General features: G+C 67.9%; 394 protein-coding genes, 4 tRNA genes, 14 pseudogenes and 2 riboswitches (2 of these 414 cut by a window edge). Of the genes and pseudogenes, 225 read left to right on the forward strand and 187 right to left on the reverse strand.

Annotated features, from left to right (window positions below):
• From G6N25_RS14345 to G6N25_RS14355, 3 genes are all read left to right on the forward strand, one after another.
• Positions 1-1,604, forward strand: the 3' portion of a protein-coding gene (locus G6N25_RS14345) for a cation-translocating P-type ATPase (protein ID WP_083075966.1). The gene continues 796 nt to the left of window position 1, outside the view; the window shows 1,604 of its 2,400 coding nt (coding positions 797-2,400); the start codon falls outside the window, past its left edge; it ends in the stop codon at positions 1,602-1,604.
• Positions 1,605-1,720: 116 nt separating this feature from the next.
• Positions 1,721-2,191 (forward strand): type II toxin-antitoxin system Rv0910 family toxin, encoded by a 471-nt coding sequence (locus tag G6N25_RS14350; RefSeq protein WP_083075965.1) that lies wholly within the window; start codon positions 1,721-1,723, stop codon positions 2,189-2,191.
• 227 nt (positions 2,192-2,418) lie between these two features.
• Positions 2,419-2,853, forward strand: a complete 435-nt coding sequence (locus G6N25_RS14355; RefSeq protein WP_083075964.1) for a hypothetical protein — start codon at positions 2,419-2,421, stop codon at positions 2,851-2,853.
• Here the strand turns inward: G6N25_RS14355 and G6N25_RS14360 are convergent.
• Positions 2,843-3,364 carry a VOC family protein gene (locus G6N25_RS14360; protein WP_232065803.1) on the reverse strand — a complete coding sequence of 174 codons (522 nt, stop codon included), beginning with the start codon at positions 3,362-3,364 and terminating at the stop codon, positions 2,843-2,845. The genes G6N25_RS14355 and G6N25_RS14360 overlap by 11 nt on opposite strands.
• A gap of 616 nt (positions 3,365-3,980) precedes the next feature.
• On the opposite strand from G6N25_RS14360, the gene G6N25_RS14365 reads away from it, so the two are divergent.
• The gene (locus G6N25_RS14365; RefSeq protein ID WP_142272792.1) at positions 3,981-5,444 is read left to right on the forward strand and encodes a DUF4185 domain-containing protein; all 1,464 of its coding nucleotides are present in this window, start codon (positions 3,981-3,983) and stop codon (positions 5,442-5,444) included.
• Between the two features lie 321 nt (positions 5,445-5,765).
• Here G6N25_RS14365 and G6N25_RS14370 read toward each other — a convergent pair whose 3' ends face one another.
• The gene (locus G6N25_RS14370) at positions 5,766-6,104 is read right to left on the reverse strand and encodes a hypothetical protein (protein ID WP_083075963.1); all 339 of its coding nucleotides are present in this window, start codon (positions 6,102-6,104) and stop codon (positions 5,766-5,768) included.
• Between the two features lie 419 nt (positions 6,105-6,523).
• Between G6N25_RS14370 and G6N25_RS14375 the strand changes: the two genes are divergently transcribed.
• The gene (locus G6N25_RS14375; protein ID WP_142272791.1) at positions 6,524-7,186 is read left to right on the forward strand and encodes a hypothetical protein; all 663 of its coding nucleotides are present in this window, start codon (positions 6,524-6,526) and stop codon (positions 7,184-7,186) included.
• A 344-nt stretch (positions 7,187-7,530) separates the two neighbouring features.
• Here the strand turns inward: G6N25_RS14375 and G6N25_RS14380 are convergent, their stop codons facing one another.
• The 6 genes from G6N25_RS14380 to G6N25_RS14405 form a co-directional block, all read right to left on the reverse strand.
• The gene (locus G6N25_RS14380; protein ID WP_232065952.1) at positions 7,531-8,190 is read right to left on the reverse strand and encodes an RES family NAD+ phosphorylase; all 660 of its coding nucleotides are present in this window, start codon (positions 8,188-8,190) and stop codon (positions 7,531-7,533) included.
• 46 nt (positions 8,191-8,236) lie between these two features.
• Positions 8,237-8,968: an antitoxin Xre/MbcA/ParS toxin-binding domain-containing protein gene (locus G6N25_RS14385; RefSeq protein WP_083075961.1), complete on the reverse strand. Its 732-nt coding sequence runs from the start codon at positions 8,966-8,968 to the stop codon at positions 8,237-8,239.
• A 329-nt stretch (positions 8,969-9,297) separates the two neighbouring features.
• Positions 9,298-9,370 (reverse strand) — tRNA-Arg (locus G6N25_RS14390).
• 55 nt (positions 9,371-9,425) lie between these two features.
• Entirely contained in the window at positions 9,426-10,250 is an 825-nt protein-coding gene (locus G6N25_RS14395) for an LLM class F420-dependent oxidoreductase (protein ID WP_083075960.1), read from the reverse strand.
• Positions 10,251-10,275: 25 nt separating this feature from the next.
• On the reverse strand, positions 10,276-11,331 hold the full coding sequence (locus G6N25_RS14400) for a poly-gamma-glutamate hydrolase family protein (RefSeq protein WP_083075959.1): 1,056 nt from the start codon (positions 11,329-11,331) through the stop codon (positions 10,276-10,278).
• 194 nt (positions 11,332-11,525) lie between these two features.
• Entirely contained in the window at positions 11,526-12,788 is a 1,263-nt protein-coding gene (locus G6N25_RS14405) for an Nramp family divalent metal transporter (RefSeq protein WP_232065953.1), read from the reverse strand.
• Positions 12,789-13,000: 212 nt separating this feature from the next.
• Here G6N25_RS14405 and pstS (G6N25_RS14410) point away from each other — a divergent pair, with 212 nt between their 5' ends.
• Positions 13,001-14,116 carry a phosphate ABC transporter substrate-binding protein PstS gene (gene pstS, locus G6N25_RS14410; protein WP_083075955.1) on the forward strand — a complete coding sequence of 372 codons (1,116 nt, stop codon included), beginning with the start codon at positions 13,001-13,003 and terminating at the stop codon, positions 14,114-14,116.
• A gap of 7 nt (positions 14,117-14,123) precedes the next feature.
• On the opposite strand, the gene G6N25_RS14415 is transcribed toward pstS (G6N25_RS14410), so the two are convergent.
• A complete protein-coding gene (locus G6N25_RS14415) occupies positions 14,124-15,200 on the reverse strand; it encodes an NAD(P)H-dependent amine dehydrogenase family protein (protein WP_083075954.1) in 1,077 nt (358 codons plus the stop codon).
• 100 nt (positions 15,201-15,300) lie between these two features.
• On the reverse strand, positions 15,301-16,092 hold the full coding sequence (locus tag G6N25_RS14420; protein WP_163672456.1) for an SDR family oxidoreductase: 792 nt from the start codon (positions 16,090-16,092) through the stop codon (positions 15,301-15,303).
• Positions 16,093-16,373: 281 nt separating this feature from the next.
• Between G6N25_RS14420 and pstS (G6N25_RS14425) the strand changes: the two genes are divergently transcribed.
• The 3 genes from pstS (G6N25_RS14425) to pstA are packed head-to-tail and all read left to right on the forward strand — an operon-like array spanning position 16,374 to position 19,404.
• On the forward strand, positions 16,374-17,489 hold the full coding sequence (pstS, locus tag G6N25_RS14425) for a phosphate ABC transporter substrate-binding protein PstS (protein ID WP_083077227.1): 1,116 nt from the start codon (positions 16,374-16,376) through the stop codon (positions 17,487-17,489).
• 11 nt (positions 17,490-17,500) lie between these two features.
• On the forward strand, positions 17,501-18,493 hold the full coding sequence (pstC, locus tag G6N25_RS14430) for a phosphate ABC transporter permease subunit PstC (protein ID WP_083077233.1): 993 nt from the start codon (positions 17,501-17,503) through the stop codon (positions 18,491-18,493).
• The gene (gene pstA / locus G6N25_RS14435; protein WP_083077225.1) at positions 18,490-19,404 is read left to right on the forward strand and encodes a phosphate ABC transporter permease PstA; all 915 of its coding nucleotides are present in this window, start codon (positions 18,490-18,492) and stop codon (positions 19,402-19,404) included. The genes pstC and pstA overlap by 4 nt, the downstream gene beginning before the upstream one ends.
• 9 nt (positions 19,405-19,413) lie before the next feature.
• Here pstA and ku read toward each other — a convergent pair whose 3' ends face one another.
• From ku to G6N25_RS14450, 3 genes are all read right to left on the reverse strand, one after another.
• Complete coding sequence (gene ku / locus G6N25_RS14440) at positions 19,414-20,298, reverse strand: non-homologous end joining protein Ku (RefSeq protein ID WP_083077231.1); 885 nt, start codon at positions 20,296-20,298, stop codon at positions 19,414-19,416.
• A 94-nt stretch (positions 20,299-20,392) separates the two neighbouring features.
• The gene (locus G6N25_RS14445; protein ID WP_083077223.1) at positions 20,393-21,310 is read right to left on the reverse strand and encodes a carbohydrate kinase family protein; all 918 of its coding nucleotides are present in this window, start codon (positions 21,308-21,310) and stop codon (positions 20,393-20,395) included.
• On the reverse strand, positions 21,307-22,728 hold the full coding sequence (locus G6N25_RS14450) for a mannitol dehydrogenase family protein (RefSeq protein WP_232065804.1): 1,422 nt from the start codon (positions 22,726-22,728) through the stop codon (positions 21,307-21,309). Before G6N25_RS14450 ends, G6N25_RS14445 begins: the two co-directional genes overlap by 4 nt.
• 47 nt (positions 22,729-22,775) lie before the next feature.
• Here G6N25_RS14450 and G6N25_RS14455 point away from each other — a divergent pair, with 47 nt between their 5' ends.
• Together G6N25_RS14455 and G6N25_RS14460 are read left to right on the forward strand one after the other, a co-directional pair.
• A complete protein-coding gene (locus G6N25_RS14455) occupies positions 22,776-25,070 on the forward strand; it encodes an ATP-dependent DNA ligase (protein ID WP_083077222.1) in 2,295 nt (764 codons plus the stop codon).
• Positions 25,067-27,013, forward strand: a complete 1,947-nt coding sequence (locus G6N25_RS14460; RefSeq protein ID WP_083077220.1) for a fumarylacetoacetate hydrolase family protein — start codon at positions 25,067-25,069, stop codon at positions 27,011-27,013. Before G6N25_RS14455 ends, G6N25_RS14460 begins: the two co-directional genes overlap by 4 nt.
• Positions 27,014-27,101: 88 nt before the next feature.
• Here G6N25_RS14460 and G6N25_RS14465 read toward each other — a convergent pair whose 3' ends face one another.
• The 5 genes from G6N25_RS14465 to G6N25_RS14485 all read right to left on the reverse strand — a co-directional run bounded on the left by G6N25_RS14465 (position 27,102) and on the right by G6N25_RS14485 (position 31,546).
• Entirely contained in the window at positions 27,102-27,968 is an 867-nt protein-coding gene (locus G6N25_RS14465) for a TIGR03619 family F420-dependent LLM class oxidoreductase (protein ID WP_083077218.1), read from the reverse strand.
• 109 nt (positions 27,969-28,077) lie between these two features.
• Positions 28,078-28,851 carry an STAS domain-containing protein gene (locus G6N25_RS14470; protein WP_232065805.1) on the reverse strand — a complete coding sequence of 258 codons (774 nt, stop codon included), beginning with the start codon at positions 28,849-28,851 and terminating at the stop codon, positions 28,078-28,080.
• Entirely contained in the window at positions 28,839-29,018 is a 180-nt protein-coding gene (locus G6N25_RS14475) for a hypothetical protein (RefSeq protein WP_142272870.1), read from the reverse strand. Before G6N25_RS14475 ends, G6N25_RS14470 begins: the two co-directional genes overlap by 13 nt.
• Positions 29,019-29,357: 339 nt before the next feature.
• On the reverse strand, positions 29,358-30,365 hold the full coding sequence (locus tag G6N25_RS14480; protein WP_232065954.1) for a DUF4873 domain-containing protein: 1,008 nt from the start codon (positions 30,363-30,365) through the stop codon (positions 29,358-29,360).
• A 275-nt stretch (positions 30,366-30,640) separates the two neighbouring features.
• The gene (locus G6N25_RS14485; RefSeq protein WP_083077215.1) at positions 30,641-31,546 is read right to left on the reverse strand and encodes an AurF N-oxygenase family protein; all 906 of its coding nucleotides are present in this window, start codon (positions 31,544-31,546) and stop codon (positions 30,641-30,643) included.
• A 153-nt stretch (positions 31,547-31,699) separates the two neighbouring features.
• Between G6N25_RS14485 and cobF the strand changes: the two genes are divergently transcribed.
• From cobF to G6N25_RS14500, 4 genes and pseudogenes are all read left to right on the forward strand, one after another.
• Complete coding sequence (gene cobF, locus G6N25_RS14490) at positions 31,700-32,440, forward strand: precorrin-6A synthase (deacetylating) (RefSeq protein WP_083077213.1); 741 nt, start codon at positions 31,700-31,702, stop codon at positions 32,438-32,440.
• A 14-nt stretch (positions 32,441-32,454) separates the two neighbouring features.
• Positions 32,455-32,697, forward strand: a pseudogene (locus tag G6N25_RS23870) (DNA-formamidopyrimidine glycosylase family protein); the annotation flags it as partial.
• 132 nt (positions 32,698-32,829) lie between these two features.
• A complete protein-coding gene (locus G6N25_RS23875; protein ID WP_276004702.1) occupies positions 32,830-33,318 on the forward strand; it encodes a zinc finger domain-containing protein in 489 nt (162 codons plus the stop codon).
• A gap of 72 nt (positions 33,319-33,390) precedes the next feature.
• Positions 33,391-34,140 (forward strand): SDR family oxidoreductase, encoded by a 750-nt coding sequence (locus G6N25_RS14500; RefSeq protein ID WP_083077210.1) that lies wholly within the window; start codon positions 33,391-33,393, stop codon positions 34,138-34,140.
• 98 nt (positions 34,141-34,238) lie between these two features.
• Here the strand turns inward: G6N25_RS14500 and pgi are convergent, their stop codons facing one another.
• Together pgi and G6N25_RS14510 are read right to left on the reverse strand one after the other, a co-directional pair.
• Positions 34,239-35,903 carry a glucose-6-phosphate isomerase gene (gene pgi / locus G6N25_RS14505; protein ID WP_083077209.1) on the reverse strand — a complete coding sequence of 555 codons (1,665 nt, stop codon included), beginning with the start codon at positions 35,901-35,903 and terminating at the stop codon, positions 34,239-34,241.
• Positions 35,904-35,958: 55 nt separating this feature from the next.
• Positions 35,959-36,276 carry a chorismate mutase gene (locus G6N25_RS14510; protein WP_083077207.1) on the reverse strand — a complete coding sequence of 106 codons (318 nt, stop codon included), beginning with the start codon at positions 36,274-36,276 and terminating at the stop codon, positions 35,959-35,961.
• A gap of 284 nt (positions 36,277-36,560) precedes the next feature.
• Here G6N25_RS14510 and pcrA point away from each other — a divergent pair, with 284 nt between their 5' ends.
• A complete protein-coding gene (gene pcrA, locus G6N25_RS14515; protein WP_083077206.1) occupies positions 36,561-38,894 on the forward strand; it encodes a DNA helicase PcrA in 2,334 nt (777 codons plus the stop codon).
• Between the two features lie 144 nt (positions 38,895-39,038).
• Here the strand turns inward: pcrA and G6N25_RS14520 are convergent, their stop codons facing one another.
• Together G6N25_RS14520 and G6N25_RS14525 are read right to left on the reverse strand one after the other, a co-directional pair.
• Positions 39,039-39,593 (reverse strand): hypothetical protein, encoded by a 555-nt coding sequence (locus G6N25_RS14520; protein ID WP_169924635.1) that lies wholly within the window; start codon positions 39,591-39,593, stop codon positions 39,039-39,041.
• Between the two features lies 1 nt (position 39,594).
• Positions 39,595-40,626, reverse strand: a complete 1,032-nt coding sequence (locus G6N25_RS14525; protein ID WP_083077622.1) for a M23 family metallopeptidase — start codon at positions 40,624-40,626, stop codon at positions 39,595-39,597.
• A 322-nt stretch (positions 40,627-40,948) separates the two neighbouring features.
• Between G6N25_RS14525 and sucC the strand changes: the two genes are divergently transcribed.
• Genes sucC through G6N25_RS14540 form a run of 3 tightly spaced genes read left to right on the forward strand, consistent with a single transcriptional unit; the run spans position 40,949 to position 44,572 of the window.
• On the forward strand, positions 40,949-42,112 hold the full coding sequence (sucC, locus tag G6N25_RS14530; RefSeq protein WP_083077621.1) for an ADP-forming succinate--CoA ligase subunit beta: 1,164 nt from the start codon (positions 40,949-40,951) through the stop codon (positions 42,110-42,112).
• 18 nt (positions 42,113-42,130) lie between these two features.
• A complete protein-coding gene (gene sucD, locus G6N25_RS14535; RefSeq protein WP_083077619.1) occupies positions 42,131-43,033 on the forward strand; it encodes a succinate--CoA ligase subunit alpha in 903 nt (300 codons plus the stop codon).
• A gap of 12 nt (positions 43,034-43,045) precedes the next feature.
• Positions 43,046-44,572, forward strand: a complete 1,527-nt coding sequence (locus G6N25_RS14540; RefSeq protein WP_083077618.1) for an acetyl-CoA acetyltransferase — start codon at positions 43,046-43,048, stop codon at positions 44,570-44,572.
• Between the two features lie 104 nt (positions 44,573-44,676).
• Here the strand turns inward: G6N25_RS14540 and G6N25_RS14545 are convergent.
• Both G6N25_RS14545 and G6N25_RS14550 read right to left on the reverse strand, forming a co-directional pair.
• A pseudogene (locus G6N25_RS14545) lies at positions 44,677-45,968 on the reverse strand (IS110 family RNA-guided transposase).
• A gap of 305 nt (positions 45,969-46,273) precedes the next feature.
• Positions 46,274-47,122: an LLM class F420-dependent oxidoreductase gene (locus G6N25_RS14550; RefSeq protein WP_083073661.1), complete on the reverse strand. Its 849-nt coding sequence runs from the start codon at positions 47,120-47,122 to the stop codon at positions 46,274-46,276.
• 261 nt (positions 47,123-47,383) lie between these two features.
• Here G6N25_RS14550 and G6N25_RS14555 point away from each other — a divergent pair, with 261 nt between their 5' ends.
• The 7 genes from G6N25_RS14555 to G6N25_RS14585 all read left to right on the forward strand — a co-directional run bounded on the left by G6N25_RS14555 (position 47,384) and on the right by G6N25_RS14585 (position 56,160).
• On the forward strand, positions 47,384-48,277 hold the full coding sequence (locus G6N25_RS14555) for a DUF5336 domain-containing protein (protein ID WP_083073660.1): 894 nt from the start codon (positions 47,384-47,386) through the stop codon (positions 48,275-48,277).
• A gap of 39 nt (positions 48,278-48,316) precedes the next feature.
• Positions 48,317-49,681: a cell division protein PerM gene (locus G6N25_RS14560; protein ID WP_083073659.1), complete on the forward strand. Its 1,365-nt coding sequence runs from the start codon at positions 48,317-48,319 to the stop codon at positions 49,679-49,681.
• A gap of 167 nt (positions 49,682-49,848) precedes the next feature.
• A complete protein-coding gene (gene purN / locus G6N25_RS14565; RefSeq protein WP_083073658.1) occupies positions 49,849-50,496 on the forward strand; it encodes a phosphoribosylglycinamide formyltransferase in 648 nt (215 codons plus the stop codon).
• The gene (gene purH / locus G6N25_RS14570; protein ID WP_083073657.1) at positions 50,493-52,064 is read left to right on the forward strand and encodes a bifunctional phosphoribosylaminoimidazolecarboxamide formyltransferase/IMP cyclohydrolase; all 1,572 of its coding nucleotides are present in this window, start codon (positions 50,493-50,495) and stop codon (positions 52,062-52,064) included. Before purN ends, purH begins: the two co-directional genes overlap by 4 nt.
• Before the next feature lie 100 nt (positions 52,065-52,164).
• Positions 52,165-52,719 carry an LGFP repeat-containing protein gene (locus G6N25_RS23530; RefSeq protein ID WP_169924616.1) on the forward strand — a complete coding sequence of 185 codons (555 nt, stop codon included), beginning with the start codon at positions 52,165-52,167 and terminating at the stop codon, positions 52,717-52,719.
• Between the two features lie 92 nt (positions 52,720-52,811).
• Entirely contained in the window at positions 52,812-54,197 is a 1,386-nt protein-coding gene (locus G6N25_RS14580; protein ID WP_083073656.1) for a sigma 54-interacting transcriptional regulator, read from the forward strand.
• Positions 54,190-56,160: a vWA domain-containing protein gene (locus tag G6N25_RS14585; RefSeq protein ID WP_083073655.1), complete on the forward strand. Its 1,971-nt coding sequence runs from the start codon at positions 54,190-54,192 to the stop codon at positions 56,158-56,160. Before G6N25_RS14580 ends, G6N25_RS14585 begins: the two co-directional genes overlap by 8 nt.
• Before the next feature lie 323 nt (positions 56,161-56,483).
• Here the strand turns inward: G6N25_RS14585 and G6N25_RS14590 are convergent, their stop codons facing one another.
• The gene (locus G6N25_RS14590; protein WP_232065807.1) at positions 56,484-57,629 is read right to left on the reverse strand and encodes an LLM class flavin-dependent oxidoreductase; all 1,146 of its coding nucleotides are present in this window, start codon (positions 57,627-57,629) and stop codon (positions 56,484-56,486) included.
• Positions 57,630-58,048: 419 nt separating this feature from the next.
• Between G6N25_RS14590 and G6N25_RS14595 the strand changes: the two are divergent.
• Positions 58,049-59,368: pseudogene (locus G6N25_RS14595) on the forward strand (cytochrome P450); the annotation flags it as partial.
• Positions 59,369-59,385: 17 nt separating this feature from the next.
• The gene (locus G6N25_RS14600) at positions 59,386-60,525 is read left to right on the forward strand and encodes a sulfotransferase family protein (protein ID WP_083073653.1); all 1,140 of its coding nucleotides are present in this window, start codon (positions 59,386-59,388) and stop codon (positions 60,523-60,525) included.
• On the opposite strand, the gene G6N25_RS14605 is transcribed toward G6N25_RS14600, so the two are convergent.
• The 7 genes from G6N25_RS14605 to G6N25_RS14635 all read right to left on the reverse strand — a co-directional run bounded on the left by G6N25_RS14605 (position 60,498) and on the right by G6N25_RS14635 (position 69,880).
• Positions 60,498-61,136 carry a DUF1707 SHOCT-like domain-containing protein gene (locus G6N25_RS14605; RefSeq protein WP_083073652.1) on the reverse strand — a complete coding sequence of 213 codons (639 nt, stop codon included), beginning with the start codon at positions 61,134-61,136 and terminating at the stop codon, positions 60,498-60,500. The genes G6N25_RS14600 and G6N25_RS14605 overlap by 28 nt on opposite strands.
• A gap of 263 nt (positions 61,137-61,399) precedes the next feature.
• Positions 61,400-62,212, reverse strand: coding sequence for an enoyl-CoA hydratase family protein (locus G6N25_RS14610; protein ID WP_083073651.1), 813 nt, complete (start codon positions 62,210-62,212; stop codon positions 61,400-61,402).
• 10 nt (positions 62,213-62,222) lie between these two features.
• Positions 62,223-63,389: an acyl-CoA dehydrogenase family protein gene (locus G6N25_RS14615; protein ID WP_083073650.1), complete on the reverse strand. Its 1,167-nt coding sequence runs from the start codon at positions 63,387-63,389 to the stop codon at positions 62,223-62,225.
• Positions 63,386-65,377 (reverse strand): acetyl/propionyl/methylcrotonyl-CoA carboxylase subunit alpha, encoded by a 1,992-nt coding sequence (locus G6N25_RS14620; RefSeq protein WP_083073649.1) that lies wholly within the window; start codon positions 65,375-65,377, stop codon positions 63,386-63,388. Before G6N25_RS14620 ends, G6N25_RS14615 begins: the two co-directional genes overlap by 4 nt.
• A 6-nt stretch (positions 65,378-65,383) precedes the next feature.
• Positions 65,384-66,973 carry an acyl-CoA carboxylase subunit beta gene (locus G6N25_RS14625; RefSeq protein ID WP_142272591.1) on the reverse strand — a complete coding sequence of 530 codons (1,590 nt, stop codon included), beginning with the start codon at positions 66,971-66,973 and terminating at the stop codon, positions 65,384-65,386.
• A gap of 79 nt (positions 66,974-67,052) precedes the next feature.
• Positions 67,053-68,201 (reverse strand): acyl-CoA dehydrogenase family protein, encoded by a 1,149-nt coding sequence (locus G6N25_RS14630; protein ID WP_083073647.1) that lies wholly within the window; start codon positions 68,199-68,201, stop codon positions 67,053-67,055.
• Complete coding sequence (locus G6N25_RS14635) at positions 68,198-69,880, reverse strand: acyclic terpene utilization AtuA family protein (RefSeq protein WP_142272590.1); 1,683 nt, start codon at positions 69,878-69,880, stop codon at positions 68,198-68,200. The genes G6N25_RS14630 and G6N25_RS14635 overlap by 4 nt, the downstream gene beginning before the upstream one ends.
• A gap of 258 nt (positions 69,881-70,138) precedes the next feature.
• Here G6N25_RS14635 and rpmF point away from each other — a divergent pair, with 258 nt between their 5' ends.
• The 5 genes from rpmF (at position 70,139) to G6N25_RS14660 (ending at position 74,740) form a co-directional block, all read left to right on the forward strand.
• Entirely contained in the window at positions 70,139-70,312 is a 174-nt protein-coding gene (gene rpmF / locus G6N25_RS14640) for a 50S ribosomal protein L32 (RefSeq protein WP_067115484.1), read from the forward strand.
• Between the two features lie 171 nt (positions 70,313-70,483).
• On the forward strand, positions 70,484-71,170 hold the full coding sequence (locus G6N25_RS14645; protein WP_083073645.1) for a response regulator transcription factor: 687 nt from the start codon (positions 70,484-70,486) through the stop codon (positions 71,168-71,170).
• Entirely contained in the window at positions 71,170-72,675 is a 1,506-nt protein-coding gene (locus G6N25_RS14650) for a HAMP domain-containing sensor histidine kinase (RefSeq protein ID WP_083073644.1), read from the forward strand. Before G6N25_RS14645 ends, G6N25_RS14650 begins: the two co-directional genes overlap by 1 nt.
• Positions 72,676-72,782: 107 nt before the next feature.
• Complete coding sequence (locus G6N25_RS14655) at positions 72,783-74,183, forward strand: S1C family serine protease (RefSeq protein ID WP_083073643.1); 1,401 nt, start codon at positions 72,783-72,785, stop codon at positions 74,181-74,183.
• On the forward strand, positions 74,183-74,740 hold the full coding sequence (locus tag G6N25_RS14660; protein ID WP_083073642.1) for a MogA/MoaB family molybdenum cofactor biosynthesis protein: 558 nt from the start codon (positions 74,183-74,185) through the stop codon (positions 74,738-74,740). The genes G6N25_RS14655 and G6N25_RS14660 overlap by 1 nt, the downstream gene beginning before the upstream one ends.
• Positions 74,741-74,747: 7 nt before the next feature.
• On the opposite strand, the gene mscL is transcribed toward G6N25_RS14660, so the two are convergent.
• The 4 genes from mscL to G6N25_RS14680 form a co-directional block, all read right to left on the reverse strand.
• The gene (mscL, locus tag G6N25_RS14665; protein WP_083073641.1) at positions 74,748-75,209 is read right to left on the reverse strand and encodes a large-conductance mechanosensitive channel protein MscL; all 462 of its coding nucleotides are present in this window, start codon (positions 75,207-75,209) and stop codon (positions 74,748-74,750) included.
• 45 nt (positions 75,210-75,254) lie between these two features.
• Entirely contained in the window at positions 75,255-75,935 is a 681-nt protein-coding gene (locus tag G6N25_RS14670; protein WP_083073640.1) for an SAF domain-containing protein, read from the reverse strand.
• A gap of 64 nt (positions 75,936-75,999) precedes the next feature.
• Positions 76,000-76,317 carry an FmdB family zinc ribbon protein gene (locus tag G6N25_RS14675; protein ID WP_083073639.1) on the reverse strand — a complete coding sequence of 106 codons (318 nt, stop codon included), beginning with the start codon at positions 76,315-76,317 and terminating at the stop codon, positions 76,000-76,002.
• A gap of 75 nt (positions 76,318-76,392) precedes the next feature.
• Positions 76,393-77,007 (reverse strand): 5-formyltetrahydrofolate cyclo-ligase, encoded by a 615-nt coding sequence (locus G6N25_RS14680; RefSeq protein ID WP_083073669.1) that lies wholly within the window; start codon positions 77,005-77,007, stop codon positions 76,393-76,395.
• A gap of 77 nt (positions 77,008-77,084) precedes the next feature.
• Between G6N25_RS14680 and G6N25_RS14685 the strand changes: the two genes are divergently transcribed.
• The 5 genes from G6N25_RS14685 (at position 77,085) to G6N25_RS14705 (ending at position 81,346) form a co-directional block, all read left to right on the forward strand.
• Entirely contained in the window at positions 77,085-77,999 is a 915-nt protein-coding gene (locus tag G6N25_RS14685) for a UTP--glucose-1-phosphate uridylyltransferase (RefSeq protein ID WP_083073638.1), read from the forward strand.
• A 62-nt stretch (positions 78,000-78,061) separates the two neighbouring features.
• Positions 78,062-79,351 (forward strand): molybdotransferase-like divisome protein Glp, encoded by a 1,290-nt coding sequence (gene glp / locus G6N25_RS14690; RefSeq protein WP_083073637.1) that lies wholly within the window; start codon positions 78,062-78,064, stop codon positions 79,349-79,351.
• 15 nt (positions 79,352-79,366) lie between these two features.
• Complete coding sequence (locus G6N25_RS14695) at positions 79,367-80,020, forward strand: GNAT family N-acetyltransferase (RefSeq protein WP_083073636.1); 654 nt, start codon at positions 79,367-79,369, stop codon at positions 80,018-80,020.
• Between the two features lie 185 nt (positions 80,021-80,205).
• Positions 80,206-81,222: a divisome protein SepX/GlpR gene (gene sepX / locus G6N25_RS14700; RefSeq protein ID WP_083073635.1), complete on the forward strand. Its 1,017-nt coding sequence runs from the start codon at positions 80,206-80,208 to the stop codon at positions 81,220-81,222.
• 51 nt (positions 81,223-81,273) lie between these two features.
• Positions 81,274-81,346, forward strand: a tRNA-Ala gene (locus tag G6N25_RS14705).
• 183 nt (positions 81,347-81,529) lie between these two features.
• Here G6N25_RS14705 and G6N25_RS14710 read toward each other — a convergent pair.
• The 6 genes from G6N25_RS14710 to G6N25_RS14735 form a co-directional block, all read right to left on the reverse strand.
• The gene (locus G6N25_RS14710) at positions 81,530-82,045 is read right to left on the reverse strand and encodes a hypothetical protein (RefSeq protein WP_142272585.1); all 516 of its coding nucleotides are present in this window, start codon (positions 82,043-82,045) and stop codon (positions 81,530-81,532) included.
• Positions 82,042-82,452 carry a helix-turn-helix domain-containing protein gene (locus G6N25_RS14715; protein WP_083073634.1) on the reverse strand — a complete coding sequence of 137 codons (411 nt, stop codon included), beginning with the start codon at positions 82,450-82,452 and terminating at the stop codon, positions 82,042-82,044. The genes G6N25_RS14710 and G6N25_RS14715 overlap by 4 nt, the downstream gene beginning before the upstream one ends.
• Before the next feature lie 53 nt (positions 82,453-82,505).
• Positions 82,506-82,928: a hypothetical protein gene (locus G6N25_RS14720; protein WP_083073633.1), complete on the reverse strand. Its 423-nt coding sequence runs from the start codon at positions 82,926-82,928 to the stop codon at positions 82,506-82,508.
• 585 nt (positions 82,929-83,513) lie between these two features.
• Positions 83,514-84,341: a mycofactocin-coupled SDR family oxidoreductase gene (locus G6N25_RS14725; protein ID WP_083073632.1), complete on the reverse strand. Its 828-nt coding sequence runs from the start codon at positions 84,339-84,341 to the stop codon at positions 83,514-83,516.
• Entirely contained in the window at positions 84,338-85,915 is a 1,578-nt protein-coding gene (locus tag G6N25_RS14730; protein WP_083073631.1) for a flavin-containing monooxygenase, read from the reverse strand. Before G6N25_RS14730 ends, G6N25_RS14725 begins: the two co-directional genes overlap by 4 nt.
• Positions 85,912-86,511 carry a TetR/AcrR family transcriptional regulator gene (locus G6N25_RS14735; protein ID WP_083073630.1) on the reverse strand — a complete coding sequence of 200 codons (600 nt, stop codon included), beginning with the start codon at positions 86,509-86,511 and terminating at the stop codon, positions 85,912-85,914. The genes G6N25_RS14730 and G6N25_RS14735 overlap by 4 nt, the downstream gene beginning before the upstream one ends.
• A gap of 220 nt (positions 86,512-86,731) precedes the next feature.
• On the opposite strand from G6N25_RS14735, the gene G6N25_RS14740 reads away from it, so the two are divergent.
• Positions 86,732-87,235: an SRPBCC family protein gene (locus G6N25_RS14740; RefSeq protein ID WP_083073629.1), complete on the forward strand. Its 504-nt coding sequence runs from the start codon at positions 86,732-86,734 to the stop codon at positions 87,233-87,235.
• 124 nt (positions 87,236-87,359) lie between these two features.
• On the opposite strand, the gene G6N25_RS14745 is transcribed toward G6N25_RS14740, so the two are convergent.
• The 3 genes and pseudogenes from G6N25_RS14745 to G6N25_RS14755 all read right to left on the reverse strand — a co-directional run bounded on the left by G6N25_RS14745 (position 87,360) and on the right by G6N25_RS14755 (position 89,626).
• Positions 87,360-87,686 carry a nuclear transport factor 2 family protein gene (locus G6N25_RS14745; RefSeq protein WP_083073628.1) on the reverse strand — a complete coding sequence of 109 codons (327 nt, stop codon included), beginning with the start codon at positions 87,684-87,686 and terminating at the stop codon, positions 87,360-87,362.
• 10 nt (positions 87,687-87,696) lie between these two features.
• Positions 87,697-88,924: pseudogene (locus G6N25_RS14750) on the reverse strand (cytochrome P450).
• Between the two features lie 87 nt (positions 88,925-89,011).
• The gene (locus G6N25_RS14755; protein ID WP_083073668.1) at positions 89,012-89,626 is read right to left on the reverse strand and encodes a TetR/AcrR family transcriptional regulator; all 615 of its coding nucleotides are present in this window, start codon (positions 89,624-89,626) and stop codon (positions 89,012-89,014) included.
• 90 nt (positions 89,627-89,716) lie between these two features.
• Here G6N25_RS14755 and G6N25_RS14760 point away from each other — a divergent pair, with 90 nt between their 5' ends.
• On the forward strand, positions 89,717-90,889 hold the full coding sequence (locus G6N25_RS14760) for an aromatic ring-hydroxylating oxygenase subunit alpha (RefSeq protein WP_083073667.1): 1,173 nt from the start codon (positions 89,717-89,719) through the stop codon (positions 90,887-90,889).
• Positions 90,890-91,015: 126 nt separating this feature from the next.
• On the opposite strand, the gene G6N25_RS14765 is transcribed toward G6N25_RS14760, so the two are convergent.
• The gene (locus tag G6N25_RS14765) at positions 91,016-91,624 is read right to left on the reverse strand and encodes a TetR/AcrR family transcriptional regulator (protein WP_083073627.1); all 609 of its coding nucleotides are present in this window, start codon (positions 91,622-91,624) and stop codon (positions 91,016-91,018) included.
• A gap of 134 nt (positions 91,625-91,758) precedes the next feature.
• Between G6N25_RS14765 and G6N25_RS14770 the strand changes: the two genes are divergently transcribed.
• The 5 genes from G6N25_RS14770 to G6N25_RS14790 all read left to right on the forward strand — a co-directional run bounded on the left by G6N25_RS14770 (position 91,759) and on the right by G6N25_RS14790 (position 97,366).
• Complete coding sequence (locus tag G6N25_RS14770) at positions 91,759-93,018, forward strand: cytochrome P450 (RefSeq protein WP_083073626.1); 1,260 nt, start codon at positions 91,759-91,761, stop codon at positions 93,016-93,018.
• A gap of 62 nt (positions 93,019-93,080) precedes the next feature.
• Complete coding sequence (locus tag G6N25_RS14775; RefSeq protein ID WP_083073625.1) at positions 93,081-94,730, forward strand: acyl-CoA synthetase; 1,650 nt, start codon at positions 93,081-93,083, stop codon at positions 94,728-94,730.
• Between the two features lie 283 nt (positions 94,731-95,013).
• On the forward strand, positions 95,014-95,961 hold the full coding sequence (locus G6N25_RS14780) for a GNAT family N-acetyltransferase (RefSeq protein WP_142272588.1): 948 nt from the start codon (positions 95,014-95,016) through the stop codon (positions 95,959-95,961).
• 31 nt (positions 95,962-95,992) lie between these two features.
• Positions 95,993-96,682, forward strand: coding sequence for a DUF5642 family protein (locus tag G6N25_RS14785; RefSeq protein ID WP_083073623.1), 690 nt, complete (start codon positions 95,993-95,995; stop codon positions 96,680-96,682).
• 27 nt (positions 96,683-96,709) lie between these two features.
• Complete coding sequence (locus tag G6N25_RS14790; protein WP_083073622.1) at positions 96,710-97,366, forward strand: DUF5642 family protein; 657 nt, start codon at positions 96,710-96,712, stop codon at positions 97,364-97,366.
• Between the two features lie 8 nt (positions 97,367-97,374).
• Here G6N25_RS14790 and G6N25_RS14795 read toward each other — a convergent pair whose 3' ends face one another.
• The gene (locus G6N25_RS14795; protein ID WP_179961675.1) at positions 97,375-97,971 is read right to left on the reverse strand and encodes an alpha-ketoglutarate-dependent dioxygenase AlkB; all 597 of its coding nucleotides are present in this window, start codon (positions 97,969-97,971) and stop codon (positions 97,375-97,377) included.
• Between the two features lie 58 nt (positions 97,972-98,029).
• On the opposite strand from G6N25_RS14795, the gene arcA reads away from it, so the two are divergent.
• Positions 98,030-99,241: an arginine deiminase gene (gene arcA, locus G6N25_RS14800; protein WP_083073621.1), complete on the forward strand. Its 1,212-nt coding sequence runs from the start codon at positions 98,030-98,032 to the stop codon at positions 99,239-99,241.
• A gap of 73 nt (positions 99,242-99,314) precedes the next feature.
• Here the strand turns inward: arcA and G6N25_RS14805 are convergent, their stop codons facing one another.
• Positions 99,315-100,892, reverse strand: coding sequence for a dolichyl-phosphate-mannose--protein mannosyltransferase (locus G6N25_RS14805; protein WP_083073620.1), 1,578 nt, complete (start codon positions 100,890-100,892; stop codon positions 99,315-99,317).
• A gap of 30 nt (positions 100,893-100,922) precedes the next feature.
• On the opposite strand from G6N25_RS14805, the pseudogene G6N25_RS14810 reads away from it, so the two are divergent.
• Together G6N25_RS14810 and rsmI are read left to right on the forward strand one after the other, a co-directional pair.
• Positions 100,923-100,997: pseudogene (locus tag G6N25_RS14810) on the forward strand (16S rRNA (guanine(966)-N(2))-methyltransferase RsmD); the annotation flags it as partial.
• Entirely contained in the window at positions 100,994-101,830 is an 837-nt protein-coding gene (gene rsmI / locus G6N25_RS14815) for a 16S rRNA (cytidine(1402)-2'-O)-methyltransferase (protein WP_083073619.1), read from the forward strand. The pseudogene G6N25_RS14810 and the gene rsmI, both read left to right, overlap by 4 nt.
• 14 nt (positions 101,831-101,844) lie before the next feature.
• Here the strand turns inward: rsmI and G6N25_RS14820 are convergent, their stop codons facing one another.
• From G6N25_RS14820 to G6N25_RS14835, 4 genes are all read right to left on the reverse strand, one after another.
• Positions 101,845-102,759, reverse strand: a complete 915-nt coding sequence (locus G6N25_RS14820; RefSeq protein WP_083073618.1) for a hypothetical protein — start codon at positions 102,757-102,759, stop codon at positions 101,845-101,847.
• Between the two features lie 123 nt (positions 102,760-102,882).
• A complete protein-coding gene (locus tag G6N25_RS14825; RefSeq protein WP_083073617.1) occupies positions 102,883-104,136 on the reverse strand; it encodes an aminodeoxychorismate synthase component I in 1,254 nt (417 codons plus the stop codon).
• A 33-nt stretch (positions 104,137-104,169) separates the two neighbouring features.
• Positions 104,170-105,084 (reverse strand): RNA polymerase sigma-70 factor, encoded by a 915-nt coding sequence (locus G6N25_RS14830; protein ID WP_083073616.1) that lies wholly within the window; start codon positions 105,082-105,084, stop codon positions 104,170-104,172.
• Positions 105,081-106,268 (reverse strand): NAD(P)/FAD-dependent oxidoreductase, encoded by a 1,188-nt coding sequence (locus G6N25_RS14835; protein ID WP_083073615.1) that lies wholly within the window; start codon positions 106,266-106,268, stop codon positions 105,081-105,083. Before G6N25_RS14835 ends, G6N25_RS14830 begins: the two co-directional genes overlap by 4 nt.
• Before the next feature lie 316 nt (positions 106,269-106,584).
• On the opposite strand from G6N25_RS14835, the gene G6N25_RS14840 reads away from it, so the two are divergent.
• Together G6N25_RS14840 and G6N25_RS14845 are read left to right on the forward strand one after the other, a co-directional pair.
• Positions 106,585-108,450: a putative bifunctional diguanylate cyclase/phosphodiesterase gene (locus G6N25_RS14840; RefSeq protein WP_083073665.1), complete on the forward strand. Its 1,866-nt coding sequence runs from the start codon at positions 106,585-106,587 to the stop codon at positions 108,448-108,450.
• Between the two features lie 7 nt (positions 108,451-108,457).
• Positions 108,458-110,146, forward strand: coding sequence for a hypothetical protein (locus G6N25_RS14845; RefSeq protein WP_083073614.1), 1,689 nt, complete (start codon positions 108,458-108,460; stop codon positions 110,144-110,146).
• A 105-nt stretch (positions 110,147-110,251) separates the two neighbouring features.
• Here the strand turns inward: G6N25_RS14845 and G6N25_RS14850 are convergent, their stop codons facing one another.
• Together G6N25_RS14850 and G6N25_RS14855 are read right to left on the reverse strand one after the other, a co-directional pair.
• The gene (locus G6N25_RS14850; RefSeq protein ID WP_142272583.1) at positions 110,252-111,157 is read right to left on the reverse strand and encodes a class I SAM-dependent methyltransferase; all 906 of its coding nucleotides are present in this window, start codon (positions 111,155-111,157) and stop codon (positions 110,252-110,254) included.
• A gap of 72 nt (positions 111,158-111,229) precedes the next feature.
• On the reverse strand, positions 111,230-113,197 hold the full coding sequence (locus G6N25_RS14855) for a hypothetical protein (protein WP_142272582.1): 1,968 nt from the start codon (positions 113,195-113,197) through the stop codon (positions 111,230-111,232).
• A 1,289-nt stretch (positions 113,198-114,486) separates the two neighbouring features.
• Between G6N25_RS14855 and G6N25_RS14860 the strand changes: the two genes are divergently transcribed.
• Genes G6N25_RS14860 through G6N25_RS14875 form a run of 4 tightly spaced genes read left to right on the forward strand, consistent with a single transcriptional unit; the run spans position 114,487 to position 118,765 of the window.
• Positions 114,487-115,218, forward strand: coding sequence for an FkbM family methyltransferase (locus tag G6N25_RS14860; RefSeq protein ID WP_083073612.1), 732 nt, complete (start codon positions 114,487-114,489; stop codon positions 115,216-115,218).
• 37 nt (positions 115,219-115,255) lie between these two features.
• Positions 115,256-116,533 carry a helix-turn-helix domain-containing protein gene (locus tag G6N25_RS14865; protein WP_158084868.1) on the forward strand — a complete coding sequence of 426 codons (1,278 nt, stop codon included), beginning with the start codon at positions 115,256-115,258 and terminating at the stop codon, positions 116,531-116,533.
• Positions 116,534-116,573: 40 nt separating this feature from the next.
• Positions 116,574-117,716, forward strand: coding sequence for a glycosyltransferase (locus G6N25_RS14870; protein ID WP_142272581.1), 1,143 nt, complete (start codon positions 116,574-116,576; stop codon positions 117,714-117,716).
• 32 nt (positions 117,717-117,748) lie between these two features.
• Positions 117,749-118,765, forward strand: a complete 1,017-nt coding sequence (locus G6N25_RS14875; RefSeq protein WP_158084867.1) for a cellulase family glycosylhydrolase — start codon at positions 117,749-117,751, stop codon at positions 118,763-118,765.
• A 61-nt stretch (positions 118,766-118,826) separates the two neighbouring features.
• Here the strand turns inward: G6N25_RS14875 and G6N25_RS14880 are convergent, their stop codons facing one another.
• Positions 118,827-119,765, reverse strand: a complete 939-nt coding sequence (locus G6N25_RS14880; RefSeq protein ID WP_232065956.1) for a class I SAM-dependent methyltransferase — start codon at positions 119,763-119,765, stop codon at positions 118,827-118,829.
• Between the two features lie 69 nt (positions 119,766-119,834).
• Positions 119,835-120,851: an NAD-dependent epimerase/dehydratase family protein gene (locus G6N25_RS14885; protein ID WP_142272580.1), complete on the reverse strand. Its 1,017-nt coding sequence runs from the start codon at positions 120,849-120,851 to the stop codon at positions 119,835-119,837.
• A 460-nt stretch (positions 120,852-121,311) separates the two neighbouring features.
• Here G6N25_RS14885 and G6N25_RS14890 point away from each other — a divergent pair, with 460 nt between their 5' ends.
• A complete protein-coding gene (locus G6N25_RS14890) occupies positions 121,312-122,583 on the forward strand; it encodes an acyltransferase family protein (protein WP_083073608.1) in 1,272 nt (423 codons plus the stop codon).
• Positions 122,580-123,791 carry an acyltransferase family protein gene (locus G6N25_RS14895; protein WP_158084866.1) on the forward strand — a complete coding sequence of 404 codons (1,212 nt, stop codon included), beginning with the start codon at positions 122,580-122,582 and terminating at the stop codon, positions 123,789-123,791. Before G6N25_RS14890 ends, G6N25_RS14895 begins: the two co-directional genes overlap by 4 nt.
• Here G6N25_RS14895 and G6N25_RS14900 read toward each other — a convergent pair.
• The 8 genes from G6N25_RS14900 to G6N25_RS14935 all read right to left on the reverse strand — a co-directional run bounded on the left by G6N25_RS14900 (position 123,736) and on the right by G6N25_RS14935 (position 134,868).
• Positions 123,736-124,893 (reverse strand): YveK family protein, encoded by a 1,158-nt coding sequence (locus G6N25_RS14900; RefSeq protein ID WP_083073606.1) that lies wholly within the window; start codon positions 124,891-124,893, stop codon positions 123,736-123,738. The genes G6N25_RS14895 and G6N25_RS14900 overlap by 56 nt on opposite strands.
• Before the next feature lie 99 nt (positions 124,894-124,992).
• Positions 124,993-125,805, reverse strand: a complete 813-nt coding sequence (locus G6N25_RS14905) for a glycosyltransferase family 2 protein (protein WP_158084865.1) — start codon at positions 125,803-125,805, stop codon at positions 124,993-124,995.
• Positions 125,778-128,033 carry a glycosyltransferase gene (locus tag G6N25_RS14910; RefSeq protein WP_083073604.1) on the reverse strand — a complete coding sequence of 752 codons (2,256 nt, stop codon included), beginning with the start codon at positions 128,031-128,033 and terminating at the stop codon, positions 125,778-125,780. Before G6N25_RS14910 ends, G6N25_RS14905 begins: the two co-directional genes overlap by 28 nt.
• A gap of 36 nt (positions 128,034-128,069) precedes the next feature.
• Entirely contained in the window at positions 128,070-129,479 is a 1,410-nt protein-coding gene (locus G6N25_RS14915; protein ID WP_083073603.1) for an O-antigen ligase family protein, read from the reverse strand.
• 3 nt (positions 129,480-129,482) lie between these two features.
• Entirely contained in the window at positions 129,483-130,754 is a 1,272-nt protein-coding gene (locus G6N25_RS14920) for a polysaccharide biosynthesis protein (RefSeq protein ID WP_083073602.1), read from the reverse strand.
• 100 nt (positions 130,755-130,854) lie between these two features.
• Entirely contained in the window at positions 130,855-131,658 is an 804-nt protein-coding gene (locus G6N25_RS14925; RefSeq protein WP_158084864.1) for a YveK family protein, read from the reverse strand.
• Positions 131,659-131,804: 146 nt separating this feature from the next.
• A complete protein-coding gene (locus G6N25_RS14930; protein ID WP_083073600.1) occupies positions 131,805-133,277 on the reverse strand; it encodes a sugar transferase in 1,473 nt (490 codons plus the stop codon).
• A gap of 178 nt (positions 133,278-133,455) precedes the next feature.
• Positions 133,456-134,868 carry a PPE family protein gene (locus G6N25_RS14935; RefSeq protein WP_083073599.1) on the reverse strand — a complete coding sequence of 471 codons (1,413 nt, stop codon included), beginning with the start codon at positions 134,866-134,868 and terminating at the stop codon, positions 133,456-133,458.
• Between the two features lie 490 nt (positions 134,869-135,358).
• Here G6N25_RS14935 and G6N25_RS14940 point away from each other — a divergent pair, with 490 nt between their 5' ends.
• Complete coding sequence (locus G6N25_RS14940) at positions 135,359-136,036, forward strand: TetR/AcrR family transcriptional regulator (protein WP_083073598.1); 678 nt, start codon at positions 135,359-135,361, stop codon at positions 136,034-136,036.
• 140 nt (positions 136,037-136,176) lie between these two features.
• Complete coding sequence (locus G6N25_RS14945; RefSeq protein WP_083073597.1) at positions 136,177-136,884, forward strand: TetR/AcrR family transcriptional regulator; 708 nt, start codon at positions 136,177-136,179, stop codon at positions 136,882-136,884.
• Positions 136,885-137,041: 157 nt separating this feature from the next.
• Here the strand turns inward: G6N25_RS14945 and G6N25_RS14950 are convergent, their stop codons facing one another.
• Together G6N25_RS14950 and metG are read right to left on the reverse strand one after the other, a co-directional pair.
• On the reverse strand, positions 137,042-137,404 hold the full coding sequence (locus G6N25_RS14950) for a PAS domain S-box protein (protein ID WP_083073596.1): 363 nt from the start codon (positions 137,402-137,404) through the stop codon (positions 137,042-137,044).
• Between the two features lie 153 nt (positions 137,405-137,557).
• Positions 137,558-139,114: a methionine--tRNA ligase gene (gene metG / locus G6N25_RS14955; RefSeq protein ID WP_083073595.1), complete on the reverse strand. Its 1,557-nt coding sequence runs from the start codon at positions 139,112-139,114 to the stop codon at positions 137,558-137,560.
• Between the two features lie 18 nt (positions 139,115-139,132).
• On the opposite strand from metG, the gene G6N25_RS14960 reads away from it, so the two are divergent.
• From G6N25_RS14960 to G6N25_RS14980, 5 genes are all read left to right on the forward strand, one after another.
• On the forward strand, positions 139,133-139,987 hold the full coding sequence (locus tag G6N25_RS14960) for a TatD family hydrolase (protein ID WP_083073594.1): 855 nt from the start codon (positions 139,133-139,135) through the stop codon (positions 139,985-139,987).
• Between the two features lie 159 nt (positions 139,988-140,146).
• Complete coding sequence (locus G6N25_RS14965; protein ID WP_197745679.1) at positions 140,147-141,274, forward strand: resuscitation-promoting factor; 1,128 nt, start codon at positions 140,147-140,149, stop codon at positions 141,272-141,274.
• Positions 141,238-142,179: a 16S rRNA (adenine(1518)-N(6)/adenine(1519)-N(6))-dimethyltransferase RsmA gene (rsmA, locus tag G6N25_RS14970; protein ID WP_083073592.1), complete on the forward strand. Its 942-nt coding sequence runs from the start codon at positions 141,238-141,240 to the stop codon at positions 142,177-142,179. The genes G6N25_RS14965 and rsmA overlap by 37 nt, the downstream gene beginning before the upstream one ends.
• Positions 142,180-142,192: 13 nt before the next feature.
• Positions 142,193-143,152: a 4-(cytidine 5'-diphospho)-2-C-methyl-D-erythritol kinase gene (locus tag G6N25_RS14975; protein ID WP_179961724.1), complete on the forward strand. Its 960-nt coding sequence runs from the start codon at positions 142,193-142,195 to the stop codon at positions 143,150-143,152.
• Between the two features lie 267 nt (positions 143,153-143,419).
• Positions 143,420-145,054: a fatty acyl-AMP ligase gene (locus G6N25_RS14980; RefSeq protein ID WP_083073590.1), complete on the forward strand. Its 1,635-nt coding sequence runs from the start codon at positions 143,420-143,422 to the stop codon at positions 145,052-145,054.
• Between the two features lie 94 nt (positions 145,055-145,148).
• Here the strand turns inward: G6N25_RS14980 and pth are convergent, their stop codons facing one another.
• The 4 genes from pth to G6N25_RS15000 form a co-directional block, all read right to left on the reverse strand.
• The gene (pth, locus tag G6N25_RS14985) at positions 145,149-145,724 is read right to left on the reverse strand and encodes an aminoacyl-tRNA hydrolase (RefSeq protein WP_083073589.1); all 576 of its coding nucleotides are present in this window, start codon (positions 145,722-145,724) and stop codon (positions 145,149-145,151) included.
• 12 nt (positions 145,725-145,736) lie between these two features.
• On the reverse strand, positions 145,737-146,393 hold the full coding sequence (locus tag G6N25_RS14990; RefSeq protein ID WP_083073588.1) for a 50S ribosomal protein L25/general stress protein Ctc: 657 nt from the start codon (positions 146,391-146,393) through the stop codon (positions 145,737-145,739).
• Positions 146,394-146,769: 376 nt separating this feature from the next.
• Positions 146,770-147,639, reverse strand: coding sequence for an oxidoreductase (locus G6N25_RS14995; RefSeq protein ID WP_083073587.1), 870 nt, complete (start codon positions 147,637-147,639; stop codon positions 146,770-146,772).
• 23 nt (positions 147,640-147,662) lie between these two features.
• Positions 147,663-148,940 (reverse strand): cytochrome P450, encoded by a 1,278-nt coding sequence (locus tag G6N25_RS15000; protein WP_083073586.1) that lies wholly within the window; start codon positions 148,938-148,940, stop codon positions 147,663-147,665.
• A gap of 151 nt (positions 148,941-149,091) precedes the next feature.
• Here G6N25_RS15000 and G6N25_RS15005 point away from each other — a divergent pair, with 151 nt between their 5' ends.
• On the forward strand, positions 149,092-152,388 hold the full coding sequence (locus G6N25_RS15005; RefSeq protein ID WP_083073662.1) for a LuxR family transcriptional regulator: 3,297 nt from the start codon (positions 149,092-149,094) through the stop codon (positions 152,386-152,388).
• Between the two features lie 8 nt (positions 152,389-152,396).
• Here the strand turns inward: G6N25_RS15005 and G6N25_RS15010 are convergent, their stop codons facing one another.
• The 6 genes from G6N25_RS15010 to G6N25_RS15035 form a co-directional block, all read right to left on the reverse strand.
• Positions 152,397-153,041 (reverse strand): LpqN/LpqT family lipoprotein, encoded by a 645-nt coding sequence (locus G6N25_RS15010; protein WP_083073585.1) that lies wholly within the window; start codon positions 153,039-153,041, stop codon positions 152,397-152,399.
• Positions 153,038-153,382 carry an arsenate reductase (glutaredoxin) gene (gene arsC / locus G6N25_RS15015; RefSeq protein ID WP_083073584.1) on the reverse strand — a complete coding sequence of 115 codons (345 nt, stop codon included), beginning with the start codon at positions 153,380-153,382 and terminating at the stop codon, positions 153,038-153,040. Before arsC ends, G6N25_RS15010 begins: the two co-directional genes overlap by 4 nt.
• Entirely contained in the window at positions 153,383-154,363 is a 981-nt protein-coding gene (locus tag G6N25_RS15020; protein ID WP_083073583.1) for a ribose-phosphate diphosphokinase, read from the reverse strand.
• Positions 154,364-154,451: 88 nt separating this feature from the next.
• On the reverse strand, positions 154,452-155,915 hold the full coding sequence (glmU, locus tag G6N25_RS15025) for a bifunctional UDP-N-acetylglucosamine diphosphorylase/glucosamine-1-phosphate N-acetyltransferase GlmU (RefSeq protein WP_083073582.1): 1,464 nt from the start codon (positions 155,913-155,915) through the stop codon (positions 154,452-154,454).
• A gap of 132 nt (positions 155,916-156,047) precedes the next feature.
• Positions 156,048-159,200: a type 2 lanthipeptide synthetase LanM family protein gene (locus G6N25_RS15030; protein WP_083073581.1), complete on the reverse strand. Its 3,153-nt coding sequence runs from the start codon at positions 159,198-159,200 to the stop codon at positions 156,048-156,050.
• 132 nt (positions 159,201-159,332) lie between these two features.
• Positions 159,333-159,404, reverse strand: a tRNA-Gln gene (locus G6N25_RS15035).
• Between the two features lie 141 nt (positions 159,405-159,545).
• On the opposite strand from G6N25_RS15035, the gene G6N25_RS15040 reads away from it, so the two are divergent.
• Positions 159,546-160,139, forward strand: a complete 594-nt coding sequence (locus tag G6N25_RS15040) for a TetR/AcrR family transcriptional regulator (protein ID WP_142272586.1) — start codon at positions 159,546-159,548, stop codon at positions 160,137-160,139.
• A gap of 3 nt (positions 160,140-160,142) precedes the next feature.
• On the opposite strand, the gene lysA is transcribed toward G6N25_RS15040, so the two are convergent.
• Positions 160,143-161,498, reverse strand: a complete 1,356-nt coding sequence (lysA, locus tag G6N25_RS15045; protein WP_083073579.1) for a diaminopimelate decarboxylase — start codon at positions 161,496-161,498, stop codon at positions 160,143-160,145.
• 118 nt (positions 161,499-161,616) lie between these two features.
• Between lysA and mfd the strand changes: the two genes are divergently transcribed.
• The 8 genes from mfd (at position 161,617) to G6N25_RS15085 (ending at position 170,977) form a co-directional block, all read left to right on the forward strand.
• Complete coding sequence (mfd, locus tag G6N25_RS15050; RefSeq protein ID WP_083073578.1) at positions 161,617-165,291, forward strand: transcription-repair coupling factor; 3,675 nt, start codon at positions 161,617-161,619, stop codon at positions 165,289-165,291.
• A gap of 49 nt (positions 165,292-165,340) precedes the next feature.
• Positions 165,341-166,351 carry a nucleoside triphosphate pyrophosphohydrolase gene (locus G6N25_RS15055; RefSeq protein ID WP_083073577.1) on the forward strand — a complete coding sequence of 337 codons (1,011 nt, stop codon included), beginning with the start codon at positions 165,341-165,343 and terminating at the stop codon, positions 166,349-166,351.
• 70 nt (positions 166,352-166,421) lie between these two features.
• Entirely contained in the window at positions 166,422-167,150 is a 729-nt protein-coding gene (locus tag G6N25_RS15060) for a lytic transglycosylase domain-containing protein (protein WP_142272579.1), read from the forward strand.
• Between the two features lie 70 nt (positions 167,151-167,220).
• On the forward strand, positions 167,221-168,510 hold the full coding sequence (eno, locus tag G6N25_RS15065) for a phosphopyruvate hydratase (protein WP_083073575.1): 1,290 nt from the start codon (positions 167,221-167,223) through the stop codon (positions 168,508-168,510).
• Position 168,511: 1 nt separating this feature from the next.
• On the forward strand, positions 168,512-169,141 hold the full coding sequence (locus G6N25_RS15070; RefSeq protein ID WP_083073574.1) for an FtsB family cell division protein: 630 nt from the start codon (positions 168,512-168,514) through the stop codon (positions 169,139-169,141).
• On the forward strand, positions 169,134-169,622 hold the full coding sequence (locus G6N25_RS15075; RefSeq protein WP_083073573.1) for a DUF501 domain-containing protein: 489 nt from the start codon (positions 169,134-169,136) through the stop codon (positions 169,620-169,622). Before G6N25_RS15070 ends, G6N25_RS15075 begins: the two co-directional genes overlap by 8 nt.
• Positions 169,616-170,560, forward strand: coding sequence for a Ppx/GppA phosphatase family protein (locus G6N25_RS15080; protein WP_083073572.1), 945 nt, complete (start codon positions 169,616-169,618; stop codon positions 170,558-170,560). Before G6N25_RS15075 ends, G6N25_RS15080 begins: the two co-directional genes overlap by 7 nt.
• A 102-nt stretch (positions 170,561-170,662) precedes the next feature.
• On the forward strand, positions 170,663-170,977 hold the full coding sequence (locus G6N25_RS15085) for a hypothetical protein (protein ID WP_083073571.1): 315 nt from the start codon (positions 170,663-170,665) through the stop codon (positions 170,975-170,977).
• Between the two features lie 220 nt (positions 170,978-171,197).
• Here G6N25_RS15085 and G6N25_RS15090 read toward each other — a convergent pair whose 3' ends face one another.
• The 8 genes from G6N25_RS15090 to G6N25_RS15130 all read right to left on the reverse strand — a co-directional run bounded on the left by G6N25_RS15090 (position 171,198) and on the right by G6N25_RS15130 (position 181,983).
• Entirely contained in the window at positions 171,198-171,878 is a 681-nt protein-coding gene (locus tag G6N25_RS15090; RefSeq protein ID WP_083073570.1) for a response regulator, read from the reverse strand.
• Positions 171,875-174,436, reverse strand: coding sequence for a sensor histidine kinase (locus G6N25_RS15095; RefSeq protein ID WP_083073569.1), 2,562 nt, complete (start codon positions 174,434-174,436; stop codon positions 171,875-171,877). Before G6N25_RS15095 ends, G6N25_RS15090 begins: the two co-directional genes overlap by 4 nt.
• A gap of 11 nt (positions 174,437-174,447) precedes the next feature.
• Positions 174,448-175,371, reverse strand: coding sequence for a potassium-transporting ATPase subunit C (locus G6N25_RS15100; RefSeq protein ID WP_083073568.1), 924 nt, complete (start codon positions 175,369-175,371; stop codon positions 174,448-174,450).
• Between the two features lies 1 nt (position 175,372).
• On the reverse strand, positions 175,373-177,523 hold the full coding sequence (kdpB, locus tag G6N25_RS15105) for a potassium-transporting ATPase subunit KdpB (RefSeq protein WP_083073567.1): 2,151 nt from the start codon (positions 177,521-177,523) through the stop codon (positions 175,373-175,375).
• Positions 177,523-179,193, reverse strand: a complete 1,671-nt coding sequence (kdpA, locus tag G6N25_RS15110) for a potassium-transporting ATPase subunit KdpA (protein WP_083073566.1) — start codon at positions 179,191-179,193, stop codon at positions 177,523-177,525. The genes kdpB and kdpA overlap by 1 nt, the downstream gene beginning before the upstream one ends.
• The gene (gene kdpF / locus G6N25_RS23880; RefSeq protein WP_083073565.1) at positions 179,193-179,282 is read right to left on the reverse strand and encodes a K(+)-transporting ATPase subunit F; all 90 of its coding nucleotides are present in this window, start codon (positions 179,280-179,282) and stop codon (positions 179,193-179,195) included. Before kdpF ends, kdpA begins: the two co-directional genes overlap by 1 nt.
• Before the next feature lie 413 nt (positions 179,283-179,695).
• Entirely contained in the window at positions 179,696-181,213 is a 1,518-nt protein-coding gene (locus tag G6N25_RS15125) for a sensor histidine kinase (RefSeq protein WP_083073563.1), read from the reverse strand.
• Entirely contained in the window at positions 181,210-181,983 is a 774-nt protein-coding gene (locus G6N25_RS15130) for a response regulator transcription factor (RefSeq protein ID WP_083073562.1), read from the reverse strand. The genes G6N25_RS15125 and G6N25_RS15130 overlap by 4 nt, the downstream gene beginning before the upstream one ends.
• A gap of 711 nt (positions 181,984-182,694) precedes the next feature.
• Here G6N25_RS15130 and G6N25_RS15135 point away from each other — a divergent pair.
• Positions 182,695-183,993, forward strand: a complete 1,299-nt coding sequence (locus G6N25_RS15135; RefSeq protein ID WP_083073561.1) for a PPE family protein — start codon at positions 182,695-182,697, stop codon at positions 183,991-183,993.
• Positions 183,994-184,106: 113 nt separating this feature from the next.
• Here the strand turns inward: G6N25_RS15135 and G6N25_RS15140 are convergent, their stop codons facing one another.
• The 4 genes from G6N25_RS15140 to G6N25_RS15155 all read right to left on the reverse strand — a co-directional run bounded on the left by G6N25_RS15140 (position 184,107) and on the right by G6N25_RS15155 (position 187,012).
• Positions 184,107-184,391, reverse strand: a complete 285-nt coding sequence (locus G6N25_RS15140) for a WXG100 family type VII secretion target (protein ID WP_083072106.1) — start codon at positions 184,389-184,391, stop codon at positions 184,107-184,109.
• 47 nt (positions 184,392-184,438) lie between these two features.
• On the reverse strand, positions 184,439-184,735 hold the full coding sequence (locus G6N25_RS15145; protein WP_163672461.1) for a WXG100 family type VII secretion target: 297 nt from the start codon (positions 184,733-184,735) through the stop codon (positions 184,439-184,441).
• 152 nt (positions 184,736-184,887) lie between these two features.
• The gene (locus tag G6N25_RS15150) at positions 184,888-186,084 is read right to left on the reverse strand and encodes a PPE family protein (protein ID WP_083076857.1); all 1,197 of its coding nucleotides are present in this window, start codon (positions 186,082-186,084) and stop codon (positions 184,888-184,890) included.
• A 73-nt stretch (positions 186,085-186,157) separates the two neighbouring features.
• Positions 186,158-187,012: a PPE family protein, SVP subgroup gene (locus tag G6N25_RS15155; protein ID WP_083076853.1), complete on the reverse strand. Its 855-nt coding sequence runs from the start codon at positions 187,010-187,012 to the stop codon at positions 186,158-186,160.
• 353 nt (positions 187,013-187,365) lie between these two features.
• Here G6N25_RS15155 and G6N25_RS15160 point away from each other — a divergent pair.
• From G6N25_RS15160 to G6N25_RS15185, 5 genes and pseudogenes are all read left to right on the forward strand, one after another.
• Positions 187,366-187,439, forward strand: a tRNA-Leu gene (locus tag G6N25_RS15160).
• 90 nt (positions 187,440-187,529) lie between these two features.
• On the forward strand, positions 187,530-187,877 hold the full coding sequence (locus G6N25_RS15165; protein ID WP_083076849.1) for an ArsR/SmtB family transcription factor: 348 nt from the start codon (positions 187,530-187,532) through the stop codon (positions 187,875-187,877).
• Positions 187,878-187,975: 98 nt separating this feature from the next.
• Positions 187,976-188,855, forward strand: a pseudogene (locus G6N25_RS23885) (arsenate reductase/protein-tyrosine-phosphatase family protein); the annotation flags it as partial.
• A gap of 23 nt (positions 188,856-188,878) precedes the next feature.
• Positions 188,879-189,253: an ArsI/CadI family heavy metal resistance metalloenzyme gene (locus G6N25_RS15180; RefSeq protein WP_083076875.1), complete on the forward strand. Its 375-nt coding sequence runs from the start codon at positions 188,879-188,881 to the stop codon at positions 189,251-189,253.
• Positions 189,254-189,312: 59 nt separating this feature from the next.
• Positions 189,313-190,125, forward strand: a complete 813-nt coding sequence (locus G6N25_RS15185) for a methyltransferase domain-containing protein (RefSeq protein WP_083076842.1) — start codon at positions 189,313-189,315, stop codon at positions 190,123-190,125.
• Between the two features lie 3 nt (positions 190,126-190,128).
• Here the strand turns inward: G6N25_RS15185 and G6N25_RS15190 are convergent, their stop codons facing one another.
• On the reverse strand, positions 190,129-190,752 hold the full coding sequence (locus tag G6N25_RS15190) for a hypothetical protein (protein WP_083076840.1): 624 nt from the start codon (positions 190,750-190,752) through the stop codon (positions 190,129-190,131).
• 227 nt (positions 190,753-190,979) lie between these two features.
• On the opposite strand from G6N25_RS15190, the gene G6N25_RS15195 reads away from it, so the two are divergent.
• The 9 genes from G6N25_RS15195 (at position 190,980) to G6N25_RS15235 (ending at position 200,057) form a co-directional block, all read left to right on the forward strand.
• Positions 190,980-191,753 carry a hypothetical protein gene (locus G6N25_RS15195; RefSeq protein ID WP_083076838.1) on the forward strand — a complete coding sequence of 258 codons (774 nt, stop codon included), beginning with the start codon at positions 190,980-190,982 and terminating at the stop codon, positions 191,751-191,753.
• 7 nt (positions 191,754-191,760) lie between these two features.
• Positions 191,761-192,519: a dienelactone hydrolase family protein gene (locus G6N25_RS15200; RefSeq protein ID WP_083076835.1), complete on the forward strand. Its 759-nt coding sequence runs from the start codon at positions 191,761-191,763 to the stop codon at positions 192,517-192,519.
• 12 nt (positions 192,520-192,531) lie between these two features.
• A complete protein-coding gene (locus tag G6N25_RS15205) occupies positions 192,532-192,807 on the forward strand; it encodes a DUF6295 family protein (protein ID WP_083076872.1) in 276 nt (91 codons plus the stop codon).
• 3 nt (positions 192,808-192,810) lie between these two features.
• Positions 192,811-193,584, forward strand: a complete 774-nt coding sequence (locus G6N25_RS15210) for a DUF427 domain-containing protein (protein WP_083076833.1) — start codon at positions 192,811-192,813, stop codon at positions 193,582-193,584.
• Between the two features lie 697 nt (positions 193,585-194,281).
• The gene (locus G6N25_RS24205) at positions 194,282-195,340 is read left to right on the forward strand and encodes a YncE family protein (protein ID WP_269473868.1); all 1,059 of its coding nucleotides are present in this window, start codon (positions 194,282-194,284) and stop codon (positions 195,338-195,340) included.
• A 124-nt stretch (positions 195,341-195,464) separates the two neighbouring features.
• Positions 195,465-197,096, forward strand: a complete 1,632-nt coding sequence (locus G6N25_RS15220) for a long-chain fatty acid--CoA ligase (protein WP_083076828.1) — start codon at positions 195,465-195,467, stop codon at positions 197,094-197,096.
• 126 nt (positions 197,097-197,222) lie between these two features.
• Positions 197,223-198,278 carry an NAD(P)H-dependent amine dehydrogenase family protein gene (locus G6N25_RS15225; RefSeq protein ID WP_083076824.1) on the forward strand — a complete coding sequence of 352 codons (1,056 nt, stop codon included), beginning with the start codon at positions 197,223-197,225 and terminating at the stop codon, positions 198,276-198,278.
• Between the two features lie 32 nt (positions 198,279-198,310).
• Positions 198,311-199,177, forward strand: coding sequence for a class II glutamine amidotransferase (locus G6N25_RS15230; protein ID WP_083076821.1), 867 nt, complete (start codon positions 198,311-198,313; stop codon positions 199,175-199,177).
• Between the two features lie 10 nt (positions 199,178-199,187).
• Complete coding sequence (locus G6N25_RS15235) at positions 199,188-200,057, forward strand: patatin-like phospholipase family protein (RefSeq protein WP_083076819.1); 870 nt, start codon at positions 199,188-199,190, stop codon at positions 200,055-200,057.
• A gap of 23 nt (positions 200,058-200,080) precedes the next feature.
• On the opposite strand, the gene G6N25_RS15240 is transcribed toward G6N25_RS15235, so the two are convergent.
• Both G6N25_RS15240 and G6N25_RS15245 read right to left on the reverse strand, forming a co-directional pair.
• A complete protein-coding gene (locus tag G6N25_RS15240) occupies positions 200,081-201,091 on the reverse strand; it encodes a patatin-like phospholipase family protein (RefSeq protein WP_232065809.1) in 1,011 nt (336 codons plus the stop codon).
• A 93-nt stretch (positions 201,092-201,184) separates the two neighbouring features.
• Positions 201,185-201,628 (reverse strand): lipoprotein LpqV, encoded by a 444-nt coding sequence (locus G6N25_RS15245; protein WP_372506945.1) that lies wholly within the window; start codon positions 201,626-201,628, stop codon positions 201,185-201,187.
• Between the two features lie 111 nt (positions 201,629-201,739).
• Here G6N25_RS15245 and G6N25_RS15250 point away from each other — a divergent pair, with 111 nt between their 5' ends.
• Together G6N25_RS15250 and G6N25_RS15255 are read left to right on the forward strand one after the other, a co-directional pair.
• Positions 201,740-202,348, forward strand: coding sequence for a cupin domain-containing protein (locus G6N25_RS15250; protein ID WP_083076867.1), 609 nt, complete (start codon positions 201,740-201,742; stop codon positions 202,346-202,348).
• A complete protein-coding gene (locus tag G6N25_RS15255) occupies positions 202,348-202,794 on the forward strand; it encodes a rhodanese-like domain-containing protein (protein WP_083076813.1) in 447 nt (148 codons plus the stop codon). The genes G6N25_RS15250 and G6N25_RS15255 overlap by 1 nt, the downstream gene beginning before the upstream one ends.
• Here G6N25_RS15255 and G6N25_RS15260 read toward each other — a convergent pair.
• Genes G6N25_RS15260 through G6N25_RS15270 form a run of 3 tightly spaced genes read right to left on the reverse strand, consistent with a single transcriptional unit; the run spans position 202,791 to position 206,376 of the window.
• Positions 202,791-204,530 (reverse strand): alpha/beta hydrolase, encoded by a 1,740-nt coding sequence (locus G6N25_RS15260; RefSeq protein ID WP_083076810.1) that lies wholly within the window; start codon positions 204,528-204,530, stop codon positions 202,791-202,793. The genes G6N25_RS15255 and G6N25_RS15260 overlap by 4 nt on opposite strands.
• A gap of 10 nt (positions 204,531-204,540) precedes the next feature.
• The gene (locus tag G6N25_RS15265) at positions 204,541-205,314 is read right to left on the reverse strand and encodes an enoyl-CoA hydratase (RefSeq protein WP_083076806.1); all 774 of its coding nucleotides are present in this window, start codon (positions 205,312-205,314) and stop codon (positions 204,541-204,543) included.
• Between the two features lie 3 nt (positions 205,315-205,317).
• A complete protein-coding gene (locus G6N25_RS15270; RefSeq protein WP_232065810.1) occupies positions 205,318-206,376 on the reverse strand; it encodes an enoyl-CoA hydratase/isomerase family protein in 1,059 nt (352 codons plus the stop codon).
• A 199-nt stretch (positions 206,377-206,575) separates the two neighbouring features.
• On the opposite strand from G6N25_RS15270, the gene G6N25_RS15275 reads away from it, so the two are divergent.
• Both G6N25_RS15275 and G6N25_RS15280 read left to right on the forward strand, forming a co-directional pair.
• Entirely contained in the window at positions 206,576-207,412 is an 837-nt protein-coding gene (locus G6N25_RS15275) for a Bax inhibitor-1/YccA family protein (protein ID WP_083076860.1), read from the forward strand.
• 124 nt (positions 207,413-207,536) lie between these two features.
• Positions 207,537-208,382, forward strand: a complete 846-nt coding sequence (locus tag G6N25_RS15280) for an endonuclease domain-containing protein (RefSeq protein ID WP_142272843.1) — start codon at positions 207,537-207,539, stop codon at positions 208,380-208,382.
• Between the two features lie 62 nt (positions 208,383-208,444).
• Here the strand turns inward: G6N25_RS15280 and G6N25_RS15285 are convergent, their stop codons facing one another.
• Positions 208,445-209,662 (reverse strand): acetyl-CoA C-acetyltransferase, encoded by a 1,218-nt coding sequence (locus tag G6N25_RS15285; RefSeq protein ID WP_083076798.1) that lies wholly within the window; start codon positions 209,660-209,662, stop codon positions 208,445-208,447.
• A 75-nt stretch (positions 209,663-209,737) separates the two neighbouring features.
• Positions 209,738-210,691: an SGNH/GDSL hydrolase family protein gene (locus G6N25_RS15290; RefSeq protein WP_142272842.1), complete on the reverse strand. Its 954-nt coding sequence runs from the start codon at positions 210,689-210,691 to the stop codon at positions 209,738-209,740.
• A gap of 244 nt (positions 210,692-210,935) precedes the next feature.
• Here G6N25_RS15290 and G6N25_RS15295 point away from each other — a divergent pair, with 244 nt between their 5' ends.
• The 4 genes from G6N25_RS15295 (at position 210,936) to G6N25_RS15310 (ending at position 215,411) form a co-directional block, all read left to right on the forward strand.
• On the forward strand, positions 210,936-212,012 hold the full coding sequence (locus tag G6N25_RS15295) for an alpha/beta hydrolase fold domain-containing protein (protein ID WP_083076793.1): 1,077 nt from the start codon (positions 210,936-210,938) through the stop codon (positions 212,010-212,012).
• A 40-nt stretch (positions 212,013-212,052) separates the two neighbouring features.
• Positions 212,053-213,459 (forward strand): cystathionine beta-synthase, encoded by a 1,407-nt coding sequence (locus G6N25_RS15300; RefSeq protein ID WP_083076790.1) that lies wholly within the window; start codon positions 212,053-212,055, stop codon positions 213,457-213,459.
• A 102-nt stretch (positions 213,460-213,561) separates the two neighbouring features.
• Positions 213,562-214,209: an RDD family protein gene (locus tag G6N25_RS15305; protein WP_163672463.1), complete on the forward strand. Its 648-nt coding sequence runs from the start codon at positions 213,562-213,564 to the stop codon at positions 214,207-214,209.
• A 35-nt stretch (positions 214,210-214,244) separates the two neighbouring features.
• Positions 214,245-215,411: a cystathionine gamma-synthase gene (locus tag G6N25_RS15310; protein ID WP_083077473.1), complete on the forward strand. Its 1,167-nt coding sequence runs from the start codon at positions 214,245-214,247 to the stop codon at positions 215,409-215,411.
• A 105-nt stretch (positions 215,412-215,516) separates the two neighbouring features.
• Here G6N25_RS15310 and greA read toward each other — a convergent pair whose 3' ends face one another.
• A complete protein-coding gene (gene greA / locus G6N25_RS15315) occupies positions 215,517-216,011 on the reverse strand; it encodes a transcription elongation factor GreA (protein WP_083077488.1) in 495 nt (164 codons plus the stop codon).
• A 221-nt stretch (positions 216,012-216,232) separates the two neighbouring features.
• Positions 216,233-216,667, reverse strand: coding sequence for a DUF4307 domain-containing protein (locus G6N25_RS15320; RefSeq protein WP_083077474.1), 435 nt, complete (start codon positions 216,665-216,667; stop codon positions 216,233-216,235).
• A gap of 131 nt (positions 216,668-216,798) precedes the next feature.
• Here G6N25_RS15320 and mca point away from each other — a divergent pair, with 131 nt between their 5' ends.
• From mca to G6N25_RS15335, 3 genes are read left to right on the forward strand one after another with little or no spacing between them, the layout of a single operon-like run.
• Positions 216,799-217,671: a mycothiol conjugate amidase Mca gene (gene mca / locus G6N25_RS15325; protein ID WP_083077476.1), complete on the forward strand. Its 873-nt coding sequence runs from the start codon at positions 216,799-216,801 to the stop codon at positions 217,669-217,671.
• Positions 217,668-217,955, forward strand: coding sequence for a hypothetical protein (locus G6N25_RS15330; RefSeq protein ID WP_083077477.1), 288 nt, complete (start codon positions 217,668-217,670; stop codon positions 217,953-217,955). Before mca ends, G6N25_RS15330 begins: the two co-directional genes overlap by 4 nt.
• The gene (locus G6N25_RS15335; RefSeq protein ID WP_083077478.1) at positions 217,942-219,957 is read left to right on the forward strand and encodes a thioredoxin domain-containing protein; all 2,016 of its coding nucleotides are present in this window, start codon (positions 217,942-217,944) and stop codon (positions 219,955-219,957) included. Before G6N25_RS15330 ends, G6N25_RS15335 begins: the two co-directional genes overlap by 14 nt.
• 12 nt (positions 219,958-219,969) lie before the next feature.
• Here G6N25_RS15335 and trhA read toward each other — a convergent pair whose 3' ends face one another.
• Positions 219,970-220,728 carry a PAQR family membrane homeostasis protein TrhA gene (trhA, locus tag G6N25_RS15340; protein WP_083077479.1) on the reverse strand — a complete coding sequence of 253 codons (759 nt, stop codon included), beginning with the start codon at positions 220,726-220,728 and terminating at the stop codon, positions 219,970-219,972.
• Positions 220,729-220,879: 151 nt separating this feature from the next.
• On the opposite strand from trhA, the gene G6N25_RS15345 reads away from it, so the two are divergent.
• Complete coding sequence (locus tag G6N25_RS15345; protein ID WP_083077480.1) at positions 220,880-221,668, forward strand: (2Z,6E)-farnesyl diphosphate synthase; 789 nt, start codon at positions 220,880-220,882, stop codon at positions 221,666-221,668.
• 137 nt (positions 221,669-221,805) lie between these two features.
• Here the strand turns inward: G6N25_RS15345 and coaA are convergent, their stop codons facing one another.
• A complete protein-coding gene (gene coaA / locus G6N25_RS15350; RefSeq protein ID WP_083077481.1) occupies positions 221,806-222,744 on the reverse strand; it encodes a type I pantothenate kinase in 939 nt (312 codons plus the stop codon).
• A 127-nt stretch (positions 222,745-222,871) separates the two neighbouring features.
• Here coaA and glyA point away from each other — a divergent pair, with 127 nt between their 5' ends.
• The 5 genes from glyA to G6N25_RS15375 all read left to right on the forward strand — a co-directional run bounded on the left by glyA (position 222,872) and on the right by G6N25_RS15375 (position 229,148).
• Complete coding sequence (gene glyA, locus G6N25_RS15355; RefSeq protein WP_083077482.1) at positions 222,872-224,152, forward strand: serine hydroxymethyltransferase; 1,281 nt, start codon at positions 222,872-222,874, stop codon at positions 224,150-224,152.
• 72 nt (positions 224,153-224,224) lie between these two features.
• Complete coding sequence (locus G6N25_RS15360) at positions 224,225-225,052, forward strand: acyl-ACP desaturase (protein WP_083077483.1); 828 nt, start codon at positions 224,225-224,227, stop codon at positions 225,050-225,052.
• A 238-nt stretch (positions 225,053-225,290) separates the two neighbouring features.
• On the forward strand, positions 225,291-226,592 hold the full coding sequence (locus tag G6N25_RS15365) for a PhoH family protein (RefSeq protein WP_083077484.1): 1,302 nt from the start codon (positions 225,291-225,293) through the stop codon (positions 226,590-226,592).
• 90 nt (positions 226,593-226,682) lie between these two features.
• Positions 226,683-227,558 carry a polysaccharide deacetylase family protein gene (locus tag G6N25_RS15370; protein WP_083077485.1) on the forward strand — a complete coding sequence of 292 codons (876 nt, stop codon included), beginning with the start codon at positions 226,683-226,685 and terminating at the stop codon, positions 227,556-227,558.
• 120 nt (positions 227,559-227,678) lie between these two features.
• On the forward strand, positions 227,679-229,148 hold the full coding sequence (locus G6N25_RS15375; protein ID WP_083077490.1) for an adenylate/guanylate cyclase domain-containing protein: 1,470 nt from the start codon (positions 227,679-227,681) through the stop codon (positions 229,146-229,148).
• Here G6N25_RS15375 and G6N25_RS15380 read toward each other — a convergent pair.
• Genes G6N25_RS15380 through glpX form a run of 3 tightly spaced genes read right to left on the reverse strand, consistent with a single transcriptional unit; the run spans position 229,138 to position 232,675 of the window.
• The gene (locus tag G6N25_RS15380; RefSeq protein ID WP_163672465.1) at positions 229,138-230,106 is read right to left on the reverse strand and encodes a hypothetical protein; all 969 of its coding nucleotides are present in this window, start codon (positions 230,104-230,106) and stop codon (positions 229,138-229,140) included. The two genes, G6N25_RS15375 and G6N25_RS15380, sit on opposite strands and share 11 nt — an antisense overlap.
• Positions 230,107-230,120: 14 nt before the next feature.
• Positions 230,121-231,536, reverse strand: a complete 1,416-nt coding sequence (locus G6N25_RS15385; protein ID WP_083073276.1) for a class II fumarate hydratase — start codon at positions 231,534-231,536, stop codon at positions 230,121-230,123.
• A gap of 29 nt (positions 231,537-231,565) precedes the next feature.
• A complete protein-coding gene (gene glpX, locus G6N25_RS15390; protein WP_142272547.1) occupies positions 231,566-232,675 on the reverse strand; it encodes a class II fructose-bisphosphatase in 1,110 nt (369 codons plus the stop codon).
• A gap of 80 nt (positions 232,676-232,755) precedes the next feature.
• On the opposite strand from glpX, the gene G6N25_RS15395 reads away from it, so the two are divergent.
• Both G6N25_RS15395 and G6N25_RS15400 read left to right on the forward strand, forming a co-directional pair.
• A complete protein-coding gene (locus G6N25_RS15395; RefSeq protein WP_083073277.1) occupies positions 232,756-233,430 on the forward strand; it encodes a DUF4245 domain-containing protein in 675 nt (224 codons plus the stop codon).
• Between the two features lie 99 nt (positions 233,431-233,529).
• On the forward strand, positions 233,530-235,080 hold the full coding sequence (locus G6N25_RS15400; protein WP_083073278.1) for a carboxylesterase/lipase family protein: 1,551 nt from the start codon (positions 233,530-233,532) through the stop codon (positions 235,078-235,080).
• 6 nt (positions 235,081-235,086) lie between these two features.
• On the opposite strand, the gene G6N25_RS15405 is transcribed toward G6N25_RS15400, so the two are convergent.
• From G6N25_RS15405 to G6N25_RS15425, 5 genes are all read right to left on the reverse strand, one after another.
• Complete coding sequence (locus G6N25_RS15405; protein ID WP_083073279.1) at positions 235,087-236,220, reverse strand: AI-2E family transporter; 1,134 nt, start codon at positions 236,218-236,220, stop codon at positions 235,087-235,089.
• Between the two features lie 267 nt (positions 236,221-236,487).
• Positions 236,488-237,603 carry a 3-beta-hydroxysteroid dehydrogenase gene (locus G6N25_RS15410; protein ID WP_083073280.1) on the reverse strand — a complete coding sequence of 372 codons (1,116 nt, stop codon included), beginning with the start codon at positions 237,601-237,603 and terminating at the stop codon, positions 236,488-236,490.
• A gap of 72 nt (positions 237,604-237,675) precedes the next feature.
• On the reverse strand, positions 237,676-237,933 hold the full coding sequence (locus G6N25_RS15415) for an exodeoxyribonuclease VII small subunit (protein ID WP_083073281.1): 258 nt from the start codon (positions 237,931-237,933) through the stop codon (positions 237,676-237,678).
• Entirely contained in the window at positions 237,923-239,173 is a 1,251-nt protein-coding gene (xseA, locus tag G6N25_RS15420) for an exodeoxyribonuclease VII large subunit (RefSeq protein ID WP_083073282.1), read from the reverse strand. Before xseA ends, G6N25_RS15415 begins: the two co-directional genes overlap by 11 nt.
• The gene (locus G6N25_RS15425) at positions 239,170-239,757 is read right to left on the reverse strand and encodes a lipid droplet-associated protein (protein WP_083073283.1); all 588 of its coding nucleotides are present in this window, start codon (positions 239,755-239,757) and stop codon (positions 239,170-239,172) included. Before G6N25_RS15425 ends, xseA begins: the two co-directional genes overlap by 4 nt.
• Before the next feature lie 89 nt (positions 239,758-239,846).
• On the opposite strand from G6N25_RS15425, the gene G6N25_RS15430 reads away from it, so the two are divergent.
• Positions 239,847-240,845: a 4-hydroxy-3-methylbut-2-enyl diphosphate reductase gene (locus tag G6N25_RS15430; RefSeq protein WP_083073284.1), complete on the forward strand. Its 999-nt coding sequence runs from the start codon at positions 239,847-239,849 to the stop codon at positions 240,843-240,845.
• Between the two features lie 7 nt (positions 240,846-240,852).
• Here G6N25_RS15430 and G6N25_RS15435 read toward each other — a convergent pair whose 3' ends face one another.
• Positions 240,853-241,905: a DUF6542 domain-containing protein gene (locus G6N25_RS15435; protein WP_142272548.1), complete on the reverse strand. Its 1,053-nt coding sequence runs from the start codon at positions 241,903-241,905 to the stop codon at positions 240,853-240,855.
• 145 nt (positions 241,906-242,050) lie between these two features.
• Here G6N25_RS15435 and ychF point away from each other — a divergent pair, with 145 nt between their 5' ends.
• From ychF to G6N25_RS15475, 9 genes and pseudogenes are all read left to right on the forward strand, one after another.
• On the forward strand, positions 242,051-243,148 hold the full coding sequence (gene ychF, locus G6N25_RS15440) for a redox-regulated ATPase YchF (RefSeq protein WP_083073286.1): 1,098 nt from the start codon (positions 242,051-242,053) through the stop codon (positions 243,146-243,148).
• 73 nt (positions 243,149-243,221) lie between these two features.
• A complete protein-coding gene (locus tag G6N25_RS24320; RefSeq protein ID WP_083073287.1) occupies positions 243,222-243,461 on the forward strand; it encodes an AbrB/MazE/SpoVT family DNA-binding domain-containing protein in 240 nt (79 codons plus the stop codon).
• Between the two features lie 142 nt (positions 243,462-243,603).
• Entirely contained in the window at positions 243,604-243,882 is a 279-nt protein-coding gene (locus tag G6N25_RS15450) for a type II toxin-antitoxin system Phd/YefM family antitoxin (protein WP_083012385.1), read from the forward strand.
• A gap of 62 nt (positions 243,883-243,944) precedes the next feature.
• A pseudogene (locus G6N25_RS23540) lies at positions 243,945-244,124 on the forward strand (type II toxin-antitoxin system RelE family toxin); the annotation flags it as partial.
• Positions 244,125-244,271: 147 nt separating this feature from the next.
• Positions 244,272-244,670, forward strand: coding sequence for a VOC family protein (locus G6N25_RS23545; RefSeq protein WP_169924614.1), 399 nt, complete (start codon positions 244,272-244,274; stop codon positions 244,668-244,670).
• A 93-nt stretch (positions 244,671-244,763) separates the two neighbouring features.
• On the forward strand, positions 244,764-244,997 hold the full coding sequence (locus G6N25_RS15460; RefSeq protein ID WP_083073289.1) for a type II toxin-antitoxin system prevent-host-death family antitoxin: 234 nt from the start codon (positions 244,764-244,766) through the stop codon (positions 244,995-244,997).
• Between the two features lie 5 nt (positions 244,998-245,002).
• Positions 245,003-245,413, forward strand: coding sequence for a type II toxin-antitoxin system VapC family toxin (locus tag G6N25_RS15465; RefSeq protein WP_308204528.1), 411 nt, complete (start codon positions 245,003-245,005; stop codon positions 245,411-245,413).
• Positions 245,414-246,438: 1,025 nt separating this feature from the next.
• Entirely contained in the window at positions 246,439-246,948 is a 510-nt protein-coding gene (locus G6N25_RS15470) for a peptidoglycan endopeptidase (protein WP_372506813.1), read from the forward strand.
• A 139-nt stretch (positions 246,949-247,087) separates the two neighbouring features.
• A complete protein-coding gene (locus G6N25_RS15475; RefSeq protein WP_083073293.1) occupies positions 247,088-247,411 on the forward strand; it encodes a putative quinol monooxygenase in 324 nt (107 codons plus the stop codon).
• 7 nt (positions 247,412-247,418) lie between these two features.
• On the opposite strand, the gene G6N25_RS15480 is transcribed toward G6N25_RS15475, so the two are convergent.
• Positions 247,419-248,099: a guanylate cyclase gene (locus tag G6N25_RS15480; protein ID WP_083073294.1), complete on the reverse strand. Its 681-nt coding sequence runs from the start codon at positions 248,097-248,099 to the stop codon at positions 247,419-247,421.
• A 217-nt stretch (positions 248,100-248,316) separates the two neighbouring features.
• On the opposite strand from G6N25_RS15480, the gene G6N25_RS15485 reads away from it, so the two are divergent.
• On the forward strand, positions 248,317-248,514 hold the full coding sequence (locus G6N25_RS15485) for a hypothetical protein (RefSeq protein WP_083073295.1): 198 nt from the start codon (positions 248,317-248,319) through the stop codon (positions 248,512-248,514).
• Here the strand turns inward: G6N25_RS15485 and G6N25_RS15490 are convergent.
• Positions 248,478-249,299 carry an adenylate/guanylate cyclase domain-containing protein gene (locus G6N25_RS15490; RefSeq protein ID WP_083073296.1) on the reverse strand — a complete coding sequence of 274 codons (822 nt, stop codon included), beginning with the start codon at positions 249,297-249,299 and terminating at the stop codon, positions 248,478-248,480. The genes G6N25_RS15485 and G6N25_RS15490 overlap by 37 nt on opposite strands.
• A gap of 121 nt (positions 249,300-249,420) precedes the next feature.
• Between G6N25_RS15490 and G6N25_RS15495 the strand changes: the two genes are divergently transcribed.
• Complete coding sequence (locus tag G6N25_RS15495) at positions 249,421-250,830, forward strand: glucose-6-phosphate dehydrogenase (protein WP_083073297.1); 1,410 nt, start codon at positions 249,421-249,423, stop codon at positions 250,828-250,830.
• Positions 250,831-250,845: 15 nt separating this feature from the next.
• Positions 250,846-251,868 carry a phosphogluconate dehydrogenase (NAD(+)-dependent, decarboxylating) gene (gene gnd, locus G6N25_RS15500; RefSeq protein WP_083073298.1) on the forward strand — a complete coding sequence of 341 codons (1,023 nt, stop codon included), beginning with the start codon at positions 250,846-250,848 and terminating at the stop codon, positions 251,866-251,868.
• On the opposite strand, the gene G6N25_RS15505 is transcribed toward gnd, so the two are convergent.
• Positions 251,865-252,737, reverse strand: a complete 873-nt coding sequence (locus G6N25_RS15505) for an alpha/beta fold hydrolase (RefSeq protein WP_083073299.1) — start codon at positions 252,735-252,737, stop codon at positions 251,865-251,867. The two genes, gnd and G6N25_RS15505, sit on opposite strands and share 4 nt — an antisense overlap.
• A 216-nt stretch (positions 252,738-252,953) precedes the next feature.
• On the opposite strand from G6N25_RS15505, the gene G6N25_RS15510 reads away from it, so the two are divergent.
• The 3 genes from G6N25_RS15510 to G6N25_RS15520 all read left to right on the forward strand — a co-directional run bounded on the left by G6N25_RS15510 (position 252,954) and on the right by G6N25_RS15520 (position 255,734).
• Positions 252,954-253,859 (forward strand): alpha/beta fold hydrolase, encoded by a 906-nt coding sequence (locus G6N25_RS15510; protein WP_083073300.1) that lies wholly within the window; start codon positions 252,954-252,956, stop codon positions 253,857-253,859.
• Positions 253,860-253,863: 4 nt separating this feature from the next.
• The gene (locus G6N25_RS15515; protein WP_083073301.1) at positions 253,864-255,117 is read left to right on the forward strand and encodes a wax ester/triacylglycerol synthase domain-containing protein; all 1,254 of its coding nucleotides are present in this window, start codon (positions 253,864-253,866) and stop codon (positions 255,115-255,117) included.
• Positions 255,118-255,221: 104 nt separating this feature from the next.
• Positions 255,222-255,734: a DoxX family protein gene (locus tag G6N25_RS15520; protein WP_083073302.1), complete on the forward strand. Its 513-nt coding sequence runs from the start codon at positions 255,222-255,224 to the stop codon at positions 255,732-255,734.
• Between the two features lie 762 nt (positions 255,735-256,496).
• On the opposite strand, the gene G6N25_RS15525 is transcribed toward G6N25_RS15520, so the two are convergent.
• Positions 256,497-257,858, reverse strand: coding sequence for a flavin monoamine oxidase family protein (locus G6N25_RS15525; RefSeq protein ID WP_083073303.1), 1,362 nt, complete (start codon positions 257,856-257,858; stop codon positions 256,497-256,499).
• 330 nt (positions 257,859-258,188) lie between these two features.
• Between G6N25_RS15525 and G6N25_RS15530 the strand changes: the two genes are divergently transcribed.
• Positions 258,189-259,925 (forward strand): DUF3556 domain-containing protein, encoded by a 1,737-nt coding sequence (locus tag G6N25_RS15530; RefSeq protein WP_083073304.1) that lies wholly within the window; start codon positions 258,189-258,191, stop codon positions 259,923-259,925.
• A gap of 581 nt (positions 259,926-260,506) precedes the next feature.
• Complete coding sequence (locus G6N25_RS15535; RefSeq protein ID WP_163672467.1) at positions 260,507-261,556, forward strand: hypothetical protein; 1,050 nt, start codon at positions 260,507-260,509, stop codon at positions 261,554-261,556.
• Positions 261,557-261,704: 148 nt separating this feature from the next.
• Here G6N25_RS15535 and metE read toward each other — a convergent pair whose 3' ends face one another.
• The 7 genes from metE to G6N25_RS15570 all read right to left on the reverse strand — a co-directional run bounded on the left by metE (position 261,705) and on the right by G6N25_RS15570 (position 270,572).
• Entirely contained in the window at positions 261,705-263,975 is a 2,271-nt protein-coding gene (metE, locus tag G6N25_RS15540) for a 5-methyltetrahydropteroyltriglutamate--homocysteine S-methyltransferase (protein ID WP_083073411.1), read from the reverse strand.
• A 146-nt stretch (positions 263,976-264,121) separates the two neighbouring features.
• Positions 264,122-264,341: riboswitch (cobalamin riboswitch) on the reverse strand.
• A gap of 233 nt (positions 264,342-264,574) precedes the next feature.
• The gene (locus G6N25_RS15545) at positions 264,575-264,757 is read right to left on the reverse strand and encodes a hypothetical protein (RefSeq protein ID WP_083073306.1); all 183 of its coding nucleotides are present in this window, start codon (positions 264,755-264,757) and stop codon (positions 264,575-264,577) included.
• A gap of 158 nt (positions 264,758-264,915) precedes the next feature.
• Complete coding sequence (locus G6N25_RS15550) at positions 264,916-265,761, reverse strand: SDR family oxidoreductase (protein WP_083073307.1); 846 nt, start codon at positions 265,759-265,761, stop codon at positions 264,916-264,918.
• A 93-nt stretch (positions 265,762-265,854) separates the two neighbouring features.
• Positions 265,855-267,150, reverse strand: coding sequence for a TetR/AcrR family transcriptional regulator (locus G6N25_RS15555; RefSeq protein ID WP_083073308.1), 1,296 nt, complete (start codon positions 267,148-267,150; stop codon positions 265,855-265,857).
• Between the two features lie 133 nt (positions 267,151-267,283).
• Positions 267,284-268,381, reverse strand: coding sequence for an acyl-CoA dehydrogenase family protein (locus G6N25_RS15560; RefSeq protein WP_083073309.1), 1,098 nt, complete (start codon positions 268,379-268,381; stop codon positions 267,284-267,286).
• Entirely contained in the window at positions 268,378-269,547 is a 1,170-nt protein-coding gene (locus G6N25_RS15565) for an acyl-CoA dehydrogenase family protein (protein ID WP_179961727.1), read from the reverse strand. The genes G6N25_RS15560 and G6N25_RS15565 overlap by 4 nt, the downstream gene beginning before the upstream one ends.
• Positions 269,548-269,567: 20 nt before the next feature.
• The gene (locus G6N25_RS15570) at positions 269,568-270,572 is read right to left on the reverse strand and encodes an SDR family NAD(P)-dependent oxidoreductase (RefSeq protein WP_083073311.1); all 1,005 of its coding nucleotides are present in this window, start codon (positions 270,570-270,572) and stop codon (positions 269,568-269,570) included.
• Between the two features lie 93 nt (positions 270,573-270,665).
• On the opposite strand from G6N25_RS15570, the gene G6N25_RS15575 reads away from it, so the two are divergent.
• From G6N25_RS15575 to G6N25_RS15615, 9 genes and pseudogenes are all read left to right on the forward strand, one after another.
• Entirely contained in the window at positions 270,666-272,435 is a 1,770-nt protein-coding gene (locus G6N25_RS15575; RefSeq protein WP_083073312.1) for a nitric oxide reductase activation protein NorD, read from the forward strand.
• A 28-nt stretch (positions 272,436-272,463) separates the two neighbouring features.
• A pseudogene (locus G6N25_RS15580) lies at positions 272,464-273,300 on the forward strand (AAA family ATPase); the annotation flags it as partial.
• A 99-nt stretch (positions 273,301-273,399) separates the two neighbouring features.
• Positions 273,400-274,518: an ABC transporter substrate-binding protein gene (locus G6N25_RS15585; RefSeq protein WP_083073313.1), complete on the forward strand. Its 1,119-nt coding sequence runs from the start codon at positions 273,400-273,402 to the stop codon at positions 274,516-274,518.
• A 3-nt stretch (positions 274,519-274,521) separates the two neighbouring features.
• A complete protein-coding gene (locus G6N25_RS15590) occupies positions 274,522-275,649 on the forward strand; it encodes a spirocyclase AveC family protein (protein WP_083073314.1) in 1,128 nt (375 codons plus the stop codon).
• Positions 275,642-276,517: pseudogene (locus G6N25_RS15595) on the forward strand (SDR family NAD(P)-dependent oxidoreductase); the annotation flags it as partial. The gene G6N25_RS15590 and the pseudogene G6N25_RS15595, both read left to right, overlap by 8 nt.
• A gap of 37 nt (positions 276,518-276,554) precedes the next feature.
• The gene (locus G6N25_RS15600) at positions 276,555-277,769 is read left to right on the forward strand and encodes a cytochrome P450 (protein ID WP_083073316.1); all 1,215 of its coding nucleotides are present in this window, start codon (positions 276,555-276,557) and stop codon (positions 277,767-277,769) included.
• A gap of 78 nt (positions 277,770-277,847) precedes the next feature.
• Positions 277,848-279,332, forward strand: a complete 1,485-nt coding sequence (locus G6N25_RS15605; RefSeq protein WP_083073317.1) for an aldehyde dehydrogenase family protein — start codon at positions 277,848-277,850, stop codon at positions 279,330-279,332.
• Positions 279,333-279,553: 221 nt separating this feature from the next.
• Entirely contained in the window at positions 279,554-280,702 is a 1,149-nt protein-coding gene (locus G6N25_RS15610) for a thiolase family protein (RefSeq protein WP_083073318.1), read from the forward strand.
• Positions 280,699-281,493, forward strand: a complete 795-nt coding sequence (locus tag G6N25_RS15615; RefSeq protein ID WP_083073319.1) for a crotonase/enoyl-CoA hydratase family protein — start codon at positions 280,699-280,701, stop codon at positions 281,491-281,493. The genes G6N25_RS15610 and G6N25_RS15615 overlap by 4 nt, the downstream gene beginning before the upstream one ends.
• 2 nt (positions 281,494-281,495) lie before the next feature.
• Here the strand turns inward: G6N25_RS15615 and G6N25_RS15620 are convergent, their stop codons facing one another.
• From G6N25_RS15620 to G6N25_RS15630, 3 genes are read right to left on the reverse strand one after another with little or no spacing between them, the layout of a single operon-like run.
• Entirely contained in the window at positions 281,496-282,512 is a 1,017-nt protein-coding gene (locus G6N25_RS15620) for an NAD(P)/FAD-dependent oxidoreductase (protein WP_083073320.1), read from the reverse strand.
• Positions 282,509-283,009: an isoprenylcysteine carboxyl methyltransferase family protein gene (locus G6N25_RS15625; RefSeq protein ID WP_083073321.1), complete on the reverse strand. Its 501-nt coding sequence runs from the start codon at positions 283,007-283,009 to the stop codon at positions 282,509-282,511. The genes G6N25_RS15620 and G6N25_RS15625 overlap by 4 nt, the downstream gene beginning before the upstream one ends.
• Positions 283,010-283,027: 18 nt before the next feature.
• Positions 283,028-284,116: a type III polyketide synthase gene (locus G6N25_RS15630; RefSeq protein WP_083073322.1), complete on the reverse strand. Its 1,089-nt coding sequence runs from the start codon at positions 284,114-284,116 to the stop codon at positions 283,028-283,030.
• A gap of 66 nt (positions 284,117-284,182) precedes the next feature.
• Between G6N25_RS15630 and G6N25_RS15635 the strand changes: the two genes are divergently transcribed.
• The 4 genes from G6N25_RS15635 to G6N25_RS15650 all read left to right on the forward strand — a co-directional run bounded on the left by G6N25_RS15635 (position 284,183) and on the right by G6N25_RS15650 (position 288,392).
• Complete coding sequence (locus G6N25_RS15635) at positions 284,183-285,328, forward strand: NAD(P)H-binding protein (RefSeq protein ID WP_083073323.1); 1,146 nt, start codon at positions 284,183-284,185, stop codon at positions 285,326-285,328.
• Complete coding sequence (locus tag G6N25_RS15640; protein WP_083073324.1) at positions 285,325-286,047, forward strand: CPBP family intramembrane glutamic endopeptidase; 723 nt, start codon at positions 285,325-285,327, stop codon at positions 286,045-286,047. The genes G6N25_RS15635 and G6N25_RS15640 overlap by 4 nt, the downstream gene beginning before the upstream one ends.
• Before the next feature lie 459 nt (positions 286,048-286,506).
• The gene (locus G6N25_RS15645; protein WP_083073325.1) at positions 286,507-287,589 is read left to right on the forward strand and encodes a CaiB/BaiF CoA transferase family protein; all 1,083 of its coding nucleotides are present in this window, start codon (positions 286,507-286,509) and stop codon (positions 287,587-287,589) included.
• 41 nt (positions 287,590-287,630) lie between these two features.
• Positions 287,631-288,392: a 3-hydroxyacyl-CoA dehydrogenase gene (locus G6N25_RS15650; RefSeq protein ID WP_083073326.1), complete on the forward strand. Its 762-nt coding sequence runs from the start codon at positions 287,631-287,633 to the stop codon at positions 288,390-288,392.
• 140 nt (positions 288,393-288,532) lie between these two features.
• Here G6N25_RS15650 and G6N25_RS24210 read toward each other — a convergent pair whose 3' ends face one another.
• On the reverse strand, positions 288,533-288,664 hold the full coding sequence (locus G6N25_RS24210) for a hypothetical protein (protein WP_255361745.1): 132 nt from the start codon (positions 288,662-288,664) through the stop codon (positions 288,533-288,535).
• Between the two features lie 263 nt (positions 288,665-288,927).
• On the opposite strand from G6N25_RS24210, the gene G6N25_RS15655 reads away from it, so the two are divergent.
• Positions 288,928-291,276 carry an MMPL family transporter gene (locus G6N25_RS15655; RefSeq protein ID WP_083073327.1) on the forward strand — a complete coding sequence of 783 codons (2,349 nt, stop codon included), beginning with the start codon at positions 288,928-288,930 and terminating at the stop codon, positions 291,274-291,276.
• Positions 291,277-291,310: 34 nt separating this feature from the next.
• Positions 291,311-291,946 (forward strand): class I SAM-dependent methyltransferase, encoded by a 636-nt coding sequence (locus tag G6N25_RS15660; RefSeq protein WP_083073412.1) that lies wholly within the window; start codon positions 291,311-291,313, stop codon positions 291,944-291,946.
• Positions 291,947-292,049: 103 nt separating this feature from the next.
• On the opposite strand, the gene G6N25_RS15665 is transcribed toward G6N25_RS15660, so the two are convergent.
• Both G6N25_RS15665 and G6N25_RS15670 read right to left on the reverse strand, forming a co-directional pair.
• Positions 292,050-292,910, reverse strand: a complete 861-nt coding sequence (locus G6N25_RS15665) for a hypothetical protein (RefSeq protein WP_083073328.1) — start codon at positions 292,908-292,910, stop codon at positions 292,050-292,052.
• 107 nt (positions 292,911-293,017) lie between these two features.
• Complete coding sequence (locus G6N25_RS15670) at positions 293,018-293,731, reverse strand: NAD-dependent deacylase (protein ID WP_083073329.1); 714 nt, start codon at positions 293,729-293,731, stop codon at positions 293,018-293,020.
• Positions 293,732-293,768: 37 nt separating this feature from the next.
• Between G6N25_RS15670 and G6N25_RS15675 the strand changes: the two genes are divergently transcribed.
• The gene (locus G6N25_RS15675) at positions 293,769-294,134 is read left to right on the forward strand and encodes a GntR family transcriptional regulator (protein WP_071510355.1); all 366 of its coding nucleotides are present in this window, start codon (positions 293,769-293,771) and stop codon (positions 294,132-294,134) included.
• Positions 294,135-294,158: 24 nt separating this feature from the next.
• Here G6N25_RS15675 and G6N25_RS15680 read toward each other — a convergent pair whose 3' ends face one another.
• Complete coding sequence (locus G6N25_RS15680) at positions 294,159-294,680, reverse strand: DUF1697 domain-containing protein (RefSeq protein WP_083073330.1); 522 nt, start codon at positions 294,678-294,680, stop codon at positions 294,159-294,161.
• Between the two features lie 55 nt (positions 294,681-294,735).
• Between G6N25_RS15680 and G6N25_RS15685 the strand changes: the two genes are divergently transcribed.
• Together G6N25_RS15685 and G6N25_RS15690 are read left to right on the forward strand one after the other, a co-directional pair.
• Positions 294,736-295,179 (forward strand): PPOX class F420-dependent oxidoreductase, encoded by a 444-nt coding sequence (locus tag G6N25_RS15685; protein WP_083073331.1) that lies wholly within the window; start codon positions 294,736-294,738, stop codon positions 295,177-295,179.
• A gap of 27 nt (positions 295,180-295,206) precedes the next feature.
• On the forward strand, positions 295,207-295,383 hold the full coding sequence (locus G6N25_RS15690) for a DUF5302 domain-containing protein (protein ID WP_142272551.1): 177 nt from the start codon (positions 295,207-295,209) through the stop codon (positions 295,381-295,383).
• Here the strand turns inward: G6N25_RS15690 and G6N25_RS15695 are convergent.
• Positions 295,380-295,784, reverse strand: a complete 405-nt coding sequence (locus G6N25_RS15695) for a DUF4345 domain-containing protein (RefSeq protein ID WP_083073413.1) — start codon at positions 295,782-295,784, stop codon at positions 295,380-295,382. The genes G6N25_RS15690 and G6N25_RS15695 overlap by 4 nt on opposite strands.
• A 109-nt stretch (positions 295,785-295,893) precedes the next feature.
• On the opposite strand from G6N25_RS15695, the gene G6N25_RS15700 reads away from it, so the two are divergent.
• The 3 genes from G6N25_RS15700 to G6N25_RS15710 are packed head-to-tail and all read left to right on the forward strand — an operon-like array spanning position 295,894 to position 297,203.
• The gene (locus G6N25_RS15700) at positions 295,894-296,469 is read left to right on the forward strand and encodes a TetR/AcrR family transcriptional regulator (RefSeq protein ID WP_083073332.1); all 576 of its coding nucleotides are present in this window, start codon (positions 295,894-295,896) and stop codon (positions 296,467-296,469) included.
• 9 nt (positions 296,470-296,478) lie between these two features.
• Entirely contained in the window at positions 296,479-297,060 is a 582-nt protein-coding gene (locus G6N25_RS15705; RefSeq protein WP_083073333.1) for an HhH-GPD-type base excision DNA repair protein, read from the forward strand.
• The gene (locus G6N25_RS15710) at positions 297,057-297,203 is read left to right on the forward strand and encodes a hypothetical protein (protein ID WP_063892814.1); all 147 of its coding nucleotides are present in this window, start codon (positions 297,057-297,059) and stop codon (positions 297,201-297,203) included. Before G6N25_RS15705 ends, G6N25_RS15710 begins: the two co-directional genes overlap by 4 nt.
• An 89-nt stretch (positions 297,204-297,292) precedes the next feature.
• On the opposite strand, the gene G6N25_RS15715 is transcribed toward G6N25_RS15710, so the two are convergent.
• Positions 297,293-298,327: an Rv1157c family protein gene (locus tag G6N25_RS15715; protein WP_083073334.1), complete on the reverse strand. Its 1,035-nt coding sequence runs from the start codon at positions 298,325-298,327 to the stop codon at positions 297,293-297,295.
• A 46-nt stretch (positions 298,328-298,373) separates the two neighbouring features.
• Complete coding sequence (locus G6N25_RS15720; RefSeq protein WP_083073335.1) at positions 298,374-299,036, reverse strand: hypothetical protein; 663 nt, start codon at positions 299,034-299,036, stop codon at positions 298,374-298,376.
• Between the two features lie 97 nt (positions 299,037-299,133).
• Between G6N25_RS15720 and G6N25_RS15725 the strand changes: the two genes are divergently transcribed.
• Positions 299,134-300,480, forward strand: coding sequence for a mannosyltransferase (locus tag G6N25_RS15725; RefSeq protein WP_142272560.1), 1,347 nt, complete (start codon positions 299,134-299,136; stop codon positions 300,478-300,480).
• Here G6N25_RS15725 and G6N25_RS15730 read toward each other — a convergent pair.
• Complete coding sequence (locus G6N25_RS15730; protein WP_083073337.1) at positions 300,477-300,761, reverse strand: 4a-hydroxytetrahydrobiopterin dehydratase; 285 nt, start codon at positions 300,759-300,761, stop codon at positions 300,477-300,479. The genes G6N25_RS15725 and G6N25_RS15730 overlap by 4 nt on opposite strands.
• A gap of 26 nt (positions 300,762-300,787) precedes the next feature.
• Between G6N25_RS15730 and G6N25_RS15735 the strand changes: the two genes are divergently transcribed.
• The 9 genes from G6N25_RS15735 to G6N25_RS24215 all read left to right on the forward strand — a co-directional run bounded on the left by G6N25_RS15735 (position 300,788) and on the right by G6N25_RS24215 (position 315,373).
• Positions 300,788-301,180, forward strand: a complete 393-nt coding sequence (locus G6N25_RS15735) for a (deoxy)nucleoside triphosphate pyrophosphohydrolase (RefSeq protein ID WP_083073338.1) — start codon at positions 300,788-300,790, stop codon at positions 301,178-301,180.
• A gap of 385 nt (positions 301,181-301,565) precedes the next feature.
• Positions 301,566-305,252, forward strand: coding sequence for a nitrate reductase subunit alpha (locus G6N25_RS15740; protein ID WP_083073339.1), 3,687 nt, complete (start codon positions 301,566-301,568; stop codon positions 305,250-305,252).
• A gap of 34 nt (positions 305,253-305,286) precedes the next feature.
• Positions 305,287-306,972, forward strand: coding sequence for a nitrate reductase subunit beta (gene narH / locus G6N25_RS15745; protein WP_083073340.1), 1,686 nt, complete (start codon positions 305,287-305,289; stop codon positions 306,970-306,972).
• Positions 306,969-307,634, forward strand: a complete 666-nt coding sequence (narJ, locus tag G6N25_RS15750) for a nitrate reductase molybdenum cofactor assembly chaperone (protein WP_083073341.1) — start codon at positions 306,969-306,971, stop codon at positions 307,632-307,634. Before narH ends, narJ begins: the two co-directional genes overlap by 4 nt.
• Positions 307,635-307,645: 11 nt before the next feature.
• Positions 307,646-308,374, forward strand: a complete 729-nt coding sequence (narI, locus tag G6N25_RS15755) for a respiratory nitrate reductase subunit gamma (RefSeq protein WP_083073342.1) — start codon at positions 307,646-307,648, stop codon at positions 308,372-308,374.
• Between the two features lie 128 nt (positions 308,375-308,502).
• Positions 308,503-310,377, forward strand: coding sequence for a translational GTPase TypA (gene typA / locus G6N25_RS15760; RefSeq protein ID WP_083073343.1), 1,875 nt, complete (start codon positions 308,503-308,505; stop codon positions 310,375-310,377).
• Positions 310,378-310,474: 97 nt separating this feature from the next.
• Positions 310,475-312,331 carry an ABC transporter family substrate-binding protein gene (locus G6N25_RS15765; protein WP_083073344.1) on the forward strand — a complete coding sequence of 619 codons (1,857 nt, stop codon included), beginning with the start codon at positions 310,475-310,477 and terminating at the stop codon, positions 312,329-312,331.
• 149 nt (positions 312,332-312,480) lie between these two features.
• Positions 312,481-313,638 carry a PE family protein gene (locus G6N25_RS15770; RefSeq protein ID WP_083073345.1) on the forward strand — a complete coding sequence of 386 codons (1,158 nt, stop codon included), beginning with the start codon at positions 312,481-312,483 and terminating at the stop codon, positions 313,636-313,638.
• Positions 313,639-313,861: 223 nt separating this feature from the next.
• Positions 313,862-315,373, forward strand: coding sequence for a PE family protein (locus G6N25_RS24215; RefSeq protein ID WP_083073346.1), 1,512 nt, complete (start codon positions 313,862-313,864; stop codon positions 315,371-315,373).
• Positions 315,374-315,544: 171 nt separating this feature from the next.
• On the opposite strand, the gene G6N25_RS15780 is transcribed toward G6N25_RS24215, so the two are convergent.
• Positions 315,545-316,153, reverse strand: coding sequence for a TetR/AcrR family transcriptional regulator (locus tag G6N25_RS15780; protein ID WP_083073347.1), 609 nt, complete (start codon positions 316,151-316,153; stop codon positions 315,545-315,547).
• An 84-nt stretch (positions 316,154-316,237) separates the two neighbouring features.
• On the opposite strand from G6N25_RS15780, the gene mshB reads away from it, so the two are divergent.
• The gene (mshB, locus tag G6N25_RS15785) at positions 316,238-317,128 is read left to right on the forward strand and encodes an N-acetyl-1-D-myo-inositol-2-amino-2-deoxy-alpha-D-glucopyranoside deacetylase (protein ID WP_083073348.1); all 891 of its coding nucleotides are present in this window, start codon (positions 316,238-316,240) and stop codon (positions 317,126-317,128) included.
• A 99-nt stretch (positions 317,129-317,227) separates the two neighbouring features.
• On the forward strand, positions 317,228-317,701 hold the full coding sequence (locus tag G6N25_RS15790; RefSeq protein ID WP_083073349.1) for a hypothetical protein: 474 nt from the start codon (positions 317,228-317,230) through the stop codon (positions 317,699-317,701).
• On the opposite strand, the gene G6N25_RS24220 is transcribed toward G6N25_RS15790, so the two are convergent.
• A complete protein-coding gene (locus G6N25_RS24220) occupies positions 317,698-318,456 on the reverse strand; it encodes a PE family protein (RefSeq protein ID WP_083073350.1) in 759 nt (252 codons plus the stop codon). The genes G6N25_RS15790 and G6N25_RS24220 overlap by 4 nt on opposite strands.
• Positions 318,457-318,675: 219 nt before the next feature.
• Here G6N25_RS24220 and G6N25_RS15800 point away from each other — a divergent pair, with 219 nt between their 5' ends.
• Positions 318,676-321,249, forward strand: coding sequence for a bifunctional FO biosynthesis protein CofGH (locus G6N25_RS15800; RefSeq protein ID WP_083073351.1), 2,574 nt, complete (start codon positions 318,676-318,678; stop codon positions 321,247-321,249).
• 91 nt (positions 321,250-321,340) lie between these two features.
• On the opposite strand, the gene G6N25_RS15805 is transcribed toward G6N25_RS15800, so the two are convergent.
• Positions 321,341-321,673, reverse strand: a complete 333-nt coding sequence (locus G6N25_RS15805) for a hemophore-related protein (protein WP_083073414.1) — start codon at positions 321,671-321,673, stop codon at positions 321,341-321,343.
• Positions 321,674-322,065: 392 nt separating this feature from the next.
• Between G6N25_RS15805 and fdxA the strand changes: the two genes are divergently transcribed.
• From fdxA to G6N25_RS15825, 4 genes and pseudogenes are all read left to right on the forward strand, one after another.
• Positions 322,066-322,392, forward strand: a complete 327-nt coding sequence (gene fdxA / locus G6N25_RS15810; RefSeq protein ID WP_007168467.1) for a ferredoxin — start codon at positions 322,066-322,068, stop codon at positions 322,390-322,392.
• An 8-nt stretch (positions 322,393-322,400) separates the two neighbouring features.
• Positions 322,401-323,519: a succinyldiaminopimelate transaminase gene (gene dapC / locus G6N25_RS15815; protein WP_083073352.1), complete on the forward strand. Its 1,119-nt coding sequence runs from the start codon at positions 322,401-322,403 to the stop codon at positions 323,517-323,519.
• A 103-nt stretch (positions 323,520-323,622) separates the two neighbouring features.
• Complete coding sequence (locus G6N25_RS15820) at positions 323,623-325,980, forward strand: amino acid permease (RefSeq protein WP_083073353.1); 2,358 nt, start codon at positions 323,623-323,625, stop codon at positions 325,978-325,980.
• Between the two features lie 178 nt (positions 325,981-326,158).
• Positions 326,159-326,674 (forward strand): annotated as a pseudogene (locus G6N25_RS15825) (prolyl oligopeptidase family serine peptidase); the annotation flags it as partial.
• 37 nt (positions 326,675-326,711) lie between these two features.
• Here the strand turns inward: G6N25_RS15825 and G6N25_RS15830 are convergent.
• Positions 326,712-327,200, reverse strand: a complete 489-nt coding sequence (locus tag G6N25_RS15830; RefSeq protein ID WP_083073355.1) for an inorganic diphosphatase — start codon at positions 327,198-327,200, stop codon at positions 326,712-326,714.
• A 345-nt stretch (positions 327,201-327,545) separates the two neighbouring features.
• Positions 327,546-327,607: riboswitch (Fluoride riboswitch) on the reverse strand.
• A gap of 827 nt (positions 327,608-328,434) precedes the next feature.
• On the opposite strand from G6N25_RS15830, the gene G6N25_RS15835 reads away from it, so the two are divergent.
• The 13 genes from G6N25_RS15835 to G6N25_RS15895 all read left to right on the forward strand — a co-directional run bounded on the left by G6N25_RS15835 (position 328,435) and on the right by G6N25_RS15895 (position 343,792).
• Positions 328,435-329,904 (forward strand): MFS transporter, encoded by a 1,470-nt coding sequence (locus G6N25_RS15835; protein WP_083073415.1) that lies wholly within the window; start codon positions 328,435-328,437, stop codon positions 329,902-329,904.
• A 54-nt stretch (positions 329,905-329,958) separates the two neighbouring features.
• Positions 329,959-330,762, forward strand: a complete 804-nt coding sequence (gene cysQ / locus G6N25_RS15840) for a 3'(2'),5'-bisphosphate nucleotidase CysQ (protein WP_083073356.1) — start codon at positions 329,959-329,961, stop codon at positions 330,760-330,762.
• Positions 330,763-331,171: 409 nt separating this feature from the next.
• Complete coding sequence (gene cysC, locus G6N25_RS15845) at positions 331,172-331,861, forward strand: adenylyl-sulfate kinase (protein WP_083073357.1); 690 nt, start codon at positions 331,172-331,174, stop codon at positions 331,859-331,861.
• Positions 331,862-331,947: 86 nt separating this feature from the next.
• The gene (locus G6N25_RS15850) at positions 331,948-332,883 is read left to right on the forward strand and encodes a sulfotransferase domain-containing protein (RefSeq protein WP_083073358.1); all 936 of its coding nucleotides are present in this window, start codon (positions 331,948-331,950) and stop codon (positions 332,881-332,883) included.
• A 73-nt stretch (positions 332,884-332,956) separates the two neighbouring features.
• Positions 332,957-334,171: a PPE family protein gene (locus G6N25_RS15855; RefSeq protein WP_083073416.1), complete on the forward strand. Its 1,215-nt coding sequence runs from the start codon at positions 332,957-332,959 to the stop codon at positions 334,169-334,171.
• Positions 334,168-334,569 (forward strand): PE family protein, encoded by a 402-nt coding sequence (locus G6N25_RS15860; RefSeq protein WP_083073359.1) that lies wholly within the window; start codon positions 334,168-334,170, stop codon positions 334,567-334,569. The genes G6N25_RS15855 and G6N25_RS15860 overlap by 4 nt, the downstream gene beginning before the upstream one ends.
• A gap of 12 nt (positions 334,570-334,581) precedes the next feature.
• The gene (locus G6N25_RS15865; RefSeq protein WP_083073360.1) at positions 334,582-335,958 is read left to right on the forward strand and encodes a PPE family protein; all 1,377 of its coding nucleotides are present in this window, start codon (positions 334,582-334,584) and stop codon (positions 335,956-335,958) included.
• Between the two features lie 86 nt (positions 335,959-336,044).
• Positions 336,045-337,310, forward strand: a complete 1,266-nt coding sequence (gene sat, locus G6N25_RS15870; RefSeq protein ID WP_083073417.1) for a sulfate adenylyltransferase — start codon at positions 336,045-336,047, stop codon at positions 337,308-337,310.
• Positions 337,307-337,615 (forward strand): DUF6955 family protein, encoded by a 309-nt coding sequence (locus G6N25_RS15875; RefSeq protein WP_083073361.1) that lies wholly within the window; start codon positions 337,307-337,309, stop codon positions 337,613-337,615. Before sat ends, G6N25_RS15875 begins: the two co-directional genes overlap by 4 nt.
• Positions 337,616-338,385: 770 nt before the next feature.
• Positions 338,386-339,531 carry a PPE family protein gene (locus G6N25_RS15880; protein ID WP_083073418.1) on the forward strand — a complete coding sequence of 382 codons (1,146 nt, stop codon included), beginning with the start codon at positions 338,386-338,388 and terminating at the stop codon, positions 339,529-339,531.
• An 88-nt stretch (positions 339,532-339,619) separates the two neighbouring features.
• Positions 339,620-340,804, forward strand: coding sequence for a PPE family protein (locus tag G6N25_RS15885; protein WP_083073362.1), 1,185 nt, complete (start codon positions 339,620-339,622; stop codon positions 340,802-340,804).
• A 694-nt stretch (positions 340,805-341,498) separates the two neighbouring features.
• Positions 341,499-342,482: a hypothetical protein gene (locus G6N25_RS15890; RefSeq protein WP_179961676.1), complete on the forward strand. Its 984-nt coding sequence runs from the start codon at positions 341,499-341,501 to the stop codon at positions 342,480-342,482.
• A gap of 32 nt (positions 342,483-342,514) precedes the next feature.
• Positions 342,515-343,792, forward strand: a complete 1,278-nt coding sequence (locus tag G6N25_RS15895; RefSeq protein ID WP_232065813.1) for a cation:proton antiporter — start codon at positions 342,515-342,517, stop codon at positions 343,790-343,792.
• A gap of 12 nt (positions 343,793-343,804) precedes the next feature.
• Here G6N25_RS15895 and G6N25_RS15900 read toward each other — a convergent pair whose 3' ends face one another.
• The 7 genes from G6N25_RS15900 to G6N25_RS15925 all read right to left on the reverse strand — a co-directional run bounded on the left by G6N25_RS15900 (position 343,805) and on the right by G6N25_RS15925 (position 351,875).
• Positions 343,805-344,446 carry a GAP family protein gene (locus G6N25_RS15900; protein WP_083073364.1) on the reverse strand — a complete coding sequence of 214 codons (642 nt, stop codon included), beginning with the start codon at positions 344,444-344,446 and terminating at the stop codon, positions 343,805-343,807.
• Between the two features lie 168 nt (positions 344,447-344,614).
• Positions 344,615-345,742, reverse strand: coding sequence for a YeiH family protein (locus G6N25_RS15905; RefSeq protein ID WP_083073365.1), 1,128 nt, complete (start codon positions 345,740-345,742; stop codon positions 344,615-344,617).
• Between the two features lie 4 nt (positions 345,743-345,746).
• Positions 345,747-345,914 (reverse strand): hypothetical protein, encoded by a 168-nt coding sequence (locus G6N25_RS23555; RefSeq protein ID WP_169924611.1) that lies wholly within the window; start codon positions 345,912-345,914, stop codon positions 345,747-345,749.
• Positions 345,915-346,022: 108 nt separating this feature from the next.
• Entirely contained in the window at positions 346,023-347,906 is a 1,884-nt protein-coding gene (gene cysC, locus G6N25_RS15910; RefSeq protein ID WP_083073366.1) for an adenylyl-sulfate kinase, read from the reverse strand.
• A complete protein-coding gene (gene cysD, locus G6N25_RS15915; protein ID WP_083073367.1) occupies positions 347,906-348,829 on the reverse strand; it encodes a sulfate adenylyltransferase subunit CysD in 924 nt (307 codons plus the stop codon). Before cysD (G6N25_RS15915) ends, cysC (G6N25_RS15910) begins: the two co-directional genes overlap by 1 nt.
• The gene (gene stf0, locus G6N25_RS15920; RefSeq protein WP_083073368.1) at positions 348,826-349,629 is read right to left on the reverse strand and encodes a trehalose 2-sulfotransferase; all 804 of its coding nucleotides are present in this window, start codon (positions 349,627-349,629) and stop codon (positions 348,826-348,828) included. Before stf0 ends, cysD (G6N25_RS15915) begins: the two co-directional genes overlap by 4 nt.
• Positions 349,630-350,285: 656 nt before the next feature.
• A complete protein-coding gene (locus G6N25_RS15925) occupies positions 350,286-351,875 on the reverse strand; it encodes a PucR family transcriptional regulator (RefSeq protein ID WP_142272553.1) in 1,590 nt (529 codons plus the stop codon).
• A gap of 83 nt (positions 351,876-351,958) precedes the next feature.
• On the opposite strand from G6N25_RS15925, the gene pruA reads away from it, so the two are divergent.
• Both pruA and G6N25_RS15935 read left to right on the forward strand, forming a co-directional pair.
• Positions 351,959-353,590 (forward strand): L-glutamate gamma-semialdehyde dehydrogenase, encoded by a 1,632-nt coding sequence (pruA, locus tag G6N25_RS15930; protein WP_083073369.1) that lies wholly within the window; start codon positions 351,959-351,961, stop codon positions 353,588-353,590.
• Positions 353,590-354,549: a proline dehydrogenase family protein gene (locus G6N25_RS15935; RefSeq protein ID WP_083073370.1), complete on the forward strand. Its 960-nt coding sequence runs from the start codon at positions 353,590-353,592 to the stop codon at positions 354,547-354,549. The genes pruA and G6N25_RS15935 overlap by 1 nt, the downstream gene beginning before the upstream one ends.
• 154 nt (positions 354,550-354,703) lie before the next feature.
• On the opposite strand, the gene G6N25_RS24225 is transcribed toward G6N25_RS15935, so the two are convergent.
• On the reverse strand, positions 354,704-356,149 hold the full coding sequence (locus G6N25_RS24225) for a PecA family PE domain-processing aspartic protease (protein WP_083073371.1): 1,446 nt from the start codon (positions 356,147-356,149) through the stop codon (positions 354,704-354,706).
• A 335-nt stretch (positions 356,150-356,484) separates the two neighbouring features.
• Between G6N25_RS24225 and G6N25_RS15945 the strand changes: the two genes are divergently transcribed.
• The gene (locus tag G6N25_RS15945; RefSeq protein ID WP_232065815.1) at positions 356,485-357,720 is read left to right on the forward strand and encodes an ATP-binding protein; all 1,236 of its coding nucleotides are present in this window, start codon (positions 356,485-356,487) and stop codon (positions 357,718-357,720) included.
• A gap of 15 nt (positions 357,721-357,735) precedes the next feature.
• Here G6N25_RS15945 and G6N25_RS15950 read toward each other — a convergent pair whose 3' ends face one another.
• From G6N25_RS15950 to G6N25_RS15975, 6 genes are read right to left on the reverse strand one after another with little or no spacing between them, the layout of a single operon-like run.
• Complete coding sequence (locus G6N25_RS15950) at positions 357,736-358,350, reverse strand: TetR/AcrR family transcriptional regulator (RefSeq protein ID WP_083073372.1); 615 nt, start codon at positions 358,348-358,350, stop codon at positions 357,736-357,738.
• A 9-nt stretch (positions 358,351-358,359) separates the two neighbouring features.
• Positions 358,360-359,529 carry a lipid-transfer protein gene (locus G6N25_RS15955; RefSeq protein WP_083073373.1) on the reverse strand — a complete coding sequence of 390 codons (1,170 nt, stop codon included), beginning with the start codon at positions 359,527-359,529 and terminating at the stop codon, positions 358,360-358,362.
• Positions 359,526-359,981 carry a MaoC family dehydratase gene (locus tag G6N25_RS15960; protein WP_083073374.1) on the reverse strand — a complete coding sequence of 152 codons (456 nt, stop codon included), beginning with the start codon at positions 359,979-359,981 and terminating at the stop codon, positions 359,526-359,528. The genes G6N25_RS15955 and G6N25_RS15960 overlap by 4 nt, the downstream gene beginning before the upstream one ends.
• Positions 359,978-360,394 (reverse strand): Zn-ribbon domain-containing OB-fold protein, encoded by a 417-nt coding sequence (locus G6N25_RS15965; protein WP_083073375.1) that lies wholly within the window; start codon positions 360,392-360,394, stop codon positions 359,978-359,980. The genes G6N25_RS15960 and G6N25_RS15965 overlap by 4 nt, the downstream gene beginning before the upstream one ends.
• Positions 360,394-360,942, reverse strand: a complete 549-nt coding sequence (locus G6N25_RS15970; protein ID WP_083073376.1) for an FAS1-like dehydratase domain-containing protein — start codon at positions 360,940-360,942, stop codon at positions 360,394-360,396. Before G6N25_RS15970 ends, G6N25_RS15965 begins: the two co-directional genes overlap by 1 nt.
• A gap of 12 nt (positions 360,943-360,954) precedes the next feature.
• Positions 360,955-362,124, reverse strand: a complete 1,170-nt coding sequence (locus G6N25_RS15975) for a cytochrome P450 (protein ID WP_179961728.1) — start codon at positions 362,122-362,124, stop codon at positions 360,955-360,957.
• 213 nt (positions 362,125-362,337) lie between these two features.
• Here G6N25_RS15975 and G6N25_RS15980 point away from each other — a divergent pair, with 213 nt between their 5' ends.
• The 6 genes and pseudogenes from G6N25_RS15980 to G6N25_RS16005 all read left to right on the forward strand — a co-directional run bounded on the left by G6N25_RS15980 (position 362,338) and on the right by G6N25_RS16005 (position 371,625).
• On the forward strand, positions 362,338-363,807 hold the full coding sequence (locus G6N25_RS15980) for an aldehyde dehydrogenase family protein (RefSeq protein WP_083073378.1): 1,470 nt from the start codon (positions 362,338-362,340) through the stop codon (positions 363,805-363,807).
• Positions 363,808-365,051: 1,244 nt separating this feature from the next.
• Positions 365,052-366,356 carry a hypothetical protein gene (locus tag G6N25_RS15985; RefSeq protein WP_232065816.1) on the forward strand — a complete coding sequence of 435 codons (1,305 nt, stop codon included), beginning with the start codon at positions 365,052-365,054 and terminating at the stop codon, positions 366,354-366,356.
• 504 nt (positions 366,357-366,860) lie between these two features.
• Positions 366,861-367,769: an alpha/beta fold hydrolase gene (locus G6N25_RS15990; protein ID WP_083073380.1), complete on the forward strand. Its 909-nt coding sequence runs from the start codon at positions 366,861-366,863 to the stop codon at positions 367,767-367,769.
• A 35-nt stretch (positions 367,770-367,804) separates the two neighbouring features.
• The gene (locus G6N25_RS15995; protein WP_083073381.1) at positions 367,805-369,214 is read left to right on the forward strand and encodes an acyl-CoA synthetase; all 1,410 of its coding nucleotides are present in this window, start codon (positions 367,805-367,807) and stop codon (positions 369,212-369,214) included.
• Between the two features lie 636 nt (positions 369,215-369,850).
• Positions 369,851-370,063: pseudogene (locus tag G6N25_RS16000) on the forward strand (AMP-binding enzyme); the annotation flags it as partial.
• A 275-nt stretch (positions 370,064-370,338) separates the two neighbouring features.
• Positions 370,339-371,625, forward strand: coding sequence for an MFS transporter (locus G6N25_RS16005; RefSeq protein ID WP_083073383.1), 1,287 nt, complete (start codon positions 370,339-370,341; stop codon positions 371,623-371,625).
• 1 nt (position 371,626) lies between these two features.
• Here G6N25_RS16005 and dapD read toward each other — a convergent pair whose 3' ends face one another.
• Positions 371,627-372,580: a 2,3,4,5-tetrahydropyridine-2,6-dicarboxylate N-succinyltransferase gene (dapD, locus tag G6N25_RS16010; RefSeq protein WP_142272554.1), complete on the reverse strand. Its 954-nt coding sequence runs from the start codon at positions 372,578-372,580 to the stop codon at positions 371,627-371,629.
• Between the two features lie 92 nt (positions 372,581-372,672).
• On the opposite strand from dapD, the gene dapE reads away from it, so the two are divergent.
• Positions 372,673-373,737 carry a succinyl-diaminopimelate desuccinylase gene (gene dapE, locus G6N25_RS16015; RefSeq protein WP_083073385.1) on the forward strand — a complete coding sequence of 355 codons (1,065 nt, stop codon included), beginning with the start codon at positions 372,673-372,675 and terminating at the stop codon, positions 373,735-373,737.
• A 207-nt stretch (positions 373,738-373,944) separates the two neighbouring features.
• On the opposite strand, the gene G6N25_RS16020 is transcribed toward dapE, so the two are convergent.
• A complete protein-coding gene (locus tag G6N25_RS16020; RefSeq protein WP_169924612.1) occupies positions 373,945-376,068 on the reverse strand; it encodes an AAA family ATPase in 2,124 nt (707 codons plus the stop codon).
• Between the two features lie 61 nt (positions 376,069-376,129).
• On the opposite strand from G6N25_RS16020, the gene G6N25_RS16025 reads away from it, so the two are divergent.
• The 7 genes from G6N25_RS16025 (at position 376,130) to G6N25_RS16055 (ending at position 381,872) form a co-directional block, all read left to right on the forward strand.
• Positions 376,130-376,693: a TIGR00730 family Rossman fold protein gene (locus G6N25_RS16025; RefSeq protein WP_083073386.1), complete on the forward strand. Its 564-nt coding sequence runs from the start codon at positions 376,130-376,132 to the stop codon at positions 376,691-376,693.
• A gap of 39 nt (positions 376,694-376,732) precedes the next feature.
• Positions 376,733-378,517 carry a long-chain-acyl-CoA synthetase FadD6 gene (fadD6, locus tag G6N25_RS16030; protein ID WP_083073387.1) on the forward strand — a complete coding sequence of 595 codons (1,785 nt, stop codon included), beginning with the start codon at positions 376,733-376,735 and terminating at the stop codon, positions 378,515-378,517.
• A 199-nt stretch (positions 378,518-378,716) separates the two neighbouring features.
• Positions 378,717-379,541 carry a dihydropteroate synthase gene (folP, locus tag G6N25_RS16035; RefSeq protein ID WP_232065958.1) on the forward strand — a complete coding sequence of 275 codons (825 nt, stop codon included), beginning with the start codon at positions 378,717-378,719 and terminating at the stop codon, positions 379,539-379,541.
• Positions 379,538-380,533 (forward strand): glucosyl-3-phosphoglycerate synthase, encoded by a 996-nt coding sequence (locus G6N25_RS16040; RefSeq protein WP_083073389.1) that lies wholly within the window; start codon positions 379,538-379,540, stop codon positions 380,531-380,533. Before folP ends, G6N25_RS16040 begins: the two co-directional genes overlap by 4 nt.
• A 38-nt stretch (positions 380,534-380,571) precedes the next feature.
• A complete protein-coding gene (locus G6N25_RS16045; RefSeq protein ID WP_083073390.1) occupies positions 380,572-380,937 on the forward strand; it encodes a DivIVA domain-containing protein in 366 nt (121 codons plus the stop codon).
• Entirely contained in the window at positions 380,934-381,515 is a 582-nt protein-coding gene (locus G6N25_RS16050; protein WP_083073391.1) for a DNA-3-methyladenine glycosylase I, read from the forward strand. The genes G6N25_RS16045 and G6N25_RS16050 overlap by 4 nt, the downstream gene beginning before the upstream one ends.
• A 189-nt stretch (positions 381,516-381,704) precedes the next feature.
• A complete protein-coding gene (locus G6N25_RS16055) occupies positions 381,705-381,872 on the forward strand; it encodes a DUF3117 domain-containing protein (RefSeq protein ID WP_003406247.1) in 168 nt (55 codons plus the stop codon).
• 5 nt (positions 381,873-381,877) lie between these two features.
• Here the strand turns inward: G6N25_RS16055 and glgA are convergent, their stop codons facing one another.
• Positions 381,878-383,041: a glycogen synthase gene (gene glgA / locus G6N25_RS16060; protein ID WP_083073392.1), complete on the reverse strand. Its 1,164-nt coding sequence runs from the start codon at positions 383,039-383,041 to the stop codon at positions 381,878-381,880.
• 284 nt (positions 383,042-383,325) lie between these two features.
• Here glgA and glgC point away from each other — a divergent pair, with 284 nt between their 5' ends.
• Positions 383,326-384,540, forward strand: coding sequence for a glucose-1-phosphate adenylyltransferase (glgC, locus tag G6N25_RS16065; protein ID WP_083073393.1), 1,215 nt, complete (start codon positions 383,326-383,328; stop codon positions 384,538-384,540).
• A 90-nt stretch (positions 384,541-384,630) separates the two neighbouring features.
• On the opposite strand, the gene G6N25_RS16070 is transcribed toward glgC, so the two are convergent.
• The 6 genes from G6N25_RS16070 to G6N25_RS16095 form a co-directional block, all read right to left on the reverse strand.
• Positions 384,631-386,316, reverse strand: coding sequence for a CocE/NonD family hydrolase (locus G6N25_RS16070; RefSeq protein ID WP_083073394.1), 1,686 nt, complete (start codon positions 386,314-386,316; stop codon positions 384,631-384,633).
• A gap of 26 nt (positions 386,317-386,342) precedes the next feature.
• Positions 386,343-387,017: a methyltransferase family protein gene (locus G6N25_RS16075; protein WP_083073395.1), complete on the reverse strand. Its 675-nt coding sequence runs from the start codon at positions 387,015-387,017 to the stop codon at positions 386,343-386,345.
• Positions 387,018-387,024: 7 nt separating this feature from the next.
• On the reverse strand, positions 387,025-388,668 hold the full coding sequence (locus G6N25_RS16080; RefSeq protein ID WP_142272556.1) for an ABC transporter permease: 1,644 nt from the start codon (positions 388,666-388,668) through the stop codon (positions 387,025-387,027).
• Positions 388,665-389,591 carry an ABC transporter ATP-binding protein gene (locus G6N25_RS16085; protein ID WP_083073397.1) on the reverse strand — a complete coding sequence of 309 codons (927 nt, stop codon included), beginning with the start codon at positions 389,589-389,591 and terminating at the stop codon, positions 388,665-388,667. Before G6N25_RS16085 ends, G6N25_RS16080 begins: the two co-directional genes overlap by 4 nt.
• Complete coding sequence (locus G6N25_RS16090; protein ID WP_083073423.1) at positions 389,581-390,219, reverse strand: TetR/AcrR family transcriptional regulator; 639 nt, start codon at positions 390,217-390,219, stop codon at positions 389,581-389,583. The genes G6N25_RS16085 and G6N25_RS16090 overlap by 11 nt, the downstream gene beginning before the upstream one ends.
• 242 nt (positions 390,220-390,461) lie before the next feature.
• Positions 390,462-391,130, reverse strand: coding sequence for an O-methyltransferase (locus G6N25_RS16095; protein ID WP_083073398.1), 669 nt, complete (start codon positions 391,128-391,130; stop codon positions 390,462-390,464).
• A 201-nt stretch (positions 391,131-391,331) separates the two neighbouring features.
• Here G6N25_RS16095 and sigE point away from each other — a divergent pair, with 201 nt between their 5' ends.
• The 4 genes from sigE to tatB all read left to right on the forward strand — a co-directional run bounded on the left by sigE (position 391,332) and on the right by tatB (position 394,663).
• The gene (gene sigE, locus G6N25_RS16100) at positions 391,332-392,123 is read left to right on the forward strand and encodes an RNA polymerase sigma factor SigE (protein ID WP_083073399.1); all 792 of its coding nucleotides are present in this window, start codon (positions 391,332-391,334) and stop codon (positions 392,121-392,123) included.
• A 128-nt stretch (positions 392,124-392,251) separates the two neighbouring features.
• Positions 392,252-392,650, forward strand: a complete 399-nt coding sequence (rseA, locus tag G6N25_RS16105) for an anti-sigma E factor RseA (protein WP_083073424.1) — start codon at positions 392,252-392,254, stop codon at positions 392,648-392,650.
• Between the two features lie 114 nt (positions 392,651-392,764).
• Entirely contained in the window at positions 392,765-394,276 is a 1,512-nt protein-coding gene (htrA, locus tag G6N25_RS16110; RefSeq protein WP_083073400.1) for a serine protease HtrA, read from the forward strand.
• Positions 394,277-394,663: a Sec-independent protein translocase protein TatB gene (gene tatB / locus G6N25_RS16115; RefSeq protein ID WP_083073401.1), complete on the forward strand. Its 387-nt coding sequence runs from the start codon at positions 394,277-394,279 to the stop codon at positions 394,661-394,663.
• A gap of 121 nt (positions 394,664-394,784) precedes the next feature.
• Here tatB and G6N25_RS16120 read toward each other — a convergent pair whose 3' ends face one another.
• From G6N25_RS16120 to G6N25_RS16140, 5 genes are all read right to left on the reverse strand, one after another.
• Entirely contained in the window at positions 394,785-395,933 is a 1,149-nt protein-coding gene (locus G6N25_RS16120; protein WP_142272557.1) for an Mrp/NBP35 family ATP-binding protein, read from the reverse strand.
• 36 nt (positions 395,934-395,969) lie between these two features.
• Positions 395,970-397,175: a lytic transglycosylase domain-containing protein gene (locus G6N25_RS16125; RefSeq protein ID WP_169924613.1), complete on the reverse strand. Its 1,206-nt coding sequence runs from the start codon at positions 397,173-397,175 to the stop codon at positions 395,970-395,972.
• Between the two features lie 106 nt (positions 397,176-397,281).
• Positions 397,282-397,833, reverse strand: coding sequence for a DUF1003 domain-containing protein (locus G6N25_RS16130; protein ID WP_083073403.1), 552 nt, complete (start codon positions 397,831-397,833; stop codon positions 397,282-397,284).
• Positions 397,830-399,137, reverse strand: coding sequence for a magnesium transporter MgtE N-terminal domain-containing protein (locus tag G6N25_RS16135; protein WP_083073404.1), 1,308 nt, complete (start codon positions 399,135-399,137; stop codon positions 397,830-397,832). The genes G6N25_RS16130 and G6N25_RS16135 overlap by 4 nt, the downstream gene beginning before the upstream one ends.
• 69 nt (positions 399,138-399,206) lie before the next feature.
• Complete coding sequence (locus G6N25_RS16140; RefSeq protein WP_083073426.1) at positions 399,207-399,716, reverse strand: DUF4190 domain-containing protein; 510 nt, start codon at positions 399,714-399,716, stop codon at positions 399,207-399,209.
• A 125-nt stretch (positions 399,717-399,841) separates the two neighbouring features.
• On the opposite strand from G6N25_RS16140, the pseudogene G6N25_RS16145 reads away from it, so the two are divergent.
• The 6 genes and pseudogenes from G6N25_RS16145 to G6N25_RS16170 all read left to right on the forward strand — a co-directional run bounded on the left by G6N25_RS16145 (position 399,842) and on the right by G6N25_RS16170 (position 405,347).
• Positions 399,842-400,371: pseudogene (locus tag G6N25_RS16145) on the forward strand (general stress protein).
• A 30-nt stretch (positions 400,372-400,401) separates the two neighbouring features.
• The gene (locus G6N25_RS16150) at positions 400,402-401,808 is read left to right on the forward strand and encodes an extracellular solute-binding protein (RefSeq protein ID WP_142272558.1); all 1,407 of its coding nucleotides are present in this window, start codon (positions 400,402-400,404) and stop codon (positions 401,806-401,808) included.
• 49 nt (positions 401,809-401,857) lie between these two features.
• The gene (locus tag G6N25_RS16155; protein WP_083073406.1) at positions 401,858-402,736 is read left to right on the forward strand and encodes a carbohydrate ABC transporter permease; all 879 of its coding nucleotides are present in this window, start codon (positions 401,858-401,860) and stop codon (positions 402,734-402,736) included.
• A 4-nt stretch (positions 402,737-402,740) separates the two neighbouring features.
• A complete protein-coding gene (locus G6N25_RS16160; protein WP_142272562.1) occupies positions 402,741-403,565 on the forward strand; it encodes a carbohydrate ABC transporter permease in 825 nt (274 codons plus the stop codon).
• Between the two features lie 4 nt (positions 403,566-403,569).
• Entirely contained in the window at positions 403,570-404,745 is a 1,176-nt protein-coding gene (locus G6N25_RS16165) for an ABC transporter ATP-binding protein (RefSeq protein WP_083073408.1), read from the forward strand.
• Positions 404,742-405,347, forward strand: coding sequence for a suppressor of fused domain protein (locus tag G6N25_RS16170; protein ID WP_083073409.1), 606 nt, complete (start codon positions 404,742-404,744; stop codon positions 405,345-405,347). The genes G6N25_RS16165 and G6N25_RS16170 overlap by 4 nt, the downstream gene beginning before the upstream one ends.
• 125 nt (positions 405,348-405,472) lie before the next feature.
• Here the strand turns inward: G6N25_RS16170 and corA are convergent, their stop codons facing one another.
• Positions 405,473-406,567 carry a magnesium/cobalt transporter CorA gene (corA, locus tag G6N25_RS16175; protein WP_083073542.1) on the reverse strand — a complete coding sequence of 365 codons (1,095 nt, stop codon included), beginning with the start codon at positions 406,565-406,567 and terminating at the stop codon, positions 405,473-405,475.
• 200 nt (positions 406,568-406,767) lie between these two features.
• Here corA and G6N25_RS16180 point away from each other — a divergent pair, with 200 nt between their 5' ends.
• The 3 genes from G6N25_RS16180 (at position 406,768) to G6N25_RS16190 (ending at position 409,949) form a co-directional block, all read left to right on the forward strand.
• The gene (locus G6N25_RS16180) at positions 406,768-407,757 is read left to right on the forward strand and encodes a malate dehydrogenase (protein ID WP_083073541.1); all 990 of its coding nucleotides are present in this window, start codon (positions 406,768-406,770) and stop codon (positions 407,755-407,757) included.
• Positions 407,758-407,910: 153 nt separating this feature from the next.
• Positions 407,911-409,092, forward strand: a complete 1,182-nt coding sequence (locus G6N25_RS16185) for an NAD(P)-dependent malic enzyme (protein ID WP_083073540.1) — start codon at positions 407,911-407,913, stop codon at positions 409,090-409,092.
• Positions 409,089-409,949, forward strand: a complete 861-nt coding sequence (locus tag G6N25_RS16190; RefSeq protein WP_083073539.1) for a glycine betaine ABC transporter substrate-binding protein — start codon at positions 409,089-409,091, stop codon at positions 409,947-409,949. The genes G6N25_RS16185 and G6N25_RS16190 overlap by 4 nt, the downstream gene beginning before the upstream one ends.
• Positions 409,950-410,046: 97 nt before the next feature.
• Here the strand turns inward: G6N25_RS16190 and G6N25_RS16195 are convergent, their stop codons facing one another.
• The 3 genes from G6N25_RS16195 to G6N25_RS16205 form a co-directional block, all read right to left on the reverse strand.
• The gene (locus G6N25_RS16195) at positions 410,047-410,874 is read right to left on the reverse strand and encodes an SDR family NAD(P)-dependent oxidoreductase (protein WP_083073538.1); all 828 of its coding nucleotides are present in this window, start codon (positions 410,872-410,874) and stop codon (positions 410,047-410,049) included.
• A 143-nt stretch (positions 410,875-411,017) separates the two neighbouring features.
• A complete protein-coding gene (locus tag G6N25_RS16200; protein WP_083073537.1) occupies positions 411,018-414,689 on the reverse strand; it encodes a multifunctional oxoglutarate decarboxylase/oxoglutarate dehydrogenase thiamine pyrophosphate-binding subunit/dihydrolipoyllysine-residue succinyltransferase subunit in 3,672 nt (1,223 codons plus the stop codon).
• 116 nt (positions 414,690-414,805) lie between these two features.
• Positions 414,806-415,573 (reverse strand): hypothetical protein, encoded by a 768-nt coding sequence (locus G6N25_RS16205; protein ID WP_083073536.1) that lies wholly within the window; start codon positions 415,571-415,573, stop codon positions 414,806-414,808.
• Between the two features lie 177 nt (positions 415,574-415,750).
• Between G6N25_RS16205 and G6N25_RS16210 the strand changes: the two genes are divergently transcribed.
• Entirely contained in the window at positions 415,751-417,391 is a 1,641-nt protein-coding gene (locus tag G6N25_RS16210) for a DHA2 family efflux MFS transporter permease subunit (RefSeq protein ID WP_083073535.1), read from the forward strand.
• A 4-nt stretch (positions 417,392-417,395) separates the two neighbouring features.
• Here the strand turns inward: G6N25_RS16210 and G6N25_RS16215 are convergent, their stop codons facing one another.
• Positions 417,396-420,779: a TM0106 family RecB-like putative nuclease gene (locus tag G6N25_RS16215; RefSeq protein WP_083073534.1), complete on the reverse strand. Its 3,384-nt coding sequence runs from the start codon at positions 420,777-420,779 to the stop codon at positions 417,396-417,398.
• Between the two features lie 43 nt (positions 420,780-420,822).
• Positions 420,823-421,452 (reverse strand): LppP/LprE family lipoprotein, encoded by a 630-nt coding sequence (locus G6N25_RS16220; protein ID WP_083073533.1) that lies wholly within the window; start codon positions 421,450-421,452, stop codon positions 420,823-420,825.
• A 59-nt stretch (positions 421,453-421,511) separates the two neighbouring features.
• Between G6N25_RS16220 and G6N25_RS16225 the strand changes: the two genes are divergently transcribed.
• Positions 421,512-423,191 (forward strand): DEAD/DEAH box helicase, encoded by a 1,680-nt coding sequence (locus G6N25_RS16225; RefSeq protein ID WP_083073532.1) that lies wholly within the window; start codon positions 421,512-421,514, stop codon positions 423,189-423,191.
• Positions 423,188-424,327 carry an acyltransferase family protein gene (locus G6N25_RS16230; protein WP_083073531.1) on the forward strand — a complete coding sequence of 380 codons (1,140 nt, stop codon included), beginning with the start codon at positions 423,188-423,190 and terminating at the stop codon, positions 424,325-424,327. The genes G6N25_RS16225 and G6N25_RS16230 overlap by 4 nt, the downstream gene beginning before the upstream one ends.
• Before the next feature lie 135 nt (positions 424,328-424,462).
• Here the strand turns inward: G6N25_RS16230 and G6N25_RS16235 are convergent, their stop codons facing one another.
• The 4 genes from G6N25_RS16235 to G6N25_RS16250 form a co-directional block, all read right to left on the reverse strand.
• Positions 424,463-425,071, reverse strand: coding sequence for a TetR/AcrR family transcriptional regulator (locus G6N25_RS16235; RefSeq protein ID WP_163672470.1), 609 nt, complete (start codon positions 425,069-425,071; stop codon positions 424,463-424,465).
• Positions 425,071-426,312 carry a cytochrome P450 gene (locus G6N25_RS16240; RefSeq protein ID WP_163672472.1) on the reverse strand — a complete coding sequence of 414 codons (1,242 nt, stop codon included), beginning with the start codon at positions 426,310-426,312 and terminating at the stop codon, positions 425,071-425,073. Before G6N25_RS16240 ends, G6N25_RS16235 begins: the two co-directional genes overlap by 1 nt.
• Positions 426,313-426,527: 215 nt before the next feature.
• Complete coding sequence (locus tag G6N25_RS16245; RefSeq protein WP_142272578.1) at positions 426,528-427,847, reverse strand: FAD-binding oxidoreductase; 1,320 nt, start codon at positions 427,845-427,847, stop codon at positions 426,528-426,530.
• Positions 427,848-427,915: 68 nt separating this feature from the next.
• Positions 427,916-429,163, reverse strand: coding sequence for an MFS transporter (locus tag G6N25_RS16250; protein ID WP_083073527.1), 1,248 nt, complete (start codon positions 429,161-429,163; stop codon positions 427,916-427,918).
• An 82-nt stretch (positions 429,164-429,245) separates the two neighbouring features.
• On the opposite strand from G6N25_RS16250, the gene G6N25_RS16255 reads away from it, so the two are divergent.
• From G6N25_RS16255 to G6N25_RS16265, 3 genes and pseudogenes are all read left to right on the forward strand, one after another.
• Positions 429,246-430,073: a uracil-DNA glycosylase gene (locus G6N25_RS16255; RefSeq protein ID WP_083073560.1), complete on the forward strand. Its 828-nt coding sequence runs from the start codon at positions 429,246-429,248 to the stop codon at positions 430,071-430,073.
• A gap of 6 nt (positions 430,074-430,079) precedes the next feature.
• Positions 430,080-431,198, forward strand: coding sequence for an FAD-binding protein (locus G6N25_RS16260; RefSeq protein ID WP_083073526.1), 1,119 nt, complete (start codon positions 430,080-430,082; stop codon positions 431,196-431,198).
• Positions 431,199-431,349: 151 nt separating this feature from the next.
• A pseudogene (locus G6N25_RS16265) lies at positions 431,350-432,087 on the forward strand (MsnO8 family LLM class oxidoreductase); the annotation flags it as partial.
• A 13-nt stretch (positions 432,088-432,100) separates the two neighbouring features.
• Here the strand turns inward: G6N25_RS16265 and G6N25_RS16270 are convergent.
• Positions 432,101-432,529: an HIT family protein gene (locus tag G6N25_RS16270; protein ID WP_083073524.1), complete on the reverse strand. Its 429-nt coding sequence runs from the start codon at positions 432,527-432,529 to the stop codon at positions 432,101-432,103.
• A 95-nt stretch (positions 432,530-432,624) separates the two neighbouring features.
• Here G6N25_RS16270 and G6N25_RS16275 point away from each other — a divergent pair.
• From G6N25_RS16275 to G6N25_RS16285, 3 genes and pseudogenes are all read left to right on the forward strand, one after another.
• A pseudogene (locus G6N25_RS16275) lies at positions 432,625-433,966 on the forward strand (amidase).
• Between the two features lie 9 nt (positions 433,967-433,975).
• Positions 433,976-435,121, forward strand: a complete 1,146-nt coding sequence (locus G6N25_RS16280) for an adenylate/guanylate cyclase domain-containing protein (protein WP_083073523.1) — start codon at positions 433,976-433,978, stop codon at positions 435,119-435,121.
• A 287-nt stretch (positions 435,122-435,408) separates the two neighbouring features.
• A complete protein-coding gene (locus G6N25_RS16285; protein ID WP_083073522.1) occupies positions 435,409-435,993 on the forward strand; it encodes a hypothetical protein in 585 nt (194 codons plus the stop codon).
• Between the two features lie 177 nt (positions 435,994-436,170).
• Here G6N25_RS16285 and G6N25_RS16290 read toward each other — a convergent pair whose 3' ends face one another.
• Entirely contained in the window at positions 436,171-438,057 is a 1,887-nt protein-coding gene (locus tag G6N25_RS16290; RefSeq protein WP_083073521.1) for an ABC transporter ATP-binding protein, read from the reverse strand.
• Entirely contained in the window at positions 438,054-439,805 is a 1,752-nt protein-coding gene (locus G6N25_RS16295) for an ABC transporter ATP-binding protein (protein WP_083073559.1), read from the reverse strand. The genes G6N25_RS16290 and G6N25_RS16295 overlap by 4 nt, the downstream gene beginning before the upstream one ends.
• 185 nt (positions 439,806-439,990) lie before the next feature.
• On the opposite strand from G6N25_RS16295, the gene G6N25_RS16300 reads away from it, so the two are divergent.
• Together G6N25_RS16300 and G6N25_RS16305 are read left to right on the forward strand one after the other, a co-directional pair.
• Entirely contained in the window at positions 439,991-440,548 is a 558-nt protein-coding gene (locus G6N25_RS16300) for a DUF3558 domain-containing protein (protein WP_083073520.1), read from the forward strand.
• The gene (locus G6N25_RS16305) at positions 440,545-441,105 is read left to right on the forward strand and encodes a DUF3558 domain-containing protein (RefSeq protein ID WP_083073519.1); all 561 of its coding nucleotides are present in this window, start codon (positions 440,545-440,547) and stop codon (positions 441,103-441,105) included. Before G6N25_RS16300 ends, G6N25_RS16305 begins: the two co-directional genes overlap by 4 nt.
• Positions 441,106-441,135: 30 nt before the next feature.
• Here G6N25_RS16305 and G6N25_RS16310 read toward each other — a convergent pair whose 3' ends face one another.
• From G6N25_RS16310 to G6N25_RS16325, 4 genes are all read right to left on the reverse strand, one after another.
• Positions 441,136-441,639: a SixA phosphatase family protein gene (locus G6N25_RS16310; RefSeq protein ID WP_083073518.1), complete on the reverse strand. Its 504-nt coding sequence runs from the start codon at positions 441,637-441,639 to the stop codon at positions 441,136-441,138.
• A gap of 262 nt (positions 441,640-441,901) precedes the next feature.
• Positions 441,902-442,732 carry a DUF3800 domain-containing protein gene (locus G6N25_RS16315; RefSeq protein WP_142272573.1) on the reverse strand — a complete coding sequence of 277 codons (831 nt, stop codon included), beginning with the start codon at positions 442,730-442,732 and terminating at the stop codon, positions 441,902-441,904.
• A gap of 363 nt (positions 442,733-443,095) precedes the next feature.
• A complete protein-coding gene (locus G6N25_RS16320; RefSeq protein ID WP_142272572.1) occupies positions 443,096-443,518 on the reverse strand; it encodes an ester cyclase in 423 nt (140 codons plus the stop codon).
• Between the two features lie 10 nt (positions 443,519-443,528).
• Positions 443,529-444,293: an AraC family transcriptional regulator gene (locus tag G6N25_RS16325; RefSeq protein ID WP_308204618.1), complete on the reverse strand. Its 765-nt coding sequence runs from the start codon at positions 444,291-444,293 to the stop codon at positions 443,529-443,531.
• Positions 444,294-445,124: 831 nt separating this feature from the next.
• Here G6N25_RS16325 and G6N25_RS16330 point away from each other — a divergent pair.
• Positions 445,125-446,264: a metallophosphoesterase family protein gene (locus G6N25_RS16330; RefSeq protein ID WP_083073516.1), complete on the forward strand. Its 1,140-nt coding sequence runs from the start codon at positions 445,125-445,127 to the stop codon at positions 446,262-446,264.
• Complete coding sequence (locus G6N25_RS16335; RefSeq protein WP_083073515.1) at positions 446,261-448,891, forward strand: AAA family ATPase; 2,631 nt, start codon at positions 446,261-446,263, stop codon at positions 448,889-448,891. Before G6N25_RS16330 ends, G6N25_RS16335 begins: the two co-directional genes overlap by 4 nt.
• Positions 448,892-448,905: 14 nt before the next feature.
• On the opposite strand, the gene G6N25_RS16340 is transcribed toward G6N25_RS16335, so the two are convergent.
• Genes G6N25_RS16340 through G6N25_RS16355 form a run of 4 tightly spaced genes read right to left on the reverse strand, consistent with a single transcriptional unit; the run spans position 448,906 to position 454,385 of the window.
• A complete protein-coding gene (locus G6N25_RS16340) occupies positions 448,906-450,672 on the reverse strand; it encodes an ABC transporter family substrate-binding protein (protein WP_142272571.1) in 1,767 nt (588 codons plus the stop codon).
• Complete coding sequence (locus G6N25_RS16345) at positions 450,665-452,503, reverse strand: dipeptide ABC transporter ATP-binding protein (protein WP_083073514.1); 1,839 nt, start codon at positions 452,501-452,503, stop codon at positions 450,665-450,667. Before G6N25_RS16345 ends, G6N25_RS16340 begins: the two co-directional genes overlap by 8 nt.
• Positions 452,500-453,411: an ABC transporter permease gene (locus G6N25_RS16350; protein WP_083073513.1), complete on the reverse strand. Its 912-nt coding sequence runs from the start codon at positions 453,409-453,411 to the stop codon at positions 452,500-452,502. The genes G6N25_RS16345 and G6N25_RS16350 overlap by 4 nt, the downstream gene beginning before the upstream one ends.
• Entirely contained in the window at positions 453,408-454,385 is a 978-nt protein-coding gene (locus G6N25_RS16355) for an ABC transporter permease (RefSeq protein WP_083073512.1), read from the reverse strand. Before G6N25_RS16355 ends, G6N25_RS16350 begins: the two co-directional genes overlap by 4 nt.
• A 203-nt stretch (positions 454,386-454,588) precedes the next feature.
• Here G6N25_RS16355 and G6N25_RS16360 point away from each other — a divergent pair, with 203 nt between their 5' ends.
• The 4 genes from G6N25_RS16360 to G6N25_RS16375 all read left to right on the forward strand — a co-directional run bounded on the left by G6N25_RS16360 (position 454,589) and on the right by G6N25_RS16375 (position 458,583).
• Entirely contained in the window at positions 454,589-455,110 is a 522-nt protein-coding gene (locus G6N25_RS16360; RefSeq protein ID WP_083073511.1) for a beta-class carbonic anhydrase, read from the forward strand.
• 115 nt (positions 455,111-455,225) lie between these two features.
• On the forward strand, positions 455,226-456,218 hold the full coding sequence (gene cysD / locus G6N25_RS16365) for a sulfate adenylyltransferase subunit CysD (RefSeq protein ID WP_142272570.1): 993 nt from the start codon (positions 455,226-455,228) through the stop codon (positions 456,216-456,218).
• The gene (gene cysC / locus G6N25_RS16370; protein WP_083073509.1) at positions 456,218-458,071 is read left to right on the forward strand and encodes an adenylyl-sulfate kinase; all 1,854 of its coding nucleotides are present in this window, start codon (positions 456,218-456,220) and stop codon (positions 458,069-458,071) included. The genes cysD (G6N25_RS16365) and cysC (G6N25_RS16370) overlap by 1 nt, the downstream gene beginning before the upstream one ends.
• Before the next feature lie 26 nt (positions 458,072-458,097).
• Positions 458,098-458,583: an Rrf2 family transcriptional regulator gene (locus G6N25_RS16375; RefSeq protein WP_083073508.1), complete on the forward strand. Its 486-nt coding sequence runs from the start codon at positions 458,098-458,100 to the stop codon at positions 458,581-458,583.
• Positions 458,584-458,685: 102 nt separating this feature from the next.
• Here G6N25_RS16375 and G6N25_RS16380 read toward each other — a convergent pair whose 3' ends face one another.
• Positions 458,686-459,099 carry a VOC family protein gene (locus G6N25_RS16380; RefSeq protein ID WP_083073556.1) on the reverse strand — a complete coding sequence of 138 codons (414 nt, stop codon included), beginning with the start codon at positions 459,097-459,099 and terminating at the stop codon, positions 458,686-458,688.
• Between the two features lie 72 nt (positions 459,100-459,171).
• Between G6N25_RS16380 and G6N25_RS16385 the strand changes: the two genes are divergently transcribed.
• Positions 459,172-460,050: an LLM class flavin-dependent oxidoreductase gene (locus G6N25_RS16385; protein WP_083073507.1), complete on the forward strand. Its 879-nt coding sequence runs from the start codon at positions 459,172-459,174 to the stop codon at positions 460,048-460,050.
• Positions 460,051-460,057: 7 nt separating this feature from the next.
• Here the strand turns inward: G6N25_RS16385 and G6N25_RS16390 are convergent, their stop codons facing one another.
• Positions 460,058-461,373: the 3' portion of an NAD-binding protein gene (locus G6N25_RS16390; protein WP_083073506.1), read on the reverse strand. Its footprint extends 403 nt past the window's final position; only the last 1,316 of its 1,719 coding nucleotides appear in the window; its start codon lies beyond the right edge, outside the window; its stop codon occupies positions 460,058-460,060.

Here is a 461,373-nt window from a genome sequence, read left to right on the forward strand (position 1 = left end):
GCGTCGTCCGGCTCGGTCAACGCCGATGCCTGGTGCAGGAATTGCCCGCCATCGAGGGGCTGGCGCGCGTCGACGTGGTGTGCGCGGACAAGACCGGAACCCTGACCGAAAACGGTATGCGGGTTTCCGAGGTCTCCGAAATCGGGGCACGGGCCGCGCCAGCGGAGACGGTCGCCGACGTGCTGGCCTCGCTGGCGGCGGCCGACGCGCGTCCCAATGCCAGCATGCGGGCGATCGCCGAAACCTATAATCGGCCGCCGGGCTGGACCGCAACTGCCACAGCACCTTTCAAGTCGGCCACCAAGTGGAGCGGCGTGTCCTACCGCGGTCACGGCGACTGGGTGATCGGTGCGCCCGACGTGCTGCTCGATCCGTCGTCGGCGGCCGCCGAGCGCGCCGAGCGGATCGGAGCCCAAGGGCTGCGGGTGCTGCTGTTGGGTCGCGCCGACATGGCCGTGGATCACCCGGAAGTGCCGGGCCGGGTCACCCCCGTCGCGCTGGTGGTGCTCGAGCAGAAGGTGCGTCCCGACGCCCGCGCAACCCTGGATTATTTTGCTGCCCAGGATGTTTCGGTCAAGGTGATCTCCGGCGACAATGCGGTGTCGGTCGGTGCCGTCGCGAGCAGGCTCGGCCTGAGTGGCGACACGATGGATGCCCGCCAACTGCCCACCGACCCGGCCGAATTGGCCGGCGCGCTGGAGTCCTACACGACCTTCGGCCGGGTGCGGCCCGACCAGAAACGCGCCATCGTGCGCGCCCTGCAATCGCACGGCCACAGCGTGGCGATGACCGGCGACGGCGTCAACGATGTGCTCGCACTCAAGGATGCCGACATCGGCGTCGCGATGGGGGCGGGCAGCCCGGCGTCCCGCGCGGTGGCACAGATCGTCCTGCTGGACAACAGGTTTGCCACGCTGCCGTATGTCGTGGGCGAGGGCCGCCGGGTGATCGGGAACATCGAGCGGGTCGCCAGCCTGTTCCTCACCAAGACGGTGTACTCGGTGTTGCTGGCGGTGCTCGTCGGCACCGAATGCCTGTTGTCCAAGCCGCTCAAGGTCGACCCCCTGCTGTATCCGTTCCAGCCGATCCACGTCACCATCGCGGCCTGGTTCACCATCGGGATCCCGTCGTTCATCCTGTCGCTGGCACCCAACAACGAACGCGCCTACCCGGGCTTTGTGCGCCGAGTGTTGAGTTCCGCGCTGCCGTCCGGGCTCATCGTCGGCACCGCGACCTTCGTCTCCTACCTAGTGGCCTACCACGGCCGTCATGCCACGTTTCAGCAGCAGGACCAGGCGTCGACCGCGGCGCTGATCACGCTGCTGGCGACCGCGCTCTGGGTGCTCGCCGTCGCGGCCCGTCCCTACCAGTGGTGGCGGGTGGCGCTGGTAGTTTTCTCGGCGCTGGCCTACGTGGTGATTTTCAGCGTCCCGCTGGCTCAGCGGAAGTTCCTGCTCGACCCGTCGAATATCGTGGTGACATCGGCCGCGCTGGGAATCGGTGTGCTCGGCGCCGCGGCGATCGAGGCGACCTGGTGGATCCGGGCCAGGATGCTGGGCGTGCGGCCAAGGTTGTGGCGGGAGCCCGGGGGAGCCGCCAAGTAGGATTTCCGGGGATTCTCGGGAAGGGGACGCGAGGGTGGGCACGTACTCCGACACCATCCACAGGGTGCAAGAGGCCGCGGGATCCGCGGCAGCGGACGACAAGCGGAACTGAGCGCATGGCGAAGCTATCGGGATCTATCGACGTACCGCTGGCCCCCGAGGTGGCCTGGCAGCATGCCTCGGACCTGTCCCGGTACAAGGATTGGCTGACCATCCACCGGGTGTGGCGCAGCCAGCTGCCCGACGACATCGAAAAGGGCACGGTCGTCGAGTCGATCGTCGAGGTCAAGGGCATGTACAACCGGATCAGGTGGACGGTCGTGCGCTACAAGCCGCCGGAAGGCATGACGCTCAACGGCGACGGCGTCGGCGGCGTCAAGGTCAAGCTGATGGCGAAGGTTCAGCCCAAAAACGACGGCTCCGTCGTCAGCTTCGACGTGCATCTCGGCGGCCCGGCGCTGTTCGGGCCGATCGGCATGATCGTCGCCGCCGCGTTGCGCGGCGACATCAAGGAATCGTTGCAGAACTTCGTCACGGTGTTCACCCGGCCCGACCCGCGCATGAACGGGGATCGTGGCGGCCGCTGACCGATTCGGCCGATGAGTTTTCCGGCTGGCGGCGCCGAGTCTGCGCTGGCGGCATCGAGCCTGCGTTCAGGGCTGGTTTTTCGCCTCGGGCGCCGCAACCACCGCAGTCTCGATGCCCCAGCCAACAGCGGCCCGACGAACCTCCAGCGAGACCGCCAGCGGTCTCGCCACGCTAGCGCGACGTTCGGTCACACGGGCCCACGGCTACGTCGGCTAATCTCGCAACCATGACTCGGCGGCTGCGCCCTGGGTGGCTGGTGGCGTTTTTCGCCCTGCTCATTTCGGCCAGCGCCTGGATGCCGTGGCTGACGACGGCGGTCAACGGCGGGGGCTGGGCCAACGCCATCGGCGGCACCCACGGCAACCTGGTGCTACCGCGGGGGTTCGGTGCGGGCCAGCTGATCGTGCTGCTGTCGTCGACGCTGCTGGTGGCCGGCGCGATGGTGGGCCGTGGCCTGTCGGTCAAGCTGGCTTCGATTGCCGCGCTGGTCATTTCGCTGCTCATCGTGGGGCTGACGGTGTGGTACTACAAGCTCAACGTCAACCCGCCGGTGTCGGCGGAATACGGGCTCTACGTCGGCGCGGTCGGCGCCGTGGGTGCGGTGGCATGCTCGGCTACGGCGGTGATTGTCGCGGCGGCTTCCGGCCGATTCAGCCGGTGAGGTCCGATGCCGGCGGGAATTCGTGCTTCCCCGAGTTGGCGCTGTCCTCGGGTTCGTTGACGCCGAACACGAAGGGCGCGAACACGACCTCGCGGCCGTCGGGGTCGCGATAGGTGACCGAACCCGCCGCTTCCCAATACGGGTGCTGCTCGATGGCCGCCATCCCCGCCGCCCGAAGGCGCGCGATCGCGGCGTGCTGCGCCTGCTCGTCGGGGAAGTACAGGCACAGCTGTTCGTGGTGGTCCACGGCGACGGGATCGACCGACTCGACGATTTCCAGTGTCAGGTTCCAGCTGGGCAGGCCGAATATGGCACCGTTGCTGCCGTAGCTGGCCTCGAACGTTTCGTAGAGCGGCAGCCCCACCAGGTCGCGGTAAAACCGCACGGTTTCTTCGAAGTTCGACGAGCGGCGGGCGAAGCGTATGGCGCCGATCGACGCCAACCTCGGGGGCCAGTGCGTTGTCCGGCGGTGGGGTTCGGGCCACATCGTCACGCCTGGCGAGGCATCCATACGCGGCACGCTACTCGGGGAGGGCGCACCCATTTCGGCCGTATCCGGCCGCCGAGGGGCATGAAGGAGGCGGCCCCGTCGGCTCTCGGGCTGAACCGACGGGACCTGGTGGGCGCCTCGGCCGGCCGACGCATCCCACCTCTTTTGCAACATTGCCGCCGGGGGCGGTCGACAAACATGCTGACTCGGCCTTCGCGGTCGACGTTAAGGGCCGGCGCTGACCTACGTGAACTCGCCTTTTGCGCTGTTCAGGGCTCGCCGAACCGTTTGGCGGCGCCCTCGACAAGCTCGGTCGGCTCGGGTCCATGTCTCGCCGCGGCCACGATCGTCGGGTCGTGGCGGCTGTCCGGAAAACGTGCAGCGATAGCCGCTGTCGGCCAACAGGTTTCGTGGCCCCGCCGAGTGTGGTCAGCTTCCGGCGCGCGCACTTGCGCTGAAACCGGTGCGTTGCGACACGGTCACGGATGCGTACCTATCCGCAGATCACTAGTCACATTAGCCACGTGAATCACTATCGTCACATAAGCCAACTGCAGACGTCAATGCGACGGCCTGCTCCTGGAAGGGTGTGACATTGACGGCGATTTTTCGAGTCCTGTCGCTATCGGTGGCGTCGATGACCGCCATCGGTTTTTTTGTTGCGATAGGCCCCGCGCCATCGGCGAACGCCACGCCTTGCGGCGCCCCCGAAGCGAACGTGGAACCTCCGGCCGCCCCCCCGCCGATGCCGGCGCCCCAACCGGTCGTCCAGCCACCGACTGGGCGCAGGCCCTCCCACACGAATGACCAGGCGCCATTGCCCAAGTTGGGTCCGCTGATCTCTTCCCTAATCAGGCCGGGCGCGGGGGCCCAGCGATACTCCGCACCGATACAACCTCAGGCGGGGGTGGTTCCACCGCCCGGGCCGAACCCTCCCGCGCCGGGCTTCCCGCAGTCGCCGAACGCCACCCAGTTGCAGCCGGATGCGGCGCCCGTTCATCCGCAGCCGGCACCACAGCCGGCAGCGCAACCGGCACCACCGCCTCCCGACTCGATCGCGGGGGCACCGACATCGCTCGTTGACTGGGTGACCGGACCGAACGGCCCGAATAAGACCCTGCAACGTTTCGGCATCTCCGGGACCGACCTCGGAATCGCCTGGGACAACGGCGATCCCGCCAACCATCAGATCCTCATGGCCTTTGGTGACACATTCGGCTACTGCAAGGTCCACGGTCAAGAATGGCGATACAACGTCTTGTTCCGCAGTTCCGATCATGACTTGTCGCACGGAATCCACGTGGCCGACGGGGTGCCCAACGACAAGTACTCGGGCTCGCCGGTGTGGACGAACGGCCTGTCCAAACAGGTCGTCAACACCATTCACAAGGCGTCGCACGAGACGGGAATCATTCCGACCGCCGCGATCTCCCTCGGCAGAACCCAGTACATGAGCTACATGTCCATCAGGCAGTGGGGTCGCGACGGCGAATGGTCGACGAACTACTCGGCGATCGCCAGGTCCAACGACAACGGCCAGAACTGGGGGATCTTCCCCACCAGCATCCGCACGGCTTCGGCGGACGCCATCCCGGGAGCCGGGTTCACGCCGGGGAACGAAAATTTCCAAATGGGCGCGTTCATGAAGGGTAACGACGGCTACATCTACCAGTTCGGAACTCCATCCGGGCGCGGCGGCGCGGCGTTCCTGTCGCGAGTTACCCCGAACCAGCTGCCGGACCTGTCCAAGTACCAGTACTGGAACGGCGACGACGGCGGGCGGTGGGTCCCGGCCAATCCGGGGGCGGCGACGCCGATTTTCCCGGGCCCCGTCGGCGAAATGTCGGCCCAGTACAACAACTATCTGAAGCAATACCTGGTGCTGTACACCAACGGTGGCAGCAACGACGTCGTGGCCAGGACTGCGCCGACCCCGCAAGGACCGTGGAGCCCGGAGCAACCGCTCGTGTCGTCGTTCCAGATGCCCGGCGGCATCTACGCGCCGATGATCCATCCCTGGTCGTCGGGTCGCGACCTGTACTTCAACCTGTCGCTGTGGTCGGCCTACGACGTGATGCTGATGCACACCGTGCTGCCGTAGTCGTGCTCCGGGGGTACCTCAAGGACCGCCAGCTGCCTCGGCGCGACGGACTTGACCAACCCGCTACTGGGCACCCCGACCGACATGCCTCGTACGCGGTTCGTATCCCTCGGTGCAGGATTTCGTCTCCGGCTTTCCTTCCCGCCCCACCTCACGGTGATGTAGTTGCCTTAGCTAAGAGTTAATCACCTTCTCCTGCAAGAGGACTCACGCCTCCTAGCGAATGCCTATGTTGGGCGTACACGGCGGTTGGTCCCCTTCTTGGGAAGGGGACCAACCGCCATCGGTGGTCACCGGCTCGCATCGGCGACCATCACGGATTCAGAGCAACTTGAGGAGCGCTGCGATCAATGACCCAACATTGCTTGCCAACGCTCCGGCGAAGTTACCCAACATCGACGGGAGATTCGATAGCACTGACGGAATGCTTTGCAACAACTGCGTCAATCCAGCGCTAATGTCGCCGATGACAGGACTCAGGGATGGCCAGCCATTGATCAGCTGATTCGTGAGCCCCTGGAATGCAGTCGCGAGACTGCCGCCACTCATGATATTGACCGCACCAGGAACGACGATTTGATTGGCGAGACCAGGCGCGAGCGTGTTCAACAAACCGTTGAGCAGGCCGAAGGAGCTGAACAAACCATCGCTACCCTTCAAGGGTACCTATATTGCGTTGGTAATCGGGCCGATAGCTCGTGTTGATGATCAAGTCGGATCCAGTTCCTCAGTCCACGGACGCCGCCGATGTGCCTGAGGTAGAAGATGGGGTATCGCAGTCAATGACTTGGGTTTTGCCACGCCGCCTCTGGGGCGGTAACGCCATAAGCCTTGAGTTCCATAACTGCGGGGTTTCGCGGGGTCGTCCGTCGTCGGCGCATTTGAAGTCGACTGTCGCCCACTCTGCCGGCACGAATCCTTCATGCGCGAGCCTCAGGGGTTAGTAGCGGTAGCCCGCGACTCGGCTAACAACCATCGTTCGACACACGGCCCTGGCGCAGCTCGGCGGCGTGGCATCCGCAGACTTGTCGGCGGTCGCTGGGAAGATGGGCGCGCCGCGAACGCGGGAAGGAGGCGCTATGTCATCGCTGTACGCGTGCGAGCCAGTTGGCGCCGCGTGGCTGCCATGCGGCGGCGACCTAGATCGATGCGTCGGCACGATGGCCCGCTGGCTGCACGACAACGGCAAGAACTACGACCGCCGTGCCCTCGTGCTGCCGTACAAGGGTGACCTGAACTGGGGCGGCAAGCACCCACAGTCGTATGTGGCCAACAAGAACGTTGGGAGCCGCAAGGGCAAGCACGGCGAATCGGGCGGCCCGGTGTTGGCTTTCGTGCCCGACCTCGAAATCCTTGAGCGGGCGATTCGGCTGGCTGACAGACAGGTGATCGGCGTTGTTGAACATGCGCCGGGGCACATGGAGGGTTGGGCTGCCGCGACGAAGGCGCTCAATTTCGTTACGCGAGAACGTCACCCCGGCGTACCTGCCGAAATTCACGAAACTCTGAACGATTTGGAGCGGGCCGGATACAACGGTTACCACCGCGACCGAGAGCCATTCTTCGCACACGGCTACTTTGGTCCAATCGACAAACTGATGGAAGCGGGCTACACCTACGAGTTTGTCGCGAGTTACCTTCTGGCGCTGGGATCTTTCGCCAGTCGGGTTGGCGAACACCTCAAGAGGATCTACGTACCGCGCGAGAAAAGGCGAAAGATCAGCAAGCGATACGGCGGATGATGAGCCCTAGGCTAAAAGTGCAACGTCACCAAAGTACTTGACGACCACCTAAATACACAATACGCAGGCCGCATGACGTGGACGACGCCGATTCGTATCGCTCCAGCGCTGGCGCGCATGGTGGTAAGCGCTACGGAGGTGATCAATTATTCATAGATAAATCGCAATTATTATGCGAGATATGCTGTGGAACAGCATATCTCGGAGCAGCACCGGTGCGTCGGTGTTTGGCGTCGTGCTCGCGCAGCGCGCCGCTACGCCGTTGGACCTCATGTACTTACATTCGGCGCCGGCAGGGTGCCGTGCTGTTCGGCGAGTACGTCGTAGGGTACGAGGCGGTGGTGTCAGGGGGCGAGTGCTTCTTTCTTGCACTCATTGCATTCGCTGGAAGCCACTGTGGTGATGCTGATTTGGCGTCGGCGTAGCTGTACCTGTAGTCGTGGAAGGATTCGTGGATCGTCGAGCGCGATGTCTTGTTGATGGCCGCCACCGTCGCGCGCGACTTCGACGTCGGCGTCGCAGTCCCATAGTGCGAGTGCCTCGCCGCCGTTGTAGCCCGATCGGTAATGAATGCCGGTGATTTCAGGTCCAGCGGGGTGGTCCTCGTAGATGGCGCGGGCCCACTGCTGCGTTAATGAGCGGGCTTCGTTGCCGTCGCCGAGAGCCGGCAGCGCGCCGATCGCCATGGCCGCGCCTTTTGCTGCAAGGTTGAACATCGCCAGGGGGGTGGTGGGGGCGATGATGGCAACCCGGTAGTTGGGGCAGATCGAGGCGATGCCCGCGTCGCCGAATACTTCGCATGCCGAAGTTGCCAAGTCCTCGCCGACGTAGAGGACTCGTCGGCCCGTCGAGTCAACGGCCGGAGGGTCTGCGGGCAGGTGGTGGTCGAACCGCGCCGTTGGCCCGTATCGCCGGAAGGTAACACCGTCGGGTGTGTACTTGCCCTGGTGATAGACGCGACACCACCACCAGCGTTCTGAGGCGGCCGGTGGGTTCCACGCCAGACTCGTTTCGCTTTAGGCAGCGGGTGTGAGGGTAGGCCGAGCTTTCTTACCATCCGGCCGCGGTCAGGTTGCGCGCGACCTTGATGACCGATGCACTTCCGTTCGCGATCATTTCCTCGCGCGGGGTGCGCCCGTCAAATTCGGGGTGAGGACGCATCATCCATCGCGAGAGGCTCACGGGTCCGCCCGCAAAGGCCGCCTGTAGGACGTTCAGATCGGGGAGGGCACCGGTGGTGTTGTCCGGGTCGAATTGCCAACGAGGCAGCCGCCATTCACGGCCCACCTTGATACCGACAAGCTTTCGTGATTCGAGTTTGTCGGTGACGCTCTGCGGGCTGATTCCCAGCAATTCGGCGGCAGCTTCCCTGCCGATGCTGTTGGCGGCGAGGTCGCGTCGCTGCGCGAACTGGTCGGTGAGGTCGGCAACGACTGCCTCGGCTGCGCTCACCGAGTCTGGCGCCGGTCCCCAGAAGCGCTCATCGAGGCCGTCGTCGGGCGATGCCGTCACGGCCTCCTCCAGCCGCGCAAGCTCGGACTCGTCGGCTTCGTTGACCAGAGCCTCCAACTCGGCACGCAACCGAGACTTGTCATCGGAGCCGGGATCAGCCGGTGAGGGTGCTTCGTCGACTTTTTCGACCGCGATGATGGCCAGTCCGGCGTTCTGCAACGCCTGCTCGAGTTGATCGCGGCTGGGGATGTCCCACGGCAGATTCTTCGGGAGTCGCCGAGCGCCTCGGCTGCCGACGGGCATGCGCTCAACCACCAGGATTTCAGCCATGTCTGCAGGATACGCAAGATATGCTATCTACGCTAGGACTGGCCCTGGTTCGGCATGGTGCTCAGACTGGCGGTCCCTTTGAGCGCATCGAAGCACGAATTAGCGGCGACAACGCTGAACCGCTGCGCGGCTCGTTCCCGACAGACCTGGACGACATCACTTCCCGACTCGACGCCGCGGCTTGATTGACTATCTCCCGCCACGGTGCGTCATCTGATGCCAAAAAATCACCGACCACAGCAAGCCAGGGTCGGTCGGCGGGCAACAAAAAACCACCGCTGACCTACATCGAGTGCCCCTTCGATACACCCCATCGAGTGCCCATCGAGTGCCCCCGGCAGGATTCGAACCTGCGACACCGGCTTTAGGAGAGCCGTGCTCTATCCCCTGAGCTACGAGGGCGGACGGGCTGAGTTTACCGGCTGGGTCCGGCACCACGTCGTCGGCGGCGACTCGGTCACCGCAGTTCCGCGATGACCTTCGCGAAGTTGCCGATGTGGTTGTCCTGCACGGTAAAGGACGTGACTCCGTATTTTTCGCGATAGCCGGACAACGTGTCGGCCATCTCGCGGGGTGTTCCGGAGAGCACCGACGGCATGGACAGAATCTCCTCATCGGACAGGCCTGAAGCGTACCGGCGGGTCATGCTCAAGTCGGGAAGGGTCTCACCCTCGGCCGGCACGGCGGTGATCGCGAGGTTCAGCTCCAGCGGATCAAAGCGATCGCCGGCGGCGTCGCGAACGAACTGGACGCGTTCGGCCAGCGGGTCATCGACGTCGCGCACCCTGGCGCCGGTCAGCCCGATGATGTCGGCATGCCGCGCGGCCAGGGTCAGCACGCGGTCGCCGTTGCCGGCGATGAGGATCGGGACCGTCGGGTGATGCTCCTTCAGATACTTCGTCATGTGCTCGAGGTAGTCGACTCGGGCGCCGGCGCTGGGATACGGCAGCTCGGCGGCCTCGAATTCTTCCCGAACGTAACCGGTGCCCAGCCCGACCTCGAGGCGGCCGTCGCTGAGCACGTCCAAGGCTTGCAGGTCCCTGCCGAGCAGGGCGGGTTTGTAGAAGGCGGCGTTGAGCACGTACATGCTCAGCCGCATGCTCGTGGTGACCATCGCAACCGCGGTCAGCGTCGGAAAGGGCGCGGCGGCGCCCAAATGGTCGGGCACACACAGAACGTCGAATCCCACGTCTTCGGCCCGTTTGGCCTTCTCCAGCAGGGCTTCGCGAGACTTGAAAAAGCGCATGCTCATCGCGAATCGGAATTCCTTGGCCACCAACAACCTCCGCTCAACCAACTAAGGACAATTACCAATGACGGGCCGCGGCCGCCAAGCCCCGCACCAGGGCGCTGGTGACCGGCGACAGGCCGTCGGCGCCCGGCAGCGGGCTGCGCGGACTAAGACCCCTGACGCGGACCGAAAGTTCCAGCTGCGTCCCGCCGTTGCGCACCCGGTTCACCGGGTTGTCGGGATGGAGGCCCCGTAGTTCCGGCGGGATGTCGTCGATGTCGGTGACGACCTGGTAGCCGGTCACCCGGACGTGCCGGGCCAGGTGGGCCGCCAGCGCGCGGTTGCGTCCCCCGGCCAGCAGCTGTGTGCCGCGCCCGAGGCGCCCGTAGCCGTGCAACGAGACCGCGACGTCGACATGGTCGAGGAACTCGGCGAGCCGCGGCGACTCATCCGGGTCGTACCGGGCCGACGGTAGGTGGTGCGGATAGCGGTCGGGATGGCGCAGCACGTACACCGACGCGTCGGCGGCCTCGGCGGCTCGCTCGGCGATGACGTCCGTCATTTCCTCCAGGCCGCCGCCATGGATGGCCAGGAAGCCGAAACGCGACCGCAGCTGGCTCTCCTCGATCACTCCGGGTTCGCTCAGCAGCGCCGAAAGCGATTGTGGCGCTGGGGTGTTCACCGAGACGGGACGCGGCCAGCGCGCGGGATCCCAGCGGCGCAAGAAGTCGATCCAGCGTTGCGGCAACCCGTGGTGCACGGCGCCCTCGATGATCCTGGGCAGATAGCCCGGCCGGGGCGGACCCGGAGTCACCCGGTGATCGACGTAGACCCAGGCCGGCGACGGCCCGCCGCCGGTGTGCACGGTCAGCCGGTCGCGCCGGTAGCGCACCGGCACGCCCTCGGCGCCGTCCAACGCCGCCAGGTCGTCGTCGGAAAGCCGCCAGAGCACCCCGTGCACCTGGTTGCCGGCGAACGGCTCGACGGTGGCGACGCCGCGCTGGTTGATCAGCCAATCGTGATCGGACAGCACCGCCGGCCGCGGATCGGTGGCGCCGGGACAGCGCAGCGCCATCTGCGTGACGCACAGATTCGACCCATACGCGAAATAGAGATGCCGGCGGCGCGGCATCTAGTCGGTCACCGTCTTGACGCCGGGGCGGGGGAGCTTGCTTACGCGGCGGCGCGCACGATCTCGAAGCAAGTTGACTCCCCGCGAGCCTTTTCACGGACAACGACGCCTCCATCCTGCCGTACCGCGCGACGTGCGCGCTACGGAGTGGGACGGCCGGACCGGAGCCACCGGCGCCGGTGATGTCGGGCGCCTCACGCTGAGCCGGTCGCGGTCAGGTAGATCAGCACGACGTTCAACAGGCTGATCATGATGGCGACCGCCCAGCCGATCACCGTCGTGACGGGATGGTTGGCGTCGCTGCCCATCAGGTCGCGCTTGCTGGTCAGCCTCACCAGCGGAAGCACCGCGAACGGGATGCCGAAGGACAGTACGACCTGGGATAACACCAGCGCGCGGGTCGGGTCGAAACCGAGCGCCAGGATCGCCACCGCGGGGCACAGTGTGACCAGCCGGCGCACCAGCATGGGGACCGACCGATGGAGCAATCCCTGCATGATCATGGCGCCGGCGTAGGCGCCCACCGACGACGACGCCAAGCCGGACGCGAGCAGCCCGACCGCGAACAGCACCGCGATCGTCGCGCCCAACGTGTTGTGGATCGCGGTGTAGGCGCCGTCGATGGACGCGGATTCTGGGTGGCCCTGCAGGTTGATCGCGGCGACGAGCAGCATCGCCGCGTTCACCGTCCCGGCGACGGCCATCGCCAACACGACGTCCACGCGGGTGACACGCAGCAGCCAGCGCCGGTCGGGGCCGGGCTCGGGATGTCCGTGCCGATCCAGGACCAGGCCCGAGTGCATGTACACCGCGTGCGGCATCACGGTGGCGCCCAGGATGGCGGCGGCCAGCAGCACGCTTTCGGCGCCGTGGAAGCGCGGCACCAACCCGCCGACCACGGCGTCGGGCGGTGGCGTGGCGACAAAGAAACTGGCCGCGAAGCCGACGGCGATGACGAGCAGCAAGCCCGTGATGACACGCTCGAAAAGAATCTGCCCGCGGCGGTCTTTGATCGCCAGCAGCAGTAACGAGATCACCCCGGTGATGATCCCGCCGAGCGGCAGCGGCAACCCGAACAGAATGCGCAAGGCGATGGCCCCGCCGATCACTTCGGCCACATCGGTCGCCATGGCCACGATTTCGGCCTGCGCCCAAAAGGTCAGCCGGAGTGGGCGGCTCATCCGCTTGCCGATCGCCGCGGGCAGCGACCGCCCGGTCACCAGCCCGAGTTTCGCCGACAGGTACTGCACGAGGCCCGCCGCCACGTTGGCGGCGACGATGACCCATAGCAGCAAATAGCCGAACTGCGTGCCCGAACTGACGTTGGCCGCCACGTTTCCGGGATCGACGTAGGCGATCGCGGCGACGAACGCCGGCCCGAGCAGATACCAGCTCGTCTTGAGTGAGGCCTGGGTGCCCTGCGCCAACGTATCGACCCTCGATCCATGGACTCGAATAAAAAAGTTAGGTTAGCCGAATAGTCCGGCGGGGAAGCGCGGGGCTGCCGACCCGAACGACCTGACCCATCGCGCAGCGAACCCCCAGGCAGAATTTGCCAGCCGTTCACCATGCAGCTGCTAGCTTCATGACTGCGATAGATGGCTGGTTGGCGCGATGCGGCGAGGACGGCGACGGTCGCGCTTCATCCCTGTGGTGGTGAGGAACTGGATTGAAGCTCAACCGATTTGGCGCCGCGCTCAGTGTCCTGGTCACCGCCGCGCTGGTCCTGTCAGGGTGCGGACGTGACAACAGCAACACGGCCGGCGGGCGTTCGACAACGACGCCGCTGCCGGTGACGGTGAGTTGCGGCGGGACGAAGACGCTGAAGGCCAGCGGGTCGACGGCCCAGGCCAACGCGATGACCCGTTTTGTCAAAGCGTTCGAACAAGTTTGTCCCGGTCAGACGTTGAACTACACGCCCGATGGTTCGGGCGCCGGAATCAGCGAATTCACGGGCAACCAAACCGATTTCGGCGGCTCGGACGTACCACTGGCGCCGAACGAGCACGACGCGGCGCAGCAGCGCTGCGGCTCGAAAGCGTGGGACCTGCCGGTGGTGTTCGGCCCGATCGCGATCACCTACAACGTCAAGGGGCTGAGTTCGCTCGTGCTCGACGCCTCGACGGCGGCCAAGATCTTCAACGGCGGCATTGCCACCTGGAACGATCCCGCGATCCAGGGGCTGAACAAAGGAGCCGCCCTGCCCGCCGAGCCGATTCGCGTGATCTTCCGCAGCGACCTGTCCGGAACGTCGGATAACTTCCAGCGCTATCTCGACGCGGCCTCGAATGGCGCGTGGGGTAAGGGCATCGGGAAGACGTTCAACGGCGGTGTCGGTGAGGGTGCCAAGGGCAACGACGGCACCTCGTCGGCCGTCCAGGCCGCCGAAGGGGCGATCACCTACAACGAGTGGTCGTTCGCGCAGGCGAAGAACCTGAGCATGGCCAAGATCGTCACCTCGGCCGGGCCGGATCCGGTGGCGATCAGCGCCGACTCGGTCGGCAAGACGATCGCCGGAGCAACGGTCGCGGGGCAGGGTAACGACCTCGCGCTCAACCTGATGTCGTTCTACCGGCCGAAGCAGCAGGGCGCCTACCCGATTGTGCTGGCGACCTACGAGATCGTGTGCTCGAAGTATCCGGATCCGCAGGTCGGTGCGGCCGTGAAGGCCTTCCTGCAGAGCACCATCGGCAACGGGCAGAACGGCTTGGCCGACAACGGATACGTGCCCGTGCCGGACGCGTGGAAGTTGTGGTTGAGGGCTGCGGTCGACGCCATCAGGTGATGTGGGGTCACCCAGGGACGTAGAGGCCCCGACCGGTGACCAGCGGCAGGTCGAGGGTCGTCACGATGCCCGACGGGGCCGACACCACCGCGGGAATCGCGTTGACAACCCGCATCGCGGTGGCGACCAGTCCGGCGTGGTTGTGGTCGCCGAGGCGGCTGCTCAGGCAGATGTCGACCGCATACGACGGTTCGCCGGTGATCTCGATGCGGTAGGAACCGCCGGGCTGGGCCGGTTGCGGCCAATCGGGGCACAGGTCCTCGCGTAACCGGGTGACGTGTTCGAGGACGACGACGGGGTCGCCGTTGACCATTCCGAACACCTCGAACCGCAGGGCCGCGGCGCTGCCCTTGGGAATGTGCCCCGAGGCGATGTCGAAGTCCTCGGGCGCCGGCTCGCGGACGTACACCTCGGCGACCTCGTCGAGCGACACGCCCAGGCCCGCCGCCAGCTGCCGCACCACCGAGCCCCACGCCAGGCTCAGCACACCGGTCTGCAGCAGCATGGGGATCTCGTCGAGGGGCTTGCCGAAGCCCATCACGTCGAACATGACCACGGGGCTGTCGTAGGTGGCGTAGTCGACGATCTCCATGCACCGGATCTGTTGGATGTTCTGACAGGTGCCGGCCAGGGCCAGCGGCAGCAGGTCGTTGGCGAAGCCCGGGTCGATGCCGTTGACGTAGAGGCTCGAATTGCCTTCGCGCGCGGCGTCTTCCAACGGTTTGATGAGTTCCTCGGGAAGGACCTGCCATGGGTATTGCAGAAAGACGGGGCCGCTGCCGACGATGTTGATCCCGGCCGCCAGAACGCGCCGATAGTCCTCGAGGGCTTCGGGCAGCCGGTTGTCGGCCATCGCGGTGTAGACGGCGCATTGCGGACCGCTGGCCAGCACGGCGTCCAGGTCGGTGCTGGCAAGCACGCCGGTCGAATCCGCGAGTCCGGCGAGCTCGGCCGCGTCCTTGCCGGCCTTGGCGTCCGAGGACACCCACACGCCGGTGAGTTCGAACGCGGGGTTGGTGATGAGCGCTTTGAGTGCGTGGACGCCGACATTGCCGGTGCCCAGCTGAACGACGGGTATGGCCATGGCTAGCTCCTTAGCGGTGGGGACGGGACCGCGAGCAGACGCGGAATCGCACGCCAGGTGCCCCGGCGGTGCGATTCCGCGTCTGCTCGCGCGTCATGGGTCACAGGTCCGGGAGGGGTAAGTCGAGATTGGGGAAGGTGAGGCCACCGTCGACCTCCAGCGTCTTGCCGGTCAGGAAGCTGCCGGCGGGCGACGCCAAATAGACTGCGGCAGCGGCGATGTCGTCGGGGTCGCCGAGGCGGCGCATGGGCGTCACCTTCTCCATCGGTGCGCGCAGCTCCTCGTTGGAGGCCACCACGTCCAGCGCGGAGGTCAGGATGGACCCCGGTGCGATGGCGTTGACCCGGACGCGTGGGCACACGTCCAGCGCCGCCAGCCGGGTGTAATGAGACAGCGCGGCTTTGGCGGTGCCGTAGGCCGCGAACCCGCGCCCGGCCAGCCGGCCCATGGTCGAGGTGATGTTGATGATGCTGCCGCCGCCGGAGTGCTCGAGCATCAACGGCACCGCCGCGGTGGTGAGCGCGTGGGCGGTGGCGACGTTGAAGGTGAACGCGTCCTTGAGGTCCTTGGTCGAGGTGGTCAGCAGGGTGTTGGGCATGGTCCCGCCGACGTTGTTGACGACGATGTCTAGTTTCCCGAAGGCCGCGACGGCCTGACCGGCGAGCTCCGCGGTCGACTCCGGGTGGGCCAGGTCGGCGGCGACCGTGTGGGCCCGCCGGCCCGTCGCGCGGACCTGCTCGGCGACGTCGTCTAGTTGCGATTGCGTGCGCGACGCGATGAGGACATCGGCGCCTGCCTCGGCGAAAGCCAGCGCGATGGCGGCACCGAGGCCGCGGCCGCCACCGGTGATGACGGCGACTTTGTCGTCGAGACGGAACCTGTCAAGGATCATTGCGGCCTCTCTATTTCAGTTGTCGACGAAACGGTAGCAAAACGCGGCCGCCGCCGATCACGGCATTTCTGAAACAGGTTCTAGTTTGTCATACGGGCGTGGCGATGTAACGCCGCCCAAGGCGGCGATTGCGCGCCCGGCCGGCCGGTGATGACGTCCGTGCAAAATTCGCCGACCGTTAACCTTGTTACTGTTAGCTTCATGGCTGCGAGAGATGGCTGGTTGGTGAGCCGCAGCCACCGGCGGCGGCGATGTTTCATCCCTACTGTTAAGGAACTGAATTGAAACTCAACCGATTTGGCGCCGCGCTGAGTGTCCTGGCTAGCGCCGCGCTGGTGTTGTGCGGATGTGGAAATGACAACAATGCAGCTGGGGGAAGCGCGTCGACGACGGGCGCGTCATCGGGCAAGGTGAGTTGCGGCGGCAAGAAGACGCTGAAGGCCAGCGGGTCGACGGCCCAGGCCAACGCGATGACCCGCTTCGTCAACGCGTTCGAGCAGGCCTGCCCCGGCCAGACCTTGAACTACACCGCTAATGGCTCGGGTGCCGGAATCAGCGAATTCAATGGCAATCAAACCGATTTCGGTGGGTCGGACTCGCCGTTGGCCCAAAACGAGTACGCGGCGGCCCAGCAGCGCTGCGGCTCACCGGCGTGGAACCTGCCCGTGGTGTTCGGCCCGATCGCGATCACCTACAACGTCAAGGGCCTGAGTTCGCTTAACCTCGACGGCCCGACCGCGGCGAAGATCTTCAACGGCGTCATCGCGACCTGGAACGACCCGGCGATCGCGAACCTCAACGCGGGGGCCATCCTGCCCGCTGAACCGATTCACGTGGTGTTCCGCAACGACCAGTCCGGGACCACGGACAACTTCCAGCACTACCTCGACGCGGCGTCCAACGGCGCGTGGGGCAAGGGCGCCGGCAAGGCGTTCAACGGCGGTGTCGGTGAGGGCGCCAAGGGCAACGACGGCACCTCGGCGGCCATCAAGGCCACCGAAGGATCGGTCACCTACAACGAGTGGTCGTTCGCCAAGGCGCAGAATCTGAACATGGCGAAGATCATCACGTCGGCCGGGCCGAATCCGGTGGCGATCAGCGCCGACTCCGTCGGCAAGACGATTTCCGGGGCCACCGTCACGGGGCAGGGCAACGACATGGTGCTCGACACGGTGTCGTTCTACAAGCCGACGCAGGCCGGCTCCTACCCGATCGTGCTGGCGACCTACGAGATCGTGTGCTCGAAGTATCCCGATTCCCAGGTCGGTACGGCCGTCAAGGCGTTCCTGCAGAGCACGATCGGCGCCGGCCAGAACGGCTTGGCGGACAACGGATACATCCCCATTCCGGACTCGTTCAAGTCGAGGTTGTCGACTTCGGTCAACGCCATCGCGTGATCCGGGGTGTCATGACGCGCGGAGCAATCGCCAGTCCGTCGACCGGTGCCCAGCCGGGCCTGAGGGTGACTGATCCGCACAAGGCGCGGCGCGGCGACCGACTGTTCAAGTTGGTCGCCGCGGCGGCCGGTTCGACGATCGTCATCGCGATCGCGCTGATCGCGATATTCCTGCTGGTTCGGGCGATCCCATCGCTGCGCGCGGACCACGCGAATTTCTTCACCAGCGCCGAATTCAATACCACCAAGGCCGAGCACCTGGCGTTCGGCATCCGCGACCTGTTCATGGTCACGGTGCTGAGTTCGATCACCGCGCTGGTGCTGGCCGTGCCGATCGCGGTGGGGATCGCGGTGTTCCTCACCCAATATGCGCCCAATCGGCTCGCGCGTCCGTTCGGTGCGATGGTCGATCTGCTGGCCGCGGTGCCGTCGATCATTTTCGGGTTGTGGGGAATCTTCGTGCTGGCGCCCAAACTCGAGCCGGTCGCGGAATTTCTCAACCGAAATCTGGGCTGGTTGTTTTTGTTCAGGCACGGCAACGTGTCCTTGGCCGGCGGCGGCACCATCTTCACGGCCGGCATCGTGCTCTCGGTGATGATCCTCCCGATCGTCACGTCGGTATCGCGAGAAGTGTTCCGGCAGACCCCGCGGATTCAGATGGAGGCGGCGCAGGCGCTGGGCGCCACCAAGTGGGAGGTGGTGCGGATGACCGTGCTGCCGTTCGGTCGTAGCGGCGTCATCGCCGCGTCAATGCTGGGGCTGGGCCGCGCTCTGGGAGAGACCGTCGCGGTGCTGATCATTTTGCGCTCGGCCGCCCGCCCGGGAAATTGGTCGCTGTTCGACGGCGGCTATACCTTCGCCTCCAAGATCGCTTCGGCGGCAGCGGAATTCAGCGAACCGCTGCCGACCGGCGCCTACATCTCCGCGGGATTTGCGCTGTTCGTCCTGACGTTCGTCGTCAACGCGACCGCCCGTGCGATCGCCGGCGGGAAGGTCAACGGATGAGCCCGCCGACGAGCACCGACGCGCTCGACCGACCGGTCAAAGCGGAGGTTTTCAACCACCTGAGCATTCGGCGGCGGATCACGAACAACACCGCGACAACGTTTTTCGTCGCCTCCTTCGTCGTGGCCCTGGTCCCGCTGGTCTGGGTGCTGTGGGTGGTGGTCGCGCGCGGCTGGTACGCCGTCACCCGCGCGGGCTGGTGGACGCATTCGCTGCGCGGCGTGCTGCCGGAGGAGTTTGCCGGCGGCGTCTACCACGCGCTGTACGGGACGGTCGTCCAGGCCGGGGCGGCCGCCGTCCTGTCCGTGCCGCTGGGCTTGATGACCGCGGTGTTCTTGGTGGAATACGGATCCGGCCGGCTGGTGCGGGTGACGACCTTCATGGTCGACGTCCTCGCCGGGGTGCCCTCGATCGTCGCGGCGCTGTTCATCTTCAGCCTCTGGATCGCGACCCTGGGATTCCAGCAGAGCGCCTTCGCCGTGTCGCTGGCGTTGGTGTTGCTGATGTTGCCGGTGGTGGTGCGGTCCGCCGAGGAGATGCTCCGGTTGGTGCCCGACGACCTGCGGGAAGCCAGCTATGCGCTGGGGGTTACCAAATGGAAGACTATCGTGCGGATCGTCTTCCCGATCGCGATGCCGGGCATCGTGTCCGGCGTGTTGTTGTCCGTCGCGCGCGTTGTCGGCGAAACCGCGCCGGTGCTGGTGCTGGTCGGCTACAGCCGCTCCATCAACCTTGACATCTTTCACGGCAACATGGCCTCGCTGCCGCTGCTGATCTACACCGAACTCACCAATCCGGAGCACGCCGGTTTCCTGCGGATCTGGGGCGCGGCGCTGAGCCTGATCATCATCGTGGCCGTGATCAACCTTTTCGCCGCGGCGTTCCGCTTCGTGTCAACGCGACGGCGCTGAGGGACGCGGTCAGGACTTCGACGCGGCCCTCGAACGGGCCTTCTTGGCCCCCGAACCAGCCTTCTTCGCGGGCGCCTTTTTGGCCGGCGCCTTGTCGCCGTCACCGGAGCGCGCCTTCACGCTGGCCTCCAGCTTGGCCAGCAGGTCGGAGACGTCCTCGGTCTCGTCCAGTTCCTTGGGCTGCTCCTCGGTGGTAAACGCTTCGCCGCCTTCGAGTTTCGCGTCGATCAGCTCCTGCAGCTGTTCTTGGTAGGTGTCGTGGTAGCGGTCGGGGTTGAAGTCTTCGGCCATCGACTCCACCACCTGCCCGGCCATCTTGAGCTCGGCGGGCTTGATGTCGACCTCCTTGTCGAGCACCGGGAAGTCGGGATCGCGGATCTCGTCGGGCCACAACAGGGTGTGCACCACCATCACGTCGCGCTTGCCGAAGTCCTTGACGCGCAACGCCGCCAGCCTGGTCTTGTTGCGCAGGGTGAAGTGAACGATCGCCATCCGATCGGTCTCGGCGAGCGTCTTGGCCAGCAGCACATAGGATCTGGCCGACTTCGAATCCGGCTCCAAGAAGTAACTGCGGTCGAACATCATCGGGTCGACCTCGCTGGCCGGGACGAACTCCAGCACCTCGATTTCGCGGGTGCGTTCTTCGGGCAAGGTGGCGATGTCGTCGTCGCTGATCACCACCATGTGGCCGTCGTCGGACTCGTAGGCGCGGACGATGTCGCGGTATTCGACGACCTCGCCATCGATCTCGCACACGCGTTGGTACCGGATGCGGCCGTTGTCCTTGGCGTGCACCTGATGGAACTTGATGTCATGGTCCTCGGTGGCGCTGTATACCTTGACCGGAACGTTGACCAGCCCGAACGCGATCGAACCTTTCCAGATGGAGCGCATGTAAGTCAGTATGCCCACACTGCTCGCCGCGTAACAGCGGGCGGGGGTCGATACCCGCGAGCGTAACGGCGCGGCGAGATTGCGGCCGGCGTTGTCAACGCCGCCAGGTTGTTTGGTCCCGCAGGGCGGCCCGGTCGGGTAAGTCGGCGCCGGCGCGGCCGATCGTCAGCGCCGACGCCAGGCTGGCCGCCTCGAGCGCCGCCGTCAGCGCGTCGAGCCCGAGCCGGCCGAGGTCGGCTCGCCGGTCGGCGCCCAGCAGACCCAGAGCCCAGAGCGCGTCGAGCAGGCCGGCCATGAACGCGTCACCGGCCCCGACGGTGTCCACTACCCGGACCGGCCGCGCGGCCACCCGGGCCTCGCCCGCCGCGCAGAACGCCACCGCGCCCCGATCGCCCATGGTCACGACGACGATCGCGGGCCCCGACGCCAGCCAGGTTCGGGCGGTCCGCTCCGGGTCGTGGTCGGGATCGATCCAGGCCAGGTCCTCGTGGCTGGCCTTGACGATGTCGCTGCGCTCGACGAGGTGGGCGATGCGTGCGCGGGCCAGGTCCCGGTCGACGATCAGCGACGGGCGCACGTTGGGATCGAGGGTGACGGTGGCCGAGACGCGGTATGTGTCGAGCAGCGCGGCGACCGCCAGGCATCCGGGCTCCTGCACGGCGGCGATGGATCCCGTGTGCACGAACAACGGCGGCGCGACTTCGGGCGTGCCGGAGAGCCGCCATTCCAGGTCGAATGCGTAGGCGGCCGAGCCGTCGTCGGCGATCGTCGCCACCGCGGTCGGCGTCCGCGAGGCGCGGGTGCTGCCCGGAACAAGCTGTGCGCCCGAGGCTTTGACGTAATCGGCGATGCGACGGCCCGGTTCGTCGTCGCCGATATGGGTCAGGAAGTCGACGGCGCGCCCCAGCCTGGCGAGGCCGACCGCGACGTTGAGCGGGCTGCCGCCGACGTGTTCGGCGTGGCCGTCGACGACGTCGATCAGCGCCTCGCCGATTACCAGCCCCCGGCTCATCGACTCGCCCCCTCCAGCTCGTCGTGCAGCAACGCCTCCAGCGTCGCCCGTGTCCCGCGGCTGTGCAACGAGTCCAGCGCCCAGCGATAGGCCTCAACGAAGCGCGGGACCCGCGCCAGATCCCCGAACAGCGCCGCGTTCTCGACGAAGGCGGTCGGATGCCGCCGCTGCGTGCGCGCGATGGGCACCAGCGAGCCCGCGAGGTGGTCGACGACCTCGATCGGTTCGCCACGCTCGTCGACCCCCTCGGCGTAGCGGGCCCAGCCCGCGACCGTCGCGGCCGCCAGCCGGATCGGTCCGCCGGTGCGCAGGTTGTCGCGGATCACCGGAAGCAACCATTTCGGGATGCGATCCGAGGAGTAGGCGCACAACCGGGCCACGGTGTCGCGCACTCCCGGGTTGGCGAAACGCTCGATGAGCCCGCGGGTATAGGCGCGCAGGTCGATGCCGGGGACCGGCCGCAGCGTCGGCGTCGCTTCGGAATCGAAATAGGCCAGCAGGAATTCGGCCAGCAACGGGTCTCGCGCGGCATCGTGCACCGCGGCATAGCCGCACAGCGCGGCGAAGTAGCACAGGCACTGATGGCCGGCGTTGAGTAGCCGTAACTTCATCGCCTCGTACGGGCCGACGTCGTCGACCAGCAGAACGCCCGCCTCTTCCAGCGGCGGCCTGCCGTCGGCGAAGTCGTCCTCGAGCGCCCAGGAGGCGAACGCCTCGGCCACGACCGGCCAGCCGTCGTCGACACCGAAGTCGCGCCGCACCGCGGCCACGATGTCGCCGGTGGTGACCGGCGTGATGCGGTCGACCATCGAACCCGGGAAGCGGACGTGCTCGGCGATCCAGCCGGCCAGGCGGGGGCGCAGCAGTTCGGCGTGCGCGATGACGGCCCGCCGCGAGACGTCGCCGTTGTGCTCGATGTTGTCGCACGACATGATCGTCGGCGCGGCGATGCCGCGGTCACGACGCAGGGCCAGGGCCTCGACGATCAGCCCGAACACGGATTCCGGGTCTCGGATGTGGTAGCCGCCCTCGGTGATGGTCATCGAGATGATGCGGGTCGTCGGCGCGGCCAGCAGCTCGATCGTCGCCGGGTCGTCGGGCGCGTAGCGGTAGTCGACGATCGAGCCGATCACCCGCGCTTCCCGGCTTCCGTCGGGGTGCTCCAACACCAACGTGTACAGGCCGTCCTGGGCGCGCAACACGTCTCTCATGCGCCGGTCGGCCGGCATCACCCCGATTCCGCAGATGCCCCATTCGCGCGCCCCCCGCTCGAGCAACCGGTCGATGTACATCGCCTGGTGTGCCCGGTGAAAGCCGCCGACCCCGAAATGCGCGATGCCGACCCCGACGCCATGACGGTCATAGCCCGGCGCCGCGATCGGCAGCCGGCCGAGCGTGGCGCTGTTCAGCCGAACCACGATGTCGACGGTACCGGTGCCGCGGCGGAAACACGTAGGTTGACACCATGGGTGCGACGGCGCAGGCGCGGGTCAAGCTGACCAACGCCGACAAGGTGCTGTACCCCGCGACGGAGGACGGCCGAAGGGCCGTCACAAAAGGGGACGTCTTCGACTACTACACCCGCATCGCCGGGGTGATGCTGCCGCACACCGCCGGACGCCCGGCGACCCGCAAGCGCTGGCCCAACGGCGTCGAGCGGGACTCATTCTTCGAAAAGCAGCTGGCGTCGTCGGCGCCCGACTGGCTGCCGCGGGCCAGCGTGACGCACCGGTCCGGAACGACGACGTACCCGATCATCGACAGCCCGGACGCGCTGGCCTGGATCGCGCAGCAGGCGGCGCTCGAGGTGCACGTGCCGCAGTGGAGGTTCGTCGCCGAGTGGACCCGAGGCGGGGCCGAGGAACTCAAGCCCGGCCCCGCAACGCGATTGGTGTTCGACCTCGATCCCGGCGAGGGCGTGACGATGACCCAACTGTGCGAGGTCGCCCATGCGGTGCGGGGCCTGATCGCCGATATCGGGCTGACCACCTTTCCGCTCACCAGCGGCAGCAAGGGGTTGCACCTCTACACCCGGCTGGACGAGCCGGTGAGCAGCAGGGGCGCCACCGTGTTGGCCAAACGCGTTGCGCAACAACTGGAAAAGTCGATGCCCACGTTGGTCACGGCGACCATGACCAAGAGCTTGCGGGCGGGCAAGGTGTTTTTGGACTGGAGTCAGAACAACGGCTCGAAGACCACCATCGCGCCGTACTCGCTGCGCGGGCGCCCGCATCCGACGGTCGCGGCGCCGCGCACCTGGAAGGAACTGGAAGACCCGGGGATTCGCCAATTGCGCTACGACGAGGTCCTGGCCCGGGTGGCGCGCGACGGCGATCCGCTGGCGTCGCTGGACGCCGACGCGCCGGTCCGCGATCGGCTGACCAAGTACCGCAGCATGCGTGACGCGTCGAAGACACCGGAGCCGGTGCCGGCCACGAAACCCGCTGCCGGCCACGGAAATACGTTCGTCATTCAGGAGCACCACGCCCGCCGGCTGCACTACGACTTCCGGCTGGAGCGAAACGGCGTGCTGGTGTCGTGGGCGGTGCCGAAAAACCTGCCCGAGACCACGTCGGTCAACCACCTGGCGGTCCACACCGAGGATCACCCGCTGGAATACGGCACCTTCGAGGGCACCATACCCAAAGGCGAATACGGCGCCGGCAAGGTGATCATCTGGGATTCCGGCACCTACGAGACCGAGAAGTTCCGCGACTCCGCCGAAAACGGGGAGGTCATCGTGAACCTGCATGGCAGCCGAATCTCGGGTCGCTACGCGCTGATCCAAACCAACGGCGATCAGTGGCTGGCGCACAGGATGAAAGACCAGAGGGTTTTCGATTTCGACGCGATCACACCCATGCTCGCCACCGAGGGCTCGGTGGCGGCCCTCAAGGCCGGCCAGTGGGCCTTCGAAGGCAAGTGGGATGGCTACCGGCTCCTGGTGGAGGCCGACCACGGCGCGTTGCGGGTGCGGTCCCGGCGCGGCCGCGAAGTCACCCAGGAATATCCCGAACTGCGTTCGCTGGCAGCAGATCTCGACGACCACCACGTTGTGCTCGACGGCGAGGCCGTCGTCCTGAACAAGTCCGGTGTGCCCGGCTTCAACGAAATGCAGAACCGGAGCCGCGGCACCCCCGTCGAGTATTGGGCGTTCGACCTGCTCTACCTGGACGGCCGCTCGCTGCTACGGGCGCGCTACCAAGACCGGCGAAAGCTGCTGGAAACCCTCGCCGGCGCAGGCGATCTCATCGTTCCCGGACTGCTGCCCGGCGACGGCGCCGAAGCGCTCGAGCACTCACGCGAACACGGCTGGGAGGGCGTGGTCGCCAAGAAGCGCGACTCCAGCTATCAGCCGGGCCGGCGCTCGGCGTCGTGGATCAAGGAAAAGTACTGGAACACCCAGGAAGTCGTCATCGGCGGGTGGAAGGCCGGCGAGGGCGGGCGCACCAGCGGCATCGGCTCGCTGCTGATGGGCATCCCCGGTGAGGGCGGGCTGCATTTCGCCGGACGCGTCGGCACCGGCTTCACCGAACGCGACCTGGCGAACCTGAAGAAGACGCTGGCACCGTTGCACACCAAACGATCTCCCTTCGACGCCCCGCTTTCCACCCTCGACGCCAAGGGCGTGACGTTCGTCGAGCCCGTTCTGGTGGGGGAGGTCCGCTACAGCGAATGGACCCCGGATGACCGGCTGCGCCAAACGAGTTGGCGCGGGCTGCGTCCCGACAAGAAACCAAGCGAGGTGGTGCGCGAATGAAATGGGTGACCTATCGAAGCGATCACGGCGAACGCACCGGCGTGCTCGCCGGCGACACCATCCATGCGATGCCGCCGGGCGTGACGCTGTTGGAGTTGATCGGTCGCGGCGCCGACGGGCTGCGCCAGGCCGGCGAGGACGCGCTGCGTTCGCCGTCGGCGGTGGTGCGCGTGGACGAGGTGACGTTGGCGGCGCCGATTCCGCGGCCCCCGTCGATCCGGGACTCCCTGTGCTTTTTGGACCACATGCGCAACTGCCAGGCCGCGCTGGGCGCCGGCCGGGCGCTCGCCGACACGTGGTACCGCATTCCCGCGTTTTACTTCGCCTGCCCGACAACGGTTTTGGGTCCTTACGACGACGCCCCCACCGCACCCGGAAGCGCGTGGCAGGACTTCGAATTGGAGATCGCCGCCGTCATCGGGACGACCGGCAGGGACCTGACGGTGGAGGAAGCCGAAGAAGCCATCGTCGGCTACACCATCTTCAACGACTGGTCCGCGCGCGACCTGCAGCAGCTGGAGAGCCAGCTGGCCATCGGGCAGGGCAAGGGCAAGGACAGCGGCGTCACGCTGGGCCCCTACCTGGTGACGCCCGACGAGCTTGAACCGTACCGCCGCCCCTCACTTCCCGGCAGGCTCGACCTGCGGGTGACCGCCCTGGTCAACGACGCCGTGATCGGTTCGGGTTCGACCGCCCAGATGGACTGGACCTTCGGTGAGGTCATCGCCTACGCCTCGCGCGGCGTGACGCTGCGCCCCGGCGACGTCATCGGCTCCGGCACCGTGCCGACCTGCACGCTCGTCGAGCACCTCAACCCGACCGCGCTGGAATCGTTCCCCGGCTGGCTGCACGACGGCGACGTCGTCACGCTCCGGGTCCAGGGACTGGGCGAGACCCGGCAAACCGTCCGCGCCACCGCCGCGCCGCATCCGTTGAAGCCGCGGCCCAACCCGGACGCCGCGCCCGCCCCCGCCCGGGTCAACCGGGCGCCCGCGAAGGTGCCCTACACCCGCGGCCTGCACGAGGTCGGCAACCGGGTGTGGGCGTGGACGCTGCCGGACGGCGGCTACGGGTGGAGCAATGCCGGGCTGGTGGCCGGCGACGGTGCGTCCCTGCTCGTCGACACCCTGTTCGACCTGGCGCTGACCCGCGAAATGCTCGCCGCGATGCGGCCGATCACGGATTCCGCGCCCATCACCGACGCCCTGATCACCCACTCCAACGGCGACCACACCCACGGCAACCAACTGCTCGACCGCTCGGTGCGGATCATCGCCGCCCGCGGCACCGCCGACGAGATCGCGCATGGGATGGCCCCCGAGATGCTGGCCATGGCGCAGACGGCCAACCTCGGCCCGGTCGCGACCCCGTACGCGCGAGATCGTTTCGGGCACTTCGACTTCAGCGGCATCACGGTCCGCAACGCCGATCAGACGTTCGACCGCGACCTGACCGTCGAGGTCGGCGGGCGGCGGGTCGATCTGCTGAACCTGGGCCCCGCTCACACCGCCGCGGATTCCGTGGTGCACGTGCCCGACGTCGGGGTGCTGTTCGGCGGCGACCTGTTGTTCATCGGCTGCACCCCGATCGTGTGGGCCGGCCCGATCGCCAACTGGATCGCCGCGTGCGACGCGATGATCGCGCTGGACGGACCCATCGTGGTGCCCGGCCACGGCCCGGTCACCGACCCGGACGGAATCCGCGCGGTCCGCGGCTATCTCACGCACGTCTCCGAACGGGCCGAGGCCGCCTACCGCGCGGGCCTGTCGTGGGCCGAGGCCGCCGAGAGCATCGACCTCGGCGAGTACGCGACCTGGCTGGACGCCGAACGCGTCGTCGTCAACGTCTATCAGCGGTATCGCGAACTCGACCCGGACACCCCGCGGCTGGAGATCATGGCCCTGCTGGTGATGCAGGCCGAGTGGCTGGCCAAGCGGTCCTGAGCCGCGAAAGTGCAACTGGCGAGCCGTTTCCCGAGAACCGGCGTCGGTAGTTGCACTCTCGTGGCGAGGTGGTGATCCCCTGTGACGGTTAGACTTTCGCGATCACGTTCTCGGCGAACATCTCCAGGTTGCGGATCTTGGTGTCCAGCGGCTCGGTGTCGGATCCCTTGATGTAGGGAATGCGGAATCCGACGATCACGTCGGTGACGCCCTTGTCCTCGAGTCGCTTGATGCCGTCCACGGTGTACGCGTCGGCCGAGATCACGTGAATCTCGAACGGGCCGGTCCTGCCCTCTTCCTCGCGCAGCTGCTTGAGCCTGGCGAGGAGCCCGTCCAGTTCCTCCGGGTCGCCGCCGCCGTGCATCCACCCGTCCGCGCGCGCCGCGCGCCGCAGCGCGGCGTCGGCGTGGCCGCCGATCAGGATGGGGATCGGCTGGGTGGGCGCCGGGGTCATCTTGGTCTTGGGGATGTCGTAGAACTCGCCATGGAACTCGAAGTAGTCGCCGGTGGTGAGCCCGCGCACGATCTCGATGCATTCGTCCATCCGCTTGCCGCGCTTGGCGAATGGGACACCCAGCAGCTCGTAGTCCTCCGGCCAGGGGCTGGTGCCGACCCCCAGGCCCACGCGGTTGCCGATCAGCGCGGCCAGCGAACTGGCCTGCTTGGCCACCAGTGCCGGCGGGCGGATGGGCAGCTTGAGGACGAAGAAGTTGAACCGCAGCCTCGACGTCACCGCTCCCAATGCCGCTGTGAGGACGAAGGTTTCGATGAACGCCTTGCCGTCCAGGAACTCGCGGTTGCCGTCGGGGGTGTACGGATACTTCGAGTCGGACTCGAACGGGTAGGCGATGCTGTCGGCGATCGTCATGCTGTGATAGCCGGCCGCCTCGGCCGCCTTAGCCAGCGGGATGTAGTACGAAAAGTCGGTCATTGCCTCGGCGTAGCTGAACCGCACGTCATCTGCCTTCCGTGAGGGGGCCGTCACACGACATTAGAACGTGTTCTAGCTTTACCCGCGTCCGGGTCCCCGTACGACGGGCCCCAGCCGGGTCAGGCGGCCCCGACTAAAGCTGGTTCTCGGGGCCGATGACGGCCCAAACCGTCTTGCCGGTCGAGGTGGGGGCGCTGCCCCACGCGCGCGACAACGCGTCGACAATCGCCAGGCCGGACACGTCGATGCCCTTGTCCGGCGACGGCAGCCGCACGGCGGGGGTGGTGCTGCCGTCGGACACCGCGATGGTCGCCGTCGCGCCATCGGTTTCGAGCCGCATCATCGGGACGCTTCCGGTGTGTTCCAGCACGTTTTCCACGAACACATTGACGACCACCAACGCGACCGGAATCAGCGCGGATTGCGACCACGTGGTGAACCACTCGCGGACCAGCCGGCGCGACTCGCGAAGGCTGGTCAGGTTCGCGGGCAGTTCGGCGTCGGCGCGCCGAACGGTGCGACGCGCCAGCCGGCCGAGCGCCTTGATCGCCCCCTTCTCGGTCGAGTACACCGGCATGAAGCGGGCGACCTCGCTGCGCGTGATCGCGTCGCGGGCCGCGCGATCCGCGCACACCAGAACGATCGGAACGTCGGGCTGGCCGCGAACCTGCCAGCGCGCGCCGATGAACGTCGACCATGCCGGTTTCGCGGGCACCTGGAGCGCCGTCACGTCGACGACGATGGCCGAGGGTTCCTCGCGCGTGGCCTTCATGATGATGTCGCGCAGCGCCGCGGAGTTGCTGGTGTCAAGCACGCCTTCGACCGTCAGAAGGACCACCGATTGATCCGTCCGCGTCACAACCGCCAGCGAACTCGGCGACTCGGCTACCGCGCTCACCGTAGCCACCCCTTTCCGGTCAGGGTTTTATATTGGCCGACCGCGGCCCCCGAAACAATGCCGCGCGAGCGCACGTGTCCCAATTGCAATGGTGGCTCCCGCTTTTCCGGCTTGGCCGAAAGCGGAGAGGTCATCATATTCCGGCTTTCCCGCCCGATTCTGCCGTCCGTTTTCATCTGCCGCTCCTCAAATTCCCGCCCGGCTAACTATTTGAGAACCCGCCCCCTCGGCGGCAAAGCGTCTATGGCCCCGGTGAGCGACATCGACGCCAAGAGACAAGGGATGTGGTGCTCCGCCAGGGACCCGTGGCCGCTCGGGTGAGTTGCGTGCGTCGGCCCCCGTCCGAAGCGTCGATCGCCACCACGCCGAACATGCCGTCTCGTCTACTCTTCTGCTGGAGCACGCGTATGCACCGGGGTTACCCACTTCGCCTTGGTGGTCAACCTCCGGTGTGGGATGAAATGAGCCCCTGCTGATTACCCATGCGTCCCGGTCGGCAAACCTCGAACGGCGGATCAGCCCGGCGGATACGGCGGGGCGCCCACCCCGCCGATCGTGTGGGTCCCCCACGGGGTCCGTTCGATGATGCGCGCGGGCGCGCTGCGCGAGCCGACGGTCAGCGTCGCGGTTCGCGCGCGGGTGAGTGCGTCGTGCGGGAGCGGCCGCGATGGGGAACTAAAAACCGTGCCCTGCCAGTGGTACTGGCCGTCGATCGGGTCCAGGCGGCCGGCGAGCCGGACGCGCACGGGATGTTCGGCGCCGGATATCTCCAGGGTCGCGGCGCCGTCGTAGGTGCCGTCGTCCTCGGGCGCGCTGGACGACAGGTCGAAGGCCCTGGCGATCGCGGCCGCCGGATGGGGCCGCGCCGAGCGCAGGTTGACCCGCTCGTTGAACACCCGATGGCTGCTGCGCCGCACTTCGATGCGGGCGCTGGCGGTGCGCCTCATGAGGGCCACGCACGCGGCGACATGGCGGGCCTGCGCGTCGGCGTCCGGGCCGCCGACGAAGAAGTAGTTGGGGAATCCGTGGAAGGCCACCCCGAGGTAGGGCTCCATGCCGTCGTCCCAGGCCTGCCGGATGGTCAATCCGCCGGCGCCGACCAGCGCGTCATCGGAGACCCGGTCGGGGATCGCGAACCCGGTGCCATAGACGATGGCGTCGACGTCATGGTCGACGCCATCGGCGGTTCGGATGCTCGACGGGCCGATGGCGCTGATCGCCGCCCCCACCAGCCCGGGCGCGGCCCGCGACGGCGCGGCCGGCCGGAGGTGGCGGCGTAGCCAGCGTTTGGCGCGGGTCGCCGGCAACGGCAACTCGGGGACGATCCGGCGCGGCGGGTGCGCGAAGACGGTGACCGAGGCGGCGGATCGCGCCAGCCACGGGAGGTAATGGCCGGCGGTGGCGTCGGCGCCGATCACGGCGATGCGCTTGCCGGCCGGCTCGAACTTGGGGTCCCAGGCCGCGGCGTGAAACGACTCGCCCAGGAAGTCGCCGCGTCCGGCGATGTCCGGCAGCCAGGGCACCTGCACCGGTCGGTAGGCGGCGATGACGACCTGAGCCCGGAAGGTCTCGTCGGTCGACGTCGTCAGCAGCCAGGTGTCGGTGTCGTCGTCGAACCGTGAACTGACGACGTCGCGGCCCGGCCGCAGGTGGCCGTCGGGGGGCCCGGGCGCCTTGTCGAGCGTGACGACGTCGGTGACGCCCGCCGCCCGCAGCGCCGCCCGTGCGCTCCGGCCGTCGGCTCCCGCGCCAATGATGACGACGTCGTGGCGGGGCTCGGCCGGGGTGGGCGTTCGGCTCACAGAAACCTGCTGCGCTTCCAGCCGCGGCGTGCGATGCGGCCCATCAGGCCCACCTCGGTCAGAAACGCCGCCAGCGGAGCGAAGCCGGCAACCTGTATCTCGCGGCGGTGCGCGCTGGTGCGCGCGGTCTTTCGGGCCCGCTTTGCGTCCAGGCCCGCCCGCGCGTACGGGATCGGATTGCTGAACAGGTAGTTGAAGAAATACCCGCCCAGCCCGTTGATGTTGGCCATGAACCAGCGGTTGAATCGGGGCATTTCGGCGACCCGTTTGCGCGCGCCGTCGCGGGCGAACTGGATGTGGCGGGCCTCTTCGGTGACATGAATCCGCATGAGCCGTTGGATGATTGGCTGCAGTTCCGGGTCGTCCATCATCTGCCGTTGCAGCGAGTCGAAAATCTCCTCACCGATCAGGGCGGCGACCCACAGCATCGAGCCCCGCTGGAAGGCGAGCGGCAGGGCGTTGATGATCATCCGGTAAAACAGCCGCGGGCGTACCGGCTTGGCGCCGATGCGCTCGATGGCCTTGCCGAACATGACCATGTGGCGGGTCTCATCGCCCAGCTCGGTGAGCTTGTAATGCGTCGACCGGCTCGTCGGGTCCTCGTGCAGGATGGTGCGCAGCAGCGACTGATTGAGCATGTTCTCGAACCAGATCCCGGCCGACAGCGTGTTGACCAGTTCCTGGCGCGACAGCTCGATCTGTTGCTCGCGGGTCATCTCGTCCCACATCGGCGTGTTGTACAGCGACACCAGCCGCGGCGGCAGATAGAACTTGTCCGGGTCCAGCGGCGCATCCCAGTCGATGTCGACGATCGGCTCGTAGGACTTTTTGACCGAGCCCTTCAGCAGACGATCCGAGAACTCTTCACGACTCGGACCCTCTGGTTTCACCGCAGTGGTCATCGCTGGTGTCCCTTCAGTGCTTCCTTACGGCAGGGAGATCGCTTCAGTCGGTACCCATGGTATCGGGTACCTGAGGTCCCGGCTAGGCCCTCGGGGTTTCGGTTCGGTTGACTCACACAGAATTATGCGGCGACCACGCGCGAGGAGGACAGGGTGAGTCGGCATATCCACGTCATCGGCATCGGCGTGGGCAACCCCGACTACGTGACCGTCCAGGCGATCGAGGCGCTCAACTGCACGCAGGTGTTCTTCGCGGCGGACAAGGGCGAGGCGACAGGCGACCTGGTGGCCCTGCGGCGGGAGATCTGCGCCCGGTTCGTCCGGCGGCCCGGATACCGCTTTGTCGAGCTGCCCGATCCCACACGGTCGAGCGACGGCGACTACCGGGAGGCGGTCTCCGACTGGCACGCGGCGCGCGCACGGGTATGGGCGAACGCCATCTCCACCGAGCTCGGGCCCGACGGCGTGGGCGCCTTCCTGGCCTGGGGCGATCCGTCGCTGTACGACAGCACGCTGCGCATCCTGGAGGCGGTCGCGGCCGAGGTCGACTTCACCTTTGACGTCATCCCGGGCATCACCGCGGTGCAGGCGCTGACGGCGCGACACCGCATCCCACTCAACGAGGTCGGTGAACCGGTCCTGATCACCACCGGCAGGCGGCTGCGCCAGGCCGGCCTGAAGGGCTCGGCCCTGGTGATGCTCGACGCCGACTGTTCCTTTCAGGCGTGCCCGCCCGACACCCGGATCTGGTGGGGCGCCTACCTGGGCACCGACGACGAGCTGCTGGTGGCCGGCACCGTCGGCGAGGTCGGGACGCGGATCGCGGCGCTGCGGGCCGACGCCCGCGCCCGGCACGGCTGGATCATGGACACCTATTTGCTCAGGCCGGGCTGAGGCAGACTGAACATGTGCCCGAACTTCCCGAGGTCGAAGCCCTCGCCGACCATCTGCGGCGGCACGCGGTCGGCCTGACGGTCGGTCGTGTCGACGTCGCGGCGTTCTCGGTGCTCAAAACCTTCGACCCGGGGATCGACGCCCTGCGCGGCCGGACCGTCGACGGGGCCGAGCGGTGGGGCAAGTACCTGGGCCTGCGGGCGGAGGGGCTGTTCTTGATCACCCACCTATCGCGCGCGGGCTGGTTGCGGTGGTCCGACAAGCTGGCCGCGGCGCCGCTGCGGCCCGGCAAGGGCCCGATCGCGCTGCGCGTGCATTTGGGCACGCCGGGTGAGGCGCCCGGCTTCGACCTCACCGAGGCGGGCACGCAAAAGCGGCTGGCCGTGTGGCTGGTCGACGACCCGAAGCAGGTCCCGGGCATCGCGGGCCTCGGCCCGGACGCGCTGGAGCTCGGCGTCGACGACCTGGCCGCGCTGCTGGCCGGCAATTCGGGCCGCATCAAGACGGTCATCACCGACCAGAAGGTGATCGCCGGCATCGGCAACGCCTACAGCGACGAGATCCTGCACGTGGCGAAGGTCTCGCCGTTCGCCACGGCCGGGAAATTATCGGACGACCAGCTCGCCGCCCTGCAGGGCGCGATGGTGTCGGTGCTGACCGACGCCGTACAACGGTCCGTCGGCCAGGGCGCCGCCACGCTCAAAGGGGAGAAGCGCTCCGGGTTGCGGGTGCATGCCCGCGCCGGCTTGCCGTGTCCGGTGTGCGGGGACACCGTGCGCGAGGTGTCGTTCGCGGACAAGTCTTTTCAGTACTGTCCGACCTGCCAGACCGGCGGCAAGGTGCTGGCCGACCGGCGCATGTCGCGGCTGCTGAAGTAGGCGCGCCGACTTGTGGCGCCGCTGTCGAGGCCGACAACCCGACGCCGGGGTGGCACTGGATATGCTGCCCGGGTGGCCCGCCAGAAGATCCTCATCACGGGCGCCAGTTCCGGCCTGGGCGCCGGGATGGCCCGTTCGTTCGCCGCCAAGGGTCGCGACCTGGCGTTGTGCGCCCGTCGCACCGACCGGCTCGACGAGCTGAAAGCCGAACTATCGCAACGGTATCCAAGCGTCAAGATCGCGGTCGCGGCCCTGGACGTCAACGACCACGAGCAGGTGCCGAAGGTGTTCGCCGACGTCGCCGACGAGCTTGGCGGCATCGACCGCGTCATCGTCAACGCCGGCATCGGCAAGGGCGCCAAGCTCGGCTCCGGCAAGCTCTGGGCCAACAAGGCGACCATCGAGACCAACCTGGTGGCAGCGTTGGTGCAGATCGAGACGGCGCTGGAGATGTTCCACAAGACCGGGTCTGGTCATCTGGTGCTCATCTCGTCGGTGCTCGGCGCCAAGGGCGTGCCGGGCGTCAAAGCCGCCTATGCCGCAAGCAAAGCCGGCGTGCGGTCGCTGGGCGAATCGCTGCGCGCCGAATACGCCAAAGGCCCCATCAGGGTCTCGGTGATCGAGCCGGGCTACATCGAGTCGGAGATGACGGCCAGGTCGGCGAGCACGATGTTCATGGTGGACAACGAAACTGGCGTTAGGGCGCTGGTCGACGCCATCGAACGCGAGCCCGGCCGGGCCGTCGTGCCGCGGTGGCCGTGGGCACCGCTGGTGCGGCTGATGCGGGTGCTGCCGCCCCGCTTCACCAAGGCGTTCGCGTAGCCCCGCCCCCCACCCCCCTTCACCGCGAGCGTGCGTGTTTGTACACGACACGCCGCCTCGCGGTGGCATTCTGCGCACGCTCGCGGGAAGGGGCCGGGTCAGCTGACCCGGCCGCGCTCGGTTCGGTAGCGACGCACCAGCGCGTCGGTCGAGCTGTCCGACTGCGGCGCCGGCGAGGCGTCGGAGGTGATCACCGGGAGCAGCGCCTTGGCCTGCGTCTTGCCCAGCTCCACACCCCACTGGTCGAAGGAGTCGATGCCCCAGATCACGCCCTCGGTGAACACCTGATGCTCGTAGAGCGCGATCAGCTGGCCCAGCACCGAGGGCGTGAGCCGGTCGGCCAGGATCGACGTCGACGGCCGGTTACCGGGCATCACCTTGTGCGGCACGATGTCGGCGGGCGTGCCTTCGGCCGCAATCTCTTCGGCGGTTTTGCCGAACGCCAGCACCTGGGTCTGGGCGAAGAAGTTGCTCATCAACAGGTCGTGCATGCTGCCCGTGCCCTCGACCGTGGCGAGGTCGTCGAGGGGCTGGCTGAAGCCGATGAAATCGGCCGGCACCAGCCGGGTGCCCTGGTGCAGCAACTGATAGAAGGCGTGCTGGCCGTTGGTTCCCGGTTCGCCCCAAAAGATTTCGCCGGTGTCGGTGGTGACCGGCGTGCCGTCGGCGCGAGTCGACTTGCCGTTGGATTCCATCGTCAGCTGTTGCAGATAGGCCGCAAAACGCGCCAGGTCGTTGGAATACGGCAGCACGGCACGCGATTGCGCGTCCATGAAGTTGGAGTACCACAGCCCGATCAGGCCCAGCAGGACGGGCGCGTTGGACTCCAGCGGCGCCGTCCTGAAATGCTCGTCCACGATGTGGAATCCGGACAGAAAATCGGCGAACGCCTCCCGGCCGATGGCGGCCATCAACGACAGCCCGATCGCCGAATCGACCGAGTAACGCCCGCCGACCCAATCCCAGAACCCGAACATGTTGTCGGTGTTGATGCCGAAGTCGTCGACCAGGCGCTCGTTGGTGGAGACGGCCACGAAATGCTTGGCCACCGCGGAGTCGCCGAGCGCGTCGGTCAGCCAGCGGCGCGCCGCGGTCGCGTTGGTCAGCGTCTCCAGGGTGGAGAAGGTTTTCGACGCGACGATGAAAAGCGTTGTGGCGGGGTCTAAGTCGGCCAGCTTTGCGATCAGGTCGGCGGGGTCGACGTTGGAGACGAAGCGCGCCGAAATTCCCGCGTCCGCATAGTGGCGCAGCGCCTGATAGACCATCACCGGACCCAGGTCCGACCCGCCGATCCCGATGTTGACGACGGTGCTGATCCGTTTCCCGGTGGCCCCCGTCCATTCACCGCTGCGCAACCTGTCGGTGAAGTCGCCCATGGCGTCCAGCACGGCGTGGACGTCCTCGACGACGTTTTGGCCGTCCACGACCAGCTCGGCGTCCCGGGGCAGCCGCAGCGCGGTGTGCAGCACCGCGCGATCCTCCGAGGTGTTGATGTGCACGCCGGAGAACATCTGGTCGCGGCGCTCCTCGAGGTTAGCCGTGCGGGCCAGATCGATCAGTAGCCGCAGCGTCTCTCGGGTGATGCGGTGTTTGCTGTAATCGATGTAGAGGTCGCCGACCGTAGCGGCGAGTTCGCGCCCGCGATCGGGGTCGTCGGCGAAGAACTGCCGTAGATGGGTCTGGCCGATGTGTTCGTGATGCCTGCGCAGGGCGTCCCACGCCGGGGTGGCGGTGATGTCGGGGATGGTGTGCACGGAGGTCATGGTTCGACCCTAATGGGGGCCGACGCGATGGAGCCAGGGCTGGGAGGCCCGGCGATCAGTGGCCGAGCCGGCCCCTACCCAATCGCAACAGCAGCATCGCGAGATCCTTACCCTCGGGACCGAGCTCGCTGTAGCGCTCGATGACCTTCATCTCGCGGCTGTGGACCAACCTGGTGCCGCCGGAGGCCATTCGGGCCTTGCCGATCGCCTGGGACACCTCGGCGCGGCGCTTAACCGCGGCAAGGATTTCGGCGTCCAGGCGGTCGATCTGCAGCCGCAACTCTTCGATGTCGGCTGCCTGTTCGGTATCGATCATCTCGATGTCCATTTCTGCTAACTCCGCGTTCTCGTGATGTGGGGGTTCTGGTCTCATCCGGTATCGGGCCTCACAAAAGAGACGAGCCCCGTATCCGGAAGCGGACCACGGGGCTCTGCGAAAGCAGCTAGACCACGGGCACCGCTGGCCGGTACCCGTAGAAAAATCGATGCTGCGCGTTGAGCACCAACCGAGTGTGCCACTAATGGGCGCGTGCGCGCAAAAAGCGAGGCGCAAAACGGGCCCTTGAGCTGCGAGGAGCGGTGCGGCCCCGCCGCGCTTCGGTCGTGGACGGCCTGGCCGGCGGGGCTGTCGGTCGGCGGCGGTAAATTTGGACCGACATGAGCGTTCACGCAACCGACACCAAGCCCGCCCCCGAAGCGGATCGACTGCTCGACGGCCTCAACCCACAACAGCGCCAGGCGGTGGTCCACGAGGGTTCGCCGCTGCTGATCGTCGCGGGCGCGGGCTCGGGAAAGACGGCGGTGCTGACGCGCCGCATCGCCTACCTGATCGCGGCCAGGGGCGTCGGCGTCGGCCAGATTCTGGCCATCACGTTCACCAACAAGGCCGCCGCCGAGATGCGCGAGCGCGTGGTGCGGCTCATAGGAGCCCGCACCGCGCCGGCCATGTGGGTGTCCACCTTCCACTCCACCTGCGTCCGCATCCTGCGCAGCCAGGCGTCCCTCGTCGAGGGCCTCAACTCCAACTTCTCGATCTATGACGCCGACGACTCGCGGCGTCTGCTGCAGATGATCGGCCGCGACATGGGGCTCGACATCAAGCGCTATTCGCCGCGCCTGCTGGCCAACGCCATCTCCAATCTGAAGAACGAGTTGATCGACCCCGACCAGGCCGTGACCAACCTGTCGGATGACTCCGACGAGCTGAGCCGCACCGTGGCCAGCGTCTACGGCGAATACCAGCGTCGGCTGCGGGCGGCCAACGCGCTGGACTTCGACGACCTGATCGGCGAGACCGTGGCGGTGCTGCAGGCCTTCCCGGAGATCGCCGGGTACTACCGGCGCCGCTTCCGGCACGTGCTGGTCGACGAGTACCAGGACACCAACCACGCCCAGTACGTGCTGGTGCGGGAATTGGTCGGTCGCGACGTTCCACAAGACCAGGCCTCGCCCGATGACGTGCCGCCGGCCGAATTGTGCGTGGTCGGCGATGCCGATCAGTCGATCTACGCGTTCCGCGGCGCCACCATCCGCAACATCGAGGACTTCGAGCGCGACTATCCCGACGCGACAACCATTCTGCTGGAACAGAATTACCGCTCGACGCAAAACATTCTGTCGGCGGCCAACTCGGTGATCGCCCGCAACACCGGACGCCGGGAAAAGCGGCTGTGGTCCGACGCCGGTGACGGTGAGCTGATCGTCGGCTACGTCGCCGACAACGAGCACGACGAGGCCAGGTTCGTGGCCGAAGAAATCGACGCGCTCGCCGAGCGGGGTGAGATCACCTACAACGATGTCGCCGTCTTCTATCGCACCAACAACTCGTCGCGGTCGTTGGAAGAGGTTTTCATCCGCGCCGGGATCCCGTACAAAGTCGTTGGGGGAGTGCGCTTTTACGAACGCAAGGAGATCCGCGACATCGTCGCCTATCTGCGGGTGCTGGACAACCCCGGTGACGCCGTCAGCATGCGCCGCATCCTCAACACGCCGCGGCGCGGCATCGGCGATCGGGCTGAGGCCTGCGTGGCGGTGTACGCCGAGAACACCGGCGCCAGTTTCGCCGACGCGCTTGTGGCCGCGGCCGAAGGCAAGGTGCCGATGCTGAATACCCGCGCGGAGAAGGCGATCGCCGGTTTCGTCGAGCTGCTCGACGACCTGAGGGGCCACCTCGACGACGACCTCGGTGAGCTGGTCGAGTTGGTGCTCGAACGCAGCGGATACCGCAGCGAGCTGGAGTCCTCCACCGATCCGCAGGAGTTGGCCCGGCTGGACAACCTCAACGAATTGGTCGGCGTCGCACACGAGTTCAGCGCCGATGAGGCCAACGCGGTCGCTTTACAGGCCCCGGACGACGAAGACGTGCCGGACACCGGTGCGCTGGCGGCGTTCTTGGAGCGGGTGTCGCTGGTGGCCGACTCCGACGAAATCCCCGAGCACGGCGCCGGCGTGGTCACGCTGATGACGCTGCACACCGCAAAGGGTTTGGAGTTTCCGGTGGTGTTCGTCACCGGCTGGGAGGACGGGATGTTCCCGCACATGCGGTCGTTGGACAACCCCACCGAACTCTCCGAGGAACGCCGGCTGGCCTACGTCGGCATCACCCGGGCCCGTCAGCGGCTGTACGTGAGCAGGGCCATCGTCCGGTCGTCCTGGGGACAGCCGATGCTCAACCCGGAATCGCGCTTCCTGCAAGAGATCCCCCAGGGGCTCATCGACTGGCGGCGCAGCGCTCCCGCGTCGTCGTTCAGCGCGCCGGTGAGCGGTGCCGGACGGTTCGGCGCGCCGCGCCCGTCGCCCACCCGCTCGGGATCTGGCAAGCGCCCGCCGCTGGTGCTGGAGCCCGGCGACCGGGTGACTCACGACAAGTACGGGCTGGGCCGCGTCGAGGAAGTCTCTGGCGTCGGCGAATCGGCGATGTCGCTGATCGACTTCGGCAGCTCGGGACGGGTCAAGCTGATGCACAACCACGCCCCGATCAGCAAGCTCTAATCCGCCGAACGTGTTCTCAGGGCGAGGTTTTCGCGAATTTCTCGCCCTGAGAACACGCTCGGCGCGGGCGGCGGCGCGGGCGGCGCGGCGCGGGTGGGGCGGGTGGCTTGGCGCGGGAGGAACCGCGGGCGGGGCCTCGCCTCGTCAGGCCTGCAGCCAGCGTTTGGTTTGCGGGTGCATGGCCAGCACGACGCTGGCGACCGGCAGCACCCAAAGGACGTAAACGATCCACGCGACGCGCGCGCCCGCGATGAACACGCCGCCGTAGGTCAGCACCGCGACCACCGCGCCGGCCACGATCAGGTACCGCCCCAGCGGCCGACGCCGCAGCAACATGATCACGCCCGACACGGTCGTGATCGCAAACACCAGGGCGAGAAAGGCGACCGCGAGGCAAAACAGGCGGTCGGTTCTCCACCAGCCGGCGATCAGGTCGGTGGCCACCACCGACGTGGCCCACCCGCTGACGATGCTGACCGCCGCGGCGGCGACGGCGGTCCGGCCGCTCGACTCGCCGCCCACACCCAGTCCGACCGTGCCGGGCGCGGGCTGTCGGGGAATCTGGGTGGTCGGGTTCTCGGGCACGACGGGCATCGGCCCGGTCGGTGCCCGCCGGATGATCCGCGTGTGAGATTCGGAGGGCGGCGCGGCAGGCTCGGGCGGGGGTGCGGCGGCAGGGGGGTCGTTGGGCGCGGTCACCTCAGCCAGCGTAGTTGCCGACGTTAAGTCCACGCTTTGCGAGCCATGGGACCGGGTCGATCCTTTCGGTGCCGTTCTGCAGCACCTCGAAGTGCAGGTGCGGGCCGGTGGAATTGCCCCGGTTGCCCATGGTGGCTATCTGGTCGCCGGCCATCACGCGCTGGCCGACGCTGACCAGCGTGGTGTTGATGTGGCCGTAGAGCGTGACCGTGCCGTCGGCATGGCGCAGCTTGACCAGCATCCCGTAGCCGGCGGCCGGCCCGGCCTCGACGACGACACCGTCGGAGACCGCGACGATCGGTGTCCCGATCGAGTTGGCGAGGTCGATACCGGCGTGCAGCACACCCCAGCGGTAGCCGAAGTTGGAGGTGAAGATGCCCTTCGTCGGCATGACATAGAGCGGTTGCTGCAACCGCGCCTCGCGCTGAGCGCGATCGTTCGCGAACGCCAGGCCCTTGGCGAGCTCCTGGTTGTGCACCGCGGCATTCGCCGCCGGTTGGACCGCGATCACCTGCGCCCCGCGGACGGTGTTGCTGCCCGCCCCGCCCGTCAGCGCCGACGCGTTGGCGGTCAGCACGGCCTCGGGTTTCGGCGTATCGGCATGGCTGGTCACCGTGTGGGCCGCCGCGGCCGCCGCGCCGGCGGCCATCGCCGAGATCAGCAGGCGGCCCTTTGCCGCGCTGGTCGGCTGCTTCCGATGCTGGCCGCCGCGCCGTATCACGGGGATGACGTCGGTGATGTCCGAATAATAGGAACGACGGGCGTCGGCGTCGGGCAGGGATCTCACCGGGACCGGCACTGCCAGCTGGAGCGGGCCCAGATCGTCGACGTCGTGCAGATCGTCAAGCTCGGGGGCGAGCAGGACCTGGGCTTCGTTGTCGAAGGTCGAGTCATTGCTGAAGTCCAGGTCGCTCAGGTCGCCCCACTCATCGACGAAGTCCAGGTCGTCGAAGTCGAACCCGTCGAGCGGAAGGATCTCGGTGACTTCGTTTGGGTGGGGTTCCGTCCACCGGGCACCCGCCGCGCGACCCACTCTCACCACGCCGGTTTTGGCGGTAGAACGAGCGAAACGGTGCTGGGACAAGCTGAAATGTCCTCGTATCGTGACCATAACGTTATCTGGACCTTAAGGAAGGTATCCGCTCACCGACCGGGCTGGCAACCGTGGGGCAAAAACCGGACCAATATTGTGATTTGGATCACGTTTAAGGGCCGCCGGTATGCCGTGAGTTGTGCCACATCGGTGGACGCGACGGTAGCAGCCGTCGGACGGGTGGATACAGTGCCAGCGTGCGAGTTGCCGATCGGCACCGCCCACGTATAGGCCTAGCAAGTCAAGCGAAGACAGTGAGCCCATGGACCTTTTCGAGTATCAAGCAAAAGAGTTGTTCGCCAAACACAACGTACCGAGCACGCCCGGTCGGGTGACCGACACCGCCGAGGGCGCCCGGGCCATCGCCGAGGAGATCGGTCACCCGGTGATGGTCAAGGCGCAGGTGAAGGTGGGGGGCCGGGGCAAGGCCGGCGGCGTCAAATACGCCGCGACGCCCGACGACGCCTACGAGCACGCCAAGAACATCCTCGGCCTGGACATCAAGGGTCACGTCGTGAAGAAGCTGCTGGTCGCCGAGGCCAGCGACATCGCCGAGGAGTACTACATCTCCTTCCTGCTCGACCGCGCCAACCGCACCTACCTGGCGATGTGCTCGGTCGAGGGCGGCATGGAGATCGAAGAGGTGGCCGCCACCAAGCCCGACCGGCTCGCCAAGGTTCCCGTGGACGCCGTCACGGGCGTCGACGTGGCGACCGCGCGTTCCATCGCCGAGCGGGGCCACCTGCCGGCCGAGGTGCTCGACGCGGCCGCGGTCACCATCTCCAAGCTGTGGGAGCTCTTCGTCGGCGAGGACGCCACGCTGGTCGAGGTCAATCCGTTGGTGCGCACGCCCGACAACCGGATCCTGGCGCTGGACGGCAAGGTCACGCTCGACGCCAACGCCGACTTCCGCCACCCCGATCACGCCGAGTTCGAGGACCGCGACGCCACCGATCCGCTGGAGCTCAAGGCCAAGGAGCACGACCTCAACTACGTCAAGCTCGACGGGCAGGTCGGCATCATCGGCAACGGCGCGGGCCTGGTCATGTCGACCCTCGATGTGGTCGCGTACGCCGGTGAGAAGCACGGCGGAGTCAAGCCGGCCAACTTCCTCGACATCGGCGGCGGCGCCTCGGCGGCGGTCATGGCCGCCGGGCTGGACGTGGTGCTGAACGACAAGCAGGTCAAGAGCGTGTTCGTCAACGTCTTCGGCGGGATCACCGCGTGCGACGCCGTCGCCACCGGGATCGTCAAGGCGCTGGAAATCCTCGGCGACGAGGCCAACAAGCCGCTGGTGGTGCGCCTCGACGGCAACAACGTCGAGGAAGGCCGTCGCATCCTGGCCGAGGCCAACCACCCGCTGGTGACGCTGGTGCCGACGATGGACGAGGCCGCCGACAAGGCCGCCGAACTGGCGAGCGCCTGACGAAAGGACTTTCTCACTATGTCGATCTTTCTGAACAAGGACAACAAGGTCATCGTCCAGGGCATCACCGGGAGCGAAGCCACGGTCCACACCGCGCGGATGCTCAAGGCGGGCACCCGGATCGTCGGCGGCGTGAACGCGCGCAAGGCGGGCACCACGGTCTCGCACAAGGACGCCGGCGGCAACGACATCGAGCTGCCGGTGTTCGGCGGCGTGGTCGAGGCGATCGAGAAGACCGGCGCCGACGTCTCGATCATCTTCGTGCCGCCGAAATTCGCCAAGGACGCCATCATCGAGGCCGTCGACGCCGAGATCCCGCTGCTGGTGGTCATCACCGAGGGAATCCCGGTGCAGGACACCGCCTACGCGTGGGCGTACAACCTGGACAAGGGCGGCAAGACCCGCATCATCGGACCGAACTGTCCCGGCATCATCACCCCGGGCGAAGCGCTGGTGGGCATCACCCCGGCCAACATCACCGGCTCCGGCCCCGTCGGGCTGGTGTCCAAGTCCGGCACGCTCACCTACCAAATGATGTACGAGCTGCGCGATTTCGGGTTCTCCACGTCGATCGGCATCGGCGGCGACCCGGTGATCGGCACCACCCACATCGACGCCATCGAGGCCTTCGAGAAGGACCCCGACACCAAGGTCATCGTGATGATCGGTGAGATCGGCGGCGACGCCGAGGAGCGCGCGGCCGACTACATCAAGGCCCACGTATCCAAGCCGGTCGTCGGCTACGTCGCGGGATTCACCGCCCCGGAAGGCAAGACGATGGGCCACGCGGGCGCCATCGTGTCCGGGTCCTCGGGCACCGCGGCCGCCAAGAAGGACGCCCTGGAGGCCGCCGGCGTCAGGGTCGGCAAGACGCCGTCGGAGACGGCCGCGCTGGCCCGGGAGATTCTGGCCGGCCTGTAACGGGTTTCGCACGTGAGCCTCGACCCGAGCACGCCCGTCGTCGTCGGCGTGGGGCAGTCCGCGGAGCGCATCGACGACCCCGGGTACCGGGCGATGTCACCCGTGGAGCTGGCCGCCGCCGCTGCCCGCGCCGCCCTCGTCGACTGCGGCGGTGACGTCGGGTCGGTGGCGGCGGCCGTCGACACCGTCGCCGGCGTGCGGCAGTTCGAGATCTCCGGGCCGATCGCCACGGCGGTGCTGGGGCGGTCGAACAACTACCCGCGGTCCGTGGCCAAGCGCCTCGGGGCCGAGCCCGGGCGCGCGATCCTGGAAATCGTTGGGGGACAGGGCCCGCAGCACCTGATCAGCGAGCTGGCCGCCGAGATCGCCGCCGGCCGCTCGGGCGTCACCTTGATCTTCGGGTCGGACGCGACCTCGACGCTGCGACACTTCGCGAAGGCCGACACCAAGCCGGACTTCACCGAGACCGTGGACGGGGACCTGGAGGACCGCGGCCACGGGATCGAGAAACTCATCTCGCGCTATACGGTCGTTCACGGCCTGACCAGCGCGCCGATCCAATATGCGCTGCTGGAGAACGCCCGCCGGGCCGGAACCGGGCTCGGGCCGGCGGAGTATCGGCGGCGGATGGGCGAGCTGTTCGCGCCGTTCACCAAGGTCGCCGCCAACAATCCATTCGCCGCCGCGCCGGTCGAGCGCACCGTCGACGAACTGATCACCGTGACCGAGTCCAACCGGATGATCGCGGAGCCCTACCCCCGGCTGATGGTCGCCCGCGATCAGGTCAACCAGGGGGCCGCGGCGCTGTTGATGTCGGTGGAGGCGGCGCGTCGCCTGGGGGTGCCCGAGCGGAACTGGGTGTACCTGCACGGGCACACCGACTTGGAGGAGCAGGCCCTGCTGGAGCGCCCGGATCTCGGGCACGCCCCGTCGGCCGTCCTGGCGGCGCGCGGGGCGCTGGGCATGGCCGGCATCGGTGTCGACGACGTCGCCACCTTCGATCTCTACAGCTGCTTCCCGGTGCCGGTGTTCAACATCTGCGACGGCCTGGGGATCGCGCCCGACGACCCGCGCGGCCTGACCCTGACCGGTGGGCTGCCGTTCTTCGGCGGCGCTGGCAACAACTACTCCATGCACGCCGTCGCGGAGACGGTCGCCCAAATGCGAAGCATGCCAGGGCAATTCGGTCTCGTCGGCGCCAACGGCGGCCTCCTGAGCAAGTACTCGGTCGGCGTTTACTCCACCACACCGGCGGAATGGAAGCCGGACCGCAGCGCTTCGCTGCAGGCGCAGATCGATGGCCGGCCGACGCGGCCGGTGACCGAGAACGCCGACGGTGCCGGCACCGTCGAGACCTATACGGTCCGGCGCGACGACGGAAGGCCGACCGGGATCATCATCGGCCGGCTGGACGACGGCAGCCGGTTCCTGTCGACCACCGAGGACGACGAATTGATCGCGCTGCTGACCGACGGCGAACCGCTCGGACATCCGGTCCGGGTGCGCTCGTTCGACTACGGCAATCGCTGCACCCTGTAGGCCGAGCAGACGCAGAATCGCACGAATCCGCAGCGCGGAGTGCGATTCTGCGTCTCACTCGAAAATGTGGTGACCCGAAGCGGGTGAGTCGCTGGCCCCTGGTGTTAGGCGACTTCGGTGAGTGGTTCGAGGATGACGTTGTATCCCAGGGCTTCGAGCTGCTTGATGGCGTTGGCCTTGGTCTTGCTGGGGTGGTGGCGGGTGTAGTAGCCGGGGCCGGGGTCGCGGTAGAAAGCGCCGTTGATCAGCATGTTGTAGGCGTCGGTGAGCATCTTGTGTTCCAGGGCGACCAGGGCGATCATGCCCGCTGGTGAGCTGTGCTGGGCTTTGGTTCTGTTCCTGCGTTTTGGCTGGGGTGGGCGGCTGCCGGCGATGCGTCGGTAGCGGGCGTTGTAGTAGGTGTCTTTGCTGCGGGCCGCCGAGAGGGCCGCGACCCCGAGGGCGGCTTTGAGGTAGCGGTTGCCCGCTCGGGTGGCCGCTGATTTGACCCGGCCCGCTGATTCGTTGCAACCGGGCACCACCCCAGCCCACGACGCCAGGTGCGCCGCAGTGGGAAACACGCTCATGTCCGCGCCGGTCTCGGCGATGAACACATCGGCCACGATCGTCGAAAAGCCCGGGATGCTCATGAGTAACTCCCGGATGGCTTGAAAGGGTTGGATCGCCTCCTCGATGCGTTCATCTAGGCGGGCGACGTCGGCGTCGTGGGCGTCGATGCGATCCAGATACAACCGCGTCATGAACGCGTGATGGTCGTTAAACCGCCCGCGCAGCTCCTCGGTGAGCGCGGGGATCTTCTCCCGCAGCCGTTGTTTGGCCAGATCAGCCAGCACCGCCGGATCGCGCTGCCCGGCGATCAGCGCCTCGAGCATCGCCCGCCCGGAGACCCCGACGATGTCAGAGGCCACCGCCGACAGTTTGATCCCGGCGTCTTCGAGCAGTTTCTCTAGCCGCTGAATCTCCTTGGTACGCGCCCGGGTGATCATGGTGCGCGCCCGCGTCAGATCGCGTAACTCCCGAATCGGCTGCGGCGGCACGAACGAGGCGCGTACCAGCCCGTGTGCGCCCAGGTCAGCCAGCCACATCGCATCCGAGACATCGGTCTTGCGGCCAGGCACATTACGCACCGCCTTAGCGTTGGCCAAGATCACCGGCAGCGCATCTTCAAGCAGGTAGTAAAACGGCTTCCAATAATCCGACGTCGATTCGATCACCACACAGCTGACCTGCTCAGCCAGCAGATGCTCGCGCAACGCCAGGATCTGGCTGGTGGTCGAACCCACGTGCTCACCGTCGTCGTGGTGGCGCGCCGACCCTGACCCTGAACCCGGACACAGACCTTGGCGTCCTTCTTGGAAACATCAAGGCCTGCACACCGCCGATGGACCACCTCCATGATCAATCACCTCATCATCTAGAACCTGTTGTTAATCAGCGTGTTCCGGGAAGAGTGAAAACAAACAGGAGTCTCACTCGCGTGCTCACAGGCAACAAACCACGGCCCCCGCACAACCACGGGGTACCCTTCGTCCCAAGCTGCTCGGCGTGCTCACGACAACACAGACGCAACGGGATCCACCGAAACACCCCTCCAGCGTCAACCCCGCCAGCACGCCAAGCAACCACCTAGCCACGCCGAACGACACCACCAAATTTTCATCCCCCACGGCGGGGCCTCAGCCCCCCAGATAGCTGCTCGCGCTACACCATGGCGGCGAGCTTGCCGGCCAGGCGCTCGACGTAGGCGGCGACCTCGTCCTCGGTGCGGTCCGGCAGGCCGAACAGCACCTCGGTCACGCCGAGCTGGGCCCAGTGCGCCAGCTTTTCGGGCACCGGCTTGAAGTCCAGGGCCACGATCTGCGGAGCGCCGTCGCGGCCCGCGGCCGCCCAGGTGTCCTGCAGCAACTTCACCGGCTCGTCGATGTCGAAGTCGCGCGGGGTGGTGATCCAGCCGTCGGCGCTGCGCGCGATCCACTTGAAGTTCTTCTCGTTGCCCGCGGCGCCCACCAGCACCGGGATGTGTGACTGCGTCGGCTTGGGCCAGGCCCAGCTGGGCCCGAACTTGACGAACTCGCCGTCGTAGGCCGCCTCCTCCTGCGTCCACAACGCCCGCATCGCCTCGATGTACTCGCGCAACATCGTGCGCCGCCGCCCGGGTGGCACGCCGTGGTCGGCGAGTTCGTCGGTGTTCCACCCGAATCCAACGCCGAGGCTGACGCGGCCGCCGGACAGGTGGTCAAGGGTGGCGATGCTTTTCGCCAACGTGATCGGGTCGTGCTCGACGGGCAGCGCCACCGCGGTCGAGAGCCGCACCCGCGACGTCACGGCGCACGCCGCGCCCAGGCTCACCCATGGGTCCAGCGTGCGCATGTAGCGGTCGTCCGGCAGCGACGCGTCACCGGTCGTCGGGTGCGCCGCCTCACGCTTGACCGGGATGTGCGTGTGTTCTGGCACGTAAAACGTCTGGAAGCCGTGATCGTCGGCAAGCTTGGCGGCTGCCGCCGGGGAAACGCCACGATCGCTGGTGAAAAGCACAAGCCCGTAATCCATGCCCTGAATTAGAACGTGTTCTACCTGTGCGGGGCAAGCTGCTGTGCCGCCGGGGATCTCGACGCGGATCCGCGACGGGGGTCGTCGCTGGTCGCGCCGGCGGCCTGTCGCCCCGGCGGGGCCACCCGAACGTGCGCTAGCGTGGTTGGTCGATCGCGTCGCAACGCAAGAACTGGAAGGCGTTTTCGGAAGCGGCGCGCCTGGAAGCACAGCGTCGCACTGCGCTGTGGCGCGACGGCACTGGAAGCAACAGGAGGAGTCATGACCTACTCGCCCGGTAGTCCCGGATATCAACCCGCGCAGCCCGGCGGCTCCTATGCAGGCGCCACACCGTCGTTCGCCAAGACCGACGACGGCGAAAGCAAGCTTCCGCTGGTGTTGAGCGTCGCGGTGGTGGTGCTCGGCCTGGCGGTGTATCTCCTCAATTTCGGGCCGACCTTCACGATCGCCGCCGACCTCGGTCCGGGCGGTGGACGCGCCGGCGATGCCGGCACCGCGGTCATCATTGCGGTGCTGGCCGCGCTGCTCGCCGCGCTGGGCTTGCTGCCCAAGGCGAAAAGCCATGTGGGAATCGTCGCGGTGATCGCGGTGCTGGGCGCGCTGCTGGCCATCACCGAGACGGTCAACACGCCCGCCGGTTTCGCGATCGGCTGGGCGATGTGGCCCTTGGTGGGTTGCAGCATCTTCCAGGCGCTCGCCGCCATCGGCGCGCTGCTGCTGGACGCCGGCGTCATCACCGCGCCCGCACCGCGGCCCAAGTACGACCCCTACGCGCAGTATGGCCAGTACGGGCAATACGGGCAGTACGGACAGCAGCCGTATTACGGTCAGCCGGGCGCCCAGCAGCACGCGGGACACCATGCGCCGCAGCCTTCCGGGTACGGGTCGCAGTACGGCGGTTACCCGTCGAATCAGGCGCCCACTCAGACCGCGCCGACCGGTGGATTCGGCGCCCAGCCGTCGCCGCAGTCGGGGCCCCAGCCGGCCCAGCCCCAGGGACCGTCCACGCCGCCCACCGGCTTCCCCAGCTTCGGTCCGCCGCCGAGCGGCACGGAGTCTCAGGCGGGTTCGGCTCCCGCCGACTACTCAAGCCAGAGCGGGGGCCAGGACCAGCAGCAGTCGCCGTCTGGGCCGTCTGGGCCGGCGCCGGTCTAACCGCGCGCCATCGCGCGTAATCGGGCACGTGCGCCGAGAGTGAAAAGGGTGTCGGAAAGCGCGGACAACCGGGCGGCGGGCGCTCGCCAGGCGCGCGACCTTGTCCGGGTGGCGTTCGGGCCGGCCATTGTGGCGTTGGGCGTCATCGCCGCGATCACGTTGCTTCAGTTGCTGATCGCCAACAGCGACATGACCGGCGCGCTGGGGGCCATCGCCAGCTTGTGGCTCGCGGTGCACCAGGTGCCGGTCTCGATCGGTGGCCGCGAGCTGGGCGTGATGCCGCTGTTGCCGGTCCTGTTGATGGTGTGGGGCACCGCGCGCAGCAGCGCCCGCGCCACCTCCCCGCGCTCGTCGTGGCTGGTGGTCCGCTGGGTGATCGCGTCGGCGCTGGGCGGACCCCTGCTGATCACCGCGATTGCCCTGGCGGTCATCCATGACGCGTCGTCGGTGATCACCGAGCTGCAGACGCCCAACGCCCTGCGCGCGTTCGTGAGCGTGCTGGTGGTGCACGCCATCGGCGCGGCGATCGGCGTGTGGTCGCGGGTGGGACGACGGGCGTTGGCGGTGTCGTCGCTGCCCAATTGGCTCGGCGATTCCCTGCGCGCCTCGGTGGCCGGCGTGTTGGCGCTGGTCGGGCTGTCCGGCCTCGTGACCGCGGGGTCGCTGGTCGTGCACTGGGCGACGATGCAGGAGCTCTACGGGATCACCGATTCGATCTTCGGGCAATTCAGCCTCACCGTGCTGTCCGTGTTGTACGCGCCCAACGTCATCGTCGGCACGTCGGCGATGGCCGTCGGGTCCAGCGCCCATCTCGGCTTCGCGACGTTCAGTTCGTTCACCGTCTTCGGCGGCGATATCCCCGCGCTGCCGATCCTGGCCGCCGCCCCCACGCCGCCGCTGGGGCCGGTGTGGGTCGCGCTGCTCATCATCGGCGCGTCGTCCGGCGTGGCGGTGGGGCAGCAGTGCGCCCGGCATCCGCTGCCGCTGCTTCCGGCGATGGCCAAACTGCTGGTCGCCTCGGTCACGGGCGCGTTGGTGATGTCATTGCTCGCGTACGGCGGGAGCGGCCGGCTGGGCAATTTCGGCCATGTCGGCGTCGACCAGGGGGCCTTGCTGATCGGCGTCTTCTTCTGGTTCGCGGTCGTCGGCTGGACCACGGTGGCGCTGGCCGGCGGGATCAGCCCCAGGCGATTCAGAAGGCCCAAACGGCCCTCACCCGCGCCTACCCCAGCGGGGGATGAACCCGCGGACTTCGCGGCGCTTTTCGACGAGCCGGGCGACTCGCCCGACGAGCCCGACGAGCCCACGGGTGACTCCGCCGCGGAGGGGGAGGTGGCGGCCTCGGCGGAGGTGGCGGACGACGACGAGTCGCCGCCCGAGGAACCCGAGTCGCGGTCCGAGTGAGCCGCTGGAGCTGGTGACGACGTTGATTCTGCGCTGACCAGGGTCTCTACTCGCACTTTTGCCTGGTGGACGCAGAATCAACGCGGCGGTGCGCTCGACTGGATCTGATTGTCGGGCTTCTCAGCGTGCCGTTCCGGCGCGGCGGTGCGCCCGACTAGGCTCGCGATGTGTCAGAACCGCTCCACGTGCCCCCGAGCGCGCCGGCGCGGGTGGTGGTGCTGGCCTCCGGCACCGGCTCGCTGCTGGCGTCGCTGCTCGACGCCGCGGTCGATAACTACCCGGCCCGGGTGGTGGCCGTCGGTGCCGACCGCGACTGCCTGGCCACCGAGATCGCCGAGTCCGCGTCGGTGCCGACCTTCACCGTCCGGCTCGCCGATCATCCCGACCGCGACGCCTGGGACGCGGCCATCACCGAGGCCACCGCCGCCCACTCGCCGGATCTGGTGGTGTCCGCCGGGTTCATGAAAATCCTTGGGCCACAGTTTCTTTCACGGTTCTACGGCAGGATCATCAATACCCATCCGGCCCTGCTGCCCGCCTTTGCCGGCGCGCACGGCGTGGCCGACGCGCTGGCCTACGGCGTGAAGGTCACGGGCTGTACGGTGCACCTGGTAGACGCCGGCACGGACACCGGGCCGATCCTGGCGCAGCAATCCGTTCCGGTGCTCGACGGCGACAACGAAGAGACCCTGCATGAACGCATCAAAGTCACCGAACGACAGCTGCTGGTCGACGTGGTCGCCGCGATCGCGACCGGCGGCGTGACGTTGACGGGACGCAAAGCGACGATCGGACGAAAGGCGACCATACGATGAGCACCGACGAGTCAAGAAGGACCATTCGCCGCGCGCTGATCAGCGTGTACGACAAGACCGGGCTGATAGACCTCGCCCAGGGGCTGACCGCGGGGGGTGTGGAGATCGTCTCGACCGGATCAACAGCGAAAACCATTGCCGACAAAGGGATTCCCGTGACTCGCGTGGAGGAGCTGACCGGCTTCCCCGAGGTGCTCGACGGCCGGGTCAAGACGCTGCACCCGCGGGTGCACGCCGGCCTGCTCGCCGATCTCCGCAAACCCGAGCACGCCGCGGCGCTCGAACAGCTCGGCATCGCGGCGTTCGAACTGGTCGTCGTCAACCTGTATCCGTTCAGCGAGACCGTCGACTCCGGCGCCGGCGTCGACGAGTGCGTCGAGCAGATCGACATCGGCGGGCCGTCGATGGTCCGGGCGGCCGCGAAAAACCACCCCAGCGTGGCGGTGGTCACCGACCCCCGTGGGTATGACGGCGTGCTCGCCGCGGTGCGCAGCGGCGGATTTACCCTCGCCGAGCGCAAAAGGCTGGCGTCGCTGGCCTTTCAGCACACCGCGGAGTACGACATCGCCGTCGCCGGCTGGATGGAGTCGACGCTGGCGCCCGAGCATCCGCCCACGGCGTTCCCGCAGTGGCTGGCCGGCAGCTGGCGGCGCACGGCGATGCTGCGCTACGGCGAGAACCCGCACCAGCAGGCCGCGCTCTACGGCGACCCCGGCGCCTGGCCGGGCCTGGCGCAGGCCGAGCAGCTGCACGGAAAAGAGATGTCCTACAACAACTTCACCGACGCGGACGCGGCCTGGCGCGCCGCCTTCGACCACGAACAGACCTGCGTGGCAATCATCAAGCACGCCAACCCTTGTGGGATCGCGATCTCGTCGGTGTCGGTCGCCGACGCCCACCGCAAGGCGCACGAATGCGACCCGCTGAGCGCCTTCGGCGGAGTGATCGCGGCGAACACCGAAGTCAGCCTGGAGATGGCGGAGTACGTGAGCACCATCTTCACCGAGGTGATCGTCGCACCGGCCTACGCGCCGGGCGCCGTCGACGCGTTGACGCGCAAGAAGAACATCCGGGTGCTGCTGGCCTCCGAGCCGCTGGCCGGCGGTACCGAGCTGCGGCCGGTCAGCGGGGGGCTTTTGGTGCAGCAGCGCGACCAGCTCGACGCGCACGGTGACAACCCGGCGAATTGGACGCTGGCGACCGGATCACCGGCGGACCCGGCGACGTTGAGCGACTTGGCTTTTGCGTGGCGGGCCTGCCGCGCGGTCAAGTCGAATGCGATCGTGATCGCCGCCGACGGCGCCACCATCGGCGTCGGCATGGGTCAGGTCAATCGGGTCGACGCCGCCCGGCTGGCCGTCGAACACGGCGGGGACCGGGTGCGCGGCGCGGTCGCGGCCTCCGATGCGTTCTTCCCGTTTCCCGACGGACTCGAGACGCTGGCCGCCGCCGGGGTCAAGGCGATAGTGCATCCGGGCGGGTCGGTCCGCGACGACGAGGTGACCGCGGCGGCGGCCAACGCCGGCGTCACCGTGTACCTGACCGGGGCCCGTCACTTCGCTCATTAGGCGGGCCCGGGCCGACCCTTGCTACGCGGTCGCACAGGCCAATAGCATCCGAATTTGGGCTCGCGACTACGGGTCCTAGCCGAATTCGAGAGGAAATGAGATGCGTGCAATGACAACACGAGCAGCGGCATTCTCGGCGGCAATCGTAGGGTTTGCGCTGATCGGCGCCGGGTGTGGCCACGCGAACAAATCCAACGAGACAACGGGTTCCTCCGCGACGTCGTCGGTGACGACCTCCGCAGGCGCCGGTTCCTCCGCGACCACGAGCGCGAGTGCGGCCGCGCCGTCGACCCAGATCACGGGGGCCAACGGCACGGCGTACACGGTTCAGGGGCCGATTCTCGACAAGTACAACTCCCTTGACGAGAAGGCGCGGAAAGATCTGGGCGCCCCGACGGGCAATCAGCAAACGAACCCGGATGGTGGCATTTATCAACAGTTCGACGGCGGCGTGATCGTTTATAAGACACAGGCCTACGTCGTGTGGGGCAAGATCCGGGATAAGTGGAACCAGCTCGGCGGTTCGCAGGGCAAGTTGGGTTATCCGACGAGCGACGAGGTGGATACTCCCGACGGCCTGAAGAAGTCGACGTTCGAGCACGGCACGATCACGTGGAAAGCGGGCGACGCCGAGGCCACCGCCACGTTCAGCTGACGTCTTCGGACGCGACACGCCGAACGCGCGTCGCGAAAATCACTGTCATCGCCGGTGCGCAGACGCCAATCCGCCACGCGACGTAGCGTGGAGTGGTGCCATCACCAAGTCATCTGCCCCGCACCGTCGGTGAGTTGCGCGCCGCCGGTCACCGTGAACGGGGTATCAAACAGGAAATCCGCGAAAACCTGCTGACCGCGCTGGCGGCCGGAGACGAGATCTGGCCGGGCATTCTGGGCTTCGACGACACCGTGTTGCCCCAGCTGGAGCGGGCGCTGATCGCGGGTCACGACGTCGTGCTCCTCGGCGAACGCGGCCAGGGCAAGACGCGGCTGCTGCGCGCGCTGGCGGGGTTGCTCGACGAGTGGACACCCGTGATCGCCGGGGCCGAACTTGGCGAGCATCCGTATCGGCCGATCACGCCGGAGTCGATCCGGCGGGCCTACGAGCTCGGCGACGACCTGCCCGTCGAGTGGAAACACCGCAGCGAGCGCTACACCGAGAAGCTGGCCACCCCGGACACCAGCGTCGCCGACCTGATCGGTGACATCGACCCCATCAAGGTCGCCGAGGGCCGCAGCCTCGGGGACCCGGAGACCATCGCGTACGGGCTGATCCCGCGCGCGCACCGCGGCATCGTCGCGGTCAACGAGCTGCCCGACCTCGCCGAGCGCATCCAGGTGTCGATGCTCAACGTCATGGAGGAGCGCGACATCCAGGTCCGCGGCTACACGCTGCGGCTGCCGCTGGACGTGTTGGTGGTCGCCAGCGCCAACCCCGAGGACTACACCAACCGCGGCCGCATCATCACCCCGCTCAAGGACCGGTTCGGCGCCGAGATCCGCACCCACTACCCGCTGGAGCTGGAGGCCGAGGTGGGCGTGATCATTCAGGAAGCGCACCTGAGCGCGCAGGTGCCCGACTACCTCATGCAGGTGATCGCGCGGTTCGCCCGGTACCTGCGGGAGTCCAACTCGGTCGACCAGCGGTCCGGGGTGTCGGCGCGGTTCGCGATCGCCGCGGCCGAGACCGTCGCGGCCGCCGCCCGGCACCGCGGCGCCGTGCTGGGGGAGACCGACCCGGTGGCCCGGGTGGTCGACCTGGGCACGGTGATCGACGTGCTGCGCGGCAAGCTGGAATTCGAGTCCGGCGAGGAGGGCCGCGAACAGGCCGTGCTGGAACACCTGTTGCGTCGCGCGACCGCCGACACCGCGGCCCGGGTGCTGGGCGGCCTCGACGTCGGTTCTTTGGTGGCCGCGGTCGAGGGCGGTGCGGCGGTGACGACGGGGGAGCGGGTGTCGGCGAAGGACGTGCTGGCCGCGGTCCCGGGGCTGCCCGTCGTGGACGCCATTGCGAGAAAGCTGGGCGCGGAATCCGAGGGCGAGCGCGCCGCGGCGCTGGAGCTGGCGCTGGAGGCGTTGTATCTCGCCAAGCGCATCGACAAGGTGTCCGGGGAGGGCCAAACCGTCTATGGCTAAAGGCCATTCGTCGCGATACTCGGCGTACACCGGCGGGCCCGACCCGCTGGCGCCGCCGGTGGATCTGCGCGAGGCTCTCGAACAGATCGGTCAGGACGTGATGGCCGGCACCTCGCCGCGGCGTGCGTTATCCGAGCTGTTGCGCCGCGGCACCAAGAACATGCCCGGGGCCGACCGGCTGGCGGCCGAGGCCAACCGGCGTCGACGGGATCTGTTGCGCCGCAATAACTTAGACGGCACCCTGCAGGAGGTCAAGAAGCTGCTCGACGAGGCCGTGCTGGCCGAGCGCAAGGAGCTGGCCCGCGCGCTGGACGACGACGCCCGCTTCGGCGAACTGCGGCTGGACGCGCTGCCGGCGTCGCCGGCCAAGGCCGTGCAGGAGCTGTCCGACTACGACTGGCGCAGCAACGAGGCGCGCCAAAAGTACGAGCAGATCAGGGATTTACTCGGCCGCGAGATGCTGGACCAACGCTTCGCGGGCATGAAGCAGGCGCTTCAGGGCGCCACCGACGAGGACCGCCAGCGCGTCAGCGAGATGCTGGACGACCTCAACGAGCTGCTGGACAAGCACGCCCGCGGCGAGGACACCCAGCAGGACTTTCAAGACTTCATGGACAAGCACGGCGAGTTCTTCCCGGAGAACCCGCGCAATGTCGAGGAGCTGCTGGATTCGCTGGCCAAGCGCGCCGCGGCCGCGCAACGCTTCCGCAACAGCCTGAGCCCGGAGCAGCGCACCGAGCTGGATGCCTTGGCGCAGCAGGCATTTGGCTCCCCGGCGTTGATGCAGGCGTTGAATCGGCTCGACGCGCATCTGCAGGCCGCGCGGCCGGGCGAGGACTGGACCGGCTCGCAGGAGTTCTCCGGCGACAATCCGTTCGGCATGGGCGAGGGCACCCAGGCGCTGTCCGACATCGCCGAGCTGGAGCAGCTGGCCGAGCAGCTCTCGCAGAGCTATCCGGGTGCCACCATGGACGACGTCGACCTCGACGCGCTGGCACGCCAGCTCGGCGATCAGGCCGCCATCGACGCCCGAACGCTCGCCGAGTTGGAACGCGCGCTGGTCAATCAGGGCTTCCTGGATCGCGGTTCCGACGGTCAGTGGCGGCTCTCGCCGAAGGCCATGCGCAGGCTGGGGGAGACGGCGTTACGCGATGTGGCGCAACAGCTTTCCGGCCGTCGCGGCGAGCGTGACCATCGGCGCGCGGGCGCCGCCGGTGAGCTGACCGGCGCGACCCGGCCGTGGCAGTTCGGGGACACCGAGCCGTGGAACATCTCCCGCACGTTGACCAACGCGGTGCTGCGGCAGGCGGGGACGTCGACTATCGACGGCCCGATTCGCATAACCGTCGACGACGTCGAGGTGTCGGAGACCGAGACCCGTACGCAGGCCGCGGTGGCGCTGTTGGTCGACACCTCGTTTTCGATGGTGATGGAGAATCGCTGGCTGCCGATGAAGCAGACGGCGCTCGCGCTCAACCACCTGGTGTGCACGCGCTTTCGCTCGGATGCCTTGCAGATCATCGCCTTTGGCCGCTACGCCCGGACGGTGACGGCCGCCGAGCTCACCGGCCTGGAGGGCGTCTACGAGCAGGGCACCAACCTGCATCACGCGCTGGCACTGGCGGGTCGCCACCTGCGCCGGCACCCCAACGCGCAGCCCGTCGTGCTGGTGGTGACCGACGGTGAGCCGACCGCTCACCTGGAGGACTTCGACGGCGACGGCTCGGCGGTGTTCTTTGATTACCCGCCGCATCCGCGGACCATCGCCCACACCGTGCGCGGATTCGACGACATGGCCCGGCTCGGTGCGCAGGTGACGATCTTCCGGCTCGGCAGCGACCCCGGCCTGGCGCGGTTCATCGACCAGGTCGCCCGCCGCGTCGAGGGGCGGGTCGTGGTGCCCGATCTCGACGGCCTGGGCGCGGCGGTGGTGGGGGACTACCTGGGGTCTCGGCGGCGCTAGCTTTGTCGGGTGTTCGCTGGGGTGTCGAGGCTGTGGTGGTCACAGGTGTCACTCGCGTCCCGGCTTCGGAGGCACATACTTCTTTGCCCACCTACCAGCGACAAGCGCGGTGGGCTGTCGCACGGGATTGGCGCGCGACGTCGGCCCACCGCTCAACGGCCGGGCATCGAGACTGCGGTGGGAGCGGCTCCCGAGGCGAAAAGCTAGCCGTGGACGCAGGCTCGATGCCGCCAGCGCAGACTCGGCGCCAGCAGCATCTGGTCACCACCCCCGACGGACGTACGGGCGGACCACCAGCGCGCACGGGTGGCGGTGGGCCGAAGTCACAGTCTCTTGAGCCCGCGCAGGATCTTGAAGAAGGGTGCGCTAGATGCGAGGCCTTTCCGCAGCGTCGGCTGCAGGTGGCTGAGATTGTTGACAACGAGATAGCGCACCCCGTGGTCGCGCCACTGCGCAGCCTGATCGATGACCTCGTCGGGCGTCCCGGCCAGCAGCGCATCTTTGAGCAGCGATACCGGGACGTCTTTGACGTAGGACAGCACCGTCTGCTCGTCTAACGTTTGCGGGATCAGATCCTGGGCGCCGGCGAAGTCATGCCCAAGCGGGTGTTGCACGCCGTGGTCGGCCCACATCTGGCCCGGAATGATGAGCGCGAAGGCTTTCGCGGCATCGGAGTTCAGCGTCTGCTCGACCTCGTCGCGGCTTCGCCCGGTGACGACGAAGATCGAGAGCGCCGGCGTGATCGAACCGGGGTCCCGCCCGGCGTTGGACGCCGCCGTGTGCACAGTTACAAGGCCGGATGCGTAGGCTTCGGGCCCCGAAACCAGCCCGGGGAACCAGGCGTCGGCGTAGCGCCCGGTGGCTCGCAGCATCCGCGGGCCCTTGGCGGCGATCCATATCTCGGGCCATTTGCCGCGGTAGGGCGGCAGGTCAAACACCGCGTTACGCAAAGGGAAGTACGCCGACTCACGCGAGATGGGTTCGCCGCGCGAGTTCCACAGCGCGCGGATTGTGGCGATCGCCTCTTCGAAGCGCGCCACGGGTTTGGTCCAGTCCACCCCGTAGGGCTCATTGCCCTCCCGCTCCCCGACGCCGATGCCGAGGATGGCGCGGCCGCGGGTGATGAGATGCAACGTGGCCGCGGCCTGCGCGGTGACCGCCGGATGACGCCGGTTGGCGTCCGTGACGCCGATGCCAAGCCGCAGGCGTGCAAAGCGGTTGCGGGAGGCGAGATATCCGAGCATCGTCCACGGTTCGAATTGGGCGTCGATCTTCGGGACGAGTTTGGCGACACCAAGGTAGTCCGGCGTAGCGATCGAGCGCGGGAACAGCGAATTGAGGTGGTCGGCCACCCAGTAGGAGTCGACGCCGCTCGCCGTGGCCATCAGCACGTTGGCGTGAGGGAGCGCGGTCGGGGAATATCGAGAGTTGAGGAGCTGAGTGCTGAGGCCGACTCGGACCTGGTTCACACACCTCGCCTTTCGCAGGAATTGAAGCATTGTGGCGGTCCCAGCCCGGCCCCGGCCGGTCTCTAGCTTGCCACCGCTATTTGATGCTGGCCAGCGCCGGTCGGCGGACATCGAGGACCTCCGTCAGCGCCACGGCGTCACCTCGCTTCGAACCGGGTTGACATCTGTCGAATAGGTGATTGTGGCCCGAAATCGCGTGCAGTTCGACACGCGCCGGTAGTCTTGCACTGTTCCGAAACCTCATCTGCCTGAGACCTGGGGGCAATGACAGCGACGCTATCCGATCCCGAAGCAGCACAGGGTCGGGTGCCGAGGGCGGATACCCGTTCGAGCGCGGCACCTTGTACCCTGCGCCGGTTACGCAAGGTGCGACCGTGTTGACTGAGAAGCTTGCAAGCCATCGCGAGCCAGTTCGCGTTGGCTTTCCTGTGACCGCGACGATGAGGCGCGACGCGCGGCTTGCGCGGGCGTGCGCGCCCATGCTGGCAAAAGTGCTCGCGCTCACCGCCGCCAGGAAAGCGCGGTCGAAGCTGGTCGACAACCATGACCCAAAGCATGTGCAGATCACCGACTTTGACCCCTTGAAACCAGCGATAGCCCGCGACCCCTACCCGTATTACCGGGAGCTTTTGGCGGGCGAGCGGGTGCACTACAACCCCAAGCGCGACGTCTACATCTTGAGCAGATACTCCGACGTCCGCGAGGCCGCGCGCAACCACGACGCGCTGTCCAGCGCCGGTGGAGTCACCCTGTCACGGGGGGCGCCCCCTTTTCTTCCCACCTCTGACCCGCCCGTCCACACTCGGATGCGCAAGCAACTGGCACCGGGTATGGCGCGCGGCGCGTTGGAGTCCTGGCGTCCGATGATCGACGAACTTGCCCGTGAACTGGTTTGCGGGCTGCTGGGCCAGGCGACCGCGGACGTCGTCTCCGCCGTGGCCGCACCGATGCCGATGCGCACCATCACCAATGTTCTCGGCGTAGCGGGACCCGACGAGGCCGCGTTCTGCCGCTTGTCCAACCAGGCGATTCGCATCACCGATGTCAAGCTGTCGGTGCCGGGGCTGGTTTCGCTGGTGCAAGGCTTCACCGGATTTCGGCGATTGCGCAAGCTCTTCACCCACCGACGCGACAACGGGCTGCTGGGGGAGTCCACCATTCTCGGGCAGCTTGCCGCGCACGCCGAGCAGAGCCGGATCAGCGATGACGAATTGTCCTTGTTCGCGGTGTTGCTGCTGGTCGCCGGCTACGAGACCACCGCGAATATGATCAGTACCTTATTCCTCACGCTGGCCGACTATCCCGATCAGCTCAAGCTCCTTGCAGAGCGACCAGACCTGATCCCGTCGGCGATCGAGGAGCAACTTCGCTTTATGTCGCCGGTCCAAAACATCTGCCGCACAGCGCGCGTCGACTATCCCGTCGGTGAGGCCGTCATCCCGGCGGGCTCTCTGGTGCTGCTGGCGTGGGGTGCGGCCAATCGCGACCCGCGCCAATTCGACGACCCGGATGTCTTTCGCGCCGACCGCAACCCGTCCGGGCATCTCGCGTTCGGCTCCGGCATCCACTCGTGTCCCGGGACGCAGCTGGCGCGGATGGAAGGCCAGGCGGTCCTGCGCGAGATCGTCGCCAACATCGACCGGATCGACGTCGTCGAGCCGCCGGCGTGGACGACGAACGCCAACCTTCGCGGCCTGACCCGGCTACGGGTCGCCGTTACGCCCCGCGCGACCGCATAGAGCGTGTCCGACGCGCAATGAGGGCCCCCCGCTTGACGTTTCGACCTTCCCGGTGGCATGAGTGGGCGGCGCCGGTGTGGATCGGTTGCAATTTCTCGGCATGGGCGCGCCTGCTGATCCGCAACCGTTTCGCCGTGCACCCCAGCCGCTGGCACTTCGCCGTCCTTTTCACACTCGTCAGCGTCGTCAACTCCTTCCTGGGGTTGTGGCAGAAGATCGTGTTCGACGGGCGAGTGGCCAAAACGGCGATCGCCGATCCGCCGATCTTCATCGTTGGGCACTGGCGCACCGGCACCACCCTGCTGCACGAACTCTTGGTCCTCGACGATCGCCATACCGGCCCCACGGGTTTTGAATGCGTTGCGCCACAGCATTTTCTGCTGACCGAACGGATTGCACCGCTGCTGGGATTTCTGGTGTCGAAGCACCGCGTCATGGACAACATGGATTTGAGCTTGCGTCACCCGCAAGAGGACGAGTTCATATGGTGCATGCAGGGCCAGCCGTCGCCGTACCTGACCCTCGCGTTTCCGAACCGGCCGAATCAGCATGAGCGGTATTTGGATTTGGAGCGGTTGACACCGCGAGAACTGGAGGCATGGAAACGCATCCTCTTCCGGTTCGTTCAGCAGGTGTACTTCCGCCATCGCAAGACAGTGATCCTCAAAAACCCGAATCACAGTTTCCGAATCAAGGTGCTGCTGGACGTATTTCCGCAAGCGAAGTTCATCCACATCGTCCGAGATCCTTACGTCGTTTACCCATCGAGCATCCATCTTCTTAAGAGGTTGTCCCGCGTGCACAGCTTGCAACGACCGACGTTCGAGGGATTGGACGAGAGGGTTCTGTCCACCTATGTCGATCTGTATCGAAAGGTGGACGAAGGGCGAGAACTCGTTGATCCGTCACGCTTCTACGAATTGCGCTATGAAGACCTGATCAGCGATCCCGAGGGACAATTGCGCCAACTGTACGAGCATCTGGGTCTTGACGGCTTCGAGCAATACCGACCGCGCCTGCGGCAGTACCTTACCGACCACGTCGACTACGAAACGAACACCTACAACCTGACGGCCGAACAGCGCGCGGTCGTCGCGCAGCGTTGGGGAGAAGTCATTGACCGCTACCGCTATGGTCGAGCATCCGCGGCGGGTTGATCGGTCGGCTGCCCGCGGGGCCTGCGGGCTTTGCGCTTGACGCCCACACCGCCCCACAGCGAGAAGCCGCGGATGTTCACCTTCGGTGCGCCGGGCGTGCCCTGGCCGCGGACGTTGTGGTCGAAGCCCCCCATCACACCGTGGCCGTGGATCTCGACGTTGACTTCGGGCGGCAACAATATGTTCTGCATGCCCATGATCGAGTAGGCATGGATCTCGACCTCGGTCGAGGTGAAGTCGGCGTAGCGCAGGTCCACCACCCCGCTGCCAAAGAAGCTGAACGTCGTCAGTTTCTTCGGCACGTTCCATCGTCCGCGCCGCTCGAATCCGCTCAGCAGGCCCAGCAGCAGCGTGGACGGTGCCGGATTGGGTTTGCCGCCGCGCCGCAGATTTATCGGCGCACCCGGCAGGTCGGCCCTGAGCTGATCCAGCTCCTCGTATGTGGTCGCCGCGTAAGCCCTGGTCAGGCGATCCTCGTAGTCTTTCAGCTGCAGGCGGCCCTGCTCGGCCGCGTACGCCAGCAACTGCGCAAGCTGGATGCGATCCGTGTCGGGCGCGCGCGACGATTCGTCACGCGTGTCCTTCGCGTCGCGCTGCGCCGAGTTGCTCATCATCCACGAGCGTACGACGTACGCGTTTTGCTGCAAGTGGGTTGGCTAAACTGCAACCATCCTCCTACGCTGCGCTTAAGTTCTACATGCGAACAATGCTGGCCGAAAGACCCGACCCAACCGTTCGTGAATACAGGGGTGGTGGAGGTCTTGGTGATCGACTCGCGGGGCTCACCGATCTCGACCAACCGATCCAGCTCGCCGCCCCGCTCTCGGATGTCCACACCCAGCCGATTAAGCGCGGGCTCAATGTCGGAGTTGCGTCAGTCCGTACTGGCCGTTCGGCCGGGCACCCAACTGGGCGGGCGCTTCTGCAAGAACGCCAGCATGCCTTCGCGGGCTTCGTCGGAGACGAACAGCCGGGCCGACTCCTCGGTGAGCCGTTCGGCGTCGCGGTCGAACGCTTCGAGCACCGCGGCGGTCGTCAGCGCCTTCGACGCCGCAAGGCCCTGGGGCGAACCGCGGCTCACGTCGGCGACCAACTTCGCCACCGTGGCCTCCACGTCGTCGACCGCCATTGTGACCAAGCCGATTTCGGCGGCCCGCGCCGCATTGAATGTCTCACCGGTCAGGTAGTAGCGCGACGCCGCGCGCGCCGACATCTTCGGCAGCAGCGTCAGCGAGATGATGGCCGGGGCGACGCCGATCCGCGCCTCGGTTAGCGCAAAGGTACTGCGCGGGCCGGCGACCGCGATGTCGCAGGCACCGACTAGGCCGAACCCGCCGGCCCGGACGTGCCCGTCGACGGCGGCGATCACCGACAGCGGCGACTCGACGATGGTGCGCAATAGCGCCGTGAGTTCCCGGGCCCGAGCCGCGGCCATGTCAAAAGGGTCGCCCCCGCCGGCCGCTGAGCTCTCAGAGAGATCCGCTCCAGCGCAGAAGGTGCCGCCGGTGTGGCCCAGAACCACCACGCGCGCCGCCGGATCCGAGGCAGCGTCGCGCAGCCCCTGATGCAACTGGCTCACCAGGGCGGCGGACAGCGCGTTGCGGTTGTGCGGAGAGTCCAGCGTCAGCCGCGCGAATGGGCCTCCGGCATCGGCCGGGCCGGCGTAGTCGACGAGACGATTTTCCATCGGTACGGCTTCAGTAGCTTCGGGGTAGGCCCAGCGATGTCTGCGCGACGAAGTTCAGCACCATCTCGCGACTGATCGGGGCGATCCGCCCGAGCCGCGCCGACGCTAGCATGGCGGCCACCCCGTACTCCTTGGTCAACCCGTTGCCGCCCAAAGACTGCACGGCCTGGTCGACCGACCGGGTGGCCGCCTCGGCCGCGGCGTACTTGGCCATGTTGGCGGCCTCGGCCGCGCCCGCGTCGTCGCCGTTGTCGTAGAGCGTCGCGGCCTTCTGCATCATCAGCTTGGCCAGTTCGACCTCGATGTGGCACTGCGCCAACGGATGTGACAGCCCCTGATGGGCGCCGATGGGCGTGGACCAGACCTGGCGGGTCTTGACGTAGTCGACGGCCCTGTCCAGTGCGAATCGCCCCATGCCCACCGAGCTGGCCGCGCCCATGATGCGCTCGGGATTCAAACCGGCGAAAAGCTGTGCGATGGCGGCGTCCTCGGCCCCGACCAGCGCGTCGCTGGGCAGCCGGACATCGTCGAGGAACACCTGGAACTGGCGCTCGGGGCTGATCAGCTCCATCTCGATTGGCGTGTAGGTGAAGCCGGGCGTGTCGGTGGGCACCACGAACAACGCCGGGCGCAGCTTGCCCGTCTTGTCCTCCTCCGTGCGACCCACCACTAGCACCGCCTGCGCCTGGTCGACGCCGGAGATAAACACCTTCTGGCCCTTGAGGATCCAGTCGCGGCCGTCGCACCGGGCGGTGGTGGTGATCTTGTGCGAGTTGGATCCGGCGTCCGGCTCGGTGATCGCGAACGCCATCGTCAGCGAGCCTTCGGCGATGGCCGGAATCCAGCGCTTCTTCTGTTCTTCGGTGCCGAACTTGCTGATGATGGTGCCGTTGATGGCGGGGGACACCACCATCAGCAGCAGTGCGCTGCCCGCGGCCGCCATCTCTTCCATCACCAGCGACAGCTCGTACATTCCGGCGCCGCCCCCGCCGTACTCCTCGGGCAGATTCACCCCGAGGAAGCCGAGTTTTCCTGCCTCGGCCCATAATTCGGTGGTGTGTTCGTGTGCGCGGGCCTTTTCGAGGTAGTACTCGGCGCCGTAGTTGGACGCCCATTCGGCCACCGCCTTGCGCAGGGCGCGGCGCTCCTCGTTTTCGATGAAGCTGGTGTCGGTCACCGTGAATCTCCTTCTGCTTGGGGCGCTTCCACTCTTGCCAGGACGGCGCCCACTTCGACTTGCTGACCGGTCTTCACGTCGAGTTCGGCGAGCACGCCGTCGACCGGCGCGGCGATGGTGTGCTCCATCTTCATCGCCTCCAGCCAGACCAATGGCTGGCCGGCGGTGACGGTGTCGCCGACCGCGGCGCCCAGCCGGATGACGTTGCCGGGCATGGGCGCCACCAGGGAGCCCTTTTCGACGGTCGAACCGGGCTCGGGGAAGCGCGGCAGCGCGATCAGGTGAACGGGGCCGCGCGCCGAATCGACGTAGACGTCCTGGTCGTAGCGCTGCACCGAGAAGCTGTGATCCACCCCGTCGGCGCTCAGCACGACCTCGTTCACCGTGGCCGAGACCAGGCCCACCGATTGGTCAGCGGGGAGCGCCAAACCGCTTCTGCCGAAACGGTATTCGACCCGGTGTTCGTCGCCAGCGTCGTCACGGTAGGTCTTGACCTGGTAGCCGGACGGCAGGTTTCGCCAGCCACTGGGTGCCGAGCCGAGCACCTTCGCCGTGGCGCGGTTATGCGCGGCGTCGGCGAGCGCGTCGGCGATGGCCGACAACCGGACCGTGGTGGCGTCGGCCAGCGGTGCGGACAGCTGCGCCAGGCCGTGCGTGTCGAAAAACGCGGTGTCCGTGGCGCCGTCGAGGAACGCCGGGTGCCGCAGGACGTTCACCAGCAGCTCGCGGTTGGTGCGCACGCCGTGCAGGCGGGCGCGGGCCAGCGCGTCGGCGAGCACGAGCGCCGATTGATGGCGCGTCGGGGCATAGGAGATGACCTTGGCCAGCATCGGGTCGTAGTGGATCGACACCGTCGAGCCGGTGACAATGCCGGAGTCCAGTCGTATTCCGGTTTGGTGTCCCAGCGAGCCGAACTGCGCCCGAGCCGCTGGCACCTCGAACGCGTGCACGACGCCGGCCTGTGGTTGCCAGTCATGCGCGGGATCCTCGGCGTAGAGCCGGGCCTCAATCGAATAGCCGTGGGTGGCGGGAGGTTCCGTATTGAGTCGGCCGCCCTCGGCGATGGCGAGCTGCAGTTCGACGAGGTCGAGCCCGGTGGTTTCCTCGGTGACCGGGTGCTCGACCTGCAGTCGGGTGTTCATCTCCAGGAAGTAGAACTCGCCGTTATCGTCGGCGAGGAACTCCACCGTGCCGGCGCCGGTGTAGCCGATCGCGCCGGCGGCGAGCCGGGCCGCGTCGAACAGCTTGGCCCGCATGCCCGGGATGCGCTCGACGAGCGGCGAGGGGGCCTCCTCGATGATCTTTTGGTGGCGGCGCTGAATGGAGCATTCCCGTTCCCCGACGGCCCAGACCGTGCCGTGGGTGTCGGCGAGGACCTGGACCTCGACGTGGTGTCCGGCCGGCAGGTAGCGCTCGCAGAACACCGTCGGGTCACCGAACGCCAACTGCGCCTCGCGGCGCGCCGCCGCGACTTCGTCTGGCAGCTCTGATAATTCGCGTGCCACCCGCATCCCGCGCCCGCCGCCGCCGGCGGAAGCCTTGACCAGCATGGGCAGCTGCGCCGCGGTGACCGTGTCGGGGTCGAGTTCGTCGAGCACCGGCACCCCGGCGGCGGCCATGAGCTTCTTGGACTCGATCTTGGAGCCCATCGCGCACACCGCATCCACCGGCGGCCCGACCCACGTCAGGCCCGAGCCTTGCACGGCGGCGGCGAATTCGGCGTTCTCCGAAAGGAATCCGTAGCCGGGGTGCACGGCGTCGGCGCCGGCGGCGCGGGCGGCCGCGATGATCGCCTCGGCGTTGAGATAGTCGTTGGTCTTGGCCAGCCGCACGCGCGCGTCGGCGTCGGCGACGTGCGGCGCGGCGGCGTCCGGGTCGGTGTAGACGGCGACGGTGCCCAGGCCGAGGCGCCGGCAGGTAGCGAACACCCGGCGGGCGATCTCGCCCCGGTTGGCGACCAGCACTCGAGTGATCGGCTTAGGTGTCATAAGGCATCACATCCGGAAGACGCCGAAGTTCGACGTCCCCTTGATCGGGCCATTGGCGATGGCGGACAAGCACATTCCCAGCACGGTTCGGGTGTCGCGCGGGTCGATCACCCCGTCGTCGTAGAGCATCCCGGACAGGACCAACGGCAGCGATTCGGCCTCGATCTGACCCTCTATCGCGGCTCGCATGGAAGCGTCGGCGGCCTCGTCATATTGTTGCCCGCGGGCCTGGGCGGCCGCGCGGGCAACGATCGACAGCACGCCCGACAGCTGTGCGCCGCCCATCACCGCGGCCTTGGCGCTCGGCCAGGCGAACAGGAATCGGGGGTCATAGGCGCGCCCGCACATGCCGTAGTGGCCCGCTCCGTACGATGCGCCGATCAACAGCGAGATGTGCGGAACGGTCGAGTTCGACACGGCGTTGATCATCATCGAGCCGTGCTTGATCATCCCGCCCTCTTCGTAGTCCTTGCCCACCATGTAGCCGGTGGTGTTGTGCAGGAACAACAGTGGCGTGTCGGAGCGGTTGGCCAGCTGAATGAATTGCGTGGCCTTCTGCGACTCCTCGCTGAACAGCACGCCGCGCGCGTTGGCCAGGATGCCCAGCGGGTAGCCGTGCAGCCGGGCCCAGCCGGTCACCAGCGACGAGCCGTACAAGGCCTTGAATTCGTCGAATTCGGAGCCGTCGACGATGCGGGCGATCACCTCACGGGGGTCGAACGGGATGCGCAGGTCGGCGGGCACGATGCCGATCAGTTCCTCGGCGTCGAACAGCGGCTCGGTCACGGCTGCCGCGGCGGGCCCTTGTTTGACCCAGTTGAGCCGGGCGACGATGCGGCGTCCGATCCGGATCGCGTCGAGTTCGTCAACGGCGAAGTAGTCGGTCAAACCCGAGATGCGGGCGTGCATCTCGGCGCCGCCCAGGGATTCGTCGTCGGATTCCTCTCCGGTGGCCATCTTGACCAGCGGGGGACCGGCCAGGAACACCTTCGAGCGTTCCTTGATCATCACGACGTGGTCCGACATTCCGGGGACGTAGGCCCCGCCCGCGGTGGAGTTGCCGAACACCAGCGCGATGGTGGGGATGCCGGCCGCCGACAGGCGGGTCAGGTCGCGGAACATCCGCCCGCCCGGGATGAAGACCTCCTTCTGGGTGGGTAGGTCGGCCCCGCCGGATTCCACCAGGGAAATGACCGGAAGCCGGTTTTCGAAAGCGATCTGGTTGGCCCGCAGTATCTTTCGAAGTGTCCAGGGGTTGCTGGTGCCGCCCTTGACGGTGGGGTCGTTGGCCACGATCATGCACTCCACGCCCGATACCGCGCCGATGCCGGTGACGAGGCTGGCGCCGACCTGGAAGGCGCTGCCATAGGCCGCGAGCGGGCTCAGCTCCAGGAACGGGGAATCCGGGTCGACGAGCAGCTCGATACGTTCCCGGGCGGTCAGCTTGCCGCGGGCGTGATGGCGCTCGACGTACTTGGGGCCGCCCCCCGCAAGCGCCTTGGCGAGTTCGGCGTCGATCTCGTCGAGCCTCGAGGTCGCCGTCGACGCCGCGTCGGAGTAGGCGGGGGAAGTCGGGTCGAGTGTCGTCCGAAGGATGGTCATAGCCACCACCGACGATGCAGTGGGGGTACCGCCCGCTTGCGGGGGACGGAGCGATGAGGAGGAGGGGGTGCAATCATGATTGATACCCAAGGATTTTGGCGGCCAGTGCTGTCAGGATTTCGGTGGTTCCGCCGCCGATGCCCAGGATCCGCATGTCGCGGTATTGGCGTTCGACTTCGGACTCGGCCATGTAGCCCATCCCCCCAAATAACTGGACGGCCTGGTTGGCCACCCATTCCCCGGCCTCGACGGCGGTGTTCTTGGCGAAGCACACCGCCGCGATCAGGTTCGTCTCCCCGGCCAGTTGGCGCTCCACCAAGTTGCGCGCATACACCCGCGCGACGTCGATGCGGCGGGCCATCTCGGCCAGGGTGTTCTGCACCGACTGGCGGGATATCAGCGGGCGGCCGAACGTTTCGCGGTCGCGGCACCACTGGACGCTCAGGTCCAAGCACCGTTGTGCGCTCGAATAGGCTTGCGCGGCAAGGCCGATCCGCTCGGCGACGAATGCCGCGGCGATCTGGGCGAACCCGCTGTTCTCGGCGCCGATGAGGTTGGCCGCCGGCACCCGCGCGTCGGTGTAGGACAGCTCGGCGGTGTCAGACGATCGCCAGCCCATCTTGTCCAGCTTGCGGGTGACCTCAAAGCCCGGTGTGCCCTTCTCGACCACCATCAGCGAAACCCCCGCGGCGCCAGGGCCGCCCGTGCGCACCGCGGTGACCACGTAGTCGGCGCGGACCCCGGAGGTGATGTAGGTCTTGGCGCCGTTGACCACATAGTGGTCGCCGTCCAACACCGCGGTGGTGCGCAGGTGCCCGACGTCGGAACCGCCGCCGGGCTCGGTGATGGCGAGCGCGCCGATCTTCTCGCCGGCCAGCGTCGGCCGCACGAACGTGTCGATCAGCCGCGCGTCGCCGGATGCGATCATGTGCGGCACCGCGATGCCGCACGTGAACAGCGACGCGAACACCCCGCCCGGTGCGCCGGTCTGGTGCATTTCCTCGCAGATGATCACCGAGTCCGCGCCGTCGCCGCCGCCCCCGCCGACCGCTTCGGGAAAGCCCGCGCCCAGCAGGCCGGCGGCGCCGGCGCGGCGGTGCAGGTCGCGCGGCAGGTCGCCGGTGCGCTCCCACTCGGCGATGTTGGGCACGATCTCGCGTTCGGTGAAGGAGCGCACCGTCTTTCGCAACTGTTCGCGCTCGGGCGTGGTCCAGATGCTCACAGCAAAATCTCCGGGATGTCGAGGTAGCGGCCGCGCAGCCATTCGCCCAGCCCCTTGGCCTGGGGATCGAATCGCGCCTGATAGGCGACACCCTGGCCCAGGATGCCGTCGATGACGAAGTTGACGGCGCGCAGGTTGGGCAGCACGTGGCGGGTGACGTCGAAGTCCGCGGCCTCGGGCAGCAATTCCTTGAGCAGCTCGACGGTCAACGTGTTGGCCAGCCAACGCCACTGGTCGTCGGTGCGCACCCACACCCCGACGTTGGCCGATCCGCCCTTGTCGCCGCTGCGGGCCCCGGCGATCCGGCCCAGCGGCGCCCTGGCCACCGGGCCGGACGGGAGCGGCTCCGGCAACGGCGGGTCGGGAGCCGGTGCCAATCCCAAAGTTTGGGTGGCACACGGGATGTCGGTGCGGGAGCCGTCGGCGTGCACGGCGACGTGTGGGACCTGCCCGGCGTCGACGTAGCCGGCGGTGAACACGCCGTAGACCTGACCGTCGCCCGGCGGGGCGGTCACGTGAAAGCCCGGATAGCTGGCGAGCGCCAATTCTACCGCGGCCGAGGAGAATTGGCGTCCGACGTTCGCCGGGTCGGGGTCGCGGACGACGCAGTGCAGCAGGGCGCTGGCGGCTTCCTCGGTGTCGGCGTCGGTGTGGTCGGTGCGGGCCAGGGACCACCGCAGCTCGGCGGGCTTGACGGTCAACGCGGCCTCCAGCTGCCGGCGCACCAACTCGGCCTTGGCCTCGATGTCCAGGCCGGTCAGCACGAACGTCATCGCGTTGCGGAAACCGCCGATGCTGTTCAGCGACACCTTCAGCGTGGGCGGCGGCGGCTCGCCGAGCACGCCGGCGATGCGGACCCGGTCGGGGCCGTCCGCGGACAGCTCGATGGTGTCCATCCGGGCGGTGACGTCGGGGTTGGGGTAGCGGGCGCCGGTGATCTCGTAGAGCAGTTGCGCGGTGACGGTGTCGACGCTGACCAGGCCGCCGGTGCTGGGATGCTTGGTGATCACCGACGAGCCGTCGGCGTGGACCTCGGCCAGTGGGAAGCCCGCGTGGGTCAGGTCCGGGATTTCGGTGAAGAACGAGTAGTTGCCGCCGGTGGCCTGGACGCCGCACTCGATGACGTGGCCGGCGACCACGGCGCCGGCGAGTTTGTTGTAGTCGGCGCGCCCCCAGCCGAAGTGCGCGGCCGCCGCGCCGACGATGACCGAGGCATCGGTGACCCGGCCGGTGACGACGACGTCGGCGCCGGCGTTGAGGCAATCGACGATGCCCCACGCGCCCAGGTAGGCGTTGGCGGTCAGCGGCGTCCCCAGGCCAAGTTCCGCCGCGCGGGGCTGCAGGTCGTCGCCCTCGACGTGGGCGATCCGGGCCGGGACGCCCAGGCGCTCGGCCAGCGCGCGTATCGCGTCGGCCAGCCCGGCCGGGTTGAGGCCGCCGGCGTTGGCGACGATCCGGACCCCGCGGTCGCGCGCCTCGCCGAGGCAGCCTTCGAGTTGGGTCAAAAAGGTCTTGGCGTAGCCGCGTTCGGGGTGCTTCATCCGGTCGCGGCCCAGGATCAGCATGGTCAGTTCGGCCAGGTAGTCGCCGGTGAGGTAGTCAACGCCCCCGCCGCCGAGCATCTCGCGCATGGCCGACAGCCGGTCGCCGTAGAACCCCGAGCAGTTCGCGATCCGGATGCCGCCGAGACGACCGGGCACAGAGGCCATGCGCGTCCTCCATTCATGGCAATACCGGTGACCTGCGAACCAACCAACCACCCGGTAGGTTAGCGGGTACCGCCAGCGTCACGTCAAGGATGCCTGGTCCGTGGGGGTGCTCGTTTTGGTGACCGGCGGGCCACCGACTATCCTTGGATGCAATCGTCGCACGTTCGGCCCGACCGGCCACCCACGCGACATGCCCGACGAAGCCCCAACGAGGAGTTAGGCCCGACCATGGCCGTACCCAAGCGCAGGATGTCGCGCGCGAATACCCGAAGCCGTCGCGCGCAGTGGAAGGCCACCCGGACCGAGCTCGTCGGTGTGACGGTGGCGGGCCAGAAGCACAAGGTGCCCCGCAGGCTGCTCAAGGCGGCCCGCCTGGGTCTCATCGATCTCGACCGCCGTTAACCCGATTACCGTCGGTCGCCGCGCCAGGGCAGCCGGGTGCCACGGCGTCCTCCCGAGACAGGGGCCCAATGTGGTGGATGTGACCAGCCGCCGCGGGGCAGTCATCGGGCGGGTTAGTGCCTCGGCGCGCCTCTCAGGCCGCTCTCAGTCGCTGGGGCGAAACTGGTAGCCATGCGAATACTTGTCGTCGACGACGATCGTGCGGTGCGTGAATCGCTGCGCAGATCGCTTTCCTTCAACGGCTACTCGGTTGAGTTGGCCCACGACGGGATCGAGGCCCTGGGCATGATCGCCAGCGATCGGCCCGACGCACTCGTCCTCGACGTGATGATGCCGCGTTTGGACGGGCTGGAGGTCTGCCGCCAACTCCGTAGCACCGGCGACGATTTGCCGATCCTGGTGCTCACCGCGCGCGATTCCGTGTCCGAGCGGGTGGCCGGCCTGGACGCTGGCGCCGACGACTATCTGCCGAAGCCGTTCGCCCTCGAAGAGCTGTTGGCCCGCATGCGGGCGCTCCTGCGCCGCACCAAACCGGACGATGGCGGCGAGTCGGTGGCAATGGAATTCTCCGACCTGGCTCTGGACCCGATCACCCGCGAGGTCACTCGGGGGCAACGCCGAATCACCTTGACCCGCACCGAGTTTGCGTTGATGGAAATGTTGATCGCCAATCCGCGCCGGGTACTCACCCGCAGCCGCATCCTCGAGGAGGTGTGGGGATTCGACTTTCCCACCTCGGGCAACGCGCTGGAGGTCTACGTCGGCTATCTGCGCCGTAAAACCGAAGCCGGTGGCGAGCCGCGACTGATCCACACGGTGCGCGGGGTCGGTTACGTGCTTCGGGAGACGCCGCCCTGATGATCCGGTTCCACCGGCGCCGGCACGCACCGCTTCGAGCCACAAGTTCCTTGTCCCTGCGGTGGCGGGTGATGCTGCTGGCGATGTCGATGGTGGCCATGGTCGTCGTGCTGATGGCCTTCGCGGTCTATGCGGTGATCTCGGCCGCGCTGTACAGCGACATCGACAACCAGCTGCAAAGCCGGGCGCAGCTGTTGATCGCCAGCGGTTCGCTGGCCGCCGATCCGGGGAAGGCCATCGAGGGCACCGCCTACTCCGATGTCAACGCGATGTTGGTGAACCCGGGTCACTCCGTGTACACCGCCAACCAGCCGGGGCAGACCCTGCCCGTCGGAAACACCGAGAAGGCCGTCATCCGCGGCGAGCTGTTCATGTCGCGCCGCACCGCGTCGGATCAACGAATCCTTGCCATCCACCTGCCCAACGGCAGCTCGCTGCTGATCTCCAAGAGCCTGAAGCCCACCGAAGCGGTCATGACCAAGCTGCGTTGGGTGCTGCTCATGGTCGGCGGCATCGGCGTCGCGGTCGCCGCGGTGGCCGGGGGCATGGTCACCCGGGCCGGATTGCGTCCGGTTGCCCGGCTCACCGAGGCCGCCGAACGGGTGGCGCGCACCGACGACCTGCGGCCCATTCCGGTCTTCGGTAGCGACGAATTGGCCAGGCTCACGGAGGCTTTCAATCTGATGCTGCGGGCGCTGGCGGAATCCCGGGAGCGGCAGGCGCGGTTGGTCACCGACGCGGGGCATGAATTGCGCACCCCCCTGACGTCGCTGCGCACCAACGTCGAGTTGCTGATGGCGTCGATGGAACCGGGGGCGCCGCGGCTACCCGAGCAGGAGATGGTCGACCTGCGCGCCGACGTGCTCGCGCAGATCGAGGAATTGTCCACGCTGGTCGGCGATTTGGTGGACCTCACCCGTGACGACGCCGGCCAGGTGGTGCACGAGCCCGTCGACATATCCGAGGTGATCGATCGCAGTCTGGAGCGAGTTCGGCGGCGGCGCAACGATATTCACTTCGATGTCGAGGCGTTTCCCTGGCAGGTCTACGGCGACGCCGCCGGGCTGTCGCGCGCGGTGCTGAACCTCATGGACAACGCGGCCAAGTGGAGCCCGTCGGGTGGTCACGTCGGCATCACGTTGAGACGACTGGGCCCGTCGCACGCCGAGCTGGTGGTCTCCGACCACGGCCCGGGGATTCCGCCGCAGGAGCGCGGCCTGGTGTTCGAGCGCTTCTACCGATCGACGACCGCACGGGCCTTGCCCGGTTCGGGACTCGGGCTGGCGATCGTCAAGAAAGTGGTGCTTAACCACGGCGGGTTGCTTCGTATCGAGGACACGGTGCCGGGAGGCCAGCCCCCGGGAACCTCTATTTACGTGCTGCTTCCGGGCCGGCCGGTGCCGGTCTCGACCTATCCGACGCCCGGGGGCGGCGCCGAGGCCGCCCCCGTTGCGCCCGTGGCGAACTCTCGGGATCCGGCGAACGTTATCTCAGTGGACTCTTAGTCCGCGCGGGCAAGGTAGATCTGCAGCTACTGTTGGAATCGAGCGAAGTCGACCCAACACAAGCCGACATAACACGAGCCGAAATAGAGGAAGAGCGACGTAGCGACATGACGAATGACCCGAGGTATTCGCCACCGCCGCAGCAGCCGGGATACCGTACCGGGCCTGATCAGCCTGTGCCCCCAGCCTATGCCCAGGGGCAACAGCCGCCTTACAACCAACAGTTCGACTGGCGCTATCAGCAGTCGCCGCCGACCCAGTACCGCCGGCCCTACGAGCCGTTCGGCGGCACCGGTCCGGGTCGGGCACCCGGGGGCGGGGGCACTGGGGGAGGCCCCATCCCCGGGATGCTGCCCCCAATGCCTCCGCCGGTTCCCCAAAAGCGTTCCCGCGCAGGCCTGTTGACCGCCGGCGCGTTGGCGATCGCGGTGGTCTCGGCCGGAATCGGCGGCGCCGCCGCAACGGCCGTCGAGCTGGGCACGCACTCCACGGACAGCAATGGCCACGGGACAGTCCCCGGGGCCGCTCCCAGCGTCCCGGCCGCCAACATGCCGCCGGGCAGCGTCGAGCAGGTCGCGACCAAGGTGGTGCCCAGCGTCGTGATGCTGGAGACCGACCTGGGTCGCCAGTCGGAAGAGGGCTCCGGCGTCATCCTGTCGGCCGACGGCCTGATCCTGACCAACAACCACGTCGTCGCAGCCGCGGCGAAGCCGGGAGGCGGCCCGGGTACGTCCGCCGGTCCACCCCCGAAAACGACGGTGACGTTGTCCGACGGGCGGACCGCGCCGTTCACGGTGGTCGGGGCCGACCCCACCAGCGATATCGCCGTGATCCGCGTGCAGGGCATTTCGGGGCTCACGCCCATTTCGATGGGCTCCTCGTCGGACCTGCGGGTTGGCCAGCCGGTGGTGGCGATCGGGTCGCCGCTGGGCCTGTCGGGCACGGTGACCACCGGAATCATCAGCGCGCTGAACAGGCCGGTGTCCACGACCGGCGAGTCGGGCAACCAAAACACCGTTTTGGACGCGATCCAGACCGACGCCGCGATCAACCCGGGTAACTCCGGTGGCGCGCTGGTCAACATGGGCGGCCAACTGGTGGGCGTCAACTCGGCGATCGCGACCCTGGGCGCCGATTCGCCCGATTCCCAGAGCGGGTCCATCGGCCTCGGCTTCGCCATTCCGGTCGACCAGGCCAAGCGCATCGCCGACGAGCTGATCGCCACCGGCAAGGCGTCGCACGCCTCGCTCGGAGTGCAGGTGACCAGCGACAAGGGCGCCCCGGGCGCCAAGGTCGTCGATGTCGTGCCCAACGGCGCGGCCGCGGCCGCCGGTGTGCCCAAGGGCGTGGTCGTCACCAAGGTCGACGACCGCCCGATCAACAGCGCCGACGCGCTGGTTGCCGCCGTGCGGTCCAAAGCGCCCGGTGACAAGGTGTCGCTGACCTTCCTGGACCCCGGCGGCGGGAGCCGCACCGTGCAGGTCACCCTCGGCAAGGCGGATCAGTGATGAGGGTCGAAGAGCCCTCGGCGGTGGGTTTGTCGGAGCTCGGATATACGGTGACACCCATGGAAACTGGTGCGGAGTTGGTGGTCGGCCGGGCTCTGGTCGTGGTGGTCGACGATCGCACCGCGCACGGGGACGAGGACCATAGCGGCCCGTTGGTCACCGAGCTGCTGACCGAGGCGGGGTTCGTGGTGGACGGCGTGGTGGCGGTCGCGGCCGACGAGGTCGAGATCCGCAACGCGCTGAACACCGCGGTGATCGGCGGGGTGGACCTGGTGGTGTCGGTCGGCGGGACCGGTGTCACGCCGCGTGACGTCGCCCCGGAGGCCACCCGCGAAATCCTGGACCGGGAAATCCTGGGTATCGCCGAGGCGGTCCGCGCGTCGGGGCTGTCGGCGGGAATCATCGACGCCGGTTTGTCCCGCGGCCTGGCCGGTGTGTCCGGCAGCACGCTGGTGGTCAACCTCGCCGGCTCCCGTTATGCAGTACGCGACGGAATGGCGACGCTGAATCCGCTCGCCGCCCAGATCATCGGGCAGCTGTCGAGCCTGGAGATCTAGAACCGGGTCACAGCGATTCGGCGTCCGCGCGGGGCCCGTGGCTCGGGGTGGGCGTCGCGCCGGTCCCGCCGTGCTTGCCGGACGAGTCTCCATTGGTGGTTTGCGCGAGCAGATCGCGGATCTCGGTGAGCAGGACGACCTGGGCGTCGTCCGCCTGCTCGACCTCACCGCGCCTGCGCAGCGTGGTGTAGGGGAGCACGACGAAGAAATACACGACGAGCGCGATCAGGAAGAAGTTGATCGCGGCCGACAGCAGGATGTTCAAGTCGATGGTCTGGCCGCCGCCGATGCCGATCTTGAGGGCGCCGACGTTGGACTGCTCGTTCACGCCGATCCGGTTGATCAGCGGCGTGATGATGCTGTCGGTGAACTTGGTGACCAAAGCGGTGAAGGCAGTACCGATGACCACCGCGACGGCCAGGTCGACGATATTGCCCCGCGAGAGAAACTCCTTGAACCCTTTGAACATGGGATGTCCTTTCTGGACTGGACAGAGCCTGCTATGGCCAGGGACTCAGTGCAGGGTGAGCGTCACCGTCTGACCCAACGCCGAGCCCGCCACCGAATTCGCCACGCGAGCCGGCAGCGCAACTAACACTACGCGGTCGGTATCGGTGGCCTGGACTTTCTGCTTGGCCGACACGAGGACCACGACGGCATCGGTGGCCACCACCCTGGAGGCCGGCTGGGTGGTCCCCGGCGCGTCGGTGGCCGGCGCGGCCAGCACGTCGACCACGTCGCCGACCCGAACCAGGTCGATCAGGGCGCTGTCCGCCAGGTGCAGCGGCACGATGCGGGCGCCGGGGCCGGCCTTCGGTCCGACCGCCGCTTCGGCCAGCCGGCTGCCGAGCAGCCGGACGTCGGTGAGCACCTCGCCACGTCTCGCCGGGCCGGCCAGCGTCGAGCCGACCACCGCGCCGGGGTCGGTCTCCGGCCCGTCGGGAACCGTTGTGGCCAAACGCTTTTCGAGCCGCACGTCATCGGCGGTCAACGCGGCGCCGGGGCGCAGGTCGCGCGCCGCCACCACCACGTCGGCGACATCACCGTCGGGATTCGACCGCAGGGCCGCGACGCCGGCCAACACCACGAGACCGCCCGCGGCCACCCGCCGGGCCAGCACGGTGCGCGTCCAGTCCGGGCGCAGCCACGCCGATAGGCGGCGCAGCGGCGCTGGGTTCAGCGATGACTCCCCCATGCCGCAACGGTAGGCGCGGCGCGGCTCCGGCGGTGCCGGTCACCGATCCCGTTGTGGATAACCGCTAGGACGAGGCCGCCGCGGTGGACGGCGCGGGGGCGCTGCTCGACTTCTCGCTCGAGCCGTTCTTGTCGCCGGACCCGGAACTCGACCCGGCGTCGCTCGTCGAGGACGCGTTGACCGTGCTCGTCGACTTCTTGCCGTCCTCGCGGCTGTCGGTGCGGTAGAAGCCGCTGCCCTTGAACACGATGCCGACGTTCTTGAAGAGCTTGCGCAGCCGTCCGGAGCACTGCTCGCACGTGGTCAGCGCGTCGTCGGTGAAGGCCTGCACCATGTCGAAGCGGTTGCCGCACTCGGTGCACTCGTAGCTGTAGGTCGGCACTCGGAACCTCCATGAATGTTAAAGCCTCGTTAGCACTCTAGCGTGTCTAGTGCTAGAACGGCCGTGTGAACCGTCTCATTCCCCGCCGTGACCGCCGGAAACCATGGTGATCGCCCCGCGCCGGGGGGTGACCACATGGGTCATCGGCACGTCGTGCGGCTCCGCCGGTAGCTCGTCGACGAACTCGTCGTCGCGCACCATAGCGACGAGGGGCGCCCGCGGGTCCCGGCCGTCCAGCGAGCGGTCGTAAAACCCGCGCCCCCGGCCCAGCCGCACGCCCCGGCGGTCGACCGCCAGAGCCGGGACGATCACCAGGGCGGCCTCGGCCAGCGCCGACGACGGCAGCACGGGGCCGGGCGGCTCGAGCAGCCCCCACGGTCCCGCGACGAGCGCGCCCGGCCGGTATTCGCCCCACCGCAGCGGCAACGGCGCGTCTTTGTTTCCTGGACCGGCGGTGCGCGCGACCGGCAGCAGCACCCGTCCCGACCGGCGCAGCAACATATCCAGCAGCTCGATCGACCCCGGCTCGGTGCCCACCGGCGCGTACGCGCAGACGGTGCTGTCGCTGTTCACCATCGGCTCCAGCCGCTCGCTGAGCATGCGCGCCTCGGCGGCATGAACGTCGTCGGCAACGCGACGCCGCGCGGCCAGCAGCCGCTCGCGCAGCGCGGCCTTGCTCGCGGTTGCCATGCCCTCAACCATGACAGCCCCCGCTTTCGCGCCGCCACACCGCGTGGGCAAACCCGGCGAGGGTTATCGTGTGAACGATGTCACGCCCAGAAGTTCCGGTCCCCTTCACGGCGATCGTCCCCGCGGCCGGCCTGGGTACGCGTTTCCTGCCCGCGACCAAGACGGTGCCCAAGGAGCTGCTGCCGGTCGTCGACACCCCCGGCATCGAGCTGGTCGCCGAAGAGGCGGCCGCGGCCGGCGCCGAACGCCTGGTGATCGTCACCTCCGAGGGCAAGGACGGGGTCGTCGCGCACTTCGTCGAAGACCTGGTGCTGGAGGGCACGCTCGAGGCGCGGGGCAAGAAGGCGATGCTCGACAAGGTGCGCCGCGCGCCGCAGCTGATCAAGGTCGAGTCGGTCGTCCAGGCGGAGCCGCTCGGACTGGGCCACGCCATCGGCTGCGTGGAACCCACGCTGACGGCGGACGAGGACGCCGTGATGGTGCTGCTGCCCGACGACCTGGTGCTGCCGACCGGCGTCTTGGAGACGATGTCGAAGGTGCGCGCTCAGCGCGGCGGCACGGTGTTGTGTGCCATCGAGGTGCCGCCCGAGGAGATCAGCGCGTACGGGGTTTTCGACGTTGAGCCGGCACCTGGGTTTTCCGACAATCCCGACGTGCTGAGGGTCAAGGGCATGGTCGAGAAGCCCAAGGTGGAGGATGCCCCCTCGATGTACGCCGCGGCGGGCCGCTATGTGCTCGACCGCGCCGTCTTCGGCGCGTTGCGCCGCATCGACCGGGGCGCCGGCGGCGAGGTGCAACTCACCGACGCCATCGCGCTGCTGATCGACGAGGGCCACCCGGTGCATGTCGTCGTGCATCGCGGATCTCGACACGACTTGGGAAATCCCGGCGGCTACCTGAAGGCTGCGGTTGACTTTGCATTGGATCGTGACGACTACGGCCCGGATTTGCGGCGATGGTTGGTGGCGCGATTGGGCCTGACCGAGCACTAGCCGGGCGATAGTGCCGGTGTGTGGGGCGGGCCAGGGCGCCCGTTAGGGCAGAGAGGCGCGCTGTGCGTTCTGTGGAGGAGCAGCAGGCCCGGATAACGGCCTCCGCGGTGGCCCCGCGGCCGATACGTGTCGCCATCGCCGAGGCGCAGGGGTTGATGTGCGCCGAGGAGGTGGTGACCGAGCGGCCGATGCCCGGATTCGACCAGGCCGCGATCGACGGCTACGCGGTGCGCAGCGTCGACGTCCTGGGCGTCGGCGAGGTGGGCGGCGAAGACTTGGGCGAAGCGTCCGACGAGTCGGCCGAGGAGTCAGCCGGCGACGGATTGGTGCTGCCGGTGATGGGAACCATCGAGGCCGGATCGCGCACGCCCAGCCGGCTGCAGCCGCGGCAGGCCGTCCGGGTGCAGACCGGGGCGCCGCTGCCCACGCTGGCCGACGCGGTGCTGCCGTTGCGGTGGACCGATGGTGGGGCGTCGCGCGTGCGGATTCTGCGCGGGGCGCCGTCGGGCGCCTATGTGCGCCGCGCCGGCGACGACGTCCAGCCCGGTGACGTGGCCGTGCGGGCCGGGACGATCATTGGCGCCGCGCAGGTCGGGCTGCTGGCGGCGGTCGGCCGCGAACGGGTGTTGGTGCATCCGCGGCCTCGGTTGTCGGTCATGGCCGTGGGCGGCGAGCTGGTCGACATCTCGCGCAGCCCGGGAAACGGGCAGGTGTACGACGTCAACTCCTATGCGTTGGCCGCGGCGGGCCGGGACGCGGGCGCGGAGGTCAACCGCGTCGGCATCGTCAGCAACAACCCCAAGGAGCTCCGCGACGTCGTCGAAGGGCAAATCAATCGCGCCGAGGTCGTGGTGATCGCCGGTGCGGTCGGGGGTGCGGCGGCCGAGGCGGTGCGATCGGTGCTTTCCGAACTCGGCGAGATGGAGGTCGTCCGGGTGGCCATGCACCCCGGGTCGGTCCAGGGCTTTGGGCAGCTGGGCCGCGAGGGCGTTCCGACGTTCTTGCTGCCGGCCAATCCGGTCAGCGCGCTGGTGGTCTTCGAGGTCATGGTCCGGCCGCTGATCCGGCTGTCGCTGGGCAAACGCCAGCCGATGCGGCGGATCGTGCAGGCCCGCGCCCTGTCGCCGATCACGTCGGTCGCCGGGCGCAAGGGGTACCTTCGCGGCCAGCTGATGCGGGACCAGGACAGCGGTGAGTATTTGGTGCAGGCGCTGGGCGGGGCCCCGGGAGCGTCATCGCACCTGTTGGCGACCCTTGCCGAAGCGAACTGCCTCGTGGTGGTTCCCAGCGGCGCCGAGCAGATTCGCACCGGAGAGATCGTCGACGTCGCCTTCCTGGCCCAGCGCGGCTAGCCAGACCGACCCCCGATGAACCTGTTGCGCACCAGTTCTCGTCATCCCGGTTGGCCGTTGGAGGTCGGGCCGCTGCGGGTCCCGGCGGGCGTCGTCCGGTTGCGGGCGGTGCGGATGCGAGACGGCGCGCAGTGGAGCCGGATCCGGCTGGCCGATCGCGCGCATCTCGAACCGTGGGAGCCCAGCGCCCATGGCGACTGGACGATCCGGCACGCTGCTGCCGCCTGGCCGGCGTTGTGCTCGGGTCTGCGCGCGGAGGCCCGCAGGGGGCGCATGCTGCCGTACGTCATCGAGCTCGACGGGCGTTTCTGCGGTCAACTGACCATCGGCAACGTCACCCACGGGGCGTTGCGATCGGCGTGGATCGGCTACTGGGTGCCGAGGTCGGCGACCGGTGGCGGGGTGGCCACCGCGGCATTGGCGCTGGGCCTGGACCATTGCTTCGGTCCGGTCATGTTGCATCGCGTCGAGGCCACCGTGCGCCCGGAGAACGCCGCGAGCCGGGCCGTGCTGGCAAAGGTCGGGTTCCGGGAAGAGGGCCTGTTGCGCCGTTATCTCGAGGTTGACCGGGCATGGCGCGACCATCTGCTGATGGCCATCACGGTCGAAGAGGTTCAGGGATCGGTGGCATCGTCCCTGGTCCGCGCCGGTCACGCGGGTTGGGCGTGATCCCTTAGGCCCTTCGCCGGTGCGCCCCTGGAGGCCGCACCGGATTGTGGCTAGCGCGACACGAGTGACAGTTGGTGCTTGTGGGAGGGAAATTACAGGTGTGTAATTGTCCTGGTCATGCGACCCGGACGCGCCGGCCACCGACGAGCCTCGCGGGGTCCGCGACCAGTTAGGAGTGGGTCATCATGCCAAGCATCCCGCAGTCGTTGTTGTGGATCTCGCTCGTGGTGCTCTGGCTGTTTGTGCTGGTCCCGATGCTCATCAGCAAACGCGACGCCGTGCGGCGCACCAGCGACGTGGCTTTGGCGACGCGGGTGCTCAACGGCGGCGCCGGTTCGCGGCTGCTCAAGCGTGGCGGCCCCGCCGCGGGTCATCGCAGCGATCCTCACTGGCAGCCGGAGGAAGATCAGGATCTGCACGAGGACGAGCTTGCTGAGTGCGACCAGGACCTGCACGAGGACGACCGCGACCCTCAGGGGGAAGACGACGCCGACGATGGGCAGGCGACGCGTCCGGTCGTCATGAAGGTCGCCGAGGACCCCGAGCCCGATTACCTGGACGTCGACGTCATCGAGGACTCCGGGGCACTTCCCGTAGGGGCCAGCGCCGAGCTCGACGAGGACGACGCCGCCGACGAGGTGTCGGACCAGGACCAGGGCGACCGATACGAATACGTCGAGGACTCGTCCGGGTTGGAGCCCGAAGCGGACTCCCAGGAGGACGAGGACGCGGATTCGCGGGCGTTCGTCGCACCGGGCGCCTCGCGGCGGCGCCGATTCGACACGAAGACCGCGGCGGCGGTCAGCGCCCGGAAATACGTCTTCCGCAAGCGCGTGCTGATGGTGATGGCGGTCGTCTTGGTCGGCACGGCGACGGCCGCATTCGAGGTGTCGTCGACAGCCTGGTGGCTGTGCGGCACCGCCACCGCTATCACCGTGCTCTACCTGGCCTATTTGCGTAGGCAGACCCGGATCGAGGAGAGGGTGCGTCGTCGGCGGATGCAGCGGATGGCGCGCGCGCGGCTTGGCGTGGAGAACGCCTACGACCGCGAGTACGACGTGGTCCCGTCGCGGCTACGCCGCCCCGGCGCGGTGGTCCTGGAGATCGATGACGAGGACCCGATCTTCGAGCATTTGGACAACGCGATGCCCATGCGGACCTTTGGCTGGCCCAGGGACCTGCCGCGTGCGGTTGGCGAATAGGCGCTGGCCGTTCGGCTGTTCGTCTCGCGGCTGGTAGCCTGCTAGCGATCAGGGGCTATGGCGCAGTTGGTAGCGCGACTCGTTCGCATCGAGTAGGTCAGGGGTTCGAATCCCCTTAGCTCCACAGAGTTTGAGCAGTTCAGCGTGATTTCTGGCCGCTGACAGCGGTCCCCGATTTCGGCTCGGTCCCCGGGTAGCAGCAATCGCGGCGTCCAGATTTGCGGCGACCTCGTCGAGATCGTCGCCGAACAAGTCGGCGTGGACATCGAGCGGCTTGATTGCGCTTGTAAACCGTGCGACTCGCCGACTAACTACGTTGCTTGCGGCGAGGTGAATTGGCCCTCTTTGGCTCGGATTCTGCTTTTTGACGTCGTGGCATCCGGTGAGCAACAGCTGGGATAACTGGCGGCTGGATACCCATCACTCGTGCCCCGTCGTTGAAGGCACCTCGAATCATGCCAAGCACGTAGTCGAAACCGACTGTGTCGACGAACGCACCTAGCGCTTCATCGTCGTTCGTCGGGAATCCAGACTCCATCCTGAACGTCACCTCAAGGTCATACGCGGACTCCAAGCCATTTTTGAACATCTCGATTCGCTCTCTAACGCGAATATGAGGTGTGCTGTGATCGTTCTCAACGTTGGTCCCCACCCTGACGGCAAGTTCGAAAGGAGTTAACTCCTCATCGTTCTCCTCAGACTTATCGTCGCCCTCGGACTCGCTCTCTTCCCGCCTGCGTGAACTCCGCTCATACCAAGTCAGGTCGGCGCCAACGACTCGATTAATGAGGTCCTCAGGCTCGCGGTCGCGCCAATTCGTCACAGGCGTACAGCAATCCGCTCTTCCCACACGCCCTGGTCATCCAGTCGGGGCGCATTGTGCGCGGCCGAGGAACCCCGCCAGCTGCGCAAGTGAGTCACAACGGCGTCATCTGCGCAATGCCAGCCATCCACGGGCTCAACGGCAAACATGATGTCCGCGCCGACCGCTTGCGCATAACGCAGGACGGTCTCGAGGCGGGGGCTAGTCTCTTGGCGTTCAAAGCGGCTTATCCCGGATTTGTGAATTCCGATCGCATCTGCCAGCTGAGATCGTGAAAACCCTCTTTGATCGCGGACACGAACCAAATCCCTCACCAGTCGGCGAGCACCTCGGGTCAGGCGACTGGCCAGTTCGACTGCCTCGTCCGAGCTCAAGTCGAGTGAATCGGTGGTCTGATGCGGGCTCATAGTTGCAATATAGCGCAACCTTATGGGTGTGTTGATCACGATCTGCGGACGCTTCAGCGTGGTTCGAACGGTGGGTAGGTCTGTTTGCTCTCTCTGCAATACCGCTTGAACAACCCCATTGCTGCGCGGATCGACGTTTGCTGGCGCGTTGTACCTTCCTGTGCAGACTCCGCGGGGTCCTTCCAGCCCAGCCCGCACGCGACAACCAGGTTGCTGGTCTCGATTGGCTCACTAAAGTACAGGCGCCACTCCAGACCCGCCTTTCCCTTACGTCGCTTCCCGGTGGCTTTGAGTTCTCCAAGCCACGGCGGATTCACCACCCGGTCTGGTGCCTGGGGGATGGGTGCCCGATAGTCGATGGGCTCCCTCCACATCGTGAGAATCATGCCCGGGTTAGTGGCCTCCTCGCGCAAACCCTTCAAGGCACCCACGGCGAAGGAATCGTGATTCTGCAGATCGTCGAGCTGTGCCTGCACCTCAGGCAAGATTAGCCACGCGCAACCTCCGTCGAGGATCCGCGACCTATACAGCACGCACAACCGTCCTCCGTCCCTGTGCAGCCCCCCGTTGGCTAACCGACAACCGTATCAAGCGATCCACGCGTCGAATGGGTCGCGCGCCAATCCCCATGTGTCACATCGGCCACTCGCCGGCCGGCATACAACGACGTGCCCACCTCACAGCGACAGCTAACCGCTTTTTGTCGCGGTGAGGTGGGCAGAAAGGTATGTGCCTGCCACGTCGAGACGCGAGTGACAAATGTGACCACCACGAGGTGTCCGGCGTGGCCCGCCCTGGCTTGCGGACCGCCGCATAATAGCGACGCTGCGGCAGTTCACTTTCTCTGACGGCGTAAATCGTGCCGGTCGATCACCACCCCCGACGAAGCACAACCTCGAGTCAACGACCTGCGGTCACCCCGAGTCACGAACCGTGAGCCAAGGTCAAGTCTTAACGCTCTGGTCCGTAAGTTATTACCAGACGCCCCGCCGCTGCAGGCGACCTCTGTGTCGTCCCCCGGTCGCGGCCAGCACGGGTTGCAACCCAAAACCGACGAGCGCTCAAATCTTCAGATAGCCTTTGTCGGCGGGGATTTGGGCGGCGGTGATCAGCGACGACGCGTCGCTGGCCAGCCACACCACGATGTCGGAGATCAGGTCGGGAGCGGCCAGCGACTCGGTTGGGAGTGCGCCGGGCGAAAAGCTGTGGATATAGTGCGGGTGGTCTTGGAAGACCTGGTACATCGACAGATCGTTGCCCATGGGCGTGTCGGTGCCGTAGGGGTGCACGGAGTTGACGCGGATGCCGAACTCGCCGAGTTCCACGGCCAGCGAATTGGTAAGGCCGACAACACCGAACTTGCTGGCGCAATAGTGGCCGCACCCGGGGACGGCCTTGATGCCGGCCGCGGAGCTGATCGTGATGATGGAGCCGCCGTTTCCGGCGGCGATCATCGGCGGTACCACGGCTTTGATGGTGTTCCACAGCCCGGTCAGGTTGATGTCAAGGGTGTCCTGCCATTGCCGGGCCGAAATTTCCCACACCCGGCCCCAATTCAGCACGCCGGCGTTGGCCACGACGATGTCGAGGCGGCCGAACTGTTCGATCGCGTTCGACACGACCCGCTGCTGGCCGACCAAATCTCGGACGTCGACCTCCTCGGCGAGGATCTTGCGGCCCTCACCTTCGACCAAACTGACTGTCTCGGCAAGGTCCTGTGGCAGTGCCGGAGGATAGCCGTTGTGCTCGGCTACCGGTGCGCACGCGTCGATCGCGACGATGTCGGCGCCGGCGCGGGCCAACCGGACGCAGTGCGAGCGGCCTTGTCCGCGGGCGGCTCCAGTCACGTAGGCGACCTTGCCGGCCAACGGATTAGCGGGGTCGGTCATGCCGACAGCTCCTTTGAATGCGGCATCAACTGTGGTCTGCTGGCAGCCTTGCAGTGGAATTCATAATCCGTCAAGGGCGATCGCCGGCTGAAGCGGCGCGACCCAGCGATGGTTTGGGGCCGGTGATAGACGGTGTCGTCCTGGGAGTTGACGAAGTAGGTGGAAAGACCCGGGTTGCACGCCGTGAGGTACAGGTGAACGGCTTTGCCGTGCCGGCGCATCCGATCGTTCCATCGATCAAACGCCGCCTCGCTTGCCGCGACCTTCACCGCTCCGCGGCGCCTGGCCTCGTCGATGACGCGCACGGCGTGGGCCGCCATGGTCTCGACGAAGTCTGGCCAGGCGAATCCGACGAAGCCCAGGGGCCCGACGATCTCCCACCTGTTGGGTAGTTGCGGGTGTGCGGTGCCCGCGTAGCTGCGCAGCCCGTGGGCGCGATAATACTCGGCAAGGTCGAATCCGTCGTCACCCAAAACCGTTCCCGATCGGTATGTTTCGGGATCGGTCCACAATTCGTAACCGGTGGCCATAACGATCAGATCGGCCGGGCGATCGGTGCCGTCGGTGGTGCGGATGCCGGTGTGGGTGATCCGCTCGATCGGGGTGGTGATCAGGTGGGTGCCGACGTGGTTGAACACGGGCAGGAAACTGCTGGAAATGACCGGGCGTTTGGCGAGCAGGCCGTAGCGGGGCACCAACGCCCTGCGCGTTTGCGGGTCTTCGACCACCGCGCGTAGCAGCGTCCGGTACAAAGCCCGGTAGCAGGCGTCGTAGAGCGGCATGAGCCGTACCAGCAGCGCGCTGGGCAGCCGGGGCAGGAGGTGCACGATCGGCGCAACCATGAAGGCGTCCATGCCGATACGCCCGAGGGCGTTGATGGCGCCGACCGCCCCGGGCAGTCGCAGCAGGACGCGCATCCAGGGCGGGATGTCGAAGTCGATCTTGGGCAGCACCCATGCCGGGGTGCGCTGATAGATGTCCAGGCTGGCCGCCTGGGCGGACAACGCTCCGGCGATCTGGACACCGCTGGATCCGGTGCCGATGACGGCGATCCGCTTGCCCGTGGTGTCGTAGCCGTCGTCCCAGGCGTTGGGCCGCAGGATCTTTCCCGCGAAGTCGTCGATGCCGGGGATGTCCACGACATCCTTGGCGTTCACGTAGCCGCCGACGGAGTTGATCACAAACCGCGCGGACACCGCAGGCCGATCCTTGACCGCAAGGCGCCAAAGCCCGGCCCGCGCGTCCCATTGTTGTTGGGTTACTTCGGCATTGGGCCGCAGGTGCTCATAGAGTCCAAGGCTGGCGGCGGTATCGCACAGATACTGGTAGATCTCCGGGCCGGGGGCGAAAAAGCGAGTCCAGTTCGGGTTGGGCGCGAATGACAACTGATACCACAGCACGGGGATGTCGACGGCCAGGCCGGGATAGTGATTGTCACGCCAGGTGCCGCCGAAGTCGTGGCCGCGTTCCAGGATGACGAAATTCGTTATGTCTTTGTCGCGCAACAGCTTCGCTGTGGCGATGCCACCCGGCCCGGCGCCGATAATGGCTACTTCGTAGTCGGGCTCACTCACGATCCGGTTCCGGTCAGGCCGGCGACGATGTGATCGCACACGAAACGCCGCACCGTGCGGGGACTGTCCAGATTTATCCCCAGCGGGGGTAACAGCTCGAAACTGAACAGCATTCGGATGATCCATTCACTGGCCCGTACCGCGTCGACGCTGCCACCAACTTCGCCGTTGCGCTGCGCGGCTTTGACCAATGGCTTCCACAGCTCGATCGAGCGTCGCATCAGCTCGTCGCCGCCGTGCTCCAACAGCAGCACCAGGATGCTCCGGCTGATGCCCCGCGGCGTCGCCTGCGAACCCTGCCGATGCGCACAGATCAGCACCGCCGCGGCCGCCACTTGTCCGGCCAGGGTGGGCTCCTTGTCGACCTCGGCGGCCATGGTTTCGGTAAATGCCGCGGCCAGGTGATTGAGCGCGGTGGTGATGGCGTCGTCGCGGGTACCGAGCACGTTGTGGACGGTGCCGCGCGACACGCCGGCCGCCTCGGCGACCGCGGTGAGGCTGAATCGTCGTGGCCCAAGGTGGCGGAGCGTGTCGGTGACCGCCGTTAAAAGAGCGGGCGGCACGGGTTTGGCTTCTCGGACGGTGTCGACTTGCACTTGAACACATTAGCGATATGTGTTCAAACCGGTCAATATCCGGCACCTTGGGAGCTGACGGCACCGCTCCTTGCACACTCTAGCGATATGTGTTCAAGTTGAGCGGTGTTGGCGGTGACGTGATCTTGATCGGGATCGCGATCGCGTGTCGAGGAGGAGACTGTCGTGGGCGGCTCGTGCTGACGAATACACAGAAATGGGGCATTAACCGTTGTCTCGGATGTATCCCTGCGACCCGGTGGACCTCGATTTTCTGCGGACGGCGCCGCACCGGTTCAGCAACAGCGTGGACCTCGCTGTCACGCCTGAAGAGCTGTTCGAGGTCCTTGCCGACGCCGAAGCCTGGCCGCAATGGGCCACGGTCATCACCAAGGTGACGTGGACGAGCCCCGAGCCTCGCGGCGTCGGCGCCACCCGCGTTGTCGATATGCGTGGCGGCATCGTGGGCGACGAGGAGTTTTTGGCGTGGGAACCCAATAGCCACATGGCGTTTCGCTTCAACGAGAGCTCGACGTCGGCGCTGGCCGCCTTTGCCGAGGACTACCGTATCGAGCCCACCGCGCACGGGTGTCGCCTGACGTGGACCCTGGCCAATCGGCTGGTGGGCCCGGCGCGGCTGTTCGCCCCGTTGACTGGTCCGGCGATGAACGTGGCGTTTCGCCGTTTCCTGGCCAACCTGCGCCGCTACACCGACGAGCGGTTCACCACAACGCGTCGCGCGTAGGGCGCATGGTCGCCAATCGGCTGACAGAACAGGACTTGGGTGAGACGGCGGATCGGCGAGGTGTTCGATCAGGTTATCCAGGAACGGTGCGGCCTCCGAAATGGCGGTGGCGACGCCCCATCGGCTAGCGGTAGTAGATGTCGAGTCGTTCGATCCGGTCGTCACCGATGGTGAATATGTCTGCGGCGTACACGTATTGGCCGGGCTCGCCCAGCGGGCTCGACGCGCGTATCTGGATGATCTCGGCGTCGCGATCGCTGAACCGCGTTTCGATTTCGGTCACCGCCTGTCCGGCGAACACGACCGTTCGATAGAAGTTGGCGATGTCCTCCACACCAACGTACGTTCCGGACGGATGCCGCAGTGTGGCGGTCGGCGCGAAGAGCGCCATGAGATCGTCGATGTCGGCGCGGTTGACGGCGTCGATGTATTTCTCGGCGATGTTGGTCATGTACTTTCCTTCAGCGAGCGTCGATCGTGACGGGCATGTGTCGCACTCCGGCATGTTTGTTGCTGCGGACGTACTCGATCGGTCCGGTCAGGGTGACCGCGCCGACGCGGTCGAGCAGCACATCGAAGATCACCCGCATCTCCATCCGGGCGAGTGATGCGCCCAGGCAGAAGTGCACGCCGCGGCCGAAGGTCAAGTGCGGATTCGGGTTTCGGGTGATGTCGAAGGTGTAGGGATCCGCGAACACGGTCTGGTCGCGGTTGGCCGACGCCCACCACAGGCTTACCTTGTCTCCGGCGGCGATGCGCTGGCCCATGCAGCTCGACGTCGCGGGTGGCGGTGCGCCGGTTGTACGGGGTCGACGACGCCCAACGCAGCATCTCCTCGACGGCGGTGGGCAGCAGTGCACGCTCGCCACGCAGCCGCTCCCACGCCTCGGGATGTTCACTAAGCGCCGACATTCCGAGGGCGATCGAGTTGCGTGTCGTCTCGCTGCCGGCGGCGATGATCAGGCTCAAGAACATGCGCTGCTCGTTTTCGGTGAGCGGTTCGCCGTCGATCAACGCATGGGTCACCACCGACAGCAGGTCATCGGCTGGCCGGGTCCGTTTGCGCTCCAATAGGTTTGTGCCGTAGGTGAACATCTGCGCTTGGGCTTGCGTCACGCGGTCGTTGATCTCACCGACCTCACGGTCTTCGTAATCCAGGGTGACATTGGCCCAGTTCATCAGTTCGTGGCGGTCCTCCTGCGGCACGCCGGCCAGCTGGGCGACGGCTTGCAGCGGCAGTTCGGCCGCCACGTCGACCAGGAAGTCACACTCGCGCTTGGCAATAGCCGCATCGACGATCCCGACCGCGCGGCGGCGCAGGTCCTCCTCGATCGCGCGCAAGGCCCGCGGCGTCGTGCTGGGTGTCAGCAGCTTGCGGATCTTCGCGTGGCGCGGGTCATCCATCATGTTCAGCAACACGCCGACCGCGAAACCCGACGGCATGTCCTCCAGGGTGGTGCCCCCACCCTCGCGGTCGCCGCCGGTCTCGGAGGAGAAGGTGTCGCTGTCGGTGGCCGCGGCGATGATGTCGGCGTAGCGGCTGAGCACCCAGAACCCCTCGGCCCCGGGGGTATGGGCCGTGGGCGGGTGAAACCAGGCCGGCGATTCGCGGCGCAGCACGTCGAAGACGTGGTGGGGGAACCCGGTGGTGAATCGGTCCAAGTCGGTGAGGTCGATGTCGTCGTGCATGGGACTGGCAGCTCCCGAGGGCTTGTAACAGGCAATACGACCATACACACGTACTGGTGTGTCATGTCTACGGCCGGCGTGGTTGCGTCACCGGAAGCGGGGGCCGGGAGCGTGGGCGCGCACCGACGGTGCGATCCAATCCGCCAGGAACCTACGCAGATTCGCCCCGGCGCGTGGCGGACGTCCCGGGTCGACGATCAGCGATTGCAGGACGCGCAGCATGACCTCGACGAGTTCGTCGAGCCCGTCGTCGGCAAAGCCCGCACCGGGCCAATCGACGTCGAACCGCTGCACGATCGAACGCCCAAGGGAGATCGCCACTTCGGAGGTCACCCCGGCCGTGAAGGCGCTGGCCTTGCCCGGCTGGAACACCAGGCTGAGGTACTTGTCGTGGGCGAGTTGTTCGAAGGTGTAGGCGATGCCCTCGACGACGGCCTCCGTCGCGTCGCGGATTGACCCGAGGTGCGCCGAGAGCCGATCGAGAAAGCCGCCGATGGATGACAAAGCGGTGGCGCCCACGAGCGCTTCCAGGGTGGGGAAGTACCGGTAGACCGTCTGGCGGGTGATCCCGAGGGTCTGCGCGACCTGCGAGACGGTGACGTTCCCGTGAGCGTCTATGGCGTTTCGGGCCGCCGCGACGATGCGCGCGACGGCTTCGTCGTCGTCGGCCGGAATGTCGCCCGACCAGCCGTGCCTTCGCATCCGGTGATCGTCGCACAACCAACACCCAACCTTGACAAGACAAATAGCAGTTAATGTATGGTCTGGACAGCGGCCCGAGAGGAGAGCGTGATGGTACTGACAGCCGAGACTCCGGTGAATGGCACCGACGAGACGCTGACGAGGCGCGGTCTGCGTCATGCGCTGGACCGCACCACCGACCTCGCCGATCGCGAGTTGAAGGTTCCGCTGCACTACTACAGCGACCCGAAGATCACCGAGATCGAGGAGTCGCAGATTCTTCGCCGGGTGCCGCTGGCCATCGTTCCCTCGGCACAGATCGCACAGAAGAACGACTACGTCGTGCGCTCGGTGCTGGGTGACTCGTTGCTGGTCACCCGCGACCGCACAGGCGCGAGCCACGTGTTCCTCAACTACTGTCGACACCGCGGCGCCAAGCCGGCCTGCGGAGCGGGCAACGCATCGCGGTTCGTGTGTCCGTATCACGCGTGGTCCTACAAGAACACCGGAGAACTGTTCGCGGTGCCCGGTCAGGCCGGCTTCGATTCGATGAACAAGAAGGACTACGGGCTGGTCGAGTTGCCGTCGGAGGAGCGCCATGGGTTCATCTGGGCGGTGCTGACCGCTGATGCGACGATCGACCTGGACGCGCATCTGGGCGACTTCGGCGCCGAGCTCGCCCTGTGGAATTACGAGAGCTACGGCTACCACACCGACCGCGAATTCAGCTCCGACGTGTCGTGGAAGGGGGCATTGGAGGCGTTCGCCGAGGGCTACCACTTTCCCTATGTTCACGGCGAAAGCCTCATCGGCCAGAACACGTTGGCCAACACGATGGTCTACGACGATTTCGGCAAGCACCACCGAATTGGCTTCCCGTTCAACTGGATTACCAACCTCGACCAGGACCCATCAGGGGATTGGGGCCCGTCGGCCAACATGGGCGTCATCTACTGGATCTACCCGAACCTGATTCTGGCCAACAGCATGGTCGGCGTCGAGATCATCGACATGTTGCCCGACGGCGAACCGACGCGGTGCACCGTGCGGCACAGTTGGATGGGCCGAATCCCGGCCGCGAACGACGAGATGCGCGCGGCATACGACGGGATCTACGAGGCGGTGCACGCCGCCGTGCGCGACGAGGACTTTGCCATGCTGCCCCAATGCGGCGAAGGCGTCCGTCACGGCCAGCACGATCACATGATCATCGGGCGCAACGAGATCGCCGTCCAACACATGGTCAAAGTGTTCGCCCAAGAACTCGGCGTCGCCCTGCAATAGGCCGGCGCCGAGTCTGCGCTGGTGGCATCGAGTCTGCGTCCACGGCTAGCTTTTCGCCTCGGGCGCCGCTACCACCGCAGTCTCGATGCTCAGCGAACAGCGCCCCGACGGACTTCCGGCCGAGTTTCACACGCTGGCCCGTCGGCTGTGCCTGGCCGCGGTCACCGCGGGGGCGATCCAGCGCCGCAGCAGGCGGCGTAGCTCGTCGCCGGATGCGGGCAGGGGCGCGAGGACGAACGATTGCAGGGTCCGCAGAATCATTTCGATGATGTCCTCGATCGCCGGCTCGTCGAAGTCGGCCCAATCCACATCGAGGCGGTCCAGGATCGAGCGTCCAAACAGGCGGGAGGTGTCGGTCGTGATGGTGACGGCGAAGGCGCTGGAGCGCTGTGACCGGAGCATCAAACCGATGTAGGGGTCCGCGGGGAGGCGTTCCAAGGTGACCGCGATCCCTTCGACCACGGCTTCCCCGGGATCGGTGATGCCGGCGAGCGCCTCGGCGAGCTGATCAAGGAAGCCGCTGGCGCCGTCGGCGGCGGTGGCTGACAACAGGTCCTCGGTGCCGGCGAAGTATCGGTAGACCGTCTGGCGGGTGACACCGAGGGTGCGGGCCACGTCGGCGATGCTGGTCTGTTCCCCGCGCTCGTCGATGGTGCGCCGGGTCGCTTCGAGGATGCGGGCCACGGCCTCCTCGTCGCTGGCCGGCACGTTGCCGGCCCAGCCGCGGGTGCGCATTACCGGCCCACGGTGGTACGGGAACGTCGACTCATAGCCGGAACGGTAGCCGACCCCATCTCCGGCTATGGTCATACAGCGCGACGGATGTGTATGATCCGACGGGACCGCACCCAACGACGGGGAGATCGCCGATGCAAGCCGCCACGTGTCCGTTTGGCCCGGGTTTTGATTTCACCAGTCCGGATTTGCTGCAGCGGGGCCTGCCGGTGGATGAGTTCGCGCAGTTACGCAAGACGGCGCCGGTGTGGTGGAACGCGCAGCCACCCGGAACGGCGGGGTTCACCGACGGCGGGTTTTGGGTGATCAGCAAGCACGAGCACATCAAGGCGATCTCGCGGGACAACGACACGTGGTCGACCAATCGCAACGGGGTGGTGGTGCGGTTTCACGACGGCATGACCCCCGAGCAGCTGGAGTTGACCAAGGCGCTGCTGATTAACCATGATCCGCCGGCGCACACCCGGTTGCGCACGCTGGTGTCGCGGTTGTTCACCCCGCGCGCGGTGGCCGGGCTAGAGGCCAAACTCGATGCGGCGGCCCGGCGCATCGTGGCCGAGGCCGCGCAGAAAGAGTCCGGGAACTTCGTGCAGGACGTCGCGGTGGGTCTGCCGTTGCTGGCGATCGCGGATTTGATCGGGGTTCCCGAGGCCGACCGCGAGCAGCTGTTCGACTGGACCAACGCGATCATGAACCTCGACGACCCGGACTATCCGCAGGATCCCGCGGAGGCCAACGCCGAGATCCTGGGGTATGCCTACCGGATGGCCGAGCAGCGGCGGCGCTGTCCGGCCGACGACATCGTCACCCGGCTGGTGCACGCCGACATCGACGGTCAGGCGCTGGACGAGACCGAGTTCGGGTTCTTCGTCATCTTGTTGGCGGTGGCCGGCAACGAAACCACCCGCAACGCCCTCACACACGGCATGAACGCGTTCCTGGACCACCCCGAGCAGTGGGAGCTGTTCAAGCGGGAGCGCCCGGCCACCACCGCCGATGAGATCGTGCGATGGGCCACCCCGGTGCACTGCTTTCAACGAACGGCGCTGTGTGACACCCACGTCGGGGACGTGGCGATCGAGGCGGGCCAACGGGTGGGGTTGTTCTACAGCTCCGCCAACTACGACGAGGACGTGTTCGACGACCCGTTCACGTTCAACATCACGCGTGATCCCAACCCGCACTTGGGTTTCGGCGGCAGCGGGGCGCACTACTGCATCGGCGCCAACCTCGCGCGCATGGAGATCAATCTGATGTTCAACGCGATCGCCGACATCATCCCCGACATCACCAAAACCGGTGAGCCGCAACGCCTGCGGCACGGATGGATCAACGGCGTCAAAGCCCTACCGGTGCGCTACGGCGCACAACCGAGCTCGGCCGGCGCGCCCTAACGCGTCGGTGGCGATGCGACCCCCTGCCTCGACGTGGCCCCGGCCGGATGCATAGGAGCGACATGACCGGATTCGACCTGTCCTCGGTGTTCGCAACAGTGGCCGACGCCATCCCCGAGGAAACGCTGCTGGTATGGCGCGACCGGCGCTACAGCTACGGCCAGATCAACGCCCGCGTCAACGGAGTCGCGCGCTACCTGAGCTCCCGCGGGCTGGGCTGCCACACCGAACGCGCCCAGCTGGCGGGCCACCAATCCGGGCAGGACCACGTCGGCATCTACCTGCGCAACGGCAACCAGTACCTGGAATCGATGATCGCCGGATTCCGCGCGCGGGTCGCCCCATTCAACGTCAGCTACCGCTACGTCGAGGACGAACTCATCTACCTGCTCGACAACGCTGATGCCCGCGCGCTGGTCTACGCCGCCGAGTTCGCGCCCAAGGTGGCGGCCATTCGCGACCGGCTGCCGCAGCTTCAGGTGCTGATCCAAGTCGGCGACCACAGTGGCAATGCGCTGCTGCCCGGGGCGGTGGACTACGAATCCATCACCACCACCGCGCTACCCGCGGGCGGGATGCCCACCCCGACCCCCGACGACCTCTACATCCTCTACACCGGCGGTACCACCGGCATGCCCAAAGGTGTGCTGTGGCGCCAACACGACATCTTCCTCTCATCCATGGGCGGGCGACCCTTCGGAAGCCAATACCCGTTGGCGTCCTATGCCGAATTGGCCGCCCAAGCCGGTCGGTCGCCCGGCGCGCTGTCGGTGTTGATGCTTCCCCCGCTCATGCATGGCGCCGCCCAGTGGGCGACGTTTTATGTCCTCACCATGGGCGGCCGCATCGTGATCCCGGATGACGTGGAGCGCCTGCGCCCCGGCCAGGTGCTGCGGCTGGCCGAACGCGAGAATGTGCTGAACATTCCCGTCGTCGGCGACGCGATCGCGCGACCCTTGCTCGACGAAATCGAAACGGGCGCCTATGACCTGTCCCGGCTGGTGACCATCAGCAACGGCGGTGCGCCGCTGTCGCCGACGATGCGCGAGCGCATCCTGGCCGCGCTGCCCAACGTCATGATCCTCGACGCGGTAGGCGCCTCGGAGTCGGGGATGCAGATGAACACCATGGCCGCCAAGGACTCCGAGCCCGCGGTGTTCACCCCGGGCTCCGACACCGCCGTCGTCGCAACGGATTTCAGCCGCGCCCTGGAGCCCGGCGAAGGCCGGGGCTGGCTGGCCCGTCGCGACCTGATCCCGCTGGGATATCTCGGGGACGAGGAGAAGACGGCGCGCACCTTCCCCACCATCGACGGCGTGCGCTGGTCGGTGCCCGGCGACGAAGCCGACTATCTGCCCGACGGCCGCGTCCGGCTGCTGGGCCGAAACTCGCTGACGATCAACTCCGGTGGCGAAAAGATCTTCGTCGAAGAAGTCGAGCGCGCGATCGCCGCCCACCCCGGTGTCTACGACGTCGTGGTCGTCGGGCGACCGTCGCAGCGATGGGGCAGCGAGGTCGTCGCCATCGTCCAATTGGCCGAGGGCGTCACGGTCAGCGACGAGGAGATCGTGGACACCTGCCGCCGACGCATCGCCGGTTACAAGGTTCCCAAAAGCATCATTCGCACATCGAAAGTGATGCGTTCGCCCGTGGGCAAAGCCGACTACCGCTGGGCATACGACGTCGCCACCAACGCCCTCGCACCCGCGTGAAAAGCCATGCGGCGCCGTCAACGCCCGAAAACAAAACCGCCGGCAACGAGCGCGACTGAACCGCGGCGACCGTGGGATGTTGCCGCATCGGCGGCGGACGCCCTAACGTGGGTCGGATCGGACCGCGCGACGGGCTGTGCCCGTCGCGGGAGGGACGAGAACAGGGCGGCGGGTTCATGGCTGTGCGGGCACCGCGACGTCGGGTCCGGCGCCGATACCCCGGGATCCGTGGGACATCGCGGTGGCCGGACTGACCGGCGCGCGAGCCGAAGAGCTCGCGGCGATGGACGTCTTCGAGGGCTGCCCCACCGAGGACCTGGCGCCGTTGGCGGCGTGCCTTCAGCCGCTGCGCGCCGCGGCCGGCCAGGTGCTGATGCGGCAGGGCGAGCGGGCCGTGTCGTTCCTGCTGATCTCGTCCGGTAGCGCCGAAATCAGCCACGTCGGAAGCGACGGCACGGTCACCCTCGGACAGGCGTCGCCCGGCACGATCGTGGGCGAGATCGCCCTGTTGCGGGACGGTCCGCGGATCGCGACGGTCACCACGGCCGAACCGCTGACCGGCTGGATCGGCAACAACGACGCCTTCACCCGGCTGGTGCACATCCCCGGGGTCATGCCGCGGCTGCTGCGCACGGTGCGCCAGCGTCTCGCAGCATTCATCACGCCGATCCCGGTACGCGTTCGCGACGGCACCCGCCTGATGCTGCGCCCGGTCCTGCCCGGCGACGACGAGCGGACGGTCCACGGCCACATCCAATTCTCCAGCGAGACGCTGTATCGACGGTTCATGACCGCCCGCATTCCCAGCCCGGCGTTGCTGCACTACCTCTCCGAGGTCGACTACGTCGACCACTTCGTCTGGGTGATGACGACCGACGGGAGCGACCCGGTGGCCGACGCGCGCTTTGTTCGCGACGAGAGCGATCCGACGATCGCCGAGATCGCGTTCACCGTCGCCGACGCCTACCAGGGCCGGGGGATCGGCAGCTTTCTGATCGGCGCGCTGTCCATAGCCGCCAGGGTCGACGGGGTCGAAAGATTCTCGGCGCGAATGCTTTCCGACAACGCGCCGATGCGCGCGATCATGGACCACTACGGCGCGGTCTGGCAGCGCGAGGACGTCGGCGTCATCACCACCGTCATCGACGTGCCCCGCCGGCTGGCCTTCGGGCGTCACGTGGCCGACCGAATCGCGCGGGTCGCCCGCCAGGTGATCGAGGCGGTCGGCTGAATCCGGGGCGCCCGGCGTGATATGAACGGGCATGCGGCCGTTCCGGATTGGCCCGGTGGCGATTACCGTGCTCGCCTTGCTGGTGGTCGCGTGCGGTCATTCGTCCACACCCACGCGGTCCGGCCCGCCCGCAAGGTCGCCGTCGGCCCGCGGCGCCGCCGTCAACCCCGCCAACATCAGGCGGGTCGTTCGGGAGCTGCCGCCCGGCTACGAGGTGACCAACGGCGTCCCCGGCGGGGCCTCGCCCCGGGTGATCTGGAGCGTCGGAGCCGATGCGAGGGCCAAGCCGCCCCAATGCGCCGTGCTCGCCGACCCCGGGAACGGGCGCGACCAATCCGCGCAGGGCGTGTCGGCGTCGGGCACCGGCGGCGTCGTCGACGCGGTGGTGGTGGCTTTGCCGGGGCCGGTGGACCTCGACCCCGGCCTGGTGGCGGCCTGTGGCCGGTGGACCTTGACCGGCGGGCACACCACGGCCAGCGTCCGCCTCACCGACGCCCCGCGCATCGACGGCGCCGACACCCTCGGCATGGTGGCCGACATCAGGTCATCCGTCGAGTCGGGCGCCGAAATCGATTCCCGCGCATACACCTTCATCGCCTACTTCGGCAACTTCTACGCGTTCACCACGCTGACCACCGACCCGGGTTCGGCGCTCCCCGCACTGCCTCCGCAATTTGCGGCCGATCTGCTCGTCAAAACGGTGTCCACGTTGCGCGGCTGAGCGTCCGCTTTGGGTAGATTAACCACGATGTTGAAGGTGTTGCTCGCGACCGCATCCGCGTGTGTGCTCGCCGGCTGCTCGTCGGGTGGCGATGCCTCCTCGGCGAAGGTCGACATCCGCAAGGTCGCCGACGTGAGGTCAAGCTTCGGGCCTGAGTACAAAGTCACCGAGATCGGGGAGCGGGGGATCGATCCCAAGCTGCTGTCCGCCCGCAAGCTACCCGACGGCCTGACCTTCGATCCCGCGAATTGCGCGAAAGTGGCAGCGGGGCCGGACATGCCACCGGACTTGCAGGGCAATATGGCCGCCGTCTCCGCCGAGGGCAACGGCAACCGGTTCGTCGTGATCGCCGTGGAGACCTCGAAAGCCCTGCCGTTCAACGAGCCCGGGAAGGACTGCGGCAAGGTCGCTTTCACCGGGGCGCAGGTCCGGGGCGGCATCGAGGTGATCGATGCGCCGCACATCGACGGGGCACGCACGACGGGCGTGCACCGGGTCCTGCAGGCGGTGGTGGCCGGGGGCGCCCGCACCGGCGAGCTCTACGACTATTCGGCCCAATTCGGCGATTACCAGGTGATCGTCATCGCCAATCCGCTGGTGATCCCCGGGCAGGTGCTTGCGCCGGTGGATACCGGGCGCGCCCGCGACCTGCTGGTGAAGGCGGTGACGGCGGTCCGCGGCTGAACCAGGGCCTAGCGGACGTCGCGCGGCCGGAATTGGATGCTGACGCGCGGCCCGGTGGGCGCCGACGTCTTGGGCACCGCGTGCTCCCAGGTGCGTTGGCAGGATCCGCCCATCACCAGCAGGTCGCCGTGGGCCTGCGGCAGCCTGAGCGACGGGCCGCCGCCGCGCCGCCGCAACGCGAAGGTGCGGGTGGCGCCGAGGCTGATGATCGCGACCATGGTGTCCTGCGAGCTGCCGCGACCGATGGTGTCGCCGTGCCAGGCGACGCTGTCGGAGCCGTCGCGGTAACAACACAATCCGGCCGTGGTGAAGGGTTCGCCCATTTCGCCGGCGTAGATGTCGTTGAGCCGCCGGCGCAGCCGCGCCAGCAGCGGGTGCGGGGGATCCTCGACCGTCAGGTCGTGAAAGCTCACCAGCCGGGGCACGTCGACCACCCGGTCGTACATGTGGCGGCGCTCGGCCCGCCACGGCGCCGTCGACAGCAGGGCGTCGAGCAGGCCTTCGGCGTCGGCCAGCCAGCCGGCGCGGATCTCGATGAAGGCGCCGTCGCCGAGGTGTCTGCGCTCGGTGTGCGTGAACAGCGAGCCCTGTACCGCGATCGCCACGCCGCCCACTCTATCGCACATCCGTTCGATGAAGGCCGGACCGGCTACGGTTTTCACTATGGGTGTTGTCGAGCTCGGCACCAATTCCGAGGTGGGCGCGCTGCGGGTCGTCATCCTGCACCGCCCCGGCGCCGAGCTGCTGCGACTCAATCCGCGCAACAACGACCAGTTGCTGTTCGACGGGTTGCCGTGGGTCGCGCGTGCGCAGGAGGAGCATGACCAGTTCGCGGGGCTGCTGCGTTCGCGCGGCGTCGAAGTCCTGCTGCTGTCCGACCTGCTGACCGAGGCGCTCAACCACAGCGGGGCCGCCCGGATGCAGGGTGTCGCCGCCGCGGTCGATGCGCGCCGGCTCGGATTGCCGTTGGCGCAAGAGCTTTCGGCCTACCTGCGCGGCCTGGACCCGGTCAGGCTCGCCAACGTGCTGACGGCCGGCATGACGTTTAACGAGCTGCCGCCGGCCACCCGGACCGACGTGTCGTTGGTGATTCGCATGCACCACGGCGCGGACTTCGTCATCGAGCCGCTGCCTAACCTCGTGTTCACCCGCGACTCGTCGATATGGATCGGCCCGCGGGTGGTGATCCCGACGCTGGCGCTGCGCGCCCGGGTCCGCGAGGCGTCGCTGACCGACCTGATCTATGCCCACCACCCGCGGTTCGCCGGGGTGCGGCGCGCCTACGAGTCGCGCACCGCGCCCGTCGAGGGCGGCGACGTGCTGCTGCTCGCCCCCGGCGTGGTGGCGGTCGGGGTGGGGGAGCGGACCACCCCGGCCGGTGCGGAGGCGTTGGCGCGCAGCCTCTTTGACGACAACCTCGCGAACACGGTGCTCGCGGTGCCGATCGCGCAGCGGCGCGCGCAGATGCATCTGGACACGGTGTGCACGATGGTCGACACCGACACCGTGGTGATGTACGCGAACATCGTCGACACGCTGTCGGCGTTCACGATCCAGCGCACGCCCGACGGCGTCACCATCAGCGATGAGGCCCCGTTCCTGGATGCCGCGGCCACGGCGATGGGGATCGACAAGCTGCGGGTGATCGACACCGGGCTCGACCCTTTGGTCGCCGAACGCGAGCAGTGGGACGACGGCAACAACACGCTGGCGTTGGCGCCCGGGGTCGTGGTCGCCTATGAGCGCAACGCGCAGACCAACGCCCGTCTGCGGGACGCGGGTATCGAGGTGCTGACCATCGCGGGGTCCGAATTGGGCACCGGGCGCGGCGGCCCCCGCTGCATGTCCTGTCCGGTGGCGCGCGACCCCCTGTAGCTCCGCGAGCAGACGCAGAATCGCACGCGCAGAGCACGCTCAGTGCGATTCTGCGTCTGCTCGCGCTGGGGAATCAGCGCCAGCTGGGCAGCCAGATCTCCATGTTCCAGGTCTGTTGGGAGATGGGCAGGCCGGTGAGCACCGGGAACAGCCAGGCGAAGTTGGTCACCACCAAAGCCACATAGCAGCTCACGGCGATCAGGCTCAGCGTTCGGCGTTCGGAGTTTTGACCGGGCCTTCGCGCGGGGAAGTACAGAATGTCGCCGCAGATCAGCGCGATGGCCATGGCCAGGAACGGCGCCATGGTGGCCGCGTAGAAGAAGTACATTTGCCGGTCGATGTCGGCGAACCAGGGCAGCCACCCCGCGCAATAGCCGACCCAGACCACGGCGTAGCGCCAGTCGCGGCGAACCAGCATTCGCCAGGTGGCGTAGAGCAGCACCGGAACCGCCAGCCACCACATGGCGGGCGTGCCCACCAGCATCTCGGCCTTGACGCACGACTGCCCGCCGCACCCCGCGACGTTCTGCTGGTCGATGGCATATAGAACCGGCCGCAACGACATCGGCCAGCTCCACGGCTTGGATTCCCACGGGTGGTGGTTGCCGGCGGAATTCGTCAGGCCGGCATGAAACTGAAAAGCCTTGGCGGTGTAGTGCCACAGCGACCGGATGGCGTCGGGCAGCGGCACGATCGAGTGGCGGCCGATCGACTGGCCCACCTCATGGCGGTCGATCGCGGTCTCGGACGCGAACCACGGCGCGTAGCTGGCGAGGTAAACGGCGAACGGGATGAGGGCCAGCGCGTACGCGGTGGGGATCAGGTCCCGTCGCAGCGCGCCCAGCCAGGGTCTGGTCACTTGGTACTGCCGCCGCGCCGCCACGTCGAACGCCAACGACATCGCGGCGAAGAACAACACGAAGTACAGCCCGGACCACTTTGTGCCGCAAGCCAATCCGAGCAGCACCCCGGCGCCGAACCGCCACCAGCGCACGCCCAGCCGCGGGCCCCATATGGTTTCGGCGGCGCGGCCCTCCAGCAGTGCGATGTGCATTCGCTGGCGCACCTGATCGCGGTCGACGATCAGCGCGCCGAACGCCGCGACCACGAAGAAGGTGAGCAGGCCGTCGAGCAACGCGGTCCGCGCGGTGACGAAGCTGACGCCGTCGCAGATGACCAGCACGCCGGCGATCGCGCCGACCAGGGTCGAGCGGCTGATCCGCCGGACGATCCGCATCACCAGCGCCACCATGACCACGCCGAGCAGCGCGCCGGTGAACCGCCAGCCCACCCCGTTGTAGCCGAAGATCGCCTCGCCGATCGCGATCAGCTGCTTGCCCACCGGGGGGTGGACGACCAGACCGAACCCGGGGTTGTCCTCCACCCCGTGGTTGTGCAGCACCTGCCAGGCCTGCGGCGCGTAATGCTTCTCGTCGAAGACGGGCGTGCCGGCATCGGTGGGCGAGCCCAGGTTGAGGAACCGGGTCACCGTCGCCAGCACCGCGATCACGCCGGTCACTACCCAGCCGCGGATGTGATCGGTTGGCCCGAAGTCCGCGACCGGAACCAGCGGCCCGGGGCTGACGACGGGCACGACACGCTCGACGCGGCTTTCCAAGGCGATGGAGCTTTCGCGGGGCGGGGCGGTCATCACGTCGATCGTAGGCTGTCCGGCATGACCCGCGCCGGCGACGATGCAGTGGGGGCACCGCCCGCTTGCGGGGGACGTAGCGATGAGGAGGAGCGGCGCATATGACCTCCGGTCGTCTGTTGCTGGGCGCGACCCCGCTGGGGCAGCCATCCGATGCCTCGCCGCGGCTGGTCGACGCGCTGGCCCGCGCCGATGTCGTGGCCGCCGAGGACACCCGGCGGGCGCGGACGCTGGCCAAGGCGCTCGACGTGGGGATCACCGGCCGGGTGGTCAGCCTGTTCGACCGGGTCGAGGCCGCGCGGGTGCCCGCCCTGGTCGAGGCGATCAAAGGCGGGGCGACGGTGTTGGTGGTCAGTGACGCCGGGATGCCGGTGATCAGCGACCCCGGGTATCGGCTGGTCGCGGCGTGTGTCGAGGCCGGTCTGCCGGTGCAGTGCCTGCCCGGGCCGTCCGCGGTGACCACCGCGCTGGCCGTGTCCGGTCTGCCGTCGGAGAAGTTCTGTTTCGAGGGTTTCGCCCCGCGCAGGGGCGCGGCGCGGAAAACGTGGCTGGCCTCGCTGGCCGACGAGCGGCGCACCTGCGTGTTCTTCGAATCGCCGCGCCGGCTGCCCGCGTGCCTGCGTGACGCCGTCGAGCAGCTCGGTGGCTCGCGGCGGGCGGTGGTGTGCCGGGAGCTGACCAAGGTCCACGAGGAAGTGGTGCGCGGGTCGCTCGACGAGCTGGCGACCTGGGCGGCCGACGGCGTGCTCGGCGAGATCACCGTCGTGCTCGCCGGCGCAGCGCCGCGCGCCGACCTGCCGTCCCTGCTGGCGGAGGTGGAGGCGCTGGTCGCGGGAGGGCTGCGCGTCAAAGACGCCTGCGGCGAGGTGGCCGCGGGGCATCCGGATGTGCGCTCGAGCCAGCTCTACGACGCGGTGCTGCGATCACGCCGAGACTGAGCCCGTCGGCCAGGTCAGGGCGTGCAGACCCCGATGGGACCGAATCCCGGGGTGCACAACCGCGGGTGCGGGATAGACGGCGGGCCGGGCAGCGGGGGAGGCGCCGGCAGGGCGGGCAACGCCGGCAGCGCCGGGGCCGCGGGTAGCCCCGGCAGCGCGGGTGCCGCCGGTAGCGCGGGCAACGCCGGCAGCGCCGGTGCCGCGGGCAGTGCCGGTAGTGCGGGGGCCGCCGGGAGACCGACCGCCGGGACCGCCGCGGCCACCGCCGGGACCGCCGCAGCCGCCGCGGCGGTGGGGATGCCGATCCCCGGCAGCGACGGGAGGCTCAGGTTCGGCAGGAGGCCCAGGTTGTGAAGGTATGTCAGCGCTATCGCGGCGCTGGTCACGGTGCCCACGAGGCCGGATCCCACACCCACGACGGTGCCGCCCACGCCCACGACGCCCTGCACGACCGACAAGGCCACCGCCGCCCCGCTGGGCACGCCGGCAATGCCGGCCAGGCCGGGCAGTAGGGCGGCCGGGTCCGCCAGGCCGGGGACGAGACCGGCCACGTCGGGCAGCCCGGCCACGCCCACGTCGGGCAGGGCCGCGCTCGGTACGCCCCCTCCGCCGAATCCGGGGCCGGTGGCCACGCCGGGCACCGCGCGCGCGGTGGAGGGAACACCCGGTGCGGGGGGCTGAGTCGCCGCACCGGGCGCGATCACATTGGCCGCCTCCGAAAACGGCGTAGCCGGTGCTGCCTGGGTGGTCGGTTTCGGTGCTGCGGGCGTCTCGGGCATCAGGACCGACGCCACCTTCTCGCACACCGTCCCGCCCTTGCCGCATGTCGCTTCCCCCGAGAGCGGCGTAGTCACCGAGGTCAGCGGCGTGACCGCCAGCGTTCCACCCAGCAAGGCGGAAGCCGCGGCGCCCAAGACGGCGATTCTCATGGCGGGTCCCCTCCAGCAGTCGACTCGCGATCGGCGCGGGCCAATGTCAGAAGCTTAGGCGCACGCGGCACGGGATGCGGCGGGTTATCCGAAATTCATAGCCGGGGCCGATGGCGTTTAACCTTAGCCGACCGGCGCCGCGGCCGGGGCGCCTACCAGCCCGACGATCGGGGCCGCCTTGTGCAGGCATTCTTCCCATTCGGCGTCCGGATCGGAGTCGGCGGTGATCCCGCCGCCGACGCCCAGCACGGCGGTACCGCCGGCGTGGAATTCGACGGTGCGGATCGCGACGTTCAGCTCGCATCCGGCGACCGGGGACACCAAACCGATTGTGCCGCAATATATTCCGCGACGGTTCTGCTCCCATTGGGAAATCAGTTGGCGGGCGCGGTGTTTGGGTGTTCCGGTGACCGAGGCCGGGGGAAAGGCGGCGTCCAGCAGCGCCGGCGTCGGTAGCTCGACGGGGACCCGCGCCGACACGGTCGACACCAGGTGCCACACGCCCGGCGCACGCCGCACCATCAAGAGCTCGGGCACGGTGACGGTGCCGACGGTCGCCACCCGGCCGAGGTCATTGCGGACCAGGTCCACGATCATGATGTTTTCCGCCACCTCCTTGGCCGAGGCTCGCAGCGCCGACGGCCAGGCATCCAGGGGCAGGGTGCCCTTGATCGGGCTCGACGTCACCACCGCGCCGCGGCGGCGCAAGAAAAGCTCCGGAGACAGCGACGCCACCGCGCCCCACGACCCGGCAAGGTAGGCGGCCCGGGCCGGGGAGGTGCGGGCGACGCCGTCGATGAAGAAGTCCAGCGGGGTCCCGGTGACCGTGCCGGTCAGCTGCGTGCACACGCACGCCTGGTAGACCTCGCCGGCGCGGATTGCCTCCAGGCAGGCCAGTACTCCGCCGCGGTGTGCCGCGCGATCGGCGGCGCCCCAGTCGATCCGGCAGTCGCGCGGCGGTGACTGTGTTGCCGCCAATGCGGCGGTCAGCCAGCCCAGCATCGGCGCGCCGGACAGGCTTTCGTACCACCACTGCCCGTCCCGGTCGCGGCGAAGGACGCAGTCGGTCCAGCCGCCCGCGGCTTCGGGAATCCGGTTCGGCCGCCCGTCGGCAGCGGGATCCGGATAGGCCAGGTAACCGACCCACCCGCCGCCCACCGCTTCCGAGGGGGGCGTCCGCGAGCCGAGCGGGACCGCGAAGGCGCGGCCGACGTCCACCGGCCGCACCGACAGGCTGGGGACGATCACCGCCAGCGCACCGAACCAGTCGCCGGTCAGCGCGGCCGGCGGCGGCAGCGCGAGCCGATCGGTGGCGTCGCCGATGGCGCGCAGCACGCGGGGTGCGGCGCCAAGGTCGCCGAGCCGCTCGATTCGCACCGCCCTAGCTTGACAGAGCGGTGGGCCCGCCGCTCAGCCGCGGCTGATGTCGCGAGGCGCCGCCAGGGCCGCCAGCTTCTCCGGGTTGCGCATCACGTAGAAGTTGGTGATCTTCTCGTCGGCGATCTCCACCGTGGCCGCCATCTCGAGGCGTCCGTCCTGATAGACCAGCACCGCCGGAGCGCTGTTACAGGTCACCATCTCCACGCGCAGCGTCGCCCATATCTCCCGCATCTTGCGCATCAGGCCGGAGATGGCCCTGGCCACCCGCTCGGCGCCGACAACCGGCCTGCGGGCGGCGCTCACGATGCCGCCGCTGTCGGCCGTCCAGGTGGCGTCCGGGGCAAGCATCGTCATCAGCGCGTCCACGTCCCCGCCGGCCGCGGCGGCCAGAAACCGCGCGGTGATCTCCGCGTTCCGTTCCGGGGCGACCGCGTCGAACCTTCTCCGCCCGGCCCGAACGTGTTCGCGGGCGCGGTGCGCGACCTGTCGCACGGTCGGCGCCGGTTTGCCTACCGCGCCGGCGATCTCGCTGTAGTCGAAACCGAACACCTCGCGCAGCACGAACACCGCGCGTTCGTCGGGACTCAGCGTCTCCAGCAGAACCAGCATCGCCATCGAAACCGATTCCGCCAGAACCACATCGGCCGACGGATCCTGCTCGTCGAGCAGCAGCGGTTCGGGTAGCCAGGGCCCCACATACTCCTCGCGGCGACGTGCGTCGGCCCGCAGCGCGTTGAGCGCCTGCCGGGTGACCAGCTGGGCCAGGTACGACTTGGTGTCGCGCACGGTCGACAGGTCGACGGCCGCCCATCGCAGATAGCTGTCCTGCAACACGTCGTCGGCCTCGGTCGCAGACCCGAGGATCTCGTAGGCGATGGTGAACAGCAACGGCCGCAGCAGGATGAACCGTTCGGCGTGCTCGTCGGGGGTCGGTGCGCGCGTCATGGCAGAGCGACCGGCTCGTCGACCGCCAACCGTGCCGGCCTCGTGCCGCCCCTGAGCCAGAAGTACGAACCGGGCTTGGCGGCCTCGCGCCGGATGGCCCACAGCGTGCCCTTGCAGATCGCTTCCTTGATGGACGCGGCGGTTCGACCGCCCACGGCCGCGTTCACCGGGGTGTCGTCGGTGCGCGCGAACTGCAGGGTTCCGTGGGCGCGGCCCAGGCTGATGCACTGCCCGACGAACGCCTGGTCGAGCACCGCGGCCGGGTTTCCGGCGAGGCGGCTGAGCACGGTGTTGGCGGCCTGGGCGCCCAGCGGACCGGCGGCTTGGCAGCTCATCCGCAACGGCCGGCCCGACGGCGCGGCGGCGTCACCCGCGGCGACGATGCGCGGGTCGTCGATGCTGGTCAGCGTCTCGTCGGTGAGCAGCCGGCCCAGGGCGTCGGTGCGAAGCCCGCTGCGTGCGGCCAGATCCGGCACCGCAAAGCCCGCCGTCCACACCGTCGCGGCGCTGGGCAGCACGGCGCCGTCGGCGAGGACCACCGCGTCCCAGCGCACCTGGCTGGCGGCCACCGATTCCAGCACGCCGACGCCGAGCTTGCGCAGCCGTTTGGCCACCGAACGCCGGCCCCGGTTGCTGAGCGACTGGCCGAGGATGCCGCCGCAGACAAGCGTCACCCGGCGCCCCCGCTCGGCCAGCTCGGAAGCGGTTTCGATGCCGGTCAGTCCGCCGCCGACCACGGTCACGGGCGCATCGGCGGGCCGATCGGCGAGCGCGTACCGGAGCCGCTGCGCGTTTTCCAGATCGGCCACCGAATAAGCGAATTCGGCCGCCCCGGGCACCCCTAACGGCACCGCGCCGGTGCTCCCGATGGCGTAGATCAGGTAGTCGTAGGTCAGTTCGGCACCCGAGGCCAACAGGACGCGCCGGTCGGCGGCCTCGATGCGCTCGACACTGTCGACGATCAGCCGGATTCCCGCACCGAGCAGCGTGCCGTAATCGGCCGTCGCGGCGCCGGTGTCGGCGACCAGCTGGTGCAGGCGGATCCGCTCGACGAAGACCGGACGCGGATTGACCAGGGTGATATCGATGTCGGTGCGCTGCCGCAGACGATTGGCGGCCAGCGTCCCGGCGTATCCGCCGCCGACAACGACGACATGCGTTCGTGGGGTGGCCAGCTCGGTCATGGCTGTCTCCTATTCTCACGGGACTGGTGCCCTTGAGACACCGCGGGCCGTCCGGGCGTGACAGGCGGGGCCGCGAATGTGAGCCGACTCACTCGCCGGGCTCGGCGGGGCCGGGCGCGGCGGGCGGAGAATGATACGCTTCGCGATACCAATTTGTAAGCCACCCCGTGCCGAATACACTCACCAGACGACGCCGAAGTACGGCGCATTTCAATGCCCGCAATTGCGCATTGAGGCCAGTAAAACGTGAAGACGACCATCCCCCTGATTGGGCCAGGCGCCCAGATGGGACATGTGCCCGACATCGGAGGAGCCCGTGCCGCGCAGCCTGGACCTCGTCGTCACTTCCGTGGCCACCCAGCTGATGGAGGCCACGGGATCCACCGCGACCCAGGTGAGTGAAAAGGTACTCGCCCAGCTCGTCGAGCAGTTCGACGTGGACGCCAGCTTCCTGCGCCACCACGACCACGACGTCCGGGCCTCGGTATTGGTCGCCGAGTGGCCGCCGCGAATCGACGTGCCCGACCCCGATCCGCTGGCCGTTGTCCACTTCACCAGCGCCGATCCGGTGCTCGCGCAGTGCGAACACGGCAGGAAACCCGTGGTGATAGGGCCGGACCAGGCCGACCGCTCCTTCCCGCGGTGGGTGGGCAGGGCCAAACAGCCCGTCTCGCCCTCGGTGGCCGCCGCGCCGCTGGTCTCGGGCGAGGTCACCACCGGCGTGCTCGGCTTCGTCAAGTTCGGCGCCCGGAAGTGGAAGCAAGAAGAGATCAACACGCTCGAGGCCGTCGCCGCCCTGTTCGCGCAGCTCCAGGCCCGGATCGCGGCCGAAGAAAAGCTGCGCTATCTGGCCGAGCACGACGACCTGACCGGCCTCTACAACCGTCGGGCGCTGGTTGCGCACCTGTCCGAGCGGCTCGCAACGGGCAGCCCCGGGCCCGTCGCCGTCCTGTACCTCGACCTGGACCGCCTGAAGCCGATCAACGATTACCTCGGCCACACCGCGGGCGACTGGTTCATCAGGGTGTTCGCGCAACGCATCCGGGTCTGCGCGGGAAGCCACAGCATGATCGCGCGGCTGGGTGGCGACGAATTCGTCGTCGTGCCCGACCATCCGATGTCGGCGGCGGCCGCGGAGTCGTTCGCCCGTCGCCTGGGGGCGATGCTCCGCGAGCGGCTGGCCATCGGCGGCCACATGATCACCCGCACCGTGAGCATCGGGCTGGCGGTGGGCATGCCCGGGCGTGACAACACCACCGATCTGCTGCGCCGGGCCGACGAGGCCGTGCTGACCGCCAAGCGCGGCGGCGGCAACCAGGTCGCGCTGTCCACCGACGACATGTCCCTGAAAAGCGCCTTCCGCAACGACATCGAACTGCATCTGCAGGGCGATATCGACAGCGAGGCGCTGCTGCTGCACTATCTGCCCGAGGTCGACCTGTGGACCGGCGCCGTCGTGGCGGCGGAGGCACTGGTCCGGTGGCGCCACCCGATCTGGGGGCTGCTGCTGCCGGATTCGTTCATCGGGGTCGCCGAATCGACCAACCTCGCCGGCGAGCTGGGCCGGTGGGTGATGCGCAGCGCCTGCGCCGAATTCAGCCGGTGGCGATCCAATGGCGTCGGGCAAAGCGCCGTATTGCGCATCAACGTGTCACCCGTGCAGCTGATCACCCGCGGCTTCGTTCGCAGCGTCGCCGACACCATCGAGGAGTTCGGCATCGACAGCGGGTCGGTATGCCTGGAGATCACCGAGCGGGCCGTGGTGCACGACATCGAAACCACTCGCAAAACGCTGACGGAGCTGAAGGAGGTCGGGGTCCAGATCGCCATCGACGACTTCGGCACCGGCTACGCGGTGTTGTCGCACCTGAAGTCCCTCCCGGTCGACATGCTCAAGATCGACACCGGGTTCGTCCGCGACCTGGGCACCAACGCGGGCGACCTCGCGATCGTCCGGGCGATCATCGGGCTGGCCGAGGCCTTCGGCCTGCAGCTGGTCGCCGAGGGGGTCGAAACGCCTGCCGCCGCAATGACCTTGATGCAACATGGCTGCCACCGCGCGCAGGGATTCCTGTTGTCGCGTCCGGTCCCGGGCAATGCCATGGAAGCGTTATTGTCGGCGCGCTGGATGCCGATGCCGTTCCTCGCCGACCGCGAGGCGCTGTCACTGGGTGTGATCTGACATCCTCATGCGTCGCACTTTCAGGCAAAGCAGGCTGGTCGTTGTCGCTTGCGTGGCGCTGGCCCTGAGCGGATGCGGCGGCCACACCAATCCCGGGCCGCTGAACGCGATGATCAGCCCGGCCATCCCGGCCTCGACTCAGGAGATATCCAATCCGCTGCGCGGGCAATACGAGGATCTGTTGAATCCCCTTTTCCCGCAAGGCAATCCGGCGCAGAAGCGGTATCCCGCGTGGCCGGCGTCCTATGACGCGAGCATGCGCGTCACGTGGCGGCAGCTGCAGCCCACCGATCCGCGCACGCTGCCCCCCGACGCGCCCGACGACCGCAGGTTCGACTTCAGCGTGATCGACGACGCGCTGACCAAGCTGGCCAGCCGAAACATGCGGCTGACCCTTCGGGTGGTCGCCTACAACTCCTGTTGCGACACCGTCTACCCGAACAACACGAACATCGCGGTTCCCGACTGGGTGCGTGCCATTCCCAGCGCCACCACCGGCTACCCCGGCCCGGCCGACGGCGTCACACCCGGGGTGACGCAGGTGGTGCCGAACTGGAACGACCCGGCGTACCTGGACGGCTTCGGGCAGCTGCTCGCCGCGCTCGGGCGCCGCTACGACGGCGACGAGCGGCTCAGCGTGTTCGAGTTCTCCGGGTACGGGGATTTCAGCGCGAACCACATCGCGTATGTGCGTGACAAGCTGGGGGCGCCGGGCCCTTCGCCGGACGACAGCGTGGCGAAGCTGGGGTATTACAGCCAGTTTCGTGACCAGAGCATCACCGCCGCGTCCATTCGGCAGCTGGTCGCGGCGAACGTCAACGCCTTCCCGCACACGCAATTGGTGGTGACCCCACAGAACCCGGAGATCGTGCGCGAGCTGCTCGCCGACGACGTCACCAAGAAACTGTCCGCGCCGGTGGGGATCCGCTCGGATTGCCTCGGCGTTCAGTCGCCGCTGCCGGCCTGGGCCGAGTCCAGCGACTCGCAGTACGTGCGGACCAACGATGCGGTCGTCGACGCGATCAAGCGGCGGCTCGCATCGGCGCCGGTGATCACGGGGTGGTGCCGGTTGCCGAACGGAACCGACCCGCGGTCCTACTACGAAAAGGGCCTGCACGACGTCATCAGGTATCACGTGTCGATGACGGCGAGTGCCAACTTCCCGGACCGGGATTCGACGTCGGCGATGGACACCAAGCTGTATCTGCTGTGGGCCCAAGCCAATGCGTCCGCCGGCTATCGCTACTCGGTCGAGGCGCGGCCGGGTACGCAGTCGATACAGGGCAAGGTGGCGAGCATTACTGTCGTGTGGACCAACTACGGCTCCGCGGCCGCGACCGAGCAGTGGGCGCCCGGCTACAAGCTGGTGGATTTCTCCGGAGCGGTGGTTCGGACCCTGCCGGCGACGGTCAACCTCAAGACGCTGGTCCACGACGACTCCAGCCAGTCACGCGAGGAGGCGGTCCCGGCGTCATCGACGGAATCGGTGCACGTCGACCTGACGGGCCTGGCGCCGGGGCATTACACGCTGCGGGCGTCCGTGGACTGGCAACAGCACAAGCCGGGCGCCTCGCACGTGGTGAACTACGCCCCCATGGCGCTGGCCCGTGACGGCCGCGACGGCTCGGGCCTGTACCCGATCGCCACGCTCGACATCCCGCGCGATGTGCTGATCGCCGCCCCCGTCGGTGGGTAACGAGTCGCTGGGGGAGTGGGAGGGTTTAGCCTCGGTTTGGCCTGGGGGTTTTCACCGGGATTAGTGAAACTCATTAGCGATATGTGCTTGCGGTCTGTTTCCGCCCTACCGGATAGGTAATCTACGCCGTGTGTAGAACGTTTTGTTACCGAACGAAAACTTACGCCGCTGGCGATAACCCAGGATCGCCGCCTTCACGCCGAAAGGAACTCTCCGTTTAAGCGCGCGAGCCAGCGACGGCATTGTTTCCTCTCGGCTTCCAGCCTCCCACAGAGCCGCATAATCGCTTTGAATCGGGGGGGTCGCAAACATTGGCGAGTCGCGCGTCTTTGTCGCTTCAACCATCATAGTCACGGACCCTTTAGAAAAGAGACCGACTCGCGCACGCACCTGTTCGGGATCGACCACGTCGTACAGTGTGTGGTTCATCGTCAATTCTGGACCGGGATAGCGCCCCTGAAATATTGTTATCTGGCGGAGGTCAAAACCGTTCGGCTCGGAAAAAACGCGAAACATTAATTCCGGGCTGAACTGATAAAATCCATGACCCATCTGATTGTTGGCTGGGGTTGTCAGGAATATTGTGCCGCCCACTTTGAGCATACTGCCGAGGTTTGCCAATGCGACCGGCACGTTGAAGATGTGCTCCAAGGAGCCGCCATCGATGACCGCATCGTAGCGTCCATGCCAAGCTTCCGGAATTGGCGTGTTCATGTCATGAATCGTGTCAGCGCCTTCATATGCGGAGGCATCGATCACCGTAATGGACGAAGCTCCCAGGAACTCGCGCAGAAAAACATCAGCGTATTGGGCCCATAGGTACTTGTCCAAAGGCGTGACAGATGAACCGAACGCCTTTCGATATTCTCTGCGGAAGAAAGCGGCTTCTCGTCGATGCAGGCTAAGGCTCTGATGCCCGAGGGTTAGCAGTCGATCGAAGGAAACGCCCCGCTGTCTGGCGTTCCATAACATGGTTGCGTCGCAATAGGTAATTCCCACGACGGAGATCATCCCATAGAGGAAATATTTGTGCTTGGATTCGCCAGGAAAGGATCGTGCCCCTGATGACCTGGTCGGCGCGTTTTAACCGCGATCGGCGCGCCGGCGGCGGGCCCTCACCAAGATGACGACGGCACCGGCAGCGGCGGCGACCAACCAAGCGCCGGCGATCCACCACGCCCACGCGTAGTTTTGCCGATTGTTCGACGTTGCCGGCTGCGCCGCGAGGTCGTTGGGCGGATTCGGGATGGTGATCGGTTCGGCTCCCGGGGCGGAGACGATCATCCGGCCGGTCAGTCCAAACCACCGTTCCGCTTTAGCGGATAACCACCGCAACAATTCGTCGAGCTGCGCGGGTGACCCGTTGGAAGTCGCGACCAAAATCGAGCGTTGCCCATCAAACGCCGTCTGCAGCGAGCCGAAATGCGCTGCCGGATTAAGGGTTAGTGAAACGTGCTTGCCTGCGGTATCGAGGCCCTCGACGGTGACGTGATCCTGGTCTGCGGTGAACGGGAGCGCAATCGTGTGAACGGGCCAGGCGCCGGCCGAGATGAGAATAGCGGGGTCACGGCTGTCAATCGCTTGCTTGAGACTGGTCACCGTGCTTTCCAGTGGTACCGCGCTCATATGTTGAAGGCCCATCATTATCTGGACTGCGCGCACGGTGTCATTGAATGCGTCGTCGTCACTGATGCCTATCTGGACGCGCGGCATAAGCGCTTGCGGGAGTGTCTCAAACCCTCGCGACACGGCCGGAGTCGCGCGACTGGCTTGAATCTGGGTGCGACCGTCGATCGTGAGCGCCACCGGGAGATAGTCGCCACAGTGTCCCACGTCTCCGCTGGTGCGCACCGTTACCCGTAGCGAGGTTACACGCGTGACAAGCCGGCGAGAAATCTCGATTGAATGATCGATTTTTCCGTCGGTTTCGACCGGCCATCGGTCAATAGTCTCTCCATTGACCGTGGCAATCACTTCACCGCCGAGGGTCTTCGGAAGGGGCGTGTGCGAACCGATTAGGTGCACTCGAAGTTGGTCCAGCGCAGTACCGAACCGGGTCTGGTCCAGGTTGATTAACACCTCCGGCCACAGGCCCTCGGAGACCAGACCAGATTGATTCAGTTGTGCGAGGGTGGTGGTATCGCCGACGAATTTCTGTTTATTCGGCAATGGGGCGGCGACTACCGCGGCGGGGCTGACTGCAAATCGCAACAAGTCATCCGTCAGCAGCCGTGTCTGGTTGGTGAGTTCATCGCCGGGCCCGGAGATGAGAAGCCCGGGCACGCCTGTGTTGCCCTGCAGCGAGAGGCCCTTGTCGGGGCCCTCCTTGATGATGATCTGCCGCTCCAAAGGTAGAGACGGACCGACCCAGTTGGTCGTCCGATCAGCAAGAGGAACGACGACCACTTCAGGGCTCTGCGGTCCGTAGCGCCGCTCCATCGCAGCGGCCAGCTGGACTGCCGCGTCGGACTCTTGCCGCGAGGGCTTGGGTGGCAGCGCGATCGTCAACTTGCGAATGACGGGCGGGAGGAAACCGCCCACGTTAACCGGTGCGACTTCCGCTCCGGCAAACGTCACCGAACCGTTAACGAGTCGTACGGGAGCAATGTTGTCCCAGCAGTAACCCTCCACTGGGATAGCGGTCACCGTCAGGGTGACAGTCACCACATCAGCAACGACCTGTGCTCCCGCCAGGGGAATAACCATTTGCGTCTGGTCTTTGGTTGGCAGCTCCAACCGGCTGATGGTGCGGTCGCCCTGGGAAACTGTCAGGTTGCCGAATCGGAGGTTGACGGGGACTTCGACCGTCGCGTTCAACGTCGACGGGCTCAACCCCCGGGGCACTGGAAATGTCAACGTGTTGACGGTGTTGTTTCGGTGCCCGTAGAACCCGAACCAAATGGCGGTCGGCGCGCCCAGGTCGGACAACGAGAGCGTCGGAGAATCGATGACAGGGCCGTCACCACTGGTCGGATCAGCATCCGCGCACGGCGCGCTCCAGATGATCATTGCTAGCACCCCGGCAAGTGCTGCAAGGCGGGGCGCACGCATGCGTGGGAGCATATCAAAGACCATGATTGAGCGAGATATTGCGTCGTTTGGTATGTATTTTGCGTGCTAGCGACATCGACGGTATCTAAGCACGCCTCCCGGGGTGCGGAGGCGAGATTGCGGCCAACCCCAGGTTTGACGGCACCGGTCGGTGGTCATCGCTGCAACTCGCGCGCGTCGTTTCACGCAACATCGGACACTCTTGCAGGGCACTCTGATGCTGATTGCTGGGATTGCAACCGATCATCTGGGTGTAAGCCCAGGTCAAACGCCGATGTAATCGGTCCAGCCAACAGATCATCAGTTTTTGGCTGCCCGGACTGTGTTTGGCCGCGCTTTCATAACGCGTAAAGAATTAAGTAGCGGTTATGCGACCTCGTTTTCGCGTGAGATAGGCAACGGCGCGCCATTTAGCGCGACTTGCAAAATTGCGGATCTCTTGCGGAAGTCGGGATGGCTGACCTCGGCGGTGCATTCAAAGATTCGCGCTGAGCGACGTTGGATGTAGTGAAATTCGATACAAGCCGTAAGCGTTTACATTCGCATGTTCCATCCAAAGCTCCTAGGCAATGCCCAAAATAATCCCCGAAATGAATGCGTGCCGTCGGTCTTCGAAGGGTATAAGCAAGCCGACATGGATTCGGTTCCTAGCCACTGGGAAAACTCCTAAGAATTGAAATGCAAATACTCACGAAGGCGGCTTGGCCGAATCGTAGGAGTTTGGCCATCTTACTGATGATGGCGAACTATTCGAGTCCAAACACCCTGGAGAAAAAGTCGGGAGTCCTTGGCACGAGTGGCACCGGTTGGAACGCATATTTGCGATCCGCTGAGCAGCCGTGGTGGCACTGCTTTATTCCTCGACGACTCTCGACTGGCCGGGCCACCGCCATGACGCGCCTCCAAATAAGCATCTATCGAAACGTCCGCGCTAGATTTGTGTGGTATGTGATTCACCTCGTCAGTAAGGCGGAGCTCTCGCCTAACTGGGCTCGTCCATCTGCTTTACGGACTGGGGCCAAAAGGGGTATGGGATCTACGCGATTCCACTAACCCTAAACCTGTGTGTTTATCCTTTTATGATTAGGCTCAACGCCATGCGGGGTCGTCGGCAATAACCAGACGGCCGTTTAATCGAAATTGGCCGACGCTGTTTGGTCTCGATCTCCAGCCCGGTGACGACACTCGGCCTCGCGCCTAGACGCGTAAGCAGTTGGTACACATCAAATCTCGTGGTGTGGGACGTTGCTTGTTTGATTCGGTAAGTGGCCGCATGCTATTGTTGCGCAATGAGTTGGTTGCGTCGCGCTAAATTGATCGCACGTCGTGTCGGCATCGATATTTCACGTTACCGCTCTGAGCTGGATTGGAAACGTCAGTTCGTGAATCAACTCGAATCGCACCAAGTAAATGTCATTCTTGATGTCGGTGCCAATTCGGGACAATATGCTACCGAACTCCGTAAGGATGGCTTCAAAGGTCGGATCGTCTCGTTCGAACCTATGTCGCGACCTTTTTCTCTTTTGGTAAATAAAGCATCGTCAGATTCACTTTGGGAATGCCGACAGTATGCACTGGGCGATTTTGATGGAACGATATCTATTAATGTCTCGGGTGGCGATGGCCAAAGTAGTTCGGTCCTACCGATGCTGAAAAGTCATCAAAATGCCTTTCCGTCAGCAAATTTTGTCGGCACCGAAGATGTAACGATACACCGGCTTGATTCTGTGAAGTCAGAAGTTCTCCGGCCGACCGATGTTGCTTTTCTGAAGATGGACGTTCAGGGGTATGAAAAGCTCGTGCTCGCCGGTGGCAATTCAACGGTGAACGATCGTTGCATAGGCATGCAACTCGAGCTGTCGCTACTTCCGTTGTACGAAGGCGGCATGCTCATTCGTGAGGCACTCGATCTTGTGTACGCCATGGGCTTCACCCTGGCGGGATTGCAGCCCTGCCTGTCGGACCCGCGCAATGGCCGGATGTTGCAGGCTGAAGGCATCTTCTTTCGTGAGGACGATTGACCGGAGGTGCTGCTCCAGCGTCATTGACGCCGCCGGCATGGACGATTTGCTGGTCGCACAGGCGGTTTGGGCAAACTTGGTTCACGTCGCGTCACAGCTTCGGTTGAACTCGACCAACACAACGCGCGGGCGAGCCCAACATACCGTCAGCAGCTTTTCGAGGCGATCAGTGCTCGGGTGTGCGAATATCACTGATGTGGATGAATTGGCTGTGGGGCGCCGCGTCGCGCAGGCTCGCGATGTCGCAGATATCACGCAGGACGGCCTTGCCCGAGCCGTCGGCTTGGACCGAACTGCGATAAAGCACCTTGAGAGCGGTGAACGCAAACTTGACGTCACCGAACTAGCGGCCATCGCGCAAGTACTCGGTCGACACTTGTCCTTCTTCGCCCAGCCACCTGCTCCTGCGGTTGTCAGCCGACGCGCCGACGCGGGGCTGCAGCACAGCACTTCGCGCTCCCTCGACATCGAGTTGGATCAGTTCGCCGGGGATGTACGGACTCTCTTTGAGGTGGGCGAGATCAGCCCGGTGGCCCGCACCGGGAGACACGCCCCTGAGGACGAGGTTCGCGCCGAACAAATGGCCAAAGGCATCCGTTCGAGTCTCGGCATGGACCTCGGCTCGGAATATGAGGCGGTGCGAGACCTAGGGCAGGCGTGCCAGCGCCTTGGCCTTTACACGTATTCCGCATCGCTCGGCGAGGCCGGCCCCGATGGGGCAAGCGTCGAGGTGTCGGGGGAGTACCTGGATGTCGGTGCCGCCGTGGTTAACGGGGATGTCCCTTCCGGCCGGCGTCGGGTGACGCTCGCACATCAACTCGGTCACTGGGTGTGCGGGGATCCCTATGGCTCTTCCACTTCGCCTGAGACCGAGAACCTGATTCACGCGTTCGCACTTCACTTCCTCGCACCTCGTGCGGGCTTGCACATAATCTGGGGTGATCACGACGACTGGTCAGACCGAGATCGAGTACTCGCAGCGAGTGCCACCTACGGATTGAGCTGGTCGGCGACCCTCCAGCAGCTTAAGAACGTGGGCATCATTGACTTCGACAGGCTCCAAGAGCTCAGGGAATTCGATCCGCCGTTGGGCGACTATCTGCGTCTGGGGTTTTCGCGAACCGATGAGCTCGCGAGCCCATATCTCTCCCCAGGCTTTGTATCGGCATGCGTAAACGGCTACGCAAACCAGAAACTCACGCAAGGTCGCGCACTTGAATTACTGCGAGGAACCCTGTCCGCGCGGGATCTCCCTCAGAAACACGCGAAGTCACTCGACGACATTCGGGCGTCTTTCACCGGACATGACGGTTGATTAGCCGCAGTGCTCCAGCTATCGCCCTAGCAGACATCCTGTGACGCGGCCCCATGTGGTGGTGCAGTTCTCATCGATGATGCCGTCCGCGCGCTATGGAGGGGCGGAACGAGTCGTCGGTGCTTTCGCCGATGAGCTTGAGCAGGCTGGGTTCAAGGTGGACAACTGCGGATTGAAGCCTAAGGGCAGCGAGCACCTTGCCGGATATCCGATCAACAACGTCTACTGGCCGTTCGACGGTAGCCGTCGCCCCCTTGCGCGGCGGCTACTGTGGCACGCCATCGACACTTTCACCCTTGCGAGTAGGCGCACAGTAGAAAAGATTGTCGACGAGCTGCGTCCGGATGTGGTGATCACACACAATTTGCGCGGCTGGGGCTTCGCGCCATGGGTCGTTGCTGGCGAGCGTGGAATTCCACTGGTGCATGTGGTGCACGATTACGGTCTGGTCTGCAATTCATCGACGCTGTGGCGCGGCGAGGTGTGCGCCGATGTATGCGCGGGATGCCGCCCGCGGGTCGCGATGACGCGTCGGCGGTGGCCTGGTGGCTGCGTTGTGGGCGCGTCGAGAGCGGTGTTGGCCGAGAACCAGCGCCGCCTTGGACTTCATGACTTCGACCACGCAATCGCAATACACCCAACCGCGGCGGGCCACGACCTACAGCCCGACCGCCGAGCTCACTCGCTTGGTGTTCCGAAAACGATTGGCTACCTGGGCCGAGTAAGCCAACACAAGGGCATCGAAGTCCTCCTGGCGGCGATTGACGGCACGGGCAAGAATCTGATCGTCGCTGGCGAAGGTGAACCCGGCTACGTCGAGGGCCTTATGGCTGGTGCGCACGGTAATGTCCAGTGGCTTGGGTGGACCGATGATCACCGATCGTTTTTCGACGCGATCGATGTCCTCGTGGTCCCGTCGGTATGGCTGGACCCGTTCCCCCTCGTCGTTCTGGACGGAGTCCGCGCGGGAGTTCCCGTGCTGATCGCGGATCGTCCCGGACTCATCGAAGCCGCTGCCGTGCACGGCGCACGTCATGCCACATTTGCAGCCGACAACGTTGAAGCGCTGCGGCAGGCGCTTGACCGTCCGCTGAGCGGCTACCAGGTCGAACCGGCCACGATCGACGACGCCGATATCATCGAGTTGGTCACGGAGTTAGCGTCGAAAAGGGAGACCAGTTGAGACGGGACGTAAACGTTCACACACTGGTGATGTTGGCGTTTTCGTTGATCGTCCTCAGCCTTGTGCCCGGTTTGTGTACGTCGTGCGGAACGTCCAGACCGGGCCCGATCGGCATGATGGTGCGGCTTTACGGTGCCGACGCGGCAAGCGTTGCCCGCGAGTTTGACTTGTTGACGGCGATGCACGTGACCTGGGTCAGGGTGGACTTTGAATGGCCGACGATCGAGGGCAATCGCGGGAAGTTCGATTGGGCCTACACCGACGCAGTCGTCAAAGAGGCGTCGGCTCGACGATTGAACGTTCTCGGGATTCTCAGTCATACTCCCGCATGGGCACGCCCGGCCAGTACGACGACTTCTAACCCACCAGATCACGTCTCTGACTTCGCAGAATTCGCCCGCGCGACGGTGGCACGTTACAGCCCGCTGGGAGTGCACACATGGGAGATCTGGAACGAGCCCAACGTCAGCGCCTTCTGGCAACCCGCTCCCGACGCCAACAGATACGGGGAGCTCTTCCGAGCCGCCGCCACGACGATGCGGGCGGTCGACCCGGTCGCGACACTGCTCATCGGCGGTCTCACAAGCGGCGGCGACCTAGCGGACGGCTCACGGATCTCCCAAGCAAAATATGTTGAGCAGCTGTACGGCAACGGAACCGCGCAGGCGGCTGACGCGATCGCCGTGCACCCTTACAGCTTCGCTTGGCCGCATGCCCACGCGGTGATCGGAGGGCTCGACGATGTGCCGGCGCTGCATCAAATAATGGAACGGCACGGGGATGGCGGGAAGAACGTGTGGATCACCGAGTTCGGTGTGCCCACCGGAACCGCTTCTGATGCTGTTTCTGACAAAGATCAGGCCGCCACGATCATGCACGCCCGCAAGCTCGTCCAGAAGTGGAGTTGGACCGGGCCGCTCATCTACTACGAACTGCGAGACGGTGGTACCAACCCCGCTATCGACGAGGAAAATTTCGGTGTGGTGCGTAAAGATCTCAGTCTGAAGCCAGCCGGCGAAGCATTGATCCAACAACAAATCGCGCCGTAGCGGTTACCGCGCAGCCGGATACGGCTCCGTCGACGAAGACCCCCACCTAGGGCCCCACGCTTCATGCCGCGTCGGATTTGCGCCAGACGTAAAAATCCTGTTGTCCCGCAACATCATTCAGATGACAGCTCACCGATTCCAATGCCGGGGCCGATTCGGCGACCAGCGACTCCACCGCCTCCTGCGTGAACCACGTCATGCCGTACTCGTCGTAGTAGTAGGGGTAGCGCTCGAAGTAATAGCCAGCGTCGGCGAGGGCATCCAGAACCTGGCTTTTATCCAGCCAATAGTGTTCGTATTCCTCGAGATTCTCCGCGGAGAAGCGCCCATGGGTAGTGAATACCAGCACACCACCGGGCGCCAGCAGGTCCTGCATGCGGCGGAGGTGGTCGGCGACGGCGAGTCTGTGCATGTGGCTGTACACCGAAAGCAAATAGATCAGGTCGAACCGCCCGTCCCATTCTGGGCCCGGGTCGGCAGGAATCTGTTTCGCACCGAACTCCGATGCGGTGAACCGGGCACCCTCGTCGATCACGTCGCTGACATAAATACGGTCGGCGGGAACTGCGTTGCGTAGTTCGCGAACGATACGGCCATAGCCGCAACCAACTTCCAACACAGACCCCAGCGTGTCCCAGTCCCGGCCGGCTTCGTTCAATGAGCGGCCTAGTCGGGAGACGATCTCCTGCGCGATGCGGTGATAGACCTGCACATCCGCCGGGTTGCTCGAGCCAAGCATGAAATCGTTGTAGTGCACTCGGCCGTCCAAACCCGGCAACGTGCGGGCGCCCAGAAGTGAGCCGGCCGCGAATCGCGCGCGCCGAGCCACCGCATAAATTGGGCGGGCCCGCTTAATCGTGTTGAGCACGTTAGCGGGCAGTATCTTCACGGACAAGTGAGGCATATTCTCCCCGCGCTTCGGTGCTTGGCAAACATTTGTACGATGATAATCCGCGTCGTTGGCGCAGACGTTTTTGCAGGGGTCGCAGCTTCCCGCCATCAGCGCCACACTTCATGCCGTGAGGTCCTCACCCATTCGTCAGATCGACCGGCGGTGGGTGAATGCCTCTTAAACTGAGGCCGCCTTGCTGTGTCGTTGTCGGTGTGTCCTGTTGCCTGAGAGCTGGTCGAAGATCCACCGATAGGTGCGTTCGAGGCCGTCGGTGAGAGAGATCGACGGCTCCCAGTCGTAGAGGTCCCGTATCAAGGTGTTGTCGCTATTTCGTCCACGGACGCCTTGGGGTGCGTCCAGTTTGTAATTGCGCCTGACGGTGATCCCGGCGATCTGCTCGATCATGGTGACCATTTCGTTGATGCTCACTAACTCGGAGCTGCCGAGATTGACGGGCAATGCGTTGTCCCCCGCAATCACCTTTAGTGTTCCCTGGATGCAGTCGTCGACGTACATGAAGCTGCGGGTCTGTTGGCCGTCGCCCCAGATCTCGATCTCGTGCCGGCCGGAGAGCACCGCCTCGGCAATCTTGCGGCAGAGTGCGGCCGGGGCCTTCTCGCGCCCGCCGTCGTAGGTGCCGTCGACGCCATAGACGTTGTGGTAGCGCGCGACGCGTGTCTGCAGGCCGAAGTCCTGACGGAAGTGCTCACACATACGCTCGCTGAATAGCTTCTCCCAGCCATAGCCGTCTTCGGGCATCGCGGGGTATGCGTCGGACTCTTTAAGAGCCGTTACGTCGGCGTCGACCTGCTTGTCGGCGGCATACACACAGGCTGAGCTGGAGAAAAAGAAGCGACCAACGTTTGCATCTCGCGCGGCGATTAACAAATGAGTGTTGATCAGCACCGAAAGCATGCACTCGGCCTTATGCGTTTCGATGAAGCCCATGCCGCCCATGTCGGCCGCGAGGTTGTAGACCATATCAACTCCCCGCACGGCCTCGTGGCACTCGGCAAGGTTCGATAGGTCAAGCTGATGGGCTTCGACACCGTCGGGGATCTGGAACCAATCATCGACGGCTTTGATGTCAACACTGCGGACCAAAACCCCCCGTTGACTCAGAGCCCTGGCGAGATGCCCCCCGATAAAGCCGCCACCCCCGGCGACCAAAGCTGTTTCTCGGGCTATCTCCACCCTCAAGGCCCCTTTCAGGGATGCGCGGTAACCTGATCAAGCAAACCAGCAGTCTACTTGCCGCTAGATGGTGAGTCTTAGCGACTGGGTCCATCCGGTTTTAGAGTCGTGCTGGTATGTTCTGGGTTCAGGACGTGATCAATGCCGGCACGGGCCAAGCGATTCGATTCGCGACCTGGCGCTGCTGATGAAACCGGCCGTCCAGCCCGAATTCGATCCGAGCCATCCGGACGGCGCTCGGTGTGAGCTCGCCGACAGTAGAACGTTCGTTCATCTCCCGGCCTAAAACGTGCCAAATGGTATGCAAACGACGCAGTCGCATACACTACCGGTATGGTCGCAACCGGGCGCCGCAGCTACGGCGGGCCTCCGCGTGGGCGTGTGGCGCTAACTAAATCGGGGTGCGGCCCGGCGTTCGTGTCTGCGAGGATGCCGCGCAGGTCCGAGAGAGATCGGGCCGATGACTGACCATGCAAGACCCACAACGACACGGGACCTCCCTGACTTCGCGGTCCGGGCGGTGATGCCGGCGCCGGGCAGCGTTCGCGGCGTGCGGCCAGACTTCGATCGGTTTTGTGCGATCCACCGCTTCGGCGCCTTGGACGGTTTGCGGGCGTTGAGCGCGATCGCGGTCGTTTGGCACCACACAGTAGACACACAAGGGCCGGTGATCGCAGGCCGCGAATACTTTGCATTCGGTCTTCATTCCGTGGGCGGCGAAGGGGTGGATCTTTTCTTCGCGATCAGCGGATTCCTGATAACCACGCTGCTGGTACGTGAGTACAACGCAACCGCACGAATTTCGCTGCGAAAATTCTATGCCCGGCGCTCGCTGCGCATCTTTCCTCTCTACTATTTGACGCTGCTGGTGTGCATCGCGACCACGCTAGTCAAGCCCGCGTGGCGCGACAGCCCGGTGGACGTGCGATTCGTCCACTACCTTCCGGCGTTCGTCACTTATACGCCTAACTGGTTCCTCGACTCCGGCGACAAGTTCTTTAGCGCCTGGTCGCTGGCGACTGAGGAGCAGTTCTATTTACTGTGGCCACCTTTGCTGGTCGGGGCGCTGGCGATCGGCCGTGGGCGAGTCTGGATTCCGCTGGCAGTGGTGAGTGCCTTGGTTGTAATCTCGCAGAGCTCCGTCCTAGTAGCCGACACGTCGGTGCTGCCCGGCCGGATTCCGGCGAGTTTGTCATTGCCAATCCTGCTTGGCGCCGCTGCGGCGCTGGTGGCGAGCGCTCCGCGTGGGTTCGCACTCCTGGCTTTCGTTTTCGGCCGCAGCTGGTCGGCGCCGGCTGTGGCGCTAGCGCTAGCGATAGTCCTCGAGGTGGTCGCACAGCAAGAGCTCTTTCAGTCCCTCATCGTGGCCGTCGTAGTGCGGTGCCTAATGGTCGCCGTCGTAGTGAGCGTCTGCCTGGTCGAGCGCACATCATTGCACCCACTTCTGCAGTGGCGCCCGCTCGCGTTCGTTGGGGTGATCAGCTATGGCGTCTACCTCCTTCATCCGTTGTGCATAAATGCGATCCGCGAGGTTCTCCACCAGAACTACGGCCCGTTGCTGTTTGCCGAAGCGCTCGTCAGCGTGGTTGTCCTGGCCTACCTGAGCTTCCGGTACTTCGAGACGCCACTGCTGAGGCTTAAGAGGCGCTTCGAAACCAAAGACCAGAGCGAAGGCGATGAGCTGACGCGCATCACTGGAAATAAGGATCAAGGTCGGGGGCGCGAATCGTGACCGATGCAACGACCGGGACGCGTACCGCTCGCGCGTCCAAGTTCACATCTCTTGAGGCCGGTCGTGCGTTTGCTGCACTTATAGTTGTGCTGTTCCACTGCAACGAAACTGGCGTTGAATCGAAGTACTTCGGCCACGAGGTCTTGCCCTTCTTCCGCGGCGGATACTCCGGCGTTGAGTTCTTCTTCGTCCTGAGCGGCTTCGTGATGGTGGTAGCGCATCGAAAAGATCTCTCGACGGGACGGGGGGTCGGACGGTTCCTGTGGAAACGATTCCAACGGCTTTACCCGACGCTCTGGGCCGTCGTCGTGCCGCTGGTCGTCGTTATGCTCGTCGGGCCTACCCTGCGCTGGGCGGACAGTTTAAGCGCCGGTGATGTCGTTGCTGCACTTACGGCGGCGCCGTTTCCGCATGAACGAGTGCTGTCGGTCGAGTGGACGCTGCGCTACGAGGTTGTCTTCTACCTGTTGTTCGCGATGACTATCCGGTGGCGGCGGCCCACGTTGCTGCTGTGGCTGGTTTGGTGCGTTGTCGGGGTGACGAGCCTCTGGTTTGCGCCACATGGGATCCTGGGCTTCGTCGTCGCGCCCTATCCCTTGATCTTCGTTGCGGGAATGATTGTCGGTTTGGCGTTCGAGCGCATACCGGCTCGCGTGGCTATTGCATCGTTGACGATTGGCAGCGCGGTCTACCTGGCATGGTTGGCGCATTTGGCGGCCTCGGCTGTCAAACCCGACAAGTTGCCGATCGACGCATTGGGCTTCGGGGTGGGTGCGGCACTGATCGTGGCTGGCTTGGCGATTTTGGAGCGCTCGGGCAAGATCGCTGCACCCCGGATTCTCTGCTTCCTGGGTGCGGCGTCCTATTCGATCTATCTTGTGCACTACCCGGCAATGTCCGTTCTCATGAAGCTCGCAATGAAACTGCGTGCCATGGGGGCACCGGATTATGCCGCGATCACACTCGTACTACTTACAGCGGTTGGGGCGGGTGTGATGTGCCACCTCGTCGTCGAGAAGCCGTTGCTCAAGGCGACCCGGCGTCTCGGTGACTGGTACTCAGAGCGTCGGCGTATCGGTTCACCGGTCGTAGTGGGCATCCCGTTGGCGCGCGCAAGAGTCACGATCCTCGCGCACGGCCTCGGCGTCGCGCTCAGGGAGCCTGTCCCACCGTTCCTTCGAGCAGGCCCTCGTGGTGGGCCCATGTGAATAAATCTTCTCCCGAATCAAATGGCAGCTGCACGCCGGTGGCGAGCAAGTCGTCAACGAGCGCCGCGGCCAGACCTCTGTTTTCGTCGTGGACGGTTTTGTAGGCCTCAATAACAATCCAGAGGATGTCGCAGGTGTGGACTCCCAGCCGGTGCGCTTGTTCGATTGCGACATCCTGGCCGAGGACGGCGGTCAGATTCCTGTGGGAAGCGCACGCAATAACGGCAGATGCCGATAGGTATTCGTCAATTGAGCCGCCCATTTGGGCTTTGACTTGAATTTGCGTCCGGTCTTCTTCCTCGTTCAGGAGGATAGGTCGAGCCCATCCGACAGAATCGACCGACGGAATGCCGGGGTGTAGAGCTCTGTATTTGTCGATCTCCGCAGCGGCATCGGTCGGTACTAGTACCCGGCCGCCGGGTGCCAATTGCGGGATCAGGGACGCGCGTCCTGCTCGCCAGAAATGCGTGTACACACTCGCATCCATTACCCATGTGCGCCAAAGCCGGCGCCGCCGAGCGCGGTCAGACATCGCTTGCAGGCCCACGGCGCCGAACAACCCTAAGAGCAAACCGGTGGCCGCGCCGACTCCCGAGTTCAGCAGCACGTTATGGTTTGACGGCGTCGAAGGCACCGGCGCCGGCGTGACTTCAGTGACGAGAATGTTGCCGTTCTCGATTTGCTCAATGGACCCTCCGAGCTGCTGCAAAATGTCGTCGGCGATATGGGCCGCCAACGCGGGATCGCGGTCTGTGACAGTGATGCGCAACAACGCCTTGTCTGCTACCCATTGAGAAGAAACGCGACCGTTCAGAGACTCGCGCAGGTGTAAGCGCGCATAGACCGGGAGAATGACCGAACTGGTGCCACCGACGTGCGCGTAGCTGGGCATCCGGTCGGTGATGTACTGCGAACCATTGGTCAATGCCCAAGGCGGCCTAGTCTGCGGGTGGCTGATCGACACGAGGCCCTCGGCCGTGGCCGTGTACATCGGAGGACGCAGCAGGGTCACGACGCCCGCGAGCGCCGCTAATGTCACCGTTGCACCTGCCACGATCAGCCATCTTTTTCTGATCGCTTTCCGCACCGACGCGACGTCCATCGTTTCTCCTACTGTCTCGTCCGCCGCGGCGCTGCGCGCCTCGTCGCAGCTTGACTACGCCAAATAGCCGCGACCGGTTCTGCAGTTCGTTGCATACGATCACCCGCCTGCATCAGGAGATGTTTTCGCCGCGGTATCTATGCGTCTCGCCGTCGCGCGTAGGGACAGGCCGACAAGGCGCAAAAGCGTATAGCCGAGCGCGAGAAGGTTATCAAGCGCCCGCCATCGGGTGGCCGTCACGCCAGTCATTCGCCGGATCCGGTATCCATCCCAAGGATGCTCCCACCACGACCGTTGGGTGCTGGCGCCGGTGAAGTCGAAATCGCACACCACGTCCGCGAGCACCAGCGGGGGCGAGCATTTGGCAGCACGAACCATGAACAGCTGGTCGGACGCGTGGCCCATCTCCACGTCGTAGCCGCCCAGGCGCCAGAAGAAGTCTCGCCTAAATGCGCTGGCTTGATGGGGCAATGACCGCTGCAAGATCACGACGTTGAACATGCTGAATGGCACAACTCCGAGCACACCGCGGAGGCTCTTATCCGGGCCGACGATACGGGCCAGGCCGTAGAGCCAGTCCGGGTGGCCCGCACGCTCGATCGCAGCGGCGACCCGCGCCAGCGCGTCGGTATCGCCGAACAGATCTCCGGCGTGCATGAACCACAAATATTCGCCGCGCGAAATCCGCGCTCCTTTGTTCATCGCGTCGTAGCGACCCCGGTCGGGCTCGCTGCGCCAAGTGCCAAGGCAGTTGGCCGCCAGCCAGTCCGCTGAACCGTCGGTGGACCCACCGTCGATGACGATATGCTCAAAGTCGCTAAACGACTGCGATTGCAGTGACTCGGTCGTCGCGCGAAGTCCGTCTATGTTCTGGAAACTGATTGTCACGATGGAAAAGAGCGGTGCGTCCACCGGGCGTCCTCCACGTTGAGACCGCCGTATCCGGTGGCGGTCGTGTTGACATGTAAACAATCATGGTGTCGCGGCGGCCGCCCCGATCGCGCCAGTAGCCGGCGATAAGCCGTGGCGAGAACGATGTCGGGGCCGCTCTTGCGCTGCTCCGCCAGTACCTCGAACTGCTCGTTGACACGCTGGCTGCGTGCAGGCTCTTCGGCGAGTAGCCGGATCATCCGCGCGGCTTCGTCGACTTCATCGAATTGCCATTCCTCCGGCAGATAACCTTCATAGGCCGGGTTGCGGCGGACTACTACGGGCAGGCCGGCTTCCATCGCCTCGCGCAGGGCGATCGGCCCGCCCTCCCAGCGGGAGGTGTGCAAATACACGGTCTGCCCCTCGAGCGCGGCGGGCACCTCGCGTGCCGCCAGCCACCCGGTCACCGTGATATCGGCCGTCTGAAGGGTGCACCGTCCCGGCTCCGGTCCGTCGCCCACCCACGTGGCCTCAACACAGCGATCGACCCGCAGCGCCGCGACGATTTGGGCGAACATTTCGGGATCTTTCTGGGGCGTCGCACGTCCGACGTTGACAATCCGAATCCGAGCGGGCGCGGCTTCGACAACCGGCAACGGCATCGCTGAATCGTGCTGTGCTGCGAAGGAGGAACCGAACATGTTGAGCATCACGACCACGTCGGCTCGAGAACGTAATCCCCTCGCCAGCCCGGCTTCGTGCGGACTGACACAGACAAACGCGTCCGTCCTGCGTGCCAGCACGCGCTCGGCGACCCAATAAAGCCGGCGCCTGAGACCGTGGACGTCGCGCATCTCGAAGGAGAAACAGTGCGGCGTATACACAAGGACCGGTTTATCTTTCAGTCCGAACCGCAATCGACCCGCCGCGCCGGCCCGTGACGAATGCAGATGCACGATGTCAGGGCGGAACTCCGCGACCGACGAGCCGATCGCGCGCCAAAGATTGAGCAGCCCGTGAGGAGCGATGCGGGTGGTGACGAATGGCGAACATTCGTCGACCTCTTCGAAGTATCCTTTGCCCTGATCCTGGGCGAGGAGCCACGACTCGACACCCTGACCCCGGATTGCGTTTGCGTAGCCAATAATTGCGGTCCGGATACCGGTTGCGAGGTAATCGGTGACATGCAGGACGCGCACCGGCGCGGGTGTGGCATCGCTATCGACGACGTCCTCCGGGGCGAAGATCTTTTGCGCCGTGCGCGCCCAGCTGAAACGGTCGGTGTTGGCGCGAGCTTGGGTGCCGAGGCGCTCGCGCAGTGCGGGCTCGGAAATGAGGCGTTTAACGAGCTTGACGCACTGGACCACGTCGTCGGGGTCGAACGCCAGACCTCCCTCGCCGGCCACTTCGGTCATCGCCGAGCCTGTGGCAAACACCGCGGGGCAGCCCAGCCTGCCGGCCTCGATGATCGGGATGCAAAACCCCTCATACCGTGACGGTGCTACCAGAACCGCTGCGGCCGCGTAGAGCTGTTGCAGCTGCTCGTCATCCACGCGGCCCAGCAGACGGACGTTGTCGCGACCTTCGAGCTGCACACCCCGGAGTACGTGCTGAACGTGCCCGGCGCCTCCCACCACAGCTACCGGAACTTCCGAATCGGCAAGCGCTGCAACGGCGGCGCTGACGTTCTTGTGTGGGGCAAGATTGCCGACAATCAATGCGTATGAACCTCGCTCGAACGGCAGGGCTTCGGCCGAGTCGGTAAGTAGCTGCGGCTCAATGTGATCGGCCCCGCACGGTGCTACCTCGAAGCGGTCTTGCGGAACACCGAGAACTGAGGCGAGTTCCGCGCGGCTGAACGACGAAACCGTCAGCACTCGCTTTGCGGTTCGCGATAGCACCGTATACATCAAGCGTTGCCAGAGGACGAACACAAGGCGGAACGCGCTCGGGAACCGAAACGTGGTCGCGTCGTGCATGACCAGCGTTTGATTGCGCTTCACGACCGGCGCCGGTCCGCATAGCGAATACAGATGCTCGCCGCGAGTAAGCCAGGGCAGGACGACCTGTTCGAAGAAAATGCCGCGGAAGCGGGAACGGACGAGGGCAAACCGCGAGGCCCACGGCGGCTCGATCGCATCCTTGGGCAGAAAGAGCGTGACCTGTGATGCCGCCGGCGTCGAACTGAGACTTCGCATTACCTCTGCCGCATAGCGCTGCGTGCCGGAGGGCGACTGGGCCAGCCACTTACCGTTGACACATACGCTCATCGGAGCGCGCCTTCTTTGGCCTTGTGGCACGCCCGCTTAGTCACCACTGCCCACCGACAATGTGTCACCGGGTCGTTGCTCCGCGGCGCTCTTCGCATCGACGCCCGGCTGGGATACGCGGATTGGACTGCTGCCCAAGGGGTTTGCCCTGCGCTTGATCGCCGGATAGCTCAGCAGGGCTGCAGGCACGGTCCAAACCAGCAGTTCGAGGCTGTCGATAGGCCAAGGCCGCTCCGTGACGGCCAGCACAAAGGCCGGCAGTAGCGCACAGCCGGCCACGAGACTATAGGCGCCGCGCGCATTCCGCAGCAGGAGCGCCAGCGCGGTCAGGAACAGAACAAACCCGATGAGTCCTGTTGAGAGCACTACCTGCAGCCACTGGTTGTGCACCGAATACACCGGATAAACGAGTTGGCCTGACTCGTGCATGCGTAGCAGGCTTCGCACCCCCGTCCCGTACCACATATCGGCGGGATCTGACAGCGTTCGCCACGCCAGTGACCAAAGGTAGGCCCGGCCCGTGTAGGCGGCCGGGTCGTTCTCGGTGAACGGCACCGCGATGCCCACGATCAACGCCGCGGTCAGTCCAAAGTAGAGCAGCCACGACCGTATCGGTGCTGCGACGGGCCGTCTGATGTTCGGACGCAGCAACACCAGAGCGATGAAAGTGATCACGGCCGCTACGGAGCCCGAACGGCTGCCCGTGATCAGAATCAACCAGAGTATGTAGGCGCTTAGGGTGACCCCCTCCCATGAGCCAAAGCCGATGTATACGAACGGCATTGCAAGGGCGAGGTATACCGCGAGCGCGTTGTCGTACTCCATTACGCCGCTGAAGTCGAAGTTGAGTATGCCGCACTTGTCTTCGGTGCAAGGCATGACGCCGAAGCCGTGTTGCTGGATAAACTCCAGAAAGGTAAAGCCACTGGTGATCGCGATAATGGTGGCCCACGTGGCGATGCCCACATGAATGCCCAGCCCGCGTGGGGCTACTGTGCAGGCCGCTAGCAGCACCACGAATACCACCGATACCGGACGAAACGGGTTGTCGCCGTGCAGAAGCGACGATCCGAACGATATGAGCGCCACCACAACGAGCAATACCGCAGGGCCGTTGACGGGGACGTTACCGCGCCTGACCCGTGCCAGGAAGACGACCACGGCTATCACCCCCAGGAGAAGGCTCAGCGCCCGCCAGACCATGTGCCAGTGCCCGGGCCACTCCCAGGGCATGTTGAGGTAGACGTTGGTCACCCTCTTCCACTCGCCGCGGTAGGTGACGATAACGTTGATGGAGGCTTGGGTGCAGATAGGGATCGCCGCCGCGAACGCGGCGGTCCTCGACCATTCGCCCCGTCGCACCGTTTTCCGCAGCGCGCTGATAAATACCAGCAGGGCGATGACTGATATCGCCACCATCAAGTCGCGGGTGCCCTCGTCAACCATCGATCAACTCACCTCTGCGGCGGGTCTTCTGGAGGTTGCGCGGTGCGCGACGATGACGCCTGGTATCAACTGGCACAGCGCCATCGTCAACGCGGAGGCGAACACTGGGCCGCTCGGTCCCAGCACGGGGGCGAGCACCCAGGAGAGCGGAAGATTTGTGACGACGAGCGCGATCATGCAGACGGCCTGGAATCGAAGGGCTTTTGGCGAAATCAACATGATGCTGGTCGTGGCGTGCAGCGATTGCACGACGAGGAGGGCGCCGAACGCGACCAGCAGCGAGATCGGCGGTGTCGCAAGCCCGTCGCTCGTCCATCCGATGACGTAAGGAGAGAGCAGCACGAACCCGGTTGCGGCGAGCGCCCCCGCGGCGCCGAGGATGGCCAGACCGGTAAGCCAGGTTTTTCGCACGGTTGCTGCCGCCTGCGTCTGAACGGCGAAATGGGGCCACAGCGCAAGCGCCGCGACCACGACCACCGACTCTATCGGCAGGTACAGCTGCGCGGCGTAGGAATAGTTGGCAAGGTCGGTGAGCGCGAGGCGGTGAGATAGCACAAGCCGGTCGGATTGAAGCGCCAGGGGCTGACCCATCATCACCAAGACCCACGGCGCGGCGATGGCCCGGATTGACAGTCCGCGGAAGCGACGAGGCTGAAATGCCTGTCCGACAATGCCTTTGACGAGTTTCGCATCGCTTCGTCGCACCGCCAGCGCGGCCCACATGGCGCTCAGCAACCCACTGACCGGGATGGGCAGGGCATAGGCGAGCGAGGGCGCGTGCAGCGCGAAAAGCGCCGCCGTCAAACCAAGCGCAAAGGGCGCCGTCAGCCCGCCGAGCAGAACGGCCTGATGCATCCGGCCACTGCCCCGCAGGATGTTCGCGCCCAGCGAGAACGGCAGCCCCACGGCGAAAGCCATCAGTGTCAGCACGACCGCAACGTTGATGCCTCTGCCGATTTGGGCTGGGTGAATGCCGAGTAGGGGCGGCCACGCATCCAGCAGACCCAGAGCGACGGCGGTCACCCCGAGCAGGCACGCCGAACACAACGTCGTCCGAATCGCGGTCAAAGTCGTGCGACGGAACTGCTCTGGTCCAGCCTCCGACACGCGGGCGCGTGCCGTCGCAATCGCCGCCCCGGCCCCCAGGTCGGCGAAGACCAGCGGCTGGCTGAGCGTGGCGATCAGCATCACCACCCCGAATTGCTCGATCCCGGCCGCCGAGGTGATCAACCGTGCGATCACCAGATGCGAGATCCCGGTGATCGGAAGCACCATCGCCCGCGCCCCGCCCGCTATGAGCAGGAGCCGACCGATGGAGCGCGGTCCGCTCGGCGCGTTACTCTGACTTGTACTTGTGAGCTGCGTGGCCGCCACGTCAATCGTCACCGGCGCGCCTCGCCCTGACGGTCGGTTCGTCCGTACCACTGGCCCGGGTGGCGTGAGTACTCGACTCCGGTCGCCAAGACTCGCTTCGCTGTTCTCGTGCGTTACGTCGAGATCGAATGAGGTAGAAAGCAGCGGCACCGACGATCAAACCGGCGAGCAATCCGGCCATTGCTTTGTACCGACGCGGAGTGGGCGGCGCCAACGCCCCATGCTGAATCGGCAGGATCTGCACGGGGGGTGACAGGTGCTGTGCGTTACCTAAATCGCGGGGGCTAGCGCCACCTAGTTCGATGGAGGCAACAACACGTCCGAGGTTGGCCATCACAGAATCGGCAATTTGGATAGCGACTTGGGGGTCGGGGTCCTTCACGGACAACTGCAAAATCACCCTATCGGGAATGGCGATGACCTCAACCTGGCGGCGTAGCTGGTCGACGTCGCCGTGGTGCAGGTCGGCAACCACTGCTTGTAGAACTTTTGTAGAGGTGGCGAGGGCAGCGTAGGTGGGCGTTCGCTGGAGCGCGAACTTTCCATCGGAAAACGCACCCTGGTTATCAAAGTCGGTGCTACCACCAGGGGTCAGCGCGACGAACGCGTACGCGGTCGCTGTGTAGGTCCGCGGCATGAGCAGTGCCCACAGCGTTCCTGCGGTCAGACCGAGTGCACCGCACAGCGGGATGACCAGCCACCACCACCGCGGCCGCATGGATGACCGGTACTGGCGCCAGACCGTCATCCCGAGCATGCGAAACGATCGCGCGCCGTGACCGGCGACCGCCGCCGATTTCCCCATAACCCGATACCCTTCACGTCTTCTGTTGCCGGGCATTACGTATCGTATGGGATTTCGATCACGGAAACCCTGCTCTTTCTAAAGCTTGCGGCGGTGGCATCGTTGCCTGGTGGTGGTGAATGGAGACGACGCATCGCCCAGACCGGCTAATATGCTCCCTGACGGGAAAATACGGCCTTTATGGTCTTGAGGATGATGACCAAATCACCTGCCATGGACCAGTTTTCGACATAGGAAAGGTCGATTCGAACGGAGTCTTCCCAACTCAAGTCGGAACGACCGCTGACCTGCCACGCCCCCGTGACTCCTGGCTTGACCAAAAGCCTTCGTCTGGCGTATGTTTCCACGTCCTGTTGCTGCAGCGGCCGCTGCAGCGGCAGCCAGGGCCGTGGGCCGACGACGCTCATATCATTCTTGAGCACATTGATAAACTGCGGGAGTTCGTCGATGCTGTATCGGCGTAGCACCCTCCCGACCGGCGTAATCCGGGGATCGTCGCGCATTTTGAACAGGACCGCCCCCGGGCTTTCGTGTCCAACGGCCAACATATACAGCTGAGCGTCAGCGTCTTCGACCATCGTGCGCAGCTTCAACATCCTGAACGGTTTACGATCCAGCCCGAGTCGGTCCGCGACGTAGAAGACCGGTCCCCGGCTGGAGAGCTTTATCGCGATCGCTGCGCAGACGAGAATAGGCGCTGTCGCCACGAGCGCGGCCAGCGCGAAAAAGAAGTCGAACGTGCGCTTTTGGAACCGGTTGGCACCTTCATACTGAGGCTTCTCAACGTGAATGAGCGGATAGCCAGACACCGGGCGCATCGTCAGCCGCTGGCCGGCGATATCGATCACACCGGGGGAGACGACCAGATCGACGTCCATCGCTTCGAGTTGCCACACCAGCCGGCGAATCCCATCCACACCGAAGTGCTCGGTGCCGGTGATCGCTACGGTATCGGCGCCGTATTCCTCGATCGCACCCAGCGCGGCGACCTCGTCGCCCAGGATGGGTATCGCGTCGCCGTTGACGACGATCGCTTCACCCTTAGGCGCTCCATAGCCGGGCACTCCGACCCCGACGATCCGGTAGCCGTTGGCCGGTTCACGCATGAGCTCGCGAGCAAGCACAGACACCGCCTGCTTGTCGCCGATGGCCAAAACCGAAGTTTGACAGCGACCTTGGGCGCGTTCGCGTGCCAACTGTCTGTTCCAGAAATGTCGGCCCAACAGTAGGCCTAACGTTCCCAACGGAAATGCGACGGCCAGATAGCCGCGGGTGATTTCAAGCTTGAGCAGAAGCGCCACGATGGCGATGACGCCGAAGGTCCAAAAGGAGGCACTGACGACTTGCCTGTACTCATCGATGCCGCTACCGATCACTCGAGGTGAGCGGGTCCGGAACATCGAAAGAGCGAACATCCATAGCAGCGTGAAGAGTACCGAGAAGGCGGTTAGCGACTTGGCGGCCCCGCCTTCGTGCAATGGCCCTCCGAACCGGATGAACTGGGCCAAGAACACGGCCCCGGCAATGACCACGATGTCGGTGGTGAGCAGCCTCGGCGCGTAGATCGTTTCCCATCGCGCGCGAGGCCTTAAGTCGTCGGCGGTCGTCACGGTGCCCATGGCCTTGCTGTGGTCTCCACCCAGCTACGCGGCAATGTTCCGCGGGGACGACCACATCCGGTGGGCCGCCCGCATTTGATGCGGGTCGGACATACAAGCTGCGGTCACCTGAATGCCTCCTTGCGAATGGTCGTCTGAAAACTGCGTTTGCTGTGACGCGAACGAAGAGCGCATCCCGTCACTTCTCGACCGGCGCATGTCCGTTGGTTGGCACGTAGCCTGGCGCATGCCCATTGGCCGGTGCGTAGCCCGGCGCATGCCCATTGGCCGGCACATACACGATGGTCGGTATGTATCCGGGGGGTGGCGTGAGGGCGGCCGGCCCCGGATATGCCACCTGCGGCGGGGATTTCGAAGCGGGCGCGTACCCGGCTTCCGGCGAGCGCGACACCGCGGTGAGGCGCGGCCCGTATTTCGCGGCAACTGCGCCGCCGACCGCGCCGCCCACGGCGCCCGCCGCGGCGGCCCGTGGGAGCCCGGCCGGCATGAGCGGTATGCCAGCTGCCAGTGGTAGCCCATTCGCGGCCAGATTGACACCCGTCAACGGCGCCGCCATTGGCACTGCACCCAGCATCGGCGCGTACGCTGACGCGGCCCAACCCCAACTTGCCGGGACCGTCAAGCCGCCGACTGCGGCCGCTTGACCCAGGCCCGCCAAAGGGCCCAAGCCCCCAGCGAACCCGGACCCAAGCGCGGCCTGGGCCGCCGCGGCACCCTCGGCCAAGGGCGCGGCGGCGGCGGCGCCCATGTTCATAAAGGGCACGAAGACGGCGGGATTCATCAGGGGCGCTATTGCGTCGAGTCCCGTAAAAATGACAGCAAACCCCGCCAGGTTGGCGTACGAGGCAACAATGCTTTCCGCGAGACCGCCCATCGAAAAGCCGGACGATGACAACGTGGACGAAAGCCCGCCCAGAGACCCGGTGGTGACCGCTGCCGCGGAGGTGGGCGATGCGAGTGCCTGCAGCGTGCTGGGTATGGAGGACATAATTCCTGCCAGCGACGACTGCACCGCTCCCGAGATTTCGTGTGCTAGCGCGGCGGTCTGGACGGCCAGTCCGGCCGGGTTGGTGACCTCCGGCGCTGTGGTGAACTGTGTCATCGTGGTGGCGGCCGCCGAATTCGCGGCGTACTGATACATCGCCACGGCGTCCTGCGCCCACATCTCGGCGTATTCGGCTTCGTTAGCCGCGATCGCCGCCGTATTCTGGCCGAGAAAATTGGTGGCGACCAGCGACGCGAGTTGAACCCGGTTGGCGGTGACCGCCGGTGGAGGCACGGTCATCGCGAAGGCGGCTTCGAACGCCTCCACGGCAAGCCTGGCCTGACCGGCCGTCTCCGCCGCCCGCGCGGCGACTCCGGCCGTCCATGCCATGTATGGACCGAACGCGGACGCCATGGCCAGCGACGAGGAACCCATCCACCGTCCGGTGGTCAACCCCGCGATCACCGATCGGTAAGAGCTTGCGGCGGAATGCAATTCGGAGGCCAAATTGTCCCAGGCCGTCGCGGCGGCTGACATCGAGCCGGGGCCAGGACCGGCATACATCCTCGCGGAGTTGATCTCCGGGGGGAAGGCGCCAAAGTCCATCGCGTGAAACCGCTGCGCGTCAGCTGGCCGCGACCGCGGCGTATGAGCCTGCGCCGGCTGAAGCATTCACCGTCGGCGCCGGTGCGGCGCCGGACGCGGACGCGACCGGTCCGATCGGGGAGGAGGCCCCAGTCGTGCGCCCCGTGGTGATGGCACAACCGATGGCCTGTGGTGTTCCAATCGGTGCCGAACGATACTCCAGTATCAGCATGGGCGGTATTCTACATACTTTTAATACGGAAAATCGGCCATTCTGGTGATGTCAGGTATTTCACATTCCGGGTCGATGCCGACCTCGACACGGACACCCGCACAGGGCCATGCCCGCGTTGACGCAGTAGTCTCCGTGAATGCACTATCGCGCTGGGCTGCCCATGCCTCGCGCCGGTGGGCTCCCGCTGCCGGTTGTGGGCAGGGTGAAATTAGCTGTAGCGACGCCGCGCCGCGATCGCGGTTACCCAATGCGAGGCAAAAGGGCCCTTCAGGTCCGATGAAGAACCCTCCGACCGGCGGACGAGCGGATACCACTCGGAGACAGATTCTGCGTGCGGCGGCCCACCAATTCGCTCAACGCGCCTACCACGACGTCGGCCTCGACGACATTCTCGCCGAGGCCGAACTCACCAAGGGCGCAATGTATTTCCACTTTCGCTCGAAGCACGCGCTGGCGATGGCGATCATCGACGAACAGATCGTCACCAGCAACGTCGCGTTCCAGGAGCTGTTGGCGCGAAAGCTTTCGGGCCTGGAAACTCTCGTCGACTCCTCCTTCCTGGTCGCCGTCCTGGACATCAACCAGGATCTGACGAGGGCGGCGATGCATCTGGTGGAGGCGGTCGGGCGGGTGGAAGAGCTACACGCGAAGCTGTTGGGCGGCTGGATCGAAGCCCTCGCCGGTGTCGTCCGGGACGCGATCGCCGAGGGTGATCTCGCCGAGCGGTGCGATCCGCAGGACGTCGCACGCCTCATCGTGTCGGTCTATATGGGGCTGCGGCAGACCAGCAACCTGGACGATCCGGAGCGCTTCCTTCGCGACCTGGAGAGCAGCTGGTGCCTGCTGCTGACCGGAATCCTGCAACCGGACCGAACCGACTACTTCAGGCAGTTCATCAGCCGGCGCACGGCACTCGCGATCAGCGCCACGTCCGGCCATTCGACTTCCGATTGACGCCGACCTGGAAGAATGGCGGCGAACGATCGGAACCTCGGTAGTGGCAGTTGTTTAGGCTTGACCCCCTGCCCTGGAAGCATGAGAGGCCGAGGCGCGGAATCCGATCCGATCGACCGAACTCCGGAGGTGCAGGGGCGATGGCTCGCCAGGTTCGATCCGAGGTAACCCGGCGAAAGATCATCGATGCCGCGGTCGACGTCTTCGACGAGGTCGGGTACACGGGCGCCGGATGGGGCACGATCGTCGAGCGCACGGGGATGACCAAGGGCGCCCTGTACCACCACTTCGAAGCGAAGGAACCGCTGGCCGCCGTCATCATCGGCGAAGGCTCCGACACCCTCCTCGCCGCCTTTCGCAACGCGTGCGGATCGGCTTCGCCCGCGCTCGAGAACATGGTCCATGGCACGTTCGCGGTCGCGCACATGCTCGGCTCGGACAAGTTGGCCCGCACGGCCGAGCAACTGGCCGCCGCCCTGAGCGGGTTCAACGAAGCCGCCGCCCGCTTCTACGCGACATTGGTGGCGGAAATGGCCGCCGAGGCCCGGCGCGCAATCGCCGAAGGAGACCTCCGGGACGATCTGGATCCGGACGTTGTCAGCGAGTCGCTCGTCGGCACCATCTTCGGGATGCGGTTGCTGTCCAACGCGGCATCCGACCATCGCATCAACGGAGGCATCGCCGACGACCTCACCGGGCGCTTGAGTCAGATATGGGAATTTCTGCTTCCCGGCATCGCATCGGAAGCGTCGCTGCCCTATTTCCGGCAATTCCTTTACCGCGAATCGATCCGCCACGCCCGTGCCGCCGCCGCGCGTCAGGCCGTTGCGATGCCAGAAACCGGCTAGTTCGCGTGTTGTCCAGTTCCTCGGCAAGGTTCTGTCCGCCAGTGAGCGACAGCCACCGCTTTTGTCGCGCGTAGGTGGGCACATCGGTGTATGCCGACCGGCCAGTGACCGATGTGACACCTGGGGATTGACGCCCGACCCGACGTGAACACTAAAGCTAGCGCTCGTCCTGCCAGAGTCGCTCGGTCAGATCCTGGAACACGGCCAGGGCGAATTGATCGTCCGCCCGCATCGCCGCCGACTTGCTCATCAGGGCGCGCACGAGCGAGCCGTCCCTGTGCGCCAATTCGACGACCATGTTGGCGAGGGCGTGGACGACCGACAAGAGGGACTCTGAGGCCGGGGCCTGATGGAAGATTTGGTGGAATCGCAGCGACAAGACCTCGTCCGGTTCGTAGCCCACCATGTCGGCAAATGCGGTGTTGGTGAACAAGATGCTGCCGTCGTGCCCGATTGCCAGCACGGGAACCGGGATCCGCTCCAGCGCAACCAGGGCGGGCAGCTGCTGCAAGGTCGTCATCGGCGACTGGCTGTCTTGCCGATTACGTCGTCGGTCCACGGGCCGATTATGGCCCATACCAGACGCCATTCCGGATGCTTTTCCCAATGTGGGCGACGCCGCAGCGGAATCGGAGTCGGTCAGCCGTCTGGAGCCGTGTTCGGGCGGGGGCCCTTACTCGACCTCGGTGGACGGCGGCTGGTAGCGCGGAAACACACCCGTGGGCGGCGGCAGCGCCGTGCCCGGGGCCAGCCGCGCGCCGATGGCGGTGAAGGCCCGTCGGTCCTCCGGCTGGCCGAGCAGGTCCAGCAGCCTGCCGGCCGACTCCGGCATGACGGGCTGGACCAGCAGCGCCGCGATACGCACCGCCTCGCACGTCGTATAGAGAACGGTACGGAACCTCGCCTGGTCCGCCTCGGACTCGCTTTTGCGCAAGACCCACGGCTGCTGCGCGGAAAAGTACCTGTTCGCCTCGCCGAGCATCAGCCAGATCGCCTCGAGCGCCAGGTGCATCGCCTGCGCGTCGAAGGCGCCGCGCACCCGTTCCATCAGCCCATCCGCCGCCGCCAGCAGCTCGTTGTCGGCGGCGGTCAACTCGCCGGGTTCGGGCACCACCCCGCCCAGGTTCTTGGCCACCATCGACAGCGACCGCTGCGCCAGGTTGCCGAGCTCGTTGGCCAGGTCGGTGTTGATCCGGGTGACGATCGCCTCTTCGCTGTAGCTGCCGTCCTGGCCGAAGGGCACCTCACGCAACAGGAAGTAGCGCACCTGGTCCAGGCCGAACGTATCGACCAGGGCCTCGGGGGCGACGATGTTGCCCACCGACTTGCTCATCTTCGCTCCGCGGTTCAGCAGAAACCCGTGCGCGAAAACCCTTCGCGGCAGCTCGATTCCCGCCGACATCAAAAACGCCGGCCAGTACACGGCGTGGAACCGGATGATGTCCTTGCCGATCATGTGCAGATCGGCGGGCCAGTAGCGGCGGAACAACTCCGAATCGGTATCGGGATAGCCCGCACCGGTCAGGTAGTTGGTCAGCGCGTCGACCCAGACGTACATGACGTGATCGGGGTGCTCGGGCACCTGCACCCCCCAGTCGAACGAGGTCCTCGAGATCGACAGGTCGCGCAGCCCGCCGGAGACGAAGCTGACCACCTCGTTGCGCCGCACCTCGGGGGCGATGAAGTCGGGATTCGCCTCGTAGTGGGCCAGCAGCTTGTCGGCATAGGCCGACAGCCGGAAGAAATAGGTCCGTTCCTCGGTCCAGGTCACCGGGGTGCCGGTTTCGATGGCGATCCGCGTCCCGTCCACCAGCGCGGTCTCCGATTCGACGAAGAACCGCTCGTCGCGCACCGAGTACCAGCCCGAGTAGGCGTCCAGGTAGATGTCACCCGCCGCCGTCATCCGCCGCCAGATCTCCTTGGACGCCTCGTGGTGGTCGGCGTCGGTGGTGCGGATGAATCGGTCGAAGGAGATGTTCAGCCTCTCCTGCAGGCGCTGGAACACGTCGGAATTGCGGCGGGCCAGTTCGGCGGTGGGCAGCCCCTCGGCGGCGGCGGCCTGCGCGACCTTGAGGCCGTGCTCGTCGGTCCCGGTCAGGAACCGCACGTCGAATCCGTCGAGCCGCTTGAACCGCGCGATCGCGTCGGTGGCGATGTACTCGTAGGCGTGCCCCAGGTGCGGCGCGGCGTTGGGATACGTGATCGCGGTCGTGACGTAATACGGCTTCATCGAGACTCACCCTATTGTGTGGCCGTGACCTCCAACCGCTCCGGTGAACGAGAAGCGCCACCCCCGCCCGAGCCGTTGGCGCCCCTCGTCGACGCCCACACCCACCTGGACGCCTGCGGGGCGCGCGACGCCGAGGGGGTGCGGGCCATCGTCGACCGCGCCGCGGCGGTGGGAGTCGGCGCGGTGGTCACCGTCGCCGACGACCTGGACTCCGCGCGCTGGGTGACGCGGGCCGCCGAATGGGATCCGCGCGTCTACGCCGCGGTGGCCTTGCACCCGACCCGCGCCGGCGCGCTGGACGACGCCGCCCGCGCCGAGATCGAGCGACTGGCCAACCACCCCCGGGCGGTGGCCGTCGGCGAGACCGGGATGGACCTCTACTGGCCGGGCCGTCTGGACGGCTGCGCGGAGCCGGCCGTGCAGCGGGAGGCCTTCGCCTGGCACATCGAGCTGGCCAAGCGGTGCGGCAAGCCGCTGATGATCCACAACCGGGAGGCCGACGCCGAGGTGCTCGACGTGCTGGCGGCCGAGGGCGCCCCCGACGTCGTGATCTTCCACTGCTTTTCGTCGGACGCCGCGATGGCCCGCCGCTGCGTGGACGCCGGGTGGGTGCTCAGCCTCTCGGGAACGGTGAGCTTCCGCAACGCCCGCGCCCTGCGGGAGGCCGTCCCGCTGATCCCGCCCGAGCAGCTTCTCGTGGAAACGGATGCGCCTTATTTGACGCCGCACCCCTACCGCGGGGCAGCGAACGAGCCGTACTGCCTTCCCTACACCGTTCGGGCGGTCGCTGAACTGCTGGATCGTAGTCCCGAAGAATTGGCGCGAATCACCACCAGCAACGCTCACCGGGTCTATGGGCCGGCTTTCGGGTAGCACCCCGCATCGATGATTTCTCCGACACCGTCGCGCCGGAGTTGCCCAACATTGGCCGGTTCGTTACCGTCTTGTGATCGAACGATGGGGCCCCCGGGCCCATTTGTCATTTTCTGCCGAGTAGTTCGTTGAGTGTTGCTGAGGTCGGGGTAGCGCGCGTTGAGTGTATTGACAAAACTTCATCAAACTCCATCACTGATGTTGCGCCTCGTAGTCGGAGGCTTGCTGTTGGTACTGGGATTCGCCGGCGGGCTGGCGATTTCCGCGTCCAAGACGGTGACGTTGACGGTCGACGGAATCGCGATGCGGGTGACGACCATGAAGGCGCGGGTGATCGACGTCGTCCAGGAGAACGGCTTCTCCGTCGACGAGCGCGACGACCTTTACCCCGCCGCCGATGTGGCGGTCCACGACGCGGCCAGCATCGTGTTGCGGCGCAGCCGGCCGTTGCAGATCTCGCTGGACGGCCACGACGCCAAGCAGGTCTGGACGACGGCGTCCACCGTGGACGAGGCGCTGGCCCAACTCGCGATGACCGACACCGCCCCGGCCGCGGCGTCTCGCGGCAGCCGCGTTCCGCTGGCCGGGATGGCGCTGCCGGTGGTGAGCGCCAAGACGGTCCAGCTCAATGACGGCGGCGCGGTGCGCACCGTGCACCTGGCGGCGCCGAACGTCGCGGGGCTGCTGACCGCGGCCGGCGCGCCCCTACTCGAGAGCGACCAGGCGGTGCCCAGCGCGACGTCCCCGATCGTCGACGGAATGCAAATCCAGGTGACCCGCAACCGCATTCAGCGGGTCACCGAGCGGATTCCGCTGCCGCCGAACTCGCGTCGCATCGAGGACCCGGACATGAACATGAGCCGCCAGGTCGTCGAGGACCCGGGCAGCCCGGGCACGCAGGACGTGACGTTCGCGGTGGCCACGGTCAACGGCGTCGAGACCGGCCGGCTGCCCGTCGCCAACACCGTGATCACGCCGGCCCGTGAAGCCGTCGTGCGGGTGGGCATCAAGCCCGGCACCGACGTGCCCCCGGTGAACAACGGATCCATCTGGGACGCCATCGCGGGCTGTGAGGCCGGCGGGAACTGGGCGATCAACACCGGCAACGGGTATTACGGGGGTGTGCAGTTCGACCAGGGCACCTGGGAGCGCAACGGCGGGCTGCGGTTCGCCCCGCGCGCCGACCTCGCCACCCGCGACGAGCAGATCGCCATCGCCGAAGTGACCCGGTCGCGCCAGGGTTGGGGCGCGTGGCCGGTGTGCAGCGGAAGAGCCGGTGCGAACTGACCATCCGGCTGCTCGGGCGCACCGAGATCAGGCGGCTGGCCAAAGAACTTGAATTCAGGCCACGAAAAGCCCTGGGCCAAAATTTCGTTCACGACGCCAACACGGTGCGGCGGGTGGTGTCGACCTCCGGGGTCGGCCGGTCCGACCACGTGCTGGAGGTCGGCCCGGGCCTCGGGTCGCTCACGCTGGCGCTGCTCGACCGCGGCGCCACCGTCACCGCCGTGGAGATCGACCCCGCGTTGGCCGGCCTCCTGCCGCGGACCGTCGCCGAGCACTCGCATAGCGAAATCCACCGGCTGACGGTGCTCAACCGCGACGTGCTGACCCTTCGCCACGACGAGGTGGCCGCCGAGCCGACCGCCTTAGTCGCCAACCTGCCGTACAACGTCGCGGTGCCCGCGCTGTTGCATCTGCTCGCCGAATTTCCCTCCATTCGGGTCGTGACGGTGATGGTGCAGGCCGAGGTGGCCGAGCGGCTTGCCGCCGAGCCGGGCGGCAAGGACTACGGCGTGCCCAGCGTCAAGGTCCGCTTCTTCGGGGCGGTTCGCCGCTGTGGCATGGTTTCGCCGACCGTCTTCTGGCCGATTCCCCGCGTGTATTCCGGGCTGATCCGCATCGACCGGTACGCGACCTCGCCGTGGCCGACCGACGAAACCTTCCGGCGGGGCGTGTTCGAACTCGTGGACATCGCGTTCGCCCAGCGGCGCAAGACGTCTCGCAATGCGTTCGCCGAGTGGGCCGGCTCGGGCAACGAGTCGGCGAATCGATTGCTGGCCGCCAGCATCGACCCGGCCCGTCGCGGCGAGACGCTGTCCGTCGACGACTTCGTGCGGCTGTTGCGCCGTTCCGGCCCCGGCTCCGGCTCCGGCTCCGGCGACACGCTGCCGCACGCGTCAGCGAGTTAGTCTGCTGCGGTGGCTGACGATGTCTGATGGCAGCACCGCCGCGCAGTGGGTGCCCACCGGGTCCGTCACCGTCCAGGCGCCCGGAAAGGTCAACCTGTACCTGGCGGTCGGCGATCGCCGCGACGACGGCTACCACGAGCTGACGACGGTGTTCCAGGCCGTCTCGCTGGTCGACGAGGTGACGGTCCGCAACGCCGACCTGCTCTCGCTCGAGCTGGCCGGCGAGGGCGCCGGCAAGCTGCCGAGCGACGGACGCAACCTCGCCTGGCGGGCCGCCGAGCTGATGGCCGAACACGTCGGCCGCGCGCCCGACGTCTCGATCACGATCGACAAGTCCATTCCGGTGGCCGGCGGCATGGCGGGCGGCAGCGCGGACGCCGCGGCCGTGCTGGTCGCGATGAACTCCCTGTGGGAGCTCAACGTGCCGCGCCGCGATCTGCGCATGCTCGCCGCGCGGCTCGGCAGCGATGTGCCGTTCGCCCTGCACGGCGGCACCGCGTTGGGAACCGGTCGCGGCGAGGAGCTGGCGACCGTGTTGTCCCGCAACAGCTTTCACTGGGTGCTGGCGTTCGCCGACGGCGGGCTGCTCACCCCGGCGGTGTTCGTCGAGCTGGACCGGCTGCGGGAGGCCGGGGATCCGCCGCGACTCGCCGAACCCGGACCGGTGCTGGCGGCCCTGGCGGCGGGCGACCCGGAGCAGCTGGCGCCGCTGCTGGGCAACGAGATGCAGGCGGCCGCGCTGAGCCTGGACCCCACCCTGAGGCGCGCTCTGCGCGCCGGTGTGGAGGCCGGCGCCCTGGCGGGCATCGTGTCCGGCTCGGGGCCGACGTGCGCCTTCCTGTGCAGCTCGGCGGACTCGGCGGTCGACGTCGGTATCCAGCTGTCGGGGGCGGGCGTCTGCCGCACCGTCCGGGTCGTCAGCGGCCCGGTGGCGGGCGCCCGGGTGGTGCCGTCGCCGGTGAGCGAGGCCTGAACGGGGTGTGAAATCCAACTCACGTCGCGCCAGAGTTTGGCAGTTAGTTAAGAGGAGTTTAAGATGACTCGCGGTGACGAGCAGCGGTAAGCAGGACCACTCGATTTCGTCGTCCGCCGGGCATCCCGGCGGACCCGTTGGCTTATCACCGATTCGAGACCTAACCGCAGCCCAACTGTGCTCGCGCGCCTGCTGTAAAGCGGCGCCCGGCGGGCGGAACATGAGAATTCGGGCGGCGGCGACGGCGTCGGGACCGAGGAGGGTTTTGTGAGCAGGTTTACCGAGAAAATGTTCCACAATGCCCGCACCGCGACGACGGGCATGGTCACCGGTGAGCCACACGAACCCGTCCGCCACACCTGGGGCGAGGTCCACGAGCGGGCCCGTCGCATCGCGGGCGGTCTGGCCGCCGCGGGCATCGGCCTCGGCGACGCGGTCGGCGTGCTCGCCGGCTTCCCGGTGGAGATCGCCCCCACGGCGCAGGGCCTGTGGATGCGCGGGGCCAGCCTGACCATGCTGCACCAGCCCACGCCGCGAACCGACCTGGTCGTGTGGGCCGAGGACACGATGACCGTCATCGGCATGATCGAGGCCAAGGCCGTCATCGTCTCTGAGCCGTTCCTGGCGGCCATTCCCGTGCTCGAGGAGAAGGGCATCAGGGTCCTCACCATCGCCGACCTGCTGGCGGCCGACCCGATCGACCCCGTCGAGGTCGGCGAGGACGACCTGGCGCTGATGCAGCTGACGTCGGGGTCCACCGGATCCCCCAAGGCGGTCCAGATCACGCACCGCAACATCCACTCCAACGCCGAGGCGATGTTCATCGGCGCCCAGTACGACGTCGACAAGGACGTCATGGTCAGCTGGCTGCCCTGCTTCCACGACATGGGCATGGTCGGCTTCCTGACCATCCCGATGTACTTCGGCGCGGAGCTGGTCAAGGTCACGCCGATGGACTTCCTGCGCGACACGCTGCTGTGGGCCAAGCTCATCGACAAGTACAAGGGCACCATGACGGCGGCGCCCAACTTCGCCTACGCGCTGCTGGCCAAGCGGCTGCGCCGCCAGGCCAAGCCCGGCGACTTCGACCTGTCGACCCTGCGCTTCGCGCTGTCCGGCGCCGAGCCCGTCGAGCCCGCCGACGTCGAGGACCTGCTCGACGCGGGCAAGCCGTTCGGCCTGAAGCCCTCGGCGATCCTGCCGGCCTACGGCATGGCCGAGACGACGCTGGCCGTGTCGTTCTCGGAGTGCAACGCCGGGCTGGTCGTCGACGAGGTCGACGCCGACCTGCTGGCCGCCCTGCGCCGGGCGGTGCCCGCCACCAAGGGCAACACCCGCAGGCTGGCCACGCTGGGTCCGCTGCTGAGGGACCTCGAGGCCCGCGTCATCGACGACAACGGCAACGTGATGCCCGCGCGCGGCGTCGGCGTGATCGAGCTGCGCGGCGAGTCGCTGACGCCCGGCTATCTGACGATGGGCGGCTTCATCCCGGCCCAGGACGAACACGGCTGGTACGACACCGGTGACCTCGGCTACCGCACCGAGGAGGGCCACATCGTGGTCTGCGGCCGCGTCAAGGACGTCATCATCATGGCGGGCCGCAACATCTACCCCACCGACATCGAGCGGGCCGCCTGCCGCGTCGAGGGCGTCCGGCCCGGCTGCGCGGTGGCTGTGCGCCTTGACGCCGGGCATTCGCGCGAGAGTTTCGCCGTCGCGGTCGAGTCCAACGCCTGGCAGGACCCGGTCGAGGTGCGCCGCATCGAGCACCAGGTCGCCCACGAGGTGGTGGCCGAGGTCGACATGCGCCCGCGCAACGTCGTGGTGCTCGGCCCCGGGACCATTCCGAAGACGCCGTCGGGCAAGCTGCGGCGGTCCACCTCGGTGAGCCTGGTCAGCTAGCCCTCTACCTCTTGCCGCGAGCGTGCGCAGAATGACACCCTGCACCGGCGTGTCGTGTACAAACACGCACGCTCGCCGCGGGTGCGGGTGCGGGTTACCAGGCGTGGACGCGGTTCTGTGCGGTCTCTAGCCCCAACTCGATGAGCAGCTCGGTGGCGTCGGCGGCCTGCTCGCAGATCGTCGGGACTTCGGCGCGCTCGGCGGCCGTGAAGTTTTCCAGCACGAACGTCGCCGGGTCCTTGCGCCCGGGTGGACGGCCGATCCCGATCCGCACCCGCTGAAAGTCCTTGGTGCCCAGCGCGGCCGCCACCGAGCGCAGCCCGTTGTGGCCGCCTTCGCCGCCGCCGACCTTGAGCCGGATGCGACCGAAGTCGAGGTCCAGGTCGTCGTGGATCACGATGATGTCGGCCGGGGCGACCGAGTAGAACTTCGCCAGCGGCCCGACCTGGCGGCCGGACTCGTTCATGAAGCAGCGCGGCTTGGCCAACAGCACGGGGCGCCCGGCCAACCGGCCGCTGGCGACTTCGGCGCCGGAACGCTTGTGCGCCTTGAACTTCGAGCCCAGCCGCGCGGCGAGCAGGTCGGCAACCATGAACCCGAGGTTGTGCCGGGTGCGGGCGTAGGTGTCCCCGGGGTTGCCCAGGCCGACCACCAGGAGGGGTTCGGCCACGTCGGCGACCGCCTACTCGGACTCGTCGGCGGGGGTCTCGGGTTCGGCGGCCTCTGCCTCCGCCGCTTCGCCGGCCGCGGCGACCTCGCCCGCGCCCTCTTCCTCGAGGTCCGCGGCGGTCGGCGCGTTGACGACGTTGACCACCAGCAGCTCCGGGTCGGAGACCAGGCTCACGCCGCGAGGCAGCGTGATCTGCCCGGCGGTGAACTGGGTGCCGGGCGCGGCGCCTTCGACGGAGACGCTCAGCTGCTCGGGAATCGACAGGGCCTCGGCCTCGATCTCGATGGCGTTGGTCTCCTGGGTGACCAGGGTGTCGGGTCCGGCCTCGCCCTCGACGACGACGGTGACCTCCACGGTGACCTTCTCGCCGCGGCGCACGACCAGCAGGTCGGCGTGCTGGATGGTGCGGCGGATCGGGTGGATGTCGAGCGCCTTGGTCAGCGCGAGCTGCTCCTTGCCGGCGATGTCGAGGGTCAGCACCGCGTTGGTGCCCGCGTGGCGCAGCACCGCCGCGAAGTCGTGTCCGGGCAGTTCCAGGTGTTGCGGCTCGGCGCCGTGACCGTAGAGGACGGCGGGAATCTTGCCGTCGCGGCGGGCTCGCCGCGACGCGCCCTTACCGGTCTCGGTTCGCACCGTCGCGGTGAGTTGGTTGCCTGCGGATTTCGCCATGGTGTCGCTCCTGTGTGCTCGATGAGTCGGGGCACGGCAGGGTCGCGACAGTGTGTCGGTCTCCGTCGATCACGGTGCCGTGTCAGCACCCTCGCCGTGACGCCCGGTCAGGGTAGCGCATGGGGGCGGTGGACCGGAAATTGACAGCGGGCGTATCGCGGGTCGTCACATCGGCCCCACGCGCCTCTGGCCCGGGCGACGTTGGGTGTGCCCGCCTCACAGCGACTCCATTGCTGTGCATCGACCGGGTTGCGACGTTCGAGTGTGAACTCAGGGCTTTCCCCGTGCATCCAGGGCGCGGATTCGACGGAATTTCCGCCCTGAGCGCACACTCGAAGCCCGGAGCTCACAGCCGAAGCCCTGAGCTCACACTCGGCTACAGCGGAAATCCGGTGCCGGTGAGCTGCTCGGACAGCTCCCACAGCGCGGCGGCGGTGGCCGCATCCCGCGCCCGCCGGCTGCGCCCGACCGGTTGTGTGCGGCCGAGCTGGCCGAATCGGGGGCCGACGAACGTGTTGCCGGGCAAGTCCTGCGACGCCGCGTACAACGTTTGCCGGGCGCCGAAATCGGCGTCGGTGGCCACCACCCGGGTCGCGGCCGACACCAGCGCGTCGCCCCACTTGCGGCCGGAGGCCCCCTGCAGGTTGGTGTGCGAAAAGCCCGGATGGGCCGCCAGCGCCCGCAGCGGCGACCCGGCCGAGTCGAGGCGCCGCTGCAGCTCGCTGGTGAACAGCAGGTTGGCCAGCTTCGACTGGCTGTAGGCCAGCCAGGGGGAGTACCGCCGGTTCTTCCAATTCAGGTCGTCGAGGTCGATGCGGCCCGGCCAGTGCGCCATCGACGACACCGTGACGACCCGGTCGGTGAGCCTCGGCAGCAACAGGTTGGTCAGCGCGAAATGACCGAGGTGGTTGGTGCCGATCTGGCTCTCGAAGCCGTCGACGGTCAACGCGTAGGGCGCGGCCATGATGCCGGCGTTGTTGATCAGCACGTCGACCGTGTCCACGCCGTCGGCGAACCGGCGCACCGACGACAGGTCCTGCAGGTCGAGTTGACGCACCTCGACCGAGCCGGTCATCTGCGCCGCGGCGGCCTGCCCCTTGCCCGTGTTGCGGACGGCCATCACGATCTTGGCGCCCTTGTGCGCCAGCTCGCGGGCCGTCACGGCGCCCAGCCCGCTGTTGGCGCCGGTGACGATCACGGTGCGCCCGGCGAACGACGGAAGGTCTGCGGCGGTCCAGTCGGTCATGCCGGTAACCCTAACGAGGCCACCTAACGCGCGACGTCGAACTCGAGGGGCAACGTGGTGGGGCCGGTTATTCCTGCCATGCTCTTCCACGGGCTCGGTCCGGTCAGGCGAGGGTTGGGCATGCGCTGGGTGATTACCCGCAGAGCTTCGGTCAGCTCCAGCCGCGCCAGGTGAGCGCCGAGGCAGTAGTGCACTCCGCCGCCGAAGTTCAGGATCGCCGGTGGGTTCCGGCGGGTGATGTCGAGGCGTTCGGGGTCCTCGTGGACGTCGGGATCGCGGTTGGCTGAGGCGGTGTTGGCGGCCACGAGGGTGCCGGCGGGAATGCGGACCCCGGCCAGCTCGACGTCTTCGGCGGCTCGTCGAATGGTGCCGAAAATGATTGGGCGGTAACGCATTAGCTCGTGAACCGCGTCCGACGCCAACTCGGGATGCCGGGCGACCAAGTCCCATTGATCGGGGTGGGCGGCCAGCACTTGTACCGCCGCGGCGAGCTGGTTGCGGGTGGTGTCGGTGCCAGCGCTCAGCAGCGCGGAGCACAGCACGATCAGTTCGTCGTGGGTGAGCCGGTCGCCCGGAAAAGTCGGGTCTTCGGCGCGGATCAGATCCGAGATCAGATCGTCGGCCAGGGATGCCCGCCTCCGCGCGATCAACTCCTCGAGGTAGGCGTCCTGGCCGTCCAACGCCGCCAGGATCGCCGGCGTGTCATTGACGACGTTCCACTCGAAGACCTTCTTGATCTGGTCGACCCAGCCGGAGAACAGCCGCCAATCCTCGGCGGGCGCGCCCAGCAGCGCGCAGATGACCGGCGTCGGGTAGCCCCGGGCGATGTCGGCGACGATGTCGCAATGTCCGACGGAGGTGAACGGTTCGACCAGACCGGTGATGATTTCGGCGGCCACGGTGCGCAGTCGCTCCGCGGCACGCGGAGCGAACGCCTTCGACACCAGCCGGCGCAGGCGATGGTGCACGGCGCCGTCAAGGCTCAGGATGCTGCGGATCGCCCGGTCCCAGAGCGGACCCGAGGTGACGCCCTGCGCCTCCAGTCCGAGGCCTTTGGCCGTGATGAATCGGTCGTCGCGCAGCACCGTGCGGACCAGCTCGTGGGTCAGCACCTCGGGTCCGTAGGGGCCGATCGCGAGGGGCGCCTGCGCGCGGGCCTCGGCGATGACGCGGTGCGCTTCGTCGGGATCGGTGAGGTGGTGGTAGGCGAAGGTCGGCAACCCGGCTTGGAAAACGGAGGGGCAAACGGAGGGGCAAACGGAGGGGCAAACGGAGGGGCAATCGCTAATCAGAGTCGTCATGGCACTGGACTATCCGGCGCTGGCCGATCAAGACCATCAGCCGTAGCGCGTAGATCTACGCGCCTGGTGTCGTAAATCCGCACCGCCGCCGGTCCGCATCTGCGCGCATTCGCCGATGTTTTCCGCGCTGGCGGACGCCAAGCTGGCTACCATGAGCCAACACGCGGAGATGCCGCCGCTGACCTGGAGCGAGTTGGGCGTGAGCGAGTTGCTGCCGACCGGAACGGTGACGCTGCTGCTGGCTGACGTCGAAGGCTCGACGCGGTTCTGGGATTCCCAGCCCGAAAAGATGACGGCCGCGCTGGCGCAGCTGAACCGGGCGGTCAACGAGGCCATCGCCGCGCATGACGGTGTGCGCCCGCTGGAGCAGGGCGAAGGTGACAGCTTTGTGGCCGCGTTCTCCCGCGCCAGCGACGCGGTGGCGTGTGCGCTGGCGTTGCAGCGCGCCCCGCTGTCGCCGATCCGGGTGCGTATCGGGATACATACCGGCGAAATACAGCTGCGCGATGATGCCAACTACGCGGGGCCGACGATCAACCGCACCGCGCGGCTGCGTGATCTCGCCCATGGTGGGCAGACGGTGTTGTCGGGTGCGACCGAATCGTTGATTGTCGATCGGTTGCCCGACGGTGTGTGGCTGGCTGATCTGGGCAGCTACCCGTTGCGGGACCTGCCGCGGCCGGAACGCGTGGTGCAGTTGTGTCACCCGGACCTGTGCAATGAGTTTCCACCTCTTCGGGTCCGCACTGTTGTTGTGTCGCATAACCTTCCGGCCCAGTTGACGAGTTTCGTTGGGCGCCAAGCCGAAATGACGGAGTTGCGTCAGTTGGCCGCCGACAACCGATTGGTGACGCTGACCGGCGCCGGCGGAGCCGGCAAGACGCGGCTCGCCGTGGAAGTCGCCTCGCGGCTCACCTCTGAATTTTCCGACGGAGTCTGGTATGTCGATCTGGCGCCAGTCGGCGTCCAGGCGTTGGCGTCGGTGACCGTCGCACGCACGCTCGGCCTGCCGGATCAGCCGGGCCGCTCGATGATGGATCTGCTGGCGCGGTTCTTCGGCGAAAAGACGATACTGCTGCTGCTCGACAATTGTGAGCATCTGCTCGATGCGTGCGGGACTCTGGTCGTCGAGCTGCTGGCGGCCTGCCCGCACCTGACGATTCTGACCACCAGCCGTGAGCCGCTCGGCGTCCCCGGCGAGCTGAGCTGGCGGGTGCCGTCGCTGCCTCTCGCCGACCAGGCCGTCGAGTTATTCATCGACCGTGCCCGGCGCGCCCGCCCGGAATTCGTTGTGGACGAAGATAATCAGGAATTGGTCGCAGAGATCTGCGCGCGCCTGGATGGTATGCCGTTGGCGATCGAACTTGCCGCGGCCCGGGTTCGGGCACTGTCGTTGTCGCAGATCGTGGACAGTCTGCATGACCGGTTCCGATTGTTGACCGGAGGTGCGCGCACCGCGGTGCGTCGCCAGCAGACGCTGCGCGCCTCGGTGGATTGGTCACACGCGTTGCTGACCGAGCCCGAGCGGGTGTTGTTCCGGCGGCTTGCGGTGTTCGCCGGCGGCTTCGATCTCGATGCCGCTCAAGCGATCGGGCCCGGCAGTGAAATCGAGGTCTACCAGTTAATGGACCAACTGGGCCTGTTGGTGGACAAATCCCTGGTGGTCGCCGACGATAACGGCGCCGGAATGAGATACCGCTTGTTGGAGACCGTGCGCCAGTACGCGCAGGAAAAGCTCGGCGAGTCCGGTGAGGCCGACGAGGTGCGGACCCGCCACCGCGACTATTACACCGCCACGGCCGCTGAGCTGGAATCACGGGGCCACGCCCGCGACGACGAGCTGCTGGAGTGGGCGCAAACCGAGATCGACAACCTGCGGAACGCGTTCGCGTGGAGCCGGGAGAACTCTGACCCCGCGACAGCCCTGCAGCTCATCGAGTCGTTGCGGCCGTTGTGGTTACGAGGCGGCCGTGTCAAGGAAGCACTCATCGGCCTGGACGCGCTCTTGGCCGACGAGAGTCACTCGCAGATACCACCGGCGGTCTGGGTGGGCGCGGTGACCCTGCGCGCGATCCTCGCGGCGTGGGTCGGCGTCTCGATGGACCTGGACCGAACGCGGCAGGCCCTGACCGTCGCCCGTCAGCTTGACGACCCGCCGCTGATCACCCGGGCACTCATCGCGTGCGGAAGGCTCGCGTACTACGGCGCCGAGGACGCTGGGCCCTACTTCGGTGAGGCGATTGACCTGGCCCGGAAGATTTCCGACAAGTGGAGCCTGTGCCAAATTTACGGCTATCAGGCGACCGCGGCCTTCCTCGCCGGTGAACCGATCGCGGCTTGTGTGGCCGCCGAAGAGGGACGTGACCTGGCCGACGCGCTCGGCGATCGGTTCTTCTCACGGAACTGCCGAGCCTGGCTGTCGCTGGCGCTGCTGATGCGGGAAGATGGCGCGTACGCCAGCCAAGTCGGCCGCGCCCTGGTCGCCGAGGCGGAGGCGGCCGGCGACCTTACGATGAATGTCTATGGCCAGATTGCCTGCGCATCAATCCATGCGGCCCAGGGTGATGCGGCCGCCGCGTACGAGGCGGCGCAATCGGCGCTGAATGCCGCGGAGGCGATAGGCGGGTTCCTGGAAGATGCGGTCTATGCCGCGTTCGCCAACGCCGCTTTGGCCGCCGGCGACGCTTCTGCGGCGATGCGGGCAGCCCAGAACGCCTGGCAGCACACCAATCCGCAGCGTGAACTGTTAACCGCAATCATCACCCCGATGGGCGAGGCCGCGCTGGCCTGCGGTGACCTGGCAGTCGCACGCCGTTGGGCCGACGACACCGTCGCTCGAGTGTCGGGCTGGTACCAGATGAGAGCGCTGACCGTGCGCGCTTTTATCGCTGTCGCGCAAGGCGATTTCGAGCAGGCCGAGCGAGACGCCCACGACGCCCTCGCATTGGCCGTCCACACTCGGGGATATCTGCGCGTGGCCGACACCCTGGAATGCCTCACGCGCATGGTTGCCGACGGCGGCAACCACCCCTATGCGGCGCGCCTGTTGGGTGCGGCGGCCGGCATCCGACAGCGCATGGGGCACGCCCGTCTGCCGATGTATCAGGCCGGCTACGATGCCGCGGTCGTGGCGATCCGGGAAGCGTTGGGACAAGAAGACTTTGATGCCGCATGGGCCGAAGGCCTTGCGCTGGCGACAGAGGAAGCGATCGCCTACGCGCAACGCGGTCGTGGCGAACGTAAGCGCCCCACCAGCGGCTGGGGCTCGCTGACACCCATGGAAAACGACGTGGTGCGCTTAGTCCGGGAAGGACTGGGCAACAAGGACATTGGTGCCCGGCTGTTCATCTCACCGCGCACCGTGCAGACCCATCTCACCCACGTCTACGCCAAGCTCGGCCTGACCTCCCGTGTCCAGCTCGTCCAAGAAGCCGCCAGCCACAGCTGATCACTCAATCACTTTGCGGCGACCACGAATCCGCGGATGATCGCCTCGATGTCGGGCGCCTGCGCGGCCGCCTGGTCGGCCAGGCCCGTGATGGTCAGCTGAACCAGGTACCGCTGGTTGGTGGGCGGCGACCCGGTGGGGATGACGATCCGGTTCCAGCTGTGCAGCCGCGTGCCATCGAGGTCGTAGCTGCCCTGGATCATCGACGACGGGAAGCGGTCGTAGTCCGCGGAAGAGGCGTCCAGCTGCTTGAAGTTCTCGAACAGCTGGGCGTCGTCGTTGCCGTGCTTGATGACCTGGGCCGGGTCGAAGTCCCCGCGCAGCTTGAACACCACCAGCCTGGCCGTCGGATACTTGCCGCCCTTGGAGATCATCACCGTCTCCGGCGTGATATTCGGGCTGGAAAACGGCGACCAGCCCGGTGGCGTCGGTATCGACACGGTCAGGTCGGTCAGGGACCCCGGCGCCACCTGCTGCCCGGCAACGCCGATGTCCTGCAGGTACTGCGACAGGGGAACCGGCTTATTGGTCGTCGTCACGGCACTTGTCGTCGAGCTCCCCGACAAAATCGACCGGTAGTCGGGCTCTTTCGGAGCGCAGGCCGCCGCGGACACGCTCGCCGCGGCCACGGCGGCGGCGAGAAGGATTCTCACAGAATCTCGTGCACCGCGTCGATCGGCCGGGCCAGCCGGGTGCCCTTCGGCGTGACGACGAACGGCCGCTCGATCAGGATCGGGTGTTCGGCCATGGCGTCCAGCAGCTCGTCGTCGCCGGCGGCATCGAGCCCAAGCTCGGCGTAGAGCGGTTCGCGCTTTCGCACCGCCGCCCGCACGTCGACGCCGGCGTCGCGGATCATCCGAGCCAGCTCGCTCCGCGACGGCGGGGTTTTCAGGTATTCCACGATACTGGGTTCAATACCGTTGTCCCGCAACAGATCCAGCGTCTTACGTGAGGTGCTGCACTTGGGGTTGTGGTAGATGACGTTGTCGGTCATCTAGGCGTCCCCGTCGAATAGCCCTGTGACCGAGCCGTTTTCGAAGACCGCGCGAATGGTGCTGGCCAGCAGCGGCGCGATGGACAACACCGTGAGCTGCGCGAAGCGCTTCCTCTCGTCGATCGGGAGCGTGTTCGTGACGATCACCTCCCGGGCGCCGCACGCCGCCAAACGCTCGGCGGCCGGGTCGGACAGCACCCCGTGAGTCGCGGCGATGATCACGTCGGTGGCGCCGTCGTCGCGCAGCAGTTGCACCGCGCCGGCGATGGTGCCCCCGGTGTCGATCATGTCGTCGATCAGCACACAGGTGCGCCCGGCGACCTCGCCGACGACGCGGTTGGACACCACCTGGTTGGGCACCCGCGGATCGCGGGTCTTGTGGATGAAGGCCAGCGGGACGCCGCCCAGCGCGTCGGCCCATTTCTCGGCGATGCGCACCCGGCCGGAGTCGGGGGAGACCACCACCATGTTGCCGTCGGAGTAGTTGTCCCTGATGTAGCCGGTCAGCAGGTTCTGCCCACGCATGTGGTCGACGGGCCCGTCGAAGAAACCCTGGATCTGATCGGTGTGCAGGTCGACGGTCACGATCCGGTCGGCGCCCGCGGTCTTGAGCAGGTCGGCGACCAGCCGCGCCGAGATCGGTTCGCGGCCGCGGTGCTTCTTGTCCTGGCGGGCGTAGGGATAGAACGGCATGACGGCGGTGATCCGCTTGGCGCTGCCCCGCTTGAGCGCGTCGATCATGATCAGCTGTTCCATCAGCCAGTCGTTCACCGGCGCCGGATGCGATTGCAGGACGAACGCGTCGCAGCCGCGCACCGATTCGTGGAAACGCACGAAGATCTCGCCGTTGGCGAACTCCCGCGCCGTCTGCGCGGTGACGTGGACGTCGAGTTCCTTGGCCACCTGCTCGGCCAGCTCCGGATGGGCGCGGCCCGAGAACAGCATCAGGTTTTTGCGATTATCGGTCCAGTCGTGGCTCACCGTGCTGCCCTCGCCGTATGTGGAATGGAACGACCCATCGTACGTAGCGAATGGTACGGAAATATGGCCGGGTTACCAGATACCGAATTCACGGTGTCTGTTCGGGTTCGGATTTTTGGGCTGCCTTTTCGGCCGCCCGGGCCGCCGGGCTGCCCGGCCGCTTGCGCCGCACCCAGCCCTCGATGTTGCGCTGCGGTCCCGCCGACACCGCCAGCGCCCCCGGCGGGACGTCGTCGCGCACGACGGTGCCGGCGCCGGTGTAGGCCCCGTCGCCGACCGTCACCGGGGCCACGAACATGGTGTCCGACCCGGTGCGCACGTGCGAGCCGATCCTGGTCCGGGATTTGGATTCGCCGTCGTAGTTGACGAACACGCTGGACGCGCCGATGTTGCTGTGCTCGCCGATGTCGGCGTCGCCGACGTAGGTCAGGTGCGGGACCTTGGTGCCGGCGCCGATGGTGGAGTTCTTGGTCTCGACGAACGCGCCGAGCTTGCCGTCGGCGCCCAGCACGGTCCCGGGTCGCAGGTACGTGTAGGGGCCGACCGTCGCGCCGTCTCCGATCGACGACGAGGCGCCGTGGGTGCGCACCACCGACGCGCCGTCGCCGACGGTGACGTCGGTCAGCGTGGTGTCGGGGCCGACGACGCAGTGACCCCCGACGCGGGTGCGGCCCAGCAGCTGGGTTCCGGGATGGATGACGGTGTCGCGGCCGATCGTCACGTCGACGTCGATCCAGGTGGTCGCGGGGTCGACGAATGTCACGCCGGCCATCTGGTGGGCGGCCACGATCCGGCGGTTGAGCTCGGCGCCCAGCTCGGCCAGCTGGACCCGGTTGTTAACACCGGCCACCAGCGCGCTGTCGTCGATGTGCCGCGCGTGCACGGCCTGGCCGTCGCCGCGCAGGATCGCGATGGCGTCGGTCAGGTAGAGCTCCTGTTGGGCGTTGTCGGAGCTCAGCCGGCCCAGCGCCGAGCGCAGCGCGGCGACGTCGAAGGCGTAGACGCCGGCGTTGACCTCGCGGATCTCGCGCTGCGAGGGCGTCGCGTCGGCGTGCTCCACGATCGCCATGACCTCGTTGTCCTGGGTGCGCAGGATGCGGCCGTAGCCCCCGGGATCGCCGAGCGTCGTGGTCAGCACCGTCACCGCGGCCGGCGCCGCGGTGTGGGCCGCGATCAGCCCGGCCAGGGTGTCGGAGTCCAGCAGCGGCGTGTCGCCGGAGGTGACGACGACGATGCCGGCGTAGTCGTCGGGCAGGGCGGACAGGCCGCACAGGGCCGCGTGGCCGGTGCCCAGCGGTCGATCCTGCAGCGCCACGTCGATCGTGCGGCCCATTGATTCGGCCAGCCCGGCGACCAGCGGCGCGATTCGCTGGTGGTCGTGGCCCAGGACCACGACCAGGTGTTGCGGCGCCACCTTGGCGACCGCGTGCAGGGAGTGCGACAACATGCTGCGGCCGGCGAGCGTGTGCAGCACCTTCGGGGTGTCCGACCGCATCCGGGTGCCGGGCCCGGCCGCGAGGACCAGGACCGCGGTGTCACCACGAAAGGCCATCGGCCCTCCCCTTCTAGTGGCTGGTCGCGGGGCTCGCAAGGGTGCGTTGCTCCTATGTCAAGAGATGAGTTTAGGCGGCCTTGTGGCAGGGCTGGTTGGCGTGTTCGCCGATACGAGCGGCCAAGAACCCACTCATTCCCAGATCACGACGTTGGGAAGCGAGGGCTCGATTCGCCGCAACGCCGTGTAGCCGACGCCCGCGATGCCGCGGAAAAGGCCAAGATTGAACCGGCTGGTGGTCCCGCCGGCCCACCGGTAGTCGCCGTTCGATCGGGCGGTTTCGATGACTGACAGCAGCCGCAGCGAGGCCCGCTCGCAAAGATCGTCTCGCCCGAGGATGCCGCCGGCCTCCCACAGGAATTCGATGCTGCCGAGCGTGCCGCAGCACAGCGCGTCGGTCGCGGCCGGCCATCCGTGCTCGGTAGCCGCGACGGCGTTCTCGATGTCGCTGCGGAGGGCTCCGCCCGACCCTACCGGGTGCCTCGTCATGGCGGCCCGCGCCAACCCGATTCCTTGAGCGCCATAACACCACTTGGCTCGCCCGGCCGCGCCACCGCCGCGCAGGTCGGGCCAATCGCTGCGGTGGGCGTCGAAGGAGGCGTTCTCAAAAGCAATGCATTCGGTTGCGGCGCTTGCGAACTCGTCACATCCGGTGGCCGAGGCCAGCGACGCCAAGGCGTACGCGTAGCCCGACGCGCCGTGGGACATGCCGTTGAGGGGGCCGTCGGAGCCGGGCGGCGCCCAGGTTCGCTGACCCGCTGGCCCGGTGCGCTGTTGGGCAAGCAGATGCCACCCGCAGTTGGCCGCCCGCTCGAGTGCGTCGCCGGACCCGGTCTGGCGATGCAGCCGAAGCAGGCCCAGGATGGCGCCGGCGCTGCCGCCCAGGACGTCGAGCCGGCGATCTGCCGAAATAACGTCCGGGGTGATCAACTCTGCCGCGGCGTGAGCATCCTGGAGCGCATCGTCATCGTCGAGCAGCGTCGAGATGACGGCGAGGCCGTACACGATCGATCCGAGGCCAAGGCCGCCGCCGACACCGACCTGGCGAGCGACGCGCCCCGGGTTGGGGCCGCGCAGGAATCCCCGCAGCCGGGACAGCGCTGCGGCGGCAAGGGCCTTTGAGGAGGTGGAGTTGGTGACGGCGGCATGTGTGGCAAGGAACAGCGCGATGCCGCACGTGCCTTTGTAGAGGTCGGGACCGAGCACGACGAGCTGTGACAACTCGGACTCGCCCAGCCAGTCGAGGCCGATCCAGGCCGCACTCGGCCCCTTGCGCACCGCATGCTCCGAGAGCGTTCGGGCAACCGCGTCGGCTGCCTTGGTGAAGGTGGCGAACGCATCACCGACGTCGCCGTCGGACGGCCCGCTCGTGGAGACAAGCGGGACGGGTGCGGCCCGCCTGAGCGTGGCGGTGCTCTGTCGGACGAGCTCCGTCTGCCATGCGATTTCCGCATCGTCGAGGCCGCGCAGGCGGGCGCGCGCCCGATCGAGGCCCGGTGTCGTCCCCCTCGGGATTGAGGTGCCGTCAGCGTCGTGGATGCTATGACCGTCGCTGGCCATCACGAAGTGCGGAACATTCAAGTCGACGACAGCCGCGCGCTCGGCGCGCAGCAACGGCCATGCAGGGTCAACGTCGTGCTCCCAGTCCGCCAGTTGGGCCGGGAAGTCCGCCTGAGCAGACCACGCGACACCGTCGTCCATGGCGCGGTGATCTCTCAGGTGCTGCAGCAGCATGCCGTAGAACCTCGTCGGCCGGACGACCTGACGGATCGGCAGGCCGCCGAAGCCGTCCAGCAGGTCGTCCGGGCGTTGCCGCTGAAGAAACTTCGCGTAGTCGCGGAATCCCGATACGAAGTCGTCGACGTAACCGCCCAGCCGGGAATGAGACCCGTTGATGTGTGGGAGATTTGGGATGGTCGCATCAGCCTGGACAACTTTCGCGGGCCGCATCGCGTCGGAATTGATGTCGTTCCATGCCAGTGTGGTTCGCGGAGCGGAATTCGAGATCACTCCGCCCATCGAGAAGGTCTCATGGGAATCCCAGCTGTACGTGGGGAGGACGCCGGCCATGACTACCGAGTTCATGACCTTCACCGTCGCGGCCTCGAACGCGTCCCCATCGTCCGCGGAACCCGTGTCGCCCCACGGCTCGGCGGCCTGCAGGATCATCTCCAGATCGATCGGTACCGGATGCTCGCCGCAGGCGATGATGTTCTCTTGATGCATGTCGACGCCGACGAAGCCGTGGAAGAGCGCCAGCCATGCGCCGGCGCGCCGGAAGTATCGCTGAAAGCCCTGTCGATCAACACAACTCGTGTGATCGATGAACTCCGTCCAGCCGTAACCGTGGCGCGCGAGGACGCGCACGGCCCGCAGCTCAAGGGGGGCAACGCGGTTCAGCCTTTCGACCAGCGCATGCCACGCTGCGTCGACCCGCAAATCCTTGGGCTTATACACGACCCGCGAGCCGTCCTGGAAGCCGATGATCGTTACGGTACGGCCGAAGTTGTGCCGGTCGGAGAGGTCGGCGTCGATGCTGGTCACCTGGCAGGGCGGGGCGGATGTGCCCGCGTCCAGCAGGTCGCGGCGAATCGCCGGCAGATCGGCATCCAGCCGCGTGATCAGTTCCCGTGACGCGTCGATCCACTGCCGGGTGAGCGAGGCCATCAGCCGCAACAGGACGGGTTTGGCTTCGAACAGGTGACGCCATCCGTTCGTCTTCATGGTGCAGACGAAGCGGTCATGGCAGCCGCTCGGCCCGCCGTCGTTGCGGGCCTTCGCGAATCGCTCGTAGAGCGCGGGCGCCGAAAGGTCCGACAGCTGCGTCGTCAGCGAACGGCGCAGGCATGCGCGGGCACCGTCGTCCAGCGCGCCTTGGATACCTCCGCCCACACCCGACCAAAGGATCTTCTCCGCCTCCCGGACCACCGGTTCCAGCAGGTCCTCGAAGGCGCACGGCCCGGCCTCGGGAGCCGCGGTTTCACGGGGGTCCTGCAACGCCTCGGCGATCCACGCCGCGTCCTCGACCCAGTGCGGTGCGGGCACGCACGGATTGCGGCGAACCGTCGCGAATTTTGCCAGCACGTCCCCGATCGACAGTCCGTCGCGCCGAAGCCGCCTGGCGAACAGTGTCCGGTCGCCGCCGGCGGACGATCGGCACCATGCGGCAAGGCGGCGCGCGGCCAGGTCGGTGTCACTCTTCTGACTGGGCAATTGGTCAAACGCGTCGGAAAGCAGCTCGTCGACGGTGGCGGCCCGAGCTAACAGGCGCTCATCGAGAACCATTCGATAGCCCCCATCCCGAACTCCCGGTTATTGGAAGCACCCGGCAAGGGCGCGAGCGTGCGTGTCGGTACGCCGACACGCCGTCAAGCGTGGCATTTTGTGCACGCTCGAGGCAAAGGGGGCCACGCCACGCTCCGTCGCCAGGACTCGAACCTGAACTCTCAGAACCAAAATCTGATGTGCTGCCGATTACACCACGACGGATTGCAGTTGCGGGCCTGCCGCAGTCTAGCGTGACGACGCCGGGCGGCCTCGATGCCGCGAACCGATACGCTGATCGACGTGGCCGTTCTGGACAAGGAGCCGGACAAACCCGATAAGGACGCGCGGGCGCCGCGCGCCCGCATGACCGGCAGCGAGCGCCGGCAGCAGCTCATCGGCATCGCCCGCTCGCTGTTCGCCGAACGCGGCTACGAGGGCACCTCCATCGAGGAGATCGCGCTGCGCGCCAACGTGTCCAAGCCGGTCGTCTACGAGCATTTCGGCGGCAAGGAGGGCCTGTACGCCGTCGTCGTCGACCGGGAGATGTCGGCGCTGCTCGACGGCATCACCTCGTCGCTGACCAACAACCGGTCCCGGGTGCGCGTCGAGCGGGTCGCGCTGGCGCTGCTCACCTACGTCGAAGAGCGCACCGACGGCTTCCGGATCATGATCCGCGACTCGCCGGCCTCCATCAGCTCCGGCACCTACTCCAGCCTGCTCAACGACGCCGTCAGCCAGGTCGCCTCCATCCTGGCCGGCGACTTCGCCCGTCGCGGCCTGGACCCCGACCTGGCCCCGCTCTACGCCCAGGCGCTGGTGGGCTCGGTGTCGATGACGGCGCAATGGTGGCTCGACACGCGCGAGCCCAAGAAAGAGGTGGTCGCCGCGCACCTGGTCAACCTGATGTGGAACGGGCTGATCGGACTGGAAGCCGACCCCCGGCTGCAGGACGAATAGCCCTTAACCGCAGTCGCGCGACAGCAGGTCGGCGGTCGTCTCCCGGCGGATCAGCGCGCGGGCGCGCCCGTCCTTGACCGCCACCAGCGGCGGCCGGCCGACCATGTTGTAGTTCGACGCCATGCTGTGGTGATAGGCGCCCGTGCAGGCGACGGCCAACAGGTCGCCGGGGCGCAGGTCCGCCGGCAGCTCGATGTCCCGGGCGATCTCGTCGCCCGCCTCGCAGTGCCGCCCCGCCACGGTGACGCGCTGCTTGGCCGCCAGCGGATGCCGGTTCGCGAGCGCGACCGTGTACTGGGCGCCGTACAACGACACCCGCGGGTTGTCGCTCATGCCGCCGTCGACGGCGACGAAGGTGCGGCCACCCGGCTGCGTCTTCACCGAGCACACGCGATACAGCGTCACCCCGGCCCGGCCGCTGAGGGCGCGACCGGGTTCCACGACGACGGTCGGCCGCGGGAAGTATTCGGCGGCGCAGGCCTCGTCCAGCGCGTCCTCGATGACGGCGGCCAGCTCGTCGAGGTCGAGCTCGCGATCGCCGGGCAGGTAGGGGATGGCGTGGCCGCCGCCGATGTTCAGCTCGGTGAGGATGATGCCGTGGCGGGCGCGGACGTCGGCCATGGCGGCGATCATCCGGCGGATCGCTTCGCCGTAGAGCGCGGGGTCGACGACCTGCGAGCCTTGGGAGCTTAAGTGGCAGTGCAGCCCCACCAGGTCGAGGATGGGGTGCGCCAGCACGCGCCGCACCGCGTCGGCGGCGTGGTCGCCGTCCAGGGTGAACCCGAACTTCTGGTCGCTGATGCCGGTGGTGACCGCGCGGGTGGATGGCCCGAATTTGTCAAAGTTGGGGGTCCCCCTGATCAGCACCGGCTGGCGCCTGCGGGCCAGGCCCGCCAGGTAGGCGATCTCGATGCACGAATCCAGCACGACGCGGCCGACCCCGACACTGGTCGCCTCCCGCAGCTCGTCGGGCGTCTTCGCGTTGCCGTGCATGACGATGCGCGCCGGGTCGACCCCGGCGGCCAGGGCGACGGCCAGCTCGCCGGCCGAGCAGACGTCGAGGCCGAGACCCTCTTCGCGCGCCCACCGCGCCACCGCCGTGGTCAGCAGCGACTTCCCGGCATAGACGACCTCGACACCGCGCAGCGTCTTGCGGTAGCGACGGGCGCGCCGCCGGAAGTCGGCCTCGTCGATCACGTAGGTCGGGGTGTGGAACTCGTCGGCGATCTCCGTCAGGGGCACGCCGCCGACGCAGAGCCGGCCCTCCTCGTCGCAGTGTGTGGTGGCGGGCCAGATCGCGGGATCCAACCGCCGGGGCGCCGCCCGACCGATCGACGGCAACATATCGAGCAATGTCATGCCTTTAACGTGCGCCCGGCCCGTGTCGGGTGCCGCTTTTCTTACGATCCCTTGACGGTGCGGGGCCCGATCTTGACGAAGTTCGGCGCGGGTGCGGGGCCCCTAGAATGGCAGCATCATGACCGCACCGGGGCCTGCTCGCCCAGACACCCCGATCGCGGGGCTCGTTGATCTGGCGCTGACCGCGCCGACCTTCCGGCAGTTGATCGAGAGCGCGACCGCCCGGCCCGCCGAACTGGGCCTCGTCGGCCCCGCCAGCGCCCGGGTGTTCGTCGCCGGCGCGCTGGCGCGGCTGGGGCCGCTGCTCGTGGTCACCGCGACCGGGCGCGAGGCCGACGACCTGACCGCCGAACTGCGCGGCGTCTTCGGCGACGCGGTGGCGGCCTTTCCGTCCTGGGAGACGCTGCCGCACGAGCGGCTCTCGCCCGGCGTCGACACCGTCGGCACGCGGCTTATGGTCCTGCGCCGGCTGGCCCATCCCGACGACACCGGGTTGGGGCCGCCCCTGCGGGTGGTGGTGACGTCGGTGCGCTCGCTGCTGCAGCCGATGACGCCGCGGCTGGGCCTGGTGGAGCCGGTCGCGTTGAGCGTCGGCCGGGAGATCGCCTTCGAGGACGTCATCGCCCGGCTGGTCGAGCTGGCGTACACCCGCGTGGACATGGTCGGCCGGCGCGGCGAGTTCGCCGTTCGCGGCGGCATCCTCGACGTCTTCCCGCCGACCGCCGAGCACCCGGTGCGCATCGAGTTCTGGGGCGACGAGGTCAGCGAGATGCGCATGTTCTCGGTCGCCGACCAGCGCTCGATTCCAGAGGTCGCGGTCGACACGCTGGTCGCGGTGGCCTGCCGCGAACTGCTGCTCACCGACGACGTGCGGGAGCGGGCCGCGCGGTTGGCCGCCCGGCATCCCGCGCCCGAGAACGTCGTCACCGGCAGCGTCGCCGACATGCTGGCCAAGCTGGCCGAGGGCATCCCGGTCGACGGCATGGAGGCGCTGCTTCCGGTGCTGCGGCCTGACGACTACGCCCTGCTGACCGATCAGCTGCCCGACGGCGCGCCGGTGTTGCTCTGCGACCCGGAAAAGGTGCGCAGCCGGGCCGCCGACCTGATCAAGACCGGGCGCGAATTCCTCGAGGCGTCGTGGTCGGTGGCGGCCCTTGGCAGTTCGGCGCCCGTCGATGTTGAGGAGCTGGGCGGGTCGGGGTTCGCCGAACTCGACGACGTGCGGGCCGCGGCCGCCCAATCCGGCCACCCGTGGTGGACCCTGAGCCAGCTGTCCGACGAGTCGGCGGTGGAGCTGGACATCCGGGCGGCGCCGTCGGCCCGCGGGCGGCAGGGCGCCGTCGGCGATATTGACGCCATCTTCGCGATGCTGCGCGCGCACGTCAGCACCGGCGGGTACGCGGCGGTGGTCGCGCCCGGGACCGGGACCGCCCACCGGGTCGTCGAGCGGCTGGCCGAGTCCGACACCCCCGCCGGGATGCTGGAATCCGGTCAGGCGCCCAAGCCCGGTGTCGTCGGCGTGCTGAAGGGCCCGCTGCACGACGGGGTGGTTATCCCGGGCGCCAACCTGGTCGTCGTCACCGAGACCGATCTGACGGGCAACCGGGCCATGGCCGTCGACGGCAAGCGGCTGGCGGCCAAGCGGCGCAACACCGTCGACCCGCTGGCGCTGACGGCCGGCGACCTGGTGGTGCACGACCAGCACGGCATCGGGCGGTTCGTGGAGATGGTCGAGCGCGTCGTCGGGGGTGCGCGCCGGGAGTACCTGGTGCTGGAATACGCGTCCAGCAAGAGGGGGTCTGGCACTCAAAAAAGCACGGACAAACTCTATGTCCCGATGGATTCCCTGGACCAGCTGTCGCGGTACGTCGGCGGGCAGGCGCCGGCGCTGAGCCGGCTGGGCGGCAGCGACTGGGCCAACACCAAGACCAAGGCGCGCCGCGCGGTGCGCGAGATCGCCGGCGAGCTGGTGGCGCTGTACGCCAAACGGCACGCGAGCCCCGGACACGCCTTCGGGCCGGACACCCCGTGGCAGGCCGAAATGGAGGACGCGTTCGGCTTCACCGAGACCGTCGACCAGCTCACCGCGATCCAAGAGGTCAAGGCCGACATGGAAAAGCCGATCCCGATGGACCGGGTGATCTGCGGCGACGTCGGCTACGGCAAGACCGAGATCGCGGTGCGGGCGGCGTTCAAGGCGGTGCAGGACGGCAAGCAGGTCGCCGTGCTGGTCCCCACGACGCTGCTGGCCGACCAGCACCTGCAGACGTTCATCGACCGGATGGCCGACTTCCCGATCACCGTCAAGGGGCTGTCCCGCTTCACCGACGCCACCGCGTCCCGCGCCGTGATCGAGGGCCTGGCCGACGGGTCGGTGGACGTCGTGATCGGCACCCATCGGCTGCTGCAGACCGGGGTGCGGTGGAAGGACCTGGGCCTGGTCGTCGTCGACGAGGAGCAGCGGTTCGGCGTCGAGCACAAGGAGCACATCAAGTCGCTGCGCACCCACGTCGACGTGCTGACCATGAGCGCCACCCCGATCCCGCGCACCCTGGAGATGAGCCTGGCCGGGATCCGCGAGATGTCGACCATCCTGACCCCGCCCGAGGAGCGCTACCCCGTGCTGACCTACGTCGGCCCGCACGACGACAAGCAGGTCGCCGCCGCGTTGCGGCGCGAGCTGCTGCGCGACGGGCAGGCCTTCTACGTGCACAACCGGGTGAGCTCCATCGATTCCGCCGCCGCCCGGGTGCGCGAGCTGGTGCCCGAGGCGCGCGTCGTGGTCGCGCACGGGCAGATGCCCGAGGACCTGCTGGAGCGGACCGTGCAGGGCTTCTGGAACCGCGAGCACGACATCCTGGTGTGCACGACGATCGTGGAGACCGGCCTGGACATCTCCAACGCCAACACGCTCGTCGTCGAGCGCGCCGACACCTTCGGGCTGTCCCAGCTGCACCAGCTGCGCGGCCGGGTCGGCCGCAGCCGCGAGCGCGGTTACGCCTACCTCCTCTATCCGCCGCACGCGCCGCTGACCGAGACGGCCTACGACCGGCTGGCGACCATCGCGCAGAACAACGAGCTGGGCGCGGGCATGGCGGTCGCGCTGAAGGACCTCGAGATCCGGGGCGCCGGCAACGTGCTGGGCGTCGAGCAGTCCGGGCACGTCGCCGGGGTCGGGTTCGACCTGTACGTGCGGTTGGTGGGCGAGGCCGTCGAGGCCTACCGGGCGGCGGCGGACGGCCAGACGGTCGCCGCCGCCGAGGAGCCGAAGGACGTGCGGATCGACCTGCCGGTGGACGCCCACCTGCCGCCGGACTACATCGCCAGCGACCGGCTTCGGCTGGAGGGCTACCGGCGGTTGGCCGCGGCGGCCTCCGACAGCGAGGTCGACGCCGTGGTGGACGAGCTCACCGACCGCTACGGGGCGCTGCCCGAGCCCGCCCGGCGGCTGGTGGCGGTGGCGCGGCTGCGGCTGGTGTGCCGCGGCGCCGGCATCACCGAGGTGTCGGCCGCGTCGGCGGCGACCGTGCGGCTGTCCCCGGTGACGCTGCTCGATTCGGCCCAGGTGCGGCTCAAGCGGATCTATCCGTCGGCGCACTACCGGCCCACGACGGGCACGGTCCAGGTCCCGATTCCGCGGGCGGGCGGGGTCGGCGCCCCACGCCTCCGCGACGTCGAGTTGGTGCAGATGGTGGCGAACCTGGTGACGGCGCTGCAAGGTGAACCTCAGAAAGATATTGGTATAACGGGTCCACCTGCAACGATGAGCGGTGAGGAGGAGCGGCGCTTATGATCCGCGCCGCCGACGATACAGAGCGAAGCGATGAGGAGGAGCGGCGCTGATGATTGTCGTCTTGTTCGACCCGCGCCGCCCATCGCTGGTGCCCGTCGAGGCCATCGAGCACCTCGCCGGGGAGGTGCAATACACCGAGGAGATGCCCGTCGCGGTGCCCTGGTCGCTGCCCGCCGCGCGGCCGGTGCACTCCGGGGATGACGCGCCGGTGTTGCTGTCCTCCGATCCGGACCACCCCGCGGTCACCGCACGATTGGCGGCCGGAGCCCGGCTGATCTCGGCGCCGGACACGCCGCGCGGCGAACGGCTGGTCGACGCCGTCGCGATGATGGACAAACTGCGCACCGCCGGACCGTGGGAAAGCGAACAAACCCACGACTCGCTGCGCAGGTTCCTGCTGGAGGAGACCTACGAGCTGCTGGACGCGGTGCGCAGCGGCAACGCCGACCAGCTGCGGGAGGAACTCGGCGACGTGTTGCTGCAGGTCCTCTTCCATGCCCGCATCGCCGAGGACGCGCGGCAGTTTCCCTTCACCATCGACGACGTCGCCGTCACGCTGATGCGAAAGCTGGGCAACCGTGTTCCGGGAGTGCTTGCGGGGCAATTGATTTCGCTCGAAGATCAGCTGGCGCAGTGGGAGGAGCGCAAGGCCGCCGAAAAGCCACGGAACTCGGTGATGGACGACGTCCACACCGGCCAACCGGCATTAGCTTTGGCCCAGAAGGTGATTCAACGCGCCGAGAAGGCGGGCCTGCCGGGCGACCTGATCCCCGGCGACGTCACGTCCATCTCGGTCTCCGCCGACGTCGATTCCGAAAGCGCGCTGCGCACAGCGGTTTTGGAGTTCGTGGACACGGTCCGCCGCGTGGAGAGGGTGATTGCCGCCGCCCGCCGCGGGGACGGCGTTCCCGAGCAGCTCGATGTGGCGCCGCTGGGCGAGGTCGGCGAGGAGGAGTGGCGCGCCCACTGGCCATCCGGCGATGCCGTCGACGACGAGCCCCCGGCCGAGTCCGAGGATTCCGGGGGCGGCCCCGGGCCGAGCCGGGAATCGACCGGGTAGTCCCCACGCGCGTGGGACGATGATGGCGGAAGTTGTGTAGGGAGTTTAGGGGGGAGCTTTAAGGAGCATGGTGTCGCCGAGGCGTTGGTTGCGTGCGGCCGCCGTGATCGGGGCGACCGTCATGCTTCTGGCGTCCAGCTGCACCTGGCAGCTCAGCCTGTTCATCCCCGACGGCGTCCCACCGCCGCCCGGCGATCCGGTGCCGCCGGTGGACACCCACGTCAGCGGCCGGCCCGCGGATCAGTTGCGTGGGTGGGCGGAGCAACGCTCGGCGGCGTTGGAAATCCCGGTCATCGCGCTGGAGGCGTACGGCTACGCCGCCCGGGTCGCCGAGGTCGAAAACCCGAAGTGCCACATCGCGTGGACCACGCTGGCGGGCATCGGGCAGGTGGAGAGCCACCACGGCACCTACCGGGGCGCCACGCTGTCACCGAACGGGGACGTGAGCCCGCCCATTCGGGGTGTTCGCCTGGACGGCAGCGGCGGCACCCTGCGCATCGTCGACGCCGAGGACGGGAAAGACGGGGACGCCGGGGTGGCCCGCGCGATGGGACCGATGCAGTTCATTCCCGAGACATGGCGGTTGTACGGGGTCGACGCCCACAACGACGGCGTCGTCAGCCCGGACAACATCGACGATGCGGCGCTGGCGGCGGCCGGTTATCTGTGTTGGCGCGGAAAGGATCTCGCGACCCCGAGGGGATGGATCACCGCGCTGCGGGCCTACAACAACTCCGGTATCTACGCGCGGGCGGTGCGGGACTGGGCGACCGCCTACGCGGCGGGTCATCCGCTGTAGCAGGATGGGTCAGGCTTTACGCTAAGGGCGGCACCGAGGCCGGCACCAGCTACGACACAAGGAGAACCCAGTGCCGATTATCGAGCAGGTTGGGGCCCGCGAGATCCTCGATTCCCGCGGCAACCCGACGGTCGAGGTCGAGATAGCCCTGATGGACGGGACGTTTGCCCGCGCGGCGGTGCCGTCCGGCGCGTCGACCGGGGAACACGAGGCCGTCGAGTTGCGGGACGGCGGCGAGCGTTACGGCGGCAAGGGCGTGAAGAAAGCCGTCCAGGCCGTCCTCGATGAGATCGCCCCGGCCGTGATCGGGCTCAACGCCGACGACCAGCGGTTGGTGGACCAGGCGCTGGTGGACCTCGACGGCACCCCGGACAAGTCACGGCTGGGCGGCAACGCCATCCTGGGGGTCTCGCTGGCCGTGGCCAAGGCGGCCGCCGATTCCGCCGAGCTGCCGCTCTTCCGCTACGTCGGCGGCCCCAACGCCCACATCCTGCCGGTGCCGATGATGAACATCCTCAACGGCGGTGCCCACGCCGACACCGCCGTCGACATTCAGGAGTTCATGGTGGCCCCGATCGGCGCGGCCAGCTTCGCCGAGGCGTTGCGCTGGGGCGCCGAGGTGTACCACGCGCTCAAGTCCGTGCTGAAGAAGGAGGGCCTGTCCACCGGCCTGGGCGACGAGGGCGGATTCGCCCCCGACGTCGCCGGCACCACCGCGGCGCTGGACCTGATCGGCCGGGCGATCGAATCGGTGGGTTTCAAGCTCGGCGTCGACGTGGCGCTGGCCCTCGACGCGGCGGCCACCGAGTTCTACACCGACGGCACCGGCTACATCTTCGAGGGCACGACCCGCACCGCCGAGCAGATGGCGGAGTTCTACGCCGGCCTGCTGGGCTCCTACCCGCTTGTCTCGCTGGAAGACCCGCTGTCCGAGGACGATTGGGACGGCTGGGCGGCCCTGACCGCGTCGATCGGTGACCGGGTGCAGATCGTGGGCGACGACATCTTCGTCACCAATCCCGAGCGTCTGGAAGAGGGCATCGAAAAGGGTGTGGCAAATGCGTTGCTGGTCAAGGTGAATCAGATCGGCACGCTGACCGAAACGCTCGACGCCGTCGCGCTGGCCCATCACAGCGGATATCGCACGATGATGAGCCACCGCAGCGGCGAGACGGAGGACACCACGATCGCCGACCTGGCGGTGGCCGTCGGCAGCGGCCAGATCAAGACCGGCGCGCCCGCCCGCAGCGAGCGCGTGGCCAAGTACAACCAGCTGTTGCGGATCGAGGAGGCGCTCGGTGACGCCGCGCGCTACGCCGGCGACCTGGCCTTCCCGCGATACGCGCCGGAGGCCAAATAGCTTGGCCGCTAAGCCCGATCCGAAGCGGCGCTCCCCGGCATCGCGTCCGGGGAAGGCCGGCGATTCGGTTCGGCGCGGTCGTTCGGCCAAGCCGTCACGGACCACGACCCAGGCCGACCGCAGCACGACGCGGACGCTGCGCGAGCGTGTCGTCGAACCCATCAAGCGGCAGGTCGCCGAGTCCGTCGAGCAGCGCTCCGATCAGCGGCTGGGTTTCACCGCGCGCCGGGCGGCGGTGCTGGCCGCGGTCATCTGCGTGCTGACGCTGACCATCGCCGGCCCGGTGCGCACCTACTTCGCGCAGCGCACGGAGATGGAACAGTTGTCCGCAAGCGAAGCCGCGCTGCGCCGCCAGATCGACGACCTCGAGCAGAAGAAGGTCAAGCTCGGTGACCCGGCCTATATTGCGGCCCAGGCCCGCGAGCGCCTCGGTTTCGTGATGCCCGGGGACACACCGTTCCAGGTTCAACTGCCGTCGGCTGCGGCGGTGTCGCCGCAGCCGGGAGCCGAGACGGCGAAGCCGGATCACGGCGATCCCTGGTATACGGCCCTGTGGCACACCATCGCCGACGCCCCGCACCTGCCGCCGGCGCCGCCGGAAGTGCCCAACCCCACGGTCCCCGGTGGTTGACCGTGCCGACCTGGAGGCGGTGGCGCGTCAGCTCGGGCGTGAGCCGCGCGGTGTGCTGGAGATCGCCTATCGTTGCCCCGACGGCGAACCCGGCGTGGTGAAGACCGCGCCGAAACTTCCTGACGGCACGCCGTTTCCGACGTTGTACTACCTCACGCATCCGGTGCTGACCGCGGCCGCGAGCAGGCTGGAGACGACGGGCTTGATGCGCGAGATGACCGAGCGGTTGCGGCAAGACCCCGAATTGGCGGCCGCGTACCGGCGCGCCCACGAGTCGTATCTGGCCGAACGCGACGCGATCGAACCGCTGGGGACCACGTCGTCGGCCGGGGGAATGCCGGACCGGGTCAAGTGCCTGCACGTGCTGATCGCGCACTCGCTGGCCAAGGGCCCCGGCGTGAATCCGCTCGGCGACGAGGCGCTGGCGCTGCTGGCGGAGGACCCGGCCGCGGCCGCGGTGTTGGTGGCCGGCCAATGGTGAGCAGGCTCGCGGGAATCGACTGCGGCACCAACTCGATTCGGTTGTTGATCGCCGACGTGAGCGACGGGAAGCTGCGCGACGTGCACCGCGAGACGCGGATCGTGCGGCTGGGGCAGGGCGTCGACGCGACGGGTCGGTTTGCGCCCGACGCGATGGCCCGGACGCGGGCGGCGTTGGCCGACTACGCCTCGCTGCTGGAAACGCACGGCGCCGAGCGGGTGCGGATGGTGGCCACGTCGGCGGCCCGCGACGTCGCCAATCGCGATGCCTTCTTCGCGATGACGGCCGAGGTGCTGGGCGCGGTGCTGCCCGGCGCGGTCGCGGAGGTGATCACCGGCGCCGAGGAGGCAGAGCTGTCCTTCCGCGGGGCCGTCGGCGAATTGGACTGTTCCGCGGGCCCTTTCGTCGTCGTCGACCTGGGTGGCGGCTCCACCGAGATCGTGCTCGGCGGTGACCGGGTGGTGGCGAGCCACTCGGCGGACATCGGCTGCGTCCGGCTGACCGAACGCTGTCTGCATTCGGACCCCCCGACCCTCGCGGAGGTGGAGGCGGCCCGCCGGGTGGTGCGCGAGCGGCTCGGCGTCGCGCTGGGCGTGGTGCCCGTCGAGGGGGCCCGGGCCTGGGTCGGACTCGCCGGAACGATGACCACGCTGTCGGCGTTGGCGCACCACATGGCGACGTATGATGCCGCGGCCATTCATCTTTCGCGGGTCGGGGTTTGCGACCTACTGGCGGTGTGCGAGCGGTTGATCGGCATGACGCGATCCCAGCGTGCGGCGCTGGGGCCGATGCACGAGGGCCGCGCCGACGTGATCGGCGGTGGCGCGATCGTGGTGGAGGAGTTGGCGCGCGAGCTGCGCGCCCGGGCCGGCATCGACGAGCTGATCGTCAGCGAACACGACATCCTGGACGGCATCGTGCTGTCGATCGCGGAGTGAGTCACAGCCGCCACACTGGCCCCTGGCCGGAGTCGGCACTCTCGTGCCCGCCTCATAGCGACAACTCGGGCCGATGTCGTGCCGGTATGCAACTCTGGGGCGATGAACCTTCACGGAATCGAGCTGCGTTACGTGCTCACGATGCACCTCGCCCTCAACGGACCGGCGACGATCGCCGACATGATGGATGCGCTTACTGCACAGGGCTTTTGCGTCCCCGGCAGGGCATCGAAAGTCATTTCGGATGCCCTGCGTTGGGAGATGGCTCGCGACAGGGTCCGCCGGCTTGGCCGAGGTCGCTACGGACCGAGGTACATCCCGCGGGGCACCGAGCACCGAATACATCAACGCGTGCTCGCGTTGCGGGCGGCGGCCAAGTTGTCGCTGCGAGGCGGGCACACGGAGTGCCGACTCTAGGGCGGGATCGGTGTGGCGGATGTGACTTAGTCGGTATCGCAGCAGGATTGCACGCTGTCGCTGTGAGGCGGGCACAAGTCGAATACCTCCGGCCCGCCCGGCTTTCGAGTGTGAACTGAGGGCTTTCGAGTGTGAACTGAGGGCTTCCGGCGTGCGTTCACGGCGACGATGTCGGCGAAATTCGCGCCCTGGGTGCACACTCGACGCCGTGGACGCACGCTCACGCCTCGAACCGGTAGCCCATGCCCGATTCGGTCAGCAGGTGCTTGGGGTGTGACGGGTCGACTTCGAGTTTGCGCCGCAGCTGCGCCAGATAGACACGCAGATAATGGGTTTCGGTGGCGTAGGCCGGTCCCCACACCTCCTTGAGCAGTTCCTCGCGGCCGACCAGCTTGCCGCGGTTGCGCACCAGCACCTCGAGCATGCCCCATTCGGTCGGCGTGAGATGCACCTCGGCACCGTCCTTGGTGACCTTCTTGGCGGCCAGATCGACGGTGAACGCGTCGGTCTCGATGACCGGCTGGTCCAGCTCGGACGCCGCGGCATTGCGGCGCACCGCGGCGCGCAACCGGGCCAGAAACTCGTCCATCCCAAAGGGTTTCGTGACGTAGTCGTCGGCGCCCGCGTCGAGGGCCTCGACCTTGTCCGACGAATCGGTGCGCGCCGACAACACGATCACCGGCGCCGAGAGCCAACCGCGCAGACCGGCGAGCACCTCGATGCCCGATATGTCGGGCAGGCCCAGGTCGAGGACCACCACGTCGGGCCTGTGCTCGGCGGCGGCGCGCAGCGCACCGGCGCCGGTCGACGCCGTGGTGACCTCGTAACCGCGCACGGACAGGTTGATTCGCAGCGCGCGCAGGATGTGCGGCTCGTCGTCGATCACCAACACCCGGGTCACTGCGCACCGACCGGTTGTGGCGCCGCCAAATCCACCACGACGGTGAGCCCCCCGCCCGGGGTGTCGCCGGCCGCGATGCTGCCGCCCATCGCCTCGACGAAGCCGCGCGCCACGGACATTCCCAGGCCCACCCCGGTGGTGTTGTCGTGGTCGCCGAGCCGTTGGAAGGCCTCGAAGATCTGATCCTCGGTGCCCTTGGGTATTCCGGGGCCTTCGTCGATGACATTGATCAGGACGCGATCGCCGACCCGTCCCGCGTTCACGCGAACCACGCAGTTGGGCGCGTACCGCAGCGCGTTGTCGATCAGGTTGGCGAGGACCCGTTCCAGTAGCCCGGCATCGGCCATCACGACCGCGTCACCGACGTCGACCTTGACGCGGTCGATGGCGGATCGGTAGAAACCCGTGGCGCCCTTGCCGATACTGACCAGCGCGCGTTGCACCGTTTCCTCCAGGTACACGCGGTGCAGGTCCGGGCGGACCACGCCGGCGGCCAGACGCGAGGAGTCCAGCAGGTTGCCGACCAGCGCGGTCAGCTGGTCGATCGACTCCTCGATGGTGGCCAGCAATTCGGCGGTGTCCTCGGGGGAGAAGGCGACGTCTTCGGCGCGCAGGCTGGACACCGCGACCTTGGCCGCCGCCAGCGGCGTGCGCAGGTCGTGGCTGACCGCCGAGAGCAGGGAGCGGCGCAGCTCGTCGGCCTGCACGATCGCCTCGGCCCGGCCGGCTTCCTCGGCCAGCTCACCCTGCCTGATCAGACCCGCGGCCTGCCTGGCCACCGCGGACAGCACCCGGCGATCACGCGCGGAGAGCTTCCTGCCGGCCATCAGCATCCAGAACTCGCCGACTTCGATGGCGGTGTCGGCGGAATCGACGGTCACACAAGGATCTTTGCCCACACAGGCGACGATGTCGCTCCTCTTCCCGCTGGCGCGCTCCTCCTCGCTGGGCTCGCGCAGCATGCTGACCGCCCGCTGCGAATAGGCCTCCCGCACGCGTTCCAGCAACGTCTCGAGGTCGGCGCCGCGCAGCACCGACCCGGCGAAGAGCGTCAGCAGCTCGGCCTCCTGCGATGCGCGGCGGGCCTCCCGGGTGCGTTTGGCCGCGCCGTCGACGAGCACCGCGACCGCGACCGCGATCAGCAACAGGACCAATTCGGTGATGGCGCTGTTGGGTTCGGCGATGGTGAAGCTGTGTCGTGGGGGGATCAGGTAGTAGTTCAGCAGCAGGCCGGACAACACCGCCGAAAGCACCGCCGGGGCAACGCCTCCCAGAAGGCCGACCAGCAGGACACCCACGAAGAACAACGCGCTTTCCCCGCCATTGTCCAGGCACCGGTCGAACACCGTCACCGTAACGGCGCAGATGACCGACGGCACGATGACGGCCGCCAGCCAGGACACGGCGCGCCGCTCGCGGGGCGCGAGCGACGCCAGGTGAAAGCCGCGCTTGGATTCCTCGTGGGTGACGATGTGCACATCGATCTTGCCGGACCGCTGCACAATCGTCGGCCCGATGCCCTCCTCGAACAGCCGCGCCCACCGGGACCGGCGGGACGTGCCGATCACCAGCTGGGTGGCGTTCATCTCGCGCGCGAAATCCAGCAGGGCCGTGGGCACGTCGTCGCCGACCACGGTATGCACGGAGGCGTCCAGGCTGTTCGCCAGCTCGCGGATCTTGGTCATCCGGGACTCCGACAGGCCGGCCAGCCCGTCGCCGCGTATGACGTGCACCACCATCAGCTCGGCGCTGGACTTCGACGCGATCCGGGATGCCCGTCGTACCAACGTCTCCGACTCGGGACCACCGGTGACCGCCACCACGACCCGCTCGCGCGCCTCCCACATGTCGGTAATCTTGTTCTCCGCGCGATATTTGGCCAGCGCGGTGTCCACCTGGTCGGCCAGCCACAGCAGCGCCAATTCCCTTAGTGCCGTGAGGTTTCCGCGGCGGAAGTAATTCGACAGCGCCGCGTCGATCCGCTCCGGGGCGTAGACGTTGCCGTGGGACAGCCTGCGGCGCAGCGCCTCCGGGGTGATGTCGATGAGTTCGACCTGCGAGGCCTGCCGCACGATCGAATCCGGTATGGTTTCTTGTTGTTCGACGCCGGTGATCTGGGCGACGACGTCGTTGAGGCTTTCCAGGTGCTGAATGTTGACGGTGGAGATCACCGTGATCCCGACGTCGAGGAGCTCCTTGACGTCCTGCCACCGCTTTTCGTTTTTGCTGCCCGGCGTATTGGTGTGCGCGAGTTCGTCGACCAGGACCACCTGCGGGTGCCGCGCCAGCACCGCGGGCACGTCGAGCTCCGGGAAGCTGCCGCCCCGATATTCGACGTAGCTGGGCGGGATGACCTCGATGCCGTCAAGCAGCTCAGCGGTTTTCCGGCGGCCGTGCGTCTCGACCACCGCGGCCACCAGATCGGTGCCGCGTTCCAGGCGCCGGTGCGCTTCTCCGAGCATCGCGTAGGTCTTGCCGACACCCGGCGCCGCACCCAGATAGATGCGCAGCTCCCCGCGTTTGGGATGGTGGGCGGTACCGGTCACGTCAACCATCATCCCCCTTGGCGCTAGCTTTTGACCGGGTACCGGCGGTCGAGCTCCAGGTTGAGTTGCAGGACGCGCACCGTGGGCTCACCGAAGAATCCAAGATCGCGGCCGCTGCGGTACCGCGCCAGGACGGCGCGGATCTGATCCGGGCTGACGTGCCGGGCCTTGGCCACCCGGGCGACCTGGATGTCGGCGTAGGCCGGCGAGATGTCCGGGTCCAGGCCGCTGCCGCTGGCGGTGACGGCGTCGGCGGGTACGGCCGGGTTCGCGGGTGCGGCGCCGCGGATGGGCACGATCTGGCCGATCGTGTAGTCCTCGCCGTACTTGGCGCACTCCACGCGCACCCCCTCGTAGAGGCTGAGAAACGGTGTCCGCGTTGACTGGCACGGCTCGTTGACGCTGACGACCCTGGTCGGGTGAAGGACATAGCCACGCGAATCACGGGGACCGATGACGGACAGCACCGCACCCACACCGCCGCCCGTGCAGAATGGACGCGACCCGTCCACACCTTCCAGTTGGCCCACGGCGGCGCTGCGCGTGCAGACCTGCGTCAGCAGGCCCGGCTTGAAGCCCGCGTCCGATGCGGACTTGCCCGACGCCATTTGTGACGGATCGGCGGGTGTGTCGACGATGCTCTCCGGGCCCAGGTTGCTCGCGCTCGACGACAGCGGGTCGTATCCGGTGCCGGCCGCCGAGGGGCGGCTCTGGAAGTACTGCGGCAACGGGTTCCCGTCCTTGTCGGTGAACAGCTGACCGATCAGCCGGCTGCCGACCGGCCCGCCGTTGGCGGTGAGGATCGACCCCTCGGCCTTATCGTGCAATCCCGGAATCTGCGCCACCAGCCAGATGAACAGCGGGTAGGCGAGACCGGTGATGACGGTCAGCACCAGCAGCGCGCGGAAGGCCGCCCAGTGCATGCGGACGAAATTCGAGAACTTCATGTCAGGACATCCCGGGGACGAATTGGACGATGAGGTCGATCAGCTTGATCCCGATGAACGGGGCGACGATACCGCCGAGCCCGTAGACGTAGAGGTTGCGGCTCAACAGTTTTGACGCGCTGCTCGGCGTGTAGCGCACGCCGCGCAGCGACAGCGGGATCAGCATGACGATGATGATGGCGTTGAAGATCACCGCCGACAGGATCGCCGACTGCGGGCTGTGCAGCCGCATGATGTTGATCATGTCCAGCCCGGGGAACAGCGCGACGAACATCGCCGGGATGATCGCGAAGTACTTGGCGATGTCGTTGGCGATGGAGAAGGTGGTCAGGGCCCCGCGGGTGATCAGCAGCTGCTTGCCGATCTCGACGATTTCGATGAGTTTCGTGGGGTCGGAGTCGAGGTCGACCATGTTGCCGGCCTCTTTGGCGGCCGAGGTTCCGGTGTTCATCGCCACGCCCACGTCGGCCTGAGCCAGCGCCGGCGCGTCGTTGGTGCCATCGCCGGTCATCGCGACCAGCTTGCCGCCCTCCTGCTCGCGCTTGATCAGCGCGAGCTTGTCCTCGGGCGTGGCCTCGGCGAGGAAGTCGTCGACCCCGGCCTCGTCCGCAATCGCCTTGGCGGTCAACGGGTTATCGCCGGTGATCATCACCGTCCGGATGCCCATCCGCCGCATCTCGTCGAAGCGTTCACGCATGCCCTGCTTGACGACGTCCTTGAGGTGGATGATGCCCAGCACTCTTGCTTTTTTGTCGGCCTCGCCGTCGGCGTACTCGCCGACGACCAGCGGGGTGCCGCCGCCGGCGGAGATGCCGTCGACGATCTCGCCGAGCTGCTGCGGGACCTTACCCCCTTGCGCGCGTACCCATTCCGCGACCGAACTGGCGGCACCCTTGCGCAGCATGTGCCCGTCGAGGTCCACACCGGACATCCGGGTCGCGGCGGAGAATTGAACCCACCGGGCGTGCGCCAGCTCACCCGGGGTCCGCGCCCGCAGGCCGAAGTGTTCTTTGGCGAACACGACGACCGAGCGTCCTTCCGGCGTCTCGTCGGCGAGGCTCGACAACTGGGCGGCGTCGGCCAGTTGCGCCGAGGTGATCCCATCCAGGGGGATGAAGGCGGCGGCCTGGCGGTTGCCGAGGGTGATGGTCCCCGTCTTGTCGAGGAGCAGCGTGTTGACGTCGCCGGCGGCTTCCACCGCGCGCCCGGACATCGCGAGCACGTTGCGCTGCACCAGCCGGTCCATGCCGGCGATGCCGATGGCGGACAGCAGCGCCCCGATCGTCGTGGGGATCAGGCACACCAACAGCGCCACCATCACGATTCCGGTGACACCATTTGCGTTGAGCGCCTGGCTATCCGGGACGCCCGGGCTGTTCGACTTGGAGTAGATCGCCAGCGGCTGCAGAGTCGCGACGGCGAAGACGAAGATGATCGTCAGCGCGGCCAGCAGGATGTTCAGCGCGATCTCGTTGGGCGTCTTTTGCCGGTTGGCCCCTTCGACGAGCGAGATCATCCGATCGATGAAGCTCTCTCCGGGCTTTTGCGTGATTTGCACGACGATCCGGTCGCTCAGCACCGTGGTGCCGCCGGTGACCGCCGAACGGTCACCGCCGGACTCGCGGATCACTGGCGCCGACTCGCCGGTGATCGCCGATTCATCCACCGACGCAATGCCTTCCACCACGTCGCCGTCCCCGGGTATCACCTGCCCGGCTTCGATCACCACGACGTCGCCCTGTTGCAGCAGCGGCGCCGCGACCTGTTCTTCCACGGCAGCGGCGCCGGGTTCCCAGTTCCTGAGCCGCCGGGCCATGGTGGAGGTCTTCGCCTTACGCAGCGTTTCGGCCTGGGCCTTGCCGCGGCCCTCGGCGACCGCCTCCGCGAGGTTCGCGAAGAGCACGGTCAGCCATAACCAGCTCACGGTCAACCAGGCGAACCACGTGTCGTTGAGGACCGCCAACGCGGTGCTCCAGGCGGCGCCGATTTCGACGATGAACATCACCGGGTTACGCCACAGGGTGCGCGGGTCGAGCTTGCGCAGCGCTTCCGGCGTCGACCTCCACAGCATCTTCGGGTCGAGCAACCCGCCCTGAACCCGTTTCGTGCTCGTCTGCGTCTGCCCAGCCGAATCGACAGCGGTCGCGGTCATCAGTGGATTCCTTCAGCGAGAGGCCCGAGCGCGAGCATGGGCAGGAAAGTGAGGGCAACGAGGATCACCGTGACGCCGGCGACCATTCCGACGAACTGCGGCCGGTGAGTCGGCAGGGTGCCCGCCGATTCCGGCGTGTGGCCCTGCTTGGCGAGCGAACCGGCGAGCGCCAGGACGAGCATCATCGGCAGGAATCGGCCGAAGACCATCGCCAGCCCGAGGGCGGTGTTGTACCAGTTGGTGTTGGCGCTGAGCCCGGCGAACGCGGAGCCGTTGTTGTTGGCCGCCGAGGTGAACGCGTACAGCACCTCCGACAGCCCGTGCGGGCCGGTGTTGAGCATGCCGGCGCGTTCGCCGGGCAGCGCCATCGCGACCGCGGTGCCGATGAGCACGATCAGCGGGGTGACCAGGAAATAGCTTGCGGCGAGCTTGATTTCGCGGGGGTTGATCTTCTTGCCGAGGTATTCCGGGGTGCGCCCGACCATCAGTCCGGCAACGAAAACGGTGATCACCGCCAGGATCAACATGCCGTAGAGGCCCGAGCCGGTGCCGCCCGGGGCGACCTCCCCGAGCTGCATGTTGAACATCGTGATCATCCCGCCGAGGCTGGTGTAGGAGTCGTGGAACGAGTCGACGGCACCGGTGGAGGTGAGCGTTGTCGCGTCGGCGAACACCGCCGAATCCGCCACGCCGAGCCGCTGTTCCGTACCTTCCATGGCCGCCCCGACCGCGGTGGGCACGGTGCCGTGGTGCTGCAACTGGAACCACAGCATGAACGTCACGCTGAGCGCGGACAACGTCGCCATCACCGAGGCGATCGCATAACCCTGCTTCTTGCTGCCCACCATGCGACCGAAGGTGCGCGGCAGCGAGAAACCGATCACGGAAATCAGGAAGATCTCCAGCCAGTTGGACCACGCGGTCGGGTTCTCGAACGGGTGCGCCGAGTTCGCGTTGTAGAACCCGCCGCCGTTGGTGCCCAGTTCCTTGATCACTTCCTGGCTGGCGACCGGGCCGCCGGTGATCGTCTGCTGGGCGCCACCGAGGGTGGTGACCGCCTGGTCGTGCAGGTGGAAGTTCTGGATCGCGCCGCCGGCGACCAGCAGGATCGCGCTGACGACCGAGATGGGCAGCAGGATGCGCAGCGTGCCGCGCACCAGGTCGACCCAGAAGTTGCCCAGATCGCCGGTGCGCCTGCGGACAAAGCCGCGCACCAGCGCCACGGCCACCGCCATGCCGACGGCGGCCGACACGAAGTTCTGCACCGCCAGCCCGGCCATCTGCACCAGGTGGCCCTGGGTTGACTCGCCGGAGTACGCCTGCCAGTTGGTGTTGGTGACAAAGCTGATCGCGGTGTTCCACGCCAGCCCCGGGGTCATTTTTGTGGCCGGATCATGCAGATGCAACGGCAGCTTGTCCTGCACGAGCTGGAACACGAACAGGAAGAGGATGCTGATCGAGGAGAACGCCAAAACGCTTCGGGCGTAGGCGCCCCACGTCTGCTCCGAGCGGGAATCGACACCGATCAGCCGGTAGATCACCCGCTCGGCGTAGGAGTCCTTCTCCGCCGTGTACACCCGATACATGTAGTCGCCGAGGGGCACATGCACCACCACGAGCGCCGCGACGAGGACGACCAGGAACACGATCCCCGCTGTTGTTGTGCTCACTAGAACCTCTCCGGGAACAGCAGGGCGCCCCCGAGGTACAGCGCAAGGAGGACGGAAAGCACCAAGCCGACAATGTTTTCGTAGTTCATAGCCGCTCGACCAACTTCTGCGCCAAGCCGAGCACGGCGAACACCGCGATCGTCAGCAAGACGTAGACCAACACGCCCATCTTGTCTCCGTTCTGCGCCAGCCGTACGCGCGCGTCATGACCTCATCGAGTCAGCCGCAATGCAGTCCTCGGAGGCAAGTCAGCTTGAAACTAAACGGGGCCGGTCGCATAGGGCCTTTGGTTGACACTTTCCTAACGGCGCCGCAGTGCACCTTTACGGATTCTTTACGCCCGAATCCCGCTGCCAACAGGCGTCGCCGATCCTGTAAATCTGCAGATAAAGTGCGAGTAAGGGCCTGCAGGATTACAGGCTCGGCGCACAGCGGGCTAACGCGGAGTCCGTACCGATCGTGATCGGACCATAGACATTCGCGACGCCGAGCCGTCCGGTGCTCAGGCTCCGTCCGCGGCCGGATCCTCGATCATCGGCAGCCTTACCCTGAACACCGTTCGGCCGCCTACGGATTCGGCGGTCACCGAGCCATGGTGGGCCTTGACGATCGAACTCACGATGGCCAGGCCCAGCCCGATTCCCGAGCCGTTCGACCTGGACGTGTCCGCGCGGGCGAACCGCTCGAACAGGCGCGGCAGGAGCTCCGGGCTGATGCCGGGCCCGTCGTCGGCGACGGTCAGTTCCGCGTACGGCGCTTCGGTGTCGCGGCGGTGGCAGACGATTCCGGTCGCCACCGTGACGCCCGCCGGGGTGTGCAGCCGGGCATTGCTGAGCAGATTGCTGACGAGCTGGTGCAGCCGGGCATGGTCCCCGCGCACCCACACCGGCTCGTCGGGCAGGTCTTTGACCCAATGGTGTGTCGGCGCCGCGACCGCCGCGTCGTTCACCGCATTGGTGACGAGATCGGCCAGGTCGACGTCCTGGGTCTGCAGGTCTTCGCCCTCGCCGAGGCGCGAGAGCAGCAGCAGCTCGTCGACGAGCAGGGCCATGCGCCGCGCTTCGGATTCGATGCGGGCCAGCGCGTATTCGGTGGTCGGCGGCAGCGCCGAGCTGTCCTGTCGGGTCAGTTCGGCGTAGCCCTGAATCGCCGCCAGCGGGGTGCGCAACTCGTGGCTGGCGTCGGTGATGAATTGCCGCATCCGCAAATCGGAGTCGGCGCGATGCGCGAGCGCGCTGTCCACGTTGTCCAGCAACCGGTTCAGCGTGTGCCCGACGATGCCGACCTCGTTGCCCGGGTCGGTGTCCTGCGGCCGCACCCTGACGCTGATCCGGCGGTCGCCGTCGGTCAGCGGCATCGCGGCCACCTCGGCGGCGGTCGCCGCGAGGCGGCGCAGCGGGCGAAGGGTATACCCGACCACCCAACCGGTGAGGCCGGCGGTAACCACCAACGCCGCCGCCACGAGCGCCGTGGTGGTGATCTGTTTGCGGGCGATGATCTGGTCGGCGCGCGCCAGCGATACCCCGACGACCAAAAGGTCGGATCCGTCGACGCGGCTGTCAACCCGATACGAACCCAGGTCGCCGAGTCTCTCGGTCCGTGGCGGGGCGTCGGGCCACGATTGCGCTTCGATGGCGCGGAGCACCTCGGGCGGCGCGGGTCGCGCTTCGGGCTCGGAAAAGACCGCCGAGCCGATCACCACCCCGTGGCGGAGCACCGCGATGACGTTCCCCGGTGTCTGATCGGTGAATTCCAGCATCGCCTTCGCGATCGGCTCGGTGCCGCGTTGTGCCGCGTTGCGGTATCTGCCGTACGAGTTGCTCAGTGCGTCAAGGGATTGCGCGACGTCGGCGTCGCTCATCGCGGTGACGTAGCCGCGCAGGCTGAGGACGGAGACGATTCCGACCGTCACCAGCACCACGCTGACGATGGCCAACATGCCCAGCAGCAACTGGCGGCGCAGCGAATGGGGAAGCCATCGCGGACGATCCCTGGTTTCCGTGTTCGGGTCGCCGATCATTCCGGCGGCCGCAGCATGTACCCAACCCCCCGGACGGTATGGATCATCGGGTCCCTGCCCGAGTCGATCTTCTTTCTCAGGTACGAGATGTACAAATCGACGATGCTGGTGCGCCCGGCGAAGTCGTAGTTCCACACCCGGTCAAGGATTTCCGTGCGGCTCAGCGCGCGACGGGGATTGCGCATGAGGAAGCGAAGCAACTCGAACTCGGTCGAGGACAGCGATATGGGCGTGCCGCCGCGGGTGACCTCGCGGCTGGCGGTGTCCACGTACAGCTCGCCGACCTTCAGCGTTTCGACGGCGGGTGGGTTCTGCTGGGCCGAGCGGCGCAACAACCCACGCAGCCGGGCGACCAGTTCCTCGAGGCTGAACGGCTTGGTCATGTAGTCGTCGGCGCCGGCGGTGAGGCCGGTGACCCGGTCCATGACCGAGTCGCGGGCGGTGAGGAAGAGCGTCGGGGTGTAGGCATCGGATTCGCGGATCCGCTGCAGGATCCGCAGCCCGTCCACATCGGGAAGCATGATGTCGAGGACCAGGACGTCGGGGTTGACGCTGTCGAACTTCGCGATGGCCTCGCGCCCGTTGTGGGCGATGTCGACGACCCAGCCCTCGTAATGCAGCGCCATCTTCACCAGGTTGGTCAACGTGGGCTCGTCGTCGACCAGCAAAACCCGGATCGATGATCCATCGGCACGGTAAATGCGGGGCAGCTGCCCCAGAATGGCCTGGCGTGGCCGCTGGCTGCCAGCGTATCCCGACATTGCGGTCATGTTCCTACATTTTTGCAAGCGCACATGCGGTTGTCACGGACTTCATAGAGTTCTCAAAGAAACTCTGTTTCGTGCCTCACGATCCGGCCGGCACAAATATGTGTTCCATATGTGTTGCATCAGCGAAGTTGAGATGGGAGCATTTCCCAAAAATACTGGTATGCATGGCCGTTAGTTTTGCGGAACTGAACCATTCCGAGGGGTAGTTCGCCAAACCAACGGCACACGAATGGATTTCATTGACCGTCAGACGCTGCACTTCAGCGGATGCCGTCGGAGCTGGACAGGCAGGCACGACGGCCGGGGACGGCGGTGTCCCGAATCTCGTTAATGTCACGTTACGCAGAGTTACGAATGACGGTAGCCCTTAATGTTTTTCGTAGCGAACGTTTCGGGCGCGCCATCGGACATTCCCTTGGCGGCCGTCGGCGACGCTCGGGTGTTCGGTTCTGCGGACTCCGTGACAGCCGCGCGAAACGCGGCCGGTTCGACCCTCTTCGAGCCGGCGGCGCCGACGGCCGTCGACGGTGCGGCCTCGGTGTGCGGCGACAGGGGTCGCCGCGACCGTCGCCCTCGGACGGCGGGACGGTGCGCGGCCCTCCCGGGTTTAGGACGTGGTCTCGGCCACATCGGTGTTCCGCGGTGCCGGGGGCGACGACGGGGTCGCACTCAACCCGGCCAGCAAACTCAACTCAGAGATAGGAATGGGCGATGGACTTTGGCGCATTGCCACCAGAGGTCAACTCCGGCCGGATGTATCTGGGCCCGGGGCCCGGCACCCTGCTGGCCGCCTCGGCGGGATGGGAGTCGCTGGCCGCCGAGCTCACCGATGCCGCCACCGGCTACCAGTCGGTGATCGCGAGCCTCACCGACGAGTCGTGGCTGGGGCCGACGTCGATGTCGATGGCGGCCGCCGTCGCGCCCTACATGTCATGGATGACGGCCACCGCCGAGCAGTGCGAGCAGGCGGCCGCCCAGGCCACCGGCGCCGCGGCCGCCTACGAGACGGCGTACGCGATGACGGTGCCGCCGGCGCTGATCGCGGCGAACCGGGCGCGGCTCATGGCGTTGGTCGCCACCAACCTCCTGGGGCAGAACACGCCGGCGATCATGGCCACCGAGGCCGAGTACAGCGAAATGTGGGCCCAGGACGCGGCGGCAATGTACAACTACGCCGCCAGTTCGGCCATCGCCTCGTCGTTCGGCGCCTTCACATCGCCGCCGCAGACCACCAATCCCGGCGGGCTCGCCGGCCAGACCCAGACGACGACGTCGCAGCTGATTTCGTCCGTACCGCAAGCCCTTCAGAATCTGGCAACCCCCGGGTCCGGCACGGGGGTGTCGCAGGCGGCGGCGGGCACCGCGGCGTCGCTGGGGTCGTCGGGGGCTACCGGCCCCCTCGGCGCGCTCTCGAGCCTGAGCGGCGCCACAGGCAAAACCGCCACCAAGGGCGCCAGCACCGGGGCGGGGGCGCTATCCGGCTTGACCTCAAGCGTGATCTCCGTGCTGGGCGGAAATTCGGCCGAATTGACCAATGTGCTCGGCCTGGGCTCCGATCTGGCCGGCCTGGGCGGCGATGGCGCGGGGTTGGGCACCGACGGCGCCGGACTCGGTTTCGACGGGTACGGCCTGTCGCTCGATTTCGCGGGCGCGGGTTCGATTCTGGGCGCCGAAGGAGTTTCGGGCTTTCCCACTCCAGGGGAGTTGGGCGGGGGTCTGGGAAGCCTCGGGCTGGGCGAAGGCGCCTCGGCGAGCGTGGGTCAAGCGGCCTCGCTCGGCACCTTGTCGGTACCGCCGACTTGGGCCGACGCGGTCTCGTCGGTCACGCCGTTGCCCGCCGTGGACGCCAACGCCATGCCGGGCGGCTGGGGCGCCGCGCCGACCGGACCAACCACGGCGGGCATTTCCAAGTTGCCGTTGGGCGCCATGGTCGGTCGCGAGTCCGAGGGTGCGGTTCAGCGGATCGGGTTCCGCCCCATGCTCATTCCGCGTTCGCCGGTGGCCGGTTAGGGCCGCCGCACCGGTTGAATGACCGTGTGCGCTTGCGGCACACGGTCATTCGGCAGACAAACGACGGGGCCGCACACCACTCGGGTGTGCGGCCCCGTTCTGAAAATGCGGTGTCAGGCCCAGCTGGAGCCGACGGCGCTGTCGGTGCTGGCCATGTTGCTGCCGGCGGTCTGCACCTTCTGGCCGTGGGCGTTGGCCTGCTCGTAGATCACCTGGAAGTTGCGACCCAACTGGGTGATGAACTCCTGGCAGGCCACCGAACCCGAGCCGCCCCAAAAGTCACCGGCGGCCAACACATCACGAACGATGGCCTGATGCTCGGCCTCCAACGACGCGGCCTGCGCACGAATCAACGCGCCATGCGAATCCACATCGCCGAACTGATAATTGATGGTCATGTTTGCGTCCTCTCAAAGTCAAAAGTGGTGGACAGCAGCGCCGAAGGCTAGCTGCTCAAAATCTGCTGGGAAGCCTGCTCTTGCTGCTCATAGTTGTTGGCGTCACGGATCAACCCGTCGCGCACCCCGTGCAGCATGTTCACGATGTTGCGGAACGCCTGATTCATCTGCCCCATGGTGTCATACGAGGTCGCCTGCGCCTGCCCACTCCAGCCGGCCCCGGCGATGTTCATCGACGACGCCCACATCTTGCGGGCCTCGTCCTCAACGGTCTGGGCGTGCACCTCAAAACGGCCCGCCATCGCCCGCATCTCGTGCGGATCGGTCATAAAACGTGTTGCCATCTCGGCTATCTCCTTGTCTCGAAGCCTTCGGCTTGTCGAAGTCTTGTCCAGTTGTAATTCGGTGTGGCGGTAGCCACAGCACGGATAGATTACGGCTTACGGGTTAATTGATCGCCTCAAATGGGTGACATATCCTCCCTTTTTTCCCGGCATTAGACGACAACCTGCTTGGGCATGACGATCGGCTTGAAGCCGTACCGCGGGCCCGTTCCGTAGGCGGCGGCGCCCTTGGCCGCTCCCGCCATTCCCGGCATGCCGGGCATCGCCGCGACGGGCTCGGCTTCGGCGGCGGCGGTCCAGCCGGAGCCCTCCAGGGGGGCGGTGGACGAGGCCAACGTCGCCGGGGCGGCCGAAGACCAGCTGGCCGGCACGGACAGGCCGCCGACCGCGGAGGCTTCGGCCATGCCCGCCGACATCGCTCCGCTTCCCACGCTGTTCACCAACGACCCTTCTCCAATGGCCGCACCACCGGCCAGCGGCACGACGTCGCTCGCGGCTGCCGCGGGCGCCGCGGCGGCGGCCGCCGTGTGTATATACGACACCGCCGTCGGGATGGCGGTGCCGACGAACCAGGCCGCGGTCACACCAAACTGCTGAATGCCGTTGAAGCTGAACAGCGTGCCGAAGAGGCCGTCCGCCTCGGTCAGCACCTCCGCCGGCCCAGGAAAAGCGGTCGAGAAAGCGTTCCATATTTCGGTACCGAAGGACTCGGTCCCAAAGTTCGCCAACAGACCACCCAACCCTGTCGCCGCGCTGTTCGTTTGGGCGGACGCCAAGGCTGCGGACACTGCGCTGCCTTGGGTGGCGGCGGCGGCCGGACTGGCGGTCGGTGACGCCGGCGCCAGCGGCTGAAGGACCGAGGACGCTGCCGCCGCCGCCGAATACGTGTACATCGTGAGTGCGTCCTGGACCCACATTTCCATGTATTGGGCCTCGGTGGCCATGATCGCCGGCGTGTTGATGCCCAGGAAATTCGTCGCGACCAGCGCCGCCAGTTGCGCCCGGTTCGCGGCGATCACCGGCGGTGGCACCGTCCCAGTGAAGGCTGCCTCGTAGGCGGCTGCCGACGCAGACGCCTGGGTGGCGGCCTGCTCGGCCGCCGTGGCGGTGGTGGACAGCCAGCTCACATAAGGCTGGGCAGCGGCCGCCGCCGCCGCCGATCCCGCACCCGTCCACTGCTCGCCGGTCAGGGTCCCGACGATCGACTCCCAGGAGGTCGCCGTGGTGCTCAGCTCGGCGGCCAGGTTGCTCCAGGCCGTCGCGGCCGCCATCAGCGGTCCTGAACCGGCGCCGGTGTACATGAGCGCGGAGTTGACCTCCGGCGGCAAGGCTGCGAAATCTAAGACCATTTCTGTATCCCGTTCTTTCTGAGCGAATTTGGCTGATTAGGTAGTGATGTAGGCCCGCGTTGGCGTTCGCTCCTTAGACGGCCGTCGGCTTCGGCATGACGATGGGCTTGACGCCGTAGCGCGGCGCACCGAAGCCGGCGCTGTTGCGCGCGGCCGCGCCCAGCCCGGGCATTCCGGGGACGATGGTTCCCGGCCCGGCCTGCGGCGCGGCGCCGGTCCAGCCGACGGTCTGCACGGCGGTGACGGGGCTGGCGCCCGGGGTGAACGTGCCGGCCCAACTCGGCGGCACCGACAACTTGCCCACCATGGTCGCCTGGCCGAGGCCCCCGACCGGCATGGCTCCCACTGCGCCCATGCCGCCGGCCGGCCCAACCGCGTTCACGGTATCCGCGGCGCCGACGGCAGCGGCGGCGTCACCGGCCGCGGTCGGCCACCAGTCGGTAGGCACAAGACCACCGCCGGCCATGCCGAGGCAGGTCGACATCGCCGAGGCCCAGTTGCCGCTCTCGAAGCTGACGAAGTTGGCAGGATTACCCGACAGGCTGATCGGGCTTCCACCCGAGCTGTAGAGCGGGCCGCCGAGGAATGTGGCGAGGTTTTGCTCGAAAGAGGCGATAGCGTCGTAGGGACTGGCCGCTGCACTCGCGTTGGCGGCCTCGGTGGCGCTGTAGGTGCCGGAGCTGAGGCCGAGGGTCTGCACGAACTGCTGTTGTATCGACTGAGCCTCGGCCGCGATCTGCTGGTAGAGCGTGCCGTACGTCGAGAAGATTCCCGCCTGCAGGGCCGAGACCGGGTCCGCGGCCGCCGGGGCGATGGCGGTCGTGGGTGCCGCGGCGCCCACGTTCTGGGCCGTCAGCGAAGTGCCGATCCCTTCCAGCTGTGCCGCCGCGGCGAGCAACTCTTCAGGAATTGTTGTCAGAAACGACATCTACTGCTCCTAGTGTTGGGAACTTGCCGACCCCCACCCGGGTGGGTCGACGCTGTGTGTTCGCGTAACGGCTCCTGTGCGTCGGCGTAAGGTTAACGAGCCACGACTCCACATTCCCGACGGAAAAGGCTAGGGTGACGGGCGTTTACGGCTTCTTAACGCTGACGCGGGCAGTTTTAACAAGGTCCTGTCGGGCGACATAGCGCTGTCATCTGGGATCCCGATGCGATGCACCAAATGGCGCGCGGCGCGCGCATCCTAGGTCAGGAGCGCCCGGCACGCACCTTGGGATTTTCGCCGGCTTGGGCGGGTGCGACGCTCCGGCGCGGCGCTTCGCGCTAGATTCGCCGCGGGCCCCCATAGCCCAATTGGCAGAGGCAGCGGACTTAAAATCCGCCCAGTGTCGGTTCGAGTCCGACTGGGGGCACCGGCGTTGCGGGCCTGGCGAGCCGGCGCGGATCGCCGATTCTGCGCTCCAGTCGTTGCGGCTTGATTCGATGGATGTTTATATAGAAAGATGTCGAATCAAAGCGGGTGTTGCCCGGCGCTGAGCGTGGCCGCTCTGGGGGAATCGCAGGCAGCGGAGTTGGCGGCGATGTTCAAGGCGCTCGGTGACCCGGTCCGGCTGCGGCTGCTGAGCCTGATCGCCAGCCACCCCGGCGGGGAGGCGTGCGTATGTGAGATCTCGGCGACCTTCGACGTCTCCCAGCCGACGATTTCTCATCACCTCAAGCTGCTGCGCTCAACCGGCCTGTTGGACTGCGAGCGGCGGGGCACCTGGGTGTACTACTGGGTGATTCCCTCGGCGTTGCGGCGGCTTTCTTCGGCCCTGCATGTCGACGACGAAGCCTTGACGGGGCCGTGACGGAAACCCCGACGCCGGTGTCGGCCCCGAAGGTGGTAGCGACCCGGCTTTCGACGCTGGATCGGTTCCTACCGGTGTGGATCGGCGTTGCGATGGACCTGTCACGCCGACTGGGTGAACGAGCCAGGGGTCGCCGCTGGTACGAGACGACGTTCCTGCCCCGCGTCGGTCCGTGGGCCCTGTATGGCCTGCTGTTCACCATCGTCATCCTGTTTGCCTTGCAGGGCCACCAAATCACCGGCCGACCATGGGATGTCGCCCGCATCGCCGTGCCACTGCTGGCCTACTTCGCGATCATGTGGGCCGGCGGATACGCCCTCGGGTTCGTGCTGCGACTGGGCTACGCCCGCACCGCGACCCTGGCGTTCACGGCCGCCGGCAACAATTTCGAACTGGCCATCGCGGTGGCGATTGCCACCTACGGCGCGGCATCGGGGCAAGCCCTGGCCGGGGTCGTCGGACCACTCATCGAAGTGCCCCTGCTCGTTGGGCTGGTCCACGTTTCCCTGGCGATGCGCGCCCGGCTGTCCCGGCCCGAGCCGGACCGAGGGGCCCTGGCCGATGGCCGATAAGCCCAGTGTCTTGTTCGTCTGCGTCCACAACGCCGGACGCTCGCAGATGGCCGCGGCCCTGCTGAGCCACAAGGCCGGAGGTCGCATCGAAGTTCGCTCAGCCGGAACGGAACCCGCCGATCAGATCAACCCCGTCGTCGTCGCAGCGCTGGCCGAACTCGGCGTCGACATCACCGCCGCCACCCCCAAAGTCCTCACCGGCGTCGCCGTGCAGGCCAGCGACGTCGTGATCACCATGGGCTGTGGCGACGCCTGTCCCTACTTTCCCGGGGTGTCCTACCGCGACTGGAAACTTCCCGACCCCGCCGGCCAGCCCCTGCCCACCGTGAGGGCGATCCGCGACGACATAGCCGCCCGTGTCGAGTCACTGATCGCCGAACTCCTGCCCAACGCTACGACCGCATGATCCGCACCAAGGAAGGAACCATCATGTCTCGCGTGCAGCTGGCCCTCAATGTCGACGACCTCGGCGAGGCGATCGCGTTCTACTCCAAGCTGTTCGACACCGAACCGGCCAAGGTCAAACCCGGCTACGCCAACTTCGCGATCGCCGAACCCCCGCTAAAACTGGTGCTGCTGGAAAATCCCGGCCACGGCGGCACCCTCAACCACCTCGGCGTCGAAGTGGAGACGGCCGACAAAGTCCACGCAGAAATCGCCCGTCTCGCGGGCGGGGGAATGCTCCCCGAGGAGGAGATCGGCACCACGTGTTGCTATGCCACCCAGGACAAGGCATGGGTCGCCGGACCCGCCGGCGAGAGGTGGGAGGTCTACACCGTCCTGGCCGACTCGGAAACCCCGTGATTTCTCGCTCGCGCATAAGCTCTCATGCTGACGACGCGCCAAAACATAGGGACCGCACAATGGACGAGGTAAGGCCGGCTATCACGACGCACGTGCAGCGCGGATCGGTGCCGGGCGGTCAGCAGCCACGCACGGCGGAGGACTGCGCCGCCTACCTGCTGCCTCATTTGAAGCCGGGCACGTCCGTGCTGGATATCGGATGCGGTCCCGGCAGCACCACCGCCGACCTCGCCGAGCGGGTGGCGCCCGGGCCGGTATTGGCCGTCGACCTGTTCGACCGCGTCCTGGACATGGCCCGCGCCGAGGTCCGGCGGCGCAACCTGTCAAACGTCTCGTTCTCGACCGCCGACGTGCACAAGCTCGACCTTCCCGACGATGCATTCGATGTCGTGCATGCCCATCAGGTGCTGCAACACGTCACCGATCCGGTGGCGGCGCTGCGGGAGATGAGGAGGGTGTGCCGGCCGGGAGGCGTTGTGGCGGCGCGAGATGTCGACTACGCGGGGTTCATCTGGTTCCCGCAACTGCCTGCGCTGGATCTTTGGCGCGACCTGTATCAACAGGCGGCGCGCGCCAACCGCGGCGAACCGGATGCGGGCCGGCGGCTGCTGTCGTGGGCCCGTGCGGCGGGATTCGACGACGTCACCCCCACGGCCAGCCTGTGGTGCTACGCGACGCCCGCAAGTCGCGAATGGTGGGGTGGAATGTGGGCCGACCGGATCCTGCATTCCGGCGTCGGTCGCGAGATGTTGGCTTTGGGCCTCGCCACGGCCGCGCAGCTCGAGGAGATCGCCGTGGCATGGCGGACCTGGGCCGCCGCCCCGGACGGCTGGCTGTCCATCCCGCACGGCGAAATACTTTGCCATGCATAGATTTCAGCCGCGCTGGTACACCGTCACCCGATCGTGGACGCCCCACCATTGCACCGGTCGGCGGGAATCGACTTCGGCCCAATCTCTGTCGAGTATCCGACGCATCTCGTCATCGCCGGTGTGGCCTTTGTCCTCGCCGATGTAGATGAGGCGTGTCCCCGCGTAGCCCGTCAATATGCGCGCGCCGACGTCCTGTTGAAAGGGTGGCCACGAAAGCAATAGCGTCCTGTCAGGGTGCAGTGCCACCGCTTCGGCGCCATCCTTCGCGCAGACCTCGGCGTACAGGTCCTCACCGTGCCAACCGTTGGTGACCAGCGCCGTACCCGGGTTCAGGTCGTAGGAGACGACGTCCACACCCAGCTGCCCAAGCAGGTAGGCCCAATAGCCCGTGCCCGCCATGGGATCGACAAGGGCCCCTTGAGCATGCTCGGCGACGAAGGCGACGGTGTCGGGGTCGGGAATGGTCCAGCAGTACTTCCTTACGAGCTGTTGGCGGTTCGGCGCGCGTGCCATGCTCGCTTCGACGGATCGGTCCAAACGGAACTCACCGACCACCGGGTTGCCGGCGAAACTGTCGGCCTCGACGCAATCCTTGACCGCGTCCCAAAACGGATTGTCGATGGTCATTCCGTTGCTCCTGAGCTGAGGTGCTCGCGTCACGGCCCCGTCGGGTGGTCGAGGCGAAGCTTCGCGTCCCCGCGAGTTGTGTGCGCTAACCGTTGGTTCAAGTCTGACATGGCGCCGCGGTAAAGGACCTGCTAGACGGGTGTGGATCGATTCCAGGTCGACAACCACCCCGCGTTGGGCGTTGCCGCCGGCCACGCCCGAAGCCGCCACTCATAAACTGACTCCTCGTGGGCATGCTGTCAGGGTTTGCGCCGTGGATCGTCTATTGGGTGCTGGTCGGCAATGTCCCGTTCGCCGCCGCCGCCTTGATCGCGCTGGCGATCGCGGTCGCGTCATTGGCGGTCGGCGCCCCCGCTGACAAGTCACTCCAAATCGGCAATGTCGCAATGCTTTTGGTGCTGACGATCCTGACCTTTGCGCTCGGTGACTCGCTTGACCAGCGGTGGATACTGCCGCTGAGCAACGCCGGGATCCTCTCGCTTGCGGTGGTCGGCGCGCTGGCCGGCCGGCCGTTCGTGCGGGAGTTCGCCGCCGCGGAGCAGCCCGATGACGTGGTCAAGACGGAGCTGTTCACCCGGCTGGTCCGGGCGCTGACGCGGGTCTGGATCGCCGCGTTCGCCGGCATGACGGTGTCGTCGGCGATCCCGCCGATCATGAGTGCGGGCGCGACCATCCTCGACACGAGGACACCGTTGTCGTATGTCTGCTACTGGGTCGTTCCGTTCTCGCTGTTGGGCCTGGCGGCGCTGGCCTCGCGGGTGCTGCCCGACCGGATGCTGGCCGGGATCGACGACGTCGCCCGCGAGACCTCGTTCGTCGCCTACGACGAAGCCACCATCGACGAGCTGTACTACCTGGCCCAGGAACACGCCAACCGCGAGGTCGGCCCCGGCAAGGAGGCCTACAACGTCAAGGTCGGCGGGATGGGAACCCCGCTGACCGGGGACGAGTCCCGAAAGTCGTGGCCCTCCACCTACAAAGTCCGCGACAAGCGGCACTAGGAGCATCGTGACGAACGCCCCCAGCCCGGACGCGATCCGCGCCGAAACGATCACCATCGCCGGCCACGGCGGCGACCAGATCGAGGCCTACCGGGCCATGCCGCTCGCCGGGGGATCGCGCGGCGGGATCGTGTGGATTCACCACATGCCCGGCTACGACCGCGAGACCAAGGAGTTCGTCCGGAGGCTCGCGGTCAACGGCTATCACACGGTCGTCCCGAACCTGTATTCGCGCGAGGCCCCCGGCGCCGCGCCCGATGACGCCGCCGCGGCGGCGCGGGCCGCCGGCGGGGTGCCCGACGAGCGGCTCGTCGGCGATGTCGCCGGCGCGGCCGAGCACCTGCGTTCGTTGCCCGGAGCCAACGGGAAGCTGGGCGTCATCGGGCACTGCTCGGGCGGGCGGCACGCCTTCCTGGCGGCGTGCTCGCTGAAGTTCGACGCCGCGGTGGACTGCTACGGCGCGTTCGTCGTCGAGGACCCGCCGGAGGGCGCGCCCAGGGCCATCAAACGGATCCTGCACCTGGCGCCGAACCTGAGTTGCCCGCTGCTGGGCCTGTTCGGGGTCGAGGACAGGTTCCCCGCCCCGCCCGCGGTGGCCACGCTGGACGCCGAGCTGACCGGGCTGGGCAAGCCGCACGAGTTTCATTCCTACGAGGGCGCCGGCCACGCCTTCTTCTCCGTCGACCGGCCGGCGTACCGGGTCGAGGCGGCGCTGGACGGCTGGCGCCGCATCGACGAGTTCTTCGCCATCCACCTGAAAGGCTAGGTGTCCCAGGCAATGTGCACCCATCTCACCGAACACGTGCGGATCGACGGCAGCGGCAAGGGCGCAACCGGATGGTTCGGCGCCGACCGGGCGACGGTGTACGTCGACCATCCCGTCCACGCGCCGTACGGCCACACGGTCAACATCGACGTGATCAATCCGGAACTGGGCCCGGCGGCGCGGGTCGCGCTCGAGCTCACCGAGGAGAGCGCCCTGGCGCTGGCCGACGCCATCCGCAAGGCGATCGCCCACGCCCCGGCCGGGTTGGCCTCCAAGGCCGGTAGGTGACCCATGACGAGCGACACCGGGGACCGTGACTACCCGCAAATGGCCGCCGCGCGCGGACGCATCGAGCCCGCGCCGCGCCGGGTCCGCGGCTATCTCGGCCACCAGCTGGTGTTCGACACCACCGCCGCCCGCTACGTCTGGGAATTGCCTTACTACCCAGCGTATTACGTGCCACTGGCCGACGTGCGCACGGAGTTCCTGCGCGACGAGAACCACGCCCAGAAGGTGCAGCTCGGCCCGTCGCGGCTGCACTCGCTGGTCGGCGACGGCCGGACCTACCCATCGGCGGCGCGGGTGTTCGACGCCGACAGCCCCGTGGCGGGCACGGTGCGCTTCGAGTGGGATCCGTTGCGGTGGTTCGAGGAAGACGAGCCGATCTACGGCCATCCGCGCAATCCGTATTCGCGGGTCGACGCGCTGCGCTCGCACCGCCGGGTCCGGGTCGAGCTCGAGGGAATCGCATTGGCCGACACCGGATCTCCGGTTCTGCTTTTTGAAACGGGTTTACCCACAAGGTATTACATCGACCCAACCGACATCGCGTTCGAGCATCTGGAACCCAGTCCGACGCGGACCCTGTGCCCGTACAAGGGAGTGACGTCGGGCTACTGGTCGGTGCGGGTGGGGGAGACCGTGCATCCGGACCTGGCGTGGACGTATCACTATCCGCTGCCGGCGGTCGGGCACATCGCCGGCCTGGTGGCCTTTTACAACGAGAAACTCGACATCACGGTCGACGGTGTCGCATTGCCGCGGCCGCGGACCCAGTTCAGCTAGCGGGGGGCATCGGTCACTCGCCGGCCGGCATACAACGATGTGCCCGCCTACGCGCGGCAGCCCGCCGCACTTGTCGCTGGTAGGTGGGCAGAGAAGTATGTGCCTCCGAAGCCGAGACGCGAGTGACACATGTGACCGCCACGAGGTGTCCGACGTGGCCCGCCCTGACCTGTCGCCGACGCACAGCGGGTGGTCCACTCCCCTTGAATAAGGTGGCATACCAACATATTTCGTCCGGATTCGGGGAAGGCCAAGGCCCGACGGCGTGAATCGTGCCGGTCGATCACTCCCCGACGAAGCACAGCCTCGGTTCAACGAACAACCGTGACCCAAGTCGGGCACACGTCCCACGTGTGACGTTGACCTCTTTTTGCGGAATGCCTTTAAGGTCCTCTTATTTCGCGGTGTCGCGGACGGCGGCCGCCGCAAGTTAGCCGCGACCGCGATCCTCCCGGTACCGCGGCGGGCCGGAGTTTGCCACCGGGCCACTCGCTAGGGACCGCATAGTCGCGGCGTGCGGCGCCGGACGGCGGCCGTCCGGAATTCGGTCGGTAAAGTTTACGAAAGCAGCCACCCAATGGGTGCTTGAGTCCAGTACTTCAGGGCCGCCAGCGTCGCACAGCCATGCCTCGACCATCGTGGCGCGCCCCGCGGACCTACCCCGAGTAGAGCAAAGGCGGTGCCGGCATTGCGCGGTGTGAGCCACCCGGACGGCCGGGCCATTGAGCTGGGCTCCGCCCCGGGACTTCCGATCGCCGCCCGGATCGCCGTGCGCAACGGCCCGATCAGCGGCATCGTCGCCAGCCCGGACGGCACCCGGCTGATGGTGGCCAACTACGGCCGCGACAGCGTCTCGGTCATCGATACCGGCACCCGCCGGGTCGTGCGGACCGTCGCCGGCCTCAACGAGCCGTTCGCGATCGCGATGGGCCGCCACGACACCCGCCGCGCGTACGTCAGCACCGTGTCGCCGGCGTACGACTCGATCGGCGTCATCGACGTGCCCAGCAACGCCGTCATCGCGACACACCCGGTGGCGCTCAGCGTGAGCGACCTGGCGGTAAGCCCCGACGGGCAGCGCGTCTATGCCAGCCGAAACGGCGCCGGCGGTCCTGACGTCGCCGTGCTCGACACCCGCACCGGCCGGGTGGAGGCGATCGCCCTCCCCGGCACCACCACGCAATGCGTGCGCGTCAGCCCCGACGGCGATCGCGTCTATGTCGCCACCAACGGCCCGGCCGGCGGGCGGCTCGTCGTGATCGGCGGCGACACCCGTCGCGTCATCGGCGCCGTGGAGATCGACCTGCCCATCCGGGACGTGGCGCTCGGCCCCAACGACACCATCGCCTACGTGGCCAGTTGCGCCCCCGAGCGCGGCGCGGTGGTCGACGTCGTCGACACCCGCACCGCCGCCATCACCGGCACCCGCACGATCGCCGAGGCCGACGCCCCGACCGGGTTGACGCTCAGCGGCGACGGCGACCGGGCCTACCTGGTCGGCGGCGACGGCATCACGGTGCTGTGCACGCTCACCCACGACGTCGTCGGCACCCTCGCCGTGGCGAGTCGGCCGTCGTGCGTGACGGAAAGCCCGGACGGCGAATACCTGTACGTGGCGGACCATTCCGGCACGGTCACGGTGGCGCGGGTCGCCTCGATCGTCGCGCCGGGCGCCGAGACCGCGGTGGACGAGCGCGACGCCGCGACCGAGTGGGTCGTGCCCGAGCTGTTGTGCTCCGAGCCCGTTCCGGCCTGACCCCGCCCACGGGTAAAACGCCCATTGTCGGGGAATCCGTTTTCTCCCGGCCGCGTGCGGGGATAGCATTCGCCCGACCGCACACCAGGCGGCGCTGTGCCGAGACCCGTAAGGCGGTGCATCGATGGACAGCACCATGCAGGACTTTCCGCTGACGATCGCCGCGATCATGCGGCACGGCTGCGATGTCCACGGGGCACGCACGGTGACCACCGCCACCGGGGACGGCTACCGGCGCACCACCTACCGCGAACTGGGCCAGCAGGCCGCCCGGCTGGCGAACGCGTTGCGCCGCCTCGGCATCACCGGCGACCAGCGCGTCGCGACGTTCATGTGGAACAACGCCGAACACCTGGCGGCCTACCTCGCGGTGCCGTCGATGAGCGCCGTCCTGCACACCCTCAACATCCGGCTCTTCCCCGAGCAGATCGCCTATGTCGCCAACGAGGCCGAAGACCGGGTCGTGCTGGTCGACGTGTCGCTGGCCGGGCTGCTCGCGCCCGTCCTCGGCGGCCTCGAGACCGTGCACACGGTGATCGTGGTCGGGGAGGGCGAGACGGGGCCGCTGCGGGAATCGGGCAAGACCGTGCTGAGCTACGCCGAATTGATCGACGCCGAATCCCCCGACTTTGAGTGGCCGCGCATCGACGAAAACTCCGCGGCCGCCATGTGCTACACCAGCGGCACCACCGGCAACCCGAAAGGCGTTGTCTACAGCCATCGTTCGAGCTTCCTGCACACCATGGCGGCCTGCACCGCCAACGGCATCGGCATCGGGGCCACCGACAGCCTGCTGCCGATCGTGCCGATGTTCCACGCCAACGCGTGGGGGCTGCCGTACGCGGCGCTGATGGCGGGCTCCGACCTGGTGCTGCCCGATCGCCACCTCGACGCGCGCTCGCTGATCGGCATGGTCGAAGACCTGCGGCCCACGGTGGCGGGCGCGGTGCCCACCATCTGGAACGATGTCCTGCACCGCCTCGAGGACGACCCCGACCACGACATGTCGTCGCTGCGCCTGGTGGTCTGCGGCGGCTCGGCCGTTCCGGTGTCGCTGATGCGCACCTTCGAGGAGAAACACGGCGTCCAGATCCGGCAGCTGTGGGGCATGACGGAGACGTCGCCGATGGCCACCATGGCCTGGCCTCCGCCGGGCACCCCGGCGGACCAGCACTGGGCGTTCCGCGCGACCCAGGGCCAGCCGGTGTGCGGGGTGGAAATGCGGATCGTCGACGACGACGGCCGGGTGCTGCCCAACGACGGCGACGCCGTGGGCGAGGTGGAGGTCCGCGGCCCGTGGATCGCCGGCTCGTACTACCTGGGACGCGACGACTCCAAGTTCGACTCGGGCTGGCTGCGCACCGGCGACGTGGGCCGCATCGACGAGCGGGGCTTCGTCACCCTGACCGACCGGGCCAAGGACGTCATCAAGTCCGGCGGGGAGTGGATCTCGTCGGTCGAGCTGGAGAACTGCCTCATCGCGCACCCCCACGTGCTCGAGGCCGCGGTGGTCGGGGTTCCCGACGAGCGGTGGCAGGAGCGGCCGCTGGCGGTCATCGTGGCCAAGCAGGGCGCGTCGGTCAGCGCCGAACATTTGCGGGCGTTCCTGGCGGATAGGGTCGTTCGGTGGTGGTTGCCCGAGCGGTGGACGTTCGTGGACGAGATTCCCCGCACCAGCGTGGGCAAGTACGACAAGAAGGCCATCCGGGCGCGCCACGCCGAGCATGGCTATTGGGTGATCGAGGCCCGCGACTGAGCGCCGGCATCCCCCGCGAGCAGACGCAGAATCGCATAGTTTCGCCGGCAAACGTGCGATTCTACGTCTGCTCGCGAGGAGAGAAGTCTCGCGGGAGAACTCGCGAGGAGAGAAAGTGAGGTGCACATGCTGAGGGTCATTCAGTGGGCGACCGGGTCGGTCGGTGTGGCCGCGATCAAGGGCGTGCTCGATCATCCCGAGCTCGAACTCGTTGGCTGCTGGGTGCATTCGGAGGCCAAGAACGGCAAGGACGTCGGCGACATCATCGGCACCCCGCCGCTCGGCGTGACCGCGACCAACAGCATCGACGAGGTGCTCGCGCTGGACGCCGACGCGGTGATCTACGCGCCGTTGCTGCCCAACGTCGAGGAGGTCGCCGCGCTGCTGCGCTCGGGCAAGAACGTCGTCACCCCGCTCGGGTGGTTCTACCCGAGCGAAAAAGAGGGCGCCCCGCTCGAGGTCGCCGCGCAGGCCGGCAACGCGACGCTGCACGGCGCCGGCATCGGGCCCGGGGCGGCCACCGAGCTGTTTCCGCTGCTGCTGTCGGTGATGTCCACCGGCGTGACTTTCGTTCGCTCCGAAGAGTTTTCCGACCTTCGCACCTATAACGCGCCGGACGTGCTGCGCTACGTGATGGGCTTCGGCGGGACGCCGGACAGCGCGTTGACCGGGCCGATGCAAAAGCTGCTCGACGGCGGCTTCATCCAGTCGGTGCGGCTGTGTGTCGATCGGCTGGGCTTCGCCGCCGATCCCGAGGTCCGCTCGTCGCAGGAGGTGGCCGTGGCGACCGCCCCGATCGACTCGCCGATCGGGGTGATCGAGCCCGGGCAGGTGGCCGGGCGCCGCTTCCACTGGGAGGCGCTGGTCGGCGACGCGGTGGTCGTGCGGATCACCGTGAACTGGCTGATGGGATCCGAAAACCTCGATCCGCCTTGGTCTTTCGGGCCCGCGGGGGAACGCTACGAGATCGAGGTGCGCGGCAACCCGGACACCTTCGTGACCGTCAAGGGATGGCAGCCCGAAAGCGTGCGGGCGGGGCTGGAGAGCAACCCCGGGATCGTCGCGACCGCCGCGCACTGCGTCAACGCCGTCCCCGCGACGTGTGCCGCCCCGGCGGGCATCCAAACCTTCTTCGATCTGCCGCCGATCACCGGCCGGGCCGCCCCGCGGCTGGCGCGCTGAGGGCCGAAAGCCGCCCCGGTACCGTCGAGACCATGTGCCGACTTTTTGGCTTGCACGCCGGGACGCGGGCTTGCACCGCGACGTTTTGGCTGCTGAACGCCCCGGACAGCCTGTCCAAGCAAAGCCGGAAAAACCCGGACGGCACGGGTGTGGGTGTTTTTGACGAGCGCGGCCGGCCACGGCTCGATAAGGAGCCGATCGCGGCGTGGCGGGACAGCCAATTCGCCACCGAGGCACACGAACTGACCGGTACGACCTTCGTCGCCCACGTCCGCTACGCGACGACCGGGTCGCTCGACGTCCGCAACACCCACCCCTTTTTGCAGGACGGCCGGATCTTTGCGCACAACGGCGTGGTCGAGGGGCTCGACGTCCTCGACGACCGGCTGCGCGAACTCGGCGCCGACGACCTGGTCCTCGGCGAGACCGATTCGGAGCGGGTGTTCGCCCTCGTCACCGGTTCGATCCGCGCCCGGGGCGGCGAGGTGACGGCCGGACTGGTCGACGCCCTGGGGTGGCTCGCCGCGAACGTGCCCATCTACGCGGTTAACATCCTGCTCAGCACGGCCACCGACATGTGGGCGCTGCGCTACCCGCAGACCCACGAGCTCTATGTCCTGGACCGGCGCCACGAAGACCGGACAACCGAATTCGACCTGCGCACCCACCGAATCCGCGCGCGGTCCGAGCATCTGTGCACCCGCTCGTCGGTGGTGTTCGCCACCGAACCGATGGACGACGACCCGCGCTGGCGCCCGCTCGAACCGGGCGAGCTGGTCCACGTCGACGCCGGGCTGACGATCACCCGCGATGTGGTGTTGCCCGACCCGCCCGCCCATCCGCTGCGCCGGACCGACCTGAGCGCGCCGGTCCAGCAAGCGCAGCACACGTCGGCGTAGGGCCCGGGACGTGGCAACCAGGCGCGCGCTCGTGCTGGCCGGCGGCGGCATAGCCGGAATCGCTTGGGAGACGGGCATTTTGCGCGGGATCGCCGACGAATCCCCGGCGGCGGCGCGGCTGCTGCTGGATTCGGACGTGCTGGTGGGGACGTCGGCGGGTTCGGCGGTCGCCGCGCAGATCGGCAGCGGCGACACGCTCGAGGCGCTGTTCGACCGGCAGGTCGCGGAGTCGTCGGCGGAGCTCGATTCCGGCGTCGACGTCGACGACATCGCCGGACTCTTCCTGGCCGCGTTGGGCGAACCCTACGACCCGGCTCTGGACAGGACCCGTCAGCAGATTCAGCGCATCGGGGCCGTGGCGCTGGCGACCGCGACCGTCCCGGAGCCGGTCCGGCGCCAGGTGATCGCGCACCGCCTGCCCTCACACGACTGGCCGGACCGGGCGCTGCGGGTCACCGCGATCGACGCCGCCACCGGCGAATTGGTGGTCTTCGACCGGGACTCGGGGGTGGGGCTGGTCGACGCGGTGGCGGCCAGTTGCGCGGTGCCGGGGGCGTGGCCGCCGGTGACCATCGCGGGCCGGCGCTATATGGACGGCGGGGTGGCCAGCTCCGTCAACCTCGGAGTCGCCGCCGATTGCGACGTCGCGGTGGTGCTGGTGCCGTCGGGCGCGGACACGCCGGCGCCGTTCGGCGACGGGCCGGCCGCCGAGATCGCCGCGTTCCCCGGCAAGGCGTTCGCGGTGTTCGCCGACGGCGACGCGTTGGCGGCGTTCGGGCCCAATGCGCTGGATCCCCGCTGCCGCATCCCCTCGGCGGTGGCCGGACGCGACCAGGGCCGCCGCGAGGCGGCGGCGGTCGCCCGATTCCTGGGCGCCTGAAACACCTTCTGGCACATGGCTGTTCAGTCCTCGATCGCGGGCGGAACGGGTTGGTCGTCCCCGGTTTCGAGGGCGTCCAGGGCCCGGTCGGCCAGCGCGCGGCCGGCGTCAATCACCTCCGCCGCCCGGTGAAACTCCAGGCTTCGGCACGTCGAGCGCGGCACCTCGATCAGCAGGTCGGCGGGGTAGGCCGCCAGCGTGTGGCGCGCGAGCGCGGACTGCGCGATGTCGATCGTGCGATTCATCACCTCGAAGCTGCCCAGCTTTGGGGCTTCGGGTGGCCCCTCGGCCGGCGCTTCCGCGGGCGGGTCAGAATCGTCGGGCCACAGCTCGGATTCCGCGGCCGGGGCGCCGAATCGGCTCAACACCGCCCGCGCGGCGGTGGCGTCAAGCAGCGCAGAAGTGCTGCGCACCATGCGGTTCAGCCACTCGGCGGTGGCGCCCGGCTCCTCGTCGCGGCGGGTGATGGCCTCGCCGCCGCTGAGGCTCACCGCGATGGTCAGGTCGGCGTCGACCGCCGCGATGGGGGCCATCGGCAGCGGATCCAGGATGCCGCCGTCGGCGAGCAGGCGTCCGCCGATTTCGTGCGGGGCGATCACCCCCGGTATCGCGATGGACGCCCGGATGGCCTCGTCGAGCGGCCCGCGCTGAAACCACACCGACCTGCCGGTCAACAGGTCGGTCGCCACGGCCGTGTAGGGGATGGGCAGTTCCTCGATGGTGACCGGGCCCAGGATGTCGCGCACCGTGTCCAGGATCTTCTCGGCCCGCATCACTCCCGCCGCGCTGATGGAGAAGTCCAGCAGCCGCAGGATGGTGCGTTGTGTCAAGGACTTCGCCCAGTCGGCGAACTCGTCGAGGCATCCGGCCGCCTCCAGGCCGCCGACCAGCGCGCCCATCGAGGAGCCCGCGATCCCCACGACCTCGTACCCGCGCGCCCGCAGCGCCTCGATCACCCCGATGTGGGCGTAGCCGCGGGCGCCGCCGCTGCCGAGCGCCAGCGCCACCCGGGTCGGCGATGATCGACGCGCCACCGCTCCATTCTGCGCGGCGCGGCCGGCCGTCCGGGGCTCCCGGGGCACTTTTTTGTACCCGTGATCTCAATTGCGCCGGGCGCCGCGGCGGCGCTACCCGCATTCCTCGTTGGCCGCCGCGCGCGCGGCGGTGATCACGGCCGCCTGCCGCGCCAGCGTCAACGCCGACCACCGGGCGTTCCAGGTGCCGGCGGTGCCCGTCGGCGAGGCCTGAATCATCGCGAGGTACGGCTCCACCAGCGATCCACCGGCGCTGGGCTGGGCCTCCATCCACACCTTTGCGGCGTGACAGGCCTGGAAATACTCCTCCTCGGTCGAATCCGCGGGGACATCGATCCTGGTCGTCACGCCGGCGGGGGAGAGCCCGACGGCCCCCGGCGGTGCCGCGGCCGGGCCGCGGGGGACGTCCGACGGCCGCGCCGACGTGGACGTGATAGTGCTGTTGGGCGCCCCATGCGAGCACCCCGTGACCGCCAACAACATCGCCGCGGCGACAACCGCGCCCCGCCGCAAGGGGAGATGACCGCACCAGCGCACGGTCTCAATCTATGCAACACTGGCTGCCGTGATGGAGCACCTCGGATTTTGGGAGTGTTGTCGGCCGTAACACGCCGCCGCCTGCCCGATCCGTTCTGCCTGGAGCTCCCCATGTCCGTTCGTCTCGCGACGCCCGCCGTCGCCCCCGTCGCGCTGCGCGCACCGACCGTCTCGTCGCCGTCCTCGGGACCCACCCGGCTGCGGGTGCCCGACCTCCTGCACGCCACCGATCAGGCCGCCGACCACGTGCTCAGCGGACGCTACGACCACCTGCTGCCCAGGGGCGGGGTGCCGGAGTCGCGGCGCTGGTTCACCCGCATCCACGGCGACGAGGAACTCGACGTCTGGCTGATCAGCTGGGTCCCCGGTCATCACACCGAACTGCACGACCACGGCGGGTCGCTGGGCGCGCTGACCGTGCTGTCCGGGTCGCTCAACGAATTCCGTTGGGACGGGCGGGGTTTGCGGCGACGCCGGTTGGACGCCGGCGATCAGGCCGGGTTCCCGCTGGGCTGGGTGCACGACGTGGTGTGGGCGCCCCGGCCCGTTCCGCAGCCCGCTGCAAAGGCGATGCCCATCGGCCGGGCCGCGGTGCAGCCGACCCTGAGCGTGCACGCGTACTCGCCGCCGCTGACCGCGATGTCGTACTACGAGATCACCGACCGCAACAGGTTGCGCCGCCAGCGCACGGAACTGACCGACCAACCGGAAGGACCCTGATGAGCCGCATCGACGTTGTCCTGCGATCGGCCCGGCGTCGCTTTCGCCGCCTCGCCGCCACCGAGGTGCCCGACGCGCTGCGGCGCGGGGCGGTGCTGGTGGACATCCGGCCGCAGGCCCAGCGATTCCGCGAGGGTGAGTTGCCGGGCGCGCTGGTGATCGAACGCAACGTCCTGGAATGGCGCTGCGACCCGACCAGCGACGCACGGCTGCCGGAGGCCGTCGGCGACGACGTCGAATGGGTGATCGTGTGCTCGGAGGGCTATACGTCCAGCCTGGCGGCCGCCGCGCTGCTCGACATCGGCCTGCATCGGGCCACCGACGTCATCGGCGGCTATCACGCGCTGGCGGGTGCGGGCGTGCTGGACCGGCTGGCCGGGGATTCGGCCGATCCGGGTCTGGGGGCGCTGGCCAACTCCGGGACGCCCGCCCGCCGCTGGCTCTAGCCGTTGGCGTGCAGCAGCGGCCGCAGCCTGTCCGTCTTCTGCTGCGTCCACCCGGGCGGCGACAGCACCGCCGCCCAGCCGTTGGCGACATCGGCGACGTAATGGTGGCCGTGCCCGTCGGGCACGTCGACCGCCACCGCCATGTCGGCCGAGACTTGCAGGAACGTCACCACCGGGATCCACCGTGTCTGGCGCAGCACGTCATAGCCGCGCCTCTCGCGCAGCCAGTCCGGTTTGGCGAACAACAGGTCGGGGGTCCACCAGGCGATCGGATCGGAGGCGTGCTGCAGATACACCACCCGCGGCGTCTCCCACGTCGTGTTCGGACGGTCCAAATCGCTTGCGCGGGCGACGAAACGGACGTTCCTGCCGTCGTCGTAGATCGGCAGCCACTGCGGGGAACCGGCGTCGCGCGTCGAGGTCAGGTCCGTCCAGATGGTGTTGTTGAAGGTCGGCCCGCTGAACAGGGCGCCGTCGGTGCGGGCCAGGACGTTGTTCAGGCTCATGAAGGGCGCCTCGCCGCCGAACGATCCCAGGCTTTCGCCGAACACCACGAGCTTGGGGCGTTGCCCCTCCGGGATTTGGCGCACCAGCCGGTCGACGGCCTCGAACAGCGCCTGGCCGGCGTGCCGGGCGTTCTCCTTATCCACCAGGAAGGACAGCCAGCTCGGCAGGAACGAATACTGCATGCTCACGATCGCGGTGTTGCCGTTGTACATGTACTCCAGCGCCGAGGCCTCCGCCTCGTTGATCCAGCCGGTCCCGGTGGTCGTCGCGACCGCGACGACGGCGCGCCGCAGCCCGCCCTCGCGCTGCAGCTCGCGCGCCGCGAGCTCGGCGGCCGCGGTGATGCCGTCCGCCGAGTTCAGCCCGGCGTAGGCGCGGATCGGCTCGGTGGCCGGGGCCCCGTTGAACGCGGTCAGCTCGTCGACCCTGGGACCGCCCTGGATGAAGATGCGGCCTTGGTGGCCCAGCGATTCCCATGACACCAGCGACTCGGGACCCCCGGATCGCAGCGCGGTCTTCGGGGGCGTGGTGTCGGGGTTCATCTCGTTGTTGACCGAGGCGAACGTGTGGTTCATCGTGCGCATGGCGGACTTGAGCACGACGCCGTTGAGCAGGGTGATGGTCAGCACCACGAGCAGGACGACGACGATGGTCACCGAGAGGCGAAACGGCGCGATCCTATCGAGCACGCCGACGAGGAAGGCGACCAGCCAGCGGATGAACTGGCCGATTTCCACCAGCGTGAACAGCACCACGAGCGAGAGGCCCGCGGCCACGGGGTAGTCGTACCACTTCAGGTGCTCGACCCCCATCAGGTCGCGCACCTGGTCCTGCCAGACGTGGAACCAGATCGCCATCAGCACCAAGCCGACCGCGCCGACAGGGACCAGCACCGCCCAGGCCCAGCGCGGCGGCGGCGGGCTGTAATTCTTGGTTCGCATGTAACGGACCAGCCAGACGGCGAAGACGCCCAGCCCATAGCCGATGGCGCCGGAGAAGCCGCTGACCAACCCCTGAAACAGCGCGCCGCGTGGCAACAGCGACGGCGTCAGCGAAAACCAAATGAACACAACGCCAACCGCGGTGCCGGTGAAGGTGTAATGGCGAACCCACCACGGTCGGCCGGCGGGCCGTGGGGTCGGGCGCTCGGGCGGCTCGATTTCCGCCGCCGGTTCGTGGCCGGGCGGCTCGTCTGTGGAAGCGGTCGTTGCGGGACCCGATTCGCTCATCGCGGCATTCCTACCGGTGGGTGAAATCGGGGGCGCGCTTCTCGATGAACGCCGCCATGCCCTCGGACTGGTCCGCCGTCGCGAAGGTCGAATGAAACAGCCTGCGTTCGTAGAGAAGTCCTTCGGACAGGGTCGTTTCGAAAGCCCGGTTGACGGCCTCCTTGGCCATCCGGGCGGCCGACCGCGACATGCGCGAGATGGTGGTGGCGACGGCCCTGGCCTCGGTGAGCAGGTCGTCGGCCGGCACCACCCGCGAAACCAGGCCGCTCCGTTCGGCTTCCGCGGCGTCGATGGTGCGCCCGGTCAGGATGAGGTCCATGGCCTTGGCCTTGCCGATGGCCCGGGTGAGGCGCTGCGAACCGCCCATGCCCGGCAGCACCCCGAGTTTGATCTCCGGTTGGCCGAACTTCGCCGTGTCGGCCGCGATCAGCAGGTCGCACATCATCGCCAGCTCGCAGCCGCCGCCGAGCGCGTGCCCGGCCACCGCGGCGATCGTCGGGGTGCGGACCGCGGCCAGTGTGGCCCAGGCGGCGAAGAAGTCGGCGTCGAACGCGTCGGCGAACGAAAGGCCGGCCATCTCCTTGATGTCGGCGCCGGCCGCGAAGGCCTTGGCCGAACCGGTGATGATGATCGCCCCGATGCCGGGGTCGTTGTCGAGTTCCGTTGCCGCGCCGGTGACTTCGCGCATCACCTGGCTGTTGAGCGCGTTGAGCGCCTCCGGCCGGTTCAGTGTGATGATCCCGACGCGCTGATCGCGCTCGACGAGGATGGTTTCGTACGTCATGGCTTACCTCCCTGGGAAACTCAGGTCGTCGTCGACCGGCGCGAAATACGCCTCCACGTCGGCCGGGGTGATTTCGGCCAGCGTCGCCGGCGACCACTTCGGATCGCGATCCTTGTCGATGATCTGCGCGCGGATGCCCTCCACCAGGTCGTGCGAGCGCACCGACGCGCTAGACACCCGATAGTCCTGGACCAGAACGTCTTCGAGCGCCCCCATCGCGGCCGCGCGACGCACCGCCTGCAGCGCCACCGACACGGCGATGGGGGAGCGCGTGGCGATCAGGTCGGCCGCTTCGTGGGCCGGTTCGGCGTCATGCCCCCGCAGCGCGGCGACGATGTCCTCGGCGGTGTCTTTCGTGAAACACTCGTCGATCCAATCACGTTGCGCGGCAAGGCTACTCGGTGGTGGTTCGACGGCGTGGGCGGCCAGCGCGCCCTCGACGCCGTCGTCGACGATGGCCTCGGTGAACGCGTCGAGTTCGCCGTGCGGCACGTAGTGGTCGGCGAATCCCATTGCGATGGCGTCGGATCCGGAGAACGTCGCTCCGGTCATGGCGGCATACAGGCCCAGCGCGCCCGGCGCCCGGGACAGTAGAAATGCCCCGCCGACGTCGGGGATGAACCCGATGCCGACCTCGGGCATCGCGACTTTGGAGGTATCGGTCACCACCCGGGTGTTGGCGTGCGCGCTGACACCCACGCCGCCGCCCATCACGATGCCGTCCATCAACGCCACGTACGGTTTGGCGAACCGGCCGATCTTCCCGTTGAGCAGATACTCGTCGCGCCAGAACCGTCGCGCCTCGATGCCATCTGTACGGGCGCTGTGGTAGACCGCGACGATGTCCCCGCCGGCGCACAATCCGCGTTCGCCGGCTCCGGACAGCACGACCGCGCCCACCGAGTCGTCATTCCCCCACCGGGTGAGGATTGCGTTCAGCGCATCCACCATCGGCTGATTCAGCGAGTTGATCGCCCTGGGCCGGTTGAGCGTGATCAAGCCGACGCCGCCGTCGACCCGGGTCAGGACCTCGTCGGATTGCTGGTCGGATTCCGCGGTCACGCCACATCCTCCCATCGCCGGTCCGGCCTCGACCAGCAATCTAGATCGTCACCAGTGAAGCGTTACCCGCGGGTAAGGATTATGTTTGAGCCAACGACAACAGCGGAGCAGCGGGTTCGATGGGAACCTGGACGGGCCGCTGGTCGTTGAGCAAGTGTTCGCACGGCTCGAACCCACAGTCATCAGAGAGGATCCGACGGTGCGGGAGACAAGTAACCCGGTATTTCGTTCGCTGCCCAAGCAGAGGGGTGGGTACGCGCAATTCGGCACTGGCGCTGCCCCGATGCAGGGATACCCAGCCGACCCCTACGCCGCTCCTTACCAGGAGGCCCCCGCTCGTCCGCTGACCATCGACGACGTCGTCACCAAGACCGGCATGACGCTGGCCGTGCTGGCGATCTCCGCCGTCGTCTCGTACTTCCTGGTGGCGTCGAATGTCGCGCTGGCGATGCCGCTGACCCTCGTGGGCGCGTTGGGCGGCCTGGGGCTGGTGCTGGTCGCGACCTTCGGCCGCAAGCAGGACAGCCCGGCGATCGTGCTCAGCTACGCGGTCCTCGAGGGGCTGTTCCTCGGCGCGATCTCCTTCGTGCTGGCCAACATCACGGTGTCCTCCACCAACGCCGGTGTGCTGATCGGTGAGGCCATCCTGGGCACGTTCGGCGTGTTCTTCGGAATGCTGGTCGTCTACAAGACCGGCGCGATCCGGGTCACCCCCAAATTCACCCGGATGCTGGTCGCCGCGCTGTTCGGGGTGTTAGCCCTCATGCTCGGCAATTTCGTGCTGGCGATGTTCAACGTCGGCGGCGGTGAGGGGTTGGGCCTGCGCAGCCCCGGGCCCCTCGGCATCATCTTCTCGCTGGTGTGCATCGGATTGGCGGCGTTCAGCTTCCTGATCGACTTCGACGCGGCCGACCAGATGATCCGCGCGGGGGCCCCGGAGAAGGCGGCGTGGGGCATCGCCCTGGGCCTCACGGTGACCCTGGTGTGGCTGTACATCGAGATCCTGCGCCTGCTCAGCTACCTGCAAAACGACTAAATCTCAGCGTTGACTCTGCGCCCACCAGGCTCTCTACTCGCACTTTTGCCTGGTGGGCGCAGAGTCAACTTGACGGGTGGGGCCGTGTCGGTGGGCGCTGGCACCATGCCCGCGCATGGGAGATGTGGGGAAGCGGCCGTTCATCGGCAGCGAGGCATTGGCGGCGGGGATTGTCAGCTGGCATGAGCTGGGCAACCACTACACCGCGATCATGCCCAACGTCTATCTGGACAAGCGCCTGCAGCCGTCGCTGCGGCAACGCATTGTCGCGGCGTGGCTGTGGTCGGGCCGCAATGCGGTGATCGCGGGCGCCGCGGCGTCGGCGCTGCACGGCGCGAAGTGGGTCGACGCCGACGCACCCGTGGAGTTGATCTGGCGCAACGCCAGGGCGCCGAGGGGCGTCAAGACCCGGGCTGACCTGTTACTCGACGGCGAATCCCAGCTCCTCAACGGCCTCGGTGTGACCACCGAGGAGCGCACGGCCTTCGACCTCGCCCGGCGCGGAACCCTGGGTCAGGCGGTCGCCCGACTCGACGCGCTCGCTAACGCCACCGACTTCAAGGTCAACGACGTCAGGGAGCTCGCCGACCGGCATCCCCACACCCGCGGGCTGCGCCAACTGGACAAGGCTTTGGATCTCGTCGACGCGGGCGCCCAATCGCCGAAGGAGACCTGGCTGCGGCTTTTGCTGATCAACGCCGGCTTCCCCCGACCATCCACCCAGATCCCGGTCTTGGGCGTCGACGGCTATCCGCGGTACTTCATCGACATGGGGTGGGAGGACATCATGCTCGCCGTCGAGTACGACGGCGAGCAGCATCGGGTCAGCCGCGATCGGTTCGTGAAGGACGTCGAGCGCGTGGAGTACCTCCAGCGGATCGGCTGGACCCACATCAGGGTGCTGGCAGGGCAACGGGACCACGACGTGATCCACCGGGTTCGGCGGGCCTGGGACGCGTTGACGCGATGACTCTGCGTCCACCAGGCTCTCTACTCGTACTTTTGCCTGGTGGGCGCAGAGTCAACGGCCAATCAGGAGAGCCGCTCGATGATCATCGCCATGCCCTGGCCGCCGCCGACGCACATCGTCTCCAAACCGAACGTCTTGTCGTGGGTCTGCAGGTTGTTCAGCAGCGTGGTGGCGATGCGCGCGCCGGTCATGCCGAAGGGGTGGCCCAGGGCGATCGCCCCGCCGGAAACATTGAGCTTGTCCTCGTCGATGCCCAGCTCCCGCGCCGAGCCCAGCACCTGCACCGCGAACGCCTCGTTGATCTCGACCAGGTCGATGTCGTTGATCGACATCCCGGTCCTCTCCAGCGCCCTCTTGGACGCCTCGATCGGGCCCAAACCCATGATCTCCGGCGACAGGCCGCTGACCCCGGTGGACACGATGCGCGCCAGCGGGGTCAACCCCAATTCCTTGGCTTTTGTGTCGCTGGTGATCACCAGCGCGGCGGCCCCGTCGTTCAAAGGGCACGCGTTCCCCGCGGTCACGGTGCCGTTGGGCCGGAACACCGGCTTGAGCTCGGAGACCTTCTCGTAGGTGGTGCCCGGCCGGGGGCCATCGTCGGTGCTCACGGTGGTGCCATCCGGAAGCGTCACCGGGGTGATCTCGCGCTCGAAGAACCCGCTCTTGATCGCCTCCTCGGCGCGGTTCTGGCTGCGTACACCCCAGCGGTCCTGCTCCTCGCGGGTGATGCCGGTCAGGATGGCGACGTTCTCGGCGGTCTGGCCCATCGCGATGTAGACGTCGGGGATGTTCCCGTCAACGCGGGGGTCGTGCCATTCGTCGGCGCCCGCGGCGGCGGCCGCGGAGCGCTCCTGGGCCGTACCGAACAGCGGGTTCTTGGTGTCCGGCCACGAGTCGGAGTTGCCCTTCCCGAACCGGGAGACGGTCTCCACGCCCGCGGAGATGAACGCGTCACCCTCGCCGGCCTTGATTGCGTGGAAAGCCATCCGCGTGGTCTGCAGCGACGACGAGCAGTACCGGTTGACCGTGGTGCCCGGCAGGAAGTCGTAGCCGAGTTCGACGGCGACGACGCGGCCCATGTTGAAGCCGGACTCGCCGCCGGGCAGGCCGCAGCCCAGGATGAGGTCGTCGATCTGGTGCGGGTTCAGCGCGGGCACCTTGTCCAGCGCCGCGCGCACCATCTGCGCGGCCAGGTCGTCGGGCCGCATGCTGACCAGCGACCCCTTCATGGCGCGGCCGATCGGCGAGCGCGCGGTTGAGACGATGACGGCTTCAGGCATGACGGTTTCCCTCCGATTGGGATGCGGGCTCGCTGGACAGCCGGGTGGTGTGTCCACCCCGGGGCTAGGACAAATCTAGTCGCTGCCCACCGGCCGGGACGCAGACGGGGCGGGTACCCCGGCCAGCGGGCGCCGCCACAGCCGCGACATGACGCTGAGGCGCGTGTGGGCCTCACCGAGCACCGGCGTGCCGGCACCCGCCGGCACGTCAACCACCGGGCCCTCGAGCTTTTCGGACAGCGCGTGCAGCAGCGCGTCGGCGGCCAGCGCATACGCCGCGGCCGACGGGTGGTAGCCGTCGGCGGAGAACATCAGCGCCGGCTCCGCCCGGAATTGGGGTGCCAGCAGCTGCGCCAGGGGGACCGGCACGCCGCCGGCGCCCCGAACGGCGGCGGCCTGGGCGCGGGCAAGCTGCGACGTGCGCGCGTGGGCCAGCGAGCGAAGCGGCTGCGGGATGGCGGTGATCACGCCAAGGTCGGGGCAGGTGCCGACGACCACGATCGCCCCGCGGGCGCGCAACCTGCGCACCGTCAGGGCGAGCCGCTGCGCCGACTGGCTGATCCCGTTGAGCGCCGTCACGTCGTTGGCGCCGAGGATCAGCACGGCCACGTCCGGCGGCGGCCCGGCCACGAACATCGCATCGACCTGGCCGGAAACACCTTTCGACGTGGCGCCGACGATGGCCTTGGTGCTTAGCCGGATGCGCTTGCCGGTCCGCTCGGCGAGGCCGCGCGCGATCAGCACGCCCGGCACCTGCTCGGCGCTCATGCACCCGTATCCGGTGGCCGTCGAGTCCCCGAAGATCATCAGGTGCAGGTCGACGGACATGCCGCGCTGCCACCGCTGCGCGGGTCCGCCGCCGCGCGTGTAGACCCCGTCGGCGCGCGGCGGGATGTCCCAGGCCTTCGGAATGACGGTGCGCGTGTGGGCCGCCTGGCCCACCAGCAGGTTGCGTGCGCCCAGATAGGCCGTACCCGTCGAGGCGAGCGCGCCCGCCGTGGCCAGGGCGATCGTCGAACGACGCGGCACCCGTATGGTCACGGAATCAGTTTAGATCGGCTTCGGTGTTTGCGCGGGTGACCGATGAACAAAGTGATCACGTTGTGAATCAAATGTGGTATCAAATCAGATTCTTCAAACGTTCTACTCAGAAACAGCTGTCAAGCTAAGTTCAAGGGGTTGGCTGAACGCCCTGGCGATCGGAGTTAAACCAGACGCTTAGCTGCCTCACCACATGCTGTATCGCACTACAACGGCGTAGGAAGTGTTGAGCATGAGCGCACCGAGCAAGGTATCCGGTTCGCCCCGGACTGCCATTCGCCCACACGAGGTTCTCAAAGCACGTAGAGTTGAGGCACGCAGATTTGCCATCAGCGACGGCGCGCCGGTCGAGGTCCTCGAGTCCGGTCCCAGCGTTGCTGCGCGTGTAGCTAACCTGGCGTCACGACTGACGATCCGGCCGGTTCTGGCCGTGGGCAGCTACGCCCCCACCGTGCCATGGCCCTGGACCCTCATCGACGCCGCCGCCCGGGTCCTGCTCCCGGTGTCCGCCACCGTCCGCGAGACGGTGAACCTGCCCAACGCCTCGGCGCAGTTGGTGCGCGCGCCTGGAGTGCTGCCCGCGGACGGCACCCGTCGGGTCGTCGTGTACCTACATGGCGGCGCGTTTCTGACCTGTGGAGCAAACTCGCACGGCCGGCTCGTCGAGGCCCTGTCAAAGTTTGCTGACTCGCCGGTGTTGGTGGTCAATTACCGGCTGTTGCCCAAGCACTCGATCGGGATGGCGCTCAACGACTGCCACGACGCCTACCGATGGCTGCGCGAGCGCGGCTACGAGCCGGACCAGATCGTGCTGGCCGGCGACTCGGCGGGCGGGTATCTGTCCCTCGCTTTGGCGCAACGCCTGCAGGAGGAAGGGCCGGAATCAGAAGTGCCGGCCGCCCTCGTCGCGATCTCGCCACTGCTGCAGCTAGCAAAGGAATGCAAACAGGCGCACCCCAACATCAAGTCCGACGCGATGTTCCCCGCGAAGGCGTTTGACGCGCTCGTCGAGCTAGTTGCTGGCGCCGCCGAAAAGAACATCGTCGACGGCAAACCCGAGGAGGTCTACGAGCCCCTCGAGCACATCAAGCCCGGCCTGCCGCGGACGCTGATCCACGTCTCGGGGTCCGAGGTGTTGCTGCACGACGCGCAGTTGGCGGCGGCCCGGCTGGCGGCGGTCGGCGTGCCCGCCGAGGTGCGGGTCTGGCCCGGTCAGGTCCACGACTTCCAGCTGGCCGCGCCGCTGGTGCCGGAGGCGATCCGTTCCCTGCGCCAGATCGGCGACTACATCCGCGAGGCCACCGGCTAGCTGGTGTGCGGCGCCCGATGCCGCCTGAGACGATGAACGCATGCGGATCGCGCAGCACATCAGTGACCTCATCGGCGGCACCCCGCTCGTCCGGCTGAACTCCGTCGTCCCCGAGGGCGCCGGCACCGTGGCGGCAAAGATCGAATACCTCAACCCCGGTGGCAGCTCGAAGGACCGGATCGCGGTGCGGATGATCGACGCCGCCGAGGCCAGCGGGCAGCTCAGGCCCGGCGGCACCATCGTCGAACCGACGTCGGGCAACACCGGCGTCGGCCTGGCCCTGGTCGCCCAGCACCGCGGGTACCAGTGCGTGTTCGTCTGCCCCGACAAGGTCAGCGAGGACAAGCGCAACGTGCTGCTCGCCTACGGCGCGGAGGTCGTCGTCTGCCCGACGGCGGTGCCGCCCGACCACCCCGACAGCTACTACAGCGTCTCCAACCGGCTCGTCACGGAGATCGACGGCGCGTGGAAGCCCGACCAGTACGCCAACCCGGAGGGCCCGGCCAGCCACTACGAGACCACCGGCCCGGAGGTCTGGGCCGACACCGACGGCAAGGTCACCCACTTCGTCGCCGGCATCGGCACCGGCGGGACGATCACCGGCGCGGGCCGCTACCTCAAGGAGGTGTCGGGAGGGCGGGTGCACATCATCGGCGCCGACCCCGAAGGCTCGGTGTATTCGGGGGGCAGCGGCCGGCCCTACCTGGTCGAGGGGGTCGGGGAGGATTTCTGGCCGGCGGCCTACGACCCGACGGTGCCCGACCGGATCATCGCGGTGTCCGACTCCGACTCGTTCAACATGACCAGGCGACTGGCCCGCGAGGAGGCGCTGCTGGTCGGCGGGTCCTGCGGGATGGCGGTGGTCGCCGCGGTGAAAATCGCCGAGGAGGCCGGGCCCGACGCGCTGGTGGTCGTCTTGCTGCCCGACGGTGGGCGTGGCTACATGTCGAAGATCTTCAACGACGCCTGGATGTCGTCGTACGGCTTCCTGCGCAGCCGCCTCGACGGGTCGACCGAGGAATCCACGGTCGGTGACGTGCTGCGCCGCAAGTCGGGCGCGCTGCCCGACCTGGTGCACACCCATCCGTCCGAGACGGTGCGCGACGCCATCGGCATCCTGCGCGAGTACGGGGTGTCCCAGATGCCGGTGGTCGGGGCCGAGCCGCCGGTGATGGCCGGTGAGGTCGCCGGCAGCGTCTCCGAACGCGAACTGCTCTCGGCCGTCTTCGAGGGCCGGGCCAAGTTGGCCGACGCCGTCTCCCAGCACATGAGCCCGCCGCTGCCGATGATCGGTGCGGGGGAGCTGGTCAGCGCGGCCGGCAAGGCGCTGCGCGAGTGGGATGCGCTGATGGTGGTGGAGAAGGGCAAGCCGATCGGCGTCATCACCCGGTATGACCTGTTGGGCTTCCTGTCGGAGGGGCCTCGCGGACTGGCGGGGCGGCGCTAGCCGGATCCGCCGATCGGGTGTGACGCGGGTCTCGCCCCGCCGCTCGGCACTCGGGTACTGTAATGCGGCCTGGTTCAGCTAATCCGCAGTGGAAGGTTGCCCATGACCGATCAACCGCCGCCCGGCGAATCCCACCTGCCACCTCCGCCACCGGGCGGACAGGAACCCCCGCCCATCCCTCCGGCGCCCGGCGGCGGTTACCCCCCGCCGCCCCCGCCCTCGGGTGGGTTTGCGCCGCCCCCGCCCGGACCGGCGATCCGCGCCCTGCCGACGGAGTCCTACGCGCCGTGGATCACCAGGGTGGCGGCGTTCGTCATCGACATCCTTCCCTACCTCGTCATTCACGGCATCGGCACGGCGATCCTGCTCGCCACCCAGCAATCGGCATGCGTCGCCGACGTCACGGAATACACCGTCAATCAGTACTGCGCCACCCAAGACTCGACCGTCGGCCTGTTGGCGCAGTGGTTGGCGACCCTGGTGGGCCTGGCGTACCTGGTCTGGAACTGGGGCTACCGGCAGGGCACGACGGGGTCGAGCCTGGGCAAATCGGTGATGAAGATCAAGGTGGTCAGCGAGGTCAGCGGCCAGCCGCTCGGCTTCGGGATGTCGGTGGTCCGCCAGATCGCGCACTTTGTCGACGCGATCATCTGCTTCATCGGCTTCCTGTTCCCGTTGTGGGATGCCAAGCGGCAGACCCTGGCCGACAAGATCATGACGACGGTCGTCCTGCCGATCGAACAGCCCTGAACCGCGGCTGATCGGCGTCGTTAGGCTGATCGCCGATGAGCGAAAACCGTAAGGGACACCACGGGTTTACCGGGCTGGCCACCAAAGCCATCCACGCCGGCTACCGCCCGGACCCGGCGACCGGCGCGGTGAACGTCCCGATCTACGCCAGCAGCACCTTCGCCCAGGACGGCGTCGGGGGGCTGCGGGGCGGGTTCGAGTACGCGCGCACCGGCAACCCGACCCGGGCCGCGCTGGAGGCCGCGCTGGCGGCCGTCGAAGAGGGCGCCTACGGGCGGGCGTTCAGCTCGGGGATGGCCGCCACCGACTGCGCCCTGCGGGCGCTGCTGCGGCCCGGCGACCACGTGGTCATCCCCAACGACGCCTACGGCGGCACCTTCCGGCTGATCGACAAGGTGTTCACCCAGTGGCAGGTCGGTTACACGCCGGTGCCGCTGTCCGACCTGGACGCCGTGGCCGCCGCCATCACGCCGCGGACCCGGCTGATTTGGGTGGAAACACCGACCAACCCGCTGCTGTCCATCGCCGACATCGCGGGCCTTGCCCGCCTCGGCCAGCGGAGCTCGGCAAAGGTGTTGGTGGACAACACCTTTGCCTCTCCCGCGCTGCAGCAGCCGTTGACGCTGGGCGCCGATGTCGTGCTGCACTCGACCACCAAGTACGTCGGTGGTCACTCCGACGTGGTGGGCGGCGCGCTGGTCACCAACGACCGGGAGTTGGACGACGCCTTCGGTTTCCTGCAGAACGGGGCCGGCGCGGTGCCGGGCCCGTTCGATGCCTATCTGACGATGCGCGGCCTCAAGACCCTGGTGCTGCGGATGCAGCGGCACAGCGAAAACGCCTTGGCCGTCGCGGAATTCCTCGCCGCGCATCCATCGGTGGGCACCGTGCTGTACCCGGGGCTGCCCGGCCACCCCGGCCACGAAATCGCCGCGCGGCAGATGCGCGGCTTCGGCGGCATGGTCTCGGTGCGCATGCGGGGCGGCCGGCGGGCCGCCGAAGAGCTGTGTGCGCGCACCGAGGTGTTCATCCTGGCCGAGTCGCTGGGCGGCGTCGAGTCGCTGATCGAGCATCCCAGCGCCATGACGCACGCGTCGACCGCCGGCTCGCAACTGGAAGTGCCCGACGACCTGGTCCGGCTCTCGGTGGGGATCGAGGACGTCGCCGACCTGCTGGCCGACCTGGAACGGGCGCTGGGTTAGCTCCGCGAGCAGGCGCTGGGTTAGCTCCGCGAGCAGACACACAATCGCACGCGCGCGGCGCTTGAGATGCGATTGTGTGTCTCACTCGCGAAGAGACAGGAGCGGCTAGGAGTGGTACGGCTCCGCGCTGACCAACGTGACCTCGATGGTGTTGCCGTTGGGCACCGTGTAGCTGCGCGTCTCGCCGACCTTGGCGTCGATCAGGGCGCCGCCCAACGGTGAGTTCGGCGAGTACGCCTCGAGCTTGCCGTCGTTGACACCCTCCTGCCGGGTGGCGATCAGGAACGTCTCGGTGTCGGACTTGTCGCCGTTGTAGTAGACCTTGACCACCGAACCGGGCAGCGCGACGCCGGACTGCTTGGGCGCCTCGCCAACCTTGGCGTTGTTGAGCAGGTCCTGCAGCTGGCGGATGCGGGCCTCCTGCTGGCCCTGCTCTTCCCGGGCGGCGTGGTATCCGCCGTTCTCGCGGAGGTCGCCCTCCTCGCGGCGGTCGTTGATCTCCGCGGCGATGACCGGACGATTCGCGATCAGCTGGTCGAGCTCGGTCTTGAGTCGGTCGTGTGACTCCTGGGTCAGCCAGGTGACGTGAGTATCCGTCATCTCGTCGTGCTCCTCATATTGTCGTTCCGCGTATCCGCGCAAGCCTTAAGAATCCCGCTGCCGCGAGTGTCCGGGTCCCCCCGGCCTACCGGCGCTCCGTTTCTGCTCACGGCCTTTAATGCAGCAATACACGGTCCCAGCAGGAACCGTGCATTCACCCATGTTACCACCGCGCAAACACTTGATGACCCCCCATATTCGCAGTTCGCCGGTCAGGGCGGTCAGGCCGGGCGCAGGTAGCCGGGCACGTCGGTGCCGCAGCCGTAGACGTCGGCCAGCACGGGCGGTTGCGAGGATTTCACCGTCGTCGTCACCTGCACCGTGGCCTGCGCGGAGGGCGGCACCAGCACCTCTCGCCGCCCGGTCTCGCTGCCGTCCTTGGCCCGAACCCGCACGATGCAGTCCACCGGCCGCGACGGGTCCGATCGCGTCACGCTGATCGTCACCGACGCCGTCTCATCGTCGATCAGCTGGTACCCGGCCAGCGACCCGGTGACGTCGCTGGTGCCGAGCCGCTGGTAGCCGATCACGGTGGCGACCAGCCCGGCGGCAACGGCCAGCACCGCCAGCCCGATGGCCACGCGACGCCGTGCCACGCGCGACAACCGCGAACGCCCGTAGCGGGCCTCGGGGCGGGGAAGGGGAGTTTCGGTCATGCCTGGGTATGCCTGCACTGTCGGCTGTCGGACGCCCGCCGACAGGATGCAACGATCGGAACTGGAATTATAAGGTCGCTTCTAGCTCTACTAGCCCTTCGGGGGCGACCGGCGAACTGACAAGGGGGCACGTGAGCGAACTGCGGTTGATGGCGGTGCACGCCCACCCGGACGACGAGTCCAGCAAGGGTGCGGCCACCCTGGCCCGCTACGCCGACGAGGGCCATCGGGTCCTCGTGGTGACGTTGACCGGGGGCGAGCGCGGCGAGATTCTCAACCCGGCGATGGACCTGCCCGACGTGCTGGAACACATGGCCGAGATCCGCCGTGACGAGATGGCGAAGGCGGCGGAGATCCTCGGCGTGGAGCACACCTGGCTCGGTTTCGTCGACTCCGGCCTGCCCAAGGGCGACCCGCCGCCACCGCTGCCCGACGGCTGCTTCGCGCTGGCGCCGCTGGAGGTGTCCATCGCGGCGCTGGTCCGCGTGATCCGCGAGTTCCGCCCCCACGTGATCACCACCTACGACGAGAACGGCGGCTACCCGCATCCCGACCACATTCGCTGCCACCAGGTCTCGGTCGGTGCCTTCGAGGCGGCCGGTGATCATGCCCGCTTCCCGGAGGCCGGCGAGCCGTGGGCGGTGTCCAAGCTGTACTACGTCCATGGTTTCCTGCGGGCGCGGATGCAGTTGCTGCACGACGAATTCGTCAAACGCGGCCAGGAGGGCCCGTTCCAAAAGTGGCTTGAACTCTGGGATCCCAAGCATGACCCGTTCGAGTCCCGGGTGACGACGCGCGTCGAGTGCTCGGCGTATTTCAGCCAGCGCGACGACGCCCTGCGGGCCCACGCCACCCAGATCGACCCCAACGCCGAGTTCTTCGCCGCCCCGATCGCGTGGCAGCAACGGCTATGGCCCACTGAGGAATTCGAGTTGGCGCGCTCCCGCGTCCCGGTCAAGCTGCCCGAGGACGACCTGCTCGCCGGAATCGAGGGCGACGAATGAATCACCATCTGCTCAGGGTGATCGCCGACGCACCCCACAACCACGGGCCCGATTTCGGCAAGGCCAGCCCGGTGGGTCTGCTGGTCGTGGTGCTGCTGCTGATCGCCACCCTGTTGCTGCTGCGATCGATGAACCGGCAACTGAAGAAGGTGCCCCCGTCCTTCGACCCCGCCCACCCCGAGCCGGACCAGGCCGCCGACGAGGGCACCGACGCCCTCGGCGAGGGCCCCGAGCGCACGAACGGATCGGCGCGGCCACCGGGACCCGGCGATGAGCCCGGCTGAACGTTCGTCGACGAACACGCTCGGGCTGGCGACCAGCCCGTATCTGCGCCAGCACGCCGACAACCCGGTGCATTGGCAGCAGTGGACGCCGCGGGCGCTGGCGGACGCGGCGGCGCGCGACGTGCCGATCCTGCTCTCCGTCGGCTACGCCGCCTGCCACTGGTGCCACGTCATGGCCCACGAATCATTCGAGGACGACGAGGTGGCCGCCGCGATGAACGCCGGCTTCGTCTGCATCAAGGTCGACCGCGAGGAGCGACCGGACATCGACGCGGTCTACATGAACGCCACCGTCGCGCTCACCGGGCAGGGCGGCTGGCCGATGACGTGTTTCCTGACGCCCGACGGCCGGCCCTTCTTCTGCGGCACGTACTACCCGAAAGTCGGTTTCCTGCAGCTCCTTTCGGCAGTCTCGGCCACCTGGCGGGAGCGCCGCGGGGAGGTCGAGGAGGCGTCGGACCGCATCGCCGGCGAGCTGCGCCACCTGGCGTCCGGGCTGCCCTCCGGCGGTCCGGACGTGGCACCGGAGCTGTGTGACCACGCCGTCGCTGCCGTGCTGGCCGACCAGGATACGGCGCGCGGCGGGTTCGGCGGGGCGCCCAAATTCCCGCCGTCGGCGCTTCTGGAGGCGCTGCTGCGCCACTACGAGCGCGCCGGGTCGCCGGCGGCGCTGGAGGCGGTGACGCGCACCGCCGCCGCGATGGCCCGCGGCGGCATCTACGACCAACTCGCCGGCGGCTTCGCCCGCTACAGCGTCGACAACGCCTGGGTGGTACCGCATTTCGAGAAGATGCTGTACGACAACGCGCTGCTGCTGCGCTGCTACGCGCACTGGGCCCGCCGTACCGGGGATCCGTTGGCCCGAAGGGTCGCCGCGGCGACCGCGGGGTTCCTGCTCGACGAGCTGGCCGAGGGCGGCATGTTCGTCTCGTCGCTGGACGCCGACGCCGACGGCCGCGAGGGCTCGACGTACGTATGGACGCCGGAACAGCTGATCGAGGCGCTCGGCGCCGACGACGGCCGTTGGGCCGCAGAGGTTTTCGCGGTCACCCGCCCCGGCACGTTCGAACACGGGGCTTCGGTGCTGCGGTTGCCCGCCGATCCCGGCGACCCGCAACGGCTGGAACGCGTCCGGACCGCGCTGCTGGCCGCCCGGCGCACCCGGCCCCAACCCGGACGCGACGACAAGGTCGTCACCTCCTGGAACGGGCTGGCGATCACCGCGCTGGCCGAGGCCGGCGTGGCTTTAGACAAACCCGAATTGGTCCGCGCCGCAACGCGTTGCGCGACTGCGCTGCTGGACACCCACGTCGTCGACGGCCGGCTCCGACGCGCCAGCCTGGGCGGGGTGGTCGGCGACGGCGCCGCCATCCTGGAGGACCACGCGACGCTGGCCACCGGCCTGCTGGCGCTGTACCAGCTGGATACCGAGGAGGCCTGGCTGGCCAAGGCGACCGAGCTGCTCGACACCGCGCTGGCGCGCTTCGCCGACCCGCAGCGGCCCGGCCGCTGGTACGACACCGCCGACGACGCCGAGCGGTTGGTGCTGCGGCCAGCCGACCCGCTGGACGGGGCGACGCCGTCGGGCGCGTCGTCGATCACCGAGGCGCTGCTGACCGCGGCGCACCTGGTCGACGGTGACCGCGCGGAGCGGTACCTGAGGGCGGCGGGCGAGGCGCTCGCCGCGCATTCCGTGCTCCTGGAGCGGGCGCCGCGGTCGGCCGGGCATTGGCTGGCCGTCGCCGAAGCCGCGGTGCGCGGGCCGCTGCAGGTCGCGGTCGCCTGCGACCCGGCGCGGTCCGCGCTGCTCGCCGACGCGCGCCGGCTGGCGCCCGGCGGCGCGATCGTGGTGGGCGGCGAGACCGACTCGTCGGCCCTGCTGGCCGGCCGCGACCGGGTGGCCGGCGCCGACGCCGCCTACGTGTGCCGCGGGCGGCTCTGCGACCTGCCGGTGACCCGGGCGACCGAACTGGCGGCAGCGCTGGGCGTGCCCGGGCCGTAGCCCGCGCGCGACCTAAGCCGGGTGGCCGACGTAGAAGACCGCGAGCCACATCGCGATGTAGTGCAGGATCGCCGCGATCGCGGTCAAGGCGTGGAAGAACTCGTGATAGCCGAACGTCCTCGGCCACGGGTCGGGCCAGCGCAGCGCGTAGAGCAGGCCGCCGACGCTGTAGAGCCCGCCGCCGACGGCCAGCAGCACCATGGCCGCCACCCCGGCGATGTGGATGATCGTGGGGGCATACCCCACGGCGACCCAACCCAGCAGCAGATACAGCGGCACGCCCAGCCAGCGCGGCGCCGACGGCCAGCACACCTTCAGCAGGACGCCCGCCAGCGCGCCGCCCCACACGATCCACAGCACCAATACCCCGGTTTGCTGCGGCATGGCCAGGCGGGCGAACGGGGTGTAGCTGCCGGCGATGAACACGAAGATCATCGAATGATCCAGCCGCTTCATGAGATTGCGGGTCTTCCCGGATTTCCAGTTCACCCGGTGGTAGGTGGCGCTGACCGCGAACATCGCGACGGTGGCCGCGGCGTAGACCAGCGTCGAATGACCGGCCCTGGGCGACTCGACCGCCCACGACACCGACACCAGCGTCGCCCCGCAGACGATCGCCAGCCACGCGGAGTAGAAGTGGATCCAGCCGCGCATCCGGGGCTTCGCGAGAACCTCGGCGGCCCCCTCGACGAGCTGTTCGACGGTATTGCCCGGCGCGATCGGCTCCGGCTCGGGTGCCGAATTGGCGGACGCGCTGATCTGGCTGCTCATGTCTCCTGTCGCCCGTTTCGGATGGCCGGTACCGACCAACAGTAGTCGGCGATGGTCACGACACGAGGTCTGACTTGCGGTGAGATTACCCGAAACGCGCGCCGGAAATCCGGGGCCGGATTTGCCGCCGCTCACAGTAGGGTGGATCTTCGTGGAGATCATCCCGCCGCGGCTCAAGGAGCCCCTGTATCGGGTCTACGAGCTGCGGCTGCGCCAGGGTCTGCTCGCCTCGAAATCCCAACTCCCGCGCCACATCGCCGTCCTGTGCGACGGGAACCGGCGCTGGGCGCGCAACGCCGGTTACGACGACGTCAGCTATGGCTACCGGATGGGTGCCGCCAAGATCGCCGAGATGCTGCGCTGGTGCCAAGAGGCCGGCATCGAAATGACCACCGTGTATCTGCTGTCCACCGAGAACCTGCAACGCGATCCCGACGAGCTGGCCGGGCTCATCGAAATCATCACCGACGTGGTCGAGGAGATCTGCGCGCCGGCCAACCGCTGGAGCGTGCGCACCGTCGGGGATCTCGGGCTGATCGGTGAGGAACCGGCCCGCCGGCTGCGCGACGCGGTCGAGTCCACACCGGCCGTGGCGCCCTTCCACGTCAACGTCGCCGTCGGCTACGGCGGCCGCCGCGAGATCGTCGACGCGGTGCGCGCGTTGTTGAGCAAACAGCTCGCCAACGGCGCGACCGCCGAGGAGCTCGTCGACGCGGTCACCGTCGAGGGCATCTCCGAAAACCTGTACACCTCCGGGCAACCCGACCCCGACCTGGTGATCCGCACCTCGGGGGAGCAGCGCCTGTCCGGGTTCCTGCTGTGGCAAAGCGCCTATTCGGAGATGTGGTTCTGCGAAGCGCACTGGCCCGCGTTCCGGCGGGTCGACTTCCTGCGCGCGCTGCGCGACTACAGCCAACGGCATCGCAGGTACGGCAAGTAGCGACACCACCGCCCGAGCACGGCGCGCCGAGCGTGACGTCAGGGCGAAAAATCGCCGGATTTCACCGTGACGTCACGCTCGGCGCGAAGGATGCCGTCCGCTGCGCTTCGCCATGCGCGCCGACGCCGCCGGCCCCGCTACAGCTTGCGCAGGCGAAGCCGGTTGATGGAATGGTCGGCGTCCTTGCGCAGCACCAGGGTGGCGCGCGGACGCGTCGGCAGGATGTTCTCGACCAGGTTCGGCCGGTTGATCGACCGCCAGATCTCGCGGGCGGCCGCGACCGCCTTCGTGTCGTTGAGCGCCGAGTAGTGGTGGAAGTGCGATTCGGGGTCGGCGAACGCCGTGCCGCGCAGCGACAGGAACCGCGACACGTACCACTGCTCGATGTCCTCGATGCGGGCGTCCACGTACAGCGAGAAGTCGAACAGGTCCGACACCATCAGCGTCGGACCGGTCTGCAGGACGTTGAGGCCCTCCAGGATCAGGATGTCGGGATGGCGGACCACGTGCTTGGCCCCCGGGATGACGTCGTATTTCAGGTGCGAATACACCGGCGCGCAGGCGTAATCCGAGCCGGACTTGACCGAGGTCACGAACCGCATCAACGCCCGGCGGTTATAGCTTTCCGGAAAACCCTTGCGGTGCATCAGGTTTCGCCGATCCAACTCGGCATTCGGGTACAGGAAGCCGTCGGTGGTCACCAGGTCCACCCGGGGGTGGTGATCCCAGCGGGCCAGCAGCGCCTGCAGCACGCGGGCGGTCGTCGACTTGCCGACCGCCACGCTGCCGGCCACGCCGATGACGAACGGCACCGGCCGGTCCGGGTTTTGCTGCGGCTCGCCGAGGAACTCCGCGGTGGCGGCGAACAGCCGCTGGCGGGCGGCCACCTGAAGGTGGATGAGCCGGGCCAGCGGCAGGTACACCTCTTCGACCTCGAGCAGGTCGATCTGCTCGCCCAGGCCGCGCAGGCCGATCAGTTCCTCTTCGGTGAGGGCCAGCGGCGTCGACATGCGGAGCGCACGCCATTGCTTCCGGTCGAACTCCACATACGGGCTCGGCTCGCTAAGCCGCGGCATAGTGCCAGTGTTGCAGGGCCGGGCGGACGCCCGGCGGCTGGGCTGGCCAAAAGCACGGCTCAGTAGACTGGCGGCCGTGACTGCCGCACCTGACGCCCGTACCCTCGCCCTTCGAAACGAGTCCGTCATGTCCGCCCCGCTCGCCGACGTCGATCCGGACATCGCCGAGCTGCTGGGCAAGGAGCTGGGCCGGCAACGGGACACCCTGGAAATGATCGCCTCGGAGAACTTCGTCCCGCGCGCCGTGCTGCAGGCCCAGGGCAGCGTGCTGACCAACAAGTACGCCGAGGGGCTGCCGGGCCGGCGCTACTACGGCGGCTGCGAGCACGTCGACGTCGTGGAGAACATCGCCCGCGACCGGGCCAAGGCGCTGTTCGGGGCCGAGTTCGCCAACGTGCAGCCGCATTCGGGTGCGCAGGCCAACGCCGCGGTGCTGCACGCGCTGATGACGCCGGGCGAACACCTGCTGGGCCTGGACCTGGCCAACGGCGGCCACCTGACGCACGGGATGCGGCTGAACTTCTCCGGCAAGCTGTACCACGCCGGCTTCTACGGCGTGGACCCGACGACGCACCTGGTCGATATGGACGCGGTGCGCGCCAAGGCGCTCGAGTTCCGGCCCAAGGTGCTCATCGCCGGCTGGTCGGCCTACCCGCGGGTCCTCGACTTCGCGGCGTTCCGGTCGGTCGCCGACGAGGTCGGCGCCAAGCTGTGGGTCGACATGGCGCACTTCGCGGGCCTGGTCGCCGCGGGCCTGCACCCGTCGCCGGTGCCGCACGCCGACGTGGTGTCCACCACGGTGCACAAGACGCTCGGCGGCCCGCGTTCCGGCCTGATCCTGGGCAAGCAGGAGTACGCCAAGGCCATCAACTCGGCGGTGTTCCCCGGCCAGCAGGGCGGGCCGCTCATGCACGTCATCGCGGGCAAGGCGGTCGCGCTGAAGATCGCCGGCACACCGGAATTCGCCGAGCGGCAGCGGCGCACGCTGTCCGGCGCCCGGATCCTCGCCGACCGGCTGCTGGCGGCCGACGTCGCCAAGGCCGGCGTCTCGGTGGTCAGCGGCGGCACCGACGTGCACCTGGTGCTGGTCGACCTGCGCGACTCCCCGCTGGACGGCCAGGCCGCCGAGGACCTGCTGCACGAGGTCGGCATCACCGTCAACCGCAACGCCGTCCCCAACGACCCCCGGCCGCCGATGGTGACCTCGGGCCTGCGGATCGGGACCCCGGCGCTGGCCACCCGCGGCTTCGGCGACGCCGAGTTCACCGAGGTCGCCGACGTCATCGCGACCGCGCTCGCGGCGGGCACCGCCGCGGACGTTTCGGCGCTGCGGCAACGGGTGACGCGGCTGGCGAGGGACTTTCCCCTGTACGAGGGGCTCGAGGACTGGACGCTGGTCGATCGCTGACCGGGAAATCGGCCCGCGCGACACGGGCCGTCCCATTTCACGAAACCTGTGTACGGAGGTTACAGTTACCGCATGGCACAGAAACCTGTTCCTAACGCGCTGACCCTGGAATTGGAGCCGGTGGTCGAGCGGCTCATGGACCGCCACCTCGACACCGAGGACATCTGGTTCGCCCACGACTACGTGCCCTTCGACCAGGGCGAGAACTTCGCCTTCCTCGGCGGACGCGACTGGGACCCGTCCCAGATGACGCTGCCCCGGACCATCACGGACGCCTGCGAGATCCTGCTGCTGCTCAAGGACAACCTCGCCGCCCATCACCGGGAGCTCGTCGAGCACTTCATCCTCGAGGAGTGGTGGGGCCGCTGGCTGGGCCGGTGGACCGCCGAGGAGCACCTGCACGCCATCGCGCTGCGCGAATACCTGGTCGTGACGCGGGAGGTGGACCCGACCGCGAACGAGGAGGCGCGGGTGCAGCACGTGATCAAGGGCTACCGCGCCGACACGTACTCGCAGGTCGAAACGCTGGTCTACATGGCGTTCACCGAGCGCACCCACGCCGTTTTCTGCCAGAACCTGGCCGCGCAGATCGAGGAGCCCGTGCTGGCCGGACTCGTCGACCGGATCGCCCGGGACGAAAAGCGTCACGAGGATTTGTTCTCCAACCTGGTCGCGCACTGCCTCGAGTACACCCGCGACGAGACGATCGCGGCGATCGCCGCGCGGGCGAAGGACCTCCAGGTCGTCGGGGCCGACATCGACGCCTACCGCGACAAGGTGCGAAGCGTCGCCGACGCGGGCATTTTCGGCCCCGCCGACCTGCGGCGGGCGATCTCGGACCGCATCGTCGAATGGGGAGTGGCCGACGAGCCGCCGCTCGGGGAATTCGTCCTCGGTTAAGCCACATTTCACGCGCCGGCGCGAAGTGCGCCGGTCGCCACGGTGGTCTCGGCGCGCCTGCACGGCGGCCGAGCGGCCACGAGAGTAGCGTCGTTCTCGATGGCCAGCGAGATGCTCTGCTGCCAGGGCGGCATATTTCGTGACGACAACGGCAGGACCGGCCCCGGTCCTGGTGCCGCGGCTCCCGCCGACATGCCCGTGCGGGTCCGCGCGGGCTTTCCCGCTCGAGGAGCGCTTCGTGACCGATATCCGGACCTATGTGCTCGACACCTCCGTGCTGCTGTCCGACCCGTGGGCGTGCAGCCGGTTCGCCGAACACGAGGTGGTGGTCCCGCTGGTGGTGATCAGCGAGCTGGAGGCCAAACGCCACCACCACGAGCTGGGGTGGTTCGCCCGTCAGGCGCTGCGCCTGTTCGATGATCTCCGGCTTGAGCACGGACGGCTGGATCAGCCCATTCCCGTTGGGACGCAAGGCGGCACGCTGCACGTCGAACTCAACCACACCGACCCGGCGGTGCTGCCCGCGGGCTTTCGCACCGACAGCAACGACTCCCGGATCCTGAGCTGCGCCGCCAACCTCGCCGCCGAGGGCAGGCGAGTCACCTTGGTCAGCAAGGACATTCCGCTTCGGGTCAAGGCCGCCGCGGTGGGCCTGGCCGCCGACGAGTACCACGCGCAGGACGTCGTGGCCTCCGGCTGGTCCGGGATGCACGAGATCGAGACGGCCGCCGACGACATCGACGCGCTGTTCGCCGACGGCGAGGTCGACCTGGCCGAGGCCCGGGACCTGCCGTGCCACACCGGCGTTCGGCTGCTGGGTGGCAACTCCCACGCGTTGGGCCGGGTCAACGCGACCAAACGCGTTCAGCTGGTCCGCGGCGACCGCGAGGTGTTCGGGCTGCGCGGCCGCTCCGCCGAGCAGCGGGTCGCGCTCGACCTGCTGCTCGACGAGTCGGTGGGCATCGTGTCGCTGGGCGGCAAGGCGGGCACCGGCAAGTCGGCGCTGGCGCTGTGCGCCGGCCTCGAGGCGGTGCTGGAGCGGCGGACCCACCGCAAGGTGGTGGTCTTCCGCCCGCTGTATGCCGTCGGCGGCCAGGAGCTGGGCTACCTGCCGGGCAGCGAGAGCGAAAAGATGGGCCCGTGGGCGCAGGCCGTCTTCGACACCCTCGAGGGTCTGGCCAGCCCGGCGGTGCTGGAAGAGGTGCTGTCCCGGGGCATGCTCGAGGTGCTGCCGCTGACCCACATCCGGGGCCGCTCGCTGCACGACTCGTTCGTCATCGTCGACGAGGCGCAGTCGCTGGAGCGCAACGTCCTGCTGACCGTGCTGTCCCGGCTGGGGACCGGGTCGCGGGTGGTGCTGACCCACGACATCGCCCAGCGCGACAACCTGCGCGTCGGCCGGCACGACGGCGTCGCGGCGGTGATCGAGAAGCTCAAGGGCCATCCGCTGTTCGCCCACATCACGCTGCTGCGCAGCGAGCGGTCGCCGATCGCCGCGCTGGTCACCGAGATGCTCGAGGAAATCGCCGGACCGCACTGACCCCTTCCGCCGCGAAACTGCATTCAGAGACACTTCCACTCGCGAAACGCGTCGCCAGTTGCAGTCTCGCGGCCCGGGTAGGCTGCCAAGATGCCGAAACGACCCGACAGCCAGGCCTGGCGCTATTGGCGCACAGTCTTCGGTGTCGTGGCGGCCGGCGCGGTGCTGGTGATCGGCGGGCTGACCGGTCACGTGACGCGCGCCGACAACCTGAGCTGCTCGGTGGTCAAGTGTGTCGCGCTGACGTTCGACGACGGGCCGGGCCCGTTCGACGAGCGGCTGCTGCGGATCCTGAAGGACAACGACGCCAAGGCCACCTTCTTCCTGATCGGCAACAAGGTCGCCGCCAACCCGGCCGGAGCCAAGCGCATCGCCGACGCCGGCATGGAGATCGGCAGCCACACCTGGGAGCACCCCAACATGGCGACGATCCCGCCGGAGGACATCGCCGGCCAGTTCTCCAAAGCCAACGACGCGATCGCCGCCGCGACCGGGCGGACGCCCACCCTGTACCGCCCCGCCGGCGGGCTGTCCAGCGCGGCGGTCCGCCAGACCGCGGGCCAGCTTGGCCTCGCCGAAATCCTTTGGGACGTCATCCCTTTCGACTGGGCCAACGACTCCAACACGGCCGCGACCCGGTACATGCTGATGACCTACATCAAGCCGGGCTCGGTGGTGTTGTTCCACGACACCTACTCGAGCACCGTCGACCTGGTGTACCAGTTCATCCCGGTGCTCAAGGCCAACGGCTATCGCATGGTGACGGTCAGCGAACTGCTGGGGTCGCGGGCGCCCGGCAGCAGCTACGGCAGCCGGGAGAACGGCCCTCCCGCCAACGAACTGCACGACATCCCGGCCGGCGAGATCCCGACGCTGCCGAACACCCCGTCGCCGAAGCCGATGCCCAACTTCCCGATCACCGATATCCCCGGCCAGAACTCGGGCGGGCCAAATAACGGGGCCTGAAAGAAATTTGGGCACCCGCGCGGCTACCGTTGAAGGGTGATCAAGGCGGGCTGGTTTCGGGCTTGGGCCCCGTCACGATCGGGCGGTCCGGTGGCCGGGCAACGAAAGTCCGCTCGCAGGTTGTCGATTGAATACGCCGTCGCCCTCGCCCTCGCCTACGTTCTGGCCGTCATCGATGCGGCCGCGATCCTGATCCCCTTGCGGGGGCACACTTCCGTCGCGGTCAATATGGGTTTCGGGGAGAAGAACACGGCGGTGGTGGCGGTGCTCGTCGCGCTGGGTGTCGTCGGCGTCGCGGTGGCCGGCGCCGTGAGCCTTGCTCCCACGCTGCGTTGGTATGTCGCCGGCGACGAACCGACCGAGCGGCAACGGGAAGCGGCTACGAAGATCCCCGGCCGGCAGTCGGTGATCCTCTTGCTGGCCTGGGGCGTGGCCGGCGTGATCTTCGTGCTGCTGAACCTTTCCGGTGGGGCCCAGCTCCTGCTGCCCCTCCTGCTCGGCGTGCTGCTGGGCGGACCGGCCGCCGCCGGCACCGGGATGCTGCTCGCGCAACGCATCCTGCGGCCCATCATGGGCGCCGCCACGCGGGGTCGCGAGCCCCGGCTGGCGGTGCCGGGCGTGTATGCCCGGCTGGTCCTGCTGTGGTTCCTGTGCAGCGCGCTGCCCATCGGGGCGATCGCGGCTCTCGTCGTCTTTCGCTCGCAGGGGTGGCTGATCGAGAAGTCCGCCTCCTTGGACGTGCCGGTTCTGGTGGTGTCGCTGGCGGCGCTGGTTCTCGGGCTGCCGACGATGATCCTGACGTCGCGATCCATTTCCGATCCGGTCGGCGAAGTCGTCGACGCCATGGCGGAGGTCGAACACGGCCGCATCGGAACCTACGTGGGCGCCTACGAGCGCTCCCAGATCGGGCGCCTGCAAACGGGATTCAACCGGATGGTCGCCGGGCTCGCCGAGCGGGACCGATTGCGGGACCTGTTCGGGCGCCACGTCGGGGCGGACGTCGCCCAGCGCGCCCTCCAGGAGGGGGCGTCGCTGTCCGGGGATGTGGTCGACGCGGCGGTGCTCTTCATCGACCTCGTGGGCTCGACGCAGCTCGCCGAAAGCCGCCCGCCGCAAGAGGTCGCCGCGGTGCTCAACGACTTCTTCCGGATCGTGGTCGACGCCGTCGACCAACACCACGGGCTGATCAACAAATTCGCCGGCGACGCCGCCCTGGCCGTGTTCGGGGCGCCGCTGCGGGCGGGCGAACCGGCGTCGGCGGCGCTGGCGACCGCGCGCGCGTTGGGCACCCAACTGCGCCGGCTGCCGGTCGATTTCGGCATCGGCGTCTCGGCGGGCAGGGTCTTCGCCGGCAACATCGGAGCCGAAAACCGCTACGAATACACGGTAATCGGCGACGCGGTCAACGAGGCCGCGCGGCTGGCCGACCTCGCCAAAACCGCCGACCGGCGAATCCTGTGTTCGGCGGCGGCCGTCGACCGCGCCGATGAGGCCGAGCGATCACACTGGGCCGAATGCTATTCCACCGTGCTGCGCGGGCGCTCCGAAGCCACCCACGTCTCGGCGCCGGCGGGTCCGGCTACTTGCTGACCTTCAGGGCCGCGATCACCCTGGCGATGATTCCCGCCGAGCCCGCGTCGCCGATGGGCGTCGCGCCCAGGAAGATGGTGACCGGTTTGGTGTTGACCGCGATGATGGTCAGCGAGTCGCCCTTGACGTTGCGTGAGGTGTCGGCGATCGTGACGTCGGCGTCCACCCGGGCGGCCTTGACCCCGTCGACGGTGATCGACGACGTCTTCGTCGGGCCCAGGGTGGGCGACGCGTTCGCATAGCCGGGCCCGTTGGCCACGCAGTCCATCAGCTTCGACGCCTGCGCGCCGACGTCCATGCTGGGGACCAGGTTGGTGATGGCGACCTCGGCCTGCATCATCCACTGGTTGGCGCCCGGCACTTCCTGCCCGACGCCCACCGCGTCGATGAGGTTCGGGGTCTGGTCGTCCGAAAAGCCCATCCATCCCGGTGTCGCGCTGGCCGGGAACGACAGCTTGCCCGCGCTGATCGTGTCGCCGACGGGCCTGTCGCCGCCGGACACGTTGGGCGTGCAGCCGGTCGCCGTCTGCCCGGAGGTGTTCGGTTGCGACGTCGGGACGCTCGGCGAAGGCGGAGGGCCCGCCTTGGTCGGCTTCTTTCCGCTGTTGAGGCCGATCGCCAGGAGCGCCACCAGGATGACGACGCCGAGCACCGCCAGACCGGCGAGGATCAGCCACGGCGCCTTCGAGCGCGGCCCGGGCGGCGGTGGTCCCGGCGGGTACGGCCCGGCCGGCCAGCCGGGCGGGACCTGCTGGCCGGGGTGGGGGTATTGCGGGGGCGGGTAGCCGCCCGCCGCATACGGATCCGCACTGCCCTGGGGGTTGACGTAGGGTCCGCCCGGCGGCGGGTACGGGTAGCTACCGCCCGGCGGCTGCTGGCCGCCCCAATAGGGGCCCTGCCCATGGGGATTCGCCCCGTAGGGATCCTGTCCGTAGGGGCCGCCGGGGGGAGCCGTCATCGCTGAACCACCATCTAATCCTCGGACTTTACGCGGGCCATCGCCAGCACGTCGAGCCGGCGGTCCAGCTCTTCCAGCGACAGCTTGTCGCCGATCAGGCCGCGGTCGATGACGGTCTGGCGGATCGTCTTGCGCTCCTTGAGCGCCTGCTTGGCCACCGCGGCGGCCTCCTCGTAGCCGATCGCCGAGTTCAGCGGCGTCACGATCGACGGCGACGACTCGGCCAGCTCGCGCAGGTGCTCGACATTGGCCGCCAGCCCGGTGATGCAGCGCTCCGCGAACAGCCTTGACACGTTAGTCAGCAGCGTGAAGGACTCCAGGATGTTGCGGGCCATCATCGGGATGTAGACGTTGAGCTCGAAGGCGCCGTTGGCGCCGCCCCAGGCGATCGCGGCGTCGTTGCCGATCACCTGCGCGGCCACCTGCGTAACCGCCTCCGGCAGAACCGGATTCACCTTGCCCGGCATGATCGAGCTGCCCGGCTGCAGGTCCGGCAGCCGGATCTCGGCCAGGCCGGTCAGCGGGCCGGAACCCATCCAGCGGATGTCGTTGGCGATCTTGGTCAACGACACGGCGACGGTGCGCAGCGCGCCGGAGGCCTCGACCAGCCCGTCGCGCGCGGCCTGGGCCTCGAAAGAATTTGCGGCCGTGCGCAATTCGCTCAAACCGGTGGAGGCGATCAGCGTCTCGACCACCTTGGCGCCGAAGTCGTCGGGGGCGTTGAGGCCGGTGCCCACCGCGGTCCCGCCGATCGCCAGCTCACCCAGCCGCGGCAGGGTGGCGCGGACCCGCTCGATGCCGGCCTCGATCTGGCGGGCGTATCCGCTGAATTCCTGTCCGAGCGTCACCGGGACGGCGTCCATCAAATGGGTCCGCCCCGACTTGACCACCGTGCGCCACTCGCGGGCCTTGGCCGCCAGGGCGGCGTGCAGCACCTCGAGCGCGGGAATCAGGTGACGCACCGCGGCCTCGGTGGCCGCGATGTGGGTGGCGGTCGGGAAGGTGTCGTTGGACGACTGCGACATGTTGACGTCGTCGTTGGGGTGCACCGTCACGCCGTTGGCGGCCGCGATGGACGCGATCACCTCGTTGGTGTTCATGTTGGAGCTTGTCCCCGAACCGGTTTGGAAGACGTCGATGGGGAACTGGTCGTCGTGGCGGCCGTCGGCGATCTCCGCGGCCGCGGCGATGATCGCGTCGGCCTTCTCCGGTGCCAGCAGCCCAAGGTCCTTGTTCACCTGCGCGCAGGCGCCCTTCAGCAGGCCCAGCGCGCGGATCTGGGCGCGCTCGAGGCCCCGGCCCGAGATCGGGAAGTTTTCCACCGCCCGCTGGGTTTGGGCGCGCCACAAGGCTTTTGCGGGCACCCGGACCTCGCCCATGGTGTCGTGCTCGATGCGGTATTCGGCGGCGTCGGGGTTGTTCAAGGCCATAGATTGGCTTCCTTAGGTGTTCCGGTGGTTCAGGGCAGGGGATAGGCGGCAGAGCTGTCGCCGGTGAAGTCGATGGCCGAGTATTCGTTGAGCTTGGAGAGCCGGTGGTAGGCCTCGATCATCCGGACGGTGCCCGACTTCGAGCGCATCACGATCGACTGGGTGGTGCAGCCGCCGGGGTAGTAGCGGACGCCCTTGAGCAGGTCGCCCTCGGTGACCCCGGTGGCGCAGAAGAAGACGTTCTCGCCGGACACCAGGTCCTCGGTGGTCAGCACCTGCTCCAGGTCGTAGCCGGCGTCGAGCGCCTTGCGGCGTTCGGCCTCGTCGCGCGGCGCCAGTGTGGCCTGGATGGCGCCGCCCATGCAGCGGATCGCCGCGGCGGCGATGATGCCCTCCGGGGTCCCGCCGATCCCGGCCAGCATGTCGGTGCCCGACTCCGGCCGGCACGCCGAGATGGCGCCGGCGACGTCGCCGTCGGTGATCAGCCGGATGCGCGCCCCGGTCGCCCGGACGTCCTCGATCAGTTGCGCGTGCCTCGGGCGGTCCAGGATGCACACCGTCATGTCGCGCACCGACAGCGCCTTGACCTTGGCGACGGCCCGGATGTTCTCGGCGATCGGCGCCGTGATGTCCAGCACGTGCGCGGCCTCGGGCCCGACGGCGATCTTGTTCATGTAGAACACCGCCGACGGGTCGAACATCGCGCCGCGGTCGGCCACCGCGAGCACCGAGATGGCGTTGGGCATGCCCTTGCTCATCAGCGTGGTGCCGTCGACCGGGTCGACCGCGAAGTCGCACTCCGGGCCGTCGCCGTTGCCGACCTCTTCGCCGTTGTAGAGCATCGGGGCCTGGTCTTTTTCGCCCTCGCCGATCACCACCACGCCGCGCATCGACACGGAGTTGACCAGCTCGCGGATGGCGTCGACCGCCGCGCCGTCGCCGCCCTCCTTGTCGCCGCGGCCCACCCAGCGCCCGGCGGCCATGGCGCCGGCCTCGGTGACCCGCACCAGCTCCAGGGCCAGGTTGCGGTCCGGCGCTTCGCCGCGCGGCCGGGCCTGCGCCGGGTCGCGGCCCACGACGGCGGCCGACTGGGGTACCTGCGAACCGAATCCCAACGAGCGGTCGCCCTCAACTGTCATGGTTGCTGATTGTCCCAGAACCGAATCCGTCCCCTGGAGCTGGGCTGTGGCTGTCGACCGCCAGCTGGGATACTCGGAGAATGACCGAGGAGTCGCAGCCGAACGCGCAGGTGGGGGAGCCGGCTCCAGTGCCCAGGCCCGCCAAGCCGCGGTTGCTGCAGGACGGCCGCGACATGTTCTGGTCGCTCATCCCGCTCGTGGTCGGGTGCATCGTGCTGGCCGGCGTGGTGGGGATGTGCTCGTTCCAGCCGGCCGGGACGCACAACGGGGCGATCCCCTCCTACGACGCGGCGGCGGCCCTGCGGGCGGACGCGCAGACGCTGGGCTTCCCCATCCGGATGCCCCGGCTGCCCGCCGGCTGGCAGCCCAATTCCGGCGGGCGCGGCGGCATCGAGAACGGTCGAACCGACCCGTCGACCGGCCAGCGGTTGCACGCGGCCACCTCGACCGTGGGCTACATCAGCCCGGCGGGAATGTATCTGAGCCTGACCCAGAGCAACGCCGACGAGGACAAACTGGTCGGCTCGATCCGTCCCTCGGCGTATCCGGCCGGAACGGTCGACGTCGACGGCACCAGCTGGGTCGTCTACCGCGGGGCCGGCCAAGGCGGTGCGGACGCCGAGCCGGTGTGGACGACCAGGCTCGCCGGCCCGGGCGGCGCCACCCAGATCGCGATCACCGGGGCGGGCGGCGCCGACCAGTTCCATACGCTGGCGTCGGCGACCCAATCGCAGCCGCCCCTGCCCAGCCGATAGCCCGGCCGAGAGAAGGGACGTCGAAGTGAGCGCACCCGAGGCAGACCTTTCCGGATGGTCGGCGGCACCGTTCACCGGTGGCGGTTTGAGTTAGGGCCCATGACGACCGACGACCTCGTGGTCGACACCACCCACGGCCCGGTCCGCGGCGCCGACGGGGACGGCATTACGGGCACCAGGACGTGGAAGGGCATTCCGTACGCCGCGCCGCCCGTCGGCGACCTGCGCTTCCGGCTACCGGAGCCCCCCGAGCCGTGGACGCAGGTCGCCGAGGCCACCTCCTTCGGGCCGGCCTGCCCGCAACCGGTCTTTCCCAACATGCCCCTCGGCCTGGGGGCGCCGCAGGGCGAAGACTGCCTGAGGCTGAACGTCTGGGCGTCGTCGGACACCGAGCCCGGTGCCGGAAAACCGGTGATGGTGTGGCTGCACGGCGGCGCCTACGTGCTCGGCTCGGCCAGCCAGGCGCTCTACGACGGTCACCGGCTGGCCGCCGCCGGCGTCGTCGTGGTGACGGTCAACTATCGGCTCGGGGCGCTGGGCTTTCTCGACCTGTCGTCGTTCAACTCCGCCCGGCGGCGCTTCGACACGAACGTCGGCCTGCACGACGTGCTGGCGGCGCTGCGCTGGGTGCGCGACAACATCGCGGCGTTCGGCGGCGATCCCCGCAGGGTCACGCTGTTCGGCGAATCCGCGGGCGCGGGAATCGTCACGACCCTGCTCGCCGCTCCGGCGGCCGAGGACCTGTTCGCCGGCGCGATCGCCCAAAGCTCGCCGGCCACCTCGGTGTACGACCGCGACCGGGCCCGTCGCGTCGCGGTCGCCACCCTCGACCGGCTGGGAATCGCCCCGTCCGACGCGGACCGGTTGCCCGACGCGCCGCTCGCCGCGATCCTGGCCGCGTCGCAAGAGGTGTTCGACGAGGTGCCCGTTCGCAACCCGGGCACGCTTGCGTTCGTCCCGATCGTCGACGGCGAGCTGCTGCACGACTACCCGGTCAAGGTGGCGCAGGAGGGTCGCTCGCACCCGGTGCCGCTGATCATCGGCACCAATAGGCATGAGGCGGCGCTCTTTCGGTTGATGAGGTCGCCGCTGATGCCGATCACCCCGCACGCGATCACGTCGATGTTCACCCAGATCGCCGCCGAACAGCCCGACCTGCAATTGCCCACCGCGGAGCAGATCGGGTCGGCGTATTCGCGATCGCGGCGCAGGGCAAGGCTTTTGAGCATCGCGACCGACGTCGGGTTCCGGATGCCGTCGGTGTGGCTGGCCGAGGGGCACCGCAGGGTGGCGCCGGTGTACCTGTACCGGTTCGACTACGCCACCCCGTTGCTCAAGCTGCTGCTGGTCAGCGCCGCCCACGCCACCGAATTGCCTTACGTGTGGGGCAATCTCGGGGTGCCCAAGGATCCCACGTTGAAGCTCGGCGGCGCCAAAACCGCCAAGGCGGTCTCGAAGAGGGTGCGCACCCGGTGGATCAACTTCGCGACGCACGCCAAGCCCGCGGGCCCGGCCGGCGAGCCGGACTGGACGCCCTATCGGGAGGCCGACCGCGCCTGCCTGATCGTCAACAGGCGCGACGCCGTCGTGCGCGATGTCGACGCGCGGATCCGAGCCGCCTGGGGCAGCGAGATGGTGAGCTTCCGGTAGTCGGGCTCAGGACCCATCCGCTTTCGCGGTCCGCCGCGGCAGCCACTTGCGGCGGACGGGTCGTTCGTCAGGCTCGTCGAGTTCGACGCCCTTGTACACCGCGAGGTAGACGTCCACGGTGGTGACGATGAGGATCATGAGCACCGGCCCGATGACGATGCCCCAGGGGCCGAACATGGCGATGCCCGCGAACACCGACAGCAGCATGAGCGCCGGATTCAGGCGCGCGTCGCGAGGAACGAGTATGGGGCGCAAGAAGTTATCGATGTTGGTGACCACCACGAGGTGCCACAGGACCACGAACGCGCCCCCGGCGATGTTGCCGTAGAAGATCATTCCGATGCCGAACGGGATCGTCACGATCCCGCCGCCGAGCGGGATGATCGACAGCGCGGTCAGCAGGATCGCAAAGATGAAGAAGCCGTGGTGAAACCCGGCGACGTAGATGGACGCGGCGCCGGCGACGCCCTGGCACAGCGCGATGACGAACTGGCCACTCACGGTGCCGCGCACCATCGCTCCGGCCTTCTTCAGGTACAGGTCCGTGACTTCGTCGCCGAGCGGGTTCAGTTGGCCGATCAGCGTTCGCACCTTCTCGCGGTTCACCAGCAGCGCGACAAACACGTACAGGAAAATGATGGCCGCCGTGACGGCGCCGGCGATGCCGCCGAGGGCGCCCTGCAGGAAATGCAGGAGCCATTCGCCCGCGTTGCGCCCCACCGTGACCATCGCCTTCCGGAGCGTCTCCGCCGTTATTGTGGTGTGCGCGAACGGAACCCGTGCCAACAGGTCATTGACTCCATGGAGGACCCTATCGCCGAGCCCGCTCAAATCCGTTGTCTTGACCCATCCGGCGATGCTGTCGACCATGCGCGAAATCTGGACGACCGCCAGGATCACCAGGAGTCCGACCGGCACGATGACGATGACCAGCGCCGACACCAGGGTGCAGGCGGCGGACAACCCGGTGCTGAGGCGCCTGTTGAACCAATCGAACAGCGGCGTGAACAAATACGCCCCGACCGCGGCCACCACGACGAGCACGAAGTAGTGGCGCAAGAAATACGCGCCGAACAGCAGGGCGGTCAGCGTGAGGATCGCGAGGGCGCGCTTTTGGGTGAGCGTAAATTCGGTGTTCATCCGAACCGGACCGCCCTCCGCGTCGTCGCTGCTCAGCTGAACTTTAGCGGTTGCGCTCGTAGGCTCCTTGGGGGCCGGGCCCCTGGAATCACACCGGCCACACCGGCACCGTCGAACTCCTCCATGACTGATCCGCGAACGTGATAGCACATGCGCTAGCAAGTTTCAGGCAGCGTCATTGACCCACGCGGGTAACCAACGATACGTCCGGTGTTGGTGTTGGTGTTGTCATTGTTGCGTTGGGCGCGGTACTCGACGCTGACCCCGCTACGTCGCCCCGCTCGTTGTCTGTTTGGCGGCCGGAGCCTGGCTTTTCATCTGGTGGAACATGTCCACGTAGTAGGGCAGGCATTCGGACAGCGCCTTCTCGGTGGTGAACAGGGGCTCGTAGCCGAGGTCGCGGCGCGCCTTGTCGACCGAGAAATAGTTGTCCAGGTACAGCCGTTCGACCGCGAGCGGCTCCAGCAGCGGCGCCGGTATGCCGAACCGGAAATGCAGCCGCTGCCAACCCGTCATCGCCGCGCGGACCACCGGCCCGTTGACCCGCACCCGGGGCCAGTTTTCGCCGCAGGCCTCCACCACCGGCCGGGCGAACTCGAACATGTTGATCGGCTCGGCGTCGTTGACGAAGTACGCCTGACCGGGCGCGGTCCCGCCGGGAACCAGGTGTTCGGCGGCCAGGATGAAACCGTGAATCAGGTTGTGCACGTAGGAGTTATCCAGCCGCGCCGACTTGCGGCCGATCAGCACCTTGACGTGGCCGGCGATCACGCTTTCGAACAGCTTGCGAAACATCGTCTGATCGCCGCGGCCCCAGATCCCGCTGGGCCGGATCGCACAGGTCAGCATCCCGCCAACACCGTTCTGGCTCAGCACGAACCGCTCGGCGACCACCTTGGTCTCGGTGTAGAGGTCGTTGAACCTGGTGGTGTAGGGCAGCGTCTCGTCGCCGCCGGCGATGTTCTGCCCGCCCATCACGACGCTGTTGGACGAGGTGTAGACGAACCGCTTCACCCCGGCCGCCTGCCCGGCGTGCACCAGGTTCTCGGTGCCGCCGACGTTGACCCCGAAGCTGCGCTGGCGGTATTCGTCGGTGACCGACGCGCCGCCCATCAGGTCGATGATCGCGGCGGTGTGGAACACCGTGTCGATGCCCTCCACCGCCGTGGCGCACACGGCCGCGTCGGTGATGTCGCCCTGCAGCACCGCCAGATTGGGGTGCTGGGGTAGCCGCGACGGGACGCGGTCGAACGACCGCACCCGGTGTCCGCGGTCGAGCAAGGTGGTCACCAGGTTGGCGCCGACAAACCCCGAGCCGCCGGTGACGAGGACGTGGCCGAGTTCGGTTGTCAATGATGCATCACCCATAGCATCGCGAAGCATAGTCGAGAATAACTGAAACGTGTTTCAGTTAATGCGAAGAATTTCAAAGCGGTTGCACCGCGCGGCCCGCGGTCAGCCCTCCTCGGCCTGGCCGGCGGCGAGCGCATCCTCCACACGCTTGCGCGCACCGGCTAAGTGCTCTTCGCACCTTTTCGCGAGCTGCTCTCCTCTTTCCCACAGCTTCAGCGAAGCATCCAGATCCAAGCCGCCCTGCTCCAGGACCCGCACCACTTCGATGAGCTCGTCCCGGCAGGCTTCATAGCCGAGCTGACTAATAGGCGTAATTTTCTGCCCCTCTTCGTCGCCTTTACCGTCGTCCCTAGCGGCCATCGGTCGGTCCCTCGCTCACCGCCGCGACGGCGCCGTCGCCGACCCGTATCCGCAGCCGGGTGCCCGGCGGCGCGCCGCCCACCGACCGCAGCACCTCGGGCGGTCCGGCCGCGGGAACCGTCTGCACCACCGCGTAGCCGCGGGCCAACGTGGCTGCCGGGCCCAGCGTGGCCAGCCGTGCGCTCAGGTGACCGACCCGGTCGTTCTCGGCGGCGATCAGCCGCCCGATGTCGCGGCGAACCGCCGAGCGGGCGCGGTGGATCTCGTCGGCGCGCGCCGTGAGTGCCGACAGCGGCTCGGCCAGCACGGGGCGGCTGCGCAGCTGGGCCAGGGCGCGTTGCTCGCGGGACACCCAGTTGCGCAGCGCCTGCGCGCCGCGCCGGCGCAGGTCGGCGATCAGCCGCTGTTCGGCGGCGGTGTCGGGGACCACCCGCTTGGCCGCGTCGGTGGGGGTGGCGGCGCGCAGGTCGGCGACCAGATCGCACAGCGGATTGTCGGGTTCGTGCCCGACGGCGCTGATCACCGGGGTGCGGCAGGCCGCGATCGCGCGGCACAGCGTCTCGTCGGAGAACGGCAGCAGGTCCTCGACGCTGCCGCCGCCGCGGGCCAGCACGATCACGTCGACTTCGACGTGGCGATCCAGTTCCTGGAGCGCTTCGACGATCTGCGACACCGCGTTCGGCCCCTGAACCGCGGTGTTGCGCACGGCGAAACGCACCGCGGGCCAGCGCCCACCCGCCACGGTGACCACGTCGCGTTCGGCGGCGCTCGCCCGGCCGGTGATGAGCCCGATCATGTTGGGCAGGAAGGGGATTGGTCGCTTGAGCCGCGGATCGAAGAGCCCTTCGGCGTCCAGCAGCCGCCGCAGCCGGTCGATGCGCGCCAGCAGCTCGCCGACCCCGACGGCGCGAATCGCGCTGAGCCGCAAGGAAAATGTGCCCCGCCCGGTGTAGAACGACGGCTTGCCGCACACCACGACCTGGGTCCCCTCGGCCAGTTTCACCGGCGCGCGCGCCACCAGGTCGCGCGAACACGTCACGGTCAGCGACATGTCCGCCGCCGGGTCCCGCAGCACCATGAACACCGTCTTGGCGTCGGGCCGCATCGTGACCTGGGCCAACTGCCCCTCCACCCAGACGGTGCCCAGCCTGTCGATCCAGCCCGCGACGCGGATCGCCACCGCGCGAACCGGAAAGGGGTTCTCGGCGGAGTTGGGCTCCGCGTTTGCCGCCCGGGTCACTTCGCGTTCGCGCGGGTGATCCTGTTGGCGAGCAGCGTCTGGAACGGCGCGCGGGCCTTGGTGGCCTGCTCGTAGGCCAGCAGGGCTTCGAGTTCGTTGACGCTCAGCGACTGCAGCCTGGCCCGCAGCTGGGCCAGCGTCAGCGTCGAATAGTCGAGTTCGGCCGCCACCGCCGGTTGCGCGGCCGCCGGCTTCTTCGATTGCCGGGCGGGCTTGGCGGGCTTGGCCAGCGCGCTGGCGTCCTCGTACGCGTCGGCCACCGAATACAGCGCGAACCGCCCCTCGGCGCGGCGGTCGCTGTCGACGCCCTCCGGCAACGCGCCCTCGGCGTCGTCGGGCAGGTCCTCGTCGAACGTCGCCCACTCCGGCTTTTCGTCCTTGGGCGGAAAAATCGATTCCAGGGTGCTGTCGCCCTTGATCACCAGCTCCGCCAGGTTCTGCTGAAAACGCATCACGATGTGCGCCGCCTGGCTGGCCAGGGTCATCGGGTACATCAGGATGGTTTTCGGCAGCCTTATCGTCTCCTCGACGGCGACTGTCGCCGCGCCGACCAGCAGCCGAACCCCATACGGTGCAGAAGCCATGGGTCCCAGAGTGCCTCAACCGGCGGCTAACTCCAAGCCCGCCGGCGCGAGTTGGCGGGCCCCTGTCGGCGGAACGTACCCTGAGTGTCATGCCGCCGACTGTCGACATGGGAATTCCCGGCGCATCAAGATCAGTAGCCACCGACCCGACACGCAAGCGCGTCCTCCTGGCGGAGCCGCGCGGCTACTGCGCGGGTGTGGATCGCGCCGTCGAGACGGTGGAGCGCGCGCTGCAGAAGCACGGCGCCCCGGTGTATGTGCGCCACGAGATCGTGCACAACCGGCACGTCGTCGACACCCTGGAAAAGGCCGGCGCGGTGTTCGTCCAGGAGACCGATCAGGTCCCCGAGGGCGCCATCGTGGTGTTCTCGGCGCACGGCGTCGCGCCGACGGTGCACGCCGCGGCCGCCGAACGCAACCTGCACACCATCGACGCCACCTGCCCGCTGGTCACCAAGGTGCACAACGAGGCCCGGCGATTCGCCCGCAACGACTACGACATCCTGCTGATCGGCCACGAGGGCCACGAGGAGGTCATCGGCACCGCCGGGGAGGCGCCGGAGCACGTGCAGCTGGTCGACGGGGTCGCCTCGGTCGACAAGGTGACGATCCGCGACGAGAACAAGGTGGTGTGGCTCTCGCAGACCACGCTGTCGGTCGACGAGACGATGGAGATCGTCGAACGGCTGCGGCAACGCTTCCCGAAGCTGCAGGACCCGCCCAGCGACGACATCTGCTACGCGACCCAGAACCGGCAGGTGGCGGTCAAGGCGATGGCGCCCGAATGCGAGCTGGTCATCGTCGTCGGGTCGCGCAATTCGTCGAATTCGGTGCGGCTGGTCGAAGTGGCGTTGGGCGGCGGCGCGGCGGCCGCCCACCTGGTCGACTGGGCCGGCGACATCGACCCGGCGTGGTTGGAGGGCGTCACGACGGTGGGCGTCACCTCCGGCGCGTCCGTCCCCGAGGTTCTGGTGCGCGGCGTGCTGGAGCGGCTCGCCGAATGCGGCTACGACGTCGTGCAGCCGGTGACGACGGCCCAGGAGACGCTGGTGTTCGCGCTGCCCCGCGAGATCCGGTCACTCCGCTAAGCGGGGCTCAGGCGTCGTACTCCCACGATTCCACCGGCGGGCGTGGCCGGCCGCGACGCCCGGCGTCATCCAGGGGGGCTTCCCCGCGGTAGCGGACGCGCGAGATCGGGTGGTGCGTCGGGTTGGCGCCGTGTGGGGTGCGGCGGCGGGGCTCGTGCATGTCGTAGTCATCGAAGCGGCTGTCGCGGGGTACCGGCCCCTCGTAGGGCCACTCGTACGGGTTGCGGCGGGGCTGCCGCGGGTCGCGACGGGTTTCGCGTGGCGCCTGGGCGCGCCGATCCGCATCATCGTCGGGCCTGGGGCGGCGCCGCCGCGGCGGGTCGGAGGGGTCCTGGCCTCTGCGACTGGGCCGTCGCTGCCGCTCGACCGCCGGTTGGTGCTCGTCCTCCAGTGATGGTCGACCCTGCCTCGATGGGGTCCGGGCGGGACGTGAGGCGGACCTGTCGCCGCGCGCTCGGCCCGCCTTGGGGGTGGCCTTCCGGGGACCGCGGGCCTTCTTCGGGTCGGCGGGCGTCTCGTCGGAATCGTCCGCGGGGGAATTGAGCCGCAGCAGCGAGTTCAGCCCCGCGGCGACGGCGCTGACGAAGGAGTTCGACTCCTTGGGCGCCCCCGTCGTCGCGGCCGCCGCCTGGTGCGACATCCCGAAATACCACCGGATCAGGCCGATCAGCAGCACGCCGCCGGCGGTGCCCAGCATCAGGGGGAAGCGCTCGATGAGCGGGTAGCCGCAGTTGATCAGGAGGTCTTTGAGGTTGCCGACCTTGCGTCCGTGGAACAGCCAGTAGGCACCCGGCACCGCGCAGAAAAGTATCAGCGGCGGCTGGATGATCGCGGTGAACACGCCATCCTGACGCACGGCCAGCACCGCGGCCACGCAGCCGGCTATGTAGAGGCCGGCGAACACGTGGGTCAGGTCCTTGTGACCCGCGTCGATCGCGTACCCGATGACGGTCGCGGTGAGGGCGATGAGCAGGGCCGCCCACCACGGCACACCGGGGATACCCGGGTACGCCGACCGGTGGCCGGCCTCGACGGCCGACCCTTCCCGCTGTGCTGACACATGTAGACCGTACCGGCAATGAGCCGAAAGGCCCGTCAAGGCCTTGTAGAGAACTCGGGCGTGCCATGCCTTCTCGCGCGAGGCGAGGCGAGGCGAGGCGAGGCGGAGCGGGCGGTGCCGTGCCTGCGCCTAGACTTGGTTCCCCGTGAGCCTGAGCCTGGGAATCGTGGGCCTGCCCAACGTCGGCAAGTCGACGCTGTTCAACGCGCTGACCCGAAACAACGTGGTGGCGGCCAACTATCCGTTCGCGACGATCGAGCCGAACGAGGGCGTGGTTTCGCTGCCCGACCCGCGGCTGGACAAGCTGGCGGAGCTCTTCGGTTCCGAGCGCATCCTCGCGGCGCCGGTCACGTTCGTCGACATCGCCGGACTGGTCAAGGGCGCGTCGGAGGGGGCCGGGCTCGGCAACAAGTTCCTCGCCCACATCCGCGAATGTGACGCCATCTGCCAGGTGGTCCGGGTGTTTTCCGACGACGACGTGACCCACGTCGCCGGGCGGGTGGATCCCAAGTCCGACATCGAGGTCATCGAGACCGAGCTGATCCTGGCCGACCTGCAAACCCTCGAGCGCGCGCTGCCGAGGTTGGAGAAGGAGGCGCGCACCAACAAGGAGCGAAGGCCGGTGTACGACGCGGCGCTGGCCGCCCAGGCGACATTGGACGGCGGCACGACGCTGTTCGCCGCGGGGGTTGACGTCTCGCCGCTGCGCGAGCTGAACCTGCTGACCACCAAGCCGTTCCTCTATGTCTTCAACGCCGACGAGGCGGTGCTGACCGACGCCGCGCGGGTCGCCGAGCTGCGCCGGCTCGTCGCGCCCGCCGACGCGGTGTTCCTGGACGCGGCCATCGAATCCGAGTTGGTCGAACTCGACGACGAGTCGGCCGCTGAGCTGCTCGAGTCGATCGGGCAGACCGAGCGGGGGCTCGACGCGCTGGCGCGGGCGGGTTTTCACACGCTGGCGCTGCAGACCTTCCTGACGGCGGGCCCAAAAGAGGCGCGCGCGTGGACGATTCACCAGGGCGACACCGCGCCCAGGGCCGCCGGGGTGATCCACACAGATTTCGAGAAGGGCTTCATCAAGGCCGAGATCGTGTCGTATGACGACCTGATCGCCGCCGGGTCCATGGCGGCGGCCAAGGCGGCCGGCAAGGTCCGGATGGAGGGCAAGGACTACGTGATGGCCGACGGCGACGTGGTCGAGTTCCGGTTTCAAGCAACGTCTGGTCAGCAACCGAAGAAGTAGCGACCGTGCCACGTTTGCCCCTTGGGGTGCAGCGTCCGACATGGAAATGGGATCTGACTGGTAGCATTTTCCCATGGAGGCCGTAATCGATTCCGGTGGGCGTGTGGTGCTCCCCAGGCACCTCCGTGACGCGCTAGGCCTGACACCGGGTACGACTGTGGACATCTCGCCGTACGGAACCGGGGTGCAAGTGACGCCCGGTGGTCGGACGGCGCGGCTCGAGCGTGAAGCGGATGGCCGCCTCGTCTCCCGTGGAGACGCGGCGGTGACTGACGAAATGATGTACGCACTGATCGACTCGGTTCGACGGTGACTGGTCGGCGCTTGTCGGTGGACACGAGCGTCGCTGTGCCGTTGCTGGTGGCTTCTCACGAACGCCATCAGGCGGTCGCCGAGTGGGCGCGGGGGCGGTCGCTGAGTCTGAGCAGTCACGCCCTCACGCTAGAATTCTGTACATGTCCACGCTCCCGCTAGCCGAGGTTCGGGCCAACCTGTCCAAGCTGGTTGATGAGGCGGTTCGCACCCATGAGCGAATCGAGGTCACTCGGCAAGGTCGTCGGGCAGCCGTGATTCTCAGTGCGGACGACTTCGACTCGATCATGGAAACCCTCGCGATCCTCAGCGATCAGGAGCTGATGCGCGAGGTCCGTGCGGCCGAGGCAGAAAGCGGCCAGACCTACACGTTGGACGAGGTGACCGCGGAGATGCGCGCCGCCGGCCGGCTACCTCGGTGACCTATCGCATTGAACTGACCGGAGCCGCCAGGAAGGCGCTGACCGAATCCCTACCCGAGGCAGTGGCCGTCGCGTGCCGGGAGTTCATTCGAGGCCCGCTCGCCGAGAATCCTCAACGAGTAGGCAAGCCGCTCCGCGGCCAGTTGGAGGGGCGGTACTCGGCGCGGCGCGGAGAGTTTCGCGTCATCTACCAGATCTTCGACGAGCGAGTGGTGGTCCGGGTCATCTACATCGCACATCGTCGTGACGTTTACCGGTGGCGTGGTCGAATTCCGGTTCCAAGCAACGTCGAAGAAGAACTGACGCGGACCTGTCGGGGTGCGCGCCTGGCATGTGGGCACCCAAGCGCATCCGCCAATGATTCGGCGGAGCCTCAAGGAGGAACCTCGATGAAATTCGTTTCGACCCGCATCATCACAGCAGACGTCAGCCGGTTGGTTGCCTTCTACGAGATGGTCACCGAAACCACCGCGGTCTGGGGGAACGAACTGTTCGCGGAGATCCCGACGCCAGTCGGCACGCTTGCCGTCGGTAGCGACAAAACCGTCCCCCTGTTTGGCCTAGGGTCGGCCGAGCCGGCGGCTAACCGAACGGCCATCCTTGAGTTCATCGTGGACGATGTGGATGCCGAGTATGAGCGGCTCCGCGGAAGCATCGGCGAGGTGGTGACCGAACCAACGACGATGCCGTGGGGTAATCGCGCCTTGCTGTTTCGCGATCCAGATGGGAACTTGGTCAATCTGTTCACGCCCGTCACGGACGAGGCTCGCGCCAAGTTCGGGCTGTGAGGATTCCAGACGGAAGTCGTAGCGACGCGGCGGCTTCACGCCTAATGTAGGTACGTACCTACCTTGAGGGAAGGTGTCTTCGTGCCAGCTGAGATGACTTCTCGTGAACTGAACCGCGACGTGAGCGCAGCAAAGCGCGCTGCCAACGAGGGCCCGGTCGTGATCACGGACCGCGGTAAACCTGCGTATGTCCTGCTCTCGATCGCGGAATACCGACGGTTGAAGGACCGGCGAAATATCGTCGACATCCTCGGGATGGATGACGACGAAGACATCGAGTTCGAGCCCGTTCGACTTCCGGATCTGCCTCGGGCAGCGGAATTTTGAGGTACTTGCTCGACACCAACGTCATCAGCGAACTTCGCAAACGCGCCGGTGCTGCCGATCGCCATGTACTTGGTTGGGCCGCCGGTCAGGACGTTGAGGACCTCTTCCTCAGCGTCGTCTCGGTGATGGAACTGGAACTCGGCATTACGCGAATCGAACGGCGTGACTCACGACAGGGTGAGGCGCTGCGGGCCTGGTTCGAGCGTGCGGTGATCGGCGATCTTGCCGACCGGATCCTTCCTATCACTTTGGCCGTCGCGCGGCGAACCGCGGCGATGCACGTGCCAGATCCGCGTCCGGATCGCGACGCATATATTGCCGCGACCGCCCAAGTGCACGGGCTCACCGTCGTCACGCGCAATGTCGCGGACTTTGTTCCGATGGGAGTCGCGTTTCTTAACCCGTGGGAACGGTAGACGGTCGAGTTCAGCGTGTAGCTGACGAAGCAGGAGGTGGGCGGGAATGACGCTGGTCGCGGTGCGGGGCGTCAGGACCACACCCCACGACTCGAGATGAAGTGGAAATTGCTACTTGCCTGGATTCCGATCTCAGGAAATTCTTGGGGGATGGCGACTGTAAAGCAAGCGAGGGCGTGGGTTCGGCGGTCTACGGGCGTGCTGGCGAGCGGCGGGTTGGCTTTGTCCGTTTTCGGACTGGCTGGCGCCCCCCAGGCCCAGGCGGCCCCGGCCCCGCCGCCCAGCAATCACTGGTGCCCAGGTCAGCAATGGGACCCGGGCTGGGGCACCGACTATCACTGGGATTGGAATCAGTGCCACGACTGGCAGGGTCCGGCTCCGGCGGGCTGGGGACCCTGGGGACCCCCGCCGCCGTGGGCGCCGCCGCAGCCGCCTCTACCGTCATGGGCGTCCGGGGCTCACCTGATGTGGAACCCGACCGTCGGCAATTGGGGATTCTTCAACAACGGAATATGGACCCCGGTCTAACCGAAGGCACCATCGTCAATCGCGCGGACTGACCCGCGCGTGGCGCGCGTTGCGTTGTTGACTCTGCGTCCACCAGGCAAAAGTGCGAGTAGAGAGCCTGGTGGGCGCAGAGTCAAAATCGGCGAGAGGCAGCGCCGCCGAATCGATGCGCGACGGCTGCGCTGAAACCCCGGGCCACGCCGCCGCGGTGGGCCAAAGCCGGGTGCCAAACCCCATGTGCCACATCGGTCACTCGCTGGTTGGCATACGACGATGTGCCCACCTACGAGCGACAACTAGCCCACGGCGGCTTCATTGAATGAGGTGGCATACCAAACCATCTCGCCCTGATCCAAGGACCCCGTGGGACACGACCCCGGGTCAACGATCTACCACCACCGGGCCACGAACCATGAACCAAGTGAAGGCGCTTTCGCATAACGAATTTGCTGGGAATGTGGCGAATGTCATTTCGTAATTCGTGAATGACGCGGACCACAAATTTTGGTTAGCAATGAATGTCGTTGCTACCGTGCCTGCCCATGGTTGTTCTTGCAACATTGATGTCGCTCATCAATCAGGTCTCCGGGACGCCCTATGTCGTGGGCGGAGATACCCCCGCCGGGACCGATTGCTCGGGGCTCGCCTCCTGGGTCGCCAACGCGGCGACCGACAGGCCGGTATTCGGGGATCGGTTCAACACCGGGAACGAGGAAGCCGCCTTGTTGGCGCGGGGCTTTCACTATGGAACCGCCCCCAATGCGCTGGTGATCGGTTGGAACGGCGGCCACACGGCCGTGACCTTGCCCGACGGCACCTCGGTATCCAGCGGTGAGCGCGGCGGCGTGCACGTCGGCGGCCCGGGCGCCTACCAGGCCGGCTTCACCCACCACATGTTCCTGCCGATGCCCCTCGACGACGGCCCCCCGCCGCCGGACGCGCCGGTCGTTTTGGTCGACGCCACGGCCCCCGCGCCGCCGGCCCCCGATTTGCCGCCGCCCGGTGGCCCGGCAATTGCGAATCCATAACAAATTGATCGACGCGCGGGACCGTTCTTTCAAGTCGACAAGAAATTGAAGGATTGCGATTCGCGCGGCTACGCATCGGCAGTTTGCCAGGGCGTCAATGAAGACATCGACGCAACCTACCCCACGTATCCTGGCGGCAATGATCTTCATCGTCGTCAAGTTCGAAACCAAGCCCGAGTGGACCGAGCGTTGGCCGGAGCTGGTCGCCTCGTTTACCGACGCCACCCGCGCCGAAGAGGGCAACCTGTGGTTCGAGTGGTCTCGCGGGCTGGACAACCCCGCGGAGTATGTCCTGGTGGAGGCCTTTCGTGACGGTGACGCGGGCGGCGTCCACGTCAACAGCGACCATTTCAAGCGCGCGATGCAGGAGCTGCCGCGGGCGCTGAAGTCGACGCCCAAGATCATCAGCCAGACGATCGACGCGACGGGGTGGTCGGAGATGGGTGAGATGTCGGTCGATTGACCCTCGATCAGCCTGGGACAATCGCGATTTCGTCGCCCAGCCGATATCCGGGGGCAAGCGGAAGCGTATCGCCGCTCCAAAACGACCCCGGGTCAAACCAGTTCGAGTACTTCTGCGTGGTCAGCAATCCCATCTCCTCGTAGGTGATGGCCACCGTCTCCGCGCAGTACGCCGCCTCCAGGCCGACGCGCTGTCGTGCCTTGCGCCGCTGCGTCGATTCTCGAACCTTGTTGTCCACGAACGGGATTCCCCGCGTCCAGTCGTAGGCGGTCGGGAGCCGGCCGCGCAGCCACCGGCCGGTGAGCCGCGCGGTGGCGGGAAACGGGGTGCCGTCCATCCGCGCGATCACCCGCAGCAGTTGATTCTCCTGTTCGCGGTTGGCATATGGCGTCAGCTGCCGCAGCCAGCACCGCTGCTGGTAGCGCTCCATCCACTGCAGGACGGCCTCGCGAAGGTCGTTGAGCTGCACGCCGCGGTGTTTGGTCCCGGTCCACACATCGGTGAGTTTGTCGCCCAGTTCGGCGTGCCAGATCAGCGGCGGCAGGTCGTCGATGGCGACCGTCATCCCGACGTGGTTCACCGGGCTGTTGGTCAGGGTCTGGATGGCGCGGTCGGGTCCCGAAACGCCACGGAATAGCCAAAGGTCGCCGGTGCGGGTCTCCTCGACCGCCTGGTCCAGGGTCAGCATGTAGGCCGGGGTTTCATGGCGCCAATGTTCTTGGGGCGCAGACAGATTGCCGGCCCCTTGCCGATCCGCACGATGACGACCTTGTCGCGTAGCGTTTCCATATTCTTCCGGGGCATCGACTGCCGTTGCTCGGGTTTCGGGAGCACACCAGTTAAGCACAGCGCGACCAGCGGCCGTCGACCCGAACCCCGACGGATCGAATCGCTAGTCTGTGTGGATGCGCGGCATCTGGAAGTGGCTCGGGCTGGCCGGTGTCGCCGGCGTTGTGGCCGGCGGCGCGCTGGTGGTCCGCGATCAACGCAAACGACGCGCCTACACGCCCGACGAGGTCCGGGCCCGACTGCACCAGCGGCTGGCCGAATCCCACTCGGAGAGCGTTCAGCCCGAGCCCGATTCGACCGCGAACAACCGATAGCTGCCCGAAAAGCCTTTCAACTCGACCTCGCGGCCCTCGTCGAATCGGATGTCGTCGCAGCCGCACACGGCGTCCCGCACCGGCTCGCTCACCAGGATCTCGCCGCCGACGGCCTCCGCGGCGACCCGGGCCGCCATCGCGACGTTGCGGCCGAACAGGTCGTCGCCGCGGCGCACCGAGCGGCCCATGTGGATGCCGATGCGAACCCGAATTCCGTTGTGCCGTTGACGCTTTGCGTTCCTATGCAGCGCGCGCTGGACGTCGATGCCGCACCGCACGGCCTGGTCGGCGCGCGCGAAGGCGATCATGTATCCGTCACCCTGGCTCTTCACGACGTGTCCGGAATGTCGACGCACGAGTCCCGAGACGAGCTTGTCGTGCGAGCCGATCAGCCTGACCCACGCCCGGTCGCCGATCCGCTCGTTGAGCGCGGTGGACTCCTCGATGTCGGAGAACAGGATCACCACCCGGCCGTCCGGGGTGACCCGGGCCAGGTCGGGCCGCTCGACCTCGGCCCAGTCGGCGAGCTCCTCGATCGAGCCGCGCACGGCCGCGCCAAAGCCCTCCTTGCGCATCAGGTTGGCGGTGTTCCAGACGGTCTTGACGGCCTCGCGGCCGCCCGACAGCAGCCAATTGCGGGTGTCGCTTCGCTGCCTTAACTCGTCGGCCTCCTGACGGCTACGAACAAGCAACCTCCGCAGCACCACGAGCGCGCAGGCTTCGATGACGGCAACCCCGGCCAGGATGTAGACCGCGACGTGCAGCGCATCACCCATGCCGGCCATCCTTCCAACCCCCTGATGGTTTCGGGTTGTCGGTCTCATGCGCAATGTCTAGGGTTGATCTCGACCGCCGCGGGTAGTGATTCCAAGTGGGCCAATGAGGTGACTTTTGGGAGGTGCGGGCTTGGCCGACGGCGGCGACGATTCCTCAAACATCCTGGTGATCTTCGGAATTACCGGCGATCTGGCCCGCAAGATGACGTATCGTGCCCTATATCGGCTCGAGTCGCGCGACTTGCTGAACTGCCCGATCGTGGGTGTGGCCAGTGACGACATGACGAAAGACAAGTTGGTCGAGCGGGCGCGGGACGCCATCAAGGCGTCGGGCGAGAAGCTCGACGACGCGGTGTTCGACCGGCTGGCGGGCCGGCTGTCCTACCTGCACGGTGACGTCACCGATGCCGACCTCTACGCGCGGCTCGCCAAGGAGATCGGCCCGGGCGGCCGTCCGCTGTATTACCTGGAAATGCCGCCGTCGTTGTTCGCGCCGATCGTCGAAAACCTCGCCAGGGCCGACCTGTTGGAGGGGGCGCGCGTCGCGGTGGAGAAGCCCTTCGGCCACGACCTGGCCTCCGCGCGCGACCTCAACGCGCGGCTGCGCGCGGTGCTGGACGAGGACCAGATCCTGCGCGTGGACCACTTTTTGGGCAAACAACCCGTCGAAGAGCTGCAGTACCTGCGCTTCGCCAATAACGGCCTCGCGAAGGTGTGGGACCGCGACAGCATTTCCGAAATCCACGTCACCATGGCCGAGGATTTCGGAATCGAGGACCGGGGCAAGTTTTACGACGCGGTGGGCGCGTTGCGCGACGTCGTGCAGAACCATCTGCTGCAGGTGCTCGCGCTGGTCGCGATGGAACCCCCGGTCGGCCCCGGCGCCGACGACCTGAACGACAAGAAGGCCGAGGTGTTCCGGGCGATGCCGGCGCTGGATCCCGAACATTGCGTGCGGGGTCAATACCGCGGCTACACCGACGTCCCCGGGGTGGCGAAAGACTCGCAGACCGAGACCTACATCGCGCTGCGGACCGAGATCGACAACTGGCGCTGGGCCGGGGTGCCGATCTTCCTGCGCGCCGGCAAGGCGCTGCCGGAAAGAGTCACCGAGGTCCGGATGTTTCTGCACCACGTCCCCGGGTTCTCGTTTCTGCCCAACCGCCGACCGCCCGAGCCCAACCAGATCGTGTTGCGCATCGACCCGGATCCGGGGATGCGGCTGCAGCTGTCCGCCCAGGTCGGCGACTCGTGGCATGACGTTCACCTCGACTCGTCGTTCGCCGAGGACCTGGGCGAGCCGGTGCGGCCCTACGAACGGCTCCTCTACGCCGCGTTAACCGGCGACCGCCAGCTTTTCGCCCGGGAGGACGCCATCGAGGAGACGTGGCGGATCGTGCAGCCGCTGCTGGACAGGCCGGACCGGATCCACCACTATGACCGCGGCTCCTGGGGGCCCGGGGCCGCGCAGTCGCTGTTGCACGGTCACCGCAGCTGGCAACTGCCGTGGCTGCCCAAGCCCACACCCGCCGCACAGTAAGGAGAACAGGACAAGATGCAGCTCGGGATGATCGGCCTGGGCCGGATGGGCGCCAACATCGTCCGCCGCGTCGCCAAGGGCGGACACGAATGCGTGGTCTACGACCACAGCCCCGACGCGGTCAAGGCGATGGCGGGTGAGGACAACACCACGGGAGTGTCCTCGTTGTCAGAGCTGGCCGAGAAGATGGACAAGCCCCGGGTGGTCTGGGTGATGGTCCCCGCCGGCGACATCACCACGGGCGTGATCGAGGACCTGGCCGAGACGCTGGACCCGGGCGACATCGTCATCGATGGCGGCAACTCCTACTACCGCGACGACGTCAAGCACGCAAAGAGATTGTCCGAGAAAGGGATTCACCTCCTGGACTGCGGCACCAGCGGCGGCGTGTGGGGCCGGGAGCGGGGCTATTGCCTGATGATCGGCGGCGACCAGGAGTCCTTTGCCCACGCCGAGCCGATCTTCGCCACCATCGCGCCCGGGGTCGACGCGGCCCCGCGCACGCCCGGCCGAAACGGCGAGATCGCGCAATCCGAGCGGGGTTACCTGCACTGCGGGCCCTCCGGGTCCGGGCACTTCGTCAAGATGGTGCACAACGGGATCGAGTACGGGATGATGGCCTCCCTCGCCGAGGGGCTGAACATCTTGCGCAATGCCGACATCGGCACGCGCGTCGAAAAGGGAGACGCCGAAACGGCGCCGCTGTCGAACCCCGAGTTCTATCAGTACGACTTCGACATCCCGGAGGTCGCCGAGGTGTGGCGGCGGGGGAGCGTCATCGGCTCGTGGCTGCTGGATCTGACCGCGATCGCGCTGCACGAATCGCCCGGGCTGACAGAGTTTTCCGGGCGGGTCTCCGACTCCGGGGAGGGTCGCTGGACCGCCATCGCCGCGATCGACGAGGGGGTTCCCGCGCCGGTGCTCACGACCGCGCTGCAGTCCCGCTTCGCGTCGCGTCGCCTCGACGACTTCGCCAACCAGGTGCTCTCGGCGATGCGCAAGCAGTTCGGCGGCCACGCGGAGCGACCCGCCAACTAAACGCGGCTCGCGAAGTCCACCACGACCTCGGTAAAGGCGTCGTTGTCGTCACCGGCCGCGGTGTGCCCGGCGTCGGGTAGCTCGACGAACTCCGCGTTGGGCACCGTCCGCAGGAAGTGCTGAACGCCTTCGGGGCTCACGACGTCGGACTGCTTTCCGCGGATCAACAGGACCGGGATCGCCAGGCTCGTCGCGGCGTGCTCGAATTTTTCGGTGCGCAGCTCGGGGTCGTCACCGGGCTTGGTCATGAACGCCGGATCCCAGTGCCAATGCCAGCGACCGTCGCGCAGGCGCAGGTTCTTCTTCAGCCCTTCCGGGCTGCGCGGCTTGGTTCGGTACGGCAGGTAGGCGGCGACGGCGTCGGCGGCCTGTTCCAGCGTGTCGAAGCCGTCGAGGTTGCCCATCATGAAATCGCGGATGCGGGCGCTGCCGCCCTTCTCGAATCGAGGCACCACGTCGACGAGGACCAGCTGGGTCACCCGGTCGGGGCCGGCCCGGTGGGCGGCGAGGATACCCGTCAGGCCGCCCATGCTCGCCCCGATGATCATGACCGGCCGGCCGATCGCCTCCAGGACCCGCATGACGTCGGCGGTCAGCGTCTCGACGGCGTAGTCGGCGCCGGGCGCGCGGTCGCTGTCACCGTGTCCGCGGCTGTCCAGGGCGACGACGTGGAACCCCTCGTCGGCCAGGATCTGGCCGGTGTTCTTCCAGGAGAACCGGTTTTGGCCGCCGCCGTGCAGCATGAGGACGGCCGGCCGGGCGTCCGCCGAGTCGATCGAGGCGCCGCGGTTCCATTCGTCGGCGACAAGGGTGATCCCACCGTGGCCGGAAAATTCGACCGTCTGGGGGCTGCTGCTGACGGTGCTCACGGGGGTCCTCTCGATCGATCGCACTTCGACGTTACCTAGGCCAGCTATTCACCGCCGAGCTGGGCCCCCGGCGGGTGAGTTCGTGTCCCCGGCGGACCCCACGCGTTAGGTTGGTCCGTGCGGACGCGCCGAACAGGGGAGTGAACATGGCAGACGACGCCGAGCGGGACATCTCGGTTGAGCGGCTCGCGCCGAGGCCCGACCGGGTGGCCCACGATGCCTGAACCACGCTGGATCGACGTGCCGGGGCACGCCGGGGATCTCAAGGCCCTCACCTGGGGGCCGCCGGATGCCCCAATCGCGTTGTGCCTGCATGGTTTTCCCGACACCGCCTACGGATGGCGCAAGGTCGCCCCGCGACTCGTGGAAGCCGGGTGGCGGGTCGTCGCGCCGTTCATGCGCGGGTACGCCCCGTCGTCGATCCCCTCCGACGGCAGCTTTCACGTCGGCGCGCTGATGGACGACGCCCTGCGCGTGCGCTCGGCCGCCGGCGGCACCGAACGCGACGTCGTGATCGGTCACGACTGGGGCGCGATCGCGGCCACCGGCCTGGCCGCGATGCCCGACAGCCCATTCGCCAAGGCGGTGATCATGTCGGTGCCGCCGTCGGCGGCCTTCCGCCGGCCCGGCGGCGCCGCCGACCGGGTGCGGATGGTCGGCCACCTGCCGCCCCAGCTGGTGCGCAGCTGGTACATCCTGTACTTCCAATTGCCTTGGCTGCCTGAGCGTTCCGCGTCCTGGGTGGTGCCGCTGCTCTGGAGACGGTGGTCGCCGGGCTATCGCGCCGACGAGGATCTGCGCCACGTTGACGCCGCGATCGGCACACCGGAGAGCTGGCGGGCGGCGCTGGGTCCCTACCGGGCGATCGCCCGCAACACCCGGCCCCCGGCGCGGTATGCCGAGTTGAACCGGCTGTGGACCGAGGCGCCCGTGCTGCCGTGCCTGTACCTGCATGGCCGCGACGACGGCTGCATGACGCCGGCGTTTACCCGGTGGGCGGAAAGGGTGCTGCCCGCGGGCAGCGCGGTCGCCATCGTCGAGCACGCCGGGCATTTCCTGCAGCTCGAACAGCCGGACAAGGTCGCCAACCTGGTGCTGACCTTCCTCGGCTCACCCGGCTGAAGCCATGGCGGCCCACCGGATGGCGGCCGTCGACGCGCAGTTCTACTGGATGTCGGCCAAAGTCCCCAACGACCAGTTCCTGCTCTACGCATTCGACGGCGAACCCGGGGATTGCCCGGGCGCCATCGAGCGGGTGTGCCGGCGGGCGCGGGCGTGCCCGGAGCTGACGATGCGGGTCGGCGAGCGCGGTCGGCTGGCCTATCCGAGCTGGGTGCCGGCGGACGTCGGGCCGGAGCGTGTGGCGCGCCACGACCTGGCCGACCACAGCTGGCACGCGTGCCTGGCGGCCGTCGCCGGCCTCGCCGACGACCGGCTGGACGTTCGCCGGATGCCCTGGCGGCTGCACGTGTTCACACCGGTGCTCGGCGTCCCGGGCGTCCGCGGCCCGGGCACCGTCACGGTCCTGCAGGTCGCGCACGCGCTGGCCGACGGCGCCCGCGCCGCGGCGATGGCGGCCTGGCTCTTCGGCCGCGCCGCCCCGGTGCCCACGCCGGTGCGGCCGTCGCCGGGTTTCTTGCCCCGGTTGGCCTTCGACGCGGCCCGCGCCCATCGCCGGCAGGCCCGCGATACGCGCGCCGGGTTGCTGGCGCCGGGCGTCGGCCTGCGGCCGCCGCTGTCCACCAATGCCCGGCCGGCCGGCGCCCGCTCGGTGCGCACGCTGGTGCGGCACCGCTCGCAACTGCGCGGTCCCACGGTCACCGTCGCGGTGCTGGCCGCGGTCTCCACGGCGCTGTCCACCCTGCTCGGCGACGCGGCCGAGTCCCTGGGCGCCGAAGTTCCGATGACCAAACCCGGTGTGCCACAAGCGCATAACCACTTCGGAAACGTCGTGGTCGGGTTGTATCCGATGCTGGATTTCGACGCGCGTGTCGAGCGGATCGCGGCCGACCTGGTCAATGGCCGGCGCCGCTTCGAGCATCCGGCCACGCGCGCCGCCGACCGGGCGTTCGCCGCGGTGCCCGCGGCGCTGCTGCGTTGGGGCGTCGCGCAGTTCGACCCCGACGCCCGCCCGGCGCGGGTGGCCGGCAACACCGTGGTGTCCAGCGTCGACCGCGGGGCCGCCGATTTGCGCTTCGGGGACGCCCGGGTGGTGCTGACGGCCGGATACCCGGCATTGTCGCCGTGCATGGGCCTGACGCACGGGGCGCACGGCATCGGCGACACCGTCGCGATCAGCGTGCACGCGGCCGAATCGGCCTTTCACGGTGACGGCGCTGACATCGACACGTACGTGCGGCTCCTCGACGCCGCGCTGTGAAAGCCGCTGTGCGTCATCGGATCTGCCGACGCGTCGCGTCGATGCCGTGGCACGCCCGGTGGTGCTCCTGTTGGTCGACCGCCGCATGATCTAGGTTTGCAGCTATGACTCCCTACGACGTCGGGTTACTGATCCTGCGGCTGGTCTTGGGACTGACGCTCGCCGCGCACGGCTTCAACAAGTTCTTCGGCGGTGGCCGGATACCGGGAACCGCCCGCTGGTTCGAAAGCATCGGGATGAAGCCCGGCACGTTTCACGCCACGGTGGCCGCCACCACCGAGATGGCCGCCGGATTGGGTTTGGCGGCGGGGCTGCTGACGCCGATCCCGGCGGCGGGCTTCGTCTCGCTGATGCTGGTTGCGGCCTGGACGGTGCATCGTCCCAACGGCTTCTTCATCGTCAAAGAGGGCTGGGAGTACAACCTGGTGCTGGCGCTCAGCGCCGTCGCCGTGGCCACGACGGGGCCCGGGGCGCTCAGTCTGGACCGCCTGATCTTCGGGACCAACCTCTGGCTGCACGGCTGGGCAGGCTTGTTGCTCTCGATAGGGCTGGGCCTTGCCGGCGCCGTCGGCCAGTTGCTGATTTTCTACCGGCCCCCGGCCAAGCGGGCGGGATAGCTACGGGTCGTCGCCCTCCGAGAGCCTTCCGGCGCCATGCGACCGCCCAAACCTGTTGCTTTCGTTTTTTCGAATTGTCATCGGGGCATGAGTGTCCGTCACCTCAACGGATTTACGGAGACACGCTGACCCGTGCCAAAGACCCGTGTCCTTCTGGATGCCTGCGTATTGCTGCCCTACGAGCTCGCCGATTTTCTGCTTCGATTCGACTGGTGGTCTCGAGACTGCGGTGGGAGCGACGCTGAGCGCTCAAACGTGATCTGAGCGCAGTTTCGATGCCATCACCGCAGACTCGGTGCGGGCCGGAGGGCGTGGCTTTGTTTTGTTCTCCGTCACATCTGACACACGTATCTCTTCGAGGCTGGACACACGTTGTGCCCATCGTGAGCGACAAAGCGCCGGGTTGTCGCGCGTAGGTGGGCACATCGAAGGTCGCCCTCTTCGCCGAGACTGGTGTGACAGGTGTGGCCTAGCGATGTGGTCCATACCTACGTTGGGGTGTGTTCGCCGAGGCGCCGAGACTGCGGTGGGAGCGACGCTGGGCGCCTCAAACGTGATCTGAGCGCAGTTTCGATGCCATCAACGCAGACTCGGTGCCGGCAACCTCTGGCAACAACCCCGACGACCTCACGGGCAAGACCACTAGCCAACGCTGATCTGTACGAACCGCTGTGGTCGGAAGAAATCCTGACAGAAGTTGATCGAAACTAGTCCAAAAGTTCGGTGTCACAAGGGAAAAGGCCACCAAGCCCACCACCGGCTCTATGGCGTTCGCGTGGAGGCCGCCGCCGCTTCGGCCGCGGCCCGCTCGCCGGAGCGAATCGCGCCGTCGACCCAGCCGCACATGACGGCCGAGCTTTCCGTTCCGGCCCAATGGATGCGACCGCAGGGCTCACGCAGGGTGTAACCGAATTCCGTCAGCACCCCGGTGGGGGCGTGGCTGATCATCCCGCCGCCGGAATACCGCTCGACGGTCCAGTTCTGCTCATGGAATTCGCGAGGCGCATTTGCCTTGTCGCCGAACCGATCCACGAGCTCGCGGAGGACGACCGCCCTGCGCTCGGCCTCGTCCAGCCTTCCGAGCCGGCGCGCCGCGGGTCCCTCGGTGATGACGCACATGATGCCCGGGTTTCCGCTGTCCGTGCAGGCGTCGATCGTCAGGGTGGCCGGCGATCCCGGCGCGGCCGATTGGCCGGACAGCCCGTCGGAACGCCAGAAGGGCTCGTCGTAAACGATCGAGATCTTGAAGACCGCGCCGCTTGGCATGCGCTGGTGCAGGAACGCCCGATCCACGGGCAGCATCGGCTCGTAGACGATCGAGGTGGCGATCGCCAGGGGGATCGCCACGATCACCCGTCGCGCCCGCACCGTCACGTCGTCCGCGCGGACCGTCGCACCGTCGGCATCCTGGGTGATCTGCCGGACCGGCCGCGAAAGGTGTAGTGCGTCACCGAGTTCGGCGGCCATCGGGCGATAGAGGGCACCCATCCCGCCGACGGGCCGGGCGTCCTGGGCGCCGCCCTTGCCCGAAATGACGAAGGTGGGACCCCCGCCGGACGCCATCTGCAGCAGCACCCACAGCAGGGACGTCTCCGACGGCGCCGAGGTGTAGGGCCCGGACAGGGCCATGTCCAGCATCTCGTGGGCCTGCCTGGACATCGTGTTCCTGTCCAGCCATTCCCCCAGGCTGATTCGGTCCCACTCCTCGGCCTGCTTTGCCTCCCACGGCGTTTCGCGCGGGATCGATTTGCACATCTTCTCTATCGCGTGCAAGCCGAGGCCGAGGTTGGTGACCGCCCACGGGCTCATCGTCCAGGGAATCGTGCCCCCGTAGCGGTGCTTCTTGCCGTCGACGATCATCATGGCGTCGCCGTCGTTGTGTTGCTTGTATTCCGGCACAGCGAATTCGGCCATCAGCGCGTAGATGCGATCCTGGCCCGGCCCGATCCACGCGCCGCCACGGTCGACCCACGTTCCGTCCGGACGGTATTCGGTGAACGTGCGACCGCCGACCCGGTCGCGCGCCTCCAGCAAAGCCACCGAGCGGCCCGCTTGTTTCAACCGCAGGGCGGCCGTCAGCCCCGCGAATCCGGCGCCGACCACGCAAAAATCGACCTCTGACACGACTGGCTCCTCACCTGGTCTCGCCCCAGCAGCAAGCTACACCCCTCGCGACACCGCCAAGAGCGTGTTCACCGGGATTTCGCGGGCGATTCAGCGCGGCCGGCGTTAACGACGGCCCGCGGCCGCCGGGCGGGCGGCCGAAGCCCGTTCGAGTGTGCGATCTGGGCTTCGGCCGTGCATCCAGGGCGCGGATTGACGCCGATTTCCCACCGCCAGCTCACACTCGATGCGACCGGGCGGGCAATCCGCGGTATCCGGCGACAAACCCCGCCTGCAAAAGTGCCCGAACCCGAGCCCGCACACCTAGAACACGTTCTAGTGTGTCAAACCATGGGATTTCTCAAGCCCGACCTGCCGCAGATCGACATGGCCGAATGGAACAAGGGCACCCGCAGCGAGAAGATCCGCCCGATGGCCCGGCACTGGGCCGAGGTGGGCTTCGGCACGCCGGTCGCGCTGCACCTGTTCTACGTCGTCAAGATCCTGCTCTACGTCCTCGGCGGCTGGCTGTTCGCGCTGACCACCACCGGCATCGACGGGTTCACCAACGTCGCGGCGTGGTGGTCGGAGCCGATCGTGTTCGAGAAGGTCGTGCTCTACACCATGTTGTTCGAGGTGATCGGGCTGGGCTGCGGCTTCGGGCCGCTGAACAACCGCTTCTTCCCGCCGATGGGCTCGATCCTGTACTGGATGCGGTTCGGCACCATCCGGCTGCCACCGTGGCCGGATCGCGTCCCGCTGACCAGGGGCACCGCGCGCAAGCCCGTGGACGTCTTCCTCTACGCGGCGCTGCTGGTGACGACGCTCTGGGCGTTGTTCTCCGACGGCACCGGCCCGATACCCGAACTGGGCACCAAAGTCGGCCTGCTGCCGACGGGGGAGATCGTGCTGATCCTGGTGATCCTTGGCGTGCTGGGGCTGCGCGACAAGGTGATCTTCCTGGCCGCCCGCGGCGAGGTGTACGGCACGCTGACGGTGACGTTCCTCTTCGGCGGGGTCGACATGATCGTCGCAGCCAAAGTGGTGTTCCTGGTGATCTGGATGGGCGCGGCGACATCCAAGCTCAACAAGCACTTCCCGTTCGTGATCTCCACGATGATGTCCAACAACCCGCTGATGCGGCCCCGGTGGCTGAAACGGCGCTTCTTCGAGAAGTTCCCCGACGACCTGCGGCCCGGGCGGCTGTCCCGATGGCTGGCACACCTGAGCACCGCCATCGAGATGCTCGTGCCCCTGCCGCTGTTCTTTTGTCACGGCGGCTGGCCGACGGCGGTGGCCGCCATCGTGATGGTGTGCTTCCACCTGGGAATCCTGGTGTCCATCCCGATGGGTGTGCCGCTGGAGTGGAACGTCTTCATGATCTTCGGCGTGTTGTCGTTGTTCGTCGCGCACGCCCGGTTGGGGCTGAGCGACCTGAAACACCCTGTGGCGGTGGCGATCCTGTTCGTCGTCATCGCGGGAATCGTCGCGCTGGGCAACATGTTCCCGCGCAAGATCTCGTTCCTGCCGGGCATGCGGTACTACGCCGGCAACTGGGACACCACCCTGTGGTGCATCAAGCCCTCCGCGACCGACAAGATCGACCGGGGCATCGTGGCGATCGCCAGCATGCCGCAGGCCCAGCTGGAGCGGTTCTACGGCAGCCCGGAGGCGGCGCAGATCCCGATCTACATGGGATATGCGTTCCGCGGCTTCAACACTCACGGCCGGGCGCTGTTCACGTTGGCGCACCGGGCCATGGCGGGACAGAACGAGGACGACTACGTCATCACCGACGGCGAGCGGGTCTGCAGCACCGCCCTCGGCTGGAATTTCGGCGACGGCCACATGCACAACGAGCAACTGATCGCCGCCATGCAGGAGCGCTGCCATTTCGCGCCGGGCGAGGTGCGGGTGGTGCTGCTCGACGCGCAGCCGATCCACCGGCAGACCCAGGAGTATCGGTTGGTGGATGCCGCGACCGGTGAGTTCGAGCGCGGGATAGTCCGGGTCACCGACATGGTGACGCGACAGCCCTGGGCCGACGACGTCCCGGTCGAGGTGCTGTCCAACGTCACGGCGGAGTGACGGTCGGCCCGCCACGGTGAGGCGGCAGAGGTCTACGCAACACCGGAGTAGGTGATCCGCTCCGGGCATTTTTGCCCCTCGACGGCCCGGGGGCGCGTACGGCTCATGCGGTTTGCTGACGGTGAGCATCGGCGCGTCCCCAGGTGCCTCATGCCCTTCGGTCACCGCTGGGAGCGGTTCAGCCCCAGCAACGGTTAGGGCTACCTTACCTGCCCTCGTTATTGACGATATTACAATATGTAAGCAACTGTATGGCAAACTAGCTCATCAAAGGAGCTGAACCGCTCCTGGGCTCCAAAACTTATTTGCTAAATGTAATAAAAATGTTTCGTTTTGAAGTATCTCGTTCGAATAAGCAGTTCAACGACCATATCGAATTACTGATCACCCGGCTTGCTCCTAAGACTACTCTCAGGTAACATTCCGCATCGTCACAGGTGACACGTGTCAGATTGACAACCAGCAAAGGAGATGCCGTGGAACTTATCCTAAGTACCGGTAAGCGTGGGGGGTTGTCGAAATCGAGGCCGTCGGGTTCAGCTACACGCATGCGGTCATGTTTGGCCGCCGGTGTAGCGCTGGTGGGGGCCAGCCTGATCGCCGTCAATCCGGTAGCGCCGACCATAGCTGCCGACATTCAGGAGCATGCCGTCCGGCTGACCAGTACGATCGCCGACGACCTCGGTGATCTGACCGCCAGCGCGGCGACGGTAGCCGGGTCGCTCGACTTCGATGGCCTCGCCGGCGCGGCTGCCGCGGCCAGCGTTCCCGGGCCGATCGGCGAGTGGGTCAACGTCTTCACGCAGGCGGTTAGCAACCTCCAGCAGCTCGGCGGCGAGATCACGGCCGACCCGTTCCCGATCCTGGCGCAGGTACTCCACAACCAGCTCGGGTTCGCGAACACGCTGGGCTCCAATTTGCAAGCGATGGGCGCCGGCCTGCAACCCTTACTGACTCAGCAACTGCCGAAGAACCTGCAAACGCTCTTCAGCAGCATCGCGGCCGGGCACATCAGCACGGGGGTGGGCACCTTCAACACCGACCTTTTGCTCGGGCTGTTGCCGATTGCCACGCCACTGGAAAACATCCTGGCTATTCCCGGCGAAATGGCACAGAACCTGGCGAACGTCCTCACTCAGCAACTGCCGAATGTTGGGCTCACGCTCATGCTGTTGCCACTAGCGGCATCGCTGGGAACGTCCCAGGCGGTGGCCGACGGCCTACAGTCGGTCGTCGACGCGTGGGGCGCCGGGCAACCGCTGCAGGCGCTCGTCGATGTGGTGAATCTGCCTGCCATCGCCACCGGCGCGTTCGTCAACGGATATAACTCGACGGTTGGGATTGGTTTCTCCGGACTTCTCGGTTCGAGTGGCGTATTCGACGAGTTGCTGGTGAACATTCCGCAGTCGATTGCGACGACGCTGGCGAACGGGGCGACACCGGCCACTCTGGCGGGGGACCTGAGCGAACTGACCGCCACCTTGCTGAGCGGTTTGCACGGAATTCTCAATCCCGGCGCGTTCGCAGCGGCGTTCACCCCTGCGGCTATCGCCAATATCGGTTCGCTGCTGGCCGCCAACCTGGCGCCCAGACTGACCGGACTGGTGTTCAGCCTGCTGTCGCTGCTCTGAGTCCGGTCGTGGGCATCCTTTCCGCGGTGATCCGTTGCCGCGGAAAGGATGTCACCGGCGGGCTCAGCCGCGCCGAGCGTGACGTCAGGGCGGAAAATCGTGCCGAAACCCGCCCTGACGTCACGCTCGCGAAAGGCCTCGCGAAAGGTTAGGCCCCGGCCCGCACCTCCTGGGCCGCCGCGACCATGTTCTGCAGCGACGCGGTGACCTCGTCGGGGTTGCGGGTCTTCAGCCCGCAGTCGGGGTTGACCCAGAGCCGCTGCGCCGGAACGGCTTTCAGCGCGGCCCGCAGTGACGCGGTCATCTCCTCGGTGCTGGGCACCCGCGGCGAGTGGATGTCGTAGACACCCGGGCCCACGCTGTTGGCGAAGCCAACAGCGTTCAGGTCGTCCAGCACCTCCATGTGCGAGCGGGCCGCCTCGATGGATGTGACGTCGGCGTCCAGGTCAGCGATGGCGCCGATCACCTCACCGAACTCCGAGTAGCACAGGTGCGTGTGGATCTGCGTCGAGTCGGCGACGCCGGAGGTGGCCAAGCGGAAAGCCCCTACGGCCCAACGCAAGTAGTCGTCCTGGTCGGAGCGACGCAGCGGCAGCAGCTCGCGCAGCGCCGGCTCGTCGACCTGGATGACCGCGATGCCGGCGGCCTGCAGGTCCACGGTCTCGTCGCGGATGGCCAGCGCCACCTGGTTGGCGGTGTCGGCCAGCGGCTGGTCGTCACGCACGAACGACCAGGCCAGGATCGTCACCGGCCCGGTCAGCATGCCCTTCACCGGCTTGTCGGTCAGCGACTGCGCGTAGGTGGCCCACTCCACCGTCATCGGATGCGGCCGGGCGACGTCGCCGTAGAGGACCGGCGGACGCACGCAGCGGCTGCCGTAGGACTGCACCCAGCCGTTCTGCGTGGCGAAGAAACCGTCCAGCTGCTCGGCGAAGTACTGCACCATGTCGTTGCGTTCCGGCTCGCCGTGCACCAGCACGTCGAGCCCGAGGTCTTCCTGCAGCTTGATGACGTCGGCGACCTCCTGCTTCATCCGGTTGTTGTACTCGGCCTCGTCGATCTCACCGGCGCGCAGCGCGGCGCGGGCCTTGCGGATCGCCGTGGTCTGCGGGAAGGAGCCGATCGTTGTGGTCGGCAGCGCGGGCAGGTGCAGGCGCGCGTCCTGGCTGGCGCGCCGTTGCGCCGCGTCACCGCGATGGGCACCCGAGGCGACGATCGAGTCGATCCGGGCGCGGACCTGGTTGTTGTGCAGCCGCGGGTCGCTCTTGCGGGAGGCCACGGCGGCGTTGGACGCGGCGATCTCGTCGGCGACCGCGTCGCGCCCCTGGTGCAGCGCCCGAGCGAGCACGACGACTTCGTGCACCTTCTCCTGCCCGAACGCCAGCCAGCTGCGCAGGGCGTCGTCGAGGTCGGTTTCGGGCTCCAGCGAGTACGGCACGTGCAGCGTGGAACACGACGTCGACACCGCGACCGAGCCCGCCGACCCCAGCAGCGTCGCCAGCTTGCCCAGCGCCGACTCCAGGTCGGTGCGCCAGATGTTGCGTCCGTCGACGACTCCGGCCACCAGGGTCTTGTGGGCGAGTTCGGGCACCGCCGCGATCGCGGTGTCGACGCCGTAGACCAGGTCGACGCCGATGGCCTCGACGGGCGTGCGGGCCAGCGCGCCCAGCGAGTCGCCTGGGTCGCCGAAGTAGGTGGCGACGTAGATGGCGGGCCGCTTGCTCACCTTGCCCAGGGCGTTGTACACCGCCTCGGCCAGTGCCGGGGCGTCGGGGGAGATGTCGGTGACCAGTACGGGTTCGTCGAGCTGCACCCACTGTGCGCCGTTGTCGGCCAGCAGGCTCAACAGCTCGGAGTAGATCGGCACCAGCTCCTGGAGGCGCTCGAGCGGCGCAGCGGCGCCGTCAACGGCCTTGCTCAGCAACAGGAAGGTGACCGGCCCGATGATGACCGGGCGCGCGGGAATCCCTTGCGCAAGAGCCTCTTTCAGCTCGGAGAGCACCTTGTCCGGGTTCAGCGTGAACTTCGTCGCGGGCCCGATCTCGGGAACGATGTAGTGGTAGTTGGTGTCGAACCACTTGGTCATCTCCAGCGGCGCGACATCCTTGTTGCCGCGCGCCGCCGCGAAGTAGCGATCCAGGTCGTCGGGAACCTGCGCGGCCCGGGCCGGCAGCGCGCCGAGCATGACGGCCGTGTCGAGCATCTGGTCGTAGTAGGAGAAGGTGTTCACCGGCACCGAGTCCAGGCCGGCGGCGGCCAAGCCCGCCCACGTGTCCCGGCGCAGGGTTGCGGCGACGGATTCCAGTTGCGATCGGCTGGTGCGCCCGGCCCAGTAGCCTTCGGTCGCGCGCTTGAGTTCGCGTTTCGGACCGATGCGTGGGGAGCCGACAACTGTAGCGGTGAATGGTTGGGGGGTCACGTTTTCGTCCTTCAATCAACGGGGTGGTCAACACCGCCGGCGGACGCGCGGCCGATTCCGTGTGCGACGCGCACCTCCCCGGCACACATACCGCAACGGCTACGGCCAAACGCCCATTCCACGAGGCGATGAGCCAGCCGGACGCGGCGCGCCCGGCACAGCCGGCAGGTCTTCGGACTCACAGGCACGCACCAGGTGGCGCTCCTACTGGCCGTCGCTTCCCGGTCTCGGGTCTTTCAAGACCAGTGCGTGTGACGGCGGTCGTTCCTGCTTACCGCTGCGGGACAGTCCCGGACTCTCACCGGGTTCCCTCTCACGAGGCATGACTAACATGTCTCGCTCGATGCCGGCGCCGCGGTTGCGGCGACGGCAGACCAGCTGCGTCGTCAAGGCTACAGTGCGGTCTGTCGCCACTAAAATCCCTGCGACGGGTGAACGCTCGCGGCGGATTGGAGCGCGGGTGATGGGCTGTCGATACCCACGTCCGCAGGCTTGCTCGGTGGCTTCCTTAACGCCTTCGTATTGAAGTCTTTTGCCCCGGGTCTCGCGAAGTCGATCGTGGCTCCGAACGCGGTAAATATCGCGACTGGCAGAAGTCTTCAGGGCGCGCTGCAGGACTTTGTGACCCAGTTGACCAATGGCTGGCCGTCCTTGAGCAACGCTATCAGCGGCGTTAGCACGGGATTGACCACGTTATTGCAAAACGTGTCGTTGCAAATGCCGTCGCTGTTGTCCAGCTTCGGCGGCACGCTGGCCAGCAATATCGGGTTGTTGATTTCCAACCTGCTCAAGTTGTTGTGGACTCCAGTGTGGTCGCCGTTGCGAGCCGGTGACCACCAAACGGCAATCGGCCCCCTCCGCGCGTTATCTGGCGGAGGGGGCCGATTGTTGCTGATGGGGGTTGTCGCTCACCGGAGTTGGTGTCGGTGACTGGTGGTGTTTAGCTCAGCTTTACGCGGCCCATGATCAGGTCGATGATCGGCTTGCCGGGCGGGTAGGCGTTGGTGAGTGAGGCCATGGTGTGCCCGTAGTCCACCAGCAGTGTGATCCCGTTGATGCCGAACGCGGCAGCGCTGTTGAGGAACGCCATCACGTCGCCCATCTGCTCGGGGGTGTGCACCTTGGAGCCGGTTTCGTCGCGGTAGTCCTGGGCGAAGGTGAGCCACAAGTCGGCGTTGGATTGGGCCAGCGGGGTATCGGTGGGACCCGGGCAGATCGCGTTGATCCGAATGCCCCTCTTCAACAACGGATAGCCCTGGGTCGCGACGTAGGCGTTGACGACCTTCTTCGAAAAGCCGTAGTGAATGATGCCCTCGGCTTCATGGGCCTTGACCCACTCCTGGGCCGACGCGAAGTCCGGCTTGGCCAGGAACTCGTTGAGCAAGTCCAGGTCGTTCTCCCAGCCCATTCCGGCGACCGAGGAGATGAAGCAGATCGCCGAGCCCGAGGGAAGCTGGTTCTTCTCGAGCAGGCGCTCGATGAGATGGCGGTGGCCGAGGAAGTTGATGGCCATCAGGTCGGTGGTCCCGTCGGCAATGCCGGCCGCGGAGAACACGGCGTGGACCGGACCGCCCAGCTGCTCGACCGCGGCGTCGATCGACGCGGGATCGCGCAGGTCCACCTGGATGGACTGGGCAACGTCATACTTCACCGGCGCGTAATCCATCACGACGACCTCGGCGCCGAGCTCGGCCGCCGACTTGGCCGCCGCGGCGCCCATGCCGGTCGCGCCGCCGACCACCAGCGCGCGCTTGCCGTCGTAGCGCAACCGATCGACGATAGTCATGGAAATCCCCTTCTCGATAACTGCCAACCCGGTTCTAATTGCCCAACTGTATGGGTCACGGTTTTTGGGTTCAAGACCGGGGCCGGATTGGTCTTACTTGCCGCGAACGGCGGCACCGCGCAAGACGGTGTCACGGGTGTGCACCAGCGCCGCCCGCTTCCCGACCTCGCGCAGAATGTTCTCCGGTATCCACTGCAGGCCGATGACGCAGCGCGCCAGCATCGCGGTGGAAGGGGCGTCGATGCGGATCTCACCGGATCGGATGCTTTCGGACAGCAGCGATTTCATCTGCCGCAGCCGCGTCGCATACAACCACCCGGGGTTGGGAGTGTTCGGGGGTGATTGCCGCATCCACGCCAGCTGAATCCGGAACTCGTCGGAGAACTGATCCAGCGCATTGACGTTGACCCAGCTCAGCGCGTCCAGCTTTTCGATGGGTGTGGCATTCGAGCGCAGCACGGCGACCCATCCCGCCTCGACCTTGCGACCGAACGACTCCATGATCGCGGCCAGAAGTTCGTCCTTGGATCCGATCACGCGGTAGACGGTGCCGGTGCCAAGGCCCGCCGCCGCCGCGATGTCCCGGATCGTGGTGACCTCATACCCCTTGCGGCCGAACTCGGTTCGCGCCACCGCACGCACGTGGGCCGCCTTGTCGCTCGGATCGGCATCGCTGTCGTCGGCCCACGACTCGATAACCTCGCTGGCGGCCGCAAAGGCGTTGGACCGATCCAACGCCGCATCGGTGGGCGCCCGAGCCGCCAACCCCTGCAAGATGATTCGGCACAGCAGCCCGGCGACCTGGCCGGCGGGAGAGTTGTGGCGCATGACGTCGAGCCCGACCTGCAGCATGGTCTGACAGATGCGATCGGCCAGCGTCGGAAGGTCGATGTCGGCTTTGACGTAGCCGCTCCACCGTCCGGCGCGCAGCGTTTGCAGCATCGCTTCTTGGATCGCGACGGGCCGCTGCCGGGTCAGTTTGATCAGTTCGGGATCCGCGCTCGGTCCCTCGTAGAACGACATCTGCAGCGCCGCCCCGTGCCGCACGGCGCAGTTGGCGATCGCCGACCCCAGCTCGAGGATCTTCTCGGAAGCCGGTCGCGAATCGGCCTCGTCCAATTTCGCCTGCGCGGTGTGCCCGATGCGGTCCAGGTCGTCCTGATAGCGGCGGATCAGCTCGACCAGGATCGCTTCTTTGGATTCGAAATGGTGATACAGGCTTCCGGGGAGGATTCCCGCCGCGTCGGCGATCTCCTGCAACGAGGTTCGCAACCCCGAGGATGCGATCAACGACGCGGCGGTTTGCAGGATCTCGGTGCGGCGCGTGCCGGAATCGTCTTCGGCCCGATCGGTCGTCGCGCGCCGGCCCCTAGCCAAGGCTTTGGCCATGGCTAGCGGCGCGCGCATCGAGAGGACTGCGGCCGGGCAAACCTACGCATTCGTCCTCCTCGCCGAACCAAATCTTTGTTAAAAGGCTATCAGATCGCCCGGTCGGGAACCGGCCCACAATCCGTCGAGCCGCTCACGGGGAACCCCTCTTGGCAAGGCGCGCACCGAGTTCAGTGAGGTACCGGTCGGGTCCACCGAGAAGCGCGCTCCAGCTCAGCAGGCGCTTGAGGTACAGATGCGCGTCGTGCTCCCAGGTGTAGCCGATACCGCCGAACACCTGGATGGCGGTGTCGCCCACGGTGGCCAGCCGCCCGGCGAACGCCTTCGCCCGCAGCGCGGCAAGATGCCGTTCGTCGGGCGCACCGGCGTCGGCGGCCCAGAGCGCATGGATCACACCGCTGCGGGCCAGCTCGACCGTCTCGTACATGTCGACGCACAGGTGCTGGATCGCCTGAAACGATCCGATGACCTGACCGAATTGCCTTCTGGCCTTTGCGTATTCGACGGCAAGGTCCATGACGGCCCGCGCGGCGCCGAGCGCGTCGGCGGCCGTCGCGATCAGCACGTCATCGATCACCGCCGCAACGTCGGCCGGCTCGACCGTGGCCAGTCGCCGGGCGGGCTCACCGTCGAGCGCGACGCGAAACCGCTTGCGGGTCTGGTCGATACCGGCCTCGGGCCGCAGGGAGATCCCGCGGGAGTCCACCGCGAAAAGCCCAATTCCCGCCGCGTCTTCGGCGAGCACCAGCAGCACGTCGGCGGCCGCGGCGTCGGGCACGCCGGCGATCTCGCCCCGCACGACGACGTCGCCACCTTGTTCGGCTACCTCCACGGCGGCATTGTCGTGATCCAGGAAGCCGACGGTGGCGATCGTGGTCCCGTCGGCGATCCCGGCCAAAATCGCCGCGGCACTGTCGTTATCGCAGAGCCGCGTCAGCGTGCGCGGGGCGGCGACCGCGCTGGACAACCACGGCCCCGGGTGCAGGGCGGCGCCGAGCTCTTCGGCCACGACGCCGGCCTCGACCATCGTCATCCCGGCACCGCCGTGTTCCTCCGGCACCAACAGCCCGGTGGCGCCGAGGTCGGCCAGGCCGCGCCAGACCGCGTCGTCGACGCCGGCCGGGTCGTCGAGCAGTTCGCGCACGTGGCCCGAAATCGGCGCCTTGTCAGCAAGAAAGCGCCGCGTGGTGTCGCGCAGCGCGACCTGCTCGTCGGTGAGTTCGAGGTTCATGCGCGCGGCAATCCCAGGACGCGCTGCGCGGTGATGTTCTTGTTGATCTGCGTCGTACCGCCCGCGATGGTCAGCGAGCGTGACGTGAGCCGGTAGCTCGCCCACGGGGAGTCCACCCCGCGGGTGCCCAGCACGTCGAAGGCCAGCGCGGCCATGTCCTGCCCGATCTCGCCCCACACGGTCTTGGCGAGGCTGGCCGAGCCGAACGCCGTGACATCCGAGCCGCCGTGCAGCGTCGCCGAGATCGACCGCTGGCAGAGCACCTCGAGATACTTGATGCGGACCGCGATTTCGCCGAGGCGCCGCAGCGTCACCGGGTCTTGGAGCGCGTCGCCGTGCGCGGCGATGTCGTCCACCAGTTCTTCCAGCCGCATCTGCATCTCGGCGTACAGCCGTGCGGCCCCGGCGCGCTCGTGGCTGAGCGTGGTGGTGGCGACCCGCCAACCGCCGTTCAGCGGCCCGAGCAACGCGTCGCCCGGCACCCGCACGTCGTGAAAGAACACCTCGGCGAAATCGGTGTCGCCGTTGAGCGTGACGAGCGGCCGTACCTCGATGCCCGGCAGGGCCATGTCGACGATCAGACACGAGATCCCCTTGTGCTTCGGGGCGTCGGGATCGGTGCGCACATACAGCTGGCACCAGTGCGCCCGATGCCCGAGCGAGGTCCAGATCTTCTGCCCGTTGACGACGAAGTCTCCCGCGTCGGAGCGCACCGCCCGGGTGCGCAGCGCGGCGAGATCGGATCCCGCTTCGGGCTCCGACATTCCCTGGCACCAGATGTCGTCGGCGCGCATCATCCGGGGGAGCAGCGTCCTCTTCTGGTCCTCGGTGCCGTACTGCATGATCGCGGGGGCGATGTTGTTCATCCCAATCACGTTGAGCGGCAGCGGAGCCCGCGCGCGGGTGGTCTCCTCGGTGTAGACCAGTTGCTCCAGAACCGTCGCCCCGCGGCCACCGTATTCGCGGGGCCAGGAGACGGCGGCCCAACCCGCGTCGGTCATCGTCCGGCTCCACGCGCGCAGCAGCTCGAACGTCGCGTCGTCGCGTCCCGACGGCCGGCGGGCGGCGATCAGCTCATCGGTCAGGTTCGCCGACAGCCAGTCACGCAGCTCGGTCCGGAACCGTTCCACTTCCGGTGGGTAGGAGAAGTCCACTTTTCCTCTGATCGTGGCCGTTTAGCCGGACTTTACGGTTGAGCGGATTCTTGGTCAACGCGTTGCGGTTCGGGGAATGCGATCTCGGTGTTGCCCGGCATCGCGCTGACGCCCCGCCGCGCACAGACGTCCAGCACCTCGTCGACGATCGACGCGGGCACGAGGAATCGATCCGTGGCCGACATTTGCTCAAGATGCGCCTCGATGTCCTCGGCCGTCGGTTCGCTCCCGGCGTCCGCCAGCCAGCCCTCGCTGAGCCCGACGAACACCCGCGCATAGCGTCCGGCGGCGGCCGAATAGTTGCGGTGGGTGAACGCGCAGGCGCGGCTGGCGAGGAACGTCACCAGCGGCACGACGAGCTCGGGCCGGATGGCCCGCATGAAGCCGGACTCGGCGAGGAACTTCTCGTCGCCGACCGTCTCGGTGACCATTCGCGAAAAGCCGGTCGGCATCACGGAATTCGCGAGTATCCCGTGCGCTTCGCCCTCGATTGCGATCACGTTCGTCAGCCCCACCAGACCGGCCTTCGCCGCGGCATAGTGGGCTTCCATCGGCTGGCCGAAGATCCCGGCGGAGGACGAGATGAACACGAACCTGCCGCCCCCGTTCGCCTTCATGACGCGATAGGCGGGCTGCGACAGAGAGAACGCGCCGTCCAGATGCACGCGCAGCATTCGCGTCCACTCGTCGTGGGAGAGGTCTTCGAAGGGCACGCTGCCGAAGATCCCCGCGTTGCTGATCACCGCGTCGAGGCGCCCGAACGCGCCGACGGCCGCGTCGACAATCGCTCGGCCGCCGGCCGGGTTGTCCACCGAGTCGTAGGACGCGATCGCCCGGCCGCCCGCCTTCGTGATCTCGTCGACGACCTCGTCGGCGACATTCGGGTCGGCGCCTTCATCTGGGAAGCCGCGCATCGAGCCGCCGAGGTCGTTGACCACCACCGCGGCGCCGCGGCGGGCCAGGTCCAGCGCGTACAGCCGACCGAGTCCGCGACCGGCGCCGGTGACCACGGCCACCTGGCCGGTGAAGTCAATCATGATGTGCTCCCGACTCACCGATGGCCGATTGACTGCCGTGAGGCCGGACTCTACGGTGGAACAGATATTTGGTCAACGAGTCGGAGGTTGAGCGTGGGGGACGACGCCCGTGCCGACCGGTCGCGGGCCCTGGGCATGCTGGCCTCCGCGCTGGCGGGCCGGGCCGTCGCGGTCGCCGAGCTGCCGCCGGGGGAGCCCGCGTGGACGGACGGCCGGACCATTTACGTCGACGCCGCCGCGGGTGGCCACGCGGAAATCGAAGCCGTCGCGGTGCAGGCGTCGATGATCGCTGCCGGCAGCCTGGAGCCCGACGTGGTGGGTCGCTTGGTCCGTCGCCCCCGGCTGGCCAGGCGCTACCTGGCCGTCGAAGGCCACCGCGCGCTGGTCGCCAACGCGGATGTGCTACCAAGCGTTTTGGTCTCGTTGGGCGACCGCGACATCGCCGGCCGCAGCGACTCGCCCGCCGCGTCGCTGGACATCGCCGCCGGACGGGCGGCGCTCGACGACCCGGCGCCGGCGTTCGGCGTTATCCGCGCGGCCAAGGTGATGGCCGCGGGCGCCCGGGTGACCAAACACGAACAGGCGAAACATGTTCCACGCGGCCGCGGTGCGCCGGAACTGGAGGAGCTTGACGACGGCGAGCTCGACGACTCCGACGATCCCGATCCGTTCGCCAGCCCGGTTGGTGGGGGCGGCTTCCTCGGCAAGTGGCTGAAAAAGATGCTGTCGTCAGCGCGGAAAACCGGCAGCGGCGGCGGACCGCCCGGCGCGGACGCCCCGACGCATCGCACAAATTCCGCACACAGCGGCGTGCACGCCGTGTCGTCGCTCGCCTCAACCCCGAGCGAGGACGTCGACGACGCCAAGACCGCCGCGGACGGCGTGCGGTACCCGGAGTGGGACGTCACCCGCAAGCGCTACCGGCCCGCCTGGTGCACCGTGCGGGAAGTCGAGCCGACGATCAAAGAATCGGCGACCCAGGCGATCGACGACGCCCTCGGCGTGCGACGCCCGCTGTCGCGACTCGGCATGGGTCTGCACCGGCGCCGCCGCCAGTCGCAGGGCGACGACATCGACCTCGACGCGGCCGTCGAAGCCCGCGTCGAGGTGCGGGCCGGATCGGTGCCCGACGAGGCGGTGTACCTCGACAGCCTGCGGCGCCGGCGCGATCTGTCGGTGCTGCTCCTTCTCGACGTGTCGGGGTCGGCGGCCGAGCCCGGAACGGTCGGACGCACGGTACACGAACAACAGCGCGCGGCCGTCGCCAACCTGACCGTCGCGCTGCACGACCTCGGTGACCGGGTCGCGCTGTACGCCTACTACTCGCAGGGTCGCGCGGCGGTGACGATGATGCCCGTCAAGCGGTTCGACGACCCTCTCGACGCCCACGTCATCAGGCGGCTCAACAGCCTGGAACCCGCCGCGTACTCCCGCCTCGGGGCGGCCATCCGGCACGGCTCGTCGGTGCTGGAGGCGCGCGGCGGCACGTCGCGGCGGCTGTTGGTGGTGTTGTCCGACGGGCTTGCCTACGACCACGGATACGAGCGGGCCTACGGCGCCGCGGACGCGCGGCGCGCGTTGACCGAGGCCCGCCGGCGGGGGACCGGCTGCGTGTGCCTGACCATCGGCGCGGGCACCGACGTGGCATCGCTGCGCCGGGTGTTCGGCAGCACCGCGCACGCGACGATCGCGCGCCCGGATCAACTCGCCGGCGTGATCGGACCACTGTTCCGCTCCGCGCTGTCTGTCGCGAGCGCGCTGCGCTCCGCCGCGAGCGTGCGTGTTTGTACGACGACACGCGGTCAACGGCGTACATCTGCGCACGCTCGCGCCGTCGTTGAAACAAACATCTGTTCCGGTTAGGCTCCAATCAGTCGGCAGAAGGGACGTCATGGCCAACGAGTCCGGGATCGCTTGTCGCAATGGCACGACTCCCGACGCGGCCGGGGTGCGGCCCTATTACCGGGCGGTCGGCGGCGAAGAGGCCATCTTCAAGGCCGCCTACCGCCAGGGTCTGGCGCTCGTACTGAAGGGGCCGACGGGTTGCGGCAAGACCCGCTTCGTCGAGGCGATGGCCCACGACCTCGGCCGGCCGCTGATCACCGTCGCCTGTCACGACGACCTCACCACCGCCGACCTCGTCGGCCGGTACCTGCTCAAGGGCGACGAGACGGTGTGGGTGGACGGCCCGCTGACCCGGGCGGTGCGCGAGGGCGCGATCTGCTACCTGGACGAAGTGGTCGAGGCCCGGCAGGACACGACCGTGGTGCTGCACCCGCTCGCCGATTACCGGCGACAGCTGCCGATCGAACGACTCGGCGTCACGCTGGACGCGGCGCCCGGGTTCGGCCTGGTGGTGTCCTACAACCCCGGCTATCAGAGCGTGCTCAAGGACCTGAAGGATTCGACGCGTCAGCGCATGGTCGCCATCGAATTCGGTTTCCCCGCAGCCGATGTCGAGGAGTCCATCGTCGCGCACGAGGCGGGTGTGGACGGCGCCACCGCGGCCGAGCTGGTGCGCTTCGGCCAGGCCATCCGCCGCCTGGACAACGGCGGCCTGCGTGAGGTCGCGTCGACGCGCGTCCTGATCGCGGCGGGCAGGCTCGTCGCCGAGGGCCTGACCATGCCGGAGGCGGCCCGGGCCGCGATCGCCGGACCTCTCACCGACGACGTGGCGGTGGGCCGGGCCCTGGGCGAGATGGTCGAGGTCTACCTGGGCGGGGGCGGATACATGATTGACGCTGCCACACCGCCGCCGCTACGGTCTGAACAAATATTAGGTTTGGTAGTGGACTGGCGCGCGTGAATTTGTCAGCCGGGAGGTCGGATGTCCTACGAAAGCAGCGCTGAGCCAATCAAGGTCGGCTACCTGATGGACTTCACTCTCCCGCCGGGGTTCCCCGAGGAGATGAAGGCGGATTTCACGTGGTGCTTCGACCTCGTCTTCGGGGAGGCCGTCGCCCAAGGGGTGATGGACCGGCCCGTGCGGACGATCTACCGCGAGGTGGAGGGGCTGCCCAAGGGATCGGTCAAGGCCGTGATCGACGCGTTCGGCGAGCTCGTCGACGAGGGCTGTCTGGTGGTGTTCGGGCCGCACATCACCGACAACTGCGTGCCCACCCGCGAAGCGATCGAGGAGCGGTTCAAGGTCCCGGCGATCAGCGTCACCGGCACCGACGACTGGCTGGGCGAATGGACGTTCTCCTTCCCACAGGGATCGATGACCGACGAGCCGATCTTCCTCGCCGACCTGGTGGCCAAACGTGGGCTCACCGAAATCGGCGTCCTCGTCGAGCAGAATCTGATCGGCGAGAGCTACCTAAAGAATCTGCGAACCGCATGCCGCCGCAAGGGGATTCGCATCGTCGCCGAGGCGGCGATCGCCCAGACCGCGCAGGACATCAACGACGCCGTCCGCACGCTGCACGAAGCCAAGGCGGAGGCGATCGTGCATCTGGGCTTCGGTTTCGGGATCGTGTTCATCAACCCTGCGCTGCAGGCCGTCGACTGGGACCCGCCGAGATTCACGACCACGGCCTTCCAGAACGCGTGGGTGAACCCGATCATGTGGAACGCCTTCATGGGTTGGGTCGGGGTCGACCAGTACGACGAAAAGAATCGGCTCGGCCAGGACTTCCTCGACCGCTACGCCGCAAAGTACGGCGGCAGGCGCCCCGAATACTGTGTCCCGGTGGTCAATCGGGACGTCGCCGCCACGCTCGTGCGTGCGTTCACCGACGCGCACCCGCTCAGTCCGCGTGGGGTCAAAGAGGCGTTGGAGCGGGTGAAGATGATGCCCGCCGCCGCGGGCGCGCCCGGCACCCGGGTGTCGTTCGGCAAGTGGACGCGGCGGGCCTGGATGGGGGCCGGCTATCTGGTGGCACGGACCCTCGACGCCGACGGCGTCAACTCGCGTCTGGTCGATCGCTTCGGAGAGGAGGGCTGACCCGTGTCGACGGAAGCACCCCTGAAGGCGGAAGGGAAGCCCGCTTCGCCGCGCGGGCGCGGCTGGGGCGGATGGGTCGCCGGCGCCGCCCTGGCGGCGTTTGCGCTCTTCTTCATCGCGAATTGCCGTGTCGCCCTGGACCCGCGCGTCGCCAACCCGAACGTGCAGGGGCGGCCCCGCCCCGTCAGGTTCCTCTTCGGGTTGGACTACATCGCGTTCCTGCAGATCTCCACGGTGATCATGCTGATCGTGCTGCTGGTTGTTTTCATTATCGGCTGGCGGCGCAATCCGGGCAGCCCGGTGATGCTGATGTTCCTCTGCACCACCCTGATCGTGTGGCAGGACCCGATCATGAACTGGGCGCCGTTCGCGGTCTACAACCCCGATCTCATCCACTGGCCGGAGTCGTGGCCGCTGGTGTCGTTGTCGCCGACGGTGGAGCCGTTCGTCGTATTCGGTTACGTGACTTTCTATTTCGGCCCGTACTTCCCGGCGGTCTGGATCCTGCGCAAACTGCAGGCGCGCAAGGGGTCCGAGGCTTTCGTGTCGACGCACCCGTTGATCAGCCTGGGCCTGCTGACGTGTGTCATCGGCTTCGTCTTCGACGCGTGGCTGGAGATCCAGCTCGTCCACACCGGCATGTACATCTACTCGCAGGTGATTCCCTGGGGCTCCGTATTCACCGGCACGACATTCCAATTCCCGCTGATCTGGGAGTCGTTCTCGGTGACTTTCGTGATGGTCCCGGCCGCGATCCTGTGCTACCGCGACGACACCGGCAAATCGGTGGCCGAGAAGCTGGCCGCGAAGGCCAAGATCTTCCCGAGTCGGCCGGTGCTCGGCACGTTCCTGGTGATGTTCGCCATCATCAACGTGTCCTACTTCGCCTACGGGGCGTGGTTCGCCGTCATCAAAATCACCCACGCGGCCACCTCGGTCGCCTGCCCGTGGCCCTATCCGGAAGCGAAAGTCTATGACCCGCAAGGCTATTACGAGAAGGCCGGCGCCCAGGGCCCGTACTCGGTCGGCATCTGGTCGACCTGGATGAGCGGGCAGCCGAAGGGGCGGCCGGACGTGCAGCCGCTACCGCCCGGTGAAGGCGCCTGCGCGACCCCGGGCAAGCATGGTTGAGCCGCGCACCGTCGTCGTCACCGGCGCGTCCCGCGGACTGGGGTTCGCCTCGGCGGTGCGCCTCTACCGCGAAGGGTGGCGCGTGGTCGCGGCCATGCGGACACCCGAAAAGGGAATCCCGCTCCTACGACAGGCGACCGGAGCCGCCGACGGCGACGACCGGCTGATTCCCGTGCAGCTCGACCTGCTGGATGCCGCGTCAATCGCCGCGGCGGCCAAGGCCATCGAAGAGGCCGTCGGGGCGCCGTACGCGCTGGTGCACAACGCGGGGATCTCCGCCGCCGGAATGGTGGAGGAGACGGATATGGCGCTGTGGCAGAGGATGTTCGCCACCAGCGTCCTGGGGCCCGTCACGCTCACCCGGGCCCTGCTGCCGTCGATGCGGGCGGCGGGCGAGGGCCGCATCGTGCTGGTGTCCAGCGTGGCCGGGGTGCGCGGACAGCCGGCCACCGCGCCGTACTCCGCGGCCAAGGGGGCGTTGGAGCGGTGGGGTGAGTCGATGGCGTGCGAGATCGCGCCGTTCAGTCTCGGCGTCACGGTCTTGGTGGCCGGCACGTATGACACCGACATCATCACCGACGCCGGCACCACCGACGATCGCAACTTCGACGGCCCGTACGCGCGGCTGCACGACACCATGAACGCCCGCGGGCGCTTCGCGATGAAACTCGCCCGGCCACCCGAGCGGTTCACCGGCGGACTGCTCAGGGCGCTGGGGGACCGGGCGCCGTTCCGCCGCCGCGGCGTGGGCCCGGACGCGTCGATGCTGTTGGCTCTCAACAGGATTCTCCCGTCGTCGGGCATGCATCACGTGTCGCGGATCGTGCTGGGCATACCCAGGCGGGGCGCGATGCGGGGCGCGCCGCCGAAGAACGTCACACGGCAAGGGGATTGAAGGAACATTCATGGAACAGCTTTTCGATGACCTGGAAGACTTCGGCGCCTTCGACGACGCGGTCTCCGGCGACGTGCGTGACCCCTACACGGAACTGGCGCGGCTGCGCCGCGAGGAGCCGATCCAGCGCCTGGACACCTCGGGGATGCCCCATGAGGAGTCCAAGCCGGTGTTCATCGTGTACCGCCATGAGGAAGCCCAGCAGATGCTGCGCGACAACGAGACGTTCTCGTCGGCGGCCGTCATCGCGGCGTTCGGCCCGGTGCTGGGGGAACGCGTGATGCTCGGCATGGACGAGCCGGTGCACGGCCGGCTGCGGTCGCTGGTGTCAAAGGCGTTCTCGCAGAAGGCCTTGGCCCGTTGGGAGGACCAGCTGGTCGGGCCGGTGGGCAACAGTCTCATCGACAGGTTCGCGGCACACGGCAAGGCCGACCTGGTCAGGGAGTTCACCTTCGACTACCCGAGCCAGATCATCGCCGGGCTGCTGGGCCTGCCGCGGGAGGACTACCCGCAGTTTCAGCGCTGGTCCATCTCTCTGCTGAGCTGGATCCTAAATCCGGAACGCGGCCTGGCGGCCTCGGCCGCGCTGCGCGACTACTTCGCGCCGATCCTGCAGGCCCGCCGCGCCGAACCGCGGGACGATCTGATCAGCGGGCTGGCCCAGGCCGAAATCGACGGCGAGAAACTCGCGGACGAGGAGATCTACTCGTTTTTGCGCCTGCTGCTGCCCGCCGGGGTGGAGACGACGTACCGGGCGCTGGGCAGCCTGCTCTTCGCGCTGCTGTCGGACCCCGCGCAGTTGGACGCCATCCGTGCGGACCGCTCGCTGCTGCCGCAGGCCATCGAAGAGGGCGTGCGGTGGGAACCGCCCCTGCTGACCATCACCCGGGTCGCCACCCGCGACACCGAACTCGGCGGGGTGCCGATACCGGCCGGCTCGACGGTGATGCCGATGCTGGGAGCCGCCAACCGGCAGGAAGACCGCTACCCCAATCCGGACACGTTCGACATTTTCCGACAGCCGAGGGGACACCTCGGCTGGGGCCACGGCGTGCACGTCTGCCTCGGCATGCACCTGGCGCGGCTCGAGATGCGCACCGCCGTCAACCTCCTGCTCGACCGGCTGTCGAACCTTCGGCTGGACCCCGACGGCGACGACCCGCACATCCGCGGGCAGGTCTTCCGGTCGCCGACCTCGCTACCGGTGCTCTTCGACGCCCGGTGACACCGGAAGCTTGCCAATCGGCTCGTTTCCAGTAAGGCTCTCCGTAACCCCGCAACGACGCAGAAGAGAGTGACAGATATGGCTGACACTGTAAAGGTCCAGTTCGAGCCCAAGATGATGATCGACGGCAAGCTCGTCGATGGGCAGGCCGGCACCTTCACCAACATCAACCCGGCGACCGAGGAGCCGCTGGGAGAGGTCGCCGACGCGTCGAAGGAAGACATGCGGCGGGCCATCGACGCCGCCCGGCGGGCCTTCGACGAGACCGACTGGTCGACCGACCGCGAGCTGCGCAAGCGCTGCCTGTTGCAGCTCCACGACGCGATCGAAGCCGAGAAGGAGGAGCTGCGCGAGGAGCTCATCCTCGAGGTCGGCTCGCCGCGTGCCATCACGTTCGGACCCCAGCTGGATGCGCCCCTGCAAGACGGGTTGAAGTATCCCGCCAGGTTGATCGACGAATACGCCTGGGAGACCGACCTGGGCGACCAGGTGATCAGCCTCACCGGCACGCTGACCACCCGCAAGGTCTGGCGGGAACCGGTGGGCGTGGTCGGCGCGATCGTGCCCTGGAACTTCCCGTTCGAGGTCACCGTCAACAAGCTCGGCCAGGCGCTGGCGACCGGCAACTCCGTCGTGCTCAAGCCAGCGCCCAACACACCGTTCAACGCGACCCGCCTCGGCCGGCTGATCGCCGAACAGACCGATATTCCCGCTGGCGTCGTCAACGTCGTCACCGCCTCCGATCATTTTGTGGGCGAAGAGCTTACGCTGTCGCCGAAGGTCGACCTGATCTCCTTCACCGGCTCGACGGTGGTCGGCAAGCGGATCATGGAGAAGGGCGCCGCGACCATGAAGCGGCTCTTCCTCGAGCTGGGCGGCAAGTCGGCCACCATCGTGCTCGAGGACGCCGATTTCGGGATGGCCTGCGCGATCGGCATCGCGCCGTGCATGCACGCCGGGCAGGGCTGCGCGAATCCCACCCGGATGCTGTTGCCGCGGTCCCGCTACGACGAGGGCGTGGAGATCCTCAAGAGCATCTACGAGAACGTCACGTGCGGCGACCCGCAGGACCCCGGAACCCTGTGCGGCCCGGTGATTTCGGAGAAGCAGCGCGAACGCGTCATGGGCTACATCCGCAAGGGCGTCGACGAGGGCGCCACGGCGCTGGTCGGCGGCCCGGATGCGCCCACCAGCTTTGACAAGGGATTCTTCGTCAGGCCAACGCTTTTCACCGACGTCGACAACTCGATGACGATCGCCCAGGAGGAGATCTTCGGCCCGGTGCTGGCGGTCATCCCGTTCGACGACGAGGAGGACGCGATCCGGATCGCCAACGACAGCGTGTACGGCCTGGCGGGCAACGTGATGTCCGGGTCGCTGGAGCATTCGCTGGCCGTGGCCCGCCGGATCCGGGCCGGCTTCATGGGCGTCAACGGCGGCGCCCCCTATGGCGCCGACACACCGTTCGGCGGATACAAGTACAGCGGGGTGGGACGGCAGAACGGTGTGGCCGGCTTCGACCAGTACACCGAGATCAAATCTGTCGGATACCCCGCCGGCTGAGGGAGGGCCGGCGTGCCCTCCGCGAGCGTGCGTGTTTGCACACGACACGCCGCGGCCGACTGGCATTCTGTGCACGCTCGCGGGACAGGGGTGCCACTCGCGGGACAGGGGTGCACGCTAGCGGGACAGGGGTGCCGCCGCATGCACCACCCCGCCGGCCGCCCGCCCAACGCGTTGGTTGACAATCGACGTCAGGCCCTAGCGTCAAAGGAGATATCACCATGGCTGAAGCCGTCATCGTCGAGGCAGTCCGCTCACCGATCGGGAAGCGCAACGGCGGGCTGTCCGGGGTGCACCCGGCCGACCTGGCCGCGCAGGTCCTCAACGGGCTGGTCGACAAGGCCGGCATCGATCCCGGGATCGTCGACGACGTCATCTGGGGCTGCGTCATGCAGGCGGGCGAGCAGGCCCTCGACATCGGCCGGACCGCGCTGCTGACCGCGGGCTGGCCGGAGAGCGTCCCCGGCGTGACCGTCGACCGCCAGTGCGGGTCGAGCCAGCAGTCCATCCACTTCGCCGCGGCCGGCGTGGTGGCCGGGCATTACGACGTCGTCGTCGCCGGCGGTGTGGAGTCAATGTCGCGGACCCCCATGGGCTCGTCGCTGGCCAACGGCGGGCGGCCGTATCCCCAAGCCTTCCTGGACCGCTACGACGGCCGGATCCCCAACCAGGGCCTCGGGGCGGAGACGATCGCCGAGCAGTGGGGATTCGACCGCACCGCGCTCGACGAGTTCTCCCTGGCGTCGCACGAAAAGGCCGCGGCAGCACAGGATTCCGGCGCGTTCGACGACCAGATCGTCGGCATCAAGGATCAGGACGGCAATGTCGTGCTCAAGGACGAAGGCATCCGCCGCGGCACGCCGATGGAAAAGATGGCGTCGCTGAAGCCGGCGTTCAAGGAGGACGGCGTCATCCACGCGGGCAACTCCTCGCAGATCTCCGACGGTTCGGCCGCCCTGCTGTTCATGTCCGCCGAGAGGGCAAAGTCGCTGGGGATCAAGCCGATCGCCAGAGTGCACACCGCGACACTGGCCGGAGCCGACCCGGTGATCATGCTCACCGCGCCCATCCCGGCGACCCAGAAGGCGCTGAAGAAATCCGGGCTGAGCATCGACGACATCGGGGCGTACGAGGTCAACGAGGCGTTCGCGCCGGTCCCGCTGGCGTGGCTCAAAGACATTGGGGCCGACGAGAAGAAGCTCAACCCCAACGGCGGGGCTATCGCGCTCGGCCACCCGCTCGGCGGCTCGGGCGCGCGGTTGATGACCACGCTGCTCTACCACATGCGGGACAAGGGAATTCGCTACGGCCTGCAGACCATGTGCGAGGGCGGCGGCCAGGCCAACGCCACCATCGTGGAGCTGCTGTGACCGAAGGCCAGCCGGGAGCCCTGGCCGAGCGCCGCGGCAACGTCATGGTCATCACGATCAACCGGCCGGAGGCCCGCAACGCGGTCAACGGCGCGGTCAGCACCGCCGTCGGCGACGCGCTGGAGGAAGCCCAACACGATCCCGACGTGCGGGCCGTGGTGATCACCGGCGCCGGCGACAAATCGTTTTGCGCCGGAGCCGATCTCAAGGCGATCGCGCGCCGGGAGAACCTGTATCACCCCGACCACGGTGAGTGGGGCTTCGCCGGTTACGTGCACCACTTCATCGACAAGCCCACCATCGCGGCGGTCAACGGCATCGCGCTGGGCGGCGGCACCGAACTCGCGCTGGCCAGCGACCTGGTGGTCGCCGACGAGCGCGCCACGTTCGGGTTGCCGGAGGTCAAGCGCGGGCTGATCGCGGCCGCCGGCGGCGTCTTCCGGATCATGGACCAGCTGCCCCGCAAGGTGGCGATGGAGCTGCTGTTGACCGGCGAGCCGCTCACGGCATCCGACGCCCTCGAATGGGGCCTGATCAACCAGGTCGTCGCCCAGGGCTCGGTGCTGGACGCCGCGCTGGCGATGGCCGCGCGCGTGACCGTCAACGCGCCGCTGTCGGTGCAGGCCAGCAAGCGGATCGCCTACGGCGTCGATGACGGGGTCATCGTCGGCGACGAGCCGGGCTGGGAGCGCACCATGCGCGAGATGCGCGTCCTCATCAAGTCCGAAGACGCCAGGGAGGGGCCGTTGGCGTTCGCCGAGAAGCGGGAGCCGGTCTGGAAGGCGCGGTAACGCTAGCGCGCCAGGACGTTCACCCCGGTCCGGAACGCGGCGGGCAACATCGCGCACGCCGGCACGATGGCGCGGCGGGCCACGCGCGGCGTGCTGGCGAGCACCAGCGCGCGGGTGAGCAGCCGGTAGTCGCGCGTAACCCGGTGCCACGCAGCCTCATACGACGACGGCGCGTCGTTGGCGATGGCGTCGACGGCCGCGGCCGCCTGCCTGACCGCGAGGCTGATGCCCTCGCCGGTCAGGGCGTCCTCGTACCCCGCCGCGTCGCCCACCAGCAGCACCCGTCCCGCCACGCGGCGAGAGACCACCTGACGCAGCGGCCCGCAGCCGCGGGCCTGCCCGCGGCGTGCGCCCTCCAGGTGTCGGGCCAGCCGTGGGAACCAGGCGAGGTCGGGCCGCCCGCCGGACAGGATCGCGACCCCAACCAGGTCCGGTTCCACCGGCGTCACGTACGCCTCACCCCAGCGGGACCAGTACACCTCGACGAACTCCGACCACGCCGGCACCGTGAAGTGCCACCGCACGCCGTGGCGCCGCGGCGTCCCGGCCGTCGCCTTGATGCCGACGGCGCGCCGCACCGCCGAATGCAGCCCGTCGGCCGCCACCAACCACTTCGCGCGCACGCCCGCGGCCGTCACCCCGTGCGCGTCCTGCCGGACGTCGGTCACCCGCGCCCGGATCCATTCGGCGTCTTGCTCTTTCGCCCGCGCCGCCAGCGCGGCATGCAACGTGGTGCGTCGCACGCCCCTGCCCGGACCGGTGCGAAACCGCGCCTGCGCCCGACGGTGTTCGCTCACATAGGCGATGCCGTGAAAGGGCATGCCGGCCGGGTCCACGCCGAGCGACGCCAGCTCGGCGAGCCCGCCGGGCATCAGCCCCTCGCCGCACGCCTTGTCGATGGGGCCCTCGCGCGGCTCGGCCACGATCACCGAAAGCCCATGCCTGCGAGCGTGTAACGCCGTGGCGAGGCCCCCGGGCCCGCCGCCCACGACCAGCAGATCGGTGTCGTAGTCGGTCATGTGTAGCCCAAGGCCGAGTTCTCCACCCGCAGCCGCGCCCTCAGCACGAACGCATTGGCTAGCGTGAAAGCGACCGCGGTCAGCCACGCGGTGTGCACGAGCGGCAGCGCCAATCCTTCGGCCACCACAGCAACATAGTTCGGATGGTGCAGCCAGCGGTAGGGGCCCTCTCGCACCAACGGCGCGTCGGGCAACACGATCACCCGGGTGTTCCACCGTCGGCCCAGCGTCGTGATGCACCACCAGCGCAGCCCTTGGCTGAGCGCCACGACGGCCAGCATCGGCCAGCCGAGCCAGCCGATGAAGGGCCGGTGCAGCGCCCACGGTTCGACCAAGCAGCCGACGAGCAGCGCGGCGTGGATGACGACCATCACGGCGTAGTGCGGGCGGCCGAACTCCTTGGCGCCCTGGGCAAAAGACCATTCGGCGTTTCGCTTGGATACCACCAGCTCCAACAGGCGCTCGATGGCGACCGCCAGGATCAGCAGGTAATACATGGCTACAGTCTCTACCAGCTACCAGGCCAGCAGCACCAGCTCGGAGCAGAAGGCCGGGCCCATCGCGACCATCAGCCCCACCGAACCCGGTGTTGGCGGATCGGCCATGTTGGCCCGAAGCACATCCAGCACCGACACCGACGACAGGTTTCCGTTGTTGCGCAACGAGTTTCGGGTGTACTCAAGCGCGTCGCCGGGCAGATCCAACACCTGCTCGACCGCCTCGATCACCCGGGGCCCGCCGGGGTGGCAAACCCAGGTCGAAACGTCTTGCGGGGCCAGTCCGTGGTCGGCGAGGAATCTGCGGACGTCTTCGCCCAGGTACTTCTCGGTGATGGTGGCGACGTCGACCGACAGGACGATCCGAAAGCCGTCGCCGCCGATCTTCCAGCCCATGACTTCTTCGGTGTCCGGATAGATCCGGCTCCGGGTCGCCAGCACCCGTGGGCCTTTGGCGGGGTGGTCGGCGCCCTTGGCGATGACGGCCGCGGCGCCGTCACCGAAAAGGCTGGTGGCGACCAGGTTTGCCACCGAGTTGTCGTTGCGCTGAATGGTCAGCGAGCACAGTTCGACGGCCAGCAGCGCCGCGACCTGGTCGGGAAAGGCCCGCAGGTAGTCGTGCATGCGGGCCACCCCGGCCGCGCCGGCCACACAGCCCAGCCCGAACAACGGGATGCGTTTGACGTCCTGGCGCAGCCCGACCCGTGCCGCCAGCCGCGCCTCCAGCGTCGGCACGGCGAGCCCGGTGACCGTCGTCGAAAACACGATGTCGACCTCCGACGGCTTGACCTTTGCCTGGTCCAGCGCGGCGAGCAGCGCCTGCTCGGCCAGGTCGAGGGCGACCTCGACGTAGGCGTCGTTGGCCTCGGTGAAGCCGCTCAGCGTGCCGTATTCCGACAGCGGCAGCGCGGTATTGCGGAACTCGACCCCGCTGCTGAGAGCGAACCGCCGAAACTCCGGCCCGGCGAAGTCGGTCAGCGCCGCGACGGCTTCGTCCTGGGTGTATCGGTTTGGCGGGAATGTCACGGCAATGCCCGCGACGGACGGATTAGTTGATGGTGCTTTCGTGCTCACGCACGTGGAGCTGCCCCCGATGATCTCCTCCATACCCGGGTCACGATGCCGCCGACCCGCCGGTTCAAACGCGCATCGTCGGCGGGCTAGTGTCGGGGTATGCGGGTCCTCGTCACCGGCGCCACCGGTTATGTGGGATCGCGGCTGGTTACGACGCTGCTGGAAAACCAGCACCAGGTGGTCGCCGCGACCCGAAACCCGAAGCGTCTCAAGCGCTTAGGCTGGTTCGACGACGTCACGCCGGTCACCCTCGACGCCTCCGATCCCGGCTCGGTGCGGGCAGCGATGGACGCCGCGGGACCGGTCGACGTGGTCTATTACCTGGTGCACGCGATCGGCCAGCGCGGCTTTCGCGACGCCGACAGGGCCGCGGCCGCGAACGTGGCCGCGGCGGCCAGGGACGCCGGCGTGCGACGCATCGTGTACCTGGGCGGTTTCGTGCCCGCCGACGAGGCGCTGTCCGAGCACCTGGCCAGCCGCGCCGAGGTGGCCGACGCCTTGACGGTCGAGGGCGGCCCGGAGCTGGTCTGGCTGGGCGCGGCGATGATCATCGGCGCCGGGTCGACGTCGTTCGAGATGATGCGCTACGTGGGGGATCGGTTCCCGCTCATGCCGATACCGAACTGGATGGACAACCCGATCGACCCCATCTCCATCCGCGACGTGCTGCACTATCTCGTCGCCGCCGCCGACGCGGCACAGGTTCCCGCGGGCGCCTACGACATCTGCGGCCCCGACACCGCGTCCTATCGGGAGCTGCTGCGAACGTATGCGCGCATATCCGGCAGGTGGCATGCGACCCTGCCGGTCGGCAGGGTCGACACCACGGTCGCGTCGCTGATCACCGGGGTCGCGCTGCCCGTGCCGCCGCGACTGGCGGGAGACCTGGTGGAGTCGTTGGACCATCCGATGGTGGCCTCCGCCACCGGCCTGCGAGATCGGGTGCCCGACCCGCCCGGCGGGCTGCTCGCCGTCGACGAGGCCATCGCCCTGGCCCTGGCCGATCGGTCGAAACAGCCCCTGCCCGTCAACGCCCTGGCCGACCCCCACCATCTCGCCGACACCGATCCCGCGTGGGCCGGCGGGGACGCGCTGCGCATCCGGCGGCTCACCCGGGCCGTGACGCCACCCCTCGCGCGCCCCACCCTACGGCTGGTCAACGTCGTCCCCGGACCGCTCGCCGGAGCGCTTCGAACCGCCCTGGACATCCTGATCACCCTCACTCCGAAAGTGCATCCCGCATGAGCCAGCCCGCCACCCCCTACCGCGCCGGTGTGCTTTTCGAGCTGCGCCGTGCGATCACCAATATCGCTGTGCCGCATAATGAACCGCCCGGCGTCGTGCGGCGCCGACGCGTCGTCGTCGTGATCACGCTGGCGATCGGCGCTGCGGTGCTGGGGTTTTCGCTAAGGCGTACGCCGGGCGAGTCGAGCTTCTACTGGCTGACGCTGGCGCTGGCGGCCGTGTGGATCGCCGGTGCGTTCCTCTCGGGGCCGCTGCACCTGGGCGGCATCTGCTGGCGCGGCCGCAACCAGCGCCCGGTCATCACGGGGACGACGGTCGGGCTGCTGCTGGGTGGCGTCTTCGTGCTGGGCGGGCTGATCGCCAGGGACATCCCGGCCGTCTCGGGGTTGATCGCCCGGGTGCTGCAATTCGCCCATCAGGGATCGCTTTTGCCGATCGTGCTGATCATCATGGTCAACGCCATCGGCGAGGAGATGTTCTTCCGCGGCGCGCTCTATACGGCGCTGGGACGTCTTGCGCCCGTGGCGATTTCGACCGTCGTGTACACCTGCGCGACCATGGCCAGCGGGAACTTGATGCTCGGGTTCGCCGCGATCATCCTGGGGACGGTGTGCGCGCTGGAACGCCGGGCGAGCGGCGGAATTCTGGCGCCCATGCTGACCCATCTGGTTTGGGGCCTGGTGATGGTGCTCGCTTTGCCGCCGGTGTTCGGGCTTTGACGGCACGTTTTTGAGGTGGCCCGGGCACGCTGCGGGTTGCGCGCCCGGCCTGTGCGCGGTGGGCGACGGCCGCGCGTCAATCCCCATGTGTCACATCGGTCACTCGCCGGCCGGCATACAACGATGTGCCCGCCTCACAGCGACAGCCCAACGCTTTTTGTCGCTGTGATGCGGGCAGCGAAGTATGTGCCCCCGAAGCCGAGACGCACGTGACACATGTGACCACCACGACGTGTCCGCGGCGACACCGTCGCGGTTAACTCTATCTGAATGAGGCTGCACGCCAGCCCATTTCGCCCCGATCTGGCGATGCCCAAGGCCCCGCACCACCGAGCCGGCCAGCACCGTCACCGATTCCGGCGTCCGCCCACCTTAGGCGACCGGGGTGCGCGGCCGTCCCGAGCGGCTGCGAAGATGCGAACGGTACGGGCGTCAGAGCGGACGAAAGGTCGGTGCATCGTGGCTGGACCACTGAAGGGGCTGCGCGTTGTCGAGTTGGCCGGCATCGGGCCCGGCCCGCATGCCGCGATGATCCTGGGGGACCTGGGAGCCGACGTGGTGCGCATCGACCGGCCATCAACCGGTCCCGGCGGCGCCGCCAAGGACGCCATGATGCGCAACCGGCGCATCGTGACGGCCGATCTCAAGTCCGACGAGGGCCGCGAACGTGTGCTCAAGCTCATCGCCAAGGCCGACGTGTTGATCGAGGGCTACCGCCCCGGCGTCACCGAACGGCTCGGCCTCGGCCCCGAGCAGTGCGCCGAGGTCAACGACCGGCTGGTCTACGCCCGGATGACGGGCTGGGGCCAAACCGGCCCGCGCAGCCAGCAAGCGGGCCACGACATCAACTACATCTCGCTGAACGGGATCCTGCACGCCATCGGCCGGGCGAACGAGCGGCCGGTGCCGCCGCTGAACCTGGTCGGTGACTTCGGCGGCGGCTCGATGTTCCTGCTGCTCGGCATCCTGGCCGCGCTGTGGGAGCGGCAGAGCTCCGGCAAGGGTCAGGTCGTCGACGCCGCGATGGTCGACGGATCGAGCGTGCTGATCCAGATGATGTGGCAGATGCGCGCCTCCGGCATGTGGACCGACGTGCGGGGCACCAACATGCTCGACGGCGGCGCCCCCTACTACGACACCTACGAGTGCGCCGACGGCCGCTACGTCGCCGTCGGCGCCATCGAGCCACAGTTCTACGCCGCCATGCTGACCGGGCTGGGCCTGGACGGCGCCGACCTACCCGGACAAAACGACGTCAGCCGCTGGCCCGAACTGCGGGCCGTGCTGACCGAAAAGTTCGCCAGCCGCGACCGTGACCACTGGGCCAAGGTGTTCGCCGACTCCGACGCCTGCGTGACGCCGGTGCTGGCGTTCGGCGAGGTGCACACCGAGCCGCACATCACCGAGCGCAACACCTTCTACGAGGTGAACGGGGGCCTGCAGCCCCGGCCGGCCCCGCGGTTCTCCCGCACCGCCCCGGATACGCCCCGCCCGGCGGTGCCGGCGGCCGACATCGAAGCGATACTCAGGGACTGGGTATAGTCCCCAACCAACTGGTTGGCCGGACAACGGGAAGGATTCGCATGGAGATCAAAGACGCCGTGGCCGTCGTCACCGGGGGAGCGTCGGGCCTCGGTCTGGCCACCACCAGGCGGCTGCTCGACGCCGGGGCGCAGGTGGTGGTCCTGGACCTGCGGAGCGAAGACGCGGTGCGCGAGCTCGGCGACCGCGCGCGCTTCGCGCAGGCCGACGTCACCGACGAGGCCGCCGTCGCCAGGGCGCTGGACACCGCGGAGTCGATGGGCCCGCTGCGCATCGTGGTCAACTGCGCCGGCACCGGCAACGCCATCCGGGTGCTGGGCCGCGACGGCGTCTTCCCGCTCGACGCGTTCCGCAAGATCGTCGAGATCAACCTGGTCGGCACGTTCAACGTGCTGCGCCTGGCCGCCGAGCGGATCGCCAAGACCGAGCCCGTCGGGCCGCAGGGAGAAGAGCGCGGCGTCATCGTCAACACCGCCTCGGTGGCCGCCTTCGACGGCCAGATCGGTCAGGCCGCCTACTCGGCGTCCAAGGGCGGCGTGGTCGGCATGACGTTGCCGATCGCCCGCGACCTGGCCGACAAGGCCATTCGGGTGGTCACGATCGCGCCCGGCCTGTTCGACACGCCGCTGCTGGCGTCCCTGCCCGAGGAGGCCAGGGCGTCGCTGGGCAAGCAGGTGCCGCACCCTTCGCGGCTGGGCAACCCGGACGAGTACGGGGCGCTTGCGGTGCACATCATCGAAAACCCGATGCTCAACGGGGAGGTCATCCGCCTGGACGGCGCCATCCGGATGGCGCCCCGCTGAGCGCTTGGACGGGACGAAACGAAAGCCCCCCGCGAATCGCGGGGGGCTTTCGGCTTCAAAACGACATAAAAACTATCGGCGAAACCATCGACTGACGGCGGGTTCGGCCATGAGAAGCCGCGCAAGCACGCTCATGGCGGTCAGCTTGCCGTCTGCAGCGGGTGCCAGTCTTCCAGCTGCTCCGAGGTCTCGCCTTCCACCAGCATGTCGCCGTGGTAGAGGGCGTCAAAGTCAGCCTTGATGACGTCTGCACTCGAGTCGTCGATCCACATGCCCATGAGCCTATGGGTCACCTCTAAGGAATCTTTGAGTCACGATTCGGAAAATGGTGGCAATTTACTGGCGGGTAGGTTCGCCGGGCGCCGAGGCCCGATGGCTCGTCCTGCCGCGCGAGTTTGGCCATGTTGAACCATCCGGCGGTCCGGTTCCGTATCTTGAGAAGGGTTGTTTGACGCCTGTCATTTAGCGTTGGTAAGTTACCGCGGATAGGCAGCGGGCCAGCTGAGCTGGTGCCGGCGGTGGGAGGGACCGGAACATGCTGCAAGCGATCGCCCGGCTGGCCATCGCGGCCCCGCGACGAATCATCGGGGCCGCGGTCTTGGTCTTCATCGCCGCCGCGATCTTCGGCATTCCCGTCGCCAAGAGCCTGGCCCCCGGGGGCTTCCAAGACCCGAACTCGGAGTCGGCCCGCGCGATTCACGTTCTGACCGACAAGTTCGGGCAGAGCGGCCAGCAAATGCTGATCGTGATCACATCGCCCGACGGCATCAATGGTCAACGGGCGCGCACCGTGGCCACCGACCTCGTCGGCGACCTGCAGCGGTCGCCGTTGATCTACAACGTGACGTCGGCGTGGACCGCGCCTTCCTCCGCCGCACCATCCGAGCTGGTCAGCACCGACGGCAAGTCGGGGTTGATCGTGATCAACCTCAGGGGCGGCGAGAACTACGCGCAGAAGAACGCCCAAACCCTGGCGGACCAATTCGTCCACGACCGCGACGGCGTCACCGTCCGCGCCGGCGGCCCGGCGATGCAGTACGCCCAGATCAACAAGCAGAACCAGGAAGACCTCGTGGTCATGGAGATGATCGCGCTCCCGCTGAGCTTCGTGGTGCTGATCTGGGTGTTCGGCGGGCTGCTCGCGGCGGCGCTGCCGATGGCCCTCGGCGCGCTGGCCGTCGTCGGCTCGATGACGGTGCTGCGGCTCGTCACGTTCACCACCGAGGTGTCGATCTTCGCGCTCAACCTGAGCACCGCGCTGAGCCTGGCCTTGGCCATCGACTACACGCTGCTGATCGTCAGCCGCTACCGCGACGAGCTGGCCGAGGGCAGGGACCGGGACGAGGCGCTGATCCGGACGATGGCCACCTCCGGTCGCACCGTGCTGTTCTCCGCGGTCACCGTGGCGCTGTCGATGTCGGCGACGATGGCTTTCCCGATGTATTTCCTGAAGTCGTTCGCCTACGCCGGCGTGGCGACGGTGGCCTTCGTCGCGACCGCGTCCATCGTGGTCACCCCGGCCGCCATCGCGCTGCTGGGTCCCCGGCTGGATGCGCTGGACGTGCGCAAGTTGATGCGCCGGATCCTGGGCCGCCCGGATCCCGTGCACAAGCCGCCCGAGGAATTGTTCTGGTACCGGTCGAGCAAGTACGTGATGCGCCGCTGGGCGCCGATCGGTCTGGCCGTGATGGCGCTGCTGCTGTTGCTCGGGCTTCCCTTCTTCTCGGTGAAGTGGGGTTTCCCGGACGACCGGGTGCTGCCGCATTCGGCGTCGTCGCATCAGGTCGGTGACCTGTTGCGCAACGGGTTTGCGCACGACTCCGCGACGGCGGTGCCCATCGCCGTCCCCGACGCCCGCGGCCTGAGCCCGGCGGACCTCGACAAATACGCCGCCGACTTATCGCGGGTTCCCGAAGTGTCGGGCGTCTCGGCCCCGGGTGGGACGTTCGTGGGCGGAAACCTCGTGGGACCACCGACGGCGGCCACCGGGTTGGCCGACGGCAGCGCGTTCCTGACCGTGAGCAGCGCGGCGCCGCTGTTCACACAGGCCAACGACACACAGCTCACGCGGCTGCACCAGGTGCCCGGCCCGGCCGGCCGGGCCGTCGAGATGGCCGGCGTCGCGCAGGTCAACCGCGACAGTGTCGACGCGGTGACGGATCGACTTCCGCTGGTGCTGGGGCTGATGGCCGCCATCACGTTCGTGCTGCTGTTCCTGCTCACCGGCAGCGTGCTGCTACCGGCAAAGGCGTTGATGTGCAACGTCCTTTCGCTGAGCGCGGCGTTCGGCGCGCTGGTGTGGATCTTCCAGGACGGTCACCTCGGCGCGCTGGGAACCACCCCGAGCGGGACACTGGTCGCCAACATGCCGGTCCTGTTGTTCTGCATCGCGTTTGGGCTTTCGATGGATTACGAGGTGTTCCTGATCTCCCGGATCCGCGAGTACTGGCTGGCTTCCGGGGCCGCTCGACCGGCACACCCGAGCGCCGCCGAGGCGCACGCCGCCAACGACGAGAGCGTGGCGCTGGGCGTGGCCCGTACCGGACGGGTGATCACCGCCGCCGCGTTGGTGATGTCGATGTCGTTCGCCGCGCTGATCGCCGCGCACGTTTCGTTCATGCGGATGTTCGGCCTGGGCCTGACGCTCGCGGTGTTCGCGGACGCGACCCTGGTGCGCATGGTGCTGGTTCCGGCGTTCATGCACGTGATGGGCCGCTGGAACTGGTGGGCGCCAAAGCCTTTGGCGTTGCTGCATGACCGGTTCGGCATCAGCGAGGCGCCGGCCGAAGGGGCGGGACGCGTCGAGCCGGCCTCGGAGGCCGACTCAGAACCGGTGCGGCACAACGGGCGTGAGATCACGGAGTCGGTGACCAAAATTGGCTAACGTGTCGATCCGTTCGGTGGCACAACGCGTCGGCATCACGCCGTCGTCGGAAGTCGGCCATCCGTTCTTCGCGCGCGTCTGGCCCGTCGTTGTCACCCATGAAACCGCGGCGGTGCGGGCCCTTCGCCGGGAGAACCTGGCCGGCCTGTCGGGCCGGGTGCTGGAAGTCGGCGCGGGTGTCGGGACGAACTTCGCGAACTACCCGGCGGCGGTCGACCAGGTGGTCGCGGTGGAACCCGAGCCGCGGTTTGCGGCCCAGGCCCGCGCCGCGGCCGCCGCGGCCCCCGTTCCCGTTGTCGTAATGGGGGATACCGCGGAGGGGTTCAGCGACGGGGAGCCGTTCGACGCGGTGGTGTGCTCGCTGGTGTTGTGCTCGGTGCGCGACCCGGCCGGCGTGCTGCGCCGCCTGCATTCCCTCCTGCGGCCCGGCGGGCAGCTGCGGTATCTCGAGCACGTGGCCAGCGCCGGCGCGCGGGGCCGCTTGCAGCGGTTCGCCGACGCGACGCTGTGGCCGAGGCTGTTCGGTAACTGCCACACCCATCGCGACACCGAGCGCTCGATTGTCGACGCCGGGTTCGAGGTGGACACGTCGCGGCGGGAGTGGACGCTGCCGTTCTGGGCGCCGCTGCCGGTGTCGGAGTTGGCGCTGGGCCGGGCGCGCAGACCCTGAATCCCTCGCGGAATCCCTCACGGAATCCCTCACGCCGAGTCTGCGCTCAGCGCGCCCGTTGGCGTGCCGAGCGCGATCTGTGCGCAGGCTCGGCGCCCCCATTTCAGTTTCGATGCAGGCTCGATGCCCGAAACTCCCGCGCATCGCGAACCCGACGAATGATGTCGGCGGGACGATCCGTTGCGACCACTCGGACGATGAGCCAGCCCAGCCTCTCCAATGCCTCTCTGCGACGGATGTCCTTTCTGTACTGCCAGGGGTCGAGGCGATGATGCTCGCCGTCATACTCGGCGGCGACCATCAAGTCCTCCCACCCCATGTCGAGGTAGTACTGGGTGCCGTCGGCAGTCATTACCGGGATCTGGGTCCTCGGCCGTGGCAATCCCGCGTGGATCAGTAGGAGCCGCAGCCACGTCTCTTTCGGCGACTGCGAACCGGCGTCCGCCAAGTCCAGCGCCGTTTCCAGTTGTTTGAGCCCACGCGCGCCGCGGTGTCGGTCCGCTATTTCGGCGACCTGATCGACCTTTACTCCGGTTGCGCGCATGAGGGCGTCCAGGTGGGCGATTGCGGTTCCCATCGGCTTCCGGCGCGCGATGTCGAATGCGGTGCGCGGCGGCGTCGTTACCGGTACGCCCGTTACAGTGCGGAATTCGGCTGGGCGAAGCCTGAAATCGTAGGTTCGCACGCCGCGTGGCGGCCGCGCGTTGGACCAGATCAACTCGACGGGCAGGTGTTCGTCCACCCACTTCGAACCATGCCACGCGGCCGCAGTCAACCCCGCCAGCACGCCTTCGCGGTGCGACCACAGCCAGGCGGCCACTGCGCGGTCGCGCAACGTCAGCCCGAGATCGCGTCGCACATAGACGTCGGGGAACACCGGCCGGAAGCGGGACCGCAGCTGATGCTTGCGCAGCGTCCCGGCCTTCAGCACCTCGCTGCCGATAAAGGGTTTATTGCTTGTCATGGCTGCACGCTCGCCGGCCTCGCCGACGGCGGGACATCGAAACTGCGCTCAGCGCGCCGCTTTGTGGACGAACCGCGATCTGTGCGCAGGCTCGATGCAGGCGCGGCTTACCCCAGCAGGGCGGGCAGCCGCTGCAGCAGCTCGGGCAGCGCGCGGCTCGCGCTCTCGCGGATGCTGATCGTGGCGCTGGGAGTGAGCGGCGTGGGCTCGGGGTTGACCTCGACGACGACGGCGCCGCGGGACAGCGCCAGCTCGGGCAGTCCGGCCGCCGGGTAGACGATCGCCGAGGTCCCCACCACCACCATCACGTCAGCGTCCCGCGTCGCCGCGACCGCGCGCTCCCACGGCTCATCTGGCAGCGGCTCGCCGAACCACACGATGTCGGGTCTGATCAGGCCGCCGCAGCGACAGACCGGAGGCTCTACCTCCAGGGCCGGTTCGGTCATTTCGGGCAGCGCGCCGGTGTAGGGCATAGCGCAACGCTCGCAACGGAATTCGAAAAGGCTGCCGTGCAGGTGGTGCACCGGATTGCTGCCGGCCCGCTCGTGCAGGTCGTCGACGTTCTGGGTGACGACGACGACCTCGGCGTGGTCCTGCCAGGCCGCGATGGCGCGGTGCCCGTCGTTCGGTTCGACGTTGGCCACCAAATAATGGCGCCACAGGTACCAGCCCCAGACCCGCTCGGGGTTGTTGCGCCACCCTTGCGTGCTGGACAGCTCGTAGGGATCGAAGCGGGCCCACAACCCGTTCTTGTCGTCGCGGAACGTCGGAACGCCGCTCTCGGCGGAGATCCCCGCGCCGCTGAGCACCGTCACCCGCATCCCACCAACATAGCCGCGCTTGCGTGATACTGGGTGCGTGGAGCTGCGGGATTGGCTACGGGTCGACGTGAAGGCGGGCAAACCGCTGTTCGACCAGCTCAGGACCCAGGTCATCGACGGGGTCCGGAGCGGCGCGCTGCCGCCCGGCAGCCGGCTCCCGACGGTGCGCGACCTGGCCGGTCAGCTCGGCGTCGCGGCCAACACCGTGGCCCGGGCCTATCGCGAGCTGGAGTCGGCGGCGATCGTCGAAACACGCGGGCGCTTCGGCACTTTCATCTCCCGCTTCGATCCGACCGACGCCGCGATGGCGGCCGCCGCCAAAGAATACGTCGACGTGGCACGCGCGTTGGGGCTGACGAAATCCGACGCGATGCGCTACCTGACCAACGTGCCCGACGATTGACGCCACCCGAAACCGGTTGGCGCGCTAGGCGATAACTTTGGCCAGTGTGCGCAGGTTGCGTGTCGTGGTCGAGGACTTGTAGCGCGGCTTGCCCATCGTCTTGCCGATCGTGCTGTCCAGCGTGGCGCCCTTGGGCACCTGCCAATAGACGACGCCCTCGCCGCGGCCGATCTTCTCGTCCGGCCCGGCGCCCTCGCCCAGGGCGGCAAGCTCGTCGAGCACGCCGGCGTCGGACACGAAGGTGACGTAGGACTGATACCCGTCGACCTCGCGCTCGAAAGGGTAGGCGTCGACGACGGCGCGTACGGTGTCGATGTCGTACACCAGCACCCAGGCGTCATAGCCGAACCTCTCGCGCAGCGTCGCTTCGGCCTTCTTGCGCACCGCGGCCACCCCGGCCGACGACTCCAGTCGCACGTTGCCGCTGGCCAGGATGGTGCGCACGTCGGTGAATCCGGCGCCGGTCAACGCGGCCGCCACCTCGGCCATTTTGAGGTTGACGCCGCCGACGTTGACGCCACGCAGGAACGCCGCGTACTTGGTCATGGTCCGATTCCACCAGGCCGGTTGGGGGCGACGCGACCCGACGTAGGCTTTCGTCATGGGACGCCAAGTCTTCGACGACAAGCTACTGGCCGTGATCAGCGGGAACTCCCTCGGGGTGCTGGCCACCATCAAGCGCGACGGGCGGCCCCAGCTGTCGAAAGTGAGTTATCACTTCGACCCGCGCGAGCTGGTGGTGCGGGTATCGATCACCGAGCCGCGGGCCAAGACCCGCAACCTGCGCCGCGACCCACGGGCTTCACTCCTGGTCGACGCCGACGACGGATGGTCGTATGCCGTCGCGGAGGGCGCCGCGGAACTGACGCCCCCGGCCGCCGCGCCCGACGACGACACCGTCGAGGCGCTGATCGCCTTGTACCGCAACATCGCCGGTGAGCATCCGGACTGGGACGAGTACCGACAGGCGATGGTCACCGACCGGCGGGTGCTGCTGACCCTGCGGATCTCACACGTTTACGGCATGCCGCCGGGTAAGCGCTAAAACCGCGGGGCACGCTAGGCTGCCGGAATGGCCGAATCGAAGTCCCAGCCCGAGGACGAGAACAAGCGCAAGTTCCGGGAAGCCCTCGACCGCAAGAAGGCCAAGTCGGCGGGCGGATCCGATCACAAAGACAGCGGTGACAGGCACTCGCGGGCCCACGGCCCCTTGGAGAGCCGTCGGGAGTTCCGCCGCAAGAGCGGTTAGCCGTTGGCCGTAGTCGGCCGCTGGGCCTTGGCGAGCCCGAAAAATACTGCCGGAACCGCGAATTCGAGTGCCGTGAGCACGTCCTGAAACCAGTGCGGCCGACCCTTTTGGGCCACCGAGATCACGCGCCCGACGCCGCCGGCAAGCATGATGCCCGCCAGTAGCCGCACGTCACCGGCGCGGACGGGGGATTTGCGGGCCGCCTGCATCCAAGCGATGCCGTACCCGGCAAAAATGGCCGAGTAGAACCGCTCGCGCGAGTCGACCGTCGCGTTGGCATCTGTCGCGCCCGGAACCGAGGCCGTCCCTAAGGCGAAGTGATAGCCGCCGATCGCGATCGACGACACCCCGGTGACCGCGGCCAGGTACTTGAGGTATCCGGCGCGTGAGCCGTCAGCCATATCCGCATGCTCCTCCCCGGGCCCGCGCCGCGACCGGCCCACCATGAACGCTAAGTAGATTATTGTCAACTTAGCGCGAAAGTTGTTGATTATCAAGTAAAATTCGCGGATGACCAGCCAACGTCGACTCGCACCGCACCGGCGCCGCGAACACGTTGTGGACGCGGCGGAACGGATCTTCGCGGAACGGCCGTACGAGGACGTCACGATGGACGCCGTCGCCGAGGAGGCCGGCATTTCGCGTGCGCTGCTGTACAGGTACTTTCCGGGCAAGCTCGCGTTGTTCGCTTCCGTGTATCGGCGTGCGGCCGACCGGCTGCTCGACGGCGTACGCTTCGACCCCGGCGCCCCGCTTCAAGCCCAGATCGCCGCCGGGCTCGACGCCCACCTCGACTACTTCCTGGTCAACCGCAACACCGTGCTGGCCGCCAACCAGACTCTGGCCTCCGAGCCGGTTGTGCAGGGCATCATCAATGCGGAGCTTGAGGCGCTGCGTGACCGAATCACCGAGACCGTTTCTTCGGATCACCGTGCTCGCCAACGGCTTTCCGCCGTCGTGATCAGTTGGTTGGCGTTTGTCCGGGTGCTGTGCGTGCAGTGGCTCGCCGACGACAGTTTCACGCGCGACGAACTCCGGGGGATCTGCGTCGACGCCCTCAACGCGGTGCTTCCGGTGCGGATCTAGACTGTGCGGGTGCCGAGACTGCAGCTTGCCCAGGATCCGGCCGCCGACGCGCTGCTGGACGAGAACACGTTCGCGTTGCTGGTCGGCATGTTGCTTGACCAGCAGGTGCCGATCGAGACTGCCTTCGCGGGACCGAAGAAGATCGCGGACCGGATGGGTGGCTTCGACGCCGCCGAGATCGCCGACCACGACCCGGACAAATTCGCCGCGCTCTGCTCGGAAAGGCCCGCGATACACCGCTTTCCGGGATCGATGGCCAAGCGGATCCAGGCCCTTGCGCAGATCATCGTGGACCGCTACGACGGCGACCCGGCCGGGCTGTGGACGGCCGGCGAACCCGACGGGGCGGAGCTGCTGCGGCGACTCAAGGGGCTACCCGGGTTCGGTGAGCAGAAGGCAAAGATCTTCCTGGCCTTGCTCGGCAAGCAGTACGGCGTGACGCCGGCGGGCTGGCGCGCGGCGGCCGGGGAGTTCGGCAAACCCGGCACGCACATGTCTGTCGCCGATATCGTGGACGCCCGTTCGCTTGGACAGGTGCGATCACACAAGAAGCAGATGAAGGCAGCAGCGAAGGAAAGGGCGGCAACGTGAAAACACACATAACGTGTCCCTGCGGCGAAGCCATCGTCGGCAAGGATGAGGACGAGCTGGTCGAACTGACCCAGGCCCATCTGGCCAGCGTCCATCCGGGCCTGGACTACGACCGCGACGCAATCCTGTTCATGGCCTACTAGCCGAGCAGCCCCTTCGCTCGCGACGGTGCGTGTCTGTACAGCGACACGCCGTCACGGGCGTACAACTGCGCACGCTCGCGCCAAAGGGCTTAAGGCACCACCGTCGAGCCGATGGTCGGCATGAACTGGCACTGCTTTTCCTTGGTGGTGACCTGTCCGAAGATGGTCGACATGACGCTGCCCGAGCCGGTGTCGACGATCCCGGTGAGCGTCGTCGGCCCGTCCGGGTTGATGTCGGTGCGCGGCTTGAGCGTGACCGTTCCCGACTTGCCGGTGGTCAGGTTCACCCAGGTGACATTCAATGGCAGCTTCTGCACCTCGGCCGGCCCGGGCGTGCCCACGGCGGTGAACACGTAGGCGGTCTGGCCGGGTCCGGGACCGGGCGTCGGTATCTTCGCCGGCCCCGCCACCGAGAGCGCGGTCGCGATCGAACTACTGCCGTCCGCAAGGCAATTGGTGCCGATCGAGGGATACATGAAGTCCTGCGTGGGCGGGGCGTCCGGGCCGAAATTCGGGGTCGCCGCAGCCGGAGCCGGGGCCGGTTCAGGAGCCGCCGCCGGTTCAGGAGCCGGCGCGGGCGCCGCGACGGGCTCGGCGGTGCCTGGCACCGCGGCCGAAGGGGCCGTGGCCGAAGGGGCCGCCGCCGGAGGAGCGGCCGCCAAAGGGGCCGCCGCAACGGGCCCGGGACCCGCCGCGTGGGCCGGATCGATGCCCGGCGGCAGGTGCGACTGTAGGCCGGGCTCGATGCCGACCGCCGGGACGTGCGCCGCCGGGGCGGCGTCGGGGGCGGCGACACCGGCCGGCGCGCCCGGTTCCTGCACGAACTGATTCACCGACGCGGCAACGTTTTTCGATTCGTTGGGCGCCGTCGAATTGTGGGTGAAAGCTTGAGCGGCGGCCATCAGCAGCTGTGTCGCCTGCGTGGGATCGCTGGCCGCCTGCTGGATGATCGGGCTCAGCTGCGAGAGCGCCGGCAGGCCCGGGAGCTGTTGGGCGGAGCTCGGCTGCGGTGTCGGTTGCGGTGCCGCCGGATCGGCCGCCGCGCTCGGGCAGACCCCGAACGCGGCAGCCGACGCCGTGACGACAGCGGCCAAACCTTTGGACAGATTCCAAGTGGTTGCCACGATGTCCTCCGGTCGTTGGTAGTGGATTAGGCGTCTAACCGGCCGCTCACGGCAGGGCCGCGAGCAGCGGCGCCACCGGTCCGGCGGGGCTGGCCGGCGCCGGTGCCGCCGGTGCGGCCGGAGCCTGCCCCGAGGCCAGTGCCGTCAGATCCTGCGGAAACGTCAGCTGCCCGGGCATATTGACCGGCAGGCTGGACGGCAGCGCCGGCATGTTCACCTTCGCCTGCGGGATCTGAGGGACGGCCGGAGCGGCGGGAGCCGCGGGTGCCGATAGCCCCGGGATGCCGGACAGCCCCGGAATCGAAGGGGCGGCCGGGGCGGCGGGTGCCGCCGGTGCCTGCGCCAACCCCGGGATCGAGCTGAGCCCCGGGATCGTCGGAGCCGCGGGGCTGGCGGCCGTTGCCGACGACGTGAGCCCCGGAATCGAAGGAATCGCCGCCGGAGACGACGCCGGCGCGGTGGCCGAGGGGACCCCCGGGAAGCTGATGCCGGGGGTGGCCGGCGCCGCCGGGGGCGTCGCGCCGAGGGCGGTAGCGAGGTTTTGCAGGATTTGTGGCGCGTTGGCCGCCGAGCTGATCAGCTGTTGCGGAATGTTCGGCACGGGTGGGGCCGGCACGGGGTCGGCGTGGGCGATTCCGCCCGTCAGTAGCGCTGCGGACGAACCGACCACGACGGCGGTTGCACGCAAGTAAGTCCAGATGGTTGGCATGACTCTCCCTGGTTATCGATGACAGGTCCTGCGCCGAAGTTACTTTGATACTGATGTGACTCAAGTGACACGTGTGGCATTTATTCGATCGTTACGGATACGAGTGACGGCGGTGACCGGGCGCCCGCTCGCTAAAGTCGGGCGGATAGACACCATCCCGACCGCCCCGGCGGCGCCCCTCACGCGGCGGCTGGCGAGTGCGCTCCAGGCGGCCGCCCCGGCGCTGTTGATCGTGAGCGTCGCCGCGCGGCTCGCCTGGACGTACCTAACGCCCCACGGCGCGAACTTCGTCGACCTGCACGTTTACCTCGGCGGCGCCGCCGCCCTCGACCATCCGGGCACGCTGTACCGCTACGTCTACGCCGAGCAGACCCCCGACTTTCCGCTGCCGTTCACGTACCCGCCGTTCGCGGCCGTCGTCTTCTACCCGCTGCATCTATTGCCGTTCGGCCTGGTCGCCTTCCTGTGGCAGGTCGCGACGATGGCGGCGTTGTACGGCGCGGTCCGGATCAGCCAGCGCGTGATGGGCGTGCCCGCCGGCGCCGGTCGGCGTGTCGCGATGTTGTGGACGGCGGCCACCATCTGGATAGAGCCGCTGCGCAGCACGTTCGACTACGGGCAGGTCAACGTGTTGCTGATGCTCGCGGTGCTGTGGGCGGCCTACACCACCCGGTGGTGGCTATCGGGGCTGCTGGTCGGCGTGGCGGCCGGAATCAAGCTGACGCCGGCGATCTCCGGCGTCTATTTCGCCGGCGTTCGGCGGTGGGCCGCGGTGGCCTTTTCGGCGGTTGTCTTCCTCGCCACCGTCGGGGCGTCGGCGCTCGTCGTCGGCGATCAGACGCGCTACTACTTCTTCGACCTGCTCGGCGACGCGCACCGCGTCGGGCCCATCGCCACCTCGTTCAATCAGTCCTGGCGCGGCGGCATATCCCGGATCCTGGGCCACGACGCCGGTTACGGCCCGCCGGTCCTGGCCGCCATCGCCGTCACGGCCGTGCTGGCCGCGCTGGCTTGGCGGGCGCTGGACGGGTCGGACCGGCTCGGCAAGCTGCTGGTGGTCGAGCTGTTCGGGCTGCTGCTCTCGCCGATTTCGTGGACCCACCACTGGGTGTGGCTGGTGCCGCTGATGATGTGGGCGATTCACGGGCCGGCCCGCGGACGCCCCGGCGCCCCAGCGGTGGGCTGGGGTTGGTTGGCGCTCACCATCATTGGCGTGCCGTGGTTGCTGAGCTTCGCTCAACCGACCATCTGGCAAATCAGCCGGCCGTGGTATCTGGCCTGGGCCGGGCTGGTCTACATCGTGGCGGCGGTGGCGACGTTGGCCTGGATCGCCGCCACCGGCGGGCGCGCCGAGCGTCACGCTGGCGTGGCCGCCGCCGCCGAACGTCACGCCAGCGTGGCAGCCGACGAGGAGGGCGGGCGCGACGCCGCGCCGAAGGATTAGCTCCCGACGATCCCGTCGATGTCGCGCGCCATCGCGATGTCGTTTTGGGTGATGCCGCCCGCGGAATGCGTGACAAGAGCGAAAGTCACCGTCCGCCAACGGATGTCGATATCCGGGTGGTGATCCTTGCTCTCGGCGTGCTCGGCCACCCGGCGGACGGCGTCGATGCCGTCGAGAAACGTCGGAAACTTGATCGACCGGCGCAGGGCCCCGCCGGAACGCTCCCATCCGTTGAGGTCGGGCAGTGCGGCGTCTACTTCCTCATCCGTTAACACAGCCATGTCCCGACCGTATACCGTCACTGGCCATGCCGACCCAGGTCGTCGTCGCCGCAGCGATCATCTCCGGCTCCAGGGTGTTGGTGGCGCAGCGGGCCCGGCCGCCGGAGTTGGCCGGCCGCTGGGAACTGCCCGGCGGCAAGGTCGCGCCCGGCGAAACCGAACGCGACGCGCTGGCCCGGGAGCTGGCCGAGGAGCTGGGCCTGCGGATCGGCGACATCGCGGTGGGGGACCGCCTCGGCGACGACATCCCGCTCAACGGCGCGGCGACGCTGCGGGCGTATCGTGTGCGGTTGATTCGCGGCGAACCGCACCCGCATGAGCACCGCGCGCTGCGCTGGGTGACGGCGGCGGAACTGCACGAGGTCGACTGGGTGCCCGCCGATCGCGGCTGGCTGGGGGACCTGGCCCGAGCGCTTTGAGCAACCTCCCGACAAGTCCACAGTTTTCCTGCAGGCAATGTACAGCGCAGTTGCAGCTGACACGCGTGAAATCGGAAGGTAATAGCGACAATAGGACCGTAACCTCGATTTGCATGCCGATAGCGATCCCGATGGTTGTTTCGACGGTGTGGCCACGGCTGCCACGCCGGGCGTTGACGTCCCTTGGCGCAGAGCCGCAGGTTCCCGGCACGGGTTTTCGCTAACAGGGGAGCCTGGTCGGCCTATCGCCCGCGACCTAGGCTGGTGCGCCATCGCCGCCCGCCCGCAGGTCGCCGGGGCCGACATTCCCGAACACCACCCAACCGAGGTCGAACACACGGGCCCGACCACGAGGCGCGACGCGACGGAGTAGGAGGGTTACCCCTTGACTGTCACACCTCACGTTGGTGGACCGCTCGAGGAGCTACTGGAGCGCAGCGGGCGGTTTTTCACCCCGGGCGATTTCTCGGCCGACCTGCGCACCGTCACCCGGCAGGGCGGCCGCGAGGGCGACGTGTTCTACCGCGACCGGTGGAGCCACGACAAGGTGGTCCGCTCCACGCACGGGGTCAACTGCACCGGATCGTGCTCGTGGAAGATCTACGTCAAGGACGGGATCATCACCTGGGAAACCCAGCAGACCGACTATCCGTCGGTGGGTCCGGACCGGCCCGAATACGAGCCGCGCGGCTGCCCGCGTGGCGCGTCGTTCTCCTGGTACAGCTATTCGCCGACCCGGGTCCGCTATCCGTACGCCCGCGGCGTGCTGGTCGAGATGTTCCGCGAGGCCAAAGCCCGCCTGGGCGACCCGGTGCTGGCGTGGGCCGACATCCAGGCCGACCCGGAGCGCCGCCGCCGCTATCAGCGGGCCCGCGGCAAGGGCGGCCTGGTCCGGGTCAGCTGGGCCGAGGCCACCGAGCTGATCGCGGCGGCGCACGTGCACACCATCAAGACCTACGGCCCCGACCGGGTCGCCGGGTTTTCGCCGATCCCGGCGATGTCGATGGTGTCGTACACCGCCGGCTCGCGGTTCTACGAGCTGATCGGCGGCGCGATGACGTCGTTCTACGACTGGTACGCCGACCTGCCGGTGGCCTCGCCGCAGGTGTTCGGCGACCAGACCGACGTGCCGGAGTCCGGGGACTGGTGGGACGCGGCGTACCTGATGATGTGGGGCTCCAACGTCCCGATCACCCGGACCCCCGACGCGCACTGGATGGCGGAGGCCCGCTATCGCGGCACCAAGGTGGTGACCGTCAGCCCCGACTACGCCGACAACACCAAGTTCGCCGACGAGTGGATGCCGTGCGCCGCCGGCACCGACGGGGCGCTGGCCATGGCGATGGGCCACGTGATCCTGTCGGAATGCTATGTGCAAAAACAGGTTCCGTTCTTCGTCGACTTCGCGCGCCGCTACACCGATCTGCCGTTTCTGATCAAGCTCGAACAGCGCGGCGACATGCTGGTGCCCGGCAAGAACCTCACGGCGGCCGACATCGGCGGCGCGGTCGAAAACGCCTCGCTCAAACCGGCGGTGCTAGACGAAGCGACGAATTCCATTGTGGTGCCGCACGGTTCGCTCGGATTCCGGTACGGCGAGGACGGCGTCGGGAAGTGGAACCTCGATCTCGGCGGCGTGCTGCCGGCGCTCAGCGTGCGGGACGCGAACGCCACCGACACGGCGCTGGTCCACCTGCCCAGCTTCGACACGGTGAACGGCGAAGGCGGCACGGTCGCGCGCGGCGTGCCGGTGCGCCGCATCGGTAAGCACCTGGTGTGCACGGTATTCGATCTGATGCTGGCCCAGTACGCGGTGGCGCGTCCCGGGCTACCGGGCGAATGGCCCACCGGCTACGACGATCCGACGCAGCAGAACACCCCGGCGTGGCAGGAGCCGATCACCGGCGTATCGGCCGGGCAGGCCATCCGCGTGGCCAGGGAATTCGCCCGCAGCGCAGAGGAATCCGGCGGCCGCTCGATGATCATCATGGGCGGCGGCATCTGCCACTGGTTCCACAGCGACGCGATCTACCGTGCGGTGCTGGCGCTGCTGATGCTGACCGGGTCGATGGGTCGCAACGGCGGCGGGTGGGCGCACTACGTCGGCCAGGAGAAGGTGCGTCCGCTCACCGGGTTTCAGACGATGGCGATGGCCACCGATTGGTCGCGCCCGCCGCGGCAGGTGCCCGGCGCGTCGTACTGGTACGCGCACACCGACCAATGGCGCTACGACGGGTACGGCGCCGACAAGCTGGCCAGCCCGGTGGGCCGGGGCAGGTTCGCCGGCAAGCACACCATGGACCTGCTGGCCTCGGCTGTGGCGATGGGGTGGAGCCCGTTCTACCCGCAGTTCGACCGGTCCAGCCTGGAGGTCGCCGACGAGGCGCGCGCCGCCGACCGCGACGCCGCCGAGTACGTCGCCGAGCAGCTCGGCCAGCGCAAACTCAAGCTCGCCGTGACCGATCCGGATAACCCCGTCAACTGGCCGCGGGTGCTTACCGTGTGGCGGGCCAACCTGATTGGCTCGTCGGGCAAGGGCGGGGAGTACTTCCTGCGGCACCTGCTGGGGACCGATTCCAACGCGACGGCACTGCCGCCGGAGGACGGGGTACGGCCGGTCGACGTGGTGTGCGACGGCGAGATCCCGGAGGGCAAGCTCGATTTGATGATGTCGATCGACTTCCGGATGACCTCGACGACGTTGGTGTCCGATGTGGTGCTGCCCGCGGCCACCTGGTACGAGAAGGCCGACCTGTCCAGCACCGACATGCACCCGTACGTGCACGCGTTCAGCGCCGCCACCGATCCGCCGTGGGAAACCCGTTCGGACTTCGACGCTTTCGGCGCCATCGCCCGCGCCTTCAGCGCCATGGCCAAGCGTCATCTGGGGATTCGCAGCGATGTGGTGCTCACCGCGCTGCAGCACGACACCCCGGACGCGATGGCCTATCCCGACGGCGCCGAGCAGGACTGGCTGCACGACGGCGCCACCCCGGTGCCGGGGCGGACGATGGCCAAACTCACCGTCGTGGAACGCGATTACACCGCCATCTACGACAAGTGGGTGACCCTGGGCCCGCTCGTCGACAAGTTCGGGGTGACCACCAAAGGGATCACGGTGCATCCGTTCCGGGAGGTCGAGGAGTTGGCCGCCAGGTTCGGCGTGATGAATTCCGGTGTGGCGGCGGGCCGTCCGGCCATCACCACCGCCGCGCGGATGGCCGACGTGCTGCTGTTGTTGTCGGGGACGACCAACGGCCGGCTCGCCGTCGAGGGGTTCCGGGAGCTGGAGAAGCGCACGGGCCAGCGGCTGGCGCACCTGGCCGAGGGCAGCGAGGAGCGCCGCATCACCTACGCCGACACGCAGGCGCGCCCGGTCCCGGTGATCACCAGCCCGGAATGGTCGGGCAGCGAGACCGGCGGCCGCCGCTACGCGCCGTTCACCATCAACATCGAGAACCTCAAACCGTTCCACACGCTCACCGGGCGGATGCACTTCTATCTGGCCCACGACTGGGTCGAGGAGCTCGGCGAGCACCTGCCGGTGTTCCGCCCGCCGCTGGACATGGCGCGGCTGTTCGGGCAGCCCGAGCTCGGTCCGACTGACGACGGAGTCGGGCTCACCGTGCGGTATCTGACCCCGCACTCGAAGTGGTCGTTCCACTCCACCTACCAGGACAACCTGTACATGCTCTCGCTGTCGCGCGGCGGCCCGACCATGTGGATGAGCCCCGGCGACGCGGCGAAAATCCAAGTGCGCGACAACGATTGGGTCGAGGCGGTCAACGTCAACGGCATCTACGTGTGCCGGGCGATCGTCTCACACCGGATGCCCGACGGCGTGGTGTTCGTCTACCACGTGCAGGAACGCACCGTGGACACCCCGCGCACCGAGACCAACAACAAGCGCGGCGGCAACCACAACGCGCTGACCCGGGTGCGCATCAAGCCCAGCCACCTCGCCGGCGGCTACGCCCAGCATTCGTTCGCGTTCAACTACCTGGGGCCGACCGGCAACCAGCGTGACGAGGTGACGGTGGTGCGCCGTCGTAGTCAGGAAGTGCGGTACTGATGAACGGCCCGAGCGACGCGTGCGGAGCGAGACAATGAAAGTAATGGCGCAGCTGGCGATGGTGATGAACCTCGACAAATGCATCGGCTGCCACACCTGCTCGGTCACCTGCAAGCAGGCCTGGACCAACCGCTCGGGCACCGAGTACGTGTGGTTCAACAACGTGGAAACCCGTCCGGGCCAAGGCTATCCGCGCACCTACGAGGATCAGGAGCGCTGGCGCGGCGGCTGGATGCGCGACAAGAAGGGCCGGCTGCGGCTGCGCGACGGCGGCCGAATCCACAAGCTGCTGCGGATCTTCGCCAACCCCAAGCTGCCGACCATCGACGAATACTACGAGCCGTGGACCTACGACTACGAAAACCTGACCACGGCGCCGGCGGGTGACACCTTCCCCACGGCCGCGCCGCGGAGCCTGATCACCGGCGAGCCGATGAAGGTGTCGTGGGGACCGAACTGGGACGACAACCTGGCCGGGTCACCGGAAATCCTGTCCGGCGACCCGATCCTGAAGAAGGTCAGTGATGAGGTCAGGCTGAAGCTCGAAGAGACCTTCATGTTCTACCTGCCGCGGATCTGCGAGCACTGCCTCAACCCGTCCTGCGTGGCGTCGTGCCCGTCGGGGGCGATGTACAAGCGCAGCGAGGACGGCATCGTCCTGGTCGACCAGGACCGCTGCCGCGGCTGGCGGATGTGTGTGTCCGGATGCCCTTACAAGAAGGTGTATTTCAACCACAAGACCGGCAAGGCCGAGAAGTGCACGCTGTGCTATCCGCGGATGGAGGTCGGGCTGCCGACGATCTGCTCGGAGACCTGCGTGGGGCGGCTGCGTTATCTCGGGCTGGTGCTCTACGACGTCGACCGGGTGCTCGAGGCCGCGTCCGTGGAAGACGACAAAGACCTCTACGAGGCGCAGTGCCGAATCCTGTTGGATCCCAACGACCCCGAGGTGATCGCCGGCGCGCGCGCCGGCGGAATCTCCGACGAGTGGATCGAGGCCGCGCAGCGTTCCCCGGTGTACGCGCTGATCAACAAGTACAAGGTGGCGCTGCCGTTGCACCCGGAGTACCGGACCATGCCGATGGTCTGGTACATCCCGCCGCTGTCGCCGGTGGTCGACGCGGTCAGCCGGGACGGGCACGACGGCGAGGAGCTGGGCAACCTGTTCGGCGCGCTGGACGCGCTGCGCATCCCGATGCAATACCTGGCCGAATTGTTCACCGCGGGCGACACGCGCGTCGTCGAGGGTGTGCTGCGGCGGCTGGCCGCGATGCGCTCCTACATGCGCGACATCAACCTGGGCCGGGAGACCCAGCCCCACATACCGCACGCCGTCGGGATGACCGAGGAACAGCTCTACGACATGTACCGGCTGCTGGCGATCGCGAAATACGAAGAGCGATACGTCATTCCGACCGCCTTCGCCCCGCAGGCCCGCGACCTGGAAGAAATGGGATGCTCGCTGTCGGGCGAGGGCGGGCCCGGAATGTACGAATCCGGTCCGTTCGGTGAGGGCAGCGGCACCCCGATGCCGGTTGCCGTGGAGACGTTCCATGCCCTGAAGCAGCGTCAGCACGGCGAGGACACGGAAAACGCCGGCGGCGGCGACCTTTCGGGTCGCGTCCGCGGGGGTGGCCGGTCCCGGGTCAACCTGCTCAACTGGGATGGTAACGGCGTGCCCGCTGGCCTGTTCCCCGAGTCGGACCCGGTGCAGCGATGAGGCTGCTGGCCCAGGTCCGGGAACGGGCGAGCAACCGGACGATGCGGGACCGGCTGGTGTGGCAGGCGGCGTCGCTGCTGCTCGCGTATCCGGACGACGGGCTCGCCGACCGGCTGGACACCGTCGACGAGCTGCTGGGTCACACGGGTGGTTCCGCGGCCGCGCTGCTGGGCCGGACGGTCGCGGCCCTGCGCGCCCTCGAACCGATGGCCGCCGCGACGGGCTACGTCGAAACCTTCGACATGCGCCGGCGCGCCACCATGTACCTGACGTACTGGACCGCCGGGGATACGCGCAACCGCGGCCGGGAAATGCTGAGGTTCGCCGGCGCCTACCGGGACGCGGGTGTCGAGCCGCCGCGGGCCGAGGCGCCGGATTACCTGCCCGTCGTCCTCGAATTCGCCGCCACGGTCGATCCCGAGGCCGGGCGCCGCCTGCTGACGGAGCACCGCGTTCCGATCGACATCCTGCGGGGCGCCCTGGTGGACGCCACGTCGCCCTACCAACACGCGATCGCGGCGGTCTGCGAGACGCTACCGGTCGCAACCGACCAGGAGGCGCGTCGGGCGGAACGGCTCGCGGAGGCCGGCCCTCCCACGGAAGCCGTTGGGCTGCAACCGTTCACCCTGACCGTTCCGCCGAAACGCACCCAGGGGGGCTGACGTTGGTGCACATGAAGTTGATCGAGATCTTCTGGGACGACGTGCCTTACGTCGTCCTGGCGGCCGCGGCCGTCGGCACCTGGTGGCGGTACCGCTACGACAAGTTCGGCTGGACCACCCGTTCGTCGCAGATCTACGAGTCGAAGTTGCTGTCGATCGGCAGCCCGCTGTTCCACTTCGGCAGCCTGATGGTCATCATGGGCCACGTCATGGGCCTCTTCATTCCGGAATCGTGGACCCGGGCGGTCGGGATGAACGATCACCTGTATCACCTGCAGGCGCTGCTGCTCGGCGTGCCCGCCGGCTTCGCCGCCGTGACCGGTATCGGGTTGCTGATCTACCGGCGGCGCACGCATGGAGCGGTCTTCCTGGCGACCACCCGCAACGACAAGCTGATGTACCTGGTGCTCACCTGCGCGTTGCTGGCGGGGCTGTGCTGCACCCTGGCGGGCGCCACACACTTCGGCGAGCTGCACGACTATCGGCAGAAGGTGTCGGTCTGGTTCCGCTCGATCTGGATCCTCGATCCGCGCGGGGACCTGATGGCGCACGCCGCGTTCTACTACCAGATCCACGTGGTGATCGCGCTCGCGTTGTTTGCCCTGTGGCCGTTCACCCGGCTGGTGCACGCGTTCAGCGCGCCCATCGCCTACCTGTTCCGGCCCTACATCGTGTACCGCACCCGCGAGGTGGCGGCAGACCGATTGGTGGGCTCGGCGCCGCGCCGCCCCGGGTGGTAGGCGCGCGCCGAGCGTGCGCTGAGGGTGACGACACGCCGGCCGCGGCCGCCCTGGGTGCACGTTGGACGAGCGGTCCGCGTGATTGGCCGGGTTCGCTATCTCCGGCGCCCGCTGCCAGAATCACCGACGTGCCATTCCGCAATGTCGCCATCGTCGCCCACGTCGACCACGGCAAAACCACCCTGGTCGACGCCATGCTGCGGCAGTCCGGCGCGCTGCACGAGCGCGGTGAGGTGCAGGAACGCGTCATGGACACCGGCGACCTGGAACGGGAGAAGGGCATCACCATCCTGGCCAAGAACACCGCCGTGCACCGCCACGACCCGGACGGGACGGTGACCGTGATCAACGTCATCGATACCCCGGGCCACGCCGACTTCGGCGGTGAGGTGGAGCGCGGGCTGTCCATGGTGGACGGGGTGCTGCTGCTGGTCGACGCGTCCGAGGGCCCGCTGCCGCAGACCCGGTTCGTGCTGCGCAAGGCGCTGGCCGCCCACCTGCCCGTGATCCTCGTCGTCAACAAGACCGACCGGCCCGACGCGCGCATCGCCGAGGTGGTGGAGGCCAGCCACGACCTGCTGCTCGACGTGGCATCGGATCTCGACGACGAGGCGGCCGCGGCCGCCGAGCACGCGCTGGGCCTGCCGACGCTGTACGCGTCCGGGCGCGCCGGGGTCGCGAGCACCACACAGCCGGCCGACGGTCACGTTCCCGACGGCACCAACCTGGACCCGCTGTTCGAGGTCCTCGAAGAGCATGTGCCGCCGCCCCAAGGCGACCCCGACGCGCCGCTGCAGGCCCTGGTCACCAACCTGGACGCGTCCACCTTCCTGGGCCGGCTGGCGCTGATCCGCATCTACAACGGACGCATCCGCAAGGGCCAGCAGGTGGCGTGGATCCGCGAGGAGGGCACGGCGACCGCCAAGATCACCGAGCTGCTGGCCACCGAGGGCGTGGAACGCAACCCGACCGACGAGGCCGTCGCCGGCGATATCGTCGCCGTCGCCGGCCTGCCCGAGATCATGATCGGCGACACGCTGGCCGATCTGACGAATCCCGTTGCGCTGCCAAGGATTACCGTCGACGAACCGGCGATCTCGGTGACGATCGGGACCAACACCTCGCCGCTGGCGGGCAAGGTGCCCGGCCACAAGCTCACGGCGCGGATGGTCCGCAACCGGCTGGACGCCGAGCTGGTGGGCAACGTGTCGATCCGCGTCGTCGACATCGGCGCGCCCGACGCCTGGGAGGTGCAGGGCCGCGGCGAGCTGGCGCTGGCCGTGCTGGTCGAGCAGATGCGGCGGGAGGGCTTCGAGCTGACCGTGGGCAAGCCGCAGGTGGTGACCAAGACCGTCGACGGCAAGCTGCACGAGCCGTTCGAGGCGATGACCGTCGACTGCCCGGAGGAATACGTCGGCGCCGTCACGCAATTGATGGCCGCGCGCAAGGGCCGCATGGTCGACATGGCCAACCACACCACCGGCTGGGTGCGGATGGATTTCGTGGTGCCCAGCCGCGGCCTGATCGGGTGGCGCACCGACTTCCTCACCGAGACCCGCGGCACCGGCGTCGGGCACGCGGTGTTCGACGGGTACAAGCCGTGGGCGGGGGAGATCCGGGCCCGGCACACCGGGTCGCTGGTGTCCGACCGGTCCGGCACCATCACCCCGTTCGCGCTGCTGCAGCTCGCCGATCGCGGCCAGTTCTTCGTCGAGCCCGGCCAGGACACTTACCAGGGCATGGTGGTCGGAATCAACCCGCGCCCGGAGGACCTCGACGTCAACGTCACCCGCGAGAAGAAGCTGACCAACATGCGGTCGTCGACCGCGGACGTCATGGAGACGCTGGCCAAGCCGCTCGAGCTCGACCTGGAACAGGCCATGGAGTTCTGCGCGCCCGACGAGTGCGTCGAGGTGACCCCCGAGATCGTGCGGGTCCGCAAGGTCGAGCTGGACGCGACCGCCCGGGCCCGCAGCCGGGCGCGGGCCAAGGCCCGGGGCTAGCCACTTGGCGCGCCCGCCCCGCGAGCCGGGGGCCACCGCGAAATCTCGCCCCTGGATTCGCGGCCCCGTTACGCTCGCGAGGCCCCTCGATACCCTGATGGGCGTGCCGAGACGAGCCCGCCGCCTTTTCATGACGGTTGGCGTGGTGGTCTCGCTGGTCGGGCTGGCGCTGGCGGCCTGTACCGTCAACCCTCCGCCGGCGCCGCAAAGCACCGATACGCCGCACAACTCGCCGCCGCCGCCGCAGCGGCCCACCCAGATCATCATGGGCATCGACTCGATCGGCGCCGGGTTCAACCCGCACCTGCTGTCGGACCTGTCGCCGGTCAACGCCGCGATCAGCGCGCTGGTGTTGCCCAGCGCGTTTCGCCCGGTGCCCGACCCCAACACGCCGACGGGTTCGCGCTGGGAGATGGACCCGACCCTGTTGGTGTCCGCGGAGGTGACCAACCAAAACCCGTTCACCGTGACCTACAAGATCCGGCCCGAGGCGCAGTGGACCGACAACGCCCCAATCGCCGCCGACGACTTCTGGTACCTATGGCGGCAGATGGTCAGCCAGCCGGGGGTGGTCGATCCGGCCGGATACGACCTCATCACCGGCGTCCAATCGCTCGAGGGCGGCAAACAGGCCGTCGTCACCTTCACGCAGCCGTATCCGGCCTGGAAGGAGCTGTTCAGCAACATCCTGCCGGCCCACATCGTCAAGGACGTGCCGGGCGGTTTCGCCGCCGGGCTGGCCCGGGCCCTGCCGGTCACCGGTGGGCAGTTCCGGGTGGAGAGCATCGACCCCCAGCGCGACGAAATCCTGATCGCCCGCAACGACCGCTACTGGGGGCCGCCCGCCAAGCCCGCCCTGATCCTGTTCCGCCGTGCCGGCGCGCCGGCCGCGCTGGCCGACTCGGTGCGCAACGGCGACACCCAGGTGGCCCAGGTGCACGGGGGCTCGGCGGCCTTCGCGCAGCTGTCGGCCATCCCGGACGTGCGGACCGCGAGGATCGTGACGCCGCGGGTCATGCAGCTCACGCTGCGCGCCAACGAGCCCAAGCTGTCCGACACCCAGGTCCGCAAGGCGATCCTGGGGTTGCTCGACGTTGACCTGCTGGCGGCCGTGGGCGCGGGCAGCGACAACACCGTCACGCTGGCGCAGGCGCAGATCCGGTCGCCGAGCGATCCCGGCTACGAGCCGACCGCGCCCCCGGCGATGACCACGCAGGCGGCGCTGGCGTTGCTGTCGTCGTCCGGATATCAGGTCGAGACCACCGCGTCGGCGTCGCCGGCGCCGACGCCCGCGAGCACCGGGCCGCCGGAGGTCATTCGCGGCCGGATCAGCAAGGACGGCCAACAGCTGTCGCTGGTGATCGGGGTGGCGGCGAACGACCCGACCTCGGTGGCGGTGGCCAACACGGCCGCCGACCAGTTGCGCAACGTCGGCATCGCCGCCCACGTCCTGGCGCTGGACCCGGTGATGCTGTATCGCGACGCGCTGGACAACAACCAGGTGGACGCGATCGTCGGCTGGCATCGGGCCGGCGGAAACCTGGCGACGCTGCTGGCGTCGCGGTACGGCTGCCCGGCGCTGGAGTCCACGCAGGTGTCGACCTCCAGCGCCCCCACCACGACGGCCGCCGCCGTGCCGCCGGGCCCGGCCCCGGCCCCGCCCAGCCACCCGCCCGACCCGGGCGCGCTGGTGCAGGCGCCGTCGAACCTCACGGGCATCTGCGACCGCAGCATCCAGTCGAACATCGACGCCGCCCTCAACGGCGTCAAGAGCATCAACGACGTGATCACCGCCGTCGAGCCGCGGCTGTGGAACATGTCGACCGTGTTGCCGATCCTGCAGGACACCACCATCGTCGCGGCGGGCCCCAGCGTGCACAACGTCAGCCTGTCGGGCGCCGTCCCCGTCGGCATCGTCGGCGATGCCGGCCAGTGGATCAAAACTGGGCCATAAGGCGGCGCGATATTGAACATTCAGGATTCTGAAAACAGCTATTTGCGAAAACACTTATTTTCGCCCAGCCGTGGCGATACGCTTGCTCATCCGTAGGATCTGCATGGCTGGGTGCCTGCCCAGTGGGACCCACTAGTCGGAGGTGCACGATGTCGTTCCTGTTCGCGATGCCGGAGTGGGTGTCGGCGGCGGCAACGGATCTGGCGGGTATCGGATCGACGATCAGCACGGCCAACGTTGCTGCGGCAGTCTCGACGACCGGGATCATGCCGGCGGCCCTCGATGAGGTGTCGGCGGGCGTCGCGGCGCTGTTCGGCGCGCACGGCCAGGCATACCAGGCGATCAGCGCCCAGGCGACGCAGTTCCACGAGCAGTTCGTGCAGGCCATGACCGCGACCGCGAGCGCGTACGCCAATGCCGAGGCCAACGTCGTGCAGACCCTGACGAGCACGATCGCCGCGCCCGCCCAGGCCGCGGCGGCCGCCGCGAGCGGGCCGGGCAACCTCTTGCAGCAACTCGAGGCCGCGGAGATCAACTTCAACACCAACCTGGTGAACGGCGAACTCAGCCTCAACCATTGGCTGCTGACCAACGAGGTCGGGCTCGAACAAGCCATCTTCGGCACCAACAGCGCCCTCAACGGTGTGATCAACCGCGGCTTCAACGCCGGCAACCTGCTGGTGGGCACGGGTGAGCAAGCGATCAACAGCCTGGTGGGCGCGCCGGCGCCGACGAGCTTGACCTCCAGCCTGCTGACAGGCAGCGCGGCGCAGGTCTTCAACAGCGGCGCGATCGGCGGCCCGCTGGGCTCCTTCGACCAGAGCCTGGTGGTCGGCGCCGACTTCGCCGGCCTCCTGCTGGGCAGCCAGCCCGGGCAGGCGCTGTTGAGCCTGCTGCCGGCATCCACCCAGGCGGCCTTGGCGAGCGCGCCGGCGAATTTCCTGAAGGGACTCGAGACGGCGCAGCTCAGCTTCAACAGCAACCTGATCGGCAGCGAGTTCGGCCTCAACAATTCGTTGCTCACCCACGAGCTGGGGTTGGAGCAGGCCATTTTCGGCACCGACAGCGCGCTCAACGGCACGGTCAACCGCGGCTTCAACGTGGGCAACCTGCTGCTGGGCACCGGCGAGCAGGCCTTCAACACCCTTTCGGGCGCCCAGGTCGCGCAGCCGGCCTTCTTCCAGAGCCTGCTCACCGGCACCGGACAGCAGGTCTTCAACAGCGGCCAGATCGGCGGCCTGGTGGGCGCCTTCGATCAGAGCCTGGCGGCTGGCTTCGACCTGGCCGGCCTGTTCGTGGGGAGCTAAGCCTGAGCTAAGCCCGGCTGCCGCCCCATGAGGGCGCACCGAGCCGGACGGACCGAAAGTAACGGATTAATGACAAATTAATCCGAGCGAATATCCACAAACTCGGTTAATGCAAATAGGCGTTTTCAGGACGCCATTTCGATACGCTGCCGCCATCGCGACACCCGCCCGATCGGGCCACGGGGGGATGGCGGTCAATTCGTGCTGAGCCGGGGAGGTATCGGTGTCCTTTTTCATTGCAGCGCCGGAGTTTATCGCCAATGCCGCAACGGATTTGGCGAGCATTGGTTCCACAATCGGTTCGGCCAACATCACGGCGGCCGCAGCGATAACGGGGGTGCTGCCCGCGGCCGCCGACGAGGTTTCGGCGCAAATTGCCGCGCTGTTTTCCTCGCATGGCGTGGGGTATCAGCAGCTGAGCGCGCAGGCGGAGGCGTTTCACGACCTATTCGTCCGGAATTTGACCGCGGGCGCGAGCACCTATGCGGCCGCCGAGGCCAATGTCGTGCAAACCCTGGCCGCCGCGGTCCCCGCGCTGGGGCTGAACGTGAGCGGTGGGCTGGCGGGGCTGGAGGCCAGCCTGAGCGCCGACGTTGCGGAACTCGGTGCCTCGCTCAACGCCGCGTTCTCGGGCGGCTTCGGAATCGCCCTGCCGGGCAACGTGAATGGTGCGCTCGCCGCCCTGGGCGGCTTCTTCGGCTTCAGCCCGAGCCTGGGTGTCAGCATCGGCGCCGGCCTCTCCGGGCTGGGCGCTCAGCTCAACGCCGCGCTGACCGGGGGCCTCAGCGTCGGGCTGCCCACGCTGCTGGTCAACGCGGTCGCACCCTTCCAGGCGCTGGTCACGGCGAGCTCACCGGCCGCGTTCCTCGCCCAGCTCCAGGCGATGGAAACCGCGTTCAACGGCGCCGTGCTCAACAACGAACTCGGCTTCAACGCGGCGCTGACCGCCCAGGAGGCGGCGTTGGAGACGGCCCTCTTCGGCGGCACCGGCGCCGTGGGCGGCGTGATCGACAGCACCTTGAACTTCTGGAACATGGTGCTGGGCACCGGTGAGGCGACGTTCGACAGCGTGTTGGGCGTGCCGTTCCCGGCGAGCTTTCTCGGCGCCAACCTGGTGGTCGGCCCGCTCAGCGGCGTCATCGGCGGCGGCGCGCTCGGCGGGCTGCTGGGCGCCGTGGACAACAAATTCCTGTTCGACCTCAACGTCATCGGCGCGGTGGCGAGCGCGTTGACCGGCAACGGGTCACTGCAGGCGTCCTTGGCCGCGGCCATCAATGGGCTGGGGTTGCAAGCCTCGTTGGGAGCGGCCCTCAACGGCTCGCTGTTCGCCGGGATCCCCGCCACCGGGGCGGCGTTGATCGCGGCGCCGATCGCCGGGTTGCAGGGGCTGGCGTCGGGCCAAATCGGCTTCCTCGGCAACCTGGTCACCGCGGAGACGGGCTTCAACACCAACCTGTTGGGCAGCGAGTTGTCTTGGGAAGCAAGCGTCTTCGGCCCCAACGCCTTCAACGGGGCGCTCAACCGGATCTTCAACGTCGGCAATCTGGCCTTGCTCACCGGCGAGCAATCCGTCAACAGCTTCGTGGGCGGGGCTCAGGTTCCGGCGCTGAATGCCGGGGCCTTCCTGACGGGCGGCGGCGGGGGCGTCTTCAACACCAACGGCGGCATCGGCGGCCTGGAGGGCATCGTCGACCAGACCCTGGCCGCCGGCGCCGATCTGGCCGGGCTCCTGTAGCGCGCGCCTGAGCGGTCGGCCCAACTTCTGGGGTCGATGTGGCGACCGTGACGCGGCACCGACGCCTGGCCCGGCGCGCCGAGATCTGCGTTGGCGTGGGAAAGTGCGAGTGGGCGCCGCGCTACCGTCGATCTCGGCGCAGGAAAGTAACTGCCTAAGGGGGCGGCCACCTCAGTGGTCAGCCCGCCGCCCGGGCGGGATCACGGTGTCGACGACGAGCGCCAGCTCCCGCCGGTTCGGCGGTTCCCCGGTGAGCAGGAAGTGCTGGTTGATCAACGCCGGTCCGATCCGCGCGGTGAGCGGCGTGATGGTGGCCGGGTCCAGGTCGCCGTCGTCGACGGCGGCCCGCAGGATCGATTCCAGGATCTTCAGGCGCGGGCCCACCACGGCGTCGGCGACGATGGCACGCAACTCGGGCTCGTGGACGAGCTGCCCGATGATGTCCATGCCCGGGAACCCCGTCTTTCCGGCCAGGAGATCGCGGTGCGACGTGAGCATGGTCAGCAGGTTCTCTCTGGCCGACCGGCCGGAGCGCAGCTCGGGCAGCGGCGGCAGCGCGTAAACCAGGGCGGCGTGCACCAGGTCGTGCTTGCTGCACCAGCGCCGGTACAGCGCCGCCTTGCCGGTGTGGGCGCGCGCCGCGATTCCCTCCATCGTCAGCCCGCCGTATCCGACCTCGGTCAGCTCGGCCAAGGCCGCCTCGTAGAGCGCGCGTTCGAGCACCTCGCCTCGCCGGCGGCTCCGGCCGCTACTCCGATTCGCTTGGGTGAGCTGCGACATTTCTCGATAGTAGCCGTTGGCGTTCCTATTCGCTGCGACCACGCGAACCAACGTCCGGGCGGATCACACGGGTAGGGTGCCTCCATGTCCGAGACCCCGCGGCTGCTGTTCGTCCACGCCCATCCCGACGACGAGAGCCTCAGCAACGGCGCCACCATCGCGCACTACGCCGCCCGCGGGGCGCAGGTGCGCGTCGTCACCTGCACGCTCGGCGAGGAGGGCGAGGTCATCGGCGACCGCTGGGCCGAGCTCGCCGTCGATCGCGCGGATCAACTCGGCGGCTACCGCGTCGGCGAACTCACCGCCGCGCTGCGGGCGCTGGGCGCCGGAGCGCCCAGCTACCTCGGCGGCGCGGGCCGATGGCGCGACTCGGGCATGCCGGGCACCCCAAAGCGCCGCCGCCAGAGGTTCATCGACGCCGACGAGCGCGAGGCCGTCGGCGCGCTGGTGGCGATCATCCGCGAGCAGCGCCCCCACGTCGTCGTGACCTACGACCCGGGTGGCGGCTACGGCCACCCCGACCACGTCCACGCCCATGCCGTCACGACGGCCGCGGTCGCCGCCGCCGGCACCGCCGACTACCCGGGCGAGCCGTGGACGGTCCCGAAGTTCTACTGGACGGTCGTGGCCGAAAGCGCGATCGAGACGGGCTGGCGGGCGCTGAATCCCGAAGACCTGCTTCCCGAGTGGAGGATTCCGCCGCACGAAGAGTTCGACTTCGGGTTTGCGGACTCCGACGTCGACGCCGTCGTCGAGGCCGGCCCGGAGGCGCGCGCCGCCAAGGCGGCCGCACTCGCCGCGCACGCCACCCAGGTCGTCGTCGGCCCGACCGGCCGGGCCTGCGCCTTGTCGAACAACGTGGTGCTGCCGATCCTCGCCGAGGAGCACTACGTTCTGGCGGCCGGCTCCGCGGGGGAGCGCGACGAGCGCGGCTGGGAAACAGATCTTCTGGCGGGACTTGGTTTCACCGCGTAACGCGGTAAGCTGCGAACCACGCAGCAAGGAAGGAACGCGCATGGACCCCGACATGGACCCCAACATGCAGCACTGGCAGGACCGGCTCGACAGCCTGCAGTGGGTTCTCGGCTCCATCCTCTCCAACATCGACAGCATCCCGACCTGACCGAAACCAAACCACGCACCGCGCCGGTTCACGACAGCGCCGCTACAGACCCGGCAATTCGGTTCGTTGTTTTGGCGCTGTTGGCTGTCGACGGGGTTCTCTCCGCACTGGCCGGCGCGCTGCTGCTGCCTTCCTATATCGGTTCCATTCCGTTTCCCATCAGTGCGTTGATCAGTGGACTGCTCAACGCGGCGCTGGTCTGGGCCGCCGCGCTGTGGACCAGATCCACGCGGGTGGCCGCGCTGCCGCTGTGGATGTGGCTGGTCACGGTGGCCGTGCTGAGCATGGGCGGCCCCGCCAACGACGTCATCCTGGGGGGCCGGGGACTGATGGCCTACGGAGCCGTGGTGCTGATCATCCTGGGCGGCGCGCCACCGGCCTGGGTGTTGTGGCGGCGCAGCCACCGCGGCCGCGGCACTCGTTAGCCCGCGTTCACGCCGATCGGCGGCAACGGCGGGAGGAAGCCGCGCACCCAATTGATCTCGGTGTTGATGAACTGGTTGATCGACGCCGTGGTGGCGGTCCAGAAGTTGCTCAGCCCCTGCGTGAAACTGACCGTCCCGTCGATGAAGTCGATCGTGTTGAACAGCGCGCTCTGCACGATGGGCTCGAAAAGGTAGTAGAAGAAGTTGATCTGGGGCGCGACAAAGCCGATCACGGGCAGGTAACCCGCCGCCCACGCGGCGAGGTTGAAGCCGTACTGCACCCACGGCTCGATCGTGAGGTAGGCGCCCTCGATCGCGTCGCCAAGCGACACCAACGCGTTGGCCGCGGGCAGCACGGCGGCGTTGGTCGCGGCGGCCGGCGCAAGCAGGGCGCCGGCGATCCCGCCTCCGAGCAGCGGCTGGCCCAGCAGGGTCGCGGCGGGCGCGCTCACCGCATTGACCAGGGTCTGCGCGGCGTTGGCCTCGGCCGCCGCATACGTGGACGCCCCCGCGCTCAGCGCCTGCACGAACTGCTCGTGAAACGCCGTCACCCGCGCGCTCAGCTGCTGATAGCCCAGCCCATGCTCGGAAAACATCGCCGCGACCTGCGCCGACACCTCGTCGGCGGCGGCCGCCGCCACCCCGGTGATCGGGGCCGCGGCGGCCGCGTTGGCCGTGCCGAGCGTCGAACCGATGCCGGCCAACTCCGAAGCCGCGGTTACCAGCGCCTCCGGGGCCGCGAGCACGAACGACATTGGCGCCTCCCCTGGGTTACGACGGATGGTATCGCGATCACCGATCCACGGAGGCGAAGTCCGCCAAAGACGTGGCAGGGCGGGTGGCCGTGACCCCGGGGATGTCGACCGCGGGCCGGCGGTGGCCTGGCGCTACTGTTGCGCGTATGGCACCGTTGCCCAAAGTTTCGCAGGTTGGGACGTGCGGATGAAATTCGATCGCGGGGAAGTTACACCAACGTGCCGCTAACACCGGAGCCGCCGGCGCCCATCGTTCTGCCCGGACCCGTCGTTCCGCCGAAGGCCGACGCGTCGGCGCTGCGGCGGGTCCTGCGGCGGGCCCGCGACGGGGTCGCGCTGAACATCGACGAGGCGGCCGTCGCGATGAGCGCGCGCGGCGAACACCTCGCCAACCTGTGCGCGAGCGCCGCGCGGGTGCGCGACGCGGGCCTGGAGTCGGCCGGGCGGCGCGGGCCGGACGGCCGGCTGCCCATCACCTATTCGCGCAAGGTGTTCGTCCCGGTCACCCATCTGTGCCGCGACACCTGCCACTACTGCACGTTCGTCACGGTCCCGGGCAAGCTGCGCGCCGACGGGGCCGGCATGTATCTGGAGCCCGACGAGATCCTCGACCTGGCCCGCCGCGGGGCCGAACTCGGTTGCAAGGAAGCGCTATTCACCCTCGGCGACCGGCCCGAGGATCGCTGGCCCGAGGCGCGCCAGTGGCTCGGCGAGCGGGGCTACGACTCCACGCTGTCCTACGTGCGGGCGATGGCGATCCGGGTGCTCGAGGAGACCGGGCTGCTGCCGCACCTGAACCCCGGCGTGATGAGTTGGTCGGAGATGTCGCGGCTCAAGCCCGTCGCGCCGTCGATGGGGATGATGCTCGAGACGACGTCGCGGCGGCTGTTCGACACCAAAGGCCTTGCGCACTACGGCAGCCCGGACAAGGATCCGGCCGTCCGGCTGCGCACCCTGACCGACGCGGGCCGCCTGTCCATCCCGTTCACCACCGGGCTGCTGGTCGGCATCGGCGAGACGCTGACCGAACGTGCCGACACCCTGCACGCGATCCGCAAGTCGCACAAGGAGTTCGGGCACGTCCAGGAAGTGATCGTGCAGAACTTCCGGGCCAAGGAACACACCGCGATGGCCGCCATGCCCGACGCCGGGATCGAGGACTACCTGGCGACGGTGGCGGTCGCGCGGCTGGTGCTGGGCCCGGGCATGCGCATCCAGGCCCCGCCGAATCTGGTGTCGCGCGAGGAGTGCCTGGCGCTGATCGGCGCCGGGGTCGACGACTGGGGCGGCGTTTCGCCGCTGACGCCCGACCACGTCAACCCCGAACGGCCCTGGCCCGCATTGGACGACCTGGCCGCCGTCACCGCCGAAGCCGGCTACGAGTTGGTGCAGCGGCTGACCGCGCAGCCCAAATACGTCCAGGCCGGCGCGGCGTGGATCGACCCTCGGGTGCGGGGACACGTTGTCGCGCTGGCCGATCCGGCGACCGGGCTGGCCCGCGACGTCAACCCGGTGGGCCTGCCCTGGCAGGAACCCGACGACGTGGGATCCTCGGGCCGGGTCGACCTCAACGCGGCCATCGACACCGAGGGCCGCAACACCGCGGCCCGCAGCGACCTCGACAGCGCCTTCGGTGATTGGGAATCGATCCGTGGCCACGTGCACGAGCTCGCCGCGCGCGCCCCCGAGCGCATCGACGTCGACGTCCTCGCCGCGCTGCGGTCGGCCGAACGCGATCCCGCCGGCTGCACCGACGACGAGTATCTGGCGCTGGCGACCGCCGACGGCCCCGCGCTGGAAGCGGTTGCCGCGCTGGCGGATTCGCTGCGTCGCGACGCGGTGGGCGACGACGTGACCTTCGTCGTCAACCGCAACATCAACTTCACCAACATCTGCTACACGGGGTGCCGGTTCTGCGCGTTCGCGCAGCGCAAGGGCGACGCCGACGCGTACTCGCTGTCCACCGACGAGGTGGCCGACCGCGCCTGGGAGGCGCACGTCGCCGGTGCCACCGAGGTCTGCATGCAGGGCGGGATCGACCCCGAGCTGCCGGTCACCGGGTACGCCGAGCTGGTGCGCGCCGTCAAGGCCCGGGTGCCGTCGATGCACGTGCATGCGTTCTCCCCGATGGAGATCGCCAACGGGGTGACCAAGAGCGGCTTGAGCGTTCGCGAGTGGCTGACCGGCCTGCGCGAGGCCGGGCTCGACACCATCCCCGGCACCGCCGCCGAGATCCTCGACGACGAGGTGCGCTGGGTCCTCACCAAGGGCAAGCTGCCGACGTCGATGTGGATCGACATCGTGAGCACCGCGCACGAGGTGGGCCTGCGGTCGTCGTCGACGATGATGTACGGCCACGTCGACAGCCCGCGGCACTGGGTCGGCCACCTCAACGTGCTGCGCGAAATCCAGGACCGCACCGGCGGTTTCACCGAGTTCGTGCCGCTACCGTTCGTGCATCAGAATTCGCCGCTGTACCTGGCCGGCGCGGCCCGCCCCGGGCCCACCCATCGCGACAACCGGGCGGTGCACGCCCTGGCGCGAATCATGTTGCACGGCCGCATCTCCCACATCCAGACCAGCTGGGTGAAGCTCGGCGTCGAGCGCACGCAGGTGATGCTGCGCGGCGGAGCCAACGACCTGGGCGGCACGCTGATGGAGGAGACCATCTCGCGGATGGCCGGTTCGGAGTACGGATCGTCGAAGACCGCCGCGGAGCTGACCGCGATCGCCGAGGGCATCGGACGCCCCGCGCGCCAGCGCACCACCACCTACGCCCCGCTGGCGGCCTAACCTATTGCCCCTCGCGAGCGTGCGTGTCTGTGCAGGGACACGCCGCGGCGGGTGGCATTTTGCGCACGCTCGCCACCCGACCGCGCCCCGCTCAGTAGTTGTTGCAGCTCCCGGCCACCGACAAGACGTCGTTGAAGTACGGCGCGGCCTGCGGCATGGCCTGGATCTGCTGCGCCATCTGCACGCGCTTCGGCGGCGGCGAGGCGAGGAACTGGCGCAGGTAGCTCTGCGCGATCGGCGACCCGTTCAATTGCGCGGCGGCTCCCGGGTCCGTCGCGTTGAGCGCGGCCATAACCTGCCCGTAGCTGCACGTCGTGTTGATGACCGGATCCAGCGGATCTGCGGACGCGATCCCGGCGCCAGCCGTCAACGCGAACGCCACACCGCCAACGGCAGCAGCCAATTTGATCAACGACAGCCTCACCATCTGTGGACACCTTCCCCAATAAATGCACCGTCGATAAACGGCGACGACATCTGCCCAACGGTTGCCGTCTGCGGTCGAGGCTACCAGGCCCCGCGAGCTTTCTTCCATCGCAACCGTTATCGCACACGAAGCCCGGATCGTAACTATCCGCAGGTCAGCGACGTGGCTAAAAGCCGTTCGCCGTGGGCGATCGGCGACCTCGCCGAGCCACTCGACGGCCCCGCCGTGGCGCGGGCCTTCCTATCCCGGCGGGCATGCCGAGTGGTTGACGTGTATGTGCAACGTCTAGTATCAGTAACCGAGAACTTTCTCCGGGCGGCCGAGCGGCCGCCGCGAGCCGAACACCAGCCCATCAGGCAGCACATGGAGGAGACCTTGAGGAGACGCCTGTGACGTACACGATCGCCGAACCCTGCGTCGACATCAAGGACAAGGCATGCATCGAGGAATGCCCGGTCGACTGCATCTATGAGGGCGCTCGGATGCTGTACATCCACCCCGACGAATGCGTCGACTGTGGCGCCTGTGAACCGGTCTGCCCTGTCGAAGCGATCTACTACGAAGACGATGTGCCCGAACAATGGAGCCAGTACACGCAGATCAACGCGGACTTCTTCGTTGAGCTGGGCTCGCCGGGCGGTGCGGCCAAGGTCGGCATGACCGAGAACGACCCGCAAGTGGTCAAGGACCTGCCGCCGCAGGGCGAAGGCGACTGAGCAAGCCGGTGCTCGATGAGCCCCGGGCGGGCCGGCGTCTCGTCTCGGCGTCCCTGCCGGAGTTCCCGTGGGACACCCTGGCCGACGCCAAAGCGCTGGCCGGGGCCCATCCCGACGGCATCGTCGACCTGTCCGTCGGCACCCCGGTCGATCCCGTCGCGCCGCAGATCCAGGAGGCGTTGGCGGCATCCGCTGCAGCGTCGGGATATCCCGCCACCGCCGGCACCGCGCGACTGCGCGCCTCGGCGGTGGCCGCGCTGGGCCGCCGTTTCGGGGTCACCGGGCTGACCGAGGCGGCCGTGCTGCCGGTGATCGGCAGCAAGGAACTCATCGCCTGGCTGCCGACCCTGCTGGGCCTGGGCCCGGCCGATGTCGTGGTGGTGCCGGAGCTGGCCTATCCGACGTACGACGTCGGCGCCCGGCTGGCCGGAGCGCAGATCCTGCGCGCGGATTCGCTGACCCAGCTGGGCCCGCGGGCCCCGGCGTTGGTGTACCTGAACTCGCCGAGCAATCCGACCGGGCGCGTGCTGGGCGTCGACCACCTGCGCAAGGTGGTCCGATGGGCCCGCGACCGGGACGTCATCGTGGCCTCCGACGAGTGCTACCTGGGGCTGGGCTGGGACGCCGAACCGTTATCGGTGCTGCACCCCTCGGTCTGCGACGAAGACCATACCGGGCTGCTCGCGATCCACTCGCTGTCGAAGAGCTCGTCGCTGGCCGGGTACCGGGCCGGCTTCGTCGCCGGGGATCCGGCCCTGGTCGCCGAGCTGTTGGCCGTGCGCAAGCACGCCGGGATGATGGTCCCGACGCCCGTGCAGGCCGCCATGGTGGCCGCCCTGGACGACGACGCCCACCAGCGGCTGCAGCGCGAACGGTACGAACGGCGGCGGGCCGCCCTGTTGCCGGCGCTGCGCTCGGCCGGCTTCGCCGTCGACCATTCCGAGGCGGGCCTGTACCTGTGGGCCACCCGCGGCGAGCCGTGCCACGACAGCGTCAGCGCGTTGGCCGCCCTTGGCATCCTGGTGGCGCCGGGCGATTTCTACGGCCCGGGCGGCGCCCGGCACGTGCGAGTGGCGCTCACCGCCACCGACGAGCGCATCGCCGCCGCCGTGCGACGGCTGGCCTAGCCCCCCGGCTGCCGCGCGCGCCGGGGGACGCGGACGGCAGAATGCATCGGGAGGAGTTACCCAGGCGCTTACCAACGGTCAACCCCGGACAAGGAATGTGGTTGTGACGACTTCGGCGGGCAAGCTGCACATCCCCACGTCGGTTGGGGACATCGCTAAGCGCATCTTTCTGGGAAAGCCGCTGATCACCGAGGAACTGAGTTCCGAGAAGCTCTCGAATCCCGTTGCGCTGGGCGCGCTTTCGCCGGACGCGATCTCGTCGACGGCCTATGGTCCCGAGCAGATCCTGATCGAACTGCTGCCGCACGCGGGGCTGGCGGCGTTCGTGTTGCTGCTCCCGGTCACCGGTGTCATCCTGCTGATCCTGGTGTTGGTGGCCGCGTCGTACCGGCAGGTCGTCATGGCCTACAGCCGGGCGGGCGGTTCGTACATCGTCGCGCGGGAGAATTTCGGGCCCCGGGTGGCGCAGGTCGCCGCCGCGGCGCTGTTGATCGACTACGTGGTCACCGTGGCGGTGCAGTCGGCGGCCGGCACGGTCGCGGTGGTGTCGGCCATCCCGGTGTTGGGGCCGCACAGCCTGCAAATCACCGTCGGCGTGGTGCTCGTCGTCTGCTACGTGAACCTGCGCGGATTAAAGGAAGCGGGATGGCAGTTCGCGTTGCCGACCTACTTCTTCGTCATCATGGTCGGCCTGACGATCGTGGTGGGCGTCGCGCGCGCCATGGCCGGCGATCTGCCCGTCTACCACCCCGCGCAAATGCCCGGAACCGTGCCCGTCCATCAGTCCAACGGCCTGGTGATGGGAGCGACCGTCCTGACATTGCTGCGTTCGTTCGCCAACGGCGGTTCGTCGCTGACGGGGGTCGAGGCCATCTCCAACACCGTCGACGTGTTTCGAAAACCGCAGGGCCGCAACGCGCGTCGGGTGCTGACCGCCATGGCGACCATCCTCGGGCTCCTGCTGGCCGGCGTCGCCTACCTCGCGTATGTCACCCACGCCACGCCATATCTCACCGAATATCCGTCAGTCCTGTCGCAGATCGGCCGCGCGGTGTTCGGTCAGGGCCCGATCGGCGACGTCTTCTACATCCTCGTGCAGGCGTCGACCGCGGCCATCCTGTTCACCGGCGCGAACACCAGCTTCAACGGATTCCCGGCGCTGGCGAGTTTCGTCGCCGAAGACCGCTTCCTGCCGCGGCAGCTGACGAAACGCGGCCACCGCCTGGTGTTCTCGAACGGCATCATCACGCTCACCGCGCTTTCGGTGGCATTGCTGCTGGCGACCGGCGGCTCGGTCAACGCGCTGGTCCCGTTCTACGCGATCGGCGTGTTCACCGGGTTCTCGATGGCCGGCTACGGAATGACCAAACACCATCTGACGCACCGGGAACCGGGCTGGCGCCGGCGCCTGGCGATCAACCTGTCGGCGGGGATCCTGTCGACGATCGTGGTGGGCATCTTCGCCGTCGCGAAGTTCACCGAGGGCGCCTGGCTCGTCGTCGTCGTGTTCCCGGTGCTGGTGTTCGTGCTGATGCGGCTCAACCGGGAATACCGCGCCGAGGCGGCCATTCTCGAGATGTTCCGCACCGATCGCCCCGAACTGGTGAAGTACGCGCGGCACAAGGTGTTCGTGTTCGTGAACTCGGTCGACCTCGCCGTGATCGAAGCGCTGCGCTACGGGCGGGGACTGCGGGCCGACGAACTGGTCGCGGTGCATTTCATGGTCGACGACGCGCACGCCAAGGTGCTGCGAAACCGTTGGGATCACTTCGATCTCGACACCCCGCTGCGGATCGTCGACTGCCCGGACCGCCGGGTCACCCGGGCGGCGCAGGTTCTGGTCGCCAAGGCGCGCGACGAGCGCCAGAACACCAACGTGACGGTGTTGCTGCCGCGTCGGACCTACGCGCCGCTGCTGGGACGCCTGCTGCATGACCGCACCGCCGACAAGGTGGCCCGGGCGGTCAGCCTGATCCCGGACGCCGCGGCGACGATCGTGCCCTACGACGTGCAATCCCGGATCAAGGAGGCGTACCCCGAAGGCTTCGAGCAACGAATCGCGCGCGAGCTCGACAAGGTCGAAGCGTGGGTCTCGCGCAGCGAGGAGCAGGAAGTCGAAGCCTATGAGCACCCCGAGCGGCCGCCATCGGTGATCACCGTTGGGGGCCTCATTCCCGGGCAGCGCGCCACCTTCGAGGGGCGGGTGAGCGAGGTCCAGGACGTCAACGAACGCCGGCGGACCGTCCGGCAGATCGTCGTCGGCGACAATAGCGGCGAAATCACCATCACGTTCCGAGCCGGCCACGGGGGCGCCGACATCCAGCCCGGGCAGCTGCTGCGGATCATCGGCAAGCCCAGGCAAAGCGGCAGAAAGCCCATGGAGATGGTCGACCCGGCGTACCACGTGATCGAGGACCCCGCGCAGGTGGGCGAACTCGGGAAAACCAAGGATCGGCCGTGAAGCGACTGACCAGCCGTGCTGGTGTCCGCGCTGGGCCTCGCGTTCACCGCCAACGGCTACCGACCGCTGACCAGGCGCGGTTACGGGTCGGTGTTCGCGTTCGCCTACGGCCTGTTCGCGTCGGAACTTCCGGTGCAGGCGCTCGGCGTTCAGGCGGCGGCGCTGGCGGCGGTGTCGCCCGGGCTGGATCGCGATCACCGGGGGCTCGGCCGGCGGGCATCTGTCGTCGCTGGCCGCGCTTACCCCCAACGATCCGCGGTTTCAGCCGGGTTTCGAGGGGGCCGACACCCGGGTGCAGGCGGCCGTCCCGTTCTACGGGGTCTACGACTTCACCCGATCCGACGGCGCGATGCATCCGCTGATGGTGCCGATGGTGGCCAAGCGCGTGTTCAAGCTGAGTCGCACGGAGATAGCCGAACCTTTCCGGATCGCCTCACCGATCAGCCACGTGTCCGAAGACGCCCCACCGTTTTTCGTGCTGCACGGCACCAACGACTCGTTGATCCCGGTCGAACAGGCCCGCAGCTTTACCGCGCGCCTCCGTGAGGTCAGCCGTCAGCCTGTGGTATATGCCGAGTTGCCGTGCGCGCAACACGCTTTCGACATCTTTGGGTCCGCCCGCGCGGCGCACGCGGCGGTGGCCGTCGAGCAGTTCCTGGCCGAGATCTACGCGTCGCGTCGGGTCACGGCCTAGCCGCTGGCTGCCCTCGTCGCCCCGCTCGTCCGTGGCGTCAGTGACCGTTGGCGCGAAACCGTTCGAAGGATCGCTTCACTTCTGCTTCCGCCGTTTCCCGATTGCCCCAGTCGGCGGCCTTGACGAACTTGCCCGGCTCTAAGTCCTTGTAGTGCACGAAGAAGTGTTTGATGGGCTCCAAGACAAAGGACGGCACGTCGTCGACGTCGGTGATGTGATCCCATCGCGAATCGCCGGCCGGCACGCACAGAACCTTGTTGTCGCCGCCGGCCTCGTCGACCATCTGGAAGATGCCCACCGGGCGTGCGGCGAGCACGACACCGGGAAAGACCGGCTCGGGCAGCAGAACGAGGGCGTCAAGAGGGTCGCCGTCGTCGCCGAGGCTGTTTTCGATGAAGCCGTAATCCTCGGGATATCCCATCGAGGTGTACAGGTAGCGGTCGAGTCGGATGCGGCCGGTGTTGTGGTCGCTCTGGTATTTGTTGCGCTGTCCCTTGGGGATTTCAATGGTTACGTCGAATTCCATGTGACTACTCCTGATTGTCGGCGAGTCGTGCGTGGATCGTGTGCGGGTCGGTCGCGTTCCGGCGGCGCGCCGATTCACCCGGATACCGTTGTGCGAGTGGTTCGTTGACGTCCAAAGCCGGCGCGCGACGCCTCCGCCGGACATGCCGTCGGACCCTCCCGCAGGGGTGTTGAGGCGCAGCATTATACCAATTTATATGCGAACGGCAAGGGCTCGCAGGCAACACCCAGGTGCCTGATCGGGTCGACACAGTAAACGAGATCACGAGCCGGCGCACCGCAGGGGCGGAGTACAACCGAATCGGAGGGTGGGTGCGAATGTCGGCGCGCTTCACCTACGACTCCTATGTTCGCAGGGGCCATCAGCCGGATCGGCGGTTCAGGGCGGGCTCCATCGCCGCTGTCAGTTAAGCAATGGAAATCGGCTTTGGTCAAGCGCGGCGAGGCCGTCCCGTCGGACCACGACGACGCCATGTCTGCGGAGGACGGCGCTAGCCTCGATCGCAACTTAGTTATAAATCCATTGATTAGCAACAGATTTGGACTACATATCACGCGGACACCCCGTCTTGGCGCGCACCGGCCGGTTGTGATCGACGCCACCCATGGCCGTCGGACGGGCTCGGGACCCCCTCGGTGCTCGCCTGGCCGTTACGTGTCGTGGCAACCGCCCGGCCGCGCTGCCCACTTCGCCGCCGGTTACAGGGTGGACGCGTCTGGACGTAATGTTTCAATCAGCTGGAAGTCTCCTGTGCATCGGCCATGGTGGGTTGTTTGATCAACATAATTCGGCTTGACTGTCAAGCAATAAGATCACGAAAGTTTTAAATGTGCGTCGTCGGCTCTGACGGCGCACGATGGCGGTGGGGCTCGCCATAACCGCGCGTCAAGCATCGACGGCCAACGGTCCCTGCGGAACAGATCAGTGCCCGGCCGGCCACAGGCGTGGCCGGGTGTGACGCAGGAGGACCGTAAGTGGCCGTTCAATCTTCGTCGATAGCTGCGATCCCGCTTCCCCCGTTGCGATGTCGTCGGTGGTGTCCGCGGCCCGGCGGGTGCTGTCGCGGTCCCCGTTCGGGTCGGCTGCCGGCATATGGGATGTGAAACACCAAGCACTCCGGATCTTTTCGATCGGTTGGCGATCAACCATGAACGAACCCGATCACAATCGACCCGCCATATATCCGGGTGGCCTGACGGTCGCCCCAACAGTGTCCGTGAAAGGTAAAAGACGCATGGCGCGTTCGCGCATCACCGACTGGAATCCAGAAGACCTCGTGGCCTGGGACGACGGCAACGGCGCCATCGCCCGTCGCAATATGGTGTGGCTGGTTGTGAACGTGCACATCTCCTTCTCGGTCTGGTACCTCTGGTCGGTGATGGTGCTGTTCATGCCGCAGTCCGTCTACGGCTTCTCGACCGGTGACAAGCTGCTGGTGGGCGCCACGGCGTCGCTGGTGGGGGCGCTGGTGCGCATTCCATATTCGATGGCCGCCAACTGGTTCGGTGGCCGCAATTGGACGACGTTCTCGTCGCTGGTGTTGCTGATCCCCACCATCGGGGCAATCGTGTTGCTTGCCCATCCCGGACTGCCGTTGTGGCCGTATCTGGCGTGCGCCGCGTTGACCGGGTTGGGCGGCGGCAACTACTCGGCGTCGCTGGCCAAGGTCGACGGTTTATACCCGCAGCGGCTCAAGGGTTTTGCGCTGGGCCTCACCGGTGGGCTGGCCAACCTCGGGTCGGCGTCGATCCAGGCGGTCGGGCTGGTGGTGCTGGCGACCGCGGGCCACGAGGCACCATACTGGGTGTGCGCGATCTACCTGGTGCTGCTGACCATCGGCGGCGTCGGTGCGGCACTGCGCATGGACAACATCGTCGCGCATCGCACCGGCATCTCGCCGGACAACTTGCGATCCATTCTCTCGGTGCCCGACACGTGGGGAATCTCGTTTCTCTATCTGTGTGCCTCCGGCTCGTTCCTCGGCTTCGCGTTCGCGTTCGGCCAGGTGCTCCAGCACAACTTCGTGGCCGGCGGCGAAAGCTACGGGCAGGCGTCGTTGCACGCTTCCGAAATCGCCTTCGTCGGACCGCTGCTGGGATCGGCGGCGCGGATAGTCGGCGGTAAGTTCAGCGACCGCTTCGGTGGTGGCCGTGTCACCTTGAGCGTCTTCGCCGCCGCGATCGTGGCTGGGGGATTGCTTGTCGGCGTCAGCGTCCACGACGATCTCACCCGCGACCGCGGTGGCCCCGTGACGGGGTTTACCATGGCCGGCTACATCGTCGGCTTCATTGCGCTGTTCATCTTTACCGGTGCCGGCAAGGGGGCGGTGTATAAGCTGATCCCTTCGATCTTCGAAGTGCGCAGCCGGACAATGGGTCTCGGCGAGGCCGACCGCCATCACTGGGCCCGCGTCAGGTCGGCGGCTTTGATCGGATTCGCCGGTGCGTTCGGCGCACTGGGCGGCGTGGGGATCAACTTGGCCCTGCGGCAGTCCTATTCGAGCACCGGCACCGAAACGTCGGCGTTCTGGATCTTCCTCGTGTGCTATATCGCCGCCGCGTTGCTGGCCTGGGCTCGCTACGTCAGGCAGGGGCCGCGCGCGCCGATACCGCGGTCGCGACCGCAAACCGCGGGCGAGGCGGTCGACACCGTGAGTGCGTCGGGCGGCCGGGCGGCACGGGAAACGGCGGCGACAGATGTTTGAGCCGATCGCCGAAAAATCACATCGACAAGCCGGGAACGGGGGATCAGCGGGACCATGAAAGACAGCACGAGCGAACTAGCGACGGAAATCTCTCCCTTCCTATACCTCGAGGAGGTCACCGCGACGGCGGTCGAAGCCGGGAAACTCATTCTCAGGCATCGACGGGACGCCCGGGTCATTGCGGAAAAAGGCGATCATGGCAAGGACGCATCACCGGTCACGGCCGCCGATCTGGAATCCAACGAGTGCATCATCAACCACCTCAAGGTGCTGGATCCGGACATTCCGATCATTTCGGAGGAGACCCAGTTGGCCGACTACGAAACCAGAAAGTCGTGGCGAAGATTTTGGTTAGTGGATCCATTGGACGGGACCAAGGAATTTGTACGGGGAAGCGATGAGTTTACCGTCAATATCGCTTTCATCGAGGACCTGGAACCGGTGCTGGGCGTCATCTACCTCCCGGCCAAGAAGTTGCTTTATTACGCGCAAAAGGGGCGGGGCAGCTGGAAGCAAGCGGGAAGGAGGCCTCCCGTTCAGATATTTTCCTCAATACCGGACCTTGGCCAAGGCCTGACGGTCGTCGAGAGCAGGTCGCACCCGTCGCCGGCGTTGGAGAGCTATCTGAAGGATCTTCCGATAAAGGAACGGGTCGCCGCGGGTAGCTCGCTCAAATTCTGCCTGGTGGCGGAAGGCCTCGCCGACATCTACCCTCGGATGAATCCGACCATGGAATGGGACGTGGCGGCCGGTGATTGCATCTACCGAAATTCGTCGCGGCTGGGGCAACGAAGCTCGTCGTTGACTTACAACAAGCCTAGTTTAAAAAACGATAGCTTTGTTATAGGCCTTAAGTAAAGCAGTCCCGCCACCACGACGCCACGCGATTATCGGCTTCGGTCGAAATCTTCGAGGGGCGGTTTTGCGTGGTCATAACCGCAGCGGTGCCCGCGCGATAAACAGGAAGTATCCAACCAGAATACAGCTAGCTATAAGGTTGTCGGGTGAAGATAAAATCACGATGATTAAAAATACGAAATGAGGGTGTCAGCGCCGTCGCAGCGACCCGCTTGTTCGCGGCAGGGGTGGCCTTATCCGATCGGTGAACTGGCTCGATACCGAGCAAGCCGGGTGTGCTGATCTCTCTACTGGACACATTAAAAACTGTCAATAGAATGAGTGAGCCAGATTGGCTCAACGAACAACGTCGATCGGCCACTCGATGCCCGGGATGTCGGCATCCCGGTGGCCGGAAAGAGGTTTTGAAATGAGTCCGAACATCACCTGGCACCACTACAGCGTTAGCCGGCGCGAACGGGAAAAACTCAACGGCCATCGCGGATGCGTCGTCTGGTTTACCGGGCTGAGCGGTTCCGGTAAGAGCACGGTGGCGAATCTGGTGGACCGAAGGCTATACGAGCGGGGCGTGCATAGCTTTGTGTTGGATGGCGATAATGTGCGCCATGGCCTCAATGCCTGCCCGGAAACTCTTGAAGAGCGCCATGGCCAGGAATTCGCCAAAAGATTTGGGCTGGGATTTTCGGCCGAGGATCGCGAAGAAAACGTCCGGCGTATCGGTGCGGTCGCAAAGCTGTTCTGCGAGGCCGGCCTGGTGGTATTGACAGCTTTCATCAGTCCCTATCGTCGCGATCGGGATGCGGTTCGGGCCACTCTCGCCAATGGAGATTTTATGGAGATCTTCATCGATACGCCCATAGAAGTGTGCAAGAAGCGCGATCCCAAGGGTCTCTATAAGAAGGTCAGGATCGGCGAGATCACGGGATTTACCGGGATTGACGCCCCGTATGAACCTCCGTCGAAGCCGGAGTGGACCCTCGACGGTGGAAACAAGGATGCTGATTCCCTGGCGGACGAAGTGGTCTCGCATCTCGGGGCGGCGGATATCATTCCCGGTCCGGCGCGCTACCAGGGCGTTTCCGGCAGGGCCGACATTTAGGAGTCTTCTTTCCGAAGTGGGGTTAATCATTTTGACCGTAAAGTATGTTCGCCGCGGGCGATCTTAATCGAAAGGTAGAAATTGTTATGGGTGATCAGCTGCTCACTCCGACGAGGGTGGTGAGGGATTATCTTTCTGATTCTTTGGTGTGGGAGGGTTTTTTGGCTCAGGGGGGGTTTGTTGAGGGGGATGTTGTTGTTGCCGATCCGTTTAAGGCGGGGACGACGTGGACGCAGCGGATCATTCAGCAGATCTTGCGCAACGGGCGTGAAAGCGAGGGGGGGTTATCGGATACCTCGCCGTGGCTGGATTCCAGCTGGGGTGATCATGCCGCGATGCTTGCCGTGCTCGGTCGGCAGCGTGAGGCCGGGATGCGGCGGGTGATCAAGTCGCATCTGCCCGCCGATGCGCTGCCGATCGCCGCGCAGGCCCGGTATGTGTTTGTCGGGCGCAACGGCAAAGACCTGGGCATCAGCTTGCACAACTATCTGTACCATTTCGCACCCGAGACGATGGAGCAGATCAACCGGATCCATGCGCAGTGGTCGAAGGATCCCACGGCGTTGGTGATCCCGCAGGATATGCGGGAGTTTTTCGATCGGTGGCTCGACACCGACGGCTACGGTTGTTGTGACCTGTTCGACATCATGGCGTCGTGGTGGGCGCTGCGTGATGAGCCCAACGTGTTGTTGTTGCATTATCAGCAGCTCAAAAACGATCTTCGGGCTCAGATCGTGCGGTTGGCGCGGTTTTTGGATATCGATCCGGCGTCGTTGCGCATGCAGGCCATTGTTGAGCATTGCTCGTTTGAGTACATGAGCGCGCGGGCGGAAAAGATGGCGCCCTTCGGGGGAACGCACATGTCCAGCGCCAAAGCCTTCTTCCACAAAGGACTCCAACGCGACCACCGGCACGAACTGACCCCCGAACAAGTCCACCGCTTCAACCGTACCGCCCTCGACAAACTCGGCAACGACTGCGCCCACTGGCTCGAAACCGGCGAAAGCCCGCCAGCGGGCTAGACGAATTGAATGCTTAGGCCGTCGTCCGGGTCAGCTCGCCGGGGCGACGTAAGCCGGGAGGGCATAAATGACAATCGATTTCGGGATGCTACCGCCGGAGATCAACTCCGGTCGCATGTATACCGGTCCGGGCTCGGGACCGATGCTGGCTGCCGCGTCGGCGTGGGACGACGTGGCCGCCGAATTGCACCTCACGGCGGCGTCTTACGCCTCGGTGGTCTCGGGATTGACGGTGAGCTGGCGGGGCGCCGCCGCGGCAACCATGGCAGCCGCGGCCGCGCCGTACACGGCATGGATCAGCGCCACCGCCGGGCGGGCCGAGCGGACGGCCGACCAGGCCAGGGCGGCGGCCGCCGCCTACGAAACCGCGTTTGCGGCAACGGTTCCCCCAGCGGTGATCGGGGCGAACCGCATGCAGCTGCAGGCGCTGATCGCGACGAATTTCTTCGGCCAAAACACCCCGGCGATCATGGCCACCCAGGCCGAGTACATCGAAATGTGGGCCCAGGACGTGGCAGCGATGTACGGCTATGCCGGCTCCTCGGCGACCGCCGCGCGGGTAGCGCCCTTCGTCTCCCCGCCGCAGGCCGCCAACCCCGTTGGGACGGCGGGGCAGGCCGCCGCGGTCGCCCAGGCCGTCGGCGCCGCGGCCGACGGACAGGCGCAGACGTTGCCACAGCTGACGTCCGTGGTGCCCGCCCTGCTGCAAAGCCTGGCGGCGCCGACGGCCTCGGCCGATCCGTCGGCCCCCGCGTCGCTGGCGTCGTCGCTGAACACGATCCTCGGCTTTTCGACCGGGCCGGTATCCCCGTTGTCGTATTTCACCGTCGCCGGCGTGCCGCAGTTGCTGGGTGTCCAGTGCTACTTGCTGCCGCAGGCCGGGGCGAACCTGGCCGCCGCGGCCGGCAAGGCGACGGCGTTATCGGCCGGTGGAGGGGCTTTGGTTGCGGCGGGTTCGCAAGGGGTCCAACTGGGTTCGGCGGTATCGGCAAGCATCGGTCGCGCGGGCCTCGTCGGGGGTTTGACGGTGCCGCAGGGCTGGGCGATGGCCGCTCCAGCGGTCAAGCCGGTGGCCGCGGTATGGGCGGAAAGCGGCCCATCCGCCGCTGCGGCAGCGGCCGCCACGCAAGGCGAAGGACCGTTGCTCGGCGGCATGGCCTTGTCGAGTCTGGCTGGGCGGGCGATGGCCGGTACCGGCGGCGGTGCCGCCCGATCGGCAGGTGCTGGCGCGGCCGGCGAGGCCAGCGGTCCGGTCAACATCTTTATCGTGCCCGGCGGCGCGCAATGACCGCAATTGCCCCAGACCTCCCGGCCGGTGTCGTTGTTGCGTTATTTGCTGATATTCCAGCAACTTTGCGCGGCAGAGATCGCGACAGAGATGAGGAGCGCATGCCTTTGGAACCGCAGCCGGAAACGTTGCCGGATGCCAATGATGATCCGGCGGATGCCGGCTCGGCCCCGGCCGCCAAGGGCCCGGTAACGGCTCGTCCGCCAACGGTGTTGGATCCGGCGGCGACCGATGCGGTCTCGATATTGATCGCGATGCAGTTCGGCGCCTATGCCGCGATGTATCACACGGTCAGCGCCCAATTCGCGGCCGCCCACGAGACGTTTGTGAAAAGCCTTGCCATGGACGCAACCTCGGACGCGACCGGCGAGTCCGGCGACGCGTCGGCGGCCACCTGAGAGGACGATCGGATGTATTTCGGATTACTGCCGCCCGAGGTCAACTCCGGCCGGATGTACTCCGGTCCGGGCTCGGCGCCGCTGCTGGCTGCGGCGGAGGCCTGGGACGCGTCGGCGGCCCAGCTGCACGCGGCGCAGGCGGCGTACTCCTCGGTGATCTCCGGGCTGACGACGACGTGGCTGGGTCCGTCATCGGCGTCGATGGCGGCCGCGGCCGTGCCCTACATGGCATGGATGAGGGCCACGGCCGCCCAAGCGGAGCAGACCGCCGCACAGGCCCGGGCCGCCGCGGTGGCCTATGAGACGGCATTCGCGACGACGGTGCCGCCGCCGGTGATCGACGCCAATCGCAGCGAGCTGGCAATGTTGGTGGCCACCAACATCTTCGGACAGAACACCCCGGCGATCGCGGCAGTCGAGGCTCGGTACGGACAGATGTGGGCCCAAGACGCCACCGCGATGTCCACCTATGCCAGCCAGTCGACAGCCGCCACGACGATAACGCCGTTTGCCCCACCGCCGTCGACCACCGACCCGGGCGGGTTGCTCGGTCAGCTGCCGGCCACGTCGGTCGGTTCGAGCACGGAGACGCAGTTCTCCCAGCTGTTCGCCGCGGTACCCGCCGCGCTGCAAAGCTTCGGAACGATCATTGCCGGGCCCAATCCGGTTTCGGGCCTGCTGACCACCTTGCAGGACTTCGCCGGATTGCAGAGCTTGAGCTCGATCAGCGCCGACGTCGAAGTGATCCCCAAGGCGATCCTGCCGGCGAACGACGTCCTGATCAACACCATCATGGGGTTGGTTTTGGGGACCAGGTGGCTTGACGGAGTGGCATCCGGGGCCGCGGCCGGCGGGGCCAACTCGGTCTTGGCGACGGGGCTCGGCTCCGGCGCGCACCTGGCGAGTTCGGCGGGCGGTGTGGTGGCGGCGAACGTCGGCCGCGCCGGCGTGGTCGGGGCGATGTCGGTTCCGCCGAGTTGGGCCACGGCCACCCCGGCAATCAGGACGGTCGCCGCGGTGCTCTCGGGCGCCGGCGAAAACGCCGTCCCGGCTGCGGCGGTGAGCGAGGGGACGCTGCTGAGTGGGATGGCGGTGGCGGGCATGGCCGGAAGCGCTCTGGGCGCGGCCGCGCCCCGGGCCCTCGCCGGTGCCGGCGCGCGATTGCATCGCACCCCACTCAAAGACGGCTCGACCAACGACGGCGAGTCGCCAGAAAACCTGCAACGTCTCGTCGCCGAAATGGCGGAGAAGCCAGACAACGTGCAGCACTGGCACACCGACTCGACACAGTTGGAGGGCCTCATCGCCAAATTGAAGAAGAAACCCGGCATCCACGCGGTGCACCTGTCCGACGGCGAACCGAACATGACGCTACCCCGCGTCACCTAGAAGCTGCCCGGGCCGGCGACTACGGACAAGACCGTTCAGAACGCGACCGTAAAAGTACATATCCCCCGCGAAACGAGGTTATGACAATGGATTATAGAGGTCACAACGGGAAACCGATTGTGGAACGTGTGTCCACCGAGAACGCTGCCGTCGAGATAAAAGGCATGCCGCGCGTTCCCATATCCAAGGCGATGGCGCATGAGGTCATCAGCCTTTCCTACGGATTTCTCACGCCGCTGACGGGCTTCATGGGTCGGCAAGAGGTCGACGGGACGCTGGACAAGATGCAGCTTCCCGACGGGACGCTGTGGAGCATACCGATAGTCTTCGATATGTCCGCGGAGAGCATCGAGGACCTTGGGCTGGAGGAGGGGAGCGGCGCCGTCCTCGAATACCTGGGCGTGCCCATGGCGATCCTCGACGTTGCCGAGATATACGAGTACGACCTCGAGCGGATGGCCGAGAAAACGTATGGCACGGCCGATCCCCGACACCCCGGGGTGAAGAAGACGCTCGGCTATCAGAACAGGTTCGTCGGCGGTGACATCACGCTGATCAACGAGCCGGTCTTCAACGAACCGTTCAAGAGTTTTTGGCTGACTCCGAGGCAACATATGGACGCGTTGCTGGCGAAGGGCTGGAAGCACGTCGTCGCCCACCAGACACGCAACGTGCCGCACACCGGCCACGAGGCGCTGATGAAGCAGGCGTGGTTTGCCGCGAACGAGGATATGCCCGTCGACAACCTGAATACGGGCGTGCTGGTGAATGCGATCATCGGCCAGAAGCGAGTCGGGGACTACATCGATGAGGCAATACTTTTGGCGCAGAACGCGCTGAGGACCAGCGGGTACTTCCGGGAACGCGTCCACATGGTGTCCTTCACGCTGTGGGACATGCGGTATGCGGGACCCAGGGAGGCGATCTTCCACGCCATCCTGAGGACAAATCTTGGATGCACCCACCATATGTTCGGCCGCGATCACGCCGGCGTGGGTGACTTCTACGACCCGTACGATTCCCAGAATCTCCTCAATCAATACAGATCCGAGTTGGGCATCAAACCGGTGTTTCTCCGCGAAAACTGGTACTGCGCGGAATGTTTGGAAGTCACAAACTCTGCTCTGTGCGGCCATGACGCGAAGGCCGAAAGCTTTAGCGGCAGCCTGATCAGAAGCATTCTGACCGACGAAGTGAAACCGACGCAGAAGGTGATGCGGCACGAGGTCTTCGACGTCGTGATGGAGTGTGCCGCCAAGCATGGCCAGGGTTCGCCCTTTGTGACCGAAGAATATCTGAAGGACCGGAGACCGATCTTTACGCTGGGGCACTTGGAGGGACTCGATTCATGAGTAAGAACGCCGACATCAAGATCAATGTATGGATCAACGACGAACGGCTGAAAGCGCTGGAAGACGCCGGGATGGCGCAACTGGCAAAGGAGGTTTTCGCCGGAATGAAGCTGCTCCCGATTTCCGTGACCGGCGACCAGAAGGATCTCATTCTGCAGCGCTACCCTTCGGCGAAGTACGACTCCTCCACCACGGGCTCCATCGAGTTGCTGCCGAAGCGGGCCAAAGACAAGTTGCTGGAGTTCTCCATCAACATGCATTCGACGGGCCCGGAGGTGACGGATCGCTTCGTCAACGACGGCTGACCACACGTGATTAGGCCTCAGCGGCGGAGCAAGGGTTTGGAACCCAGCCGCCTTAACGGTCGTTGCGCGATCCCTGTTCGCGCCGTACGGGTATGGCGTCCACGCGGGGACGAAGTCACGCGGCTAGCTGGACGTACTGGTGAAGTCTGCTGGAAATCTCCTGTGTATCAGCGATATTGAGTTGTCGAATGGTTTCAATTCGGATTGACTGGCAAGTAATAGAGTCAAGGAAGTTTTACAGGTGCGTTGCCGGCTTGGCAGCGCACGATGGTGGTGGGGCTCGCCATAACCGCGCGTCGCGCACTGACGGCCAACGGTCCCTGCGGAACGGGTAAGTACGTGGCTGGCCAACCGTGCAGCCACATGTGACGCGGAGGAAGACCAAGTGGCCGTTCAATTTTCATTGAGCCCGGCGAGATTCGCCAGTTGGGTTCGCGGGGCCGGTTTCATCGGCTCCGGATGCTGGGAGCCGACTGATCGCACGAGCGCACCCGGGCGACATAAGAGGCCAGGGCGCCGCGGGCGCAAGCCTTCTCGAGCTGCCTTACTCGATGATGGGTGACTAGTCGGGCCCTCGTCCACGGGTCTACAGCGTGGGGTTGTTGGTGTACGCACTTTAGAACAAAGGTGCGTATTCATGTGAAGTGTAATGGAAATCGTTGCTAATCGGAGGCCCAGAGGGCGTTGCCGGTTGGGCACGTGATCGGACTCGCTCAGCGGGCTCACCGCCGCGGATCGCCGTGTGGGGCCGGCCGCTGAAGGGAACACTGATGCTGGATTACGGGACGCTGCCACCAGAAATCAACTCGGCCAGGATATATTCGGGTCCAGGCTCGGCGCCGATGATGGCTGCGGCGGCGGCCTGGGACATACTCGCCAACGGGTTGGATTCGGTCTCGCGGGGCTATTCCTCGGTGATCGCGCGGTTGCAGGGCGAAAGTTGGTCCGGGCCTGCGTCAGTCGCGATGGCCAGTGCGGCCGCGCCGTATGTGGCATGGATGACGACCGTGGGAGCCCAGGCCGAGGAGGCCGCCAGTCAGGCTCGCGCCGCCGCGGCGGCCTACGAGGCGGCATTCGCCGCCACGGTGCCTCCCGCGCTTGTCACATCCAACCGCATCCAGTTGGCGAACTTGGTGGCCACCAACATCTTCGGACAGAACACCATGATGATCGGGGAGACCGAGGCAGCCTACGAGGAGATGTGGGCTCAGGATGCCACCGCCATGTACACCTACGCGGCGTCGTCGTCGGCGGCCACGTCGCTGAGGGAATTCGGCGAGCCGCCACAGACGACCACCGCCGCCGGTCCGCCTGCCCAATCCGCCGGACAATCCCGGGCGACCCTGTCGCAGCTGATATCGGCTGTGCCGCAACAGCTACAGGCCCTCGCGGCAGCGGGATCTTCGGGCTCTTCCACATCGGCGGCGCCCACCTCGTTGGTGCCGTCGTCCTTGCTCACGGCCTTCAGCAGCTTCAATACCCTCACCGCGCCAATAAATCTCGGCGACGGCATCAGCCGCACGTACACGTCGGCGGGAAGCTTCGGGACCGGGCTGTTCCGATCCAACGTCCAGGCGGCCGGCGATGCCGCCAAGGCGGCCAGCACCGCCGCGGGGCCCGGTCCGGTGTTTGCCAGCGCGGGCAACGCGACGACGGTCGGGAAACTGTCCGTCCCGCAGAGCTGGGCGGCGACAAATCCCGCGGCCGCCGCCATTGCCGAGCCGAATTGGTTGCCGGACTCCGAACTCGACGGTGGCCCGTCGTGGCAGGAAGTCCCGGCAACCAACATGTGGAACGGCGTCCCACCGGCGGGCGGCGGGAGCACGTCAGGGCTGTTGTCGCGTCCCTCGGTCAACAACGTGCTGCGCGTGGCGCCACGCCAATTCAAGATGCCCCGCCCTTCCCTTGGCGGCTAGTTGGTAACCGCGCGCGTCGCGCGGGCAGGACGGCCGCGACTGGTTGGTCGCGGGCGACGGTTGAGAGACGGTTGAGGAAGGAACGCCGATGCTTGATTTCGGGGCGCTGCCGCCCGAGATCAATTCGGCCAGAATGTATTCAGGTCCGGGATCGGGACCGATGATGGCGGCCGCGGCGGCGTGGGACGCGCTGGCCGCACAGCTGGAGTTGTATGCGGCCGGTTACTCTTCGACCCTCTCGGAGCTCCAGGGTCAGACGTGGTCGGGCGGAGCATCGATCGCGATGGCGACCGCGGCCGCACCGTATGTGGCGTGGGCGGCGACGACGGCGGCGCAGGCCGAGCAAGCCGCCGGCCAGGCCCGAACGGCGGCCGCCGCCTATGAGGCGGCATTCGCCGCGACGGTGCCCCCGCCGGTGGTCGCGGCCAACCGCATGCAGTTGGCGATACTGGTTGCCACCAACTTCTTTGGGCAGAACACACCGGCGATCGCGGCCACCGAGGCCGACTACGCCGAGATGTGGGCCCAGGATGCCGCCGCCATGTACGGCTATGCCGCGTCCTCGTCGGCCGCGACCGCGCTGACGCCGTTTCCCGAACCGCCGCGGACCACGAATGCCGGCGGCCAATCCGCCCAGGCGACCGCTGTGGCCCAAGCCGTGGGCACCTCCACGGGGCAGAGTCACGTAACGCTGCCGGAGCTGATGTCCGTCCTGCCGCACGAGCTGCAAACCCTGGCGTCAGGTGGGTCGGTGAACGGTTCCGCGGCGGACCCCACGCCGGCGGGCGCCTTCTCGTCGATCCTCACGGCCTTCAGCAATTTCGACATTCTTGTCGTCAGCCCGGCGCAACCGTTTTGGTCGACGACCTACGCCGTATTCTCAACGGGGCAATTCGGGACGGGGCTTCGCTTGTCTCAGCTCCAGGCGGCCAAGGCCGCCGCCAAGGAGGCTACGTCTGAGGCCGACGTCCTGGGTTCGCGGGCCGCTCGCGGTGGCCCAGTGCTTGCGAGCGTGGGCAATGCGGCTCCGGTGGGGAAATTGTCCGTCCCGCAGAGCTGGGTGGCGCCGGATCAGGTCGCCAGTGCCGTCGGTGGGCCAACACCGTTGTCGGGAACGGATTTCCGGGCGGCCCCGGCCGCGAACGCAAATCCACCGACGAGCGCGTGGGGCGCGTTGCCGACGGCGGCGACGGAGACGCGGCCCACGGGCGGCGTCGTATTGCGCAACGGACGTCGCCGCTTCACGATGCCCCGCCCCGCTATCGGCGGATAACGCATCACGCTCAGCCCACCCGTCGTCAGTCGAAAGATCTTGCCGCCCTTGATGTTCACGACCGTAGACCTCACGGCGAAATGGCACGCTGCGTTTGCGAACCAACACACCTCCGGGAAATACGCGAATCCCGTTGCGCCGGAGGTCCCGAGGCCTGGCCAGAACCATAATGACGCGCGGCCGCCGATTGGACGTTCAGCGCTAACGCGTGCGGGACGAACAGGAAACGCTCAAGCAGCATACAGCCTGTCGTCAGTTTGACCGACCATGATCGCAAAAGAATCATGATGAGTAAAAATTCCCCAAAGAGGCAATTTGTAACATCGCAAGGACGGCAAGCGGCGGTGTGTGGATCGGCATCGCTAAAAGATGCGCAGTTCGTAGACGCCGATCGCATGGACCTGCTCGCAGTAGCATATACAGACGCTAATCGTCAACAATCGTCGGCGCCGCCGACCGCGTGGAACCGAACGAGCGCGAGCGGCTTCCCCTGTGGACGCCCGGGACAAGTGTCACGCCCACCTCCCGCAATCCTCTTTGGGCTTCTTCGGACGGACTTTCTTCCATCACATGGGTATTCGCACGCGCGATATTTAGAGAAGGGCGGTTTTTGTGCGCCCACTGGCTCGAAACCGGCGAAAGCCTCTGAGCCGGAGCGAAGTTCGGCTGCGTGACGCCAAGGGTGCCAGAGTTTATGGCTGACCGAGGTTTGGCACTCCGCGATCGCCTCCTCGCGGAGACCGTCGCGCTGGCCTATATCGTGGTGGCAGCCCAGTGCGACGGCTGGCATTACCTGTTGTTCCCCGGGCTTGCGGCGCTTTCGCACGACGTATTGACCCGGCCGTGGGGAAGGTGGGCGAGTCAACCGGGGCGGCTCATCGCTACGCCGGCCCTCGCGGCGGTCGTCGGGACGTCGATCACCCGGGAGCTTCGCTTCGGTGTGCCGGCCATTCTGGTCGTGGTCTGCGTGTGTGTGCTCCTGCTTGCCCTGCTCAACTCGGATATCGCCCCGGCTATCGCAGCCGGCGTGCTGCCACTCTTCCTAGGCATCAAGAGCTGGCTCTATCCCGCTTCCGTAGCGCTGAGCCTGGCGGTGCTGGTGCTCATTTTGGTGTCCTGGCAAAGGCATTGCCGGCGAAAGTACGCGCATGCCGGTGGGGCTTCGGCCCCGAACATCGACGATGTTCTCGAGACTGTTCCCACCGGAAATGCCTGGGTCCTGCCCTATTTCGCGTTTTTGACCGCGATGGCGTTCGGTGCGACGGCCTCGGGGCTGCGGCTGATCCTGTTCCCCCCGCTGATCGTCATCGCCTACGAGATGTTCGCCCACCCCACGACATGCCCCTGGGCGGGGAAGCCGCTGGCCCTTCCCGCCGCGTGCTTTCTGACGTCGGTCGCGGGATGGGTCGCGGTGAGCCTCTTCGGAAGCGGCGGTATCGCGGCCGCCTGCGCAATGGTCGCCGGCGTCGTCGTGCTGCGCCTCCTGAAACTTCATCTGCCGCCCGCGTTGGCGATCGGGCTGCTTCCGCTCGTCATCGGTTCGCCCAGCATCCAATACCCCCTTTCCGTTGCCATCGGGGCAGGAGCACTGACGCTCGCCCACCAGCTGTACCAACGATGGGTCCTCGGCCATGGCGGCGCCGGCCGGAACGCCCCCGATACATTGAGGAGTGTCTAGTGTCGAACGCTCAATTGACTGCGGTCATATTTGTGCTTTTTGTGCTGGTCGGTCTGGCCCAATTGCTGGGATATCTATTCGTAAAGCTCGGTCAGCCGAAGGTCGTGGGGGAGATCCTGGCCGGCATCACACTCGGTCCGGCGCTGCTGGGCCGGTTGCCGTTCGTCGAGCACCTCATGAGCACCGCCAGGCACGATAGCCAGATCCTCAGTTTCGTCTACTGGCTCGGGCTCCTGTTGCTGATGTTCGTCTCCGGCGCCGAGGTGCAGCAGCTGTTCGGCCGGGGCGAGCGCCGGACCGTGAGTTGGCTCGTCGTCGTCGGGACCGGCGTACCGTTCCTGCTCGGGCTGACCTTCGGGTCCCATCTCATTCGTCCGAGCCTGGCCGGACCGCACGGCAACCGCGTGTCCCTGATCATCATTCTGGCGGTGGGCGTCGCCGTCACTTCGGTGCCGGTGGTGTCGAAAATCTTTGCCGACCTGAAGATCCTGGACACACGTTTCGCGCGCCTCATCCTCGGCGTCGCCGTGCTCGAGGACATCGTGCTGTGGCTGGCGCTGGCGATCGCGACCTCCATCGCGGCGAAGTCGCATCTGAATCCGTGGCTGATGTCGTTGCATCTGCTGGTGACGGTGGCTTATTTCGTTCTCGGGCTTACGCTTGTCCCCCGCGCCGTCAAGCGCATCAACAAGGCTCGCTGGAACGCGTTGGCGCGGTATTCGCCCACCGGCTACGCGATCGCGGTGTTGCTCGCTTACTGCGCGGTCGCCGGAGCGCTCGACGTCAACCTGGTGTTCGCCGCGTTCCTCGCCGGCTTTGCCCTCGTCGACAACGAACGCGGAATCTTCGAGGACTCCATCGGGGCGATCAGCAAGGTGTCCTTCGCCTTCTTCATTCCGGTCTACTTCGCGATCGTCGGCCTGAAGCTGGACCTCATCCGGGGCGTGTCGTTGCCGATGATGGCCATCTTCATCGTCGGCACCTGCGTGGTCAAAATGCTGTCGGTCGCGCTCGCCGGGCGGCTCGCCGGTTTCTGGGGCCTCGATCTGATCAACCTCGGGATCACCACCAACGCCCGCGGCGGCCCGGGCATCGTGCTGGCCAGCGTCGCGTTCGACGCCGGCATCATCAGCTCGAAGTTCTACACCACGCTGGTGGTCGCGGCCGTGCTCACCTCGCAGTTCGCCGGCGCCTGGATCGACTACGTGCTGCGTAAAGGCTGGCCGCTGTTGGGATCCGACGCGCCGCGGGACGCCGCGCGCGTGCCGCGCGCAAACGGCGATCGCGCCGTCGGCCGGGGGGCGGGATGATCGCGCGAGTCGTCACAGAGCGGTCAAGCCCACCGTGAGCAGGACGCAGCCGACCCCGGCCAGCAGGGCGGCCACCTCGATGCGGCGACGCGACCGGATCCAGTTGTGCAAGGCCGTCATCCACGTGCGCGTGGTCCGGGGCGCCAGCAGGTACGCGAGCAGTGGGATCTCCACCAGCGCGAAGGCCACGACGTTGAACACCAGCAGCGCGCCGACCTGTGTCATGGCCGCGGCGCCGGAGGCCAGAATGACGGCCAGCGCGGCCAGATAATCCACGGACGGCAGCGCGATTCCCAGCCCGGCCACCCCCGCGACCCACAACGAAGGCCCGTGCAGCAGCCGTCGGGTCCACGTCGTGAGCTTCCCCGGCCCGTCGCCGCGTTTCATGACGAGCAGCACGGCGGCGACCAACAGCGCCAGCACGCCGATGAAGATCTGGACCCTGGGCAACGTGAAGTACGTCGACCCCAGCAGCCGGCGTCGCAAGACGAACAGGACGACCAGGCCGACGGTCGTTCCCATCGCGAAGCCGCCGCACAGCAATGCGAGCAGTTGCAGCAGCGGCCGGGGCCTGCTCAGCATCAGCACCGTCATGCCGATCCGGAACGGTTCGAGGCTCACGGCGAGGGCCATCACCAGGACGGTGATCCACATACGGTCTGACGCCGCTCAGGCGTCGAACCGGCGCTGCCGGCACCGCTCCACGCACGCGGCCCGCCGGATCTTGCCGCTCGTCGTGCGTTCGCGCGGCAGGGTGACGACGGACGAATTCTGCATGGGCGCCAGGTTACCGTCTTGACGCGCGACGGCCTCGCCGGCGGTCTACGCGCTTACGCCCCAATGGAACACGCGCGAGGTGAGCAGGACAATGCCCAGCGAAACCGACGCGACCACGGTGAGCCCTATCACCGCGACGACGAGCGGGCGCCACCCCGTGCGCGCGATCTGGCGAATGTCGGTGTTCAGGCCGACACCGGCAAAGGTCAGCAGGAACGCCCACTTCGACACGTTGGCCAGGTTGGCGGTCTGGCCCTTGGTCAGCCAGCCCGCGGTCGCGATCGCCGAGACCGCCAAGAAACCGAGCACGAATTTCGGGAACTTCTTCCAGATGAACGCCGCCTTGGCCGTCGCGCCCGGGGCGATCTCGTCGGCCTGCCCGCGCGCGGCCCAATACAGCGCGAAGCCCAGGACAACGAACCCGATCAGCGAGTTGCGGGTCGACTTGACCAGCACGGCGATCTTGCCGGCGTGGTCGGAGAACAGATAACCCGTGGCGGTGGTTTCGGCGGTGTTGTCCACCGCGAGCCCCGCCCAGATGCCGAATTCGCGATCCGTCAGGCCGATCGCATGTCCCAACGGCGGCAACACGAACAGTGCCACCGCGCCCAGCGCCAGGATCGCCGCGATGGCATACCCGACATCGGAGTTGCGGGCCCGGATCGCGCCCTTGGCCGCGATGATGGCCGACACCCCGCAGATCGACGTGCCGATCGCCAGCAACGAGCCCAGCTTGCCGGACAACCCGAACGCGCGCGCGGCGACGATGATGATGGTTCCCGCGACCGTCATGTCCACCAGGATCTGGATCAGGCTCAGCCCGCCAAGTTTCGCGATATCGCCGAGCACGAATCGGGCTCCCAGCACCACGATCCCGGCCTTGAGCCAAAACTCGTAGGTCTGCACGCCGGGTCGAAATATCCGATGCAGGCCGACGGTATTGGTGATGAGCAGCCCAATCACGATGGCCCACAACACGTATTCGATATCGGGCACGCGCCAGTGTTCGTGTTTGGCCAGCGCTTTCCACCAGATCTCCGCGTATTTGCCCAACAGGCCCACGCCGATCAGCAGCAGGATGCCCGGCACGTAGTCCAGCGCCCGCCTGCTGGTGAAGGCGGGCTCGTCCACCGTCTCTTCCGGCTCGATGGACTCGATGCGAGTGGTGCTCATGCGATCACCACGGGATCTTCGGGAGCACGTTGGCCACCGCCAACGCGGCGATCACACCGGCCACCAGGGTCGCCCACCAGTCCACCGATATCGAGCCGACTCGCTCGCCCCAATCGCTCCGCCGCGGCGCGCCGGTGTCCCCGCCGCCGTCCGTCGGGCCGTCTTCACTCACGATGATTGCTCCTCACGCGCCCACAGCGGCCGTTACCCAGGCAAACTTTTGCCAGGGCAATAGTTGCCCGGACCGTCCCGCGGACCAAGTGATTAGCTCGGGCTGAATTTAGCTCCGCGGGCGCGGGCTGACCTCGTCGAGCAGGACGATGACCCGCGCGGCCAGCTCGTCGATGTTGGCGCCTGTGGTATCGAGGACGAGGTCGGGGTTCTCGGGCGGCTCGTACGGCGCGTCGACCCCGGTGAGGCCCGTGAGCTCGCCGCGGCGGGCGCGCGCGTAGAGGCCCTTGGGGTCCCGCTTCTCGCATTCGGCCAGCGACGTGGCGACGTGCACCTCGATGAAGGGCAGCTTGGCGGCGTCGTTGAGGGCGCGGGCGGTGTCACGGTCGGACTTGAGCGGCGACACCAGCGACGCCAGCGCGACGACGCCCGCGTCGGCCAGCAGCCGGGTCAAATGGCCGACGCGCCTGATGTTTTCGGTGCGGTCGCCGGGGGAGAAGCCCAGGTCGTCGGACAGGCCGTGGCGCAGGTTGTCGCCGTCGAGCAGGTAGGCCACCCGCCCCGATTCGACGAGCGCGCGCTCCACCGCCACCGCGACCGTCGACTTGCCGGATGCGGGCAGCCCGGTGAACCAGATCGTCGCGCCCGCCTGTCCGGTGGCCCGCCAGCGGTGGCGACGGTCCAGCGCCGAAGGGTGCCAGCGGATGTCGGTGCGCGGGTGGGTGCCCGGCTTGACCTCCCGCGCCTCGATGACGGTGCCGGCGCCGACGGTGTCGTTGGTGGCCTCGTCGATCAGGATGAACGCGCCGCTGTCGCGGTTGTCGGCGTAGCTGTCGGCGATGACGACGGAGCTGGTTCGCAGCGTCACGGTGCCGATGTCGTTGAGCGCCAACTCGACTGGCCCGTCGAGCTCGTCGAGCGTTTCGGGGTCCAGCCGCGTGTGCAGCTCCTGCACGGTCGCGCGGACCGTCGTGGTGGTTTGCTTGAGCGCCAGCCGGTCGCCGGCCCGCAGCGGCGAGTCCACGAACCAGCACACGGTCGCGTCGAGCTCTCGGGCGAGCACCGGCCAAGTCGCGTCGTCGGCGCCGCTGACCAGCACGTCGCCGCGTCCCACGTCGATGTCGTCGGCCAGCTCGATCGAAATCGACAGCGGCGCAACGGCTGTGGCGCGGTCGTCGTCGAGGGTGTCCAGCGCGGTCACCGTCGAGCGGGTGCCGGCGGGCAGCGAGACCACCGGATCGCCGACGCGCAGCGTGCCCGCCGCGAGCCGCCCCGTGTAGCGGCGGCGGGCGTTGGCGGTCGGCCGCGACACCCACTGCACCGGCAACCGCAGCCGCGACGCTTCGGCCTGCGGCGCGGCCAGTTCCACGCTTTCCAGGTACTCCAGCAGCGTGGGGCCGGTGTACCACGGGGTGCGGTCGGAGCGGTGCACGACGTTGTCCCCGTGCTTGGCCGCGATCGGGATCACCGTGACGTCGATGTCGCCGAGGCGTGCCGCCAACTGGCGCAGCTGGTCTTGCACCCCGGCGAACGTGGCCGGGTCGAAGTCGATGAGGTCGATCTTGTTCACCGTCGCGACAAAGTGCTTGATGCCCAACAGCTTTGCGATCCGCGCGTGCCTGCGGGTCTGCCGTAGCACCCCGGCGCGCGCGTCGACCAGCAGGATGGCCACATGCGCGTTGGAGGCGCCGGTGAACATGTTGCGGGTGTAGCGCTCGTGGCCGGGCGTGTCGGCCAGGATGTAGCTGCGGGTCTCGGTGGAAAAGAAGCGGTAGGCGACGTCGATGGTGATGCCCTGCTCGCGTTCGGCGCGCAGACCGTCCGACAGCGCCGCCAGGTCGGCGACGCCCTCGTCGTCGGTGACGGCCTCCAGGTGGTCGAGCGGCAGGCTGTCGGTGTCGTGCAGCAGCCGCCCGATCAGGGTGCTCTTGCCGTCGTCCACCGAACCCGCGGTGGCGATGCGCAGCAGCTGACGGGTGACGGTCGCGGTCATCAAAAGTAGCCCTCTCGCTTGCGGTCCTCCATCGCGGCGGCCGAGGTGCGGTCGTCGGCGCGCGTCTCGCCGCGCTCGGAGACCGTGGCCGCGGAGATCTCGGCGATGACACCGGAGATCTCGGTGGCCCTGGAACGCACCGCCCCGGTGATGGTCAGGTCGCCGACGGTGCGGTACCGCACCCACTCCACGGCGGAGGTTTCGCCATGCCGCGGCGCGGCATGCTCCGACACCGCGAGCAGGATGCCGTCGCGCTCGAACACCTCCCGCTCGTGCGCGTAGTAAATCGACGGTATCTCAAGGTTTTCCAGCTCGATGTAGCGCCACACGTCGAGCTCGGTCCAGTTGCTCAGCGGGAACACCCGCACCTGCTCGCCCCTCTTGATCCGGCCGTTGTAGAGCGACCACGGCTCGGGGCGCTGCGCGCGCGGGTCCCACTGGCCGAACTCGTCGCGGAAGCTCAGGATGCGTTCCTTGGCGCGGGCGCGTTCCTCGTCGCGGCGGGCGCCGCCGAAGGCCGCGTCGAAGCCGCCGGCCTCCAGCGCGTCGAGCAGCGTGCGGGTCTGCGCCCGGTTGCGTGAGGCCCTGGGCCCGGGGTCGGGGACGCGGCCGTTGTCGATGGATTCCTGGACCGAGGCGACGATCAGCTTGTGCCCCCGGCCGGTGACCCTGCGGTCGCGGAATTCGATCACCTCGGGAAAGTTGTGGCCGGTGTCGACGTGCATCACCGGGAATGGCAGGGGCAGCGGCCGAAAAGCCTTTTCCGCCAGGCGAAGCAGCACGATCGAGTCCTTGCCCGCCGAAAACAGCAGGACGGGCCGCTCCAGCTCGGCGACGACCTCGCGGATGATGTGCACCGCCTCGGCTTCCAGCAGCCGCAGTTCGTCGACTTGCCGCGTTTCTGTCGGCGCGGTCGCGGTCACGTCGGTAGCCCCTCTCTCTCGGCGTCGGCCCGGTAGCGGTCCACCCACTCGTCGGAACGCTGGTCGGCCTGTCGCTCCAGCACCGGGTGGGGCGCCAGCCGCGGGTCGAGGCCAAGCTCCCCGAGAATGGTGCCCACCACCTGAGTCAGATTGCGCCACAACACCGGATAGGAGATCTCCATGGGTTTGATGTCCTCTTCGGCGAACCAGTTTCGCCAACCCTGTTCCTGGGCGCGCAGCATGGTGACGACGTGGGCGATCGCCCCGGGGTGATAGGTGGCGCGCGCATCGCGGACCGGATCGGGCCTGCCCCGCCACACCCGCGTCTGCACCGCCCGCCAGAACGACACGGCCTGCGACACCACGTCGGGCCGATAGACATAGACCAGGAGCGGTTCCTCGCCGATCACGTCGCGGATCGCGGCCAGCAGGCCGTCGCCGGAGCGGTCCGGCAGTTCGCGGGCGCGATTCAACAGCAGCGGCGTCTGGTTCCACATCAGCTTGCCGCCCCACACGCCGTTCGGTGTCCTCCCCACGGTGCGGATGTAGTCGCGCCAGGTCGTCGCCGGCGCGAGGTCGGGCTTACCCTCGTCGAGCGGATCGAGCAGGCTCAGGATCGACTCGTCGTCCACGCCGGCGAACCATTCCCGCGGCTGCGGGGCCTGGCTGGTGGCCGGCAGATATTGGAAGAACTCCTGGGGTTCGCCGGCCACGCCGGTCGCGCGCAGCGATTCCACCAGCAGCGTGCTGCCGCTGCGCTGGGAAGCCAGCACCAGGTACGACGACGGGCCTTCGGTCACCAGGGAAGCCTAACCGGACGCAAATCCGCTGCAACACTTTGACTTAGCCTCACGCTGAGCATAACTATTCCGTGGGGCGCGAAGGTTCACGGCCCGCTCATAGGGCGGGCGGGTGGTTGCGTTCGGTGTCGTCCGGGCATCATGATGTCGCGGTCATCGGGTGGTGGTCGATATTCTTTTGGGGTAGAAGGTATTTCGCCGGTAGGCAGATGCGGGGCGGGCCGCGGGGTGAGGTCCAGATGGTGGCGCCGTCGGGCAGCGGTCGGTCGCACAGGCCCCGTGCGGACCGCAGTCGATGGTCCCCGGCCTATGTGGAGATTCCCCGTTCCGACCACCTCGTCTTTTTTGGGGAGGCGCTACCCGTGACCATGCGCCACATCGACGACTGGGTTGCAAGGAATCGCGTGCTCGCCAGTGCCTAGCGACCCCAACGACAAGCAGCGCCCCGGGTGGAACGGGCTGCTTGCCGACCCGTTGTCACATCCGTAACTCGCTGGGAGGCATAGGCGATGTGCCCGCCTCACAGCGACAGGCTGACCACGCGTGTCGCTATGAGGCGGGCAGCGAAGTAGGTGCCTCCGAAGCCGAGACGCGAGTGACACATGTGACCACCACGGCGTGCCCGACCCGGCCGGGTGTTCACGTCCGCTCCGCCACTAGGCCGGGCGTTCGGTCACCCGCAGCCCCAGCGAAAACACCAGCCGCACTTCGGGGTCGGACAGCGAGGCCGATAACAGCTTCTCGATCCGCCGCACCCGGTAGCGCACGGTGTTGGGATGCACTCGCAGCGACTGCGCGGCGGCGCCGATGTCACCGAAGCTGTCCAGATAGGTCCGCAGCGTCTCGGCCAGCACAGGGTTCCGCTCGCGCAGGTCGCGGATTCGCGGATCAACCAGTCGCTCGTCGGCGCCGACCACGGTGACGATCTCGTCGAGCAAAACGGTGGTGCGCGCCTCGGCCAGCGACGTGACCTGCCCAATCGAAACCGGGTGTCGCTCGGCGCTATCGAGCACGCGGTCGACCTCGGCGCGCGCCGCGGCAACCTCCGCCACTCCGGCGACCGGCGCGGCGATGGCGGCCCGCAGTTCGACGCCCATTTCGGTGCGCAGGGCGCCGATCGTGCCGCGGACCCACGAGGCGACCGACCGCGTCGTCGCGGCCTGGGGTAGCAGCGCATAGATTCGCGACCCGCGCGACGCCACCTGGGCATCGCGGCGAAAAGCGCTGGCGCTTAACGCTAAGACGTCGGACAGCCGGGGATGACGGGCCCCGGCGTCGGCGGTGTCCCAGCCGATCAGGGCGGCGGCGCCGTCGGCGGTGAGGCCAAGCTCGCGGGCGATGGCCGCCACGTCGGCGGGCTCGCCGTCCGTCAGGCCCAGAAGTTGCTGAACCCGCCGCGCGTGCGTGGACGGCCGGGCCGCCAGCCGAAACATGATGCGGGCGGCCAGAATCGCCGCGCCGCGCAACATCTCCTCGGCGTCGTCGGCCAGGGGTTGCGACCCCTGCTGCACCCAGATGGTGCCGGTGAACACCGGCGGTCGGCGCGCGCCGGCGGGCGGCTGATGAATCCCGATCGCCAGCCGCGGGCGCAGGCCCAACTCCGGACGCTCGGCGACGCGCACCACCTCGCCGCCGGCCCGTAGCGCATCGAAGATGCCCCACTGGCCGATCCACTCCAAATGCTCGGGCGGCCCGGCGCGGCCAAGGATGGAAAGGCGGCGCAGCTCGTCGGCCTCGTCGTTGGAGGCCGAATAGGCCAGCACATGCGACTGGGCGTCCTCGATGCTGACCATGCCGTGGATGCGCTCGGCCAGCGACTGTGCCAGACCGAACAGGTCGGTGCCCGAGTCGTCCACCGGGTCCCCGTGGTGCTCCAGCACGCGGTTGACCAACTGGTAGAGCCGCTCCCACCGGGCCCTTGGCTCGACGGCCACCACCGCCGACCCGGCGGCGACCGCCGCGGCCACCAGCGCGGCCGACGGCTTCTTGGCGAAGATCGCCGCCGGCACGCGCTCCCGCGCCTGCTTGACCATCCACTGCAGCGCCTCGTCGTCGGTGACCCCCAGCAGGAAGAAGACGTCGGCGGAGCCTGCCGCCGCCGCCAGGCCCAGCCGCACGTCGTCGGAATCGATCAGCGCCGCCGAGCCCACCGGAAGGTCCAGGCCCCTCGGCGCGTCCACCAGGCTGACCAGGGTCGCGTCCAGCGCGAGCACCAGTTGACCCAACCCGACGCCGGCCACTCCCATATTGTTTGATCGTACTACTTAGCCCAGTAGATCTTGTCTGAACAGCTAATACGACGCGCCGCCGCGCCGGGGATCCTGGCAGCATGGACGCGATCACCCAGGTGCCGATACCGGCCAACGAGCCGGCCCATGACTACGCGCCGCGTTCCCCGGAACGCGCCCGGCTGCTCGACGAACTCGCCGCGCAGGCCGACCACCCGATCGACCTTCCGCACGTCATCGGCGGCAAACACCGGATGAGCGACGGCGAGCGGATCGACGTCGTCCAGCCGCACCGGCACGCCGCGAGGCTGGGCACGCTGACCAACGCCGTGCACGCCGACGCGGCGGCGGCCATCGAGGCCGCGACGGCCGCCAAGAACTCCTGGTCCGCAATGCCTTTCGACGAGCGCGCCGCGGTGTTCCTGCGTGCGGCCGACCTGCTGGCCGGGCCGTGGCGGGAGAGGATCGCGGCCGCCACGATGCTCGGTCAATCCAAATCCGCCTACCAGGCCGAGATCGACGCGCCGTGCGAGCTCATCGACTTCTGGCGGTTCAACGTCGCATTCGCCCGCCAGATCCTGGCGCAGCAGCCGATCAGCGGACCCGGCGAGTGGAACCGCAGCGACTACCGCCCGCTGGACGGCTTCGTCTACGCGATCACGCCGTTCAACTTCACCTCGATCGCCGGGAACCTGCCGACCGCGCCGGCGCTGATGGGCAACACCGTGGTGTGGAAGCCGTCGATCACCCAGACGCGGTCGGCCTATCTGCTCATGCAGCTGCTCGAGGCGGCGGGGCTGCCGCCCGGCGTCCTCAACCTGGTCACCGGCGACGGCTTCGCGGTTTCCGATGTGGCACTGGCCGATCCGCGGCTGGCCGGCATTCACTTCACCGGGTCGACGGCTACCTTCCAGCAGCTCTGGCAGCGGGTGGGCGCCAATATCGGCCGCTACCACAGCTATCCGCGGCTGGTCGGCGAGACCGGCGGCAAGGACTTCGTCGTCGCGCACGCCTCGGCGCGGCCGGATGTGTTGTGCACGGCGCTGATTCGCGGGGCGTTCGACTACCAGGGCCAGAAGTGCTCGGCGGCGTCGCGGGCGTTTATCCCGCATTCGCTGTGGCGGCGCATGGGCGACGACTTCCTGGGCGCGACCGCCGCGCTGCGCTACGGCGACGTCACCGACCTGACCAACTTCGGCGGTGCGCTGATCGACCGGCATGCCTTCGTCAAGAACGTCAACGCCATCGAGCGGGCGAAGGGCGCGCCCGGCGTCACCATCGCGGTGGGAGGCGAATACGACGACAGGATCGGGTATTTCGTGCGACCGACCGTGTTGCTGTCCGACGACCCGGCCGACGAATCGTTTGCGACCGAGTACTTCGGCCCGCTGCTGTCGGTGCACGTCTACCCCGACGACCAGTACGGACGAATCCTCGACGTCATCGACACCGGATCCCGTTACGCGCTGACCGGCGCGGTCATCGCCGACGACCGCGCCGCCGTGCTGACCGCGCAGGACCGGCTGCGGTTCGCCGCCGGGAATTTCTACGTCAACGACAAGCCGACCGGCGCGGTGGTCGGGCGCCAGCCGTTCGGCGGCTCGCGCGGCTCGGGCACCAACGACAAGGCCGGATCGGTGCTGAACCTGTTGCGCTGGACGTCGGCCCGCACCATCAAGGAGACGTTCGTCCCGGCCACCGACCACACCTACCCGCACATGGCGGCGAAGTGATGGCCGGGGCGTTCGCCAACACCCTTCGGCCGGCGATCATGGCCGCCGGCCGGCGGGAGGGATTGCGCCGGACCGCCGAACGGCTGCCGGTCACCCGCAAGGTCGTGCACCGGTTCGTGCCGGGGGAGACGATCGCGTCCGCGATGGATGTCGTTGCCGCCCTGCGTGAGTCGGGACGTTACGTCAGCGTCGACTATCTGGGCGAGGGCGTCTCCGACGTCGACGACGCCGACGCGGCGGTGCGCGTCTACCTGGATCTCATCGAAAAACTGCGCCGCCCCGACGATTTCGCGGCCATCCGACCGCTGGAGGTCTCGGTCAAGTTGTCCGCGCTCGGGCAGTCGCTGCAGCGCGACGGAGACAAGATCGCCCGGGAGAACGCCTGGTCGATCTGTGACGCCGCGCAGCGCGCCGGCCTCTGGGTCACCGTGGACGCCGAGGACCACACCACCACGGAGTCGACGCTGTCCATCGTCCGCGACCTGCGGGCCGACTTCCCTTGGCTGGGCACGGTTTTGCAGGCCTACCTGCGGCGCACCCTCGGCGACTGCCAGGAATTCGCCGTGTCCGGGGCCCGGATCCGACTCTGCAAGGGCGCCTACGACGAGCCGGCGTCGGTGGCCTACCGAGACCGCGCCGAGGCCACCGAGTCGTATCTGGCCTGCCTCCGGGTGCTGATGGCCGGGTCGGGCTATCCGATGGTGGCCTCCCACGACCCGGCGATCATCGCCGCGGTCCCCGGCATGGCCCGCGAATCGGGCCGCGGCGTTGCGGATTTCGAATACCAGATGCTGTACGGCATCCGCGACGGCGAACAGCGACGGCTGGCAGGCTCCGGCAACCAGGTCCGGGTGTATGTGCCGTTCGGCACCCAGTGGTATGGATACTTCATGCGGCGGCTCGCCGAGCGGCCGGCCAACCTGACGTTCTTCCTGCGGGCGCTGGCGCGGCGACGGTAGGGCCGGCTGGTCGACCCGTCGAGTGTGCGTTCAGGGATTCGCGCGTGAGCCCTGGGCGGAAAATCCGCCGGATCGACGCCCTAGCGTCACACCGAAAGCCCACGCTTCACACTCAACGCAAGGGGCGCTATGCGAACGCACGGGGCACTAAGCGTCATGCGTCGATGATGGTCATTCCCACGCCGCTGGGGCTGTTCGAAATGTAGACCGGGTCCAGCGAGAAGAGGTAATTCCCGGTATTGAACGGGTCACTCGAGGACACGACATAGGGTGCGTCGGCGCCGGTGACGGTTTCCGAGTACAGCTCCTGACCGCCGCTGGTGTAGACCGTCAAAGTCGTTCCGGTCGGAACCGTATTGCCGGCCGAAACACCCGATATCAGGTTCGACGGGATGGCTCCGGTCAAGCCACCGGAATCGATGAACGCGCCGTTAGCGGTTTGCAGAGAACCGCCATCGATCTGTATCTCCAGGTTGGTCATCGGCGATCCGGTAAGGGTGGTAACGGGGGTCAGCGGGTTGGAGCCGAACTCCAGCAGACCCTGGGGTTCGTTGATGAGCACACCCTCGTCGAGGGTGCCCGGCAACGCCGAGGTCACCGGGGTGGAGATCGGATACCCGTCATTGGGCCCGACGCCCAAAATGGCTGGCACCGAAGAGAGCTGGACAGGGTTTGTCACGCCATTGATCGTCTGGGTCGCTGAGGTGGCGACGTCGACGCTGGTCGGCGTCGTGACGATGCCATTCCCAAGGTTCACCGTCGTTTGGTACGTCTCGTAGTGGATCGTTTCATAGTTGACGCTGTCGCCGTAAGTGACGGCGCCCGACCCGGTGGGGTTGCCGAGGCTGGCTATGTTGACGTCTTGGCGTGGGAGCAGAAGACCGGTGGATCCGGTGTCAACTATCGCGCCCACGCTCGGTCCGCCGCCGACGGAGATGTTTACTATCGCGTTGCCGTATTGATCCACAGAGATGATGGTCTCGTTGGCCGCCAGAGGCGTGCTCACGCCGGTGGCCCCGACGACGCCCGACAGCAAGCCGGCGGCTCCTCCCGCCCCGCCAACACCGCCGGGCCCGCTGGCCCCGCCCGCGCCGCCGTTGCCCAACAACCATCCGCCGGCGCCGCCGGCGCCCCCGGCCGCTCCGCCGTAGGTGCTGTTGCCGCCGCTGCCACCGTTGCCGTACAACCATCCGCCGGCGCCACCCGGCGTCCCCACCCCTTGAGAATTGGTGTATCCGTTGGCGCCGTTGCCGATCAGCGGGCGCCCGGTCAGCTCCCGGACGGGCCCGCTGACCACGCCCGACAGCAGCTGCTGGATGTTGGTGGCCTCGGCGGCCGCATACGAATTCGCGTTCGTGGCCAGGGTGCCCGTGAACCAACCATGAAAGGCCGCGACCTGCCCGGCAAGCGCCTGATACTGCTGCCCGTACCCCGCGAATACCGCAGCCACGGCCGTCGAGACCTCGTCGGCGCCGGCGGCCACAAGCTGGGTGGTCGGAGTGGCAACCGCCGCGTGGGCCGCATCCAGTGCCGAGCCTATGCTTTCCAAATTCGTTGCTGCCGAAGACAACAGCTCAGGGGCTGCAACCAGAAGTGACACGCCAGCCTCCGCGGTCGTCTCGGCCTCATCTAATGCCCCAGGTGCAGGGGCGTCCGTGAGGTCTTACCAGGTCACTGGCTGTTTGTCTAGAAAGTCTTACGTAGGAACATGCTCGGCGCGGCCGCGTGAGCGATCCCTCCGGTTATCCACGTGCCAATTGGCAGCGAGTCTTTGCGGCAGATCCACGCGCCTCCTTGCGGCAGATCCACGCGCTACCTTGCGGCAGATCCACGGGTAAGATGGCGGCAGATCCACACGCGACGGTGGACCAGACGGCGGGAGCGTGGATGCGAACCATACTTGGCCCGGCCTTGCCTAGACACGCCGAGGCCGCTGTGAACGCGGCACTGGAGGACACCCGGGTGGTGCTCGTCAACGGTGCCCGGCAAAGCGGCAAGAGCACTCTGGTTCGCCTCGTTGCAAAGGGCCGCGACGCCGAATGGCGTGATCTCGATACCGCCTTGACCCGCCAGGCTGCGCTTGAGGATCCGGACGGCTTCGTCGACCAGCCCGGCCCGATGGTCATCGACGAGGTCCAACGAGCACCCGATCTGCTGCTGTCGATCAAGGCGCAAGTGGATGCAGACCCCACACCCGGGCGCTTCCTGCTGACGGGATCGGCGCGCGTGCTCGGCTTGCGATCCCTGCCCGACACTCTCGTGGGCCGAATGGAGACTATTGAGCTCTGGCCCTTCTCCCAGGGCGAGATCGACAGCGCCCCTGACGGATTCGTCGACGCCGTGTTCACCCAGGGCGACCTGGAGGCACCCTCCGCTTACGGGGGACTGCGCCACAGCTCTACGGTTTCACGAGCGGAGTACGCCGACCGACTTGTTCGCGGAGGCTTTCCTGAGGCAGTTGCGCGAACCAACGAGCGCCGACGCCGCAACTTTTTCAATTCCTACGTCGGCGATCTCATCGCGCGCGACGTGCAGCAATTGTCGGAGATCGAGCGAACAACCGAGATGCGCGCGCTTGTCCAGATGCTGGCCGCTCGATCGGGGCAGCTGCTGTCCATCGCCACATTGAGCAACGAACTCGGACTCGGCGCCGCGACGGTGAAGAAGTATGTCGCACTGCTCGAAGAGGTCTTTCTCGTCAAGCGGATACCGGCGTGGTCCCGAAACATCAGCAGCAGAGCAACCACAACCCCCAAGCTCGCGTTCGTCGACTCCGGCATCGCGGCACACCAGATCGGCGCGGACGCCCGCAGCATCCTGCGGCCTACCGGTCAGTTCGGGCCGCTCCTCGAGGGATTCGTTCTGATGGAACTGGCACGCCAGCTGACCTGGTGCGAGGAAGAAGTTGCGCTCTTCCACTACCGAACCAGGGATCAAGTTGAGGTCGATGCCGTACTCGAAAATCGGCGGGGCGACGTCGTGGGCATCGAGGTCAAAGCAGCATCTACGGTCGGGCCCAACGACTTCCGCGGACTACGCCACCTCGCCCAGCGGATCGGCGACGATTTTCGTGCCGGCATCGTCATGCATACCGGACCGCAAACCCTGTCCTTTGGGCCAAAGATGCTCGCCGTACCGGTGAGTGCCCTGTGGCTGACAGCCACGGCCTGACGGTGTCAACCGGCTTTATGCCCGCCTGGGCCGCGGGCGATCGCCGGCGAAGCCACGCACCACGTGCGCGCGCACGAACTCGGCGACGACCTCGGGATCGTCCATGTCCAATGTCGACGACGGCGTGCTGAAGAGCGAAAACAGTATGCGCGCAAACCATTCGCCGGCGGCCCGCACGTCGAGGTCCTTGCGGACCTCACCGGTGAGCTTGGCGGCGGAGAGGTGGGGCGCGAAGAAGTCGACGCATTCGCGCAGCAGCACGCCGGCGTCCTTGGTCAGCAGCAGGCTGATCGCGTCTTCGTCGAAGTATTTCCCGGACGCGATGGCGCGCCGCGCCTGCGTCACGAATACCGCTGCGTGGCTGAGCTTTTCCTCCAAGGACCCGCCCCGGTCCATCGCTTGGGACATCTCGCGGTAGAACTGCTCGGACGCGTGCTCGGCGCAGGCCTCGAGAACGGCACCCTTGTCGCTGAAGTACTCGTAGACCGTGCTCCGGGATACGTTGGCGGTCCTAGCGATATCGACGATCGTCGTCTTCTGCAGCCCTTCTCGGCGGAAGCACGCGTACGCGGACTCGACGATCAGCTCGCGGGTATCGGTCGCCTGGGTCAACGCGGAAGCCTGGGTCATTCCGCACCCTCAGTCGACCGGCGCGAGAATCAGACCGCTGGTGGGCACGCCGGTCCCCGAGGTGACCAGCACGTGCTCGACGTTGTCGACCTGGTTGTAGGAGGTGCCGCGCACCTGGCGCACGCCCTCGGTGATGCCGTTCATGCCGTGGATGTAGGCCTCGCCGAGCAGCCCGCCGTTGGTGTTGATCGGCAGCTCGCCGCCGAGTGACAGCCGTTCGATGGTAGCGAAGTCCTTGGCCTCACCGCGCCCGCAGAAACCGAGCTCCTCGAGCTGGGTGAACACGAACGGCGTGAAATGGTCGTAGATGAAGGCGGTTTGGATGTCCTGCGGCTTGAGGCCCGAATCGCGCCACAGCCGTTCGGCGACCACCCCCATCTCGGGCAGCCCGGTGATGTCCTCGCGGTAGTAGCTGGTCATCATCTCGCCCTCGTAGGCCGCGCCCTGGGCGGCCGCGGTGATGATCGCCGGCGGCTGGCGCAGGTCGCGGGCGCGTTCGGCGCTGGTCACCACGAGCGCGACCCCGCCGTCGCTTTCCTGGCAGCAATCCAGCAGGCGCAGCACGGGTTCGACGATCCAGCGGGAACTCTGGTGGTTCGCCAGCGTGATGGGGCGCTGATAGAACCAGGCGTCGGGGTTGGTGGCCGCGTGCGCGCGGTCGACGACGGCGATGCGGCCGAAGTCCTCGTTGGTCACCCCGTACGTCGACATGTAGCGCTGGGCGTGCAGCGCGACCCACGCCGCGGGCGTGAGCAACCCGAAGGGCGCGTAATGCGCCATGAACAGCGGGGTTTCGGCGCTGGTGCGTCCGCTGCCGCCGAAGCGAAACCCGGACCGCTCGTTGAACGCGCGCCAGCACACCACCACGTCGGCCACGCCGGTCGCGACGGCCATCGCCGCGTGCACCACGGTGCCCGCCGCCGCCCCGCCGCCGTGGTGCACGCGGGAAAAGAAGTTCAGGTCGCCGATGCCCACGTTGCGGGCGACGTCGATCTCGTCGCTGGAGTCCATGGTGAACGTGACCATGCCGTCGACGTCGCCGGGCGCCAGGCCGGCGTCGTCGAGCGCGGCACTGACTGCCTCACAGGCCAATTGCAGCTCGCTGCGCCCGGATTCCTTGGAGAACTCGGTCTGGCCGATGCCCGCGATGGCGCAGCTGCCGGGCAGCGAGCTTCTCATGCCCGGTCCCCGTCGAGCAGGCTGAGCACCGCGGTGCCCGAGACGTGATCGCCGAGGCTGTTGGTGCCCTTGAAGGTGACCTCGACGAAGTTCTCGCCCCCTGAACCCTCGGTTTTGCCGGTCACGCTGCCGGTGAAGCGCAGCGGGTCGTCGGGAAAGCACGACACGCCAAGGCGAATCGACAGGTTCTTGACCATCGCCTCGGGGCCGGCCCAGTCGGTGAGGAAACGCACGCAATACCCGTTGGTGGTCAGGATGTTCATGAACAGGTTGGGCGAGCCCTGCTTGTTGGCGTAGTCGCGGTCGTGGTGCACCGGCATGAAGTCGCGCGTGGCGATCGCGCCGGCGACGATCATCGTTGTGGTGATCGGGATCTCGAGTGGGCTCGCCTCGTCGCCGACGTTGATGTCGGCCCACTGCAGCGTCGTGGTGCGGCTCTTGACGGTCGTCATCGGCTTCCTTCTGTCGGCCGGAACTGGTGCAGCACAAGGTCTCCCTCGGCGCCGTCGAAGGTCTGGTAATAAACCTCGACCGGCATCCCGACCGTGACGTCGGCCGGCTCGATGCCGCACAGGTTCGAAACCAGCCGCACCCCCTCGTCGAGCTCCACCAACACGACGATGTAGGGATAGTCGAAGAAGGGGAACCGGGGTTCCAGCGGCATCACGTAGCTGTAGACCGTGCCGCGGCCCGACGACTCGATCGCCTCCCACATCAGGGAACGGCACTTCGGACACATCGGCCGGGGCGGATGGCGCAGCGCGCCGCATCCGCCGCAGCGCTGGATCAGAAGCTTGTGCTCGCGCAACCCGTTCCAGAAGAACTCGGTGTCCGGACTGATCGCCGGCGCCAGTCGGGTCGCCATCAGCGCTCCGGCCTGAATCGCAGCACCCGGAATCGCTGTCGCCCCAGCACTTCACCGTTCTGGTCGGTGTAGGTCGTCACCCAGGTCAGGAAGTAGCCGGTGCCCAGCGCCGTCTTCTTCTCGTCGGAGACGTCTTCATACACCGCCATCCCGCTGATGACGTCGCCGAGGCGAGGATAGCGTTCGATCTCGAACTCCGAGTTGACCGCCACCGTGCTGGTGAACCCGGCCTCGTCGAGGAATGCCGTTGGGTTGGCTTCGATTTCGATCGGGGCGCCGCCTCGGTCTCCGATCCCTTCCAGTTTGGGCGACGGCATGACCCAGGTCTGCAGCATGACCGGCGGTGACACGATGCCGCCGAACCGGGACGACGCCGCGAACTCCGGATCGAGGTAGACGGGGTTCATGTCGTCGAGCGCGTGCGCCCAGTGCCGGATCATCGGCTGATTGACCGGATCCGGTGCCACCGAAGGCTTTCCGGTGCCGCCCGTGGGCTGCCCGACGAGCGCCCGCAGCTTGGCGTGGAATTCGGTCTCTTGATCGGTCACCAACGTGGTCTCCTAGTGTTTCGCGGGCGTCCCGAAGCGTACCGGCATGCGCTTCACCCCGGGCACCATGGTGGCCCGCATCCGGTCCACCTCGCCCGCCAGCTCGAGCGTCGGAAAGCGGCGCAGCAGCTCGTCGAACATAACGCAGGCTTCCAGGCGCGCCAATTGCGCACCCACGCAGGAGTGTTCCCCGCACCCGAACGCGATGTGCGGGTTGGGGTGGCGGGTCACCCTGAATTCTTCTGCGTCGCAACCGAAGATGTCCTCGTCCCGGTTGGCCGAGCCGTAGAGCATCACCACCGTGTCGCCTTCGGCGATCCGCTGCCCGCGGATCTCGACGTCGGTCGTCGCGGTGCGCGCCATGTGAACCACTGGGCTGTTCCAGCGCAACATCTCCTCGACGGCGCCCGGGATCAGCGACCGATCCTCGACCAGCAGCCGGCATTGGCCGGGATGCGCGATCAGCGCCAGCGTGCCCAGCGCGATCAGGTTGCGGGTGGTTTCGTTGCCGGCGACCAACAGCAGGAACGCGAAGTTCAGCAGGTCCTCGTCGGTGAGCCGGTGGCCGTCGATCTCGGCGCCGGCCAGGACCGACAGCAGGTCGTCGCGCGCGTTGACGCGCTTGGCCGCGATCAGCTTCTGGAAGTACTCGAAAAGCTGCCCCATGGCGATCAGCGGGTCGAGTTCGATTTCCGGGTCGGCGATTCCGGTGGCCGCGTCCGACCACGCCCGGAACTGCTCCCAGTCGTCGGGCGGGGCGCCGATCAGCTCGGCGATCATCCGGGTGGGCAGCGGAGCGGCGATCTCTTCGGCGAATTCGTGGACGGAATCGGGTTGCACGCCATCGAGGATTCCCCGCACGATCTCACGGATCCTCGGTTCCAGCACGGCCATTCGCCGCCGGGTGAAGCCCGCGTTGATCAGCTTGCGCAGCTGCCGGTGCCGCGGCGGGTCGGTGAAGATGAGGCTGTTCTCGACGACCGGATTGTCCAGCGCCGGGTCCGGGATGGTGATGCCCTTGGTCGATGAGAACAGGGCCGGGTTGCTCGACACGAACCGGATGTCCTCGTACTTCAGCAGCGCCCAGAAGTTGGTGACGTCGTTCCAGCACACCGGCGACGTGGCGCGCAGCTCCCGGTACGCCGGGTACGGATCGCCCGCGTAGAAGTCGGGGGAGTGCAGTGGAAAAGTGGTCTGCACGGTAAGCCTCCCGGGAGATCCGACAGATTGGCCCAATCTGTCTAGCGAGAATGTGTCTACTCCGCCGCGGCCATTGCTGTCAATACGGCGTCGGCACAGTGGAATAGCGAGGATTTCGCGTCATTGGTGATTGACGCCGGAGATCCATGGGTGAACACTGAGTCCCTAGATGACCGACCTTCGGTGAGGAATCAGATGGCCGAGCTAGCACCTCCGGGACCTCTTGTCGACACCTACCAGCTCTACATCGACGGCAGATGGGTCGAACCGGAGGGCGGCCGCTACGACGACGTCGACCCCGCCACCGAACAGACCATCGCCGCCGCGCCCGACGCGAGCGTCGCCCAGGTGGGCGAGGCGATCGCGGCCGCGCGCCGGGCCTTCGACGACGGGCCGTGGACTTCGTTGAGCCTCGAAGAGCGAGCGGCTTGCCTCAATCAGCTCGGCGACGCCCTGGGCAGGCACGCCGACGAGTTCTTCGCGCTGTCGCAGGCGGAGTGGGGCTGTGTGGCCAACGAGCGCGTGATGCAAATCGACGGCGCCGGATACATGTCCATGCGCGCGGCCCAGCTCGCCACGCAGTTGACCGACGAGCCGGTCACCGGGGTCGGTGCCGGAACGACGTTGCTGCGTCGCGAGCCGCTCGGCGTCGTGTCGATCCTGACGCCGTGGAACTTCCCGCACTGCCTCAACGTCATGAAGGTGAACAACGCTCTGGCGGCGGGCAATACCGTCGTGCTCAAGCCCTCGCCGCTGACGCCGCTCGCCGGGCTCGCGCTGGCCCGCGTCATCGACGAGGAGACCGACATCCCGCCCGGCGTGGTCAATGTCGTCACGCCGTCGGGCATCGAGGGCGCCCGGCTGCTCACCACCGATTCGCGCATCGACATGATCAGCTTCACCGGCAGCTCGGCCGTCGGCTGCGAGGTCATGCGGGCCGCCGGCGACGCCATGAAGCGCCTCCTGCTGGAGTGCGGCGGCAAGTCGGCGAGCATCGTCCTCGACGACGCGCAGGTGACCGACGAGATGCTGCGGAAGATGCTGTTCGATTGCTGCTCGCTGCACGCCGGGCAGGCCTGCATCCTGCACAGCCGGCTGCTGCTTCCCGATTCGTTGCACGACGAGGTCGTCGACCGGCTCGTCGCGTTGGCCGGCGAGGTCAAGGTCGGCGACCCCAGGGATCCCGCGGCGCAGATGGGGCCGCTGATCAGTGCGGCACAGCTGCGGCGCGTCCAGGCGCACGTCGACGGGGCGGTCAACGACGGGGCGAAGCTGGCGACCGGCGGCGGCCGCCCGGCCGGCCTGGATGTCGGCTTCTACTTCGAACCGACGATTCTCACTGAGGTGCAATCGGATTCGGCGATCGCGCAGGAGGAGGTGTTCGGGCCCGTGCTGTCGGTGCTGCGCTACCGCGACGACGACGATGCCGTCGCGATCGCGAACAACTCGCGCTACGGGCTGTCCGGCGCGGTGTGGGGCTCCGACGTGGACCGGGCCGTCGGCGTTGCCCGTCGCATCCGCACCGGCCAGGTCGCGGTCAACGGCATCGGCCCCGGTGACGCCCCGTTCGGTGGCTTCAAGCTGAGTGGGTTCGGCCGTGAGAGCGGCGGAATCGGCGGGCTGCACCAGTACATGGAGGTGAAGGCCATCGGGGTCCCGGCGTGACGGGAGCTTTCGCGGCATAGGCCTCGGAGCTCGTGTAATCGCCTGGTGAACAACATGTTTGCCAGTGCGATGAGCGCGTAGACGCTGCGGGTATCAAGGATCGCGGCAACGGCGCCGGGTCGACGGCGCGGCGGTGCGGCCCCTGGGAACGCTGTCAGCGAGGGCATGTCTGGTCGTCGTGGCGCGTTCTGCTGGCGAGTGAGGCGGGTCCGTTCTCGGCTGGCGAGCTGCACGTACCCGTGAAGAACTTGGGCCCGTGGCGTTTTCGGGCGGCTTTGGGTGATCGCTTCAGAAACGTGTGGCTCCGCAACCATCGTGGGGTCAAGGAGCTACTGGTAAGCGTACTTCCCATGCTTTGTAGCAAACTATGCCTGCCGCTAAAATAGTTAAATATGACATTACCTACTGGTAGCGTACAGGGCCGCATTCACTCCCCCACTTACGATAGCTATTGCCGCAGCGATACGATTGTCCGCCAGGGTATATAGAGCGCTCTGGTATTTGCTGAGAGATACTCCTTCACCACTGACATTGACGCGGTCAGACGGTGCTCGTTGCCGCGGCGCGGCGCTCTGTCGCGGCAGGCAGCACACGATGGCATCGCGAGGCGCCTCAGTCCCCGGCCCAACTGATCTACGACAACCCGGTGTCGGCCAGCGACGAAAAACCCTCCCGCACTCACTGAGGCCACTGCTGCCCTGAGTTGGCCGACCCCTTCGGTGATCTTCCCCGCCGTGGTCGCCGGGGTCATCCGCTGTACGGCGCACCCAAGGTAGGTGGTAGGTGGTGTGCCCGGCCTTGTCTGGGGTGGGCGCCGGTGGACCGCCGGGCGTGATCGGTATTGGCTTGTGCCACACGCCCACCGGCGCTGGACGGTCTTGGTGTCCGCTGCTGCTCCATGATCATCTCCGACTTCGACCTACAGTGAACTCCTCGTGTCGTAGCGGTGCGGACAAGCCGGATGACTGTTTTCACCGCCCGCTCGCGTCAACACGCTGAAGCACTGCCCGGGTGAAATCCACCGGCACGTTGAGGAGGAGTTACCTCTGGTTGGGAGCGGATCGAGACGCTCACAGCAAGGCTTTGTCGACGCGCGGCAACGACGCTCCGTCACGCCATCTCAATGCCGCCAATAAATTCTTTTTCCAAGGCGGTCTATTTGACTTAAGTCGGGTAATAGTTTCCGGTGTACTGCAGGCAGATTTGCTGCTAATTCGTATCGCCACGGTTAATTGTCTATTCCGTTGTCGAAATTCGCCAAAAGTATTTCACGGGTACGTTTAACACGCCATTATTCAGAATCGTATAAAGGAGATGGTCGTGGACCTCGCAGCCCGCCCCCCATCACCACCGGCATCGCCCTGACCAGCGCCGCTATCCTCGCCGCCGGCCCCATAGCCCAGCACCTACCCAACCTCCACGTCACCCAACATCTCCCCCAGATGAGCGTGGCCGAGATCAACCTCACCGACGCCGCTAGCGGCATGATCGATCTGTTCGCCGGCGTGGAAAACGAACTCGCCTCGCTTGCCAACGGAGCCAGCGCGGCCAGTGTGCCGGCAAGTCTCGTTAGCGGGATCATCAACCCTGCCGCAGCATTCAACGATCCTCTTGCTGTCAACCCGATCCAGACGTGGATCAGCCTCTTCCAAAACGCAGCCACCAACGGGCAGTACCTTGGCAACCTTTTCTTGCAGACGCCCTTCCCGGTCGCGCAGCAGGTTCTTGCGAACTGGGCGCAGTATGCGAGCCAATACGTTTCGAGTTTTCAAGGCGCCGCAAACAGTGCTGTGACGTGGATCTTCGGAAATGCTAAAACCTTAAGCATGGCACCGTATCTCTCGCTAGCGTGGAGTGATATTTTATCGGGTCAGATATCAGCTGCGATGACAAACTTGTATATCGCATTTTGGCAACAGCCGCTTGAAGAAGTCGCTTTGCCGCTCGAATCCATACTGAAGATCCTGCCTGCGATGGCGACTAACTTGCAGAGCGGTCTCACCTATACCACCGGCAGCGCGCTCAGCATCTTCGGGCTCGCGAGCTTCCTCGGGGTGCCTAACGCAATGAAGACTGCATTCGGTGCCAGCGCCCAAGCGATTTATAACGCTTGGGTCGCCGGGGACCCGGTAGGAGTGCTGACCAACGTTGCCGACCTCCCAGGTGCGACGCTAAATGGGCTAATCAACGGCGTGGCATCCGGCCAAAAGATTACTGGTGGGATTCTCAGCAGCCCCGCTATCGCTAGGGGTGACGGCCCGATTAATACCACCCTCAGCCAGATCCTGCCGACTCTGGTGAAAGACATCGTCACTCCCAAAGCCCAGAACATCATGGCAGGTGGCAGTTTGGCGACTGCGTTCCAAAGCCTCGCGAACCAGCTGCTCAATGGCTGGCCGTCTTTGAACAGCATCACTGGCGCCATCAGCAATGGATTGACTCAAACCCTTCCCTCGCTCCTGCAGGGTCTGCCCCTGCTACTTACTAAGGCCGGTGGCCTTGTCAGCAGCTTGGGAACGTTGATTATCAATCTCCTCAAGTTGCTCTGAGTCCATGGTGGTCGCCGATGCGAGCCGGCGACCACCAACGGCGATCGGCCCCCTTTGCGAGCAAGAAGGGGGCCGATCCGTTCATGGTGTGCATCTCGGCTGGGCGTGAGCGGTCTACGGCAACGCGACCCATGTCAGCCGGGATGACACTTAACCAGGATTTCACCTCTGACGTCATGTTGTTGCGAAATCGGCTTTTTTGCGGATTTCCGTTTTGTTGTGGGCTGTTGAGCTCGCCCAGCGGTCCCGCATGTGTTGATGGTCTCGCCGTTGGGGAATGCCGCCCCCGCGATCCGCACCGGCATCCCCGATTTCGGGGCAACCAAGCGCTAGGTCGGTCGCATGAAAGTTGAATATCTTTGAGCGCCTGGAACATTGACAGTAATGCGGTTTCGAAAAGTGATCGCACATGTGATAGCGGTTCAGCCGCAAGCACCGACAGCCTGCGGCGCCAGACGCTGTGAGTCTTTCGTCAACGACTCGTCACATGCGAAGCTGCAGAGCATGGTCGTCGCGATCGCCCGCCCCAAGCTCGAAGGCAACATCGCGGTCGGACGGGACCGCCAAATCGGTTTCGCCGAGTTCGGCGCCCCGCAGGGCCGGGCGGTCTTCTGGTTGCACGGCACTCCGGGGGCCCGCCGGCAGATCCCGACCGAGGCCCGCGTCTACGCCGAAGACCACCACATCCGCCTGATCGGCATCGACCGGCCCGGCATCGGCTCGTCGACACCGCACCAGTACGAGAACGTCGCCGCCTTCGCCGAGGACCTGCGCACCATCGCCGACACGCTCGGGATCGACACGATGGCCGTCATCGGCCTGTCCGGCGGCGGCCCGTACGCCCTCGCGTGCGCGGCGCGCCTGCCCGACCGGGTGGTGGATGCCGGTGTGCTCGGTGGGGTGGCGCCGACGCGCGGGCCGGACGCGATCAGCGGTGGCGCGATGAACCTCGGGTTGCGGATCGCGCCGCTGCTGAGATTCGGGGGTAATCCGCTGCGGATCGGCGCCAGCGTCGTGGTCCAGGCGGCGCGGCCGATCGCATCTCCCGCGCTGGACGTCTATGCGCTGCTCTCACCGCGGGCCGACCGCCACCTGCTCAACCGCCCGGAGTTCAAGGCGATGTTTCTCGACGACCTGCTCAACGGCAGCCGCAAGCAGCTGGCCGCGCCCTTCAACGACATCATGCTGTTCGCCCGCGACTGGGGATTCCGGCTCGACGAGGTGAAGGTCCCGGTCCGCTGGTGGCACGGCGACCACGACCACATCATCCCGTTCGCGCACGGCGAGCACGTCGTCTCCCGGCTGCCCGACGCCGAGCTGTTCCACCTGCCGGAGGAAAGTCACCTGGCCGGACTGGGCCGCGGCGAGGAGATCCTGTCCACCTTGATGAAGGTTTGGGACGAGCGGGCCTGACCACTCGTCAATCGGCCTGCGGGTAACCTGCTTTCGTGCTGCTGACCTCGCTGAATCCGTCCGACGTCACCGCCAAGGACATCGCCGACGCGGTGCGCATCGACGGCGCCGTGCTCAGCCGCGGCGACTTGGTCGGCGCCGCAACGTCGGTGGCCGAGCGCGTCGCCGGCGCGGAGCGGGTCGCGATCCTGGCGACGCCGACCGCGTCGGCGGTGCTGGCGATCACCGGCTGCCTGATCGCCGGCGTGCCCTTCGTCCCGGTGCCGTCCGACGTCGGCGTGGCCGAACGCCGGCACATACTCACCGACTCTCGCGCGCGGGCCTGGCTGGGTCCCGAGCCCGAAGAGCCAGAAGGGCTGCCGCACATCCCGGTTCGCTTGCGCGCCCGCTCCTGGCATCGCTATCCGGAGCCGTCACCGGACGCCACCGCGATGGTCATCTACACGTCGGGCACCACCGGGCTGCCGAAGGGCGTGGTGCTGAGCCGGCGGGCGATCGCCGCCGACCTGGACGCGCTGGCGGAGGCCTGGCAGTGGACGCCCGACGACGTGCTGGTGCACGGGCTGCCGCTGTTTCACGTGCACGGGCTGGTGCTGGGGTTGCTCGGGTCGTTGCGGATCGGAAATCGCTTCGTGCACACCGGAAAACCGACACCGGACGCCTACGCGGCGGCGGGGGGCACCCTGTACTTCGGGGTGCCCACGGTGTGGTCGCGGGTGGTGGCCGACGCGTCGGCGGCCGAGGCGCTGCGCCCGGCCCGGCTGCTGGTGTCCGGTAGCGCCCCGCTACCGGTGCCCGTGTTCGACCGGCTGGCCAAGCTCACCGGGCACCGCCCCGTCGAACGCTACGGCGCCTCGGAATCGCTGATCACCATATCGACGCGGGCCGACGGCGAGCGCCGCGCGGGCTGGGTGGGCCTGCCGCTCGCCGGCGTGCAAACCAGGCTGCTCGACGACAACGGCGGCCCGGCGCCATACGACGGGGAAACCGTTGGAAGACTTCAGGTTCGCGGCCCGATGATGTTCGACGGCTACCTGAACCGACCGGAGGCCACCGCCGAGGCCTTCGACGCCGACGGCTGGTATCGTACGGGCGACGTCGCGGTAATCGATGGCGGCGGCATGCATCGCATCGTGGGCCGCGAGTCGGTCGACTTGATCAAGTCGGGCGGATACCGCGTCGGCGCGGGCGAAATCGAAACGGCGTTGCTCGGTCATCCGGGCGTGCAGGAGGCGGCCGTCGTCGGGCTGCCCGACGAGGACCTGGGCCAGCGCATTGTCGCCTTCGTCGTCGGCTCGTCCGAGCTGCGGGCGGGCGAGCTGATTGATTATGTGGCCCGCGAGCTTTCGGTGCATAAGCGCCCGCGTGAGGTGCGCGTCGTGGACGCGCTGCCCCGCAACGCGATGGGCAAGGTGCTCAAGAAGCAGCTGCTGTCCGAGGGCTGAACACGGCCGTCTGCCTCTTGCGAGCGTGCGCAGTTGTACGCCCGCGTCGGCGTGTCCCTGTACAAACACGCACGCTCGCGAGCCGGGCGGTAGGAAGTCAGTTCCTGTCTTGTCTCAGCTCAGCCGCCAGGGCAATTAGGCTGGAAGCAAGCGATAACCGGGAGGTTCAGGTGAGCGACAACGGCGAACCGCAGCCCACTACTCCGCCGCCGAGTACGCCCGCGGCCCACGAATCCAAGCCCCCGCCACCGCCGATCCAGTGGGAGACCGAGGTGAGTACACGGGGCCGTGAGCCGTCTTCATTGTGGGGCGCGGCTCTCGATGTCGTTCGAAGGGTGATTCACGGCGACAACAATGATGTATGAGCAAGGCAGCGAATGGGTTGCGTTCATAGCGAAGGAACTCGACCGGGAGTATGGCCGGCGTGACAGGTTGAACACGCGCTCGGCCACGACAATAACCAGCGCTACGACGCTCGTGACCGTTTCATTGGCGGTGGTGGCCGTGCTGAAGGGACAACACCTCGCAGTCTCGGGAGTTCTCAGGGTGGGGTCACTGCTGAGCGCGCTAGTGCTGTTGCTGGCTGCTGCGGTCCTGAGCATTTTGGCGGGAGTTACCCGCAGCCGGCTCGAGGTGGCCGCCGTCGTCGGGCTGCCCGACGAGGAGCTGGGCCAGCGCATTGTCGCCTTCGTCGTCGGCTCGTCCGAGCTGGAAGGCGACGAGCTGATCGATTATGTGGCCCGCGAGCTTTCGGTGCATAAGCGCCCGCGTGAGGTGCGCGTCGTGGACGCGCTGCCGCGCAACGCGATGGGCAAGGTTCTCAAGAAGCAGCTGCTATCCGAGGGCTGAACACGGCCGTCTGCCTCTCGCGAGCGTGCGCAGTTGTACGCCCGCGCCGGCGTGTCCCTGTACAAACACGCACGCTCGCGAGCCGGGTGGCGCCATCCCGGGCCCCGCGACACGCAGGATGTTGCCAGCTTGTCTATCGGGCGAGACTGCGAACCTTCACCTACCGTCGTAGCAATGAGCACATGCAACCGGCCACTGGGCGGCCTTTGATGGGTGGGCCCGACCGCGCGGGTGGCGCCGCTGCGACGGTTGTGGCGGGTCCCCCGTCCACGCCGATGCGGCGGGTGGCGGCCGCCTGCCTCGTCGGCTCGGCAATCGAGTTCTACGACTTTCTCATCTACGGCACCGCGGCGGCGCTGGTCTTTCCCACGGTGTTCTTCCCGCACCTGGGCCCCACGGTCGCCACCATCGCGTCGATGGCGACGTTTGCGACGGCGTTTCTGTCCCGGCCGCTGGGCGCGGCGGTGTTCGGATACTTCGGGGACCGGCTGGGCCGCAAAAAGATGCTGATCGCCACGCTGCTGATCATGGCCGTTTCCACCGTGAGCGTCGGCCTGGTGCCCACCACGTCCACCATCGGCGTGGCGGCCCCGCTGATCCTCGTCGTGCTGCGGCTCCTGCAAGGCTTCGCCGTCGGCGGAGAATGGGCGGGATCGGCGTTGCTGAGCGCCGAGTACGCCCCGGCCGGCAAACGCGGGCGGTACGGCATGTTCACCCTGCTCGGCGGCGGCACCGCGGGAGTGCTGAGCAGCCTGACCTTCCTCGGCGTGAACTTCACCATCGGGGAGACCAGCCCCGCCTTCATGCAGTGGGGGTGGCGGGTCCCGTTCCTGATCAGCGCGGGGCTGATAGGCATCGCCCTATACGTGCGGGTCAACATCGACGAGACCCCGGTGTTCGCCGAGGAGAAGGCCCGCAACCTGGTCCCCAAGGCACCGCTCGCCGAGTTGCTGCGCCTGCAGCGCCGGGAGATCTTTTTGGCCGCGGGGAGCATCCTGGGCGCCCTGGGCTTCGTCTACATGGGCAACACCTACCTCACCGTGTACGCCCATTCCCACCTCGGTTACTCGCGCACCTTCATCTGGTGCGTGGGTGCGCTGGGCGGCCTGGTGAGCATCACGTTCGTCACGCTGTCGGCCACCCTGTGCGATCGGTTCGGGCGCCGCCGCATGATGCTGCTGGGGTGGACGGTCTGCCTGCCGTGGTCGTTTGTGGTAATCCCGCTGATGGACACCGGCAAACCGGTCTTGTACGCGGTCGCGATCCTCGGCATGTTTGCCAGCGCCGCGATCGGCTCGGCACCCACGGCGGCCTTCATTCCCGAGCTGTTCGCCACCCGCTATCGCTACAGCGGCGCGGCGCTGGCGATGAACCTGGCCGGCATCGTCGGTGCCGCCCTGCCGCCGCTGATCGCGGGGACGCTGCTGGCCACCTATGGCAGCTGGGCGATCGGTCTCATGCTGGCCGCCCTGGTCTCCGTCGGCCTGGTGTGCACCTATCTCCTGCCGGAAACCAACGGAACGGAGCTGGGACCCGGCTTGGAGGCCGTGCCCAGCGGCTGACTCAGTTGGCGTGCAGGTCCTCGTTGAGGGCGATGCCCTGACCGTCGCGGGCCACCACCTCGACGGCGCCGGTGACCGAATTGCGGCGGAACAGCAGGTTGTCGACGCCGGAGAGCTCGGCGGCCTTGACCGTTTTGCCGGCGGGCGTGGTGACCTTGGTGCCGGCGGTGACGTACAGGCCGGCCTCGACGACGCAGTCGTCGCCCAGCGAGATGCCCAGGCCCGCGTTGGCGCCGAGCAGGCATCGCCTGCCGATCGAAATGACCTGCGTGCCGCCGCCGGACAGCGTGCCCATGATCGACGCGCCGCCGCCGATGTCCGACCCGTCGCCCACCACCACGCCGGCCGAGATGCGGCCCTCCACCATCGATGCGCCCAGGGTGCCGGCGTTGTAGTTGACGAAGCCCTCGTGCATCACGGTCGTGCCCGGCGCCAGGTGGGCGCCCAGCCGCACCCGGTCGGCGTCGGCGATGCGCACCCCGGTGGGCACGACGTAGTCGACCATCCGCGGGAACTTGTCGACGCCGTAGACGGTCACCGGGCCGTGGCGGCGCAGCCGCGCCCGGACCGCCTCGAAGCCTGCGATCGCGCAGGGCCCGCGATTAGTCCAGACGACGTTGGTCAATACACCGAACAAGCCGCCGGCGTTCAGCCCGTGCGGCGCCACCAGCCGGTGCGACAGCAGATGCAGCCGCAGGTAGGCGTCGTAGGCGTCGGCGGCCACATCGTCGAGCGAGCCGATGACCGTGCGCACGGCGACGGTCTCGGTGCCGCGGTCGTCGTCGCGGCCGATCAGCGCGCCCAATTCCGCGGGGACATCCGACGTCGCGAGTCGCGACGTGCCGCCGGTGCCCGATTCGGTCAGTTCCGGTGCGGGAAACCACGTGTCGAGGATCGACCCGTCGGAGGCCAGCGTCGCCAGCCCAATACCTACTGCGCCAGTCACGGCCGACAGGTTACTTGGCTCGCCGAGCAGACACAGAATCGCATGCCGGAGCCACCGCGAGTGCGATTCTGTGTCTGCTGGCCAGCAGATACCCTTGGGCCGTGCTGGACTTGCGCGGGGACCCCGTCGAACTGACCGCGGCGCTGGTCGACATTCCCAGCGAGTCGGGGGACGAGGCCCGCATCGCCGACGAGGTGGAGGCCGCGCTGCGGGCCCAGACGTCCGGCTTCGACATCGTCCGCAGCGGCAACGCCGTGCTGGCCCGCACCCGGCTGCGGCGGCCGTCGCGGGTGCTGCTGGCCGGGCACCTCGACACCGTCCCGGCGGCCGGAAACCTGCCCAGCCGCCGCGAGAACGGCGACCTCTACGGCTGTGGTGCCGCGGACATGAAGTCCGGCGACGCGGTCTTCCTGCACCTGGCCGCCACGCTGGCCGAGCCGGCGCACGACCTCACGCTCGTGTTCTACGACTGCGAGGAAATCGAAGCGGCGTCAAACGGTTTGGGCCGCATCGAGCGTGAGCTGCCGGACTGGTTGTCCGCCGACGTGGCCATCCTCGGCGAGCCCACGGCCGGCTACATCGAGGCCGGCTGCCAGGGCACGCTGCGCGTCGTGATCAGCGCGACCGGCACCCGCGCGCATTCGGCACGATCCTGGTTGGGCGACAACGCGATTCACAAACTGGGTGCCGTCCTGGACCGGCTGGCCGGGTACACCGCGCGCACCGTCGACATCGACGGCTGCGCCTACCGCGAGGGCCTGTCGGCGGTGCGCATCGACGGCGGCGTGGCCGGCAACGTGATTCCGGACTCCGCGTCGGTGACGGTCAATTTCCGTTTCGCCCCCGATCGATCGGTGGCCGCGGCGCTGCGACACGTGCACGACGTGTTCGACGGCCTCGATGTGGCCATCGAGCAGACGGACGCCGCGGCGGGTGCGTTGCCGGGCCTGACGCGGCCCGCCGCCAAGGCCCTGGTCGAGGCCGCGGGCGGGCGGGTTCGGGCGAAATACGGGTGGACGGACGTGGCGCGGTTCGCGGCGCTGGGGATACCGGCGGTCAATTTCGGGCCGGGCGATCCCAACCTGGCGCACCGGCGCGACGAACGCGTGCCGGTCGCCAACATCACCGCCGCGGTGGAGATGCTGCGGCGCTACTTGAGCGGCTAGTGTTCGTCGCGCCGGTGCGCGGTGGGTCGAAGGTCGGGCGTCAATCCCCGTGTGTCACATCGGTCACTCGCCGGCCGGCATACACCGATGTGCCCGCCTCACAGCGACAGCCCACCGCGCGTGTCGCTGTGAGGCGGGCAGAAGAGTAGGTGCCTCCGAAGCCGAGACGCACGTGACACATGTGACCACCACGACGCGTCCCGCCCGCTATCCCTTGCACCGCTGCGCCTGCGCGGCGGCATCGGCGGCCGCCGCGCGCATCCCGACCGCCGCCAGGTCATCCGACACCGCCCGCAGCGCCGCGCCGTCACCGGCCGCCAGCGCCCGCGCGTGGGCGAGCGCGATTCCGCCTACCGCGCAGTCGATCTCGCCGCACAGCCGGGCCAGCGGGTCCGCCGCGCGGGTGTCGCCCAGGCGGACGGCCTCGTGCCAGGCGCGCAGCGCCACCGCCGACTGCCCGCCGCGTTCGGCCATCCGGGCGGCGTCGCGGGCGGCGGCCACCGCGCCGTGCGCGTCGCGCATCGACGCCAAGCGCCACGCCCGGGCCACACCCAGCTCCGGGGCGAACAGCGCCGACTTGGTCCCGTGCCGGGATTCGGCCCTACTCAAGGCTTTTGCCGCCGCCGCGGTGTCGCCCTGCTGGGCCAGCGCGGTGGCGAGCAGCGTCAGCGACAGCGGCCCCCACGAGTAGCCGGTGCGCTGCAGCGTGGCCGCGGCCGGCACGAGCAACGTTGCGGCTCTAGCGAATTCACCGTCGGCGAGCAGCACGTGCGCCAGCAGCACCTCGCCGATCGCGCGGCCCGGCTGCTGCAACTCGGCGAAATCGGTGAACTGCTGGGCCAGCCGCCGTGCCGCGTCGAGTCGGCCCGCCATCAACAGCGCGGTCGTTTGGCCCAGCCCGATCGTGAAGCGCAGCAGCCCGGGATGCTCGGCGGCCAGGGCGCGCTGGGCCAGCGGTTCGACGTCGTCGAAACGGCCCTGCCGCGCCGCGCACAGCGCGGCGGCGCTGGCCGCCCACGCCACCGCCTGGTCGTCGGCCGCCGGCGAGGCCAGCACCTCGCCGGCGACCTTGACGGCGTGCCCGACATTGCCCGCGTTCATCGCGAAGGTGGCGCTCAGCGCGTCGAGCGTGGTGCGCGGTCCCGCGTCCGCGACCCGGCCGCGGATGGTCCGCAGGAACGCGGTGGCGCGCTCGGGCTCGCCCAGCATCCAGAACTGGTTGGCCGCCCGCAGCAGCGCCCAGTCCATGAGCGCCGGCTCGGCCAACGCGCCCGCGTCGACGGCGGCCAGCACCGCGTCGGCCTCGCGGCCGCGGCCCTGCCACGCCAGCGCGTGGGCCAGCGCCAGCCTCGCCGCCAAGCCGCCGGACCGCTCCAGCGCCGAGCGGGCCAGGCGTTCGCCGAGCGCGAGGTCGCCCAGCCGCAGCGCCTGCCGCGCGGCGGCGGCGACCTCGGCCGCCCGCTGGGGGGCGTCGCTGTCCAGCGCCAGCGACGCCAGCCGCAACCGGTCGCTCAGGTGCTCCGACGGGTGCCGCGACAGCACCCCGACAACCTCGGTGCGTCGCCGCCGCGCGTCGTCGGCGCCGAGCGCGGCACGCGCCCGCTCGGCGAACAGCGGGTGTGCCGTGTACACCACCGGGTCGTCGCCGCGTCCGCCGCGGACCCGGGTTTCCGCCGCGCCCCAGTCCACCGCCTCCGTCACCGCGCCGTCGCCGGCGAGGACGGTCAGATCGGCGACCGACAGCGGCTCCTGCACGGCGAGATAGTCCAGCACCGACCGCGCCGCGGTGGGCAGCTCGGCGAGGAACGCGTCGACCTCCGCCGCGGTCGTCGCGCCGCCGGGCGGCTCGATGTCGATCCGGTCCAGCAGGCCGTCGGTCCACAGCGCCGCGATGGCGCCCGGCGCGGCGTCCGCGCGCGCCGTCACGATCATCCGGGCCGCGCCGGCCAGCGCCAACTGATAGACCAGCGTGGCCGACAGCACATCGAGGTCGTGGGCGTCGTCGACGACGAGCAGCAGATCGCGATCAAGGACCAGCGACGCCCGGGCCGCCCTCAGGAGCGCGGCGGGTTTGCCGATGTCAGCGATGTCCACCAGATGGCCGAAAGCCCCGAACGGCACGACGCGCTCGCTCGGGGCGCCGGTGACCCAACGAGCGATCGTGGTCGGGTGCCGCCGGACATAGTTTTCGGCGGCCAGGCGGGCCAACGTGGATTTGCCGCAGCCGTCGGGTCCGAGCACGACGGCCCCGGGCCGGCCCGTGTCGCCCAGCGCAACGTCGAGTCGCTCCAGGGCCGCCGCGTGCTGGGGGACGTTCCATCGAATCGGCACCGCCAGAATTTTATTGCGCGCGGTGTGCGCCCCGCACCGGGCTTGGTCTACCTTTCGTTGTATGCGCCGGGAACGCGAACCGTCACGCGCATGGGCGGTGTGTGTGTACTGCGCGTCCGGCCCTGAGCATCCCGAATTGCTTGGGCTCGCTGCGGAACTCGGCGAGGCGATCGCCGACCGCGGCTGGACCCTGGTGTGGGGCGGCGGCCGGGTCTCGGCCATGGGGGCGGTGGCCAGCGCGGCGCGCGCCCGCGGTGGCCGGACCGTCGGCGTCATCCCCCGAATCCTGATGCGCCGCGAGATCGCGGACGCCCAAGCCGACGAGCTGATCGTCAGCGACACCATGCGCGAGCGCAAGCAGGTCATGGAAGACCGCGCCGACGCGTTCATCGTGCTGCCCGGCGGCGTCGGCACCCTGGACGAGCTGTTCGACGCGTGGACCACGGGCTACCTCGGCCTGCACGGCAAGCCCATCGTGCTGCTCGACCCCTTCGGGCACTACGAGGGCCTGTGGCTCTGGCTGTGCGGACTGCTTGACAGCGGGTATGTCTCGCAAACCGCGATGGACCGCGTGGTGCTGGTCGATAAGGTGGGTGCCGCACTAGAGGCGTGCGCGCCCGGCTGAGGTCAGCGACAAGGCGCCGAGGGGAATCGAGGGGATCACGTGTCCGAGCACGACGGGGGAGCGCGCACGGCGGTCAGGCTGACCGATATCGCGGTTCGCGCGCCGGCCGTCCTGGCCGACGCGCCGGTGATCGTGCGGGGAGCGCTGACCGGGCTGCTGGCCCGGCCGGATTCGCACAGGTCCATCGGCTCGGTGTTCCAGGAACGGGCCGCTCGCTACGGCGACCGGATCTTTTTGAGGTTCGGCGACCAGCGACTCACCTACCGCGACGCCAACGCGGCCGCCAACAGGTACGCCGCGGTGCTGGCCGCGCGCGGCGTGGGCGCAGGCGACGTCGTCGCGATCATGCTGCGCAACTCGCCCAACGCGATCCTGGCGATGCTGGCCGCGGTCAAGTGCGGCGCGGTGGCCGGCATGCTCAACTACCACCAGCGCGGCGAGGTGCTGGCGCACAGCCTGGGCCTGCTCGACGCCAAGGTGCTGATCGCGGAGACCGACCTGGTCAGCGCCGTGGCCGGGTGCGGCGGTTCGGGAAGCACCGAGACGCTGACCGTCGAAGACCTGGAGCGATTCGCCGTCGGCGCCCCGGCCACCAACCCGGCGTCAGCATCGGCGGTGCGGGCCAGGGACACCGCGTTCTACATCTTCACCTCGGGCACAACGGGTTTCCCGAAGGCCAGCGTGATGACCCACCTGCGGTGGCTGAAGGCGCTGGCGGCGTTCGGCGGTATTGGGTTGCGGCTCAAGAGCTCCGACACGCTGTACTGCTGCCTGCCGCTGTATCACAACAACGCGCTGACGGTGGCGCTGTCCTCGGTGATCAATTCCGGGGCGACGCTGGCGCTGGGCCGCTCGTTTTCGGCGTCGAGGTTCTGGGACGAGGTGATCGCCAGCGACGCAACGGCGTTCATCTACATCGGCGAGATCTGCCGGTATCTGCTCAACCAACCGCCCAAGCCCACCGACCGCGCGCACAAGGTCCGCGTGATCGCCGGCAACGGCCTGCGCCCGGAGATCTGGGACGAGTTCACGAACCGCTTCGGGATCGCCCGCGTCTGCGAGTTCTATGCGTCCAGCGAGGGCAACACCGCCTTCATCAACGTCTTCAACGTGCCCCGGACCACCGGTGTGTTCCCGATGCCGTTGGCCTACGTGGAATACGACCCCGACACCGGCGCCCCGCTGCGCGACGACAACGGGCGGGTGCGCCGGGTGCCGGCCGGCCGGCCCGGCCTGTTGTTGAGCCCGGTCAACCGGCTGCAGCCGTTCGACGGCTACACCGACCCAGAGTCGAGCGAAAAGAAGTTGGTGCGCAACGCCTTTCGTGAGGGCGACTGCTGGTTCAACTCGGGCGACGTGATGAGCCCGCAGGGCATGGGGCACGCGGCGTTCGTCGACCGGCTCGGCGACACGTTCCGGTGGAAGGGCGAGAACGTCGCCACCACGCAGGTCGAGGCGGCGCTGGCGTCCGACGAGTCCGTCGAGGAATGCACGGTCTTCGGCGTCGAGATCCCGCGCACCGGCGGGCGCGCCGGGATGGCCGCGGTCCAGCTGCGCGACGGCGCCGAGTTCGACGGCAGGTCGCTGGCCCGCGCCGTGTACGGGCAGCTGCCCCCTTACGCGCTGCCGCTGTTCGTGCGGGTGGTTCGGGAGCTGGAGCACACCACGACGTTCAAGAGCCGCAAGGTGGAGTTGCGCGAGCAGGCCTACGGCCCCGACCTGCAGGACCCGCTGTACGTGCTGGCCGGCCGCGAGGAGGGCTACGTGCCGTACTACGACGAATATCCCGAGGAAGTTGCCTTGGGCGAGCGACCGCGGGGCTGACGGCTTCGGGCCGTCGAGTCTGCGTCGACGGCATCGAGCCTGCGCACAGCGCGTGCCTGCGCGACCTCGGACAGCACTGGGCGCAGTCTCGATGCATTCGGCGACCAGGCACCATAGACGTGTGCGTTCGACACCGCCGGCGTCAGCCGGCCATTCGACACTGTGCGGCCGGCCGGTCGCGGGGGATCGCCCGCTGATCATGGCGATCGTCAACCGCACCCCGGACTCGTTCTACGACCGGGGCGCGACCTTCGGCGACGACGCCGCCCGGGACGCCGCACATAGGGCCATCGCGGAAGGAGCCGACGTCATCGACGTCGGCGGGGTCAAGGCGGGCCCGGGCGAGAGCGTCGACGAGGACACCGAGATCGCCAGGTTGGTGCCGTTCATCGAATGGCTGCGCGACGCCTATCCCGACCAGCTGATCAGCGTCGACACCTGGCGCGCGGGGGTGGCCAGGGTGGCCTGCGCCGCCGGCGCCGACCTGATCAACGACACCTGGGGCGGCATCGACCCCGCCCTGCCCGAGGTGGCCGCCGAGTTCGGGGCGGGCCTGGTGTGCTCGCACACCGGTGGCGCGCAGCCGCGCACGCGCCCGTTCCGGGTGAGCTACGGGACCAGCACGCGCGGTGTGGTGGACGACGCGATTCGCCAGGTCACCGCCGCCGCCGAGCGGGCCGTCGCGCGCGGGGTGGCCCGCGACCGGGTGCTGATCGACCCGGCCCACGACTTCGGCAAGAACACCTTCCACGGGCTGGCGCTGTTGCGCCACGTCGGCGATCTTGTTAATACCGGATGGCCGCTGCTCCTGGCTTTGAGTAACAAGGACTTCGTCGGGGAGACTCTGGGTGTGGGACTGACCGAACGGCTCGAGGGAACGCTGGCCGCCACCGCGCTGGCGGCGGCCGCCGGTGCCCGCATGTTTCGGGTGCACGAGGTCGCGGCCACCCGGCGGGCCCTGGAGATGGTGGCCTCGATCCAGGGCACACGCCCGCCGGCGCGCACGGTGAGGGGGCTGGCATGACGGAGTTGGTGGACCTCGCCAGCGAGGGCGTGCTCGCCGCGCGGCCCGGCGACGTCTGGTTGTCCGACCGCAGCCGCAACCGTCCCGGGTGGACGCTCGCCGCACTGGAAGAGGCGAAGGCCGGGCGGACCGTCTCGGTGGTGCTGCCGGCGCTCAACGAGCAAGAAACCGTCGAATCGGTGGTCGAAAGCATCTCGCCGCTGGTCGATGGGTTGGTCGACGAGCTGATCGTGCTGGACTCCGGTTCGACGGACGACACCGAGATCCGGGCCATCGCCGCCGGCGCCCGCGTCATCAGCCGCGAGCAGGCGCTGCCCGAGGTGCCCGTTCGACCCGGCAAGGGCGAGGCGCTATGGCGCTCGCTCGCGGCCACCAGCGGCGACATCGTGGTGTTCGTCGACTCCGACCTGATCGACCCGCACCCGATGTTCGTGCCCTGGCTGGTGGCCCCGCTGCTCACCTGCGACGGGATTCACCTGGTCAAGAGCTTCTATCGGCGGCCCTTGACGGTCGGCGACGCCGGCGGCGGCGCGGGTGCCACCGGCGGCGGGCGGGTCACCGAGCTGGTGGCGCGGCCGTTGCTGGCGGCGCTGCGCCCGGAGCTGGGCTGCATCCTGCAGCCGCTCGGCGGCGAGTACGCGGCCAGCCGGGAGCTGCTGACGTCGCTGCCGTTCGCCCCGGGCTACGGCGTGGAGATCGGCCTGCTGGTGGACACCTTCGACCGGTTGGGGCTGGACGCGATCGCCCAGGTCAACCTCGGCGTGCGGGCGCACCGCAACCGGCCGCTGGGCGAGCTGGGCGCGATGAGCCGCCAAGTCATCGCGACCCTGCTGTCGCGGTGCGGGATCCCCGACTCCGGGGTCGGCCTGAGCCAGTTCTTCGCCGACGGCCCGGACGGCTCCGACGGCTCCGACGTGGAGGGCTACACCCAACGCACCGCTCCGGTGTCGTTGGTGGACCGGCCGCCGATGAAGGGATTGCTGCCACGCTGATCGCCGGGTTGTCGGCGGGATAGGGCAATATCGAACGCGTGGCGTTGGTGTTGCTGTACCTGGTGGTGCTGGTGCTGGTGGCGATCGTGCTGTTCGGCGCGGCCAGCCTGCTGTTCGGCCGTGGTGAGCAGCTGCCGCCCCTGCCCCGGGGGACGACGGCGACGGTGCTGCCGGCCTACGGCGTCACCGGAACCGACGTCGACGCCGTCAAGTTCACCCAGGTGCTGCGCGGGTACAAGGCCAGCGAGGTGGACTGGGTGCTGGACCGCCTCGCCCGGGAGCTCGAGGCGCTGCGTGGGCAGCTGGCGGCGGTGCACGCCTCGCCGGTCGCCGAGGACGAAACCGGGGGTGAGCCCGACCCGATGGAACCTGAGGACCGCGAGGATCGTCAGGACACAATGTGAGCGACGATGGACTGGTGCGGTGCGGTTGGGCGGCCATTCGGCCCGGACCGGACCTCGAGCTGTACCGCGACTACCACGACCGGGAATGGGGCCGCCCGTTGCGCGACGGGGCGGCGTTGTTCGAGCGGATGAGCCTCGAGGCCTTTCAGAGCGGCCTGTCGTGGCTGATCATCCTGCGCAAACGGGAGAATTTCCGCCGCGCCTTCGCCGGGTTCGACATCGAGGTGGTCGCCGGCTACACCGACGCCGATGTGCAGCGCCTGCTGGCCGACGAGGGAATCGTGCGCAACCGCGCCAAGATCGAAGCGACGATCGGCAACGCGCGCGCCGCTGCTGAGCTGGGATCCGCGGAGGACCTGTCGAAGCTGCTGTGGTCGTTCGCGCCGTCGCCGCGGCCCCGCCCCGCCGACGCCTCCGAAATCCCCTCGGCCAGTGCCGAATCGAAGGCCATGGCGCGCGACCTGAAAGGGCGCGGCTTCCGGTTCGTCGGGCCGACCACCGCCTATGCGCTGATGCAGGCGACGGGGATGGTCGACGATCATGTTCGCGATTGCTGGGTGCCCACCGTGACCCTCTGAAGGCCCGCAGAAGGCCCTTTGAGCCCGGAGAAGCGGGCCTTGGTAGTAACTGCTGACCCGAATAGGGAACAATGGGGGTGTGATTTGGCAGTTCAATGTCGGGTATGACTGGAAATCCACTGGCGGGGCATGCTCGGCGCCGGCCAGGTCCGCGACGGCGGGCCAGCTCGAATCTGGAGGGAGCACTCGATGGCGGCGATGAAGCCCCGGACCGGAGACGGTCCTCTGGAAGCAACCAAAGAGGGGCGCGGCATCGTGATGCGGGTACCACTTGAGGGAGGCGGTCGATTGGTCGTCGAGCTGACGCCCGACGAGGCCGCGGCCCTGGGTGACGAACTCAAGGGCGTGACCAGCTAAGGCGGCTACGCACACACCTTCCGGTAGATCTCCAGCGTCTGCTCGGCGACGTGGGTCCAGGAGAAGTCCTCGATGCAGCGCTGGCGTCCCGCCTCGCCATAGCGTTTTGCTTTGCCGCGGTCGGCGACCAGCTCGTTCACCGCTTCGGCCAACCTGGCCTGAAAACCGGTCGGGTCGGCCGCGTCATAGTGCACCAGCGACCCGGTGACCCCGTCGGCGACCACCTCCGGTATCCCGCCGACGTCGGAGGCCACCACCGCCGTCGCGCAGGCCATCGCCTCGAGGTTCACGATCCCCAACGGCTCATACACCGACGGGCATACGAAAACCGTTGCCGCCGAAAGTATTTCGCGTAGCTCCCCGATGGGGAGCATTTCCCGGATCCAAAACACACCGGCGCGATCGCGCGCCAACCCGGCTACCGCGGCCCGGGCCTCCTCGGCCAACTCAGGGGTGTCGGGGGCGCCGGCGCACAGCACCAGCTGCACGTCCGCGTCGAAGTGGTGCGCCGCCGCCATCAGGTGGCCGACGCCTTTCTGCCGGGTGATCCGTCCGACGAACGCCACGATCGGCCGGCGTGGATCGACCCCGAGTTCGGTCAGCACGGACCCGGTTTGCCCCGGCCCCGCGGGATACCAGACGTTGGTGTCGATCCCGTTGCGAATGACGTGGACGAGGCTTGGGTCCAGGGTGGGATAGACCCGCAGGATGTCTTCGCGCATGGCGGAGCTGACCGCGATGACGGCCTCGGCGGCCAGCACCGCGGTGCGTTCGACCCACGTCGACACCCGGTAGCCACCGCCGAGCTGTTCCGCCTTCCACGGCCGCAGCGGCTCGAGCGAATGCGCGGTCAGCACGTGGGGGATGTCGTAGAGCAACGCGCTCAGATGCCCGGCCAGGCCGGTGTACCACGTGTGCGAGTGGACGACGGTGGCCGCGGACGCGGCGTTGGCCATCATCAGGTCGGTGGACAGGGTGGACAGCGCCGCGTTGGCGCCGTGGATGCGCGGGTCGGGCTGATGGGCGAAGGCGTCCGGGCGGGGCGCGCCCATGCAATGCACGTCGACGGCGCACAGTCGGCGCAGCTGGGCGACGAGTTCGGTGACGTGTACCCCGGCTCCGCCGTAGACGTCCGGTGGGTACTCCCGAGTCATCATCGCCACCCGCATACCCGCACCGTAGTTCGGCGACGATGCCGCCCGCGAGTCGGGCGGGGGAGGAGCCGGACAATTGGGCTGGGGTTCGGCGACGATGCCGCCCGCGAGTCGGGCGGGGGAGGAGCCGGACAATTGGGCTGGGGTTCGGCGACGATGCCGCCCGCGAGTCGGGCGGGGGACATAATGGGGGTATCGGGTCGTCAGACTGAGCCAAATACCTTGACAGACAGTCCGTCAGCAAACCGGCAACAGGATTCCCCTGGCAGCGGTTCGCGGCGGCCGATAGGTTTGGAACCATGAGGGAAGCACCACACGTGCTGGGCATTGTCCTGGCCGGCGGTGAGGGCAAGCGGCTGTATCCGCTGACCGCGGATCGGGCCAAGCCCGCGGTTCCGTTCGGTGGTGCGTATCGACTGATCGACTTCGTGCTCTCCAACCTCGTCAACGCCCGATATCTGAGGATCTGCGTTCTCACGCAATACAAGTCGCATTCACTTGACCGTCACATTTCGCAAAACTGGCGGTTGTCCGGCCTGGCCGGTGAGTACATCACGCCGGTGCCCGCGCAACAGCGCCTCGGCCCGCGCTGGTATACCGGCTCGGCCGACGCGATCTATCAGTCCCTCAACCTGATCTACGACGAAGATCCGGACTACATCGTGGTTTTCGGCGCGGATCACGTGTACCGGATGGACCCCGAGCAGATGGTCCGGTTCCACATCGACACCGGGGCCGGCGCCACGGTGGCCGGCATCAGGGTCCCGCGCAGTGAGGCCAGCGCGTTCGGTTGCATCGACGCCGACGAATCCGGCCGCATCCGCACTTTTGTCGAGAAGCCACTGAATCCGCCGGGAACTCCCGATGACCCTGAGACGACGTTCGTTTCCATGGGCAACTACATCTTCACCACCAAGGTGCTCATCGACGCGATTCGCGCCGACGCCGACGACGACCACTCGGATCACGACATGGGCGGTGACATCGTCCCGCGATTGGTGGACGACGGGATGGCCGCCGTGTACGACTTCTCCGACAACGAGGTGCCCGGCGCCACCGACCGCGACCGGGGCTACTGGCGCGACGTCGGGACGCTGGACGCCTTCTACGACGCGCACATGGACCTGGTCTCGGTGCATCCCGTGTTCAACCTCTACAACAAGCGCTGGCCGATTCGCGGCGAGTCGGAGAATCTGGCGCCGGCCAAGTTCGTCAACGGCGGCTCGGCCCAGGAATCGGTGGTCGGCGCCGGCAGCATCATCTCGGCGTCCTCGGTGCGCAACTCGGTGCTGTCGTCGAACGTCGTGGTCGACGACGGGGCCATCGTGGAGGGCAGCGTGATCATGCCGGGCGCCCGGGTCGGCCGCGGCGCGGTGGTGCGCCACGCGATCCTGGACAAGAACGTCGTCGTCGGGCCCGGCGAGATGGTCGGCGTGGATCTGGAAAAGGACCGCGAGCGCTTCGCGATCAGCGCCGGCGGTGTGGTCGCCGTCGGCAAGGGCGTCTGGATCTAGCGGCCGCGAGCTGGGGCACCCCCCGCTCGCGAGCAGACGCGGAATCGCACGCGGAGGCGCCGCGCCGTGCGATTCTGCGTCTGCTCGGCGCTACTTCGGGATCTCCGGGATCAGCAGGTGCGCGTCGTAACGCGGGCCCCAGTGCAGGGTGACCTGGCCGCGCGGCGAGTTGAGATAGGCCGCGGGCATCTGACCGATCAGCGGATTGGCCGGACACAGCCAGCGTCCGGCCACCACCAGCCGCAGCTGCTCGCCGGCGCGGAACAAGGTCGCGGAGGGCCCCAGCGCAACGTCGATCGCGACCACCTCGCCGGCGGACACCGGCCGCGGCTCGGTGCACGCCGGAACCGGCTCCCACGGCCGGGACAGCTCGGGGTCCAACGCGCGCAGCGCGACCCGCTGCCAGCCGGTGGTCACCCGGTCGCGGCCGTAGCCGTATGAGCCCTCGAATTCGACGAACCGTCCGCCGCGCCACTTCTCCACGCCGACGAACAGATTCGCGTCGTCACAGCCGTCCAGTTCGACCCACAGCCGCGCCACCATCGGGCCGGTCAGCTCGATGTCCGCGGGCACGGTCCAGCTGAATGCCGCTGCCCGGGAACGCGTTTCGAACCCGACGCTGCCCGCCGCCTGCGGCCGCTCGTCCGCCAGCGCTCCCGCATCACCCAGATATAAAGGCCGCCAACGGGTTCGGGCGAGCGGCCACTCGGCCTCCTCGCGGACCGCGGCGACGGTATCGCGGTCCTCGCGCACCTCGAGGCGGACGCTGCGGGAATCGGGCGCGCCGCCCAGCACGTCGCGAAAGAACTTCAGCTGCTCGGCCAGTGCGGCCTCGGAGTAGAAGGTCGCCCACTTGCCGCCGCGATGGGTGTAGAGGCGGGCGTGGGCCGAGCCGCCGCGGGTGAAGGCCCGCATCGAGCCCCGGCTGTGCAGGTTGTTGTCCGAGAAGCTGCCGCAGACCAGCATGGGCGCCTTGATCGCCGACAGGTCGGGCACCAGCGAGCGCCAGAAGTCGTCGCGCAGCGGGTGCTCCTCCTGCATCTGGGCGAGGTTGTAGCTCTGCCGCGTCGCCCGATACACGTTGCGGCCCCACAGCCGGGCGAAGCCGGTCTCCCGAATCCCGCCCGGGAACATCAGTTCGCGATACGCGTCGGTGAAGCCCTCCCACGGGCAGATCGCGCGCAGCGCGGGCGGCTGCAACGCGGCGACGGCGTACTGGCTGATGGCCAGGTAGGACACCCCGAGCATGAGGACATTGCCGTCGCACCACGGCTGGCCGGCGATCCACTGCACCAGGTCGTAGGTGTCCTCGGCCTCCTGGCGCGACAGCAGTTTTCCGGTGCCGTCGGAATGGCCGCAGCCGCGCGCGTCGGCGTTCACCACCGTGAAGCCGTGCGGGGTCCACCAGGCCGGGTCCGGGGCCTCCCACCCGGTCAGGGCCGAGAAGCTCACCGGTTTCGGCTGGCGCAGCAGGCGGTATTGCACCGAGAACGTCCACTTCTTGCCCCGCCGAGTCGGCAGCTTGTCCTTGCCGTAGGGATGGATGCTCAGGATGGCCGGCCGCGCCGCCTCGTCGGCCCCGCGGAAGACATTGATCCGCAACACCGTTCCGTCGCGGGTCGGAACGGCGACGTCACGCTCGACGAGGGTGTCCGTCGGTGGATCGGTGACGGTGACGGGCGGTCTGGCGATGCCGCGTAGCCGGGCCACCGCATAGCGGAGAGCGCCGGGACGTCGCCACGGCCGGTCAAGCGTAGGTGCCGGGGTTCGCGCCACGGCAATACCTTAGAGCGATTCAGGCGCTACCACACGTTGGGAACCAGCCGATAGCGCACCCGCTGCGTGTATTCGCGGTAGCCGGCCAGCTCCTGGGCGAGCAGTTTCTCCTCGTCGAGGATGCGGAAGACGAGCACCGCGACGCCCGGGATGACGAACAGAAGTCCCCAGTAAGAGCCGAGCGCCAGCGGCATGCCCACCATCATGATCACGTTCCCGACATACATCGGGTGCCTGACGAACTTGTACAGGCCGCCGGAGGCCACCTGCTGGCCCGCCTCCACCGTGACGGTGGCGGCCGCGTAACTGTTCTCGACGATGACCAGCATGGCGATGCCGAGCCCGGCCGCGACCAGCACATCGCCGAGCAGGCATACCCACACCGGCACCGCCGACCAGCCCATCCGATGGTCGAATGCGCTGAACGCCATCATCGCGAAGAGATCCACAAACGAGCCGACGATGATGATCTTTTGGGCCATCCTCGTTTCCGCGCGTGGCCCGGCATGCATGCGTCGCCGCAGGGCCGCCGGGTTCGCCCGCGCCAGATAGATCGTGGGGATGGCCGATGTCGCCGTGAACACGGCGATGAAAACCCATGCCTGCCAATAATTCAGCGTGCCGGCCGGCACGAACAGGATGAGGCCGAATGCGGCCAACCCGAGAATCGAGGACGTCGTCAGCCGAACAGCGGTTTTCATGATGCTCCTAACAACGCAGGTCACGCCGTCGAAAAGCGATGGCTCCCAGGACGATCAGCGCCGCGTCGATGGCCAGCAGCCACAGCAGCGGCACGGCGGTGAAGTCGGCGCCGACCCGTGGAATGTGTGCGAACGGTTCCAGATCGAGCAACCACTGCGGGAATTGGGCCAGCTCACCGATCAGGTACACGGCGATGAACCCGACCAGCACGCCCCACGCCACGGGCGTGAAGCGCGGCGCCAGACCGAACAACGCGATCGTCACCGCGGCGAGCAGCCAGACGGCGGGCAGCTGGGCGGCCGCGGTGCCGACGACGACGGCCAGCTTGCCGCCGACGTCGCCGGCCGCGACGCCGTAGACGATCCCGCCGGCCACGCCGCTGGCCAGCATCGCGACCGCGCACCCCAGCATGGCGGCCACCAAATGGCTTGCCAGCCAACGGGTTCGCGACACGGCCCCGGCCAGGATCGTCTCGGCGCGCTGCCCGGACTCCTCCTGCTGCGGCCGCAGGGTGAGCGAGATGGCGAACGCGGCGGCCACCATGCCCATCATGGTGTACGCCACCGCGACGAAGGCCTCCTCCAACGCGCTGGTGCCGCCCATCCGCGCGACGATGTCACGCGCGACGGTGCTGTCGCCGAGCTCGTCGCCGATGCCGTGCGCCACGCTGCCCATCAGCAGGCCGTACAGGCACAGGCCCACGGTCCACAGCAGCAGCGCGCCGCGGTTCAGCCGCCACGTCAGCCCGTCGACGCCGCCCAGCCGCTTGCCGGCGGTGCCGGGTCCGGGGCGTTCGGCGATGAGCCCGGCGCCCACGTCGCGGCCGGCGAGCAGTCGATAGGCCACCAGGGTGAGCGCGGCCGTCGTCGCCAGATGCAGCAGCAGGACCCACCAGCGATCGCCCGCGTACGGCCGCACCTGCAGCGACCATCCCAGCGGCGAGAGCCACGACAGCGTGCCGTCGCCGGCGTCGCCGACGGCGCGCAGCGTGAACGCGGCCCCGAGTACGGCGAAGGCGGCGCCGCGGGCGAACCTGGCGCTCGGCGAGAGCTGGGCGGTCACCGCGGCAACCGCGGTGAAGACCAGGCCGGAGCAGGCCAGCGCCGCCCCGAACGCGAGCGACCCGCCGGCCGGGACGTCGGTGGTCAGCAAGCCCGCCGCGCCGATCGCGCCGGTGGCGATCGACGCGCCGAACGACAACAGCAGCGCCGCGCTCAGGCCGGCATACCGGCCGACGGCGGTCGAGTCCACCAACTCGGTGCGGCCGGTCTCCTCGTCGGCGCGGGTGTGCCGGATCACCGTGAGGATGACGGCGACCGCGATCAGCAGGTGGAACATCCCGGCCTTCCAGATCCCCACGGCGCCAAGGCTGTCGTTGTAGACCTGCCCGTAGAGCGCGCGCTGGGCCGGGCTGGCCATGATGGACGCGGCGAACCCGGCGCGGGCGGCCTCCGTGGGATAGACCTTTAGGATGCTGCCGACGTACACCGTCGCCAGCGGCACCGACAGCAGCAAGACCCACAGCGGCAAGGAGATCCGGTCTCGGCGCAGGTAGAGCCGAAGCATCCCAAGGGTTCCGGAGAACTGCGACCCGGCGCGAGGCGCCGGATGCGCCGGGCGGTGTGGCCGATCCAGCGTTGCGGTGCTCATCGCACTGAGACCTTCGTGCCGCCATCGGCCGCCGTGTCGTAATGGCGCAGGAAGAGCTCCTCGAGCGTTGGCGGCTGGCTGACCAGGCTGCGCACGCCGGCGTCGACGAGCGCCCGGATGAGCTCGCCCAGGCTTTCGCTGTCGACGTGGGCGTGCAGCGTGTTGCCGTCGATGGTGACGTCCTCGACGCCCTTGATTCGGGTGACATCGCCTGGATCGGAGATCATTTCGGCCTTGATCGAGGTGCGGCTGAGATGCCGCATGGAGTCCAGCGAACCGCTCTCGATGGTCTTGCCGGCCCGGATGATGGTCACCCTTTCGCACAGCGCTTCGGTTTCTGCCAGGATGTGGCTGGAGAGCAAGACCGTGGTGCCGCGGTCGCGGGCCTCGCCGACGCACTGCTGAAACACGTTCTCCATCAACGGGTCCAGGCCGCTGCTGGGCTCATCCAGGAGAAGCAGCCTGGCCCTCGACGAGAACGCCGAGATCAGGGAGACCTTTTGCCGGTTGCCCTTCGAGTAGGTGCGCGCCTTCTTGTGCGGGTCGAGGTCGAAGCGCTCGATCAACTCGGCGCGACGCCGTTCGTCGATGCCCCCCCGCATGCGGGCGAGCAGGTCGATGGTCTCGCCGCCGGTCAGTGAGGGCCACAGCGTCACATCACCGGGCACGTAGGCAATGTGGCGATGCAGTTCGACCGCGTCGGTCCACGGGTCGCCGCCCAGCAGCCGGGCGGTTCCGCCGTCGGCCTTCACCAGGCCCAGCAGGATGCGGATCGTCGTCGACTTCCCGGCGCCGTTCGGCCCGAGGAACCCGTGCACTTCCCCCTCGCGCACCGTCAGGTCCAGGCCGTCCAGCGCGCGCACCGAACCGAAATTCTTTCTCAGTCCGTTGATTTCGATCGGCGCGGCGTTGCTAACTGGCATGGGATCCTCCTTGATCGTCGGCGGCCAGGAATGCGTCGTACATGGTGCGGTCTGCCATCAGGCCCTCGGTGTAGATCTCGAGGGCGGGCAGGATCATCTCGCGGGCGTAGTCGCGCAGGACCGCACGCAGATCCGTCGGGGTCTCGTGCATCTGCAGATACAGCAAAAAGCCCCCGCCCCCGGTAATGCCCAGGTATTTTGCCCTGGCCTTCGGGTCGGGGCTGGGCTTGATCGTGCCGGCCCGCACACCCTCTTCCAGGTAGTCTTCGGCATTCTCGATCATCCTGTGCCACAGCATCTTTGCCAGCTCACCGCCGGTCTGCATGCTGCGCACCAGGTATGCCATCAGCGGCGCGTAGGCCTCGATCTCCGCCATCTGCGCGAACCAGGTGGCCGGGTCGTTGGATTTCAGCGCCTCCGACTTGCTGGTGCGGATCTCCTCGGCGATGTAGTCGTCGCAGGCTTTGCGCAGGCCGTCCTTGGAGCCGAAGTGGTGGATGACCAGCGCGGCGCTCACCCCGGCCGCGTCGGCGATCGCGCGCAACCCGACGCCGAACCCGTGCCGGCCGAACTGTTCGATGGCCGCGTCCCGGATCCGGGCGGCGGCCGTCAGGTCGGCTGAACGCATGTTCAGCACATTAAACGGACGTTCAGGCGGCGGTCAAGGAGGCGCGCCGTCAGGAATCCGTAAGGATCGCGCGTTCCCTTCGACCCGGCTCCGACTTCTCCCGCGTCGAGATCGACGCGAGCGTGCCGCCCACTCGAACTTTCCCGCGCTAACGCAGATCTCGGCGCGGTGCGGCCCGCTCGCGCCGCACCCGCAATGCCGCCGGAAATCTGATGGCGCCATCACGCCGACGGGCTAACGGATCAGTCGCGGACCGCGGCCAGCAACCCGTCGCCGAGCGGCACCAGGGCGGGGGTGAGCCGCTCGTCCTCCGCGATGAGCCGGGCCGCCTCGCGCACCGCGGACACCTCCGCGTCGCGCGCCTCGGGATCGCCGGCCCGCCCGCCCAGCGCCGCCCGGTGCACCACGATGACGCCCCCGGATCGCAGCAGCCGCACGCCCTCGACGACGTAATCCGCCTGGTCGATCGGGTCGGCGTCGATGAACACCAGGTCGTACGACTCGTCGGCGAGCCGGGTGAGCACCTCTTGGGCGCGGCCGCTGATCAGCCTGGTGCGTGACGGCCCGACGCCGGCCTCGGTGAAGGCCTGCTTGGCCAGCCGCAGGTACTCGGGCTCGATATCGATCGTGGTCAACACGCCGTCGTCGCCCATGCCCGACAACAACCACAGCCCGCTCACCCCGGCGCCGGTGCCCACCTCGGCGACGGCCTTGCCGCCGCTGAGCTTGACGAGCAGGCTCAACAGCGCGCCGACCGCGGGCGTCACCGCCACGGCGCCGATTTCCACGGAGCGCTCGCGGGCGGCCGCCAGGAGCGCATCTTCCGATATCGAACCCTCGGCGTGCGCGCAGAGCGATTCGGCCCGACTGGGGCCCGCCTGGCCGGGGGTTGCTGCGTCGGTGCCGTCCATGCCCCGCAGCGTATTCCAATTTGCGGCGCGGTCAGGCAGGCGCGCCTGAGCCGGGCCGCCCCGACACGCCCGGAATCCACGAGCGACGAAACTCACTCGTTTGCCGATTCGCCCTGCTCAACGCAGGTAACGATCTGGTTTCTCAGGCAAACCTCAGTTGGCTCCTATGGCGCGCACACGCCGATGGGCGACCGTAGGCGTATGGAACGCGGAGTGCACCCGAACGGGATTACGTCGCGCCGGGCGGGGAATACACTGTGGCAGCTCCGCGTTGACGCGGTCGACGAGCTGCCGAACCTCGACGGCAGGGCAATCCCGGAGGATCCAATCAACACAACCCTTTTGAGCCCGGCCACCATGTCTCACGCCCAGGACTGCCCGGGTGACGAGTGGGTGGAAACGACCGACGCGTTACAGGGCACCGCGGTGTTCGACGCGACGGGGGACAAGGCGACGATGCCGTCGTGGGAAGAACTGGTGCGTCAGCACGCCGACCGCGTGTATCGGCTGGCCTACCGGCTCTCCGGCAACCAGCACGACGCCGAGGACCTCACCCAGGAGACCTTCATCCGCGTCTTCCGGTCGGTCCAGAACTACCAGCCCGGGACCTTCGAGGGTTGGCTGCACCGCATCACCACCAACCTCTTCCTCGACATGGTGCGCCGGCGCGCCCGCATCCGGATGGAGGCGCTGCCCGAGGATTACGATCGAGTGCCCGCCGACGAGCCCAACCCCGAGCAGATCTACCACGACTCGCGGCTCGGGCCCGACCTGCAGGCCGCGCTGGATTCGCTGCCGCCCGAGTTTCGTGCCGCGGTGGTGCTGTGTGACATCGAAGGGCTGTCCTACGAGGAGATCGGCGCCACCCTGGGCGTGAAGCTGGGCACCGTGCGCAGCCGCATCCACCGCGGACGTCAGGCCTTGCGCGACTACCTTGCGGCGCATTCCGAAGACGGTGCCCTCGCCCGCGCGCTGCCGGCGCAGTCCGCGTAGCACCACGCCGTTGACGCTTATCCGCCGCCGAATCCTGCGGTTTCGGGCGCTGTGACGCGGTGTTGGGCATCGCCTCGCGCTACATTCGTGGTGTAGGCGGCTTCGGGGCCGCGGGAAAGGAGCCGGCGATGGCCGACCGGGGAGAGGTGTTTCGCCGCGCATTCTCCTGGCTCCCCGCGCAGTTCGCGTCCCAGAGCGACGCGCCGGTCGGGGCGCCGCGCCGGTTCGGTTCCACCGAGCACCTTTCCATCGAGGCGATCGCGGCGTTCGTCGACGGCGAGCTGCGGATGAACGCGCACCTGCGGGCCGCGCACCATCTCTCCCTATGCCCGGAATGCGCGGCCGCGGTCGACGATCAGAGCCGGGCGCGTGCCGCGTTGCGCGACTCCCACCCGATCCGCATCCCCAGCAACCTGCTCGGGCTGCTGTCCGAAATCCCGCACAACCCGTTGGACGACGACACCGCGGCGCAGGGGCCAGACCGTTTCCCCGCGCGCGACACCCGCGACCAGCGTAAGCGCCGGTAGTCTGGCAGCCCTGACCGTGGATACTAGGGTGGACACGGACAACGCCGGTGCGGCGTAAAGCGCCCGGCACCAGGCCTGCCTCGAGCGCTCAAGAAGAGGATCCAAAGGGATAACGTGACCTCCGACGGCATCAACAGCGGCGACGACAGCGGACCCCGCCTCGCGCCGCGCCCCATCTCCCGGCCCCCGGTCGACCCCGCATCGCGTGAGGTGTTCAGCCGTCCCGACGGGCTGCAGGGGTCTTTCGTGGCCGAGCGCGTGCGCCCGCCGAAGTACCGCGACGGGGACGAGTTCACGCCGAACGATCGGCCGGCCGACCCCGTTCTTCAGGAGGCGTTCAGCCGGCCGGCCGGCGGCGCGGACTCGCTGCAGCGCCACCCCATCGACGCCGGCGCGCTGGCCGCCGAGAAGGACGGGACCGAGCCGGAGGAGACGGACGACCCGTGGCGCGACCCCGCGGCCGCGGCCGCCCTCGGGACCCCGGCGGTAGCCCCGTCGGCGCCGCAGGGCGGGCTGGGCTACGGGGGCAAGCTCGGCGTGCGCGACGTGTTGTTCGGACACAAGGTGTCCTACCTCGCGTTGGCGGTGCTGCTGCTGATCGCGCTGGTGATCGGCCTGATCGGCGGCGTGATCGGCCGCAAGACGGCCGAGGTCGTCGAGGCGTTCACCACCTCCAAGGTGACGCTGTCCACCGTCGGCAACGGCGAACAGCCGGCGGGCCGGTTCGCCAAGGTGGCGGCCACCACGGCCAACGCGGTGGTGACCATCGAGTCGAAGAGCGACCAGGAGGGCATGCAGGGTTCCGGCGTCGTCGTCGACGGCCGCGGCTACATCGTCACCAACAACCACGTCATCTCCGAGGCGGCGAACAATCCCAGCCAGTTCAAGACGACCGTCGTCTTCAACGACGGCAAGGAGGTGCCCGCCAACCTGGTGGGCCGCGACCCCAAGACGGACCTGGCCGTGCTCAAGGTCGACAACGTCGACAACCTGAGCGTGGCCCAACTCGGCGACTCCGACAAGGTGCGCGTCGGCGACGAGGTCCTCGCCGCCGGCGCGCCGCTCGGCCTGCGCAGCACCGTGACCCACGGCATCGTCAGCGCGCTGCACCGGCCCGTCCCGCTGTCGGGCGAGGGCTCCGACACCGACACGGTCATCGACGCCATCCAGACCGACGCGTCGATCAACCACGGCAACTCCGGCGGCCCGCTGATCGACATGAGTTCCCAGGTGATCGGGATCAACACCGCGGGGAAGTCGCTGTCGGACAGCGCGAGCGGGCTCGGCTTCGCCATCCCGATCAACGAGGCCAAAGAGGTCGCCCAGACCCTGATCAAAGACGGAAAGATCCTGCACCCGACGCTGGGGGTCAGCACCCGGTCGGTGAGCAACGCGATCGCCGCCGGCGCCCAGGTCGCCAACGTCAAGGCGGGAAGCCCCGCGCAAAAGGGCGGGATCCTGGAAAACGACGTGATCGTCAAGGTCGGCAACCGCAAGGTCGCCGACGCCGACGAGTTCGTCGTCGCCGTGCGGCAGTTGACCATCGGCCAGGACGCCCCGATCGAGGTGGTCCGCGACGGTCGGCACGTCACGCTGACGGTGAAACCGGACCCGGACAGCGGCTAGATGTTCGCCAACGTCGGCTGGGGGGAGATGCTCGTACTCGTCGTGGTCGGGCTGCTGGTCCTTGGCCCGGAGCGGCTGCCGGGCGCCATCCGCTGGACGGCCACCGCGCTGCGCCAGGCGCGCGACTACCTCAGCGGCGTGACCAACCAGCTGCGCGAGGACATCGGGCCCGAGTTCGACGATTTGCGTGGTCCGCTCAGCGAGCTGCAGAAACTGCGGGGGATGACGCCGCGTGCGGCGCTGACCAAGCACCTGCTGGACGGCGATGACTCCTTCCTTACCGGAAACTTCGACAGGCCGGTCAATGGCGCTGCAGGGAAACCGGCGGACCCGGCCGGCGTCGAGAAGGCCCCCGGCCAGACCCCGTTCGACACCGACGCGACCTGACCCCCCGTTTTTGCCCTTTGCCCCGCGCCCTTTGCCCGCGAGTGTGCGCAGTTGTACGCCGTTGCGCGGCGTGTCGTGTGCAAACACGCACGCTCGCGAGGCGGTTGGGGGCGCGAGGCGGTTAGGGGCGCCGCTTGGGGTCGAGGCCCAGCGAGACGCCCGCCAGCCCGCGGCGTCGCGACGACAGGTTGTCGGCCACGCCGCGCAGTTCCTTGCCGACGGGGGAGTCGGGCGCGCTCAGCACGATCGGCACGCCCGCGTCACCGGCGGCCACCAGCGCCGGGTCCAGCGGGACCTGACCCAGCAGCGGCACGTCGGCGCCCACGGCGCGCGACAACCGGTCGGCGACCTGCCGGCCGCCGCCCTCGCCGAACACCTGCAGCGTCGAGCCGTCGGGCAGCAGCAGCCCCGACATGTTCTCCACCACACCGACGATGCGCTGGCGGGTCTGCAGCGCGATGCTGCCGGCCCGCTCGGCGACCTCGGCGGCGGCCTGCTGTGGCGTGGTCACCACCAGGATCTCGGCGTTCGGGAGCAGCTGAGCCAGCGAGATGGCGACGTCGCCGGTTCCCGGCGGGAGGTCGAGCAGCAGGACGTCCAGGTCGCCCCAGTAGACGTCGGCCAGGAACTGCTGCAACGCCCGGTGCAGCATCGGCCCGCGCCACACCACCGGGGCGTTGCCCTCGGTGAACTGGGCGATCGAGATGACCTTCACCTCGTGGGCGATGGGCGGCAGGATCATCGACTCCACCTGGGTGGGCCGGTCGCTGCTGCCCATCATCCGGGGGATGGAGTGGCCGTGAATGTCGGCGTCCAGCACGCCCACGGACAGGCCGCGGGCGGCCATCGCCGCGGCCAGGTTGACGGTGACGGTGGACTTCCCGACGCCGCCCTTCCCGGACGCGACGGCGTACACCCGGGTCAGCGAGTTGGGCTGGGCGAACGGGATGACGGGCTCGCGGGTGTCCCCGCGCAGCTGCCTGCGCAGCTCGGTGCGCTGCTCGTCGCTCATCACGTCCAGGCTGACCTTGACCGCCCCGGTGCCGGGGACGTCGGCGACCGCCTGGCCGACGCGCTCGCTGATTTCGGCCGTCTTCGGGCAGGCGCCGGTGGTCAGGTAGATCGCGACGTGCACGCCGCCGTCGGGTTCGATGTCGACGCTCTTGACCATCCCGAGTTCGGTGATGGGACGGCGCAATTCGGGGTCGATCACCTTCCCCAGTGCGGCGCGGATGGCCTCGCTCAGGTCGGGGGTGTCATGGCTGGACATCACCACCGAGTGTAGGCGTGCGCGATTGCCGGCCCGTCAGCCGGCCGGGGGAGCCGGCGGGCCGAACCCCGGCGGGCCGAAGTGCGGCAGCTGCGGTCCCGGCGGCGGGGTCTGCGGACCGATGCAGATCAGCGTGCAGCCGGGCGATTGCGTCGGCACCTGCTGTGGCGTGGGCGCCATCCACGGGAACATCGGCTGCGGGCCGGTGGGCTGCGACCCGCTCAGGTCGATCAGCGGCGTCCGCGCCAGCGGATCGTCGGTCGGCAGGCCGATGACGTTCATCGGCAGGTTGGGCCCGAGTCCCTCCGGGTGCTCGTCGTGCGCGTCGCCGAGCGGCGGCGGCGGTCCCGTCATCGGCGGGAGGTCGACCGGGACGACACCGGTGGCGTACGCCGCGGCCCAGCCCAGCACGTTCTCCGCGTAAGCCATCGAGTTGTTGTAGCGCAGGATCGCGGACATGACCTGCCCCTGGTCGCGCAGGTTCAGCCCGCCGCTGCACAAGTACCGGGCCGCCGCCAGCGCGGAGTCGAACAGGTTTTGGGGATCGGCCGTCCCGTCGCCCTTGCCGTCGGCGGCGTAGCGCGCCCAGGTGCCGGGGAGGAACTGCATCGGGCCCATAGCGCGCGCGTACGTGGGGCGATTGCCGACGCTGCTCTGGATGATGACCTCGTTGCCGGGCAGCGTGCCGTCCAACACGGGACCGTAAATCGGGACGACCGCGGTGCCGCGCGCGTCAACGGCGCCGCCGCCCGCGTGGCCCGACTCGATTCGCCCGATCCCGGCCAGCAGGTTCCAGCTGATGCCGCAGCCCGGGGCGGCCACGGCCATCCTCTGCTCGGCGCTACGATATGCCGCCAGGGCGATAGACGGAATGCCCAGTGCGCCAGGCGAATTCACGACGATCGGCGGCGGCGGCGCGGAGGGGGCGGCCTCGGCGACATGGAAGGCGGTCGGTCCGTGTTCGAGGGCGATGACGACCGGGCCGGAGAGATCGGGGACGGTGGGGGAAACCGCGGCCACCGGGGTGACGGCGGCGCTCACCGGCGGGAACTGCGTGTGGACCGGCGGGACGTGTCCGGGGGAGTGCCCGGGCAATGAGGGGGCCGCGCCCCCGACGGCTCCGGCGAGTATCAACGGAGTAATGGCCGCCACGCCGAAGGCCGGCGTCCGTGTCACGCGTAGGGTCCGCTGCCGCACCGCCGCGGCGGCCGGGCGTGCACCCCAGCGTCCCCCTATGCGCACTCGACCGTCCTAAATATCTGAGCTGGTCGGGATCTATCCGTCTGTCCGTTTAGCTGCGTGAACCAGATCACCATACATAACTCTTGTGACCAGAGTGGCGCAATGGTCAGACTGCATCTCGCCCGGATTTCTTTGCCGTCCGCTCCAGGCCGCCGGCCGCCACCGACTCGCCGTCCGGGCCTGTCGGCAGCAGGCCGGCCAGCAGTTCGCGCAGGTCTTCCAGCTCGTGACGCAGGTATTCACGCGTCACCACCTCGCCGACGGCCAGCCGCAACGCGGCGAGTTCGCGGGCCAAATACTCGGTGTCGGCCTTGGTCTGGGCGGCGCGGCGACGATCCTCTTCGAGCGCCACCCGGTCCCGGTTCTCCTGACGATTCTGGGCCAGCAGGATCAGCGGCGCCGCGTAGGCGGCCTGCGTGGAAAACGCCAGGTTGAGCAGGATGAACGGGTAGGGGTCAAAGCGCGCCGCGGCCGCGAACAGGTTCACCGCGATCCACACCACCACCGCGATCGTCTGCAGCAACAGGTAGCGGCCGGTGCCGAAGAAACGCGCGATCGACTCGGTGACCTGCCCGACGGCCTCGGGGTCCAGGCGCGGCGAGTACCTGCGCGACGTCCGGGGGGTGTACAGCCGTCGCGGTGCCGTAGATTTGCTCACCCGGATCCTCCCAGTTCCTCGAGCCGGCCGGCGGTGTCGAGCTCCTGCACGTCCACGCGCCAGTCGTGCGGCAGCAGGTGATCGAGCAGGTCGTCCACCGTGACCGCGCCCAACAGGTGGTTCTGGTCGTCGACCACCGGCCCACACACCAGGTTGTACGCGGCGAGGTAGCGGGTCAGCGCCGCCAACGGGGTCTCCGGCCTCAGGGCGAGCAGGTCGCTGTCGACGATCCCGCCGACCAATTCGGCCGGCGCCTCGCGCAGCAGTCGCTGCAGCTGCACGCAGCCCAGGTAGCGCCCGGTCGGGGTGGCCGTCGGGGGGCGCACCACGAACACCACTGACGACAGCGCGGGCGTGAGGTCGGGATCGCGGACCCGCGCCAGCGCCTCGGCGACCGCCGTGTCCGGGGTCAGCACCACCGGGTTCGAGGTCATCAAGCCGCCCGCGGTGTCGGGGGAATGCTTCAGCAGCCGACGCACCGGGGCGGAATCCCCGGGGTCCATCCGGGTCAGCAACATCTCGGCGTCCGTCGGATTGAGCACGCCGAGCAGGTCGGCGGCGTCGTCGGGATCCATCTCCTCGAGCACGTCAGCGGACCGGTCGGTGCCCAGCTGCGACAGCACGTCGGCCTGATCCAATTCGGGCAGCTCCTGCAGGATGTCGGCCAGCCGCTCGTCGTCGAGCGCCTTGAGCACCTCGTAGCGCCGCTTGGGCGGCAGCCCGCGGATGGCGTCGGCCACGTCGACGGCCTTTCGCCCCTCGAACTGGCCCAGGAGCTGCGCCACCCCCTGACCCGGCAACGCCAGCGCCGACGGCGTCAGGCCCTGCACGTTGTGCCAGTCCACGACGTTCACCGGGCCGCGCCGCCCCAACCGGCGGGGGGTGCGGACGGCGACCCGGGTCACCAACCAGTCCCGCGTTCGGGCCTGCTCGATTCCCAGGTCGGTGATCACCACGTCGAGCCCGGCCAGCTCCGGCAGGTCCGGGTCGTTCACCCTGACGGTGGTGTCGAGGGCCTGACCCATTGCCAGCACCTCGCCGGGCCGCTGCTCGAAGTGGCGCAGGGACACGTTGCCCGTGTTGAGCGTCACCGCGTCGGGCTCGATGGCGGCGACCCGCAGGATCGGGATGAAGATGCTGCGCCGGGTCGCCAGATCGATCACCAGGCCCAGGACGCGCGGCTGCTGCCGGACGATGCTGATGCTGATCACGACGTCGCGCACGCGCCCGATCGACTCACCGAGCGGACCCAACACCAACATCCGCGAAAGGCGCGCGACGTACACCCTGTTGACCGGTCCCATGGAAGTAGAGCCTAGGCAGCCGTCCGCCGGATGGCAGACGGCCACGCCCGGCCTCCCACCGAAAAGCCGCTAGCGCGAATGGATGCTGAACATCGCGACGATCAGGAACACCAGCAGGGTGCCGATGCCGATCACGATGCCGGCGACCGCCAGGCCGTAGCCCTCCTGGCGGGTCTGCTTGATCTGGTTCAGCGCGATCACGCCCAGCACGATGGCGACGATCGAGCCGATGACGCAGCAGAGGAACCCGGTGAACGACGAGATGAGTGAGGCGATCGCCAGGCCGTTCTTCCCGGCCGGTATCGCCGCCTGGCCCGCGTAATCCGGTGCTGAGTAATACGCGTCGGGGTAGCCGCCGGGGTAGGGAGGCGGTCCATAGCCGGCGGGCGGCCCGCCGAATTGCGGCGGCCCCGGCGGGTACGGCGGCCCCGGATAGGGCGGCTGTCCGTATCCGGGCGGCGGAGGGCCGGCCGGCGCCGCCTCCCAGGGCGGCGTCCAACCCGGCCGTTCCGGGTCGTGGCCGCCGGGTGACGGCGGTGTGGCGTCGTCGCCGGGCGCGTCGTCGCCGGGAGCTGACATGGTGTTCAACCTAGCCTATGCGCCGCGGCGAATCCGAGGCGTCGACCGTGTCCGGGTCGCTCACCAGGACGGGGCGCCGGGCCCGCAGGTGTGACGAAGGCCGAGGCGGAGCACAATGGGCACCAATGACTAGTCCTTTCCAGCCTGGACAAGTTCCCGGCGCGACGTCCCCCGGCGGGGCGGCCGGCCGGCGCGGCGTGCCCTCGTTGCCGACACCGCCCAAGGGCTGGCCGGTCGGGTCCTATCCCACCTACGCCGAGGCGCAGCGCGCCGTCGACTACCTGTCCGACCAACAGTTCCCCATCGAGCAGGTGACCATCGTGGGCGTCGACCTCATGCAGGTTGAACGGGTCACCGGCCGGCTGACATGGCCCAAGGTGCTCGGCGGCGGCGTCCTCAGCGGGGCGTGGCTGGGCTTGTTCATCGGGCTGGTGCTCGGCTTCTTCAGCCCCAATCCGTGGAGCGCGCTGCTCACCGGCCTGGTCGCCGGGGTGTTCTTCGGATTGATCACCTCCGCGGTTCCGTACGCAATGGCCCGTGGCACAAGGGATTTCAGCTCGACCATGCAATTGGTGGCCGGCCGCTACGACGTGCTCTGCGATCCGCAAAACGCAGAGAAAGCGCGCGGGATCTGTTGGCGCGCCTGGCGATCTGACGCTTTGACCAGGTGCGCGAGAGGCAAACGGTGAGTCGTCGTGGGCGCGTGCGCCGGTTAGGTGCGACCGCGCTGGCGACGCTCACCACCGCATCCGTGGCGGCCTGCGGGTCCGGCAGCAACGAGCTGGTGATCAGCTTCTACACGCCGGCCACCGACGCGGCCACGTTCACCGCGGTCGCCCAGGACTGCACCAAGCAGCTCGGAGGCCGGTTCGCCATCCGGCACGTGAGCCTGCCCAGAGGCCCCGGCGAGCAGCGATTGCAGCTGGCCCGGCGGCTGAGCGCGCACGACCGCGGCCTGGACGTGATGGCGCTGGACGTGGTGTGGACCGCGGAGTTCGCCGAGGCGGGTTGGGCGCTGCCGCTGTCGGACGACCCGGCGGGCCGGACCGAGGCCGACGCCACCCTCGACACCCTGCCGGGCCCGCTCGCGACGGCCCGCTGGAAACACGAGCTGTATGGCGAACCCGTGACGACCAACACCCAATTGCTGTGGTACCGAGCGGATTTGGTGAGCCAACCGCCGCCGACCTGGGAGGCCATGGTGGCCGAAGCCGCCCGACTGCACGACGCCGGCAAGCCCGGCTGGATCGCCGTGCAGGCCAACGAGGGCGAGGGCCTGGTGGTGTGGTTCAACACGCTGCTGGTGAGCGGGGACGGTCGGGTGCTCTCCGAGGACGGCCGCCGCGTCACGCTGACCGATACGCCCGAGCACAGGGCCGCCACCGTCAACGCGCTGCGGATCCTCAAGTCCGTGGCCACCGCGCCGGGGGCCGATCCGTCGATCACCCGGACCGACGAGGGCACCGCGCGGCTGGCGGTCGAGCAGGGCAGGGCCGCGCTCGAAGTCAACTGGCCGTACGTGCTGGCGTCCCTGCTGGAGAACGCGGTCAAGGGCGGCGTGCCGTTCCTGCCGCTGAACCGGAATCCCGCGCTGGCGGGCAGCGTCAACGACGCCGGGACCTTCGTGCCCACCGATGAGCAATTTCGCGTCGCCTACGACGCCAGCCGGCAGGTCTTCGGGTTCGCGCCCTACCCGGGTGTGGCGCCCGGCCGGCCGGCCAAGGTGACGATCGGCGGCCTGAATCTGGCGGTGGCCAGCACCACCCGCCACCGCGCGGAGGCGTTCGAGGCGGTGCGCTGCCTGCGCAGCCTGCGGAGCCAGAAGTACGTGTCGATCGAAGGCGGCCTGCCCGCGGTGCGCGCCTCGCTGTATTCGGATCCGCAATTCCAGGCCAAGTATCCGATGCACACCGTCATCCGCCAGCAGCTCACCGATGCCGCGATGCGGCCCGCGACGCCGGCCTATCAGGCGCTGGCCATCCGGCTGGCGTCGGTGCTGAGCCCGATCACCCGGATCGACCCGGAGCGGACCGCCGACGAGCTGACCGCGCAGGCGCAAAAGGCCATCGAGGGCAAAGGGCTGCTGCCGTGATCCGCGCCGGCGACGATGCAGAGCGTAGCGATGCTGAGGAGCGGCGCCAATGATCCGCGCCGGCGACGAGCGGCGACTGGCCTTCATGCTGGTCGCGCCGGCGGCGATCCTGATGCTGGCGGTGACGGCCTATCCGATCGGCTACGCGATATGGCTTAGCCTGCAGCGCAACAACCTTGCCACGCCCCATGACACCGCGTTCGTCGGCCTGGCCAACTACCAGACGGTCTTGACGGATCGGTATTGGTGGACGGCGCTGGCGGTGACGCTGGGAATCACGGTGGTTTCGGTGTCGATCGAGTTCGTGCTCGGCCTGGCGCTGGCGCTGGCGATGCACCACACCCTCGTGGGCAAGGGTGTGGTGCGCACCGCGGTGCTGATCCCGTACGGCATCGTCACCGTCGTCGCGTCGTACAGCTGGTTCTACGCGTGGACGCCGGGGACCGGCTATCTGGCCAACCTGCTGCCGCAGGGGAGCGCGCCGCTGACCGAGCAGATCCCGTCGCTGGGCATCGTCGTCCTCGCCGAGGTGTGGAAGACCACGCCGTTCATGTCGTTGCTGCTGCTGGCCGGGCTGGCGCTGGTGCCGGGGGACTTGTTGCACGCCGCGCAGGTCGACGGGGCCGGCGCCTGGCGGCGGCTGACCAGGATCGTCCTGCCGATCATCAAGCCGGCAGTCGTTGTCGCGCTGCTGTTCCGGACGCTGGACGCCTTCCGCATCTTCGACAACATCTATGTGCTGACCGACGGCGCCAACAACACCGACTCGGTGTCGATCCTGGGCTACGACAACCTGTTCAAGGGCTTCAATGTGGGCCTGGGCTCCGCGATCAGCGTGTTGATCTTCGGATGCGCGGGCGTCATCGCACTCGTTTACATCAAGGTCTTCGGCGCCGCGGCACCCGGGGGTGACGTCGATGGGCGCTGAGGCGGTGGGCGCCCGGCGCGCCGCCGGCTGGGTCGTTCTGGACACCGTGATCGTGGTGTACGCGCTTCTTCCGGTGCTGTGGATTCTCAGCCTGTCGCTTAAGCCGGCGTCAACGGTCAAGGACGGCAGGCTGATTCCGTCGTCGGTGACCTTCGAGAACTACCGCGGGATCTTTCGGGGCGAGCTCTTCGGCTCGGCGCTGATCAACTCCGTCGGGATCGGCCTGATCACCACCGCCATCGCCGTGGCGCTCGGCGCGATGGCGGCCTACGCGATCGCCCGGCTGAACTTTCCCGGCAAGCGGGCGCTCATCGGCGCCGCCCTGCTGGTCACCATGTTCCCGGCCATTTCGCTGGTCACCCCGTTGTTCAGCATCGAACGCTGGCTGGGTCTGTTCGACACCTGGCCGGGCTTGATCCTGCCCTACATCACTTTCGCGTTGCCCCTTGCCATTTACACCCTGTCGGCCTTCTTCCGGGAGATCCCGTGGGATCTGGAGAGGGCGGCCAGGATGGACGGCGCCACGCCGGGTCAGGCCTTCCGCAAGGTGATCGTCCCGCTGGCGGCGCCGGGGCTGGTGACCGCGGCCATCCTGGTGTTCATCTTCGCCTGGAACGACCTGCTGCTGGCGCTGTCCCTGACCGCCACCAGGGCGGCGATCACCGCGCCGGTGGCGATCGTAAGCTTCAGCGGCAGTTCGCAGTTCGAGGAGCCGACCGGATCGATCGCGGCCGGTGCCATCGTGATCACGGTCCCGATCATCGTTTTTGTTCTAATCTTCCAACGACGGATTGTCGCCGGGTTGACCTCTGGCGCTGTGAAGGGATAGCGCGATGGCCGAGATTGTGTTGGACCACGTCAACAAGAGCTACGCCGACGGCGCGATGGCGGTGAGGGACCTGAGCATCACCATCGCCGATGGGGAATTCCTGATCCTGGTGGGGCCCTCCGGCTGCGGCAAGACCACGACGCTCAACATGATCGCCGGGCTCGAGGACATCTCGTCGGGCGAGCTGCGCATCGGCGGCGAACGGGTGAACGAGAAGGCGCCCAAGGACCGCGATATCGCGATGGTGTTCCAGTCTTACGCGCTGTACCCGCACATGACCGTGCGGCAGAACATCGCGTTTCCGCTGACCCTGGCGAAGATGAAGAAGGCCGAGATCGCGCAGAAGGTCGAGGAGACCGCGAAAACCCTTGACCTGACCGAGTTTTTGGACCGCAAGCCGTCCCAGTTGTCGGGCGGGCAACGTCAGCGGGTCGCGATGGGCCGGGCGATCGTGCGCCACCCCAAGGCGTTTCTGATGGACGAGCCGCTGTCCAACCTGGACGCCAAACTGCGGGTGCAGATGCGCGGCGAGATCGCCCGGCTGCAGCGCAGATTGGGCACCACCACCGTCTACGTCACCCACGACCAGACCGAGGCCATGACGCTGGGCGACCGCGTGGTGGTGATGCACGGCGGGGTGGCACAGCAGATCGGCACCCCGGACGAGCTTTACGAGCGTCCCGCCAACCTGTTCGTCGCGGGGTTCATCGGCTCGCCGGCGATGAACTTCTTCCCCGCGACCCTGACGCCGACCGGATTGACCCTGTCCTTCGGCGAGGTGATGCTGGCGCCGGAGGTTCAGCGGGTGATCGCGCAGCACGAGAAGCCGGAGAACGTCATCGTCGGGGTGCGGCCCGAGCACCTGGCCGACGCCGCGCTGATCGACGGCTATCAGCGGATCAGGGCGCTGACCTTCGAGGTGAAGGTCGACCTGGTCGAATCGCTGGGCGCCGACAAGTACGTGTACTTCACCACCGCCGGCCCGGTCGTGCACTCCGCTCAGCTGGACGAGCTGGAGGCCCAGGGTGAAGTCCACGAAAACCAGTTCGTCGCAAGGGTTCCCGCCGAGTCGAAGGCGGCCATCGGGCAGTCCATCGAGTTGGCGTTGGACACGTCGAAAGTCGCCGTCTTCGACGCCGACTCCGGGATGAACCTGACGGTTCCGGCCGACGCCGGGTGACTGAGATCCTCGACCGCGTGCGCGCGCACCTGCGCGGCCACTTCGCCGGGGCCGAGCCCGAGTCGGCGAGCGTGACGTTCCTCGGCACCGAGCCCATCGAGGTGCTGCGATTCCGCGAGCGGGCGGACGGGCCGGCGGGGATAGTGCACTACGTGTCGCTGGGGTGCTCGCGCTACCCGATGACCGACCCGGCGGAAATCCTCGCCGACCCCCAGCGTGGCCCGCGCGCCGAAATCGTGCTGTCCCTGCGGGATCCCCGGCGGGCCACCGGCGTCGCCCGCAGCCTCGCGATACTCGCGGCGACGCCGGCCGTCGAGGGTGTCGTGCTGGGCGCCGACGCGCTGATCGACCTCGGCTCGCCGCTGTGGGCGTGGCCGTCGGCGCGGGTGCCGTTCACCGCGGTGTTGTTGGGCCGCAGCGAGATTCCGGACCTGCCGCTGGGCCCGCCGCGCGACCCGGTGGAGTTCCTGTCGGCGATCCCGATCACCGCGACCGAGGCGGCGTGGGTGCGGCTCAAGGGCGCCGAGGCCATGCGACGGGCATGGGAAAACGACGGCGTGGACGTGCTGGACCCGAAAAGGCCCGCGGCGCAACCGAGCTGATCGCCAGGTCGATCGCCGAGCAGACGCAGAATCGCACTGCGCGACGCGAATTCGTGCGATTCTGCGTCTGCTCGCGAGGGGCGCGAGGGGCGCGAGGGGCGCGAGGGGCGCGAGGGGGAGGTGAGCTACAGCCAGTTGTTGCGCCGGAATTGGAAGTACAGCACCAGGCAGAAGAGGGACATCAGGGCCATGATCCCCGGGTAACCCCACGTCCAGTTCAGCTCGGGCATGAAATGAAAGTTCATGCCGTAGATGGCGGCGACCATGGTGGGCACCGCGAGGATGCCGGCCCACGCCGCCATCTTGCGCATGTCGTTGTTCTGCTGCATCCCGACGCGGGCCAGCGCGGCCTGCACCAGCGAGTTGAGCATGTCGTCGTAGCTGGTGATCTGGTCCGCGGCCTGGGACTGGTGGTCGGAGACGTCGCGCATGTAGCGCCGCACCTCCTTGGAGATCACGTCCTTGTTTTCCACCTGCATTCGATGGAACGCGACGGACAGCGGGCTCACGCACCGGCGCAGCTCGACGACCTCGCGCTTGAGCAGGTAGATCGGCTCGACATCGAGCTTGCGGCCCGGGGCGAACGCCACCTCCTCGATGCCGTCGATGTCGGATTCGATCAGGCTGCTCACCTCGAGGTAGTGGTCCACCACGTCGTCGGCGATGGCGTGCATCACCGCGAACGGTCCGAGGCGCAACTGCTCGGGGTCGGCGTCCATGCGCTTGCGCACCTCGGACAGCCCACCGTGCTCACCATGGCGGACGGTGACCACGAAATCCCTGCCGACGAACACCATGATCTCGCCGGTCTCGACGATCTGGCGGGCCAGCACCACCGATTCGTGCGGGACGTAGGTGACGGTCTTCAGGACGAGGAAGACGGTGTCGTCGTATCGCTCCAGCTTGGGCCGCTGGTGCGCGCACACGGCGTCTTCGACGGCCAGCGGGTGCAGCCCGAACACGTCGGCCACGTCCTGCATCTCGGACTGGTCCGGCTCGCGCAGGCCCACCCAGACGAATGCCTCGTGGCCGAGCATTTCGATCTGGCGCACCCTGTTGAGCGCGGCGGCGTACGTGAACGTCCCGGGCATCCGGTGGCCGTCGGCGTAGACGGCGCAGTCCACCAAGGCCTCGCGCGGCTCGCGGGGAGCGGGCTCTACGTGCGGCTCGTGGGCGAGCGGTCTGAGCGCTTCGGGCAATGCGTCGAACCCCGGGAACACGTCAACCTCCGATCGCGGCGCAGGTCGGCCGAGCGGTGCTCAATGGTACGCGTCCGGGTCGAACGCGGCCTGAAAAGTCCGCGGTGGCCCCGATTGGCGGACGGCCCGCCGGTGTCGGACCGGACGCGTCGGGCCGGCCGGGGTGCGCTAGTTTCGAGCTCGACCGAAATCCTGAACTTCTCCATAAGGAGCACACCGACGTGAACGCAAGTCCTGTCAAGGTCGCCGTCACCGGCGCCGCCGGCCAGATCGGCTACAGCCTGTTGTTCCGCCTGGCGAGCGGCTCGCTGCTGGGGCCCGACCGCCCGATCGAGCTGCGCCTGCTGGAGATCGAGCCCGCGCTCAAGGCGCTCGAGGGTGTGGTGATGGAGCTCGACGACTGCGCGTTCCCGCTGCTGGCCGGTGTCGAGATCGGCGCGGATCCGAACAAGATCTTCGACGGCGTGAACCTGGCCCTGCTCGTCGGCGCCCGCCCGCGCGGCCCCGGCATGGAGCGCGGCGACCTGCTGGAGGCCAACGGGGCGATCTTCACCGCGCAGGGCAAGGCCCTCAACGCCGTCGCCGCCGCCGACGTCCGCGTCGGCGTGACCGGCAACCCGGCCAACACCAACGCGCTGATCGCACTGAGCAACGCCCCCGACATCCCGCGGGAGCGCTTCTCCGCGCTCACCCGCCTCGACCACAACCGGGCGATCTCGCAGCTGGCCCGCAAGGCCGGCGCCAAGGTCACCGACGTCAAGAAGATGACGATCTGGGGCAACCACTCGGCCACCCAGTACCCCGACGTGTTCCACGCCGAGATCAACGGCAGGAACGCGGCCGAGGTGGTCAACGACCAGGCCTGGATCGAGAACGACTTCATCCCCACCGTCGCCAAGCGCGGCGCGGCCATCATCGACGCGCGCGGCGCCTCGTCGGCCGCCTCGGCCGCGTCGGCGACCATCGACGCCGCCCGCGACTGGCTGCTGGGCAGCCCGGACGGCAACTGGGTGTCCATGGCCGTCATCTCCGACGGCTCGTACGGCGTGCCCGAGGGGCTGATCTCGTCGTTCCCGGTGACCACCGAGGGCGGCGACTGGACGATCGTCACCGGCCTGGAGATCGACGAGTTCTCCCGCGCCCGGATCGACAAATCGACCGCCGAGCTCGCCGACGAGCGCGCCGCGGTCACCGAGCTGGGCCTGATCTAGCCCGCCGGCGCCCAGCCGGTAAATCCGCAGCCAAAGTGCGAGTGCGGCCCTGCGGATCTACAGGCTCGGCGCGGGGATGGGCGGGCGCAGCGGGCCCCCACTCTCGACGGTCGTCGATTAGGGCTACTAACGGGTAGTCAGTACCCTGGGCGCGTGTCCGAAATCGTGCCGCCACAGATCGCCATCGGAGACGACGAGATCTTCGAGGCCCACGTAGGTGGGAAGCTTTCCGTCGAGCTGAAGTCTCCGCTGGACACCCAGCGCGCCTTGTCGATCGCCTACACCCCGGGCGTGGCGCAGGTCAGTCGGGCGATCGCCGCCGATCAGACGCTGGCCGCCCGCTACACCTGGGCGAATCGGTTGGTGGCCGTCGTCAGCGACGGCAGCGCGGTGCTCGGCCTCGGTGACATCGGGCCGGCGGCGTCGCTGCCGGTGATGGAAGGTAAGTGCGGGCTGTTCAAGGAGTTCGCCGGGCTGGACGCGATCCCGATCGTGTTGGGCACCAAGGATCCCGACGAGATCGTCGAGACCCTGGCGCGGCTGCGTCCGACGTTCGGCGCCGTCAACCTCGAGGACATCTCCGCCCCACGCTGTTTCGAGATCGAACGACGGGTCATCGAGGCGCTGGACTGCCCGGTGATGCACGACGACCAGCACGGCACGGCCATCGTCGTGCTGGCCGCCCTGATGGGCGCCACCAAGCTGCTCGGCCGTGACATGTGCTCGCTGCGGGTGGTGGTCTCCGGCGCCGGCGCCGCGGGCGTCGCGTGCACGAATCTCCTTCTGGCGATGGGGGTTTCGGACATCACCGTGCTGGACTCGCGCGGCATCCTGCACACCGGGCGCGACGACATGAACGGCGTCAAGGTCGATCTGGCGCGACGCACGAATCCCGGTGGCCTCGCCGGCGGCATGATCGAGGCGCTCGGCGGGGCCGACGTGTTCCTCGGGGTGTCGGCGGGCGTGGTCCCCGAGGAGCTGATCGCCACCATGGCACCCGACGGGATCGTGTTCGCGCTGTCCAACCCCGACCCGGAGATCCACCCCGAGCTCGCGGCCAAGCACGCGGCGGTGGTGGCCACCGGCCGCAGCGACTTTCCCAACCAGATCAACAACGTGCTCGCGTTCCCCGGGGTGTTTCGCGGCGCGCTGGACGCGGGCGCGCGCCGGATCACCGAAAAGATGATGGTGGCCGCGGCCGAGGCGATCTTCTCCGTCGTCAGCGACGACCTCGCGGTCGACCGGATCGTCCCGAGCCCACTGGACCTGCGCGTCGGGGAAGCCGTCGCCAAAGCGGTCACCCTGGCCGCAGAAGTGTCAGACGCCACGGCGTGAGAATCGGCAGGGCGGCCGCGGCGCTGCTCGCCGCCGCGCTCGCCGTGGTTGTCTGGGCCGGCTGCGCGACCAACGCCGGCCAACGCCATCCGGAACTGGTGGTCGGATCCCGGCCCGACCCCGAGTCGACGCTGCTGGCCGGCGTCTACGTGGCGGCGCTGCGCTCATACGGTTTCGCGGCGCGCCCCGACGCCGCCGCCGACCCGATGGCCAAGCTGGACTCCGGCGCCTTCACCGTCGTCCCCGCGTTCACCGGCCAGGTGCTGCAGGCCCTGCAGCCCGGCGCATCGGTGCTCTCCGACGCCCAGGTCTACCGCGCGATGATCGCGGCGCTGCCCGAGGGCATCCTGGCGGGCGACTACACCACCGCGGCCGAGGACAAACCCGTGCTGCTGGTGACGCAAGCCACCGCCCGGGCCTGGGGCGGCCAAGACCTCAGCGCGCTGCCCGGGCACTGCGACGGCGTGGCGATCGGGGCCGTCGCGGGGTTTGCGGCGCCCGCGGCGGTGGGATCGTGCCGGCTGCCCCACCCGCATGAATTTCCGGATGACACAACGCTTTTCGCCGCGGCGCGGTCGGGGCGGCTGAGCGCGGCGTGGGCCACCACCGCCGACCCCGACATTCCCGCCGACCTGGTCGCGCTGGCCGACCGCAAGCCGGCGCTGATCCGGGCCGAGAACGTGGTGCCGCTGTATCGCCGCAACGCGCTGAGCGACAGGCAGCTGCTGGCGATCAACGAGGTGGCCGGCGTGCTGGACACCGCGGCGCTGGCCGACATGCGCCGCCAGGTGGCCGGGGGCGCCGACCCCCAGGCGGTGGCCGGCGGATGGCTGGCCGAACACCCCCTGGGCCGCTGAGGGTCATCGAGCCTGCGCCGGCGGCGTCGACCCTGCGTCCAGTGACCCCGTCAGCGGCGTTCGGGCGCGCTGAGCGCAGACTCGGCGAACTTGACGCTCAGCTCCGGGGGATCAGCCGGCCCGTCACGGTCAAAAACAGCCGCTGATATCCCGAGCCCGTCAGCCGCACCAGGATGTCCAGAACCTTCGCGTCGGCGCCGACGAGCACCCGGGCCCTCTTCTTGCGCACGGCTTCCAGGATGATCCGGGCGGCCCGTTGCGGGCTGGTATGGGCCAGCCGCTTGTCGAACAGTTTGGCCAGCTCGTCGCGGTCGAGTCCCTCGGCGACTGTGGCGTTGCGGGCGATCGCGGTCTTGATGCCGCCGGGGTGCACCGTGGTCACCGCGACCGGGTGGCCGGCCAGCACCATCTCCTGCCGCAGCGCCTCGGTGAAGCCGCGGACGGCGAACTTGGCCGCGTTGTAGGCCGCCTGCCCCGGCGACGAGAACAGCCCGAACACGCTCGAGACGTTGATGACGTGGCCGTCGCCGGAGGCGATGAGGTGCGGAAGGAAGGCCTTGGTGCCGTTCACGACGCCCCAGAAGTCGACGTCCATCACCCGTTCGATGTCCTTGAACGGGCTGACCTCGATGTCTCCGGTGTAGGCGATGCCGGCGTTGTTGTAGATCTGGTTGACCTTGCCGAAGTGCTCGTTGACGGCGTCGGCGTAGGCCAGGAACGCCTCGCGTTCGGTGACGTTGAGCCGATCCGCCTTGACCTCCGCGCCGATCGCCTTCAGCTGTCGCTCGGTGTCGGCCAGCCCCTCGACGTTGACGTCGCTGATCGCCACCTTGGCGCCCGAGCGGCCCAGCTCGATCGCCAGCGCCCGTCCGATGCCCGAACCCGCGCCGGTGACCACGGCGACCTTCCCGGCAAACCCCTCCATAACCACCCCTCCCTTCCCTCGCGAGCCGCTCGCGAGCCCCTCGCGAGCGTGCGTGTTTGTACGTCGACACGCCGCTATCGCTGACACTTTACGCACGCTCGCGGCGGCGACGGCGACCAGCGCCGGCGGCGCCGGCGTCACGTTCACCCGAAGGCGGTGTCGAGGATCTCCTGCTGCTCGACGGCGTGCACCTTCGACGAGCCCGACGACGGCGCCGACATCGCCCGCCGCGAAATGCGCTTGATCCCGGTCAGCTTGTCGGGCAGCAGCTCGGGCAGCTCCAGCCCGAACCGCGGCCACGCGCCCTGATTGGCCGGCTCCTCCTGCACCCAGAAGTACTCCCTGGCGTTCGGGTAGCGGTCCAGCGTCTCGCCCAGCCGGCGCTTCGGCAGCGGGGCGAGCTGTTCGATGCGCACGATCGCGACGTCGTCGCGGTTGTCCTTGGCCTTGCGCGCCGCCAGCTCGTAGTAGAGCTTGCCGCTGGTCAGCAGGATGCGGGTGACCTTGCCGCGGTCGCCGATGCCGTCCTCGTAGGTGGGTTCCTCCAGCACCGAGCGGAACTTGATCTCGGTGAAGTCCTTGATGTCGCTGACCGCCGCCTTGTTGCGCAGCATCGACTTCGGGGTGAACACGATCAGCGGGCGCTGGACGCCGTCGAGGGCGTGCCGGCGCAACAGGTGGAAGTAGTTCGACGGCGTCGAGGGCACCGCGATCGTCATCGAGCCCTCCGCCCACAGCTGCAGGAAGCGCTCGATGCGGCCCGACGTGTGGTCGGGGCCCTGCCCCTCGTGCCCGTGCGGCAGCAGCAGCACCACGTTGGACAGCTGGCCCCACTTCGCCTCGCCGGAGCTGATGAACTCGTCGATGATCGACTGCGCGCCGTTGACGAAGTCGCCGAACTGCGCCTCCCACAAGACAAGCGCGTCCGGGTTGCCGACGGTGTAGCCGTACTCGAAGCCCACGGCGGCGTACTCCGACAGCGGCGAATCGTAGACCAGGAACCGCCCACCGGTGGGGGTGCCGTCGGGATTCGTCGCCAACAGCTGCAGCGGGGTGAACTCCTGGCCGGTGTCGCGGTCGATGACCACCGAATGCCGCTGGGAGAAGGTGCCGCGCCGGGTGTCCTGCCCCGACAGCCGCACCAGCTTGCCCTCGGCCACCAGCGAACCCAGGGCCAGCAGCTCGCCGAAGGCCCAGTCGATCTTGCCCTCGTAGGCCATCTCCCGGCGCTTTTCCAGCACCGGCAGCACGCGTGGGTGCACGGTGAACCCGTCCGGCACCGCCAGGAACGCGTCGCCGATCCGGGCCAGCAGCGCCTTGTCCACCCCGGTGGACAGTCCCGCGGGGATCATCTGGTCGGCCTCGACCGATTCGCTGGGTGACACGCCGTGCTTCTCCAGCTCGCGGACCTCGTTGAACACCCGCTCCAGCTGGCCCTGGTAGTCGCGCAGCGCGTCCTCGGCCTCCTTCAGCGAGATGTCGCCGCGGCCGATCAGGGCTTCGGTGTAGCTCTTGCGGGCCCCGCGCTTGGTGTCGACGACGTCGTACATGTAGGGGTTCGTCATCGACGGGTCGTCGCCCTCGTTGTGCCCGCGCCGCCGGTAGCACAGCATGTCGATGACGACGTCCTTCTTGAACCGCTGCCGGAAGTCGACGGCCAGCTTGGCCACCCACACGCAGGCCTCCGGGTCGTCGCCGTTGACGTGGAAGATCGGCGCCCCGACCATCTTGGCGACGTCCGTGCAGTACTCGCTGGACCGCGAGTACTCCGGCGCGGTGGTGAACCCGATCTGGTTGTTGACGATGAGGTGGATGGTGCCGCCGACGCGGTAACCGGGCAGGTTCGCCAGGTTCAGCGTCTCGGCGACCACCCCCTGGCCGGCGAAGGCGGCGTCGCCGTGCATCATCATCGGAACCACCGAGAACGCCTTCTCGTCCCCCCGGTCCTCCTCGCCCCGGTCCAGCAGGTCCTGCTTGGCGCGGACCAGGCCCTCCAGCACCGGGTCGACGGCCTCCAGGTGCGACGGGTTGGCGGTCAGCGACACCTGAATGTCGTTGTCGCCGAACATCTGCAGGTACACACCGGTGGCGCCCAGGTGGTACTTGACGTCGCCGGACCCGTGCGCCTGCGACGGGTTGAGGTTGCCCTCGAACTCGCTGAAGATCTGCGAGTACGGCTTGCCGACGATGTTGGCCAGCACGTTGAGCCGGCCGCGGTGTGGCATCCCGATCACCACCTCGTCGAGGCCGTGCTCGGCGCACTGGTCGATCGCCGCGTCCATCATCGGGATCACGCTTTCGGCGCCCTCCAGCGAAAAGCGTTTCTGCCCAACGTATTTGGTCTGCAGGAAGGTTTCGAAGGCCTCGGCGGCGTTCAGCTTGCTCAGGATGAACTTCTGTTCGGCCACAGTCGGTTTGACGTGTTTGGTCTCGACCCGATGTTGCAGCCACTCCTGTTGCTCGGGTTCGAGGATGTGGGTGTACTCCACGCCGATGTGGCGGCAGTAGGCGTCGCGCAGCAGCCCCAGGACGTCGCGCAGCTTCTTGTACTCGCACCCGGCGAAGCCGTTGACCTTGAAGACGCGGTCGAGGTCCCACAGCGTCAGGCCGTGCGTCAGCACGTCCAGGTCGGGGTGGCTGCGGAACCTGGTGCCGTCCAGGCGCAGCGGATCGATGTCGGCCATCAGGTGCCCGCGGTTGCGGTAGGCCGCGATCAGCTCCATGACCCGGGCGTTCTTGTCGACGATCGAGTCCGGGTTGTCGGTGGTCCAGCGCACCGGCACATACGGGATGCCCAGCTCGCGGAAGATCTCGTCCCAGAAGCCGTCCGAGAGCAGCATCTCGTGGATGACGCGCAGGAAGTCGCCGGACTCCGCGCCCTGGATGATGCGGTGGTCGTAGGTCGACGTCAGGGTGATCAGCTTGCCGATGCCCAGCTCGGCGATGCGCTCCTCGCTGGCCCCCTGATACTCGGCGGGGTACTCCATGGCGCCGACGCCGATGATGGCGCCCTGGCCGGCCATCAGCCGCGGCACCGAGTGCACGGTGCCGATGGTGCCCGGGTTGGTCAACGAAATGGTCACGCCGGCAAAGTCTTCGGCGGTCAGCTTGCCGTCGCGGGCCCGGCGGACGATGTCTTCGTAGGCGGTGACGAACTGCGCGAATCGCATTGTCTCGCAGCGTTTGATGCCGGCCACCACCAGGGAACGCTTGCCGTCCTTGCCCTGCAGGTCGATGGCCAGGCCCAGATTGGTGTGCGCCGGCGTGACCGCCGTGGGCTTGCCGTCGACCTCGGCGAAGTGCCGGTTCATATTCGGGAACTGCTTGACGGCCTGCACCATCGCGTAGCCCAGGATGTGGGTGAAGGAGACCTTGCCGCCGCGGGTGCGCTTGAGCTGGTTGTTGATGACGATCCGGTTGTCGATCAGCAGCTTGGCCGGGACGGCGCGGACGCTGGTCGCGGTCGGGACCTCCAGCGACGCGGACATGTTCTTGACGACGGCCGCGGCGGCGCCGCGCAGCACCTGCACCTCGTCGCCCTCGGCCGGCGGCGGGGTGGCGGGCCTCCTGGCGGGCGCGGCGGGCTCGGCGGGCTGGGTAGCGGGCTCGGCGATTTCGGCGCGCGGCTCGGCCGCCTTGGCGGGCGTTGCCTGCCCGTCGCCGGTGCTCGGGGCCGAGTCGGCGGTCGGCTCGGGGTTGTAGTCGACGAGGAATTCGTGCCAGCTCGGATCGACCGACGAGGGGTCGTCGCGGAACTTGCGGTACATCTCCTCGACCAGCCATTCGTTTTGTCCGAATGGCGATATGTTGCTCACGGCCGCTGTTCGCCTCAATCCTTTTGTCCTGCAGGTTCCGCCAACGCTATGTTTCCGCCCCAATAAAGGCTAACCTTTCGCCGGCGATTCGCGAGCGCGACCGGACGCGGGCGAAGCTAGCCGGCTTCGTCGATCGGGGGCAGCAGGCGCAGCGCGGTCGGCCAGCGCGTGGGCGGGGCGCCGAACGCGCGGCGCGCGTTGCGGGCGATCTTCCTGCCCGCAAGATAATTGCCGACGGCGCCGACGATGGCGCCGATGCCGACCGGCAGCAGCTTGCCGAACAACAGCGCGCCGCGTCGCACCGTGTACCGCTTGACCCACGACTTGAGCAACCGCGAGTTCAGCCGCGACATCGACGACAGCGGCAGCGCGGCCACGCCTTCGGAAACCCAGGCGCCGCGCGTGCGGGCCGGGCCGATCAGCTCGGCGACGGCATGCTTGCCGTTGTCGCCGACCAGCACCGACAGCACCAGGGCGCGGCGTCGCTCCCGGTGCTCGGCGGGAACGCCGTGCACCACCGCCAGCGCCAACACGAAGAGCGCGGTGGCCTCGAGGAATGTCACGGTTTCCGCCGCCGCGGCGGACAGCGCGCTCAGCGTGCCGATCCCGGGGATGGTCGCCGCCGCGCCCACCGCGATGCCGCCGGCCGTCACCACGGCCACGTAGCGCTTCTCCAGCTTGGCGACGATCTCGGCCGGGCCGGCGCCCGGGTGCGCGTGCCGCAGGCGGGACACGTAGGCCTCGGCCGCCGGGCCCTGTACCCGCGAACTACGCTCGATGACCTGCGCCAATGCCCGCGCGGACGCCTTCGGCCGGCCTCCCGTGGTGGCCGGCGCCGGTTCCGGCTTGGACATGTGTGAAGCTTTGTTCCGTCGGGCCCGCATAGTGCCTCTCCTGCGAATGGCGTCCCCTCAGGCTAACGCGCCTGCCGCAACACGCGGACCGGGTGCAAGGCTTTGCGCCTACGCGGTCCGCGGGCGCCGGCCACGTGCCCCGCCCGGGAAGAGTGCGACCGGGCAGGGCCGGACACCACCGTCCGGACGCTGAAACGAGGTGGGTGCATGACCACGGCGACGCCCCGGTCGCCCGGGGGAACCCGGCGCGCACGACCGGCGAACCCCTGGCACGCGCTCTGGGCGATGATGATCGGCTTCTTCATGATCATGGTCGACTCGACCATCGTCGCCATCGCCAACCCGACCATCGTCGCCATCGCCAACCCGACCATCATGGCCGACCTGCGCATCGGCTACGACGCCGTCGTGTGGGTGACCAGCGCCTACCTGCTGGGGTATGCGGTGGTGTTGCTGGTGGCCGGGCGGCTCGGTGACCGGTTCGGGCCCAAGAACCTCTACCTGATCGGCCTGGTGGTGTTCACCGTCGCGTCGATGTGGTGCGGGCTGTCGGGCAGCGCCGTGATGCTGATCACCGCCCGCGTCGTGCAGGGCGTCGGCGCCGGGGTGCTCACCCCGCAGACCCTGTCGGTGATCACCCGGATCTTCCCGGCGCACCGGCGCGGCGTCGCGGTCAGCGTGTGGGGCGCGACCGCCGGCGTCGCCAGCCTGGTGGGCCCGCTGGCCGGCGGCGCGCTGGTCGACGCGCTGGGCTGGCAGTGGATCTTCTTCGTCAACGTCCCCATCGGCGTCGTCGGCCTGGCGTTGGCCGTGTGGCTGGTTCCGGCGCTGCCCACCCAGGCGCACCGGTTCGACCTGCTCGGCGTCGCGTTGTCCGGGGTGGGCATGTTCCTGATCGTCTTCGGCCTGCAACAGGGCCAGGCCGCGCACTGGCAGCCCTGGATCTGGGCGATGATCGTCGCCGGCGTCGGGTTCATGTCGGTGTTCGCCTACTGGCAGTCGGTGAACACCGGCGAGCCGCTGATTCCACTGGACATTTTCGGTGACCGCGACTTCGGCCTGTGCAGCGTCGGGGTGGCCATCGTCTCGTTCGGGGCGACGGCGATGATGCTGCCGCTGACGTTCTACGCGCAGGCGGTCTGCGGGCTGTCGCCGACGCGATCGGCCCTGTTGATCGCGCCGATGGCCGTCGCCAACGGTGTGCTCGCGCCGTTCGTCGGCAGGATCGTCGACCGCCACCACCCGCGGCCCGTCCTCGGTTTCGGCTTTTCGGTGCTGGCGATCGCGCTGACGTGGGCCGCGTTCGAGATGTCCCCGGGCACGCCGATCTGGCGGCTGGGTTTGCCGTTCTTCGCGATCGGCGTCGGGATGGCGTTCGTGTGGTCGCCGCTCACCGCGACCGCGACCCGCAACCTGCCGCCGCAGCGGGCCGGCGCGGGCTCCGCCGTCTACAACTCGATCCGCCAGCTCGGAGCGGTGCTCGGCAGCGCGGGCATGGCCGCGTTCATGACGTCTCGGATCGGTGCCGAGATGCCGCCGCAGCGACCCGGCGCGCCCACCGGCGGGGGCGCCGTCACGCTGCGGCTGCCCGGGTTCCTGCGCGATCCGTTCGCGGCCGCGATGTCGCAGTCCGTGCTGTTGCCCGCGTTCGTGGCGCTGTTCGGAATCATTGCCGCGCTGTTCCTGGTCGGGTTCGCGCCGTCGGCGCCCGGGGGCGCTGAGCCGTCCGGCGACGGCGACGTCGCCGACGGTGACGACGACGACTACGTCGAATTGATACTTCGCCGACCGGCGTGCGAGCTGGTCGACGCCCCCGCCGGCCACGGCCGGCACTCGTCCGGCGAATAGGGCGTCACATCGGCTCGGTCAACGCCAGGAACGCGCCCAAATCGATCAGGCCCGCGGGCGTGGCGGGGAGGTACTCGGTCAGCAGTCGCGAGCGCACGATCACCGCCGCGTACTGTGCCCGGCTGACCGCCACGTTGAGCCGATTCCTGTTGAACAGGAAGGAGATTCCGCGCGGTGCGGCGTCGACGGACGAGGCCGTCATCGAGACGAAGATCACCGGTGCCTGGCCGCCCTGGAACTTGTCGACCGTTCCCACCCGGACCGCGCCGAGCCCGGCGGCGGCCAACCGCCGACGCACCGTGGTCACCTGGGCGTTGTAGGGCGCCAGCACCAGCACATCGGCGGCGGCCAGCGGCCGGGTGCCGTGCTCGTCGGTCCACGGCCGGCCGAGCAGCCGCTCGATGCCGGCGGCGATGGCGTCGGCCTCCTCCGGGCTGTCCGTCGAGTTTCCTTGGTGGTCAACGGGAAGCACGTGCACGCCGGGGGGATACCCGTCGAGGTGCCGGGCGGCGGTGCATGGATGGGAATGCAGCCTGCCTTCGTAGGACAGCGCGGAGACCGCGGCGCAGACCGCCGGATGCATTCGGTACGAGAGGTCCAGGAAGTAGCCCCGCTCGTCGGGCAGCGTGCGCTGGCCGTCCACCAGCCAGTCCAGGGCCGACGTGTCGACCGGTTCCGGATGCGTGCCCTGGCTCACCTGCGGCAGCTGCTGGGGGTCGCCGAGCAGCAGGAGGTTGGCGGCCGCCGGCGCCACGGCGATGGTGTTGGCCAGGCAGAACTGGCCGGCCTCGTCGATCACCAGCAGGTCCAGGCTGCCCGGCGTTACCCGGTTGGCGTTGGCGAAATCCCATGCCGTGCCGCCGATCACGCAGCCGGGATTATCCCGAACGAACGCCGCGTACTCGCCGCCGTCGATCTCCTGCCAGCGCGGGGCGTCGCGGTCGTAGCGTTTCTTGGCGACTCGCGCCGGATCCAGGCCGGCATCGATCACGCAGTCCAACAGGTTCTCCACCGTGGCGTGCGATTGCGCCACGACGCCGATGCGCCAGCCATGGTCGATGACCAGCCGCCTGATCACCCGGGCGGCGGTGTGCGTCTTGCCGGTCCCCGGCGGGCCGTGCACCGCCAGGTACGACGAGTCCAGGTCCAGGGCCGCGGCGGTGATGTCGGCGGCGGTGTCGGCGCCGCGCGGCAGCGGGGCGCCGCCGCGGGTGCGGGGCGCGCGGCGCAGCAGGACGTCGACGACGGCGGTGGACGGCAGCCGCGGCAGCCCTTCGGCCACGGCGGCGGCCGTCGCTTCGATCGACTCCCGCAGCTTCGTCGTTGGGATGGGCGGCCCGGGGGTGAGCGCGAAGGGCAGATGGTCAAAGGTGGTGCCGTCGCTGCCGGCTCGCTCGCAGATGACCACGTCGGTGGGCACCGCCGGATCGTCGACCGCGACGATTTCGGCGCGCCCGGCCGCCCGCCGGGCGGGATCGTCGGTCATGCCGGGCGGGGCGGGGGGCTCGTAGAGCGCGAAGACCTCCATCGCCAGGTCGCCGCGCGCCAGCGCCCCGCGCAGTCGCACCTCCCGGCGCGGCTTGCGGGCGCGGGGCGGGGTGTGCCAGTCGGCGCCGACGGAGGCGTGCTCGGCGAAGAAGACGTCGGTGTCGTCGGCCCACTCCTCGACGGGGAAGTTCAGCCGGTCGAAATGGGCCCACCAGAACGGCTTGTCCTCGCGGCGGTGGTAGCCGCGCGCCGCGGACACCAGCGCCACCGCCGTCTGCTCGGGCGTGCGATCGGCGATGCCGGCGGCGCCGGTGAACGCCGACAAGGTCATCGCCAGCTGGTCGCTCTCTTCGACGATGTCGCCCTCGGGAACCGGTTGGGCACCAACGGGTATCACGCCGGATTCGTAGGCGCGCAGCATCAGCCAGTTGCGCAGTTCGCGCGTCGACCGGCAGTCGTAGTGGTTGTAGTCCTCGATCTCCCTGAGCACCGACGCGGCGTCGTCGAGACGGCCGGCGGCCCGCAGTTCGCAGCTCCGGGCATACGAGGCGATCGACTCGGTGGCCGTGGTGACCTCGCCGGCGCGCAGCTGCGCCCCCATGTAGAGCGGCTCGAGCGCCTTGAGGCTGAACGATTCCGCGCCCACCCGAATGCTCTTGCGCACCAACGGATACAGGTCGACCAGCGTGCCGCCGCGGAGCAGCTCGTCGACCTCGTCCTCGCCGACGCCGTACCGCCCGGCCAGCCGCAGCAGCGCGGTCTTCTCGTAGGGCGCGTAATGGTAGATGTGCATGCCGGGATGGCGTTTGCGGCGCTTGTTGACCAGCGCCAGGAAATCGGTGAGTGCCTTACGCTCGTCCACCCGGTTGTGCGCCCACAGCGGGTGGAAATCCCCGGCGGCCTCCAAGACTCCGAACAGGTATTCCAGGCCCCACTCGCGGCCGTCGGCGGTCCACAGCGGGTCGCCTTCGAAGTCGAAGAACAGGTCCCCGGGGTCCGGCTCGGGGAGCAGCGACAGCGCCTGCGCGTCGACGATCTCGAACTGCGGTGTGCCGGTGTCGCGTTGGCGGACTTGCAGTTTGGCCTGGGTTGCCAGCCTGCCCAACGCGCCGGAGAACTCATGTTTGGCCAGCTCGGCGACCGTGCTGATCCCGTCGTCGATGAGCTTGTCGCGCTGGGATATTCGCATTCCGGCGACCAGCAGCAGGTCGTCGGCCGCGCGCAGCTGCTCGGCGCACAACGGGCACCGGAGACACGCATTGACGTCGTGGTCGTCCCAGCGCACCGGGGTCCCCGCGGCGTGGTGCTCGTCGAGCAGCCGCTGCAAAAGCGCGCGCTGGGAGCGGTACACCGGGATCAGGTCGCCGACGCGGTAGCGCACCACGGTGCCGTCGCCCAGTTCCAGCTCGGCCTCCGGCGCCACCGGGACGCCCGAACCGGCCAGCGCGTCGGCGTAGGCCGCCAGCTGCAGCAACGCGGGGACCTTGGCCGAGCGCGCCAGCTTGGTGTCGGCGACCCGGTAACGCTCGCCGTCGAGCACCAGGAAGTCGGCGAACCCCACGAAGCGGCCGTCGAACATCGCGGCCTGATAGATCACCGGGGCGCGGTCGGCGATCGCGCGCCGCGTCGCCTCGGCGGCGGCCGTCAGCCCGGCGGGCGTGTACACCGGGCGGCCGACGATCGCGACGGCGTCCCCGAACTCGTCGCGCAATCGGTCGAGCCGGCGTCGTTCGTGTTCGGTGCCGAGGGCGGCCGTGCGCTCGAGAAGTTCGTCCTCGACGGTGACGGCGGGCCCCCGACCGAGTTTCGCGTCAAAGTCCCTGAGCAGCGCGTACTCGCAGCGCGCGGCGGCCGCGAGGTCCGACGCGCTGTAGACGACGCTGTCGTCGGTGACGAACACAGCAGCCACGGTAGGCGAGGCGTCCGACAGCGGCGTGCCGCACTCACGACCCGGGCGTATTGCCGATCAGCTCGACCCCGTTGCCGTTCCATCGGAACTTCACCGTGGTGCCCAGGCCGTTGATGCCGCTCGGATAGGTCAGCGCAATCGTGTCGCCGGTGGTTTGCGACGCGTCGATGCCGTTGAACCCGTACGTGTCGGGAACCCCCTGCGGGATGAACTGCCCGAGATGGAACAGCACCGCGCGCGTCGTGGGATTGACGGCGTTCGTGTTGGCCTTGACGATCACCGCCGACAGCTGGGCGCATTGGTTGTAGTTGCCGGCCAGCGGTTCGGGGTTCCACGGCTGCTGACTGCGCGGGTCGCGGGGCAGCTCGGAGACCGCTTTCGCGATCGTGGGCGAGGCGAGGTTGACCGCGCACGGGTCGGCCGGGGCGGTGCTGCTGGGCGCGGCCTCGGGCGTGGGGCTCGGCGCGGCGGGGGCCGTGATCGACGCGGTCGCGCTCGTCGTCGCTTGTGGCGTCTTGGCGACGGTGGAATCCCCCGACCCGCAGCCCGTCAACGCCGCGGTGGCCGACACGACGGCGGCCAGGCCGGTCAGCGGCCTGCGGCGGGCTAGTGACCACACACCGCGAAACCGTACCGTTATCGGGCTCCCGGATGCGACAGGCATGGCCGCGTGCCGTGCCCGGCGCGACCGGGCTCACATTCGCCACTTAAACTCCGGGTGCGATGACCCACCCTGACAGCTCGCCCGAGCCGCCCCCGACGACGTTTGCCGACCTGCAGATTCACCCCGCCGTGCGGCGGGCGGTCGACGACGTCGGCTACGAGACGCCGACCGCCATCCAGGCGGCCACCATCCCCGCACTCATGGCGGGCTCCGACGTCGTCGGGCTGGCCCAGACCGGCACCGGCAAGACGGCGGCGTTCGCGATCCCGATCCTGTCCAGGATCGACGTCGCCAGCAAAGCCACCCAGGCCCTGGTGCTGGCGCCCACCCGGGAGCTGGCCCTGCAGGTGGCCGAGGCGTTCAGCCGCTACGGGGCGCACCTGCCGAAGATCAACGTGCTGCCGATCTACGGCGGCTCGTCCTACGCCGTGCAACTGGCCGGGCTCAGGCGCGGCGCGCAGGTGGTGGTGGGCACCCCCGGCCGGGTCATCGACCACCTCGAACGCGGGACGCTGGACCTCTCGCGGGTGGACTACCTGGTGCTCGACGAGGCCGACGAGATGCTCACCATGGGCTTCGCCGAGGACGTCGAGCGCATCCTCTCCGAAACCCCGGAGTACAAACAGGTGGCCCTGTTTTCGGCGACCATGCCGCCGGCGATCCGCAAGCTCACCACCAAGTACCTGCACGACCCGTTCGAGGTCACCGCCAAGGCGAAAACCGCCACGGCCGAGAACATTTCGCAGCGCTACATCCAGGTCGCCGGTCCCCGCAAGATGGACGCGCTCACCCGCGTCCTCGAGGTGGAGCCGTTCGAGGCGATGATCGTCTTCGTCCGCACCAAGCAGGCCACCGAGGAGGTCGCCGAAAAGCTCAGGGCCCGAGGGTTTTCCGCGGCCGCCATCAACGGTGACATCCCGCAGGGGCAGCGCGAGCGCACCATCGCCGCGCTCAAAGACGGCGGCGCCAAGGGCATCGACATCCTGGTTGCCACCGATGTGGCCGCCCGCGGGCTCGACGTCGACCGGATATCGCATGTGCTCAACTACGACATCCCGCACGACACCGAGTCCTACGTCCATCGCATCGGGCGCACCGGCAGGGCCGGGCGCTCGGGGACCGCGGTGTTGTTCGTCTCCCCGCGGGAGCGCCACCTGCTCAAGGCGATCGAGAAGGCGACGCGGCAAACGCTGACCGAGTCCGAATTGCCCACCGTCGAGGATGTCAACGCCCAGCGGGTGGCGAAATTCGCCGATTCCATCACCGACGCGCTCGGCGCCGCGGGCATCGACCTGTTCCGCAAGCTGGTCGAGGATTACGAGCGCGAGCACGACGTCCCGATGGCCGACATCGCCGCGGCGCTGGCGTTGCAGTCCCGCGACGGCGAGGCGTTCCTGATGGCGCCCGAACAGCCACCCGAACGGCGCGAGCGCCGGGAGCGTCAGGAAAGGCCAAGGCAGCCAAGGGACTTCGCGACGTACCGCATCTCCGTGGGCAAGCGCCACAAGATCGGCCCCGGCGCGATCGTCGGCGCCATCGCCAACGAGGGGGGCTTGCACCGCAGCGATTTCGGCCACATCGCCATCGGGCCCGACTTCTCTTTGGTGGAGCTGCCGGCCAAGCTCCCGAAGTCGACGTTGAAAAAGCTTGAGCAGACCCGCATCTCGGGCGTGCTGATCAATCTTCGGCCGGACCGGTCGCCCAACAAGACCAAGCCACGCAGGAATCGCAACGGATGACGCTGTCCGAGGAACGGGACGCCCAGGGCGGGCTCGAACAGACGTCCCACGTGGACCGGGTCGCGTCGCTGACCGGCATCCGCGCCGTCGCCGCCCTCCTGGTCGTCGGCACCCACGCCGCCTACACCACCGGCAAGTACACCCACGGCTATTGGGGCCTGGTCGGCGCCCGGCTGGAGATCGGGGTCCCGATCTTTTTCGTGCTGTCCGGTTTCCTGCTGTTTCGCCCGTGGGTGAAATCGGCCGTCACCGGCGGGCCGCCCCCGTCGCTGAGCCGCTATGCGTGGCACCGGGTTCGGCGCATCATGCCCGCCTACGTCATCACCGTGCTGTTCGCGTACGTGCTGTATCACTACCGCGCGGCGGGACCCAACCCCGGCCACAGCTGGATGGGGCTGGTCCGCAACCTCACGCTGACGCAGATCTACACCGACGGCTACCTGGGCAAGTACCTACACCAAGGTCTGACCCAGATGTGGAGCCTGGCGGTCGAGGCCGCGTTTTACGTGGCGCTGCCGCTGTTGGCGTACCTGCTGCTGGTGCTGATCTGCCGGCGGCGGTGGCGGCCGAGGTTAGTGCTTGGCGCGCTGGCCGGGATGACGTTGATCAGCCCGGCGTGGTTGATCCTGGTGCACACCGATCACTGGTTTCCCGACGGCGCCCGGCTGTGGCTGCCCACCTACCTGGCCTGGTTCCTCGGCGGCATGGCGTTGGCCGTGCTGCAGGCCATGGGTGTGCGCTGCTACGCGCTCATGGCGATACCGCTGGCGGTCATCAGCTATTTCATCGTCTCCACGCCGATCGCGGGCGCGCCCACGACATCGCCCGCAACGCTGAGCGAGGCCCTGGTCAAGACGAGCTTCTATGCCGTGATCGCCACGCTCGCGGTGGCGCCGCTGGCCCTGGGCGACCGGGGTTGGTACTCAAGGCTTTTGGCGACGCGCCCGATGGTGTGGCTGGGCGAGATCTCCTACGAGATCTTCCTGATCCACCTGGTGACCATGGAGTTCGCGATGGTCTATGTGGTCCGCGCCCACGTCTATACCGGCTCGATGCTGAACCTGTTCGTCGCGACGCTGGCGCTGACGATCCCGTTGGCCTGGCTGCTGCACCGTTTTACGCGCGTGCGGGACTGAGCGGCCCGGTCGCCCGCGGCGCCGGCCCCATGATCATGTCTGCCCGGCCCCGCGCGTATCCGGGCAGAGCGGCACGCGGTGTGCCCGCCTCATAGCGACAACCGTTGTGCGGCTTGGCGTTCGGCGGACCTGTCGCTATGAGGCGGGCACGTGCCCGGTCGCGGGGTGAGCGGCGCACGCCGGTGTGACGATCGGAACGACGAACTCCTCGATCATCGCCCGCTCGTCGGCGTCGTTTTCGCCGGGATACATCAGCAGCGACGTGAGCACCCGCACCACCCACCGGGCCCGGCGCTCGACGTGGGCCGGGTCTTCCGGCCCAAGCGAATTGACGAACGCGGCGGCCAGGGCGGTGATCACCTCGGAGTGCCCGGCGAGCTCGCCGCCGATCGGCGGGCGCGTGATGGCAAACCACGCCGACAGCGCGGGGCTTTCGCGAACCATCCGCAACGTGGCGGTCATGCTCGCGACCAGCCGTTCGCGCGGATCCTCGAGGCCGTCGATCCGCTCGGCGATCGCGCGGCCGAGGCGGTGCGTCTCGCGATGCACGTAAGCGGTTCGCAGCGCCTCCCGGCTCTCGAAGTACCGGTACAGCGTCGCGCGGGAACACCCTGCGGCCCTGGCGATCTCGTTCATGCCGATCGAGGCCTGGTCCCGCCGCGTGTAGAGCTCCTCGGCGGCGTCGAGTATCCGGTCCGCGGCCACTTCGCCCCGGCGCGGGGCCAGCCAATCGCTACCCGGCATCAGGATTTCACACTCAACGGCACCGACAGCGGGCGCCGGACATAGCTGCCGCCGGCCCAGACGATCCCGGACTCGTCGACCTCGAAATCCGGGCAACGGGCCAGCAGCTCGGTCAACGCGACGCGGGATTGCATCCGGGCCGCGGCCGCGCCGAGGCAGTGATGCGCGCCGTGGCTGAACGTCAGAATGTTGCGCGGACAACGGGTTACGTCGAGTTCGTCGGCGTCCGGTCCGTACTGGCGTTGGTCGCGGTTGCCCGACCCGTACAACAGCAACACCCGGCGACCGGCCGGGACCGTGGTGTCGCCGATCGTCACGTCCCGCGTGACCGTGCGTGCCAGGCCCTGCGCCGGCGAGGTCAGCCGCAGCAGCTCCTCGACCGCGTCGGGAATGAGCCCCGGATTGTCCACCAAAAGCCGCCGCTGGTCGGGCCGCTCCTGCAGCAAAGGCATTGAGCCGCCGAGCATTCCGGTGACGGTGTCGTTGCCGCCGGTGACCATCGTGAACGTGAACGCCAGAATGGACAGCGTGCCGGAAATGTCGCCGTCGGCGCCCACCCCCGCGGCGACCAGGTGGGAGATGGTGTCGTCCTCGGGCTCGGTCCGGCGCCGCTCGATCAGCCCGGTGAAGTAGCCCATCATCGACCCGACCGCATCACCGACGGTTTCCAGCGCGCCGGCGACGCCGCCGTCGGCGGTGTTGGCCGCGACGATGGCCTGAGTCCAGCCGTCGAACTGGGTCCGATCTTCCTCGGGCACGCCGAGGTAGTGTGCGACCACCATCGACGGCAGCGGCTTGAACAGCTCGGTGACGATGTCGCCACCCCCATTGGCGCGCAACCTCTCGATGCGCTCGACGACGAACTCGCGCACCTTGGGCTCCACCGCCTCGACCTGTCTGGGCGTGAAACCACGCGACACCAGCTTGCGAAACTCGGTGTGCACCGGCGGGTCTTGCATCACGAAAGGTGGATTATCTTGCAAGCCAATCATTTCCAGGTCGCCGTAGTTGACCGTCAGCCCCTGCGCGGAGGAGAAGGTCTCGTGGTCGCGCGCCGCCGCCCAGACGTCGGCGTGCCGGGACAGCACGTAGTAGTCGCGGTCGGGCCTGCCCTCCGGCACCACGTGATGGACCGGGTCGTGGTCGCGCAGGGCCCGGTACATCGGCCAGGGATTGGGCCACGTGTCGGCGTTGGCGAGCTGAAACTTGACGGGTGCGTTGTGAGACATAACCACAGTCATGTCTCATTCGTACGACACTGATGCCCAGATGTCAATGCTGGGCCCCGAGGGTTCGCCGTCGGCGTCACGCTGGCGTGACGCTCGGCGCTCGATGCCACGCTGGCGTGACGCTCGGCGGTCCCGACAGGAACTAGCTCGGCCGGCCCCACAGGAGGCTAGCCCGGCCCCACAGGAGGCTTGGCGGCCCAACGTGACGCTCGGCGGCCCAACGGGAGCTAGATCGCCGCGCCGGGGTTCAGGATGCCGTGCGGGTCGAGCGCCCGCTTGATGCGCCGGTTGAGGTCCATCGCCTCGGGCCCGAGGTAGCCGGCCAGCCAGGGCCGCTTCAACCGGCCGACGCCGTGCTCACCGGTGATCGTGCCGCCCAGCCCGACGGCCAGCTCCATGATTTCGCCGAACGCGAGGTGAGCCCGCTCGGTCATCGCCGCGTCGGCGGGGTCGTAGACGATCAGCGGGTGGGTGTTGCCGTCGCCGGCGTGCGCGATCACCGAAATCATCAGGTCGCGCTCGGCGGCGATCGCCGCGATCCCGCTCACCAGCGAACCCAACGCCGGCAGCGGCACCCCGACGTCTTCCAGCAGCAGCGACCCCTTGGCCTCCACCGCCGGGATGCAGAACCGGCGGGCGGCGATGAAGGCCTCGCCCTCGTCCCGGTCGTCGGTCGAAAGCACCTCCGTCGCACCGTTTTCCGCGAACACCGCCGCGATCACCGAGGCGTCGTCGGACCCCGCGCCTCCCCTTTCGTCGGAGCCGGCCACCAGCATGGCTGCCGCCCCGCGGTCCAGGTCCATCCGCAAGGCGTCCTCGACGGCGTTGATCGCCCCCGAGTCCATGAACTCCAGCATCGAGGGCCGTAGCCGCGCGACCACTCCCAGCACCGCGTCGACGGCCGCCGGGACCGAAGCGAAGGTCGCCACCACCACGCTCGACACGTTTTGGGCCGGCAGCAGCCGCAGCGTCACCTCGGTGATGACGCCCAGCGTCCCCTCGCTGCCGACGAACAGCTTGGTCAGTGGGAGTCCTGCCACATCTTTCAGGCGCGGCCCGCCCAGCCGCACCGCGGTGCCGTCGGCCAGCACCACCTGCACGCCCAGCACGTAATCGGTGGTGACGCCGTACTTCACACAGCACAACCCGCCGGCGTTGGTGGCGATGTTGCCCCCGATGCTGCAGATCTCGAACGACGATGGGTCGGGCGGATACCACAGGCCGTGCTCGGCGGCGGCCTTCTTCACCTCCGCGTTGAACAGGCCGGGCTGGCAAACCGCGGTGCGCGTCACGGGGTCGACGGTGATGTCGCGCATCTTCTCCGTCGACAATACGATGCCGTCATCCAGAGCCGTCGCCCCGCCGGACAGGCCGCTCCCGGCTCCTCGGGTCACCACCGGCACCCGGTGGGTGCTGGCCCAGCGCAGCACGGCCTGCACCTCTTCGGTGCGCCGCGGCCGGACCACGGCCAGCGGCTTGCCGGCCGACGGGTCGAAAGCGCGGTCCTGGCGGTAGCCCTCGGTCACGGTCGGATCGGTGACGACCATCCCGTCCGGCAGGGCGGCGATCAGGTCGGCCAGCGGGCCTGCAGTCACGGGGTGCTCACGCACCGATCCTACGGCGCGGCGTCGACAGCAAACTCCGGCGCTCGGTCCAGCTCGCGCAGCGACGGCAGCCTGGCGGCGATCGCGCCGACCGACAGGATCGGCAGCGCCAACGCCAGGAACGTGACCTTCAGCCCGACGGCGTCAGCCAGCGGGCCGGCCACCAGCAGGCCCAGCGGGCCCGCGGCGAAGGTCAGCCCCGTCATCACCCCGACCACTCGGCCGCGCAGATGGTGCGGAGCGCGGGTCTGCATCACGTAGTTGTAAATCGGCTGGATCGGCCCGTAGACCAGGCCGGTCACCGCGCACAGCACCAGGATCACCGGCAGCGGCGGCAGGAACGCGATGCCGGCCGTCGCCGCACCAAAGGTGAGGGTCGCCGTCAGCACGGCCGTGCGGCGCCGCATGCGCTTCGAGAGCACGGCATAGCCGAGCGCGCCCGCCACGCCGCCGACCCCGAGCGCCATCAACGCCCAGCCCAACTGCGCGGGTTGGTGGCGGTCGCTGAAGTACTTGGGGAACAACACGCTTTCCATCGGCAGGTATAGCGCGGTGACGACCAGGTCGATCACCCCGAGCGTCCGCAGCACCCGCAGGTTCCAGACAAACCGCATTCCTTCGGCGACCCCGGACACCAACCCGTCGGGCCGGGTCGCGTGGTGCGGCTTGCCGGTGCCCTCGAGCCGCAGCGCCCCGATCGCGAGGAAGGACAACCCGAAACAGCCCGCCGTGACCCACATCGTGTTGACGCCGCCGACCGTGGCGATCATCAGACCGCCGATACCCGGGCCCACGATGTACGCCAGGTTCAGGATCGCTTCGTAGACGCTGTTGGTGCGGTCCAGCGACCAGCCCGCACGGGCGGCGGCCTCGGGCAGCATCGACTGGCGCGCCGTCATCCCGGCCGGGTCGAAACTGGCCGCGAAGAAGGCCAGGGCGGCGAGCACCGCGAGGTTGAGCGCGTCTCCGCCGAGCCACCAGGCGATCAGGGGGACGGCGGCCACCGCGGTGCCCGAGAGCGCATCGGAGACCAGCGACACCCGGCGGCGCCCGAAGAAGTCGACCGCGGTGCCGGCGACCAGCGTGGATCCCACCAGGGGCAGCGTCATGGCGGCGGCCACGATCGCCGCCTCGCCGGCCCTGCCGTGCCGCTGCAACACCAGCCACGGGAAGGCGACTATGGAGATGCCGGTGCCCGCGCACCCCGTCAGCGCGGCGAACAGGATCAGGAAAACCGGGCCACGGCTGCCGTTTCTCATGGATATCGCGGCTGAATGTAACCCCGAAGCGAGAACGGGGACCACCGAATTTCGGGGCGTTTTCGTGGTCGTCGCCGGCCGAATGCAGGATGTTCATGTGTTCGCCCACCCCAATACCGGCCAGGCGTTCGGTTCCCCGGTTGTTCCCGGAACCGGATGGCCCGGCGATCCGGCCACCCCGCAGACCCCGGTGGCCGCCGACGCCGCGCAGGTCGCCGCGCTGGCGGCCCAGGCCGGATCGATACCGGAACTGGACGCGGTGATCAGCGTCTGCCGGGCCTGCCCGCGGCTGGTCACCTGGCGCGAGGACGTCGCGAAGGTCAAACGCCGGGCCTTCGCCGACCAGCCGTATTGGGGGCGACCGGTGCCGGGCTGGGGATCGGAGCGGCCCCGGATGTTGATCGTGGGGTTGGCGCCCGCGGCGCACGGCGCCAACCGGACCGGACGGATGTTCACCGGCGACCGCTCGGGCGACCAGTTGTACGCGGCGCTGCACCGGGCCGGTCTGGTGAATTCACCGATCAGCGTGGACGCCGCTGACGGGTTGCGGGCCAACCGGATTCGGATCTCCGCGCCGGTGCGGTGCGCGCCCCCGGCCAACGCGCCGACCCCGGCGGAGCGGGACACCTGCTGGCCGTGGCTTCAGGCCGAATGGCGGCTGGTGTCCGACCATGTCCGCGTGATCGTGGCCCTGGGCGGCTTCGCCTGGCAGATCGCGCTGCGGCTGCCGGGCGTGTCCGGGGCGCCCAAGCCGCGGTTCGGCCACGGCGCCGTCGCCGAGCTGGGATCCGGTGTGCGTCTGCTCGGCTGCTACCACCCCAGCCAGCAGAACATGTTCACCGGTAGGTTGACTCCGGTAATGCTCGACGACATCTTCAGCAACGCGAAGAGGCTGGCAGGGATTAAGTGACTCTTCATGCCTAGGGTTCTGGTTTCCGGCGCCAGCGTGGCCGGCATGACGACGGCGTATTGGCTTGGGAAGCATGGTTATTCGGTCACCGTGGTGGAGCGCTATCCCGGGCTGCGGCCGGGCGGTCAGGCCATCGACGTGCGGGGTCCCGCGCTGACGGTGCTGGAACGCATGTCGTTGCGGGCCGCCGCCGACCACCGGCGGACGCGCATCCGGGGCGCCTCCGTCGTCGACGCCGACGGCAACGAGCTGTCCCAGGACACCGAATCGACGCCCACCGGCGGCCCCATCGCCAGCCCCGACATCGAGCTGCTGCGCGACGACCTGATCGAATTGCTTTACGAGGAAACGCAACTCAACGTCGAGTACCTGTTCGACGACAGCATTGTGTCGTTGCGCGACGACGGCGACTCGGTCGGCGTGACTTTCGAGCGCGCCGTCGCGCGCGGCTTTGACCTGGTGATCGGCGCGGACGGATTGCACTCCAACGTGCGCCGACTGGTCTTCGGCCCGGAGGAGCAATTCATCGAGCGGCTGGGCACCCACGCGGCGATTTTCACCGTGCCCAACTTCCTGGACCTGGACTACTGGCAGATCTGGCACTACGGCGACTCGACCATGGCGGGGGTGTACAGCGCGCGCAACAACACCGAGGCCCGGGCCATGGTGGGCTTCATGGAAGCGGGGCTGCGGATCGACTACCGCGACACCGAGGCCCAGCTCGCCGAGCTGGAACGGCGGATGGCCGACGACGGCTGGGTCCGCCCGCAACTGCTGCGCTACATGCGGACCGCGCCGGACTTCTATTTCGACGAAATGTCGCAGATCAAGATGGACCGCTGGTCGCGGGGCAGGGTGGCGCTGGTCGGCGACGCCGGGTATTGCTGCTCGCCGTTGTCGGGCCAGGGGACCAGCGTCGCATTGCTGGGGGCCTGCATCCTGGCCGGCGAGCTCGCGGCGGCCGGTGACGACTATGAACTCGGCTTCGCCAACTACCGCAAAGAATTCCACGACTACGTCAAGCGCAACCAATGGCTGGTGATCGACAACATCCCGGGGGGCGCGCCCATCCCGCAGGAGGTGTTCGACCGCATCGTGAATTCGCTCACCCTCAAGGATTACTGAACTGCCGGCGGGCGGCGGCGCTCGGTCTCGGCTTGACTGTGAAGCGCGGGCTTTGAGTGTGCGGCCTGGGCGGAATCCCGGCCGGAATCCCGCCCTGCGTTCACACCGGAAGCCGTGAGCGCACACTCGAAGCCGTGAGCGCACACTCGAAGCCCGCATCGACCTGGGCATCGGCCGGGCGCCCGGCTCCGACCCGGTGACGTCGTATGCGCTGCGCGGCAGCCGCGACCAAAGCGACATCGAGAACTTCCCCGAGTACCTCGACGACGTGGCCGCGCTGATGAGCCCGCGCGGCGTGCGGGTCCCGCTGCGGTCCGGGGACTACGTCCTCAGGGCCACCCCGGCCGCCGCCACCGAACCGCGGCTGTGGCTGCTGGGCTCGTCGATGTACTCCGCGCATTTGGCCGCCGCCAAGGGTCTGCCGTACGTGTTCGCCCACCACTTCTCCGGCAAGGGAACCGGAGAGGCGCTCGAGGCGTACCGCTCCCGTTTCGTGCCCAGTGACCAGGCCGCCGAGCCGGTCACGTTCTTGACGGTCAACGCCGCGGTGGCCGAAACCCGCGACGAGGCAACGGCTTTGATGCTGCCCAACCTGCAGATGATGGCGCGGCTGCGCACCGGCGAGCCGCTCGGGCCGATACCGCTCGTCGAGGAGGCCCAGGTCGCCGAGCTGACGGCACCCCAGCGGCGCATCGTGGACAGTGGACTGCGGCGCGCCGTCCTCGGCGCGCCCGCCGAGGCCGCCGCGCAGGTGCGGGCGCTGGCCGAACGATTCGGCGTCGACGAGGTGATGGTGAACCCGGTCGCGTCGGCCCGCCACGGCACCGACCCCGCCACCGCGCCCGCCCGGGTGGCGACGCTGGAGCTACTGGCCAAGGAACTTTTCTGAGCGGGCCCCGGCCCTACTGAGCCGCGTCGATGCGCGCCACCGCCTCCCGCAGGATCTGCGCGGTCGCCTCCCGGTCGGGGTCCCGGCGCAGCAGCATCCCCTTCGCCACCGACAGCTTGTCGCCGACGCGCCGCGGCAGCACGTGCAGATGAATGTGAAACACCGTCTGGAAGGCGGCGCGGCCGTCGTTGATCGCGATGTTCGTCGCGTCGGCCAGTTCGGTCGCGCGGGCGGCCCGGGCGATCCGTTGGCCAATGGCGACCATATCGGCCAGCGTCTCCGGCGGAGTGTCGGTGAGATCGACGGTGTGTCGTTTGGGGATCACCAGCGTGTGGCCGCGGGTGAACGGGCGGATGTCGAGAATCGCCAGGTACTCGTCGTCTTCGCAGATCCGCAGGGCCGGGGCTTCCCCGGCGACGATCGCACAGAACACGCAGGGCATGGCGCCCACGCTACTGGCCTGCTCAATCCGGGGGATACGCTGCCGCAGTGGACGCTCGCGAGGTGGCCTTTGCCGGTGCGGCCGCGCAGGCGCGGATGCTGGCCGACGGCGAACTGACCGCGCCGGAGCTGCTGGAGATCTACCTGGAACGGATCGCGCGCCTGGACAGCCAGCTGCGCTGCTACCGCGTGGTGCTGTCCGATCCCGCGCGGTACGAGGCCGCCGTCGCGCAGGACCGCCTCGACGCGGGCGAGCGGCTGCCGCTGCTCGGCGTGCCGATCGCGATCAAAGACGACGTCGACGTCACGGGCGAAGTCACAACGTACGGCAGCGGCGGCCACCGGCCCGCCGTGACCTCCGACGCGGAGGCGGTTCGCCGGCTGCGCGCCGCCGGGGCGGTCATCATCGGCAAGACCAACACGCCCGAGCTGATGATGTTTCCCTACACCGAGTCGCTGACGTTCGGGGCCACCCGCAACCCGTGGAACCTCGCGCGCACGCCGGGCGGCAGCAGCGGCGGCAGCGCCGCCGCGGTGGCCGCCGGCCTGGCTCCGCTGGCGCTGGGCTCCGATGGCGGCGGCTCGATTCGCATCCCGGCGACCTGGTGCGGTCTGTTCGGCCTGAAGCCGCAACGCGACCGGGTGTCGTTGGAACCGCACGACGGGGCGTGGTACGGGCTGAGCGTCAACGGCCCGATAGCCCGGTTCGGTGCTGGACGCGGCGTTGTTCCTGGACGCGACCTCCACGCTGCCGGGTCCGGAAGGCGAGTTCACGGCGGCCGCGGCGCGCGACCCCGGCAAGCTGCGAATCGCCTTGAGCACCAAGGTTCCAACGCTGCCCGTGACGGTGGGGAAGGAAGAGCTGGCGGCCGTGCACCAGGCGGGTGCGCTGCTTGGCGAGCTGGGCCACGACGTCGTCCTCCGCGACCCCGAGTATCCGCTGCCCTCGATCTACGCCAACTTCTTCCCCCGCTACCTGCGCGGCATCTGCGACGACGCCGACGCGCAGGCCCACCCGGAACGCCTCGAGGCGCGCACGCGCAACCTCGCGCGCCTGGGATCTTTTTTCTCGGACCGGCGGATGGCCGCGCTGCGCGCCGCGGAGGCGTCGGTGAGCAACAGGATCCAGTCGATCTTCGACGACGTCGACGTCGTCGTCACGCCGGGCACCGCGAAGGGCCCGTCGCGCATCGGCGCCTACCAGCACCGCGGCGCGGTGTCGACGCTGCTGCTGGCTGCCCAGCGGGTTCCGTATTTCCCGGTCTGGAATCTGACCGGCCAGCCCGCCGCGGTGGTGCCGTGGGACCTGGACGGCGACGGCCTGCCGATGTCGGTACAGCTCGTCGGCCGGCCGTTCGACGAAGCGACGCTGTTGTCGCTGTCCGCGCAGATCGAGGCCGCACGGCCGTGGGTCCACCGGCGACCGCCGGTGTCATAACGGCCGGCGTTGTACGTTGACCACGTGGACGGGGTCGACCGGAACTTCGACGATCTGCTCGACGGACTCGAGGGCACCGCGCGCGCCGAACGGGCCGAACTCGTGGAGTGGTTGCTCGAGCAGGGCGTCACCGCGGAGGAAATCCGGGCGACCAATCCGCCGCTGCTGCTGGCCACCCGCCACCTCATTGGCGACGACGGCACCTACGTGTCCACCCGGGAGATCGGTGAGACGTACGGCATCGACCTGACGCTGCTCCAGCGGGTGCAGCGCGCCATCGGTCTGGCCAGGGTGGACGACCCCGACGCTGCCATCCACATGCGCGCCGACGGTGAAGCCGCCGCCTATACCCAGCGGTTCGTCGAGCTGGGCCTCGATCCCGACCAATTGGTGCTCGTCGTCCGGGTGCTCGCCGAAGGCCTGTCCCGCGCCGCCGAGGTCATGCGCTACACCGCGCTGTCGGCGATCATGCGCCCCGGAGCCACCGAGCTGGAGATCGCCAAGGCGTCAAAGGCGTTGGTGAGCCAAATCGCGCCGATGCTCGGCCCGATGATCCAGAACATGCTGTTCATGCAGCTACGGCACATGATGGAGACCGAGGCCGTCAATGCCGCCGAGCGGGCCGCCGGCAAGCCGCTTCCGGGCGCGCGCCAAATCACCGTCGCCTTCGCCGACCTCGTCGGTTTCACCCGGATAGGCGAAGTGGTGTCGGCCGAAGAGCTGGGGCACCTGGCCAACCGGCTGGCCGACCTCGCCCGGGACATGACCGTGCCGCCGGTGCGGTTCATCAAGACGATCGGCGACGCGGTGATGCTCGTCTGTCCCGATCCGGTGTCCATGCTGGACGTGGTGCTGAAGCTCGTGGACGCCGTCGACACCGACAACGACTTCCCGCGGTTGCGAGCGGGAGTGGCCTCCGGCATGGCGGTGAGCCGGGCCGGCGACTGGTTCGGCAGCCCGGTCAACGTGGCAAGCCGGGTCACCGACGTGGCGCGCCCGGGCACCGTGCTCGCCGCCGATTCGGCCTGGGAGGCCGTCGGCGATGCCGGCGGCTTCCAGGGATCCTTCGCCGGTGCGCGCCGCCTCAAGGGAATTCGGAACGAGGTCAAACTCTTTCGGATCCGCCGCGGAAACGGCCCTTCGGCCGGCGACTGACCCGGCTCGTCCCGGTCGCGGACGCATGGGCAGGCCCGGGCGACTTCAGGGGGCGTCGGACCTTAGTCCGACGCGGCCGGCGTCCTACCCCATCGTCCGGCGCTTCGAATTGGTCGCTTCCGGGCCTGCTTCACTACCAAAAATACAACCCCGAACAGGCCATATCAACGGGTCTGCCCGGTTTGGGGCGATTTGATGGCGCCTCGAGGCCGTTCCGCCGACGGTTTTGGCGTTCGCCGCGGGTGAACGCGGTTCCCTTCAGGGTGTAACGGTGTAATTATGTAATCATGAGAACCCACCACACACACGGGCGGCGGTACGGCCGCCCCGGGGGCTGGCAGCAAGCCCAGCAGCCCGACGCGAGCGGCGCGGCGGAATGGTTCGCCGGACGCCTACCCGAATCCTGGTTCGACGGCGACCCGACCGTCATCGTCGACCGCGAAGAGATCACCGTCATCGGACGGCTTCCCGAGCCCGAGAACTCGGGAAGGGAAGAGAGCGACGCCCGCGCGGAGGGCCGCGTCTCGCGATTCCGCGAAGAAACCCGTCCCGAGCGAATGCGCATCGCCGACGAGGCGCAGGATCGCTACGGGCGCAAGGTTTCCTGGGGCGTGGAAGTCGGCTCCCAAACCGGCACGGAGCGAATCCTGTTCACCCACATCGCGGTGCCGGTGATGACACGCCTGAAGCAACCCGAACGCCAGGTGCTCGACACGTTGGTCGACGCCGGCGTCGCCCGGTCCCGCGCCGACGCGCTCGCGTGGTCGGTCAAGCTGGTCGGTGAGCACACCGAGGACTGGCTGGCCAGGCTGCGCGACGCGATGTCGGCCGTCGACGACCTGCGCGCACAGGGGCCCGACCTCCAGACGTAACCCAACGCCGCAGTGCCCCTTGGGCATTGGCCCGCTATTGGTTGTCGATTTTGGCGACGATCTTGTCGATGACCTGTCCGGCCCGACCCGACGGTCGCGACCGCCGACTCAGCAATCATGACGGTAAGCCCCGGGCGGGCCCGCCGCAGGATAACGGCGACTTTTATCGCGCCGCGGCTACGCCTGGGTCATCGCGTAATAGGCGCCCCTGCGCGCCAGCAGTTCGGCGTGGTCGCCCTGCTCGACGATGCGCCCGGCCTCCACCACCACAATGCGGTCGGCGTCTCGGATCGTCGAAAGACGATGCGCGATAATGAAACTCGTCCGATCCCGGCGGAGCTCACGGGTGGCACGCTGAACGAGGGCCTCGGTGCGGGTATCGACCGAGCTGGTCGCCTCGTCCAGGATCAGTAGCTGCGGGCGGGCGAGAAATGCGCGTGCGATGGTGATGAGTTGCTTCTCCCCGGCGCTGAGGTTGGCGCCGCCGCCGCTGACCCGGGTCTGGTAGCCGGCCGGCAGCGTGTGCACGAACCGGTCGACGTGGGACGCCGTGGCGGCTTCGACCACCTCGTCCTCGGTGGCCCCCGGCCGCCCGTAGGCGATGTTCTCCGCGATCGTCCCGTCGAACAGCCAGGCGTCCTGCAGCACCATGCCGATTCGCGACCGCAGCGACTGCCTGCTCATCGTCGCGATGTCGACCCCGTCGATCAGTATTCGCCCGGAATCGACGTCGTAGAACCGCATCAGCAGGTTCACCATCGTGGTCTTGCCCGCTCCGGTCGGTCCGACGATCGCCACCGTGCTGCCCGGTTCGGCCACCAGCGACAGGTCCCGGATCACCGGGATGCCCGGCCGGTACGAAAAGTTCACGTGCTGGAACTCGACGCGCCCGCCCGCGCGAGGGAGCGCCGTCTCGGAGTCCGGCGGCTCCTCGGGCTCGTCGAGCAGGTCGAACACCCGCTCGGCGCTGGCCACCCCGGATTGCAGGGTGTTGTACATCCCGGCCACCTGGCTCAGCGGGGCGTTGAACTGCCGGACGTATTGAATGAACGCCTGGATGCTGCCGAGGGTGATCTGCCCGGTGGCCACCTGCACGCCCCCCACCACGGCGACGGCGACGTACCCGAGATTGCCGATGAACGTCGTCGCCGGCCCCACCAGACCGGAGAAAAACTGGGCCCCGAAACTCGCGTGGTAGACGTCGTCGTTGAAGCGGCGGAACTGTTCGCGCGCCGCGGCCGCGTGGCCGAACGTCTTGACCACCGTGAACCCGCTGTAGGTCTCCTCGATGTGGGCGTTGAGGCGTCCGGTGCTGGTCCACTGGGCCACAAACAGGCGCTGCGAACGTCGCGCGATCGCCCGCGTCGCCAGCAGCGACACCGGCACGGTCACCAAGGTGATCAGGGCCAACAGCGGCGAGATGGACACCATCATCGCCAGCACCGTCACCACCGTCAGGATCGACGTCAGCAGCTGGCTGATCGTCATCGAGACCGACGACTGGACGTTGTCGATATCGTTGGTGACCCGGCTCAGCAGCTCGCCGCGTTGGCGCCCGTCGAAATACGACAACGGCAGCCGGTGAACCTTGTCCTCGACGTCGGAGCGCAGCGCGACCATGGTTCGCTGCACCGTCAGGTTGAGCAGGCGGGCCTGGGACCAAATCAGCAGCGACGCAACCAGATACAATCCCAGCGCCAGCACCAGCGTTCGTGCCACCGCGCCGAAGTCCACGCCTCGGCCCGGCACGACGTTCATTCCCGACAGCAGGTCGGCGAAGGCGCCGTCGCCGCGGGCGCGGGCCGCGGCGACGGCCTGCGCCTTGGTCATTCCGGCGGGAAGCTGTCGCCCGATGACGCCGTTGAACAGCAGATCGGTGGCATGGCCAAGGATCCGCGGCACGACGACCCCGATCCCCGTGCCCGCGATGCCCAGCGTGATCACCGCGATGCTCATTCGTCGTTGCGGCGCAAGCCGTTTCACCAGTCGCGCCGCCGAACCCCAGAAGTCGCGGGACCTCCCGGCGGGGGCCGGGGCCAGGGGGCGGGTGGTCGCCACGGTCACTGCGTGCCCCGCAAGGCGCCCACCGACTGCGAGTCAGCGAATTCCGCATAGGTGGCGCAGTCGGCCAACAGCGACTCATGGGTGCCCGAACCCACGAGCCTTCCGTCGTCGACCACGATCACCTGGTCGGCCTGGGCTGCGGTCGAGATCCGTTGCGTGACAACGATGACGGTGGCGCGCCCGGATATCCGCCGCAGCGAGGCGCGCACCCGCGCGTCGCTGTGCACGTCGAGCGCGCCGAACGCGTCGTCGAACAGATAGATGGTCGGGCGGCGGATGACCGCCCGGGCGATCGCCAGCCGTTGCCGTTGACCGCCCGAGAAGTTGATCCCGCCCTGGGCCACCCGCATTCGCAGCCCACTGTCCGCCGGGCCGTGGGCCCGCACGAATCCGTCGGCGTCGGCCACCCGCAAGGCTTCCCACATCTGTTCGTCGGTTGCGTCTGCCTTGCCGTAGCGCAGATTGTCGGCGATGGTGCCGGAGAAGAGGTAGCCGCGCTGGGGGACCAGCCCGATCGCCGACCAGAGCCGTTCGGTGTGGTAATCGCGGACGTCGACGTCGTCGACCAGAACGGCGCCGGCGGTCACGTCGTAGAGCCGGCAGATCAGTGACACCAGCGTCGACTTGCCCGAGCCGGTGCCGCCGACGATCGCGGTGGTGGTGCCCGGCAGTGCGGTCAACGAGATGTCTTGCAACACCGGGCGATCCGCGCCCGGATAGGTGAACGTGGCGCCGTCCAGGCGCACCACACCGGTGATCCCGCCTCGCGGGAACCCCGGGTTCGGTGGGTTCTCGACCGCGGCGCGGGTCCAGAGCACCTCGGTGACCCGTTCGGCGCACACCGCGGCGCGCGGCAGCACCACCAGCGTCATCGTCGCCATCAACACCGCCATCAGGATCTGGGTGAAATACGCCAGGAAGGCGGTCAGCGAGCCGACCTGCATCTGCCCGCGGTCGATGCGCAGGCCACCGAACCAGATGAGCGCGACGCTGGACACGTTGACGGTCAGCGTGGTCACCGGGAGCATCAGCGCCTGCCAATTGCCGGCGGTCAGCGCGGTATTCGAGAGCGCGGCGTTGGCGCGGGCGAAGCGGTCGCGCTCGAAGCGCTCGCGCGCGAACGCCCGCACCACCCGGACACCGGACAGCTGGTCGCGCATCACCCGATTGATGGCGTCGATCAGGCCCTGCATTCCGCGGAAGAGCGGCAGCATGTGCGACATGATCCAGTAGTTGGCCACGGCCATGATCGGAACGCTGACCAGCAGCAGCCACGTCAGCGCGGCCTCCTGGTGGATGGCCATGACGATGCCCCCGACGCACATGATCGGGGCGGTCACCAGCACGGTGCCCGATATCTGCACCAGGTATTGGATCTGCCGGACGTCGTTGGTGCTGCGCGTCAACAGCGTTGGCGCGCCGAATCGGGCGGTCTCGCGTTCGGAGAAGGTGGTGACGTGCTCGAAGATCGCCCGGCGCAGGTCGCGGCCGAAGCCCATTCCGGTCCGCGAGCCGAAGTAGGCGGCCCCGACCGCGCACAGCACCTGCAGTCCGGTGACCGTCAGCATCACCATGCCGAGCCTGACGATGGTGGCCGTGTCGCCCTTGGCGACGCCCTCGTCGATGATCGCGGCGTTGACCGTGGGCAGGTACAGCGACGCCAGGGTGCTGATCAGCTGCAGCACCATCAGCACCCCAACCAGCCGGCGGTACGGCCGGATGTACTGGCGCAGCAGTGCCAGGAGCATTTCGTAACTGTCGCACACGGCGGGCGCCGCGGTCGCCAGCACCGCCGCGTCGGTTCCGCGGCCGCGCCGCGCTTGCGAACGGATCAAAATGCCTGTTCAGCTGGCGCGTCGGTGGTTGACCCCCTGGGCTGCCGCTACAGTGCATCGTGTGGACCAGCAGCAGGCTCAGGAATGGCGGGGTACCGGTGCGGCGTGATCTGAGGGCGCTGGCTCTTGCGGCGACGGCCTTGACGATCCTGATCCCGGCGGTCGCGGGGTGCTCCGGTTCCGGTGACAACAAGCCTGGAGCGACGGCGTCGTCGACGCCCGGCAACGGGGAGGGCCACCACGGGCCGATGTTCCCGCAATGCGGTGGCATCAGCGATCAGACGGTGTCGGACCTGACCAAGGTGACGGGGCTGGTGAACACCGCCCGCAACTCCGTGGGGTGCCAGTGGCTGGCGGGCGGCGGCATCCTCGGCCCGCACTTCTCCTTTTCCTGGTATCGCGGCAGCCCGATCGGGCGTGAACGCAAGACGGAGGAGCTGTCGCGCGCGAGCGTCGATGACATCAACATCAACGGCCATGGCGGTTTCATCGCCGTCGGCAACGAGCCCAACCTAGGTGACTCGCTATGCGAAGTGGGCATCCAGTTCCAGGACGACTTCATCGAGTGGTCAGTCAGCTTCAGCCAAAAGCCCTTCCCGCCGCCCTGCGACATAGCCAAGGAGCTGGCCCGTCAGTCGATTGCGAACTCGAAATGACCGCCCCCGTGCGTTCCGGTAGGTGGGTGCGTGCCGGTGCCGCCGTCGTGATCGCCGCGCTGTTGGTGCTGACCGGTTGTTCGAGGTCCGTCGGGGGCAACGCCATCAAGGCCGGCGGAAACGTGCCGCGCAACAACAACTCCCAACAGCAGTATCCGAACCTGCTCAAGGAATGTGAGGTGTTGACCAGCGACATCCTGGCCAAGACCGTGGGCGCCGATCCGCTTGACATTCAGAGCACGTTCGTCGGCGCGATCTGCCGGTGGCAGGCGGCCAACCCGGCCGGCCTGATCGACATCACGCGGTTCTGGTTCGAGCAGGGCAGCCTGAGCAACGAGCGCAAGGTGGCCGACTTCCTGAAGTACAAGGTCGAGAACCGTTCGATCGCGGGCATCGATTCGATCGTGATGCGTCCCGACGACGCGAACGGCGCCTGCGGGGTGGCCAGCAACGCGGCCGGGGTCGTCGGTTGGTGGGTCAATCCTCAGGCGCCTGGCATCGACGCCTGCGGGCAGGCCATCAAGCTCATGGAGCTGACGCTGGCGACCAACTCGTAGACCGGCTCAACGTCGACTTGTTGTGGGCGGTCAGCGCGGGACTTGGAGGCCGACCAGCGCGGCCCGGCCGGGTTCCAGGCCTTCCCAGGCGCCGGGCACGGCCAGTATCGCGATCGCCGATGTGGGGAACTTCGCCGAAATGCGTTCCGCGACAGCGGCATCCGTGCCGTCGTCGTCGGCCAGGGTGAGCGCCAACGCGGACATCGTCGGTTCGTGCCCGATGACGAGCAGGGTCGTGACGTCGTCGGGGACCTTGTTGATCTCGTCAATCATGATGCCGGGGGTGCTGTCGTAGAGCCGCTCGACGTAACGCACCGGTGCGTCGATACCGGTGTTGGTCAGGGTCTCCCGGGCGCGGGTGGCGGTGGAGCACAGCACGGCGTCGACGGTGGGCGCGTTGGCGCGCAGCCAGCCTCCGGCGAGCCCGGCTTCCCTGATGCCGCGCGGCGCCAACGGCCTGTCATGGTCGGCGACGCCAGGAGGGTACGCGGACTTCGCGTGCCGCATCAGTAGCAGGGTGCGCCGATCACTCATCCGGTCCACGGTAATAAACGCGGTGCCAAAGCTGCTACCACTCGTCGTCGTCTTAGTTGTGGTGGAGTAGGAGGCAGTTCGATTGGGGTTTCAACAAACGAGCTAAGGCGCTGGGGTTTTCACCCACAGCGCCTTAGCAGGGTATGTGATTATCCGGCCACACCTCGTGACGGCCAGACCGATTTAACCCCCAAGTTGAGAGCCCGAAGCTCTGACCAGGAGATGCGGTTGAGAGCCCGAAGCTCTGACCGCAGCATTCAAGCTACCGCGCGGGGCACCGTTGTTCAACCACGGCAGCGTGCGACGAGGTGCGCCGGCTTCCATGAGTCAGCACGTTTACTCTTTTCGTGCGCTGGTCGGTCGCGAACGAAGCGACCCCAAATGCTGCCGCGAGACGGGCCGCGACTCGCCCCTTATGAGAGTTTGCCGAAGAGTCGGAGCGCCGCTGGTGCGCCACAGCGCCAGCCACCAAATCGGCAAGCTGCAGCCCGTCAGTGCAACGCGAGTCGGCGCATACAGCAGATACCAGGCCGGTAGACCTGAGCCGCTGGTTAACCATTCCACGCACAGCGTCATCGAATGCGATACCGACCGGTGTCGTGCGTCGATCGAGCACGGCGCTTGCCAGCTCTCGTGAATTGATGCTGCCCACCAGCATCTTTGCTACGACCTTTGCATGGACTTGCCATTCCGGGTGTTTGCCGTCGAACGGATTGCACGTCTTCGACGAAAGGTCGACGACACAGGCTGTGATATGGGCATCGGAATTCGCAAGTGCGTCTATGACCTCGTAGTACGCCGTGAGCTTGCCGCGCGATATACGACTGAACTTGAACTCCCCGTCGTACGCGCGTGTATCGCGAATGTGCTCGATGCTACGCAGCAGTGCACCGGGTTTTCGCAGCTTGACGGCGCCCACAACGAAGAATGACCCACTGCTGGCACGCGCCGAACTCTCGTCGACAAAGAAGGTTGCACACGGGTAGCCGCGAGGAACGAGCACCGCATCAACTTCAGGTTTCGCCAACGGCTCGACCTCCTGCGGGCTGACGAAATAGCCGGTAGTGGTCGCCGTTGGCGCCGATGATCGCACCGGCCCACCGCGCATTCGACTGCCCCGTCAACGTCTTCTTGCGGACGTTAAACCGATCCCGGCGTCTCCGGTGTCTGGCCTCGTCCGCGATTGCCGCACCACACGGCCCGGCCAACGACTTCGTCACCGTCGCGCCCCATCATCACTTGCAGTCTCCGCGACAGCACATTGACCAGGCGACCGTTGTTGCACCTTCATAATGCCCGGATGCTTCCAGGGGGGTCCGACATTTCCCGCTCGTCCATCACCGGCCAACAAAATCGCCAGCTGCTCCCGACCCGAGCCACCGCTTGTGCGGCGTCGCGTTAAGTCACTGGGGCTCAACCGCCCGGGCTAGGGCCAATTGCAAAGCGGCACCATGCCTCAGGGGCGCCAGCCGAGTTGGAGCAGCAAGCCCAGGTCGTCACGGACCGCGCGGTGATGGGTGATCTGGCCGCCGGCGACCGTGAAGATGTGCACCTGTTTGTGGTTGATCCGCCTGCCGGTGGGTTCGATGCCGTTGAACACCCCGGTGTGCTCGCCGGTCATGGTGGCCGCGGCGATCACGACCCCGGCCTCGGCCACGGTCTCCTGCGGTTCGAACCGCAGATCGGAGAACGCGTCGCGCAGCCATCGGCTGGTGGCCAGGAACCCCGCGGGGCCGAGGAGCCGGCGTTCGACATCGTCCGGGTCGTCGTCGGCCTCCTGATTCACGTAGCTTGGGGCGATGATTCGTCGGGCCAGCTCCTCGTCTCCGGTCTCGATCAGCCGGAAGGACTCGAGCGCAACGGCTTTCGGGTTCGTCATTCGGCAAAGGCTAACGCGCATCACCGGGGGTGGTATTGGATGAAACGGACACGCCCCGCGGGAGCGCGACGGGCGACACCCCCGCCAGCGCCAGGCACTCGTTGATCATGTGCGGCTGGTCGGCGTAGTTGGCTTCGATCGCCAACTCCGCCCAACGTGCTCGGGCGCCGCGGGTATGGATCAAATCCAGCAGACGCTGGAATCGAAGGATCCGGCCAAACCGCTTGGGGCCGTAGCCGACAGCGGTCTCAAACCGGCGGCGCAGCTGTCGTTCGCTGAGATCGACGGCGGCGGCCAGGCTCGATACCGGCCGGCCCGGGTGTCGCCGCATTATCCCTATCGCCCGGGTGACGGCGGTATCGACCAACGGTTCGGCGCCGGCGAGATAGCCGGCCAGCAGGTCTTCCAGCGCCGCCACGCGTTGACTGGGAGTCGTTGCCGCAAGGACCATCTCGGCCATGAGGGTGCCGCGGACGCCGAAGATCGAATCGAGGAGAACCCGGCGGTCGGTGAACTCGCTGGCGGGCGGCCCGATGAGGGCGGCCGCCGCGCCCGGCCGCAATCGAAGACCGGCGAGCACGCATCCCGTGTCCGGCGGCAGGTCGTAGAAGGTGGTGGCGGGACCCGCGATCATGACGTCGCCCCGCGAACCGACGAACAGGTCGACGCACCCGTCCGGCATCACACGCAAAGGTCGGCTCGCCGGGCCGGACCGAACCCAGCCGCATTCGACCAACGGCGCGAGCCGTCGATCGGGACGAAACTCCTGGTACACGCCATCACCATATGCGTGCTGACGGTCGTTCAGTGGGTATCAACCAACGGCCGAAGCCTTCATCTTGTCATCGTCGACCGCCGCACGTAGGTCTGCTGCCCGACCGGGCGAAGGGTTCCGGCAGCTTCAGCTCGATCAATCGCAGTCGCGGCACCGGGCTTCGCGGAGTATCAATTCAAGACCAACCAACAGGGTGATTCCGCTGTTCGAGTTGCGGCAGGTCTAGCACGCCGATCACCGAGCCTGTAATTTTGCAGGCCGCTACTCGCACTCTCGCTGCATACTTACAGGCTCGGCGAAGGGTCCGACCCGCCGGCGTGATCACCGCCGCGAGCAATGGCGCGCGACCTTGACGCTTGAAATGGCACCCCAGAACGCCGCGCTGATCTCCATGTTCCAGACGTAGAGTCGCCGGGCCTGAGCACGATCACCACCGCATGCGCTGAGGTAAGGGGCCAAGCGTGGCGCTGTTACAAACGTGTCGAGTGCCGCCACTCTGGCCGGGTCCATGGCACTTCGCTCTAGACAGAAGAAGGCCCGGCGGGCTTCACCGAGGTGAATGCGATCCTGCCGGGCGTGCACCACTAATTTACGGGCGTGACACGCCGCAATCAATGCGGGCGCGCCGCAGCCCGCTCTTCTTCCTATAGGAGCAGGTCCGACCTTCAATCGAAGGTTTCCGCCCGACATGCTCCCGCAGAGCTCAAGCCCGAATCGCCATCACCATATGTGCGGTGCACCCATGCCGGTGCGCGTCCCCCGACTTGTCGGCATCCAGTCCTAAACTCGCGATGCCCTGATAGCCACGCAACCAGAAAGGGGGGCGCCGGGATGCGATTCCTGCACACCGCCGACTGGCAGCTCGGCATGACCCGGCACTTCCTTGCCGGCGATGCCCAGCCACGGTACTCGGCGGCCCGCCGCGACGCGGTCGCCGGTCTGGGGGCGCTGGCGGCGGAGGTGGGCGCCGAGTTCGTCGTGGTGGCCGGTGACGTCTTCGAGCACAACCAGCTCTCCCCGCAGGTGATCGGGCAGTCGCTGGAAGCCATGCGCGCCATCGGAATTCCGGTCTACCTGCTGCCGGGCAACCACGATCCGCTCGACGCGTCCTCGGTGTACACGAGCGCGCTGTTCACCGCCGAACGCCCGGACAACGTCACCGTGCTCGACCGGGCCGGTGTCCATCAGGTGAGGCCCGGGGTGGAGATCGTCGCCGCGCCGTGGCGGTCCAAGGCCCCGACCACCGACCTGGTCGCCGAGGTCCTCGAAGACCTGACCCCCGGACCCGTCACCCGGATCCTCGTCGCCCATGGCGGCGTCGACGTCCTCGACCCCGACCGCGACAAACCGTCGCTGATCCGGCTCACCACGCTCGACGACGCGCTGGCCCGCGGCGCAATCCACTATGCCGCGCTGGGGGACAGGCATTCGCTCACCCGGGTGGGCGACAGCGGCCGGGTCTGGTATTCCGGTTCACCGGAAGTCACCAACTTCGACGACGTCGAATCGGACCCCGGTCACGTCCTGGTCGTCGACGTCGACGAGAGCGCCGTCACCGTGGAGCCCCGGCGCGTCGGCCGCTGGCGGTTCGTCACCCTGCACCCTCAGGTCGACACCAGCCGCGACATCGCCGACCTCGACGTGAACCTCGACCAGATCACCGACAAGGACCGCACCGTGGTGCGGTTGGCGCTGACCGGTTCGTTGACGGTCACCGACCGCGCCGCGCTGGACGCGTGCCTCGACCGATACGCCCGGTTGTTCGCCTGGCTCGGCCTGTGGGAACGCCGCACCGACCTCGTCGTCATACCCGCCGACGGCGAGTTCACCGATCTCGGCATCGGCGGGTTCGCCGCCGCGGCCGTCGAGGAGCTGGTGGCAACGGCACGCGAGGGCGACGCGGAGTCCGCCGTCGATGCGCAGGCGGCGCTGGCGCTGTTGCTGCGGCTCGCCGATCGGGGGGCCGCATGAAGCTGCACCGGCTGGTCCTCACCAACTACCGCGGCATCGCGCACCGGGAGATCGAGTTCCCCGACCGAGGCGTGGTGGTGGTGTGCGGCGCCAACGAGATCGGCAAGTCGTCGATGGTCGAGGCCTTGGACCTCCTGCTGGAGTCCAGGGACCGCTCCACGAAGAAGGAAGTCAAGGCGGTCAAGCCGGCCAACAGCGACGTCGGCTCCGAGGTCAGCGCCGAAATAAGCTGCGGTCCTTACCGTTTCGTGTACCGCAAGCGGTTCCACAAAAAATGCGAGACGGAGTTGACGGTGCTGACGCCGCGCCGCGATCAGCTCACCGGCGACGAGGCCCACGAACGGGTCCGGGCGATGCTGGCCGAGACGGTGGACAACGACCTGTGGCGCGCCCAGCGGGTGCTGCAGGCCACCTCGACCGCCGCGGTGGATCTGTCCGGTTGTGATGCGCTGTCGCGCGCGCTGGACGTCGCGGCCGGAGACGCCACGGCGCTACAGGGCACCGAGCCGTTGCTCATCGAGCGGATCGACGCCGAGCACGGCCGCTATTTCACCCCCACCGGGCGCCCCACCGGCGAGTGGGCCGCCGCGATCTCCCGGCTGGCCGACGCCGAGGCCGCGGTCGCGGAATGCGCGGCGGCGGTCGCCGAGGTTGACGACCGGGTGCGCCGCCACGCCGTCCTGACCGAGCGGGCGGCCGAGTTGGCGCAGCGGCGGGCCTCGGCCGCCCCCCGGCTCGCCGCCGCGCGGGCGGCCGCCGACAGGATCGCCGAACTCACCGGCCAAGAGCGCGAGGCCAGGCTGGTCGCCGACGCCGCGGCGGCGACCGGCGCCGCGGCCACCGCCGCCCACACCGGGCGGTTGGCGCTGCTGGCCGAAATCGACACTCGCACGGCCATCGTCGCCGCGGCCGAGGCCGAAGCGCAACAGGCCGCCGACGCGCGGGCACAAGCGGCGGCCGACGCCGAGGCCGCGGCCACCGCCGCCGAGGAAGCCACCCGGGCCCTGACGGACCTGCAACGTCGCGCCGAGGCCGCCCGGCGCGCCGTCGACCAGCTCGCCAACCGCGAGGAGGCCGACCGGCTGAGCGCCCGGTTGGCCAGGATCGTCACCATCCAGCGGGACCGGGACCGGGTCCGCGCGGAACTCGCAGAGCCCCCGGTCGCCGCCGTCACCGAGGAGTTGCTGCGGCGAATCGAGGACGCCGCGGCCGCCGTCGACCGCCTCGGCGGCCAGTTGGCGTTGATGTCCGCCGGGGTGGAGATCACCGCCGCCGCCGACATCGAGCTCCTCGCCGGCGACCAACGGGTGCCGCTCGCGGCGGGCCAAAGCTGGTCGATCACGGCGACCGGTCCCACCACCGTGGCGGTACCCGGCGTCCTGACCGCGCGGGTCACCCCGGGCGCGACCACCCTCGACATCCAGGCCAAATACGTTGCGGCGGAACAGGAGCTGGCCGCCGCGTTGGAGGCCGGCGCCGTCGTTGACCTGGCGGCCGCGCGATCCGCCGATCAACGCCGCCGCGAACTGCAGGCAAGCCGCGACCAGTTGAGCGCCACCCTGGCCGGTTTGTGCGGCGACGAACCGGTCGACCAGCTGCGGTCGCGGCTCGCGCAGTTGCGTGCCGGTCAATCGGACGAACCCGACGTCATCGCGACGGACATCGCCGCCGCCCGCACCGAACTGGATGCGGCGGAGGCCGACCGCGCCGCCGCGTCCGCCGAACACGAGACGCGCCGCCGGATCGCCGCGGACGCCGATGGCAGGCTGGCCGAGTCATCCATGCGGGCAACGGTTTTGCTGAACACGCTGGAGACCCAGCGCGGCGAGCTGGACGCGGCCACCGCCCGGCTGGCGCGGGAGCGGGGGTCGGTCAGTGACGAGGACCTCGCGTCGGCGGCGGACACCGGGCTGAAGGCGGCGGAAGACGCTCAGCGGCGGCTCGCCGAGCTGGCCGGCGAGCTTGCCGCCGCGGCGCCGGACGCGGTGGCCGCCGAATTGGCCGCTGCCACAGGGGAAGCGACGTCGCTGCACGATCGCTACGAAGAGGCCGCGGGTGCATTGCGCGAGATCGGTATCGAGCTTTCGGTCTTCGGCGGCGAGGGTCGCCAAGGCAAGCTGGACGCCGCCGAGACGGAACGCGAGCACGCCGCCAGCCAGCACGCCCGGATGGGTGAGCGGGCGCGGGCCGCGCGGCTGCTGCGGTCGGTGATGACGCGTCACCGCGACACCACCAGGCAGCGCTACGTCGAGCCCTATCGCGCCGAACTGCAGCGGCTCGGCCGCCCGGTGTTCGGGCCCACGTTCGAGGTGGACATCGACAGCGACCTGTGCGTCCGCAGCCGCACCCTGAACGGCGTCACGGTGCCGTACGAATCGTTGTCCGGTGGGGCCAAAGAGCAGCTCGGCATCCTGGCGCGGCTGGCCGGCGCCGCCCTGGTGGCCAAGGAGGACACCGTCCCGGTGCTGGTCGACGACGCGCTGGGATTCACCGATCCCGCCCGGCTGGCGAAGATGGGTGAGGCCTTCGACGCCGTGGGCGCTCACGGACAGGTCATCGTGCTCACCTGCAGCCCCGATCGGTACGACGGGGTCACGGGCGCGCACCGCGTCGACCTCAACGCCTAGCGTCACGGTGCGGCTCAGGTCCGCATGAACCCGATCGCGGTGTAGTTCAGGTCGGCGAGGCCGGCCGCGCCGAAATTGGCGAGCGTGCTGCGCACCGCGACGTCGCCCGGAGATTGGGTCAGCGGCAGGCTGAATCCCTCGGCCCAGATGAGCTTGTCGAGGTCGTTGGCCAACGCCCGCGCCTTGCCGGGATCGAGCTCTTCGAGCGTTCGCTCGATCGCGTCGTCGATCTGCGGGCTGCCGATCTTGCCGAAGTTGCTTGCCCCGTAGGACTGGTAAATCTGGGTCAGCGCCGAGAGGGGGAACGCGTCGCCGAGCCAGCCGAACTGCGCGATGTCGAAGGCCCCGACGTTGATGTAGTTGGTGAAGAAGCCGCTGCCGGACCTCGCGACGAGATCGAGCTTGACGCCGATCTGCGCGAGACTGTGCTGGGCGATCTGCGCGAACACGCGGCTGCCCTGCGCGTCGTAGAACAAATCGCGGATGACGAGCTGGCGCCCGTCCTTCTCCCGGAACTGGCCGTTGAGCCGCCAGCCCAGGGCATCGAGCTCACGTGCCGCCTCGGCCGGGTCGTAGGGGACGACGGAGCCGTTGTCCTGATAGCCCTCCTGCCCGGCGACATAGATGTGGTTGTTCAACGCCACCGGGTCGCCGGTGAGGCCGTACTGGACCACCTTGGCGATGGTCCGCCGGTCGATGCCCTTGGATACGGCGACCCGCAGCGCCTTGTCCTCGAGGATCGCCCCGTGGGCACCGTTGAACGTGAAGTGCGACCAGCTCGGGGCGGGGGCGCGCCGGATCGAAATGCCCTTGGTCCGTTGCGCGATGGTCAGCTGGTCCACCGTGCCGATCCCGGTGGCGTCGATCGTGTTGTTCTGCAGCGCCGGCAGCCGCGCGGCGTCATCGAGCACCAGGTAGGTGATGTTGTCCAGGCGCGGGCGCCGGCCCCACCATTTCGGGTTGCGGGTCAACACGATTCGCTGCGTGGTCCGGTCCAGAGACGAAAAAATGAAAGGACCCGCCGACGGGCCGGGACCCTCGAGCTGGCCCGTGTTGAAGGCCTCGGGCGTGCCGGTCATGGCGGCGGGCAGCAGCATGCCGTTGCCGGCGAACATGCCGCGCCACTCGGCGTACGGCTTGGCGAAGGTCATGACGGCCTGCCGGTCGTCCACCCCGCGGGTGACCGAGGCGACCCGGTCCGCGCCGCCGGGTCCCGCGATCGCGAAGTTCCTGTCGACGCCGCTGAGCGCGTGGATTTGGCTGGCGATGTCGCGCCACGTGATCGGCGTGCCGTCGGACCACACCGCTTTAGGGTTGATGGTGTAGGTGACCACCTGCGGGCTGGTCCCGGTGAGTTCGACGCTGGTGAAGTAGTCGGTGTCGACCGTCGTCGAGCCGTCCGGCCCGATCGTGAACGCCCGCGGCAGGGTGGCCTTCATCATCGCGGCGACCTCGGCCGAATTGCCGTCGATGTGCAGAATGTTGAAGTTGGGCGGGAAGTCGCTGAGCGCCAGCCGCAGGCTCCCGCCGTCCTGCAGCGTGGCGGGATCCTGCGGGTTGATGTCGCTGGTGCTGCCGATGGATGCGCCGCTGCCGGTCGGGGGCGCCAGGTCGATGGCCGGCGAGCACCCGGTGAGCGCCAAAGCGGCGACCACCACCGCTACCGCCGCGCGGCCCGCGACAATTCGAAACTGCACCCAGAGCGTGTAGTGGCCCCGAAACGGCACCCTCAGCGCAGGCTCGGCGCGCTGGGCGCAGGCTCGAAACTGCGCCCTAGCCACGGCCGCCCGGATCCGGTTGTGGCACCGCGCCCAGCAGCCGGCGCGTGTAATCGTGCTGCGGATTGTCGAAGACCTGCCGGCTGTCACCCTGCTCCACGATGGTGCCGGCGTGCATGACCGCCACGTGGTGGGCCAGGTGTTTGACCACCGAAAGGTCATGAGACACGAAGAGATACGACAGGCCGAACCTTTCCTGCAGATCGAGCAGCAGGTTGATGATCCCGGCCTGGATGGAGACGTCGAGGGCGGACACCGGTTCGTCGAGGGCCAGGATCTTGGGCTGCAATGCCAGCGCGCGTGCGATGCCGATGCGCTGCTTCTGGCCGCCGGAGAACTCGGCGGGGTAGCGGGTGGCGTCCGCGCGGCGCAGCCCCACGATGTCGAGCAGCTCGGCGACCCGCGCGTTGGTGTCGCTCTTGCCGAACCCGTTGGCCCGCAACGGCTCGGCAACCAGTTCGAAGACGGGCAACCGTGGATCCAGGGACGCCACCGGGTCCTGGAACACGACCTGGATGTCACGCCGCAGCGATCGCCGGCTCGCCCGGCTCAGGGTGGCGACATCGGTGCCGAGCACCTCGATCGATCCCGATTGCGGCGCAACCAGTTCCAGGATCTCATGCAGGGTAGTCGACTTGCCCGAACCGGACTCGCCGACGATGCCCAGGGTGCGGCCCTGCCGCAACTCGAAGCTGATGCCGTCGACGGCCCGGACCTCGCCGACGGCGCGACGCAACACCACGCCCTTCGTCAGCCGGTAGGTCTTGACCAGATCGCGCACCCGCACCACCACCGACGAGTCGCCGGGTTCCGTCCGGCGGCTTTCGATGTTGACGCCATAGATGTCCGCGGCGCTGCGCTCGCCAACCTGGTCGGTGCGGATGCATGCCGCCCGATGGTTCACGCCGACCTCGATCAACTCCGGCTCCGCGGCGCGGCACTCGTCGATGGCCAGCGGGCAGCGCGGCGCGAACGGGCATCCCGGGTCCAGGCCGGCCAACGACGGGGGCGAACCGGGTATGGGCACCAGCCGGGTCCCCTGCGCGGCGTCCAACCGCGGAACGGAGCCCAACAGGCCCACGGTGTAGGGCATTTGGCGGGCGCGGTAGAGGTCTTTCACGCTCGCGAACTCGACGACTTTACCGGCGTACATCACCAGCGCGCGGTCGGCGAACTCGGCCACCACGCCGAGGTCGTGGGTGATGATCAGCACGCCGGCCCCGGTGACGTCGCGCGCGGTCTTGAGCACCTCGAGGATCTGCGCCTGCACGGTGACATCCAGGGCGGTGGTCGGCTCGTCGCAGATCAACAGGTCGGGATCGTTGGCGATCGCGATCGCGATGACCACCCGTTGCCGCTCGCCGCCGGACAGCTCGTGCGGAAACGCCCGGGCGCGTCGTTCGGGCTGCGAAATACCCACCAGCTCAAGCAATTCCACCGCGCGCCGGCGGGCAGCCTTCCTGCCGGTCCGCGGCTGGTGGACTTCGATCGCCTCGGCGATCTGGTCGCCGACGGTGTAGACCGGGGTCAGGGCGGACATCGGGTCCTGGAACACCATGCCGACCGCCTTGCCGCGGAACCGCGACATCGCGTCGTCGCCAAGACCCAGCAGCTCCGTGCCGTGCAGGCGGACCGAGCCGCGCACCGTCGCGTACTCTGGCAACAGGCCCACCACCGCCATCGCCGAGACGGACTTGCCCGATCCCGATTCGCCGACCATGGCCACGACTTCCCCGGGATCGATGCGGTAGCTGATGCCACGCACCGCGGTCACCGGTCGGCCGTCGGCGGGAAAGGCGACGGCCAGGTCGGTCACCTCGAGCAGCGGGCTCATCGGGTGCCGCTCCCGGGGTCGAGCGCGTCGCGCAGCCCGTCGCCGGTCAGGTTGGCGCACACCAGGATCAGCACCAGGACGCCGGCCGGAAACAGGAACACCCACGGAAAGGTCGTCGCCGACTGCGTGCCGTTGGCGATCAGGGTGCCCAGCGACACGTCGGGCGGCTGGATGCCGAAGCCGAGGAAGCTCAGGCCGGTCTCGGCCAGGATGGCCGAGGCGACGTTGAGCGCGGCGTCGATGATCAGGATGGACGCCACGTTGGGCACCACATGGCCCACGATGATCCGGCGGCTGGAGACGCCCATATACCGTGCGGCGCGGATGAATTCGCGCTCACGCAGACTCATGGTCATGCCGCGGACCATGCGGGAGCTGATCATCCAGCCGAAGCCCGCCAGCAACAGCACCAGCAGCACGATGCTGGACGAGTTCTTGGTTCGCGGCGTGACGATCGCGATGAGGATGAAGCTGGGCACCACCAACAGCAGGTCGACCAGCCACATCAGCGCGCGGTCCCGCCAGCCTCCGAAATAGCCGGCGACGGACCCGACGGTGGCCGCGATGCCCGTGGAGACGACCGCGACGCAGACGCCGATCAGCATCGACTTCTGCATTCCCCGCAGGATCTGCGCCAACAGATCCTGTCCCAGCGCGTTGGTGCCCAGCCAGTGACGGGCGTTCGGGGGCTGCAGCAGGGCGTTGAAATCGAGGTCGTCGTAGGAGTAGGGCAGCAGCGAGGGCAGCGTGTAGCAGCCGACGAACAGCAGCACCAGCAGCGTCAGCGACGCCACCGCCAGCCGGTTGCGCGCGAACCTGCGCAGCACCAGGGTGCGGCGCGAGGTGAAATCCGCGACGTCCGAGCCGGATATCCCTTGGGCGGCAGCCGTTTCGGCCCGGGACGTCATGACACCCGGACCCTCGGGTCGAGGGCCGCGTAGATGACATCCGAGAGCAGGCCGGCCAGCAACACCACCGTCCCGGAGAACAGGGTGATCGCCGCGATGATGTTGGTGTCCTGGGCCGAAATGCCCTGCACCAGCCATTCCCCCATGCCGTGCCAGCCGAAGATCTTCTCGACGAACACCGCCCCGGTGACCAGCCCCGCCACCCCGTAGGCGAACAGCGTGGCCAGCGGTATCAGCGCGGTGCGCAGCCCGTGTTTCAGCAGCGCGCGCCGGCGGGTGAGCCCCTTGGCGCGGGCGGTGCGAATGAAATCCTGGCCGAGCACGTCGAGCATCGCGTTGCGCTGGTATCGGCTGTATCCGGCGGCGGCGACCAGGGCCAGCGTCAGCGTCGGCAGGATCACATGCCGCAACCGGTCCAGCGCCTGCCCGATAGCCCCGCCGACCACGCCCGGTGACGTCTCCCCGGTGTAGTCGAAAAGGTGGATGCCAACCGCCCAGTTCACCCGCAGGGCACCGAGGATCAACAGGTTGGCGATGACGAACGTCGGCGTGCTCAGCACGAGCAGCGCCAGCATCGTGACCACGCGGTCACTGAGCCGATACTGGCGGATCGCGCCCCATGCCCCGGCCGCGACGCCCAGCACGGTGCCCGACACGGAGCCGATGACCAGCAGTCGCAGGCTGACTCCGACCCGGCGCCACAGCGTGGTCGCGACGGGCTGGCCGGTGATGGTCGTCCCGAAGTCGCCGCGAACGACGTGCGAGGCCCAGTGCGCGTAGCGGATGGGTATCGGTTGGTCCAAGCCGAGCGCGTGGGCCTTGGCGTCGATGACGGCCTGGGGCGGGCGTGGATTGCGCTGCAGCAGGCTGTCCAGCGGCGAGAAGGCCACCGAGGTCAGGCAGTACGTCAAAAACGATGCCAGCGCCAGCAGCACGAGGTAGTTGAGCAACCGGCGCGCCAGAAAGCGGGTCATGCCTTACCGAGCCGCCCGTGCCGCATTGGGACAGGTTAGCGAGCCGAGCGCCAACCGGCCGGATGGCCCGAAAAGCATGACGCGTCGGCCTCTTGTGATCCCGCTGATTCTCATGCGTGAATAACGGGTAGCCGGTTGTTAGCATGCACCGCGGCGCCGATGCATGCAGCAAATTTCATGGGCCACACTCGGAGGAGGCTCACGTGACGGTTACCGACGACTATCTGGCCAACAATGCTGATTATGCGAGCGTCTTCATCGGCGAGTTGCCGATGCCGCCGAGCAAGCATGTCGCGGTCGTGGCGTGCATGGATGCCCGGCTCGACGTCTACCGCATCCTCGGTCTCAACGAGGGGGAAGCCCACGTCATCCGGAATGCCGGCGGGGTCGTCACCGACGACGTGATCCGCTCGCTGGCCATCAGCCAACGGCTGCTGGGGACGCGGGAGATCGTCCTGATTCACCACACCGACTGCGGGATGCTCACCTTCACCGACGAGGACTTCAAGCGCGACATCCAGGACGAGACGGGGGTCGAACCGCCGTGGGCGCCCGAGGCCTTCTCGGACGTCGCGGAGGACGTCCGCCAGTCGGCGCACCGGATCGACGACAGCCCGTTCGTGACCAGGCACGTGTCGCTGCGCGGGTTCGTCTTCGACGTCAGCACCGGCACTCTCGAGGAAGTCGCGCTGACCGACGACGATGCGGCCCGCGCGGCGGTGTGACGCGGAGGCGGGCGATACGCCTCGGCCGATCTTGTAGGTGGCCCGGGCGCCGCGGCCTTGGCGTCATGCGTCCGATGCGTGTCATTGACACCGGCGTGGTCGCCTGGTTCCATAGATGGCAATGACCATAAACATGGTCAGTTCTACCAAATTTATCGGGAATATGACGAGGGGCGCGATGACCGCCGTTGTGAAGGCCGGCCCCGCCGCCGGCCAATACGAACTGAGCCACCTGCGCTCGCTGGAGGCCGAGGCCATCCACATCATCCGGGAGGTGGCCGCCGAGTTCGAGCGACCGGTGCTGTTGTTCTCGGGCGGCAAGGACTCCATCGTCATGCTGCACCTGGCGCTCAAGGCGTTCCGGCCCGGCCGCCCGCCCTTCCCGGTCATGCACGTCGACACCGGCCACAACTTCGACGAGGTGATCGCCACCCGCGACGAACTGGTCGCCGAGTCGGGGGTGCGGTTGGTCGTGGCGTCGGTGCAGGAGGACATCGACGCCGGACGGGTCGTCGAGACCATCCCGTCGCGCAATCCGATACAGACCGTGACGCTGCTGCGCGCCATCCGGGAGAACAGGTTCGACGCGGCGTTCGGGGGGGCGCGGCGCGACGAGGAAAAGGCGCGCGCCAAGGAGCGGGTGTTCAGCTTCCGCGACGAATTCGGCCAGTGGGACCCGAAAGCCCAGCGGCCCGAGCTGTGGAACCTCTACAACGGCCGGCACCACAAGGGCGAGCACATCCGGGTCTTCCCGTTGTCCAACTGGACCGAGTTCGACATCTGGTCGTACGTCGGCGCCGAGAAGATCACGCTGCCGTCGATCTATTTCGCCCACCGGCGCAAGGTGTTTCGGCGCGACGGGATGTTACTGGCCGTGCACCGGCACATGCAGCCACGCGCCGACGAGCCGGTGTTCGAGGCGACGGTCCGTTTCCGCACCGTCGGGGACGTCACCTGCACCGGCTGCGTGGAGTCGGAGGCCGCCACCGTGTCGGAGGTGATCGCTGAGACCGCGGTCTCGCGGCTGACCGAGCGCGGCGCGACCCGGGCGGACGACCGGATCTCGGAGGCCGGGATGGAAGACCGCAAACGGCAGGGCTACTTCTGATGGCCGCCCCCACCACGCTGCTCCGCATCGCCACCGCCGGTTCCGTCGACGACGGCAAGTCCACGCTGATCGGGCGCCTGCTCTACGACTCCAAGGCCGTCATGGAAGACCAGTGGGCGTCGGTGGAGCGCACGTCCAAGGAGCGCGGCCACGACTACACCGACCTGGCGCTGGTCACCGACGGCCTGCGGGCCGAACGCGAACAGGGCATCACCATCGACGTCGCCTACCGCTACTTCGCCACTCCCAAGCGGAAATTCATCATCGCCGACACCCCGGGGCACATCCAGTACACCCGCAACATGGTGACCGGTGCGTCGACCGCCCAGCTGGTGATCGTCCTCGTCGACGCGCGGCACGGCCTGCTCGAGCAGTCACGCCGGCACGCCTTCCTGGCGTCGCTGCTGGGCATCCAGCACATCGTGCTCGCCGTCAACAAGATGGACCTGATCGGCTGGGACAGGGCGAGATTCGAGTCGATCCGCGACGAATTCCATGCCTTCGCCGCGCGCCTGGACGTGCAGGACGTGGCCACCATCCCGATGTCGGCGCTGCACGGCGACAACGTGGTGACCAAGTCGGACAAGGCGCCGTGGTATGAGGGGCCGGCGCTGCTGTCGCACCTCGAAGAGGTCTACATCGCCGGTGACCGCAACCTGGTCGACGTGCGGTTCCCCGTCCAATACGTCATCCGGCCACACACCCGCGAGCATCAGGACCACCGCAGCTACGCCGGCACCGTGGCCAGCGGGGTGATGCGCCCGGGCGACGACGTCGTCGTGCTGCCCATCGGCAAGACCACCCGGATCGCCGCGATCGAGGGGACGAATGGTCCGGTGGCGGAGGCGTTTCCGCCGATGGCGGTGTCGTTGAGCCTCGCCGACGAGATCGACATCTCGCGCGGCGACCTGATCGCCCGCACCAACAACCAGCCCAGGATCGCTCAGGAATTCGACGCGACCGTGTGCTGGATGGACGACGATTCGGCGCTGGAGCCCGGCCGCGACTACGTCATCAAGCACACCACCCGGACCACGCGGGCGAGGATCACCGCGCTGGACTACCGGCTCGACGTCAACACCCTGCATCGCGACAAGACCGCAACGGCCTTGAAGCTCAACGAACTCGGCCGGATCTCGCTGCGCACCCAGGTGCCGCTGCTGCTCGACGAGTACACCCGCAACGCCAGCACCGGCTCGTTCATCCTCATCGACCCGGACACCAACGGCACCGTGGCCGCGGGCATGGTGTTGCGTGAGGTCTCGGCGCAGGCGGCCAGCCCGAACACCGTGCGGCACAAGTCGCTGGTGACCGCCGCGGACAGGGCGGCCCGGGGCAGGACGGTGTGGCTCACCGGGCTGTCGGGCGCGGGCAAGTCGTCGGTGGCCATGCTGGTCGAGCAGAAGCTGCTCGAAAAGGGCGTTCCCGCTTACGTTCTCGACGGCGACAACCTGCGGCACGGCCTGAACGCCGACCTCGGCTTCTCCATGGCCGACCGCGCCGAGAACCTGCGCCGGCTGGCGCACGTGGCCACGCTGCTGGCCGACTCCGGCCAAACCGTGCTGGTGCCGGCGATCAGCCCGCTCGCCGAGCACCGGGAGCTGGCCCGTAAGGTGCACGCCGACGCCGGCTTCGACTTCGTCGAGGTGTTCTGCGACACCCCGATCGCGGAGTGCGAGAAGCGTGATCCCAAGGGGCTGTACGCCAAAGCGCGCGCGGGCGAGATCACGCACTTCACCGGCATCGACAGCCCGTACCAGCGACCGAAGAATCCCGACCTGCGGCTCACCCCCGAACGCACCCTCGACGAGCAGGCGCAGAGCATCATCGACCTGCTCGAGTCGCTGCCCTAGATCGAGCGGATGGCAAAATCCACACCGTGCGCATGTCAGCCAAGGCGGAGTACGCGGTGCGGGCGATGGTCCAGCTGGCCACGGTCGACAGGGGCACGCTGGTCAAGACCGAAGACCTGGCCCAGGCCCAGGGCATACCGCCGCAATTTCTCGTCGACATCCTGACCAACCTGCGCACCGACCGCCTGGTGCGCAGCCATCGTGGCCGCGAGGGTGGCTACGAACTGGCCCGCCCGGGAAACGAGATCAGCATCGCCGACGTGCTGCGCTGCATCGACGGGCCGCTGGCCAGCGTCCGCGACATCGGGCTCGGCGACCTGCCCTATTCCGGGCCGACCGCGCCGTTGGCCGATGTCTGGCGGGCGCTGCGGGCCAGCATGCGCTCGGTGCTGGAAGAAACGACTCTGGCCGACGTCGCGCGCGGTGCCCTGCCCAGGCATGTCGCGCGGCTCGCCGACGACTACCGGGACCAGGAGAGCGTGCGGCACGGCGCGCCGCGCCGCGCCGACTAGCAGGCGACCGTAGGGCCGGCATACCTTCGCGACCGTGCGTGTTTGTACACGACACGCCGTGCGGGCTGTCATTCTGCGCACGCTCGCGCCAAAGGCTGGGGCCTACTTCGGCGCCGTGAGCTCCAGGGCGATGTTGTCCGGGTCGCGAAACTCCAAGATATAGGACGGGCCAATGTCTTTGATCGGCTCGTGCCGCACGCCGACGTCGTCGAGATGCGCGGCCGCGGCGTCCAATTCGGCCCTGCTGGCGAGCCGGAAGGCGATGTGATCGAGCCCGACGCGATCCTCGTCGAAACGGTCCGTCGCGACCGGCCGCAGCCCCAGCAGCATGCCGCCGAGGTCGTAGACGACGCCGCCGTACAGGAAACTCAACTGGTCGCGGGTGGCCTCGTCGGCATTGTCGGGGACCTCCAGCAACACCGGCCAACCGAACACGCTCTCGTAGAACCGCCGCGATCGTTCGATCTCGGTGACGGTCAGCCGGACGTGCGCGATGGAGGTGCTGGTCAAACCCATCTGGTCCATGCTGCCACCGAGAGGGGCACACGTGTTGACCCCCGTGCCACAATCGCCGTCGTGCGGATAGCGATGACCATGCCGGTGATGGAGCCGGACCTGGACGCGACGGTGTTGGAGAACTGGGCGCGCGCGATCGACGAGGGCCCGTTCTCGTCGCTGTGCTGGGGCGAGCGCATCGCCTTCGAAAACCCGGACAACCTCACGCTGCTCGGCGCGCTGGCCGCCTGGACCGGTCGGGTGCGGCTGCTGACGACCGTGATCGTGCCGCAGCTGCACGACCCGGTCATGCTGGCCAAGGCGCTGGCCACCGGCGACGTGCTCTCCGGCGGGCGGCTGACCGTGGGCATCGGCGTGGGCGGCAGGCACGAGGACTACCACGCCGTGAGCGCCGACCCGGCGACGCAGACGATGCGCGGCATGGCCGAACGCGTCGCGGTCATGAAACGGGTGTGGGCCGGGGAAAAGATCACCGAGTCGGTGCTGCCGGTCGGGCCGGCCCCGGTCCAGCCCGGCGGCCCGCCGCTGTTCGTCGGCAGCATCGGGCCCAAGACCATCCGCAGCGCCGCCGCCTGGGCCGACGGTCTGGCCGGCACCACGTTGGACCTCGACGTCGCCAAGCAAAACGAGCTGTTCGACGTGGCGCGGGAGGCGTGGGCGCAGGCCGGCAAGCCCAAACCCCACCTGGTGACGTCGTTCTGGTACGCGTTCGGGTCGCCCGAGCGGGCCCGCGCCCAGGTGCATCGCCACCTGCGGCGCTACATGAACTGGATACCGGCCGAATACGTCGACGCGATGGCGCCGATGACCGGCTGGGCCGGCGGCGAGGACGAGCTGCTGGCCGTGCTGCGCACGTTCGAGGGCATCGGCACCGACGAGGTTCAGCTCATCCCGACGAGTGCGGACCTCGACCAGCTGCGCCGCGCCGCCGACGTGGCGGGGCGGCTTTAGGCGAGCCTTAGGCTGACGCGCGCTCGTCGCCGGTGGCCGGCTCCTGGGGAGGCTGCCCCTTGCGCAGCGTCGCCAACAATTCGCGGTACGGGCCGACCAGGTAGACGGTGTCGCCGCCGCCGAGCCAGGCGTCGCGCCGCGGGTGGAGCGCGACGGGCGCGTCCTGGCGGGTGATCGCGATGACGCGGGTGTGGGTGGACAGCTCGAACATCTTCAGGCCGTCGAGTTCGCTGCCGGCCGCCACGTGCATTGCGCCGACCATGAAGGAGCGCTGGCCGACCGAGAACGTCCCCAGCACCTGCAGGCCCATGGCGGCGCCGATGAACCACGGCGCGGCCAGTTCGACGGTCGACCGCACGTTCTCGAATCCGAACCGCTGCGCCACCGCGGCCCCCAGCGCGCGGTCGTATACGCGGAGCACCAGCGGAACCTCGGGCCGGACGACTTCGGGCATCACCCGGGGCCCCAACATCTCCCGCAGCACGATCCCGGTCTCGATGTTGACCATGTCGTCCTGCGTCAGCACCGCCACCGCCCGCGCCCGGGCGACGCCGGCCGAGTCCAGCGTCTGGCGCAGCGTCGCGTCCCCGAAGATCACCGGCACGTCGAGGTCGGCCGCCGCCGACAAGAAGCGGTTGTTCTCGTCGCGCTCGACCACCGCGACCTCGTATCCGGCGGCCGTCAGGTCGGCGACGACGCGGCTGCCGAACGAACCCAGCCCGACGACGATGACGTGATTGCGCAGATGGCGCGCCCGGCGGCGTCCGGCCGAATGGGCGAAACGCCGCGACAACAGCAGGTCGGCGATGAACGCGACGAGGAGCGCGGTCGTGGTCACGCCGGCGAACATCAGCATGATGCTGAACAGCCGCAGCCAGGTGGGCTGGTGGAGGAAGCTGAAGTCGCCGTAGCCCACCGTCGCGATCGTCTCGGTGCTGAAATACAACGCGTCCAGCCACGTCATCTTCGGATGCGGCTGGTAGCAGAAGCGCAAGACGACCGTCGACCCGATCAGCAGGCATGCCGCGGCCAGCAACGCTCGCGCGAACATCGGGTTGACGTCGTCACGCAGGCCGCGCGCGGCGTCGAGCACCCGCCGCAGCGGCGGCCGGCGCGAGCGCGTCTCGGTCGGCCGCGGGGTCTTGATGCCGCGGGCGGCCAATTCGTCGGCGGTACCGATCATCGCGGTCCAGTCCCCGGCGTGCACCGCCAGATCCCGGCCCGGGCATGTCACGACCTCGCCCGGGGAGGGGGAGTTTTCGCCGTGGATCACCGCCACCGGCGCCAGGTCGCCGTAGATCTCGCGCAGCGTCGCGTCACGCG

Source organism: Mycobacterium heidelbergense (assembly GCF_010730745.1).
GTDB classification, from domain to species: Bacteria; Actinomycetota; Actinomycetes; order Mycobacteriales; family Mycobacteriaceae; genus Mycobacterium; species Mycobacterium heidelbergense.

Excerpts from the sequence above, each read along its gene's own strand:
- glyA (WP_083077482.1), top strand. The coding sequence starts at position 222,872 with ATGTCCGCCCCGCTCGCCGACGTCGATCCGGACATCGCCGAGCTGCTG.
- G6N25_RS16205 (WP_083073536.1), bottom strand. The coding sequence starts at position 415,573 with ATGCGGGCCCGACGGAACAAAGCTTCACACATGTCCAAGCCGGAACCG.
- G6N25_RS23530 (WP_169924616.1), top strand. The coding sequence starts at position 52,165 with ATGCGTGCAATGACAACACGAGCAGCGGCATTCTCGGCGGCAATCGTA.
- G6N25_RS15655 (WP_083073327.1), top strand. The coding sequence starts at position 288,928 with ATGCTGCAAGCGATCGCCCGGCTGGCCATCGCGGCCCCGCGACGAATC.
- G6N25_RS14770 (WP_083073626.1), top strand. The coding sequence starts at position 91,759 with ATGCAAGCCGCCACGTGTCCGTTTGGCCCGGGTTTTGATTTCACCAGT.
- G6N25_RS16345 (WP_083073514.1), bottom strand. The coding sequence starts at position 452,503 with ATGAGCCCGCTGCTCGAGGTGACCGACCTGGCCGTCGCCTTTCCCGCC.
- G6N25_RS14360 (WP_232065803.1), bottom strand. The coding sequence starts at position 3,364 with ATGGATGCCTCGCCAGGCGTGACGATGTGGCCCGAACCCCACCGCCGG.
- rpmF (WP_067115484.1), top strand. The coding sequence starts at position 70,139 with ATGGCCGTACCCAAGCGCAGGATGTCGCGCGCGAATACCCGAAGCCGT.
- G6N25_RS16230 (WP_083073531.1), top strand. The coding sequence starts at position 423,188 with ATGACGCTGTCCGAGGAACGGGACGCCCAGGGCGGGCTCGAACAGACG.
- G6N25_RS16380 (WP_083073556.1), bottom strand. The coding sequence starts at position 459,099 with ATGGGTTTGACCAGCACCTCCATCGCGCACGTCCGGCTGACCGTCACC.
- G6N25_RS14355 (WP_083075964.1), top strand. The coding sequence starts at position 2,419 with ATGACTCGGCGGCTGCGCCCTGGGTGGCTGGTGGCGTTTTTCGCCCTG.
- G6N25_RS15835 (WP_083073415.1), top strand. The coding sequence starts at position 328,435 with ATGGCGCGTTCGCGCATCACCGACTGGAATCCAGAAGACCTCGTGGCC.
- G6N25_RS15085 (WP_083073571.1), top strand. The coding sequence starts at position 170,663 with ATGAACCTTCACGGAATCGAGCTGCGTTACGTGCTCACGATGCACCTC.
- G6N25_RS14550 (WP_083073661.1), bottom strand. The coding sequence starts at position 47,122 with ATGGATTACGGGCTTGTGCTTTTCACCAGCGATCGTGGCGTTTCCCCG.
- G6N25_RS16140 (WP_083073426.1), bottom strand. The coding sequence starts at position 399,716 with ATGTCAGCTCCCGGCGACGACGCGCCCGGCGACGACGCCACACCGCCG.
- cysC (WP_083073366.1), bottom strand. The coding sequence starts at position 347,906 with ATGACCGCGACCGTCACCCGTCAGCTGCTGCGCATCGCCACCGCGGGT.
- G6N25_RS14945 (WP_083073597.1), top strand. The coding sequence starts at position 136,177 with ATGGCTCGCCAGGTTCGATCCGAGGTAACCCGGCGAAAGATCATCGAT.
- G6N25_RS15135 (WP_083073561.1), top strand. The coding sequence starts at position 182,695 with ATGGACTTTGGCGCATTGCCACCAGAGGTCAACTCCGGCCGGATGTAT.
- G6N25_RS16195 (WP_083073538.1), bottom strand. The coding sequence starts at position 410,874 with ATGGAGGGGTTTGCCGGGAAGGTCGCCGTGGTCACCGGCGCGGGTTCG.
- tatB (WP_083073401.1), top strand. The coding sequence starts at position 394,277 with ATGTTCGCCAACGTCGGCTGGGGGGAGATGCTCGTACTCGTCGTGGTC.
- G6N25_RS16355 (WP_083073512.1), bottom strand. The coding sequence starts at position 454,385 with ATGACCCGCTTTCTGGCGCGCCGGTTGCTCAACTACCTCGTGCTGCTG.
- G6N25_RS15210 (WP_083076833.1), top strand. The coding sequence starts at position 192,811 with ATGACGAGCGACACCGGGGACCGTGACTACCCGCAAATGGCCGCCGCG.
- G6N25_RS15865 (WP_083073360.1), top strand. The coding sequence starts at position 334,582 with ATGTATTTCGGATTACTGCCGCCCGAGGTCAACTCCGGCCGGATGTAC.
- pstA (WP_083077225.1), top strand. The coding sequence starts at position 18,490 with ATGAGCCCGCCGACGAGCACCGACGCGCTCGACCGACCGGTCAAAGCG.
- G6N25_RS14805 (WP_083073620.1), bottom strand. The coding sequence starts at position 100,892 with ATGACCGCCCCGCCCCGCGAAAGCTCCATCGCCTTGGAAAGCCGCGTC.
- G6N25_RS16285 (WP_083073522.1), top strand. The coding sequence starts at position 435,409 with ATGAGAACCCACCACACACACGGGCGGCGGTACGGCCGCCCCGGGGGC.
- G6N25_RS15965 (WP_083073375.1), bottom strand. The coding sequence starts at position 360,394 with ATGGCGACCCGACTGGCGCCGGCGATCAGTCCGGACACCGAGTTCTTC.
- G6N25_RS15630 (WP_083073322.1), bottom strand. The coding sequence starts at position 284,116 with ATGGAGGAGATCATCGGGGGCAGCTCCACGTGCGTGAGCACGAAAGCA.
- G6N25_RS15830 (WP_083073355.1), bottom strand. The coding sequence starts at position 327,200 with ATGGAATTCGACGTAACCATTGAAATCCCCAAGGGACAGCGCAACAAA.
- G6N25_RS15040 (WP_142272586.1), top strand. The coding sequence starts at position 159,546 with ATGACCGGCAGCGAGCGCCGGCAGCAGCTCATCGGCATCGCCCGCTCG.
- G6N25_RS15685 (WP_083073331.1), top strand. The coding sequence starts at position 294,736 with ATGGGACGCCAAGTCTTCGACGACAAGCTACTGGCCGTGATCAGCGGG.
- pcrA (WP_083077206.1), top strand. The coding sequence starts at position 36,561 with ATGAGCGTTCACGCAACCGACACCAAGCCCGCCCCCGAAGCGGATCGA.
- G6N25_RS16255 (WP_083073560.1), top strand. The coding sequence starts at position 429,246 with ATGCAGGATGTTCATGTGTTCGCCCACCCCAATACCGGCCAGGCGTTC.
- G6N25_RS14865 (WP_158084868.1), top strand. The coding sequence starts at position 115,256 with ATGGACGATTTGCTGGTCGCACAGGCGGTTTGGGCAAACTTGGTTCAC.
- G6N25_RS15605 (WP_083073317.1), top strand. The coding sequence starts at position 277,848 with ATGGCTGACACTGTAAAGGTCCAGTTCGAGCCCAAGATGATGATCGAC.
- G6N25_RS15780 (WP_083073347.1), bottom strand. The coding sequence starts at position 316,153 with ATGTCGCAGCTCACCCAAGCGAATCGGAGTAGCGGCCGGAGCCGCCGG.
- rseA (WP_083073424.1), top strand. The coding sequence starts at position 392,252 with ATGGCCGACCGGGGAGAGGTGTTTCGCCGCGCATTCTCCTGGCTCCCC.
- coaA (WP_083077481.1), bottom strand. The coding sequence starts at position 222,744 with ATGCCGCGGCTTAGCGAGCCGAGCCCGTATGTGGAGTTCGACCGGAAG.
- G6N25_RS15410 (WP_083073280.1), bottom strand. The coding sequence starts at position 237,603 with ATGCTTCGCGATGCTATGGGTGATGCATCATTGACAACCGAACTCGGC.
- G6N25_RS14950 (WP_083073596.1), bottom strand. The coding sequence starts at position 137,404 with ATGACGACCTTGCAGCAGCTGCCCGCCCTGGTTGCGCTGGAGCGGATC.
- G6N25_RS16250 (WP_083073527.1), bottom strand. The coding sequence starts at position 429,163 with ATGAGAAACGGCAGCCGTGGCCCGGTTTTCCTGATCCTGTTCGCCGCG.
- G6N25_RS15700 (WP_083073332.1), top strand. The coding sequence starts at position 295,894 with ATGACCAGCCAACGTCGACTCGCACCGCACCGGCGCCGCGAACACGTT.
- G6N25_RS14820 (WP_083073618.1), bottom strand. The coding sequence starts at position 102,759 with ATGAGAATCGCCGTCTTGGGCGCCGCGGCTTCCGCCTTGCTGGGTGGA.
- G6N25_RS15000 (WP_083073586.1), bottom strand. The coding sequence starts at position 148,940 with ATGACGACTCTGATTAGCGATTGCCCCTCCGTTTGCCCCTCCGTTTGC.
- G6N25_RS15955 (WP_083073373.1), bottom strand. The coding sequence starts at position 359,529 with ATGAGAAGCTCGCTGCCCGGCAGCTGCGCCATCGCGGGCATCGGCCAG.
- mscL (WP_083073641.1), bottom strand. The coding sequence starts at position 75,209 with ATGTTCAAAGGGTTCAAGGAGTTTCTCTCGCGGGGCAATATCGTCGAC.
- G6N25_RS16245 (WP_142272578.1), bottom strand. The coding sequence starts at position 427,847 with ATGGTCGTCACCGATCCGACCGTGACCGAGGGCTACCGCCAGGACCGC.
- G6N25_RS15950 (WP_083073372.1), bottom strand. The coding sequence starts at position 358,350 with ATGACCCAGGCTTCCGCGTTGACCCAGGCGACCGATACCCGCGAGCTG.
- G6N25_RS15155 (WP_083076853.1), bottom strand. The coding sequence starts at position 187,012 with ATGTCGTTTCTGACAACAATTCCTGAAGAGTTGCTCGCCGCGGCGGCA.
- G6N25_RS16040 (WP_083073389.1), top strand. The coding sequence starts at position 379,538 with ATGACGGAGTTGGTGGACCTCGCCAGCGAGGGCGTGCTCGCCGCGCGG.
- glgA (WP_083073392.1), bottom strand. The coding sequence starts at position 383,041 with ATGCGGGTGGCGATGATGACTCGGGAGTACCCACCGGACGTCTACGGC.
- G6N25_RS14910 (WP_083073604.1), bottom strand. The coding sequence starts at position 128,033 with ATGAGCGTATGTGTCAACGGTAAGTGGCTGGCCCAGTCGCCCTCCGGC.
- G6N25_RS15095 (WP_083073569.1), bottom strand. The coding sequence starts at position 174,436 with ATGATGGTTGACGTGACCGGTACCGCCCACCATCCCAAACGCGGGGAG.
- G6N25_RS15625 (WP_083073321.1), bottom strand. The coding sequence starts at position 283,009 with ATGTATTACCTGCTGATCCTGGCGGTCGCCATCGAGCGCCTGTTGGAG.
- G6N25_RS15935 (WP_083073370.1), top strand. The coding sequence starts at position 353,590 with ATGGCCGGGGCGTTCGCCAACACCCTTCGGCCGGCGATCATGGCCGCC.
- ku (WP_083077231.1), bottom strand. The coding sequence starts at position 20,298 with ATGCGCTCCATCTGGAAAGGTTCGATCGCGTTCGGGCTGGTCAACGTT.
- G6N25_RS15150 (WP_083076857.1), bottom strand. The coding sequence starts at position 186,084 with ATGGTCTTAGATTTCGCAGCCTTGCCGCCGGAGGTCAACTCCGCGCTC.
- G6N25_RS15185 (WP_083076842.1), top strand. The coding sequence starts at position 189,313 with ATGGACGAGGTAAGGCCGGCTATCACGACGCACGTGCAGCGCGGATCG.
- G6N25_RS15220 (WP_083076828.1), top strand. The coding sequence starts at position 195,465 with ATGGACAGCACCATGCAGGACTTTCCGCTGACGATCGCCGCGATCATG.
- G6N25_RS15165 (WP_083076849.1), top strand. The coding sequence starts at position 187,530 with ATGTCGAATCAAAGCGGGTGTTGCCCGGCGCTGAGCGTGGCCGCTCTG.
- G6N25_RS16135 (WP_083073404.1), bottom strand. The coding sequence starts at position 399,137 with ATGGGACCGGTCAACAGGGTGTACGTCGCGCGCCTTTCGCGGATGTTG.
- G6N25_RS15385 (WP_083073276.1), bottom strand. The coding sequence starts at position 231,536 with ATGGCCTTGAACAACCCCGACGCCGCCGAATACCGCATCGAGCACGAC.
- cysQ (WP_083073356.1), top strand. The coding sequence starts at position 329,959 with ATGAAAGACAGCACGAGCGAACTAGCGACGGAAATCTCTCCCTTCCTA.
- G6N25_RS15635 (WP_083073323.1), top strand. The coding sequence starts at position 284,183 with ATGCGGGTCCTCGTCACCGGCGCCACCGGTTATGTGGGATCGCGGCTG.
- G6N25_RS15180 (WP_083076875.1), top strand. The coding sequence starts at position 188,879 with ATGTCTCGCGTGCAGCTGGCCCTCAATGTCGACGACCTCGGCGAGGCG.
- G6N25_RS14485 (WP_083077215.1), bottom strand. The coding sequence starts at position 31,546 with ATGACCACTGCGGTGAAACCAGAGGGTCCGAGTCGTGAAGAGTTCTCG.
- sat (WP_083073417.1), top strand. The coding sequence starts at position 336,045 with ATGGATTATAGAGGTCACAACGGGAAACCGATTGTGGAACGTGTGTCC.
- G6N25_RS14760 (WP_083073667.1), top strand. The coding sequence starts at position 89,717 with ATGGTACTGACAGCCGAGACTCCGGTGAATGGCACCGACGAGACGCTG.
- G6N25_RS16320 (WP_142272572.1), bottom strand. The coding sequence starts at position 443,518 with ATGACGAACCCGAAAGCCGTTGCGCTCGAGTCCTTCCGGCTGATCGAG.
- G6N25_RS14460 (WP_083077220.1), top strand. The coding sequence starts at position 25,067 with ATGAAATGGGTGACCTATCGAAGCGATCACGGCGAACGCACCGGCGTG.
- G6N25_RS15735 (WP_083073338.1), top strand. The coding sequence starts at position 300,788 with ATGCCGACCCAGGTCGTCGTCGCCGCAGCGATCATCTCCGGCTCCAGG.
- G6N25_RS16335 (WP_083073515.1), top strand. The coding sequence starts at position 446,261 with ATGAAGCTGCACCGGCTGGTCCTCACCAACTACCGCGGCATCGCGCAC.
- G6N25_RS15520 (WP_083073302.1), top strand. The coding sequence starts at position 255,222 with ATGACTCCCTACGACGTCGGGTTACTGATCCTGCGGCTGGTCTTGGGA.
- G6N25_RS14365 (WP_142272792.1), top strand. The coding sequence starts at position 3,981 with ATGACCGCCATCGGTTTTTTTGTTGCGATAGGCCCCGCGCCATCGGCG.
- G6N25_RS14420 (WP_163672456.1), bottom strand. The coding sequence starts at position 16,092 with ATGATCCTTGACAGGTTCCGTCTCGACGACAAAGTCGCCGTCATCACC.
- mfd (WP_083073578.1), top strand. The coding sequence starts at position 161,617 with ATGACCGCACCGGGGCCTGCTCGCCCAGACACCCCGATCGCGGGGCTC.
- G6N25_RS14780 (WP_142272588.1), top strand. The coding sequence starts at position 95,014 with ATGGACGTCTTCGAGGGCTGCCCCACCGAGGACCTGGCGCCGTTGGCG.
- G6N25_RS15380 (WP_163672465.1), bottom strand. The coding sequence starts at position 230,106 with ATGACGGCTCCCCCCGGCGGCCCCTACGGACAGGATCCCTACGGGGCG.
- G6N25_RS15925 (WP_142272553.1), bottom strand. The coding sequence starts at position 351,875 with ATGGGAGTGGCCGGCGTCGGGTTGGGTCAACTGGTGCTCGCGCTGGAC.
- G6N25_RS15030 (WP_083073581.1), bottom strand. The coding sequence starts at position 159,200 with ATGGTTCTCGATGAGCGCCTGTTAGCTCGGGCCGCCACCGTCGACGAG.
- G6N25_RS15905 (WP_083073365.1), bottom strand. The coding sequence starts at position 345,742 with ATGAGCACCACTCGCATCGAGTCCATCGAGCCGGAAGAGACGGTGGAC.
- G6N25_RS15860 (WP_083073359.1), top strand. The coding sequence starts at position 334,168 with ATGACCGCAATTGCCCCAGACCTCCCGGCCGGTGTCGTTGTTGCGTTA.
- G6N25_RS15980 (WP_083073378.1), top strand. The coding sequence starts at position 362,338 with ATGGCCGAGCTAGCACCTCCGGGACCTCTTGTCGACACCTACCAGCTC.
- G6N25_RS15400 (WP_083073278.1), top strand. The coding sequence starts at position 233,530 with ATGACGACCGACGACCTCGTGGTCGACACCACCCACGGCCCGGTCCGC.
- G6N25_RS14400 (WP_083075959.1), bottom strand. The coding sequence starts at position 11,331 with ATGCCGCGCCGCCGGCATCTCTATTTCGCGTATGGGTCGAATCTGTGC.
- G6N25_RS15610 (WP_083073318.1), top strand. The coding sequence starts at position 279,554 with ATGGCTGAAGCCGTCATCGTCGAGGCAGTCCGCTCACCGATCGGGAAG.
- G6N25_RS14455 (WP_083077222.1), top strand. The coding sequence starts at position 22,776 with ATGGGTGCGACGGCGCAGGCGCGGGTCAAGCTGACCAACGCCGACAAG.
- greA (WP_083077488.1), bottom strand. The coding sequence starts at position 216,011 with ATGACGGATACTCACGTCACCTGGCTGACCCAGGAGTCACACGACCGA.
- G6N25_RS14660 (WP_083073642.1), top strand. The coding sequence starts at position 74,183 with ATGAGGGTCGAAGAGCCCTCGGCGGTGGGTTTGTCGGAGCTCGGATAT.
- narH (WP_083073340.1), top strand. The coding sequence starts at position 305,287 with ATGAAAGTAATGGCGCAGCTGGCGATGGTGATGAACCTCGACAAATGC.
- G6N25_RS16005 (WP_083073383.1), top strand. The coding sequence starts at position 370,339 with ATGCGGCGGGTGGCGGCCGCCTGCCTCGTCGGCTCGGCAATCGAGTTC.
- G6N25_RS15650 (WP_083073326.1), top strand. The coding sequence starts at position 287,631 with ATGGAGATCAAAGACGCCGTGGCCGTCGTCACCGGGGGAGCGTCGGGC.
- G6N25_RS24320 (WP_083073287.1), top strand. The coding sequence starts at position 243,222 with ATGGAGGCCGTAATCGATTCCGGTGGGCGTGTGGTGCTCCCCAGGCAC.
- pruA (WP_083073369.1), top strand. The coding sequence starts at position 351,959 with ATGGACGCGATCACCCAGGTGCCGATACCGGCCAACGAGCCGGCCCAT.
- glmU (WP_083073582.1), bottom strand. The coding sequence starts at position 155,915 with ATGGCCTTTCGTGGTGACACCGCGGTCCTGGTCCTCGCGGCCGGGCCC.
- G6N25_RS16270 (WP_083073524.1), bottom strand. The coding sequence starts at position 432,529 with ATGCCCTGCGTGTTCTGTGCGATCGTCGCCGGGGAAGCCCCGGCCCTG.
- G6N25_RS16085 (WP_083073397.1), bottom strand. The coding sequence starts at position 389,591 with ATGCCAGTTAGCAACGCCGCGCCGATCGAAATCAACGGACTGAGAAAG.
- arsC (WP_083073584.1), bottom strand. The coding sequence starts at position 153,382 with ATGACCGACAACGTCATCTACCACAACCCCAAGTGCAGCACCTCACGT.
- G6N25_RS14915 (WP_083073603.1), bottom strand. The coding sequence starts at position 129,479 with ATGGTTGACGAGGGCACCCGCGACTTGATGGTGGCGATATCAGTCATC.
- G6N25_RS14930 (WP_083073600.1), bottom strand. The coding sequence starts at position 133,277 with ATGGGCACCGTGACGACCGCCGACGACTTAAGGCCTCGCGCGCGATGG.
- G6N25_RS16295 (WP_083073559.1), bottom strand. The coding sequence starts at position 439,805 with ATGCTCCTGGCACTGCTGCGCCAGTACATCCGGCCGTACCGCCGGCTG.
- G6N25_RS15425 (WP_083073283.1), bottom strand. The coding sequence starts at position 239,757 with ATGGCTTCTGCACCGTATGGGGTTCGGCTGCTGGTCGGCGCGGCGACA.
- G6N25_RS16260 (WP_083073526.1), top strand. The coding sequence starts at position 430,080 with ATGCCTAGGGTTCTGGTTTCCGGCGCCAGCGTGGCCGGCATGACGACG.
- G6N25_RS14790 (WP_083073622.1), top strand. The coding sequence starts at position 96,710 with ATGTTGAAGGTGTTGCTCGCGACCGCATCCGCGTGTGTGCTCGCCGGC.
- G6N25_RS14600 (WP_083073653.1), top strand. The coding sequence starts at position 59,386 with ATGAGGGCCCCCCGCTTGACGTTTCGACCTTCCCGGTGGCATGAGTGG.
- G6N25_RS15490 (WP_083073296.1), bottom strand. The coding sequence starts at position 249,299 with ATGGCCGGCATGGGTGATGCGCTGCACGTCGCGGTCTACATCCTGGCC.
- G6N25_RS15720 (WP_083073335.1), bottom strand. The coding sequence starts at position 299,036 with ATGCCAACCATCTGGACTTACTTGCGTGCAACCGCCGTCGTGGTCGGT.
- G6N25_RS14510 (WP_083077207.1), bottom strand. The coding sequence starts at position 36,276 with ATGAGACCAGAACCCCCACATCACGAGAACGCGGAGTTAGCAGAAATG.
- G6N25_RS15285 (WP_083076798.1), bottom strand. The coding sequence starts at position 209,662 with ATGCCTGAAGCCGTCATCGTCTCAACCGCGCGCTCGCCGATCGGCCGC.
- G6N25_RS15055 (WP_083073577.1), top strand. The coding sequence starts at position 165,341 with ATGATTGTCGTCTTGTTCGACCCGCGCCGCCCATCGCTGGTGCCCGTC.
- G6N25_RS14765 (WP_083073627.1), bottom strand. The coding sequence starts at position 91,624 with ATGCGCACCCGCGGCTGGGCCGGCAACGTGCCGGCCAGCGACGAGGAG.
- G6N25_RS15695 (WP_083073413.1), bottom strand. The coding sequence starts at position 295,784 with ATGGCTGACGGCTCACGCGCCGGATACCTCAAGTACCTGGCCGCGGTC.
- G6N25_RS14620 (WP_083073649.1), bottom strand. The coding sequence starts at position 65,377 with ATGACACCTAAGCCGATCACTCGAGTGCTGGTCGCCAACCGGGGCGAG.
- G6N25_RS16090 (WP_083073423.1), bottom strand. The coding sequence starts at position 390,219 with ATGCGTTCAGCCGACCTGACGGCCGCCGCCCGGATCCGGGACGCGGCC.
- G6N25_RS16310 (WP_083073518.1), bottom strand. The coding sequence starts at position 441,639 with ATGAGTGATCGGCGCACCCTGCTACTGATGCGGCACGCGAAGTCCGCG.
- G6N25_RS14775 (WP_083073625.1), top strand. The coding sequence starts at position 93,081 with ATGACCGGATTCGACCTGTCCTCGGTGTTCGCAACAGTGGCCGACGCC.
- sepX (WP_083073635.1), top strand. The coding sequence starts at position 80,206 with ATGCCAAGCATCCCGCAGTCGTTGTTGTGGATCTCGCTCGTGGTGCTC.
- G6N25_RS15295 (WP_083076793.1), top strand. The coding sequence starts at position 210,936 with ATGAGCGCACCGAGCAAGGTATCCGGTTCGCCCCGGACTGCCATTCGC.
- G6N25_RS14655 (WP_083073643.1), top strand. The coding sequence starts at position 72,783 with ATGACGAATGACCCGAGGTATTCGCCACCGCCGCAGCAGCCGGGATAC.
- G6N25_RS14385 (WP_083075961.1), bottom strand. The coding sequence starts at position 8,968 with ATGGCTGAAATCCTGGTGGTTGAGCGCATGCCCGTCGGCAGCCGAGGC.
- cysC (WP_083073357.1), top strand. The coding sequence starts at position 331,172 with ATGAGTCCGAACATCACCTGGCACCACTACAGCGTTAGCCGGCGCGAA.
- G6N25_RS14755 (WP_083073668.1), bottom strand. The coding sequence starts at position 89,626 with ATGCGAAGGCACGGCTGGTCGGGCGACATTCCGGCCGACGACGACGAA.
- G6N25_RS15475 (WP_083073293.1), top strand. The coding sequence starts at position 247,088 with ATGATCTTCATCGTCGTCAAGTTCGAAACCAAGCCCGAGTGGACCGAG.
- G6N25_RS16235 (WP_163672470.1), bottom strand. The coding sequence starts at position 425,071 with ATGCCGGGTAGCGATTGGCTGGCCCCGCGCCGGGGCGAAGTGGCCGCG.
- G6N25_RS14850 (WP_142272583.1), bottom strand. The coding sequence starts at position 111,157 with ATGATCTCCGTCGTGGGAATTACCTATTGCGACGCAACCATGTTATGG.
- G6N25_RS14375 (WP_142272791.1), top strand. The coding sequence starts at position 6,524 with ATGTCATCGCTGTACGCGTGCGAGCCAGTTGGCGCCGCGTGGCTGCCA.
- G6N25_RS15960 (WP_083073374.1), bottom strand. The coding sequence starts at position 359,981 with ATGACGACCGTCAAGAGCCGCACCACGACGCTGCAGTGGGCCGACATC.
- G6N25_RS15770 (WP_083073345.1), top strand. The coding sequence starts at position 312,481 with ATGTCGTTCCTGTTCGCGATGCCGGAGTGGGTGTCGGCGGCGGCAACG.
- sigE (WP_083073399.1), top strand. The coding sequence starts at position 391,332 with ATGGAACGCGGAGTGCACCCGAACGGGATTACGTCGCGCCGGGCGGGG.
- G6N25_RS15370 (WP_083077485.1), top strand. The coding sequence starts at position 226,683 with ATGCCGAAACGACCCGACAGCCAGGCCTGGCGCTATTGGCGCACAGTC.
- G6N25_RS15765 (WP_083073344.1), top strand. The coding sequence starts at position 310,475 with ATGGGCGTGCCGAGACGAGCCCGCCGCCTTTTCATGACGGTTGGCGTG.
- G6N25_RS15570 (WP_083073311.1), bottom strand. The coding sequence starts at position 270,572 with ATGATTGACTTCACCGGCCAGGTGGCCGTGGTCACCGGCGCCGGTCGC.
- G6N25_RS15620 (WP_083073320.1), bottom strand. The coding sequence starts at position 282,512 with ATGACCGACTACGACACCGATCTGCTGGTCGTGGGCGGCGGGCCCGGG.
- mshB (WP_083073348.1), top strand. The coding sequence starts at position 316,238 with ATGTCCGAGACCCCGCGGCTGCTGTTCGTCCACGCCCATCCCGACGAC.
- G6N25_RS15140 (WP_083072106.1), bottom strand. The coding sequence starts at position 184,391 with ATGACCATCAATTATCAGTTCGGCGATGTGGATTCGCATGGCGCGTTG.
- G6N25_RS16330 (WP_083073516.1), top strand. The coding sequence starts at position 445,125 with ATGCGATTCCTGCACACCGCCGACTGGCAGCTCGGCATGACCCGGCAC.
- G6N25_RS15550 (WP_083073307.1), bottom strand. The coding sequence starts at position 265,761 with ATGACTATCGTCGATCGGTTGCGCTACGACGGCAAGCGCGCGCTGGTG.
- G6N25_RS15080 (WP_083073572.1), top strand. The coding sequence starts at position 169,616 with ATGGTGAGCAGGCTCGCGGGAATCGACTGCGGCACCAACTCGATTCGG.
- gnd (WP_083073298.1), top strand. The coding sequence starts at position 250,846 with ATGCAGCTCGGGATGATCGGCCTGGGCCGGATGGGCGCCAACATCGTC.
- rsmI (WP_083073619.1), top strand. The coding sequence starts at position 100,994 with ATGACCTCCGGTCGTCTGTTGCTGGGCGCGACCCCGCTGGGGCAGCCA.
- G6N25_RS14835 (WP_083073615.1), bottom strand. The coding sequence starts at position 106,268 with ATGACCGAGCTGGCCACCCCACGAACGCATGTCGTCGTTGTCGGCGGC.
- G6N25_RS15360 (WP_083077483.1), top strand. The coding sequence starts at position 224,225 with ATGGCACAGAAACCTGTTCCTAACGCGCTGACCCTGGAATTGGAGCCG.
- G6N25_RS15405 (WP_083073279.1), bottom strand. The coding sequence starts at position 236,220 with ATGAACACCGAATTTACGCTCACCCAAAAGCGCGCCCTCGCGATCCTC.
- G6N25_RS16305 (WP_083073519.1), top strand. The coding sequence starts at position 440,545 with ATGACCGCCCCCGTGCGTTCCGGTAGGTGGGTGCGTGCCGGTGCCGCC.
- G6N25_RS14880 (WP_232065956.1), bottom strand. The coding sequence starts at position 119,765 with ATGGCGGGAAGCTGCGACCCCTGCAAAAACGTCTGCGCCAACGACGCG.
- G6N25_RS15395 (WP_083073277.1), top strand. The coding sequence starts at position 232,756 with ATGACCGAGGAGTCGCAGCCGAACGCGCAGGTGGGGGAGCCGGCTCCA.
- G6N25_RS15310 (WP_083077473.1), top strand. The coding sequence starts at position 214,245 with ATGAGCGAAAACCGTAAGGGACACCACGGGTTTACCGGGCTGGCCACC.
- G6N25_RS15190 (WP_083076840.1), bottom strand. The coding sequence starts at position 190,752 with ATGACCATCGACAATCCGTTTTGGGACGCGGTCAAGGATTGCGTCGAG.
- G6N25_RS14855 (WP_142272582.1), bottom strand. The coding sequence starts at position 113,197 with ATGCGTGCGCCCCGCCTTGCAGCACTTGCCGGGGTGCTAGCAATGATC.
- G6N25_RS15250 (WP_083076867.1), top strand. The coding sequence starts at position 201,740 with ATGTCCGTTCGTCTCGCGACGCCCGCCGTCGCCCCCGTCGCGCTGCGC.
- G6N25_RS15875 (WP_083073361.1), top strand. The coding sequence starts at position 337,307 with ATGAGTAAGAACGCCGACATCAAGATCAATGTATGGATCAACGACGAA.
- G6N25_RS14940 (WP_083073598.1), top strand. The coding sequence starts at position 135,359 with ATGAAGAACCCTCCGACCGGCGGACGAGCGGATACCACTCGGAGACAG.
- sucD (WP_083077619.1), top strand. The coding sequence starts at position 42,131 with ATGTCGATCTTTCTGAACAAGGACAACAAGGTCATCGTCCAGGGCATC.
- arcA (WP_083073621.1), top strand. The coding sequence starts at position 98,030 with ATGGGTGTTGTCGAGCTCGGCACCAATTCCGAGGTGGGCGCGCTGCGG.
- G6N25_RS15305 (WP_163672463.1), top strand. The coding sequence starts at position 213,562 with ATGACCGATCAACCGCCGCCCGGCGAATCCCACCTGCCACCTCCGCCA.
- G6N25_RS14740 (WP_083073629.1), top strand. The coding sequence starts at position 86,732 with ATGTATCCCTGCGACCCGGTGGACCTCGATTTTCTGCGGACGGCGCCG.
- G6N25_RS15320 (WP_083077474.1), bottom strand. The coding sequence starts at position 216,667 with ATGACCGAAACTCCCCTTCCCCGCCCCGAGGCCCGCTACGGGCGTTCG.
- G6N25_RS14925 (WP_158084864.1), bottom strand. The coding sequence starts at position 131,658 with ATGGGGAAATCGGCGGCGGTCGCCGGTCACGGCGCGCGATCGTTTCGC.
- G6N25_RS16025 (WP_083073386.1), top strand. The coding sequence starts at position 376,130 with ATGCGCCGGGAACGCGAACCGTCACGCGCATGGGCGGTGTGTGTGTAC.
- G6N25_RS14555 (WP_083073660.1), top strand. The coding sequence starts at position 47,384 with ATGACCTACTCGCCCGGTAGTCCCGGATATCAACCCGCGCAGCCCGGC.
- G6N25_RS14645 (WP_083073645.1), top strand. The coding sequence starts at position 70,484 with ATGCGAATACTTGTCGTCGACGACGATCGTGCGGTGCGTGAATCGCTG.
- G6N25_RS16385 (WP_083073507.1), top strand. The coding sequence starts at position 459,172 with ATGACCATGCCGGTGATGGAGCCGGACCTGGACGCGACGGTGTTGGAG.
- G6N25_RS15665 (WP_083073328.1), bottom strand. The coding sequence starts at position 292,910 with ATGACAAGCAATAAACCCTTTATCGGCAGCGAGGTGCTGAAGGCCGGG.
- G6N25_RS14745 (WP_083073628.1), bottom strand. The coding sequence starts at position 87,686 with ATGACCAACATCGCCGAGAAATACATCGACGCCGTCAACCGCGCCGAC.
- G6N25_RS14605 (WP_083073652.1), bottom strand. The coding sequence starts at position 61,136 with ATGAGCAACTCGGCGCAGCGCGACGCGAAGGACACGCGTGACGAATCG.
- G6N25_RS14350 (WP_083075965.1), top strand. The coding sequence starts at position 1,721 with ATGGCGAAGCTATCGGGATCTATCGACGTACCGCTGGCCCCCGAGGTG.
- kdpF (WP_083073565.1), bottom strand. The coding sequence starts at position 179,282 with ATGAACTACGAAAACATTGTCGGCTTGGTGCTTTCCGTCCTCCTTGCG.
- G6N25_RS15335 (WP_083077478.1), top strand. The coding sequence starts at position 217,942 with ATGAGCCCGGCTGAACGTTCGTCGACGAACACGCTCGGGCTGGCGACC.
- purH (WP_083073657.1), top strand. The coding sequence starts at position 50,493 with ATGAGCACCGACGAGTCAAGAAGGACCATTCGCCGCGCGCTGATCAGC.
- lysA (WP_083073579.1), bottom strand. The coding sequence starts at position 161,498 with ATGACATTGCTCGATATGTTGCCGTCGATCGGTCGGGCGGCGCCCCGG.
- trhA (WP_083077479.1), bottom strand. The coding sequence starts at position 220,728 with ATGAGCAGCCAGATCAGCGCGTCCGCCAATTCGGCACCCGAGCCGGAG.
- G6N25_RS15680 (WP_083073330.1), bottom strand. The coding sequence starts at position 294,680 with ATGACCAAGTACGCGGCGTTCCTGCGTGGCGTCAACGTCGGCGGCGTC.
- G6N25_RS14785 (WP_083073623.1), top strand. The coding sequence starts at position 95,993 with ATGCGGCCGTTCCGGATTGGCCCGGTGGCGATTACCGTGCTCGCCTTG.
- glpX (WP_142272547.1), bottom strand. The coding sequence starts at position 232,675 with ATGACAGTTGAGGGCGACCGCTCGTTGGGATTCGGTTCGCAGGTACCC.
- G6N25_RS14725 (WP_083073632.1), bottom strand. The coding sequence starts at position 84,341 with ATGACCGACCCCGCTAATCCGTTGGCCGGCAAGGTCGCCTACGTGACT.
- narI (WP_083073342.1), top strand. The coding sequence starts at position 307,646 with ATGAAGTTGATCGAGATCTTCTGGGACGACGTGCCTTACGTCGTCCTG.
- G6N25_RS14670 (WP_083073640.1), bottom strand. The coding sequence starts at position 75,935 with ATGGGGGAGTCATCGCTGAACCCAGCGCCGCTGCGCCGCCTATCGGCG.
- G6N25_RS15330 (WP_083077477.1), top strand. The coding sequence starts at position 217,668 with ATGAATCACCATCTGCTCAGGGTGATCGCCGACGCACCCCACAACCAC.
- G6N25_RS14830 (WP_083073616.1), bottom strand. The coding sequence starts at position 105,084 with ATGACGCGCGCACCGACCCCCGACGAGCACGCCGAACGGTTCATCCTG.
- metG (WP_083073595.1), bottom strand. The coding sequence starts at position 139,114 with ATGAAGCCGTATTACGTCACGACCGCGATCACGTATCCCAACGCCGCG.
- G6N25_RS15300 (WP_083076790.1), top strand. The coding sequence starts at position 212,053 with ATGCGGATCGCGCAGCACATCAGTGACCTCATCGGCGGCACCCCGCTC.
- G6N25_RS15555 (WP_083073308.1), bottom strand. The coding sequence starts at position 267,150 with ATGGCCAAAGCCTTGGCTAGGGGCCGGCGCGCGACGACCGATCGGGCC.
- cysD (WP_142272570.1), top strand. The coding sequence starts at position 455,226 with ATGGCAATGACCATAAACATGGTCAGTTCTACCAAATTTATCGGGAAT.
- G6N25_RS15900 (WP_083073364.1), bottom strand. The coding sequence starts at position 344,446 with ATGTGGATCACCGTCCTGGTGATGGCCCTCGCCGTGAGCCTCGAACCG.
- G6N25_RS15205 (WP_083076872.1), top strand. The coding sequence starts at position 192,532 with ATGTGCACCCATCTCACCGAACACGTGCGGATCGACGGCAGCGGCAAG.
- glgC (WP_083073393.1), top strand. The coding sequence starts at position 383,326 with ATGAGGGAAGCACCACACGTGCTGGGCATTGTCCTGGCCGGCGGTGAG.
- G6N25_RS16220 (WP_083073533.1), bottom strand. The coding sequence starts at position 421,452 with ATGCCTGTCGCATCCGGGAGCCCGATAACGGTACGGTTTCGCGGTGTG.
- sucC (WP_083077621.1), top strand. The coding sequence starts at position 40,949 with ATGGACCTTTTCGAGTATCAAGCAAAAGAGTTGTTCGCCAAACACAAC.
- narJ (WP_083073341.1), top strand. The coding sequence starts at position 306,969 with ATGAGGCTGCTGGCCCAGGTCCGGGAACGGGCGAGCAACCGGACGATG.
- G6N25_RS14860 (WP_083073612.1), top strand. The coding sequence starts at position 114,487 with ATGAGTTGGTTGCGTCGCGCTAAATTGATCGCACGTCGTGTCGGCATC.
- G6N25_RS14715 (WP_083073634.1), bottom strand. The coding sequence starts at position 82,452 with ATGAGCCCGCATCAGACCACCGATTCACTCGACTTGAGCTCGGACGAG.
- G6N25_RS14845 (WP_083073614.1), top strand. The coding sequence starts at position 108,458 with ATGCGTCGCACTTTCAGGCAAAGCAGGCTGGTCGTTGTCGCTTGCGTG.
- G6N25_RS24210 (WP_255361745.1), bottom strand. The coding sequence starts at position 288,664 with ATGTGGATCGACGACTCGAGTGCAGACGTCATCAAGGCTGACTTTGAC.
- G6N25_RS14415 (WP_083075954.1), bottom strand. The coding sequence starts at position 15,200 with ATGGCCATACCCGTCGTTCAGCTGGGCACCGGCAATGTCGGCGTCCAC.
- kdpB (WP_083073567.1), bottom strand. The coding sequence starts at position 177,523 with ATGACCGCGACCGCTGTCGATTCGGCTGGGCAGACGCAGACGAGCACG.
- G6N25_RS14685 (WP_083073638.1), top strand. The coding sequence starts at position 77,085 with ATGTCACGCCCAGAAGTTCCGGTCCCCTTCACGGCGATCGTCCCCGCG.
- G6N25_RS15690 (WP_142272551.1), top strand. The coding sequence starts at position 295,207 with ATGGCCGAATCGAAGTCCCAGCCCGAGGACGAGAACAAGCGCAAGTTC.
- G6N25_RS16055 (WP_003406247.1), top strand. The coding sequence starts at position 381,705 with ATGGCGGCGATGAAGCCCCGGACCGGAGACGGTCCTCTGGAAGCAACC.
- G6N25_RS14890 (WP_083073608.1), top strand. The coding sequence starts at position 121,312 with ATGACTGACCATGCAAGACCCACAACGACACGGGACCTCCCTGACTTC.
- G6N25_RS16225 (WP_083073532.1), top strand. The coding sequence starts at position 421,512 with ATGACCCACCCTGACAGCTCGCCCGAGCCGCCCCCGACGACGTTTGCC.
- G6N25_RS16120 (WP_142272557.1), bottom strand. The coding sequence starts at position 395,933 with ATGTCCAGCCATGACACCCCCGACCTGAGCGAGGCCATCCGCGCCGCA.
- G6N25_RS14680 (WP_083073669.1), bottom strand. The coding sequence starts at position 77,007 with ATGGCAACCGCGAGCAAGGCCGCGCTGCGCGAGCGGCTGCTGGCCGCG.
- G6N25_RS16210 (WP_083073535.1), top strand. The coding sequence starts at position 415,751 with ATGACCACGGCGACGCCCCGGTCGCCCGGGGGAACCCGGCGCGCACGA.
- G6N25_RS14585 (WP_083073655.1), top strand. The coding sequence starts at position 54,190 with ATGGCTAAAGGCCATTCGTCGCGATACTCGGCGTACACCGGCGGGCCC.
- folP (WP_232065958.1), top strand. The coding sequence starts at position 378,717 with ATGGCGATCGTCAACCGCACCCCGGACTCGTTCTACGACCGGGGCGCG.
- G6N25_RS15510 (WP_083073300.1), top strand. The coding sequence starts at position 252,954 with ATGCCTGAACCACGCTGGATCGACGTGCCGGGGCACGCCGGGGATCTC.
- G6N25_RS16240 (WP_163672472.1), bottom strand. The coding sequence starts at position 426,312 with ATGACTGTGGTTATGTCTCACAACGCACCCGTCAAGTTTCAGCTCGCC.
- G6N25_RS15260 (WP_083076810.1), bottom strand. The coding sequence starts at position 204,530 with ATGAGCGAATCGGGTCCCGCAACGACCGCTTCCACAGACGAGCCGCCC.
- G6N25_RS15265 (WP_083076806.1), bottom strand. The coding sequence starts at position 205,314 with ATGACGTACGAAACCATCCTCGTCGAGCGCGATCAGCGCGTCGGGATC.
- G6N25_RS15640 (WP_083073324.1), top strand. The coding sequence starts at position 285,325 with ATGAGCCAGCCCGCCACCCCCTACCGCGCCGGTGTGCTTTTCGAGCTG.
- G6N25_RS15125 (WP_083073563.1), bottom strand. The coding sequence starts at position 181,213 with ATGATCGGCGACCCGAACACGGAAACCAGGGATCGTCCGCGATGGCTT.
- G6N25_RS15670 (WP_083073329.1), bottom strand. The coding sequence starts at position 293,731 with ATGCGGGTGACGGTGCTCAGCGGCGCGGGGATCTCCGCCGAGAGCGGC.
- G6N25_RS16350 (WP_083073513.1), bottom strand. The coding sequence starts at position 453,411 with ATGACGTCCCGGGCCGAAACGGCTGCCGCCCAAGGGATATCCGGCTCG.
- G6N25_RS15225 (WP_083076824.1), top strand. The coding sequence starts at position 197,223 with ATGCTGAGGGTCATTCAGTGGGCGACCGGGTCGGTCGGTGTGGCCGCG.
- G6N25_RS15450 (WP_083012385.1), top strand. The coding sequence starts at position 243,604 with ATGTCCACGCTCCCGCTAGCCGAGGTTCGGGCCAACCTGTCCAAGCTG.
- G6N25_RS14990 (WP_083073588.1), bottom strand. The coding sequence starts at position 146,393 with ATGGCGAAATCCGCAGGCAACCAACTCACCGCGACGGTGCGAACCGAG.
- G6N25_RS15485 (WP_083073295.1), top strand. The coding sequence starts at position 248,317 with ATGCGCGGCATCTGGAAGTGGCTCGGGCTGGCCGGTGTCGCCGGCGTT.
- G6N25_RS15470 (WP_372506813.1), top strand. The coding sequence starts at position 246,439 with ATGTCGTTGCTACCGTGCCTGCCCATGGTTGTTCTTGCAACATTGATG.
- G6N25_RS15885 (WP_083073362.1), top strand. The coding sequence starts at position 339,620 with ATGCTTGATTTCGGGGCGCTGCCGCCCGAGATCAATTCGGCCAGAATG.
- G6N25_RS15730 (WP_083073337.1), bottom strand. The coding sequence starts at position 300,761 with ATGGCTGTGTTAACGGATGAGGAAGTAGACGCCGCACTGCCCGACCTC.
- G6N25_RS15990 (WP_083073380.1), top strand. The coding sequence starts at position 366,861 with ATGGTCGTCGCGATCGCCCGCCCCAAGCTCGAAGGCAACATCGCGGTC.
- G6N25_RS15880 (WP_083073418.1), top strand. The coding sequence starts at position 338,386 with ATGCTGGATTACGGGACGCTGCCACCAGAAATCAACTCGGCCAGGATA.
- G6N25_RS15890 (WP_179961676.1), top strand. The coding sequence starts at position 341,499 with ATGGCTGACCGAGGTTTGGCACTCCGCGATCGCCTCCTCGCGGAGACC.
- G6N25_RS14920 (WP_083073602.1), bottom strand. The coding sequence starts at position 130,754 with ATGGTGCTTCCGATCACCGGGATCTCGCATCTGGTGATCGCACGGTTG.
- G6N25_RS15100 (WP_083073568.1), bottom strand. The coding sequence starts at position 175,371 with ATGAAGTTCTCGAATTTCGTCCGCATGCACTGGGCGGCCTTCCGCGCG.
- G6N25_RS14475 (WP_142272870.1), bottom strand. The coding sequence starts at position 29,018 with ATGAAAACGGACGGCAGAATCGGGCGGGAAAGCCGGAATATGATGACC.
- G6N25_RS15600 (WP_083073316.1), top strand. The coding sequence starts at position 276,555 with ATGGAACAGCTTTTCGATGACCTGGAAGACTTCGGCGCCTTCGACGAC.
- G6N25_RS15515 (WP_083073301.1), top strand. The coding sequence starts at position 253,864 with ATGGCGGCCCACCGGATGGCGGCCGTCGACGCGCAGTTCTACTGGATG.
- cysC (WP_083073509.1), top strand. The coding sequence starts at position 456,218 with ATGGCCGCCCCCACCACGCTGCTCCGCATCGCCACCGCCGGTTCCGTC.
- G6N25_RS16095 (WP_083073398.1), bottom strand. The coding sequence starts at position 391,130 with ATGGACGGCACCGACGCAGCAACCCCCGGCCAGGCGGGCCCCAGTCGG.
- G6N25_RS16080 (WP_142272556.1), bottom strand. The coding sequence starts at position 388,668 with ATGAGCACCGCAACGCTGGATCGGCCACACCGCCCGGCGCATCCGGCG.
- G6N25_RS16155 (WP_083073406.1), top strand. The coding sequence starts at position 401,858 with ATGATCCGCGCCGGCGACGAGCGGCGACTGGCCTTCATGCTGGTCGCG.
- pstC (WP_083077233.1), top strand. The coding sequence starts at position 17,501 with ATGACGCGCGGAGCAATCGCCAGTCCGTCGACCGGTGCCCAGCCGGGC.
- G6N25_RS14900 (WP_083073606.1), bottom strand. The coding sequence starts at position 124,893 with ATGGACGTCGCGTCGGTGCGGAAAGCGATCAGAAAAAGATGGCTGATC.
- G6N25_RS15430 (WP_083073284.1), top strand. The coding sequence starts at position 239,847 with ATGCCGCCGACTGTCGACATGGGAATTCCCGGCGCATCAAGATCAGTA.
- G6N25_RS15585 (WP_083073313.1), top strand. The coding sequence starts at position 273,400 with ATGTCCTACGAAAGCAGCGCTGAGCCAATCAAGGTCGGCTACCTGATG.
- G6N25_RS15560 (WP_083073309.1), bottom strand. The coding sequence starts at position 268,381 with ATGAACCTCGAACTCACCGACGAGCAGGTCGCGCTGCGCGACACCACG.
- G6N25_RS24220 (WP_083073350.1), bottom strand. The coding sequence starts at position 318,456 with ATGTCGTTCGTGCTCGCGGCCCCGGAGGCGCTGGTAACCGCGGCTTCG.
- G6N25_RS15415 (WP_083073281.1), bottom strand. The coding sequence starts at position 237,933 with ATGGCCGCTAGGGACGACGGTAAAGGCGACGAAGAGGGGCAGAAAATT.
- G6N25_RS23545 (WP_169924614.1), top strand. The coding sequence starts at position 244,272 with ATGAAATTCGTTTCGACCCGCATCATCACAGCAGACGTCAGCCGGTTG.
- G6N25_RS14995 (WP_083073587.1), bottom strand. The coding sequence starts at position 147,639 with ATGACCGACTGGACCGCCGCAGACCTTCCGTCGTTCGCCGGGCGCACC.
- G6N25_RS15460 (WP_083073289.1), top strand. The coding sequence starts at position 244,764 with ATGACTTCTCGTGAACTGAACCGCGACGTGAGCGCAGCAAAGCGCGCT.
- G6N25_RS16165 (WP_083073408.1), top strand. The coding sequence starts at position 403,570 with ATGGCCGAGATTGTGTTGGACCACGTCAACAAGAGCTACGCCGACGGC.
- G6N25_RS15255 (WP_083076813.1), top strand. The coding sequence starts at position 202,348 with ATGAGCCGCATCGACGTTGTCCTGCGATCGGCCCGGCGTCGCTTTCGC.
- G6N25_RS15005 (WP_083073662.1), top strand. The coding sequence starts at position 149,092 with ATGAGCCAACACGCGGAGATGCCGCCGCTGACCTGGAGCGAGTTGGGC.
- G6N25_RS14445 (WP_083077223.1), bottom strand. The coding sequence starts at position 21,310 with ATGAGCCGGGGGCTGGTAATCGGCGAGGCGCTGATCGACGTCGTCGAC.
- G6N25_RS15850 (WP_083073358.1), top strand. The coding sequence starts at position 331,948 with ATGGGTGATCAGCTGCTCACTCCGACGAGGGTGGTGAGGGATTATCTT.
- G6N25_RS15480 (WP_083073294.1), bottom strand. The coding sequence starts at position 248,099 with ATGCTGACCCTGGACCAGGCGGTCGAGGAGACCCGCACCGGCGACCTT.
- G6N25_RS16075 (WP_083073395.1), bottom strand. The coding sequence starts at position 387,017 with ATGAAAACCGCTGTTCGGCTGACGACGTCCTCGATTCTCGGGTTGGCC.
- G6N25_RS14935 (WP_083073599.1), bottom strand. The coding sequence starts at position 134,868 with ATGGACTTTGGCGCCTTCCCCCCGGAGATCAACTCCGCGAGGATGTAT.
- G6N25_RS14650 (WP_083073644.1), top strand. The coding sequence starts at position 71,170 with ATGATCCGGTTCCACCGGCGCCGGCACGCACCGCTTCGAGCCACAAGT.
- G6N25_RS15530 (WP_083073304.1), top strand. The coding sequence starts at position 258,189 with ATGGGATTTCTCAAGCCCGACCTGCCGCAGATCGACATGGCCGAATGG.
- G6N25_RS15145 (WP_163672461.1), bottom strand. The coding sequence starts at position 184,735 with ATGGCAACACGTTTTATGACCGATCCGCACGAGATGCGGGCGATGGCG.
- pgi (WP_083077209.1), bottom strand. The coding sequence starts at position 35,903 with ATGACCTCCGTGCACACCATCCCCGACATCACCGCCACCCCGGCGTGG.
- G6N25_RS15130 (WP_083073562.1), bottom strand. The coding sequence starts at position 181,983 with ATGACCGCAATGTCGGGATACGCTGGCAGCCAGCGGCCACGCCAGGCC.
- G6N25_RS14695 (WP_083073636.1), top strand. The coding sequence starts at position 79,367 with ATGAACCTGTTGCGCACCAGTTCTCGTCATCCCGGTTGGCCGTTGGAG.
- G6N25_RS14610 (WP_083073651.1), bottom strand. The coding sequence starts at position 62,212 with ATGGAAAATCGTCTCGTCGACTACGCCGGCCCGGCCGATGCCGGAGGC.
- G6N25_RS15230 (WP_083076821.1), top strand. The coding sequence starts at position 198,311 with ATGTGCCGACTTTTTGGCTTGCACGCCGGGACGCGGGCTTGCACCGCG.